This window comes from Mycobacterium sp. DL (genome assembly GCF_039729195.1).
GTDB lineage: Bacteria > Actinomycetota > Actinomycetes > Mycobacteriales > Mycobacteriaceae > Mycobacterium > Mycobacterium hippocampi_A.
The window spans coordinates 1-461,373 of the sequence record NZ_CP155796.1 but is presented as its reverse complement, the minus strand read 5'-3'; the positions used below and the strand labels follow the sequence as shown (position 1 = coordinate 461,373).

432 protein-coding genes, 3 tRNA genes and 7 pseudogenes are annotated in these 461,373 nt (G+C 66.7%); 210 read left to right on the top strand and 232 right to left on the bottom strand.

Annotated features, from left to right (window positions below; translation table 11 throughout):
• Positions 1–76 precede the first annotated feature (76 nt).
• Both cobM and bluB read left to right on the top strand, forming a co-directional pair.
• Positions 77–865, top strand: coding sequence for a precorrin-4 C(11)-methyltransferase (gene cobM / locus ABDC78_RS02210; RefSeq protein ID WP_178359504.1), 789 nt, complete (start codon positions 77–79; stop codon positions 863–865).
• Positions 862–1,494: a 5,6-dimethylbenzimidazole synthase gene (bluB, locus tag ABDC78_RS02205; protein WP_178359503.1), complete on the top strand. Its 633-nt coding sequence runs from the start codon at positions 862–864 to the stop codon at positions 1,492–1,494. The genes cobM and bluB overlap by 4 nt, the downstream gene beginning before the upstream one ends.
• 3 nt (positions 1,495–1,497) lie before the next feature.
• Here the strand turns inward: bluB and ABDC78_RS02200 are convergent, their stop codons facing one another.
• The 8 genes from ABDC78_RS02200 to ABDC78_RS02165 form a co-directional block, all read right to left on the bottom strand.
• Positions 1,498–2,022: a bifunctional adenosylcobinamide kinase/adenosylcobinamide-phosphate guanylyltransferase gene (locus tag ABDC78_RS02200; RefSeq protein ID WP_178359502.1), complete on the bottom strand. Its 525-nt coding sequence runs from the start codon at positions 2,020–2,022 to the stop codon at positions 1,498–1,500.
• Positions 2,019–2,771 (bottom strand): cobalt-precorrin-6A reductase, encoded by a 753-nt coding sequence (locus tag ABDC78_RS02195; RefSeq protein WP_178359501.1) that lies wholly within the window; start codon positions 2,769–2,771, stop codon positions 2,019–2,021. Before ABDC78_RS02195 ends, ABDC78_RS02200 begins: the two co-directional genes overlap by 4 nt.
• A complete protein-coding gene (locus ABDC78_RS02190; protein ID WP_178359500.1) occupies positions 2,768–4,243 on the bottom strand; it encodes a cobyric acid synthase in 1,476 nt (491 codons plus the stop codon). The genes ABDC78_RS02195 and ABDC78_RS02190 overlap by 4 nt, the downstream gene beginning before the upstream one ends.
• Complete coding sequence (cobF, locus tag ABDC78_RS02185; protein ID WP_178359499.1) at positions 4,243–5,019, bottom strand: precorrin-6A synthase (deacetylating); 777 nt, start codon at positions 5,017–5,019, stop codon at positions 4,243–4,245. The genes ABDC78_RS02190 and cobF overlap by 1 nt, the downstream gene beginning before the upstream one ends.
• Positions 5,020–5,032: 13 nt before the next feature.
• The gene (locus ABDC78_RS02180; protein ID WP_178359498.1) at positions 5,033–5,914 is read right to left on the bottom strand and encodes a LysR family transcriptional regulator ArgP; all 882 of its coding nucleotides are present in this window, start codon (positions 5,912–5,914) and stop codon (positions 5,033–5,035) included.
• Positions 5,915–5,980: 66 nt separating this feature from the next.
• Positions 5,981–7,489 carry an NAD(P)-binding domain-containing protein gene (locus ABDC78_RS02175; protein WP_178359497.1) on the bottom strand — a complete coding sequence of 503 codons (1,509 nt, stop codon included), beginning with the start codon at positions 7,487–7,489 and terminating at the stop codon, positions 5,981–5,983.
• A gap of 55 nt (positions 7,490–7,544) precedes the next feature.
• Positions 7,545–8,258 carry a cutinase family protein gene (locus ABDC78_RS02170; protein ID WP_178359496.1) on the bottom strand — a complete coding sequence of 238 codons (714 nt, stop codon included), beginning with the start codon at positions 8,256–8,258 and terminating at the stop codon, positions 7,545–7,547.
• 34 nt (positions 8,259–8,292) lie between these two features.
• A complete protein-coding gene (locus ABDC78_RS02165) occupies positions 8,293–8,910 on the bottom strand; it encodes a TetR family transcriptional regulator (RefSeq protein ID WP_178359495.1) in 618 nt (205 codons plus the stop codon).
• Between the two features lie 92 nt (positions 8,911–9,002).
• Between ABDC78_RS02165 and ABDC78_RS02160 the strand changes: the two genes are divergently transcribed.
• The 4 genes from ABDC78_RS02160 to ABDC78_RS02145 are packed head-to-tail and all read left to right on the top strand — an operon-like array spanning position 9,003 to position 12,920.
• A complete protein-coding gene (locus tag ABDC78_RS02160; RefSeq protein WP_178359494.1) occupies positions 9,003–9,833 on the top strand; it encodes a mycofactocin-coupled SDR family oxidoreductase in 831 nt (276 codons plus the stop codon).
• Positions 9,830–10,633 (top strand): mycofactocin-coupled SDR family oxidoreductase, encoded by an 804-nt coding sequence (locus ABDC78_RS02155; protein WP_178359493.1) that lies wholly within the window; start codon positions 9,830–9,832, stop codon positions 10,631–10,633. Before ABDC78_RS02160 ends, ABDC78_RS02155 begins: the two co-directional genes overlap by 4 nt.
• 23 nt (positions 10,634–10,656) lie before the next feature.
• Entirely contained in the window at positions 10,657–11,469 is an 813-nt protein-coding gene (locus tag ABDC78_RS02150; protein WP_178359492.1) for a carboxymuconolactone decarboxylase family protein, read from the top strand.
• Positions 11,466–12,920 (top strand): aldehyde dehydrogenase family protein, encoded by a 1,455-nt coding sequence (locus tag ABDC78_RS02145; protein WP_178359491.1) that lies wholly within the window; start codon positions 11,466–11,468, stop codon positions 12,918–12,920. Before ABDC78_RS02150 ends, ABDC78_RS02145 begins: the two co-directional genes overlap by 4 nt.
• Positions 12,921–12,925: 5 nt before the next feature.
• Here the strand turns inward: ABDC78_RS02145 and ABDC78_RS02140 are convergent, their stop codons facing one another.
• A complete protein-coding gene (locus ABDC78_RS02140) occupies positions 12,926–13,945 on the bottom strand; it encodes an NAD-dependent epimerase/dehydratase family protein (RefSeq protein ID WP_178359490.1) in 1,020 nt (339 codons plus the stop codon).
• A 62-nt stretch (positions 13,946–14,007) separates the two neighbouring features.
• Positions 14,008–15,291, bottom strand: a complete 1,284-nt coding sequence (locus ABDC78_RS02135) for a cytochrome P450 (RefSeq protein WP_178359489.1) — start codon at positions 15,289–15,291, stop codon at positions 14,008–14,010.
• Between the two features lie 116 nt (positions 15,292–15,407).
• On the opposite strand from ABDC78_RS02135, the gene ABDC78_RS02130 reads away from it, so the two are divergent.
• Together ABDC78_RS02130 and ABDC78_RS02125 are read left to right on the top strand one after the other, a co-directional pair.
• The gene (locus tag ABDC78_RS02130) at positions 15,408–16,022 is read left to right on the top strand and encodes a TetR/AcrR family transcriptional regulator (RefSeq protein WP_178359488.1); all 615 of its coding nucleotides are present in this window, start codon (positions 15,408–15,410) and stop codon (positions 16,020–16,022) included.
• Positions 16,023–16,104: 82 nt separating this feature from the next.
• Positions 16,105–16,944, top strand: coding sequence for a mycofactocin-coupled SDR family oxidoreductase (locus ABDC78_RS02125; protein WP_178359487.1), 840 nt, complete (start codon positions 16,105–16,107; stop codon positions 16,942–16,944).
• Positions 16,945–16,953: 9 nt separating this feature from the next.
• Here ABDC78_RS02125 and ABDC78_RS02120 read toward each other — a convergent pair whose 3' ends face one another.
• On the bottom strand, positions 16,954–17,874 hold the full coding sequence (locus ABDC78_RS02120) for an AEC family transporter (protein ID WP_178359486.1): 921 nt from the start codon (positions 17,872–17,874) through the stop codon (positions 16,954–16,956).
• Between the two features lie 232 nt (positions 17,875–18,106).
• On the opposite strand from ABDC78_RS02120, the gene ABDC78_RS02115 reads away from it, so the two are divergent.
• Genes ABDC78_RS02115 through ABDC78_RS02105 form a run of 3 tightly spaced genes read left to right on the top strand, consistent with a single transcriptional unit; the run spans position 18,107 to position 21,253 of the window.
• The gene (locus ABDC78_RS02115; RefSeq protein WP_178359485.1) at positions 18,107–19,135 is read left to right on the top strand and encodes a tripartite tricarboxylate transporter substrate binding protein; all 1,029 of its coding nucleotides are present in this window, start codon (positions 18,107–18,109) and stop codon (positions 19,133–19,135) included.
• A 3-nt stretch (positions 19,136–19,138) separates the two neighbouring features.
• Positions 19,139–19,711, top strand: coding sequence for a tripartite tricarboxylate transporter TctB family protein (locus ABDC78_RS02110; RefSeq protein WP_347133302.1), 573 nt, complete (start codon positions 19,139–19,141; stop codon positions 19,709–19,711).
• Between the two features lie 15 nt (positions 19,712–19,726).
• Positions 19,727–21,253 (top strand): tripartite tricarboxylate transporter permease, encoded by a 1,527-nt coding sequence (locus ABDC78_RS02105; RefSeq protein ID WP_178359484.1) that lies wholly within the window; start codon positions 19,727–19,729, stop codon positions 21,251–21,253.
• A gap of 3 nt (positions 21,254–21,256) precedes the next feature.
• Here the strand turns inward: ABDC78_RS02105 and ABDC78_RS02100 are convergent, their stop codons facing one another.
• The 3 genes from ABDC78_RS02100 to ABDC78_RS02090 form a co-directional block, all read right to left on the bottom strand.
• The gene (locus ABDC78_RS02100; protein ID WP_178359483.1) at positions 21,257–21,940 is read right to left on the bottom strand and encodes a FadR/GntR family transcriptional regulator; all 684 of its coding nucleotides are present in this window, start codon (positions 21,938–21,940) and stop codon (positions 21,257–21,259) included.
• A 39-nt stretch (positions 21,941–21,979) separates the two neighbouring features.
• A complete protein-coding gene (locus ABDC78_RS02095) occupies positions 21,980–23,101 on the bottom strand; it encodes a mandelate racemase/muconate lactonizing enzyme family protein (RefSeq protein WP_178359482.1) in 1,122 nt (373 codons plus the stop codon).
• A gap of 77 nt (positions 23,102–23,178) precedes the next feature.
• On the bottom strand, positions 23,179–23,970 hold the full coding sequence (locus ABDC78_RS02090) for a TetR/AcrR family transcriptional regulator C-terminal domain-containing protein (RefSeq protein ID WP_178359481.1): 792 nt from the start codon (positions 23,968–23,970) through the stop codon (positions 23,179–23,181).
• Between the two features lie 121 nt (positions 23,971–24,091).
• Here ABDC78_RS02090 and ABDC78_RS02085 point away from each other — a divergent pair, with 121 nt between their 5' ends.
• The 4 genes from ABDC78_RS02085 to ABDC78_RS02070 all read left to right on the top strand — a co-directional run bounded on the left by ABDC78_RS02085 (position 24,092) and on the right by ABDC78_RS02070 (position 26,038).
• A complete protein-coding gene (locus tag ABDC78_RS02085; protein ID WP_306172925.1) occupies positions 24,092–24,541 on the top strand; it encodes a nuclear transport factor 2 family protein in 450 nt (149 codons plus the stop codon).
• Positions 24,542–24,614: 73 nt separating this feature from the next.
• Positions 24,615–25,196 (top strand): TetR family transcriptional regulator, encoded by a 582-nt coding sequence (locus ABDC78_RS02080; protein ID WP_178359480.1) that lies wholly within the window; start codon positions 24,615–24,617, stop codon positions 25,194–25,196.
• Between the two features lie 180 nt (positions 25,197–25,376).
• On the top strand, positions 25,377–25,787 hold the full coding sequence (locus tag ABDC78_RS02075) for a CsbD family protein (protein ID WP_347133301.1): 411 nt from the start codon (positions 25,377–25,379) through the stop codon (positions 25,785–25,787).
• 77 nt (positions 25,788–25,864) lie between these two features.
• The gene (locus ABDC78_RS02070; RefSeq protein WP_178359479.1) at positions 25,865–26,038 is read left to right on the top strand and encodes a CsbD family protein; all 174 of its coding nucleotides are present in this window, start codon (positions 25,865–25,867) and stop codon (positions 26,036–26,038) included.
• Positions 26,039–26,079: 41 nt separating this feature from the next.
• Here ABDC78_RS02070 and ABDC78_RS02065 read toward each other — a convergent pair whose 3' ends face one another.
• The 5 genes from ABDC78_RS02065 to ABDC78_RS02045 form a co-directional block, all read right to left on the bottom strand.
• Complete coding sequence (locus ABDC78_RS02065; RefSeq protein ID WP_178359478.1) at positions 26,080–26,940, bottom strand: alpha/beta fold hydrolase; 861 nt, start codon at positions 26,938–26,940, stop codon at positions 26,080–26,082.
• Between the two features lie 74 nt (positions 26,941–27,014).
• On the bottom strand, positions 27,015–29,177 hold the full coding sequence (locus ABDC78_RS02060; RefSeq protein WP_178359477.1) for a xanthine dehydrogenase family protein molybdopterin-binding subunit: 2,163 nt from the start codon (positions 29,175–29,177) through the stop codon (positions 27,015–27,017).
• Positions 29,174–30,151, bottom strand: a complete 978-nt coding sequence (locus tag ABDC78_RS02055) for a xanthine dehydrogenase family protein subunit M (RefSeq protein WP_178359570.1) — start codon at positions 30,149–30,151, stop codon at positions 29,174–29,176. The genes ABDC78_RS02060 and ABDC78_RS02055 overlap by 4 nt, the downstream gene beginning before the upstream one ends.
• Before the next feature lie 2 nt (positions 30,152–30,153).
• Complete coding sequence (locus tag ABDC78_RS02050; RefSeq protein ID WP_178359569.1) at positions 30,154–30,726, bottom strand: (2Fe-2S)-binding protein; 573 nt, start codon at positions 30,724–30,726, stop codon at positions 30,154–30,156.
• Between the two features lie 240 nt (positions 30,727–30,966).
• A complete protein-coding gene (locus ABDC78_RS02045; protein WP_178359476.1) occupies positions 30,967–32,514 on the bottom strand; it encodes an alpha/beta hydrolase in 1,548 nt (515 codons plus the stop codon).
• Between the two features lie 236 nt (positions 32,515–32,750).
• Between ABDC78_RS02045 and ABDC78_RS02040 the strand changes: the two genes are divergently transcribed.
• Both ABDC78_RS02040 and ABDC78_RS02035 read left to right on the top strand, forming a co-directional pair.
• Positions 32,751–33,302 carry a YaeQ family protein gene (locus ABDC78_RS02040; RefSeq protein WP_178359475.1) on the top strand — a complete coding sequence of 184 codons (552 nt, stop codon included), beginning with the start codon at positions 32,751–32,753 and terminating at the stop codon, positions 33,300–33,302.
• A gap of 162 nt (positions 33,303–33,464) precedes the next feature.
• Complete coding sequence (locus tag ABDC78_RS02035) at positions 33,465–35,069, top strand: alkaline phosphatase D family protein (protein WP_256736132.1); 1,605 nt, start codon at positions 33,465–33,467, stop codon at positions 35,067–35,069.
• Between the two features lie 6 nt (positions 35,070–35,075).
• On the opposite strand, the gene ABDC78_RS02030 is transcribed toward ABDC78_RS02035, so the two are convergent.
• Positions 35,076–35,501 carry an Rrf2 family transcriptional regulator gene (locus tag ABDC78_RS02030; RefSeq protein ID WP_178359474.1) on the bottom strand — a complete coding sequence of 142 codons (426 nt, stop codon included), beginning with the start codon at positions 35,499–35,501 and terminating at the stop codon, positions 35,076–35,078.
• 79 nt (positions 35,502–35,580) lie between these two features.
• Between ABDC78_RS02030 and ABDC78_RS02025 the strand changes: the two genes are divergently transcribed.
• Complete coding sequence (locus ABDC78_RS02025) at positions 35,581–36,426, top strand: SDR family oxidoreductase (RefSeq protein ID WP_178359473.1); 846 nt, start codon at positions 35,581–35,583, stop codon at positions 36,424–36,426.
• 5 nt (positions 36,427–36,431) lie between these two features.
• Positions 36,432–37,226, top strand: a complete 795-nt coding sequence (locus tag ABDC78_RS02020; RefSeq protein WP_178359472.1) for an MBL fold metallo-hydrolase — start codon at positions 36,432–36,434, stop codon at positions 37,224–37,226.
• A gap of 27 nt (positions 37,227–37,253) precedes the next feature.
• On the opposite strand, the gene ABDC78_RS02015 is transcribed toward ABDC78_RS02020, so the two are convergent.
• Positions 37,254–38,234, bottom strand: a complete 981-nt coding sequence (locus ABDC78_RS02015) for an NmrA family NAD(P)-binding protein (protein ID WP_178359471.1) — start codon at positions 38,232–38,234, stop codon at positions 37,254–37,256.
• Between the two features lie 98 nt (positions 38,235–38,332).
• Positions 38,333–39,121, bottom strand: coding sequence for an SDR family oxidoreductase (locus tag ABDC78_RS02010; RefSeq protein ID WP_178359470.1), 789 nt, complete (start codon positions 39,119–39,121; stop codon positions 38,333–38,335).
• Positions 39,122–39,201: 80 nt separating this feature from the next.
• On the opposite strand from ABDC78_RS02010, the gene ABDC78_RS02005 reads away from it, so the two are divergent.
• On the top strand, positions 39,202–39,963 hold the full coding sequence (locus tag ABDC78_RS02005; protein WP_178359469.1) for a TetR family transcriptional regulator: 762 nt from the start codon (positions 39,202–39,204) through the stop codon (positions 39,961–39,963).
• Positions 39,964–40,323: 360 nt separating this feature from the next.
• Here ABDC78_RS02005 and ABDC78_RS02000 read toward each other — a convergent pair whose 3' ends face one another.
• Positions 40,324–41,217: a helix-turn-helix transcriptional regulator gene (locus ABDC78_RS02000; protein WP_178359468.1), complete on the bottom strand. Its 894-nt coding sequence runs from the start codon at positions 41,215–41,217 to the stop codon at positions 40,324–40,326.
• A gap of 101 nt (positions 41,218–41,318) precedes the next feature.
• Between ABDC78_RS02000 and ABDC78_RS01995 the strand changes: the two genes are divergently transcribed.
• Positions 41,319–42,203, top strand: a complete 885-nt coding sequence (locus ABDC78_RS01995) for an aldo/keto reductase (RefSeq protein WP_178359467.1) — start codon at positions 41,319–41,321, stop codon at positions 42,201–42,203.
• A gap of 2 nt (positions 42,204–42,205) precedes the next feature.
• Positions 42,206–43,195 (top strand): aldo/keto reductase, encoded by a 990-nt coding sequence (locus tag ABDC78_RS01990; protein WP_178359567.1) that lies wholly within the window; start codon positions 42,206–42,208, stop codon positions 43,193–43,195.
• Positions 43,196–43,267: 72 nt separating this feature from the next.
• Here the strand turns inward: ABDC78_RS01990 and ABDC78_RS01985 are convergent, their stop codons facing one another.
• Positions 43,268–44,410 (bottom strand): alpha/beta hydrolase, encoded by a 1,143-nt coding sequence (locus tag ABDC78_RS01985; RefSeq protein ID WP_256736131.1) that lies wholly within the window; start codon positions 44,408–44,410, stop codon positions 43,268–43,270.
• Between the two features lie 157 nt (positions 44,411–44,567).
• Here ABDC78_RS01985 and ABDC78_RS01980 point away from each other — a divergent pair, with 157 nt between their 5' ends.
• The 17 genes and pseudogenes from ABDC78_RS01980 (at position 44,568) to ABDC78_RS01900 (ending at position 58,592) form a co-directional block, all read left to right on the top strand.
• Positions 44,568–45,464, top strand: coding sequence for a helix-turn-helix transcriptional regulator (locus tag ABDC78_RS01980; protein WP_178359466.1), 897 nt, complete (start codon positions 44,568–44,570; stop codon positions 45,462–45,464).
• Complete coding sequence (locus ABDC78_RS01975) at positions 45,404–46,015, top strand: cyclophilin-like fold protein (protein WP_306172924.1); 612 nt, start codon at positions 45,404–45,406, stop codon at positions 46,013–46,015. The genes ABDC78_RS01980 and ABDC78_RS01975 overlap by 61 nt, the downstream gene beginning before the upstream one ends.
• Before the next feature lie 45 nt (positions 46,016–46,060).
• Positions 46,061–46,549, top strand: a complete 489-nt coding sequence (locus ABDC78_RS01970; RefSeq protein WP_218620872.1) for a cupin domain-containing protein — start codon at positions 46,061–46,063, stop codon at positions 46,547–46,549.
• Positions 46,550–46,683: 134 nt separating this feature from the next.
• Positions 46,684–46,872, top strand: coding sequence for a carboxymuconolactone decarboxylase family protein (locus ABDC78_RS01965; RefSeq protein ID WP_218620871.1), 189 nt, complete (start codon positions 46,684–46,686; stop codon positions 46,870–46,872).
• 35 nt (positions 46,873–46,907) lie between these two features.
• Positions 46,908–47,943 (top strand): annotated as a pseudogene (locus ABDC78_RS01960) (alcohol dehydrogenase catalytic domain-containing protein).
• A gap of 173 nt (positions 47,944–48,116) precedes the next feature.
• Positions 48,117–49,355 (top strand): MFS transporter, encoded by a 1,239-nt coding sequence (locus ABDC78_RS01955; RefSeq protein WP_178359465.1) that lies wholly within the window; start codon positions 48,117–48,119, stop codon positions 49,353–49,355.
• Between the two features lie 262 nt (positions 49,356–49,617).
• Positions 49,618–49,833: pseudogene (locus ABDC78_RS01950) on the top strand (hypothetical protein); the annotation flags it as partial.
• Positions 49,834–50,264: 431 nt separating this feature from the next.
• Entirely contained in the window at positions 50,265–50,909 is a 645-nt protein-coding gene (locus ABDC78_RS01945) for a CYTH domain-containing protein (protein ID WP_178359464.1), read from the top strand.
• Positions 50,910–51,410: 501 nt separating this feature from the next.
• Positions 51,411–52,019, top strand: a complete 609-nt coding sequence (gene lysE, locus ABDC78_RS01940) for an L-lysine exporter (RefSeq protein ID WP_347133300.1) — start codon at positions 51,411–51,413, stop codon at positions 52,017–52,019.
• 46 nt (positions 52,020–52,065) lie between these two features.
• Positions 52,066–52,623 carry a hypothetical protein gene (locus ABDC78_RS01935; RefSeq protein WP_347133299.1) on the top strand — a complete coding sequence of 186 codons (558 nt, stop codon included), beginning with the start codon at positions 52,066–52,068 and terminating at the stop codon, positions 52,621–52,623.
• A 54-nt stretch (positions 52,624–52,677) separates the two neighbouring features.
• Complete coding sequence (locus tag ABDC78_RS01930; RefSeq protein ID WP_178356750.1) at positions 52,678–53,637, top strand: ABC transporter substrate-binding protein; 960 nt, start codon at positions 52,678–52,680, stop codon at positions 53,635–53,637.
• A gap of 12 nt (positions 53,638–53,649) precedes the next feature.
• The gene (locus tag ABDC78_RS01925) at positions 53,650–54,339 is read left to right on the top strand and encodes a queuosine precursor transporter (RefSeq protein ID WP_178356751.1); all 690 of its coding nucleotides are present in this window, start codon (positions 53,650–53,652) and stop codon (positions 54,337–54,339) included.
• Positions 54,340–54,425: 86 nt separating this feature from the next.
• Positions 54,426–55,103: an allophanate hydrolase subunit 1 gene (locus tag ABDC78_RS01920; protein ID WP_178356752.1), complete on the top strand. Its 678-nt coding sequence runs from the start codon at positions 54,426–54,428 to the stop codon at positions 55,101–55,103.
• The gene (locus ABDC78_RS01915) at positions 55,103–55,999 is read left to right on the top strand and encodes a 5-oxoprolinase/urea amidolyase family protein (RefSeq protein WP_178356753.1); all 897 of its coding nucleotides are present in this window, start codon (positions 55,103–55,105) and stop codon (positions 55,997–55,999) included. The genes ABDC78_RS01920 and ABDC78_RS01915 overlap by 1 nt, the downstream gene beginning before the upstream one ends.
• Before the next feature lie 43 nt (positions 56,000–56,042).
• A complete protein-coding gene (locus ABDC78_RS01910; protein WP_347133298.1) occupies positions 56,043–56,585 on the top strand; it encodes a GNAT family N-acetyltransferase in 543 nt (180 codons plus the stop codon).
• Positions 56,586–56,700: 115 nt separating this feature from the next.
• Entirely contained in the window at positions 56,701–57,843 is a 1,143-nt protein-coding gene (locus tag ABDC78_RS01905) for a uroporphyrinogen-III synthase (RefSeq protein ID WP_178356754.1), read from the top strand.
• A complete protein-coding gene (locus tag ABDC78_RS01900; RefSeq protein WP_178356755.1) occupies positions 57,840–58,592 on the top strand; it encodes a sirohydrochlorin chelatase in 753 nt (250 codons plus the stop codon). Before ABDC78_RS01905 ends, ABDC78_RS01900 begins: the two co-directional genes overlap by 4 nt.
• On the opposite strand, the gene fdxA is transcribed toward ABDC78_RS01900, so the two are convergent.
• From fdxA to ABDC78_RS01850, 10 genes are all read right to left on the bottom strand, one after another.
• Entirely contained in the window at positions 58,589–58,942 is a 354-nt protein-coding gene (gene fdxA, locus ABDC78_RS01895) for a ferredoxin (protein WP_178356756.1), read from the bottom strand. The genes ABDC78_RS01900 and fdxA overlap by 4 nt on opposite strands.
• 131 nt (positions 58,943–59,073) lie before the next feature.
• Positions 59,074–59,421, bottom strand: a complete 348-nt coding sequence (nirD, locus tag ABDC78_RS01890) for a nitrite reductase small subunit NirD (RefSeq protein ID WP_178356757.1) — start codon at positions 59,419–59,421, stop codon at positions 59,074–59,076.
• A gap of 6 nt (positions 59,422–59,427) precedes the next feature.
• Positions 59,428–61,974 carry a nitrite reductase large subunit NirB gene (gene nirB / locus ABDC78_RS01885; RefSeq protein ID WP_178356758.1) on the bottom strand — a complete coding sequence of 849 codons (2,547 nt, stop codon included), beginning with the start codon at positions 61,972–61,974 and terminating at the stop codon, positions 59,428–59,430.
• 106 nt (positions 61,975–62,080) lie between these two features.
• Positions 62,081–62,644, bottom strand: a complete 564-nt coding sequence (locus ABDC78_RS01880; RefSeq protein WP_178356759.1) for a hypothetical protein — start codon at positions 62,642–62,644, stop codon at positions 62,081–62,083.
• On the bottom strand, positions 62,641–63,225 hold the full coding sequence (locus ABDC78_RS01875; RefSeq protein WP_178356760.1) for a DUF6286 domain-containing protein: 585 nt from the start codon (positions 63,223–63,225) through the stop codon (positions 62,641–62,643). The genes ABDC78_RS01880 and ABDC78_RS01875 overlap by 4 nt, the downstream gene beginning before the upstream one ends.
• Positions 63,222–63,638, bottom strand: coding sequence for an Asp23/Gls24 family envelope stress response protein (locus ABDC78_RS01870; protein WP_178356761.1), 417 nt, complete (start codon positions 63,636–63,638; stop codon positions 63,222–63,224). The genes ABDC78_RS01875 and ABDC78_RS01870 overlap by 4 nt, the downstream gene beginning before the upstream one ends.
• A complete protein-coding gene (locus ABDC78_RS01865) occupies positions 63,601–63,780 on the bottom strand; it encodes a hypothetical protein (RefSeq protein ID WP_178356762.1) in 180 nt (59 codons plus the stop codon). Before ABDC78_RS01865 ends, ABDC78_RS01870 begins: the two co-directional genes overlap by 38 nt.
• A 2-nt stretch (positions 63,781–63,782) precedes the next feature.
• On the bottom strand, positions 63,783–64,055 hold the full coding sequence (locus ABDC78_RS01860; RefSeq protein ID WP_178356763.1) for a hypothetical protein: 273 nt from the start codon (positions 64,053–64,055) through the stop codon (positions 63,783–63,785).
• A gap of 11 nt (positions 64,056–64,066) precedes the next feature.
• On the bottom strand, positions 64,067–64,357 hold the full coding sequence (locus tag ABDC78_RS01855) for a hypothetical protein (RefSeq protein ID WP_178356764.1): 291 nt from the start codon (positions 64,355–64,357) through the stop codon (positions 64,067–64,069).
• Positions 64,357–64,827, bottom strand: coding sequence for an Asp23/Gls24 family envelope stress response protein (locus ABDC78_RS01850; RefSeq protein WP_178356765.1), 471 nt, complete (start codon positions 64,825–64,827; stop codon positions 64,357–64,359). The genes ABDC78_RS01855 and ABDC78_RS01850 overlap by 1 nt, the downstream gene beginning before the upstream one ends.
• Positions 64,828–64,995: 168 nt before the next feature.
• Between ABDC78_RS01850 and ABDC78_RS01845 the strand changes: the two genes are divergently transcribed.
• Positions 64,996–65,568 carry a sigma-70 family RNA polymerase sigma factor gene (locus tag ABDC78_RS01845; protein ID WP_178356766.1) on the top strand — a complete coding sequence of 191 codons (573 nt, stop codon included), beginning with the start codon at positions 64,996–64,998 and terminating at the stop codon, positions 65,566–65,568.
• Positions 65,559–66,002 carry a hypothetical protein gene (locus ABDC78_RS01840; protein ID WP_178356767.1) on the top strand — a complete coding sequence of 148 codons (444 nt, stop codon included), beginning with the start codon at positions 65,559–65,561 and terminating at the stop codon, positions 66,000–66,002. The genes ABDC78_RS01845 and ABDC78_RS01840 overlap by 10 nt, the downstream gene beginning before the upstream one ends.
• A 7-nt stretch (positions 66,003–66,009) precedes the next feature.
• On the opposite strand, the gene ABDC78_RS01835 is transcribed toward ABDC78_RS01840, so the two are convergent.
• Positions 66,010–66,768 carry an isocitrate lyase/phosphoenolpyruvate mutase family protein gene (locus ABDC78_RS01835; RefSeq protein WP_178356768.1) on the bottom strand — a complete coding sequence of 253 codons (759 nt, stop codon included), beginning with the start codon at positions 66,766–66,768 and terminating at the stop codon, positions 66,010–66,012.
• Between the two features lie 108 nt (positions 66,769–66,876).
• On the opposite strand from ABDC78_RS01835, the gene ABDC78_RS01830 reads away from it, so the two are divergent.
• The 7 genes from ABDC78_RS01830 to ABDC78_RS01800 all read left to right on the top strand — a co-directional run bounded on the left by ABDC78_RS01830 (position 66,877) and on the right by ABDC78_RS01800 (position 73,377).
• The gene (locus tag ABDC78_RS01830; protein ID WP_178356769.1) at positions 66,877–67,173 is read left to right on the top strand and encodes a hypothetical protein; all 297 of its coding nucleotides are present in this window, start codon (positions 66,877–66,879) and stop codon (positions 67,171–67,173) included.
• 60 nt (positions 67,174–67,233) lie between these two features.
• On the top strand, positions 67,234–68,073 hold the full coding sequence (locus ABDC78_RS01825) for a hypothetical protein (protein ID WP_178356770.1): 840 nt from the start codon (positions 67,234–67,236) through the stop codon (positions 68,071–68,073).
• Positions 68,074–68,117: 44 nt separating this feature from the next.
• On the top strand, positions 68,118–70,049 hold the full coding sequence (locus ABDC78_RS01820; protein ID WP_178356771.1) for a fumarate reductase/succinate dehydrogenase flavoprotein subunit: 1,932 nt from the start codon (positions 68,118–68,120) through the stop codon (positions 70,047–70,049).
• A 2-nt stretch (positions 70,050–70,051) separates the two neighbouring features.
• Positions 70,052–70,807 carry a succinate dehydrogenase/fumarate reductase iron-sulfur subunit gene (locus tag ABDC78_RS01815; protein WP_178356772.1) on the top strand — a complete coding sequence of 252 codons (756 nt, stop codon included), beginning with the start codon at positions 70,052–70,054 and terminating at the stop codon, positions 70,805–70,807.
• A 102-nt stretch (positions 70,808–70,909) separates the two neighbouring features.
• The gene (locus ABDC78_RS01810) at positions 70,910–71,284 is read left to right on the top strand and encodes a hypothetical protein (protein WP_347133556.1); all 375 of its coding nucleotides are present in this window, start codon (positions 70,910–70,912) and stop codon (positions 71,282–71,284) included.
• 83 nt (positions 71,285–71,367) lie between these two features.
• Positions 71,368–73,110, top strand: coding sequence for an acyl-CoA dehydrogenase family protein (locus ABDC78_RS01805; protein ID WP_178356774.1), 1,743 nt, complete (start codon positions 71,368–71,370; stop codon positions 73,108–73,110).
• A 108-nt stretch (positions 73,111–73,218) separates the two neighbouring features.
• On the top strand, positions 73,219–73,377 hold the full coding sequence (locus ABDC78_RS01800; protein ID WP_178356775.1) for a hypothetical protein: 159 nt from the start codon (positions 73,219–73,221) through the stop codon (positions 73,375–73,377).
• Here ABDC78_RS01800 and ABDC78_RS01795 read toward each other — a convergent pair.
• A complete protein-coding gene (locus ABDC78_RS01795; RefSeq protein WP_178356776.1) occupies positions 73,374–73,865 on the bottom strand; it encodes a flavin reductase family protein in 492 nt (163 codons plus the stop codon). The genes ABDC78_RS01800 and ABDC78_RS01795 overlap by 4 nt on opposite strands.
• A gap of 90 nt (positions 73,866–73,955) precedes the next feature.
• Between ABDC78_RS01795 and ABDC78_RS01790 the strand changes: the two genes are divergently transcribed.
• On the top strand, positions 73,956–74,630 hold the full coding sequence (locus ABDC78_RS01790) for a GAP family protein (protein WP_178356777.1): 675 nt from the start codon (positions 73,956–73,958) through the stop codon (positions 74,628–74,630).
• A gap of 6 nt (positions 74,631–74,636) precedes the next feature.
• On the opposite strand, the gene pe is transcribed toward ABDC78_RS01790, so the two are convergent.
• The 4 genes from pe to ABDC78_RS01770 all read right to left on the bottom strand — a co-directional run bounded on the left by pe (position 74,637) and on the right by ABDC78_RS01770 (position 82,183).
• A complete protein-coding gene (gene pe, locus ABDC78_RS01785; protein WP_178356778.1) occupies positions 74,637–75,773 on the bottom strand; it encodes an acyltransferase PE in 1,137 nt (378 codons plus the stop codon).
• A 100-nt stretch (positions 75,774–75,873) separates the two neighbouring features.
• Entirely contained in the window at positions 75,874–77,643 is a 1,770-nt protein-coding gene (locus tag ABDC78_RS01780) for an AMP-binding protein (protein WP_178356779.1), read from the bottom strand.
• 100 nt (positions 77,644–77,743) lie between these two features.
• Complete coding sequence (locus ABDC78_RS01775) at positions 77,744–80,737, bottom strand: RND family transporter (RefSeq protein ID WP_218620189.1); 2,994 nt, start codon at positions 80,735–80,737, stop codon at positions 77,744–77,746.
• A gap of 24 nt (positions 80,738–80,761) precedes the next feature.
• Complete coding sequence (locus ABDC78_RS01770; RefSeq protein ID WP_178356780.1) at positions 80,762–82,183, bottom strand: condensation domain-containing protein; 1,422 nt, start codon at positions 82,181–82,183, stop codon at positions 80,762–80,764.
• A gap of 186 nt (positions 82,184–82,369) precedes the next feature.
• Between ABDC78_RS01770 and ABDC78_RS01765 the strand changes: the two genes are divergently transcribed.
• Genes ABDC78_RS01765 through ABDC78_RS01755 form a run of 3 tightly spaced genes read left to right on the top strand, consistent with a single transcriptional unit; the run spans position 82,370 to position 94,789 of the window.
• Positions 82,370–93,454 (top strand): type I polyketide synthase, encoded by an 11,085-nt coding sequence (locus tag ABDC78_RS01765; protein ID WP_178356781.1) that lies wholly within the window; start codon positions 82,370–82,372, stop codon positions 93,452–93,454.
• Positions 93,455–93,494: 40 nt separating this feature from the next.
• Positions 93,495–93,989, top strand: a complete 495-nt coding sequence (locus ABDC78_RS01760; protein ID WP_178356782.1) for a TspO/MBR family protein — start codon at positions 93,495–93,497, stop codon at positions 93,987–93,989.
• Between the two features lie 8 nt (positions 93,990–93,997).
• Positions 93,998–94,789: an SDR family oxidoreductase gene (locus tag ABDC78_RS01755; protein ID WP_178356783.1), complete on the top strand. Its 792-nt coding sequence runs from the start codon at positions 93,998–94,000 to the stop codon at positions 94,787–94,789.
• Here the strand turns inward: ABDC78_RS01755 and ABDC78_RS01750 are convergent, their stop codons facing one another.
• A complete protein-coding gene (locus ABDC78_RS01750) occupies positions 94,790–95,842 on the bottom strand; it encodes a dihydrodipicolinate reductase (protein WP_218620191.1) in 1,053 nt (350 codons plus the stop codon).
• 278 nt (positions 95,843–96,120) lie between these two features.
• Here ABDC78_RS01750 and ABDC78_RS01745 point away from each other — a divergent pair, with 278 nt between their 5' ends.
• Complete coding sequence (locus tag ABDC78_RS01745; protein ID WP_178356785.1) at positions 96,121–97,956, top strand: acyl-CoA dehydrogenase; 1,836 nt, start codon at positions 96,121–96,123, stop codon at positions 97,954–97,956.
• Positions 97,957–98,319: 363 nt separating this feature from the next.
• On the opposite strand, the gene ABDC78_RS01740 is transcribed toward ABDC78_RS01745, so the two are convergent.
• Entirely contained in the window at positions 98,320–99,246 is a 927-nt protein-coding gene (locus ABDC78_RS01740) for a TIGR03564 family F420-dependent LLM class oxidoreductase (RefSeq protein WP_178356786.1), read from the bottom strand.
• 132 nt (positions 99,247–99,378) lie between these two features.
• A complete protein-coding gene (locus ABDC78_RS01735) occupies positions 99,379–100,680 on the bottom strand; it encodes an acetyl-CoA C-acetyltransferase (protein ID WP_178356787.1) in 1,302 nt (433 codons plus the stop codon).
• Between the two features lie 161 nt (positions 100,681–100,841).
• On the opposite strand from ABDC78_RS01735, the gene ABDC78_RS01730 reads away from it, so the two are divergent.
• Together ABDC78_RS01730 and ABDC78_RS01725 are read left to right on the top strand one after the other, a co-directional pair.
• Complete coding sequence (locus tag ABDC78_RS01730; protein WP_178356793.1) at positions 100,842–102,194, top strand: 3-oxoacyl-ACP reductase; 1,353 nt, start codon at positions 100,842–100,844, stop codon at positions 102,192–102,194.
• Between the two features lie 61 nt (positions 102,195–102,255).
• Positions 102,256–103,107: a MaoC/PaaZ C-terminal domain-containing protein gene (locus tag ABDC78_RS01725; protein WP_178356788.1), complete on the top strand. Its 852-nt coding sequence runs from the start codon at positions 102,256–102,258 to the stop codon at positions 103,105–103,107.
• Positions 103,108–103,125: 18 nt separating this feature from the next.
• Here ABDC78_RS01725 and ABDC78_RS01720 read toward each other — a convergent pair whose 3' ends face one another.
• Positions 103,126–103,836 carry a TetR/AcrR family transcriptional regulator gene (locus ABDC78_RS01720; RefSeq protein WP_178356789.1) on the bottom strand — a complete coding sequence of 237 codons (711 nt, stop codon included), beginning with the start codon at positions 103,834–103,836 and terminating at the stop codon, positions 103,126–103,128.
• A 64-nt stretch (positions 103,837–103,900) separates the two neighbouring features.
• Positions 103,901–105,106: a glycoside hydrolase family 3 N-terminal domain-containing protein gene (locus tag ABDC78_RS01715; RefSeq protein WP_347133297.1), complete on the bottom strand. Its 1,206-nt coding sequence runs from the start codon at positions 105,104–105,106 to the stop codon at positions 103,901–103,903.
• Positions 105,107–105,234: 128 nt separating this feature from the next.
• Between ABDC78_RS01715 and ABDC78_RS01710 the strand changes: the two genes are divergently transcribed.
• From ABDC78_RS01710 to ABDC78_RS01690, 5 genes are all read left to right on the top strand, one after another.
• Positions 105,235–105,729, top strand: a complete 495-nt coding sequence (locus ABDC78_RS01710; RefSeq protein WP_178359408.1) for a universal stress protein — start codon at positions 105,235–105,237, stop codon at positions 105,727–105,729.
• A gap of 25 nt (positions 105,730–105,754) precedes the next feature.
• Positions 105,755–105,928 (top strand): DUF2613 domain-containing protein, encoded by a 174-nt coding sequence (locus ABDC78_RS01705; protein WP_070356595.1) that lies wholly within the window; start codon positions 105,755–105,757, stop codon positions 105,926–105,928.
• Between the two features lie 28 nt (positions 105,929–105,956).
• Positions 105,957–110,219 (top strand): alpha-(1->3)-arabinofuranosyltransferase, encoded by a 4,263-nt coding sequence (locus tag ABDC78_RS01700; RefSeq protein WP_347133296.1) that lies wholly within the window; start codon positions 105,957–105,959, stop codon positions 110,217–110,219.
• Positions 110,216–111,694 (top strand): AMP-binding protein, encoded by a 1,479-nt coding sequence (locus tag ABDC78_RS01695; RefSeq protein ID WP_178359401.1) that lies wholly within the window; start codon positions 110,216–110,218, stop codon positions 111,692–111,694. The genes ABDC78_RS01700 and ABDC78_RS01695 overlap by 4 nt, the downstream gene beginning before the upstream one ends.
• 108 nt (positions 111,695–111,802) lie before the next feature.
• Positions 111,803–112,792, top strand: a complete 990-nt coding sequence (locus ABDC78_RS01690; protein WP_178359400.1) for an IS481 family transposase — start codon at positions 111,803–111,805, stop codon at positions 112,790–112,792.
• Here the strand turns inward: ABDC78_RS01690 and ABDC78_RS01685 are convergent.
• Positions 112,789–113,925: an acyltransferase gene (locus ABDC78_RS01685; RefSeq protein ID WP_178359406.1), complete on the bottom strand. Its 1,137-nt coding sequence runs from the start codon at positions 113,923–113,925 to the stop codon at positions 112,789–112,791. The genes ABDC78_RS01690 and ABDC78_RS01685 overlap by 4 nt on opposite strands.
• Positions 113,926–114,207: 282 nt before the next feature.
• On the opposite strand from ABDC78_RS01685, the gene ABDC78_RS01680 reads away from it, so the two are divergent.
• The gene (locus ABDC78_RS01680) at positions 114,208–115,413 is read left to right on the top strand and encodes a DUF3068 domain-containing protein (protein WP_178359399.1); all 1,206 of its coding nucleotides are present in this window, start codon (positions 114,208–114,210) and stop codon (positions 115,411–115,413) included.
• A gap of 35 nt (positions 115,414–115,448) precedes the next feature.
• A complete protein-coding gene (locus ABDC78_RS01675) occupies positions 115,449–117,179 on the top strand; it encodes a hypothetical protein (RefSeq protein ID WP_178359398.1) in 1,731 nt (576 codons plus the stop codon).
• On the opposite strand, the gene ABDC78_RS01670 is transcribed toward ABDC78_RS01675, so the two are convergent.
• Genes ABDC78_RS01670 through ABDC78_RS01660 form a run of 3 tightly spaced genes read right to left on the bottom strand, consistent with a single transcriptional unit; the run spans position 117,146 to position 118,495 of the window.
• Positions 117,146–117,406: a hypothetical protein gene (locus ABDC78_RS01670; RefSeq protein ID WP_347133295.1), complete on the bottom strand. Its 261-nt coding sequence runs from the start codon at positions 117,404–117,406 to the stop codon at positions 117,146–117,148. The two genes, ABDC78_RS01675 and ABDC78_RS01670, sit on opposite strands and share 34 nt — an antisense overlap.
• Positions 117,407–117,416: 10 nt before the next feature.
• Complete coding sequence (locus ABDC78_RS01665; RefSeq protein WP_347133294.1) at positions 117,417–118,274, bottom strand: oxygenase MpaB family protein; 858 nt, start codon at positions 118,272–118,274, stop codon at positions 117,417–117,419.
• On the bottom strand, positions 118,271–118,495 hold the full coding sequence (locus ABDC78_RS01660) for a hypothetical protein (protein ID WP_178359396.1): 225 nt from the start codon (positions 118,493–118,495) through the stop codon (positions 118,271–118,273). The genes ABDC78_RS01665 and ABDC78_RS01660 overlap by 4 nt, the downstream gene beginning before the upstream one ends.
• A gap of 264 nt (positions 118,496–118,759) precedes the next feature.
• On the opposite strand from ABDC78_RS01660, the gene ABDC78_RS01655 reads away from it, so the two are divergent.
• Both ABDC78_RS01655 and ABDC78_RS01650 read left to right on the top strand, forming a co-directional pair.
• Positions 118,760–119,152, top strand: a complete 393-nt coding sequence (locus ABDC78_RS01655) for a VOC family protein (protein ID WP_178359395.1) — start codon at positions 118,760–118,762, stop codon at positions 119,150–119,152.
• A 49-nt stretch (positions 119,153–119,201) separates the two neighbouring features.
• A complete protein-coding gene (locus ABDC78_RS01650; RefSeq protein ID WP_178359394.1) occupies positions 119,202–120,395 on the top strand; it encodes an MFS transporter in 1,194 nt (397 codons plus the stop codon).
• A gap of 7 nt (positions 120,396–120,402) precedes the next feature.
• On the opposite strand, the gene ABDC78_RS01645 is transcribed toward ABDC78_RS01650, so the two are convergent.
• A complete protein-coding gene (locus ABDC78_RS01645) occupies positions 120,403–121,194 on the bottom strand; it encodes an IclR family transcriptional regulator (RefSeq protein WP_178359393.1) in 792 nt (263 codons plus the stop codon).
• A gap of 234 nt (positions 121,195–121,428) precedes the next feature.
• Between ABDC78_RS01645 and ABDC78_RS01640 the strand changes: the two genes are divergently transcribed.
• The 6 genes from ABDC78_RS01640 to ABDC78_RS01615 are packed head-to-tail and all read left to right on the top strand — an operon-like array spanning position 121,429 to position 128,076.
• Entirely contained in the window at positions 121,429–121,986 is a 558-nt protein-coding gene (locus tag ABDC78_RS01640; RefSeq protein WP_178359392.1) for a tripartite tricarboxylate transporter TctB family protein, read from the top strand.
• A gap of 52 nt (positions 121,987–122,038) precedes the next feature.
• Positions 122,039–123,553: a tripartite tricarboxylate transporter permease gene (locus ABDC78_RS01635; RefSeq protein WP_178359391.1), complete on the top strand. Its 1,515-nt coding sequence runs from the start codon at positions 122,039–122,041 to the stop codon at positions 123,551–123,553.
• 46 nt (positions 123,554–123,599) lie between these two features.
• Positions 123,600–124,610, top strand: a complete 1,011-nt coding sequence (locus ABDC78_RS01630) for a tripartite tricarboxylate transporter substrate-binding protein (protein ID WP_178359390.1) — start codon at positions 123,600–123,602, stop codon at positions 124,608–124,610.
• Positions 124,607–125,968 (top strand): MmgE/PrpD family protein, encoded by a 1,362-nt coding sequence (locus ABDC78_RS01625; RefSeq protein WP_178359389.1) that lies wholly within the window; start codon positions 124,607–124,609, stop codon positions 125,966–125,968. Before ABDC78_RS01630 ends, ABDC78_RS01625 begins: the two co-directional genes overlap by 4 nt.
• Positions 125,961–126,662: an SDR family NAD(P)-dependent oxidoreductase gene (locus ABDC78_RS01620; protein ID WP_178359388.1), complete on the top strand. Its 702-nt coding sequence runs from the start codon at positions 125,961–125,963 to the stop codon at positions 126,660–126,662. Before ABDC78_RS01625 ends, ABDC78_RS01620 begins: the two co-directional genes overlap by 8 nt.
• 49 nt (positions 126,663–126,711) lie before the next feature.
• Entirely contained in the window at positions 126,712–128,076 is a 1,365-nt protein-coding gene (locus ABDC78_RS01615) for an MmgE/PrpD family protein (protein ID WP_178359387.1), read from the top strand.
• A 4-nt stretch (positions 128,077–128,080) separates the two neighbouring features.
• Here the strand turns inward: ABDC78_RS01615 and ABDC78_RS01610 are convergent, their stop codons facing one another.
• Positions 128,081–129,277, bottom strand: coding sequence for a glycosyltransferase family 4 protein (locus ABDC78_RS01610; protein WP_178359386.1), 1,197 nt, complete (start codon positions 129,275–129,277; stop codon positions 128,081–128,083).
• Between the two features lie 37 nt (positions 129,278–129,314).
• Between ABDC78_RS01610 and ABDC78_RS01605 the strand changes: the two genes are divergently transcribed.
• The 4 genes from ABDC78_RS01605 (at position 129,315) to ABDC78_RS01590 (ending at position 133,312) form a co-directional block, all read left to right on the top strand.
• Complete coding sequence (locus ABDC78_RS01605) at positions 129,315–130,082, top strand: class I SAM-dependent methyltransferase (protein WP_178359385.1); 768 nt, start codon at positions 129,315–129,317, stop codon at positions 130,080–130,082.
• An 81-nt stretch (positions 130,083–130,163) separates the two neighbouring features.
• Entirely contained in the window at positions 130,164–131,639 is a 1,476-nt protein-coding gene (locus tag ABDC78_RS01600; protein ID WP_178359384.1) for an aldehyde dehydrogenase, read from the top strand.
• A gap of 145 nt (positions 131,640–131,784) precedes the next feature.
• Entirely contained in the window at positions 131,785–132,957 is a 1,173-nt protein-coding gene (locus tag ABDC78_RS01595) for a phosphotransferase (RefSeq protein ID WP_178359383.1), read from the top strand.
• Between the two features lie 106 nt (positions 132,958–133,063).
• Positions 133,064–133,312 carry a hypothetical protein gene (locus ABDC78_RS01590; RefSeq protein WP_178359382.1) on the top strand — a complete coding sequence of 83 codons (249 nt, stop codon included), beginning with the start codon at positions 133,064–133,066 and terminating at the stop codon, positions 133,310–133,312.
• Positions 133,313–133,375: 63 nt separating this feature from the next.
• Here the strand turns inward: ABDC78_RS01590 and ABDC78_RS01585 are convergent, their stop codons facing one another.
• The 3 genes from ABDC78_RS01585 to ABDC78_RS01575 all read right to left on the bottom strand — a co-directional run bounded on the left by ABDC78_RS01585 (position 133,376) and on the right by ABDC78_RS01575 (position 136,739).
• Entirely contained in the window at positions 133,376–135,211 is a 1,836-nt protein-coding gene (locus tag ABDC78_RS01585) for an acyl-CoA dehydrogenase (RefSeq protein ID WP_178359381.1), read from the bottom strand.
• Positions 135,212–135,286: 75 nt separating this feature from the next.
• A complete protein-coding gene (locus ABDC78_RS01580; RefSeq protein ID WP_178359380.1) occupies positions 135,287–135,808 on the bottom strand; it encodes a dihydrofolate reductase family protein in 522 nt (173 codons plus the stop codon).
• Position 135,809: 1 nt separating this feature from the next.
• Positions 135,810–136,739 (bottom strand): helix-turn-helix domain-containing protein, encoded by a 930-nt coding sequence (locus ABDC78_RS01575; protein ID WP_178359379.1) that lies wholly within the window; start codon positions 136,737–136,739, stop codon positions 135,810–135,812.
• Between the two features lie 214 nt (positions 136,740–136,953).
• Here ABDC78_RS01575 and ABDC78_RS01570 point away from each other — a divergent pair, with 214 nt between their 5' ends.
• Positions 136,954–138,474, top strand: a complete 1,521-nt coding sequence (locus ABDC78_RS01570; protein WP_178359378.1) for a hypothetical protein — start codon at positions 136,954–136,956, stop codon at positions 138,472–138,474.
• Between the two features lie 18 nt (positions 138,475–138,492).
• On the opposite strand, the gene ABDC78_RS01565 is transcribed toward ABDC78_RS01570, so the two are convergent.
• A complete protein-coding gene (locus ABDC78_RS01565; protein ID WP_178359377.1) occupies positions 138,493–139,320 on the bottom strand; it encodes an arylamine N-acetyltransferase in 828 nt (275 codons plus the stop codon).
• A gap of 147 nt (positions 139,321–139,467) precedes the next feature.
• Here ABDC78_RS01565 and ABDC78_RS01560 point away from each other — a divergent pair, with 147 nt between their 5' ends.
• The 3 genes from ABDC78_RS01560 to ABDC78_RS01550 are packed head-to-tail and all read left to right on the top strand — an operon-like array spanning position 139,468 to position 143,180.
• Entirely contained in the window at positions 139,468–140,277 is an 810-nt protein-coding gene (locus ABDC78_RS01560) for a 1-acyl-sn-glycerol-3-phosphate acyltransferase (RefSeq protein WP_178359376.1), read from the top strand.
• A gap of 4 nt (positions 140,278–140,281) precedes the next feature.
• On the top strand, positions 140,282–141,916 hold the full coding sequence (gene fadD12 / locus ABDC78_RS01555) for an acyl-CoA ligase FadD12 (RefSeq protein WP_178359375.1): 1,635 nt from the start codon (positions 140,282–140,284) through the stop codon (positions 141,914–141,916).
• Between the two features lie 7 nt (positions 141,917–141,923).
• Complete coding sequence (locus ABDC78_RS01550; RefSeq protein WP_178359374.1) at positions 141,924–143,180, top strand: alpha/beta hydrolase; 1,257 nt, start codon at positions 141,924–141,926, stop codon at positions 143,178–143,180.
• Between the two features lie 7 nt (positions 143,181–143,187).
• On the opposite strand, the gene ABDC78_RS01545 is transcribed toward ABDC78_RS01550, so the two are convergent.
• Entirely contained in the window at positions 143,188–143,910 is a 723-nt protein-coding gene (locus ABDC78_RS01545; RefSeq protein WP_178359373.1) for a flavodoxin family protein, read from the bottom strand.
• A 27-nt stretch (positions 143,911–143,937) separates the two neighbouring features.
• Entirely contained in the window at positions 143,938–144,060 is a 123-nt protein-coding gene (locus ABDC78_RS01540) for a hypothetical protein (RefSeq protein ID WP_256736120.1), read from the bottom strand.
• A gap of 48 nt (positions 144,061–144,108) precedes the next feature.
• Here ABDC78_RS01540 and ABDC78_RS01535 point away from each other — a divergent pair, with 48 nt between their 5' ends.
• Entirely contained in the window at positions 144,109–144,348 is a 240-nt protein-coding gene (locus ABDC78_RS01535; RefSeq protein WP_178359372.1) for a type II toxin-antitoxin system Phd/YefM family antitoxin, read from the top strand.
• A complete protein-coding gene (locus ABDC78_RS01530) occupies positions 144,345–144,734 on the top strand; it encodes a type II toxin-antitoxin system VapC family toxin (protein WP_178359371.1) in 390 nt (129 codons plus the stop codon). Before ABDC78_RS01535 ends, ABDC78_RS01530 begins: the two co-directional genes overlap by 4 nt.
• A 13-nt stretch (positions 144,735–144,747) precedes the next feature.
• On the opposite strand, the gene ABDC78_RS01525 is transcribed toward ABDC78_RS01530, so the two are convergent.
• Together ABDC78_RS01525 and ABDC78_RS01520 are read right to left on the bottom strand one after the other, a co-directional pair.
• The gene (locus tag ABDC78_RS01525) at positions 144,748–146,166 is read right to left on the bottom strand and encodes a wax ester/triacylglycerol synthase family O-acyltransferase (RefSeq protein ID WP_178359370.1); all 1,419 of its coding nucleotides are present in this window, start codon (positions 146,164–146,166) and stop codon (positions 144,748–144,750) included.
• Between the two features lie 25 nt (positions 146,167–146,191).
• Positions 146,192–147,415, bottom strand: a complete 1,224-nt coding sequence (locus tag ABDC78_RS01520; RefSeq protein WP_178359369.1) for an alpha/beta hydrolase — start codon at positions 147,413–147,415, stop codon at positions 146,192–146,194.
• 169 nt (positions 147,416–147,584) lie between these two features.
• Between ABDC78_RS01520 and ABDC78_RS01515 the strand changes: the two genes are divergently transcribed.
• Together ABDC78_RS01515 and ABDC78_RS01510 are read left to right on the top strand one after the other, a co-directional pair.
• Complete coding sequence (locus ABDC78_RS01515) at positions 147,585–149,756, top strand: acyl-CoA dehydrogenase (RefSeq protein WP_178359368.1); 2,172 nt, start codon at positions 147,585–147,587, stop codon at positions 149,754–149,756.
• Positions 149,757–149,772: 16 nt separating this feature from the next.
• On the top strand, positions 149,773–150,684 hold the full coding sequence (locus ABDC78_RS01510) for an alpha/beta hydrolase (protein ID WP_178359367.1): 912 nt from the start codon (positions 149,773–149,775) through the stop codon (positions 150,682–150,684).
• 1 nt (position 150,685) lies between these two features.
• Here ABDC78_RS01510 and ABDC78_RS01505 read toward each other — a convergent pair whose 3' ends face one another.
• Positions 150,686–151,771 (bottom strand): PE-PPE domain-containing protein, encoded by a 1,086-nt coding sequence (locus ABDC78_RS01505; RefSeq protein WP_178359366.1) that lies wholly within the window; start codon positions 151,769–151,771, stop codon positions 150,686–150,688.
• Here ABDC78_RS01505 and ABDC78_RS01500 point away from each other — a divergent pair.
• The gene (locus ABDC78_RS01500; RefSeq protein WP_178359365.1) at positions 151,770–151,961 is read left to right on the top strand and encodes a hypothetical protein; all 192 of its coding nucleotides are present in this window, start codon (positions 151,770–151,772) and stop codon (positions 151,959–151,961) included. The genes ABDC78_RS01505 and ABDC78_RS01500 overlap by 2 nt on opposite strands.
• A 586-nt stretch (positions 151,962–152,547) precedes the next feature.
• Here ABDC78_RS01500 and ABDC78_RS01495 read toward each other — a convergent pair.
• The 3 genes from ABDC78_RS01495 to ABDC78_RS01485 are packed head-to-tail and all read right to left on the bottom strand — an operon-like array spanning position 152,548 to position 155,826.
• Positions 152,548–153,852: an amidohydrolase family protein gene (locus ABDC78_RS01495; RefSeq protein ID WP_178359364.1), complete on the bottom strand. Its 1,305-nt coding sequence runs from the start codon at positions 153,850–153,852 to the stop codon at positions 152,548–152,550.
• Positions 153,846–154,961: a CoA transferase gene (locus tag ABDC78_RS01490; RefSeq protein ID WP_178359363.1), complete on the bottom strand. Its 1,116-nt coding sequence runs from the start codon at positions 154,959–154,961 to the stop codon at positions 153,846–153,848. Before ABDC78_RS01490 ends, ABDC78_RS01495 begins: the two co-directional genes overlap by 7 nt.
• A gap of 28 nt (positions 154,962–154,989) precedes the next feature.
• Positions 154,990–155,826: a helix-turn-helix domain-containing protein gene (locus tag ABDC78_RS01485; protein ID WP_178359362.1), complete on the bottom strand. Its 837-nt coding sequence runs from the start codon at positions 155,824–155,826 to the stop codon at positions 154,990–154,992.
• An 86-nt stretch (positions 155,827–155,912) separates the two neighbouring features.
• Between ABDC78_RS01485 and ABDC78_RS01480 the strand changes: the two genes are divergently transcribed.
• Entirely contained in the window at positions 155,913–156,647 is a 735-nt protein-coding gene (locus ABDC78_RS01480; protein WP_178359361.1) for an SDR family oxidoreductase, read from the top strand.
• Here ABDC78_RS01480 and ABDC78_RS01475 read toward each other — a convergent pair.
• Entirely contained in the window at positions 156,619–157,533 is a 915-nt protein-coding gene (locus ABDC78_RS01475; RefSeq protein WP_347133293.1) for an enoyl-CoA hydratase/isomerase family protein, read from the bottom strand. The two genes, ABDC78_RS01480 and ABDC78_RS01475, sit on opposite strands and share 29 nt — an antisense overlap.
• Positions 157,530–159,050, bottom strand: a complete 1,521-nt coding sequence (fadD4, locus tag ABDC78_RS01470; protein ID WP_178359359.1) for a fatty-acid--CoA ligase FadD4 — start codon at positions 159,048–159,050, stop codon at positions 157,530–157,532. Before fadD4 ends, ABDC78_RS01475 begins: the two co-directional genes overlap by 4 nt.
• Positions 159,051–159,247: 197 nt before the next feature.
• On the opposite strand from fadD4, the gene ABDC78_RS01465 reads away from it, so the two are divergent.
• From ABDC78_RS01465 to ABDC78_RS01455, 3 genes are all read left to right on the top strand, one after another.
• Positions 159,248–159,790 carry a TetR-like C-terminal domain-containing protein gene (locus ABDC78_RS01465; RefSeq protein ID WP_178359358.1) on the top strand — a complete coding sequence of 181 codons (543 nt, stop codon included), beginning with the start codon at positions 159,248–159,250 and terminating at the stop codon, positions 159,788–159,790.
• Between the two features lie 88 nt (positions 159,791–159,878).
• Entirely contained in the window at positions 159,879–161,441 is a 1,563-nt protein-coding gene (locus ABDC78_RS01460) for an MFS transporter (RefSeq protein WP_178359357.1), read from the top strand.
• Positions 161,438–162,232, top strand: a complete 795-nt coding sequence (locus tag ABDC78_RS01455) for an SDR family NAD(P)-dependent oxidoreductase (RefSeq protein ID WP_178359356.1) — start codon at positions 161,438–161,440, stop codon at positions 162,230–162,232. The genes ABDC78_RS01460 and ABDC78_RS01455 overlap by 4 nt, the downstream gene beginning before the upstream one ends.
• A 54-nt stretch (positions 162,233–162,286) precedes the next feature.
• On the opposite strand, the gene ABDC78_RS01450 is transcribed toward ABDC78_RS01455, so the two are convergent.
• The 3 genes from ABDC78_RS01450 to ABDC78_RS01440 all read right to left on the bottom strand — a co-directional run bounded on the left by ABDC78_RS01450 (position 162,287) and on the right by ABDC78_RS01440 (position 166,642).
• Positions 162,287–164,116 carry a phosphoenolpyruvate carboxykinase (GTP) gene (locus ABDC78_RS01450; protein WP_178359355.1) on the bottom strand — a complete coding sequence of 610 codons (1,830 nt, stop codon included), beginning with the start codon at positions 164,114–164,116 and terminating at the stop codon, positions 162,287–162,289.
• 196 nt (positions 164,117–164,312) lie between these two features.
• Positions 164,313–165,674, bottom strand: coding sequence for a hypothetical protein (locus ABDC78_RS01445; protein WP_178359354.1), 1,362 nt, complete (start codon positions 165,672–165,674; stop codon positions 164,313–164,315).
• A 14-nt stretch (positions 165,675–165,688) separates the two neighbouring features.
• Complete coding sequence (locus ABDC78_RS01440; protein WP_347133292.1) at positions 165,689–166,642, bottom strand: hypothetical protein; 954 nt, start codon at positions 166,640–166,642, stop codon at positions 165,689–165,691.
• A 189-nt stretch (positions 166,643–166,831) separates the two neighbouring features.
• On the opposite strand from ABDC78_RS01440, the gene trmB reads away from it, so the two are divergent.
• The 3 genes from trmB to ABDC78_RS01425 all read left to right on the top strand — a co-directional run bounded on the left by trmB (position 166,832) and on the right by ABDC78_RS01425 (position 171,397).
• Positions 166,832–167,599: a tRNA (guanosine(46)-N7)-methyltransferase TrmB gene (trmB, locus tag ABDC78_RS01435; protein WP_178359353.1), complete on the top strand. Its 768-nt coding sequence runs from the start codon at positions 166,832–166,834 to the stop codon at positions 167,597–167,599.
• 14 nt (positions 167,600–167,613) lie between these two features.
• Positions 167,614–168,312, top strand: coding sequence for an NYN domain-containing protein (locus ABDC78_RS01430; RefSeq protein ID WP_178359403.1), 699 nt, complete (start codon positions 167,614–167,616; stop codon positions 168,310–168,312).
• Between the two features lie 73 nt (positions 168,313–168,385).
• A complete protein-coding gene (locus tag ABDC78_RS01425) occupies positions 168,386–171,397 on the top strand; it encodes an MMPL family transporter (RefSeq protein WP_178359352.1) in 3,012 nt (1,003 codons plus the stop codon).
• 71 nt (positions 171,398–171,468) lie between these two features.
• Here the strand turns inward: ABDC78_RS01425 and ABDC78_RS01420 are convergent, their stop codons facing one another.
• On the bottom strand, positions 171,469–172,623 hold the full coding sequence (locus ABDC78_RS01420) for an AI-2E family transporter (protein WP_178359351.1): 1,155 nt from the start codon (positions 172,621–172,623) through the stop codon (positions 171,469–171,471).
• Positions 172,624–172,781: 158 nt separating this feature from the next.
• Here ABDC78_RS01420 and ABDC78_RS01415 point away from each other — a divergent pair, with 158 nt between their 5' ends.
• From ABDC78_RS01415 to ABDC78_RS01400, 4 genes are all read left to right on the top strand, one after another.
• Entirely contained in the window at positions 172,782–173,885 is a 1,104-nt protein-coding gene (locus ABDC78_RS01415) for a YbhN family protein (RefSeq protein WP_256736122.1), read from the top strand.
• Positions 173,886–173,903: 18 nt separating this feature from the next.
• Complete coding sequence (locus ABDC78_RS01410) at positions 173,904–175,169, top strand: peptidoglycan DD-metalloendopeptidase family protein (protein WP_178359349.1); 1,266 nt, start codon at positions 173,904–173,906, stop codon at positions 175,167–175,169.
• Positions 175,156–175,539 (top strand): DUF3054 domain-containing protein, encoded by a 384-nt coding sequence (locus ABDC78_RS01405; protein ID WP_178359348.1) that lies wholly within the window; start codon positions 175,156–175,158, stop codon positions 175,537–175,539. The genes ABDC78_RS01410 and ABDC78_RS01405 overlap by 14 nt, the downstream gene beginning before the upstream one ends.
• 114 nt (positions 175,540–175,653) lie before the next feature.
• A complete protein-coding gene (locus ABDC78_RS01400) occupies positions 175,654–177,117 on the top strand; it encodes an APC family permease (RefSeq protein WP_178359347.1) in 1,464 nt (487 codons plus the stop codon).
• 1 nt (position 177,118) lies between these two features.
• Here ABDC78_RS01400 and ABDC78_RS01395 read toward each other — a convergent pair whose 3' ends face one another.
• From ABDC78_RS01395 to ABDC78_RS01380, 4 genes are all read right to left on the bottom strand, one after another.
• Entirely contained in the window at positions 177,119–178,462 is a 1,344-nt protein-coding gene (locus ABDC78_RS01395) for a HAMP domain-containing sensor histidine kinase (RefSeq protein WP_178359346.1), read from the bottom strand.
• A gap of 5 nt (positions 178,463–178,467) precedes the next feature.
• Positions 178,468–179,214, bottom strand: coding sequence for a response regulator transcription factor (locus ABDC78_RS01390; protein WP_347133291.1), 747 nt, complete (start codon positions 179,212–179,214; stop codon positions 178,468–178,470).
• Between the two features lie 5 nt (positions 179,215–179,219).
• Positions 179,220–179,603, bottom strand: a complete 384-nt coding sequence (locus ABDC78_RS01385; protein ID WP_178359345.1) for a heme-binding protein — start codon at positions 179,601–179,603, stop codon at positions 179,220–179,222.
• A 134-nt stretch (positions 179,604–179,737) separates the two neighbouring features.
• Entirely contained in the window at positions 179,738–180,241 is a 504-nt protein-coding gene (locus ABDC78_RS01380) for a hemophore (protein ID WP_178359344.1), read from the bottom strand.
• A 267-nt stretch (positions 180,242–180,508) separates the two neighbouring features.
• On the opposite strand from ABDC78_RS01380, the gene ABDC78_RS01375 reads away from it, so the two are divergent.
• Positions 180,509–183,421 carry an MMPL family transporter gene (locus ABDC78_RS01375; protein WP_347133290.1) on the top strand — a complete coding sequence of 971 codons (2,913 nt, stop codon included), beginning with the start codon at positions 180,509–180,511 and terminating at the stop codon, positions 183,419–183,421.
• Positions 183,418–183,912, top strand: coding sequence for an XRE family transcriptional regulator (locus ABDC78_RS01370; protein WP_178357252.1), 495 nt, complete (start codon positions 183,418–183,420; stop codon positions 183,910–183,912). The genes ABDC78_RS01375 and ABDC78_RS01370 overlap by 4 nt, the downstream gene beginning before the upstream one ends.
• Positions 183,913–184,001: 89 nt before the next feature.
• Here the strand turns inward: ABDC78_RS01370 and ABDC78_RS01365 are convergent, their stop codons facing one another.
• A complete protein-coding gene (locus ABDC78_RS01365; protein WP_178357251.1) occupies positions 184,002–184,691 on the bottom strand; it encodes a hypothetical protein in 690 nt (229 codons plus the stop codon).
• On the bottom strand, positions 184,688–185,266 hold the full coding sequence (locus ABDC78_RS01360; RefSeq protein WP_178357250.1) for a hypothetical protein: 579 nt from the start codon (positions 185,264–185,266) through the stop codon (positions 184,688–184,690). Before ABDC78_RS01360 ends, ABDC78_RS01365 begins: the two co-directional genes overlap by 4 nt.
• A gap of 40 nt (positions 185,267–185,306) precedes the next feature.
• Between ABDC78_RS01360 and ABDC78_RS01355 the strand changes: the two genes are divergently transcribed.
• Positions 185,307–187,331, top strand: coding sequence for a M13 family metallopeptidase (locus tag ABDC78_RS01355; protein WP_347133289.1), 2,025 nt, complete (start codon positions 185,307–185,309; stop codon positions 187,329–187,331).
• Positions 187,332–187,852: 521 nt separating this feature from the next.
• Here ABDC78_RS01355 and ABDC78_RS01350 read toward each other — a convergent pair.
• Together ABDC78_RS01350 and ABDC78_RS01345 are read right to left on the bottom strand one after the other, a co-directional pair.
• Complete coding sequence (locus tag ABDC78_RS01350) at positions 187,853–189,058, bottom strand: alpha/beta hydrolase (RefSeq protein ID WP_178357255.1); 1,206 nt, start codon at positions 189,056–189,058, stop codon at positions 187,853–187,855.
• 41 nt (positions 189,059–189,099) lie between these two features.
• A complete protein-coding gene (locus tag ABDC78_RS01345) occupies positions 189,100–190,383 on the bottom strand; it encodes a lipase family protein (protein WP_178357248.1) in 1,284 nt (427 codons plus the stop codon).
• A 181-nt stretch (positions 190,384–190,564) separates the two neighbouring features.
• Between ABDC78_RS01345 and ABDC78_RS01340 the strand changes: the two genes are divergently transcribed.
• Positions 190,565–191,140 carry a TetR family transcriptional regulator gene (locus ABDC78_RS01340; protein WP_178357254.1) on the top strand — a complete coding sequence of 192 codons (576 nt, stop codon included), beginning with the start codon at positions 190,565–190,567 and terminating at the stop codon, positions 191,138–191,140.
• Positions 191,141–191,147: 7 nt separating this feature from the next.
• Here the strand turns inward: ABDC78_RS01340 and ABDC78_RS01335 are convergent, their stop codons facing one another.
• Positions 191,148–193,025: an alpha/beta hydrolase gene (locus ABDC78_RS01335; RefSeq protein WP_178357247.1), complete on the bottom strand. Its 1,878-nt coding sequence runs from the start codon at positions 193,023–193,025 to the stop codon at positions 191,148–191,150.
• A 186-nt stretch (positions 193,026–193,211) separates the two neighbouring features.
• Here ABDC78_RS01335 and ABDC78_RS01330 point away from each other — a divergent pair, with 186 nt between their 5' ends.
• On the top strand, positions 193,212–194,510 hold the full coding sequence (locus tag ABDC78_RS01330) for an HNH endonuclease signature motif containing protein (RefSeq protein WP_347133288.1): 1,299 nt from the start codon (positions 193,212–193,214) through the stop codon (positions 194,508–194,510).
• Here the strand turns inward: ABDC78_RS01330 and ABDC78_RS01325 are convergent, their stop codons facing one another.
• The 7 genes from ABDC78_RS01325 to ABDC78_RS01295 all read right to left on the bottom strand — a co-directional run bounded on the left by ABDC78_RS01325 (position 194,511) and on the right by ABDC78_RS01295 (position 200,353).
• Positions 194,511–194,939 (bottom strand): hypothetical protein, encoded by a 429-nt coding sequence (locus ABDC78_RS01325; RefSeq protein ID WP_178359746.1) that lies wholly within the window; start codon positions 194,937–194,939, stop codon positions 194,511–194,513.
• Positions 194,936–196,129, bottom strand: coding sequence for a DUF58 domain-containing protein (locus ABDC78_RS01320; protein WP_218620942.1), 1,194 nt, complete (start codon positions 196,127–196,129; stop codon positions 194,936–194,938). Before ABDC78_RS01320 ends, ABDC78_RS01325 begins: the two co-directional genes overlap by 4 nt.
• A gap of 47 nt (positions 196,130–196,176) precedes the next feature.
• Complete coding sequence (locus tag ABDC78_RS01315; protein WP_178359748.1) at positions 196,177–197,148, bottom strand: MoxR family ATPase; 972 nt, start codon at positions 197,146–197,148, stop codon at positions 196,177–196,179.
• Positions 197,145–197,630: a hypothetical protein gene (locus ABDC78_RS01310; RefSeq protein ID WP_178359749.1), complete on the bottom strand. Its 486-nt coding sequence runs from the start codon at positions 197,628–197,630 to the stop codon at positions 197,145–197,147. Before ABDC78_RS01310 ends, ABDC78_RS01315 begins: the two co-directional genes overlap by 4 nt.
• Positions 197,627–198,565: a DUF4129 domain-containing protein gene (locus ABDC78_RS01305; RefSeq protein ID WP_178359750.1), complete on the bottom strand. Its 939-nt coding sequence runs from the start codon at positions 198,563–198,565 to the stop codon at positions 197,627–197,629. The genes ABDC78_RS01310 and ABDC78_RS01305 overlap by 4 nt, the downstream gene beginning before the upstream one ends.
• 105 nt (positions 198,566–198,670) lie before the next feature.
• The gene (locus ABDC78_RS01300; protein ID WP_178359751.1) at positions 198,671–199,654 is read right to left on the bottom strand and encodes a L,D-transpeptidase; all 984 of its coding nucleotides are present in this window, start codon (positions 199,652–199,654) and stop codon (positions 198,671–198,673) included.
• 168 nt (positions 199,655–199,822) lie between these two features.
• Complete coding sequence (locus ABDC78_RS01295; protein ID WP_178359752.1) at positions 199,823–200,353, bottom strand: hypothetical protein; 531 nt, start codon at positions 200,351–200,353, stop codon at positions 199,823–199,825.
• Positions 200,354–200,418: 65 nt separating this feature from the next.
• Here ABDC78_RS01295 and ABDC78_RS01290 point away from each other — a divergent pair, with 65 nt between their 5' ends.
• The gene (locus ABDC78_RS01290; protein WP_178359753.1) at positions 200,419–200,718 is read left to right on the top strand and encodes a thiamine-binding protein; all 300 of its coding nucleotides are present in this window, start codon (positions 200,419–200,421) and stop codon (positions 200,716–200,718) included.
• On the opposite strand, the gene ABDC78_RS01285 is transcribed toward ABDC78_RS01290, so the two are convergent.
• Together ABDC78_RS01285 and ABDC78_RS01280 are read right to left on the bottom strand one after the other, a co-directional pair.
• On the bottom strand, positions 200,715–200,996 hold the full coding sequence (locus ABDC78_RS01285; protein ID WP_347133555.1) for a metal-sensitive transcriptional regulator: 282 nt from the start codon (positions 200,994–200,996) through the stop codon (positions 200,715–200,717). The genes ABDC78_RS01290 and ABDC78_RS01285 overlap by 4 nt on opposite strands.
• Positions 200,997–201,027: 31 nt before the next feature.
• Positions 201,028–201,663 carry a DUF305 domain-containing protein gene (locus tag ABDC78_RS01280; protein WP_178359754.1) on the bottom strand — a complete coding sequence of 212 codons (636 nt, stop codon included), beginning with the start codon at positions 201,661–201,663 and terminating at the stop codon, positions 201,028–201,030.
• A 79-nt stretch (positions 201,664–201,742) separates the two neighbouring features.
• Here ABDC78_RS01280 and ilvD point away from each other — a divergent pair, with 79 nt between their 5' ends.
• The 4 genes from ilvD to ABDC78_RS01260 all read left to right on the top strand — a co-directional run bounded on the left by ilvD (position 201,743) and on the right by ABDC78_RS01260 (position 205,727).
• A complete protein-coding gene (gene ilvD / locus ABDC78_RS01275; protein ID WP_178359755.1) occupies positions 201,743–203,440 on the top strand; it encodes a dihydroxy-acid dehydratase in 1,698 nt (565 codons plus the stop codon).
• Positions 203,441–203,546: 106 nt separating this feature from the next.
• On the top strand, positions 203,547–203,981 hold the full coding sequence (locus ABDC78_RS01270) for a hypothetical protein (protein WP_178359756.1): 435 nt from the start codon (positions 203,547–203,549) through the stop codon (positions 203,979–203,981).
• 82 nt (positions 203,982–204,063) lie between these two features.
• Positions 204,064–204,756 carry a S1 family peptidase gene (locus ABDC78_RS01265; RefSeq protein WP_178359757.1) on the top strand — a complete coding sequence of 231 codons (693 nt, stop codon included), beginning with the start codon at positions 204,064–204,066 and terminating at the stop codon, positions 204,754–204,756.
• A gap of 242 nt (positions 204,757–204,998) precedes the next feature.
• A complete protein-coding gene (locus ABDC78_RS01260; RefSeq protein ID WP_178359758.1) occupies positions 204,999–205,727 on the top strand; it encodes a hypothetical protein in 729 nt (242 codons plus the stop codon).
• A gap of 38 nt (positions 205,728–205,765) precedes the next feature.
• On the opposite strand, the gene ABDC78_RS01255 is transcribed toward ABDC78_RS01260, so the two are convergent.
• From ABDC78_RS01255 to ABDC78_RS01230, 6 genes are all read right to left on the bottom strand, one after another.
• Positions 205,766–207,832, bottom strand: coding sequence for a heavy metal translocating P-type ATPase (locus tag ABDC78_RS01255; protein ID WP_178359759.1), 2,067 nt, complete (start codon positions 207,830–207,832; stop codon positions 205,766–205,768).
• Positions 207,833–207,915: 83 nt separating this feature from the next.
• Positions 207,916–208,245 (bottom strand): metal-sensitive transcriptional regulator, encoded by a 330-nt coding sequence (locus ABDC78_RS01250; RefSeq protein WP_178359760.1) that lies wholly within the window; start codon positions 208,243–208,245, stop codon positions 207,916–207,918.
• Between the two features lie 50 nt (positions 208,246–208,295).
• On the bottom strand, positions 208,296–208,571 hold the full coding sequence (locus ABDC78_RS01245) for a YHS domain-containing protein (protein WP_178359761.1): 276 nt from the start codon (positions 208,569–208,571) through the stop codon (positions 208,296–208,298).
• 41 nt (positions 208,572–208,612) lie between these two features.
• Complete coding sequence (locus ABDC78_RS01240; RefSeq protein ID WP_178359762.1) at positions 208,613–210,880, bottom strand: heavy metal translocating P-type ATPase; 2,268 nt, start codon at positions 210,878–210,880, stop codon at positions 208,613–208,615.
• Positions 210,881–210,924: 44 nt separating this feature from the next.
• Complete coding sequence (locus ABDC78_RS01235) at positions 210,925–211,896, bottom strand: heavy-metal-associated domain-containing protein (protein ID WP_178359763.1); 972 nt, start codon at positions 211,894–211,896, stop codon at positions 210,925–210,927.
• Positions 211,893–212,105: a heavy metal-associated domain-containing protein gene (locus tag ABDC78_RS01230; protein WP_178359764.1), complete on the bottom strand. Its 213-nt coding sequence runs from the start codon at positions 212,103–212,105 to the stop codon at positions 211,893–211,895. The genes ABDC78_RS01235 and ABDC78_RS01230 overlap by 4 nt, the downstream gene beginning before the upstream one ends.
• 489 nt (positions 212,106–212,594) lie before the next feature.
• Here ABDC78_RS01230 and ABDC78_RS01225 point away from each other — a divergent pair, with 489 nt between their 5' ends.
• Together ABDC78_RS01225 and ripB are read left to right on the top strand one after the other, a co-directional pair.
• Complete coding sequence (locus tag ABDC78_RS01225) at positions 212,595–213,818, top strand: Ig-like domain-containing protein (RefSeq protein ID WP_178359765.1); 1,224 nt, start codon at positions 212,595–212,597, stop codon at positions 213,816–213,818.
• Between the two features lie 508 nt (positions 213,819–214,326).
• On the top strand, positions 214,327–215,097 hold the full coding sequence (gene ripB, locus ABDC78_RS01220; protein WP_178359766.1) for an NlpC/P60 family peptidoglycan endopeptidase RipB: 771 nt from the start codon (positions 214,327–214,329) through the stop codon (positions 215,095–215,097).
• Between the two features lie 55 nt (positions 215,098–215,152).
• Here the strand turns inward: ripB and ABDC78_RS01215 are convergent, their stop codons facing one another.
• Both ABDC78_RS01215 and ABDC78_RS01210 read right to left on the bottom strand, forming a co-directional pair.
• Entirely contained in the window at positions 215,153–216,073 is a 921-nt protein-coding gene (locus ABDC78_RS01215; protein WP_178359767.1) for a M56 family metallopeptidase, read from the bottom strand.
• Positions 216,070–216,435, bottom strand: a complete 366-nt coding sequence (locus ABDC78_RS01210; protein WP_178359768.1) for a BlaI/MecI/CopY family transcriptional regulator — start codon at positions 216,433–216,435, stop codon at positions 216,070–216,072. The genes ABDC78_RS01215 and ABDC78_RS01210 overlap by 4 nt, the downstream gene beginning before the upstream one ends.
• A 654-nt stretch (positions 216,436–217,089) precedes the next feature.
• Between ABDC78_RS01210 and ABDC78_RS01205 the strand changes: the two genes are divergently transcribed.
• Both ABDC78_RS01205 and ABDC78_RS01200 read left to right on the top strand, forming a co-directional pair.
• Complete coding sequence (locus ABDC78_RS01205) at positions 217,090–217,836, top strand: response regulator transcription factor (protein ID WP_178359769.1); 747 nt, start codon at positions 217,090–217,092, stop codon at positions 217,834–217,836.
• On the top strand, positions 217,833–219,020 hold the full coding sequence (locus ABDC78_RS01200; RefSeq protein ID WP_178359770.1) for an ATP-binding protein: 1,188 nt from the start codon (positions 217,833–217,835) through the stop codon (positions 219,018–219,020). Before ABDC78_RS01205 ends, ABDC78_RS01200 begins: the two co-directional genes overlap by 4 nt.
• A gap of 4 nt (positions 219,021–219,024) precedes the next feature.
• Here the strand turns inward: ABDC78_RS01200 and ABDC78_RS01195 are convergent, their stop codons facing one another.
• The 5 genes from ABDC78_RS01195 to speB all read right to left on the bottom strand — a co-directional run bounded on the left by ABDC78_RS01195 (position 219,025) and on the right by speB (position 225,136).
• The gene (locus ABDC78_RS01195) at positions 219,025–219,714 is read right to left on the bottom strand and encodes a DUF305 domain-containing protein (RefSeq protein ID WP_178359771.1); all 690 of its coding nucleotides are present in this window, start codon (positions 219,712–219,714) and stop codon (positions 219,025–219,027) included.
• A 201-nt stretch (positions 219,715–219,915) separates the two neighbouring features.
• A complete protein-coding gene (gene ripC / locus ABDC78_RS01190; protein WP_178359772.1) occupies positions 219,916–221,001 on the bottom strand; it encodes a peptidoglycan hydrolase RipC in 1,086 nt (361 codons plus the stop codon).
• A gap of 100 nt (positions 221,002–221,101) precedes the next feature.
• Positions 221,102–222,568, bottom strand: a complete 1,467-nt coding sequence (locus ABDC78_RS01185) for a sodium:solute symporter (RefSeq protein ID WP_178359773.1) — start codon at positions 222,566–222,568, stop codon at positions 221,102–221,104.
• Between the two features lie 10 nt (positions 222,569–222,578).
• Complete coding sequence (locus ABDC78_RS01180; protein WP_178359774.1) at positions 222,579–224,186, bottom strand: thiamine pyrophosphate-binding protein; 1,608 nt, start codon at positions 224,184–224,186, stop codon at positions 222,579–222,581.
• A complete protein-coding gene (gene speB / locus ABDC78_RS01175) occupies positions 224,183–225,136 on the bottom strand; it encodes an agmatinase (RefSeq protein ID WP_178359775.1) in 954 nt (317 codons plus the stop codon). Before speB ends, ABDC78_RS01180 begins: the two co-directional genes overlap by 4 nt.
• Positions 225,137–225,354: 218 nt before the next feature.
• Here speB and ABDC78_RS01170 point away from each other — a divergent pair, with 218 nt between their 5' ends.
• Positions 225,355–226,290: an Lrp/AsnC family transcriptional regulator gene (locus tag ABDC78_RS01170; protein WP_178359776.1), complete on the top strand. Its 936-nt coding sequence runs from the start codon at positions 225,355–225,357 to the stop codon at positions 226,288–226,290.
• Here ABDC78_RS01170 and ABDC78_RS01165 read toward each other — a convergent pair.
• The 3 genes from ABDC78_RS01165 to ABDC78_RS01155 are packed head-to-tail and all read right to left on the bottom strand — an operon-like array spanning position 226,277 to position 228,129.
• A complete protein-coding gene (locus tag ABDC78_RS01165) occupies positions 226,277–226,651 on the bottom strand; it encodes an SRPBCC family protein (protein ID WP_178359811.1) in 375 nt (124 codons plus the stop codon). The two genes, ABDC78_RS01170 and ABDC78_RS01165, sit on opposite strands and share 14 nt — an antisense overlap.
• A gap of 23 nt (positions 226,652–226,674) precedes the next feature.
• Positions 226,675–227,439: a hypothetical protein gene (locus ABDC78_RS01160; RefSeq protein WP_178359777.1), complete on the bottom strand. Its 765-nt coding sequence runs from the start codon at positions 227,437–227,439 to the stop codon at positions 226,675–226,677.
• A gap of 27 nt (positions 227,440–227,466) precedes the next feature.
• A complete protein-coding gene (locus tag ABDC78_RS01155; RefSeq protein WP_178359778.1) occupies positions 227,467–228,129 on the bottom strand; it encodes an O-methyltransferase in 663 nt (220 codons plus the stop codon).
• Between the two features lie 186 nt (positions 228,130–228,315).
• On the opposite strand from ABDC78_RS01155, the gene ABDC78_RS01150 reads away from it, so the two are divergent.
• The gene (locus tag ABDC78_RS01150; protein ID WP_178359779.1) at positions 228,316–228,546 is read left to right on the top strand and encodes a hypothetical protein; all 231 of its coding nucleotides are present in this window, start codon (positions 228,316–228,318) and stop codon (positions 228,544–228,546) included.
• Positions 228,547–228,577: 31 nt separating this feature from the next.
• Here ABDC78_RS01150 and ABDC78_RS01145 read toward each other — a convergent pair whose 3' ends face one another.
• Genes ABDC78_RS01145 through ABDC78_RS01125 form a run of 5 tightly spaced genes read right to left on the bottom strand, consistent with a single transcriptional unit; the run spans position 228,578 to position 232,615 of the window.
• The gene (locus ABDC78_RS01145; RefSeq protein WP_178359780.1) at positions 228,578–229,066 is read right to left on the bottom strand and encodes a TIGR04338 family metallohydrolase; all 489 of its coding nucleotides are present in this window, start codon (positions 229,064–229,066) and stop codon (positions 228,578–228,580) included.
• The gene (locus tag ABDC78_RS01140; RefSeq protein ID WP_178359781.1) at positions 229,063–229,815 is read right to left on the bottom strand and encodes a DUF2786 domain-containing protein; all 753 of its coding nucleotides are present in this window, start codon (positions 229,813–229,815) and stop codon (positions 229,063–229,065) included. Before ABDC78_RS01140 ends, ABDC78_RS01145 begins: the two co-directional genes overlap by 4 nt.
• 10 nt (positions 229,816–229,825) lie before the next feature.
• Positions 229,826–230,758 (bottom strand): NADP-dependent oxidoreductase, encoded by a 933-nt coding sequence (locus ABDC78_RS01135; protein WP_178359782.1) that lies wholly within the window; start codon positions 230,756–230,758, stop codon positions 229,826–229,828.
• Positions 230,759–230,786: 28 nt separating this feature from the next.
• Entirely contained in the window at positions 230,787–231,779 is a 993-nt protein-coding gene (locus ABDC78_RS01130) for a hypothetical protein (RefSeq protein ID WP_178359783.1), read from the bottom strand.
• Entirely contained in the window at positions 231,776–232,615 is an 840-nt protein-coding gene (locus ABDC78_RS01125; protein WP_178359784.1) for an alpha/beta hydrolase, read from the bottom strand. The genes ABDC78_RS01130 and ABDC78_RS01125 overlap by 4 nt, the downstream gene beginning before the upstream one ends.
• 52 nt (positions 232,616–232,667) lie before the next feature.
• On the opposite strand from ABDC78_RS01125, the gene ABDC78_RS01120 reads away from it, so the two are divergent.
• A complete protein-coding gene (locus ABDC78_RS01120; protein ID WP_178359812.1) occupies positions 232,668–233,690 on the top strand; it encodes a sigma-70 family RNA polymerase sigma factor in 1,023 nt (340 codons plus the stop codon).
• 7 nt (positions 233,691–233,697) lie between these two features.
• Here the strand turns inward: ABDC78_RS01120 and ABDC78_RS01115 are convergent, their stop codons facing one another.
• A complete protein-coding gene (locus ABDC78_RS01115; RefSeq protein WP_178359785.1) occupies positions 233,698–234,168 on the bottom strand; it encodes a MarR family winged helix-turn-helix transcriptional regulator in 471 nt (156 codons plus the stop codon).
• Positions 234,169–234,263: 95 nt separating this feature from the next.
• On the opposite strand from ABDC78_RS01115, the gene ABDC78_RS01110 reads away from it, so the two are divergent.
• Both ABDC78_RS01110 and ABDC78_RS01105 read left to right on the top strand, forming a co-directional pair.
• Positions 234,264–235,031, top strand: a complete 768-nt coding sequence (locus ABDC78_RS01110; protein ID WP_178359786.1) for a pirin-like bicupin family protein — start codon at positions 234,264–234,266, stop codon at positions 235,029–235,031.
• Positions 235,009–236,337 carry a PQQ-dependent sugar dehydrogenase gene (locus ABDC78_RS01105; protein ID WP_178359787.1) on the top strand — a complete coding sequence of 443 codons (1,329 nt, stop codon included), beginning with the start codon at positions 235,009–235,011 and terminating at the stop codon, positions 236,335–236,337. Before ABDC78_RS01110 ends, ABDC78_RS01105 begins: the two co-directional genes overlap by 23 nt.
• Here ABDC78_RS01105 and ABDC78_RS01100 read toward each other — a convergent pair.
• Positions 236,334–236,777, bottom strand: a complete 444-nt coding sequence (locus ABDC78_RS01100) for an SRPBCC family protein (protein WP_178359788.1) — start codon at positions 236,775–236,777, stop codon at positions 236,334–236,336. The genes ABDC78_RS01105 and ABDC78_RS01100 overlap by 4 nt on opposite strands.
• Positions 236,778–237,046: 269 nt before the next feature.
• Here ABDC78_RS01100 and ABDC78_RS01095 point away from each other — a divergent pair, with 269 nt between their 5' ends.
• Entirely contained in the window at positions 237,047–238,075 is a 1,029-nt protein-coding gene (locus tag ABDC78_RS01095) for a phosphodiester glycosidase family protein (RefSeq protein WP_178359813.1), read from the top strand.
• Here ABDC78_RS01095 and ABDC78_RS01090 read toward each other — a convergent pair.
• Entirely contained in the window at positions 238,068–238,841 is a 774-nt protein-coding gene (locus ABDC78_RS01090) for a fructosamine kinase family protein (protein WP_178359814.1), read from the bottom strand. The genes ABDC78_RS01095 and ABDC78_RS01090 overlap by 8 nt on opposite strands.
• A 221-nt stretch (positions 238,842–239,062) precedes the next feature.
• Here ABDC78_RS01090 and ABDC78_RS01085 point away from each other — a divergent pair, with 221 nt between their 5' ends.
• Together ABDC78_RS01085 and ABDC78_RS01080 are read left to right on the top strand one after the other, a co-directional pair.
• Positions 239,063–240,250, top strand: coding sequence for a cytochrome P450 (locus tag ABDC78_RS01085; RefSeq protein ID WP_178359789.1), 1,188 nt, complete (start codon positions 239,063–239,065; stop codon positions 240,248–240,250).
• 13 nt (positions 240,251–240,263) lie between these two features.
• The gene (locus ABDC78_RS01080; protein ID WP_178359790.1) at positions 240,264–240,467 is read left to right on the top strand and encodes a ferredoxin; all 204 of its coding nucleotides are present in this window, start codon (positions 240,264–240,266) and stop codon (positions 240,465–240,467) included.
• Between the two features lie 19 nt (positions 240,468–240,486).
• On the opposite strand, the gene ABDC78_RS01075 is transcribed toward ABDC78_RS01080, so the two are convergent.
• A complete protein-coding gene (locus tag ABDC78_RS01075; protein WP_178359791.1) occupies positions 240,487–241,149 on the bottom strand; it encodes a TetR/AcrR family transcriptional regulator in 663 nt (220 codons plus the stop codon).
• A 136-nt stretch (positions 241,150–241,285) separates the two neighbouring features.
• Here ABDC78_RS01075 and ABDC78_RS01070 point away from each other — a divergent pair, with 136 nt between their 5' ends.
• The 3 genes from ABDC78_RS01070 to ABDC78_RS01060 are packed head-to-tail and all read left to right on the top strand — an operon-like array spanning position 241,286 to position 244,997.
• A complete protein-coding gene (locus ABDC78_RS01070; RefSeq protein ID WP_178359792.1) occupies positions 241,286–242,407 on the top strand; it encodes a VOC family protein in 1,122 nt (373 codons plus the stop codon).
• Entirely contained in the window at positions 242,404–243,342 is a 939-nt protein-coding gene (locus tag ABDC78_RS01065; protein ID WP_178359793.1) for a fumarylacetoacetate hydrolase family protein, read from the top strand. The genes ABDC78_RS01070 and ABDC78_RS01065 overlap by 4 nt, the downstream gene beginning before the upstream one ends.
• Positions 243,343–243,380: 38 nt before the next feature.
• Positions 243,381–244,997 (top strand): bifunctional 3-(3-hydroxy-phenyl)propionate/3-hydroxycinnamic acid hydroxylase, encoded by a 1,617-nt coding sequence (locus ABDC78_RS01060; RefSeq protein ID WP_178359794.1) that lies wholly within the window; start codon positions 243,381–243,383, stop codon positions 244,995–244,997.
• Here ABDC78_RS01060 and ABDC78_RS01055 read toward each other — a convergent pair.
• The 13 genes from ABDC78_RS01055 to fadD5 form a co-directional block, all read right to left on the bottom strand.
• The gene (locus tag ABDC78_RS01055; protein WP_178359795.1) at positions 244,966–245,886 is read right to left on the bottom strand and encodes a mammalian cell entry protein; all 921 of its coding nucleotides are present in this window, start codon (positions 245,884–245,886) and stop codon (positions 244,966–244,968) included. The two genes, ABDC78_RS01060 and ABDC78_RS01055, sit on opposite strands and share 32 nt — an antisense overlap.
• Positions 245,853–246,413 (bottom strand): mammalian cell entry protein, encoded by a 561-nt coding sequence (locus ABDC78_RS01050; RefSeq protein WP_178359796.1) that lies wholly within the window; start codon positions 246,411–246,413, stop codon positions 245,853–245,855. Before ABDC78_RS01050 ends, ABDC78_RS01055 begins: the two co-directional genes overlap by 34 nt.
• On the bottom strand, positions 246,410–247,381 hold the full coding sequence (locus tag ABDC78_RS01045; RefSeq protein WP_178359797.1) for an RDD family protein: 972 nt from the start codon (positions 247,379–247,381) through the stop codon (positions 246,410–246,412). Before ABDC78_RS01045 ends, ABDC78_RS01050 begins: the two co-directional genes overlap by 4 nt.
• The gene (locus tag ABDC78_RS01040; RefSeq protein ID WP_178359798.1) at positions 247,378–248,025 is read right to left on the bottom strand and encodes a hypothetical protein; all 648 of its coding nucleotides are present in this window, start codon (positions 248,023–248,025) and stop codon (positions 247,378–247,380) included. The genes ABDC78_RS01045 and ABDC78_RS01040 overlap by 4 nt, the downstream gene beginning before the upstream one ends.
• Complete coding sequence (locus ABDC78_RS01035) at positions 247,995–249,560, bottom strand: MCE family protein (RefSeq protein ID WP_178359799.1); 1,566 nt, start codon at positions 249,558–249,560, stop codon at positions 247,995–247,997. Before ABDC78_RS01035 ends, ABDC78_RS01040 begins: the two co-directional genes overlap by 31 nt.
• Positions 249,561–249,563: 3 nt before the next feature.
• Positions 249,564–250,697: a virulence factor Mce family protein gene (locus ABDC78_RS01030; RefSeq protein ID WP_178359815.1), complete on the bottom strand. Its 1,134-nt coding sequence runs from the start codon at positions 250,695–250,697 to the stop codon at positions 249,564–249,566.
• Between the two features lie 14 nt (positions 250,698–250,711).
• Positions 250,712–252,349, bottom strand: coding sequence for a virulence factor Mce family protein (locus ABDC78_RS01025; protein ID WP_178359800.1), 1,638 nt, complete (start codon positions 252,347–252,349; stop codon positions 250,712–250,714).
• 14 nt (positions 252,350–252,363) lie between these two features.
• Positions 252,364–253,947 (bottom strand): virulence factor Mce family protein, encoded by a 1,584-nt coding sequence (locus ABDC78_RS01020; RefSeq protein ID WP_178359801.1) that lies wholly within the window; start codon positions 253,945–253,947, stop codon positions 252,364–252,366.
• The gene (locus ABDC78_RS01015) at positions 253,944–254,975 is read right to left on the bottom strand and encodes a virulence factor Mce family protein (protein ID WP_178359802.1); all 1,032 of its coding nucleotides are present in this window, start codon (positions 254,973–254,975) and stop codon (positions 253,944–253,946) included. Before ABDC78_RS01015 ends, ABDC78_RS01020 begins: the two co-directional genes overlap by 4 nt.
• Positions 254,972–256,189: an MCE family protein gene (locus ABDC78_RS01010; RefSeq protein ID WP_178359803.1), complete on the bottom strand. Its 1,218-nt coding sequence runs from the start codon at positions 256,187–256,189 to the stop codon at positions 254,972–254,974. Before ABDC78_RS01010 ends, ABDC78_RS01015 begins: the two co-directional genes overlap by 4 nt.
• A 4-nt stretch (positions 256,190–256,193) precedes the next feature.
• Positions 256,194–257,063: an ABC transporter permease gene (locus ABDC78_RS01005; protein WP_178359804.1), complete on the bottom strand. Its 870-nt coding sequence runs from the start codon at positions 257,061–257,063 to the stop codon at positions 256,194–256,196.
• 1 nt (position 257,064) lies between these two features.
• Positions 257,065–257,856 carry an ABC transporter permease gene (locus ABDC78_RS01000; RefSeq protein ID WP_178359816.1) on the bottom strand — a complete coding sequence of 264 codons (792 nt, stop codon included), beginning with the start codon at positions 257,854–257,856 and terminating at the stop codon, positions 257,065–257,067.
• A gap of 207 nt (positions 257,857–258,063) precedes the next feature.
• Positions 258,064–259,746: a fatty-acid--CoA ligase FadD5 gene (gene fadD5 / locus ABDC78_RS00995; protein WP_178359805.1), complete on the bottom strand. Its 1,683-nt coding sequence runs from the start codon at positions 259,744–259,746 to the stop codon at positions 258,064–258,066.
• 140 nt (positions 259,747–259,886) lie between these two features.
• Between fadD5 and ABDC78_RS00990 the strand changes: the two genes are divergently transcribed.
• The gene (locus ABDC78_RS00990) at positions 259,887–260,588 is read left to right on the top strand and encodes a GntR family transcriptional regulator (RefSeq protein ID WP_178359806.1); all 702 of its coding nucleotides are present in this window, start codon (positions 259,887–259,889) and stop codon (positions 260,586–260,588) included.
• Here the strand turns inward: ABDC78_RS00990 and ABDC78_RS00985 are convergent.
• Together ABDC78_RS00985 and ABDC78_RS00980 are read right to left on the bottom strand one after the other, a co-directional pair.
• Positions 260,585–261,025, bottom strand: coding sequence for an SRPBCC family protein (locus ABDC78_RS00985; protein WP_178359807.1), 441 nt, complete (start codon positions 261,023–261,025; stop codon positions 260,585–260,587). The genes ABDC78_RS00990 and ABDC78_RS00985 overlap by 4 nt on opposite strands.
• Positions 261,026–261,080: 55 nt before the next feature.
• Positions 261,081–261,728 (bottom strand): TetR/AcrR family transcriptional regulator, encoded by a 648-nt coding sequence (locus tag ABDC78_RS00980; RefSeq protein ID WP_178359808.1) that lies wholly within the window; start codon positions 261,726–261,728, stop codon positions 261,081–261,083.
• 145 nt (positions 261,729–261,873) lie between these two features.
• On the opposite strand from ABDC78_RS00980, the pseudogene ABDC78_RS00975 reads away from it, so the two are divergent.
• Positions 261,874–261,990 (top strand): annotated as a pseudogene (locus ABDC78_RS00975) (CAP domain-containing protein); the annotation flags it as partial.
• On the opposite strand, the gene ABDC78_RS00970 reads toward ABDC78_RS00975, so the two are convergent.
• The gene (locus tag ABDC78_RS00970) at positions 261,975–262,373 is read right to left on the bottom strand and encodes a hypothetical protein (RefSeq protein WP_178359809.1); all 399 of its coding nucleotides are present in this window, start codon (positions 262,371–262,373) and stop codon (positions 261,975–261,977) included. The pseudogene ABDC78_RS00975 and the gene ABDC78_RS00970 sit on opposite strands and share 16 nt — an antisense overlap.
• Positions 262,374–262,469: 96 nt before the next feature.
• On the opposite strand from ABDC78_RS00970, the gene ABDC78_RS00965 reads away from it, so the two are divergent.
• Positions 262,470–263,432, top strand: a complete 963-nt coding sequence (locus ABDC78_RS00965) for a hypothetical protein (protein ID WP_306172928.1) — start codon at positions 262,470–262,472, stop codon at positions 263,430–263,432.
• 845 nt (positions 263,433–264,277) lie between these two features.
• Here ABDC78_RS00965 and ABDC78_RS00960 read toward each other — a convergent pair.
• From ABDC78_RS00960 to ABDC78_RS00935, 6 genes and pseudogenes are all read right to left on the bottom strand, one after another.
• Positions 264,278–264,553 (bottom strand): annotated as a pseudogene (locus tag ABDC78_RS00960) (ABC transporter ATP-binding protein); the annotation flags it as partial.
• Positions 264,550–265,539 (bottom strand): IS481 family transposase, encoded by a 990-nt coding sequence (locus tag ABDC78_RS00955; RefSeq protein WP_347133287.1) that lies wholly within the window; start codon positions 265,537–265,539, stop codon positions 264,550–264,552. The gene ABDC78_RS00955 and the pseudogene ABDC78_RS00960, both read right to left, overlap by 4 nt.
• Before the next feature lie 105 nt (positions 265,540–265,644).
• A pseudogene (locus ABDC78_RS00950) lies at positions 265,645–266,211 on the bottom strand (ATP-binding cassette domain-containing protein); the annotation flags it as partial.
• Positions 266,168–267,196, bottom strand: a complete 1,029-nt coding sequence (locus ABDC78_RS00945; protein ID WP_178359046.1) for a glycine betaine ABC transporter substrate-binding protein — start codon at positions 267,194–267,196, stop codon at positions 266,168–266,170. The pseudogene ABDC78_RS00950 and the gene ABDC78_RS00945, both read right to left, overlap by 44 nt.
• Positions 267,193–268,062: an ABC transporter permease gene (locus tag ABDC78_RS00940; RefSeq protein ID WP_178359045.1), complete on the bottom strand. Its 870-nt coding sequence runs from the start codon at positions 268,060–268,062 to the stop codon at positions 267,193–267,195. Before ABDC78_RS00940 ends, ABDC78_RS00945 begins: the two co-directional genes overlap by 4 nt.
• Positions 268,063–268,152: 90 nt before the next feature.
• Positions 268,153–269,241 carry an NAD(P)-dependent alcohol dehydrogenase gene (locus tag ABDC78_RS00935; RefSeq protein ID WP_178359044.1) on the bottom strand — a complete coding sequence of 363 codons (1,089 nt, stop codon included), beginning with the start codon at positions 269,239–269,241 and terminating at the stop codon, positions 268,153–268,155.
• A 236-nt stretch (positions 269,242–269,477) separates the two neighbouring features.
• Between ABDC78_RS00935 and ABDC78_RS00930 the strand changes: the two genes are divergently transcribed.
• From ABDC78_RS00930 to ABDC78_RS00915, 4 genes are all read left to right on the top strand, one after another.
• Positions 269,478–271,010 (top strand): Re/Si-specific NAD(P)(+) transhydrogenase subunit alpha, encoded by a 1,533-nt coding sequence (locus tag ABDC78_RS00930; protein WP_178359043.1) that lies wholly within the window; start codon positions 269,478–269,480, stop codon positions 271,008–271,010.
• 3 nt (positions 271,011–271,013) lie between these two features.
• A complete protein-coding gene (gene pntB, locus ABDC78_RS00925) occupies positions 271,014–272,453 on the top strand; it encodes a Re/Si-specific NAD(P)(+) transhydrogenase subunit beta (protein WP_178359042.1) in 1,440 nt (479 codons plus the stop codon).
• A gap of 64 nt (positions 272,454–272,517) precedes the next feature.
• Positions 272,518–273,738 carry an acyl-CoA dehydrogenase family protein gene (locus ABDC78_RS00920; protein WP_347133554.1) on the top strand — a complete coding sequence of 407 codons (1,221 nt, stop codon included), beginning with the start codon at positions 272,518–272,520 and terminating at the stop codon, positions 273,736–273,738.
• Positions 273,738–274,538, top strand: a complete 801-nt coding sequence (locus tag ABDC78_RS00915) for a tyrosine-protein phosphatase (RefSeq protein WP_178359040.1) — start codon at positions 273,738–273,740, stop codon at positions 274,536–274,538. Before ABDC78_RS00920 ends, ABDC78_RS00915 begins: the two co-directional genes overlap by 1 nt.
• 123 nt (positions 274,539–274,661) lie before the next feature.
• On the opposite strand, the gene ABDC78_RS00910 is transcribed toward ABDC78_RS00915, so the two are convergent.
• The 6 genes from ABDC78_RS00910 to ABDC78_RS00885 all read right to left on the bottom strand — a co-directional run bounded on the left by ABDC78_RS00910 (position 274,662) and on the right by ABDC78_RS00885 (position 280,293).
• Positions 274,662–275,150, bottom strand: a complete 489-nt coding sequence (locus ABDC78_RS00910; protein WP_178359039.1) for a DUF456 domain-containing protein — start codon at positions 275,148–275,150, stop codon at positions 274,662–274,664.
• A gap of 57 nt (positions 275,151–275,207) precedes the next feature.
• The gene (locus ABDC78_RS00905; RefSeq protein WP_178359038.1) at positions 275,208–276,173 is read right to left on the bottom strand and encodes an NADPH:quinone oxidoreductase family protein; all 966 of its coding nucleotides are present in this window, start codon (positions 276,171–276,173) and stop codon (positions 275,208–275,210) included.
• A gap of 7 nt (positions 276,174–276,180) precedes the next feature.
• Positions 276,181–277,044: an SDR family oxidoreductase gene (locus ABDC78_RS00900; protein ID WP_178359037.1), complete on the bottom strand. Its 864-nt coding sequence runs from the start codon at positions 277,042–277,044 to the stop codon at positions 276,181–276,183.
• Between the two features lie 39 nt (positions 277,045–277,083).
• Entirely contained in the window at positions 277,084–278,499 is a 1,416-nt protein-coding gene (locus ABDC78_RS00895) for an aldehyde dehydrogenase family protein (RefSeq protein WP_178359036.1), read from the bottom strand.
• A 97-nt stretch (positions 278,500–278,596) separates the two neighbouring features.
• Positions 278,597–279,526, bottom strand: coding sequence for a class I SAM-dependent methyltransferase (locus ABDC78_RS00890; RefSeq protein WP_178359035.1), 930 nt, complete (start codon positions 279,524–279,526; stop codon positions 278,597–278,599).
• A 131-nt stretch (positions 279,527–279,657) separates the two neighbouring features.
• On the bottom strand, positions 279,658–280,293 hold the full coding sequence (locus ABDC78_RS00885; protein ID WP_178359034.1) for a TetR/AcrR family transcriptional regulator: 636 nt from the start codon (positions 280,291–280,293) through the stop codon (positions 279,658–279,660).
• A 343-nt stretch (positions 280,294–280,636) separates the two neighbouring features.
• On the opposite strand from ABDC78_RS00885, the gene ABDC78_RS00880 reads away from it, so the two are divergent.
• Both ABDC78_RS00880 and ABDC78_RS00875 read left to right on the top strand, forming a co-directional pair.
• Positions 280,637–281,101: a hypothetical protein gene (locus tag ABDC78_RS00880; RefSeq protein WP_178359052.1), complete on the top strand. Its 465-nt coding sequence runs from the start codon at positions 280,637–280,639 to the stop codon at positions 281,099–281,101.
• On the top strand, positions 281,101–283,248 hold the full coding sequence (locus tag ABDC78_RS00875; protein WP_178359033.1) for an FUSC family protein: 2,148 nt from the start codon (positions 281,101–281,103) through the stop codon (positions 283,246–283,248). The genes ABDC78_RS00880 and ABDC78_RS00875 overlap by 1 nt, the downstream gene beginning before the upstream one ends.
• Positions 283,249–283,313: 65 nt before the next feature.
• Here the strand turns inward: ABDC78_RS00875 and ABDC78_RS00870 are convergent, their stop codons facing one another.
• From ABDC78_RS00870 to ABDC78_RS00850, 5 genes are all read right to left on the bottom strand, one after another.
• Entirely contained in the window at positions 283,314–284,288 is a 975-nt protein-coding gene (locus ABDC78_RS00870) for a pirin family protein (protein WP_178359032.1), read from the bottom strand.
• 16 nt (positions 284,289–284,304) lie between these two features.
• Positions 284,305–285,330: an ArsA family ATPase gene (locus ABDC78_RS00865; RefSeq protein WP_178359031.1), complete on the bottom strand. Its 1,026-nt coding sequence runs from the start codon at positions 285,328–285,330 to the stop codon at positions 284,305–284,307.
• Positions 285,321–285,596: a cory-CC-star protein gene (locus tag ABDC78_RS00860; RefSeq protein WP_178359030.1), complete on the bottom strand. Its 276-nt coding sequence runs from the start codon at positions 285,594–285,596 to the stop codon at positions 285,321–285,323. The genes ABDC78_RS00865 and ABDC78_RS00860 overlap by 10 nt, the downstream gene beginning before the upstream one ends.
• Positions 285,597–285,603: 7 nt before the next feature.
• On the bottom strand, positions 285,604–287,310 hold the full coding sequence (locus ABDC78_RS00855; RefSeq protein WP_178359051.1) for a carbon starvation protein A: 1,707 nt from the start codon (positions 287,308–287,310) through the stop codon (positions 285,604–285,606).
• Between the two features lie 187 nt (positions 287,311–287,497).
• Entirely contained in the window at positions 287,498–288,112 is a 615-nt protein-coding gene (locus tag ABDC78_RS00850; protein ID WP_347133286.1) for a class I SAM-dependent methyltransferase, read from the bottom strand.
• 114 nt (positions 288,113–288,226) lie between these two features.
• Here ABDC78_RS00850 and ABDC78_RS00845 point away from each other — a divergent pair, with 114 nt between their 5' ends.
• Positions 288,227–288,697, top strand: a complete 471-nt coding sequence (locus ABDC78_RS00845; RefSeq protein WP_178359028.1) for a hypothetical protein — start codon at positions 288,227–288,229, stop codon at positions 288,695–288,697.
• An 18-nt stretch (positions 288,698–288,715) separates the two neighbouring features.
• Here ABDC78_RS00845 and ABDC78_RS00840 read toward each other — a convergent pair whose 3' ends face one another.
• The 5 genes from ABDC78_RS00840 to ABDC78_RS00820 are packed head-to-tail and all read right to left on the bottom strand — an operon-like array spanning position 288,716 to position 293,273.
• Positions 288,716–290,089, bottom strand: coding sequence for a TRAP transporter large permease (locus tag ABDC78_RS00840; protein ID WP_178359027.1), 1,374 nt, complete (start codon positions 290,087–290,089; stop codon positions 288,716–288,718).
• Positions 290,086–290,604 carry a TRAP transporter small permease gene (locus tag ABDC78_RS00835; protein ID WP_178359026.1) on the bottom strand — a complete coding sequence of 173 codons (519 nt, stop codon included), beginning with the start codon at positions 290,602–290,604 and terminating at the stop codon, positions 290,086–290,088. Before ABDC78_RS00835 ends, ABDC78_RS00840 begins: the two co-directional genes overlap by 4 nt.
• Positions 290,601–291,692: a C4-dicarboxylate TRAP transporter substrate-binding protein gene (locus ABDC78_RS00830; protein ID WP_178359025.1), complete on the bottom strand. Its 1,092-nt coding sequence runs from the start codon at positions 291,690–291,692 to the stop codon at positions 290,601–290,603. Before ABDC78_RS00830 ends, ABDC78_RS00835 begins: the two co-directional genes overlap by 4 nt.
• Position 291,693: 1 nt before the next feature.
• Positions 291,694–292,494, bottom strand: a complete 801-nt coding sequence (locus ABDC78_RS00825) for a carbon-nitrogen hydrolase family protein (RefSeq protein ID WP_178359024.1) — start codon at positions 292,492–292,494, stop codon at positions 291,694–291,696.
• The gene (locus ABDC78_RS00820; protein ID WP_178359023.1) at positions 292,491–293,273 is read right to left on the bottom strand and encodes an aldolase/citrate lyase family protein; all 783 of its coding nucleotides are present in this window, start codon (positions 293,271–293,273) and stop codon (positions 292,491–292,493) included. The genes ABDC78_RS00825 and ABDC78_RS00820 overlap by 4 nt, the downstream gene beginning before the upstream one ends.
• 119 nt (positions 293,274–293,392) lie before the next feature.
• On the opposite strand from ABDC78_RS00820, the gene ABDC78_RS00815 reads away from it, so the two are divergent.
• Positions 293,393–294,085 carry a GntR family transcriptional regulator gene (locus ABDC78_RS00815; protein WP_178359022.1) on the top strand — a complete coding sequence of 231 codons (693 nt, stop codon included), beginning with the start codon at positions 293,393–293,395 and terminating at the stop codon, positions 294,083–294,085.
• A 29-nt stretch (positions 294,086–294,114) separates the two neighbouring features.
• On the opposite strand, the gene ABDC78_RS00810 is transcribed toward ABDC78_RS00815, so the two are convergent.
• From ABDC78_RS00810 to ABDC78_RS00790, 5 genes are all read right to left on the bottom strand, one after another.
• Positions 294,115–294,483: a nuclear transport factor 2 family protein gene (locus tag ABDC78_RS00810; protein WP_178359021.1), complete on the bottom strand. Its 369-nt coding sequence runs from the start codon at positions 294,481–294,483 to the stop codon at positions 294,115–294,117.
• Positions 294,484–294,615: 132 nt separating this feature from the next.
• Positions 294,616–296,382: an MOSC and FAD-binding oxidoreductase domain-containing protein gene (locus tag ABDC78_RS00805; protein ID WP_178359020.1), complete on the bottom strand. Its 1,767-nt coding sequence runs from the start codon at positions 296,380–296,382 to the stop codon at positions 294,616–294,618.
• Positions 296,383–296,404: 22 nt separating this feature from the next.
• On the bottom strand, positions 296,405–297,040 hold the full coding sequence (locus tag ABDC78_RS00800) for a pyridoxamine 5'-phosphate oxidase family protein (protein ID WP_178359019.1): 636 nt from the start codon (positions 297,038–297,040) through the stop codon (positions 296,405–296,407).
• The gene (locus tag ABDC78_RS00795; protein WP_178359018.1) at positions 297,037–297,924 is read right to left on the bottom strand and encodes an alpha/beta hydrolase; all 888 of its coding nucleotides are present in this window, start codon (positions 297,922–297,924) and stop codon (positions 297,037–297,039) included. Before ABDC78_RS00795 ends, ABDC78_RS00800 begins: the two co-directional genes overlap by 4 nt.
• 118 nt (positions 297,925–298,042) lie before the next feature.
• Positions 298,043–300,835 carry a LuxR family transcriptional regulator gene (locus tag ABDC78_RS00790; protein WP_178359017.1) on the bottom strand — a complete coding sequence of 931 codons (2,793 nt, stop codon included), beginning with the start codon at positions 300,833–300,835 and terminating at the stop codon, positions 298,043–298,045.
• Positions 300,836–301,132: 297 nt separating this feature from the next.
• On the opposite strand from ABDC78_RS00790, the gene ABDC78_RS00785 reads away from it, so the two are divergent.
• From ABDC78_RS00785 to ABDC78_RS00705, 17 genes are all read left to right on the top strand, one after another.
• Positions 301,133–302,020 carry an alpha/beta hydrolase gene (locus tag ABDC78_RS00785; protein ID WP_178359016.1) on the top strand — a complete coding sequence of 296 codons (888 nt, stop codon included), beginning with the start codon at positions 301,133–301,135 and terminating at the stop codon, positions 302,018–302,020.
• 61 nt (positions 302,021–302,081) lie between these two features.
• Positions 302,082–302,828 (top strand): SDR family oxidoreductase, encoded by a 747-nt coding sequence (locus tag ABDC78_RS00780; protein WP_178359015.1) that lies wholly within the window; start codon positions 302,082–302,084, stop codon positions 302,826–302,828.
• 136 nt (positions 302,829–302,964) lie between these two features.
• Positions 302,965–303,441 carry a nuclear transport factor 2 family protein gene (locus tag ABDC78_RS00775; RefSeq protein ID WP_178359014.1) on the top strand — a complete coding sequence of 159 codons (477 nt, stop codon included), beginning with the start codon at positions 302,965–302,967 and terminating at the stop codon, positions 303,439–303,441.
• 72 nt (positions 303,442–303,513) lie between these two features.
• Entirely contained in the window at positions 303,514–304,449 is a 936-nt protein-coding gene (locus ABDC78_RS00770; RefSeq protein ID WP_178359013.1) for an SDR family NAD(P)-dependent oxidoreductase, read from the top strand.
• 163 nt (positions 304,450–304,612) lie between these two features.
• Positions 304,613–305,320: a GntR family transcriptional regulator gene (locus ABDC78_RS00765; protein WP_178359012.1), complete on the top strand. Its 708-nt coding sequence runs from the start codon at positions 304,613–304,615 to the stop codon at positions 305,318–305,320.
• Positions 305,317–306,360 (top strand): ADP-ribosylglycohydrolase family protein, encoded by a 1,044-nt coding sequence (locus ABDC78_RS00760; RefSeq protein ID WP_218620754.1) that lies wholly within the window; start codon positions 305,317–305,319, stop codon positions 306,358–306,360. The genes ABDC78_RS00765 and ABDC78_RS00760 overlap by 4 nt, the downstream gene beginning before the upstream one ends.
• Entirely contained in the window at positions 306,357–307,871 is a 1,515-nt protein-coding gene (locus ABDC78_RS00755) for a cytosine permease (protein ID WP_218620753.1), read from the top strand. The genes ABDC78_RS00760 and ABDC78_RS00755 overlap by 4 nt, the downstream gene beginning before the upstream one ends.
• Positions 307,864–308,826, top strand: a complete 963-nt coding sequence (locus ABDC78_RS00750; RefSeq protein WP_218620752.1) for a PfkB family carbohydrate kinase — start codon at positions 307,864–307,866, stop codon at positions 308,824–308,826. The genes ABDC78_RS00755 and ABDC78_RS00750 overlap by 8 nt, the downstream gene beginning before the upstream one ends.
• Positions 308,823–309,773 carry an AraC family transcriptional regulator gene (locus ABDC78_RS00745; RefSeq protein ID WP_178359011.1) on the top strand — a complete coding sequence of 317 codons (951 nt, stop codon included), beginning with the start codon at positions 308,823–308,825 and terminating at the stop codon, positions 309,771–309,773. Before ABDC78_RS00750 ends, ABDC78_RS00745 begins: the two co-directional genes overlap by 4 nt.
• Before the next feature lie 210 nt (positions 309,774–309,983).
• The gene (locus tag ABDC78_RS00740; protein ID WP_178359010.1) at positions 309,984–310,844 is read left to right on the top strand and encodes an alpha/beta hydrolase; all 861 of its coding nucleotides are present in this window, start codon (positions 309,984–309,986) and stop codon (positions 310,842–310,844) included.
• A gap of 32 nt (positions 310,845–310,876) precedes the next feature.
• Entirely contained in the window at positions 310,877–311,752 is an 876-nt protein-coding gene (locus ABDC78_RS00735; protein WP_178359009.1) for an alpha/beta hydrolase, read from the top strand.
• A gap of 32 nt (positions 311,753–311,784) precedes the next feature.
• Positions 311,785–312,609 carry an enoyl-CoA hydratase/isomerase family protein gene (locus ABDC78_RS00730; protein WP_178359008.1) on the top strand — a complete coding sequence of 275 codons (825 nt, stop codon included), beginning with the start codon at positions 311,785–311,787 and terminating at the stop codon, positions 312,607–312,609.
• 48 nt (positions 312,610–312,657) lie between these two features.
• A complete protein-coding gene (locus ABDC78_RS00725; protein ID WP_178359007.1) occupies positions 312,658–313,059 on the top strand; it encodes a PPOX class F420-dependent oxidoreductase in 402 nt (133 codons plus the stop codon).
• A 68-nt stretch (positions 313,060–313,127) separates the two neighbouring features.
• Positions 313,128–313,559 carry a nuclear transport factor 2 family protein gene (locus ABDC78_RS00720; protein ID WP_178359006.1) on the top strand — a complete coding sequence of 144 codons (432 nt, stop codon included), beginning with the start codon at positions 313,128–313,130 and terminating at the stop codon, positions 313,557–313,559.
• Between the two features lie 596 nt (positions 313,560–314,155).
• Positions 314,156–315,268 (top strand): DNA methyltransferase, encoded by a 1,113-nt coding sequence (locus ABDC78_RS00715; protein WP_178359005.1) that lies wholly within the window; start codon positions 314,156–314,158, stop codon positions 315,266–315,268.
• Between the two features lie 12 nt (positions 315,269–315,280).
• Positions 315,281–316,330: an AAA family ATPase gene (locus ABDC78_RS00710; protein ID WP_178359004.1), complete on the top strand. Its 1,050-nt coding sequence runs from the start codon at positions 315,281–315,283 to the stop codon at positions 316,328–316,330.
• Positions 316,327–317,202 (top strand): SIR2 family protein, encoded by an 876-nt coding sequence (locus ABDC78_RS00705; protein WP_178359003.1) that lies wholly within the window; start codon positions 316,327–316,329, stop codon positions 317,200–317,202. Before ABDC78_RS00710 ends, ABDC78_RS00705 begins: the two co-directional genes overlap by 4 nt.
• A gap of 370 nt (positions 317,203–317,572) precedes the next feature.
• On the opposite strand, the gene ABDC78_RS00700 is transcribed toward ABDC78_RS00705, so the two are convergent.
• Entirely contained in the window at positions 317,573–317,866 is a 294-nt protein-coding gene (locus tag ABDC78_RS00700) for a hypothetical protein (protein ID WP_178359002.1), read from the bottom strand.
• Between the two features lie 277 nt (positions 317,867–318,143).
• Here ABDC78_RS00700 and ABDC78_RS00695 point away from each other — a divergent pair, with 277 nt between their 5' ends.
• Both ABDC78_RS00695 and ABDC78_RS00690 read left to right on the top strand, forming a co-directional pair.
• Positions 318,144–318,551: a hypothetical protein gene (locus ABDC78_RS00695; RefSeq protein ID WP_256736081.1), complete on the top strand. Its 408-nt coding sequence runs from the start codon at positions 318,144–318,146 to the stop codon at positions 318,549–318,551.
• 9 nt (positions 318,552–318,560) lie between these two features.
• The gene (locus tag ABDC78_RS00690; protein WP_178359001.1) at positions 318,561–319,481 is read left to right on the top strand and encodes a hypothetical protein; all 921 of its coding nucleotides are present in this window, start codon (positions 318,561–318,563) and stop codon (positions 319,479–319,481) included.
• Between the two features lie 471 nt (positions 319,482–319,952).
• On the opposite strand, the pseudogene ABDC78_RS00685 reads toward ABDC78_RS00690, so the two are convergent.
• A pseudogene (locus tag ABDC78_RS00685) lies at positions 319,953–321,127 on the bottom strand (IS256 family transposase); the annotation flags it as partial.
• A 711-nt stretch (positions 321,128–321,838) separates the two neighbouring features.
• Positions 321,839–323,026 (bottom strand): hypothetical protein, encoded by a 1,188-nt coding sequence (locus ABDC78_RS00680; RefSeq protein ID WP_178359000.1) that lies wholly within the window; start codon positions 323,024–323,026, stop codon positions 321,839–321,841.
• A gap of 316 nt (positions 323,027–323,342) precedes the next feature.
• Between ABDC78_RS00680 and ABDC78_RS00675 the strand changes: the two genes are divergently transcribed.
• Positions 323,343–323,654, top strand: coding sequence for a hypothetical protein (locus ABDC78_RS00675; RefSeq protein WP_178358999.1), 312 nt, complete (start codon positions 323,343–323,345; stop codon positions 323,652–323,654).
• Positions 323,655–323,781: 127 nt separating this feature from the next.
• On the opposite strand, the gene ABDC78_RS00670 is transcribed toward ABDC78_RS00675, so the two are convergent.
• A complete protein-coding gene (locus ABDC78_RS00670; protein ID WP_347133285.1) occupies positions 323,782–324,144 on the bottom strand; it encodes a hypothetical protein in 363 nt (120 codons plus the stop codon).
• Between the two features lie 75 nt (positions 324,145–324,219).
• Positions 324,220–326,391 carry a DUF87 domain-containing protein gene (locus ABDC78_RS00665; protein ID WP_178360336.1) on the bottom strand — a complete coding sequence of 724 codons (2,172 nt, stop codon included), beginning with the start codon at positions 326,389–326,391 and terminating at the stop codon, positions 324,220–324,222.
• 98 nt (positions 326,392–326,489) lie between these two features.
• Between ABDC78_RS00665 and ABDC78_RS00660 the strand changes: the two genes are divergently transcribed.
• Positions 326,490–327,470 (top strand): hypothetical protein, encoded by a 981-nt coding sequence (locus tag ABDC78_RS00660; RefSeq protein ID WP_256736237.1) that lies wholly within the window; start codon positions 326,490–326,492, stop codon positions 327,468–327,470.
• Positions 327,424–328,479, top strand: a complete 1,056-nt coding sequence (locus tag ABDC78_RS00655) for a UDP-N-acetylmuramate dehydrogenase (RefSeq protein WP_347133284.1) — start codon at positions 327,424–327,426, stop codon at positions 328,477–328,479. The genes ABDC78_RS00660 and ABDC78_RS00655 overlap by 47 nt, the downstream gene beginning before the upstream one ends.
• Here the strand turns inward: ABDC78_RS00655 and ABDC78_RS00650 are convergent.
• Positions 328,468–328,746, bottom strand: coding sequence for a hypothetical protein (locus ABDC78_RS00650; RefSeq protein WP_178360333.1), 279 nt, complete (start codon positions 328,744–328,746; stop codon positions 328,468–328,470). The two genes, ABDC78_RS00655 and ABDC78_RS00650, sit on opposite strands and share 12 nt — an antisense overlap.
• 85 nt (positions 328,747–328,831) lie before the next feature.
• Between ABDC78_RS00650 and ABDC78_RS00645 the strand changes: the two genes are divergently transcribed.
• From ABDC78_RS00645 to ABDC78_RS00635, 3 genes are read left to right on the top strand one after another with little or no spacing between them, the layout of a single operon-like run.
• Positions 328,832–330,223 carry a hypothetical protein gene (locus ABDC78_RS00645; RefSeq protein ID WP_178360332.1) on the top strand — a complete coding sequence of 464 codons (1,392 nt, stop codon included), beginning with the start codon at positions 328,832–328,834 and terminating at the stop codon, positions 330,221–330,223.
• Complete coding sequence (locus ABDC78_RS00640; RefSeq protein WP_178360331.1) at positions 330,210–331,844, top strand: hypothetical protein; 1,635 nt, start codon at positions 330,210–330,212, stop codon at positions 331,842–331,844. The genes ABDC78_RS00645 and ABDC78_RS00640 overlap by 14 nt, the downstream gene beginning before the upstream one ends.
• A 31-nt stretch (positions 331,845–331,875) precedes the next feature.
• On the top strand, positions 331,876–333,438 hold the full coding sequence (locus ABDC78_RS00635) for an MBL fold metallo-hydrolase (protein WP_178360330.1): 1,563 nt from the start codon (positions 331,876–331,878) through the stop codon (positions 333,436–333,438).
• Positions 333,439–333,486: 48 nt separating this feature from the next.
• Here ABDC78_RS00635 and ABDC78_RS00630 read toward each other — a convergent pair whose 3' ends face one another.
• The 12 genes from ABDC78_RS00630 to ABDC78_RS00575 form a co-directional block, all read right to left on the bottom strand.
• Complete coding sequence (locus tag ABDC78_RS00630; RefSeq protein WP_347133283.1) at positions 333,487–333,828, bottom strand: hypothetical protein; 342 nt, start codon at positions 333,826–333,828, stop codon at positions 333,487–333,489.
• Positions 333,829–333,921: 93 nt separating this feature from the next.
• A complete protein-coding gene (locus ABDC78_RS00625) occupies positions 333,922–334,920 on the bottom strand; it encodes a hypothetical protein (protein WP_178357548.1) in 999 nt (332 codons plus the stop codon).
• Between the two features lie 3 nt (positions 334,921–334,923).
• Positions 334,924–336,264: a CHAT domain-containing protein gene (locus tag ABDC78_RS00620; protein WP_178357549.1), complete on the bottom strand. Its 1,341-nt coding sequence runs from the start codon at positions 336,262–336,264 to the stop codon at positions 334,924–334,926.
• A complete protein-coding gene (locus ABDC78_RS00615) occupies positions 336,261–337,640 on the bottom strand; it encodes a hypothetical protein (RefSeq protein WP_178357550.1) in 1,380 nt (459 codons plus the stop codon). The genes ABDC78_RS00620 and ABDC78_RS00615 overlap by 4 nt, the downstream gene beginning before the upstream one ends.
• The gene (locus ABDC78_RS00610) at positions 337,637–339,100 is read right to left on the bottom strand and encodes a hypothetical protein (RefSeq protein ID WP_178357551.1); all 1,464 of its coding nucleotides are present in this window, start codon (positions 339,098–339,100) and stop codon (positions 337,637–337,639) included. The genes ABDC78_RS00615 and ABDC78_RS00610 overlap by 4 nt, the downstream gene beginning before the upstream one ends.
• Before the next feature lie 42 nt (positions 339,101–339,142).
• Positions 339,143–339,943, bottom strand: coding sequence for an NYN domain-containing protein (locus ABDC78_RS00605; RefSeq protein WP_178357552.1), 801 nt, complete (start codon positions 339,941–339,943; stop codon positions 339,143–339,145).
• A complete protein-coding gene (locus ABDC78_RS00600) occupies positions 339,940–341,055 on the bottom strand; it encodes an NYN domain-containing protein (protein ID WP_178357553.1) in 1,116 nt (371 codons plus the stop codon). Before ABDC78_RS00600 ends, ABDC78_RS00605 begins: the two co-directional genes overlap by 4 nt.
• A gap of 71 nt (positions 341,056–341,126) precedes the next feature.
• Entirely contained in the window at positions 341,127–342,572 is a 1,446-nt protein-coding gene (locus ABDC78_RS00595) for a hypothetical protein (RefSeq protein ID WP_178357554.1), read from the bottom strand.
• A 152-nt stretch (positions 342,573–342,724) separates the two neighbouring features.
• A complete protein-coding gene (locus tag ABDC78_RS00590) occupies positions 342,725–343,876 on the bottom strand; it encodes an OmpA family protein (protein WP_178357555.1) in 1,152 nt (383 codons plus the stop codon).
• Between the two features lie 77 nt (positions 343,877–343,953).
• The gene (locus ABDC78_RS00585) at positions 343,954–344,793 is read right to left on the bottom strand and encodes a DUF5663 domain-containing protein (RefSeq protein WP_178357556.1); all 840 of its coding nucleotides are present in this window, start codon (positions 344,791–344,793) and stop codon (positions 343,954–343,956) included.
• A gap of 68 nt (positions 344,794–344,861) precedes the next feature.
• Complete coding sequence (locus ABDC78_RS00580) at positions 344,862–345,116, bottom strand: LuxR family transcriptional regulator (RefSeq protein WP_178357557.1); 255 nt, start codon at positions 345,114–345,116, stop codon at positions 344,862–344,864.
• A 1,130-nt stretch (positions 345,117–346,246) separates the two neighbouring features.
• The gene (locus tag ABDC78_RS00575; RefSeq protein WP_178357558.1) at positions 346,247–346,786 is read right to left on the bottom strand and encodes an HAD-IIIA family hydrolase; all 540 of its coding nucleotides are present in this window, start codon (positions 346,784–346,786) and stop codon (positions 346,247–346,249) included.
• A gap of 896 nt (positions 346,787–347,682) precedes the next feature.
• Between ABDC78_RS00575 and ABDC78_RS00570 the strand changes: the two genes are divergently transcribed.
• Positions 347,683–348,615, top strand: coding sequence for a glycosyltransferase family 9 protein (locus tag ABDC78_RS00570; RefSeq protein WP_178357559.1), 933 nt, complete (start codon positions 347,683–347,685; stop codon positions 348,613–348,615).
• A 934-nt stretch (positions 348,616–349,549) separates the two neighbouring features.
• On the opposite strand, the gene ABDC78_RS00565 is transcribed toward ABDC78_RS00570, so the two are convergent.
• From ABDC78_RS00565 to ABDC78_RS00545, 5 genes are read right to left on the bottom strand one after another with little or no spacing between them, the layout of a single operon-like run.
• Entirely contained in the window at positions 349,550–350,599 is a 1,050-nt protein-coding gene (locus ABDC78_RS00565; protein ID WP_178357560.1) for a Gfo/Idh/MocA family oxidoreductase, read from the bottom strand.
• Positions 350,596–351,567 (bottom strand): NAD-dependent epimerase/dehydratase family protein, encoded by a 972-nt coding sequence (locus ABDC78_RS00560; protein WP_178357561.1) that lies wholly within the window; start codon positions 351,565–351,567, stop codon positions 350,596–350,598. The genes ABDC78_RS00565 and ABDC78_RS00560 overlap by 4 nt, the downstream gene beginning before the upstream one ends.
• A complete protein-coding gene (locus ABDC78_RS00555) occupies positions 351,564–352,895 on the bottom strand; it encodes a PfkB family carbohydrate kinase (RefSeq protein WP_178357562.1) in 1,332 nt (443 codons plus the stop codon). Before ABDC78_RS00555 ends, ABDC78_RS00560 begins: the two co-directional genes overlap by 4 nt.
• A gap of 35 nt (positions 352,896–352,930) precedes the next feature.
• Positions 352,931–353,494 carry an SIS domain-containing protein gene (locus ABDC78_RS00550; protein WP_178357563.1) on the bottom strand — a complete coding sequence of 188 codons (564 nt, stop codon included), beginning with the start codon at positions 353,492–353,494 and terminating at the stop codon, positions 352,931–352,933.
• The gene (locus tag ABDC78_RS00545; RefSeq protein WP_178357564.1) at positions 353,494–354,327 is read right to left on the bottom strand and encodes an aldo/keto reductase; all 834 of its coding nucleotides are present in this window, start codon (positions 354,325–354,327) and stop codon (positions 353,494–353,496) included. The genes ABDC78_RS00550 and ABDC78_RS00545 overlap by 1 nt, the downstream gene beginning before the upstream one ends.
• 1,299 nt (positions 354,328–355,626) lie before the next feature.
• Between ABDC78_RS00545 and ABDC78_RS00540 the strand changes: the two genes are divergently transcribed.
• From ABDC78_RS00540 to ABDC78_RS00520, 5 genes are all read left to right on the top strand, one after another.
• The gene (locus ABDC78_RS00540; protein ID WP_178357565.1) at positions 355,627–357,297 is read left to right on the top strand and encodes a serine/threonine-protein kinase; all 1,671 of its coding nucleotides are present in this window, start codon (positions 355,627–355,629) and stop codon (positions 357,295–357,297) included.
• 95 nt (positions 357,298–357,392) lie between these two features.
• Positions 357,393–357,920 carry a hypothetical protein gene (locus tag ABDC78_RS00535; protein WP_347133282.1) on the top strand — a complete coding sequence of 176 codons (528 nt, stop codon included), beginning with the start codon at positions 357,393–357,395 and terminating at the stop codon, positions 357,918–357,920.
• Positions 357,886–358,299 (top strand): helix-turn-helix transcriptional regulator, encoded by a 414-nt coding sequence (locus ABDC78_RS00530; protein ID WP_178357567.1) that lies wholly within the window; start codon positions 357,886–357,888, stop codon positions 358,297–358,299. The genes ABDC78_RS00535 and ABDC78_RS00530 overlap by 35 nt, the downstream gene beginning before the upstream one ends.
• On the top strand, positions 358,292–359,287 hold the full coding sequence (locus tag ABDC78_RS00525) for a hypothetical protein (RefSeq protein WP_256735898.1): 996 nt from the start codon (positions 358,292–358,294) through the stop codon (positions 359,285–359,287). Before ABDC78_RS00530 ends, ABDC78_RS00525 begins: the two co-directional genes overlap by 8 nt.
• A gap of 575 nt (positions 359,288–359,862) precedes the next feature.
• Positions 359,863–360,609, top strand: coding sequence for an endonuclease/exonuclease/phosphatase family protein (locus ABDC78_RS00520; protein ID WP_347133553.1), 747 nt, complete (start codon positions 359,863–359,865; stop codon positions 360,607–360,609).
• Positions 360,610–360,848: 239 nt separating this feature from the next.
• On the opposite strand, the gene ABDC78_RS00515 is transcribed toward ABDC78_RS00520, so the two are convergent.
• On the bottom strand, positions 360,849–362,549 hold the full coding sequence (locus ABDC78_RS00515; RefSeq protein ID WP_178357568.1) for a putative PEP-binding protein: 1,701 nt from the start codon (positions 362,547–362,549) through the stop codon (positions 360,849–360,851).
• A 102-nt stretch (positions 362,550–362,651) separates the two neighbouring features.
• Here ABDC78_RS00515 and ABDC78_RS00510 point away from each other — a divergent pair, with 102 nt between their 5' ends.
• The 13 genes from ABDC78_RS00510 (at position 362,652) to ABDC78_RS00450 (ending at position 375,949) form a co-directional block, all read left to right on the top strand.
• The gene (locus ABDC78_RS00510) at positions 362,652–363,431 is read left to right on the top strand and encodes a DeoR/GlpR family DNA-binding transcription regulator (protein ID WP_178357569.1); all 780 of its coding nucleotides are present in this window, start codon (positions 362,652–362,654) and stop codon (positions 363,429–363,431) included.
• Positions 363,428–364,405: a 1-phosphofructokinase family hexose kinase gene (locus tag ABDC78_RS00505; RefSeq protein WP_178357570.1), complete on the top strand. Its 978-nt coding sequence runs from the start codon at positions 363,428–363,430 to the stop codon at positions 364,403–364,405. The genes ABDC78_RS00510 and ABDC78_RS00505 overlap by 4 nt, the downstream gene beginning before the upstream one ends.
• 23 nt (positions 364,406–364,428) lie before the next feature.
• Positions 364,429–366,426 carry a fructose-specific PTS transporter subunit EIIC gene (locus ABDC78_RS00500; protein WP_178357571.1) on the top strand — a complete coding sequence of 666 codons (1,998 nt, stop codon included), beginning with the start codon at positions 364,429–364,431 and terminating at the stop codon, positions 366,424–366,426.
• Positions 366,427–366,460: 34 nt separating this feature from the next.
• Positions 366,461–366,718, top strand: a complete 258-nt coding sequence (locus ABDC78_RS00495) for an HPr family phosphocarrier protein (RefSeq protein ID WP_178357572.1) — start codon at positions 366,461–366,463, stop codon at positions 366,716–366,718.
• A 146-nt stretch (positions 366,719–366,864) separates the two neighbouring features.
• Positions 366,865–367,659, top strand: coding sequence for a hypothetical protein (locus ABDC78_RS00490; RefSeq protein WP_178357573.1), 795 nt, complete (start codon positions 366,865–366,867; stop codon positions 367,657–367,659).
• 275 nt (positions 367,660–367,934) lie between these two features.
• On the top strand, positions 367,935–369,281 hold the full coding sequence (mycP, locus tag ABDC78_RS00485; protein WP_178357574.1) for a type VII secretion-associated serine protease mycosin: 1,347 nt from the start codon (positions 367,935–367,937) through the stop codon (positions 369,279–369,281).
• A complete protein-coding gene (gene eccE, locus ABDC78_RS00480) occupies positions 369,278–370,675 on the top strand; it encodes a type VII secretion protein EccE (protein WP_218620407.1) in 1,398 nt (465 codons plus the stop codon). Before mycP ends, eccE begins: the two co-directional genes overlap by 4 nt.
• Before the next feature lie 22 nt (positions 370,676–370,697).
• Positions 370,698–372,308 carry an ESX-1 secretion-associated protein gene (locus ABDC78_RS00475; RefSeq protein ID WP_178357575.1) on the top strand — a complete coding sequence of 537 codons (1,611 nt, stop codon included), beginning with the start codon at positions 370,698–370,700 and terminating at the stop codon, positions 372,306–372,308.
• Entirely contained in the window at positions 372,305–372,649 is a 345-nt protein-coding gene (locus tag ABDC78_RS00470; protein WP_178357576.1) for a YbaB/EbfC family nucleoid-associated protein, read from the top strand. Before ABDC78_RS00475 ends, ABDC78_RS00470 begins: the two co-directional genes overlap by 4 nt.
• A 4-nt stretch (positions 372,650–372,653) precedes the next feature.
• Complete coding sequence (locus tag ABDC78_RS00465; protein WP_178357577.1) at positions 372,654–374,054, top strand: WXG100 family type VII secretion target; 1,401 nt, start codon at positions 372,654–372,656, stop codon at positions 374,052–374,054.
• Positions 374,055–374,064: 10 nt separating this feature from the next.
• Positions 374,065–374,382, top strand: a complete 318-nt coding sequence (locus ABDC78_RS00460; RefSeq protein WP_178357578.1) for a hypothetical protein — start codon at positions 374,065–374,067, stop codon at positions 374,380–374,382.
• Positions 374,379–374,651, top strand: coding sequence for a hypothetical protein (locus ABDC78_RS00455; protein WP_178357579.1), 273 nt, complete (start codon positions 374,379–374,381; stop codon positions 374,649–374,651). The genes ABDC78_RS00460 and ABDC78_RS00455 overlap by 4 nt, the downstream gene beginning before the upstream one ends.
• Before the next feature lie 335 nt (positions 374,652–374,986).
• On the top strand, positions 374,987–375,949 hold the full coding sequence (locus tag ABDC78_RS00450; protein WP_178357580.1) for a hypothetical protein: 963 nt from the start codon (positions 374,987–374,989) through the stop codon (positions 375,947–375,949).
• A 742-nt stretch (positions 375,950–376,691) separates the two neighbouring features.
• Here ABDC78_RS00450 and ABDC78_RS00445 read toward each other — a convergent pair.
• Positions 376,692–377,273, bottom strand: coding sequence for a hypothetical protein (locus tag ABDC78_RS00445; protein ID WP_256735899.1), 582 nt, complete (start codon positions 377,271–377,273; stop codon positions 376,692–376,694).
• Here ABDC78_RS00445 and ABDC78_RS00440 point away from each other — a divergent pair.
• The 3 genes from ABDC78_RS00440 to ABDC78_RS00430 all read left to right on the top strand — a co-directional run bounded on the left by ABDC78_RS00440 (position 377,272) and on the right by ABDC78_RS00430 (position 381,791).
• On the top strand, positions 377,272–378,129 hold the full coding sequence (locus ABDC78_RS00440) for a secretion protein EccK (protein ID WP_256735900.1): 858 nt from the start codon (positions 377,272–377,274) through the stop codon (positions 378,127–378,129). The genes ABDC78_RS00445 and ABDC78_RS00440 overlap by 2 nt on opposite strands.
• 66 nt (positions 378,130–378,195) lie before the next feature.
• Positions 378,196–380,382 (top strand): adenylate/guanylate cyclase domain-containing protein, encoded by a 2,187-nt coding sequence (locus ABDC78_RS00435; protein WP_306172897.1) that lies wholly within the window; start codon positions 378,196–378,198, stop codon positions 380,380–380,382.
• Between the two features lie 2 nt (positions 380,383–380,384).
• A complete protein-coding gene (locus tag ABDC78_RS00430) occupies positions 380,385–381,791 on the top strand; it encodes a mechanosensitive ion channel family protein (RefSeq protein WP_178357582.1) in 1,407 nt (468 codons plus the stop codon).
• A gap of 22 nt (positions 381,792–381,813) precedes the next feature.
• On the opposite strand, the gene ABDC78_RS00425 is transcribed toward ABDC78_RS00430, so the two are convergent.
• The 18 genes from ABDC78_RS00425 to ABDC78_RS00340 all read right to left on the bottom strand — a co-directional run bounded on the left by ABDC78_RS00425 (position 381,814) and on the right by ABDC78_RS00340 (position 399,275).
• Positions 381,814–382,200 (bottom strand): PIN domain-containing protein, encoded by a 387-nt coding sequence (locus ABDC78_RS00425; protein WP_178357583.1) that lies wholly within the window; start codon positions 382,198–382,200, stop codon positions 381,814–381,816.
• Entirely contained in the window at positions 382,197–382,466 is a 270-nt protein-coding gene (locus tag ABDC78_RS00420) for a hypothetical protein (protein WP_178357584.1), read from the bottom strand. Before ABDC78_RS00420 ends, ABDC78_RS00425 begins: the two co-directional genes overlap by 4 nt.
• A gap of 55 nt (positions 382,467–382,521) precedes the next feature.
• A complete protein-coding gene (locus ABDC78_RS00415; protein WP_178357585.1) occupies positions 382,522–382,833 on the bottom strand; it encodes a type VII secretion target in 312 nt (103 codons plus the stop codon).
• Positions 382,830–383,603: a hypothetical protein gene (locus ABDC78_RS00410; RefSeq protein WP_178357586.1), complete on the bottom strand. Its 774-nt coding sequence runs from the start codon at positions 383,601–383,603 to the stop codon at positions 382,830–382,832. Before ABDC78_RS00410 ends, ABDC78_RS00415 begins: the two co-directional genes overlap by 4 nt.
• 10 nt (positions 383,604–383,613) lie before the next feature.
• Positions 383,614–385,140, bottom strand: a complete 1,527-nt coding sequence (gene eccD / locus ABDC78_RS00405; RefSeq protein ID WP_178357587.1) for a type VII secretion integral membrane protein EccD — start codon at positions 385,138–385,140, stop codon at positions 383,614–383,616.
• Positions 385,137–386,513 (bottom strand): MinD/ParA family protein, encoded by a 1,377-nt coding sequence (locus tag ABDC78_RS00400; RefSeq protein ID WP_178357588.1) that lies wholly within the window; start codon positions 386,511–386,513, stop codon positions 385,137–385,139. Before ABDC78_RS00400 ends, eccD begins: the two co-directional genes overlap by 4 nt.
• 95 nt (positions 386,514–386,608) lie before the next feature.
• The gene (locus ABDC78_RS00395; RefSeq protein WP_178357589.1) at positions 386,609–386,896 is read right to left on the bottom strand and encodes a WXG100 family type VII secretion target; all 288 of its coding nucleotides are present in this window, start codon (positions 386,894–386,896) and stop codon (positions 386,609–386,611) included.
• Positions 386,897–386,926: 30 nt separating this feature from the next.
• Complete coding sequence (locus tag ABDC78_RS00390; RefSeq protein ID WP_178357590.1) at positions 386,927–387,232, bottom strand: WXG100 family type VII secretion target; 306 nt, start codon at positions 387,230–387,232, stop codon at positions 386,927–386,929.
• Between the two features lie 85 nt (positions 387,233–387,317).
• Positions 387,318–388,631, bottom strand: a complete 1,314-nt coding sequence (locus tag ABDC78_RS00385) for a PPE family protein (RefSeq protein ID WP_178357591.1) — start codon at positions 388,629–388,631, stop codon at positions 387,318–387,320.
• A gap of 30 nt (positions 388,632–388,661) precedes the next feature.
• Complete coding sequence (locus ABDC78_RS00380) at positions 388,662–388,958, bottom strand: PE domain-containing protein (protein ID WP_178357592.1); 297 nt, start codon at positions 388,956–388,958, stop codon at positions 388,662–388,664.
• A 146-nt stretch (positions 388,959–389,104) separates the two neighbouring features.
• Positions 389,105–390,886: a type VII secretion protein EccCb gene (gene eccCb / locus ABDC78_RS00375; protein WP_178357593.1), complete on the bottom strand. Its 1,782-nt coding sequence runs from the start codon at positions 390,884–390,886 to the stop codon at positions 389,105–389,107.
• Positions 390,883–393,111, bottom strand: coding sequence for a type VII secretion protein EccCa (gene eccCa, locus ABDC78_RS00370; RefSeq protein WP_178357594.1), 2,229 nt, complete (start codon positions 393,109–393,111; stop codon positions 390,883–390,885). Before eccCa ends, eccCb begins: the two co-directional genes overlap by 4 nt.
• Complete coding sequence (gene eccB, locus ABDC78_RS00365) at positions 393,108–394,583, bottom strand: type VII secretion protein EccB (RefSeq protein WP_178357595.1); 1,476 nt, start codon at positions 394,581–394,583, stop codon at positions 393,108–393,110. Before eccB ends, eccCa begins: the two co-directional genes overlap by 4 nt.
• A 3-nt stretch (positions 394,584–394,586) precedes the next feature.
• A complete protein-coding gene (gene eccA, locus ABDC78_RS00360; RefSeq protein WP_178357596.1) occupies positions 394,587–396,308 on the bottom strand; it encodes a type VII secretion AAA-ATPase EccA in 1,722 nt (573 codons plus the stop codon).
• Complete coding sequence (locus ABDC78_RS00355) at positions 396,305–396,835, bottom strand: hypothetical protein (protein WP_178357597.1); 531 nt, start codon at positions 396,833–396,835, stop codon at positions 396,305–396,307. The genes eccA and ABDC78_RS00355 overlap by 4 nt, the downstream gene beginning before the upstream one ends.
• A gap of 15 nt (positions 396,836–396,850) precedes the next feature.
• A complete protein-coding gene (locus ABDC78_RS00350) occupies positions 396,851–397,720 on the bottom strand; it encodes an ESX secretion-associated protein EspG (protein ID WP_178357598.1) in 870 nt (289 codons plus the stop codon).
• Positions 397,717–398,058, bottom strand: coding sequence for an ESX-1 secretion-associated protein (locus tag ABDC78_RS00345; protein WP_178357599.1), 342 nt, complete (start codon positions 398,056–398,058; stop codon positions 397,717–397,719). The genes ABDC78_RS00350 and ABDC78_RS00345 overlap by 4 nt, the downstream gene beginning before the upstream one ends.
• 20 nt (positions 398,059–398,078) lie before the next feature.
• Positions 398,079–399,275 (bottom strand): EspA/EspE family type VII secretion system effector, encoded by a 1,197-nt coding sequence (locus tag ABDC78_RS00340; protein WP_178357600.1) that lies wholly within the window; start codon positions 399,273–399,275, stop codon positions 398,079–398,081.
• A 383-nt stretch (positions 399,276–399,658) separates the two neighbouring features.
• Here ABDC78_RS00340 and ABDC78_RS00335 point away from each other — a divergent pair, with 383 nt between their 5' ends.
• Complete coding sequence (locus ABDC78_RS00335; RefSeq protein WP_178357601.1) at positions 399,659–400,924, top strand: MinD/ParA family protein; 1,266 nt, start codon at positions 399,659–399,661, stop codon at positions 400,922–400,924.
• A gap of 3 nt (positions 400,925–400,927) precedes the next feature.
• Here ABDC78_RS00335 and ABDC78_RS00330 read toward each other — a convergent pair whose 3' ends face one another.
• The gene (locus ABDC78_RS00330) at positions 400,928–401,665 is read right to left on the bottom strand and encodes a transcriptional regulator (protein WP_178357602.1); all 738 of its coding nucleotides are present in this window, start codon (positions 401,663–401,665) and stop codon (positions 400,928–400,930) included.
• 369 nt (positions 401,666–402,034) lie between these two features.
• Between ABDC78_RS00330 and ABDC78_RS00325 the strand changes: the two genes are divergently transcribed.
• On the top strand, positions 402,035–402,328 hold the full coding sequence (locus ABDC78_RS00325; RefSeq protein WP_178357603.1) for a WhiB family transcriptional regulator: 294 nt from the start codon (positions 402,035–402,037) through the stop codon (positions 402,326–402,328).
• A gap of 243 nt (positions 402,329–402,571) precedes the next feature.
• Positions 402,572–402,817, top strand: coding sequence for a hypothetical protein (locus tag ABDC78_RS00320; protein ID WP_178357604.1), 246 nt, complete (start codon positions 402,572–402,574; stop codon positions 402,815–402,817).
• Between the two features lie 69 nt (positions 402,818–402,886).
• Here the strand turns inward: ABDC78_RS00320 and ABDC78_RS00315 are convergent, their stop codons facing one another.
• A complete protein-coding gene (locus ABDC78_RS00315; RefSeq protein ID WP_178357605.1) occupies positions 402,887–403,609 on the bottom strand; it encodes a TetR/AcrR family transcriptional regulator in 723 nt (240 codons plus the stop codon).
• Between the two features lie 93 nt (positions 403,610–403,702).
• Between ABDC78_RS00315 and ABDC78_RS00310 the strand changes: the two genes are divergently transcribed.
• The 7 genes from ABDC78_RS00310 (at position 403,703) to ABDC78_RS00280 (ending at position 408,911) form a co-directional block, all read left to right on the top strand.
• Complete coding sequence (locus ABDC78_RS00310; RefSeq protein ID WP_178357606.1) at positions 403,703–404,011, top strand: hypothetical protein; 309 nt, start codon at positions 403,703–403,705, stop codon at positions 404,009–404,011.
• Positions 404,012–404,084: 73 nt separating this feature from the next.
• A complete protein-coding gene (locus ABDC78_RS00305) occupies positions 404,085–405,263 on the top strand; it encodes an acyl-CoA dehydrogenase family protein (protein WP_178357607.1) in 1,179 nt (392 codons plus the stop codon).
• A gap of 14 nt (positions 405,264–405,277) precedes the next feature.
• The gene (locus tag ABDC78_RS00300; protein WP_178357608.1) at positions 405,278–406,351 is read left to right on the top strand and encodes an acyl-CoA dehydrogenase family protein; all 1,074 of its coding nucleotides are present in this window, start codon (positions 405,278–405,280) and stop codon (positions 406,349–406,351) included.
• Entirely contained in the window at positions 406,348–406,848 is a 501-nt protein-coding gene (locus tag ABDC78_RS00295) for a MaoC family dehydratase N-terminal domain-containing protein (RefSeq protein WP_178357609.1), read from the top strand. Before ABDC78_RS00300 ends, ABDC78_RS00295 begins: the two co-directional genes overlap by 4 nt.
• Positions 406,849–406,858: 10 nt before the next feature.
• Positions 406,859–407,299, top strand: a complete 441-nt coding sequence (locus ABDC78_RS00290; RefSeq protein WP_178357610.1) for a MaoC/PaaZ C-terminal domain-containing protein — start codon at positions 406,859–406,861, stop codon at positions 407,297–407,299.
• Positions 407,299–408,501 (top strand): thiolase family protein, encoded by a 1,203-nt coding sequence (locus ABDC78_RS00285; RefSeq protein WP_178357611.1) that lies wholly within the window; start codon positions 407,299–407,301, stop codon positions 408,499–408,501. Before ABDC78_RS00290 ends, ABDC78_RS00285 begins: the two co-directional genes overlap by 1 nt.
• A 2-nt stretch (positions 408,502–408,503) precedes the next feature.
• Entirely contained in the window at positions 408,504–408,911 is a 408-nt protein-coding gene (locus ABDC78_RS00280; protein ID WP_178357612.1) for an OB-fold domain-containing protein, read from the top strand.
• Between the two features lie 3 nt (positions 408,912–408,914).
• Here the strand turns inward: ABDC78_RS00280 and ABDC78_RS00275 are convergent, their stop codons facing one another.
• Positions 408,915–409,535: a PadR family transcriptional regulator gene (locus tag ABDC78_RS00275; RefSeq protein ID WP_178357613.1), complete on the bottom strand. Its 621-nt coding sequence runs from the start codon at positions 409,533–409,535 to the stop codon at positions 408,915–408,917.
• Positions 409,536–409,634: 99 nt separating this feature from the next.
• Between ABDC78_RS00275 and ABDC78_RS00270 the strand changes: the two genes are divergently transcribed.
• From ABDC78_RS00270 to fadD1, 3 genes are read left to right on the top strand one after another with little or no spacing between them, the layout of a single operon-like run.
• The gene (locus ABDC78_RS00270; protein ID WP_178357614.1) at positions 409,635–410,582 is read left to right on the top strand and encodes an alpha/beta hydrolase; all 948 of its coding nucleotides are present in this window, start codon (positions 409,635–409,637) and stop codon (positions 410,580–410,582) included.
• Positions 410,579–412,183, top strand: a complete 1,605-nt coding sequence (locus ABDC78_RS00265) for an NAD(P)/FAD-dependent oxidoreductase (protein ID WP_178357615.1) — start codon at positions 410,579–410,581, stop codon at positions 412,181–412,183. Before ABDC78_RS00270 ends, ABDC78_RS00265 begins: the two co-directional genes overlap by 4 nt.
• Before the next feature lie 18 nt (positions 412,184–412,201).
• A complete protein-coding gene (gene fadD1 / locus ABDC78_RS00260; RefSeq protein WP_178357616.1) occupies positions 412,202–413,806 on the top strand; it encodes a fatty-acid--CoA ligase FadD1 in 1,605 nt (534 codons plus the stop codon).
• Here the strand turns inward: fadD1 and ABDC78_RS00255 are convergent.
• The 6 genes from ABDC78_RS00255 to ABDC78_RS00230 all read right to left on the bottom strand — a co-directional run bounded on the left by ABDC78_RS00255 (position 413,788) and on the right by ABDC78_RS00230 (position 418,157).
• Positions 413,788–415,023 (bottom strand): cytochrome P450, encoded by a 1,236-nt coding sequence (locus ABDC78_RS00255; RefSeq protein ID WP_178357617.1) that lies wholly within the window; start codon positions 415,021–415,023, stop codon positions 413,788–413,790. The genes fadD1 and ABDC78_RS00255 overlap by 19 nt on opposite strands.
• Positions 415,024–415,105: 82 nt before the next feature.
• Positions 415,106–415,516 carry a type II toxin-antitoxin system VapC family toxin gene (locus ABDC78_RS00250; protein WP_178357618.1) on the bottom strand — a complete coding sequence of 137 codons (411 nt, stop codon included), beginning with the start codon at positions 415,514–415,516 and terminating at the stop codon, positions 415,106–415,108.
• Complete coding sequence (locus ABDC78_RS00245; protein WP_178357619.1) at positions 415,513–415,791, bottom strand: type II toxin-antitoxin system Phd/YefM family antitoxin; 279 nt, start codon at positions 415,789–415,791, stop codon at positions 415,513–415,515. The genes ABDC78_RS00250 and ABDC78_RS00245 overlap by 4 nt, the downstream gene beginning before the upstream one ends.
• 36 nt (positions 415,792–415,827) lie before the next feature.
• The gene (locus tag ABDC78_RS00240; RefSeq protein WP_178357620.1) at positions 415,828–417,315 is read right to left on the bottom strand and encodes an MFS transporter; all 1,488 of its coding nucleotides are present in this window, start codon (positions 417,313–417,315) and stop codon (positions 415,828–415,830) included.
• A gap of 31 nt (positions 417,316–417,346) precedes the next feature.
• A complete protein-coding gene (locus ABDC78_RS00235) occupies positions 417,347–417,805 on the bottom strand; it encodes a DCC1-like thiol-disulfide oxidoreductase family protein (protein ID WP_178357621.1) in 459 nt (152 codons plus the stop codon).
• 82 nt (positions 417,806–417,887) lie between these two features.
• Positions 417,888–418,157 carry a DivIVA domain-containing protein gene (locus ABDC78_RS00230; protein ID WP_178357622.1) on the bottom strand — a complete coding sequence of 90 codons (270 nt, stop codon included), beginning with the start codon at positions 418,155–418,157 and terminating at the stop codon, positions 417,888–417,890.
• 72 nt (positions 418,158–418,229) lie between these two features.
• On the opposite strand from ABDC78_RS00230, the gene ABDC78_RS00225 reads away from it, so the two are divergent.
• The 4 genes from ABDC78_RS00225 to ABDC78_RS00210 are packed head-to-tail and all read left to right on the top strand — an operon-like array spanning position 418,230 to position 420,819.
• Positions 418,230–418,673, top strand: coding sequence for an EVE domain-containing protein (locus ABDC78_RS00225; RefSeq protein WP_178357623.1), 444 nt, complete (start codon positions 418,230–418,232; stop codon positions 418,671–418,673).
• Positions 418,670–419,635 carry a pirin family protein gene (locus ABDC78_RS00220; RefSeq protein ID WP_178357624.1) on the top strand — a complete coding sequence of 322 codons (966 nt, stop codon included), beginning with the start codon at positions 418,670–418,672 and terminating at the stop codon, positions 419,633–419,635. Before ABDC78_RS00225 ends, ABDC78_RS00220 begins: the two co-directional genes overlap by 4 nt.
• Before the next feature lie 19 nt (positions 419,636–419,654).
• Positions 419,655–419,999 (top strand): GNAT family N-acetyltransferase, encoded by a 345-nt coding sequence (locus ABDC78_RS00215; protein WP_178357625.1) that lies wholly within the window; start codon positions 419,655–419,657, stop codon positions 419,997–419,999.
• A gap of 10 nt (positions 420,000–420,009) precedes the next feature.
• On the top strand, positions 420,010–420,819 hold the full coding sequence (locus ABDC78_RS00210) for an acyl-CoA thioesterase domain-containing protein (protein ID WP_178357626.1): 810 nt from the start codon (positions 420,010–420,012) through the stop codon (positions 420,817–420,819).
• A gap of 39 nt (positions 420,820–420,858) precedes the next feature.
• Here the strand turns inward: ABDC78_RS00210 and ABDC78_RS00205 are convergent, their stop codons facing one another.
• Positions 420,859–421,359: a PPOX class F420-dependent oxidoreductase gene (locus ABDC78_RS00205; RefSeq protein ID WP_178357627.1), complete on the bottom strand. Its 501-nt coding sequence runs from the start codon at positions 421,357–421,359 to the stop codon at positions 420,859–420,861.
• A gap of 118 nt (positions 421,360–421,477) precedes the next feature.
• Between ABDC78_RS00205 and ABDC78_RS00200 the strand changes: the two genes are divergently transcribed.
• On the top strand, positions 421,478–421,690 hold the full coding sequence (locus tag ABDC78_RS00200) for a DUF3072 domain-containing protein (RefSeq protein ID WP_178357628.1): 213 nt from the start codon (positions 421,478–421,480) through the stop codon (positions 421,688–421,690).
• A 41-nt stretch (positions 421,691–421,731) separates the two neighbouring features.
• Positions 421,732–421,923 carry a hypothetical protein gene (locus ABDC78_RS00195; protein ID WP_178357629.1) on the top strand — a complete coding sequence of 64 codons (192 nt, stop codon included), beginning with the start codon at positions 421,732–421,734 and terminating at the stop codon, positions 421,921–421,923.
• Here ABDC78_RS00195 and ABDC78_RS00190 read toward each other — a convergent pair whose 3' ends face one another.
• A complete protein-coding gene (locus tag ABDC78_RS00190; RefSeq protein ID WP_178357630.1) occupies positions 421,924–422,535 on the bottom strand; it encodes a hypothetical protein in 612 nt (203 codons plus the stop codon).
• Between the two features lie 190 nt (positions 422,536–422,725).
• Here ABDC78_RS00190 and ABDC78_RS00185 point away from each other — a divergent pair, with 190 nt between their 5' ends.
• A complete protein-coding gene (locus ABDC78_RS00185) occupies positions 422,726–423,835 on the top strand; it encodes a GGDEF domain-containing protein (protein WP_178357631.1) in 1,110 nt (369 codons plus the stop codon).
• Positions 423,836–423,900: 65 nt separating this feature from the next.
• Here ABDC78_RS00185 and ABDC78_RS00180 read toward each other — a convergent pair whose 3' ends face one another.
• Positions 423,901–424,971, bottom strand: coding sequence for a hypothetical protein (locus ABDC78_RS00180; protein WP_178357632.1), 1,071 nt, complete (start codon positions 424,969–424,971; stop codon positions 423,901–423,903).
• A gap of 116 nt (positions 424,972–425,087) precedes the next feature.
• Entirely contained in the window at positions 425,088–425,357 is a 270-nt protein-coding gene (locus tag ABDC78_RS00175; protein WP_178357633.1) for a YdeI/OmpD-associated family protein, read from the bottom strand.
• A 59-nt stretch (positions 425,358–425,416) separates the two neighbouring features.
• On the opposite strand from ABDC78_RS00175, the gene ABDC78_RS00170 reads away from it, so the two are divergent.
• Positions 425,417–426,094, top strand: coding sequence for a DUF998 domain-containing protein (locus ABDC78_RS00170; protein WP_178357634.1), 678 nt, complete (start codon positions 425,417–425,419; stop codon positions 426,092–426,094).
• Here the strand turns inward: ABDC78_RS00170 and ABDC78_RS00165 are convergent.
• Complete coding sequence (locus ABDC78_RS00165; protein ID WP_178357635.1) at positions 426,039–426,740, bottom strand: SDR family oxidoreductase; 702 nt, start codon at positions 426,738–426,740, stop codon at positions 426,039–426,041. The two genes, ABDC78_RS00170 and ABDC78_RS00165, sit on opposite strands and share 56 nt — an antisense overlap.
• 84 nt (positions 426,741–426,824) lie before the next feature.
• Here ABDC78_RS00165 and ABDC78_RS00160 point away from each other — a divergent pair, with 84 nt between their 5' ends.
• Positions 426,825–427,412, top strand: coding sequence for a CGNR zinc finger domain-containing protein (locus ABDC78_RS00160; RefSeq protein WP_178357636.1), 588 nt, complete (start codon positions 426,825–426,827; stop codon positions 427,410–427,412).
• On the opposite strand, the gene ABDC78_RS00155 is transcribed toward ABDC78_RS00160, so the two are convergent.
• The 6 genes and pseudogenes from ABDC78_RS00155 to ABDC78_RS00130 all read right to left on the bottom strand — a co-directional run bounded on the left by ABDC78_RS00155 (position 427,409) and on the right by ABDC78_RS00130 (position 431,590).
• Entirely contained in the window at positions 427,409–428,158 is a 750-nt protein-coding gene (locus ABDC78_RS00155) for an SDR family NAD(P)-dependent oxidoreductase (RefSeq protein WP_178357637.1), read from the bottom strand. The two genes, ABDC78_RS00160 and ABDC78_RS00155, sit on opposite strands and share 4 nt — an antisense overlap.
• A 131-nt stretch (positions 428,159–428,289) precedes the next feature.
• On the bottom strand, positions 428,290–428,979 hold the full coding sequence (locus ABDC78_RS00150) for a lysophospholipid acyltransferase family protein (RefSeq protein ID WP_178357638.1): 690 nt from the start codon (positions 428,977–428,979) through the stop codon (positions 428,290–428,292).
• Positions 428,979–430,373, bottom strand: coding sequence for an ATP-binding protein (locus ABDC78_RS00145; RefSeq protein ID WP_178357639.1), 1,395 nt, complete (start codon positions 430,371–430,373; stop codon positions 428,979–428,981). The genes ABDC78_RS00150 and ABDC78_RS00145 overlap by 1 nt, the downstream gene beginning before the upstream one ends.
• Positions 430,374–430,555: 182 nt before the next feature.
• Positions 430,556–431,062: a GNAT family N-acetyltransferase gene (locus ABDC78_RS00140; protein ID WP_178357640.1), complete on the bottom strand. Its 507-nt coding sequence runs from the start codon at positions 431,060–431,062 to the stop codon at positions 430,556–430,558.
• Positions 431,059–431,364 (bottom strand): annotated as a pseudogene (locus ABDC78_RS00135) (DUF1778 domain-containing protein); the annotation flags it as partial. The gene ABDC78_RS00140 and the pseudogene ABDC78_RS00135, both read right to left, overlap by 4 nt.
• Before the next feature lie 143 nt (positions 431,365–431,507).
• Positions 431,508–431,590 (bottom strand) — tRNA-Leu (locus ABDC78_RS00130).
• Positions 431,591–431,838: 248 nt separating this feature from the next.
• Here ABDC78_RS00130 and ABDC78_RS00125 point away from each other — a divergent pair.
• From ABDC78_RS00125 to pknB, 7 genes are all read left to right on the top strand, one after another.
• Entirely contained in the window at positions 431,839–433,257 is a 1,419-nt protein-coding gene (locus ABDC78_RS00125; RefSeq protein WP_178357642.1) for an FhaA domain-containing protein, read from the top strand.
• A 130-nt stretch (positions 433,258–433,387) separates the two neighbouring features.
• The gene (locus ABDC78_RS00120; protein ID WP_178357643.1) at positions 433,388–433,855 is read left to right on the top strand and encodes an FHA domain-containing protein; all 468 of its coding nucleotides are present in this window, start codon (positions 433,388–433,390) and stop codon (positions 433,853–433,855) included.
• Entirely contained in the window at positions 433,852–435,375 is a 1,524-nt protein-coding gene (locus tag ABDC78_RS00115; protein ID WP_347133281.1) for a PP2C family serine/threonine-protein phosphatase, read from the top strand. Before ABDC78_RS00120 ends, ABDC78_RS00115 begins: the two co-directional genes overlap by 4 nt.
• On the top strand, positions 435,372–436,784 hold the full coding sequence (locus ABDC78_RS00110) for an FtsW/RodA/SpoVE family cell cycle protein (protein ID WP_178357796.1): 1,413 nt from the start codon (positions 435,372–435,374) through the stop codon (positions 436,782–436,784). Before ABDC78_RS00115 ends, ABDC78_RS00110 begins: the two co-directional genes overlap by 4 nt.
• Positions 436,781–438,256, top strand: coding sequence for a D,D-transpeptidase PbpA (gene pbpA, locus ABDC78_RS00105; protein ID WP_178357795.1), 1,476 nt, complete (start codon positions 436,781–436,783; stop codon positions 438,254–438,256). Before ABDC78_RS00110 ends, pbpA begins: the two co-directional genes overlap by 4 nt.
• Positions 438,253–439,566: a protein kinase gene (locus tag ABDC78_RS00100; protein ID WP_178357794.1), complete on the top strand. Its 1,314-nt coding sequence runs from the start codon at positions 438,253–438,255 to the stop codon at positions 439,564–439,566. The genes pbpA and ABDC78_RS00100 overlap by 4 nt, the downstream gene beginning before the upstream one ends.
• On the top strand, positions 439,563–441,440 hold the full coding sequence (pknB, locus tag ABDC78_RS00095; protein WP_178357793.1) for a Stk1 family PASTA domain-containing Ser/Thr kinase: 1,878 nt from the start codon (positions 439,563–439,565) through the stop codon (positions 441,438–441,440). Before ABDC78_RS00100 ends, pknB begins: the two co-directional genes overlap by 4 nt.
• Here the strand turns inward: pknB and ABDC78_RS00090 are convergent.
• From ABDC78_RS00090 to ABDC78_RS00080, 3 genes are all read right to left on the bottom strand, one after another.
• On the bottom strand, positions 441,418–442,083 hold the full coding sequence (locus tag ABDC78_RS00090) for an aminodeoxychorismate/anthranilate synthase component II (RefSeq protein ID WP_178357792.1): 666 nt from the start codon (positions 442,081–442,083) through the stop codon (positions 441,418–441,420). The genes pknB and ABDC78_RS00090 overlap by 23 nt on opposite strands.
• Before the next feature lie 39 nt (positions 442,084–442,122).
• The gene (locus ABDC78_RS00085) at positions 442,123–443,310 is read right to left on the bottom strand and encodes a PE-PPE domain-containing protein (protein WP_178357791.1); all 1,188 of its coding nucleotides are present in this window, start codon (positions 443,308–443,310) and stop codon (positions 442,123–442,125) included.
• Positions 443,311–443,766: 456 nt separating this feature from the next.
• The gene (locus tag ABDC78_RS00080; RefSeq protein ID WP_178357790.1) at positions 443,767–444,522 is read right to left on the bottom strand and encodes a DUF881 domain-containing protein; all 756 of its coding nucleotides are present in this window, start codon (positions 444,520–444,522) and stop codon (positions 443,767–443,769) included.
• Between the two features lie 93 nt (positions 444,523–444,615).
• On the opposite strand from ABDC78_RS00080, the gene crgA reads away from it, so the two are divergent.
• Together crgA and ABDC78_RS00070 are read left to right on the top strand one after the other, a co-directional pair.
• Positions 444,616–444,897 carry a cell division protein CrgA gene (crgA, locus tag ABDC78_RS00075; protein WP_178357789.1) on the top strand — a complete coding sequence of 94 codons (282 nt, stop codon included), beginning with the start codon at positions 444,616–444,618 and terminating at the stop codon, positions 444,895–444,897.
• A 149-nt stretch (positions 444,898–445,046) separates the two neighbouring features.
• Positions 445,047–445,472: a PH domain-containing protein gene (locus tag ABDC78_RS00070; RefSeq protein WP_178357788.1), complete on the top strand. Its 426-nt coding sequence runs from the start codon at positions 445,047–445,049 to the stop codon at positions 445,470–445,472.
• Positions 445,473–445,538: 66 nt separating this feature from the next.
• Here the strand turns inward: ABDC78_RS00070 and ABDC78_RS00065 are convergent, their stop codons facing one another.
• Positions 445,539–446,084, bottom strand: a complete 546-nt coding sequence (locus ABDC78_RS00065) for a peptidylprolyl isomerase (protein WP_178357809.1) — start codon at positions 446,082–446,084, stop codon at positions 445,539–445,541.
• An 89-nt stretch (positions 446,085–446,173) separates the two neighbouring features.
• Here ABDC78_RS00065 and cwsA point away from each other — a divergent pair, with 89 nt between their 5' ends.
• Both cwsA and ABDC78_RS00055 read left to right on the top strand, forming a co-directional pair.
• Entirely contained in the window at positions 446,174–446,608 is a 435-nt protein-coding gene (gene cwsA, locus ABDC78_RS00060) for a cell wall synthesis protein CwsA (RefSeq protein ID WP_178357787.1), read from the top strand.
• A gap of 17 nt (positions 446,609–446,625) precedes the next feature.
• Complete coding sequence (locus ABDC78_RS00055) at positions 446,626–447,984, top strand: L-serine ammonia-lyase (protein WP_178357786.1); 1,359 nt, start codon at positions 446,626–446,628, stop codon at positions 447,982–447,984.
• 3 nt (positions 447,985–447,987) lie between these two features.
• On the opposite strand, the gene ABDC78_RS00050 is transcribed toward ABDC78_RS00055, so the two are convergent.
• From ABDC78_RS00050 to dnaA, 10 genes are all read right to left on the bottom strand, one after another.
• Positions 447,988–448,060, bottom strand: a tRNA-Ala gene (locus tag ABDC78_RS00050).
• Positions 448,061–448,199: 139 nt separating this feature from the next.
• Positions 448,200–448,273, bottom strand: a tRNA-Ile gene (locus ABDC78_RS00045).
• Positions 448,274–448,364: 91 nt separating this feature from the next.
• Positions 448,365–449,315: a DUF3566 domain-containing protein gene (locus ABDC78_RS00040; protein ID WP_178357785.1), complete on the bottom strand. Its 951-nt coding sequence runs from the start codon at positions 449,313–449,315 to the stop codon at positions 448,365–448,367.
• Between the two features lie 49 nt (positions 449,316–449,364).
• Positions 449,365–453,168 carry an intein-containing DNA gyrase subunit A gene (gyrA, locus tag ABDC78_RS00035; protein WP_178357784.1) on the bottom strand — a complete coding sequence of 1,268 codons (3,804 nt, stop codon included), beginning with the start codon at positions 453,166–453,168 and terminating at the stop codon, positions 449,365–449,367.
• 48 nt (positions 453,169–453,216) lie between these two features.
• A complete protein-coding gene (gyrB, locus tag ABDC78_RS00030; RefSeq protein WP_178357783.1) occupies positions 453,217–455,250 on the bottom strand; it encodes a DNA topoisomerase (ATP-hydrolyzing) subunit B in 2,034 nt (677 codons plus the stop codon).
• A gap of 221 nt (positions 455,251–455,471) precedes the next feature.
• Positions 455,472–456,032, bottom strand: coding sequence for a DUF721 family protein (locus tag ABDC78_RS00025; protein WP_178357782.1), 561 nt, complete (start codon positions 456,030–456,032; stop codon positions 455,472–455,474).
• Positions 456,029–457,189 (bottom strand): DNA replication/repair protein RecF, encoded by a 1,161-nt coding sequence (recF, locus tag ABDC78_RS00020; protein WP_178357781.1) that lies wholly within the window; start codon positions 457,187–457,189, stop codon positions 456,029–456,031. Before recF ends, ABDC78_RS00025 begins: the two co-directional genes overlap by 4 nt.
• Positions 457,190–457,202: 13 nt before the next feature.
• Positions 457,203–458,096 (bottom strand): phosphogluconate dehydrogenase (NAD(+)-dependent, decarboxylating), encoded by an 894-nt coding sequence (gene gnd / locus ABDC78_RS00015; protein WP_178357780.1) that lies wholly within the window; start codon positions 458,094–458,096, stop codon positions 457,203–457,205.
• A gap of 32 nt (positions 458,097–458,128) precedes the next feature.
• The gene (gene dnaN / locus ABDC78_RS00010; RefSeq protein ID WP_178357779.1) at positions 458,129–459,322 is read right to left on the bottom strand and encodes a DNA polymerase III subunit beta; all 1,194 of its coding nucleotides are present in this window, start codon (positions 459,320–459,322) and stop codon (positions 458,129–458,131) included.
• 554 nt (positions 459,323–459,876) lie between these two features.
• Positions 459,877–461,340, bottom strand: coding sequence for a chromosomal replication initiator protein DnaA (gene dnaA, locus ABDC78_RS00005; protein WP_347133552.1), 1,464 nt, complete (start codon positions 461,338–461,340; stop codon positions 459,877–459,879).
• Between the last annotated feature and the right edge of the window lie 33 nt (positions 461,341–461,373).

Genomic DNA, 461,373 nt, shown 5'->3' with positions numbered 1-461,373 from the left:
ACGCTGTCGGGCGGTTTTTCATCAGAAACCGCACGCTCGGCGGCGATCCGGGGGCACTCCCCTAGACTGCTGATCGATGGACGACGACCGTGCGGTGCAGTTCGTCGGGGCCGGCCCCGGCGCTGCGGACCTGCTGACCGTCCGTGCCACCCGACTGCTGGCCCGGGCTGACACCGTCCTCTACCCCGGCAGTTACCTCGACGCCGACGTCCTCGCGAACTGCTCACCGGACGCCACCCTGGTCGATACCGAGCATCTCGACCTCGACACCATCGTCGGTCACCTGATCGACGGCTACCGGGCCGACCGCAGCGTGGTGCGCTTGGTGTCGGGTGATCCATCGGTGTATTCGGCGGTCTCCGAGCAGACCCGCCGGCTCGACGCGGCCGGGGTGCCGTGGTCGGTGACGCCCGGTGTGCCCGCCTACGCCGCCGCCGCGGCGCGGGTCGGTCGCGAACTGACCGTTCCGCTGGTCGCCCAGTCGGTGGTGCTGACCCGCACGCAGCAGCGCTCCACCGCGATGCCGCAGACCGAGTCGCTGGCCGCATTCGCCGCGACCCGTTCCACGTTGGTGTTGCATCTGGCGATCACCCGGACCCGCGAACTGATGGCGGAGCTTGCTGCGGACTACGGCCCCGACTGCCCCGTCGTCGTGGTGTACCGCGCGTCCCAGCCAGAGGAACAGGTGCTGCGGGGCACGGTCGCCACGATCGCCGACGCGGTCGAGGCGGCCGGATTACGCCAGGCCGCAGTGATTCTTGTCGGCCGGGCACTGGCCGGGAAACCCGATCCCGACGCCGGGGAGAGCTATCTCTACGACCCGGCGCGCGATCGTTCGCTGAAGCGCCAAGAGGGCCTGCGATGACCGCGAGCGCGCTGTACGACGTGATCAACCGGCGTCGCGACACACGCGCTGAATTCACCGGTGAGCAGATCGCCGCTGACGTCATGGAGCGGGTGCTGCTGGCCGCCCACGCCGCACCGTCGGTCGGCATGTCACAGCCGTGGGACTTCGTCCTGGTCCGATCACCGGACACCCTGCGGGCGTTCCGCGACCACGTGGCGCTCGAGCGCGAGGCGTTCGCCGACGTACTGACCGGGGAGCGCGCCGACACGTTCTCGCGAATCAAGATCGAGGGCATCTGCGAATCCGGTCTCGGCATCGTGGTCGGCTACGACCCGACGCGGGGCGGACCGCAGGTCCTCGGCCGGCACGCGATTCCCGACGCAGGGCTGTACTCGGTCGTCTGCGCCATCCAGAACCTTTGGCTCGCAGCAACTGTCGAGGGACTCGGCGTCGGCTGGGTGTCGTTCTACCGCGAGGATTTCCTGCGCTCGCTGGTGGACATGCCCGTGCATGTGCGCCCCGTTGCGTGGCTCTGCGTCGGCCATGTCGCCGACCTCCCTGAGGTTCCCGACCTCGAGCGCCACGGCTGGCGCCGGCGTTCCTCGCTGGCGACCGTGCTGCACGAGGAGCGCTACCGGCCGCGCTGATCGTCAGATCTTCAGTACCCGGCCTGCGATCACCAGGTGCACTTCGTCGCAGACCGCGGCGACGCGCTGATTGAGGATGCCCAGCAGGTCACGAAAGAGCATGCCGGACCGGTGCGACGGCACCACACCGAGACCGACCTCGTTGGTCACCACGACCGCCTCGGGTGACGCGGCCAGCGCGTCGCACAGCTGGTCGATCCGCGCGGTGACCGCGTCGTGCATCTCCTCGTAGGGCGCGTCCCACAGCTGTGCGGCGTCCATCAGGGCGACCAGCCAGGTACCGAGGCAGTCGACGAGCACGGCGTCACGCGCGTCTGCCACCGCTGCGGCGACGTTCGCGGTCTCCACCGTCGTCCAGTGCGCCGGACGGGCGGCGCGGTGACGGGCCACCCGCGCGTCCCAATCCGGATCGTTTCCGTCCGCCGGCCGGCCGGGCGCGACATAGGTCACCGCGCCCGCGCCGCTGAGCAACCCTTCGGCGTGCCGGGACTTGCCGGAGCGAACGCCGCCGGTGACCAGGATCCTCACCGGGACATCGTATTCAGCGTTCGCACCCAGTCCAGCGCGTCGGCCACATCGTGGACCGTCGGCACCCCGGATACTCGTGCCGGACGCCGCACGATCACCACCGGGATGCGCAGTTCTTCGGCGGCCGCCATCTTCGACCAGGTGTACTCGCCGCCCGAATCCTTGGTGATCAGCACGTCGGCGCGGTGTTCGCGCATCAGCGCCAACTCGCCCGGCAGCGCGTACGGCCCGCGGCTGGTCACCAACCGCCACCAGGGTGGAAGCGTCAACTCCGGGGCCTCCACCACCCGGGCCAGGACCGCGTGCTCCTGGAGTTCGGGAAGAAAGCGCGCAAGCTCCTGGCGCCCGACGGTGAGGAAGGGCCGTCCACCCAGCCCCGCCGCCGCGGCGGCGGCCTCCTCGTGGGAGTCCACCCAGAGCCAGGAGTCCCGCGACCGGTCGGCCCAGCCGGGTCGTTCCAGCCGCAGCAGTGGCCGACGGGTGTCGCCGGTGGTGCACGCCGCGACCGCGTTGGCCGAGATGTTCTTGGCGAAGGGGTGGGTGGCATCAACGACGGCATCAAAATCGCCGAGGGCCGAACGTAATCCGTCCACGCCCCCGAAGCCGCCGATCCGGACCCCTCCCACGGGTAGCCGTGGATCGGCAACCCGCCCTGCCAGTGATGTGGTCACCTCGACGCCGTCGGCGACCAGCAGCGCCGCGAGCGCCCGGGCCTCCGAGGTGCCGCCGAGGAGCAGGATCGTCGTCACGGCGCTCCCGGCGGCAGGAAGGGCAGACCCGCAGGGGAACCGCCACGGATCAACTCGATCAGGGCGTCGACGTCGAGATGTTCTTCGACGAGATCGCCCAGCAGATCGAGACGTTCCTCGCGGGCACTCGGGAACGAGACACCCGAGAAGGCCAGGCCGAGAGCTTCGCTGAGGAACCGTGCACGCAGGGCGTCGCCCTCGAGCGCGCCGTGCCACATTGTGCCGAACACCTGTCCGGCCCGTGCCCCACCGAGGAAATCGTCGACGCCGGGACCGCGGGTAATCCGCCCGTGGTGGATCTCATAGCCGCCGGCCGGCGCGCCGAGCCAATCTCCCTCGGGCAGCCGAAGTGCTTTGGCAGCAACAAAATTCGTCTCGACGTCGAGGAGCCCGAGCCCCTCCGCCTCGGCGGTGGCACCTTCGATGCCGTCGGGATCACGGACGACGCGACCCAGCATCTGGAACCCGCCGCAGATGCCGAGCACCGGACGACCCGCCGCAGCATGCGCCAGCACGGCGCGGTCCAGTCCTCGGGACCGCAGCCACGCCAGGTCGGCGATCGTGGAGCGGGTGCCGGGCAGCACCACCAGATCGGCGTCCGCGAGAGCGCTTGGGTAAGAGGCGAATACGACGTCGAGATCGGGTTCCAGCCCGAGGGCGTCGACGTCGGTGAAGTTACTGATCCGCGGCAGTCGCACCACCGCGACGCGGCGCGCGCCCGGTCGTGGTGAGCGTCGCCCCTGCAGTTCGAGGGCGTCTTCGGAGTCCAGCCAGATGTCCGGTCGCCAGGGCAGCGTGCCGTAGACCCGCCTGCCGGTCACCCGTTCCAGATCGCGCAGACCCGGCGTCAGCAGGTCCAGGTCGCCGCGGAACTTGTTCACGACGAACCCCGCGATCAGCGCCTGGTCCTCGGGCGAGAGCAGGGCAACGGTGCCGAGGAACGCCGCGAAGACCCCGCCCCGGTCGATGTCGCCGACCACCACCGTGGGCAGGCCGGCATGCCGGGCAAGCCCGAGGTTGACGTAATCGCCTGCACGCAGGTTGATCTCGGTAGGACTACCGGCGCCCTCGGCGATGACGACGTCATAGCGCGAGGCCAGATCGTCGAAGGCGGCGTGTGCGGCCACACCCAGCGCACGCCGGCCCTCCAGCCAGTCCGACGAGGACACCTCGCCCCACGGCTGTCCCATCAACACCACATGGCTGCGGCGGTCGCTGCCCGGCTTGAGCAGCACCGGGTTCATCGCGGCCTCAGCCGTCGCGCGTGCCGCCTGGGCCTGCACCCACTGCGCCCGCCCGATCTCCACACCCGCGCCATCGGGACCGACACACACCATGGAGTTGTTGGACATGTTCTGCGCCTTGTACGGCGCCACCTTCAGCCCCCGGCGGACCAGTGCGCGGCACAGGCCGGTGGTGACCACGCTCTTGCCGGCGTCACTCGTGGTGCCGGCGACCAGCAGGCCGGCCATCAGGTCTTGCGCACCAGGAACAGATCCATCACCCAGCCGTCCTGCACCTCCGCGGCGGCCCTGGCCTCGCCGATGGCGGCGACCACGTCACCGAGACGTCCGGTGACCAGGCGCTCACCCGCGGCCCCGAGGTTGGCGCCCCACCAGATCGTCCAGTCCGCCAGCCCGGTGAAGTCGAGACGCTCGGGGGGCGGATTGAGCATCGCGACGATGTTGTCGAGGCCGGCGGCGACCGCCTCCTGTAGCCGGCGGCCGGTCGTGACGTGGACGGGGCGACCGACCTCGTGCAGGACGATGCGGTGCCGGGCCGCGAGCAGTTGTGGCGCGCTGATGCCGGGGAGTACGTCGTAGTCCAGGCCCACCGAGCTGAGCGTCAAATGGTCTCGCACCTTCTCGACGATCCGGATCGTCGAGTCGTAGAGCGACGGATCACCCCACACCAGGAACGCGGCCGTGCCACCACGCTCGGTCAGGTGCGCGGCGTACTCCGCCGCGCGGGCGGCGTGCCAGTCGGTGACAGCGGCCTCGTAGCCACTCGAGGTCAGTCCCGGGGAGCGGTCGCGCTCAGGGTCACGGACGGCGACTACTTCGATCGGCCCGTCCGGACCCGGGTGCGCACGCACGATCTCGCGTCGCAGGGCGAGCAGCGGGTCGTCGTCGGTTTTCTCGGCGGCCAGCACGTAGTCCGCGGCCCGCAGCGCTTCGGCGACCTCAGGGGTGACGTGTTGCGGACCCATGCCGACGCCGAGGATGCGGACCTTCACCTGCGCGGGCATGTCAGCGATTCTGTCACCGACTGCGCAGCAGGCCCGTCGCGGCCGCTCGAACCGCCCCGGTGACCTGTGTGACCGTCGAGCTGTCCAGCTTCCAGCACTGCCAGTACAGCGGGACGTCGAGATGCTGGCCGGTGATCGGGACGAATGTCCCGTCGATGAGCTGCTCCGGGTACATGCCCCAACCCAGACCGGCGCGCACCGCCGCGCCGAAGCCCTCCGCGGTGGGGATGTAGTGGACCGGCCGCCGGACGCTCCTGCGGAGCACTTTGTGTACCAGTTGATCCTGCAGGGCATCGTCGCGGTTCCAGGCCAGCGACGGCGCCGTCGCGGCGGCATCGGCGGTCAGTCCGTCAGGCAGGAAACGCGTCACGAACTCCGGGGTCGCGACCGGCAGATAGCGCATCACCCCGAGCGCCTCAACCCGGCACCCGCTGACCGGGCTGCGTTCGGTGGTCACCGCACCCATCACCACGCCCTCACGGAGTAGCCGGGTGGAGTGGTCCTGATCCTCGATGCGGATGTCGAACAACACCTCGGGCAGCTTCGAGAGGACCCCGGTGAACCACGTGGCCATCGAATCGGCGTTGATGGCCAGCGCAATTCGGGTCCGGTCGGTGGAGCCGCCGCTCATCTCGGCGAGCGCCTCGGCCTGCAGCAGCGCCGTCTGAGCGGCCAGCCTGAGCAGCGGTGTTCCTGCAGCTGTTGCCGCACAGGGCTTTTCCCTCAGGACTAGAACCTGGCCGACCCGTTGCTCGAGCGCCTTGATGCGCTGGCTGATCGCCGAGGGGGTGACATGGAGATGCTCGGCGGCGGACTCGAAACTGCCGAACTCGACCGCCGCCGACAACGCCGCCAGTTGACCGGCGTCGAGGCCGGTGGGCTGCCGATCGGTCATGGGTGTTCACGCCCTTTGGAAGGTGTCTTGTCAGGTCACGTTATCGCCCCGACGGGTCGCACGTCGTCACGAAGCCGACGACGGCTGATCCCGTATCAGATCCCAGTACCTCTGTTCACGCTCGGTGAGCTCGTTGGAGCGGATCGCCCCGAAGGCAGCGGCTTCGCGGGCAAACTCCTTCGCGGCATCGGGCAGCGCGTCGGGCCCCTCGAGCCGAAAGCAGCTGGGCGCCAACGGACCGAACATCAACGCACGACTGAGCTCGGGCCAGTTGCTCACCTGCGGCTCACATCCTGCAGCGCGGGCAAAGGTGATGGCGGCGAGATTCATCCGGGTTTTCTGCGGCAGGCCGCGGCGCGCTCGATACGCCGCCACCGCGCAGTGTTGCCGGGCTGGATCCGGGGGTGCGATGACGCCGCCCCACGTGTAGGCGATCCATCGTGCCTGCAGTTCCAGCGGCACGAAGTAGCCGCCCGACTGGTCCCACATTCCGACGAACGCCAGCCCGGGAAGATCAGGATGGAAGGTGTAGCGGTCGGCGTCCAGATGAACCGCGTCGAGGTCGACGGTTCGTGTGAGCGCCTCACTCAGGTACGGAAGGTCGAGTTGGAAGCCGGTGCCGAAGAGAATGCCGTCGAAGGTCTCGCGTCCAGCGTCACCAAAAAACACGTCCCGGCCCGACACCGCGGTCAACCACGGACGGATGGTGATCCGCCCCTCGGCGACCAGCGGTAGGTACTGCTGGCTCAACGTCACGCCGGCTGCAGACAGTGACGGGTTCGGCTGCGGTGCTCCGTACTGCTCCGGGCTGCCACCGGCCTCCACGACTATCTCCCGCAGCTGCCGGTCGACTTCGGCAGCGGGCAGACTCTCGTTGGAAAGGGCGCCGTACCTGGTGAAGATCCGATGGTCCGACGGCACTCCGGCCGCGAACTTGGGCAACACGTAGCGCTGTCGCCGCTGTGTCACCACGACGCGAGAAGCACCCCCCTGAGCCAGTTCCGCGGCTATCTCCAACGAACTCACAGCGCAACCCGCCACGAGGACCCGCTTGCCGCGGTAGGGCTCCGCCCCGCGGTAGTCATACGTCGAGATCGCCGCCTCAGAGCCGGAGAAGCTGTCCAGGCCGGTCACCGCAGGGATGGTCGGTCTCTGGAATCGACCGCTGGCGATGACAACCCGGTCGAAGTTCTCGGCGATCGCGCCACACTCGACGACCCAGCGCGCCGACGGGCTGTCCGACTCTCGTCGCACGCGGGTGACTCTGGTAGACAACCGAATCCGTTGGTCGAGATCAAAGACCCCGGCATAGCGGCGGAGGTAGTCGAGGATATCGGCGCCGGCGAGAAACGACTGCTCACCCTCGTGGGTGAGATCGCTGAACGCGGTGAGGATCCTGCTGGTGTTGGTATGCATGGTCGGCCAGACACCACTGGAACCGAGCAGGCCTGTCCACTGCCCGCCGAGAGTCGCCGCCTGCTCGAAGATCGTCGGTTCGAATCCCTGAGCGATGAGCCAGCGCGCGGTGACCAGACCGCCCGGTCCGGCACCGATCACCGCCACGCTGTGCCTCACCTCGGCACTGTCGCACGTTGGCGTCCTACATCGTGGAGGAACCGCGCACGTACGGTCAGTTCACCGTGCCCGAGGCGTTCGTCATCACCTCGGAGGTGCCGGCAGCTGCGAGCTTCCCGGACACAAAATCTGCTGCCTGCCTTGTCAATCCGGATTCTGCGTACAGGCTGTGCGACGGTCGGTCGTCTCCGTCCGAGCACACCGGATCGGCACCGTTGCAGAGGTCGACGGTCTTCGCGCCGTACAGCGGGCTGATCGCTGTCAGAGGTCGGCCGATCTTTCCGGACGGATTTCCGAAGACCGCCACCGCGTCGACATGGCCGGCGACAGTCGCCGGCATCGGACGACCGAACCCGAAGGTCGCGTTGGGATCTGCGGCGATGAGGTCGATGACCGCGGCGCCCTGCGAATAGCCGCCGAGCACGATGCTCGTATCGGGGCAGGAGGCGACGGTGGCTTGGACGTGCGCGCTTGCGTCGTCGGCGCCTTGGGGCGCGGACTGCAGGAAGTCGTAGGACGCCGGGTAGTTGACCGCGTACACGCCGAGATCGCGACCGCCGAGGTCATTGCGCAGTTCGTCGACGAATGCCTGGCCGACGCGGCCCAAACCTGCAGGTTCTGCTGTACCGCGGGCGAACACCACTTCCACGTCGGGACAGGATTCGGCTGCGTAGGCTTCTGCCGCGCCCGGGCCTATGAGGCCGGCAGCAGCAACGCCGCCCGCCCCCGCCAGGACCAGTGCTCGTCGAACAGAGTGGCGATCGGACATCGTGGGTCTCCCTTGGTCATCTCTGCCGGCGGCATCAATGCTCAGGAACCCCGGAACCACCCGAAGAAATTCCTTGGCTACCCACGCGGGCGGCTTCGTATCCGGTGGTGAGCCAGTACACGGTGCGGTCGAGCGTCGGCAGGATCTCGGTGATGTCGATCTCCCCGGCCGCGAATCTGCCGAGCAGGCCGTACACCAGGCTGGCGATGATCCTGTCGAGGTCGGCGACGAAGTCGTCGTCCACTCCGACAAGAAGTTCCAGCACTGTCGGGACGACCACGTCCAGGCCGCGCCGCAGAAGCCGCTGACCACCGGGTGCGGACCTGGCGCGGAAGAACGCGGCGAGCATCGCCGGGTGCTGCTCCCACGGTTCGAACAGTGCACGTAACACCCGCATGTGGGCGGTGTAGAGCGACTCCCCCACCTCGCGGGGGTGCGGGGTGATCCCGGCGTAGCGGTTCTCCTCCATCCACGCTTCCAACGCGGCCAGGATCAGTTCGTCACGAGTGGGATACCGCTTGTAGATCGTGGTCAGCGACGTGCGGGCGCGCCGCGCCACCTCGCGGAGCTGCACGGCGTCATAGCCGTCGGTCTCCAGGATCTCCACGACGATCCCGAGGATCCTGGCGTCCCCACCGGAGACCTGCTGCATCGGACCGACCACCTCGTCTCACTCTTGCCACCACTGGATAACCCGGTTACTGTACCCGCAGTAACACGGTTATCCGAGGCGAGGAAGAAACAGTGAAATCGTTGGACGGCAGAGTCGCCTTCATCACCGGAGTCGCGCGCGGCCAGGGACGCAGCCACGCGATCAGGTTGGCCGCCGAAGGCGCCGACATCATCGGCATCGACATCTGTGCCGACATCGCATCCAACGGCTACCCGATGGCCTCCACCGACGAACTCGACGAGACCGTCGCGCTGGTCGAGGCCCAGGGCGCCAAGATGCTGGCCTCGGTCGCCGACGTTCGAGACTTCCACGCGCTGGACGCAGCCCTGACCGCCGGAGTCGAGCACTTCGGGCGTCTCGACATCGTGTGCGCCAACGCGGGCATCGCGTCGATGGCTTTCCGTGAGTTGACAATCGATGAAGAGCTCGCCATGTGGACCGACGTGATCGATGTCAACCTGGTCGGCTCCTTTCACACCGCCAGGGCAGCCGTCCCGCACCTGATCGCCGGGGAACGTGGGGGGTCGATCGTGTTCACGAGTTCCACCGCCGGACTGAGGGGTTTCGGCGGCATGCAAGGTGGCGGACTCGGCTACGCCGCCTCGAAACACGGCATCGTCGGGCTGATGCGCACCCTTTCCAATGCCCTTGCGCCCTACAGCATCCGGGTCAACACCGTGCATCCGACCGCGGTGAACACCATGATGGCCAACAACCCGGCGATGGCCGCCTTCCTCGAGAACTATCCCGACGGTGGGCCACACCTGCAGAACCCGATGCCGGTCGGGATGCTCGAACCCGAGGACATCAGCGCGGCGATCGCCTACCTCGTCTCCGACGCCGCCAAGTACGTCACCGGGGTCACCTTCCCGGTCGACGCCGGCTTCTGCAACAAACTATGAGCGGCCGCGTCGCGGGCAAGCGGGTGCTGGTCACCGGAGCCGCGCGCGGTATGGGGCGCAGCCATGCAGTGCGGCTGGCCGAGGAAGGTGCCGACCTGATCCTGGTCGACATCTGCGAGTCGCTGCCGGAGATCGAGTACCCCCTGGCCACGTCCGAGGATCTGGACGAGACGGCACGCCTGGTCCAAGCGCATGGCCGGCGGGCGGTCGTCCACATCGTGGACGTGCGCGACGGCGCAGCGCTGTCGGCTGCGGTCGACGACGGGGTGGCGAAGTTGGGCGGCCTCGACGCCTCGGTCGCCAACGCCGGCGTGCTCACCGCGGGCACCTGGGACACCACGACCTCTGAGCAGTGGCGCACCGTCGTCGACGTCAACCTGATCGGCACGTGGAACACCTGCGCCGCAGCGCTTCCCCACATGCAGGAGCGCGGCGGCAGCCTGATCAACATCAGCTCGGCCGCCGGGCTGAAGGGCACCCCGTTGCACCTGCCCTACACCGCGTCCAAACACGGCGTCGTCGGACTGAGCCGATCGTTGGCCAACGAGCTTGCCGCCGTGAACATCCGGGTCAACACGGTGCATCCCACCGGTGTCGAGACAGGCATGCGTCCCGACTCTCTGCACAGCCTGCTGGCAGAGGGCAGACCCGACCTGGCCCCGCTCTTCATGAACGCGCTGCCGATCGTGATGGCCGAGGCGATCGACATCAGCAATGCCGTGCTCTTCCTGGCCTCCGACGAGTCCCGGTATGTCACCGGGCTGGAATTCAAAGTGGATGCCGGCGTCACCCTGCGGTGAGCCCCATGCCCCGAAGGAATGATATGACCACCAACCACAACGACCGTCTCGAACGGGGCGAGAACGTCTTCGCCGACGTGATGACCTTTCCCGCTCCTGACGATCACACACCCGCCACGGCCGGCCTCCTCGAGTTCGTCTTCGCCGAGGTGTGGCCACGGCCGGGCCTGACCCGCCGGGAGCGTCGCTTCGTCACGCTGGCATGCGTCGCCGACGCCGACGCCGAGACACCGCTGCGTGACCATGTCTACGGGGCACTCAACAGTGGCGACCTGTCGATCGTCGAAATGCGGGAGACCGTACTGCATTTTGCGGTGTACGCCGGATGGCCGAAGGCGTCCCGGTTCAACATGGTCGTCGACGAGCAATGGGAGCGCATCCAGCGAGAGCGGGGACTGCAGGTGCCGCCCCCGGAATCGCTGCTGCCGCTGGGAACTCCGAGTGATCCGGAGGAACGACTTGCCGTCGGCGAGCAGGCCTTCAAGGACGTCAACTGCCTGCCCTATGCGCCGCTGCGGGACAACCCGTACCAGGGAGCGGGCATCCTCAACTTCGTCTTCGGCGAGATGTGGCTGCGGCCGGGCCTCGGAATGAAGGAGCGGCGCCTGGTCACTGTGGCGTGCGTGGCCTTCCAGGACGCGCCGTATCCGATCCTGAGCCATGTCTACGCCGCGCTGAAGAGCCGGGACATCTCCTTCGATGAAATGGACGAGTTGGCATTACATTTCGCGGCGTACTACGGGTGGCCCAAAGCGTCGCACCTCAACCAGGTGATCGGTGAGCAGAAGCAGCGCGTCACCGAGGAATGGGCCGCTGACGCCCAGGCCGCCTCGTGACGGCCACACTCGGCGACACCGTCGGACTGCTCGTCGGCGACGAGCGGATCACCACGACGTCGGGCCGGACCCACGAGCACATCTACCCGGCGACGGGCCGGCCCAACGCCACGGTTGCCCTGGCAGGCGCCGACGAGATCGACCGTGCGGTCAAGGCGGCGCAGGACGCGCAGCGCGAATGGGTGGCGCTGACCGTCGACCGTCGTCGCGACATGCTGATCGACCTCGCCGACGTGATCGGCGAGAACCTCGCCGAACTCGCCACTCTCAACGTGCACGACTATGCGGTGCCGGTGTCGTACGCCGGTACCGCTCTGCTGCTGGAACGGTTCCTGCGCCATTTCGCCGGCTACGTCGACAAGCCACTCGGCTCGAGTACACCGACGAACGGGTCGTTCGACATCAACCTCGTCGAACGGGAGCCCTTCGGCGTGGTGGGGATCATCGCGCCGTGGAACGGCGCGTTGGCGGTCGCCGGGTCCTGTGTGGCACCGGCGCTGGCGGCGGGCAACGCCGTGGTGTTCAAACCCTCTGAGTTGGCTCCCCTGGCGGCACTGCGATTCGGTGAGCTGTGCCTGCAGGCGGGGCTGCCGCCCGGTCTGGTCAACGTCGTGCCGGCGGCCGCCGAGGGCGGCGACGCACTGGTCCGGCACCCGGGGATCCGCAAGATCCACTTCACCGGCGGCGGCGGCACCGCGCGCAAGGTGCTTGCAGCGGCAGCCGCCAACCTCACCCCGGTGGTCGCCGAACTCGGTGGCAAGTCAGCCAACATCGTGTTCGCCGATGCCGATCTCGACACCGCGGCGGTGCTCGGCGCACACCAGGGTCCACTCATGCAGTCCGGTCAGAGTTGTGCCTGCGCGAGCCGGATCCTGGTGCACGAGTCGGTGTACGACGACTTCGTCGGCAGGTTCCTCGCCGTCGTCGGCGCCGCCTCGGTCGGCGACCCACTCGATCCCGCGGTGACGTTCGGTCCGGTCATCAGCGAGGCGGCCGTGGACCGGATCCTCGGTGTCGTCGGCACCGCGGTCGCCGATCGCTCGGGGGAACTGCTCACCGGCGGCCGGCGCATCGGCGGCGACCTTGCGCACGGTTACTACCTCGAGCCGACGGTTTTCGGCGACGTCGACAGTCAATCGGAGTTGGCGCAGACCGAGACCTTCGCACCCGTCGTCTCGGTCATCAGGTTCAGTGATGACGACGAGGCGGTGCGTATCGCCAACAACACGGCCTACGGGTTGAACGCGTTCGTCCACACCCGCGATCTCAATCGGGCCCATCTTGTCGCGCGCAGGCTCGAATCCGGATCGGTGTGGGTGAACACGTTCAGCGACATCTCCCCCCAGGGCCCGTACGGCGGCTACAAGCAGAGTGGCTTCGGCCGCACCGGCGGTATCGACGGACTGCACGAATTCCTGCAGATCAAGAACATCCGCATCGGCTTGAGCTGAGGGCGTTATCCGGCTCTGCTGACGTAGTTCTCGGCAGCGCGCCGGATGAAGCGCTGGGTCGGTTCGGGGTGCCAGCCGAGTTCGCGGGTCGCCTTGGCGTGGCTGGCCGGTGACGTCAGCGCCAGCAACCGGGCACTCTGCCTGCTGATCGGGATATCCCGTCGTGTCAGGGCCGCGAGACCATCTGCCACATAACCGAACCCGTGGACCACACCCATCGGGATGCCGAAGCGTGGCGGTCGCGCTCCGACGGCGTCTGCAGCGACGGTCACCAACTCACGGTGGGTCATGTACCGCTCGGAGACGATGTAACGCTGTCCGACCCGACCGCGCTCGGCCGCACGGAGCATCGCGTCGGCGGCGTCGTCGATCCCCACGACCTCAGAGGCGACCCCGCGGACGTAGAACGGCAGCTTCCCCTGCGCGGCGAGTTGGACGAACATCCCCTGCCGCGGTTGCCAATCGGGAGGGCCGTAGGGGTTCGACACATTGGCCACGACAGCGGGCAGCCCCCGTTCGGCCACATAGGACAACACCAGTTCCTCTGCCGCACGCCTGGATTCGATGTAGCTGCCGGCACGATCAGCCCAGTTGAACGGGGTTTCCTCGTCCACGGACTCACCGTTCATGCCGACCGCGATGGTGCCGATCGTGCTCAGGAAGACGAACTTGCGCAGATTCGCGTTCACCGCCACATCGAGAACCTTGCGAAGGCTGTTGACGTTGGTCTCGAACAGCGGCGCCGGGTCCCGCAGTTCGGCTCGGGTGTCGACGACGCAGTAGTAGACGACATCGCGGTCCGACATGGCCGCAGCGACCTGCGCGGCGTCGGAGAGGTCCCCGTAGCACTTCTCGACGTCTGTTCCGTCGATCCCCAACATGGAACTGGTCTTTCGCAGAAGGACGCGCACATCGGCACCGCCGGCTGCGAGGTGCCGGGTCACGCACGCCCCCACATTGCCGCTGGCACCCATCACGAGGGCTCGCTGGCCGGTCACGTCCACGTGGTCGCTGTCAGTGTCCATATCGAGCCAATGCTAGCCGAAGTGGATACGGTAACACCGACAGTTCGACGAGCGCCCTGACCTCACTGATCGGCCGCGGTGAACTCCATCCGGAGTTCGCTCAGACCGCGCAGCAGGAACGTCGGGTCGTAGGTGTATCGCCGGGCGCCTAGGGGTCCGTGAACCGCTTCGTCGACCGTGATGTCGCGCATGCGGTCGAGTAGCCGGCGCACGGTGATCTGTCCTTCCACACGGGCCAGCGGTGCGCCGGCGCAGGTGTGGATGCCGCGGCCGAAGGCGATGTGTTCGCGGACGTTCTTCCGGTCCGGTCGGAAGTCATGAGGATCGTCGAACTTTCGCGGATCGCGGTTGGCGGCGCCGAGGCAGAGCATCACGATGGTGCCCGCCTTCAAGTGGGCACCACCAAGCGTTGTGGACTTGCGGACCAGCCGGAAGTCCACCTTCGTCGGAGAGTGCATCCGCAGTGCCTCCTCGATGAACACCGGAATGCCGTCCGGGTTCTGACGCAGCGTCTCCTGGTACTCGGGACGGTCGGCAAGCACCTGGACCGCTGCGCTGAGCAGCTTCGTGACGGTCTCCTGACCGGCGGCGAACAGGAACGTGGCCGGCTTGACCACCTCGAGCAGCTCGGGCGTGGAACCGTCGGGGTACGTCGCGGTCGCCATCCCCGACAGCACGTCGTCGCGCGGGTCCCGTCGTCGCTCGGCGAGATAACCGGCGAACTTTTCGTCCAAGTACCGCAACGGGTCGCGCCCCACCGGCGCGCCGTCGAGCGCGCCGACGACGTTGCCCGACGGACGTTCGGCCCCGAGGGCGGCGAGGAACTCGGGGCGGTCCGCCTCGGGGACCCCCAGCAGGTCGATGATGGCGGTGGTGGCAAAGGGTTTCGCGTACTCGGACAGGAACTCGCATCTGCCGTTGTGGATGAACTGATCGATCTGGCTGTCGACCAGTTGCCACATGAAGTCCTCGTTCTCCTTGAGGCGACGTGGCGTCAGCAGCCTGCTCAGGAGTGACCGCGCCCGTTCGTGGGCGGGTGGATCCATGACGACCATGTGTTCGTGGATCGGGAACTCATGGCGGTGGGCTTCGATCTGCTCGGCGATGTCGTCGCCCTCCGGTGTGAAGGGCAATGGCGGGAAAGGCCCACCGATGGCGTTGACGGCCGAGAAATGGTCGTGGTCCTTGAAGGCCGCCATCACTTCCTGGTAGCCCGTGACGGCGACGACGCCGAAGTGTGGCTCCCGAGTCACCGGGCCCTGCTCCCGCAGGTAGTCCCAGTATTCGTAGGGGTCCTGACTCACGCCTTCATCGGCGAAGAAGTTCACCGCCGCGAGATCGGTCATTGCAGCCTCCATGAGTACGATCCCCAAAAACTGATCGATCGATCAAACTGATACACTGCGCCATGCCTATCACAGGGCGCGAACTGCGGTCAAGCATTCATCAGGGACTCGGCTGAATGGCGACTGCCGGCAAGCCCAGATCCGCCGAACCCGGTGCGCGACAACGCCTGATCGAGGCCACCGCCAAGGTCATGCGCGACGAGGGTTACGCCGCAGCGACTTCACGGCGCATCGCCACTGAGGCCGGCGTCAAGCAGGCGCTTGTCTACTACTACTTCCCCACCATGGACGACCTGTTCGTCGAGGTGCTGCGCTCGGGCGCGGAGATCGCGCTCGAACGCATGCGTACCGCACTCACCGAGGACGACCCATTGGATGCGTTGTGGTCGATGAACAGCGATCTGCGATGGACAGGGCTGAACACCGAGTTCATGGCGCTGGCCAATCATCGCAAGGTGATTCGGGCCGAACTCAAGTCCTATGCCGAGCGGGTGCGCGACATCGAGACCGCGGCGGTGACGGTGGCGCTGCGCGCCAAGGGCGTCGATCTCGACGAGTGTCCGCCGATGGCCCTGTCCATGCTCATCGCGCAGACGGCGCGAAGCCTCTGCAACGAAAGCGCGGTCGGTGTCACCCTCGGACATGACGAGCTACGTGCATACATGAAGCACCAACTCGGCCGACTCACCGATCGCCAGGACTCCACGAGGGTTGACAGTAGCGCCGACTAGTGCCAACGTTCCTGATCGATCGATAAAATCATCAGGTGCCGCCGGCTGACTCCCGCCGGGGGCTCGACAATCGAGGTGGAACATGGCCGGTCGGGTCGCAGGAAAAGTCGCTTTCATCACCGGTGCGGCCCGAGGCCAGGGACGCAGCCACGCGGTGCGACTGGCCGAAGAAGGTGCCGACATCATCGCCGTCGACGTGTGCGGGCCGGTCAGCCGCGACACCCAGATCGCGCCGTCGACTCCCGACGACCTGGCACATACCGCCGACCTGGTCAAGGGATTGAACCGGCGCATCGTCACCGCCGAGGTCGACGTCCGCGACTACGCGGCCCTCAAGTCGGCCGTGGACAGCGGTGTCGAGCAACTCGGCCGGTTGGACATCGTGGTCGCGAACGCAGGCATCGGCAATGGTGGTCAAACCCTCGACAAGACCAGCGAGGAGAACTGGGATGACATGATCGACGTCAACCTCAGCGGTGTGTGGAAATCAGTCAAAGCCGCCATCCCGCACATTCTTTCGGGTGAGCGTGGCGGATCGATCATCCTCACCAGCTCGGTGGGCGGGTTGAAGCCCTACCCGCACACCGGTCACTACATCGCGGCCAAGCACGGCGTCATCGGTTTGATGCGCACCTTCGCAGTCGAACTGGGTCAGCACTCCATTCGGGTCAACGCCGTCTGCCCCACCAATGTGAACACGCCGATGTTCATGAACGACGGCACGATGCGCCTGTTCCGTCCGGATCTGGAGAATCCTGGGCCGGACGATCTCGCCGTGGCCGCGCAGTTCATGCACGTGCTGCCGGTCGGGTGGGTGGAACCCGTCGACATCAGCAACGCCGTGCTGTTCCTGGCGTCGGACGAATCCCGCTACGTCACAGGCCTTCCCGTCACCGTCGACGCAGGCAGCATGCTGAAATAGCCGAAGGCTCTACCTGAGGACGCCGACGATCGCGACGATGATCGGAACCGACAACGCTGTCGAGATCAGCGTGGCGTCGCGGGCCAGGCTTTCATTGCGCCGGTACACCGCCGCGTAGGCGTTGATGTTCTGCGCCGAGGGCAGTGCGGCGAGCACCGTGACCAGCAACTGCTGTTCCGGGCTAGCTCCGAAGCCCCACCGCGCGAGTGCGAACGCCGTGGCCGGCATCAACACCGTCTTGACGAGCACGGCGATGGTGAGGTCGAGACGATTGGTCGGTGGCGCGTCGCCGATGCCGGCGGTCAACGAGATGCCGAAGGCCAGCAGCACGGTGGGGATGGCGAGGTCGGCAAGCAGTTCCAGTGGATCCGCGATCGGGCCTTCGATGTTCAGTCCGGCGGCGGCGAGGGCCAGGCCGAGCACGCTCGCGGCGATGATCGGGTTCTTGACCAGCGCGAGGACCTGCCGCGCCGGGGAGGGCCGCGGCGTGTTCGCCGAGTTCAGAATGGCGATGCCGATCGGTGCCATCACCGCGGACTGGAACAGGATGAGCGCCGAGATCTCGGTGGTGCTGCCGAAGACGTATGCGCTCAGCGGGATGCCCAGGTTTCCGGCGTTCACATAGGAGGCGGTCCACGCCGCGATGACGGCTTCGCCGCGTTCCCGACGCCGAACCGCGGTGAAGACGAGAAGGCCCAGACCCATGGCGAGCGTCGCGGCCAGGGCCGACACCAACAGCGACAACGAGAAGATCTGCGGCAGCGTGGCCTGCGACAGATTGAGGAGCAGCAACGCCGGTACCCCGATGTGGAAGGCGACACGGTTGAGCACCGTCCGGGCGTTGTCGCCGAGCATGCCGGTGCGCCCGACGATCGCACCCACGCCGACGACCACGGAGATGACGGCGAACGCCTCGAGGACTTCCAGCACGGGAGCAATCCTTCACCGTCGGAGCACCCCTGATGCCCACCAGGTCCGCTGTTCAGGCGCGGTCCTCGACTGCTTTCGGCAGATATTGGCGCTCTAAGTCGCGGGATTCAATAAGGGTATTAGTCGATGTTAAATCGGGGTTGGACAGGTATCGCTGGGGGTTTCTAACGTATGAGTGATGTCGACCACACCGCTCGGTCGTCAGCTTCCAGATCACAGAGGAGTGACTCCCATGGCCCTCATATCCACCTCCGTTCTACACCGAACCGGGCTTCGCGCCGGTATCGCGGCGACGGCGGCCGCCGGGTTGGTTCTGACCGGCTGCGGCGGCGTCCAGAATTCGACCGGCGGCAGCTCCGATGGCGGCGAGTACCCGTCGGGCACGGTCGAGATGTACGTCGGCGCCTCCGCCGGCGGGTCCAGCGACCTGATCAGCCGCGCGGTCTCGAAAGGTTTGTCCGACAGCCTCGGCGCATCCTTCCCGGTGATCAACCGGGAGGGCGCCAACGGTGCACTTGCGGCAGCGGAAGTCGCCGGGGCCGAACCCGACGGATCCACGATCGCGATTCAGAACGCCTCGCTGTTCACCATCACCCCCATGGCGGTCGCCCCTGACGAGGTCACCACCATCGACGACTTCGAGGTCGTCAAGGGGGTTTCTCGCGACGACTACGTCCTGGTCACCAACCCGGCGAGCGGCTACCGCACCCTCGACGACATCAAGAACGCCACTCAGGTCGTCCGGTACGGGACCACAGGCGTCGGCACCGGCGCGCAACTCTCGGCCGCGTTGTTGTTCAAGACCAGCAACGTCAACGCCCAGGACGTGCCCTTCGACGGTGGCGCCCCCGCTCTGGCGGCGGTGCTCGGCAACCAGGTCGACGTCGCCAGCATCCAGGTCGGCGAGGCGATCGAGAACATCCAGTCCGGCAAGCTGACGCCGCTGGCGGTGTTCGGCCCGGACCGTATCGAGTACCTGCCCGATGTGCCGACCGCCAAGGAGCAGGGTCTGGACGTCGAGGTGACCCAGTACCGGTTCATGACGGTTCCCAAGGGCACCCCGCAGGAGGTGAAGGACCGCCTCATCGAGGGCATGGAGACCACCTTCGCCACCGACGGGTACAAGGAATTCAACAAGCAGAACAGCTTGACCCCCATGGAACTGTCCGGCGACGAGGTGGTCGCCCAGCTCCAGGAGGATCAGCAACGCTACGCGGACCTGGTCGAGCAGTACGGGATCAACCTGCGCAACGAAGCCTGACCCGTGAACGAGGTCGAGAAGTCCGACAAGCAGGGTGCGGTCGACGATCCCGGCTCACACCTGCACACCCGCGACATCCTCGCCGAACTCGAGGCCGAGGTCGCCCACGAGATGGAGGAGGACCGCCCGCCGTCGGGTGGTCCCCTCTATCAGATCGTGGGCGCCTTGGTCGGCATCACGATCGGGGTGACCGGAGCAGCGCTCGCCTGGGGCTACGGCATCGGGTCGCTGCGGGAGCCGGGCCCGGGTATGTGGCCGTTCATTGTCGGCGTCGTCGTCGCCTCGCTGTCGGCGGTGCTGCTGGTGGCGGGACGCGGCCTCGACGACAGCGAAGCGTTCACCCGCAGCAGCGTGCTGCCGGTGGTCGGCATCATCACCTTCGTCGCGTTCGGGCTGTTGATGCCGGTGACCGGTTTCGAGATTCCCGCGCTGGCGCTGAGCGTCATCTGGCTGCGATTCCTCGGGGGCGAAACCTGGCGCAGCACCGCCATCGTCAGCGTGCTGACCGTGACGGCGTTCTACCTTCTGTTCCTCTATGGGCTTCGAATCCCCGTGCCCCACTTGATCTCCTTCTGAGAACGGCTCGAAAACATGGACCTGAACGCGTTTCTCGACGGGTTTGCGCTCGTCATCGAGCCGCACAACCTGCTGTACTGCCTCGTCGGCGTGCTCGTCGGCATGGTCATCGGTGTCCTGCCAGGCCTCGGCCCCGCGGCCACCATCGCGATCCTGTTGCCGATCACCTACACCATCGACCCGGTCTCGGCGATCATCATGCTCGCCGGGATCTACTACGGCGCCCAGTACGGCGGCACCATCACCTCGGTGCTGCTCCGCCTGCCGGGTGAAGCGTCGTCGGTGGTCACCGTGTTCGACGGGTTCGCGCTGGCCAAACAGGGGAAGGCAGGGACGGCGCTCGGTATCGCTGCCATCGGATCCTTTGTCGGAGCGACGATCTCGATCATCGGACTGACGCTGTTGGCGCCGGTGGTGGCCAGTGTCGCGCTCGAGTTCGGGCCACCGGAGTACGCCGCGCTCGCGCTGCTCGGCGTGTTGCTCGTCGCCACCATCGGCAGCGGCAACAAGCTCAAGGCGCTGATTGCCGGCACCGTCGGCCTGCTGCTCGCCACCGTGGGCCGGGACAGTTTCAGTGGCGCATCACGTTTCACGTTCGACAGTCTGCAACTCGCCGACGGCATCGACTTCGTCGTCGTGGCGATGGGCCTCTTCGGTGTCGGCGAGATCCTCTACAACCTCGAGCAGCGGCACCGCAAAGTCCAGGCACCGGCGAAGGTGGGCAATGTCTGGCCGTCCCGCAAGGAACTCAAACAGTCCTCGGGTGCCATCGGTCGCGGTTCGGTGATCGGCTTCGTGCTGGGCGTGCTGCCCGGCGGCGGCGCGGTGCTGTCGTCGATCGTCGCCTACGCCACCGAGAAGCGCCGGTCGAAGACCCCGGAGCGGTTCGGCCGCGGCGCCATCGAGGGTGTCGCCGCACCCGAAACCGCGAACAACGCGGCGGCCACGTCATCGTTCATCCCGCTGCTCACCATCGGGTTGCCGGCCAACGCCTCGATGGCGATGTTGTTCGGGGCGTTGCTGATCCTCGGTGTGTCACCGGGTCCGCAACTGGTCGACGAACGTCCCGACGTGTTCTGGGGCGTCATCAACTCGATGTACATCGGCAACATCATGCTGTTGATCCTGTCCATTCCGCTGGTCGGATTGTTCGTCCGCATCCTGCGGGTCCGCCCGGCGATCCTGGCGCCGATCACCGCGCTCATCACGATCCTCGGCGTCTACACGATCAACAACTCGACGTTCGACATCTTCCTGATGGTGGTGTTCGGGGTCATCGGCTACCTGATGAAGAAGGCGGGATTCGACCCCGGCCCGATGGTGTTGGCGTTCGTCCTGGGATCGATCATCGAGTCGAGTACCCGTCGTTCGATGTTGATCTTCGGCGGCGACCCGAGTGGCTTTGTGACCCGGCCGATTTCGGGCACCATCCTGGCGATCTTCGTGCTGTTGGTGGCCATACCCGCGATCCGGCACATCGTGAAGTCCGGTCGCGCGAAGCGCAGCCAGAACACCGACGCCACCGACAGCGTGGGTGTCTGACCCTCACCGTCCGGCGTCGAGGCGCCTGCGGGTGTTGCCCAGGTGCACACGCATCGCGGCCCTGGCGGTGTCCGGGTCGCCGGCCAGGACGGCGGCCGCGATGTCGTCGTGCTCGCGCTGGACCCGGGCCACGTGGCCGGCGTCGGTCATCGAGTACTCGTCGCTCAACCGGGTGCGCGGCAGCATGATCATCATCGGGCCCAGCGAGTCGAGAAGCTCCAGACAGAACCGGTTACCGCTGACCGCCGCGACGGCGCGGTGGAAGAGGTAGTCGGCCTCGACCGCGTCCGCCGGTGCGGCAGCGACGAACGCATCGAGGGCCGCCGTGATCGTCTTCTGTCCCGCCGGGTTGATGCGGGCCGCTGCCAACGCGGCCGTCTCGCTCTCCACGCCCAGCCGGAAGTCGATCATGTCGAGCACGTCGCGGTGGGTCCGCAATGCCGACGACTCGACGGTGAACGACGACGGTGCCGGGACGGCCAGCACGAACGATCCTCGGCCCTGGAATGTTTCCAGCAGGCCCTCGGCGCGCAACCGGGTGACTGCCTCGCGCACCACGGTGCGGGACACCCCGAACTCGTCGATGAGCTCCGCCTCCGACGGCAACTTGTGCCCCGGCGGAAGGTCGCCCGAGAAGATCTTGTCCTTGAGTCCCGCGACCACCCGCTGCGCCAGTGACGTCTCCACAGTCACATCATCGTCTTCTATTCTTCGCGCGAGCGCTCATCACCCTGCACCGAACTCAGCGCTGGCCACCGTGAGTTCCCGCATCCGGTCGCTCAGTGTGAAGCCGAGCCCGGGCCGATCGGACAGCCAGATCCGTCCGTCGCGAATCTCGATGCGTTCGTTGAACAACGGATTCAGCCACTCGAAGTGCTCTACCCACGGTTCGGTCGGGTACACCGCCGCGAGGTGAAGATGGATCTCCATCGCGTAGTGCGGCGCCAGCGCCAGGCCGGCGTGCGCGGCCAGGGTGGCGAAGCGCAGGAACGGCGTGATGCCTCCGATGCGCGGTGCGTCGGGTTGCACGATGCCCCGGTAGCCCGCATCGATGAGCGCCATGTGCTCGGCGACCGACGTGAGCATCTCCCCCGTCGCGATCGGGGTGTCGAATGTGTGGCTGAGATCGGCGTGGCCGACTGCATCCCACGCGTCGAGGGGCTCCTCGATCCAGATCAGATCGTACTGTTCGAGCTCGCGGCACATCCGTCGAGCACGCGCGCGACCCCACTGCTGGTTGGCATCAACCATGAGCGGGGTGTCGCCGAGATGCTCCCTCAGCGCGGCCACCCGCTCCAGATCGGTCCGCCAATCTGGTTGACCCACCTTGATTTTGATGCCGCCGATGCCCGACTCGACGGACGCTGTGGCTTTCTCTTTGATCTCCTCGACCGAGGCCTGTAGGAAACCCCCCGAGGTGTTGTACACCCTGCACGAATCACGATGAGAGCCCAGGAGTTTCGCCAGAGGCAGCCCCGCGCGTCGGGCCTTGAGATCCCACAGCGCCACGTCGAGTGCCGCGATCGCCTGGGTGGCCGTCCCGGAGCGGCCGACGGAAGCGCCGGCCCACAGAAGGGACTGGTAGATCTTGTCGATGTCGGACGGGTCCTGGCCGAGCACCGTTTCGGCGACCTCACACAGGTGTGTGTACTGGGCTCGCCCGCCGGCACGTTTGGAGTAGCTGAAACCTGTTCCCTGGAAACCGTCTTCGGTGAGCACCTCGACGAACAGCATCACCGTTTCGGTCAGTGGCTTCTGGCGGCCGGTGAGCACCTTGGCGTCGCTCACCGGATGGTCCAGCGGCAACACCACGTGCGACAGCCTCAGGTGCCGGATTCGGTCGGACATAGCTCTACCTCGCAACTTGTATGATGTGTGTTGCAACTCATCATACAAGTTGTCGGGCCTCGCGGGAAGACCTGTTGTCAGCGCCCGTCGATGAGCGCAGCGAGTCCGTCCAATACCCGCGCCAGACCGAACTCGTAGGCGTGGGCGGCGCTGTAGGCACTGCCGTGCCTCTCGCCTGCCGCCGCCCCCACCCGCGTGGCCAGAGGGAACCGTTCAGCGTCCAGGACGTCGGCCAACAGTGGCGCCGCGCGCTCCCACCAGTCGCGGTCGCTCACGCCACTGTCCGCAGACGCGCGATCGGTGTCGATGGCGATTCGGGCTACAGAGGTGACAAAGCCCAGGACATAGGTCAGGGCGGCGTCCATCTCGACATCGGAGAGGCCGACACCGTCGAAGGCGAGCAGTTCGTGCTCGTACTTGGCCATCATGCCCGGACCCAGCGGTGGCCGGGTGGTGGCCACCGACGCTACCCAGGGATGGCGTTCGAACATCCCTCGGTTCTCCTCGGCGATCACCGAAACCTTTTCCCTCCAGGCCATTCCGGACAGAGTTGCCCGCGGCATCTGCTGATACACGGTGTCGAGCATCAGATCGAGCAGTTCGGCCTTGCCTGCGACGTAGGTGTAGGTGGCCATCGGGGTGATACCCAGCCCGGCGGCGACCGACCGAATGGTCAGCGCACTCAGGCCCTCACTGTCGGCGACCTCTATGGCGGCGGTGACCACTGCGTCCACGGTGGTGCGCTGCCTGGGCCCTCGGGAAGCCCGGCCGTCGCCGGGTTGACGCCACAACAGTGAGAGCGTGCGCGCCGGGTCGCCCGCGCTGCTTTGCGCGCCGCCGGCGCCCCGCTTGGGGGTGCGTTCGCCCATAGCCTGCGCGCTGCCTCTCTGTCGTCGACGCTCCTCACATCCAGCCCACCATGTCACATCCCCTGATCTCTGTACTATGTACAGTGTACTGAGTACAGCAAGAGCGACAGGAGAGATGATCATGGTTGTGATGCCAGAGCAGGGTGGATTCACCCCCACGGCAGCAGACGTCGAAGGGGTGCTCGCCTGGTTCGAGCGGTATGACGCGATGGCGGTCGCCAAGGACGTCGAGGGAATGGCGGATCAAGCGATGTTCCCGCTCAACGAGGTCACCGACGGCCGGGCCGACCCATGCGACCGCGACCACTTCGTCGCGCAGATGACCGAACAGCTCAGTGGCAGCGGCGATTTCACGATGGAGTCCATCCGCACACCGCACTTCCTCAACCAGAACCTGGTGTTCGTGATCACCGACGCCACGATCGCGGGCGCGGACTTCGCGCAGCATGTGCGCTACGGCGATCTGCTGGTGAAGTCAGAAGGCGGATGGAAGTTCCAGACGATGGTGCAGGGCGGCTGGGGTGACTACGGATCGGCTGGGTCGGCCGACGATCCGCATTCGGTTGCTTGAGGAAGGAAACGACGCCGTGACGCCACATCGGTAACCTGCGTGGAGCGACCCCCGATGCGGGACAATGCCCGGTATGACGGCCGCCGACGACGACCTGGGCCTCCGGGAACGCAAGAAGCGTCGGACCCGTGAAGCGGTGCGTCTCGCGGCTTTCGAACTCTTCCAGAAGCAGGGCTACCCGAACACCACCATCGAACAGATCGCCGAGCTCGCCGACGTCTCCCCGCGGACGTTCTTCCGGTACTTCCCCAACAAAGCGGCACTGCTGATCCCTGATCACCTGATGGATCCGATCATCGAGTTCTTCCTGGCCGCACCGTCGGAACTGCGGCCGATCCCGGCCTACCGCCACGCCCTCGAGCAGGTCTTCAGCGGGATGGCCGGCGCCGAGTGGGGTGAAGAGATGGCGCGCCAGCAGCTGCTTTACACGCTGCCGGAGGCGGCTGCGGCCCTGTACAACGAGTACATCCACACCATCGAGTTGATCACCGGCGCCTTGGCCGAGCGGCTGAACCGATCCGCCGAGGACCCTCAGTTGCGCATCGCCGCCGGTGCGATGACGGGCGTCATGATGGCTGCCCTTCACGGCACGCCGATGGCCCCGGAGACCCTGTACGAGGGTCTGAATTTTCTGGACGCCGGCCTGCCGCTGTAGCTGCGCACCGGACTTCCCCGGCCCAGGGGGGGGACGCGCCGCACCGTGAACACCGTGGCGCACATCACTGTTCGTCGGCATTCGGTTCCGGCGATCGCCACCGACTACATGAACAGCAACCGAATGAACCGATGCCGCCCCTCCGCTCGGGGCGGGGACAATTCAAGGAGGACTGTCACTGTGTCCGATTTCTCGAACAAGGTCGACGAACTGGCCGGTCAGGCCAAGCAGGCCGCCGGCGATCTCACCGACAACAGCGACCTGCGCGCCGAGGGTGCCGTCGATGAAGCCAAGGCCCAGGTGAAGCAAACGGCTGAGGCCGTCAAGGACAAGGCCGGCGAGGTCGCCGAGTCTGCCGAACAAAAGGTCGATGAGGTCAAGCAGGCCGCCGACGACAAGGTCCACGAGGTCAAGCAGGCCGCACAGGACATGCACCTCGACGACAACCGGGTGCTGATCGGTGTGGCTGCCGCGGTGGTGGCCGTCGGGGTCGTGCTGGTGGCCCGGCGCAGCACCAAGCGGCGCGGTAAGCGTCGTCGTGTCGTGGCGCACGCCGCCACCGCCGGACTGCGCCAGGCGCTCAAGTCCTGATTCGTCGGGAGGTCACCTCCCGTGCTCACTACCGGAACCCGCTCGGGTCACCGGTCCACACAAGAAAGGGAATCACAATGGGAATCGTCGACAAGGCCAAGAACGCTGCTGAGGACGCGATCGGCCAGGTCAAGCAGGTCGTCGGTGATGTGACCGGCAACGACGACCTCAAGGCCGAAGGCAAGAAGGACGAAGGCACCGCCGGCGTCAAGAAGGTCGGCGAGAACATCAAGGACAAGTTCTCCAGCTGATCGTGACCGTGGGCCGCGCTACCCGGGTAGCGCGGCCCGCTTCATGCCCGGGTGTCCGACGGCACGGTGGTGGAGATGAAGTCGTCGATGATGTCGATCACCTCTGTCGGCGCCTCGACCTGGGCGAAATGGCCGACGTCGGGCAGCACCTCGAGTCGGCAATCCGGTCGGGCCTCGAGCGCCGAGTAGGCGTGGGCGACCGGGATGATGGCATCCTGCTCGCCCCAGATCGCCAGCGTGGGCAGGTCCTCGCGCAGCTTCAACCGGTTCAGCGCGCTGACCGACTGGCCGCGGTAGTCGACCACCGACCGCAGGGTGCGCAGGAATGCGTCCCGGGTTCCGCGGTCGGAGAACGACGAATAGGCACTCCAGATCTCCGCGCCGCGCGGCGAGCGCAGACCAGCTGAGCTCAACCAGGAGCGCACCGCGTTGCCCGCGCGGATCACCGGGGGCGGCGCGATCACCGGCATCACCAACTCCGCACCCGGAGCCGCGAGAAGTCGCAGGATCAACCCGACGTCGGGACCGAGTCCGCCACTGCTGATCAACACGAGCCGGCGACAGTAGTCCGGATGCTGGTAGAGGAACTGCATGGCCACCCCGCCACCGAGTGAGTGGCCGACAACGGTCGCCGACTCGACACCGAGTTCGTCGAGCAGGTCGCGCAGACCAACGGCAAAAGCACCCAGTGAATAGTCCGTCCGAGGCTTCTCCGACTGCCCGTGACCCGTGAGGTCGGGAGCCACCACGCGGTACTTCTTGGCGAGCTGCGCGATCACCGCCCGCCACGTGTCCGCACTACCTGCCATGCCGTGGATCAGCAGCAGGACCTCGTCGCCCTCGCCCTCGTCCACCACAGCTTGCTTGACCCCATGGATGTCGACGAACTTCGTTTCGCTCATCACGCCTCCTGTCGACTCGAGGCTCGATCTTACTGATCGGTAAGTTCACCTGGCAACATCGGGCACCGAAGCGCTCACAGCAGGCGTTCGGGGGTGATGGGTAGCGAGGTGATGCGCCGGCCGGTGGCGTTGAACACGGCATTGGCGATGGCGGGCGCGACACCGATCATCATCAGTTCGCCCAGGCCCTTCACTCCGATCGGGCTGGCGATGGTGTCCTCTGCGGGTAGGAAGGTGGCGTCCAGCGCGGGTACATCCGCGTTGACGGGAACCAGGTAGTCGGCGATGTTGGCGTTGACGATCCGCCCGTCGCGGTGGTCGATGTGCGAATCCTCGAGCAACGCCATGCCGATCCCCCACACCATTCCGCCGAGTGCCTGGCTGTTCGCGAGTTTCGGGTTGATGATCCGCCCGGCGTCGTAGTAGGCGCCCATCCGCCGGATCCGCACGGTGCCGAGCAGTTCGTCGACGGCCACCTCGGCGAACACCGCGCCGTAGGACCAGATCGAGTAGTCGTCGATCCGGTCGTCCGGAGTCCAGGTGTGTTCGGACTCGAGGTGAGTCCAGCCGCGGCGGTTCAACAACTGCTGGTAGGTCTCGCTGCGGTTCGGTTCGTCGGTGAGCGACATCCGGCCGTTCACCACATTGATGTTCTCGGCGCCGGCACCATATAGCGGTGAGGCAGGGTCGACCACGGCAGTGCGCACAAACCTGTCCCGCAGCAGCGTTGCGGCATGCGCCACCCCGGAACCCACGCTGGCCATCGTCTGCTGCGCACCGTGCATGGGCGCCTCGGGAAAGTTGCTGTCCCCCAGATCAAATCGAACACGATGTGTCGGCAGGCCCAGCGCATCGGCGGCGACCTGCGTCATGGACGTGTACGTTCCCACCCCCATATCGCTGCTGGCCGTGACGACGTCGGCGGTGCCGTCGGCGTTGATCCTGGCCGACACACTGCAGGGGCTGCTGATCGAGTGGTAGACGGCGCTGGCCACGCCGAGGCCGATCAGCTGATCGCCGTCGCGGGTGGCACGCGGCACCGGGTTGCGCCGCGACCACCCGAAGGCCTCGGCGCCCCTGCGTAGACACTCGGTGTGCCGTCGTGTCGAGAAAGGCTGGTCGGTCGACGGGTCCCGGTCCGGTTCGTTACGATCGCGTAGTTCGATCGGGTCCATTCCCAATTGCTGTGCAAGGTCGTCGATTCCGCACTCGAGGGCGAACCCTGCGGTCACCTTGCCGACGCCCCGCACCCACGTCGGCGGGCTGAGATCCAGCGGAACGACGCGGTAGGTCGAGCGCATGTTGGGGCTGCGGTACATGAACCGCGGCGGCGGGGTGATGTCGTCCTCGTAGGAGATGTCCCGGCTGGTCTCCACCCTGCTGTCGTGGACGATCGTGGTGATCCGGCCGTCGGTGCCGGCGCCGAGGGCCAGTCGTTGCCGGCTCACCGGCCGGTAACCGAGTTGCTCTGCCATCTGCCGACGAGTCATCACGAGTTTGACCGGCCGTCGCAACCGCCGTGCCGCCAACGCCGTCAGCAGCTGGTTCGGCCAGACCAGACCTCCCTGGCCGAACGCCCCGCCCACAAAGGGTGAGATGACGCGCACGTTCTCCTGCGGTATGCCGAACGCCTCGGCGTACGCCTGGACTGCTGCAGTGATCCCCTGCGTCTTGTCCCACACCGTCAGGCGATCCCCGTCCCACCGGGCGACGGTGGCGGCCAGTTCCATCGGGTGATGAAGGTGCCGCGCAATCGAATAGTCGAGGTCGGACGTCGCCGGCGCGGCCGCCAACGCCCCGTCTGCGTCACCACGCGAGTAGTCACTCACCGTGGTGCCCGGTCTGGAAACCGCTTGCGGTGCATCAACATCGGTCAGCGGAGCGGACTGCCCACTGTAGCTGACGTCGACCAACGTGGCGGCGTGCGCGGCGGACTCGGCGCTGGTCGCCACCACCACAGCCACTGGCTGTTTGAAATAGGAGATCCGCGGCGGCGAGTGCGGAAGCGTGACGCCCGCGAAGTCGGTGATCACGTCGACGACACCGGGATGGTCGCGAGCGGCCGAGACGTCGATGTCCTGTACCGAGCCGAGCGCCACGGTGCTGCCGACAAGCGTCGCGTACAGCAGGTCGGGGAGCGTGTTGTCGGCGGTGTAGGTGGCAGCGCCGGTGACCTTCAGGCGTGCGTCGACCCGCGACAGCGGTTGCCCTGACGCGGACCCCGACGGCGCCGTCACGGCAGCCCCGCAACGGTGTTCAGCTGTCGTTGCACGGTGCGCTTGACCAACTCCACCTTGAACCCGTTCTGCGACAGCGGTTGTGCGCCTTCGGCCGCCAAGGCAGCGGCGTCGGCGAACAGCTGCGGACTGGGTGGCCGGCCCGTCAATGCCCGTTCGACCGCAGGCATCCGCCACGGAACGGTGCCGACCCCGCCGGCCGCGATCCGGGCGGTGCGGATCCGGCCACCGGAGATGTCCAGCGCCACCGCCGCTGAGGTCAGCGCGAATTCGTACGATTCACGGTCGCGCACCTTCAGATAACCTGATCGCCGCGCCGCGGCAGTGACCGGCACCTCGACGGCGGTGATCAGCGCCCCGGGAGGCAACTGGTGTTCACGATCCGGGGTGTCGCCGGGTTGCCGGAAGAACTCCGCGATGGGAATCTGGCGTGCCCCATCGGCATCGAGCGTGTGAACCACGGCGTCCAGCGCGACCAGCGCCACCGCCAGATCCGACGGATGGGTGGCGACACACGAGGTACTGGTCCCCAGAATGGCGTGGTTGCGGTTGTGGCCGTCGACCGCCGCGCACCCGGATCCAGGCGTTCGGCGGTTGCACGCCGCCGTGACATCACGAAAGTAGAGGCAGCGCGGTCGTTGCAGCAGGTTGCCGCCGATGGAGGCCATGTTGCGCAGCTGCGCTGACGCCGACTTCTCCAACGCTTCGGTGATCACCGGAAACTGCTGGCGTACCGCGGGATCCGCCGCCAGTTGCGACATACGTACCAGCGCCCCGATCCGCAGTCGGCTCGGCTGCAGGTCGATGTCGCGGTAGGGCAGCGCATTGATGTCGACGACGGCTCGTGGTTGCTCGACGTTCTCCCGCATCAGGTCGACCAGCGTGGTGCCGCCGGCGATGTACCGACCGCCGTCTGCTGCGGCTTGCAGAGCCGTGGCCTCGTCGGACGCGGTGGAGAACTCGAACGGCACCATCGTCACGCCTGCCTGGCTGCCGCGGCGACGGCGGTGACGATGTTGGAATAGGCCCCGCAGCGACAGATGTTGCCGCTCATCCACTCTTGGATCTCGGCGTCTGAACCGGTGTGTCCTTCGGCGATGCATCCCAGACCCGACATGATCTGGCCCGGCGTGCAGTAGCCGCACTGCAGTCCGTCGTGGTCGATGAATGCCTGTTGCAGTGGATGCAGCCGATCACCGTCGGCGACGCCTTCGATCGTGGTGATCTCGGCGCCGTCGTGCATGACCGCCAGCGTCAGGCAGGAGACGATCCGTTGGTTGTCGACAAGGATCGTGCATGCGCCACAGGCGCCTTGGTCGCAGCCCTTCTTCGTACCGGTCAGTCCGATCCGGTCACGCAGCATGTCCAGCAGCGATGTCCTGGTGTCAACGGAGACGTCGTGTTCCTCGCCGTTGACGGTCAAACGCACTGTCGCAGAGGCCGTGTCGGTCTCATCAACGGAGTCCGATGCGCATCCGGCGAACAGCGGGAGGCTGGCGACGGCGCCGCCGACAACAACCGTCGTTCCGACGAAGGCGCGCCGGTTCATTCGAAACGGACACGCGTGCGGCGGTTCGGTCTGGGCGTCATCGATGTCGGTCACAGCGACGTTCCTTCTGCAGAGTGCTTTGGTGGGTTGTGATGACAAGCACGCCGCGGGAGCGAACTATTCCGATGTCATCCGAACCCATGGCCCAGGGTAGGTACGTAGCCGCCGCCCAGGGTGGCCCTGATACTCCCCCTCTCCGAATCGGTCTCTGTTCAGCCATGTTTGGCTCAGCGGCGCCAACTACAGGGTGCAGCGAGCGTTGTCGGGCGGGATCTGCAGGTCGATCAGGTAGTCGGAGACGGCTTCGTCGACGCACTCGCTCTGCCCGAACAGTGCGACGCCGTGCTGACTGCCCTCCACGGTCAACAGACTCCCGCCCAGCAGCCGGGCCATGTTGATCCCGCCCTGGTGCGGGGTCCCCGGGTCACCGGTGACCGAGACCGTCAACGTGGGCGGCAGGTCGACGCCGCCGGTCAGCCAGGGCAGTGATCGGCTCACCGGTTCCGGCCAGGCCTCGCATTCGTAGTGCGCCTGCTCCACCGGCCCACCGGGGTCGAGGAACGGGGCGGCCTGCCGCGCCTGCCGGGACAGCTCGGTGTTCTCCTCTGCGGTGCGCCGCGGGTTGTCCATGCACCGGATCGCGAGGTTCGCGTCCACATGCAGCCCGCCGCCGTATCTCCCGTCGGGACCTCGCCCGAGCGCGGCGTCCCGCAGGTCCAGCAGTACCTCGCCGCGGCCGGCAGCGAGCTCGGCGAGTCCCTGGGTGATGATCGGCCACTGGGCCTCGGCGAACAGCGCGGTCGATACGCCCTGGACGGCGTCGTCGTAGGTCAGCTCGCGGCCGTCGGCCGTGGGCACCGGGCGGTCCTGCAGGGGTCGCACGAGTCCTTGGAACGTGTCGGTAGCTCGAGCAGGGTCGGTGCCCAGCGGGCAGTTCGGCGACGCGGCACACTGCTCGGCTAGCTCGTCGAACGCCGTCTGCCACGCCGCGAACTGCGACAGTCGGAACTCGGCCTCGGTCTTCTCCGGGTCGACGGCGCCGTCGATCACCATCGCCCGCAGGTTCTGCGGGAACGCCTCGGCGTACATCGCCCCCAGCTCACTGCCGTAGCTGTAGCCGAGGTAGGACAGCTTCTCGTCGCCCAGCACCGCGCGCATCACATCCATGTCTCGCACGACGTTGTGGCTGCCGACGCTGGTCAGGGCGTCGGCGCCGCCGGTGCCCTCGGTGCAGCGCTGCGCGACATCGCGCGCCTCCTCGGCGTCGCCGACGTCGAAGAGATAGGGCTCGGGGATCTCACCCCGATCTGTCTCCGCGTCGGTGTAGCACTGCACCTGCGGCGTGGACGCGCCCACACCCCGCGGGTCGAAACCGATCACGTCGAACCGTTCACCGACCGGGCCGTGCTCCCACACCGGACCCAGCAGAGCGACGATGTTCATCCCCGACCCACCGGGACCGCCGGGGTTGACCAAGAGCGATCCGATCTTCTCCCCGCGGGCCTTTGCCCGCAGTAGCGCGACCTCCCCGCGCGGCCCCTCGGGATCGGCGTAGTCCAGCGGGACCTGCACCCGCGCGCAGTCGAACCGTTCGTCGGCGAAAGTCTGCTCGTCGGCCGCTGAGGTCGCATACAGGGCGCACGGCTCGAACACCAGCTCCTGGCCGTAGAACTCTGCCAGCTCGTCGGTTTCGGGCGCGGACTCCGACTGCGGCGCCGGCGAGCCACAGGCACCGACGAGTACCAGCGACGCTGCGCACAGGGCCAGCGCCGAGCGGCGACGGAACATGGGTCTCCTCGAATCGATCGGGTCGGTGGTATCGCCGAGAGCTGATTCAACTCTCGGCCGACAACCAGCAGCCCACACCATGCCGCGACGGCAGGGTCAAACGACGTGGATCACCCCGGCGGGTTCACACTGTTCCGGAAGAAGGTGGCAAGCCTGTCGAACGGGATGAGGTCTACGCGGTCGTAGAGGTCGACGTGTCCCGCGCCCGGGAACGTCACCAGGGTGGACACTATGACGTGGCCCTTTCTGCAACAGTGTTCAAAGTCGAACTCAGCGTCTCCGATGTCGATCACGGTTACTACGCCGATCACACGCTGACCGTGGCCCGTCATCCCAGTGAGACCGATGAGCGGATGGTGGTGCGGTTGTTGGCGTTTGGTCTGCGCGCACACCGGCTCAGCGACGTCGACGGTGAGTTGGCGTTCGGGGCGGGCCTGTCCACCCCGGGGGTGCCCGACCTACGGCTCGCCGACTATACGGGCCGGATCCTGGAGTGGATCAACGTCGGCCAGCCTGATGAACGCGCCTTGGGCAAGGCGGCCAGCCAGGCCGACCAGGTGTGGCTGTTCCCGTTCGCCGCCGGCGTGGCCACCTGGTGGCGCACCGTCGGCCCCAAAGTGGTGGGGCTGCCGAACCTGTCTGTGGTGCAGATACCGCACACACCGGTGCAGCAACTGGCCCAGACCGTTGACCGACGGTTTTCGGCGCAGGTGATGGTGATGGAAGGTCAGGTGACGATGACCGTAGGCGGTGTCGACGTCACCTTCACCCCCGAGCCGATGGAGTGAACGTCTGAGCCAGAGGCGGTTGGCCTCATCACCGCCGCCGGCATTGCGAGCTGGGGCAACCGACACGTCGATGCAGTCCGTTGGAGTGCGTGATACCCGTCGTTTGCCCTCTAGCTACCGGTGTTAACCGTCGCGTCGCCGGCTTCCCGCATGCTGGCCAGCATGGCACCCGCCGATCACCGACCGATGATTCCCCGACGTACCGTCCTACGTGCGTCGTTGGCCAGCGCATTGCTCGTCCCCGCGGCGGCAGCGCTGCAGGCCTGCGGCACGCCGGGCAACGGCGGGCCACCGACGAGCACCGGGCTGGTGGCCAACCGTCCCCGCCTGACCCACGGTGTCGCCAGCGGTGACCCGCGGACCGATGGTGCGCTAGTGTGGGCCCGCTCCGATTCCCCGGCCCGCATGATCGTCGAAACCTCTGCCACCGAGTCGTTCTCGAACCCGGTCCGCATCAATGGACCGCAGCTGACCCCGGCGTCCGACGGCACCGGGCAGGTGCGAGTCACCGGCCTCGAGCCGGGGCAGACGGTGCATTACCGCGTGACCCTGGAGGGCGAGGACGGTGCCACTTCGGAGCCCGCAGTCGGGGTATTCAACTCCGTCCCCGCACAACCCAAGGACATCAAGTTCGTCTGGTCCGGCGATGTCGTAGGCCAGGGATGGGGCATCAACCGGCAAGACGGAATGGCGATCTTCGGCGCGATGGCTGACCGCCGACCGGACTTCTTCGTGCACTCCGGCGACGCCATCTACGCCGACGGCCCGGTACCCGAGACGCAGAGGCAAAACGACGGCGGCATGTACGCCAACGTCACGGCTCCGGCCAAGGACCACGTGGCCCAGACGCTGGACGACTTCCGCGGCAACTATGCCTACAACCTCACTGACGAGCACTACCGGCGGTTCAATGCCACAGTCCCGCAGCTCATTCAGTGGGACGACCACGAAGTGGTGAACAACTGGTTCCCCGGGGAGTCACTGGCCGGTCAGAACCGCAAGGGCTACACCGAAACCGGCGCCGACAAACTCGCCGGCTACGCGTATCAGGCCTGGCGCGAGTGGCAGCCCATCGAGCCGTCGGAGGCCGTCGACGGACGGCTGCATCGCAAGATCGCCTACGGCCCGCTACTCGACGTCTTCGTTCTCGACATGCGGTCGTACAAGAACCCGAACCCGCAGGCGTGGTCACAATCCGACGACGCCGGCGTACTGGGGCGTGAACAGACGCAATGGCTGATCGACGGGTTGAAGAACTCGACAGCGGTATGGAAGGTGGTCGCCAACGACCTACCGATCAGCATCGTCGTCCCAGACGCGGCCACCGACCCCGTCGGCGGGCCCAAGTCGATGGAGGCTGTCGCCCAGGGTGAGAACGGGCGCCCACTGGGCCGCGAAATCGCTTTCTCCCGCATCTTTTCCGAGGCCAAGGAGGTGCGGAACATCGTGTACCTCACAGCCGACGTGCACTACACCGCGGCGATCTCCTACCACCCGGAACAAGCTGGCTTCACCGACTTCACACCGTTCTGGGAGTTCGTGTCCGGGCCGCTGAACGCGGGAGCGTTCCCACAGAGCCCCCTCGACGGCACCTTCGGTGCACGCTACGAGTTCGTCCACGCGCCCGAGGACAAGGACACCTCCCCGGCCCAGGGCTTCCAACATTTCGGCGAAGTCACCATCGACTCGGACTCTCAGGCGATGACGGTCAACCTGTGCGATGCGTCCGGAAAGTCCTTGTACTCCAAGGAGTTATCACCGGTCTAGCGCGGCTCATTTCCGGGCCGCGTCACCGACGAGCTGGTCGATCGTCGTGGCGCTCAGCCGCTCGTCGATCGCGTGCGCGATGTCATGCTCGATGTCGACGAGCGACTGCGCGATCGCGCGCCCCACTGAACACGAGGGGTTGGGGGCGTGGATCCCCAGTGCGGGCTCATCTGGCTGCACCAAACGCCGGACTTCGGCCAGCGTGAGCGTTGCGGGGTCGCGTTGCAGCGTCCACCCACCGTTCTTGCCTGCAGTCGAGTCGACGATTCCGGCCGCCCGCAGAGGAACCATCACGCGACGGATGTACTCGGGGCTGGTGTTCACGCTGCCCGAGAGTTCCGGAGACCCGACGGGGGCCCCGTCGGGAATCCCCGCGAGATAGGTGAGCACGTGGACGGCCACGGCGAAGTGAGTGGTGATCGGCGCGGGCATGTATCGAGTTTGACATACCGCGATCAGTCTCATTACGTTATTACCGTAACCAGACTGATTGCATTAAGGAGCGGCACGCATGATTGTGGGAGTCACCGGCGCATCAGGCACCCTCGGACGTCTCGTCGCCGACGGTCTGCTGGACGTCGTCGATCCCGCCGACGTCGTCCTGACGACACGCAATCCGAGTGCGTTGGCCGGATACGCGGCCCTTGGCGTGGACGTCCGCTACGCAGACTTCAACGAACGCGCCACACTGGACGGCGCCTTCGGCGGCATCGACCGACTGCTCCTGATATCGGCCGACAACATCGGGAGCAGAGTTTCCGGTCAGCTCGCAGCAATCGACACCGCCACGCGCGTGGGCGTATCGCACATCGCGTACACCTCCATTCCCCGCCCGGAATCGGACAATCCCGCGATCGTCGCACCCGACCACCGCGCCACCGAGCAAGCCCTCCGGTCGTCCGGCATGCAATGGACGGCGTTGCGCAACAACCTGTATGCGGACCTGCAACTGGGGGTGATCGAGCGAGCACGGGCCACCGGCACGTTGATCACCAACGCAGGCGACGGGGGCGCTGCCTACGTCACGCGCCGCGACTGCGCGGCAGCAGCCGTCGGCGTGTTGACCGGAGACGTCGATGCCAATGTCGCGTTCGACGTCACCGGCCCCCGTCCCGTCACCGCGCAGGACATCGCCGCGCTGGCAGGGAGCCACGTCGAGGTCGTAGGTGTCGACGACGACGCCTACGCCGCAGAACTGCGCGGATCCGGACTCCCCGCCGACGTGGTGCAGTTACTGACGTCGATGGGCGCTGCCACCCGCAGAGGCTTCCTGGCAGACGTGAGCGACGCCGTGGCCCGGCTCAGTGGTCGGCCGGCAACGCCGCTGGAAGCCTTGCTAGCGCACGAAAGGGATTGATCGGTATGCGAATTCGACATCTCGCCTGGGCAGGAATCGAGATCCACGCCGACGGCCACGCGCTGGTCGTGGACTACGTCCGCGACTTCCCACTGCTCACCCAGACCGCGGGGACCGAAGCCTACGCCGCTCACTCGATACCCGCACTGGCCGCGCTGGTGACGCACTTGCACGAGGACCACACGGACGTCGGGGCGATCGAGTCGGCGGTGGGTCCACGAGGAATCCTGTTGCGGCCAGCGCCCTTTGCGGGGACTGGCGACGAGGCCCCGTTCACCGAACCGAATGAGGACCGCCTGGCCGCAAGCACTCTCGACGTCCGCGTCGTCGAGGAATGGCAGCGCGTCGAATTCGGTCCCTTCAACGTGACCGCCGTCCCGGCCGTCGATGGGCTGGGTGATCCCCAGCTGAACTGGGTGATCGAAGCCGACGGTCGGCGGATACTGCACGGCGGCGACACCCTCTTCCACGGGCTGTGGTGGCTCATCGCGCGGCGACTCGGCCCGATCGACGTTGCCGTGCTGCCGATCAACGGGGCCATCGTGCAGGCACCGCACTTGACCCCGCCAAGCCGAGTTGCAGCCGTACTCACCCCGGATCAAGCAGTCCGGGCGGCCGCCATACTCGGTGCCCACACGGTGATGCCGATTCACTTCGGGGTGCATCAGCCGCCCGAGTACGTCGAAGTGCCGGACGCACGGGCTCGACTCGCCGAAGCCGCCGCACGCGACTCCCTGGCCGTAACCAATCTCGAACCGGGTGAATCCTACGAAGTCCGCGGGCCTGTCACGCATGATTAGCCCGACGCGTCGCCGGATGCGGCCCCCTTACCGCGTGGCCATCCCTTGCTGTGCTGCGATACGGCGCGCGAACTGCTCGTAACCGGTTGCGGGCCTGGGCGACACCTTCGGAAGGTCATCGAAGTCGCCGGCGGGGAGTCCGTGCACGTCGTAGTACGCCATCATCTTGACGTAGGTGTCCTGGGCATCGGCCGGCCAGCTGCGGAACCCTCGAGCGTTCGGCGCAGCGCGGAGTCCTCGAACGATGTTCGGGAAGGAACGCAGCTTGCTCGACAACAGCGACCGGGCGATCGGAGCACTGAAGGGTCCGACGGCCGCGAGTGGTTGCGTCAACGTCTGCGGTGGTAGTCGGATGGCGGTCATCGGGTGGCCGAGCACTCGACTCCAGATGCGCGCCATGTCATGGCGGGTGAGTTCTACGGTGGACAGGTCGTAGGTGTTGCCGATGTGGCCGTCGGGGTTGGTCAACACGTTGGCCGCCGCTGCAGCGACGTCGTCGGCGTCGACCACCCCCATGACGCTTTCCGGCGAGGTGGGATACGGAAGCAGTCCAGCACCGAAGAAGTCCCAGAATTCCAGCACATTCTGCATGTAGTGCGAGGGCCGAAGAATCGTCACGTTTAGGCCTGACTCCTCCAGCAGCCCCTCGACGAGCAATTTCTGCCGATGATGGGGCAGTTCGGCGATGGTTGGGTGGATGACGGAGTGGAAGACAATGTGATCCAGTTGTTCGGCTCGGGCCGCCTCGATCAGCCGTTCCGCAACCGGCAGTTCGTCGACGAGCTGAGTCGGCGCAGCGTGATAGATCTGCACCACTCCTCGCAGCGCCTTTTCGAGATCGCCAGGCTGGCGTAGGTCTCCGATCACGACCTCGGCGGCACCGTCAGATCGTGCTCGCTGCGCTTGGTCGTCGTTCTTGACGAAGGCCCGTACACCTTTTCCATTGGCGACGAGCCCGCGGACCAGTGGACGTCCGACACCGCCTGCTGCGCTGGTGACAAGAATCATGATCTGCTCCTAGAAGTAAGCCGTGGTTGATGAGATGCGACGAAGGTTGGCCGTTCGGCTGCGCTTCGACGGCTGCCGGGTGAGCGGCGGGGTCATGCTCATCTGTTGAGAGGGCGTAGTGAGCGCGCCAAGGCGGGCAGCAGAACACGTCGAGGAGCTACCGTCGCCAGTGCCGCCCCTATCGAGTTGCCGACACCTGACACCACCGACGGTGGAGTCCGGCGTCGGTCAAGCGCCTTCAAGCCAGCGGCGACAACCTCGTCTGCGGTTTGAAGTCTGCCCACCACCGTCGCGGTTTCTCCGACCACGTCGAAAAACTCCGTCTGAGTGGGACCGGGCGCGAGAGAAAATACCTTGACACCATGTTGTTTTGCTTCGTACCAGAGGGATTGGGTGAAGTTGAGGACAAAGGCCTTTGACGCCGCGTACACGGCCAGCGTGGGCACAGGCTGGAACGCGGTGGTGCTGGAGATGTTGATGACGGCGCCGTGACGGCGTTGAACCATTGCCGGAAGGAATGTGTGGCAGAGGTCGACTACCGCCCCGACGTCTACTGCCAATACCCGCGCGAAATCACCTGCATCCCCGTCGAGGAACGGCCCTTGAGTGGCGAAGCCGGCGTTGTTGATCAGCAGGTCGATGTCACCGTCGACAAGTTCACGCAATCTATGACCTGGCCGCTCGACTGATAAGTCGAACGAGACACGGGTACAGGTGACTCGATGTTCGGCCTCGAGACGGTCGCCAAGAGTGTCGAGGCGGTCCTGTCGACGTGCCACCAGTACGAGGTCGCAGCCACGCACCGCAAGCGCATTGGCGAAGGCCTCGCCGATTCCTGAACTGGCGCCCGTGATGAGCGCCCGGGAAGCACGGTGTTGGTTGCTCATTGATGTGTCTCCGTCGGACGTCGTTGGCAACTGCTGGATCCGAGCGTCTGCAAAACCCTAATGCGACTATTGCATAGTAGATGCAATCGACGCAATATGCGGCCGCCTCGTACGATCGGCCCATGGGCAACAGGACGCGCCGCAGCGACTCCGAGCGGCAGCAAGCCGTGGCGCGTGTGCTCGCCGGCCAGCGTGCATCGACCGTCGCGCGCGAACTCGGGATCCACCCGGCCACCTTGTACCGGTGGGTAAGTGACGCATCCGGCGTCAGCACCGAGATGATCTCGACGAATCTTCGCCTGCTGCACGCCACCCAGGTGCTCCTGCGGGATCACGACTACGGCCAGATCACCGTGGAGCAAGTTGCCCGACATTGCGGTGTCGCCCTGCGTACGGCGTTTCATCACTTTGCCAACAAGCGTGATCTATTTCGTGCGGCGATCGACGACGCGGCAACCGTTCTGACCGATGCCATGCGACTCCGGTATGAGAGCGTCCTCTGGCCAGACGACCCGCTGCAGCAGCTGAGCTTGTTCCTCCGACTTGCTGCCGAAGCCATCTACGCCACGCCGCCCGCGCACGTGCTGTTCCGTGACCTCGGGGTTCCTCGGTCCGACAGCTTCGCTCTGCGTTGGCACGACACATTTGCGCAGGCCGTGGCACAGCTGCTGAACGCGTCAGCACGCGCCAAGGCGATCAACCCCGACACGGACATCCCTGCAGCGGCCCAGGCCATCACCGGGGCGATGCGCGGGATACACGCCGCAGTATTCGAAGGCTGCGACCCAGCGCAGGCTCTGCGGATCATCGAGCGACTCCACCTCACGGTATCGCCGGGATAATCGGGTTCGCGTTGCCGTAAGGGAATACTCCTGGTGCCGGCGGGAAAGCCGTTGAGCATCAACCGGATTGAACTGGTCAGAGCTTCCCTCGTCTGGATGCCACGCGACCGTGGCGCATACCGCTCCAGAGCCATGCCTCGGTCGCATCTGCAGGTTCTCACCGGGCAAGGCGGACAGCACCAGCTCGGCCTGTGGTGATGTGAAATTCTCACTGCATTGGCGGACAAGCCTTCTCATCTAGATGCCGGATCCTAGAACCTCCGGTTCGTCGCCTTGGAGGACTCGAGCTTTGTCAGGGGCATGGAGTTAGTGGTCGACGGCAGCACCTCAGCGGCTTGGTGAGAGACAACTGAAGAGCATCTAGCCTTTGGTCGCGGCCCGTTCGGTGGCAAGGCCATCCTGGCTGGCTGCCCACGAGGCCAGCAGCTTGAGCCCGTCGGCAGTGGGCGTGTTCGCCGGCGCGGTATAGATATTGAGCTGAAGTCCGGGGTCGCCGGGCAGCGGCATCGCCTCGAAGTCCAGATCGAGCTGGCCGACGGCGGGGTGCCGTAGGCGCTTCTGCCCGGACCGGTGGAAGCGCACATCCTGAGATGCCCACTGCTTGCGGAACAGCTCACTGCGCGTGGAGAGTTCACCGACCAGAGCGATCAGGTCCTCGTCGTGTGGATTCTGACCGGCCTCCATCCGCAGCATCGCGGCGGCGTCGCGGGCGATCTTGTCGTAGTCGACGAAGAAGTTCTCGGCAGCTTCGGGATTCAAGTAGACGAACCGCGCGGTGTTCGCGGGCCGACGCGGGTCGGCGAGCACCGGGGCGTAGAGGGCGCGAGCCAGCTGGTTCATCGCGAGCACGTCATGGCGGCCGTTGCGGATCCACGCCGGCGCATCGCTGATGGCATCGAGGACTTGTTGCAGGGCGGGACGGACCGTCCCCAGAGTCTTGCGCCTACGGCGGCCGCCTCCCGCGCCCGACGCCCTGGCGAGCGCATAGAGGTGCTCGCGCTCCGCCTCGTCGAGTTGCAGCGCAGAGGCGAGCGCATCCAGGACGCTGTCCGAGGCACCGGCCAGATTGCCGCGCTCCATGCGGACGTAGTAGTCCACGGACACCCCGGCCAACATCGCGACTTCTTCACGCCGCAGCCCCTTGACGCGACGGTTCCCGCCGTACGCGGGGAGTCCGGCCTGTTCAGGGCTGATCCGGGCGCGCCGCGAACCCAGGAACTCGCGCACCTCGCTGTGGGGGTCCATCGCGGTCATACCTCCACCGTAGGCACGCCGGCTCGCCACTGGGAGGTACTCCCAATACCCCGCTGATCAGGCACTCCCACGCTCCGCCGGTGAGGCCTACCGTCGAGAGCATGAGCATTCCCACCTTCACCCTCAACAACGGCGTCGAGATACCCGTCCTCGGGTTCGGCGTCTTCCAGACCGCACCGGAGGAGACCATCGCCGCCGTCGAGACGGCACTGGAGACCGGTTACCGCCACATCGACACCGCAGCGGCCTACGGCAACGAGCGCGAAGTCGGCGAGGCCATCCGCCGGTCCGGGCTGGCCCGCGAGGATCTCTTCATCGAGACCAAGGTCTGGATCACCGACTTCGGCTACGACCCGACGCTGCATGCGTTCGACAAGGCCGTCGGCAAGCTGGGCGTCGAACAGCTCGACCTGCTGATCCTGCACCAGGCGTTGCCCGGCGAGTTCCAGCTCACCGTCGGCGCATACAAGGCGCTGGAGAAGCTGTACGCCGACGGCAAGGTCCGCGCCATCGGCGTCTCCAACTTCATGCCTCCCCACCTCGACACGCTGCTGACCGAGACCGAGATTGTGCCCGCGATCAACCAGATCGAGGTGCACCCGTACTTCCGCCAGTCCGAACTTCTGGCGTATGACGATCAGCACGGCATCCTCAATCAGGCCTGGGCACCGATCGGTGGCATCACGTTCTACCGCGAGGGTCCGCACACCTCAACACTGGAGAATCCGGTGATCGGTGAGATCGCCGCGGCGCACGGGAAGACGCCGGCGCAAGTGATGTTGCGGTGGCACCTGCAGCAAGGCCGTCAGGTGATCCCGAAGTCCGTGACGCCGTCCCGGATCGTCGAGAATTTCGACGTCTTCGACTTCGACCTGAGCACCGAGCAACTGGCCGCGATCGATGCGCTGGACACCGGCATCCGCGGCGGCCCGGAACCCGAGGACATCACCCGCAAGAACTACGGCATCACGATCCCGGAGGCATGAGCATGCATACCCGCACACTGGGCCAGGGACTGGAGGTCTCGGCCATCGGACTCGGCGCCATGGGGATGTCGCAGAGCTACGGCCCCAACCCCGGCGACCGCGACGACATGATCGGCGTGCTGCGTTACGCGGTCGACGAGGCCGGCGTCACGTTCTTCGACACCGCGGAGGTCTATGGGCCTTACGTCAACGAGGAACTCGTCGGTGAGGCATTGGCGCCGCTGCGCGACCGGGTGGTGATCGCCACCAAGTTCGGCTGGAACATCGCCGACGGCAAGATGGTGGGTACCGACTCGCGCCCCGAGCAGATCAGGCGGGTGGCCGATGCATCGTTGAAGCGGCTGCGGACCGACGTGATCGACCTGTTCTACCAGCACCGGGTCGACCCGAACGTACCGATCGAAGACGTCGCCGGCACGGTCGCCGAACTCGTGCAGGCGGGGAAAGTCCGGCATTTCGGGCTCTCTGAAGCCGGGGCCGCGACCATCCGCCGCGCACACGCCGTGCACCCCGTCAGTGCGGTGCAGAGCGAGTACTCGTTGTGGACCCGCGATCCCGAGCCTGAGGTGTTACCCACGTGCGCGCAGCTCGGAATCGGATTCGTGCCGTTCAGTCCGCTCGGCAAGGGATTCCTCACCGGAACAGTCTCGAACGCAACCGAATTCGCCGCGGGTGACGTTCGGACGACCATTCCGCGCTTCGCCGCCGACAACATCGGCGCCAACGAAACGCTGGTCAACCACGTGCGCACCCTCGCCGAGGCCAAGGGCACCAGCCCGGGCCAGATCGCGCTCGCGTGGCTGCTGGCCCAGCAGCCATGGATCGTACCCATCCCCGGCACCCGCCGACGTGGGCGTATCGACGAGAACGCGGGTGCCACACAGGTCGCGCTCTCGGCTGACGACGTCGCCGATCTCGACGCTCTGGCCGCACGGGTCGGAGTGCAGGGTGACCGGTACAACCCCACCGGCATGGCAATGGTGGGCCTCTGATGACCGCAGTGTGGCCTGCGGCGGGATGACACTCCTTGCGTTCTGCTCAGCCGGTCGGTTCCGACACGGCGGTCACCCCTGCGGGTTCAAGCTGTTCTGGAAGAAGGTGGCAAGCGTGTCGAACGGGATGAGGTCGACCCTGTCGTAGAGGTCGACGTGGCCCGCGCCGGGGATCGTCACCAGTTGCTTGGGTTCGGCGGCGAGTTGGTAGGCCTGGTCGCTGAACTCGCGGGAGTGGGCCTGATCGCCGGTGATGAACAGCATCGGCCGCGGGGAGATCGTCTCGATGTCTTCGAACGGGTAGAAGTTCATGAATCGCACGTTGCTGCTCAGAGTCGGCTGAGTGCTGGTGCCAAGGCTGTTGCCGCGGGCGGTGCGGTAGAAATCGTAGAATTCGCGGTCGATCGGCGTCGACTGTTCGGTGAGCTCAAACGGTGTGCCGCCGATGTATTCGATTTCACCGCCGGCGAATTCGACATCGCGCTGCTCAGCTGCCTGAGCGAGGGCGTGCTGTCGCTGTTCGGGGGTCATCGAGCCGCGTAGGCCATTGCGGTTGACGCCGCCCATGTCGTACATGCTCACGGTGGCCACGGCCTTGATCCGCGGGTCGATCTTGGCGGCACTGATGACAAAACTTCCGCTGCCGCAGACGCCGAGCGCACCGATACGTTCAGGATCGACGAAAGACTGGGTGCGCAGGTAATCGACGGCGGCACTGAAGTCCTCGGTGTAGACGTCGGGGGCCACCAGGTTGCGGGGCTCACCTTCACTCTCACCCCAGTACGACAGATCCAGGGACAGCGTGACGAAGCCCCGCTCGGCGAGCTTGGTGGCGTAGAGGTTCGCGCTCTGCTCCTTGACCGCTCCCATCGGGTGTCCGACGACCATCGCCGGATTCGTCGTGTTGCGGTCCATGTCGTTGGGCACGAACAGATTTCCGGTCACGTTCATTCGGTACTGGTTTTTGAACGTCACCTTCTCCACGGTGACCTGATCACTGGTGTAGAAGTTGTCGGCACCGTTGGACGTGTCCCCGGCGGGGAGGCTGGTCGCTGGTTGAGTCGGCGACGGCGACGACGTTGCGGTGTTGCGTTCCGCAGGCGCACACGCCGCGGTGGCCAGTACACCCAGCGCGACCGCGCTGCCGGCCACTTTCATCAGTGCGCGACGGCGGTTGCCTGCCGGTCGATTGCTGGTCTCCAGTGCCATGTTCATTCAAGTTCTCCTGAGTGGTTCGTACGGAAGGACCGGCTGCCATAGCCGTCGCCATGAAATTCAGGAAACACGGTCGCTCGATGGACTGGGAGTGCCTGAGGAAGGGTGTACCGACAGTGCATCCCATACCGGCGAATGCCCTCGTACCGTGGTCGATATGAACAACCGAGCCGAGGTCCGCGAGTTCCTGATGTCGCGGCGGGCGAAGATCACGCCGCAGCAGGCGGGCTTACCCGAGTTCGGCAATCGCCGAGTCCCGGGACTGCGCCGCGGGGAGGTCGCCTCACTTGCCGGCGTCAGCATCGAGTACTACAGCAAGCTCGAACGCGGCAGCCTCGCCGGTGTTTCGGCGTCCATCCTCGATGCCATCGCCCGCGCGCTACAACTCGACGACGCCGAACGGGCCCATCTGTTTCACCTGGCGCACGCCGCCGACGGCACCAGCGCGGGCATGCGCCCACGACGGCGCCCGGCCAAGCGATGGACCCCGCGTCCGAGTTTGCAGTGGGCTCTGGACAAGTTCACAGCTCCAGCCATCGTCCGCAACGGACGGATGGACCTGCTGGCGGTCAATCATCTCGGCCGCGGTATGCACTCGTCGTTGTACGACAGCGATCCCGCCAGTCCCCCGAACTTCGCGCGTTTCACCTTCCTGCACGAGGATTCGCGTCGCTTCTACCCGCACTGGGACGAGGCCGCCGACATCTGCGTGGCCATCCTGCGCACCGAGGCGGGCCGTGATCCGCACGACGGCCAGCTTCAGGATCTGGTGGGCGAATTGTCGACCCGCAGCGAGGATTTCCGGCGCCGTTGGGGCGCACACGACGTCCGCACTCACGGCGCGGGAGCCAAGTCGTTCCACCACGACGTCGTCGGCGACCTGGAGTTGTTCTACGAAAGCGTCGACATGATCTCCGATCCGGGGCTGACGCTGACACTTTATGTCGCCGAACCCGCCTCGCCGACTGCGCACGCGCTTGATCTGCTTGCGTCATGGACCACCGAGAAGTTGCCCGGCGCTACCGACGTCGAAGAAATCCGGAGGTTGACATGAGACTGCCGGCTCGGCATCAAGGCCGATGGCCGACCGTCCTGCGCACCGCCGCGATCGTTCACGTCGCATGTAGCGCAATGGTGTTGACATCGTGCGGTGGTCAAGCGGAACGCGACGAGACCCCCTCTGCCACAGCGGCTGATACCGGCACAGCAGAAAGATCGGCGGCGCCGATAAGTGCCGCACCCGACACTGCACCGCAATTTCGGGTCGCCATCGGTGACACCGAGCTGAGGGGACGCCTCTTCGACAACGCCACCGCCCGAGATTTCGCGTCGCAGCTGCCGATGACACTGAGTTTCAGTGATCTGCACGGTCTGGAGAAGGGTGCGCCGCTGCCCCGCAAACTGTCGGCGGACGGCATGCCGTCGGGCGATGACCCACAGATCGGCGATCTGGGCTATTGGGCACCCAGCGGCAACCTGGTGCTGTACTACGGCGATGTCGGCTACTGGAACGGCATCATGCGCATCGGCCACTTCGACGGGGACATGCAGGCCGTCGCCGATCAGTCCGCCGATTTCGACGCGAGAATCGAGCTCATTCAGTAGAGCTGCAGGCTCCACGACGATGACCCACGACGAAGGAGAAAGATGATGAGGCAATCATTGACGACAGCCGCGCTCGTTGCAGCGGCGCTGCCGCTGAGCGTGTTCGGCGCGGGCTCTGCTGGAGCCGACGGGGAGCGCATGGACATCTCACGCGAGGAGACCCGCCCAGCGACGCCCGGGCCTGTCGAGACGTTCACCGGGCAGGTCAGCGTCAAGCCCCTCTTCGGCACCGTCGACGGACGCAACAGCAGTGCGGCGGAGGTGACGTTCAGCCCGAGCGCGCGCAGTGCGTGGCACACCCATCCCGCCGGCCAGACCTTGATCGTCACGGCCGGCACCGGCTTGGTTCAGGAGTGGGGACAGCCCAAGCAGCAGCTCCGTCCGGGCGACGTGGTGTGGACGCCGGCGGGTGTGAAGCACTGGCACGGCGCCACGGAATCCTCAGTATTGACCCACATTGCCGTCCAGGAACAGGTCGACGGAAGTGCCGTCGATTGGCTTGAGCATGTCTCCGACGAGCAGTACCAGAATTAGAACAGGATCTCGACCGATGAAAATGCCCAAGTGGATTCTCGTGGCTGCGGCGATGACGTCGGCCTCGGTGTGGGCCACCGGGCGAACTGTGCCAGCAGCCCGGCCTCTCGGTCGGTGACCGCAGGGTCGTCGCCGTGGCCGCACTGATCGCCCGCAACCAATCTATCGACATGGCAGCACAATTCGCGTGCGCCTTGGACAACGGCGTCACTGCGGCCGAACTGTCGGAGATCATCACCCACTTGGCTTTCTACGCGGGATGGCCGACCGTGTTCTCCGCGCTACCTGTCTTCAAGGACGTCTTCGCGACCCAACCACGCTGAAACAAGCGCGGTCGGCCATCTGAAAGGAAATGATCATGCGCGCGACCCTCATGTACGGCGCCGGCGACGTCCGGATCGAGAATGTCACCGATTCGGCGCTGAAGCAGCCCACCGATGCACTGGTGCGTATCACCGCGTCCTGCATCTGCGGCAGCGACCTGCACCCCTACTCGTCAATGGACCCCGGCAACGGTCCCGCTCGGATGGGCCATGAATTCATCGGCGTGGTCGAGGACACCGGCGCTGAGGTGAGTACTGTCAAGAAGGGCGACCTCGTCGTCTCGCCGTTCTCGGTGTCGGACAATACCTGTCAGTTCTGCCGCGAGGGCCTGCAGACGGCCTGCAGCGATCCGGCCGCTACCTTCTGGGACAACATCTCCGACGAAGGCGCACAGGCCGAGGCGATCCGCGTTCCCCTGGCTGACGGCACGCTGGTCAAGTTGCCGGTCGCGGCGGACTCGGCGCTCATGCCGTCGCTCCTCGCTTTGTCCGGGCACCGGCTACCACGCCGCTGCCATGGGTGGCGTCAACGAACGCACCCGCGTCGCAGTGATCGGCGACGGCGCGGTGGGCCTGAAGGCAGTGCTTTCGGCCAAACGCCTCGGGGCCGAGCAGATAATCCTCATGGGCCGCCACAAGCAGCGCACAGATCTCGGAGGCGAGTACGGCGCCACCGACATTGTTTCCGCTCGGGGCGACGAAGGCATCGCTGAGGTCCGCGAACTGACCGGGGGTGACGGTGTCCACGTCGTCCTCGAGGCCGTCGGGCACATGCCCGCCTACGAACAGGCCGTCGGGATCGTCCGAGCCGGCGGGGTGATCAGCCGCGTCGGAGTCCCCCAATACGAGGACGCGCCAGTGGGATTCGCCAGTCTCTTCGGACGCAACATCCGACTGGCCGGAGGGCCCGCACCGGCCCGCGCCTACATCGAAGAGCTGCTACCCGACATCCTCGATGGCACCATCGACCCGGGCAAGGTCTTCGACACCACCATCGGAATAGATGGCGTCCCTGCCGGATACCGGGACATGGCTGATCGTAAGAGCCTGAAGGTTCTCATCAAACCCTGATAGGCCATCCGGCCAGGGCGCGCTCGTGTCGTCCCGTTCGCCAAAAGGGTTCCCTGTCAGTACATGTAAAACCCAGCACTCCCATCCGACATCGGCCACGGCTTGAATAAGACCGACAGCCATCGCCGTGCCGAACTAACAAGACGGCACCGCGCGACCCGACCCGGAGTCTGATGATCAACTCAACTGCCACCGATACGATTGCGCCCGAACAGGACAACGCCCGCCTACCGTCGGGCGCTCTGCTGATCCTGGCGCTGATGGGGTTCGTCCTCATCGCGTCGGAAACCATGCCGGCCGGGCTTCTTCCGCAGATCGCCGCGGGCATGAACATCGCTGAAGCCACCGCGGGGCAGCTGGTCAGCGCGTACGCATTGGGCACCGTGATAGCAGCGATTCCGACCACCGCCGCGACTCGCGGACTGAGGCGCAAACCCCTTGCTGTTTTCGGCATGCTCGGAATCTTTGCCGCCAATGTCGTGACCGCGATATCCCCGGACATCCTGCTGTCGCTCGGGGTGAGATTGTTCGCCGGCGCATGCTCGGGTCTGCTGTGGGGCATCCTTGCGGGTTACGCCCGGCGAATCAGCCCGCCCGAGCACGCCGGACGCGCGTTGGCGATCGCATCGATTGGAGTCCCGGCAGGCCTGGCTTTCGGTACGCCGCTGGGGTCGTGGATCGGATCGACATGGGGTTGGCGATACTCGTTCGTGGTGCTCGCGGCCATCGCGCTCGCCGCGGTCATCCTCACCGTGGTGTGGGTGCCAGACGCTGCTGGTCAGCGCGCCACGTCGCAGATGCCCGTGATGAAGGTTTTCACCCTGCCCGGCGTGGCGCTGATCCTGGTGGTGATCTTCGCGTGGATGTTGGCGCACAACACCTTCTACACCTACATCGCTTCCTATCTGAGGTTCGCCGATGTCGGACTCACAACTCAGATGGCTCTGGTCACCTTCGGTGTCGCCGCCATCGCCGGCGTGTGGGCCACGGGTCTGCTGATCGACCGCGCACTCCGGATGTTGGTTCTGACCAGCATCGCTTCGTTCGTCGTCGCCGGTGTCATCTTCGCGGTCGCGCACCAATCGTTGGTGGCCGTGTTGACCGCCATCGTGCTCTGGGGCGTGGCATTCGGAGGCGCGGCCACACAGCTACAGACAGCGATGGCCGAGTCGAGCGGCGAGAACGCCGACGTCGCCAATTCACTTGTCGGAGTGGCATTCAACACCGCCATCTTCGCCGGTGGTGTCGCCGGGGCGGTGTTGATCACTGTCGACGACGGACTCGGATTGCCCACCGTCATGATCGCGCTCGCTCTCGTCGCCTTTTTCGTGGCACTGGTTGGCCGCAGGTCGGCCTTCCCAGCCCGACGGAACTCGGACCAGGCGGTTACCACGAGCGACAAAGCTAACTGATCATAGTTGGCCGTACCGCTACACACCCGCGGCAGGACCGCATGTCCCACAGCCGCCGCTAGCTGCAAATACCGTCGTCTTGTTCGCGAACGATGCGGGCGTGACCTTGGATCATCACTCCACGGATGTCTGCCATGCTCGAGCCGTCTTCGAGCATGACACTCGGCTTGGGTTGCGCTCGACGTTGGCGACTTTGCGCGTCGCGTCCCGCACGCCCATGACGAGTCGCGGCCGAAGCGGAGTACGACCGGGGCACCGCGTCGGACCCAAGGTGGCTGTGCCGCCGAACCTCTCTGTGCTGCAGTTACCGCACGAGCCGGTGCAGCAGCTGGCTCAGCGCGTCGATCGGCGGGTCTCGGCGCAGGTGATGGTGATAGAAGGTCAGGTGATGAGCAGTGTCATTGCAGTCAGGATCACCGCGGCCCAGCCGTTGACCACCGCGCCATCGTTCCCGACGGCGAGACCTGCTGCACCGTAAATGTTTTCATCACCAACGGCACCCTGATCGATTCACCTGAGAACTACTACCGATGACTTCCTCGTAGTCGTCGCGAGCACGAACCGGACGCCGCGATTGACCTTCGCTGTGAGCCCATGGTGACCTTCCTTGATTCCGCCGGCAGCTGATCGTCCGTGGCCTGACAATTCCATGGAGAGCTCCGATGACCGGTGTGCGGCGGCCATGCCGGGGGCGCCCATCCGCGGAGCAGGACGGCGCGGTCGAGGCGCGAATCCTCGGTGCCGCCGCCGACCTGTCCTCGGACACATCATCTTCCGCTGCGACGTGCTCACGATGACCACTCAGACCTACGTGTGCCAGGGCTGGGTTGGGCGTCGCAGCCTGCGCCACCACGGCGGATACCGCCCGGCCTGCGGACCAATGATGCACCCGGGGGCTAACGTCGGAATGTGTCTGAGTCCAACTCCGGTGATTTCGAGTTCGAGCGAAAGTTCTACGTCCGCGACGTACCCGCCGTCACCGCGTTCGATCCGCGGCCCGCGCTGATCGTGCAGGCCTACCTGTTCGCCGCAGACGGCTATGCGGTTCGCGTCCGCCTGCAGGGCCCTGCTCCCATCGAACTGGACGCTTCACTCCCAGATCTCGTCAGCGCACTCGGCGGAGTGGACGCCGACGCGATTGGAACCATGACGGCCAAAGGGCCGGCCGTCGGCGGGACGCGCTACGAAGCCGAACGCGAACTCGACCCGACGGTCGCCGGTCAGATCGTCTCCCGCTCCGAGCATGTCGTCACCAAGGTGCGGTACTCCGTTTGGCTGGGCGAGGACGGCTGGATCGTCGATCGGTTCCTGGGCCGCAACGCGCCCCTGCTGTTAGCCGAGGTCGAGCGCAACGCCCCGGTGGTCGATCTCACGATCCCCGACTTTTGTGCCACTGAGGTATCTGAGGACGACCGATTCCGCAACGAGTATCTCGCTCACAGGCCGTTCGGCGACTGGGCCGATGGGTACTGCGATGAGCTGCAAAAGGTGGGGCCTCGGTTCGTGGAGACCCTCGGCCATAACGAAGTGGAAGGCTCCGAGAGGCAACCGTGATGCTCACCGAAATGTAATTCCCCTCGAACAGTTCGGGTCTGCCGACCGCGGCGAGGACAATATCGGGCTCAGCGACGATCTGACCGCCCTCGACAGTGCGACAAGTTGCGCCAGGCAACAAAACAGATTGACCCCAGCTCTGCACCGCCACCGACCGATCGACTGTACCGACGAACGGTCATGTCTCCGTCCTGTACCTCGCTGCAAGCCTGCACCTTTGCCGAGTCGGTAACCGACCGCCAGCAACGAAATCGTCGCTGATCGTAAAAGCCCAAACCTCCTATCTTCGCCGCGGTACAGCACTCAACCGTCCGAGTCGTCCGCCTTCTACCAATGGACTGCACGCAGAAGCTGAGACGATGAACTGAGCAGCCAATTGAGTTCAGCGCGGTGGCCACGCAAGGCAGCCCTGAGCGGTAGTGACGACTGCATTAAATTTTCTTAACCACAGCAAGAATAATTAGCTGTACTGTTCCGTCGGCCATCCTTAGCGTTGCTGACGTGAACACCGCCTACCTCGTCGTGCTGACCGGCTTCGCCACCACGATGGCACTCATCGCGGCCATCGGCGCGCAGAACGCCTTCGTGCTGCGCCAAGGCATCCGCGGCGAACACGTCATGCCCGTTGTCGCCCTGTGCACGGTGTCCGACCTGGTGTTGATCTTCGTCGGGATCGCCGGCTTCGGCGCACTCATCGCGGCGCACCCCGATGTCGTCACCGTGGCGAAGGTCGGTGGCGTCATCTTCCTGGTCGGCTACGGCCTGCTCGCCGCCCGGCGCGCGATGAAGCCCGGGACCCTGACACCATCCGACGCAGCGCCCGCCCGACTGGGCGGCGTCCTGGCCACCTGCCTGGCTCTGACTTTCCTCAACCCGCACGTCTACCTCGACACCGTCATCCTGCTGGGCGCGCTGGCCAACGAGCACCAGGACGGCCGCTGGCTCTTCGGCGTCGGCGCGGTCGCCGCGAGTGCGATGTGGTTCACCGGGTTGGGGTTCGGCGCCAAGAAGCTCAGCCGGTTCTTCGCAACCCCCAGGACGTGGCGCATTCTCGACGGGCTGATCGCGGCGATGATGATCGCGCTGGGCATCGGCCTGGCGCTGAGCTGAGCCCGAAAAGTAACGCCTGTGCGCTCAACCCGATAGCCTTCGTACTATGGCCGCCACGTCCCGTATCAAGACCATCGTCATCGGCGCGTTTGTGGCCGGAGGCGCTCTGGCCCTCGCCGGCCAGGCCGGTGCGCAACCCGCACCCGTCGATCCCGCGCTGCCGCCCGCCCCGGGTGTCGCCGCACCGGTGCCCGGCGCACCCGGTCCCGCGCCCGCGCCCAACCAGGTCTTCACCTACACCCCCGTCGCAGAGGGTGGCGCAATCCCAGGCCCGGCGCCGGCACCTCCGCCCCCGCCCGGAACCGCGCCCTACATTGCTCCCGTCCCGAACGGCGACTTCAACAACACCGGCCAGATGAGCTTCCTGCGGGAACTGTGGAACATGCGCGGTACCCAAGAGCTCTACGACACGCTCTACCCGTCGCAGATGGACCCAGCGATGGCCGAGGCGATGGGCGTGCGGCAGATGCCGATGCTGCCACCGGGAGAGCTCCCGCCCGGTGTCGTCTCCCCCGCACCGCCCCCCGGTGCACCCGCAGCCCCGGCACCCGCGCCCCCGCCGGTGTGGCCGCCGGCAGGCATGGTTCCGATCCCCGTTCCGTAAGGAGCGAAGACCGCCGACGCGGCGGCAGCGCTTTCCGATAACTAAGCTCGCGACATGCCCTTGATGGCGTCGTGGCGCCAACTTCTGACGATGACTGCCGCGGTAGCACTGCTGGTGGCCGGCTGCGGATCCGACGAGCCCGGCACCGTCGCAGACGACGGGTCGGTGACCGTCACCCACGTATTCGGCGAGACTCGGGTCCCCGCCCCGCCGACACGGGTCGTCAGTGCCGGCTTGACCGATGCCGACGACCTGCTGGCCCTCGGCGTCGTCCCGATCGCGGTGACCGACTGGTTCGGCGCCGAACCGTTCGGCGTCTGGCCGTGGGCGTTCCCCCGCCTGGGCGACGCCCAACCAGTGGTGCTCTACCTGACCGACGGGGTGCCGATCGACCAGATCGCCGGGTTGCGGCCCGACCTGATCGTGGCCACCGATGCCGGCCTCGACCAGGACACCTACACGCGACTGTCGGCCGTCGCACCCACGATCGCGCAGTCCGGGCGTAACGCGTTCTTCGAACCGTGGCGAGACCAGGCCACGGCCATCGGCCAGGCGGTGTTCCGCCACGACGACATGCAGACGCTCATCGCCGACGTCGACGCGCAGTTCGCCGCGGTCAAGGAGGCCAACCCGCAGTTCGCCGACAAGACGGTGCTGCTGCTCGAGGGCACCCTGTTCCGGGACAGCGTGCAGGTTCAGGGCCCTGACTGGCGGCATGAGTTCCTCACCCAGATGGGACTGACCGTCATGGCACCCGACCAGGAGTTGATCCCGCGCGACGACATGGCCGCGGTCCTCGACTCCGCCGACGTCATCATCTGGACCACCGAGAGCGACGAGGAACAGGCCGCTCTGCTGGCCGACCCCACGATCGCCGGTCTGTCCGCGACCGCCGAGCAGCGCCACGTCTTCACCGGCAAGGAACTCGCCGGGGCGATCGCCTACGCCTCGACGCTGTCCTACCCGGTGGTTGCCGAGAGGTTGCCGCAGATGATCGCTGCGGCGCTGGGCTGATCTAATGTCCCGGTGACAAGCGAGACCACCGACCCCGACACCCACGCCGCTTTCGCCCGCGTCGGGTCGGCCTACTATCCGGTGCTCGTCGCCGTCTTCACTGCGCTGGTGATCGTCTCCAACCTGACCGCGACCAAAGGCGTCGAATTCGGGCCGATCATCACCGACGGCGGCTTCATCGTCTTCCCGCTGACCTACGTGATCGGCGACGTGCTCTCCGAGGTGTACGGATTCAAGGCCGCCCGCCGGGCCATCTTCACCGGCTTCGCGATGAACATCCTTGCCGCCCTTGCGCTCTGGGTGACGATCTATCTTCCAGCCGCGGACTTCTACGAAAACCAGGAGCATTTCGAGAACATCGCGCACTCCTACACCGGTCTGATCATCGCCGGGCTTGCCGGCTTCATCGTCGGGCAGACCCTCAATGCGTGGTCGCTGGTGCTGATCAAGGAACGCACCAAGGAGAAGCACCTGTGGGCGCGCCTGGTCGGGTCGACCTTCATCGGGCAACTCGGCGACACCATCGTGTTCTGCGCGATCGCTGCCAGCGTCATCGGCATCACCAGTTTCGGCGACTTCGTCACCTACACCGCCCAGGGCTGGCTGTACAAAACCGTCATCGAGGTCGCGCTGCTGCCGATCACCTACCGCGTGATCGCCTACATCAAGCGCCGGGAACCGACCTATCAGCCCGCAGTGTGAGCAGGCATTAAGGCTGCTCTGGCAAGGATCGAAGAGGTTCCGGCGATCGATGGCCGGTAAAGCTACTCAGCGGTAGCTTTGGTTCCATGAGCCTGACATCGAATGTGACGGCGACGATGCGCACCGACGGCGCGAGCAGCATCCTGGACTACGGTGACCGCGCCCTGCTTCTGGAGTTCGACAGCACCGCTGAGGTTCTGGCGTGGACCGATGCCCTGCGGGCGGCGGAATTGCCCGGCGTGGTGGACATCGTCCCCGCCGCGCGCACGGTCCTGGTGAAGCTGGCGGAGTCCCGGTATCTGGCACCGACACGGCAGCGGATCGCCCAGGTCAGGCCCAGCCGCGACGCGATCGCCGAATCAGCCGCACCTGCCGACGGTCAGGCCGACGTGGTCATCGACGTCGTCTATGACGGTGAGGATCTCGACGAGGTGGCCCGGCTGACCGGACTGAGCGCCGACGAGGTCGTCGCGGGGCACACCGGACGTCCCTGGCGCGTCGGATTCAGTGGCTTTGCACCGGGATTCGGCTACCTGGTGGGCGGTGACGAGCGTCTCGTCGTCCCCCGGAGGTCGGACCCGCGCACCAAGGTGCCCGTCGGAGCGGTCGGGCTCGCCGGCGAGTTCAGCGGCGTCTACCCCCGAGAATCGCCCGGCGGCTGGCAGCTGATCGGGCGCACCTCGGCGGTGCTGTGGGACGTCGACCGGGACAACCCCGCGCTGCTGACCCCCGGTATGTGGGTGCAGTTCCAGGCGGTGCGCTGATGAGCGCCGTGACGCTGGAGATCCTGCAGACCGGCCCGTTGGCCCTGCTCGAGGATCTCGGTCGACCGGGGCTGTCACACATGGGTGTCACGCGCTCCGGGGCGGCCGACCGACGCGCACACACGCTGGCGAACCGGCTTGTCGCCAATCCGGGTGACGTGGCGACGGTGGAGGTGACGCTCGGCGGGTTCACCGCACGGGTGCACGGCGGCGGCAAGGACGGCGTGGCGATCGCGGTCACCGGTGCCGACACCGACCCCGCCGTCGACGGGGTTCCGTTCGGCACCAACAGCATTCACCACGCACAGGACGGCGAGGTGATCTCCCTCGGGGCACCGCATTCCGGGCTGCGCTCGTATCTGGCGGTACGCGGCGGCTTCGACGTGGCACCGGTGCTGGGGTCGCGCAGCTACGACGTGATGTCCGCGATCGGTCCACTGCCGCTGCGGGTAGGTGATGTGCTGCCGGTCGGCGAGCACACCGACGACTTCCCCGAACTCGACCAGGCGCCGGTGGCCGCCATCGCCGACGACGTGCTCGAGCTCATGGTGGTGCCCGGACCGCGGGACGACTGGTTCGTCGACCCGGACATCCTGGTGCGCACCAACTGGCAGGTCACCAACCGCAGCGACCGGGTCGGCATCCGACTCGTGGGCATGCCGCTGGAGTACCGCCAGCCGGACCGGCAACTGCCCAGCGAGGGCGCGACCCGCGGCGCCATCCAGGTTCCACCGAACGGTTTCCCGGTCATCCTGGGCCCCGACCACCCGGTGACCGGGGGCTATCCGGTGATCGGCGTGGTGGTCGACGACGACATCGACGAGCTCGCCCAGGCCCGCCCCGGCCAGACGGTGCGGTTGCACTGGTCGCGGCCCCGACGGCCGTTCGAGGACTGACCCGGAGGTACCGCGGCGCGGCCCGCGCTGGTAGACCGGAAGGGTGCGTGCCCGCCTCGTCCACACCTCCGATCTCGACGACGAAACTCGCGAACATGCCCGATTGATGGTCATCGACGCGTTCGACGGCACGTTCACCGACGCCGACTGGGAGCACACGCTCGGCGGAATGCACGCGGTGATCTGCCAGCGTGGCGCCCTGATCGGGCACGCGGCGGTCGTGCAGCGTCGGCTTCTGTACGGCGACACCGCGCTGCGGTGCGGTTACGTCGAGGGCGTCGCGGTGCGCGAAGACCACCGCGGTCAGGGTCTCGGGGCGGCGCTGATGGATGCCGCCGAGCAGGTCATTCGCGGCGGCTACCACCTCGGTGCGCTCAGCGCGAGCGACCTGGGTAGGCCGCTGTACGCGGCCAGGGGATGGCTGCCCTGGGAGGGGCCGACGTCGGTGCTGGCACCGGATGGCCGCACCCGCACACCCGACGACGACGGGTCGCTGCTGGTGCTGCCCGCCGAACTGCCGGCAGCCGTGACGCTCGACCCGGGCGCCCCGATCGCATGCGACTGGCGCGACGGCGACGTCTGGTGAGCTCACAGCGAGAACACAGATGCGGTGAGCGGAAGTTCATCGTCTGAGCGGGGGTGACATGCCGTTGCAACAGCTGCTTAATCGCGCCGAAACACGACCTGAATAGACAGAGCTCATGAGTGAGCCGGACTGGTCGCCGCTCACCGGATTCAGGGTCGCGGTGACATCAGCGCGGCGCGCCGAGGAACTGGGCGCGCTGCTGAAGCGTCGTGGCGCGACCGTCACCGCCGCGGCGGCGATCGAGATGGTGCCCCTGCCCGATGACAACGAGCTGCGCCAGCGCACCCAGGCGCTGATCGACTCTCCACCGGACATCGTCGTCGCCACCACCGGCATCGGCTTCCGCGGCTGGATCGCGGCCGCCGACGGATGGGGCCTGGCCACCGAGCTCACCGCGGCGCTGAGCAAAGCCCGCATCGTGTCCCGCGGCCCGAAAGCCACCGGCGCGCTGCGTGCCGGAGGCCTACCCGAGGAGTGGTCCCCGGAGTCGGAGTCCTCCCGCGAGGTGCTGCACTACCTGCGCGAGGGCGGCATCGCCGGAGCGCGAATCGCCGTGCAACTGCACGGAGCCACCGCGGATTGGGACCCGTTCCCCGAGTTCCTCGACGAATTGCGGGCTGCCGGAGCAGAAGTGGTGCCGATCCGGGTGTACCGCTGGCATTCGGCGCCACGCAACGGCGAGTTCGACCAACTGGTGGCCGGGATCGCCGAGCAGAAGTTCGACGCGGTCAGTTTCACCTCGGCACCCGCGGTGGCCTCGGTGCTGATGAGGGCCACGGAGATGGGCATCGAGGCAGAGGTGCTCGCGGCGCTTCGCACCACTGTGCACGCGATGTGTGTGGGTCCGGTGACCGCGCGCCCGCTGGTGCGGGTCGGGGTGCCGACCTCCGCACCGGAGCGCATGCGACTGGGCGCGCTGGCCCGTCACATCACCGACGAACTGCCACTGCTCCAGGCGCGCACGATCCGGGTTGCCGGTCACCTGCTGGAGATCCGCGGCACGTGTGTCCTGGTCGACGGCGCGGTGAGGACACTGTCGCCGGCGGCGATGGCGACGATCCGGGCGCTGGCACAGCACCCCGGGGCGGTGGTGTCGCGTACCGACCTGTTGCGGGCGCTGCCGGGCAGCGGCACCGACACACACGCGGTCGAGACTGCGGTGCTGCGGCTGCGAACCGCGTTGGGCGACAAGAAGATGGTGGCGACAGTGGTCAAACGCGGCTACCGGCTCCCCGTTGACGAGGCCCAGGCGTCATGAGCCTGCTGCTGGTGGCGCACGGCACCCGCAAGCAGAGCGGGGTGTCCCTGATCGGCGACCTCGCCGCGACGGTCTCCGACGCGGTGGACCAACCGGTGCACGTCGCGTTCGTCGACGTCCTGGGTCCGACGCCCGGCGAGCTGCTCGCCGCGACCCTGGACCGGCCGACCGTGCTGGTGCCGGCCTTTCTGGCCCACGGCTACCACGTCACCAGCGACATCCCGGCTCACGTGCAGGCCAGTGGCCATCGCGACGTCACCGTCACCCGGGCTCTGGGTCCCGATCCTGAGCTGATCCGGGTGCTCGTCGATCGATTGATCGAATGTGGCTGGCGCCCCGGCGATTCGGTGATCCTCGCGGCCGCCGGGACATCGGATCCGGCGGCGATGCGCGATCTGCACACGACGGCGACCTGGCTGTCGGCGATGGTCGGGTCGCGGGTCGAGCTGGCGTTCGCCGCCACCGGTGAGCCGCGGGTGGCCGACGCGGTCGCGGCGGCACGCGCGCGGGGCGGCCGAGTTGTGGTGGCGTCATACCTGTTGTCCGAGGGGCTGTTCCAGGATCGATTGCGCGACAGCGGCGCCGATCTGGTCACGGACCCGTTGGGCACCCATCCCCGGGTCGCGCGATTGATCACCAACCGATTCGTCCGCGCCGGGGTGCCCGGCGCCATCACCCGCCGAAACGGTATTCCACGCGGGCTTCAGGCGACATTTCGCGCATGGAATACAGTTTCGGCGAAGGGTTAGGGGTGTTGGGTCGTCGACGGCGGTAGTGCCGCGACCAGCGGGGTGTCGGCGCCGACGCGTCCCACCTTCAGCGCGCCGCCCGGGTCTCCCAATGGCGCATCACGACCCGGAAGCGTCAGCGTGAAGAAGGCGGCGTTGTCCTCGAGGAACTGCGCCTCCTCATCGGGCAGGTCGGCGTCGTAGTAGATGGCGTCCACCCGGCACGCGATGCGGCAGGCACCGCAGTCCACGCACTCGTTGGGGTTGATGTACATCGCCCGATCGCCCTCGTAGATGCAGTCGGCCGGGCATTCCTGCATGCAGGACTTGTCGACGATGTCCACGCACGCACTACCGATCACGTAGGTCATGGCCACGACGGTATTCGGCACACCCGGCTGCCGTCAGGGGCCAAAAGTCCCTAATTCTCGACCGCGGAATAGCATTCCGGGTCGTGGTTGAGGCTGGCAGCGCAGCCAGGAATGCTATTCCGCGGCGGCAGTCAGGAGCCGATTTGCACGTCGCCGTCGGGGGTGATCCGCGTCGCGTAGACGGGCAGCGAGACCTCGGGGTTGTCGAGACAGGTGCCGTCGTCGAGGGCGAAAGCCTGCTTCTTCAGCGGCGACTGCACCGTGGCCCGACCGCCGCGGTCGCCGACGATGCCCCGCGACATCACCGCGGCCCCGGAGAACGGGTCGATGTTGCCGATCGCGTGCAGGGTTCCGTCGTCGAGTCGGAACAGCGCGGCCTGTACGCCCCCGGGCAGCAGCACCCCCACTCCGCGGCACGGCTGCAGGAAGTCGAGGGTGCACGCAGTGGTCCACACCTGGATGTCGTCGAGCAGCGTCATCGCGGGCTACCCTCCGACCTTCGGCATGCCGATCGGCACCTTGCGGCCCGACCGCTCCGTGAACTCGACTGTGGGATCGGGGATGTCCGGCGCGTTGACGAACGACACGAACCTCGACAGCTTGTCCGGATCCTCGAGCACGCCCTTCCACTCGCAGGCGTAGTTCTCGACATGCCGGGCGATCGCCGCCTCGAACTCGTCGGCCAGACCCAGGGAGTCGTCGCACACCACCTCGCGCAGGTGCTCGAGTCCCCGTTCTTCCACCCAGGGCGCGGTGCGCTGCAGGCGATCTGCGGTGCGGACGTAGAACATCAGGAACCGGTCGATGTAGCGCACCAGGGTGTCGTCGTCGAGATCGCCGGCCAGCAGTTCCGCGTGCCGCGGCGTCGCTCCGCCGTTGCCGCCGACATACAGGTTCCAGCCGGTTTCGGTCGCGATGACCCCGACATCCTTACCGCGGGCCTCGGCGCATTCGCGGGCGCATCCGGAGACCCCCATCTTGATCTTGTGCGGTGCCCGCAGCCCGCGGTAACGCAGCTCGAGGTTGATGGCCATCTGCACCGAATCCTGTTGCCCGTAGCGGCACCAGTCGCTGCCGACACAACTCTTCACGGTGCGCAGCGCCTTGCCGTAGGCGTGCCCGGATTCCATCCCGCCGTCGACCAGCCGACGCCAGATGTCGGGCAATTGGTCGACCCTGGCGCCGAACATGTCGATGCGCTGACCGCCGGTGATCTTCGTGTACAGGTCGAAATCGCGGGCGATCTCACCGATCAGGATGAGGTGTTCGGGCGTGATGTCACCGCCAGGAACCCGCGGCACGATGGAGTAGCTGCCGTTCTTCTGGATGTTGGCCAGGAAGTGGTCGTTGGAGTCCTGCAGGGAGGCCTGCTCGCCGTCGAGGATGTGCTCCGAACTGGTCGACGCCAGGATCGACGCCACCACCGGCTTGCAGATGTCGCAGCCCCTGCCGGTGCCGAACCGCTCGATCAGCGCCGAGAACGTCCGGATGTCGGTCGCGCTGACGATCTCGAACAGCTCGGCCCGGGACTGGCCGAAGTGTTCACACAGCGCCTTGGACTGTTCCACTCCTTCGGCCTCGAGCAGTTGCTTGAGCAGGGGCACACATGAGCCACACGACGTGCCGGCCAGCGTGCACTTCTTCAGTTCGGCGACGTCGCAGCAGCCCGAGCCGATGGCCTCGGTCAGGTCGCCCTTCGTGACGTTGTTGCAGGAGCAGATCTGCGCGCCCGCAGGCAACGCGCCGACGCCGAGCCCGGAGCCGCCACCCTCGGACCCCGCCGGGGCGATCAGTGCCAGCGGATCGCCGGGCAACAACTCTCCGACCATCGGCCGCAACACCCCGTACGACGTGGCGTCGCCGACCAGGATGCCGCCGAGCAGCGTCTTGGCGTCGTCGGAGAGCACCAGCTTGGCGTAGGTCTGGTTGACGGCGTCGTTGACGACGACCTCGAGGCACTCCGCCGTGGCACCCATCGCGTCGCCGAAGCTGGCGACGTCGACACCGAGCAACTTGAGCTTGGTGGACATGTCGGCCTCACCGAACTCGGCCTGCCCGCCCAGTAGGCGGTCCGCGACGACCTCGGCGCTGGTGTATCCGGGGCCCACCAGGCCGTAGCACCGACCGTCGATCGCAGCGACCTCCCCGATCGCGTAGACGCTGGAATCGCTTGTGGTGCAGGATCGGTCGGTCAGTACGCCGCCGCGGTCAGCGAGCTCGAGGCCGGCCTCACGGGCCAGCTCGTCGCGTGGGCGCACGCCTGCAGCGAAGACCACGAGTCCGGCGTCGATGAACGAGCCGTCACTCAACGTCACCCGCATCGAGTCGTCGTCGGCCGACCGTCGCAGCGGCCGATTGCGCTGGGCCGGCTGAATCGACTCGGTGCCGACTCCGGCGTGAACGGTGATGCCCAATTCGGTGACCATTCTGCCCAGCAGAGCGCCGCCCGCTTCGTCGAGTTGCTGCGCCATCAGCCGGGGCGCCATCTCGACGACGTGCGGTTGCAGGCCGAAGGCGCGCAGCGCGTTGGCGGCCTCCAAGCCGAGCAGGCCGCCGCCGATCACGACGCCGACCGGCGTCGCACTGGACCGGCACACCCGCGCGGCGTCGGCGCGGATCGCGTCGAGGTCATCGAGAGTGCGGTACACATGGCAGGACGGCAGGTCGCGCCCGGGCACGGGCGGCACGAACGCGTACGAACCCGTCGCGAGCACCAGTGCGTCGTAGTCGATCCGCGTGCCGTCGGACGTGGTGACCGCTTTGGCCGCCGGGTCGAGCTCCGCGACACGGCCGCCGAGCCGGACGTCGACCAGGGAGTCACCGGAATAGTCGTTGCCCGGCAGGGCCAGCCGGGTCCGGTCCCAGTGTTCGGTGTAGCCGGTCAGGCCGACGCGGTCGTACGCCGCGTCGGCCTCCTCTGCGAGCACGGTCACCCGCCAGGTCCCCTCGGTGTCGCGTGAGCGCAGCGCCTCGACGAACCGGTGACCGACCATGCCGTGGCCGACGACCACGACGTGCGATGTCAACGCCATGCCCGAAGGCTAGGGAGTCCGTATTGCCTCCATGTCGCCTCGTGTGAAGCGCCCATCACGGTGTGCTCACCGCGCTCGACTTCCGGCTGTGAGCTCCGCGCCCGTGCTACACCACAGCGGTGGATCGGCCGCGACCGTCCACCCGGATCCTGGTCCGGATGGCCACCGCGTCACCCAGCATCGCCGCCGCGGTCGTGGCCACCTCGTCGGCGGCGTCACCGACCGCACGCAATGCGCGCCTCGGCGGGATGTGTGCGGTGAGAGTGATCGTCGGTTCGCCCTTTTCGACACTCGACCGCGCACTTGCCTTGTGCACCAGAGCATTCTGGGCGAGTGCGGAGGCGGCGGCCGAGGCCACCGATGCGGCGTCGGCGCTCAGCGCGCCCTCGTCCGGCCCGTCATCGGCGAGGGTGATGGTGCGCACCCGCGGTGTCCGCCGGTGGGCCGAAAGCCACCACAACCCCATGAGCACCAGCACCAGGCCGATGCCGCCGACCGACCAGGGCCACCATGACGACTCCACGTCGCCCACCGGTGCCACCACCTGCAGCGGTTGTGCGGCGGCGAGGTCGCCACGGGACCACATGAAGGCGGCCACCCCCGCCGCGATCAAGGCCAGACCTGCCAGGAAGACCAGGATTCGGTCCACCGCAACGGTTCCCCGTGTCATGACCGTCCTCCTTTCGCCAACCGCACCTTGAGGCGCGGCGTGTTACGCAGTCCCGCCAGCTCCGCGCTGACGGCGTTGTCGACTTTCTCGGCGAGCGTCGAGTCGCTGAACCCGGTCACGCTGCACCGGACGGTGACCTTCTTCCGCGTCGCGGTGCTGCGGGCGGAGGTGACACCGGCCACCGATTCGGCTGCGGCGGTGGCGATCCTGGCGACGTCGCTCAGGTCGATGTAGATCGCGGTCTGCGATTCGACCGCAACCGCTCGACGACGACGGGGCTTGACCGCAAGCAGCACCAGGACCGCACCCAGCACAGCGACGGCCACACCTGCAGTGGTCATCCACGAGGCGGGCGCAGCACCGTCGACCGCGCCGACGGCGTCGGCAACCCAACGCTGTCCGCCGATCCAGCCTGCGGCGACCAATGCCTCCCGGATTCCCAGGCCGCCCAGCGCGATCACGATGACAGCCAGCGCAGCGCCCGCGTAGCTGGCTCCGGCGGGAGCCAACGGCTGAGCGCCGGGGCGCACCGAAGGCGCATCGGTCGTCTCCATGGCTGTCACGTCCATTGCTGTGCTCATAACAAAGTCCTCTGTGAAATGCCCTGTGCCCGGCCCTCATTGGGCGGAACCACGCTGTGGACGTGTACATCGACGCCGTCGACGGTCAGGCCGCTGAGTTCAGACAGACCATGGGTCACCCGGCGGCGCACCTCGGCGGCGGTGCCGGACAGCGGCTTGCCCCACTCGACGGCGACATCAACGCTGGCTCGGACATGGTCGCCCGAGACGACGACGTCGGCGCGGGGTAGCTCGCGGCCCGTGAGTTTCCCGATCCCGTGGCTGTAGCGCACCACGCCGTCGGCCTCCAGAGCCGAGGCGAAGGCCACCCGCTCCACCGCTTTGTCCCGGATCGTCAGGCTTCCGCGGGAGCCCGCGTCATCGGCGATCTCCTCGTCAGCCACGGCCCCGGCCTCGCAGGATGCTCGTGGCATCGAACTCACCGTCGCGGTGGCCGCCGATGATGTAGCCGATGGCGCCGAGCACGAGTGCCAGCAGGAATCCGGTGAACCCGCCGGCGGCCGCGGCAACGCCCAGCAGCAGTCCGGCCAACAGGCCGGCGGTTGCAGTGGTCATGTCTATCCTCCATTAGTTGTGGTGCTGTCGTGAATTGTGTTGTCGTGCAATGTCACAAAACGTCGGCGACGAATCCGCCGACCCAACCTGAGCCTGATCCGGCGCAGGTGTGAGCGCCGGGTCCGCACCACCTCGATCGATCCAGTGGTGGCGCGTTCGGCGGCGGCGAGCGCAGCGATCAAGTCCTCGGCGGATCCGCCGGCATCGGGGTGATGCCGGCGGATCGCCGTGCGCCGGGCGCTGCGCCGGAGCGGGTCGTCGCGTTCGCCTGCCACCGTCTGACCGCTCACTGCCCGTCGGGCTGCGGTGTGACGTCCTCGACGGTGACGTTGACCGGGACCCCGGGACGGCTCGCCGCGACCGCCGCTCGCACCGCGGCCGCGGTGTCGCGCACGGCCACGCCCTGCCACACGGTGATGTGGACGTCGACGCCCTGGTCACCGATACGGATGCCGGGGACCCTGCGTCCCGGTAGATAGGTACCCACCTCACCGAACATCCCGGAGTGCAGTTCGGCCACACCGGGCACCGCGCGGACGATGGCCGCGACGGTGTCGGCGGGTTCTGCGTCGGTCACTACTCGACCCTGGCGGGCCGGCTGTCGGTGTCGTCGTCGGACTCCTCGTCGGCGACGTAGACGTCATGGACGGTGATGTCCACCTCGACCACCTCGAGACCGGTCATCCGCTCGATGGACGCGATCACGTTGCGGCGGATGCCGGACGCCAGGTCCGCGATGGACACCCCGTACTCGGCGACGATGTCGATGTCGATGGCGGCCTGCTTCTCGCCCACCTCGACCGACACGCCCTGGGCGTGGTTGACCGTCGCACCCGGAATGCGCTCCCGCAGCGCTCCCACTGCCCGGCTGGCGCTGCCACCGAGAGCGTGCACCCCGTTGACCTCGCGCGCGGACAGCCCGGCGATCTTCGAGACCACGGTGTCGGCGATCGTCGTCTTGCCGTGGCTGGTGGCCAGCGGGCCTTCATGGGTCGCCACCGCCGACGTCGACGGTGTCTGCGGTGCCGTTGCTTGCGTGTTGCTCATTTCTGCTCCTTTTTGGCTTGTCACACCAGTTGGTCGGTGGAGTCCCCCGAAACCGAACGCGGCAAGCAGTGTGTTGCTGCCCACACCCGGTACCGGCGGTCCGGGTGGCGCTAGGCTCGCGGTGGCGGGCGCCGCTGCCCGGCGCAGGTCCGAGAGGAACGATCGGGAATGCTGGCCCACGACGAGCACAGCGAGCCTGCCGATGTGGACGATCGAGCGCTCGCCGCCGCGGCCGCCGCCGGTGACCGGGTGGCCTTCGAAACCCTCATCCGACGCCACGGTCCTGCTCTTCACCGCTACGCGCGACGGATGACCCGCGACGACGCGGCAGTTCAGGACATCGTGCAGGAGACCTTCGTGGCCGCGTGGCGGCAGATCGACCGTTTCCGCGGCGACAGCAGTCCGCGAACCTGGCTGTTCGCGATCTGCGCGCGCAAGGTCGTCGACTCGCACCGCATCAAACGCGCCGTGCCGCTCGACGACCGCCTGCTCGACCCGGCCGACCCGTCGAAGATGTCCGATCCTTTCGCCGCGGCGTCCAACACCGAGTTCCTCGGCGCATTGGAGAACGCGCTGACCGAACTGCCACCTCGACAGCGCGCTGTGTGGACCCTGCGGGAGGTGGAGGAATTGACCTTCCCGCAGATCGCGACGATCCTGAGCCTGAGCCCCGACGGCGCGCGCGGACACCACCACCGAGCCCGCGCAACACTGCAACAAAGGCTGCAACGATGGCGATAGGCGACTACGACGTGGTCAACCGCGCGTCCCGAGTGCTGCGCGCGGCACCCGAACCCGGCTGGTCAGCCGTCCAGGACCGGGTGATCGCGGCCGTGCGGGCCACCCCTCGCGGCGGCTGGCCGATCACGGTCGTCGATCCGGACCCCGGATCCGCACCGGGCCGGCTGCAGGTCAGCGATCTGGCCCTGCGCGCGGCGATCGCCAGGGCACTCGGTGAGGACACCGACCTCGCCCTGTCCGGCATCGACGTCACCCTCGACGAGGATGTCCTCCGCATCGTGAGCATCGAGGTGAGCGGCCGCTTCGGCGCCGACCTCGGCGAGGTCGCGGCGCGGGTACGCGCCCTCGCAGCGGCGATCGTCGAGGACGTCGTCGGCCGCTTCGACGATCACGACGTCGCGATCGACGTGACCGTCGGCGACGTTCACCGCTGACGCGCGGTCACGCCCAGCGCGCCAGAATCTCCTTGCCCCGCGCCGCCAACGCCGCCTGGAAGAACGGGCCGAAGCTGATCCGGCCGACACCGAGCGGGCCGAACGACGCGGGGTCGTCCTGATCCGGGAGCGCGATGGCGTTGATCGGCAGCGGCAGTTCGTCGGACAGGCGTTTCAGGGTGCCCGCATCGTGGCGGCCGACCGGGTACAGCACGTCGGCACCGGCATCGGCGGCCTCGATGAGCCGGGCGATCGCCCGATCGACGCGGTCCGCTTCGTCCCCGTCCTGGCGCAGGAACAGATCGGTGCGGGCGTTGACCACGACGTGCACGCCGGCGCTGTCGGCCGCCGACCGCAACCCGCCGACGAGTTCGGCATGCTCGGCGGACGAGCGGAGCCGCCCGCCGTCGCTGTGCACGGTGTCCTCGATGTTGAGGCCGACCGCGCCCACGGACAGCAGTCCTTCGATCAGCCGCCCCGGCGTCTCGGCGTACCCGGACTCGATGTCCACCGAGATCGGCACGTCCACCGCCGCGGTGATCTGTGCGACCCGGGTGATCAGATCGTCGAACGTCATACCCTCGTTGTCCGGCTTGCCGACCGAGTCGGCCACCGGATGGCTGCCCACGGTGAGTGCGGCGAAGCCGGCCGCAACCGCCATCCGCGCGGACCACGCGTCCCACACCGTCGGCAGGATCACCGGATCGCCGGGCCGGTGCAGCGCCAGCAGCGCGTCGGCACGGCCCTTCAAGTCGTCGTCAGACATTCGTTTCCTCCACTCGTGAACGTGACCTGTCTCACCCTCTCATTGGTGTTGTGACTAGCATCGATTGCGTAATGTGATCCATGACACCCTTCAGCCCAAGGAGGTCACTTGTCCAGTACCACCGAACTCGCCGAACTTCACGATCTCATCGGAAACCTTCGGCGGTGCGTGACGTCGCTTGCGTCGCGATACGGGGATAGCCCAGCTACCCGTCGCATCGTGAACGACGCCGAACGCATCCTCAACGACATCGACAGACTCGACATCGACGCAGAAGAGCTCGAACTCGCCCGTGGCGTCAGCGGACACCACCACGTCGGCGAGCGTATTGCGATCCCTGATACTCAGTACGACACGGACTTCTGGCGCGGCGTCGACGACGAAGGTCTCGGCGGGACGCGATGAGCGCCGCGTGCCCAGAACAGCGGCACGCGTCCGGGGGTACAACAGCATAGAAAGGCAACCGTGAGCGCACCTACCGCCGACCGCAAAGCGACCGGCGTTTTTTCGCCTCGCCGTGCGCAGATCGCGCAACGCACTCTGCGTACCGACAATTGGCTGAAGTCGCCGATCGTCACCGACCTGGGGTTCGCCGCGTTCATCATCTACGCGACGGTGCGGGCGTTCATGCAGAACAACTACTACGTCGCCGATTACCACTACCTGACGCCGTTCTACTCACCGTGCGTGGTCAAGTGGAACGAGGCCACCCAATCCGGGTGCATCCCCGAGGCCAGCCACTTCGGCCAGTTCCTCCCGGACGTGTGGTGGCTGCCGTATGCGGCACTGTCGCTGCCGTTCCTGCTGCTGTTCCGGTTGACCTGCTACTACTACCGCGGTGCCTACTACCGGACGGTGTGGCAGGCCCCGACAGCGTGCGCAGTCGCCGAGCCACACGCGAAATACACTGGAGAGACCCGCTTTCCGCTGGTCATTCAGAACACCCACCGGTACTTCTTCTACATCGCCGCGATCATCTCGGTGATCAACACCTACGACGCGATCAAGGCCTTCCACTCGCCGACCGGCTTCGGCTTCGGTCTGGGCAATGTCATCCTGGTCACCAACGTCGTGATGCTGTGGGTCTACACCATCTCCTGCCACTCGTGCCGGCACGTCGCCGGCGGCAGACTCAAGCACTTCTCCAAGCACCCTGTCCGCTACTGGATGTGGACGCAGATCAGCAAGCTCAACGTTCGGCACAAGCTCTACGCATGGGTCACGCTGGGCACCCTGATGTTCACCGACTTCTACATCATGCTGGTGGCCAGCGGGACCATCTCCGACCTGAGATTCATTGGCTGACAACTTTGTTCACAACCGTATTTTCGAAAGATGAGTGAGATTTGATGGCTTCGGACGAAGCGCAGTTGGAACGGCACGAATACGACGTCGTCGTGATCGGTGCCGGCGGTGCAGGTCTTCGCGCGGTGATCGAGGCACGCGAACGTGGCCTGCGCGTCGCGGTGGTGACCAAGTCGTTGTTCGGCAAGGCCCACACCGTGATGGCCGAGGGCGGCTGCGCGGCGGCGATGCGCAACGTCAACACCAAGGACTCCTGGCAGGTGCACTTCGGTGACACCATGCGTGGCGGCAAGTTCCTGAACAACTGGCGGATGGCGGAACTGCACGCCCAGGAAGCCCCCGACCGGGTCTGGGAGCTCGAGACCTACGGTGCGCTGTTCGACCGCACCAAGGACGGCAAGATCAGCCAGCGCAACTTCGGCGGGCACACCTACCCGCGGCTGGCGCACGTCGGCGACCGCACCGGGCTGGAGATCATCCGCACCCTGCAGCAGAAGATCGTGTCGCTGCAGCAGGAGGACAAGAGGGAACTGGGCGACTACGACGCCCGCATCCGGGTCTTCCACGAATGCTCGATCACGGATCTGATCAAGGACGGCGGCAAGATCGCGGGGGCGTTCGGCTACTACCGCGAGACCGGCAAGTTCGTGCTGTTCGAGGCGCCGGCCATCGTGCTGGCCACCGGCGGCATCGGCAAGTCCTTCAAGGTGTCGTCGAACTCGTGGGAGTACACCGGCGACGGTCATGCACTCGCGCTGCGCGCCGGCTCGGGCCTGATCAACATGGAGTTCATCCAGTTCCACCCGACCGGCATGGTCTGGCCGCTGTCGGTGAAGGGAATCCTCGTCACCGAGGGCGTGCGCGGTGACGGTGGAGTTCTGAAGAACTCCGAGGGCAAGCGGTTCATGTTCAACTACATCCCCGACGTCTTCAAAGGGCAGTACGCCGAGACGGAGGAGGAGGCCGACCAGTGGCTCAAGGACAACGACTCGGCACGCCGCACCCCTGACCTGCTCCCCCGCGACGAGGTGGCCCGCGCCATCAACGAAGAGGTCAAAGCGGGCCGTGGCACTCCGCACGGCGGCGTGTACCTCGACATCGCGTCCCGGATGCCGGCCGAGGAGATCAAGCGCCGGCTGCCGTCGATGTACCACCAGTTCATCGAGCTGGCCGAGGTCGACATCACCAAGGACGAGATGGAAGTCGGCCCCACGTGTCACTACGTGATGGGCGGCATCGAGGTCGATCCCGACAGTGGCGGCGCGGCGACCCCCGGCCTGTTCGCCGCGGGCGAGTGCTCCGGCGGCATGCACGGCTCCAACCGACTCGGCGGCAACTCGCTGTCAGACCTGCTGGTGTTCGGCCGTCGCGCCGGGCTCGGTGCGTCGGACTACGTGCGGTCGCTGACGGACCGGCCGAAGGTGACCGACGACCACATTCAGGCGGCGACGGCGCTGGCGCTGGATCCGTTCGAGCCCAAGGACAACCCCGAGAATCCCTACACCCTGCACGCCGAGCTCCAGCAGTCGATGAACGACCTGGCCGGCATCATCCGCAAGGAGGAGGAACTCGAGGAGGCACTCGCCAAGATCGACGAGCTCAAGAAGCGCTACGCCAACGTCGTCGTCGAGGGTGGCCGAATCTTCAATCCCGGCTGGCATCTGGCCATCGACATGCGGAACATGCTTCTGGTCAGCGAATGTGTGGCCAAGGCCGCGCTGCAGCGGACCGAGAGCCGTGGTGGCCACACCCGCGACGACCATCCGAAGCTGGACGCGCACTGGCGCAACAAGCTGCTGGTGTGCCGGACCGTCACCGACGGCGCCGGCACCGAGGCCGTGGTCCCCGAGGTGACCGTCACCCCCGAGGAGCAGCCGGTGATGCGGCCGGATCTGCTGGCCACGTTCGAACTGTCCGAGCTCGAGAAGTACTACACCGACGATCAAATCGCCGAGCATCCCGACCGGAAGGGCTGAAAATGGCTGCCTACGACGCGAAACTACGAGTCTGGCGCGGCGACCCCGCCGGCGGCGATCTGCAGGACTACACCGTCGAGGTCAACGACGGCGAGGTGGTGCTCGACATCATCCACCGCCTGCAGGCCACCCAGGCGGGTGATCTCGCCGTGCGCTGGAACTGCAAGGCGGGCAAGTGCGGGTCCTGCTCGGCCGAGATCAACGGCCGGCCCCGGCTGCTGTGCATGACGCGGATGTCGACGTTCGGCGAGGACGAGACCGTCACGGTGACACCGCTGCGGACCTTCCCCGTGATGCGCGACCTGGTCACCGACGTCTCCTTCAACTACGAGAAGGCCAGGGAGATCCCGTCGTTCACGCCGCCGAAGGACCTTCAGCCCGGCGAGTACCGCATGCAGCAGGAGGACGTGAACCGCAGCCAGGAGTTCCGCAAGTGCATCGAGTGCTTCCTGTGCCAGAACGTCTGCCACGTGGTGCGTGACCACGAGGAGAACAAAGAGGCGTTCTCCGGCCCGCGTTACCTGATGCGGCAGGCCGAGCTGGACATGCACCCACTGGACACTCTGGAGCGTCGGCCCGAGCAGGCGCAGGAAGAGAACGGCTTGGGCTACTGCAACATCACCAAGTGCTGCACCGAGGTGTGCCCCGAACACATCAAGATCACCGACAATGCGCTGATCCCGATGAAGGAGCGCGCCGCGGACCGTAAGTACGACCCCGTGGTGTGGCTGGGCAACAAGCTCTTTCGCCGGAAGTAACCGGTGTCCGACGAGCCGGCGGCCTCGGACGTCGTCATCCGCTCCACCGCGACTCAGAACAGCCGGGTCGTCGCGGGGTCGATCGCGACGACCGACAGTGCCGTGGTCGCCGGTTCGGTAGTCACTCAGAGCAGCGCCGTCGTCGCGGGATCGATCGCCACCGCGGGTAGCGCAGGCGTGGCGGGGTCGATCGCCACCGCGGGCAGCGCGGCTGTCGTACGGTCGATCGCGACGTCGGGCAGCGCCGCCGTCGCCGGGTCGATCGCCACCGCGGGCTGCGCCGCCATCGCCGGCTGCATCCTCACGGTGTTCTGCATCGTCTGCCGGGGCTGCCTGGCATGTCTGGGCTGCATGGACTGCACCAGGTGCCGGGCCTGCGTCGGCTGCATCAGCTGCGAGGACTGCATCGGCTGCGTGGGCTGCGTGAACTGCTCAGGCGTTCGTAGTGCCGTCGGCCTGCGCGACGTGCACGCCTGATCAGAGGCGAATCGGGCACGCGCACGGACGCCGACGGTGCAGAACCGCGCCGGATCCGCCGGGTGACCGCGTAGGTTCGGCGCATGGCGAACTCCCGCGGACTGTTGCTCAACCCGAACGACTTCGACCCCCAGCACCTCGACGCGCAGTCGCGGCGCCAACTGCGTGCCCTGATCGAGTGGTTCGAGGAGCGCGGAAAGGTGCGGCTGCTCCGCGACGACCTGGAGGCGACGTGGGTCGGCGACTTCCTGGACTTCGTCAAGCGCGAGCGGCTGTTCGCCACGTTCCTGACCCCGTCGGAGTTCGCCGACGGGGATGCCGACAAGCGTTGGGACACCTCGCGCAATGCCGTGCTCAGTGAGATCCTCGGTTTCTACGGGCTGGCCTACTGGTACGCCGAACAGGTCACGATCCTCGGTCTCGGACCGATCTGGCAGAGCGACAACGTCAAGGCCAAGGAGAAGGCGGCCGCGCAACTCGAGGCCGGCGGCGTGATGGCGTTCGGGCTGTCCGAACGCGAACACGGCGCCGACATCTACAACACCGACCTGCTACTCACGCCCGCGACCGATGCTGACAGCGAAGGTGTGGTCTTCCGGGCGTCGGGCGAGAAGTACTACATCGGCAACGGCAACGTGGCGGGCATGGTGTCGGTCTTCTCTCGCCGCACCGACATCGAAGGGGCGGACGGTTACGTATGGTTCGTCGCCGACAGCGGGCACGAGAACTATGAGCTCATCGACAACGTGGTGCACGGCCAGATGTTCGTGAGCAACTTCCGGCTCAACGACTACCCGGTCTACGAGGAGGACATCCTGTGCACCGGACCCGACGCCTTCTCCGCGGCGCTGAACACCGTCAACGTCGGAAAGTTCAATCTGTGCAGTGGCTCGATCGGGATGTGTGAGCACGCCTTCTACGAGGCGATCACCCATGCCAACAACCGCATCCTGTACGGCAACCCCGTCACCGACTTCCCGCACGTGCGCGCCAGCTTCGTCGACGCCTACGCCCGGGTGGTCGCGATGAAGTCGTTCAGCAACCGCGCCATCGACTACTTCCGCAGCGCCGGCCTCGAGGACCGGCGCTACCTGCTGTTCAACCCGGTCACGAAGTCCAAGGTCACCTCCGAGGGCGAGAAGGTCGTCACGCTGCTGTGGGATGTGCTGGCCGCCAAGGGTTTCGAGAAGAACACCTACTTCTGCGAGGTCGCCCGCCTGATCGGGGCGCTACCTCGGCTCGAAGGCACGGTGCATGTCAACGTGGCGCAGATCCTGAAGTTCATGCCGAACTACATGTTCAATCCGACGGACTACCCGCAGATCGGCACCCGCGACGATCCGGCCGACGACGTGTTCTTCTGGTCGCAGGGTCCGGCCCGCGGCGCGTCGAAGGTCCAGTTCGCGGATTGGGCTCCGGTCTACGAGAGGCACTCGGAGATCCCCAACGTCGCGCGCTTCTACGAGCAGGCGCTGGCGCTGAAGCAGTTACTGACGACGGCGGCGCCGGACACTGGTCAACAGGCCGACCTCGACTTCGTCCTCGTCGTGGGCCATTTGTTCACGCTGGTCGTCTACGGCCAGCTGATCCTCGAGCAGGCCGAGTTGACCGGTCTCGATCGTGATGTCGTGGACCAGATCTTCGACATCCAGGTGCGCGACTTCTCCGGGTACGCGGTCGCGCTGCACGGAAAGCCCAGCTCGACGCCCGCCCAACAGGAATGGGCGCTGGCTGCGGTGCGTAAGCCGGTTGCCGACGGCGCTCGCTTCGACCGGGTCTGGGAGCAGGTGCGATCCTACGACGGGGCCTACGAGATGCGCCCCTGAGCGGCGACGGTGGACGCACACCAAATCCGAAGGTCGGACACGGGTGTAGACGCGCCGGGCGGGGGTACGCTTCGGGAAGCAGCCAATCACCGAAGAAGGGCAGCACGCATGCTTCGAGAAACCAGAAGCGTCAACGACATTCGCACCGCGATCCGTGAGCTCAGCACTCGCGCCGACCTGGCCCGCAGCGAAGGCCGCAGCGCGGACGCCGCCGAACTCGATCAGCGGGTCAGGAACTACCGAGACGAGCTGGGCACCCGACCCTAGGCGTCGAGCCTGCGGAACGTGCTGCGGTGGAAAACGATCGGTGGCACGTCCGGATGCACGGTGATGTCACTGACCCGCAGAACCACGATGGTGTGATCTCCGGCCGGGATCGTCTGCTCGATCGCGCTCTCCAACCACACGCTGGTGCCGTGGATGAACACTGCACCGCGCTCGCTGGACGCCGTCTCCAGACCCGCGAACCGGTCACCTGTTTTGGCGGCCAGGGTGCGCGCGGCCGCGTCGTGTGACTCCCCGAGCACACTGATCCCCAGGTAAGGGACGTCTTTGAGGCGGGGCCACGTCGTCGACGTGTTCTGCACACAGAACGACACCAGCGGCGGGTCGAGTGACACCGGGACGAAAGTGCTGGCCGCCAGGCCGACGCGGACGCCGTCGATCTCCGCGGCGATCGCGATGACTCCGGCGGGGAAATGTCCGAACGCCTCCCGCAGGGACGACGGGCTGAGGTGGGTCGGGGAGCCGCTCATCACCATCCATCATCACACGCGGCCGTCGACGGCGGCCACGCCCCGGATGCGCCGATCAACCGGGTCGCGAGCGGTAACGTGTCGCCCATCATGTGGATCCCGCTCCTGGTGATGGCCGTTGCGGTCAGCCTGGAACCCTTCCGCATCGGTATGACGGTCCTGATGATCAACCGTCCTCGGCCGGCGCTTCAACTCCTCGCCTTCCTCGCGGGCGGCTTCGTCATGGGGACCACCGTCGGCGTGATCGTCCTGTTCATCCTTCGGCCGGCGCTGGGGTCCGCGCATTTCACGCTGCCCAGAGTTCAGATCGTGGTCGGCGCGGTGGTGCTGGTCAACGCAGCGCTGGTGGCCACGGGTCTGATGGGGCGGTTGCGTGGCACGCGTGCCGACGGGGCGCCGGACCGGTTCTCGGGACCGCTCACAACCCGCGCCAAGCAGCTTCTCGGCGGCCGGTCGCTGTGGACGGCGGGCGTCGCCGGCCTCGGCATCGCGCTGCCGTCGATCGACTACGTCGCGGCGCTGGCACTCATCGTCGCCTCCGGCGCCGCGGCCGCCACCCAGTTCGGCGCCCTGGTGCTGTTCAACGTGGTGGCGTTCGCGCTGGTGGAGATTCCGCTGCTGTGTTACCTGATGGCCCCCGAGCGCACCCGCGCGACGGTCATGGCGCTGCACGACTGGCTACGGTCGAACGGCCGACTGGGAGTGTCCGCGCTGTTGGCGGTGGTCGGCTGCGTGCTGCTCGGGGTGGGGTTCGCCGGTCTGTAGCAGCTGTCAGGGCTGCGGCTGATTGTTCAATACGTACTGAATCCCGGACAGCAGCTGCGACAGCGGATCGGCGTCGCCGCCGAACGCGGCCTGGGTGGCCGGTGCGGTGACCTCCGCGGGGTCGTAACCGTTGACCGGATCGACCGTGATCGGCGCGGTCAGCGGGTTGTCGTGCCGTGAGTAACCGGCGTCCACGTACGGCTTGAGCACCGCGTCGAGCTCGATCAGAGTTTCCTGCGGCACCCCGAGGTACTTGAACGGCAGCACCAGGGGAAGGTGCTCCTCGGGAATCATGAACGTCGTCGTCTTCGCGCCCCTGGAGTTGACGGTCGTCCGGATGTTCTGCGGCGGAACGTTGCTCGGTTCGGTGAACGCGACGGCGGTGTGACCGGTGGCCAGGCCCACGATCGCGTTGGCGACCGACATCCAGTTGTCCGGCCGGTCCGGCCAGTCGGCGATGCTGTCATAGGCCGAGATGAACTGGTAGGTGTCGTACTGGCTCTCCACCGGTGGCGGGATGCGGTAATCCAGTGACGGAACGACGCTGCCGACCGGGAACATCTGCGTCAGGAAGCTCTCACCGAAGGCGTGCCGCGCCACCGGGTCGCCGAACATCGCGAAGCTCAGCTGATCCGGCGGCGGGGCGGCCGGGTCGTAGGCGAGCCGTGCCTGCACGTCGTTGAGCACCATCGCGCCCTCGGACAACCCGATCGCGGTGCCCTGGCCACCCTCGCGGATCGCCGCGATGGTGTCCGGCGATCCGACGTCCACCGACTCGCCGACGCTCGGCCCGTCGATGCCGAGGCCGGGGAAGGAGTCGTCCAGCCGACCGATCCCGGGGAACAGCCGTTCCAGGGTGTGGCCCTGGACCTGGCCGGCGGGGTAGTCGACGATCTGCCGGTCCAGCCCCGGGAACCACTCCGCGCCGGTGCGCATGATGTATTCGTCGTACGGAATGCCCAGCACATGGGCACCGCCGAGCGCGTACGCCCTACCCGGGGTTCCCAGCGGCGGCGGGCCGTCGGTCGGGGCGCCGGGAGCCGGCGGGACCGCGGGTTCGTCGGCGGCGGCGATCCCGAGCCCGAAAACGCCTGCGGCGCCGAGGGTTGTCAGCACCGTCCCGAATGCGAGTAGTCGCCCCATCACCGCTCCCCGCCTGCTCGACTGCGCGCTCGTGTTGAGCCCGACCTTACTCCGTCGACCCTGCGGACACCGGTGGTCACCGACGCGCGGCGGCGCACTCTCAGGCGTCCAGTCGGGTGAACTGGTCCCGCCTGTACTGCTCTGCGCAGGCGGCGCGGCGGATCTTGCCGCTCGTGGTGGTGGGAATCGACCCGGGGGACACCAGAACGAGGTCCTCGACGTTGAGGCCGTGCGCATTGGATATCGCCGACGTGACGTCACTCTTGACGGCGCTGAGCCGGCGCATCGCCTCCTCGTCGAGCGCGGTCGGCTTCTTGAACTCGATGACGGTGACCAGCGTCTCGGTGCTCTTCACCGGAACCGATATCGCCGCGACCCGGCCTCCGGTGATTCCCTGAACCGTCGCCTCGATGTCCTCGGGGAGATGATTTCGGCCGCGGATGATGAGCAGGTCCTTGATACGGCCGACGATGAACAGCTCACCGTCGGAGATGAAACCCAGATCGCCGGTCCGCAGCCACGGCCCCTCAGGGGTGCCCGGTGCCGGATCGACGAGCGTGGCGCCGAAACACCGCTGCTCGTGCGGCGGTCTGTTCCAGTAACCGGAGGCGATGTTGTCACCGTGCACCCAGATCTCACCGACCAGGTCCGGCGCGCACAACCGGTGGGTGTCGGCATCGACGATCCGCACCATCGGCGACTGCGGCACGTCGTACCGCACGAGCGCCGTGGACTTGCCTGCCGCCGCGCCCCGCGCTGCTTCGCTCGGCCGGACCCGGCCGGCGCCCAGTTCTTCGACGTCGAAGCGCGCCGCCGGCGACGACTCGCTCCAGGTGCCGTCGGTGACGAAGACCGTCGCTTCGGCGAGCCCGTACGACGGGCGCAGCATGCGGTCACGAAAATTGAAGTGCGCAAACCGATCTGCGAAGCGCTCCAACGTGGCGGGCTCGACGCGCTCGGCGCCGTTGATGATGCCGTGCACCCCGCCGAGGTCGAGTCCGGCGAGGTCGCTGTCGGCGGTCTTGCGGGCGGCCAGGTCGAAGGCGAAGTTGGGCGCCGCTGAGAACGCGCGAGGATTCTCCGCAAGCGCCCGCATCCAGCGGGCCGGCTTCTCCAGGAACGCGACCGGGCTCATCAACGCCCCCGGATGGCCGCTGAGGATCGGGGCGCAGACACCCAGCACCAGACCCATGTCGTGGTAGAACGGCAGCCACGACACGAACGTGGCCTCGGCCGAGGGTCCGGCCTGCTCACCGGCGAAGAAGGTGCGCATCAGCTGCTCGAAATTCGCCTGGAGATTGTGGTGGGAGATCATCACCCCGGTCGGCATCCGGGTCGAGCCCGAGCTGTACTGCAGATACGCAGTGCCGGGGAAGTCGGCAGTCGCGAGGGGCGGTCCGTCGTCGGTGGGCACGGGGCCGTCCAGGTTCATCGAGTCGATCTCGACGATCTTCGGCGCGGTGTCCATCCGTGACTGATCGACGTAGTCGCCGACATCTTCGGCGACCGCGGAGGTGGTGAGCACCACCGAGGGCTTCGTGTCGGCGAAAACCGCACTCACCCGGTCGTGACTCGAGCCGCGATGCGGCAGCGGGAGCGGCACCGCGACGAACCCGGCCTGCATGGATCCCAGGAAGGCCAGGATGTACTCCATGCCCTGCGGGGCCAGGATCACCGCCCGGTCACCGACCGACCCGCGAAGACGGATCTCGCGCGCCACGTTCAGCGTTCGTCGTGACAGCTGCGACCACGTCACGCTCTCGGCGACACCGGCCGGGTCGCGGTCGTAGTCGGTGAACGTGAAGGCCACGTCGTCGGGTCGCAGGCTGGCACGCCCGTGCAGCATCGACAGAATCGATGACTGGGACATAGGCGTCACCTTGCGTCCATACTGACTCGCCGAATCCCCACTGCCGACCGCCCCGCTCCGTTTCGTAGTTTCACACAATCCCGTGTCACGCGCTGGCCACCTACTGGGTGCTTTCCGCCGGGGACACTCGCTGCTGCTCACCCATCCGTGACGGCCACCAGTTCGCCCGTCCGACCAGGGTCGCGATCGCGGGCACCGTGATGGTGCGGACCACGAAGGTGTCCAGCAGGATCCCCACACCGATCACAAAACCGCCCTGGACGACGGTGGTGATGCTGGAGAACAGCAGACCGCTCATGGAGGCGGCGAAGATCAGGCCCGCCGCGGTGATGACGCCCCCGGTCGACGTCAGCGTGCGGATGATGCCGTAACGCATGCCGTGCGGGGACTCGTCGCGCATTCGCGACACGAAGAGCATGTTGTAGTCGGCGCCCACTGCGACCAGGACCACGAACGCCAGCGGCGGCACACTCCAGTGCAGTTGTTGACCGAGGCCGTACTGGAACACCAGGACGGACAGACCGATCGCGGCGAAGTACGAAATCACCACGGAGGCAACCAGATAGAGCGGCGCGACGAGTGAACGTAGCAGCACCATCAGCGTCAACAGCACGACCGCGAGGGTGACGGCGATGATGAACCGGATGTCGCGTTCGTAGTAGTCGCGGGTGTCCCGCAGTGCCGCCGGGAACCCGCCCATCAGAATGGTCGCATCCGACAGGGCGGTGTTCGGTTGGGCGTCGCGGGCGGTGTTGCCGATGACATTGACCTGATCCATCGCCTCGGTGCTGAACGGATTGAGCTCGGTCTGAACCAGGTAGCGCACCGAGCGGCCATCCGGCGACATGAACGCCGCGGCCGCCAGCTTGAACTCCTCGAGTTCGAAGGCCTGGGCGGGAACGTTGAAGCCTGCCATCGACGGTCCCGACGCGTCGTTGCGCATCGTCATCAGGAACGACGAGGCCTCCCGGAGGCCGTCGCTCATCAGCTCGATCTGTTCGACGAGCAGATCCACTCCCCCGGCGACCTGCTCACTTCCGCTGGCGAGCTGGTCGGCGCCCTGCCGGAGATCGGTCAGGCCTGATTCGAGGCCGCCCGGCCTGTCCAGGCCCATGTCGGACACCGCAGCCGAGAACTGGGCGAGCGCACTGTTGAGTTGATTGACCGTTGCGGTGAGGGTCTGCCGGTCCTCGACTCCCTGCAACTCTCCGGCCAACTTGTTGATCTCGTCGACGCTCCCGTCCGCGCGTGCGGTCATCAACCGTTCGAACTGCAGCCGGGTGTCCCGGCACGACGGATTGGCGTCGCAGATCGCATTTCCCTGCAGCGCGGTCAGCACCGGGCCGATCCAGGCGAACATGTCCCTGACCGCCCCGAAGTTCAGGCCCATCGAGTTGCCGAGCCTGTTGACGCTGTCGACCAGCTTCGCGGCGGTCTCGACATCCCTGACGAGCCGGTCGCCGCCGTATTCGGTTCTCACCGAGGACAACGAGTTGATCAGACTCTGGATGGTGGGGGCGACCTCGTTGATCTGGGCGCGGACGTCGCCGAGGCTGTCGGCCAGGGTGTTGGCACCGGTGGCGAGCCGATCGAGGTCACTGCTGTTGTCGTCGATCTGGGCGGAGCCGGCCGCCAACCGGTCCCCGACGATGCCCGCCTGATAGGTCGCCCGGAACTCGGGCGGAACCTCCCCCAGGGGCCGGGTGACGCCGTTGACCATGGCGATGTTCGGCAGTTGGGTGATGCGTTGCGCCATCTGCTCCAGATCCGCGAGCCCGCGCGGGGTCCGCAGGTCGTGCGGTGACTGGACGAGGACGTAGACGGGGATCGCCTGGCTGACGTCGAAGTGTTTCTCCAGCGCGGCGTACCCGACCGAGCTCGGCGCCGACGGTCCCAGAGCTTTGCGATCGTCGTAGTTGAAGTTCGCCAAGCCTGCGCAGCCGGCGAGGATGACCAGCACGAGCAGGCTGGCCACCAGGTTGGTCTTCGGTCGCCGCACGATGCGGATCCCGGAGCGCCGCCAGAATCGGGCGGTGAGTTCCCGCCGCGGCTTGACCCAACCGCGTGGCCCGGCGATGACCAGGATCGCCGGCAGCAGCGTCATCGCGGCGAGGAATGCGACGGCGATGCCGATGCCGCACGACACCCCGATGGTGGAGAACACCCCCATCTCGGCGAAGCTGATCGCCAGGAAGGTCAGCCCCACCATCGCGGCGGACGCGGTGATCACCTTGCCGATGGAGACGAGGGCCCGCTTGACGGCCTCGTCGGAATCCGCACCGAGCCGCAGATAGTCGTGATAGCGGCTGATCAGGAACACCGCGTAGTCCGTCCCCGCGCCCGCGATCATCGCGCTCAGGAAGATGACGGACTGATTGGACACTCCCGCTCCGGTGAGCAGGGAGAATCCGGCCACCAGTGCCTGGGCGGTCACCAGTGAGATGCCGATCGCGGTCAACGGCAGCAGCATGGTGATCGGGTTGCGGTACACCACCAGCAGGACCAGGAGCACCATGATGGCGATCGCGAGTTCGATCGGCAGGCGGTCCTGTTCGCCCGCGACGGTGAGGTCGGCGACGGTGGCAGCGGGGCCGGTGAGATGCACCCTCAGACCGGATCCCGCGGTGTTGCGTTCGACGATGTCGACGACCCGGTTGTACGCATCGTGGGCCTGGGGGGTGCCGAGTTCGCCCGCGAGGCCGACCGGCAGCACCCACGTCGTCTTGTCCTCACTGGTCAGGAACGGCCGCAGCTGAGGCGTGCTGACGAAGTCCTGCACCATCACGACATCGGTGACGTCGTCGCGCAGTCGATCCACGAGCTTCCGATAGGCGACTTCGTCGGCCGGCCGCAGTCCGTTCTCGTTGATCAACGCCACCAGCAGCAGGTTCTCGGCGCCGGACTCGTCGAACGCCTCGGTCATCTGGCGGGCCGCGACACTCGACGGGGCGTCGCTGGGCAGGATCGCCAGCGGTTGCTTCAGCGCCATCTCGCCCAGGCTGGGCACCGACAGCGGCAGCGCGATCGCCACGGCGATCCAGACCCCGATCACCGCCCAGGGCCAGCGCACCACCCAATCGGCTAGCCGTTGCATACCGCTCCCACCCTCTGCTCCCCGCTACGCCACACGTCCCCAGTGCCCGCTGTCAGCAACCCGGACGGACACCGACTTCATCGCCTGCATGTACCGGGTGGCTGATTTCTTGGCGACCGGGTTGTCGGGATGCATGATCGCCATCACGGTGCCCTCCCCGTAACGGAAAATGTAAATCGTCAATTGATAGGAGAACCGGCCGTCAGGGTAGATCCCGATATTGTTCGCAAGGCCCATATCGGCCGCGGCGAGGACGGCGTTGAGCGGCGCGGCGCCACCGTGGAGGAAATTCGACACCGGGAAGTTCGGCCGCGGCCAGTTCAACCACGGCGCCAACTCGAGAACCCGGTAATACGGCACTTTGGCCATGTCCAGGCTCGAATCGAACGAAGCCTGCGCCGCCCATGCCGCATCACTGAAAGAGGTCGCCGCTATCGGCACGGTGATCGGGATCAAACCGGTGAACCAACCCTGCGTCATGAAATTGTCGCCGGCTTTGCGGGAATCCCGCGGAGTGAGACCGTAATACGTCAGAGCACCGGTGAATTCGTGCTCCACCAGACCGAGACAGGCGAACAGACCGCCGACGAACCGCGCCCCGGCAGCGGCGCACGCCGATTCGAAGCGCTCCGTCTGGGCCGTGTCCATCAGGACCTCGGAGGTCATGTCGCTGGCCGTCGACCCGTCCGGGTCACCGAGCGGAAGCGGGAACTCGGGAAAACCGTCACTGTTGTTCTCCGCGAGTTCGATCCACGCCCGGACCCCGGGCGAATCCAGGGTCAGCTCGGAGGTGTGCGCGCGCTCGCGGACACAGAAGTCGTCGAAGCTGCCGGCGTCGGGCAACGTGAGGGCCTGACCGGTCCCACTCAGCGCCGCATACATTCCGTTGGCTTCCAGCATCGTCGTGCCGATCAATGTCGCGTCCCCGTGGACGTGATCCATGGCCGCGAAGAATGTGAAGTCGTTCTCGTTCTGAACTATCCCGAATGTGAAGCAACCCCACTCCAGTGGATTCGGTATCGCCACGGCGTGCGCGCGTATTTCATCGACCGTCATCGTGCCCTGATCGACCGGAACGAATTCGATGTCGGCCGAATCGTCGAGGGCATGGCGGACGAACTCTCCGTCGCCGGTCTGCTCGAACCAACTGCGGAACGTGTCGTGCCGACGGAGATATGCATTGACGGCGTGATCCATGGCAGCGATATCGCATTGGCCGGGCACTTCACAGCTGGCGATGATCTGCCGGGAGAAATTCAGTCCCGCGGCGGTGCGCTGACAATAGTTGCGCAGATGCTGGTTCTGCATGTAGCTGACCGGCACCGAACTGACCGGCGCCCGCCGCGCCATTTCCCGAGCCTCGGGCGTCGGATGCCATGAGGTGACCGACCCCGGTTTCAGCGTCCATTCAGCAAGTGCGCCAACCGTGATCTTCCCGATTCGCAAGGCTTGGCCCTCCCCAGTCCTGCCCGATCTACCGGCTCCGATCCGGCGTCCCTCCTGGCGGGATCAACATACCCCCGGCGGGACCGCCGTTGCCCCGGCCATGGACAGCAACGCCGCGCATGAGCCGTCACAAACATGTCATAGTGACCGTCGACGCGTGATCCTGGCACGGGGGAGGACAGCCGCATGGTTTCCGTTGGTCCGGTCGAGCCGACACCTCGCTTTGCGGTCGTCGGCTACTCGGCGCGCTTCCCCGGCGCCCCGGATACCGACGAGTTCTGGAACCTGCTGCGCGACGGCCGCGACGCGATCTCGGAGGTCCCGCGGGACCGCTGGGACGCCGACGACTTCTTCGACTCCGAACCCGGTGTTCCCGGCAAGATCGTCACCCGCTGCGCGGGGTTCGTCGACGACGTGACCGGGTTCGACGCGCCGTTCTTCGGGATGTCGACGCGCGAGGTCAGGATGATGGACCCGCAGCATCGGCTTCTGCTGGAGACGGCCTGGCGCGCTGTCGAGCACTCGGGTACCGCACCGTCGGCACTGGCCGGCACCAACACCGGAGTGTTCGTCGGGTTGGCCACCCACGACTACCTGGGAATGGCATCGGACGAACTGGACTACCCCGAGATCGAGGCCTACACGGCGATCGGGACGTCCAACGCCGCAGCGGCGGGACGGATCAGCTTCCGGCTGGGGCTGCAGGGCCCCGCGGTCGCCGTCGACACGGCCTGCAGTTCATCGCTGGTGGCCATCCATCAGGCGTGCCAGGCGCTGCACCTCGGCGAATGTGACCTCGCGCTGGCCGGCGGTGTCAACGTCCTGCTCACGCCGGCGACGATGATCGCGTTCTCCAGCGCCCACATGCTCGCGGCGGACGGTCGGTGCAAGACGTTCGACGCGGCCGCGGACGGCTATGTGCGCGGCGAGGGGTGCGGTGTCATCGTCGTCAAACGCCTCGAGGACGCCGTCCGTGACGGTGACCGGATCCGCGCCGTGCTCCGCGGCAGCGCGATCAACCAGGATGGCGCCTCGGGTGGGTTGACGGTGCCCAACGGCGTTGCCCAGCAACGGGTCATCGCCGACGCGCTGCATCGATCCGGACTGCAACCCAGCGACATCGGCTATCTGGAGGCACACGGCACCGGAACGTCGCTGGGTGATCCGATCGAGGCCCAGGCCGCGGGCGCGGTGTACGGCGCGGGCCGCGAACCCGGCGATCCGCTGTTGATCGGCTCGGTCAAGACCAACATCGGACACCTGGAGGCAGCCGCGGGCATTGCGGGGATCATCAAGGTCATCCTGTCGCTGGAGAACGAACTGCTGCCGCAGCATCTCCACTTCCAGAACCCCTCGCCCCACATCCCCTGGGACCGACTTGCGGTGCAGGTCGTCAAGACCGCCACCGCGTGGGAGCGCAACGGTCGGCCGCGCATCGCGGGTGTCAGTTCGTTCGGATTCGCGGGGACGAACGCCCACGTCATCGTCGAAGAAGCGCCGGCAGCGCCCGCGTCCACCACTTCGGGCGAACAGCCGTCGGAGACGCGGTTCGACGTTCTGCCCCTCTCGGCGCGCACCCCCGCCGCCCTGGTCCGGGTCGCCGACCAGTACCGCACCTGGTTGAGTGCGCACCCGGAGGCCGACGTCACGGATGTGTGCTTCACCGCAGGCGTGGGTCGAGCACACCTGGAGCACCGGGCCGCGTTGGTCGTCGATTCGACGGAATCCGCGATCGAGTTGCTCGGCGCGCTCGCCGAGGACCGGCCGGTGCCGGGCCTGGTGCGCGGCGAGTCCCACGACACCCCGAAGACGGCGTGGCTGTTCACCGGTCAGGGCAGCCAGTACCCCGGTATGGCCCGCGAATTGTTCGACACCGAGCCGGTTTTCGCCGAGACCCTGACTCGCTGCGCGGCTGTGGTCGCCGACGTTCTCGGCAAGCCTCTGCTGGACGTGATCTTCGATGCGGACAGCCCCGACACCCTGCAGCAGACCTCGTATGCCCAGCCCGCCCTGTTCGCGGTGGAGATGGGCCTGGCGCGCCTCTGGCAGTCCTGGGGCCTCGAACCCGATGTGGTGCTGGGTCACAGCGTCGGCCAGTACTCAGCGGCCTGCGTGGCCGGTGTGTTCGGTCTCGAGGACGGCGCGCTGCTGATGGCCGAACGCGGGCGCCTCTTCGGCAGCCTGCCCGCCGGCGGCCGGATGGTTGCGGTGTTCACCGCCGCCGAGCGGGTCGAGAGCCTCATCGACGAGTACCCGAGCCTGTCGGTGGCCGCCTACAACGGCGCCAGCACCGTGTTGTCCGGACCCGCCGAGCAGCTGGAGAAGGCGGTGGCCACGCTGGCGGCCGACGGCACCCGGTGTGACTGGCTGGACACCAGCCACGCATTCCATTCGTCGCTGCTCGACCCGATTCTCGACGAATTCGAATCGTACACAGAGCGTTTCACGTTCAACACGCCGCAGCGCATCCTGGTCGACAACCGCACCGGCGCCGCGCTGGGCAGGAGCGTGAAGCTCGATGGCGCCTACTGGCGCCGCCACGCACGCCAACCGGTGGAGTTCGCCAAGAGCGTGCGCACCCTCGCCGATCTGAACTGCAGACTGCTGCTCGAGATCGGCCCGCGACCGGTGCTCACCGCCGCCGCCCTCGCGGCATGGCCCGACCCCGCCACCGCACCGCGGGTGATCACGTCGCTCCGCCGAAATGCCGGCGACCACCGCCAGATCACCGAAGCCGTCGCCGACGCCTACGTTCTGGGCCACGTCCCCGACTTCGCCGCTTTCCGGCACGGGCACGCGCGGAAACTCGACCTGCCCACCTACCCGTTCGAGCACCGCGAGTACTGGTTCCGCGACAATCGTGATCCCGATGGGCATGACGCACAACAACTTCCGACGGCCCGCACCCAGGCTGTCCGCCTCCTCGAGGACGGCCGGATCGAGGAACTCGCGGCCCTGCTCGGCGGTGGCGCCGAACATCAGACCATCGACGTGCTGACCAAGCTTGCGGCACAACACAACCGACAGCGGTCACATCAGTCCATCGCCGATGACCGCTACGAGATCCGCTGGGAGAAGTCCACTGCGCCGATCTCCATACCGGCGAGCGGCGAGGTGTCCGACTGGATCCTCATCGGCGATGCCACCGAAGCAGTCCAGCCACTGGTGGACACGCTGACCGCACGCGGCCATCGCCACCGGGTCCTGGGCCTGCCCGCATCCGACGCCGAGGAGGAGCAACTCACCGAGACGTTGCGGGCGGCGGCAGCCGACGATCCGATGCTGCGCATCGTGCACGTCGCGGCGCTCGGCACCGCCCCCGGCTCGACAGCCTCGATGCGGTCGCTGCTGCGGATGCAACATGAGATCCTCGGCGGAACGCGCCGACTGTTCCGGGCTGCGGTCACCGCCGAGTTGCGCAGGCCCATCTGGCTGGTGACCCGCGCCGCGCAGCGGGTCGTCGGCGCCGACTCCGTGGCCCCGGATCAGAGCTGCCTGTGGGGATTCGGACGTGCGGCGGCACTGGAATGCCCGCAGGTGTGGGGCGGACTGGTCGATCTGGAGCCCGGGGCGAGCGAAGCGACGGGAGATGTCACCGGGGCGGACGACTGGTCTCTGCTCGTCAACCGGATCACGACGGCGCACGAGTCGGCCCTCCGGGAAGACCAGATCGCACTGCGCGAGCACGGTGTTTTTGTGCCGAGGCTGGTACGTCACGCCACCCAGCCGAGCGGTGACAACTTGGCATTGCGTTCTGATGCAAGCTATCTGGTCACCGGTGGACTCGGTTCGCTGGGGCTGGAGATCGCCGGACACCTGGCGGCGCACGGCGCCGGGCATCTGGTGCTGACCGGCCGCCGCGGACCCAGCGATGCCGCGCAACAACAGATCGATGAGCTGAGCGAGCGCCACGGCTGCGAGATCCGCGTCGTCGCCGCCGATGTCGCCGATGCGCACGACGTCGCACGCCTGCTGAGCACCCTGCGGGCCGAGTCCCCGCCGTTGGCCGGCATCGTGCACGCCGCGGGCGAGATCGGAACCACCCCGCTGAGCACCCTGGACGACGCCGAAGTGGACCGCGTGTTCGCCGGGAAGGTCTGGGGTGCCTGGCATTTGAGCGAGGCCGCAGCCGACCTCGACCTCGACTTCTTCCTCAGCACCTCCTCGATCGCCTCGGTGTGGGGCGGATTCGGCCAGACCGCGTACGGCGCAGCGAACGCCTTCCTCGACGGGCTGGCCTGGCGTCTACGCGACCAGGGCATCCCCGGGACCAGCGTCAACTTCGGCCCCTGGTCGGCGGGCATGGCGGATGCGGAATCGCGCGCGCGGCTGGAACAACGCGGCGTCCGGACCTTGTCGCCCGCCGATGCGCTCGCAGGTCTGTCCGAGGTCCTGTCGGGTTCGTCGCCACAGGGTGTGGTCGCGCGGATCGACTGGACCCGCTTCCTGCCGCTCTATCAGCAGGCGGGCAGACGCGCGTTCCTGGCGGAGCTGGAACGCGAGGTGCCCTCCCAGGTGGCGGTGGCGACGCCGTCCGGCAGGACCCCGCTGGTCGAGCGGCTCACAGGCGCCCCGGTGCAGCAGCGCAGGAAGCTGCTGACCGACTACCTGCGCGACGCGGTCGCACAGGTGACGCGTGTCGACGCCGCGGAGATCCGTGAGGACGCGGGGTTCTTCGACCTCGGCATGGATTCCCTGATGGCAGTCGAACTGCGCCAACACATCCAACAGAGCGTGGGCAAGGAGATTCCGGCCACGCTGGCGATGGATCACCCCCGCCTGTCCGATGTCGCCGACTACCTGCTCGACGAGGTGCTCGGCCTCAGCGAGCAGGCATCCGTCGGGGCGCGGCCCACGGTGACCTCCACGGTGACCACACCCTCCGACGAGCCCATAGCGATCGTCGCGGTGTCGTGCCGTTTCCCCGGCGCTCCCGATCCGGAAGCGTTCTGGGAGGTGCTCTCCGGTGGTGTCGACGCGATCCGCGAGATCCCGGAAGACCGGTTCGACATCGACGAGTTCTACGACCCGGACCCCGACGCCCCGGGCAAGATCTACAGCCGCTTCGGCGGCTTCCTCGAGGGAATCGACGGATTCGACCCGGAGTTCTTCGGCATCTCACCGCGGGAGGCGGTGTGGATCGAGCCGCAGCAGCGGCTGATGCTCGAAACCGTCTGGGAGGGCCTCGAGAGGGCCGGCCTGTCCCCCGCGGCACTGCGCGGCAGCCGAACCGGCGTCTTCGTCGGCGTGGCCGCCAACGAGTACGCGCACCTGCTGTCCGCTGAGTCGGTCGACAAGATCCAGCCCCATTTCATCACCGGCAATGCGCTCAACGCCATCTCCGGTCGGGTGGCGTTCGCGCTCGGCCTCGAAGGACCGGCGGTGGCGGTCGACACCGCGTGCAGTTCCTCGCTGGTGGCAGTCCATCAGGCCGTTCAGGCCCTGCATTCCGGCGACTGCGATCTGGCGGTGGCCGGCGGTGTGAACGTCCTGCTGAGCCCGATCACCGTCATCGCGGCCTCACGCGCCCGGATGCTCTCGCCGGTGGGCCGATGCAAGACCTTCGACGCGTCGGCCGACGGCTACGTGCGCAGTGAAGGCTGCGGGATTCTTGTGCTCAAGAGGCTGAGCGACGCGCAGCGTGACGGCGACCGGATCTGCGCCGTCGTCCGCAGCAGCGCGGTGAACCAGGACGGTGCCTCCAGTGGATTGACGGTCCCCAATGGCGGCGCACAGCAACGCCTCATCGCCACCGCTCTGACCCGCGCCGGGTTGACCGGCGGCGACGTCGACTACCTCGAGGCGCACGGGACCGGCACCCCGCTGGGTGATCCGATCGAGGTCCAGGCGGCCGGGGCCGTTTACGGTGCCGGGCGCGACGCGGACCGGCCGTTGCTGATGGGGTCGGCGAAAACGAACATCGGCCATCTCGAATCCGCTTCCGGCGCAGCAGGTCTGATCAAGGTGGTGCTGTCTCTGCAGCACGAGATGCTGCCGCAGAGTCTGCACTTCGACACACCGTCGCCCCACATCCCGTGGGACTCGTTGCCGGTGCAGGTCGTCGACAAGCCCAGAGCGTGGCAGACGAACGGCCGACCGCGGCGCGCCGGGGTGAGTTCCTTCGGGTTCACCGGCACGAATGCGCACGTGCTGATCGAGGAGGCGCCACCGCAACCTGTGGTGAACGGCGAAGAACCGGTGGAGGCCACCACGCCCGGGTCGGACATCGGCGAAGGCCCGGTGAATGTCCTTCCGCTGTCCGCACGGTCACCGGAAGCACTGGTGGCGCTGGCGAAACGTTATGACGCCTGGTTGGGCTCGCACCCGGACATCGACCTCGCCGAGGTGTGCCTGACGGCCGGGACGGGGCGTTCGCACTTCGAGCATCGGGCTGCGCTGGTCGTGGATTCGGTGCGGGGCGCCCGCGAGGGCCTGGCCGAGCTGGCCGAGAACCGGTTGCGCCCCGGGGTGGTCCGTGGCGAGCACCTCAACCGGCCGACGACTGCGTGGCTGTTCACCGGTCAGGGCAGCCAGTATCCAGGGATGGCGCGCGAGTTGTTCGACGCCGAGCCGGTTTTCGCCGACACGGTGACGCGCTGCGCGGACGCCGTCAGCCACATCGTGGCGCGGCCGTTGCTGGAGGTCCTGTTCGCCGACCATCGTCAGAGCGCGGGCGCAGCGGGAGAAACCCTGCGCCACACCTCGTTTGCGCAGCCGGCGCTCTTTGCCGTAGAGATGGGCCTGGCCCGACTGTGGCAGTCCTGGGGCATCGAACCCGACGTGGTACTCGGCCACAGTGTGGGCCAGTACGCCGCGGCCTGTGTGGCGGGGGTCTTCAGCCTCGAGGACGGCGCCCGACTGATAGCCGAACGCGGCCGGATGTTCGGGAGCCTGCCCGGCGGCGGGCGGATGACAGCGGTGTTCGCCGACGCCAAACACGTCGAGGAGATCGCCGGCGAGTTCCCGCGGGTGTCGGTGGCCGCCTACAACGGACCCAACACCGTGCTCTCGGGTCCGGGCGAGGATCTCGAGCAGATCAGCGCCCGGTTCGCCGACGAGGGGGTCCGCTGCACCTGGCTGCAGACCAGCCACGCGTTCCACTCGGAGCTGCTGGATCCGGTGCTCGGCGAATTCGAGTCGTACGCAGCACAATTGCCGTTCTCCGCCCCGACACTGCCGTTGGTCTGCAATCGCACCGGCACGGTGCTGACCGCCCAAACCCCGCTCGACGCTGCCTACTGGCGGCGTCATTCCCGCCAACCGGTGCAGTTCGCCGAAAGCGTGCGCACCGTCGCGGCCCTGGGATGCTCGGTGTTGATGGAGATCGGTCCGCAACCGGTGCTCACCGGGGCCGCGGTACAGGTCTGGCCCGAACACCTGGCGGCACCACGGGCGGTCGTCTCGCTGCGCAAGGGTGTCGGCGACCGGCGCCAGATCGCCGACGCGCTGGCAGCGGCCTACGTCAGCGGCCTGCGGCCCGATTTTGCTGCGCTGCAGCACCAACCGCGCCGCGCCCTCGAACTGCCCACCTATCCGTTCCAGCGCCGCCGGTTCTGGCCGAAGGCGTCGAGCATCGCCGTCGACGGTCCTGCCGTCTCCGGAATTCTCGGCAACGCGAAGGACCTCGCCTCGGGCGACTCCGTGTACACCAGCAGGTTGTCCGTCAAATCCCAGCCGTGGCTCTGCGACCACGTCATCTACGGCACCGTCGTGGTGCCCGGTGCGACGTACGCGGCGATGGCATTGGCTGCGGTCGGACCTCCGGCGCGGGTGAAGGATGTCTTCTTCTACGAGCCGATCATCCTGCCCGAGAAGAGCTCTCGGGAGGTGCAGCTGACGCTGCATCCGCTGGAAGCCAGCGGCGAGTGGAAGTTCACGGTGCACAGTCGCCCGTACGGGGTGCGCGACGCCGACTGGTCGTTGAACGCCGACGGCACCGTCATCGCCGGCGCGGCTGACGACACCGGTGCCACCGACGGCACCCAGGGATCGGCATCCGAACCCGTCGAAGCTGTCGACGAGACCATCGAGCGGCTGAACCGCATGCGGCCGCAGGAGCTGTTCGAGACCTTCGCCGACATGGAGCTGGCGTGGGGGCCGACCTGGTCGGGTTCCCTGAAATCCCTGTGGCTCGGTGAGGGTGAGGCGATCGGCGACATCCTCGTCGGCGAAGAACTCGCCGAGCAGCTCGGAACCGAGCCCATGCACCCGGTGCTCATGGACCTGTGCACCGGTGTCGCATTCCCGGCGTTCCCGGCGCTTCTCGCGGCCGAGCAGGGCGTGGAGGATCTGTTCCTACCCCTGCGCTACGGGCAGGTGATGCTGCGCGAGAAGATGCCGCGAAGGTTCTACTGCCGCGCGAAGTGGCACCCCAGCGACCTCGACAGCGAAACCCAGGTCTTCGATCTCGATTTTGTCGATCGGGACGGTCGCCACCTGGGCGGGATCAGCGAGTTCACAGTCAAGCGCGCGCCTCGCGAGGCACTGCTGCGGGGACTCGGCGGCGATGCCACCCGATTGCTCTACACCCTCGGCTGGCACGAGGTGGCGCCGCCCGCCCCCGCGGAGAGCGGGGCCGGCGCCTCTCCGGGCGGCACCTGGCTGATTGCCGGGTTCGACGAACTGGCCGCCGTTGTGCCGGGCTGCATCCCGCTGGACCGGGCGATGAATCCCGAAACCCTGGGACAGCTGCTGGTACAGGCCCACGAGCGCGGGATGCCGTTCTCCGGCGTCGTGTGGCGCAGTGCCGCAGCGGCCCCGGACGAGTCCGGCACAGCTGCGGCCGAGCGCCTCGAGACCGAGATCGCCCACCTGCTCAGCGCGGTCCACACCGTGCAACGTGGCTCCCCGGGCGGCAGCGTCACACTTCCGCACGGCCTCTGGATCGTCACCGACGGGGCCGTGGCCACCGAGTCCGGCGAACCGGTCGATCCGGTGCAGGCAGCGCTGTGGGGGTTCGGGCGGACCACGATCAACGAGGAACCCGCGCTTCGCTGCAGACTGGTCGACAGCGACAACTCGGCGGAGGCGGTGCGCGCACTGACCAGCCTGTTGGCCGCGCCGATCGACGAACCGGAACTCGCTCTGCGACAGGGCAAGCTGCTCGCCTCGCGGTTACTGCCGTGGGCGCGCAGTGGTCACCTCACGGTGCCGCGTTCCACCGACTACGTACTGGCGCCCACCGAGCGCGGCGCCATCGACAACCTGCGTTTGACCGAGGCCGACGTGCCGGCTCCCGCCGAGGGGTACGTGCAGGTCCGGGTCGAGGCCGCAGGCCTCAACTTCCGGGATGTGCTCAACGTCCTCGGTCTCTACCCGGGCGACCCCGGACCGATCGGCGGAGACTTCGCAGGGGTCGTCACCCAGTTGGGTGGCGACGTCAGCGGATTCGAGGTCGGCCAGCGCGTGTACGGCTTCATGCAGGGGGCCTTCTCCAGCCGATTCAATGTGCCTGCCCAGTTGGTCGCGCCGGTGCCTGACGGGCTGAGCCCCGTCTCGGCGGCCACCATTCCCGCCGCCGCGCTGACCGCCAGACTGGCGTTCGACTGGGCGCAGTTGCAGCCCGGCGACCGTGTCCTCATCCATGCCGCCAGCGGCGGCGTGGGACTGGCCGCGATCCAGATGGCTCAGCAGCACGGGGCCACCGTCTTCGCGACCGCCAGCACCTACAAGCGCGCAACGCTACGCAGAATGGGCGTGAAGTACGTTTACGACTCTCGCACTACGGATTTCGCCGACGAGATCCTCAACGACACCGACGGTGAGGGCGTCGATGTGGTGCTCAACAGCCTCACCAACGAGGGGTTCCTCGAGGCAACCGTGCGAGCCACCGCCCGCAATGGTCGCTTCGCCGAGATCGCCAAGCGCGACATCTGGACACCCGAGCAGATGGCAGCCGCGCGCCCGGACATCCAGTACGAGATCGTCGCCCTGGACGTCACCACCCTGCAGCACCCCGAGCACATCAAACGGCTGCTGACCGAGGTGTCGGACGGCATGGCGCGCGGCGAGTGGGAGGCGCTGCCGGCGGAGATCTACCCCCTGACGGAGGCCAGGGCCGCGTTCCGCCGCATGCAGCAGGCGCGCCACATCGGGAAAATCGTTCTGCAGATTCCGAATCCGCTCACTCCCCGCGGCGATCGGAGCTATCTGATCACCGGAGGACTCGGTGCCATCGGCCTGCACACGGCGGCACATCTGGCCCAACTCGGTGCCGGCGACATCGTGCTGGCCGGCCGGCGCGCGCCCGACGCGCACGCACAACAGGTGATCGACGACCTAACCGAGCGCTACCGGTGCCGAATCCATGTCTTCGCCGCCGATGTCGGCAACGAATCCGAGGTCGCGTCTCTGCTGGGGCAGATCCGCGCGGAACGTCCGCCGCTTGCCGGGGTGGTGCACCTGGCGGGCGTGCTCGACGACGGGTTGCTGTCTCAGCTGACCCCTGAGCGCTTCCGAACGACATTGGCGCCCAAGGCATTCGGTGCAAGTCACTTGGACCGGTTGACCAGGGACGACGATCTGGACTTCTTCATCGTGTCCTCATCGGTGGCCAGCATGTTCGGGTCACCCGGTCAGGCCAACTACGCGACCGCCAATGCGCTGCTCGACGGGCTGGTCGCACAGAGGAGAGCCCACGGCCTGCCGGCCACCGGGGTCAACTTCGGCCCGTGGGCCCAGGGTGGCATGGCCTCCTCGGAAGCCGCGAGCGCGAACATCGGTGCCCAGGGCCTGATTCCGCTAGAACCGTCGGCAGCGCTGGGCGCTCTGGCCGAGGTCGTGGCCAATGGCACCGGCCAGGCAACCGTCATCAAGGCCAACTGGCAGCGCGCCGCCAAGGTGCTGGGCAGTTCGCGTCCACCGATTCTCGACCTCGTGTTGCCGAGCGCCGTCGGCGAGGTCACCGGTGACAGTGAGTTGCTCAAGCAACTGCAGGAGATTCCAGTGCCCCAGCGCGCTGGTTTTGTCACCGAGTTCCTGCAGCGCGAGGTGCAGAACTTCCTGCGACTGGCCCAACCGCCCGCCGCATCCAGTCGGTTCCTCGATCTGGGGACCGACTCGTTGATGGCGATCGAACTCCGCAACCGCTTGCACACCCAGTTCGGTGGCGCGTTCACGATCAATGCCACCGCCGTGTTCGACTATCCGACCATCGGCGGGCTCGCCGATTACCTCGTCGGACAGCTACCAGAATCCGAACCGCAGGCGCAGGCGGCGCCCACGGGCGAGCCAGTCACGCCCGAGACGGTGGTCGGGGCCGTCACCGAATAGCCAGATTCGGCGACCGCGTGCTGCGGTAGCCTGCCGAACCATGGTGGCCGAAACCTCACGCGCGCGTCCTAGGTCCCTGGTGGCCCTGGCAGTGTCGGTGCTCGCAGTGGTCGCCGCCTCGGCGCTGGGCGGATTGGCGACCACCAGCGCCGCCGAGGACTACGGCCGCCTCGAACAGCCCGGCTTCGCGCCCCCGTCCTGGGTTTTCGGGCCGACCTGGACACTTCTCTATCTCCTGATGGCCGTCGCGGCCTGGCTCGTCTGGCGTACCGGGCCGTCACCCGATACCCGGCGCGCGTTGACGCTGTACGCCGTTCAGTTGGTCCTCAACGCTGCGTGGACGCCGCTGTTCTTCGGCCTCGGGTGGCGCGGCATCGCGTTCTTCGAACTCGGCGCACTGTTGCTCGTACTCATCGCCACGATCGTGCTGTTCTGGCGGCGTAGCGCGGTCGCCGGGGCCATGCTCCTGCCCTATCTGGCATGGTCGGTGTTCGCCTGGTGCCTGAACTTCGCGGTGTGGCAGCTGAACAACTGAGGAGACCAATGACGAAGACGGTGTTCATCACCGGAGCGGCGACGGGTATCGGCCGCGCGACGGCCCTGCTGTTCGCGCGGAACGGCTACTTCGTGGGCGGCTACGACATCGACGAGTCGGGACTGCAGCTACTGGCCGCGGACATCACCGCGGTCGGCGGCGCCGGGGTCTTCGGGCACCTCGACGTCACCGACGCCGACGAGGTGTCCCTGCGGTTGTCCGAGTTCGTCACGGCCGGCGGCGGCCAACTCGACGTGCTGATCAACAACGCCGGACTGCTCAACGCCGGGCACTTCGAGGAGATCCCGATCGCGGTGCACCACCGGGAGATCGAGGTCAACATCAAGGGCGTGGTCAACGGACTGCACGGGGCGTTTCCGTTCCTCAAGACCACTCCGGGCGCTGTGGTCGTCAACCTCGCGTCGGCCTCGGCGATCTACGGGCAGGCCGAGCTCGCGAACTACAGCGCGACCAAGTTCTACGTCAGGGCGATCACCGAGGCGCTCAATCTCGAGTGGGGCGATCACGACATCCGCGTCATCGACATGTGGCCGCTCTACGTTCAGACGGCGATGACCCGCGACGTGAAGACCGGCACCACAACGTCATTGGGAATCCGCCTCAGCGCGCAGGACATCGCGGACGACATCCTCGCGGCGGTGCAGCCCACATGGCCGCGCCGAGCCATCTCGCAGGTGCATTTTGCGGTGGGCACTCAGGCGAAGGTCCTGGCTCTGGGGGCCCGCTTCTCACCGGCGTGGATCACCCGGCTGGTCAACAAGCGGCTCGCCGGGCGCTGATCAGTCGTCCGACCAGCGCGTCGCCTCGACCTCCGCAGGCAGTGGCGGATGCAGGGGCACATCGAGTCCGTCGTAGATTCCGGGCTTCTGGGCGGCCAGCCAGCTGATGGCGCCGAGCAGACGGTTGGCCGCGGTGGTGTTGCCGCCGTCGGCCCGGGTGCCCCCCGGCACGTCGGCCCGGCTGACGAGGGTCAGCTGCGGGTCGCCGTCGATGATCACCCGGTGGTCGCCGACACCCTCGTCGGGGTAGGGCCAATCGGGCGCGCAGGACTCGTGGATCCGGGTGATGTGGTCGATGACGATGCGTTCCCGGCCACCGGACCACCCGATGACCTTGAGCCAGAAGGCACCCTGGGTGCCCTTCTCGAAGCGACCCATCACGGTGTCGACGGACTCCTCGAGCGGGCGGCGCTGGACGTCCTCGGTGATGTCGTCGATCTCGAGCCCGAGACCGCGGCCGATGAGGCGCAGGTTGCCGCCCCAGACCATCGTCGGGATGGACGGCAGCAGCATCATCGGGATCTCATCCATCGAACCTCCGAATCCACACGAGACCTTCACCGCGTAGGGCTGGTCATAGGTCGAGTAGTCGAAGATCTCCTGGCAGTGGATCGATTTGATCCTGGTGCACAGTCCCGCGGCGGTCACCGCCAGCGCATCGTTGCCCCAGCCCGGGTCGACGCCGCTGACGAGCAGCGTCACCCCGCCCTCTTCGGCGGCCGCGGTGAGGCGTTGCACCCATTCCGGCGGCGCGGAGCGCGGGTCGTAGAGCGAGTACAGCGACGGGGTGACGACGTGCGAACCGGCCCGCAGGCATCGTTCGATGTCGGCGACGGCCTCGTCCGGGCGGATGTCGCCGGATGCCATGTAGGCGACGGCGTCGCAGCCCGCCAGAACCGCGTCGATATCGGTGGATGCGGCGATCCCGGTGTCGGAGTCGAGTCCGGCGAACGTCGCCGCGTCCTTACCGACCTTCTCCTGAGACGACGTGATGACGCCCGTCAACCGCAGCCCGGGAAACGCAGTCACCGACCTGATCGAGGTCGCTCCCATGTTGCCGGTTCCCCACACTGCGACCCCGATATCCGTCTGCACCCGACCACCCTAACCGCCCTGACGTGACCATCATCACAGCCCGCGGAAATGCCTGATCAACGGCAGAAGAGCGACACTTTCCGGGCCTCACCCAACCGCTGGGTTGGTCGGTGCCCGGAAATTGCTCACACTTGCTTTGCGTTGAAGTTACTCAGCGGTATAGTCGGTCGCAGTTACTGGTGGGTAACTTGTCCCGAGTACCCAACCGCATGTGGCGTTCTCATTGAGGAGGAACCGTGGGCCACTACAAGAGCAATGTCCGTGACCAGGTATTCAACCTGTTCGAGGTTCTCGAAGTCGACAAGGCGATGGGTCAGGGCGAGTTCACCGACCTGGACGTCGACACCGCCGTCGAGATGCTGAGCGAGATGGCGCGCCTGGCCGAGGGCCCGGTGGCCGAATCGTTCGCCGAGGGCGACCGCAACCCCCCGGTATTCGACCCGAAGACCCACAGCGTCACGCTGCCGGAGGCTTTCAAGAAGTCGGTGCGCGTTGTCATCGACGGCGGCTGGGACAAGCTCGGCATCGCCGAGGAACTCGGTGGCATGCCGATGCCCCGCGCGCTGTCCTGGGCGTTGCAGGAACACATCCTGGGCGCCAACCCGGCGGTCTACATGTACGCGATGGGCGCCGGCTTCGCCGACATCTTCTACCACCTCGGAACCGAAGAGCAGAAGAAGTGGGCCCTGCTGGCCGCCGAGCGTGGCTGGGGCTCGACCATGGTGCTGACCGAGCCGGACGCCGGTTCCGATGTCGGCGCCGGACGCACCAAGGCCGTGCAGCAGTCCGACGGCTCGTGGCACATCGACGGCGTGAAGCGCTTCATCACCTCGGCCGATTCCGATGACCTGTTCGAGAACATCATGCATCTGGTGCTGGCCCGCCCCGAGGGCGCCGGCCCCGGCACCAAGGGTCTGTCGCTGTTCTTCGTGCCGAAGTTCCTCTTCGACCCCGAGACCGGCGCACCCGGCGAGCGCAACGGTGTGTACGTCACCAACGTCGAGCACAAGATGGGCCTGAAGATCTCCACGACGTGCGAGCTCTCCCTCGGCCAGCACGACGTCCCCGCGAAGGGCTGGCTGGTCGGCGAGGTGCACGAAGGCATCGCGCAGATGTTCGATGTCATCGAGCAGGCTCGAATGATGGTGGGCACCAAGGCGATCGCCACACTGTCCACCGGCTACCTCAACGCACTGGAGTACGCCAAGACCCGCGTTCAGGGTGCCGACCTGACCCAGATGACCGACAAGACCGCGCCGCGCGTGTCGATCACGCACCACCCCGATGTGCGCCGCTCGCTGATGACCCAGAAGGCGTATGCCGAGGGCCTGCGCGCGCTGTACCTGTTCACCGCGACCCACCAGGACGCGGCCGTGGCCCAGGCGGTGCACGGAATCGACGCCGACCTGGCGGTCAAGGTCAACGATCTGCTGCTGCCGATCGTCAAGGGAGTGGGCTCCGAGCAGGCCTACGCCAAGCTCACCGAGAGCCTGCAGACCTTCGGCGGCTCGGGCTTCCTGCAGGACTACCCCATCGAGCAGTACATCCGCGACGCGAAGATCGACTCGCTCTATGAGGGCACCACGGCCATCCAGGCGCAGGACTTCTTCTTCCGCAAGATCGTCCGTGACAAGGGCGTCGCGCTGGCGCACGTCGCCGGGCAGATCGAGCAGTTCGTCAAGAACGAAGCCGGAAACGGGCGCCTCAAGGCCGAACGTGCCCTGCTGGCGACCGCACTGGAAGACGTCCAGGGCATGGCCGCGTCGCTGACCGGCTACCTGATGGCCTCCCAGGAAGACCCGCAGAGCATCTACAAGGTGGGTCTGGGTTCGGTGCGCTTCCTGATGAGCGTCGGCGACCTGGTCATCGGCTGGCTGCTGCAGCAGCAGGCGGCCGTGGCGATCGAGAAGCTCGACGCCGGCGCCACCGGTGACGACCGGGCGTTCTACGAGGGCAAGGTCGCGGTGGCGTCCTTCTTCGCGAAGAACTTCCTGCCGCTGCTCACCAGCACACGCTCGATCGTCGAAAACCTCGACAACGACGTCATGGAACTGGACGAGGCGGCCTTCTAAAGCCGCTCCGCCCACCAGACGCCCCCGGACTCTTCCCGGGGGCGTCTTGTGTTGGCGGGCAAGGTGACCGGGCGGGGAGGACGCACGCCGACGTATCCACCTTGTGCAGGAGAAGTGCGAGTAACCGTCTGCAGAACGTGGATGTCTCGGTCGAGTTCGTGGCCGCGGGCTGACCGCGGAGGCTTACGGGAAGCGCCCCGGACATAAGGGCGGGTTCGGGAGGACTAGTGGGCGCGTCTCATTGGTTCTCGCGCGTCCGGCTTTCATCCCTTGCCGGCTCTTTGGAACAGTCACTCCCGAACCCGTCGTGAGATCGATCGTACGCTTGTGATCGATGTCACACCAGCCCGATTTCGAACCCGATCAGCTCTCCTTCGAGCGGATCAGCGCCCGGGTCCGCGCACGTCCCTCGACCGACGCATCAAAGGGCGCTCCGACGAACTCGTCGACCCCGGAGGCAGCCAGCTCGTCGAGCCGCTGAGCCACCGTCTGCTCGTCTCCGATGATCGCGGCGTCCTCCGGCCCCGCGTAACCCTCGCGGTCGAGCATCGCGCGATAGGACGGCAACGACCCGTACATCGCGAACTGTTCGGCCGCCTGCTTGCGGGCCCCGTCGACGTCGTCGGTGACGGCCACCGGAAGCGCCGCCACCACGCGCACCGAGCCTTCGGCCCGGCCCGCATCGGCCGCCGCCTGCCGCAGCGTCGGGCTGACGTGACCGCCGAGGGTGGCCGGCCCCGTCATCCACGTGCAGGTGCCCGCGGTACGGCGACCGGCCAGGCGCAGCAGCTGTGGACCCAGCGCCGCGATGTACACGTCCGGCCGCGGCGCGCCGGCGATCATCAGGGCGCCGCGGGTGGTGACCGTCTCCCCCGCCGCGTCGGCGGGTTCGCCCGCCAGCAACGGGAGCAGGCCGTCGAGATACTCGTTGAGCCGCCGCACTGGTTTGTCCCAGGGGATGCCCCACATTCCCTCGGTGACCGCGGCATGGGTCATGCCGAGGCCGAGGGTGAACCGGCCCCCCGAGGCCAGACTGACGGTCAGCGCGCGTTGCGCCATCTGCATGGGGTGCTGGTTCTGGATCGGGACGACGCCGCTGGCCGCCTCGATGGTGTCGACCTCACGCAGCGCCACCGCCAACACTGTGAGAAGGTCGGGCTCGTAGGGCAGTTGGCTCATCCACACCCTGCGGAAGCCCTCGTCGCGCAATTGCGCCAGGTTGGTGATGGTCGCCTCGATCGGCGACTCGCTGCCGGCTCCGCTGAGCTGTCCGAACATGCTGATCTGCATGGGCTGAACAGTAGCCCCGACATGAAAATGCCCCGTGTTGCCGTCGGGTCGGGGGGTCAGACGGCAACACGGAGCTATCCCATGTATCGATCGCTCACCGGCGGGCGTTACAGCTGCCGGCAATCTTTTTTCTCAGGCCTCGAGGATGGCGGTCACACCCTGTCCACCTGCGGCGCAGACCGAGATGAGACCGCGCGCAGGTTGCCCGGTGGCGGCCTTCTTCTCGGCCAGTTGCTTGGCCAACTGCGCGACGATCCGCCCGCCGGTCGCGGCGAACGGGTGCCCCGCTGCCAGCGACGAACCGTTGACGTTGAGCTTGGACCTGTCGATGGAGCCGAGCGCCCCGTCCAGGCCCAGGCGCTCCTTGCAGTACTCCTCGGACTCCCAGGCCGCCAACGTGGCCAGCACCACCGAGGCGAAGGCCTCGTGGATCTCGTAGAAGTCGAAATCCTGCAGTGTCAGCCCGTTGCGGGACAGCAGCCGCGGCACCGCGTAGGTGGGGGCCATCAGCAACCCGTCGCGGCCGTTCACGTAGTCCACCGCCGCGGTCTCACCGTCGACGAAGTACGCCAGCACCGGGATCGAGCGTTCGGCGGCCCACTCCTCGCTGGACAGCAGTGCCACCGACGCACCGTCGGTCAGTGGCGTCGAGTTGCCTGCTGTCATCGTTGCGTCGCCGTTGCGCACCCCGAACACGGGCTTGAGCTTGGCCAATTTCTCGGTCGAGGAGTCGGCGCGCAGGTTGTTGTCCCGGTAGAGACCGAGGAATGGCGAGACCAGGTCGTCGAAGAAGCCGCGGTCGTAGGCCGCAGCCATGTTCTTGTGGCTGGCGGCGGCCAGTGCGTCCTGGTCGACGCGTTTGACGCCCATCTCCTTGGCGGTGACGGCGGCGTGCTCGCCCATCGACATCCCGGTGCGCGGCTCGCTGTTGACCGGGATCTCGACGCCCAGGGCGGCGGGCAGCTTGCCGACCAGCTTCAGGCGATCGACGTTCGACTTGGCCCGCCGGAGTCCCAGCAGCACCCGGCGGAAGTCGTCGCCGAACGCGATCGGGGCGTCCGAAGCGGTGTCCACACCGCCCGCGGCGGCCACCTCGTAGCGGCCCAGCGCGATGCCGTCAGCAGCGGCGATGGCCGACTGCAGGCCGGTGCCGCACGCCTGCTGCAGGTCGAATGCCGGGGTGTAGGACGAGAGCCCGCTGCCCAGCACGCATTCGCGCATCAGGTTGAAGTCCCGGCTGTGCTTGAGCACCGCGCCGCCGATCACCGCGTCGAGCTTTTCGCCCTTCAGGTTGAAGCGGTCAGCCAGGCCGTCGAGCACGGCGGTGAACATGTCCTGGTTGGAGGCGTTCGCATACGCGCCGTCGGAGCGCGCGAAGGGAATCCGATTGCCGCCGAGAATCGCTACTCGGCGGGGTGTGTTGTTGTCTGCCACGTCTGCCTCCCGGCGTCGCGAGGATCATTGGGTGTCGAGAGTCATACTACCCACGGTTCTTACTCTGGAGTAAGTTCGTGATCGATACGACAGTGCGGCGATGGGGTACCCCGTCCCTCGACCGCTTCCACATCACCGATTTCTTCGCGAAAGGCAGCGCTGTGGCTTCCGATCTCCTCTCACAAGTCGTCAACTCCGGTCCCGGTGGGTTCCTGGCCAAACAGCTCGGTGTTCCGCAGCCTGAAACCCTGCGGCGCTATGAGCAGGGCAAGCCGCCCCTGGCCGGTTCGCTGCTGATCGGCGGCGATGGTCGAGTGGTGGAGCCACTGCGGGCAGCCCTGGCCGAGGACTACGACGTGGTCGCCAACAACCTCGGCGGACGCTGGGCCGATTCATTCGGCGGCCTGGTCTTCGACGCCACCGGCATCACCGAACCCGAGGGCCTCAAGGGTCTCTACGAGTTCTTCACCCCACTGCTGCGCAACCTCGGCCACTCGGGGCGCGTCGTTGTCATCGGAACCACGCCGGAGGAGACCGGCAGCGTTCACGAGCGCACGGCGCAGCGCGCGCTGGAGGGGTTCACCCGCTCGCTGGGCAAGGAGTTGCGCAACGGCGCCACCGCCGCGCTGGTCTACCTCTCCCCCGACGCCAAGCCCGCGGCGACCGGGCTGGAGTCCACGTTGCGGTTCCTGCTGTCGGCAAAGTCGGCCTACGTCGACGGTCAGGTCTTCCGGGTCGGCGCGGCCGACTCCACCCCGCCGGCGGACTGGGACAAGCCGCTCGACGGCAAGGTCGCCGTGGTGACGGGAGCCGCACGCGGAATCGGCGCGACGATCGCGCAGGTGTTCGCGCGCGACGGCGCAAAGGTCATCGCGATCGACATGGAAGGAGCGGCCGAGGAGCTCGCCGAGGTCGCCACCAAGATCGGGGGCACCGCACTGACCCTCGACGTCACCGCCGCCGACGCGGTGGACCGCATCACCGACCATGTGAAGCAGCACTACGACGGCCGGCTCGACATCCTGGTCAACAACGCGGGCATCACCCGCGACAAGCTGCTCGCCAACATGGACGAAGGCCGGTGGGACTCCGTGGTCGCGGTGAATCTCCTTGCGCCGCTGCGGCTTGCCGAGGAGTTGGTGGCCAACGGGACCATCGGAGACGGCGGTCGGATCGTCGGGTTGTCGTCGATGGCCGGCATCGCGGGCAATCGGGGACAGACGAACTACGCCGCGACCAAGGCGGGCATGATCGGACTCACCGATGCGCTGGCACCGCAGTTCGCGGAGAAGAACATCACCATCAACGCGATCGCGCCGGGGTTCATCGAGACCAAGATGACCGACGCGATCCCGCTGGCCACCCGGGAGGTCGGCAGGCGACTGAACTCGCTGTTCCAGGGTGGCCAACCGGTGGATGTGGCCGAGGCGATCGCCTACTTCGCGAGCCCGGCGTCCAACGCGGTCACCGGAAACACCATTCGGGTGTGCGGCCAGGCCATGCTGGGCGCATGAGCGAAGCTTGCGGAGCGAATCGACCGATGTTGAGCGAAGCTTGCGGAGCGAATCGAGGATCATGAGCGGGAACCAACAGCCCTCGGGCTTGAAGAACATGCTGTGGGCGGCCGCGGGCGCGTTGCCCTTCGTGCCGCGCGACGACACGCTGCCGGCCCGCACGCTGACGGTGGACGAGTTGCTGATCGACCCCGCCAACGTCGCCGCATACGCCAATGTCACCGGGCTGCGATTCGGCGACACCGTGCCGCTGACCTACCCGTTCGCGCTCACGTTCCCGACGGTGATGTCGCTGGTGTCGGCGTTCGACTTCCCTTTCGCCGCAATGGGTTCGGTGCACATCGAGAACCACATCACCCAGTACCGGCCGATCTCGGTGACCGATACCGTTTCGGTGGCAGTGCATGCCGAGAACCTGCGGGAGCACCGCAAGGGCCTGCTGGTCGACATCGTGACCGACGTCAATGTCGGCAACGACACCGCCTGGCATCAGGTCACCACGTTCCTGCACCAGCAGCGGACCAGCCTGTCCGACGAACCCAAGTCGCCACCGCAGAAGCAGCCCAAACTGCCCCCGCCCAATGCCGTTTTGAACATCACGGCCGGGCAGATCCGTCACTACGCGTCGGTCGGCGGTGACCACAACCCGATTCACACCAACGGGATCGCTGCCAAGCTCTTCGGCTTCCCCACTGTGATCGCACACGGGATGTTCAGTGCTGCTGCGGTTCTGGCGAACATCGAGGGCCAGCTGCCCGATGCGGTCAGGTACTCGGTGCGGTTCGCCAAACCCGTTGTGCTGCCGGCTCGCGCAGGCCTCTACGTCGATCGCACCGCCGACGGCTGGGATCTGACGCTGCGGCACCTCACCAAGGGCCACCCGCACCTGTCGGGATCGGTGACACCGGCCTGACGACGGCTGCTCGCGCGCTCAGTGCGACGCGACGGCGTCCTTGTCAGGTGCAGCGGTGTCCTTGGACGACACAGTGTCCTTGGACGACACAGTGTCCTTGGACGACACAGTGTCCTTGGACGGCACGGTGTCCTTGTCGGACGGCGCACCCTTGAGGCCCAGCCAGAACAGGTCGATCAGCAGTTGCGCGGCCTCGCCGGCATCGGCGTCGCCGGTGCTGACCCGTGATGCCACCGCCTCCCCGGCACCCACCAGCGCAACGGCCATCAGGTCGAAGTCGGTGTCCGGCCCGGGAGCTCGAGTGCCCGAACGCAGCAGGCGGCCGACGAGCTCGATGATGCGTTCGCGACCCTCGCGAACGGTGTGGGCGAACCGCTGCGAGCTGGTCGCCTGGGTGTAGAGCACCATCCAGGACGCCCGGTTCGCGTCGATGTACTTCAGGAATGACAGAACGGCGCTGCGCAACAACTCTTTTGGCGGGTCGTCGAAATCGACGTTGCCACGCAGCTCGTCGACGAACCGGGTCAGCTCCCTGTCCAGGCAGGCGCCGAACAGTTCCTCTTTCGAGCCGTAGTACAGGTACAGCATCGGCTTGCTGATCTGCGCCGCGGCCGCGATCGCGTCCATCGACGTCTCGTGATAGCCGTTCACCGAGAACATCTGCACCGCGGCATCGAGCATCTGCTGCTCACGCACGGCACGCGGTAACCGCTTGGTACCACCTGCCATCCGCTGAGCCTTCCTGACCTGAATGCGACGTGTTCTCACCACAGGGTAAGCAATGACAGGCCGATCAGCCCCCGCAGCGAGGAGATGGACCCTTTGCTGCCGAGATCCGCGACACCGCGGCGTCGACGCCGGACATGGTCAGTTCGCCGGCCGCCACCGCCTTCTCCAGGCGGTCGAGCACCGCCGGCACCTCGGCGGTGGTGACCCACAACGCCACGTCGGCGCCGGCCTGCAGGGAGCGCAGTACCGCGTCGGCGACGCCGAACCTGTCGGTGATGGCCCGCATGCTGGACAGGTCGTCGGTGAACACCAGTCCGTTGAACGGCGGGCCGCCGTAGTCGCCGGAACGCAGCAGCGCGTACGCCGCGGGACTCAGGCTGGCGGGTTCGCTGCCGGTCAGGCCGGGGATCTCCATGTGCCCGACCATGACGGCGACGGGTGCCTCCGCCGTCAATGTCCGATAGGGCAGCAGGTCGTTGGCCTGCAGAACGTCCAGCGGCGGAGTGACGACGCTGCCTTCGTGTGAGTCACCCGATCCCTGGCCGTGCCCGGGGAAGTGCTTGAGCACCGGCATCAGCCCGGCGTCCCGCAGGCCGCGCGCGTAGGCGCCTGCGTAGTCGGTGACCGTGGTGGGGTCGGCACCGAACGACCGGTCGCCGATGACGGTGTTGTCCGGGTCGTCGGTGATGTCGACGACGGGGGCGAAGTCGACGGTGATCCCCAGGTTCCGCATCTGGGTGCCGCGGTCCCGCGCGATGGCGTAGACCTCTTCGGGGGTGCTGGTCTGGGCCAGCACCCGGGGTGCGGGCTGGGAGCCGATCACGCTCGAGAGCCGCGAGACTCGGCCGCCCTCCTCGTCGACGCTCACCGCCAGGGGCAGCGGGCCTGCCGTCGCGGCGATGTCGGACAGGGAGCCGTCGGTCAGCATGGACAGGTCGGTCCAGCTGCCGATCATGATGCCGCCCACATGGTGGCTGTCGACGACGGCGCGGGCGTCCGCGGCTCCGGTCACCCCGACCATGAGGAGCTGGGCCAGCTTGTCCCGTGTCGACATCGCGGCGGGATCACCGCAGGCGGGGGCCGCCGGGACAGGGGCCGCGGGCGGGGGTGCCATGTTGGGGACGGGACCTGCGGCCATCGCCAGTGGTGCGCTGGATGGCGACGGTTCGGGGGACTCGGCGGTCGACGTGCATCCCACGGTGAGTGCCCCCACCGTCAGCGTCGCGAGCAGGGCGCGGGGGGCTGTCCATCGAATTCGGGGCATGACCATACGTCCCGACAGTAATGGCAGCAGCTGTCCCGTTCGACGCCCCGGTGGCCCGCGCGACGGTGTTTGCCCCGCCCGACGAGGCCAATAGGGTGGTCAGAACACCGGTGAAGGCGAAGAGGAGCACGGCGATGACGACTGCGGGACCCGGCCGGACGGCCGGGGAGAAGAAGACCGTGATCGTCATCGCCTTCGACGGTTCGCCCACCGCTCGGCGCGCCGTGCACTACGCCGGTCGATTCCTCACCGCGGACCGTGCGGTCGTGCTGACCGTGTGGTCCCCGATGGACCGCGGGCCCGACCCGTTGTCCTACGACCTCGACGGACCGCCCGATCCGACCGATACCGACGAGGTCGACATCGCACTGGCCGAGGCGCGCCGCATCAGCGACGAGGGGCTGGAGATCGCGCTGGCCAGCGGGCTGCCCGCCGAGGCGTTGTGCGTCGCGCAGACCTACACGGTGTGGGGCGCGATCATCGACGTCGCCGACGAACTCGACGCCGATCTGATCGTCACCGGCACCCGCGCCACCACCGGGTTGCGGTCGCTGATCCAGTCCAGCGTGGCCGATCACGTGATGCGGCGGGGGCAACGCCCGGTGCTGATCGTGCCGCCGGGCCCGTGATGCGTCGCATGCTAGCTTTGGCCCCATGGATCGGTTCCTCGTGCCTGCTGCCGCCAGCATCGTCGTCGGCCTGCTGCTGGGCGCGGCCGCCGTGTTCGGGGTGACGTTGATGGTGCAGCAGGACACCAGGCCGCCATTGCAGGCGGGCGATCCGGCGTCGTCGGTGCTCAACAGGGTCGAGTACGGCGACAGAAGCTAAATCCCGGGTCGGTACGCTCCTGACCTCCGTGGTTGATCTGTCCCGCCCGGAAAGGGTCGATCCACTTTCCCGGCGCTGGCTCTGGGTGGTTGCCGCGGCGGCGCTGGTTCTGACGTTCGCCCAGTCACCGGGCCAGATCTCGCCCGACACCAAACTCGACCTCACCGCGAACCCGCTGCGGTTCCTGACCCGTGCGTTCAGCCTGTGGAACAGCGACCTGCCCTTCGGCCAGGCGCAGAACCAGGCCTACGGCTACCTGTTCCCTCACGGCACCTTCTTCCTGGCCGGTGACGTGCTCGGCGTGCCCGACTGGGTGACCCAGCGGTTGTGGTGGGCGTTGCTGCTGACAGTCGGCTTCTGGGGCGTGCTGCGACTGGCCGAAGCGCTCGGCATCGGCAGCCCCACGTCCCGGGTAGTCGGCGCGGTCGTTTACGTGCTCTCGCCGCGGGTGCTCACCACGATCGGCGCGATCTCGTCGGAGACGTTGCCGATGATGCTCGCGCCGTGGGTGCTGCTTCCGGTGGTCATGGCCCTCCAGGGCGACCCGCGACTGCGGATGCTGGCCGCCAGGTCAGGGCTGGCCATCGCGTTGATGGGCGCGGTCAACGCCGTCGCGACGCTCACGGCCTGCCTGTGTGCGGCGGTGTGGTTGGCCTGCCATCGTCCGAACGCCCTGTGGCGTCGCTTCACCGCGTGGTGGCTGCTGTGTGTGGTGTTGGCGGTGACGTGGTGGGTGATCGCGCTGCTGCATCTCGGCCGGATCAGTCCGCCGTTCCTGGACTTCATCGAATCCTCCGGCGTCACCACCCGCTGGATGTCGCTGACCGAGATGCTCCGCGGCACCGGCGCGTGGACGCCGTACGTCGCACCGACGGCCACCGCGGGCGCGCCACTGGTGACCGGGTCGGTGGCGGTGCTGGCGACGACGCTGGTCGCAGCAGGCGGACTCGCCGGCCTTGCGCTGCGGTCGATGCCGGCGAAGGGCCGGTTGATCACGATCCTGATGCTGGGCGTCGTGCTGCTGGCCGTCGGCTACAGCGGCGGGCTGGGTTCACCGATCGCCCAGCACGTCCAGATGTTCCTCGATGCGGACGGCACGCCGCTGCGCAACCTGCACAAACTGGACCCGCTGCTGCGACTGCCGCTGGCGTTGGGCGTGGCCCATCTACTGGGCCGCATCCCGCTTCCGGGCAGCGCGCCCCGACCTGTGTGGCGCAACGCGTTGGCACACCCGGAGAAGGACAGACGGATCGCCGTGGGCATCGTGCTGCTCACCGCCCTGACCGCCGCCACCTCACTGGCCTGGACCGGTCGCCTGACCGCCCCGGGAGCGTTCGACGCGATCCCGCAGTACTGGCAGGACACCGCGGACTGGCTGGATGCCAACAACTCCGGATCCGCAACGCCCGGAAGGGTTCTGGTGGCGCCGGGAGCGCCGTTCGCCACCCAGGTGTGGGGCAACAGCCACGACGAGCCGCTGCAGGTACTGGGTGACAGTCCCTGGGGTGTGCGCGACTCGATCCCGTTGACCCCGCCGGAGACGATCCGCGCCCTGGACTCGGTGCAACGGCTCTTCGCCGCCGGCAGGCCCTCCGTAGGCCTCGCAGATACTCTTGCCCAACAAGGCATTTCGTATGTCGTGGTGAGAAACGACCTGGACCCGGAGACCTCGCGATCGGCACGCCCCATCCTGGTGCACCGCGCGATCGACGGCTCGCCGGGCCTGACCAGGGTGGCCCAGTTCGGCGAACCCGTCGGACCGGGAACTCTGGAGGGCTTCATCACCGACAGCGGTCTGCGCCCGCGCTACCCGGCGGTGGAGATCTACCGGGTCGATGGCACAACGCCGGGGCAATCCGCAGCCGCGGCGCCCTATCTGGTTGATGCCGACACGATGGCCCGGGTGGACGGCGGACCCGAATCGTTGCTGCGCCTCAACGAGCGCAGGCGGTTGTCGGGGGAGCAGCCGCTGGGACCGATGCTGCTGACACCGGATGCGCTCGACGCCGGACTGCCTGCACCGGTCGTCACCGTGACCGACACCCCGCTGGCGCGTGAAACCGACTACGGCCGCGTCGACGACCACTCGTCGGCCATCCGCAGTGCCGAAGACCCCCGCAACACCTTCAACAGGGTGCCCGACTACCCCGTGGGCGGCACCGAGCCTGTCTACGGGCAGTGGGACGGCGGCCGTATCTCGGTGTCGAGTTCGGCTTCCGATTCCACCGCCTTGCCCAACGTCTCCCCGGCCTCGGCGCCACCCGCGGCGATCGACGGCGACGCGTCGACCAGTTGGGTGTCCAACGCGTTGCAGAGCGCCGTCGGACAGTGGCTCCAGGTCGATTTCGACCGGCCCGTCACCAACGCCACCCTCACGATCACCCCCAGCGCCACCGCCGTCGGGGCACAGGTGCGCCGTCTCGAGGTCGCCACCGTCGTCGGCACCACCACGGTGCGCTTCGACCAGGCGGGCGAGCCGCTGACCGTCGCGCTGCCCTACGGCGAAACCCCCTGGGTGCGCATCACCGCTGTAGCCACCGACGACGGATCCCCCGGAGTGCAGTTCGGCATCACCGATTTCAGCATCACCCAGTACGACGCCAACGGGTTCGCGACTCCTGTCACTCTCCGACACACCGTGGCGGTGCCGGGGCCACCACCGGGTTCGACTGTCGCACAATGGGATCTGGGTTCCGAGCTACTGGGGCGCTCCGGCTGCGCCGAGAGCCCGACCGGCATCCGGTGTGCGGCGGCGATGGCGCTGGCCTCCGAGGAACCCGTCAATCTGAGTCGCACGTTGACTGTGCCCGAGCAGATGCAGGTGACGCCGACCGTGTGGGTGCGCGCCCGACAGGGCCCGAACCTCGCCGATCTCATCGCCCAACCCGACACGGTACGGGCCGAGGGCGATTCGGACCCCATCGACGTGCTGGGCTCCGCATACGCCGCCACCGACGGTGACCCCGCAACGGCCTGGACCGCGCCGCAGCGCGTCGTGCAACCGCGCACTCCCCCGACGCTCGTGCTGAAGCTGCCGACCCCACAGAACGTTGCGGCATTGCGGGTGACCCCGAGTTCGTCTGCGCTGCCGGCTCATCCGACGATGATCGCCGTCGACCTCGGGGACGGACCGGAGGTGCGTCGACTCACCGAGGGCACTGAGACGCTGGACCTCGAACCCCGCGTCACCGACACCATCACCGTGTCGCTGCTGGACTGGGATGACGTGATCGACCGCACCGCACTCGGTTTCGACCAACTCAAGCCGCCGGGTCTGGCGGAGGTCGTCGCTCTCGACGAGCGCAGGGCCCCGATCGCGGCCGCCGACGCGGCCACCAACCGAGCGCGGACCATCACCATGCCGTGCGGCCGCGGCCCGATCATCGGTGTCGCCGGGCTCTTCGTGCAGACCTCGGTGTCCACCACCGTCGGCGCTCTGCTCGACAACCAACCGATTCCGGCCCGCCCCTGCCGCGCCGAGCCGATCACGCTGCCCACCGGCCAGCAGGAGTTGCTGATCAGCCCCGGTCCGGCGTTCATCGTCGACGGTGTCCAGATCGCCGCGCCACCGGCAGGCCAACTCGGTTCGGCCACATCAGATTCCGTGGCCACCCGCCGCTGGACCAACGACCACCGCGACGTCGACGTGGACTCCTCTGACGCCGTGCGAGTTCTGGTGGTGCCCGAGAGCGTCAACCCGGGCTGGGTCGCCCGCGGCAGCGACGGGGCGCCCCTGACGGCGGTCACCGTCAACGGTTGGCAGCAGGGTTGGGTGGTTCCCGCCGGGACCGAGGGCACCGTCACGCTGAACTTCGCCTCCAACACCAGCTATCGCGCCGGCCTCATCAGCGGCCTCGCACTGCTGCCGCTGCTGCTCGTGCTGGCATTCCTGCCGTCCAGGCGCCCCGCGGTGTCCGGTGAACCCGCTCGGCCGTGGCAGCCGCCGACAGCCGTGTGCGGCGCCATTGTGGTGGTCGCGGCTTCTTTGATCGCCGGGCTGGTCGGGGCGGTGATGGCCGGCGCCGCGCTCGGGCTGCGGTACCTGCTGCGTAACCGCGAAAGACTCTGGAACGCCGCGACTGTCGGCGGTGCGGCGGCCGGCCTGATCCTGGCCGGGGCGGTGCTCAGCCAGAACCCGTGGCGTTCGGTCGACGGATACGTGGGGCACTCGGCCGGTGTGCAGTTCCTGGCGCTGGTGTCCGTCATCGCCGTCGTGATATCGACGTTGGGCTCGGCGACGCCTCCCGCCGAGCATGCGGAGGCGATCGACGACGAGGATGGAGCGACATGACGAGTCCTGTTCCCCCGATCGGCACCCAGGTCTCGGCACTGGCCGCCCGGAACCCCGAAGCTGCGGCCGTCACCTGCTCGGGCGTCACGGTGACACGAGCGGAGATGGACGCGGCGACCAATCGTGTTGCGCGCGGGTTCGCCTCGCTCGGTGTGGGTGTCGGCGACTACGTGACGATCGTGCTGCCGAACTCACTGGACTGGGTGTATTCGGTGCTGGCCTGCTGGAAGCTGGGCGCGGTGCCGCAGCCGCTGTCCGCACGCCTGCCCGACGTCGAGCTCGCCGCGCTGCTCGAACTGCGGCGTCCCAGGCTGCTGGTCGGCCGACCCGACCCGACCGGTGTGACCGCCAGTGCGCCAGCGGATCTCGCCGCCGAATACTCGGGGTTCTCGTCCGCACCGTTGCCCGAAGCGGTGTCGCCGGTGTGGAAGTCGATGGCCTCCGGCGGCAGCACAGGTCGGCCCAAGCTGATCGAATCGGGCGGCGACAGCAGGGTGCCCGCCGCGATCGGCCAGCCGTTGGGAGCGCAGGAGGGCGACGTCACCCTGATCTCGGTGCCGCTGAGCCACAACACCGGTTTCACGACCTTCGCCATCGGTCTGCTGCAGGGACACCATCTGGTGGTGATGCCCCGGTTCGAACCGACCGAGTTCCTCAACCTGGTCACCGAACACCGGGTGACGTTCCTGACCACGGTCCCCACGATCATGCAGCGCCTACTGCCCGCCTACCGCGCCGACCCCGACGCCTACGATCTGTCGTCGATCCGCAGGCTCTGGCATCTGGCTGCGCCGTGCCCACCGGCGGTCAAACTCGCGTGGATCGAGATTCTGGGTCCGGGTGCGGTCTGGGAACTCTACGGCGGCACCGAGTTGCAGGCGCTGACGTTCATCTCAGGTGACCAGTGGCTGGCCCATCCGGGATCGGTGGGAACCGTCGTCGCCGGTGAGATGAAGGTGCTAGACGACGACGGCAACGAATGTCCGCCCGGGGAGGTCGGCGAGATCTACATGCGTCCGGCGCCGGGGGGACGACCCACCTATCGCTACATCGGTAGCACCGCGAAGTCCCGCGACGGTTGGGACTCGCTGGGAGATCTGGGCTACTACCGGGATTTCGGAGCCGAACGCTATTTCTACCTCAACGACCGCAGGGTCGACATGTTCACTGTGGGCGGTCGCAACGTGTACCCGGCCGAGATCGAATCAGCGCTTTCTGAGCATCCGGAAGTGTTGTCCTGCTTGGCAGTTGGAATTCCCGATGCCGATCTGGGCCAGGTGCCGCATGTGCTGGTGCAGGCTGCGGGCCTGGATGAGGCGGCGGTCGTGGGGTTTCTCGCCGAGCGGATCGCGTCCTACAAGCTGCCGCGGTCGGTGGAGTTCACCGACCGGCCGCTGCGCGACGACGCCGGGAAGGCGCGTCGGTCGGCGGTGCGCGACGAGGTCATCGCGCGGCGGGCCGCGCAATCGGACTAGCTGTACTGACCACGGACGTTGGTGACGGCGTGGTGAGGTGACAAGACGAAGACCTCCGAGTGAAGTGCGAACTGCCTAGGAACGCACCAACTCACCTCGGAGGTCTTCGTGTCTCACCGTAATGCCCCTTTGTCCGAAACCGGTCGCCTGCGGCTGGCTCGTTGCGTCGTCGATGATGGCTGGTCTTTGCGACGGGCTGCCGAACGTTTCCAGGTGTCGGTATCCACGGCCTCGCGGTGGGCGGGCCGCTATCGCGAGCAGGGTCAGTCGGGGATGGCCGACCGCAGCTCACGACCACACCACAGCCCCAATCGCACACCTACACGCACTGAGCGGCGCATCATTGGCGTGCGCGTCACCCGGCGGTGGGGGCCTGCCCGTATCGGCTACCTGCTCGGGATTCATCCCTCGACGGTGCATCGGGTGTTGAGCCGCTACCGGATCGCCAAGCTGCGCTGGCTCGACCGCGCGACCGGACGCGTCGTTCGCCGAATGGAGTCCGCAGGCTGCGGCGACCTGGTGCACGTCGATGTCAAGAAACTCGGCAAGATCCCCGCCGGCGGCGGCTGGCGCATGGTGGGCCGTACGAAGGGCAACCGCAACGCCAGGGCCGACAAGAGCAGCGGGGTGACCAACAAGTACGGCAACCCGGTCCGCGGCTACCACTTCATCCACACCGCCATCGACGCGCATTCGCGGCTGGCCTACTCCGAATTACTCGCCGACGAGGGCAAGGACACCGCCGCCGACTTCTGGCGGCGTGCCAACGCGTGGTTCACCGACTGCGGCATCACCGTTCGAAAGGTGTTGACCGACAACGGGAACTGTTATCGATCACACGTCTTCCGCGATGCCCTCGGCGATATCGGCCATCGTCGCACTCGGCCCTACCGGCCGCAGACCAACGGCAAGGTGGAGCGCTTCCATCGCACACTGGCCGACGAGTGGGCCTATGCGCGGCTCTACACCAGCGACGCGCAACGCTGCGACGAATACCCGCGCTGGTTGCACACCTACAATCACCACCGCGGCCACACAGCACTCGGCGGTCAAGCACCAGCCAGCCGTGTACCTAACCTCTCAGGTCAGTACAACTAGCGCGCTGTGGCGGGCTCGATCTCAGCGTCGACGGAATCCCCCGCAAGCGGGAGGTGCCCCCAGTCCAGCGGTGTCGGGTCGACGCGTCTCTCCCAACGGCGCAGCGCGTTCCGGCACGGCGACTCCACCAGCGCGTAACTGACCGCTGCGATCGCGAAACCGAACACCACCGTCAGCACCAACACGACCGGCATGTGACCGCTGAACGCGAATTGGCCGATCACCGGGAACACCATTGCCAGTGCAGCCAGGTGCCACACGAACAAGCCGTAGGACCAGCGCCCCAACGTCACCATCGTGGTGCTGCCGAGGAACCGGTGCGACGTGTCGGGCCGGTCCAGCACCAGCGGCGCGAGCAGCGCCCCGGCGACGATCGCGCCCATCGCCGTCTTGACGATGAACTGGTCGACACTGCCCGGCGTGAGCCCTTCCGGACCGGCCAGCGGCGAGGCCGCCACCAGGAAGGCGGCGATCGCGATGGCTGCCATCAGCACGCGACGGCGCGCGAGTCGATGCACCCACCCGGTCGGACTGACCGTCAGCTCGGCGAGCAGCATCCCGGCCGCGAACCACGACAGGAATGCGGGCGGCCAGTTCAGCGGGTTGACCCCGAGTGGCGTTTCGACGGGGAGCAGCTGCGCCCAGCCGAGGCTCAGCACCGCGGCGGCGGTGATGACCCCGATACGCGCCCGCACCGGCACCCACCGCACCAGCAGCGCCAGGAACGGCAGCACGATGTAGAAGGTCATCTCGACCGAGAGGCTCCACATCTGGGTCAGTCCTGCGGTCAGCGTCAGCGGGACGTAGATCTGCGTGAGGGTCAGGTTCGCCAGCCACACCGTGAGGTCCGGCCGGGCATCCGGCAGCAGGGTCAGGATCACCACGACGGCCACCAGGTAGCCGGGCATGATGCGCACGATGCGTGAGCGCAGGTAGTGCCCGGTCGGCGGCCGGGACCTCAGCCCCCGGGCCGCGGCGGCGTGCCCGCGCCACAGCAGAAAACCGGACAGCGCGAAGAATACGGCGACCGCGAGATCGAAACGGCCGAGCAACCGCCCGGAGAACCCGCCGGTGTGCCCGGTCTGAAAGGCGACGTGGGTGACGACGACCCCGATGGCCGCGCAGGCGCGCATGCCCTCGACGGCCGGCAGGAACGCGCGCGTCCCGCCGACGGGCGCGGCGTCCCGCCGACCGACGTGGGCCGTTGCGGTTCCGGTCACGTCGAACAGTCTGCCCGTCCGGTCGGACGACGGGAAAACGGGTAGTACTGCCCTCGCGGACCCATCCGATGCGGGCGGTGTCGCGAACGAGTTGCAGTAAGCGACGGCCTTAGCTTGTGCTGTTAGGGTCGAACAGGTTTTTGCCCCACCGGGCCAGGTAGGGGCTGGTGGCGGTGCGCGAAGGGAGAAACGGTATTGAACCGCGCAGTTGCGCTGCGGATCGCCGCATGCGGAATCATGGGCCTCGGTGCCGCCCTGTTGATAGCCGCGCTGCTGCTGTCCACCTACACCACGAGCAAGATCTCCAAGATCCCGCTGGACATCGACGCCACGCTGATCAGTGACGGCACCGGCGATGCATTTGATCCGGCGTCGCTGCTCGGCGAGCGGTTCATCGTCAACGAGGACGTGCCGTTGGTGATGCAGCAGCAGATCAGCGTGGAGTCACCGGCCAACGCCGACGTGGTGACGCTGCAGGTCGGTAACACGGTGCGGCGCAGCGATCAGCAGCAGGACAACGGTCTGCTGCTGGCGATGGTGGACACCGTCACGCTCGACCGCACGACCGCGCTCGCGGTGTCGAGCGAGAGCAACCCCGGCGGCGCGGTGCAGAGGCCACGCGCGATCGAGGACGAGAACCCGCCGACCAACATCGCGCTGCCGCACGAGGGGCTGACCTACCGCTTCCCGTTCGACACCGAGAAGAAGACCTACCCGTTCTTCGACCCGATCGCCCAGCAGCCGTACGACGCGAACTACTCCGGCGAAGAGGACGTCAACGGGCTGACGACCTTCAAGTTCACCCAGAACGTCGGTTACGACGCCGACGGCGAACTCGTGGAGCCGGTGCGTTACGCGTCGCTGTACGACGACGACGCCGACAGCCAGGCGACGGCTCCGGCCCGTCTGTGGGGCATCGAGGGTGACCCCGAGGAAATGATCACGATGTCGCGCTACTACGCCGCGCAGCGCACGTTCTGGGTCGACCCGGTGTCGGGCACCATCGTCAAGCAGACAGACCGCGCGTACCACTACTACGCACGCGACGCGCTTCGACCCGAGGTCACGTTCGCCGACTACAGCCTGACCACCAACGAGGAGTCGGTCGAATCCCAAGTGGCCGCCGCGCAGGACGAGCGCGACACGGTGGCACTGTGGGGCCGCATCCTGCCCATCACCTTCACCGCACTGGGGCTGATCGCCCTGGTCGGCGGCGCTCTGCTGGGCTCGTTCAGCCTGCGTGCTGAGTCGATGCTGATCGACCCGGGCCTCGACGACACCGGCCAGCGGTTCTTCGGCGGCCGGGGAGACGAAGGCGAACCGGTGCCGGGCGCGGAAGCCAAGACCGAGAAGCTTCCCGCGCAGCGGCCCACCGACCTGCCGCCGGACAAACCGGTCTGATCGTCGGGTCCCCCCCGCCCCTGAGGGCGCGTTTTGTGGCGGCGCCGGCGTACGCGCTGGCGCTGACGCTGGCGGTGACCGCACCGCTGTTCGCACCCGGGTACCTGCTCCTGCGCGACGCGGTGTCCACGCCGCGGTCGTATCTGTCCGACGCCGCACTCGGGCTCTCCCAGGCCGCCCCGAGGGCGCTGCCGCAGGACTACGCCGTGGCGTTGGCGTCCGGTGTGCTCGACGGCGGGGTGGTCGTGAAGGCGTTGCTGATCCTCGGCCTGTGGGCGGCCGGTTGGGGTGCGGCACGATTGGCGGCCACCGTGCTGCCCGACGCCGGTGTCGCCGGCCAGTTCGTCGCCGTCACTGTCGCGATCTGGAATCCCTATGTCGCAGAACGGCTTCTGCAGGGTCACTGGAGCCTGCTGGTGGGCTACGGCTGTCTGCCCTGGGTTGCCGCGACGGTGCTGTCGTTGCGCGCCGGACCTTCGCCGAAACTGTATTCCACGCGGCAGAATGCAGGCGAACCCCGCGCGGAATACCGTTTCGGCGGAATCTGGGCGCTGGTGTTCTGGATCGCGGTCGCCGGGCTGACCCCGACCGGGCTGATGCTCGCCGCCGCGGTCGCGTTGACCTCTGCGCTGGCACCCGGCACCGGTCGCTCCCGACTGTTCTGCGCCGGGTTGGGTCTGGCCGCTGCGACGGCCGCGGCCCTGCCCTGGCTGGTCGCCTCCGCGGTCGCGAGCGGGTGGGCCGACACCGCCGCCGAACCGGGGGTGACGGCGTTCGCGGCGCGGGCCGAACCGGGGCTCGGCACACTCGGCAGCCTGGCAAGCCTCGGCGGGATCTGGAATGCCGACGCGGTACCCGCCTCGCGGACAACACTTTTTGCGCTGGCGTCAGCGGTGGTACTGCTGACCGTCGTCGCTGTGGGGACGGTGGTGCTGGCGCGACGACGCGCGGCCGTCCCGCTGCTCGTCCTGGCGGCGGTCGCGGTGGTGGGCCCCGCACTGATGGCAACCGGTCCGGGGCTGGCCGCGGTCGAGGCGACGATCGAGGCGGTGCCGGGTCTGGGCGTGCTCCGGGACGGCCAGAAGTGGGTGGCGCTGGCCATGCCCGCCTACGCTCTTGCCGGCGCCGCTGCCGTTGTCGCGCTGAAACCGCGCGTGCCCGCGGCGGCCACCGCGGCGGTGTGTTGCGCGGCTCTGTTCGCGACACTGCCCGATCTGGCGTGGGGTGTGGGCGGCCGGGTGACACCGGTGCAGTACCCGCCGGGGTGGCAGGCCGCCGCCGCGGTCATCAATGCCGATCCCCGCCCGGTCGCGGTGTTGCCCGTCGACAGCATGCGTAGCTTTCCCTGGGCCGGCGATGCCCCTGTCCTGGATCCGTTGCCGCGCTGGGTGCGTGCCGATGTGCTCAGCACCGGGGATCTGACGATCGCCGGGCGCACCGTTCCCGGCGAAGGCGACCGGGCCCGCGAGGTCCAACGGCTGTTGCTTTCCGGCGCCGACCGCGAACAGCTCGCCGCAGCGGGGGTGGGCTGGGTGGTGATCGAAGGACGTGGGCCCGAACTGAGGTTGCCGGTGGCCTACCGAGACGCCGACCTGACCGTCTACGACGTGGGTGGGGACAGGGCGGCATCACCGCATCGGGGCCTGCTGCTTGCCGCGCACGCGGTGTGGCTAGGCATGCTTGGGATCGGCCTCGTGGGAATGATGCTGTCCTGGATGCGACGGCGGCCGCGTCAGGACATGCACACAGCCGGCACGACCAGGTAGGCGGGCCACAGGCCGGCGACGATCACGATCGCTGCGATCGCCGCGCCGGCCGGTAGCCGGGTCTGCAGCAATGCTTCGAGCTGCCGAACCTCCTCGAAGTGGAAGAACGCCCACGCCAAGCCGATCGTCACGTACGGAATGGCAAGCCACATCGCGGTTTCGATGACCGCGGCGACGCTGACGCGGGTGCTCAACATGCGACGGGTGGCGACTCGGACGCCGGACACGGCCACCTCCTCAGACCAGTCGCCGTTGCCGACGGGAACGCCTGCGGACGTCGGCCAGCAGCACATGGCTTCCGCCCTGACGGATGAATCCCGGCAGGAACCGGTTGACGAAGGCCACGAACAGGAACAGCCGCTCGAACGAGCGTTGCCGGGCCGGCCCCCACGTCACGCCGAGCGCCTCTCGGAACACCGGCGCCAGGAAGCCGACGGTGAGGAACTTCAGCAACGGCCGAAAAGGCAGCGCCAGAACCGGATTGATCATCCGTAAGTCGATCAGGTCGAGCAGGTAGGTGCGCACGACGTCGTCCAATGCGATGTCTTGGCACGCGATGTCCCAGTAGCGGTCGAACTCCGCACGCGTCGCGGGCCACTGGTCCTCGCGTACCTGCAGAGTGGTGCCCAGCGGCCACGCCGATGTGTAGAACTGTTCGGACTGCTCGGGAGTCATCTCGCCGCGCAGCAGTTGGTAGGTGTCCTCGAGGCCCACGAACAGGCACGCCGCCACCCACATCTGGAGGTCGAGATCGAATGCGTTGTACCGCACCGGACTCTGCGGTCCCGATTTCACCTGACGGTGCACCTCGTCGACCGCGTCGCGGAACGCGGCCCGATCCTCGTCGGATCCGATCACCGCGACGGCGAGGTACTGGAACGTCGTCCGTGCCCGCTTCCACGGGTGCTTCATCAGCGCACCCGAATCGACCTTGCTCTCGACGACGCCGTGACCCACGCCAGGGTTCGACAGTTGCATGACCACGTTGGCTGCACCTGCGGCGAACGACCAGAAATCCATGGCGTCGGCTGCGGTCACCGGTTCGTCGCTCCAGCGCGCGGTGCGCTTGGCGATTCGGATGCGGGTGGCGGTCACGTCGAACAGACGTCGGCGAACAGAAGGGCCGGCCATGCGACGACGGCCGCGAGGAACGACACCACCTTCGCCGGCCCGTCGAGTTGGGAGAGGTGGCCGGTGTGGGTCAGCGACCAGACGACCCCGATCCCGAGATGGGGGACGCTGAGCAACAGTGCAGTGCCCATCCATTCGGCGATGGTCATCTGGTGATCCAGTACCCGCCGCACGGCGCTCAACATGGCCGATATGTTAATCGCCGTACAGCTCTCCCGTAGCGGTTCTCACGGATTCTGCCATTGATGACACCCATGTCCGTGCTCTGTTGTGAACGGTGAATCGCGTGGCCGGAGCAGACACGGCGCTACGGCACCGCACTACTCCCCTCTGCTCCCCCCCTCGAATCATTGACGCTGCGGACCGGACGTCCTACAGTCTGATTTGCAGAAACCTTTTCTCCACAACGGAACATTGAAACATCGACAATCAGAAAGAGGGGATGTCAGGTGCGCATCCGACACCTTGGAATCGTCGTCCAGGATCTCGAGAGGACCGCCGAGTTCTACGAGAACGTGCTCGGCTTCAAACGACTGGGCGATATCCGTACTCCCGGCCACTACCCGGGCAAGGCCATCGACCTGAGCGACGGCGAGGTCAACTACTCACTCCTGCAGCCCAATCCAGAGATCCAGAGGTCCGAATGGACGTATGGAGCCATGGGCCCCAACCACATCGGCGTGACGATCGAGGACACCGCCTCCGTGGTCACCGCGCTGAAGGAACGCGGGATCGAGGTGTACGGCGCAGAGAAGGCCGACCCGCCCCGATTCTTCAAGTTCCGCGATCCAGACGGTGTCGAGGTCGACGTCGCCACGCCGGAGCGTGGCTGGAAGTTCTGATCGACGCGTACCCCCGCCCCCTCGGTACGGGCGGGGGTACGACTGAGCCGTGAAGGTGTTCTCGGGTCGTACGATGCCGCCGTGGTGGCTCCTCGGAACCGTCGCCAGCATCTTCCTGCTCCAGACCGCGGTCACACTGGCCCGCCCGGTGTCGACCTACCGCCTGTTGGCGCTCGACGCCGACGGCACCGCTCTCGGCCTGGCCGCGGCGTGCTTCGCCGTTCCCCCGATGCTGCTCGCGGTCGGGTTCGGCCGGTGGGCCGAGAAGCACCATCCCGCTGTCCTTCTGGGACTGGGACTGGCCGTCGCCGCGGCGGCGGCGTTCGCGCTCGTGGTCGCCGACACCGTTCCCGCCATCGGACTGGCCACCACCGCGCTGGGCGTCGGCCACATGTCGGGCACCATCGGCGCGCAGAGCATCATGGCTCAGGCGCAGAGTTCCCTGACCCGCATCAATCGTTTCGGCATGTTGACCACCATCTCTGCGCTCGGTCAGATCGCCGGCCCCATCGCCGGTGGCGTGATCATCGGACACTCCGAACAACCCGGTCTCGAGGCCACCTCATCGGCCCTGCTCGTCGCCGCATGGGTGTTCGTCGCAGGTGTACCTCCGGCAATTCTGGCCTGGCGCACCAACATCCAGAAGTCCACGATCCGCACCGGGCGTGCCCAGCGGGTGTGGCACCTGCTTCGGCGGCGAGGGATGCCCGCCGCGCTGATGACGAGCTTCTCCGCCAAGAGCGGCATGGACCTGCTGCTGGTGTACGTCCCGTTGCTCGGAGCAGCCGTCGGCCTCAAACCGTCCCAGGTCGGACTGCTGCTGGGCATCAGTTCGACCGGCGCGTTACTCGCGCGTGCCGCCACACCGATGTTCGTCCGGCGGATCTCCACGCTGCGATTGACCGTCAGCGCCACCGCAGTCGCGTCGGCATGCCTGGTGCTCATCGCGGTCAGCGACGATCTGGTGCCGATGATCCCCGCGATGGCAGTGCTCGGCTTCGCGCTCGGTTTGTCCCAGACCACCACGATGGACTGGGTCGTCAATCTCGTCGACGAAACCAGCCGCGGGTCCGCGTTGGGCCTCCGGATGGCGACCAACCGCCTCGGCCAGACCCTGATCCTGGTGGCAGCGGGCGCGATGTCAGGCTGGCTCGGCGTGCAGATGGCCTTCATCATGTTGGCGGTGGTCATGCTCGGCACCGCCGGCTCGGGCCTGATCAGCGCGAGGAAGGACCCCGGCTGACCGCCGGTCAGCCCCGGCGGGGGCCGTCCGGGCTCTTTGCCAAAGTCTCGATCATCAGCTCTCCGATGTGCGAGATGCGTTGGGAATTCAAGCGACTCGAGGGAGCCGCCACGGCGATCGCAGCCGGCCGACCCGCAAAGTCACGGAAGGCCACCGCGACCGATCCGACGTCGTCCTCGGTCTCGCCCGAATTGACCGCGTAGCCGCGTTCCCGCGTCTTGGCCACTTCCTCGAGGAGTTCGGCCTGGGTGGTGATGGACTGATCGGTTCTTGCGGTGAACGGTTCGTCGGACGTCGGATAGACCTCTGCGACCTGCTGGTCGGTCATCAGCGACAGCAGCGCCTTGCCCAGCGACGTGCAGTGCGCGGGCACCAACGTGCCGGTGCGGGCCACCACGCGCAGGGCCCGCTCGGATTCCACCGCGTCGGCATAGCGGACCTGGTTGCCCTCGAGCACACCCAGGTGGACGGTCTCACCGAGTTCGGTGTTCAACTCCTCCATCGCCGGACGGGCCTGCTCGCGGACGTTGAGCGAACCCACCACCGCCAGACCGACTTCAACGAGCGCGGGACCCGCCACATAGGCCCGAGTCACCGGCTCCTGCTGGACAAAACCGTGATGGGCCAGCATCGCGAGCAGTCGGTGCGCGGTGGAGTGCGCGACGCCGAGGTACTTGCACGCGTCGGTGAGTCGCACCCGGGGTTGCTCGCGGAACAGCAGCAGCAACAACAAGGCGTTGTTCACCGACGCGATCGGATACGCCGGACCCGTTTCGCTCTCCGGCCTCACCTTCTGCATAGAAGAAGAGTACCGGCGATTCGACGGGGTACGCGGATGTTCAGGCGCAGCAAGTGATGCTTGACACATCTACCGGCTGAACCTAGATTTCTCACATACAGAAATTCTTTCCCTCCTGAAGACATCAACCAAGAGGTCTGAATGGCTCGAGATACCGAACAACCCACCGGTGCAGCCCCCGCGGGAACGGGTCATCTCCCCGATCCGGAGGGCGATAACCCGACCGATCGAGCGGTGGGTGACACCCCCCTGACCGCCGACCCCGACGACCAGCCCGTGGACAGCGACGACGCGCCGCCCAGCGAGCAGGACCGCCGACTGACCCAGCGGGTCCACATCGGGCTCGGCCTCGTGGTGGCCGCGGCGGCAGCGTGGATGCTCTACCGGAGTTCGACGGAACTTCCGTTCTACGGAGGGAACAACGAGCCGGGTCCCGGCTACCTCCCGGTGCTGCTGACGATCTGCCTCATCGGACTGGGCCTGTTGCTGTCGGCCGTCTGGGCGTTCGGTCCCCGAGCACGTAACGGTGAAGCCCCGACGCTGTCTCTCGGGCGCAACCAGATCGCCCGCGCGCTGCTGGTCTGGCTCGCGCTGGTCATCTGCACCGCGCTGTTGGATCCGTTCGGATTCCTCATCGCCGGAGAGGTGCTCGTGCTGTTCGTGATCGTGGTGGTGGAACGGATGCGCTCCATCCCCTCGATCGTCACGTTGCTCCTCCTGCCCCCGGCGATGTACTTCGTCTTCGAGATCCTGCTCGAAGTCCGACTCCCCGTAGGAACCCTGTGGCAGTGAACGGATCTCAGCACCGGACCGATGGCCTGACGGGCAAGAGAGGACACGACGAGTGGATGCGGTAAACGGTCTGCTGTCCGGATTCCAGACAGCCATCACACCGACCAACCTGTTCTGGTTGCTGGTCGGTTGCCTGCTCGGCACACTGGTCGGCATCCTGCCAGGGCTCGGCCCACCTGCGACGATCTCGATCCTGCTGCCCTTGGCCACCGGTTTCGACCCGGCGACCGGCCTGATCATGATGGCGGGTATCTACTACGGCGCCAAGTACGGCGGCTCGACGACATCGATCCTGATGAACATCCCGGGCGAATCCGCCTCTGTCGTCACGTGTCTCGACGGCTATCAGATGGCCAAGAAGGGGCGGGCCGGGCAGGCGCTGGGCATCGCGGCGATCGCCTCGTTCGTGGCCGGCACCATCGGTGTCATCGGGCTCACCTTCCTCGCGCCGCTCGCCGCCAAGGTGGCGGTCAACTTCGGCCCACCCGAGTACTCGGCGCTGATGCTCTTCGCACTCCTGCTGGTGATCATGCTCGCGGGCGATTCCCTGCTCAAGGGCTTCATCTCGATGTTCATCGGGTTGTTCCTCGCCACCATCGGAACCGACCTCTTCTCCGGCGAGCAGCGGTTCACCGGAGGCGAGATCGAACTGGCAGGCGGCATCGAGTTCATCGCCCTGTCCGTCGGGATCTTCGCCATCGGTGAGGTACTGGTGAACCTCGAGGAGAAGACCCAGAAGCCGCTTTTTGCGGTGCCCAAGAAGTTCCGCGAACTGCTGCCGTCCGGGGCGGACATCAAGCGGTCGACCCCGGCGATGCTGCAGGGCGGCGTCCTCGGCTTCCTCATCGGGGTCCTGCCCGGCGCCGGTTCCACGGTCGCCTCCTTCGTGTCCTACATCGTCGCCAAGCGCACCTCGAAGCATCCCGAGGAGTTCGGCAAGGGCGCCATCGAGGGCGTGGCCGCCCCGGAGGCTGCCAACAACTCCGAGACCGGTGGGGCGATGGTCCCGCTGCTGACGATGGGCATCCCGGGTTCGGGAACCGGCGCGATCCTGCTGGGCGCGTTGGTGCTCTACGGGCTCAACCCGGGACCGCTGCTGTTCTCCGAGCATTCCGACGTGGTCTGGCCGATCATCGCCAGCATGTACCTGGGCAACCTCGCCCTGCTGGTGATGAACCTGCCGATGGTGCCGTTCTTCGCGAAGCTGCTGAACACCCCCTACAAGGTTCTCTACCCGGGGATCCTGCTGATCTCGGTGGTAGGTGTGTTCAGCGTCAACTTCTCGATCTTCGACGTCTGGCTGCTGGTGATCTTCGGACTCCTGGGCTACGTCATGCGCAAGCTCGACATCCCGCCCGCGCCACTGGTTCTCGCGTTCGTTCTCGGACCCATCGCCGAGAACTCGATCCGCCAGTCGCTGCTCCTGTCGGACAACAGTCCGATGATCTACCTGCAGCGGCCCATCTCAGCGGCACTCATCGGACTTGCGGTTGTGCTGCTGCTCCTTCTCACATTCGGCCGCAAGTCCCGCAAGGTGCGCGAACAGATGCTCGAGTCCGAGGTGTGACCACATCCTCTGTCTCCCAGAAGCTCCCGACTCTCAAGGAAGAGAAATGAACCGTACAAAGAAATCCCTCACCGTCCTGATCGCGATCCTCGCCCTACTCGGCGTGTCCGCATGCGGCGGTTCCGGATCCGACTCCGGCTCCGGCTCGGGTGGCGGCGCACCCGGCAACGTGGAGGTGGTGACCCACAACGCCGTCGGCGGCGGCTCCGACGTGTTCACCCGCCAGATCATCAAGGTGATGTACGAGAACGACATCATCGACAGTCAGTGGCCGGTGCGTAACGTCCCCGCCGGCGACGGCATCGGCGCCATGTCCTACCTGATCGAGCGAGCGGGCAACGCGGGCCTGCTCGCTCAGGTCACCCCGACCTGGGTCGCCACCCCGATGACGGTCGCCGACTCCAACGTCAACCTCGACATGCTGACCCCGATCTCCCTGGTGGCCACCGAGCCGCAGGTGATCGTGACGAAAGCCGGCAGCGAATTCACGTCCTTCACCCAGTTCGTCGACGCCGCCAAGGCCGCACCCGACACGTTGGTCCAGACAGGCGGCTCCAGCACCGCCAACGACGCCCTCACCCGGCTGGTGCTGCAGGACTCGCTGGGCGCCACCTGGAAGTTCCTGTCGTTCGAGGACACCGGTTCACGGATCACCGCGTTGCTGCGAGGTGATGCCGACATCATGCTCGGCAGCGCCTCCGACGTCGCCGAACAGGTTCGCGCGAACGAACTCGCAGTGATCGCCGTGGTCGGCAACGAGCGCCTGGAAGCGTTCCCGGAGGTGTCGACCACCGAGGAGCAAGGTATCGACTCGTCACAGGTGCCCGTGCAGTTCCGCGCCATCATGGGCGCCCCCGACATGCCCGAAGACGCCATCCAGGCGTACCAGGAAGACATCTCGGCGATGGTCGAGACCGAAGGCTGGAAGACCCTGGCCAGCAGCGACGGTCTGGTGACCCAGAACCTGCAGGGTCAGGAGCTCACCGACTACCTCAACAACCAGACCGAGATCGTCGGCACCCTGCTCGGCGACCTGGGCCTGAGGAAGGATCAGTGACAGAAGACGGTCCGTCCGCGCTACTGGCCAAGTTCGTCGCGGAACACGATGGCGACGAGATCCCCGAATCGGTACTGCACGCGTCGCGACGCGCCCTCGTGGACCACATCGGGGTGGCCGTCGCCGGATCCACCGACGACGCCGCCCGCCGGTCCCGTAGCGCGCTGGCGGTGAGTGAGAACCACGGCAGTGCAACGGTTGTCGGGACGGGCGTGCGGGCCGCTGCTCCGTACGCCGCGTTCCTGAACGCTTTCGCCTCGCACGTGCTCGACCTCGACGACGTCTACAACCCACCGGGCACCACCGTGCACGGCAGCTGCTCGGTGTGGCCGGCGATCTTCGCCGTGGCCGGCACCCAGCCGACGACGGGTAAGGATGCGCTCGCCACCTTTGCCCTGGGGTTCGAGGTCGAGACCCGGGTCGCCCACGCCGCGGGCCAGACGCACTACGACGCGGGCTGGCACGTCACCGGTACGTCGGGACACGTCGGTGCTGCGGCAGCCGCTGCCCGCACGATGGGCCTCGGCGCTGAGCAGGTCGAGCATGCGATCGCGGCGGGCGCGACGCAGGCGGCCGGTCTTCGGGTGATGGCGGGGAGCGACTTGAAGAGCATGCATCCCGGCAAGGCCGCGATGGACGGTGTTCTGGCAGCCTGCCTCGTCGCGCAGCGGTTGACGGCCAGTGCGAAGGCTCTGGAGGGTGACTTCGGCTACCTCGCGGTGATGAGCTCCGACCCTGCGCCCGAGAAGATCGCCACGGGACTCGGCGAGACGTGGAACATCACGTCGAACGGATACAAGCTCTACCCGAGCGGATCGCTGACCCACCCGATGATCGACGGCGTGATCGCCCTGACGACCGGCGAGGGCATCGCCGCCGCCGACGTCACCGCCATCGAGGTCCGTGTCTCACCGCCCGCCGCTCGGTTCGCGGACCTACCCCGGCCCACGACGCGCATGCAGGCCAAGTTCAGCCTGCGGCACTGTGCGGCGGCGGCCGTAGCGTTCCACCGCGTCGGCACCGAGGAACTCGACGAAGCGGTGTTGACGCGGCCCGACATCGTCGAACTGCGCGACCGTGTGAAGGTCGTCGCCGACCCGGGTCTGGGCAAGCAGGATGCCGATGTCGAGCTTGTGCTCGCGTCCGGGCAGACCCTGACCACCGAGGTGCGGGGAAACCGCGGCACCCCTGCCGCGCCGTTGGCCGACGACGAGCTCAGCGCCAAGTTCCGCGCTCTTGTCGTCCCGGTGCTCGGCGTCGCGCGGTCGGAGGCGCTCCTCGACTGCTGTTGGCGGGTCGATGAATTGCAGGACGTGACAGCACTTCTTGCGTATACGGTGCCGCTCGACGATGCCTGAGAGTGGCGTGGCACTCGTCACCGGCGCAGGCAGTGGCCTCGGTGCCGTCATCGCCGACCGGCTGGCCCGTGCCGGCTGGACCGTCGCGGTGAACACCCGGTCACGCGCGGGTGATGCGGACGAGGTGGTCGACGCCATCCGCGCCACCGGGGGTGCCGCCTTCACGGTGGCAGCGGATATCACCGATCCCGTTGCAGTGCAACAGATGTTCGCCACGATCGCCGAGCACGGCAACGTCCGGGTTCTGGTGAACAACGCGTCGTACCGGCCTCGCGCGGCATTCGCCGACATCACCGAAGAGGACTGGCGCAGGGTCCACGCCGTCACCCTGGACGGAGCGTTCACCTGCATCAGGCATGCCCTGCCGACCCTCGTCCCGGGTGGACACGTCGTCAACATCCTCGGCCGCAACGCACTCGACGGCGACCCTGCGCGGGTGCACGTGTCGGCGGCGAAGTACGGACTGCTCGGGCTCACCCGGGCGCTGGCCGCGTCGCTGCGCAGCGAGGGCGTGACGGTCAATGCGCTCTCCCCGGGGATCGTCTGCGAGGGAGACGATCTGACGCGCTGCCGCGACGAGATCGCCGAACAGATCGTGCGGTTGACCACGGATTCCGGCGAGATCACCGGCGCCCTGGTGCGGGTGGACTGCGACGGTTCCGAGATGTCGACCACGGTCTCGCAGTCCTACTGATCGGGCAGGATCAGATCTGTCAGAACCAACACAGACGGGGTGATCGCAGGTGGACGACGGGCACGGGATCAGCGCGGAATTGGCCACGTTCGCAGCGGAACTGCGCGTCGAGGACCTGCCGCCCGAGGTCGTCCATCAGGCGACCCGCTGCCTGATCGACTGGCTCGGATGCACTCTCGCAGGATCGGCCACCGATGAGGCCGCCCGGGTACGCGCGGGGATCGCCGCACTCGATCCCGGCGACGGGTCACGGACCGCAGCCATCATCGGCACCCGGCAGCGCGCCGGCGCCGGATATGCCGCTCTCGCCAACGGGATCGCCGCACACCTGCTCGACTTCGACGACACCTTCAACCCCGATCGCACGACCATCCACGGCAGCGCCCCGCTGTGGCCGGCGATCGCTGCTGCCACAGAGGTGGTTCCGGTCACCGGCACTGCGGCCATCGCCGCGTTTGTTGCCGGCTTCGAGGTGCAGACGCGGGTTGCGGTCGCGGCCGGGCCCGGTCACTACGATGTCGGCTGGCATGTGACCGGCACCGTGGGCCACATCGGCGCCGCCGTCGCGACGTCGCGCCTGCTGAGCCTGTCTGCCGCTGAGACGCTCGCTGCTCTGGGCACCGGCGCGACCCAGAGCGCAGGCATGAAGGTCGTCTACGGGTCGACCGGCAAGTCCATCCACGCGGGCAAGGCCGCGATGGACGGCCTGCTGTCGGGCTTCCTCGCACGCGACGGCATCACGTCGAGTCCCGAATCCATCGAGGGGCACCGCGGATTCCTGCATCTGTTCTCTCCCGATCCCGCGCCGGGGCGCGCGCTGGAAGGCCTCGGCGAGACGTGGTACCTGCCACGCGACGGCTTCAAGCCCTACGCCTGTGGGTCACTGACGCACCCGCCGGCCCAGGCACTGCTCGAACTGCGCGCCGAGCACGGGTTCACCGCCGACGATGTCGTCTCGGTGGACGCCCACGTGCACGATTACGTGAAGACGACGACGGGGGCGACCGAACCGCGCACCGGACTGCAGGGCAAGTTCAGCATCTATCACGTGCTCGCCGCCGCCCTGGCCGACGGCGCCGCGTCGACTGCCCAGTTCACCGACGAACGGGTCAACGCACCCGAGGTGGTCCGCCTCCGCGGAATCGTCGCCGTCCACGTCGACGAGGAACAGTCCAAGGACTCCGCACGCGTGGTGGTCGCACTGCGCGACGGGCGCTCGCTGGAGCGTCATGTCGCCCACAACCTGGGCACACCGGACAACCCGATGACGGACGGTCAACTCGAGGAGAAGTACCACGGCCTCGCCGCCCCGGTGTTGGGCGAGGCCCGTGCACGTCAGCTGGCCCAAACAGCCTGGCAACTGGGCGAACTCGCCGACATCGTCGATGTCGTGGCCCTGGCGGTCCCCGAGTAGGCCCTCAGATGAGGCCGCTGGTGTGACCGCCGGCGTGCACGGTGTCCAGCACCGACCGCATCGCGTCGGCACTCTGCGTCCACGAGAATTCGCCGCTGCGCACCTGGGCCTTGGCACCCAGCTGCTCCCGCAGCACCGCGTCGCTCAGCACCCGATCGAGACCGTCGACCAGACCCTGGCAGTCGTCGACCAGCAGCCCGGTCACGCCGTCCACGATGGAGTCCGACAGCCCTCCGGAGGACCGATACCCGATGGTGGGCACCCCGTGTTGGGCGGCCTCCACCACGGCGAGTCCCCAGCCTTCCTTGCGGGACGGCAGTACGTGCACCCAACTACGCTGCAGGACAGCGTGTTTGATGTCATCGTCGACGTGACCGTGAAACGTCACCATGTCAGCGATGCCGAGCAGGCGGGCGTGGTCGACGAGTCGTTCCGCCCACCAACCGTCGCCGAGGACGTCGAGGTGCAGGCCCGGGATCCGGGACCGCAGCCGGGCGATCGCGTCGAGCGCGTCCTCGATCTGCTTGTGCGGCACCAACCGGGACAGCACGACGACCCGCGGAGTGGTCGACCTCGCCTCCGACAACGTGGCCTCGGGTGCGGCGTCGACACCGTTGCGGACGATCGCGACACGCTCGGAAGTCACCCCGAGCAGCGCCAGATCCCGTGCCGAGGGCAGCGACACCGTGACGTACTGGTTGTGTCGGTGCAGCCGCGGTGACAGCCGGGACTCGACGAACCATCCGATGCGGCTCATGACGGGACCGGCCACCGGCCACTGCTCGCGGTGGCAGTGGTGCACCAGCACCACCACCCGCCTGCCGAACACCAGCCGGGCCAGGAACGGCAGGCCGTTCTGGGTGTCGACGACCACGTCGGGACGCACATGCCGCAGCGGGCCCAGGCCGATCATCGCGGCCGCCATCGCCAGCCCGGCCCACACGTACACCGAGTAGCTTCCGCCGACCCGCTGAATCTGGACCCCGTCGACGGTCTCGCGCCGCGCGGCGCCGGGGTAATGCGCGGTGCGCAGAGTGACCTGGACGCCCGACTCGGCCAACTGCGCGCCGATGCGCTGCAGGTAGGTCTCGCTGCCGCCGCCCTGGGGGTGGCCGGTGTCGCGCCAGCACAGCAGCAGCACGGAGCGGACCGGCAGGCTGGAGCGAAGCGACCCGGGGGGATGGACAGAGCGGTCAGACATCGGGTGCCAGCCTAACCGCCCTGCGTAGGGTGTCCGCGTGGTCGCTACCGATCTGTTCACCCGGCGCGCGACGCTGTCGCGGTCGCTGCGGCTGCTCGCGGCCTTCCGCTTCGAACAGAGCGACCCCGACCGGTTCTACGGCGCCCTGGCCGCCGACACCGTGACGATGGTGACCGATCTGTGGACATCGCTGCACGGTTCCGCGCCGACCGGCCGGACTCTGCTGGACGTCGGCGGCGGTCCCGGCTATTTTGCGTCCGCGTTCACCGGCAACGCCATCCACTACATCGGCGTCGAACCCGATCCGCGCGAGATGCACGCCGCCGCGCCCCGGTCGCACCGCCGCGACGGGATGTTCGTCAGGGCCTCGGGCACCGCACTGCCGTTCGCCGACGCCAGCGTGGACATCTGCCTGTCGTCCAACGTCGCCGAACACGTCGCCGAACCCTGGCGACTGGGCGAGGAGATGCTGCGGGTGACCCGCCCCGGCGGCCTCGCAGTGCTGTCCTACACGGTGTGGCTCGGCCCCTTCGGCGGGCACGAGATGGGGTTGACGCACTACCTCGGCGGCCGGCGCGCGGCCGACCGATACGCCCGCAAGTACGGCCACCGACCGAAGAACGACTACGGCTCGTCGTTGTTCGCGGTGTCGGCGGCCGACGGTCTGCGGTGGGCCGCGGGCACCGGCGCGCTGGTCGCCGCATTTCCCCGCTACCACCCGCGATGGGCGTGGGGACTGACCACGGTGCCGCTCGTGAGGGAGTTCTTGGTGAGCAATCTGGTGCTCGTGTTGCAGCCGTCCTGAGACCCGGAACTGCAACAGGTTCTCGTTCTGCGTCGCGGTCGGTAATGTGACGGGCATGACACCGCGCACGCAAGGAGCGAAATGACCCAGAGCACCGCGTTCAAAACCGAATGGGACAAGCTGTTCATCGGCGGCAAGTGGGTCGAGCCGGCCTCCTCGGATGTGATCGAGGTGCACTCCCCCGCCACCGGCGAGCTGGTCGGCAAGGTGCCGTTGGCGACGGCCGCGGACGTCGACGCGGCGTGCGCAGCGGCCCGCAAGGCCTTCGACGAGGGGCCGTGGCCCCAGATGTCGCCCCACGAGCGCGCCGAGGTCCTGGGCCGCGCCGTCAAGATCATGGAAGAGCGCGCCGAGGAGCTGAAGTTCCTGCTGGCCGCCGAAACCGGTCAGCCGCCGACGATCGTCGACATGATGCAGTACGGCGCGGCGATGTCGTCGTTCAACTACTACGTGGGTGCGGCGGACAAGTTCACCTGGCAGGACATCCGCGACGGCGTCTACGGCCAGACCCTGGTCGTCAAGGAGCCGATCGGTGTCGTCGGGGCCGTCACGGCGTGGAACGTGCCGTTCTTCCTGGCCGCCAACAAACTCGGGCCCGCACTGCTGGCCGGCTGCACCGTGGTTCTCAAGCCGGCCGCGGAGACCCCGCTGTCGGTGTTCGCGACGGCCGAGATGTTCGCCGAGGCGGGGCTGCCCGAAGGCGTGCTCTCGATCGTGCCCGGTGGCGCCGAGACCGGACGCGCCCTGACCGCCAACCCCGAACTGGACAAGTTCACCTTCACCGGCAGCTCGGGCGTCGGCAAGGAGGTCGCCAAGATCGCGGCCGAGAAGCTGAAGGCCTGCACGCTGGAACTGGGCGGCAAGTCCGCGGCCATCATCCTCGAGGACGCCGACCTGGACTCGACGTTGCCGATGCTGGTGTTCTCCGGCCTGATGAACTGCGGCCAGGCGTGTGTCGGACAGACCCGGATCCTGGCGCCGCGGTCGCGGTACGACGAGGTCGTCGAAAAGCTGTCCGCCGCGGTCGCCGCGATGCCGGTCGGACTGCCCGATGACGCCGCCGCCATGATCGGGCCGCTGATCTCGGAGAAGCAGCGCGAGCGCGTCGAGGGCTACATCCAGAAGGGCATCGACGAGGGTGCGCGCGTCGTCACCGGCGGTGGCCGCCCCGACGGACTCGACAGCGGCTGGTTCGTCCAGCCGACGGTGTTCGCCGACGTCGACAATTCGATGACCATCGCGCAGGAGGAGATCTTCGGACCCGTGCTGGCGGTCATCGCCTACGAGGACGAGGACGACGCGGTGCGCATCGCCAACGACTCGGTCTACGGCCTGGCGGGCAGCGTCTACACCACCGACAACGACAAGGCGCTGCAGATCGCCCGCAAGATCCGCACCGGCACCTATGCGGTCAACATGTACGCCTTCGACCCGGGCGCCCCGTTCGGCGGCTTCAAGAACTCCGGCATCGGCCGCGAGAACGGACCCGAAGGCGTCGAGGCCTACACCGAAGCCAAGAGCATCCTGCTCCCGTTCGGTTACACACCGGCCACCTGACAAGGGCTCATCGAGAGTACGGATTCTGACGGATTTCACCCGATTTCCGTCAGAACCCGTGCACTCGGCGTGCACAGCCGACTTGATGAGAGTCTTCTCACCCACGTCTCATCGCTAGCACCCCTGCCGCCCGCACGCTGGACGGATGGCGATCGATGCGCTGTCCGTCCTGCTCGGACCGCAGGCCGGTGCGATCCTGTCGGCGGCGGTCGCTGAGCACGGTTCCGCACTGCGTGCGGTGCGGGCCCGCGGCGTGCACGTCCGGCCGAACGGCGCAGCGGTGGTGCGCTACACCGCGGCGCTCACCCACAGCGACGGACGGTGCGGCACCGACACGCTGGTGGCAGCCACCGGCGACCGCATCCCCCATGGCGCGACGGTGGTGGCCGGCGAGCATGGCGGCGAGCCGGTGCAGATCGGCATCTGGCGGTTCCCGCACGACCCGGCGCTGCCGGCGCTGGCGATGGCCGCCGATCCCGCGCGGGTCTGCGCGCAACTGCGTCGACACGGCCTGACGACGGCGACATCGGTGACCGTTGCGCTCCGCGCCTACCGGCCCGGACGGCGAGCGGTGGTCGAGGTGTCGGCCCCGGATGGGCAGCGCTGGTTCGTCAAGGTGGTGCGACCCGCAGCGCTGGACGGTCTGCTCGAGCGCCACCGTCTGATGAGTCCGCAGACACCCGTGATGCCGGTGCTCGGCCACACCTCGACCGGTGCGGTGATCTTGCCGGTGGCTCCGGGCAGCCCGGTCCGCGCGCTGATCGCCGCGGGTGCGGAACCACCTTCGACGGAGGCGCTGGAGCACCTGCTCGACGACCTGCCCCCCGCGGTTGCCGCTCTACCCCACAGTGTTTCACCGCTGGCGCAGGTCTCCGACTTCGCGGCCGTGATCGCCCACACCGGAAGTTACGAATTGCGCTGCGCCGCATACTCTCTGGCGCAGGACCTGCAGGATGTGGACGTCGGGGAGAGCGCCCCGGTCGCGGTCCACGGCGACTTCCACGGGGGACAACTGCTCGCCGCCGGCGGCACCATCACCGGCCTGCTCGATGTCGATACGGCAGGCGCAGGTCAGCGCGACGACGAGTGGGCCACCCTGATCGGCCACCTGGCTACCTCGAGAAGTGTTTCGGCACAACAGTATTGCGCCGCTATTCAGCAGCACGCGGAGCGCCGCACCGATGCCTCCCGGCTACGCGCGCGGGTCTCGGCCGTGTTGCTCGGCCTGGCGACCGGACCGTTCCGCGTCCAGCATCCCCACTGGCCAACGCAGACCGCCGCCCGCCTGACGCTGGCCCGTCGATGGCTGACCGGATGAGAGATCACTCATTCGCCACTCCCGGTGGACTCATCTGGGGTCGCGATGCTGAACGTGGGTCACCGAAGACCCTTCGCCACGCACATCAATCAAGGAAGGAATCATCATGACCCGTCCACCCGTTTGGAAAGTCGTCACCGTCGGAGCCGCGATGACCGGGCTCGGCCTGGTCGGTGCCGGCGCCGCCGGCGCCGCGACGCCGGCCGCACCCCCCGCGGTGCACAGCGGCGTCGCAGCACCGACGTTCGATTGGGTCCTCGACAGTCCCGACGAGTTCGTCACCGCAATGGACGACTCGTGGGACGACACCTGGGACAACTCGTGGGATGACAGCTGGGACGACACCTGGGACTAGCCTGCCCCGACCCGACGCCCACACTGTCCCCCCGGTGTGGGCGTCGGCCTGTGCAGGGGCCGGTCAGAATGCGTCTTCGGACATCTCCATGGCAGCGAGGTCGACCGCCTGCAGGATCGCGCTCTGCGCGGTCAGCCTGGGCAGGACGTTCTTGGCGAAGAACGTCGCCGTCGCCACCTTCCCGCGGTAGAAATGGGCGTCGCGGTCGCTGATGTCGCCGTCCAGGGCCGCCAGCGCCACCTCGGCCTGCTGCAGAAGCAGCCAGCCGAGGATCAGGTCACCGACCGCGAGCAGGAACGGGACGGATTCCAGGCCGAGCCGGTACAGCTCGCGGGGGTTGGACTGCGAGTCGACCAGGAACTTGGTCATCGCTGCGACCATCTGCTGCACATCGGCGACGGCTGTCGCCAACAGAGTGCGCGCTTCGGCCAATTCCGAACGGGCCGCGCCGTTGTCGAGGAACTGACGTATCTGGGTCACGACGTGCATCAGCGCACCGCCCTGGTCCCTGGCGATCTTGCGGAAGAAGAAATCCTGGGCCTGGATTGCCGTGGTGCCTTCGTAGAGCGAGTCGATCTTGGCGTCGCGGATGTACTGCTCGATCGGGTAGTCCTGCAGGAACCCCGAGCCGCCGAGGGTCTGCAGCGACTCGGTCAGGCACTGGTAGGCGCGCTCCGAGCCGACACCCTTGACGATCGGCAGCAGCAGGTCGTTGATCCGGCCGGCCATCGCGGCGTCCGCACCGGAGACGATGTCGGCGGCCACCGGGTCCTGGTGCGCTGCGGTGTAGAGATACAGCGCGCGCAGCCCCTCGGCGTAGGCCTTCTGGGTGAGCAGTGCCCGGCGCACGTCCGGGTGGTGGATGATCGAGACCCGCGGCGCGGCCTTGTCGGTCATCTGGGTCATGTCCGCACCCTGGACCCGGGTCTTCGCATAGTCCAGCGCGTTGAGGTACCCGGTCGAGAGTGTGGCGATCGCTTTGGTCCCCACCATCATTCGCGCGTACTCGATGACCTTGAACATCTGGGCGATGCCGTTGTGGGTGTCGTCGACGAGCCACCCGACCGCCGGGGTGCCGTGCTGGCCGAACGTGAGTTCGCACGTGGCGGAGGCCTTCAGCCCCATCTTGTGCTCGAGGCCGGTGACGAAGACACCGTTGCGCTCGCCGGGTGCGCCGGTCTCCGGATCGAAGTGGTACTTCGGTACCAGGAACAGGCTGAGGCCCTTGGTTCCCGGGCCCGCACCCTCCGGCCGTGCCAGCACCACGTGCACGATGTTCTCGAACATGTCGTCGGTGTCACCGTTGGTGATGAACCGCTTGACCCCGTCGAGGTGCCAGGTGCCGTCAGGCTGCGGGATCGCCTTGGTACGGCCCGCGCCCACATCGGATCCGGCATCGGGTTCGGTGAGCACCATCGTCGCGCCCCAGGCGCGCTCGATCATCAACGACGCCCAGTGGCGCTGCCGCTCGTTGCCGATGGCGTTGATGATGTCGGCCATCTTCGGACCGGCCGAATACAGGAACACCGCAGGCTGAGCACCGAGGACGAACTCGTTGATCGCCCACTCCACCATCGACGGCGCGGGCACCCCGCCGATGTCCTCGGCCATCCCGACGCGGAACCAGTCCCCGTCATGCCAGGCCCGGTACACCTTCTTGAACGGCTCGGGGATGCTGACGACGTGAGTGGCCGGATCGAACGTCGGCGGCTTGCGGTCGGTCTCGGCGAAGGCCTCCGCCAGAGGTCCCTCGGCCAGCTTCGAGGCCTCGGCGAGCATCTGGCGCACCGAATCGCTGTCGAGATCACCGAACGTGCCCGCCGCCAGCACTTTCTCCAGGGCGAGCATCTCGAACAGGTTGAACTCGAGGTCGCGGACATTGCTCTTGTAGTGGCCCATGCTGCGCCTTCCGTCCCACTCGAGGTGTCACCGCTGTGGAGAGTTTGCTGACAGCCTACGACAGGACGGCGCCCGTCAGGCCCGATGCCAGCGGGCACAGACGAAGTCGGCGTTGCGCGCGGACTCGACCAGCGTCCACTCCGACCGAATCGGCAACACGGGCGATCCGGCACCCAGCGTGCACGGAGCGAAGGACACGATCATGTCGTCGATCAGTCCGGCCGCGGCGTACTGCCCGGCGAGGTTCCCGCCCCCGACCACCCATATGTCCTTGCCGTCCGCGGCGGAGACGAGCGCCGGGTGGAGGTCGGTGACATCACCGTCGAACGTGCGCACCGGGTGCCCGTCGGCGACGATCCCGGCCCGGTGCGTCACCACCCAGGACGGCTGCGGATACATCCACTCGCCCGGATGGTTGGCCACGATCCACTCGTAGGTGTCGGCCCCCATCACCAGTGCGCCAATGGTTTCCAGGAACGGCTCGATGGCGAACGGCCCGTCGGAATCGATGTCACGGGAGGTCAGCCAGTCCAGGCTGGCATTCTCGTCGACGATGTAGCCGTCCAGGCTGGACGCGGTGTAGTAGACGCATGCCATGTCAGTTTCCTCTCATCCAGTCCAGCGGGTCGCCGCGGCGGGTGGGCACGCCGTGGCCGGCGAGCATGACGCGCGCCAGTTCGCGGCGATGTGCCGCATAGGTGAGTACGTGCGCGACGATCCCGTACAGCTGGAAGGACTCCGGCGGGTCGCACAGCGCATCGATCACGGTGTCGCCGAGCCGGCCGGCCGCTGTGTACTCGGAAACCATTGCCCGCCAACGCTTCGCGATCTCGTCGTGGTGACCGGCGAGCTCGTCGGCGTCGACGAGGTCGGGCTGGGTCGCAGTGCGTGCCGGGAAGTCGTCACCCGCGATCGTCGCCAGCCAGACCTCCTTGGTCCACACCAGGGCGCCCAGCACCGCCCCGACACTGGGTTCGGGCCCATCCCATTCCAGGACCGACTGCCCGGGTGCGACTTCGGCAACCCACTGCTGGGGGGTCAGCTGCGCCGCCTGCATGAGCAGATGGGCGGTGTCGTCGAGATCGTGAGCCACCATCAGCAGCGAGACATCCAGCGCACCAGCTGCGACCGCCTCATCCGGTGTGCTGTCCAGCCACAACGACTGCGGCGGGTGGAAGTGCAGGCCGTTGGGCGCGGGTAACCGGAAGTGCACGTCGCCGGCTTGTGAGGGCGGCAGCCCGTACGTGCGGCGGAACGCCCGGGAGAACACCTCCGCCGACGACCAGCCCTCCTCGGCCGCCACCGCGGACACCGGCTCGCCTCGCTGCAGGCGCCAGGCCGCCCGCTCCAGCATGACGCGGCGGCGCAGCGCCGCCGGGGACTCCCCGGTCAGCCTGCGGACCTCACGCGAGAAGTGGAACTCGGAGGCATAGCTGCTGCGTGCCATGTCGCCCACATCGCTGTTGGCGGCGTCGGTGACCGCGTCGAGCAACTCACGGAGCCGGTCGCGGCGGGGTGGATCGGTCACGGTGTCCGAGTATCGTCTGCCGTTCCCGCGAGGGACATGACTTTTCCTGCTGTGCTGCCGATGCCGCGTGGCACCCCGGGATTCGAGGCCGAAACCGGGGTCAACGTTGGGGGTTTCCCCGATTCCTCACGCGGCTACGGCTCCTAGCCTCAGATCCGATTGCTACGCCTGGCTTCCGCCTCGCGGGCCCTCAGGTCATATCAAGGGGGATCTCATGGGAAGTCATTGCTCGACCGTCACGGACGGCCGCTACTCCGGACGCCGGCGCGGAACCGGACGCCACCGCCGGCGGATCGCACCCTATGCGTGGCTGGGTGCGGGCGCGTTCACGTTGGGGGTCGGCGCCGCGGTCCTGACCGGAGGCGGCGTCGCGTCCGCAGACACCGGTTCGGCCGGCTCCGACACGTCGTCCTCGAGCACAGCGTCGAGCACGTCTGGCTCTGAGGCGAGCAGCGACGCCGACGACAGTCGTAAGGCACATAAGGCGGACGAGACAAGCCCCAGCGACACGATCGACGACGAAACTCACGCCGATGACGATCAGTCCGAACACGATCGGGCACAAGACGATGGGGACGAAGAAGCCACCGACGAGGACACCGTCGTCGACGATCAGGCCGAGGACGACGCAGCCGACGAACAGACCGGCGAGGACGACGCCATGAGCGTCCGAGCCACTGGCGCACCAGCACCCGAGGCCGACCCGGCCGACATCACCGGCGATGGTTCCGCCGGAACACCGCCCCTGGAGGTCCAGGCGGTGAACGCGGTCGTCTCCGGACCGGAACCGGATCCCGCGGCGATGCCCGCGATCGCGCAGGACCCGCCCGCTTCGGCCGACGCCGCAGCGCTCGACGCCGCGCCGTCGATGGCACCCATGGCTCTTGGAGCCGCTGAACCCGGCCTCACCTATCTTGATGTGTTGTTACTTGGAGGACTCGATCTTTTCCAGCCAGCTTTGGGCGACACCCCGAACCACGGCGTCTGGACACCGGTCGTCTTCGACCCGAACACCGAACAACCGGTCGGCATTCGCCTCACAACCCTGCCCTCACCCCCTTATCCCGGGTTCGGCGATCCGGTCGAGGCGGCGAAGTACCGGTACTACCTCGTCGCATTCGCGGCTGACGCGAGCATCGAGGCGCCGCAAACAGATGATTTCCTTGCAGTTGCCGCCAAGCCGCTGACGGTTGGCGACATGAGTTATCTGGTGCGGGACGGGATCACCGGGATCTCCTACATGAATATCGTGTACGTTTTCGCCAAAGATGCTGTTCCGCAGGCTATCTCAGCTCTTCCGCAGACAATGCCCGCGCCCAGTCCCGCGCCGAAGGTCGAACCCGAGCCCGAACCCGGCCCGGGCACCGGCCCCGGTACCGGCCCGGGAACAGGTCCTGGCACCGGCCCCGGCACGGGCCCCGGAAGCGGCGGAGGGCCGGGCACCGATCCGGAGATCGATCCGACGCCGTGGGATTCCGACAACGAGGATCGCTGGGAGGCCTTCACCACCATCGTCGGCGGCGTGCCGTTCATCGGCAACGCGATGAGCCTGGTGAGCGTCGCCGTCGACGGGGCACGACTGGGCGCCGCGATCTGGCGGGGCGACTGGGCCGACGTAGGCGACGAGTGCAAAGACCTCGCCTGGAGTTTCCTCGGCACCATCGACGCCGGTCTGACCAACGCGGTCCTCAGCGGCATCGAGGACGCCACCGACAACGACTGGTGGTGGCTCTGAACGGCGACTCCTGCCCGCTCAGGTGTCGAGGACCTCGCCCACCCGGGCCTCGACATCGGCGGGATCACCGAGATCCGACAGGTCGATGCCGAACCGCCCGGCAAGAACGTCGAGCACCTCCGCGGCGGTGTCCAACCGCGTCTTCTCCGTCCCGGCGGCACGGTGTACGGCGAGGTGGCGGCCCCGCAGGTTCCACCGCGCGTCGTCGGTCACCAGGGCAGCCGACAAGCCGACGACGAAGCCCGACGCGGGATGGGTGGACACGTACCAACTGCCCACCTCGAGATCGATGCGCGGCCGGGGGTGCGGGCTGAGCAGGTAGAGCGGCTGCCATGCGTCGCGGACCTCGGCCTGCAGTTCGAAGCCCTCGGCGTGCTCGAGCAACCGGTACGGCTCGTGGCGGGTCTGCTGTACCGGGCCGGCGACGAGCCGGATCGGCGATGTCATCGTCTGGCCGCCGAAGCCGACGTCGACCAGGTAGGGGACGTCCCCGTCGGGCAGTCGGACCGACAGCACCTGGTGGGTCTGCGCGGGGAGCGTGTCGTCGGCGTGCATCCAGACCACGCGCCCCGCCAGGCGGGCCACGTCGTAGCCCAACTCCTCCAGGACGTAGCCCAGCAGCCCGTTGTGCTCGTAGCAGTAGCCGCCGCGTCGCCGGTGCACCAACTTGTCGGTGAGGGCGTCTGGGGACAGATCGGCAACCGGTACGCCCATCAGCGGGTCGAGATTCTCGAATGGGATGGACCTGTTGTGCGCGGCCATCACCTCACGCAGGGTCTCGAGGGTGGGCTCAGCTCCGCCGGCGTGGCCGATGCGGGCGAAGTAGGCGGTCAGGTCAATGGCCATGCAGACATCGTCTGACCTCAACCTCGCTTCAGGTCAAGCTTGACGGAGTCGCCGACAGTGCTGGATCGTTCGGTCCCAGAGCACTGGGTACACTCGAAAAACTAGAACACGTTCCAATCCGCTACGTCAGTTGTGCAGGGGGCCGTCGTGAGCTCGACCGATATCGACCCGTCCGAGATCACGAAGTGGGATCCGGTGCTCACCGAGCGGGTGATGGGCCTGCTCAAACCGTTCCTCAAAGGCTGGCACCGCGCGGAGGTGCGTGGCCTGGACACGTTCCCGGCAGGCGGGGCCCTGGTGGTGGCCAACCACTCCGGCGGCCTGTTCCCGATGGACGTCCCGGTGTTCGCGAGCGGCTTCTACGAGGAGTTCGGCTTCGACCGGCCGGTGTACACGCTCAGCCACGACATGCTGATGGTCGGACCCACCGGGGCGTTCTTCAAGAAGGCCGGCTTCATCCCCGCGAACCACAAGAACGCCGACGAGGCGTTGCGGTCCGGCGGCGTCGTCGTCGTGTTTCCCGGCGGGGACTACGACGTCTACCGGCCGTCGTTGAGCGCCAACAAGATCGACTTCGACGGGCGCACCGGTTACGTCAAGGCCGCGCTCAACGCTGGAGTTCCGATCGTGCCGACGGTCGGGATCGGCGGTCAGGAAAGCCAGCTGTTCCTGACCCGGGGCACCGACGTGGCCAAGGCACTGGGCCCCATCGCCCGACTGTTCCGCGCCAAGATCGTGCCGGTCTCGTTCGGGTTCCCGTTCGGCCTGTCCGTGGTCCTGCCGGTCAACGTGCCGCTGCCGGCCAAGATCACCATGAAGGCACTGCCGCCGATCCACATCACCGAGGAGTTCGGCGAGGACCCCGACATCGACGAGGTCGATGCCCATGTCCGGCGGGTGATGCAGCGCGCGCTCGACGAGTTGGCCAAGGAGCGCCGCATCCCGGTGCTGGGCTGAGCACATGGCACTCACCGATCCGCTGACCAAACCGCTGGGTCTGCTGTCGACGATGGTGCGCGCCGGCATCATCGCGCCGATGCGGCCCGACAAGTACCTGCGTATCGGCGCGGCGATGCAGCGCGAGAACATGGCCATCACCTCGGGATTCGCCGGCGCCTCCCAACGCTGCGGTGACCGGGCCGGCCTGGTCGACGAACTCGGCACCCTGACCTGGCGGCAGATCGACACCCGCGCCGACGCGCTGGCCGCTGCGCTGCAGTCACTGCCCGGCGGTCAACCCGAGGTCCTCGGGCTGATGGCCCGCAACCACCGTGGATTCGTCGACGCGCTGATCGCCGCCAACCGGATCGGCGCCGACGTGCTGCTGCTGAACACCTCCTTCGCCGGACCCGCCCTGGCCGAGGTACTGCAGCGCGAGGGCGACGGCAAGGCGGTGGCCGTCGTCTACGACGAGGAGTTCACCGAGACGGTGGACCGGGCGCTGGCCGAGCGCCCCGACACCACCCGCATCGTCGCGTGGACGGACAGCCCGGAGCATCCGTTGACCGTCGAGCAGATGATCACCGCCCACGACGGCGAGACGCCGAAACGCGCCGCCCAGAAGAGCCGGACGATCCTGCTGACCTCGGGGACCACCGGAACGCCGAAGGGCGCAAGCCACTCCGGCGGCGACCCCAGCGTGCTCAAGGCCATCCTGGACCGAACCCCTTGGCGCGCTGAGCAACCCGTCGTCATCGTCGCGCCGATGTTCCACGCCTGGGGTTTCTCGCAGCTCGCGTTCGCGGCGTCGATGGCGTGCACGATCATCACCCGCCGCAAGTTCGACCCGGAGGCCACCCTGGACCTCGTCGACCGGCACCGAGCCACCGGCCTGTGTGTCGTACCGGTGATGTTCGACCGCATCATGGACCTGCCCGACGACGTTCTCGACAAGTACAGCGGCCGCTCGTTGCGCTTCGCGTCCGCGTCGGGTTCGCGGATGCGCCCCGATGTGGTGATCTCGTTCATGGACCGCTTCGGCGATGTCATCTACAACAACTACAACGCCACCGAAGCCGGCATGATCGCCACCGCCACCCCTGGAGATCTGCGGGCCGCCCCCGACACCGCTGGGAAACCTGCGGAGGGCACCGAGATCCGAATCCTCGACGGCGACCTGAACGAGGTGCCCGCCGGTGAGGTGGGCGGGATCTATGTCCGCAACTCCACTCAGTTCGACGGCTACACCTCCGGCACCACCAAAGACTTCCACGAGGGCTTCATGTCCTCGGGTGATGTCGGCTATGTCGACGGTGCCGGCCGGTTGTTCGTGGTCGGCCGTGATGACGAGATGATCGTCTCCGGCGGCGAGAACGTCTATCCGATCGAGGTGGAGAAGACGTTGGCCGCCCACCCGGACGTGGCCGAAGCCACCGTGCTGGGCGTCGACGACAAGAAGTTCGGGCAGCGTCTGGAGGCGTTCGTCGTGCTCACTGCCGACGCGTCGGCGACGCCGGATGCGCTCAAAGAACACGTCCGCGAGAACCTGGCGGGCTACAAGGTGCCGCGTGCCATCACGGTCCTCGACGAACTCCCCCGCAGCATCACCGGCAAGATCTCCCGTAGGGAGTTACAGGACCGGGCCGGAAGGGCATAGAGACGTAATGGCTAAACGACGACCACTGCTGCGCGCCCTCGTCGAGTTGGCGAACGCCGCCAACGGCGTGCAACCGCTGGCCCGCGAGGGTTATCCGACGATCCCGGTGTTCGCGTTCGGGTGGCCGACGTCGGAGATGTCGCCGCTGTACATGGCGGGTTCGATGCTCGACGCGATACGCCGCGGCATCCGCGGTGATTTCCGCGGACGGCGCGGACGTGTTGCGCTGCTGCTGACCGGCGTCACATGGGGTCTGCTGTACCTGATCCACCGCCGCAACGTGGCCGCACAACCGCATTTCGAGAACCCGCTGCGGGATGCGCTCGGCGAGGATTACCAGGCCATCGCCGAAAAGGCGAGGCCCGCGCGGCGCCGCGTCGTCGGGGTGTGGCCCAACGAACTGGTCAGGCGCCGCTACGTCGAGAAGGCCGGCACCATTCAGTACGGGCCGCACCGAGCCACCAACCAGGCCGACATCTGGCGTCGGTCCGACCTGCCCCGTGACGGCAAAGCACCTGTGCTGCTGCAGGTTCCGGGCGGCGCGTGGTCGATCGGCATGCGCAAACCGCAGGCCTACCCGCTGCTCAGCCATCTCGCCGAGCACGGGTGGATCTGTGTGTCCATCGACTACCGGGTCAGCCCCCGCAACACCTGGCCCGATCACATCGTGGACGTCAAGCGCGCGCTGGCCTGGATCAAGGAGCACATCGCCGAGTACGGCGGGGACCCCGACTTCGTGGCGATCACCGGGGGTTCCGCGGGCGGGCACCTGTCGGCGCTGGCTGCGCTCACCGCCGACGACCCCCAGTACCAGCCGGGCTTCGAAGACGCCGACACCTCCGTGGTGGCGGCCGTCCCCATCTACGGACGCTACGACTGGGTGTCCGGGAAGGGCAGCGGCCGCAAGGAATTCATCGGCTTCCTGCAGAAGTTCGTGGTCAAGAAGCCGTTCGCCGCCAACCGGCAGGTCTACGTCGACGCCTCACCCAGCCACCGACTGCGAGCCGACGCCCCACCGTTTTTCATTCTGCACGGCCAGGACGATTCGATCATCCCGGTGCCCGAGGGCCGCGAGTTCGCCGAAGCGCTGCGTGAGGTGTCGACGTCGCCGGTGGTGTACGCCGAGATCCCGCACGCACAGCACGCTTTCGACTTCTACTACGGGTCGCCGCGGGCGCACTACACCGCCCAGGCCGTCGAGGAGTTCCTGTACTGGGTGCAGACCGAGCGCAAGGTCGCCCCGGTCGAAGCGGCGGCCGGCTGATTGGTCGTCAGCGATACTCGGGGTTGTCGTATCCGAAGTCGCAGCCGGCTTCCCATTCTGAGCGCTGATTTCCGTACGCGGGGAACCCGCCCGCACCCTTGAGAATCTTGGCCATGTGCATCACGTTGTACGTCAAGAACGTGGTATTTCGATTGACGAAGTCGTTCTCCGGCCCGCCTGATCCTTCGTCCAGATACGACGGACCCGGACCCGCCTCGCCCATCCAACCCGCATCCGCCTGTGGCGGCACCGTGTACCCGAGGTGCTGGAGGCTGTAGAGGATGCTCATCGCGCAGTGCTTCACACCGTCTTCGTTTCCGGTGAGCAGACACCCGCCGACTCGGCCGTAGTACGCGTACTGACCCTTGTCGTTGAGGACACCGGAGTAGCCGTACAGTCGCTCGATCACATGACGCATCACCGAGCTGTTGTCGCCGAGCCACACCGGCCCGGCCAGAACAAGAATGTCCGCCGCCAGCACCCGCTGCAGCAGGGCGGGCCACTCGTCGGTGGCCCAGCCGTACTCCGTCATATCCGGCCGGACACCCACGGCGATGTCGTGATCGACCGCACGGATCTGGTCGACCTCGACTCCGTTCTTGCGCATCAGCGCCACACTGCGGTCCACCAGTCCCTGTGTGTTGCTCAACTCCGGCGATCGTTTCAACGTGCAGTTGATGTACATGGCCTTGAGCCCTGTGAAATCGGGAGCGGTGGGCGGTGTGGTCATGGCGACTCCTTGTCCGGCGGCAGTTGTTCACTTGTGCGGCATCAACGGTAGCGAAGCCAACGGTTTCCCCAGGTAGGGCAGCGTCGCGGTGCGGACTGCCACCCTGGGCCGTCGGACCGGCGTGCTGCGGTACCCGACCGAAGTCCTCACGCTAATCACGCTAGCTCGACTAGCGTGAATGGGAGTAACCTCGATTGCGTGGAATCGATCGTGACAAGCACCGAGGCCAAGAACCACCTCAACGCGCTACTTGCCGAAGTCGAACGCACGGGGCAAGCGGTGACAATCACGAATCATGGCCGCCCGGTCGCCAAGTTGGTGCCAGTCCAGCCTGTGCCGCGCACATTCGGCCAGTTGCCACATCTGGTCGTTCCCCGAGATTTCGACGCTCCCCTACCGGCATCGGAGCTCGCGCGTTGGGAGGGTGCCGACTCGTGAACGTCCTCTTGGACACGCACACGCTGCTGTGGCTGGTGAGCACACCGTCCGAAGTGGACACGGCGGCCTTGGCGGTACTCGCCGACCCGAACACAAGCCTGTGGGTCACGGCGGCGTCGGCCTGGGAAATCGCTATCAAGTCACGGCTCGGCCGCCTCGACGGCGAAGCACTCTTGTCGGCGTGGACCGACGTCCTCTCCGACATGAACACCACCGAGCTGCCCATCGAGTCCGCGGATGCCATCCTCGCGGGCCGGCTCCGCTGGGAGCACAAGGACCCGTTCGACCGGGTGATCGTCGCGCAGGCGGTGCGGCGCAGTCTCACCCTCGCGACCCGCGACGAGAAGATCCTCGAGGCCGCCATGACCCCGACCCTGCAGACCTGACCCGAGCGAGCCCCTACGGCGCCATGGCGGTCTCGACGATCGTCAACTCCTCGGGAAGCCCTGCGGCAGCACGGATCTCGATGAAGGCATCGACCATCGCGTCGGTCAGCTCGTGCGGATCCTCGAGCGTCCTGCCGTCGGAGAGCACCGAGATGTTCAACTGGTCGACATAGCTCCACACCGTGATGTTGAGTCCGCTGCCCGCCGTCAACGGTCCGACCGAGTAGATCTCGGTGACCAGCGCGCCACCGACACGGGCGCGTTCCCTGGGTCCCGGCACGTTGGAGATCGGCAGGTTCATCACCTTGTTCTGGCCGTCCTTGTTCGACAACCAGCGGAACATCGCCTCGGCCGGTGCGGGCGGGAAGTACGCCGACCACCGGCTGACCAGTTCCGGCCCGAGCAGGTTGTTGCTCTCCTTGCCGGCCGCGGCGGCGTCGTGGGCGGCGCGCACCCGCTCCAAGGGATCCTCGACGTCGACGGGAAGGCTGACCAGCACCCCGGTGAAGTAATTGCCGAAGATGCGGTCCGCCGAGAAGTCGAAGCTCACCGGAACCGAGGCCAGCAACGGATGGTCTGCACGATTGTCGTACCGCAGCAACAGTTTTCGTAAAGCGCCGGCCGACAGCGACAGCACCATGTCGTTGATGGTGACGCCCAGGTGTTTGCCGGTCTTCTTGACGTCGTCCAGCGACAGGGTGGCAGTGGCGTACCGCCGCGTGGAGTCGACCATGTGGTTCATGAACGACGGTGGCGGCGTGAACGGTCTCGTCAGCTCGGGCGACAGTTTGTGCGGGCTCTTCCGCACCCGGCTCACCCCCTGGGCGGTGTAGCGCACGACCGAGGGGAATTTGCCGATCTGGCGTAGGTGATCGGTGAACGCGGTACGCACCAGTTCGCCTTTGGACGGAGCCGGATCGGTGGCGTAGGAATCACGATCCGCCGCGGGACCGTCCTGCAGATCCATACCGCGAGCGAGCAGGTTCGCCGAGGCGACACCGTCGGCCAGGGCGTGGTGGATCTTGCCGAGCACCGCGATCCGTCCGTCGGCCAGGCCCTCGATCAGATACATCTCCCACAGCGGACGGCTCCGATCCAGCGGGGTGCTGGCGATCCGGCCCACCGCTTCATCGAGTTGCCGGCGACCGCCGGGCGCGTCGACCCGGTAGGGCCGAACGTGGTACTCGAGGTCGACCTCGGCGTTCTCCCGCCACATGGGGTGGTGGAACTTGAACGGGATGTCGATCAGCTCGAAACGGAACGGTTCGAGCTTGTGCAGCCGACTGTGGATGACCTTGCGCAGTTCCTCGACGCCGAACTTCGCGCCACCGAGATCGTCGAGTTGGATCACCGCCAACTTCAACGTGTGCATGTGAACATTGGGGGTTTCGCTGTACAACAGCACAGCGTCCCACCCACGAAGCCTCTTCACGCCAACCCCTCCTGCCCGGAGGCGTCTATATAACCTCTTTGGCCCCGATGAGACTTCTGTTTCGGTGAATATGGTTGAGGAACAAGCCGATTGCCGTCGCGGCAGATCCTGTTCGAGCCCCGTCGATCATGTCGAAACCGTGCCCTGCTCCGGGCAGTTCGACGTAGCCCACCACCGACCGCGAGACCTCTTTGAGACGGTCGACGAAACTGCGCGCCTGCGCCACCGGGATGACACTGTCACCGGTACCGTGCATGACCAGGAACGGCGGCGCCTCGGGATGCACCCGCGCGATCGGCGAGGCATTGCGGAACACATCGGGATGCTTGGCGATCTTGCGGCCGACGACGACCCGCTCGAGGAAGTCGACGAACCGGACCCGCTCGACGGTGGACTTGTCTTCCCAGTCGTAGCGCCCGTAGATACCGACCACGGCGTCGACCGACGTGTCCGACCCTTCGGGCAGTTCACCCTGGAGTTCGGGATCGTTGGCCGTCAGCCCTGCCAGCGCTGCGAGATGCCCGCCGGCCGAGGTGCCCGCCACGGTCACGAAGTTGCGGTCACCGCCGAACTTGTCGACGTTGGCCCGTGCCCAGGCGATCGCGGCCTTGACGTCCATGATGTGGGCCGGCCAGGGGTTGTGCGGCGCGACGCGGTAGTCGATGGACAGACACACCCAGCCCTGCTCGGCCAGATGCGACATCAGCGCGTAGCCCTGCAGGAAGCGGCTGCCGTGCACCCAGGCGCCCCCCGGCAGGAAGATCATCACCGGCGCGGGCTCGGCGGGCAGGTCGTCGCGGCGCCAGACGTCGAGCAACTGCGTCGGACGAGGTCCGTACCGCACCGAGGTCCGGTGCACGTTGCGGCGATGTTCGCGCATCTTCCACACCGGCGGGGTGCTCTCGGGCTCCGGCCATTCGATCTCGAGATCCTTGGCGGAGACGACCCCGCGCAGGGCAGCCTCGGAGACCGCATTGGTGCTTTCGCGTTCCTGGCGCTTGAGTTCGGCGTCGCTGGGAGTGAACAGCGATCTGGCGGTGGCACCGAGGAAATCGGGCGCATGCCGAGCCCCCCAGATGAGCCCCGCAGTCAGCGCGCCCAGTGGTTCGAGGTGCTTTCCGATCACCGGGAGCGACGCGGAAGCGACGCTCATGGCCAGCAGGTGGTCGGAAGGACCGGCTTTCAGCAACCATTGCAGGCGGGTGGTGAGGGTCGGGCCGGGATACCGGATATCCGGTCGTTCCGTCATTGCGCGAGCGTACCCCGCTGACCGGAAACGAAACGACAATCTGAGCGAAGTTGTCTACTCAGCCCGAAAGCGTCATACATCTGTGATGTGGCTCACATTTGACCTGCGGAGGTGGACGCGCGATAGCTTGATTTGACGACCGTCAAAACCCGAGGACAGAGGCTCACCCATGGGCACCACCGCGTCAGCGCTTGCCATCTCCGACGACCACCAGGATCTCGCCGAGGCGGTGTCCGGCCAGCTCACCCGGTTGCGAACCCTGGCCACGGCTCGAGCATCGCTCGAGGGCGGGTCGTCACATCCATCCGAGATCTGGTCGGCGGCAACAGAACTCGGATGGATCGGGCTGGCCATCGGCGAGGACTTCGGCGGCTCGGGATTCGGGCTGGCCGAGCTGGCGGTGGTGCTCGAGTGCCAGGGCCGCCAACTGTGCCCGGGCCCGTTCCTGCCCAGCGTGTCCGCAGCGGTGGTCATCGACCGCTGCGCTCCGGAATCCGTTCGCACCCAACTACTTCCCGCCCTCGCCACAGGTGAGACCGTGGGGGCGCTGGGTGTCTCGGGATCGCTGTCGGTGAGTTCTGACCTGGTCGTCACCGGGGAGAGTTCCGCGGTGCTGGGCGCACCCGATGCCGACGTCCTGGTCCTGGCAGCGGGCGATGACGTGGTGGTCGTCGACGTCGGCGCCGAGGGGGTCACCGTCACCGCGCTCGAGCCGCTGGACACCACACGCAGCACCGGGTCGGTGGCATTGCGCGAGGTCACCGTGCCCGCCGACCGCGTGCTGCGCGGCGCGGCCCGCAACGCCAGGACGGTATTTCGCATCCTGGCTTCGGCCGAGGCGGTCGGGGTCAGCTGGGCGGCACTCGAGATGGCCGTCGAGTACGCCAAGGTGCGAGAACAGTTCGGCCGCACCATCGGCACCTTCCAGGCGGTCAAGCACCACGCGGCCAACATGCTCGTCGACGCCGAGGTCGCCACTGCGGCCACCTGGGACGCGGCCCGCGCCGACGATCTCGACAGCGCCTGGTTCCCCGCCGCGGTGGCTGCCTCACATGCGATCAGGGCCCAGGTGTTCAACGCGCAGAACAACATTCAGCTACACGGGGGCATCGGCTACACCTGGGAGCACGACGCCCATCTGTATCTGCGCCGAGCCCGCATGCTCGCGGCGCTGATGGCCGACGGTGCCGACCCGCTGCTCGACGTCGTCGAGGGACAGCGCAGCGGACGAGCACTGGGTGCGTCGTTCACGCTGCCCCCGGAGTCCGGGGAGTACCGCACCCAGGCTGGTGCGGCGGCCGCCGAGGTCCGGGCGCTGCCCGCCGACCAGCAGCGGGACTTCCTCGTCGAGTCCGGTTACCTGGTCCCGCACTGGCCCAAGCCGTGGGGACGGGGCGCCGACGTCCTCGAACAACTCGCGATCGAGGAGGAGTTCGCCGACATCCGTCGTCCCGACATGGGGATCACCGGCTGGGTGGCGCTGACCATCGCCCAGGCGGGCACGGCCGATCAGCGCGAGCGCTGGGTGGAGCCGGTGCTGCGGGGCCAGGTGATGTGGTGCCAGCTGTTCTCCGAGCCCGGGGCCGGATCTGACGCCGCGGCGGTGCGCACGTCGGCGAAGAAGGTCGACGGCGGCTGGCGGGTCACCGGTCAGAAAGTCTGGACGAGCCTGGCCCACATGTGCCAGTGGGGGCTGGCCACCGTGCGCACCGACTTCGACGCCCAGAAGCACGCCGGCGTGACGATGATGGCGATCGACATGAAATCCGAAGGGGTGAAAGTCAATCCGCTGCGCGGGATCACCGGCGACGCCCACTTCAACGAAGTGTTCTTCGACGACGTGTTCGTGCCGGACTCCGATGTCGTCGGCGACGTGAACAAGGGCTGGCTGGTGGCCCGCGCGACGTTGGGCAACGAACGCATCTCCATCGGCGGCGGATCGGGCGCCATCGGTGGTACCACCCCTGACCAGCTGGTCGAGCTGCTGGACAGCTCGCCCGCAACCTCCGACAGGTATGTCCGACGCGCCGGTGAGGTGATCGCCGAGATCCATTCGTTGCGACTGCTCAACCTGCGGCGCGCCACCCGGGCGATCGCGGGTGCCGAGCCGGGGCCCGAGGGCAACGTGACCAAGCTGCTGGTCGCCGAATCCGGGCAGCACCTCACTGAGCTGGCCTTCGAGCTCGCCGGCACCGCCGCGGTCGTCGGGCAGACCCCGCAGCTGACGCTCAGCTATCTCGGCAACCGCGCGATGACGATCGCCGGCGGAACCTCCGAGATCACCCGCAACACGATCGCCGAGAGAATTCTGGGGCTACCGCGCGATCCGCTGCTGAAGTGATGCGCATACTGGTCGGGTGCACAGCATCGAGTTCCATCCCGAGCTGAAACGCAGCGCCCGACTGCTGCCGAAGCAGATCATCACGCCCCTGACGTTGCCGTTGATGCGTGCCGCCGGCCGGCTCATGTGGGGGCGTGATCCCGAGGGCCCCGATGCGCCAGAGGTTCTGACGCTGCCATCAGGCGTCGGGGTCCGGCTGTACCGTCCCGTGGGCGCGGCCACTCCGGGTCCGGCGCTGCTGTGGATCCACGGCGGCGGCTACGTGATCGGCGACGCCGCCCAGGACGACGTGCTGTGCGGCAGGTTCGCCCGGGAACTCGGCGCCACCGTGGTCTCGGTCGACTACCGACTGGCTCCCGAACATCCGTATCCGGCGCCCGTCGAGGACTGCTATTCGGCGCTGAACTGGCTGCGCGCGCTCCCGTCTGTGGACCCGGACCGGGTGGCGATCGGCGGGGCCAGCGCGGGCGGCGGGTTGGCGGCCACGCTCGCGCTGCTCACCCGCGACCGCGGCGAGATCGACGTTGCCGCACAGATTCTCGTCTATCCGATGATCGACGACCGTACCGTGCAGCGCGCCGGTCTGGACAATCCCGGCCACCGGCTGTGGAACCAGTCGAGCAACCGGTTCGGTTGGCGGGCCTATCTGGGCGATGCCGATCCCAACGTCGCCGTCCCCGCCCGCCGCCAGGATCTGGCCGGACTGCCGCCGGCGTGGATCGGTGTCGGGACACTGGACCTGTTCCACGACGAGGATCTGGCCTACGCCGAGCGACTGCGTGCCGCGGGCGTGCCGTGCGAGGTCATGGTGGTCGACGGCGCATTCCACGGGTTCGACGGGATCGCACCGAAAGCCAGTGTCTCACAATCGTTTTTTGCCAGTCAGTGTGCTCTGCTGCGAACGGCTTACGCGCCGCCGGCGGCGTAGTTCAGTCGCTGTCACTGTCGGCGGCTTTATCGCTATCGGCGGCTCCGTCGCTGTCGGCGCCGGACGACGACCCATCCCGGTCTTCACCCTTTGCCGTCGCGTCGTCCGTGTCCGCACCGACACGCACCCTCTTGCGACTGCTGGCCGCTTCCGATTCCTGCTCGGTGTCGGACGCGGCAGTCGCCTCAGCCGTCTCGTCCGCATCGTCACGGTTCTCGTCGCTTTCGCGAGACCCGGAGGTGGGCGGCGCTTCAACATCCGCGTCGTCGGTCGCATCCGATGGTGACGTCGCGGCGACCGTATCGGTTGCGCCCGTGTTGTTGCGGTCAACATCCTGCTGTCCGGACTTCGGTTCGGCCGAAGATGAAGCAGGGTCAGCTGTCTCCGGCGTCCGGCTTGCGCGCACGGCATCAGGCTCCGCCTGGTCGGAACCCAGCGGGGCAGACAGCACGGCGACGCTCGGCGGTTCGTCCTCGTCCGTCGGCAGATACGACCGGTCGTAGCCTCGTTCCACGATTTCTTTCAGCGGTCCGTTGAGGGCGTCGGCCAAGTCCGTGAGCCCCAGTCGACGCAGCGGCTCGAGCAGCGGCAGGTTCTCGGTCGGCACGAAGACGTAGGTCGTGTTCCCCTCCTTCCACACGATGTTGGCCGGATCGTGCATGTCCACGTCCTCGTAATCGGTGTGGATGACCGTGAACGCGGCCAAAGAGTTGAGCAGGGCCAGCAAGTTGAACGGATTGTCGGGGAAGTCGGAGGCGGTGTCGTACTGGCGCGATATGTCGATCACCTGGTATTGGGTTTCCGGCATCACCTGACGGTCGGAGCCACCATAGGCTCGAGTGGGATTGCCGATCACGACGAACGACAACTCATCCGGCGAGGGGGCATCGGGGTCGTCGGCATGCTCCTGCATCCAGTCCGCCACCGACCGAGCCCCCTCGCTGTAGGAGAACACGACCTTGGTGCCGGGCGTGGTGTCGATGGTTGTCTCGATGGTCGCGATGCCATTCGGGTCCCAGAGGAACTGATCGATCGGGACGCAGTTGTTGGGCGATTGGCACAGCGACCCTTGAAGCTCATCTTCCATGGACCCTTCCCAGGGAAAGATGGTCAACACGGTGGCAGGACTCGGCACCGGGGGCACCGCAGCAGCACCTGCGGTCGGCACGGCGACGAGCGGCAGCAGAGCCCCGCACACGGCCAGCTCGATCGCTCCCCGCTTGAATCTGCGCGACTGGTTGGCGGACCGGGACAGATCCCGGTCCGAGAAGTCCTGAGACAACTGTGACGAGCTACCCATTGTTGATTCCCCTAACGAAGTCTTCCCCCGACGCTCCGACGGACGACAAACTGGGAGCGCAGTTTGCTGGTTGTCGACCGGTCACCCCTCATTGTGACTCACATCTCACGATACTGAAAGCCCCATCGCGTGTTGCTGACTACTGAGTCGTGTCGAGCTGACGAACTGCCGCATTCCCCGGCGACGCGGCACCCGCATTCACACCACAGCCGGTCGTCGCTCGCCCGCGACCATGGGCCGCACCGGGGTGCCGGGAGGACGGGGAGGTGCCGATCCTGAACAGATAGCCAAGAAAATGCCCATATCAACTGGATGATCACCGCCACACCGGCCGGAGTTTTTCATCCTCTGGTATCCGCCATGGCGAAGACATCCAGCGTCCGGCGCTCCCGAACGGCCAGGTCTCAGAACTCATCCACCGGGACGAGCCCGGACGGTTGCCGTGGTTTGCCATACCGATAGACGCCCCCGGGTGGTGCCGTCGTGGCGGGCATGGCTCGCGGCTACAGACAGTTTTGCCGATGCGTCCGTCGCGGGTGTCCAAGGCCAGCACGTGAACGGGCTCAGGGCCTCTCGAAGACCAACTCACCGGCAATGATGGTGGCCGCCACCATGGCCGCGTCCAGTTCACCCAGCGTCTCGGTCGGTGCGGCCGACAGGACACAGAGGTCACCGGGTGCACCGGCTTCCACACCGCGGGGCACTGCGGGGCGGTCCGCCTCGCCGAGGAACATCGTCAATGCCTCACGCGCGGAGACACATTCGGCCTCACCGAGTATCGCGCCCGACGCGCTGCGGCGGTGCACAGCGGCCCGCATCGCGGCCCAGGGGTCGGCCTCACCGAAGGGTGCATCCGTCGACAGGGCGACGGGCACGCCCGCCCGCCGCAGTGACGCCACCCGCCACAGCTCGTGGTGTTCGCCCGCGGGGACGTCGACCCGGTACTGGTCGCCGCGCTCGGCGACGAAGTTCGGCTGGGTGACCACCGTCGCTCCGCTGGCCGCGAGGTCGGACAGGTTGGCGTCGGGCACCACGGCCGCGTGCTCGATGCGGTCGAGGGGGTGGCGGCCGGCGCAGCGCAGCGCCTCCAACGTCACCACCAGTTGCGCGGCCGTCACACAGTGCAGCGCGACCGGCCCGCCCGCGGCATGCCTGTCACTGATCCATCGGATCAGACCCTCGAGGTCGAGGTCGTCGTCGTGCAGGATCCGCTTCCCGGGCGCCAGGAAGTGCACCCTCTGTCGCAGCTCGCCCCGCCGGTGCGCATCCTGCAGACCTTCGACGTCGCGGCCCTCTAGATCGGGGGTGGCGTCGGTGACGCCGGTGACCCCGTGCCGACTCAACCGCGCGCCGATCTCCGCCAGGCTCGGTTCGCCGCGCAGCAGCGTCGACGACCAGCTGCCGTCGGCGCTGCGCAGCCGACCGTCGGGATGGTCGCCCAGACCGAGGCGCGTCAGCCCGGCCGAGTTCAGCGTCCACTGCACTCCGCTGCGGTGCTGCACCCGCAGCGGAACGGTGGGGCACACCTCGTCGAGCACGCCACGGTCCAGCAGTCCGGCCGCCGACTCGTGATACCCGACGGCGCGGATCCAGCCGTCCTCTCCGACGCCGGCGCCGGCGAGTACCCGGGCGAGGTCCTGTCTGCCGCGGACTTCGTCAGGGCCCACCCGGACCGAGTGCAGAGCTGCGGCGGCCGCCCGCAGGTGCACGTGGTGATCGTGCAGTCCGGGAATCACGGTGCCACCGGCGGCGTCGTAGACGGCCTCACCGCGCTTCGGAGTCAGACCGTCGGCCACCTCGGCGACCCGGTCGCCGACACGGATGTCGGTCGCCGTCCCGTCGAGCAGCCTCGCCCGCCGGATCAACATGAGGCGACGTTCCGTTGCGCCACCAGGCGGTCCACCAGGACGTTGTCCGATCCGAGTGGCGAAGCCCGATAGTTCGTCAACGGCGCTGTGGTGCAGGCCTTTTGGTCTCCGCGGTCCAGCTGGGCGTACGCTGCGGCCACGGCCGACATCGCGATCTCGACGATCTCGCCTCCACCTCGGGCCCGCGACTCCATCAGGGCGTGTGCCGCATGAATGCCCGTCAGCGGGTCGGCGATCGCGTCCCCGCAGAACACCGGTGCGTTCGACGCGCCGGCGACGAGTCCCCCCGACACCGCCGCGTCGTCGCCGAACGCCACCCAGTCGGCGCGCTGTCCCTCGGCGCCGTGTCCGGTGATGCGCAGCCAGATCCGGCCGTCCCGGGCGGGGACGTCGGTAGGGCCGAGACCGCGCCGTGCCAGCGCTGCGGGACGCGAGGACTCGATCACCACGTCGGCTGCGGCCAGCAGTCGTATCAGACCGTCGAGAGCAGCAAAATCGGCTCTGTAGGAGAGCTTTCCGCCGTTGATCCAGTCGAAGAACGTCGCCGGACCGGTTCGGGTTCCGTCGGGGCGGGCGGCACTTTCGACTTTGACGACCGTCGCCCCGGCACGGGCCAGCAACTGCGCGCACAGCGGGCCTGCCCACATCGACGACAGGTCGGCGACCAGCAGATCAGACAGGGGTGCCGGGACGGCCCGACCACCCAGGTGTCGCATAACCGTTGCGGCAGTGACGGTTTCGCCGAGCACACCGGCGGGCAGTCCGAGCAGTCGGGCCCGTTCGGCAAAGGCCGACGCCCCGACGGTGCGCACCCGCCGCTCGATCATCGGCCACGGATCATCGGCGATCTCGTCGGATTCGATCAGGGCGGGCACGGCGCCGATGTCGTCGGGCCGGGACAGGGTCAGCGCACACCAGTCGCCGCCTCCGGCCATCAGTCGGGACGCCCCGCCCGCCGACACCCGGCCGTGGCTCTCGAGGCCGAGCAGGACCGCGCGGCCGCCGAGCAACTCCTCGGCGTCGACGTCGATCCCCGCCAGTGACCCCAGGGCCCGGGCAGATTCACATGCCTGCGCGAGCACTGCGGTGGGAACGGCCACGGGCGTCACCACACCATTGTCGGTGACGACGACCCGCTCAGATGTTGCGGCCCTGAGCGTGACGTGTGGTCGCGGCGATGCTGCCGAGCATCTTCAGCGCATCACCGCTGGGGCTGCCCGGCGGCGCGTCGTAGACCACAAGTTCCTGCCCCGGCGCGGAACGCACGTCGAACGTCTGCATGCTCAGTGTGATACGCCCGACCTCAGGATGACAGAACGTCTTCTCCGCCAGCGACTTCCGGCGTGCGTCGCGGCGCTCCCAGAGGGCCGTGAATTCCCCGCTCGTGTTCAGCAGTTCAGCGAGCACGGCCCGGGTGCGGGGATCTTCGGGGGCAGCGCCGTAGGCCATCCGGAATCCGGCGACCGAGTTCTCCGCGATCCCGGGCCAGTCGGCGTAGAAGTCGCGTGCGCGCGGGTCGGTGAACACCAGCAGCATCAGGTTGCCCACCGCGCCCAGTTCCCCGAACAGGGCCGATGCCAGCGGGTTGGCGGCCAGGATGTCGTACGCGCGGTTGTAGACCAGCGCCGGATTGTCCGGCCACGCCTCCATCAACCGCAGCAGCGCCGGATCCACCCGGTCGGACACGTGGCTGTGCTGGGACCGTGGCGCCAGTCCGGCCAGCCGGAACAGGTGGCTGCGGCCGTCGTCGTCGAGGCGGAGTGCGGCCGCGAGCGACTCGAGCACCTGGACCGACGGCGACCGCTCGCGGCCCTGCTCCAGGCGGCCGTAGTAGTCGACGCTGACCCCGGCCAGCAGCGCCACCTCCTCGCGGCGCAGTCCCTGCACCCGGCGGACACCCGTGCTGATCAGACCCACATCGCCAGGGCCGACCGCGGCCCGTCGACTCTTCAGGTACTCACCCAGTTCGGCCACGATTCCAGCCTAAACACCGACACGAGCCCCTGACAGGGGTGCGATCCACCCTGGTTGTACGGGCCGCGGCAGCAGACGCTGGCCTCATGACCGAACCGAAGATCGTTCTCATCACCGGTGCCAGCAGCGGTATCGGCGCCGCCGTCGCCGTCCACCTGGTGCGCGCGGGCCACCACGTTGTCGCCGGCGCCCGTCGGGAGGACAAACTGGCGGCTCTCGCCGATGCCGTCGACGGCGAACAGCCCGGTGGCAGCCTGTCGGTGCGCCGACTCGACGTCACCGACCGGGCAGACACGGCCGCGTTCGTCGACGACGCCGTGGCGACCCACGGCCGCGTGGATGTCCTCGTCAACAACGCCGGGGTGATGCCGCTGTCCCGGCTGGACGCACTGCTGGTCGATCAGTGGGACGCCATGATCGACGTCAACGTCCGCGGATTGCTGCACGGCATCGCCGCCGCGCTGCCGCACTTCCGACGCGGGGGTGGCGGACACTTCGTCACCGTGGCCTCGGTCGGGGCGCACGAGGTGGTGCCGACGGGTGCGGTGTACTGCGCCACCAAGCACGCCGCATGGGCGATCACCGAGGGGTTGCGTCAGGAGGTGGACCCGTCGATCCGGGTCACGACCATCTCCCCGGGAGTGGTCGAGTCCGAACTCGCCGGAACCATCACCGATCCCATCGCCGCGGAGGCCATGCGCGACTACCGCGCCGACGCGATCCCGCCCGAAGCGATCGCGCGCGCCATCGCCTATGCGATCGGCGAACCGGCCGAGGTCGACGTCAACGAGGTCATCGTCCGACCGGCACGTCAGCGCTGACCTCGTCGACCAGACCCCACCTCAACGCGGTCTGCGGATCGATCGAGCGACCGGACAGCACCAGATAGGCGGTGCGCCAACGGCCGATGCGCCGGGTGATGCTCACGGTGCCGCCGGCTCCGGGGATCAGACCCAGGCGGAGTTCCGGCAGCCCGAGCACCGCATCCGGATGACACCGCACCCAGCCGCAGAACGCGGCCATCTCCAGCCCGCTGCCCTGCACCTGCCCGTGAACGTCAGCACAGCAGGTACGGCTGAGTCGCGCGGTGATCTCGTCGAGTGCCAGAGCGGGGCTGTGCCGGGTGCGGGCCAGGTGCGCGGCCGCGGGGTCGGCGAAGGTCCCGAACTCGGCGAGATCTCCCCCGCTGCAGAATGACGGACCGTTGCCCGACAGCACCACCTCGCTGATCGACGGGTCCAGCCGGGCGACCTCCAACGCCTCCAGCAGCGCCGCCCGCGCATCGGTGGAGAATGCGTTGTGACGCTGCGGCCGGTTGAACCTGATCAGCAGACAGTCGCCGACGCGTTGCACCTCAACGGGATTCGGAATCTCTGGGACGTGTGCCGGCCCGCGTTCGGCGAGCCAGCGCCCGAACTCCGCGCCGGACTGCAGCGTCGAGTACCCCAACGATTCGGTGACGATCCCGGCGAAGGTCGGCCCTTTCGGGTCAAGGGCGCGCAACACGTCGTCACACACGGCCGCGGCCTGCGGCCATCGTCGGCAGCGTTCGGTTAGCTCGGCAACCGCGTCGGGCACCGATTCGACGGTCACCACCCGACGGTCGGCCGAGGGCGCCTCGGTGAGGGTGAGAGTCGCTTCATCGGAGGGAGATCCGATCGCGACGATCACCCCTCCGGCGAGTTCGACTTCATTCTGGTTGGTCACGAGTACTTCTTGATCAGCTCCTGCTTGTACAGCTTGCCGGTGTCGGTGCGCGGGAGCTGCGCCTCGAACGAGATCGAGCGCGGACATTTGTAGTGCGCCAACCGGTCTCGCAGCCACGTGATCAGCTCATCGGCAAAGCTGTCGGTGGCGTCGGCGGGATCGACGGTCTGCACCGCAGCTTTGACGCTCTGGCCCATCTCGTCGTCGGGGATGCCGAAGACCGCGGCGTCCATCACCTTCGGGTGGGTGACGAGCAGGTTCTCGGCCTCCTGCGGATAGATGTTCACCCCGCCGGAAATGATCATGTGATGCCTGCGGTCGGTGAGGTAGAGATATCCCTCCTCGTCGACATAACCGATGTCGCCCACCGTCTTCCAGCCACGCGCATCGCGGGACGAGGCGGTCTTGCCCGGATCGTTGAGGTACTCGAAGTCGAAGCCGCCCTCGAAGTAGATCTCGCCGGCCTGGCCGGGGGGCAGTTCGTTTCCCGCCTCGTCGAGGATGTGCAGTGCGCCGGCCAGCGGTCTGCCGACCGACCCGGGGTGTGCCAGCCACTCGTCGGCGGTGATCAGCGTGGACCCGTGCGCCTCCGAGGAGGCGTAGTACTCGTCGACGATCGGGCCCCACCAGTCGATCATCTGCTTCTTGATGTCCACCGGGCACGGGGCGGCCGCGTGCATCACCCTCTCCAGGCTCGACACGTCGTAGGACAACCGCTTGTCGGCAGGCAGTTTCAACATCCGCGTGAACATCACCGGGACGAACTGACCATGCGTGACGCGGTGCTTGGCGATCGCGTCCAGCGCCCCCTCGGCGTCGAACTTCTCCATCACCACGGTCGTGATGCCACCGGCCTGCGTCTGCATGGACCACACCGACGGGGCGGTGTGATAGAGCGGCGCGGGGCTGAGGTAGACGGCGTCGGGATGCATCCAGAACGACACCAGCGCGGCCATCAGGCCGGACACTTCGGCCGGAGGCAGGTGCGGCAGTTCGCGTTTGATGCCCTTCGGCCGGCCCGTGGTACCCGATGAGTACTGCAGCAGGTCGCCTTCGATCTCGTCGGCGATCGGTGTATCGGGTTGATCGGCAACACATTCGGGGTAGGTCTGCCACCCGTCGAGTTGGCCGTCGGCGATGACCAGGACCGCGGGCAAGCCCTTGGGCAGTTCTGCGGCGAGACCGGCGAGGGTGTCCTTGAGTGTGCCCGAGCCGACGATCGCCTTGGCCGCGCTGTTGTCGACGATGTAGGCCGCCTCGGCGGCGGTCAGGTGCGTGTTGATGGGCACGTAGTAGAGGCCGGCCCGACGCGCCGCCCACATCACCGTGTGCATGTGCTCGCTGTTCTCCATCAGGATCGCAACGGCATCCCCCTCGACCAGACCCGCGGCCCGGAAGAAGTGCGCCAGCCTGTTGGCCCGGGCCTCGAGTTCGCCGAACGTCACCACCGTCCCGGACGGGTACATGACGATCGCAGGCTTGTCGGGCGTGGCAACGGCGGTGTCGCGGATCTGCATGATCAGACTCTACTTCGCCCAAGTTGACGGGTGTCAACTTGGGCGATGTTACGATCGTCAACATCGGCAACGGACACGGGTGACATCTGACAACTCGACGCTCTCGGACAGCTTCCGACAACTACCACCACGGCAATCTTCGCCAGACACTGCTCGAGCACGCCGTCGATCTGGCCAGGGCAGGTGGGCCCGATGCGGTGGTGTTACGCGACGTCCAGCGGATGGCCGGCGTCAGCAATTCTGCGGCATATCGCCACTACTCCGATCGGGACGCCCTTCTCGACGCGGTGACCGATTACGCGATCGCCCGGATGACGGACGCGATGGCCGCACGCCTGAACGCGGTGCCGGCGCGCGGCCCCAGGACCAAACGCGCCCTCGGCAGACTCCGCGCCACCGGACAGGGCTACGTCGACTTCGCTCTTGCCGAACCCGGCTTGTTCCGAACAGCTTTCGCCCACAAGGAACCCGACAGGCACTCCCGTCTCACCTCCGGCGACGGCGCCGATGATGCGGAAGCCCATCACCCGTTCCAGATTCTGATCCGGTGCTTGGACGACCTCGTCGCCGTGGGTGTGCTGTCCCCGGATCGGCGCGACGGCCTCGACGAAGCGGCGTGGGCGGCGGTGCACGGGCTTTCCACGCTGTTCATCGACGGACCCTTGAGCGCGGCGGACCCGGTGCGAAAACAGTTGATCACCGACCGTCTGCTCGACGGGATATCCGGCAGCTTGCGCTAAGGCGAAACTGTTCAATGTTGACAGGACTAACATCCTCTGCGATGGTCAGGATGTTAGCGATGTAAACATCTACAGGCGGAGCCCACTCATGGTCACCCAGTCCGATAGCCATCCGGCAGGCACGCATTCGGCTCCGCCGAGGCACCGGCCCGCCCTCATCCTCACCGTTGTCCTGGTAGCCGCCCTGGCCATCAACGTGGAAACCACCATCGTCAATGTGGCTCTGCCAACCCTGAACTCGGAGCTCGGTGCTTCCACGCGCGGACTTCAGTGGATCGTCGACGCCTACAATCTGACGTTCGCCGCACTGGTACTTGCCGGCGGTACCGTCGGCGACAAGTTCGGCCGCCGTGGCACGCTGATCGCGGGGCTGGCACTGTTCGCGGCCAGCAGCGTGGGGGCGGCGCTGTGCACGTCGACCGAATCGCTCATCGGGATGCGGCTGGTGATGGGTATCTCGGCGGCGCTGATCTACCCGACCACGCTGGCCATCATCACCGACACCTTCCGTGATCCGAAGCAACGGGCTGCGGCGATCGGCGTGTGGGGCGCGGTGACGGGACTCGGAGTGGCCATCGGCCCGATCCTCGGTGGCGCATTGTTGGAGGCATTCTGGTGGGGCAGTTTGTTCTTGGCCTTGGCGCCGATCGCCGTCGTCGCCATCGTCGGTGCCGCGGCGTTCATCCCGGCCTCGACCGCAGAAGCCGGCGCCCGACTCGACCGCGGCGGCCTTGTGTTGTCGGTCGTGATGCTGGGCGCCCTGGTGTACACGATCATCGAGGCACCCGAACACGGATGGACCTCGGCGCCCACGGTGCTCGGCTTCGGCGTGGCGGTGACGGCGGCGGTCTGCTTCGTCTGGTGGGAACGACGCCACCACGATCCGCTGCTCGACGTCAGCCTGTTCGCCAACCTGAGGTTCAGTGCGGCCAGTGGCGCGGTCACCGTGGCGTTCTTCGCTCTGTTCGGCTTCATCTTTCTGATCACCCAGTTCTTCCAGTTGCTGCAGGGCTTCGGCCCGCTCGAGACCGGGGTGCGGATACTGCCGGTGGCCTTGTCGATCGCGGTCGGGTCCGTGCTGGGGACCCGGCTTGCGGTGTCCCGCATCGGTGCCAAGGTGGTGGTGTTCGCCGGTCTGCTGATGCTCACCGCCGCGTTCGCCTGGGTGGCCACCGTCGACGTCGACGTCGCATACATCGAGGTCGCGATGCAGATGGTGCTGCTCGGCGGCGGTCTCGGTCTGACGACGGCACCGGCCACGGACTCGATCATGGGCGTGGTCCGGCCCGACCAGGCAGGTGCCGGTTCGGCGGTCAACGACGCGACCCGTCAGATCGGCGGCACGCTCGGGGTGGCCGTCGTGGGCAGCATCTTCTCCACGCTGTACATCCGCTCGCTCGATGACAGCGAGATCCTGCAGGCTGCCCCGAGCGCCGCTCTTCAGACAGCACGCGAAGGCCTGGCACAGGGTCTGCAGGTCGCCGCCCAGTCACCGACCCCCGTCGCGGGGACGTTGCGTGACACCGTCAGCGACGCGTTCATGTCCGGTCTTCACGCCGGTTGTCTGACCGCCGCCGCGGTCTGCCTGGTGGGCGCTTTCTTCGTGCTCGCGTATCTGCCCGCACACCCGACGAAGGAGATCCCCGCATGAGACACGCCGACCGATACGGCCCGTGGGCGCTGATCACCGGCGCCAGTGACGGAATAGGCAAGGCACTGGCAGGCCAGATCGCCGCCGGCGGAATCAACGTCGTCCTCTGCGCCCGCAGTCAGGACAAGCTGGAAGCGCTGGCGGCCGAACTGGCCGCCGACCACGGCATCGAGACGCTGGTGCTGCCGGCAGATCTGGCCGACCCCAGCGGCGTCGACACCGTGGCAGACCTGACAGACCGGATCGATATCGGTTTGGTGGTACTCGCTGCCGGATTCGGCACAACGGGATCTGTCCTGGAGACATCTCTGACAGACGAAGTCCAGTTGATCGCTGTCAACGTCACCGCGGTCATGCGGCTTTCGCACATCTTGGCCCGCCGTCTCGCGGCGCGGGGCAGCGGTGGTCTGGTGCTGTTCGGGTCAATCGTCGGCTGGCAAGGCGTCCCGGGACAAGCCAACTACGCGGCGTCCAAGGCATATGTGCAGAGCTTGGCCGAGGGGCTTCACGACGAGTTGGCCCTGTCCGGTGTCGATGTCCTTGCCGTGGCGCCCGGTCCCGTCGATTCCGGGTTCGGCGCCAGGGCGGGCCTCACGATGACCTCGGCCACCAAGCCGGACGTCGTCGCCGCCGCCACCCTGACCGCACTGGGCCGCCGCACCGTGATTCCCGGGGCACGGAGCAAGTTCCTCACCGCCGCGTTGACGCCACTGCCCCGCCGGGTACGCAGCCTCATCCTCGGCAGGGTGATCGCCGGAATGCGCACTGCATCGTCACGAGCGCGCGCGTAAGGCACGCTGTTAACGGCGCGCCAGCGTGCAAACACGCTCGCTCGCGACGAGAAGTCAGCCTTGTTCGGCGAGACGCTGCTTCAGCGCGTCGAACTCGTCCTTGATGCCGGTGGGCAGCTTCTCGCCGACGAACTCGAACCACTCTTCGATCAGCGGCAGCTCAGCACGCCACTCGTCGACGTTGACCTTCAACGCCGCATCGACATCGGCAGCGTCGACGTCCAGGCCGGACAGGTCGAGATCCTCGGCAGTCGGCACGATGCCGATCGGGGTGGTCTTGCCGCCCGCCTTCTGCTCCACCCGCTCGATGATCCACTTCATCACCCGGCTGTTCTCGCCGAATCCGGGCCACAGGAACTGGCCGCCCTCACCGCGACGGAACCAGTTCACGAAGAACACCTTCGGCAGCTTCGACTCGTCGGAGTTCTTGCCGATGTCGATCCAGTGCTGCATGTAGTCGCCCACGTTGTAGCCCATGAACGGCAGCATCGCCATCGGGTCGCGGCGCACGGTGCCGACCTTGCCCTCGGCGGCCGCGGTGGTCTCGGAGCCGAGCGTTGCGCCGATGAACACCCCGTGCTGCCAGTCGTTGGCCTGAGTGACCAGCGGAACCGTCGTCTTGCGCCGGCCGCCGAACAGAATGGCCGAGATGGGCACACCCTGCGGGTCGTCCCACTCGGGAGCCAGTGTCGGGCACTGCGACATCGGGGTGCAGTAGCGCGAGTTCGGATGTGCTGCCTTGGATTCCGTCTCCCGGAGGTTCCAGTCGTTGCCCTTCCAGTCGATCAGGTGGTCGGGTTCGCCTTCCAGACCCTCCCACCACACGCCACCGTCGTCGGTCTTGGCCACGTTGGTGAAGACGGTGTTGCCTGCGGCGATGGTCTTCATGGCGTTGGGGTTCGACGACCAGTTGGTGCCGGGAGCAACACCGAAGAAGCCGAACTCGGGGTTGGTGGCGTAGAGCCTGCCGTCCTTGCCGAACCGCATCCAGGCGATGTCGTCGCCGACGGTCTCGGCACGCCAGCCCGGGATGGTGGGCTGGAGCATCGCGAGGTTGGTCTTACCGCAGGCCGACGGGAAGGCCGCCGCCACGAAGTAGGCCTTGTTCTCCGGCGAGATCAGCTTGAGGATCAGCATGTGCTCGGCGAGCCAGCCCTCGTCGTGGGCCATGGCCGAGGCGATGCGCAGCGAGTAGCACTTCTTGCCCAGCAGGGCGTTGCCGCCGTAACCCGATCCGTAGCTCCAGATCTCGCGGGTCTCGGGGAAGTGGGTGATGTATTTCGTATCGTTGCACGGCCACGGCACGTCGGCCTGGCCGTCTTCCAGCGGCGCGCCCAGCGAGTGCAGCGCCTTGACGAAGAAGCCGTCGTCGCCGATCTTGTCGAGGGCCGCCTGGCCCATCCGGGTCATGGTGCGCATCGAGACCACGACGTACGCCGAGTCGGTCAGCTCCACGCCCAGCTTCGGATCCTCGGAATCCAGCGGACCCATACAGAACGGCACGACGTACAGGGTGCGGCCGCGCATGGAGCCGCGGTACAGGTCCTTCATGAGGGACCGCATCTCTGCGGGGTCCATCCAGTTGTTGGTCGGGCCCGCATCGATCTCCTTCTCGGAGCAGATGTAGGTCCGTGACTCCACACGTGCCACGTCGGAAGGATCGGAGAGCGCGAGGTAGGAGTTCGGCTGTTTCTCTTCGTTGAGCTTCTCGAAGGTGCCGGCCTCGACGAGCAGAGCAGCAAGTCGCTCGAACTCCTCCTCGGAACCGTCGGCGAACACCACGCGGTCCGGTTGGGTGAGTTCGGCGACCTCGCGAATCCACGCGAGCAACCCCTCGTGCGTCGTCGGTGCGGAATCGAGTCCCGGAATGGTCGCTGCGGTCATGCTGTGAGTCTCCTGCATCTTCTGCGCGAGGTATCTGCCAGGACGCAGGCTCCCCGAAATCCGACCGAAGGCTCGAACTGAAAGCAGCCGCGCCCGTCCCTGTCCACTGAGGTTAACGTGGGGAACATACCCGCGGAAATGCAGGAGTATGTCCGATCACTCACAGGAACGATTCAGATGGGCGTCACCGTAGGGTCTACCGACCGGTAACAACCGATTCCGTCGAATTCACCGCCGCAAGTGCGACGCGGCAGGCATCCAGCGCCCGTTCCAAGCCGGGTCGGCTCCGCTCCCGGGCGGCTTCCGCGCGAGCCACGGTGCGCGCATGTTCGCCCAATTCGGCATCGATCTCGGCCAGGCGCCGGCCGGCCTCCGCCCGCTGGTCTTCGCTTCGGGCCAGCAACGCCGACGCCAGCGACGCCTCGGCAGCGAGCAGCCCGGCCGCCACCTTCTCCTCGACCGCAGATCGGACGCCGGCGCTCACCTCGTGGACCCAACGGTCCAGCACCGCACGGTCGTGGAGCAGACCGCGCACTCTGACCACCCACACCGTGAGCGCGACACCGACGAGTCCTCCGGCGACCGACCCTGCGACGGTCAGCTCCGGTGCGACGCCGACAAAGAGTCGGGAGATCACCAGCGCGACCCCCAGACCGAAACCGGCGCCGAGCACCGTCATCAACTGCGTTTCCAGTTGCCGCGACTTCAGGGGCGGGGTGGCGACCGTCGCTGCGGGCGTCGCAGCCGGCCGCGGCGGCACCGCCAGGCCGAGTTCGGCGGCCACCTCCCGGGTGCGCGTGACGATCTCGTCGTCGGTCTCCTGTTCGACAGCCTGACACTGCCGCCTCACCCGCTGCTCGACATCGCCGTAGTCCCGCCTGGTCGTCACGGCTACGCGCTCCAGCAGTTCAATTCGGGTGCCCGCGCAGCGGTTTCGCGCGGAGTACATCAGCGCCACCCGGGCCTGCTGCATCAGGCTGCGCAGCGCGATCGACCCATCCGAGCGTGACCGCTCCCGGTGGCGCAGCAGCGCCGCGCGGCGGCCACGGAGCGTGTCGACCCGCACCCGCAGGTCGGCGCCCGCCGCGTCGGCGTCCAGACGGGCGATCTTCGCACAGAGTTCAGACTCCCAGGCACGCAATCTGTTTCGCCGCGGCAATCGCGGATCGGCCAGCTCGCGCTGGATCAGTTCGACGAGCTCGTCGAGATGCGGCTCCCCCAACCGCGGCGCGGCGGCAGCACCCACCCACGGCACACGACGGAAACGCTGCGAGTGCTCGGCGAGTCGCTCACGGTCGGCCGCTAGCACGCCTCGCCAGTCACGGTGATCGTCGATCTTGGCCACCACAGCGACCACCGCGTCGGTCCGCGCCGCGGCGAGAACAGCGACCGCACAGTCTGATTCGGTCACAGGCGCGATCGCCGACACCACAAAAACCACAGCCGTCGGCACCTCGGCTGCCCCGATCTCACCGGCCTCGAGGAACGTGTGCCCGGAAATCCTCTCCCGTAGTTGCCGGACCATGCTGGTGACCCCCGCGCCCGTCGGCCCGGTCACCAGCACAACGTCCCTCACCGCGCACGTCCGAGCAGTCGCAGCGAACCGCGTGTGATGTCCGCCGCGCACCGCTGATGCAGGCGGTCGACCGGTCCGGTCGTGTAGCGGCGCCAGTGCACCGCCCGGCGGACGTGCGCATCCGCCTCGTCGCCCCGGTCGACGACGAAGCCCGACGCCTGCACCACCTCGACCGCCGCCGCCATCACCGCGACGACGACCTCGTCGGAGCTCAGGAACGCGTAAATACCCTCATCGCCGGATTGTGCTGCAAGCGTTCGCAATTCACGGACCGCCGAGCACACCCGCCGGTAGCGGGCAGGCGCACCGACCGCCGCCAGCTGTTCGACCACCCGGTCGACCCCGCTCAGAGCACGCAGTTGCCGCACGACCTCCGGCCCCGTCGCCCCATCGGCGACCGCCAGTACCGCGTGGGCCAGGCCGAACCGGTCCAACCGCGCCAGCAGGCGGTGACGAAGCGCTGCGGGCAGTGGATGCACCGAACCGCAGAACGCGTCGGTTGACGTCATGTCGGCGGGGGTCACGACCAGCGCACGCAACGCCGCGACGTCGTCTGCGTCGAGTTCGACGGTGGCGAGGTGGGCGATCATCGGCACGACCGGCAGATCCAGCGTCGTGGCGAACCGTGCCGCCCGCCGATCGGCGGAGACCATCGGTCCGCCCGGATCCGCGCCCGTCAGGTCCGCCTTGTTGAGCACCACCATCGACGCCGCCGGCGCATCGGCGATCTGGGTGCGCTCCTCGGGCTTGAGAGACTCGGCGATCACCACCACATGCGCGTCGGCGCCGTCATCGACCAGCGGCACACCCGAAGCGGCGAGCGCCGCGGCAACCGCATTCCGCCCCACCCCGGGCCGCCCCAGCACCGCCACCCGCGGCGGCGTCCGGATACGTTCCGCGACGGCCGCCACACCCGGATGGTGCGCATGGGCGGCGAAGTCGGCCAGCACGTCGACGAAGATGTCGGACCCCCGGTCCCCGGGCCGGGTTCGGCACCGGCCTCCTCACAGAATCGTGACATCCGCCGGACGACCCGCTGTACACATTTTTGGCGGTGGACGACGCGGGTATCCGGCTGTACCAGTGGAAGGCAACTGTTGGGTATCAATCTGTAACACGATGCGGGGAGTACAGCCTTGATGAGCGACCATGGACGGATGCATGCGTCGGGCCCTGATGTCGCCAGTCCGCTGGCCGAGGGCCCCGAGGTCACCCCTCATTTCCTTCCTCGGGTCACCAGCTTCCGGGCGCGACGCTCCTCGATCTCGGACAGGCAGCAGGCCACCTGGGACCGCCTGTGGCCTGAGCTGGGCAGGCAGGCGCGCGACGGCGAAGCGCCGGCCGGGCTGCTCGACACCGAGGCGTGGTTCGGCAGGCGCGCCCCGGTGGTGCTGGAGATCGGCTGCGGCACCGGCACCTCGACCCTGGCTATGGCGCAGGCCGAACCCGATCTCGACGTCGTCGCCGTCGAGGTCTACCGACGTGGCCTGGCCCAGCTCCTGAGCGCGATCGACCGGGCCTCGGTGCGCAATGTGCGCCTGATCCGCGGCGATGGCGTCGACGTGCTCACCCACATGTTCGGCCCGGACTCGCTGACAGGCGTTCGGGTGTTCTTCCCCGACCCGTGGCCGAAGGCCCGCCACCACAAGCGGCGGCTCCTGCAACCCGACACCGTGGCCCTGATCGCCGACCGGCTCCGACCGGGCGGAGTGCTGCACGCGGCCACCGACCACTCGGACTACGCCGCCCAGATCGCCGAGGTCGGCGACGGGGAGCCCCGGCTGCGCCGGATCAGTGCCGACACCGCGCAACTGCCCATATCGGCGGCCCGTCCCGCGACCAAGTACGAGATGAAGGCGCTCGCAGGTACGGATGTGGCGGAACTGCTCTGGGAGAAGATGCCGTGAGCCTGACCGAGAACATGCCGGACGTCGCCGAGGTCACCACCACCGACACCACGGGCTCCACGGCCTCCGACGTCCCGGCGATCGCGCGGGTCCTCCTCGTCTGGGACGCGCCGAACCTCGACATGGGGCTCGGGTCGATCCTCGGTGGCCGTCCCACCGCAGCGCACCGACCCCGTTTCGACGCGCTGGGGCGATGGCTGCTGGCCCGCACCGCAGACCTGTCGGCACAACTCGACCGGGCCGATCGGGACGTCACGCTCGAACCCGAGGCCACGGTCTTCACCAACATCGCCCCTGGCAGCGCCGACGTCGTCCGGCCGTGGGTGGAAGCGTTGCGTAACGTGGGCTTCGCGGTGTTCGCGAAGCCGAAGATCGATGACGACTCCGATGTCGACAGCGACATGCTCGCCCACATCGCGCTTCGTCGCAGCGAGGGTCTGGCCGGTGTGATCGTCGCCTCAGCGGACGGTCAGGCGTTCAAACTCCCGCTCGAGGACATCGCGCGGGACGGCATTGATGTCCAGGTGCTCGGATTTCGCGAACATGCCAGTTGGGCGTTAGCGTCGGATACCTTGGAGTTTGTCGACCTGGAGGACATCGACGGTGTCTTCCGGGAACCGCTACCGCGAATCGGCCTTGATTCGCTACCAGAGCAGGGCGCTTGGCTGCAGCCATTCCGGCCGCTGTCCTCGCTACTGGCCTCGCGCGTATAAAAATTGAAGCCGAGGTACAGATGTGCGCAGGGCGAGATTGTCAGAGTTTTGCAGTGACCGATAGGAGCTGAACGTGTTCGCCTGGTGGGGTCGAACGGTGTACCAGTACCGATACATAGTGATCGGTGTAATGGTCGCACTGTGCCTGGGCGGCGGCGTCTTCGGCATCAGCCTGGGACAGCACGTCACACAGAGTGGGTTCTACGACGAGGGCAGCGAATCGGTCCACGCCTCGCTGGTCTCCGACGAGGCATACGGCCGTGACACGTCCGGCCACATCGTCGCGATCTACACCGCGCCCGAGGGTAGGACCGTCGACGACCCGGAATTCCAGCGCAAGATCCTGGAGAACCTCGACGAGGTGGAGCGAACCCACCCCGACCAGGTGCTGCGGGCCATCGGCTACTTCAAGAGCCCCGAGGTGCTCTCGAACATGGCCGACGCGGACAAACAGCACGCGTTCATGTCGGTCCAGCTCAAGGGCGACAACGACGACGCGATCCTGAACAACTACAACAAGAACGTCGGCTCCGACGGCACCACCGTCAAGGAAGCCCTCAACATCGACGGCATCGAGGTCCAGCAGGCCGGTCTGCAGCCGCTGGCCAGCGAGCTGACCGGCACCATCGGTGAGGACCAGAAGCGCGCCGAGGTCGCCGCGATCCCGCTGGTCGCGGTGGTGCTGTTCTTCGTGTTCGGCGGCGTCATCGCCGCATCGCTGCCCGCGATCATCGGCGGCCTGACCATCGCCGGCGCACTGGGCATCATGCGGCTGATCGCCGAGGTCATCCCCGTGCACTTCTTCGCCCAGCCGGTGGTGACGCTCATGGGGCTGGGCATCGCCGTCGACTACGGCCTGTTCATGGTGAGCCGGTTCCGTGAGGAGATCGCCGAGGGCTACGACACCGAGACCGCGGTCCGGCGCACGGTCATGACCTCCGGGCGCACCGTGATGTTCTCCGCGGTCATCCTGGTGGCGTCGTCGGTTCCGCTTCTGCTGTTCCCGCAGGGGTTCCTGAAGTCGATCACCTACGCGATCATCGCCTCGGTGATGCTGGCGGCGATCCTGTCGGTCACGGTTCTGGCGGCCGCTCTCGCCATCCTCGGCCCCAACGTCGACGCGCTCGGTGTGCGCACGCTGCTGCGGGTGCCGTTCTTCCGCAACTGGAAGCCGACGAACTGGTGGCTGAACTGGCTCGCCGACCGCACGCAGAAGACCAAGACCCGCGCCGAAGTCGAGCAGGGTTTCTGGGGCAAGCTCGTCAACATCGTCGTCAAGCGACCCATCGGTTTCGCCGCGCCGATTCTGATCGGCATGATTCTGCTGATCATCCCGCTGGGTCAGCTGTCCCTCGGCGGCATCAGCGAGAAGTACCTCCCCCCGGACAACTCCGTGCGCGTGGCGCAGGAGGAGTTCGACCGGACGTTCCCCGGCTTCCGCACCGAACCGTTGACGCTGGTCATCGAGAACGACAACGGCGACCCGGTCTCCGATCAGCAGATCGCCGAGATCCGCAACGAGGCGATGGCGATCCCCGGGTTCATCGAGCCCGACGGTGACCCGGACAAGATGTGGCAGGAACGCTCGTACCTCGACGGCGCGTCGCGAGACCCGTCGGTGCGGGTGATCCAGAACGGCCTGGAGAACCGCAACGACGCATCCCAGAAGATCGACGAACTGCGGGAGCTGTCACCGCCTCGAGGCCTCACGGTGTCGGTCGGCGGAACCCCGGCGCTCGAGCAGGACAGCATCCACAGCCTGTTCGACAAGCTGCCGCTGATGGTGCTGCTGCTCATCACGACGACGACGATCCTGATGTTCCTGGCGTTCGGCTCGGTGGTGCTGCCGATCAAGGCGGCGTTGATGAGCGCGCTGACACTCGGCTCGACGATGGGCATCCTCACGTGGATGTTCGTCGAAGGCCACGGGTCGGGTCTGATGAACTACACCCCTCAGCCGCTGATGGCACCGATGATCGGTCTGATCATCGCGGTGATCTGGGGCCTGTCCACCGACTACGAGGTGTTCCTGGTCTCCCGGATGGTGGAAGCTCGAGCACGGGGCATGTCGACCACCGAGGCGATCCGGATCGGTACGGCCACCACCGGGCGTCTGATCACCGGCGCAGCGCTGGTGTTGGCCGTGGTCGCGGGAGCGTTCGTGTTCTCCGACCTGGTGATGATGAAGTACCTGGCGTTCGGCCTGCTCATCGCGCTGCTGTTGGACGCGACGATCGTCCGGATGTTCCTGGTGCCCGCGATCATGAAGCTGCTCGGTGACGACTGCTGGTGGGCGCCGCGCTGGATGAAGCGACTTCAGGAACGGCTGGGCCTCGGCGAGACCGAACTGCCCGACGAGCGCAAACGGCCCGCGGTGCGGGAGTCCAGGGAAGAGGCGCCCCATCCCGAAGCGCTGGTCGGTGCCGGCGGCCCGCCGGTGGCGGTCCCCGCGCGGGCGCTGCCGCCGCACGACCCCAGCCATCCCGCTCCGGGCGGTGCCCCGCGCCCCGGTCTGCCGCCGCGGCCCAGCGGACCGTCGGCTGCGGGCACCACACGACTGCCGAACGCACCGGCGCGCCAGTCGGCGCCGGCGGCCCCGATCGTCGAGGAAGAACCTCAGACCACGCGTCTGTCGGTCGCCAAGAACGCGGTGCGCAACGCGGTCAGCAACGCTGCCGCCGCGACACAGCGCACGCCGCGCGCCTCGGCGCCGACAGCACCTCCGGCCCCGCCGCGCGAAGAACGCGAGATCGAGTCGTGGCTCGGCGACCTGCGTGGCACCGGCGGTTCGTCCGGCGCCGGCCCCGCCGCTCCCGCACCTCGGCCGTCCGCTGAGCCGACCCGGGCGATGCGCGATCAGGCCCCGGGCGCAAGCGAACCGACGACGGCGATCCCGTCGCAGCCCGACGCCGGGACAGCCGACGATGATTCCGCCGAAGCCACCCGAGCGATCCCGACGCCGCGGAAGTCCGACGCCGACGCGGCGACCGAGAAGCTCAACACGCGCGCTGACGACGAACCCCAGCGTCGCGGCGGCAGCGGTGTCAGCGCACAGGACCTGCTGCGCCGCGAGGGCCGCCTGTAGGTCCCACGCACCCAACGTGCGCGGAATAGCGTTCCGGGTTGTGAATTGAACGGTATTCACAGCCCGGAACGCTATTCCGCGGGTGCCTCCACGTCGTCCGCGTCGGCCTCGACCAAGGGCCCGTCGTCGGCCTCCTGCAACGCCTCCTCCTCTGCCGGGTCGTCGGCGATCAGCACTCGGATGGCGCTGTTGAGGAAGGCCAGCACCGGCACGGCGAGCAGTGCGCCGATGATGCCGGCGAGCACCGCGCCGCCCGCGATCGCCAGCACGATCGCCAGCGGGTGGATCGACACCGCGCGTCCCATCACCAGTGGCTGCAGGACGTGGCCCTCGAGTTGCTGCACGGCGATGATCAACCCGAGGGTGATCAGCGCGTAGATCCAGCCCTTGGCGATGAGCGCGACGATGACCGCCAGGAAACCGGTGACCACCGCACCGACCAGGGGGACGAAGGCACCCAGGAACACCAGCGACGCGAGCGGAAGCGCAAGCGGCACACTCATGATCGCCAGGCCCACCCCGATGCCGAGCGCGTCGACCAGTGCGACCAGGAACGTCGCACGCACGTAGCCGATCAGTGACCGGAAACCGGCGCGACCAGCGTCGCGCACCCGGGTCCGCACAGCCATCGGAAACACCTGGGTGACGAACCCGAAGATGTTGCGGCCGCCGTGCAGCAGGAAGATCAGGGTGAACAACACCAGCAGCGCCCCGGTCACGATCTCGGTCAGCGTGCCCGCAGTCGAGAGTGCCCCGCTGGTCAGCTTCTCCTGATTGCTCCCCAGGGCTTCGATCGCTGTGTCGCGGGCCTGATTGATCTGCTGATCGCTGACCTTGAGCGGCCCGTCGGTGAGCCACGTGCCGAGACCCTCGATGCTGGTCGTCACCTGCGCGACCAGCGCCGGCGCACCGTCGACGAACTGCGTGATGACAAACGACAGCAACCCGCCGAACAGCGCGATACCGCTCAGCAGCACCAACGCCACCGCGCCGCCGCGAGGCGCACCCCGGCGATCGAGGAAGTCGACCACCGGCATCAGCAGGGCGGCCACGATCGTGGCCAGCATGACCGGTACAAAAATGATCTCCAACTGGAAGAAGACCCACAGCAGCGCGACGACGGCGCCGAAGATCACCAACAGCCGCCACGACCAGGCTGCGGTCTTGCGAACAAGCGGGCTGACCGACTCATCGGCAAGGGAGTCCAGCGAGGGACGGGCTGACATTCCGGTAGCGTAACGGCCCCGGGAGTCCGGTCCCGGGATCTGCGGAATCGGCCGGAGCACGGCTTACCCTGTACTGCGTGTCTCACGACGCTCCCGCGAGCGATACCGGGGCGGGACCCGCCGGCCGGGACCCCAAAGCCCGCGGCAAGTACTGGTGGCTGCGGTGGGCGCTGCTCGCCCTCGCGGTCATCGTGCTGACCGTCCAGTTCGCCCTGGTCCACGACCAACTCGCCAAAGCATGGAAGAGCCTGTACTCGGCGAACTGGCTGTGGGTGCTGGCCGCGGTGGTCGCCGCCATGGCCTCGATGCACAGTTTCGCGCAGATCCAGCGCACCCTGCTGCGCTCCGCCGGCGTCCACGTGCGGCAGTGGCGCTCCGAAGCCGCGTTCTACGCCGGCAACGCACTGTCCACCACGATGCCGGGCGGCCCGGTGCTGTCGGCGACGTTCATCTACCGCCAGCAGCGGATGTGGGGCGCCTCGCCCGTCGTGGCCTCCTGGCAACTGGTGATGTCCGGCGCACTTCAGGTCATCGGCCTGGCACTGCTCGGACTGGGCGGCGCTTTCCTACTGGGTGCGACGAAGAACCCGATGTCGCTGATCTTCTCGCTCGGGGGCTTCATCGCCCTGATCCTGCTGGCGCAGGCGGTGGCCACCCGGCCCGAACTCATCGACGGAATCGGCGCGCGGGTGCTGTCGTGGGTCAACGCGATCCGGGGTAAGCCGACCGGCACCGGGCTGACGAAGTGGCGGGAGATCCTCACTCAACTCGAGTCGGTGCAGTTGGGCCGCGGCGTTCTCGGGAAGGCGTTCGGCTGGTCGCTGTTCAACTGGATCGCCGACGTCGCGTGCCTGCTCTTTGCCTGCTACGCGACGGGCGGTCACCCGTCGATCGCGGGGGTGATCGTGGCCTACGCCGCGGCCCGCGCCGTCGGCTCGATCCCATTGATGCCCGGCGGACTACTGGTCGTCGAGGCCGTCCTGGTTCCGGGCTTGGTCTCCAGCGGGATGCCACTGGCCGCGGCGATCTCGGCCATGCTGGTCTACCGACTGATCAGCTGGATCTTCATCGCCGCGATCGGCTGGGTGATCTTTTTCTTCATGTTCCGCACCGAGAAGGACATCGACCCCGACACCACAGAGACCGTCGCCCCGATCCGTGCCGCCGAGGACATCGCCACGCCGCAGTTCAGCCCCGACCCCGACGCGCCGCATCCGCCGGACGACGTCCCCGCAACGTCGCCGGAACGCTTCGGGACATAACGAAAGAGTGCCAGCCACATGATGTTTCGACCACTCACCGCCACTGCGTCGTTCGCGGCTCTGATGCTCCTCGCCGCCTGCTCGGCCGCCCCGGAGACCACCCCGGAGACCACCCCGGTGGGAACCACGGCCACTCCGCCGGTCGCCTCGGAGTCACCGGCGACCACCCCCGCTCCGGCCGGGCCGTCAGTGGCCACGCCGCTGGTGGCGCGCGTCCTGAGCGCACCGATCCCGGTGCCCAGTACCGATGAGAAGGTGCACCTGGCCTACGAGTTGCAGCTGACCAACACGCTGGCCCAGGACGTCACGCTGACCTCTGTGGATGTCCGCGCCGGCGACCGGACGCTGCTGAGCCTGCCCGGCGACCGGCTCGCCTACTGGACTCGGGTCATCGGAAACCCCACGCCGACAACAACAATCGGACCGGCTCAGACAGCCTTCGTGTGGCTTGACGTCGCGTTGGCCCCGAACGAGACGATCCCGGACCAGCTCACCCACGCGGTGGGCATCTCGGTGCCAGAACCGATGCCGCCGCTGTTTCCCGCCACCATGACCGAGAATGTCGCACCGGTCACGGTGCAGACGCGTGAGCCGATCGTCGTCGCTCCGCCGCTGGCCGGACCGAACTGGCTCAACGGCGACGGTTGCTGCGGCATGACCGCGCACCGGATGGCTCTCAACCCGATCAACGGCGAGATCTGGGCCGCCGAACGATTCGCGATCGACTACGTCCAGCTCGGACCCGACGGGCGGCTGTTCACCGGCGACAAGACCGACGTGAACAGTTATCCGTACTTCGGCGCCGACATCCTCGCCGTGGCCGACGGTCCGGTGGTGGCGACGCTGGACGGGCTGCCCGAACAAGTTCCCGGCACCGCGCCCACCGGACTTGCGCTCGAGCAGTACGGCGGCAATCACATCGTGCAGGATCTCGGCAACGGGTTCTACGCGCTGTACGCCCACATCAAGACCGGCACAGTCCAGGTCGGTCCCGGTGATCAACTGACCGCCGGGCAGGTGATCGGGTCGCTGGGCAACAGCGGGAACTCCGATGCGCCGCACCTGCATTTCCACATCATGAGCAGTCCCGATCCGCTGCGCTCGGACGGGCTGCCGTTCGTGTTCTCGGACTTCGAGCTGGATTCGCGTCTCGTCGAGTCACCGGAGTCACTCGACGGTCTGCTCGACGGCGCACCCGCCCAGCTGCAGCCCGGGTTCGCCCCTCGCAACGAAACCGGCACCAGCCCAATTGTTTACGATGTGATGACCTATGAAGACCGGTGACCGCCCGCCCGCCGGGGTCACACTGACAGCACTCGCCGTGGATGTCGTGTGTGTGGTGGTGTTCTGCACGATCGGACGTCGCAGTCACGCCGAGGGGCTCAGCGTCAGCGGCATCGCCGAGACGGCGTGGCCGTTTCTGACCGGAACCGGAGTGGGCTGGTTGCTCTCCCGCGGCTGGCAGCGTCCGACCTCGCTCGCCCCCACCGGGATCGTGGTGTGGGTGAGCACAGTGGTGGTCGGGATGTTGTTGCGTAAGGCCACATCTCAGGGCACCGCGGTCAGTTTCATCGTCGTCGCCTCGTTGACCACCGCGGTGCTGCTGCTCGGGTGGCGCGCCCTCGCCCTGCGGAGAGCCAAGACGGCAGGTTGATCACGTCGTCGCCGCCATCAGGCGAGTCCGCACGCAGAGCACCGACAATCGGTTAGCCTGCGTTCAACCCTGAGGCCGCATGTGAATGCCGGCACCGGAAAGGCGGTTTGGCGAATGACGAAAGCAGTCGGGACGCCCGAGGAGACCTCTCTGCTGAAAGTCCTCGGCAACTGGGACGTATTGGCTCTCGGCTTCGGCGCCATGATCGGCTTCGGCTGGGTGGTTCTCACCGGGGACTGGATCGGCTCGGCCGGCACGCTCGGAGCGGTTCTGGCGATGACCGCTGGCGGAGCGATCATGGCCGTGGTCGGCCTGACGTACGCCGAGCTCACGGCGGCCATGCCCAAGGCCGGCGGCGAGCACAACTTTCTGCTTCGCGGCATGGGACCGCGGTGGTCGTTCATCGGCTCGTGGGGCATCGTCGGCGGCTACGTGACCATCGTGGCGTTCGAGGCCGTGGCGCTTCCCCGGACCGCCCTGTACCTCTTCCCCGACCTCAACCAGATCCGGCTGTGGGAGATCGCGGGCAGCGAGGTCTACCTCACCTGGGCGCTGGTCGGCGCGATCGCCGCGGTCGTCATCACCACCGTCAACATCCTCGGCGTCAAGTTCGCCGGCGTCGCGCAGACGTTTGTCGTGGTGCTGCTGCTGGTCATCGGCCTGATGCTGGTCTTCGGTTCCTTCACCGGCGGATCGGTGGACAACATGCAACCGCTGTTCACCGGCGGCACGGCAGGGTTTTTCGCCGTGCTCGTCGTGGTGCCGTTCCTGTTCGTCGGCTTCGACGTCATCCCGCAGTCCGCGGAGGAGGTGGACATCCCCGCGCGCCAGATCGGACGTCTGGTCGTCATCGCCGTCGGCCTCGCCACCATCTGGTACCTGATGACCATCGTGACCACCTCGTCGGCGATGTCGGCGGGCGAACTCGCAGACGCCGACATCGCCACCGCGGATGCGTTCGGCGCCCTGTTCGGCAGCGACGTCATGGCGAAGCTCCTGATCGCGGGAGGCATCGCCGGAATCCTCACCTCGTGGAACTCGCTGCTGCTCGGCGCGTCGCGACTGATGTACTCGATGGCGCGCTCGGGCATGCTGCCCGCCTGGTTCGGCAAGCTGCACCCGAAGTTCCGCACCCCGGTCAACGCCCTGCTCTTCATCGGTGCCCTGTCGTTCATCGCCCCCTTCCTGGGCGAGGCGATGCTCGTGTGGCTCGTGGACTCCGGCTCACCCAGCATCGTGATCGCGTATCTGCTGGTCTCCGTCGTGTTCCTGGTGCTGCGCCGGCGCGAGCCGCAGATGGAGCGGCCGCTACGGGTCGGCGGGACGGGCAAGACCGGCCTGGTGGTCGGCGGCGCCGCCGTGGTGCTGTGCGGTGGGTTGCTGAGCCTCTATCTGCCGGGGATGCCCGCGTTCCTCGACGTGCCACCGTGGATTCTGTTCGGGGCCTGGTGGGCACTCGGCGCGTTCTTCCTGCTCCGCATCCCCAGTGGCATCGCGCCCGGCGAAGACGCCGAACATCGGTTACTGGAGGCGCTGAAGCAGCGTCGGGCAACGCCTCGCGACGGCGGACGCAACTAGGCTACAGTTCTGAAACCTCTTGCAGTTCAGGCGATATCGTGATGGTGAATGTCGCCCTCAGCCCGCCGAGCGGCCCGTCCGACAGCTCGATCCGGCCACGGTGCAGCGCTGCCTGCTGAGCCACCAGCGCCAGGCCGAGGCCCGAACCGCCGGGTGCCGCGTTGCTTCCGCGGGCGAACCGGCCCAGCACGCTCTCGTGCTCGTCTGCGGGCATGCCGACGCCGTTGTCGTCGACGACGAACGTCATCGTCTCGTTCTGCCGGCGGGCGGTGAGCAGTATCCGTGACGCCTCGCCGTGGGTGATGGCGTTGCGCACCAGGTTGTCGATGGCCAGCCGGAGTCCGCCCGGCCAACCCCACACAGTGCCGAGGTCGTCGGCCACCTCCACGTCGATCTGAACCTCCCGGCTCACCCGCATGTTCTCCCGTGCCACCCGATCCAGCATGTCGGTCACGTCGATCACCTCGCGGTCCTCGACCTGCGCCAGCTGACCGGAGGCGAGTTGGCCCAGCGCGGTGATGATGCCCTCGACCCGGCGTTGCGCGCGGGCCAGGTCGGCGACGACCTCCTCACGTTCCTCACCGGGCAGATCGTGGATACGCAGGGTGTCCAGGTCGGCGCGCATCGCGGTCAGTGGCGTGCGCAGTTCGTGTGCGGCGTTGGCCGCAAAATCCTGGGCGGCCTGCAGGGAGTTCGTGGTGGCGCGCTGCGCCGCTGCGAGGCGGCTCAGCATCGCGCGCATCGCCTCCGACAGATCCTCGGCCTCTCGGACCCCGTGGACCGCCGGCATCTCGTCGGCGCCCTCACCCAACTGTTTGGTGTGTTCGGTCAGCTTGCGCAGCGGCCGGATCGCCGGCCCGGCGAGCAACCACCCCAGCCCGGCGGCGATCAGGACCGTCACCACACCCACCGCGATGTAGGCGGGCACCCTCGCGGAGTTCAACAGGATGCTGTCGGCACGGATGCCGATGGACATCAGCACCCCGCCCTCCTGGTCGACCGGGATCGTCCGGACGCGGTACTCGACGTTGTTGACGATCACCGTCTCGGTGCCGGGGGCCAGCGCCGGAAGCTGGAATCCCCGCTGGTACACAACCTGACCCGATGACCGCGACCGTCCGGTCTGCAAGACGCCTCGCCGCTGGTCGGTGAGCTGCTCGGGGAACATGCTCGCGTCGACGATCGCATCCAGGCGCCGATCCACCTGTGCGGCATCGTTGTTCGCCAACACCACCGATGTCAGGATGGTGAACACCGCGACGACCGCCGCCGCAGCAGCAGCGGCCGCGATGGCGACCCTGGTCCGCAGCGACGCCGATCGCAGAAACCTCGGAAGTCTCGGCAAGACCCCTACTGCTCTTCCCGCAGCACGTAGCCGATCCCCCGCACCGTGTGGATCACCCGGTGCAGCCCGTCACGCTCGAGCTTGCGCCTCAGGTAGGAGACGAACACATCGGCGACGTTGGTGTCGACGTCGAAGTCGTAGCCCCACACCAACTCCAGCAGCCGCTGCCGACTCAGCACCACGCCGGCGTTCTCGGCGAGCACCGCCAGCAGATCGAACTCCCGCTTGGTCAGCTCGACGCGCTCGCCGGCCACGAACACCAGGCGGCGCGCGGTGTCGATGGTGAGCGACCCGACCGTCATCGTGTCCGACGTCGGGTCGGAGTGATGCGCCCGGCGCAGCAGAGCGTGCAGCCGTGCGACCAACTCGCCCAGGTCGAACGGCTTGGTCAGGTAGTCGTCGGCCCCGGCCTCGAGCCCCGCGATCCGGTCGTTGACGGTGTCGCGCGCAGACAGCACACAGATCGGGATGTCGTTGCCCAGCGCGCGCAGCGCGGTGACGACCGCGACCCCGTCGAGTTCCGGCATCTGCACGTCGAGCACCAGCGCGTCGTGCGATTCGCTCGACAACAACCGGAGCGCCTCTTTACCGTTGGCCGCCACCCGGACATCGAATCCGGAGTGGCGCAGCCCCCTGGCCACCGACGTCCGGACATCGGGGTCGTCATCGACCATCAACACCGTCCGACCGGCCCCGTCCTGGATGGACGGCTCATCCCCGCGAGCGGGCGTCGCCACCACCCTGTCGCGCACCAGCCTCAGTAAGCGTCAGGCGAAGTGATGACGCCGCAGCGATCCTTCAACTCCACCAACGGCCGGCGGATCTCGGTCAGCTCCGCCTTCACCACCGGATTGGCATTGAGGTACGCCTCGACATCCGCATGGATCTGGTCCCGCGGATCCCCGTGCAGGTCGGTGAAGAACGCGTTCACCTCGGGATGGGTGAACAGGTAGGCCGACGACGCCGCCGAGACACCGGCAGCCGTACCGGAGAAGTCGGCAGCGGTGCAGTTGGGCGGCATGGGCTGTGCCGATGCCATGGGCGCAGCGCCGAGCACGCCGAACGCAACAGCGCCGGCGACCGCGCCGCCGCCCAGCGCGCCAGCAACCGCACGACGGACGGTGGGTGCCGAGAACAACATTAAGTCTCCTTATTCAGAGTGAACCGGCACCAGTGTCGATCGCCGGTCAGGACCATCCTAAGGAAGCTAAGCAGAATGGCCGCCTGGTTTCTTGCCTAGCCGTTAATCAATCCTGAGAATGTCGCCGAACCTGCTCACCGCGACGACGTGACTTCCGCGCTCGGAGATGCCTCGGGACCCTCACCGGTTGCGGGCAGTGCGGGGCTCTGTTGGGCCGCCTGCATCAGACCCAGCAGTTGAGGGACGCTCACCGGCAATTTGCACCGCGCCGACAGGTTCGCCAGGGGCTGCTGCAGTCGCTGCATGTCCCCGGCGACGTCGGGGTTGGCGTCGAAGTAGGTCTTCAGCGCGATGACCGACTGCGGTCCGCCCTGCTGCTGGGCGATCGTCGTCAGCGCCTGATTGGTCTCGGGTTTGGCTTCCAGGTAGTTGCCGGTGTTGGTGGCGACGGCAGCCACCGTCCTGGCGACCGAACTGGCCGCGCACGGGTCGGGCGCGGCCGTCACCGACGGGGTCGCCGGCCCGGTCAGCGCAACCACCCCGATACCGGCAGCTGCAGCCGCAGCAAAAGCCGCGGGCAGCCGATACCGAACGACACGACCCGTCCGGCGCGCGTTGATTCTCGAGTGCGAATCCATGACGTACTCCTCACAGTTGCGAACGCCCCACCTCCGCGCACGCTCACCGCGGCCGGTAGCAAAGATCCCCGACGCCGAAACTTCTTCCCGACATACTGCCATCGCCTCCGCGGGAGTGGCCAATCGAGACCGCGATGGGGCGGGCGTTAGAGCCGCATTAAGCAACGCTGGCAGCCCTTCACGAGGGCGGTCACCCTACAGCTCGCTGCTGTACGCTCTCGCTACGAAACGCCGGGGAGAAAGTGGGGAGTTCCGATCCAGCAGTTCATGATGCGGATCAGCAGCAATCTGCGCAGATTCCGCTGGGCGGTGTTCGCGGCGTGGGTGCTGCTGTTGGTCCCATCGCTGTATCTCGCCATGAACCAGTCGGGCAATCTGACCGGTGGCGGTTTCGAGGTCGAGGGCTCCCAGTCGCTGTACGTCCAGCACCAACTCGAAGCGCAGTTCCCCGATCAGGGCGCCTCCCCACTGGCTCTGGTCGCCGCGCCGCGCGCGGACGCATCCTTCGAGGACATGAACGACGCGGTCGCCCAATTGGAGCGGATGGCCTCGGAGGTTCCCAGCGTCACGCTGCTGCCCAATCCCCAACAACCCCCGCCCCAGCCGGACCGCCCCTACGTCGTCACGCTGCAACTGGACTTCGACAACACCGGCGCCGTCGACATCGCTCACCAGCTGCGGGAGAAGATCGGGGTCGAGGGCGACGAGGCCGGCGAGACCGAGAACGGCAAGGTCCGGCTCTACGTCATCGGGCAGGGCGCGCTCGGCGCAGCCGCCTCGGAAGCGACCAAGCACGACATCGCGCAGGCCGAGAAGTGGAACTTCCCGATCGTCCTGCTCATCCTGCTCGCGGTGTTCGGCTCGCTGGCCGCCGCGGCGATGCCACTGCTGCTGGGAGTCTGCACCGTCGTCGTGACCATGGGCCTGGTGTTCCTGCTGTCGATGTACACGACGATGTCGGTGTTCGTGACATCGACGGTCTCGATGTTCGGCATCGCGGTGGCCATCGACTACTCACTGTTCATCCTGATGCGGTTCCGCGAGGAATTGCGCGCCGGACGAGAGCCCCAGGACGCCGCCGACGCCGCGATGGCGACCTCCGGCCTGGCGGTGGTGCTGTCGGGCATGACCGTGATCGCTTCGGTCACCGGCCTCTACCTGATCAACACCCCGGTGCTGCAGTCCATGGCGACCGGCGCGATCCTGGCCGTCGCGATCGCGGTACTGACCTCGACGACGCTGACGCCGGCGGTGCTGGCGTCGTTCGGCCGGGCCGCGGCGAAACGCTCGTCGTACCTGCACTGGTCGCGGCGGCCCGAGGCGACCCAGTCCCGATTCTGGTCCCGCTGGACCGGCCGGGTGATGCGCAGGCCGTGGGTGTCGGCGCTGGCCGCCTCCGCCCTGCTGCTGACCCTGGCGATTCCGGCGTTCTCGATGGTGCTGGGCAACAGCATGCTGCGGCAGTTCGATCCGACACACGAGATCCGCGGCGGGGTCAACGCCGCGGCCGAGGCCCTGGGCCCGGGCGCGCTCGGCCCGGTGCGGGTGCTGGTGAGCTTTCCCGACGGCAACGCCGCCTCCGCGCCGGCCAAGGAGCCGCTGCTCGACACGATCCGGCAGAAGATGGCGCAGGCGCCCAACACCGTGTCGGTGTCGCCGCCGGTGTTCGGCAACGATTACCGCAGCGCGCTGCTGTCGGCGGTGCTGTCGGTGGACCCGGAGGATCCGGGGGCGCGCGAGACGGTCGACTGGATGCGCGAGCAGCTACCGCCGGTCGCCGAGGGCAGCGCCCGGATCGACGTCGGGGGGCCGACTGCGCTGATCAACGACTTCGACGACAAGGTCTCCGAGACCCAACCCTGGGTGTTCCTGTTCGTCGCGCTGATCGCGTTCGTCATGCTGCTGATCTCGATCCGCTCGGTCTTCCTGGCGTTCAAGGGCGTGCTGATGACCGTGCTGTCGGTGGGAGCCGCGTACGGCAGCCTGGTGGTCGTCTTCCAGTGGGGCTGGTTCTCGGCGTTGGGCTTCAAACAGCTCGAGTCGTTGGACAGCACGATCCCGCCGCTGGTGCTGGCGCTGACCTTCGGGCTGTCGATGGACTACGAGATCTTTCTGCTCACCCGGATCCGGGAGCGGTTCCTCCAGACCGGCAACACCCGCGACGCCGTGGCCTACGGCGTCAGCACCAGCGCCCGGACCATCACCAGCGCGGCGCTGATCATGATCGCCGTGTTCATCGGGTTCGCTTTCGCCGGTATGCCGCTGGTCGCCCAGCTCGGTGTCGCGAGCGCGGTCGCGATCGCGGTGGATGCGACCGTGGTGCGGCTGGTACTCGTTCCGGCGCTGATGGCCATGTTCGACGAATGGAACTGGTGGCTGCCGCGCTGGCTGGACCGCATCCTGCCGTCGGTCGACTTCGAGAAGCCACTGCCCAAGGCCGACATCGGCGATCTTGTCATCATCCCCGACGACATCTCGGCCCTCGCCCCTTCCGGGGCGGACCTGCGCACCGTCGTCAAGTCGGCCGCGAAGCTCAAAAGCCTTGCCCCTCAAGCAATCACAGTCGCCGATCCGCTCGCGTTCAGCGGATGCCAGCCGCGCAAGGTGATGGGCAGCAGCCGCCTCAAGGACAACGACGGGCAGCTCACCGTCGCGGTCAGCAACCGTGCGCACGGCAAGACCGTGGCGGTCAAACTGCCCAAGCATCCGGTGACGATGTGGCGGGGCCGGCTTGATGTCGCGCTCGATGCGCTGTCGGTCGAGTCCGCAGGCGCCGAAGGCACTCCGCTGCAGCGCAGCAGCCCGATGGAGACCACCACTGTGCTGCTCCCCACCGGCGATCGACTGCAGATCCCGACCGGCGCCGAGACCCTCCGTCTCAAGAGTTTTCTGATCATGCAGCGCAACAGCACCCGCGATTTCACCGAGTTCGCCGAACTGGTCGATTCGATGGACACTCAGACCGCGGCAGAAGTGCTCTCGGGCATGGACCGGTACTACGCTTGTCAACCGGAGCGCACACACTGGGTGGCCACCCAGCTGGTGCGCCGCCTGGCAGAGCCGCGGCCCTCCGACGGGTCCGAGGTCGCCGTGTCCGGGCCCGGCGCGGAGACCGAGTGGGCGCGAGTCAGGCAGCACTGTCTGTCGGTGGCGGTAGCGATGCTCGAGGAGGCGAGGTGACTGTGACCTCTGATGTACGGGGCACGGACCGCGACGAGTCTTCCGCGCGACGAGCCCCGGTTTCAGCGCCGCCCGCCGACCGGCCGGTGGAGTTCTGGCCCACGGCGGCGATCCGCGCCGCGCTGGAGAACGACGACCTCAGCGTCTGGCAGCGCATCGTCGTGGCGATCAAACGCGACCCCTACGGCCGAACGGCACGCCAGGTCGAGGAGGTGCTCGACACGGCGAAACCGTACGGGGTGTCCCGGGCCATGTCGGAGGTGCTGCTGCGGACCCGAGAACACCTCGAGGCCAACGAGTGCGCCGAGGTGGCCCGGCACGTGCACCTGCTCCTGGACCGCTCAGGGCTCGGCGAGCAGGAGTTCGCGTCGCGCATCGGTGTACCCCCCGACGATTTTGCGGCCTACATGCGGGGCAGCGTCAGCCCACCGGCATCGCTGATGATCCGGATGGGCCGACTCTCCGAGCGATTCGCCAGGATGCGCACCTGAGGCTCGGGGTTCGGGTCGCCGCGGAATAGCACTCCGGGTCGCGGTCGACCCCTCGATCACCACCCTGGCTTCACTTTCGCGAGCGATCCCTAGCGCGAGTGGATCGGTGCCACGTCCTCGACCAGCCACCGTCCGTCGCTCTTCGACAGCGCGACCCGCAGCGCCAGCACCGCGGTGTCGGTCGGCTGCCCCGGCGAGGACTGCGTCCCGCGCAGGATCACCGCCACGCTCGCCGCGTCGGGGCCGATGGCCTCCACCCCCGCGGACACCGTAGCGGCCTGCGCCGAGACGTTTCTGCTCGCCAAATCCTTTGCCACCGCGGCGAACTCGCTCTCGAACCGCTCGGCGCTGGCCTGCGACATCATGGCCGTCGCACGGTCGATCGACGAGGTCGGATTCTGCGGCGTGAACGTCGCCGACGCCTCGGCGACGCTGCTGGCGATCCCGGTCACCTCGGCGCTCTCCTCGCGCAACTCGCGGTCGGGCCGCGTCCACTGGGTGTAACCGACCGCGACCGCGGCCACCAGCGCGACAGTGGCCATCGCGACGATCCCCAGCCGCAGTCCCGGGCCGTCGTCGTCGGTGCCGACGGTCACCCTGTCGCGACGTGCCACCACGAAGTCGACGATCACCCCTTGGAGCACCAGCAGGCACAGCACCGAGCACACCGACACCCACCACAACGGCCATGCCAGCGCGACCCCGATGTAGATCAGTGCGACGACCACCGCGGCCGGTGCAAGCAGGTCGAACGCGGCTACCCGCAGCCGGTTCCTCATCGGATCGGCTCCAGCCGGGAGATCAGCAGCTGTCCGTCGACGTCGGAGACGCCCAGACGCAGCGTCCAGCGCACGGTCTGCGGCTCCTCCGTGCCGGCGTTCTCGCTGATCGACGTGGCCACCACCATGACGGTGTCGGTCCGCGCCGCCGACGCCGACAGTTCCGGCTGCGGCGGAGCGGTCGGTGCGCCGGGCTGATCGTGGTGGATCGTCTCGAGCGCCACCGAGTCGATCTGGCCGGTGGTGCGCGCCTGCAGCGTCTGAACCAGCCTGCGGTACGGCTCTACGGTGGCCTCGAAGTCCGAGTTGAGCTGCCCGACGGTGCCCTCGCGCAAGGTGTTCAGATCGGCCTCGACGGTGTCGTTGTTCATGTTGATCAGCACCCCGGTCCACTCGGCGGCGGCCTGCAGAACCTGGGTGCGGTACCTCAACTCGTCGGTGTCGGCGCGGTGCTGGCTCCAGATCAGGCCGGCCAGCACGACCGCGGCGATCGCGACAGCTCCGAGCACCGCCGACGCGACTCCGAAACTGCTGAAAATGCCGTCACGCTGCGGCTCCTGCTCATCGTCGGGCATGCGCGTGAGGGTACCCGGGCGTTTCTGGAAGGATGTCGGGGTGACGGTAGAAGCGAATCGCGAGACCAAATCCGGCATCGACCTCAGCCACCTCGACCCGACGGCCCGACCGCAGGACGATCTGTTCGGTCACGTCAACGGCCGGTGGCTCACCGACTATCAGATCCCGGCGGACCGGGCGACCGACGGCGCCTTCCGCACGCTGTACGACCGCGCCGAGGAACAGATCCGCGACCTGATCACCGAGGCGAGCGAGTCCGTGGCCCCGGAGGGCACCGGAGCCGCCCCGGCGGCGACATCAGGCACCGACCAACAGCGCATCGGTGACCTCTTCGCCAGCTTCATGGATGAGGAGGCGATCCGGCGGCGGGGTCTCGACCCCCTGCACACCGAACTCGCCGGGCTCGAGGCCGCCGACAGCCCGGACGCGCTCGCGCGGGTGCTGGGCGCTCTGCAGCGCACCGGTATCGGCGGAGGCGCCGGACTCTACGTCGACACCGACTCGAAGAACTCGTCGCGCTACCTGCTGCACCTGACCCAGTCGGGTATCGGGCTGCCCGACGAGTCGTACTTCCGCGACGAGCAGCACGCCGAGATCCTGGCGGCCTACCCACGCCACATCGCCGCGATGTTCGCACTCGTCTACGGCGGCGACGCCGACGACCACGCCGCGACCGCCGACACGATCGTTGCGCTGGAGACCAAGATCGCCGCCGCGCACTGGGATGTGGTGAAGCGCCGCGACGCCGATCTGACCTACAACCTGCGGACCTTCGCCGAGGTGGCGGCCGAGTCCCCCGGCTTCGACTGGGCCGGTTGGCTGCAGAGCCTGGGCGCGACGGGTGAGCAGACCGCCGAGATCGTGGTGCGACAGCCCGATTACCTGACCGCGTTCGCAGCGCTGTGGTCGGGCGAGAGCCTCGAGGACTGGCGGAACTGGCTGCGGTGGCGGGTCATTCATGGTCGGTCGTCGCTGCTGACCGACGAGCTCATCGCCGAGGACTTCGGGTTCTACGGCCGCAGGCTGTCGGGCACCGAGGAGATCCGCGACCGCTGGAAGCGTGGCGTCTCGGTGGTGGAGGGCCTGATGGGTGACGCGCTGGGCCGGTTGTATGTCGAGCGGTACTTCCCCCCGCAGGCCAAGGCGCGGATGGACGAGTTGGTCGCCAACCTGCGCGAGGCCTACCGGGTGAGCATCAACCAGCTCGAGTGGATGACGCCGCAGACCCGGGAGAAGGCGCTGGTCAAGCTCGACAAGTTCACCCCCAAGATCGGCTACCCGAACACGTGGCGCGACTACTCGGAGTTGGTGATCGACCGCGCCGACCTGTACGGCAACTACCGTCGCGGCTACGAGCTCGAATACGACCGCGATCTGGCCAAACTCGGCGGCCCGGTGGACCGCGACGAATGGTTCATGACGCCGCAGACCGTCAACGCCTACTACAACCCGGGGATGAACGAGATCGTGTTCCCGGCGGCCATTCTGCAGCCTCCGTTCTTCGACGCCGAGGCCGACGACGCCGCGAACTACGGGGGCATCGGGGCGGTCATCGGGCACGAGATCGGTCACGGTTTCGACGACCAGGGCGCCAAGTACGACGGCGACGGCAATCTGGTCGACTGGTGGACCGACGAGGACCGTGCCGAATTCAGCACCCGCACAACGGCGTTGATCGAGCAGTACGAGGAATTCGTTCCCCGCGGGCTGGGCAACGGTCACCACGTGAACGGCGCGTTCACCGTCGGGGAGAACATCGGCGACCTCGGCGGCCTGTCGATCGCGCTGCTGGCCTATCAGTTGTCGCTCAACGGCGAGCCCGCACCGGTGATCGACGGACTCACCGGCGAGCAGCGGGTGTTCTTCGGCTGGGCGCAGGTGTGGCGGACAAAATCCCGTGAGGCCGAAGCGATCCGGCGTCTCGCGGTGGACCCGCACTCACCGCCGGAGTTCCGCTGCAACGGAGTGATCCGCAACATGGACGCGTTCTACGAGGCGTTCGAGGTCAGCGAGTCCGACTCGCTCTACCTGGAACCGCAGCGACGGGTGCGCATCTGGAACTGAAGCCAGCGGCGTCGTGCGCGTCCGAACCTGCTCGAAGGCTGTTGATGTGCTGCCGATGAGCTTGGGCGCCAGGACCAGTGCCGTATCTGCTTCTACTGTTGGTGCACCAGCACGGTCCGACAGAGATCAGGGGCGAACGCATGCCGAGTTTCCAGACGATCACCCGCACGACACGGCTCATCGCGGGGGCCGGTGCCCTTGCCTCGGCTGCGCTTACCCTCACCGCAGCACTGGCCCACGCCGACCCGAATGATCCGGCGATGAGCCAGCTTTCGCCAGACGGTCACGTCAGGTCGGAGCAGTCGGCAAAGGTGTCGAGTGACGATCTCTGCGTGGCGAACGAAGGCACGCTGGGAACCGCGAGCATTCGCAGCCCAGAGATCGGGGTCCCCCAGCAATCGGCGGAGGAAGCGGGGCCCGAGTGGGTCGGGTCACGTGGGTGGCAGGCGGTGGGCATCGATCCCGCGGACCCGTGGGGTGGGAACTTCGATCCCCAGAACACGCACACAGGTCCGGCCTGCTCACCCGTCGCACCGAATGGCTTCTCGTAGGACCGGCCGATCTGCACGGGTGCGGTAACCGTGGTCGAGGAACCGCCCGACGGCGTTCACCGTGGCCGATGTCCGTGCGGCGTCGGTCAGATCGAATCCGTGGCCGGCGCCTGGAAGCTCCACATAACCAACGGGTTTCGTGGAGATCCGCCGCAGGCGATCGACGAAGCTACGTGCCTCGCCCACGGGGATGACCGCGTCGCTGGCTCCGTGGATGACGAGAAAGGGCGGCGCAGACGCATGCAGTCGTGCCATCGGTGACGCGTCGTGGAACACCGCGGGATGGCGAGATTGACGGCGTCGCACGACGACGCGTTCCAAGAAGTCCATGAAGCGGGCACGGGCCGGTGTCGACCGGTCCTCCCAGTCGTAGCAGCCGTAGATGCTGACCACCGCATCCACCGAGGTGTCGCAGGCGGTGTCCACCGTTGTCTCCCATTGCTTTTCGCCGGCTGTCAATCCCGCCAGCGCCGCCATGTGTCCGCCCGCCGAACACCCCGCGACCGCCACAAAACTCGTGTCACCGCCGAATGAGCCGGCATGGACGCGGGCCCACGCGATCGCCGACTTCACGTCGATGATCTGCCGCGGCCAGCGGTGGCGCGGACTCGTCCGGTACTGCACCGACAGACACACCCACCCTCGTTCGGCCAGGTGCGCCATCAGCGCATGCCCCTGCAGCACCCTGCTTCCAATCACCCAGGCGCCGCCGGGCAGGAACACCAGCACGGGCGCCGGTCCGGTGAGGTCGGGTCGACGCCAGACGTCGAGCACCTGACCGGGTGCGTCACCGTAGGGCACCGAGGCTCGATGGACCAGGCTTCGGTGCCTCCCGGCATGACGCCACGGCGCGCCGGGTTCGCCCACGGGCCAGGGTTCCTGCAGTTCGTCGGCGGGGAGGATGTCGCGGAGACCGTCGGCCATCAGACTGTCGGCCAGCAGTCTCTCGCGTCGACGGCTCGGCGAATTGCCCGGCGCCAGGCGAACTCTCGCTGATTCCATGAAGTCCGGCAGGTAGCGGGCACCGAAAACGCCCAGTGCCGCGATTCCACCGACCGGCTCCAGGTAGGCGCCGATGAAGGGCAGCCGGCCGGGTGCCGCGGCCGCTGCGATGAGGTAGTCGTCCAGGCCCGCACGAAGGAACCATGCCGCGTTCGACCGCACCCTCCCTGCCACCGATGCGGAGCGCTGCGGGAGTTCGCCGCCGGATTCGGACGTCACGGGTTCTGCCCGCAGTTCGGCGTGGTGGGCAGGCCGTCGAAGCGGTCGGTGATCCACTGCAGAGCCCTGGGTGCGTCGACGAGGAGCGGGAACGCGTGGTTGACGATCAGCTTGTTGAAGAGCGGGGGTTGTTCGTTGGTGAAGAATTCGACGTCGGCCCCCAGCGCACACCAGTCGCGGGCAAGCTGTACGGCGGGTCCATAGGGCACCAACGGGTCGTAGCGGTTGCTGACGATCAGTGCAGGCGCATCGGGCTCGAGGCGACCGATGCGCTGCTCGTGGAACAGACTCCGGAACGGCTCCTGTCGGGCCGCGGTCGTGATGTCGATCGCGAAGTAGCGCTGCACATGGCGGAAGCCGAAGTTAGCCATCGTTTCGGCCAGACATTGGTTCTGGGTTTTGGCGATCAGATCCTCACCGTCCGGGGTGAGCGCGTGGTGGATGTTGTCGCTGAACTCGGGATAGGCCGCCATCGCCGAGTTGATGACGTAACCCAGAATTCCGGCGGTGACGCTGCCGTCCAGGAAGGGCAGTAGCTGCGACAGGTCGGCCGGTGGGGCGCCGGCGTAGGCGCCGACGATGTGCAGTTCAGGGGCATAGGTGGGCGCGAGCTCGAGGGCTGCGGCGGTCGCCGCGCCGCCCTGGGAGTAGCCGTAGAAGGCGACGGGGCCCGCCGGGTCCAGTCCCGAGTCGGGAAGCCGTTGTGCGGCTCGCGCGGCGTCCAGGACGGCATGGGCGGAGGCAGGTCGATTGACGTAGGTGTGGACGCCCGGTGTTCCGAAGCCCTCGTAGTCGGTGACCACGACCGCCCAACCACGCTTGATCATTCGTTGGATGATGACCAGCTCGTACTCGAGGAACACGTCGAGCACACGGTTCCAGTAGAGGTACTCGTTCAGCAGTCGCGAGGGCGCGCATTGATCGCCCTGGCCGTGCGTGCCCACGGCGTAGGAGATCAGCGGTCGCGGGCCCTGCCCGGTCCACGGATCGGTGGGCTGGATGAACGTGCCGGTCACCGCGATCGGATTCCCTCGCGCATCGGCGCTGCGGTACATGACGCGTGCCGCTGTTGCCGGCAGTGTGCCGGGAAAGTGGACCGTCGCCGGTATCACCGACGGTTCGGTCCGCACCAGATCACCGGGCTGGCCAGGGGGAAGCGGGGCGGGAGGCAGGTAGAAGTCGCCGACGTACCCATCGGCGTGCGCCTCCGAAACGACCGTGCCGACAACACATGTCAGCGTGATGCACACAGCGACGAACAAGCCCCCGAGCCGAAACATTACTGGACGGTAACAAGCACGAGGTCGTAGCGGAAGACTTTTCTCTAATCTTTTAGAGAATTTGTGTGACGCTGCCGCGCCACCCGGCGCGAGGCGACAGGTAACATCACCGCGCGTAAGTTCACGTCGTAAGTACAACGCCCCCGAGCGTCGGCGATCACTCGCGGACGCCGCGATAGAGCTGCTCGGATCCAAGGGCACTCACGGGCTGAGCCATCCGCGGGTCGACGAACATGCCGGTGTGCCTGCGGGCACCACCTCGTTCTACTTCCGCACCCGTAAAGCCCTGATGCACGCCATCGCCGAGCGCATGGCCGAGCTCGACGCCGCCGACCTGTCAGTGCTCTCCGAGCTCGCCAAGGACACCACCACCGGATACGCAGGCACCGCAGGCTTGGCGAGACTGGTGATGATGTCGAGCAGCGAGCCGTACCTCACGCGCAGCCGGGCCCGCTACGAGCTCGTCCTCCAGTTGAGCCGCGAGCCCGAGCTCGCCGAGGCATTCGTCCAGTTCGCGGCCGGGTTCTACTCGCTGGCCCGCGAGGTGATCACTCAGTGGTACGGCGAGGACACCGAGCCCGACCCAGGCGTCGTCGAAGAACAGGCGGTCGTGCTGCTGACATTCATCAACGGCGTCATGATGAGCTTCGTCATCGGCGCACCTGTGGTCAGCGACGCAGAGCAACTGGATCGGTGGATTCAGGCGATCCTCGGGGGCACACCCCAGCCCGACCGCGACTCGCCGGATAGCCGGTGAGCGCGGGTCAGACCGCGACCCGCAGCGGGACCGTTCGCGGGAGACGCTGTGGCAGCACCACCGAATCCGCGGTGCGTGGCCGGAAACGGTACGCGCGCAGCGCTTCTGACGCGGGCACCGAGTCCGAGTCGATCACGACTGCGGATGCGTCACCGTCGTCGGTGGGGATGACGATGGTGTCCCCCGGGTCGCCGTAGATGCCGTGGCAGTCATCACCGACGCAACGACCGAGGGTGAGATCGATGTCGCCTTCGAACAAGTCGTTGATCCACCCCGCCATCAACAGTTGCACCGCAGGAGGATTCTGCGTTCGCGGGAAACCTGCCACGAGGTAGGCCGCGAACTGGATCACGGGGCTGCCGCCGAGCATGCCGTCCATGTGAACACCGTTGTTGATGACGACCCCGTTGAACTTCCCGGGGCGCGCATCTGAGAGTTCCTCGTTGATCCTGCTGTTCGCGTTCAGGAAGTTCAGCGGGGCGCCGATCTCGTACACGGGGATGTAGTCGCCCGGGTCGTTGTTGTTGCTCTGCTCGAGCTTCTTCATACGGTCCAGCGCATTCGGCATGATCGGGGAGAAGGGGACTCCGTCGAGCAGCACCACACCGGCGGCATCGTTGGCCGCATCCTGCCCGGTGGCTCGGCGGGCCACCAGACCCTCGGCGTAGTGACCTGCGACCCCGGGAGCGAATCCGCCCCCCAGCGAATGCCCGACCAACACGAACTTGGTTGGCACAGTGAGACTCTGCCGGCCATCGTCGAGTGTGGCCGTGGTCAGGCTCGCGGTCAGTGCGGCGCGGTTCTCGTCGAGGAACAGTTGCGCGACGGCCTTGTGGATGCCGTCACCGCCCAACCACAGGTTGCCCTCCGCGAAGGGATTCGAGGTCAGGGTGGTCGCGATGACCACGCTGTTGGTGCGCTCCGCGAGGTAGGCAGCCGTGTGGCTGTACATCGGGCCGCTCGCGAGGATGCCGTGCTGTAGGTAGATCAGGCGTTCCGGTTGGCCGTGAGTGGGGTAGTACCAGTCGGCCGGCACTTCGTTTCCGGGCGAGATGACCAACGTCGAGCTGCTGACGCGGATCGAGTCCCGTAGGGCGTGCGGGACCACGGGCGGGCCGTCGAAGGCCTGCACCAGGGCGCCGATGAAGTTGAACACCGCCGAACCGAGCGCCCTGACCAGTGGTGGGTAGTCCGGCTGGAAGGGCCCGAGGAAATGTTGTGCGGCCGGGACCGGATCCTCGGCCGCCAACGGCACCGAGACCCCCTGTGGAGCGCTCGGCGTCGGCGCTTCCACGGCGATGGGTTCCTGATCCGGCGCGGCCGTTGGTTCAGTTTCCGCTGCTGACGGCGTCACGCCGCGTTTGGGCTCCGATTTTTCGGGTGCCTCGACGTCAGCTTCGGGCAGAGTCTCTGATTCGGTCTCGATCTCCGATTCGGTCTCGATCTCCGATGCAGCCTCGGTCTTGGTCTCCGATTCGGTCGCGTTCTCGGTCTCGGTCTCTGTGTCCGTCTCGGTCTCGGTCTCTGTGTCCGTCTCTACGGCAGTCTCGGTATCTGTCTCGGTCTCGGTCTTCGACGCTGCCGCTGATGACGGATCGGCAACACGCGATCCGCGCTTCGAATCCGAGCCTGTGGAGTCACCATCCTGCGAGGCGCCACGTTGTCGTTGTGGCGCCGACCTATCCGAGTCCGCGCTCCCAGAACCCGCGGAGCGGCGGTCGCGTGTGGCCGAAGGGCCCGGATCCCTGTCCGCGGACGCGCTCGGCGTGCCGCCGTCCGAACCCGCATCGGTGTCCGCCTGCGCCGCCCCGGCACCGGCCAACAACGCCGAAGACACACCCGCGGTCAGCACACCGGCCCCAAGCCATCCCGCCACCCGCGCCATGAGCTCCTCCAGATTCGTTTGGTGAGTGGACGTTATCCCGCCAACAGACATGGGGGTGTGCATTCGCCTTACTCGACGCGGCGGGAACGACGCGCGGGCGGGACTTCGGCGGTCGGATCCGATCGCACGCTGAGCCACGGCTCGTGGGCTGGATGTGTTGTCGGACCCTTCTGCCACGATGGTGTCATGTCCTCGGCTGCACCGTGTTTCATCCCCAGCCCGCCGCGGGGTGCGCGGCTGGAGGTGCTGTTCGACGAGTTGTCTGAGTTGGCGGGTCAGCGTAATGCGATCGACGGGCGGATTGTCGATATCGTCGCCGAGATCGACCGCGACGGGCTGTGGTCGACGACCGGCGCGAAAACGGTCTCTGCGCTGGTGGCCTGGAAACTGGGCACCTCCCCGCACAACGCCGAGATCCTGGTCACCGTCGCCGAACGTGTCGAGACCTTTCCGCGCTGCCTCGACGCTTTGCGTGAGGGCCGGTTCTCCCTGGATCAGGTCGGTGTCATCGCTGAGCGCGCCGCTGACGGCTCCGACGATCACTACGCGGTGCTGACTGAATCCGCGACGGTCTCCCAGTTGCGGATCGCGACGACGGCCGGACCACGCCCCAAGCCCGACCCCACACCCGAACCCGATCCCGATGGTGAGTCCGAACCGCAGCCCCCGGCCGAACCCGAACGCACGATCGCCAAAACCAGCGACCACACCCACACCACCTACCGGATCCGGCTCCCCCACGCCGAAGCCGCCACGGTCGACGCCGCCCTGGCCTCGCACCTCGACGGATTGGTCGCCGACTGGAAACACCACCATGACACCGGCGAACCCGTCTCCGATCAGGCGCCGCCGTTCCCGAGCACCATCGATGCGTTCATGAGCCTGGTCCACGCCGGCTGGGACACCGAGGTCGCCCGGCGCCCACACGGCCAGCGCACCACCGCGGTGATCCACGTCGACGCCGACTCCCACGTCGCCTCGCTGCACCTGGGACCGCTGCTGTCTGACGCCGACCGCCGATTCCTGCTCTGTGATGCCACCTGCGAAGTGTGGTTCGAGCGCCACGGACAGGTCATCGGCGCCGGACGGGCCACCCGCACGGTCAACCGGCGGCTACGCCGGGCGCTGGAGCACCGCGACCGCTGCTGTGTGGTCCCCGGGTGCGGGGCGACCCGAGGACTGCACGCCCACCATCTGCGGCACTGGGAGGACGGCGGCCTCACCGAACTGTGCAACCTGGCTCTGGTCTGCCCGTACCACCACCGCGCCCATCACCGCGGCCTGATCACCATCACCGGCCCCGCCGACCGCCTCGTCGTCACCGACCACACCGGCCAACCACTGACCAACCGCTCGTTGGCCCGACCACCCACCCAACCCCCACCAGCAGTGAACCCCTACCCCGGACCCACCGGCGAACGCGCCCAATGGAAGTGGTACCACCCCTACCAACCCAAACCACCACCCCCGCACGAGGTGAACTAGCTAAACCCGGTTCGCCATGCCGTTGCGAATCAGATAGGGCCGCAACGCCAACAGGTATCCGGCCAGCAACACCAGCGGCGCCGCCAACGGCAGCCACGCGACATTCACCGGCGCCACGACGGCGATCGCCGCCGCGGCCGCAAACACCACCGCGAACAGCATCGTCGGCCGCGTCGGATCCTCATGCCGCAGAACCAGATACGCGGTCGCCGCCAGACCGGCGAGCGCGGTGTACAGCGGCGCCGGATCGGCGAGCACAATGGTGATCACCGTCAGCAGCACCGCCGCGATCGCGCACGGCCGCCACCACCCGGCGATCAGCACCGCGATCAACGCCGCCACGGCCGCGATCAACGCCGCGCCGTCGGCGTGGTAGGCGCCCGCACCGACCATCAGGGCACCGAAAGCACTGGGCAGCAACAACTTCATCGGCGCGATGCCGTTCGATGATCGGGCACCAGGGCCATCGCCTGATCGAGCGTGGCGCTTCCGGGCCAACCGACGATGTCCACACCGACGGTAGCCATGTCGCGATACATGAACGAGCGCTGCAGCGTCCACATGCGGTTGACCAGTGGATCGTGCTCGCCTTCGACCGGGTTGCCTTCGAGGACATCGACAGCGACCACTGCATGGCCGCGCTTGCGCAGATCGATGAGCGCCAACGCGAACTCGGTGTCCAGCATGGTGGAGAACGCGACGACGATCGCGCCCGGAGGCACGGCGGGACGCGGCGCCAGAGTGCCGGTCGCGGTCTCGTAGGTGTCGGCCGCACCGAGCATCGTGTCGAGAATGCGGTAGAACTGCCGTTGCCCGATGTCGGCGCCGAGCCAACGGGTTCCGCGGTTGCCCAGCGCCACCAGGCCGGCGCGGTCGCCGTATCGCAGCGCGCTCTGCACCACCTGCGCTGCGCCGCGCGCCGTCCGCTCGGTGGCGGCGGTCGCCGGGCCCGGTGGCTGCGGATAGGTGTCGAACAGCACGACCACATCGGCGGCCCGGTCCGTCAGCCGCTCGGTGACGTGCAGCCTGCTCCGGCGCGCACTGACAGGCCAGTTCACGATCCGCAGCTGGTCACCGGGGACATAGGGCCGGATGTCCGCGTACTCCACCCCGGGTCCGAGGTGGCGGGTCAGATGGGTGCCCAGCCGGTCGAGCAGATCGGTGCGCGGGATCGCGGTGGACTGCGGCGGAGCCACGGGGAACACACACACCTGCGCGGCGTCGACCGTTCCGGTGCCCTCGAGCAGACCACCGCGACCGAGCACCCGCACCGTGGCCCGGAGCGGATAACGGCCCCAGCGCGGCGCCTGCACGGCCACCGTCGTCACCGGTGTGCGGTCGACGACCTCGAGTTCCATCCCCGGCGGCGCCGAACACACCAGCCTGACTGGTCCGCCGTCGTCGGCGCTCGCCGACACCTCGACCCGCAGCTGTTCGGATTCGAAGCACCGCTGCAACCCCGGCCGCCCCTGCACTTCCACCGACGGCGCCGGTCGCTGCCAGCCGAGGGAGCACAGCACACCGAGCAGCGGTGCGGCGAAAGCGATCAGCTCCCACCTGCCGGCCAGCACCGCACACGCGATCGCAACCCCCGCACAGGTGGCGATCGACCTGGTCAATGGTGAAGCCCGCCAATGTAACTCAGCGACCGTCCGGGAAACGTCACTCACTGCGCTTCCCGCGCCCGCGGCACCGGCAGGCGGCGCAGCAGTTCGTCGACGACGTCGGCGCCCTGCACCCGCCGAACCCACATCTCGGGCCGGAGACTGATCCGGTGCGCCATCGTCGGCACTGCCAGCGCCTTGACGTCCTCGGGGATGACGTAGTCCCGGCCGAGCAGCAGCGCGCGGGCCCGCGCCAGTTGCACGAGGTCGAGTTCGGCGCGCGGACTGGCGCCGACGGCGACCTGCGGATGCTGCCTGCTCGCGGTCGCCAGCGACACCACGTACTGCAGCACGTCGTCGTGGACGGTCACCTGCTCCACCGACTCCTGCATGGCCAGCAGGTCGCGGGCGTCGACCACCTGCTGCACCGTCGGGGGCGCCGATCCGCGGTCGAGTCGACGGCGCAGCATCGTCGCCTCGTCCTGCTCGGACAGATACTTCAGTTCCAGCCGGATCGCGAACCGGTCCAGTTGGGCCTCCGGCAGCGGATAGGTGCCCTCGTACTCGATCGGGTTGTCGGTGGCGAGAACCAGGAACGGTTCGGGCAACCGGTGGGTCACCCCGTCGATGCTGACCTGTTGTTCTGCCATCGCCTCCAGCAGGGCGGCCTGCGTCTTGGGCGGAGTCCGGTTGATCTCGTCGCCGAGCAGCAGGTTGGTGAAGATCGGGCCGCGGCGGAACTCGAAGCGTCCCGATTGCATGTCGTAGATCGTGGAACCGAGCAGATCGGCGGGCAGCAGGTCCGGGGTGAACTGCACGCGGGTGAACTCGAGGCCCAGTGCCGCTGCGAATGACTTGGCGATGAGGGTCTTTCCGAGCCCGGGCAGATCCTCGACGAGGACGTGCCCGCGGGCGAGCACCGTGATCAGGATCAGGTTCAGCGCGGATCGCTTGCCCACCACCACCCGGCCGATCTCGTCGAGCACCGATCCACACAGTGCGCCCGTGGTGGCCGGTTCGAGGTCGGATGTCATAACCGCTCCAGACGTTGCAGGATGTCGTTGAGCGCCTCACGGCCGGGGCCGGGTTCCTGGCCCCCGGTTCGCGAGATGTTCTCCGGATCCACCCACTGCCAGAGCTCTTCGCCGAACAGCATCCGCCCGGTGGCGTCAAACGCTCTCGGGTCCTTCGCTTTTCGGTGACCGGCGGCGAGCTCGAACTGCCGTGCCAACATCGGCCGCAGCCGGCGGTCCCAGTCGGCGCGTGTCGACTCCGACCAGGAGATCAGGGTCTCGGTGCGGGCCAGCCAGCGGCGCAGTGCCGCCCCCACGTCGTCGCCGGCCGCGTCGGTGAGGGTGTCGGCCGCGTCGTGCGTCAGGCGCCACCGCACGGCGAACAGCACGCCCGCCAGAACGACGCCCGTCACCGCGATCACCAGGTGACGCTCCAGTTGACTCACGGCGAGCAACTGCACCACGGCCACCAGGAAGAACCCGGCGACAACAAGTTTCGTCATATCGCACCCTGCAGTTCGTCCTGGACCATCCGCAACGCCCGCACGGCGGCCTCGCGGTGGTCCTCGTTCATCACGTGCGGGCTGAACCGCGCTTCTTCGAACAGGTCGACCAGTTCGGCCGCGCTGTCAGCGCGCAGGGCGTGCCGCTGCACGGCGCGGGCCAGCACCTCGGAGGGGGTGTCGGAATCCTGCGGAGTGGTGCCGGGCGACTTCGCCAGTTCCCGTTCCATCGCCGCATAACAGGCGATGATCGCCTCGCGGGGGTCGCGGCTGCGATCCCCGATCTCGGCCAGGCCGAGTTCGGTCGCCCTCGCGAGATCCGGGCCGGCCGAACGGGTTTGGGGTAATGGAGCCGGATCGTCGGGGGTCTGCAGCGTGGGCGTGCGGCGTCTGCGGCCGATGATCGTCGCGAGAATCGAGAGCACGAGCAGCACGATCGTGGCCGCGGCGAGGTAGCCGAAGACGTCGCCGCCATCGGCCGGCGGGGTCGGTGGCTCGACGTCGGTGCCGCCCACGTCCTGTATCTCACCGGATTCGGGGTCCGCCGCCGGCACCTCGTCGACGGCGAAGCCGGATCCCCACCGCATCAGCAGCAGGACCACCAGCAGCCATGCCAGCAGGCCACCGGCCGCGATCAGCAGCAGCCGCCACGGCACGCCGACCCACTCACCGCGGTATTCGCGGGGCAGTTCGCCTGCGCTCTGGGCTGCTGTCCGGCGCCGCGACTGGGTGAGCACCGAGATCGTGATGACGGTGATCGACACAGCCAGCATGGCGGCGACGGCGATGAGGCTTCCCGGCCCGCTGGTCGCGGGTTCGCCGGGATCGGAAGCCGGTTCGGCGCCGGGCAGGTAACCGCGCAGCGCGACGATGGCGAGCACCAGCAGCGCGACCACGGCGACTGTGCGTGTTACCGCCCTGTCGTCACCGGGCATCGGCCCATCCTCGGCTGCATGCCGACGACCGGGGCGGCCGTCGGCCTGCCCTCATCGTGGCACGGGCCCGGTGTCGCCCGCCGGGAAAGCGCGGGGGCTATCCGGTCAGAACATCTGCCAGTCGGACGCGCCATCGGGCTGGGTGTACATTCCGCCGTCGGTGTTCTTGATGACCACTGCGTCACCGCTGCCGAAGTTCTGCTTGAACCACGCCGCATCCTCTGCGCTGAGGTTGATGCAGCCGTGGCTGACGTTGCTGTACCCCTGCGAGCCCTCCGACCACGGCGCGCCGTGGACGAAGATGCCGCTGTTGTCGATCCGGACCGCGTCCTTGACCTTGAGCTTGTAGCCCTCACCGGACGGGTCGTCGACCGGCACGCCGTACGTCGAGGAGTCCATGACGATGTCGTCGAACTTCTCCAGCACGTAGTAGGTGCCGTTCTTGGTCTCGTACCCGGACTTGCCCAGCGACACCGGGAAGGTCTTCTCGACCTCGCCGTTGCGCACGACCTCCATCTGCTTGGTCGTGTCGTCGATGGTGGCCACCAGCTGCTCGGGCACGGTGAAACTGGACTTGGTGCCCGCGGCATCGATGTTGACGACCGTGCCTGCCGGCCAGAAATCCTGGGGCCGCCAGCGCACCTGGGTGTCGCTGGTCCAGTAGAACCGGCCCGGCACCGCCGGGGTGGACGAGATGTGGATCGCGTCCTCGGCCATCTGCCGGTTGGCGATGGGCCGCTGGAAGTTGATGTAGATCGGCTTGGCGGCGCCCGCGATGGACCCGTTGACCGGGTTGAACGACGGCGGCACGAACGGCGGTTCACCGACGAACGGCGTCGGGTTCTGTCCGGCGGGGGTGCCCTCGGGGATGGCCATCGGTTGCGCCTGCGGCGGCGCCAACGGATTGCCCAGGCCCGGGAAGACGAAGGGGTTGGCCGGCGGAGGCGGCGCGATCGGGTTCGGCGCCGGGGGCGGCGGTGGTGGCACCCCGGGTTGCGCAAGCGCCGAGGGCGCGCTCAGCGACAGCCCGGCGACGACGGTGGCCGCCATGATCGTGACGATCAATCGACGTCTGTTTCCCTGTCGCATGCAAGTACCTCCAGTTCAGCGACTCAACCCAGTGTGGCACAGCACGACGCTCGGCCACACTCGTGAGAGCTTCGGTCCCGCCCCGGTCAGGGCGCTGAGCTGCACTGATATCGGCGGCGGGGGCCCAGACGTTACAAGCTGGAAGATCGCTGCATCCCGATTTTCCGGCTAGCCGCGGGACCGGCCGTCGCGCTTGGCCTGGCGGCGCGCCCCGGTCGCCTTCGTGCTCGCTTCGCGCTTCTTGCGGCCGGGAGAGTTCCGCGTCGTATCGGTTCGCGCCGGTCGCTTCGCAGTGCTCGCGCCTTTTCGGGCCGAGGCCCTGCGGGCCGGAGCCGCCGGTGGGGCCGCATTCTCGGCGCGCACCAACGCAAGCCGCTCTTCCTTGAGCGACCGGGCACTATCGCGGGCTGCCGCACTCACCTGGCGGCTCACCCGGGCGAGGGCCTCCTCGAAGACCTCGGCGCGGGCGGCATTGCGCAGATTGGCGCCGCGCGCGGCTCCGCGGGCCCCCTTTTGTGAGACCCGGGCCGCACCACCACGCCGATAGATCCCCACATGCTTGTTGCGGGCTCGACGGACGCGGGAGTGCAGTTCGAGCAGCTCGTCCTCGTCGAGACCGGTGAGTTCAGCCGGTTCGGTCGAACGGACGAGGAGAAGATCGGATTCGCTCAACGATTCCAGAAGCTTGCTCGAGGCCATCGCCAGATCCTATGCACGCTGACCGCGGAAAATAGGCGATATCGATCCTCGGGCATGCTGAGTTGATGATCGTGGCCTTCAGCATCAGTCCCTCCGGCGGCGACGAGACCGGGGGTGTCAGTCTCGCGGTCGCCGAAGCGGTCCGGATCGTGCGCGCCTCCGGGCTGCCCAACGAGACCAACGCGATGTTCACCAACATCGAGGGCGAGTGGGACGAGGTGATGGCCGTCGTGAAGCAGGCGGTGGACGCCGTCGCCGCCGTCGCCCCACGGGTCAGCCTGGTGATCAAGGCCGATATCCGGCCCGGCTACACCGGCCAGCTCACCGCGAAGGTGCAGCGCATCGACGACGCACTGGGCAGCTAGGACCGCACCAGCCGGGCGATCGCCGCCGATGCCTCCGCGAGCTTGGCGTCCGCGTCCGAGCCACCCGCAGCGACCGCGTGGGTCACGCAGTGGCCGAGGTGCTCGTCGAGCAACCCGAGGGCGACAGACTGCAGCGCGCTGTTGACCGCGCTGATCTGCGTGAGGATGTCGATGCAGTACTTGTCCTCGTCGATCATCTTCGCGATGCCGCGGACCTGACCTTCGATGCGGCGCAACCGCTTGGCGTAGTTCTCCTTCTGCGCCGAGTAGCCGTGCACGTTCGCATCCCCCGCCTCCACCGATGGGTTCTCACTCACGGCTGCCCTCCAGCATCTGCTTCATCTGTCCGATCTCGGCTTCCTGCATCCGCACCATCGTCTCGGCCATCGCGATCGCGTCGATGTTCTCTCCGTTGGCGATCTCGGCCTTCGCCATCTCGATCGCCCCCTGGTGGTGGCTGATCATCGACTCCAGCCACAGTGTGTCGAACTCTGTGCCGCGCAGCGACTCCAACCGCGTCATCGTCGCGTCGTCGACCATCCCCTGCATGGCCTGCCCGTGTCCGGCGTGGCCCTCGCCGTCGGAGTCGACGCCCGCCTCCGGGTTCTCGTTCCACTGCACCAGGAACACGTTCATGATGTTGATCTCGGGCTGCTGCGTCGCGGCGATCTGGCCTGCCAGCGCGGCCAATTCCGGGTTGGTGGAGCGGTCGGGCACCAGGTTCGACAGCTCGATGGCCTGTTTGTGATGCGGAATCATGTTGGTGGCGAACGCGACATCGTCGGCGTTGTAACCCGCGGGCTCCCCGGTGATCACCGCCGTCTCGGGAATCCCGGAGCCGCCGCCGTCGTCTGCGGAATCCTCCGGGGCGCTGCAGCCGGCAAGCAGGACGGCAGTGGCCACAGCGGCGAAGGCGGCGGCAAGACGTGCGGGGACAGAACGCATGCGACCAGGGTACTAGTACCCCACGGGGGTATTAATAACGGTTTGTCCGGTGCAAACACCCGGGGGCATACTTGGCCGCATGCCTTCAGGTCCCGACACCAAGCCAAGAAGCCGCGACGTCACCGACGGCCTCGAGAAGACCGCCGCCCGCGGGATGCTCCGGGCCGTGGGTATGGGCGACGACGACTGGGTGAAGTCGCAGATCGGCGTCGCGTCGTCGTGGAACGAGATCACCCCGTGCAACCTGTCGCTGGACCGGTTGGCGAAGTCCGTGAAGGACGGCGTGCACGCCGCCGGCGGCTTCCCGATGGAGTTCGGCACGATCTCGGTGTCCGACGGCATCTCGATGGGCCACGAGGGCATGCACTTCTCGCTGGTCAGCCGCGAGGTGATCGCCGACAGCGTCGAGACCGTGATGATGGCCGAGCGCCTCGACGGTTCGGTGCTGCTGGCGGGCTGCGACAAGTCGCTGCCCGGCATGCTGATGGCCGCCGCCCGTCTCGACCTGGCCAGCGTGTTCCTCTACGCCGGTTCGATCATGCCCGGCAAGGCGACACTGACCGACGGCACCGAGCGGGACGTGACGATCATCGACGCGTTCGAGGCCGTCGGCGCCTGCGCGCGCGGGCTGATGTCGCGCGAGGACGTCGACATCATCGAACGCGCCATCTGTCCCGGCGAGGGCGCCTGCGGCGGCATGTACACCGCCAACACCATGGCCTCGGCCGCCGAAGCACTGGGCATGTCCCTGCCAGGATCCGCCGCGCCGCCCGCCAGCGACCGTCGCCGCGACGGATACGCCCGCGCCAGCGGCGAGGCCGTCGTCGACATGCTCAAGCGCGGCATCACCGCTCGCGACATCATGACCAAGGAAGCGTTCGAGAACGCGATCGCCGTGGTGATGGCATTCGGCGGTTCCACCAACGCGGTGCTGCACCTGCTCGCGATCGCCTGGGAGGCGGGCGTCCAACTCACCCTCGACGACTTCACCCGCGTCGGCGCGAAGGTGCCGCACCTGGCCGACGTCAAGCCGTTCGGCAAGCACGTGATGTTCGACGTCGATCGCATCGGCGGCGTGCCGGTCGTGATGAAGGCGCTGCTGGATGCCGGCCTGCTGCACGGGGATTGCCTGACGGTGACCGGCCAGACCATGGCGGAGAACCTCGCACACATCGCCCCGCCCGATCCCGACGGCAAGGTGCTGAGGGCGCTGGCCAACCCGATCCACCCGACCGGCGGCATCACGATCCTGCACGGATCGCTGGCGCCCGAGGGGGCGGTGGTCAAGTCGGCAGGCTTCGACTCGGACGTGTTCGAAGGCACCGCAAGGGTTTTCGAACGCGAGCGGGCAGCGCTCGACGCACTCGAGGACGGCACGATCACCCACGGCGACGTCGTCGTCATCCGCTACGAAGGCCCCAAGGGTGGGCCGGGGATGCGCGAGATGCTGGCCATCACCGGCGCGATCAAGGGCGCCGGCCTGGGCAAGGATGTACTGCTGATGACCGACGGCCGGTTCTCCGGCGGCACGACGGGCCTGTGCGTCGGGCACGTCGCCCCCGAGGCCGTCGACGGCGGGCCGATCGCATTCCTGCGTGATGGCGACCGGATCCGCCTCGACGTCGGCAAGGGCACCCTGGACGTGCTGGTCGACGCCGACGAGTTCGAGTCGCGCAAGGTGGGGTTCGAGCCGTTGCCGCCCGTGTACACGACCGGCGTCCTGGCCAAGTACACCAAGCTGGTTCACTCCGCGGCGACCGGCGCCGTCTGCAGCTAGCAGCAAGTAACCGAGCAGGGACCAAGCCAGCCGATTCGACACTGTGCGGACCCGAGTCGTGAGAACATCACGTTCTGCAGATGCCCGCACCCCCGGTGGAGATTGCATGATTCGCACGGTTGCCGCGACCTCGGCAGCGCTGTCCGTCCTCGGCGCCTGTCTGTCGGCGCCCTCGGCGGCCGCCGCCGAGGGGGATCAGACCATCAGTGTCCAGAACGGGCAGATTCGTTGCCTGCTCAGTAGCAACTACCAGGATCTCGGCCGCCCGATGGCGATCTGCGGCAGATCCGACGGCGGAACCTTCGCGGTATCGCGGCCGCCGCTCAATCTCGCGGCGGTGCGGGCGACCGGGGAAATGTTTTTCGCAGCGGGAACGATTCCCGGTCCCGAATCGGCCGATGTGGTGTTGGGCACCGGCCAGACGTACGGCGCAAACGGTTGGACCGTCACCACACAGGACCTACGGACCTTGATCACCTACGACGACGGCGGCCACGGAATGCGGGTCAACCCGGTGGAGGCCGGCGCCGTCTGGGTGTGACGCCCGACCAGAAGCGTTTCCGAACACCGGTTCCTGGCGACCCGACACCGACCGTCACACATCGCCGCTACAAAGGACGTTGATGCAGAACCGACTCAGGATCGCCGGCAGCACAGCAGCTGTGCTCGCAGCTCTCACGTTCGCCCAGGTGCCGGTCTCCCACGCCTGGGGCGAATATCCGGTGGCCAGCCCCGGGGCCTATCTGGTGAGCACGAGCCTCGCCGGCAACGGACAGCCCTTCCAGTGCACGGCAGGGTTCACCGTCCGTACGCCCAGCGGAGCACCGGGAATGCTCACGGCGGGGCACTGCGACCGCGACCCGGTCAACGACACCGTGCTGCAGCGGACACCGACGGGCGACCGGATGATCGGGCACTACGTGCGGTGGGAGGTGACACCCGGCGGGCGTGACATCGGTCTGGTGGATCTCGCCGGCAGCTCGGTTCCGCTGGTGAGCCAGGTGGATGCGATGAACGTGTCCCGCGTGATGAGCGCCGACGACGTTCGACGCGAGCAGCCGCAGCTGTGCAAGTCCGGTGCGCGCACCGGGGTGTCCTGCGGCCCGGTCACCGCGGTCACCGAGACGCAGGTGTCTTTCCGTGCCTGGGACGACCTCGGTGACTCCGGCGCTCCGGTATACGCGCGCCAGGCCGACGGAACCGTCGCAGCCGTGGGAATCCTGTTCGCGCACAGCGACGACGTGTTCGGGCGCATCGTGCACGCCACCCTGGTTGCGCCGGTCATGGCCGAATGGGGACTTGCGAACTGGGCTTGAACAATTCCGAGGCCGCTAACCGCTCGGAACTGATTGTCGGTCAACGTCTCTCGTAATTCGATCGTGGCGATACACCGGTAACCACTGGTGCCGTCCGTTCGGGAACGGCCTCGAAACGGTCGTTGATGTCGGCGTTCAAGAAGTGATGACGGTCGAGCAGGCGATGACGAAAGCATCTCGTTCAGGTTGAGGTGTGATGTCGCGTAGTTCCCGATCGAATGTCTACTGTCATCATCGGACGAATGGCCCCCACGACAGCTGTGAAGACCGACAGCCGGCTTGCGGCTCGGCTTGCCGCATTGGCTTCTTTGGGTGCCTCGATTATCCACTTCGCCGTTGTGCCCAATCACTGGCAGGAGTGGATGCCGGCTGGGGTGTTTTTCGTAGCGCTCGCGCTCGTCCAATTGATCTGGGCGTGGGTTGTGCTGGCCCGAACCACACCCCCCGTGCTCGCCGTCGGCATCATGCTCAACGTCGGAGCAATCGCCCTTTGGGCACTCTCCAGAACCGCAGGAGCCCCGTTCGGGCCGCACGCCGGACAAGCCGAAGTGGTTCAAGCCGCGGACCTTTGCGCGCTGCTGCTCCAGATCTATGTCGTGATGGGCGCCGGTTGGGTGTGGTACCGCGGTCTCCAAGGAGAGCCGGTTCCAGTCTTCGCCAGTGCAGTGGTCCTCTTGGGCGCGGTCGGTGTCGTATCGTTGGCGTCCACAGTGGGCGTCGCGTCCGGGCTTCAGCACGGGCATCACGCGCCGGCAGGCGCAGCGGACAGTCACCATGGGACGTCCGCCGACGAGGCAGATGCCGATCATCACGGTACGAGAGGCGCTCCCGCGGAGGGCGACCCCCATGGGACGAACGTCGAGCATGCGGACGGCCACGGCGATGGTCATGCGGAGCCGGTAACCCCGCCGCCGGCACCGTCCGCGACGCCTCTCGATGACGGCCACGCCGACCACGATCACGGCGAGTGACAACTGGATAGGCGCCGTTTTCCAAGCGTCACGCAGTCCTAGCGATTCAGAACGGCGCGGGTGCTGGCCTCCGGACTCAGGTCGAGGCGGCGCAACAGTTGTGCGTTCAGCGCCACGACGATCGTCGACAGAGACATCAAGATCGCTCCGACTGACATCGGCAGCACAAACCCGATCGGTGCGAGCACACCGGCAGCCAGAGGCACTGCGATGAGGTTGTAACCGGCGCCCCACCAGAGGTTTTGCTGCATCTTTCGGTAGCTGGCACGGGACAGCTCGATCACCGACAGCACAGAGCGCGGGTCGGAACTGGCCAGGATGACACCGGCAGAGGCGATGGCGACGTCGGTGCCGGCGCCGATCGCGATGCCAACGTCGGCCTGTGCCAACGCGGGGGCATCGTTGACACCATCCCCGACCATGGCGACCTTCTTGCCCTCGCGCTGCAGGGCAGAGACCTTCGACGCCTTGTCCTCCGGTCGCACGCCGGCGAAAATCCGGTCGATGCCGAGTTTGCTGCCCACCGCCTGGGCGACCGCCTCGGCGTCACCGGTGATCATGACCACTTCGACTCCGAGCTTGTGCAACGCATCAATCGCTTCGTGCGATTCAGGGCGGATCTCGTCGGCCAATCGCAGACCGCCGAGCACAGCTCCGTCGCGTACGACGTGCAGGATGATCGCACCCTCCTCGCGCCACACGGTGGCGGCGTTGACTTCCTGTCCGCCGATCTCGTCGAGCAGGCGAGGGCCACCCACCCGGATCTCGTGCCCCTCGACCGTGGCGGTGACACCTACCGCCGGAGACGACGAGAAGCCGCTGCCGCGCGGCACGCTGAGCCCGCGCTCGTCGGCGGCTTTCACGATGGCTCGTGCCAGGGGGTGTTCGCTGTCGGCCTCGGCGGCGGCCGCAAGCGCGAGCACGGTGTCGTCGTCCAGGTTGTCGCGGGACTCGATCGCGGTCACGGTCGGTTCGCCCTTGGTCAGGGTGCCGGTTTTGTCGAAGAGCACCGCATCGACGGTGCGCATTCCTTCCAGGGCGAGGCGGTCCTTGATCAGCACGCCGCCCCGCGCGGCGCGTTCGGTGGCGATCGACACGACCAGTGGAATCGCCAATCCCAACGCATGGGGGCACGCGATGACGAGCACGGTGATGGCCCGGATGACGGAGGCGTCGGGGTCTCCGACGATCGACCACGCCACGGCGGTGATGGCGGCGGTGACCAAGGCGAACCAGAACAACCAGCCGGCTGCTCTATCGGCGAGGCGCTGGGCTCGCGAGGACGAGTTCTGCGCTTCGGTGACCAGGCGCTGGATTCCCGCCAAGGCGGTGTCATCACCGGTGGCGGTGATTTCGACCCGCAACCCGGAATCGGTGGCGACCGTTCCGGCTGTCACCGCTTCTCCGATGCTGCGGGCCACCGGCCGCGATTCACCGGTCACCATCGACTCGTCCATGTCCGCTCGTCCGTCGACGATCCTGCCGTCGGCGGGGACACTGCCGCCGGGTCGCACGACCACCAGATCTCCGACCTGCAGGTCGGTAGGTGAGACGGTGATGGTGCGCTCACCGTCGACCTTCTCGGCCTCGTCGGGAAGCAGGGCGGCCAGGGAGTCGAGTGCGGAGGTGGTCTGAGCCAGGGAGCGCATCTCGACCCAGTGGCCGAGCAACATGATGACGATCAGCAGCGCCAGTTCCCACCAGAACTCAAGTTCGTGGTGGAGGACACCCAGGCTCGCGCCCCAGGAGGCGAAGAAGGCGACGGTGATCGCCAGCCCGATGAGCAGCATCATTCCCGGTTTGCGGGAACGGATCTCGCTGACGGCGCCGGTGAGGAAGGGTCGACCACCCACGACATACATGACCGTGCCCAGCAGGGGCGCGATCCATCGGACGCCGGGGACGTCGGGTACTTCGTAGCCGAGCAGCATTGCGAACATGGCCGAGAATGCGATGACCGGGATGGCGAGGATCAGGTTGATCCAGAACAACTTCCGGAACTGAGCCACATGATCGGCGCCGTGGCCGGCATGACCCCCGTGGTCAGAATGATTGTCGTGGCGGACCTTGGTTTCGTTGACGACGTGCTCGTCGTGGTCAGTCATGTCGGGCTCTCCTTGGGGAGTCTCGCGTATCGGTTTCGCGCGGGTGTGCTGGCGAGGATCCGACGCGGCCGCGCCGGTGCGGGTCATGACCGCACGAGTCGGGCGATGGCTTCGGATGCTTCGGTGAGTTTGGCGTCGGCGGTCGGCCCCCCGGCGGCAGCAGCGTCCCGAACGCAGTGTCGGAGATGGTCGTCGAGCAGCGCCAGCGAGACGCTCTGCAGAGCTTTGGTCAGTGCGTCGGCTTGGGTGAGGATGTCGATGCAGTAGCGGTCCTGCTCGATCATCCGGCTGATGCCGCGGGCTTGGCCCTCGATACGTTTCAAGCGTTTGAGGTATTTGTCCTTATCGGTGATGTAGCCGTGGTTAACCGAACCGGGTGCCGGGTAGTGGTCACCGTTGTCCACGTGAGTCATCGCAACTCCTTCGGTCTGTGGGTCGAGGGCGCCGGGGTCCGACGGGTCAGTCACGCCGCGCTGGCGAACTTGTCGGGGTCACGGTCGAACCGTGGTCCACATCCTTTGCAGCAGAACCAGTACCGTCGACCGCGGTAGTCTCGGAACAGGCCCGCGGCTTCAGCGGCTGTCCTGTTCACCGGCGTTCCGGGCATTACCGGGCAGGTCGTCTCGTCCGTTACGGGGTCGAGGAGGTTCGTGATCCCCGGCTTGATGACCGTCGTGTCGAGGTCTTCTGTTGAGCCGCTGCAGCAGCAGCTCGACGTCGGGTTCTTGTTGTCGGACATGGGTTCTCCTTGGTGCAGTAGAGATTGGATGCGGCAGGGGTTTAGTGCGCAGGGGCAGAAGATGTGGATGTGAAGCCACGCAATCGGAGGCTGTTGCCCACGACGAAGACACTGGAGAACGCCATGGCCGCCCCGGCGAGCATCGGGTTGAGCAGGCCTAGTGCCGCGACCGGTATCGCTGCGACGTTGTAGGCGAACGCCCAGAACAGGTTCGTCTTGATCGTCGACAGTGTTCTGCGGGACAACCGGATCGCATCGACGGCGCTACGCAGGTCACCGCGCACCAGGGTGATGTCGGAGGCCTCGATAGCGACGTCGGTGCCGGTGCCCATGGCCAGACCGAGGTCTGCTTGGGCGAGGGCAGGCGCGTCGTTGACTCCGTCGCCGATCATGGCGACCGTTCTGCCCTCCGATTGCAGCCGGGCGATGACGTCGACTTTGTCCTTGGGCATGACCTCGGCGATCACCGTGTCGATGCCCACTTCGGCGGCGATCTGTCGGGCCACGACTTCGTTGTCTCCGGTGAGCAGCACGGGCGTGAGGCCGAGGTCGCGCATCTGCGAAATTGCCTGCGCACTGGTCGGTTTCACGGTATCAGCGACGACGAGTACGCCGCGAGCCTGGCCGTCCCACCCGACCGCGACCACCGTCTTGCCCTGCGCTTCGGCTGCTTCTTTCGCCTGCACCAATTCTGGGCTCAGGTGTTGGGCCCAGTCGGCGAGAAGTGATTCGCGTCCCACGACGACGGCGTGGCCGTCGACGACGCCCTGGACGCCTTTACCTTCGACATTCGCGAAGTCCTCAGGGGTGGGAAGGGTTTGGACTTCCTCGGTGGCCGCGGTGGCGATGGCTTGGGCGATGGGGTGCTCGGAAGCGTTCTCCAGGGCGCCGGCCAGACGAAGCAGCTCAGCACGTTCAGTTCCCGGCGCCGCGATGACGTCGATCAGGGCCATCTTGCCGGTGGTGACAGTGCCGGTCTTGTCCAGCACCACGGTGTCGACCTTGCGGGTCGATTCCAGCACCTCGGGGCCCTTGATCAACACGCCCATCTGTGCGCCGCGACCGGTGCCCACCAGAAGTGCCGTGGGCGTGGCCAACCCGAGGGCGCAGGGGCAGGCGATGACGAGGACCGCGACCGCTGCGGTGAACGCGGCGGTGACTGAGAACCCCGCGCCCAACCAGGCACCGAGGGTGATCACCGCGATCGCGATGACGACCGGCACGAAGACACCGGAGACCCGATCGGCCAGTCGCTGGACCTGCGCCTTGCCCGTTTGAGCGTTCTCCACCAGCTGCGCCATCTGCGCCAACTGGGTGTCGGAACCGACGCGGGTGGCGCGCACCACCAGCCGCCCGCCGGCGTTGACGGTTGCACCGACCACGGTGCCACCTGGACGGACCTCCACGGGGACCGATTCGCCGGTCAGCATCGAGGCATCGACCGCCGATGTCCCCGTCACCACCATCCCGTCGGTGGCGATCTTCTCCCCTGGGCGCACGACGAACTCGTCGCCCACCACCAGCTCCTCGATCGCGATCTTCGATTCCACCCCGTCGCGCAGCAGGGACACCTCCTTGGCGCCCATCTCCAGTAGGGCGCGCAGCGCCGCACCGACCTGCCGTTTTGACCGTTTCTCGAAGTAGCGGCCCGCAAGGATGAATGTTGTTACACCCGCGGCGACTTCGAGGTAGATGTTGGCGGCGCCGTGAGACGGTGCGAGCGTCAGTTCGAACGGATGCTTCATTCCTGGGGTGCCGGCGGTCCCGAAGAACAGCGCATACAGCGACCACAGGAAGGCCGACAAGGTCCCCAGGGAGATGAGCGTGTCCATCGTCGCCGTGGCGTGGCGCAGGTTGGCCCAGGCGGCGCGGTGAAACGGCCACGCCGCCCAGACGATCACCGGCGCAGCCAGCACCAGCGACGCCCACTGCCAGTAGGTGAACTGCAGCGTGGGGATCATCGCCATCGCGATGACCGGCACCGACAACAGCACCGAACCGGTCAGCCGGTGGCGCAGCGACACCATGTCGGGGTCGTCGGTTTCGCCTGTCTCCCCAGGCGGGGCAGGCCTTTCCGGTGTGGGTAGCGCGGCGCTGTATCCGGCGTTTTCCACCTCGGCGAGCAGTTGCGCGGGATCGTATCCGTCAGGCACCGTGACCGTGGCCTTCTCGGTCGCGTAATTGACCGTCGCGGCCACGCCGTCGAGCTTGTTGAGTTTGCGCTCGATGCGGTTGGCACAGGAGGCGCAGGTCATTCCCCCGATGCGTAGCTCGATGCTCGGGCCGGACACGGGTGTCGTTATCGTCATGTGTGCCAGTGCCTTTCAGTTTCTCTGAGGCGGAGGGAGGGTCGTCAGTGCCCGCCGGCATGGCCGGCGCCGCGCGATGGTTCTGGCGCCGGTCGATTGGTCTCGCCGCGTGCGGAGTCGACGACGAAGGTGGCGGTGTGCACGGTGTCGTCGACTCTGAAGTCGAGGTAGAGGAGGTAGCGACCGGCGGTGGGTGCGGTCGCCGCGAATGACACCGCAGGCCCACCGGTGCGGTCCCCCACCGGCTCAGCGCCCTCGGGGTGCACATGCAGATACGCCAGGTCACCTTCGCGCAGGGCGACGAGGTGTCCGTATGCCCCCAGGTAGGGCTGCAGTGTCGTCACCGGCTCGCCGCTACGGGTGATCGTCACTGTGACCGGCTTCGAGACGCCCGAGGTGAGCGGACCGTCGAGTTCAACGGTGTACCCGGCAATCTCGTCCGAGCTGCGCGTGATCAGTGGGGGCGACGGGGCCAACTCGCCGGCCACGTCGACCGTGCGGGTGAGTGTGAGTTTGGTGCTGCCGGCCTGGGCGGGCTGGAAATCCGCGAACACCCGGTAGGTGCCGGCGGCCTTCCACATCCAGGGCATCGACCATATGCCGGTTGTTTCATCCAGGACCGGGTGTACGTGCGCGAAGTGCTGACCATCGGAGCGGACGATGATGAGATGCAGCTGCTTGTCGTGCACCGTTGCGTAGTCCAGCAGAGGCGTGCCGCTGGGACCAGCAATGGTGAAGCTCAACGAGGCTCGATCGTTGGGGGTACCGGGTGCCCGTACCGCGCTGAGCGCGTATCCGTCTTGGGCGAGCGACAACCCCGGCGGATCAGCGGACAGCGGTGATACCGGCAACGCCTGCTCGGTCGGCATGCTCTGGCCAGCGGCGGGCTCAGCGCCGACCTGCCGAGTAGCCGTCACCGCGGCGTCGGGGACGACCGCCGCGGCAGTCGCGTACGCAGCCGTGAACGCCACTGCCAGTCCCGCACCGAAAGCGGCCAACCGTCCCGCGGCGTTCATGCGACCCGCACCGCGGAATAGCCGGCCTCGTCGACCGCATGCAGGATCTGGGCGTCATCGACGGGACCGTTGGGGGTCACGATCAGAGTGCCCGTTGTGGCGCTGACCTCGACGTCTTGAACCCCGGCGACCTCGCTGACTTCTTCGCGCACCGACAGCTCGCAGTGCCCGCAGGTCATTCCTGTGACGGCGTACGTGATCGTGCTCATGACCGATCTCCCATTCGAATCGGGTATATACCCCTACTGGGTATACCTATGTGAATGTATACCCCTGGGGGGTATCATGCAAGGGCACGTTCTCCAGGCTCCGTGCTGATGCCGCGTCGACGCTGGTCGCACTTACTGCGACGACTCGATTCGAGTCCACCCGGCTCGGCAGTGCAGCGTCGCTCGACCCGGCGGCCCCCGTCCTCGCCGCGGTCCACGGCACCGTCAGCCGGCTCAACCACTTTCAGCTGGGGCGAAGAGACGGACGCGCCCCGGAATTTCGCGGTTGCGCTAACCCGAGGAGCCAGCTCGTAGAGCCAGCTTTATCGAATCTTCATCGAAGGACTAAGAAAGCCAAAGCACGCATGGGCAAACTCGAAGGCATACCCGTGAACGGTGCACCGTCGCCCGCGACCGGCCCTCGCGACGCACCAGGCGGTGCCCAGCCCGCTAGCCGATGACGACAACCCGATACGGAGAGCCCCACTCATGCCGCAGACCAGCCGCCCACCGCTGATTCGAGCGACGACGCACTGGCTGCGGACCGCCGTCCTCGCGGTGGCGGTGCTGCTGATCGCGGCCGCCTGCACCTCGTCGCCGGGAGCGACGCCCACGCCCGACGTCATCACCGACAAGGGCACCCCGTTCGCCGACCTACTGGTGCCCAAACTGCAGGCGTCGGTCACCGACGGCGCGATCGGTGTCGCCGTGGACTCCCCCGTCACCGTGTCCGCGAGCGACGGCGTTCTAGGCCAAGTGTCGCTGACCAACGAGGCGGGCAAACTCGTCGACGGACAACTCAGCCCCGACGGCGTGTCCTGGTCCTCCGCGGAGCCGCTGGGCTACAACAAGCAATACACCCTGCAAGCCGAGGCACTTGGACTCGGCGGCGCGACCAACACGACAGCCACCTTCGAAACCCATTCCCCCGACAGCCTGACGATGCCCTACGTCCTGCCCAACGACGGCGAAACGGTGGGCGTGGGTCAACCCATTGCGATTCGCTTTGACGAGAACATCACGAACCGGGTCGCAGCGCAGCAGGCGATCACGGTGACCACTAACCCCCGGGCCGAGGGCGCCTTCTACTGGCTCAGCAATCGTGAAGTCCGCTGGCGCCCAGCCGAATATTGGGAGCCCGGCACGAACGTTGAGGTGTCGGTGAAGGCCTACGGTGTCGACTTCGGCGACGGGCTCTTCGGCCAGGATGACGTCACCACGCGCTTCACAATCGGCGACCAGATCATCGCCACCGCCGATGACGCCACCAAAACGATGACCGTGCGGCGCAACGGAGAAGTCGTCAAGACCATGCCCATCTCCATGGGCAAAGCCAAAACGCCCACCGACAACGGCACCTACCTCATCGGCGACCGCTACTCATTCCTGGTGATGGATTCGTCGACCTACGGGGTGCCCGTCAACTCTCCCGACGGGTACCGCACCGAAGTCGAGTGGGCCACGCAAATGTCCTACAGCGGCATCTATGTGCACTCTGCCCCATGGTCGGTGGGCAGCCAAGGCATCGCCAACGTCAGCCACGGATGCCTCAACGTCAATCCAGCCAATGCACGCTGGTTCTACGACAACACCAGACGCGGCGACATAGTGGAAGTCATCAACACCACCGGCGCCACCCTGTCAGGAACCGACGGCCTCGGCGACTGGAACATCCCCTGGGAGCAATGGAAGGCTGGAAACGCCAACCTCTAAGCAGCACAAGTGCTCGACACCTGAGCCGACATGCCATCGGTGCCCGGCATCAGTGAATCCCCGTTCTCTGAAGCGCAATAGGTCAGCGGTTGACGCCGCCGCGGCACGGGCAGCTGGCATCGCTGGAGCCCATAGACTCCCCGATCAACCGTCGCGGCGCTACGCCGACGAGGCGTAATGTGACCGCCCCTCGGCAGACTTGTTGCCGCTTAACGACGGCCCACAGAACTCTTCTCCGACATACGCGCGTGCGCACCAATCCGCGCACCATTTACGCGCGTGTTCCATGCCGCAGAACGGTCCTGTCCAGCGCCTTCCCGTATTCAATGTGAATGGGCGCAGCGAATTTCACCGTTGTAATTATGTGGCTACTGTTACTGATGGGGCTTTTGTGAGTTAGGCTTTTCTACGTAGGAGCTACGTATTTGATTGCTGCGCCGTACGTATGCGTTCAGCCCCGCTATCGGTGCACGAAGTAGGACACCGCGCGGCGCACCGAGGAGAAGACATGGAATCAGACGTCCGGAGCAGGAGTGCGGCAATTGCCGGCGCTGACCGGTCTGATCCGGCGATGCGCGTTGCGAGACGCGTTCGGCGGCTCCCCGGTGTCGTCAGCATCGTCGTGCTGCTCTTCGTCGCGTGTGCACCGGTCGCGTCGGCCCAACCTGCCGCCGGTCCGTGGGACCCACTGCTTCCCAAGGTGGCGAGCGCAGGCGCTCCCGGTGATCCGGTTGCCATCGCGAACGCCTCTCTTCAGGCCACGGCCGTGGCGACGCAGACGGCCATGAGTATGGGTCGCAACTTTCTCAGCAGCCTGGGAATTGTCAGTCCGGCCGCGAATCCGTCGACCAGTGTGCGCGGAAACCGGGTCAATGGCGCCCAAGCAATCGAGTACGTGATCCGCAGGGCGGGAACACAAATCGGTGTTCCCTACTCCTGGGGTGGCGGAAGCCTCACCGGTCCCAGCCGCGGCGTCGACCAAGGAGCAGGCACCGTGGGCTTTGACTGTTCAGGCCTGACACGATTCGCGTTCGCCGGCGTCGGCGTTCTGCTCCCGCGATGGTCCGGTGACCAGTACAACGCCGGCCGAAAGGTGCCGCCCTCCCAAGCGAAGCGAGGCGATTTGCTTTTCTGGGGGCCGGGCGGGAGTCAGCACGAAGCTATCTATCTGGGCGGCGGACAGATGCTGGAGGCACAGCGGACCGGCGTTCCGATCAAAATCTCCCCGGTGCGGCAGTCAGGGATGACGCCTTACGTCGTTCGCATCATCGAAAGCTGACTGCTCGCTGAGAGAACAAGCGCGCGCCCACGTTCACCTCAGTGCTAGATGGCACCTAGTGGTGGCAGAGCATCTGTATGAACGCCGGAGTGGTGATCATGGCGGCGATGGCGGTAACCAGGAGAGCGCGGTGACGCCACCGCACGTGCCGACGCGTCGGAGTGACCAGTCGCTCGGCGCGGATAAGGACCGCCGTTGCCGCCGCGGCCAGACCTTCGGCCACGGGAGGTCGGTGACCGGCCAGCGCAAGCAACCCCGAGAGTAAAGGACGAGTGCCGACGCGACGAGCGGCGGTGTCGTCGGCGCACATCTCCAGCAGTTCCGCCACAGCCTGGTGAGCGGAGGCGAACAAGGGTAGATGGGGAAGGGTGGCGGCGAGGGCACGCAGCACCATGAGAATGTGATGATGATGCCCTGAAAGGTGCGCATCCTCGTGCGCGAGAACCGCTTTCAGTTCCGATCGGTTCAACGATTTCACTGCCGCCGAGGTCACGACGATCGCATGGGGACGCCCGATGACACAGTACGCGGCGGGAAGGTCGGCCTCGACGACGACGACGCGGGGATGGTCGGTAGGCCGACCGACGATGCGCGCCGCATGAGCGTGCTCGTGACTTCGAGTACGCAGTCTGGCCAGGCAGCGTCCGAGTCGCAGCGCTACGACCGCCGAAGTCAGTAGCCCCCCACCGATGAGTGCAATAGACCCGAGGCGTCCAGCCAGCGGCGTGTGATCGGAGAACCCGAACAGTTCCAGACAGAGGGTCACCACCGAGCCGTCGAGGATGCTGTCCGACGTCGCGTTAACCGCCAGCAGAACTGCCGCCAGCCACGACGCAAGCACTGCGGCCACCGTGGCCAGCCAGGCGGCCACACCCATGGTCGGGCTCACTCCGCCACCAGTAAGGCGCCGCAGTACCGGTGGAGCTAGCCACGCCAACACCACGCCGTAGAGCACCAGCCACAGAGCCGACGTCATGGTCGCCGCCCCTTACGCAGCGCCGCCTTGAGTTGCGCCGACTGCTCAGTACTCATCTGCTCGACAAAAAATGCCAGCACGGTGTTGGTGTCGCCGCCGGCGTCGAATGCAGCTTTCATCAGCCGCGCTGACCGCTCCTCACGACTCATCGCCGCCCGGTACACATATGCCTTGCCGTTTCGCTGCCGTTTGAGCCACCGCTTGCGATACAGGTTGTCCATGGTCGACATCACCGTGGTGTACGCGATAGGTCGCTGTTGTGACAGGTCCTCGAACACGTCACGCACTGTGACAGGCTCCTGGTGATCCCACACCCAGTCCATGACCACCGCTTCGAGATCGCCGAATCCTCGCTGTTCCATCCGCCGCAACTCCTGCCCGCTCTGACGAGGTAGCCGATTCGCACAGCGCGGCACCCTGCAGCCTCCCAATGTAGCGGCCAACAGCCCAGACGCCGGGGACCTGACCAGGTGTTGCCGAGTTCAGACTGGGACAGGCGTTTCTCCTTATTTCGCAGAGATGTACGTTCCAACGCAGTACTAACTAAGTACGTACTTACCGCGGTGTAGGCCTCTGGACATGCCACGTCGGCACACCGCCCTGCCCGACTCGCGGCCACCGGCAGCCACCCCCACTCCTGCTACCGGCCGCGCAGCAGTACCGGTTGCACCGCTGATGAGTCAGTCCGCTTCAGCGTGGCCGTGCGTAGGCTCCTCGAGTGCATCACGGCGGTCGGAACGCCGCGGCCGTGCAGATGCATCGAATACGGCCGCCGCCCCAGCGATGGCGACCACCCACAACACGACGACAGCAACACAAAGGATCAACCAGGCTTCCCAACCAAGACGGCTCAGGCAAACGTCCATCAGCCAGCCCATATCTCGCCCTCCTACGCAGACAGTGTCGACCAACCGAAGGACGCTATCGGTATGCGTCCTGTAAAGATCTCCTGAAGATCAAGCCGGGCTCCGGCTGATTGGGCCACCGCGGCCTCATCAGCGGGCACCATATTGGACATGACGCACCACCCGTTCACATCGTCTGAGCAGACGAAGGGATACCGTGCGCTGGTCGTCGACGATGAACTTCCCCTGGCCGAAGTGGTTGCCAGCTATCTGGAACGCGAGCAGTTCGAGGCCGTCGTGGCCGGCGACGGCGCCGACGCGATCGCCATCGCGCGCGACTTCGACCCTGATGTCGTCGTCCTCGACATCGGTCTGCCCGGCATCGATGGACTTGAAGTCTGCAGGCAGTTGCGCACGTTCTCCGACGCCTACGTCGTGATGCTCACCGCTCGCGACACCGAAATCGACACCGTCGTCGGCCTCACCGTCGGCGCCGATGACTACATCACCAAACCCTTCAGCCCGCGTGAGCTGGTAGCGCGCATTCGCGCCATGCTGCGTCGGCCCCGCGTACTGCAATCGGCCGTCGCAGGTGCCGAACTCGAGATCACACCACCGCGGCGATTCGGGGCGCTCAGCATCGATGTCGCCGCCCGTGAGGTACGCATCGACGACGAGCAGATCTTGTTGACCCGCACAGAGTTCGACATCCTCGAGGCCCTTTCAGGCCGTCCAGGCACTGTACTGAGCCGGCGTCAGCTTCTCGAGATCGTCCGCGACGGCCCCTGGGTCGGCAACGAACACCTCGTCGACGTGCACATCGGTCATCTGAGGCGCAAACTTCGCGACGATGCAACGCGCCCGCGCTACATCGCCACGGTGCGAGGTGTGGGATACCGGATGGGGACGGGACAGTGACCCCGCCTGCGTCAACACCCCGGCGGCGCCGACGGCCTGGCATCGGGCTGCGACTGCTGGCGGCCCAAGCCATTGTCCTGGTGGCCGGGGCCGCGACGACCGCGGTGGTGGCCGCTGTCGTCGGGCCTCCGCTGTTTCGCGAACATCTGCACCGTGCCGGGGTGCCGGTGGACTCCCCGGAGGAGGTGCACGCCGAGGAGGCCTACGGCTATGCAACGGTGATGTCGATCGGGGGCGCCCTCGCAGTATCGGCGCTGGCCGCGCTGGCAGTCAGCTTTTATGTCAGTCGACGACTCCAGCGGTCCATCACCGAAGTTGCCTCCGCAGCGACGGACGTGTCCAAAGGGAACTACGACATCCGTGTGTCGCCGCCGCGACTGGGCGACGACTTTGACGCGCTCTCCACCGCCTTCAATCAGATGGCCTCCCAGCTTCAATCGGTTGATTCGACGAGGCAGCGGCTATTCGGAGACCTGGCGCACGAGATCCGCACACCAGTCGCGGTGCTAGAGGCCTACATCGAGGCCCTCGAGGACGGAGTGCGGACCCTGACACCGCAGACAGCAGCCATGCTGCGCGACCAGACTCGCCGGCTGGTGCGATTCTCCAATGACCTCGCCGCGCTGGCCAAGGCCGAGGAAAGCGCAGTCTCCATGTCGTACGACACCATCGATATTGGCCGCTTGACGCGTCAATGTGTCGCCGCGGCGCAGGAACGCTACGACACCAGAGGAGTTGCACTCCGCGTACGCCTCCAGCAGGCACTACCGTCGTTGTGGGCCGACGAGCAACGGCTCTCCCAAGTCTTGGGCAATCTGCTGGAAAACGCGCTGCGGCACACGCCTTCCGGCGGCTTGGTCGAAATCAGCTGTGTCCGCGACGGGGACCGGTTGAGCATCGCCGTCGCCGACACCGGTGAAGGGATTGCCGCCGAGCACGTCACCCGGGTGTTCGAACGGTTCTACCGCGTAGACGCGGCCCGTGACCGCCAGCACGGCGGCGCCGGGCTAGGACTCGCCATCGCCAAGGCACTTGTTGAGGCTCACGGCGGATCAATTGCCGTAGCGAGCGCCGGACCCGGCACCGGTGCAACCTTCACCGTCGATCTGCCTGTCGCCCAACCGCGGGACGAGGCGCCGTCCATCCAGGCCGAGCCAGTGCAAACCCGACGGGTCCAACTCTGAACTGTTATTTGTCCAGCATGTCCTGCATCGTGTCGATCTCTGCTTGCTGCGAGGACACGATGTTTCCTGCCATCTCGACCGCTGCCGGGAACTGACCGTTGTCAATTTCCTGCTGGGCCATCATGATCGCGCCCTGGTGATGCTCGATCATCTGTGTCAGGAAGAGCCGGGCGGCCTCCTCGCCCTGCGCATTCTGAAGCGCAGCCATGTCGGCTTCCGACATCATGCCGTGGCCGCCGCCACTCATACCAGGCATGTCGCCCATATCGCCCATGTCGCCGCCGCCTGGCATTTGATGGCCAGGCATGTCGTGCCCAGGCATTCCGCTGCCGCCCGGCGCGGACGACATTCCCCACTCCCGGAGCCAGCCCTGCATCTGTTCGATCTCAGGCCCCTGAGCGTTCTTGATTTCCTCGGCGAGCGAGCTGACCTCGGGATCGATACCCTGCTTGCCGAGAAGCATATTGCTCATCTCGATCGCCTGCTGGTGATGAGGGATCATGCCGCGGGTGAACATCACGTCAGCGTCGTTGTGGGCAGCGTCGCCGCTGGCATCGCTGGGCGAGGCCGACGCTGCTGCCGATGTGGTGTTGGTCGATGGCGGAGAGTCCGTTGCTGTATCCGAACAGGCCCCGACAAACAGGACCGACGACGCTAGCGCCGCGAGTCCAAATCCATATCGCTTGTGCTGCATTGCACTTCCTTCCTCACGCACCTATGGGACCTCATGCGTCCACGCAGCAGCACACTCGCCGCCTCCTCAAGCCTGGCGACTCGGAGTATGGGACGGTTCGTGTTCCGGTGAAGATTTGATGAAGACACCTCGCCGATCAGACCAGTCTCATCGCAGGCCGTCCCATTGGGTCACGGGCAAGGACGCCCATCTGGAGGCGGCCTAGTACCGCCGGACGTTATGGATCGGTGCCGAGGAAATCGGCGCGACCTTCACCGGCGTCCCGTATGTCGACGCATGGACCATCATCCCGTCACCGATGTAGATTCCCGCATGAGAGACATCGGCATAGAACGTCACGATGTCACCGGGTTGGACATCTGCAACGGCCACTGGCTGCCCGCCTTGAGCAAGCGCCTGACTGGATCGCGGCAACGACTTCCCGTTCTGCAAGAACGCCCACTTGATCAATCCTGAGCAATCGAACGCATCCGGACCTGTGGCGCCCCACGAATACGGTGACCCCACCCGCGTCAGCGCGGCTTGGACAATCGCAGTCGTGCCTCCCAACGATCCGTCGGCGGCTGGGCCCGGCATGGCGACAATGCTTGGATCACTCGTCGGCGAGGGAATGCGCGGGGGCGACGGACCCGGATCGGCCAAGATCGCCTGCTGGTCTGGCGTCAAAGCCTCATAGCGGGCCTGCACGGCAGCAATCTGCTCCTCCACACGACGCTGTTTGGCCTCGAGGTCAGTTCGCACGGCCGCGGCCTCGTCAGCCGCGGCCCGCGCTTGCGCCGCCGACTTCGCGGACCGCTCCACGGCCTCGGCGGCTCGCGCACCGGCCGATCGGAAAGCGACCATCTGCGCGGTCAGCTCCGAAGCAAGCGTCTTCTGGACCGCTAACTCATCAATGAGCTCCTGTGGAGAGGTCGCCGTCAATGCGGCCTCCAACGTTCCGGAGCCCCCACCCATATAAGCGGCGGCCGCGAACGTATCGACTGCGCCCTGATACTTCGTCAAGTCGGCCGACGCTGCGTCAGCGGTGGCGCGATCAGAGGCCGCCACTTCCTCCGCAATCTGTTGCGCGGCAAGCTTCTCATCAAGGTCGATTTGTGCGGTATGAATCTGCTCCGTGGTCTGCTCAGCCAGTCGCGACAGCTCGGTCAATTCCGCGAGCGCGTCGGCCGCTGGATCAGCGCTGACGTTGGAGGCCAGAAGCGCCGCAAGAACACCGATAACCGCGATGATGGAGACAACACGCGCACCCGCAGCGCGCGATCGGGCTTCAAGCGCAAGCAAAGTCACAACAGCGGGAACCTTCGGTAGCGTGATAGTACGTAGTAGTTACGTAGGTCACGGTTAGGTTACGAGGTTGGGTGGCCACTGTCCACCCGGCTCGTGTCGACTACGGCGCCTTCACGACTACCTCGTCCTTGCCGGCCAGCCGGTCGTCCCACACCTGCAGTACCTCCGGTGAGGTGCGCGGGGTGAGCAGGCTGGCCACCACATAGGCGATCAGGCTGGCACCGAGGCCGTAGTAGATCGGCTCGTTGGCGAGCACGTCGCCGACGACGAACATCGTGCCGAGGGTGACCACGGTCCCCACCCCCATCGACCACAGTGCGCCGGCACCGGTCGCGCGCTTCCAGACGAACCCGCCGAGGATGGCCACCAACAGACCGCCGACCAGGATGTCGTAGGCGATCGTCAACGCGGCCACCACGTCGTTGAGCAGTGCCGCGATCACGATGACGACGATGCCGAGCACCACCACGTAGAGACGGTCGGAGTGCAGGTCGCGCTGCCCGTCGGCTTCCGTCTTCTCCGAACGGCCGATCATCCGCAGCAGCAACGGTTTCACGTCGGTGCGCGCCACGGTCGCCGTGGCGATCAGTGCACCCGACGCGGTGGACATCATCGCCGCGACCGCGGCCGCGAGCGCCAGACCACTGATACCGACCGGCAGGATCGTCTCGGCGATCTGGGCGTACACGTCGTCGCTGGCCTCGATGTCGGGCAGCAGTGTTGACGCCGCCATGCCGATCACCGCGCCGGCGACGCCGTACAGCGCACAGTAGACGGCGGCGGTGGTGCCGCCCCACTTGGCGACCGCGGGCGATCGAGAGGTGAACACCCGCTGCCAGATGTCCTGCCCGATCAGCATTCCGAAGCTGTAGACCACAAAGAACGTGATGATCGTGGGGAGGCCGATGGCGCCCAGGTCGAACACCGCGTCGCCGGCCCGCTCGCGGATGCCGTCGAAGCCGCCCGCCTTGGTCAGCGTGAACGGCAGCAGCAGGACGAAGATCCCGATGGTCTTGAGGACGAACTGCACCATGTCGGTGAGCGTGATCGACCACATCCCGCCGATCGACGAGTACAGCATGACTGTCGCACCGCCGATGATCACCGACACCGTGCGGTTGGTGCCCAACAGGACGTTGAACACGGTCGCGTACGCGATCGTCGACGTGACCGACAGCATCAATGTGTAAGCGGCCATGACGATTCCGGAGGACGACGTGGCGTCCACGCCGTACCGCAGCCGCAGCATCTGCGCGACGGTGTACACCTTGAGCCGTTGGATCCGCCCGGCGAAGAGCAGGCTGAGCGCCAGCAGTCCGACGGCGATGGCCACCACCAGCCACATGCCCGAGATGCCGTACTGGTAGCCGAGACCCACGCCGCCGACGGTGGACGCACCGCCGAGCACGACGGCCGCGATGGTTCCCGTGTACAGCGCCGGACCGAGCCGCCGGCCGGCGACGAGGAAGTCGTCGGAGTCTTTGGTCCGGGACTTGCCCCAGAACCCGAACGCGAGCATGGCGGCGAGATAGACGACGATGATCGCGATGTCGATCGGGTGGCCCATGATGTGCTCCTCAAATGTGGGTGGGGGCGAACATCCGCAGCAGTGCGGGTAGAACAACAACCGCGGGACCGCGGGTGGTGAATGTCTCGGCGATGATCCGGCCGACGGTGTCGAGGGTTGCCAGATGCGCGGGAACACCGAAACTTGCTGCCAGCGAGACGAAGTCGGGGCGGGCGAGTTCTGTTGCGGTGGCGGTGCCGAACGCGTCGGTCATGTACTCCCGCAGGATTCCGTAACCGCCGTCGTCGACGATCAGCCACGTGACATCCGCGTCGTGCTGACGGGCGGTGGCGAGTTCGGCGATCGAGTACATCGCGCCGCCGTCACCGGAGACCGCCAGGGTGCGGGCACCGGTGCCGATCGCAGCGGCCACCGCCGCCGGGAATCCGAACCCGAGCCCGCCGGCACCCTGGGCGGAATAGAACTCGCCGTCCTGGGGATCCCACGCCGACCAGGCCCAGTATGCGGCGATCGTCATGTCCCAGAACGTCTGTGCCGCAGCAGGTACGGCGGCCCGCAGATCGTCCATCAGTCGGAGTTCAGCGGCGACGTCCTGACCGGCGAGCCTGTCCTGCACCGACCGTCGGAGATCTGCGGCAATCCGAGCGCCGTCGGCCGAGTTGCGCTGTGCCACCTTCCCGGTGATCGCCGCCAGCGCGAGGGCAGCGTCGGCGTGGATGGCCAGCGCGGGGTGGTTGGCCTGCAGCACTCGCGATTCGGCGTCGATGTGGATCAGCCGACCCTTGGGCGCAAACGTGAAGTAGTTGCTCGTGACCTCACCCATCGCGGTGCCAACAGCCAGCAGGACGTCGGCGCCCTCCAGTAGGGCGGTGGTGTGCCGGTCCTCGATCCACGACGCCGCCGACAGCGGATGGTCGAATCGGATCGCGCCCTTGCCGCCGACTGTCGAAACCACGGGCGCATCGATCTTCTCGGCGAGAGCGACCAGCGCCTCAGGACCGCCACTGGACCGGCGCACGCCACCGCCGGCCAGGATGACCGGGCGCTGAGCGGAACTCAGGAGCGCGGCGGCCCCATCGACGAGTTCGGCTCGCGGGGGCCGTTGCGCAACCGCGGTGACCACTGAGGACACCGGCGGCAGGTCGGCAGGTTCGAGCAGCACGTCCTGCGGAATCTCGACCCACGTCGGGCCGGCGGGCGCCGATTGAGCCAGCGACCACGCGTCGGCGACCAGGGTCGGAACCTCGGCGGCATGTCGGACAACCGCGGTGCTCTTGGTGACGTTGATCGCGCTGCGCTGCTGATCGTCGAGTTGATGCAGCATTCCGCGCCGCAGCCCCAGACCGGCACGGGGCACCTGGCTGACGATCACCAGCAGCGGCACGCCGGTCGCGTACGCCTCCTGCAACGCACCCAGTGCGGTGAGCGCCCCCGGCCCGGTGGACAGGAACAGCACCGCGACTTCACCTGTGGCCCTGGCATATCCGTCGGCGCCGAAGGCCGAGTTGTTCTCCACGCGCGAGCTGACAAACGTCAGGTCGCTGCGCCGGATCGCGTCGAACAGGCCCAGCGCATGCTGGCCCGGGATGCCGAAGACGTGCGAAACCCCCAACGCTGTCAGGGTTTCGACGACGACGTCGCCTCCGTTTCGAGTCACGAAGACTCCTCGTGCCGCATCGCCAACAGCGACACCAGGTCGTAGGCGACGTGGGAGGCCGCGACGCCGGTGATCTCGGCGTGGTCGTAGGCCGGCGACACCTCGACGACATCGGCGCCGATCAGGTTCAGCCCGCGGAAGCCGCGCAGGATCTCGAGCAGCTCGCGGCTGGTCATGCCACCCGCTTCGGGCGTGCCGGTGCCCGGCGCGTGTGCGGGGTCGAGCACGTCGATGTCGATCGAGACGTACACCGGCCGATTGCCGAGTCGTTGGCGCAGCTTGTCGACGACCTCGCGCACGCCTTGGTAGTACACGTCGGAGGACGTGACGATGCCGAACCCGAATCGGCGGTCGTCCTCGAGATCCTTCTTGCCATACAGCGGTCCACGGGTGCCGACGTGCGACAGCGCCTCGGTGTCGAGCAGGCCCTCTTCGACGGCCCGCCTGAACGGGGTGCCGTGGGTGTACTCGGCGCCGAAGTAGGTGTCCCAGGTGTCCAGGTGAGCGTCGAAGTGCACCAGCGCCACCGGGCCGTGCTTCTGGGAGGCGGCGCGCAGCAACGGCAGGGCGATGGTGTGGTCACCGCCGATGGTGACCAAGCTGGTGCCGTCGCGGGTGAGGTCCACGGCGGCCGCCTCGATGGTCTCGATGGCCTCGTGGATGTTGAACGGGTTGACCGCGATGTCACCGGCGTCGGCGACCTGCGCGATCTCGAACGGGGACACGTCCAGAGCCGGGTTGTAGGGCCTCAACAGCCGTGAGGCCTCCCGCACATGGGTCGGGCCGAAGCGGGCGCCTGGGCGGTAGGACACCCCGGAGTCGAACGGCACGCCGACGACGGCGACGTCGGCGCGGGGCACCTGGTCCAGGCGTGGCAGCCGGGCGAAGGAGGCCGGGCCTGCAAAACGGGGCGTCTTCGACGCGTCGACCGGGCCGACAGGAGCTGTCATCGATGGTGCCTCTGACTCTCGGGGATGTGGTGCGGGTCACGTTAAGTCCATGTCAGCGGCACCGCAAGCAGTTCCATCGTTACAGCGACGTTTCGGATATCGATGTGTCGGGTTATCCTGTTCATTCCAGGAGTTCATGATCTGTGGGGCGCCCTATCCGACTGATATGTCAGCTCGGTCCGGTCCAAAATTCGTGGCGGCAATTTCGGAGGTGTGTGGTGGATGAGGTCGATGAGGCCATCGTGGAACTGCTCGAGGTCGACGGACGCCTCACCCATCGGGAGATCGCACGTACGGTCGGGCTGTCCCGATCCGCCGCAGCAGCCCGAATCCAACGGCTCATCTCGAGCGAACAGGTGGTCATCCGCGGAGCGGTCCATCCCGCTGTCCTCGGCAGGGGCGCCCTGGCCCACGTCAGCGTTGTCGTCCACGGCCCCGCAGCGCCGGTAGCCGAGCAGCTCGCGCGCCGCGACGACATCCCGTTCCTGTCGCTGACCGGCGGCCCGCACGCACTGGTCGCCGAGATCCGGTCGGCGTCCGCGCACGACATCGACAGAGCCGTGGCCGAACTCCGCACGCTCCCCGGCGTCTGGGGAGTCGACACCCTGATGTACGTCGAGGTGGTGCGCGATGTGATCGGGCCCGTCGGCGATGTCCGCACCGAGGTGGACGGCACCGACCTCAAACTGCTGGCCGCACTGCAACAGGACGGCCGAAGTTCCTATGTCGATCTGGCGGCGACGGTCGGACTGTCCGCGGCCGGCGCTCGCCGGCGCGTTGTGCGACTGATCGCGGAGAAGGTCGTCCGTGTGGGTGCCGTGGTGCGGCATTCGGGTCAGGACCGGCAGAGCGCACTGGGATTCGGTATCCGACTCGGCGGCGATCACCACGAGGTGGTCGCGACGCTGGCCGCCATGCCGTCGGTCATCTTCGTCGCGCGCACACTCGGACGCTTCGACGTGCTGGTCACGGTGCGTGCCTTCTCGGCCGCACAACTGGTCGAGGTGCTGGACACGGTGCGCGCACTGCCGGGGGTGCGGACCCTGGAGAGCTGGACGCACCTCGACGTGGTCAAGGAGAGCTACGCCTCCGGGATCGAGCCGACGGCAGGATGGGGTGAGCGAAGCGACGGAGGATCGACTACGTCGCGCTGACGGCGATGCGCTCGATCCGTCGCAGCGCGAGCTCGAGAACCGGCAGGTACGCGGGTGCCCACACCGGCGCGCCCATCCACAGCCGGCAGCCCGAGTCGGCGGGTTCGACGCCGTGATTCGTGGCGGGCACCCCGGCGACGCGCCATGCCCAGGATCTGCCGGGGTCGAGTTCGGTGATGACAAACGGCAGCGGAACACCGACCGGGGTCCAGACCCGCCCGGTCGCGCCCAGTTCGAATGCCGCGCCGTCGAGTTCGGCCCGGGCGACCGTGAGGCCCCATCGGGGCCACATCTCGAGGTCGATCAGGATGCGCCACACCGAATCCGCCGACGCCTGGATCTGTCTGTCCACTGTCCACACCACGGGCGGATACCCCAAGCGCGCTATCCGAACCGCGCATGCAGTTCGGGCAGAAATCCGGCCAGATGGTTCATCTCCTGTGCGCAGTGCACCAGCAGGTCCCGCGGGTCAGGCAGCAGACGGACCGCAACGGGACGAACGACACTGTTGGCCAACAGGTTTCCATGGCGGACCGCGATGAGCGAACCACCCATCCAGAACCGCGATCGCATCTCGGCCCCCTCCGGCGTCGGCCGCACGTGATGGATCAGCCAGCCCACATCGACCGGCAGATCACCCGATCCCAACCGCGCACACACCGCCACCTCACCCGCCGGCACCCTGAGACCGAGGGCGGCGGGGTCGACGAACTGGATCGCAGCCTTGGTGAATGATGATCCGAGGTACTCCCGGACCACCGAGGTCCGGCCTATGTAGGGCCCGTCGCCGAGTTTGTCGCGCCACTGTGCCGACACGTGCGCGCGCGGATGCCACAGCTTGTAGCGACGACTGTCGCTGCCGTGCCAGCCGAACCACCAGGCCCACATCTGCGGCGTCACCCCGGGCATGTCGGTGCGTACCGACACCTGGATGCCGCCGAGAGCCAGCGTGCCGTAACCGTTCTCGGTCTGCTGATACCCGGGGTCCAGAAGTGTTGTGCGATCCTCGAATCCGAGGAGGACCGGGGCGGCCTGCGAACCGTGCTCGAGCGCTTCGACGACGCGTCGGGGCAGTGGCGCCATCTCCGGGTGGAAGAACCGGCCGTACGGCGTGTCAGCGTCGCCGTCGCGATACCCGAGGTAACCCATCACACCCGTCCCATCCAGCTGTGGCCACTACTTGACCACGGCCACCGCGAAGCCGTCCCACCCCTTGGTGCCGACCGTCTGGATGGCAGCGGTGTCCAGTCGCGGATGCGCGCCCATCATGTCGAACATGGCGCGCACCGCCTGCGCCTGCTCATCACCGGGGTCCGGATCGAGCACCCGGCCGTTGCGGGCGATGTTGTCGACGACGATGACCGTGCCCGGCGACCCCAGGGTGATCGCCCACTGGACGTAGGCGACGTTGTTCTCCTTGTCGGCGTCGATGAAGACCAGGTCGAAGGCCTCGCCGCGCTGCTGCAGCTGCGGCAGCGTGTCCAGCGCGGCACCGACGATGATCTCCACCCGGTCGGCAACGTCGGCACGCTCGAGGTTGCGCCGCGCCACCTCGGCGTGCGCGGATTCGAATTCCAGCGAGACGACGGCGCCCTCAGGCCCGACCGCACGCGCCAGCGCAATGGTGCTGTACCCGGCGAGGGTGCCGATCTCGAGCACTCTGCGGGCGCCCGCGATCGTCACCAGCAGCGACAGCAGCTTGGCGTGCTGCGCGGACACCTCGATGGCGGGCATCCCGGCGGCGTCACCAGCCTCGCGGGCCTGCCGCAGCGCATCGTCCTCGGTGTGCAGGACACGGGTGAACAGGTCGTCGAGCGATACCCAGTCGGGCGTAGTCACAGGTGCGACGTTACCGCGGTCCCCGGCGAGCAGCGGTGGTCGGTCGGTCGGACTGTCACAATGCCAGTCCCCCAATGTTTTTCGAGGTTGTGACCGGTCGCCCCCGAAGGTCCGGGGTTTACCGAGCCATGGACCTGGGTATCAGTGCCCGGCAGTCGGGGGAAGGTAACCGGAAAGGTCCAGTAGATGAGCGTGACCAGTAAAGGACGTGCCGCCGCGCGGCAGACGATCCGCGTGCAACGCCGGATCGCGCTGGTTCAGGCTCTGTTCTGGCCCACCGCGATCACCACCGCGCTCGTCGTGGGAGTCACGGTCGCGCTGAGAATTCGCCTCTTGCGCGCTCCCGCGCCTGCACCGGCCGTCGCACCCACCCCGGCCGCGGCGGAACCCGACGTACCGGTGGCCCCGCGACCCTGAACACGCGCCCTCGCCGGGTGGTGCGGCAGCTCTACCGCACGCCCTCCTTCGCATAGACAACACGCAGCACATAGGCGAGTTCGGGTCCCATCACCGTGGCCGCGAGCTCGCAGAACGTGGCGACGAACTCCGGTCCGTGCGGCGGATCGGCATCCGTCAGGTGGTGCGCGAGTTCGTGCAGCACCACCAATTCCCGCAATGCCCAAGCCGAGCGCCCCTCGGGTACCGCGATCGTCGCGTCGTCTCCGGTTCGCTCGTAGTGGGCCGCTGTCGCGCCCCTGCGGGACCGCACCCGCAGTGGCGCCGGGTCCCACCGCCCGCGTACCACGGGCTGGGCCAGCACCTCGTCGACATATCGCTGCACGGACTCCGTGGACGCGAACCGCGCCTCGGGCGGCAGCGTGAGCCGGGTGCCGAAGAACTCCACCACCGGATCACCGTGCTCGGCAGCCCGGTCGAACAGGGTGCGGACGAATTCCTCTGCGGCGTAGACCTTTGCGCGCTGGGCGTCGCGGCTCACTTCTCCAGCGCCGAGCGCGCACCCGCGAACTCGGAGGTTCCGCCCAGCCGGGCCCGGCGGCCGGCCCGGTCACCGGCCCGCCGTGCCGCCGACGAGTAGCCCGCCGTTGCGCTCGTCGCCCGCCACGTGCCCCGCGCCCGGGATGCCTGGCGGTAGTAGTCCTTGAGCTCGAGGTCCTTGTTGCGCAACGCGATCGCGGTGCCCGGCACGCTGGTGGGGCCCTGAGTGGCCTCCTGCTGCGCCTGCTGACGCGCCTCGGACAACCGCTGCCCGACCCTGGCCCCGAACGCGAGCTGGAAGTTGATCCGCGCCGTGATCGTCGGGGTCGGCCGGTGCGCGCCCGAGCCGATGTAGTCCTTCGACGCGCGGACCATCTGCATGACGAGGCTGGTGTACAGCGCGTGGCTGGCGTCGATGTCCTCGGCGAACCCGTAGGCATACACGAACGTCGAGTTCGACGCGATGTCACATTTGACGTCGTTGGCCGCGGCGATCACCACAAAGAGCTGCACGTAGGTGCGCAGGCCCTTGGCCCCGGGATCACCGATGGTGATGGTGCGCTGCAGCGGGGTCTGCGCCTGGGTGCGGGTTCCGGCATGACTGCGCGCCACGGCGAGGTCGATCGATGCCGCGGTGGCCAGCCGCTGCGCAGCGGCCATGAACGCGTCGGCCTCGTGTTGGTTGTCGGTGCCTTCGGCCTGGCGCAGCAGCGCGGCGATCCGGGCCAGCATCTTGTCGTCGGTACTCATGTTCGCGAGGTTAGGGGACCAGTACGACTTTTCCGCGGGTGTGGCCGGCCTGCAGATACCGATGCGCCGCTGCCGCCTCCCCGAGCGAAAACACCTTGTCCACGGTCACTTCCAGCTTCCCCTCGGCGGCCAGCTCGAGCAGCTTCGGCCGGGCGGCGTCACGGATCTGCTGGCCCCCGTCCGCGCCGGTCAGCGCAGCGATCCCCAGTTCAGCGGCCCTGCCGAAGCCGACGATCGTGGCGATCCGGCCGCGGTCGGCCACCAACTCGACCGAGGTGTCGAGGGCCTCATCGGTCCCCGCCAGGTCCAGTGCCGCGTCCACGGGTCCGATGGCCCGTACCCGGTCGAGCAGTCCGGGCCCGTAGGCGACCGGGTGTGCACCGTATCCGCGCAGCTGATCGTGGCGGGAAGGACTCGCGGTGGCGATCACAACGGCGCCGCGCGCCACGGCGAGTTGCACCGCCATCAGCCCCACACCGCCACTCGCGCCGTGGATCAGCACGGTATCGCCTGTCCCCACATCCGTTTTCATCAACAGGTGCCAGGCCGTGCCGCCGACCAGGATCAGCCCGGCGGCCTGCTCGAAGCTCAGTGCGGCCGGCTTGTGCCCGACGTTTTCACCGTCGACGAGGACCTGCTCGGCGTAACCACCGCGGACATCGGTGGCGATCACCTCGTCGCCGACGGCGAGCGCACCGGTGTAGCCCTGCGCACCGGAGCCGGTCGCCACGACCACCCCGGAAACCTCCATGCCCACCGGCATGGGCAGTGCGCCCGGGTCGCTGCCCATCGCGCCGCTGTACAGCTTGTAGTCGACCGGGTTGGCACCCGAGGCGCGCACGTCGAGCAGCACCTGGCCTGCACCCGGCGCGGGGAGGACGATGTCCTGTATCGCAAGGACTTCGGGCCCGCCGTAGCTCTGCGCCACCACCGCTCTGGTCATCTCGGCGAGTCTAGCCCGCAGCCGCCGGCTACTTCTCGACGAAGGCGTCCAGCGCGGCGACCACCTGCGGCGACAGCGGATCCTGCTTGGCGTAGTTGGCGATGCTGTCGGTGGGGTCGTCACGCAGCACGTGGCTGACACCGGTGAGTTCGACGACCGTCAGGGCGGTGTGCGCCAACGCGTCGGCCAGCGGTCGGACGGCGTCACAGCGGGCTTGGTTGTCGGAATCCGAGCAGGTGAGCAGCACGGGAGTGCCGGCAGGCACCGCCGCCGCCAGCGCCAGCGGGTCGATCCTGTCGGCTTCGACGACGGCCTTGACGTTGCCCGGGTTCACGATCGACACCAGGCCGTCGGGCAGCGTGGTCGGGACCGTCCCCTCGCTCCGGATCTGGTCGACCGCGGCCCGCCACGCCGCAATCGTCTCCGGAGACCCGTCAGCGGTCACCCGGTTGGTGATGATGTCGAGGTAACGGCCCGGAAGTGGCTGAAACAGGGCCAGCGAGTGCACCTTCGGCGCACCGGGGTCAGTGTCGCCGGCCAGTGCCATGGCGTGGATGGCGCCCTCGCCCAGCGCGTAGACCGAGAGCCGCTCCGGATCACTGGCCGGACGTTCGGCGAGGAAACGCAGAGCGGACGCGGCGCCGGCGGTGTAGACAGCGCTTCCGACGTCCTGCGGATTCTGCGCGAACGGACCCAACCCGGTCCTGCCGGTGCCGACCTTGTCGTAGCGCAGGCTGGCCACGTCGCGCTCGGACAGCAGTTCCGCGAGTTGACGCATGTTGCCGATCGGTCCGGCGACCTGGTTGTCGCCGTTGCGGTCGGTGTTCCCGCTCTCGGAGATCAGCAGCGCCGCGGGGTCGGGCTCGCCCTCGGAGCGGTGCCGGTAGGTGCCGTGCAGGGTCAGCCCGTCAGCCTCGAACGTCACCTCCTCGTCCACCCAGGTGGGCTGCTCCGGGGTGTCCGAAGAACAGCCCCCGATCAACACCGCGAGCGAAAGCAGCAGCGCAGAAATGACTTTCACAGCTTCGCCTCGATCCAGGAAGTGACGTCGTCGAGCACCAGCGCCTTCTCGGGCTCGTTGAACACCTCGTGATACAGCCCCGGGTACACCTTGAGGTGCACGTCAGAGCTTGCGACACAGTCGACCAGTTTCCTGCTCCCCTCGACCGGGATCAGCCGGTCCTGCTCGCCGTGCACCACCAGAAGCGGTGCGGTGATGATGCCCGCGCACTGCGGCATCGTCTCACCGACCCCGATCAGCGCCCGCGCGATTCCGGCAGGCAACTTGCCGTGGTAGACCAGCGGATCGGACTCGTAGGCCGCGACCACGGCCGGATCCCGCGAGACCGCGTCAGCGGGAAGGTCCTCCACCGGGGTTCCCGGCGCCAGCCTGCCCACCAGCTTGGCGACCCGCACCATCACCGGCGACACCGAGGCCTCGGCGTCGACGGCGGGGCCGGACAGCACCATCGCGGTGTAGTCACCCGGGTGCTCGACACCGTAGGCGAACACGATTCCGCCGCCCATGCTGTGCCCCACCACGACGCGGGCGAGGTCGGGGTGCTCGGCGGCGGCGATGCCGACGAGCGTGTGGAAGTCGCCGGTGTACTCGGACATGTCGCGCAGATACACCCGCTTGCCGCCGGACCGGCCGTGGCCGCGGTGATCGAGCGCGTACGTGATCAGCCCCGCATCTGCGAACCGGGTGGCGACGTGGTCGTAGCGACGGGCGTGTTCGGCGTACCCGTGGGCCAGGATCACGACCCCGCGGGGTGGCACGTCCGGCGTCCACACGTCGTAGACGATCCGGACACCACCGGTGCCGTCGAAACTGTGTTCGCTGTGGGTCGCGGGCATCCACGGAGACTATCGGGCGGCGTGGCACACCTCGGCTGCGACGACTCTGTTGTTGTCAGGGCCACTGCGTAAACTTCCGGACGTGACTGTGTTGGCCCTCGACGGCAGCAGTGCCGAAGACGCGTTCCTCGCCGACGCGCAGCGGTACCGGCGGGAGTTGCTCGCGCACTGCTACCGGATGACCGGTTCCCTGCACGACGCCGAGGACCTGGTTCAGGAAACCTATCTCCGCGCCTGGAAGTCGTACCAGGGGTTCCAGGGCAAATCGTCGGTACGGACGTGGCTGTACCGAATCGCCACGAATACCTGCCTGACGGCGCTGGACGGGCGCAAGCGGCGTCCGCTGCCGACCGGCCTGGGCGCGCCGGCCTCCGATCCGACCGCCGACATCGCCGCGCACGATGAGATCCCCTGGTTGGAGCCCCTGCCCGACACCCCGCGGGAGGACCCGTCGGATCCCTCGGTGATCGCCGAGTCCCGCGAGTCGGTCCGGCTGGCGTTCGTCGCGGCACTCCAGCACCTGCCCCCGCGCCAGCGCGCCGTGCTCGTCCTGCGCGAGGTGTTGCAGTGGAAGGCCGCCGAGGTGGGCGAGGCCGTGGGCGTCTCGACCGCAGCGGTCAACAGCCTGTTGCAGCGGGCCCGCGCGCAACTCGACGAGGTGCAGCCCCATCTCGACGATCGGCCCGCACCGCCGGATTCCGCGGAGGCCGCGGACCTGCTGGGCAAGTACATCTCGGCGTTCGAGAACTACAACATGGACGAGCTGGTGGAGCTGTTCACCGCCGACGCCGTATGGGAGATGCCGCCGTTCGACGGCTGGTACCAGGGCCCCCGCAACATCGTCACGCTGTCGCAGACCCACTGCCCCGCCGAGAAGGCCGGCGACATGCGCTTCCTGGTCACCACCGCCAACGGTCAGCCGGCTGCCGCGCTCTACTTGCTGAACCCGCAGACCGGCGTGCACGAGGCGTTCCAGCTGCACGTGCTCGATGTGCGTGCCGCCGGTATCGCCCATGTGGTGGCGTTCAAGGAGACGGGGTTCTTCGCGAAGTTCGGGCTACCCGCGACGCTGTGAGGGCCGCTCAGTCGGTCTGCGGTCGAGACGCCGGTTTCCCGGTCTTGATCCTGGCCAGCACCGTGTCGATCGCGGAGCCGAAAGCCCGCAGCTGCGCGTCGGACAGGCCGTCGAAGACCGCGGTCCGCACCAGTTCCACGTGCCCGGGCGCGGCCGTCTCGAGTGCGGATCGACCGGCGTCGGTGATGGTCACGGTCGCGCCCCGGCGGTCGTCGTCGTGTCCTTCGCGGTTCAGCAGACCACGTCCGCGCATCCGGCGCAGCTGGTGCGACACCCGGCTCTGCTCCCACCCGATCAGATCACCGAGCTCGTTGACCCGCATCGGGCCCCGCTCCGACAACGCGACCAGGACGTCGTAGTCGGACAGCGAGAGCTCACAGTCCTGTTGCAGCTGACGGTGCATCGCGGTCTGCAGCCTGCCGGTCATCGCCAGGTAGTTGCGCCAGATCCGCTGCTGCTCGTCGCTGAGCCATTCCATGGCAATCACCCTACCGGAATACATGACGTGTCATACATGTTGTCGGGTGCAGGACGGCCACCTAGGCTGACACAGACTCCCGAGGAGTGAACGTGATGACCAGTGCTCAGTCCATCGTCGACATCCGGCGCGCCGACGACCGCGCAAAGACCGAGATCGCCTGGCTGGACTCCAAGCATTCGTTCTCGTTCGGCAGCCATTATGAGCCCGAGAACACCCACCACGGACTGCTTTTGGTCAACAACGACGACCGCGTTGAGCCGGGCACGGGTTTCGACACCCATCCGCACCGGGACATGGAGATCGTGACCTGGGTGATGCAGGGCTCGCTGGTACATCAGGACTCCACCGGCCACTCCGGCGTCATCTACCCGGGTTTGGCGCAACGCATGTCCGCTGGCAAAGGCATCCTGCACTCCGAGAAGAACGACTCCTGGACCCTGACCGGGCAGCAATCCCACAGCGAGCCGGTGCATTTTGTCCAGATGTGGGTGGTGCCCGACGAATCGGGCATCACACCCGGCTACCAGCAGCTCGAGATCGACGACGCACTGCTGCAAGGCGGTCTGGTGCCGATCGCCTCGGGCATGCCCGAGCACAGTGACGCTGCCGCCATCACGATCAGCAATCGCTACGCGGCGCTGCACGGCGCGCGCCTGCAGCCGGGCCAGAGCATCGAACTACCCGAAGCTCCGTATCTGCACCTGTTCGTGCCGCGGGGCGAGGTCGTCCTCGAGGGCGCCGGCCCGCTGCACGAGGGAGACGCGGTGCGGTTCACCGCAACCGGCGGCCAGCGCGTCACCGCAACCCAACCCTCCGAAGTCCTCGTCTGGGAGATGCATGCGACACTCGCTGCGGCATAAGCGAACCGGAGCAGTCCTGCTGGGAATGGCGCTGCTCGCGGGCTGCACCACCACCACGGAAGCACCCACGACGACACCGGCACCGACCACGACGCCGTCGGCCGCGCCGCCGGCAGTAACTCCGGCGACCGGGACCTCGACGGTGACGGTCGGGGTCGAACCCGACCTCGCCGACGCGCCGTTCGACGAGGCGCGCCAGGCCGAGGTTCCCCAGGGGTGGACGCTGTCGGTATGGGCACGGACCTCCAAACCGCGACTGGCGGTCTGGACACCCGACGGCGATCTGCTGGTGTCGATCCCGAGCGCGGGCCGAGTGCTCCGCTTCGCACCTGCGGAAGACGGGGCGCCCGAGGAATCGGTGCTCCTCGACAACCTCGACCAACCGCATGGCCTGGCCTTCGCGGGCTCGACTCTCTATGTGGCACAGAGTGATCAGATCGACGCCTACGACTACGCCGACGGCGCGGCGACCAACCCGAGGATCGTCGCGGGCGACCTCCCGGACGGACGCAGCCCCGAATTGCGCGGTGCCTACTCGCACGCCCTGAAGAGTGTGACGGTCGGTCCGGACGGCGCGGTGTACTTCTCCATCGGGTCGACGGGAAACATCTCGGCCGAAGACCGCACCGCCGATCCGCCGCGAGCGACGATCATGCGGGTACCGCCGGGCGGCGGACCGGCCACACCATTCGCGACCGGTGTACGCAACGGCACCGGACTCGCCGTGGCCCCCGACGGCGCGGTCTGGACGGCGAACAACGGGCGCGACAACGTCGCGTTTCCCGAACCCGGCCCTGACTACGGCGCGGTCATCCCCGATTACGTCGACGACCATCCGCCCGAACAACTGGCGAAGTTGACTCCCGGTCGCGAATTAGGTTGGCCCTACTGCAATTCCGACGGCGGTCCGGCCGACATGCCGTTCATCCGGGACGTGCAGACCAACCCCGACGGTGACCTGATGGACTGCGCGTCGTTGCCGCCGGTGGAGCAGAGTTTCGGGGCGCACTCGGCGCCACTCGGCCTGAGCTTCGTCGACGGCAACCTGCCCGAGCCGTACTCGACCGGGGCACTGGTCGGGATCCACGGATCCTGGAACAGGCAGCCTCCGCGGGCGCCGGAGGTGTCGTTCTACCCGTGGCGCGACGGCGGACTGGGCGATCAGCAGACACTCGTCGGCGGCTTCCAGGCCGACGACGGGTCACGGTGGGGGCGGCCCGTCGACGCGGTCGCCGGACCCGACGGCGCGGTCTACATCACCGACGACGACGCCGACGCCATCTACCGGCTCGCTCCGCCCGGCTAAGCGGATTCCGCCAGCCGGTTCAGCACGGTGGTCATCTGCTTCTCGGTGTCCCCGGCCCGCTTCTCGAACGCCCGCTTCATCACGGGGTTGAGCAATTTGGCCGCGCCGTACATCTCCAGCTCGGCTTCGTAGGTGATCACCGATCCGGCGCCGTCGGCTTCGACGGTGATGGTGTCGACCGCCGTCGACGACTTGTTCTCGCCGATGAAGACCACTTTGTGGTCCGAGAGCTCCTCGAGCTTGAAGGTGTGCTCTGCGGTCACCCCGAAGAGCTTCGACACGTTGTGCCAATAGGAGCCCTCAGCGACCGGGCCGGTACCGACCCGCTCACAACTGCGGGTTCCGGGGTCCCACTTCTCGGCGTTTGCGAAGTCCTTCAGGTAGTCGACCACGACGCGTGGCGGCGGGCTGACGTTGAACTTGCGTGAAACGGTTGCCATCGTCACGGGATACCCATCTCGCAACATCCTCACTCTCGACGGTACTGACGTCATCAGCTTTTCACCCGCTCGTCAGCAAACGTCGCAGCGACCCGCCCGAAATCAGAACGTGATACCACTGTGACGAAAGTTGACAGTGGTTCTACTGGGCTTATTGTTAACTAGCCGATCTCCGTCGGCCGCCCATCGTCCGTGAGGAGCCGCCGGTGCCGACTCCCGTCGCAAACCTCCGACGCGTCACCCCACGCGCCCGCGCGGTTTCCGCGGTCATGGCCTGCGCCGTGCTCGCGACCTCCGTGAGCGCTCCCGTCGCGTCGGCGGACGGAGCGCGCGAACTCCTGGCGTCCGCGATCGCGAACACCCGCGGCTCCTACCTCGTCTACAACTTCGGCAGCGGATTCCCCGCCCCGATGCTCAATGCCGGGGGTTCCTGGTACGAGATGAACAACGGCGGCCGGCTGATGATCATCAAGGCGGCCTCCGAACGATTGGCCCCGCGACTGCTCGCCGACTCGCACACCGGCTATCAGGCCCGCTGCGAGCGTGATCCGCGCGCACGAACCGGCGAGGGGCTGTGGCAGGCCTCGGAGATCTACCCCCCGCTGCAGGCATGGCAGGCGCTGGGCCAACCCACGATCGCGATCAACGCCAACTTCTTCGACGTCCGCGGCCAGCAGGGCGGGTCGTGGAAGTCGACGGGCTGCAGTTCACCGCTGGGCGCCTACGTCGACAACACCCGAGGACTGGGACGCACCAACACCGCCGTGACCGGCACACTCGCCTACGCGGGCAAGCAGGGGCTGTCGGGTGGGAACGAGACCTGGACCGCGCTCACGACGATGATCATGCCGGTGGCCGGGGCGCCGTATGTCGTATCGCCGAAGAGCACCGACGACTTCGACGCCGCGTCCCCGGTCATCCAGGATCTGATCGACAAGGGCACCAGGTTCGTCGCGGTCGCCGGTCTCGGCCTGCTGGCGCCGGGTGACACCGGCCAGCTCAACGACCCGGGGCCGAGCGCGGCACGCACCGCGATCGCCTACGCCAGGGACCGCGACGAGATGTTCGTCTTCCAGGGCGGCAACTACACACCCGACCAGATCCAGGACCTGTTCCGCGGCTTGGGCAGTGACACCGCCGTGCTTCTGGACGGCGGCGGATCGTCGGCGATCGTGCTGCGCCGCGACACCGGCGGCATGTGGGCCGGAGCGGGGGCGCCGCGCGGTTCGTGCGACACGATGGCCGTGCTGTGCGACTCCCGCGAACGCGCCCAGCCGGCCTGGCTCGGCTTCAACTGAGCCCGGCAAGCGCTCCCACGGCGGCCGCCCGCGTCTGCCCCACATAGCCCGCACCGAAGAGCACCACGTGGGCAAGTAACGGAAACAACTGGTGCAGCCCGACCCGCGCATGCCAGCCGGCGCGCAACGGGTGCTGCGCCTGATACCCGTCGATCACCGCGTCCAGATGCGGGCAGCCGAACAGCGCGAGCATCGCGAGGTCGGTCTCGCGGTGTCCGCCGTGGGCGGCGGGGTCGACCAGGACGACGCCCCTCGGGGTCCACATGACATTGCCGCTCCACAAGTCCCCGTGAAGTCGACACGGGACATCGGCATCGTCGAATTCTCCTGCATCACAACGATTGATCACGGCATCGACAGCACTGCGAGTGTCGCCGTCGAGGAGCGGCGCTGCGGCGGTGACCATCGGGGCCAGCCGGTGCGCGGCGTAGTACGCACCCCAGGAGTCACCGCGGCTGTAGGACATCGGCAGCGGCCGGTGCAGCGGCCCGAAGAAGCCCGGCCCTCCCCAACCCGAGGGCGCCGAGCCGAAACCGTCGGCACCGGCGGCGTGGGTGCGCGCCAGTCGAGCGCCGAACTCGTGGGCCGCCGCGGCGCTCGGGGGGCTCGTGGTCAGCCGCTCGAGGGTCAGCGACTGATCGTCGACGGCGATCACGCGCGCGCACGGCACGCCGTCGCGAGCCTCGGAAAGCCATTGCAGTCCCGCGGCTTCCGCGGCGAAGAACCCCTCCGGTGCTGACCGGTTGCGCTTGACGAAGTTCATCACACCCAGCCTACGGAGCAACACCAGACGCGCCGCAGGTTGTCTCCGCGGCACCTCGTACACGAATCATGCCAGAAAGTGTCATGGTTGACGATTTCATCATTTGCGTGCTTCACTAGCCGTCAGCAGGCCGGATGGAACCGCCCCGTCCGGGAAGGGATGCCGTGATCTCGCCACGGTAGGCGCCGCCGACCCACACTTCGCCGTTCGAAAGGGTGACCGTTATGCGAAACGCCGCGCACGCGCCCGTATACCGACGGGACATTTACTCGCACAGCGCAATCCGGGATCCGTACCCGCACTACACCCGTCTGCGCCAACTCGGCCCAGTGGTATGGCTGCCTCGGCACCGGGCCTATGCACTGCCGCGCTATGCGGAGTGCAAAGCGGTACTCCGGGACCATGCACGGTTCATCTCCGGTGATGGCGTCGCCCTCAACCCGCTGGCCAATAGACTCTCGCGGGGCACCACACTCAACAGCGACGGTGAGGACCATGATCGGCGCCGCAAGCTGCTCGCTCACCGCCTCACTCCGAAAGCGTTGCGCAGCATGTCCGACGCGGTCGAGCGCCAGGCCGCCGCGGTCGTCGACGCTGCGCTGAAACGGCCCGACGTCGATGGCGTGCGCGATCTCGCGACCGCGCTGCCCCTACGCGTGGTACCCGACCTGGTCGGCTGGCCTGAAGCGGGGCGCGAGAACCTCATCCCATGGGCGGGAGCCACATTCGATGCGCTGGGACCACTGAATCGGCAAGCACTGCGCACGATGCCGGCGACCCTGGCCATGCTGCGGTTCTCGCGACGAGTCGTCCGCGACCGCAGCGTGTCGCCGGGCAGCATGGGCGACGACGTGCTTCGCGCCGCAGACGAGGGAAAGGTTGCGCTGTCAGAGTGTCCGGCCCTGATGATCGACTACTTGGCTCCGTCGCTGGACACCACGATCAGCGCCATCAGCTCGGCGCTGCACCTGTTTGCCACCCATCCCGCGCAGTGGCGCGCCCTCAGGGACAATCCTGAGCTGATCCCCAATGCGGTCAACGAAGTGGTTCGTCTGGAGTCCCCTCTGCGTGCCTTCAGTCGGAAGGTCCTCTCCGACAGCGAGATCGCCGGATTCTCCATTCCGTCAAGGTCGCGGGTACTGGTCATCTACGCCTCCGCCAACCGCGACGAACGTGAGTGGGACGAACCCGACGTCTTCGACATCACCCGCGATGTCAACCGCCATCTGGGCTTCGGATACGGCACCCACGGGTGTGCGGGTCAGGGTCTGGCGCGACTGGAAACCCAGGCGATCCTGCGCGAAATGGTTGCCCGCGTCGGGACCATCGCTCTCGCGGGAGAACCAACCTGGGCCGTCAACAACATCATTCACCGCTACGAGCGGCTCCCCCTCGAGCTCACACCCGCCTAGAAAGGGCCCCCGGATGCGTGTCACCGTCGATCAGGACCGATGCGAAGGGCACGGCCTGTGCACCCAGTCGGCACCGGCCGTATTCTCCTTCGACGACGACGGCGACCTGGTCAACGAGTTTGCCGGCACCGATGTGCCCGAGACGTTGATCGGCCCGGCCCGGGAAGCTGTGGACGTCTGTCCCGTTGCAGCGCTTCGTATAACCGGTAGCCCATGATCCGAGGGGCCGCCTTGAGTCACGCCAAGGGGTCGGGAGGGGCGATCGTCTCGAGGTCGGGCAGTGGCCGCGTGCAGACCTCGGCGGCATCCGCGGCGCTCATCCCGAACAGCCGAAGCACACTCGCGGTCACCGAGTCCGATGCCTCGGCGTCGTCGCGCTCGGGTTCCTGACGCAGCAGCGCCCCCAGACCCATGATGGCTCCACCGGCGATGGCCAGCGCCAAGTGCGAATCCTCGACGGTGAACCGGCCCGCCCTGGCTGCCGCTTCGATGTCGCGCAACGCGCGCGGCGCCAACCCGCGGTCGGACGCCAGCAGTTGGACTCCGTTGGCCAGCAGGATCTGGCTTTCCTGCGGTCGTCGGCGGAAGAGTCGACCGGTGAGACGGAACCGGCAGGCGAACGTCTCGGCAGGGTCCTCGATGTCGGCGGTCAGGACGTCGAGCAGAGCGCCGTGCGCATCAAGCGCGTCGGCGACGGCCGCGCTGAACAGTTCTTCCTTGCTGTCGAAGTAGTTGTAGAACGACCCCATCCCGACGTCGGCGGCCTGGGTGATGTCGAGGACCGCGACGTTGAGCCGGCCTTCGGCGATGAACGCCTGCGCCGCCCCGATCAGCGCGGCGCGAGTGCGTTGTTTCCGTCGTTGCACCCGGTTGACGCTTGTCTGGGCCTGCTCGCTCATGGGTCCCTCACCGGTGTCGAAGCACGCTGAAGTCAGCAGCGTAGTCAAGTTTGAGGATATCGTCATTCACTCTTGACTGAGACTAACGTCGTATGTGACGATTTCATCAGTCTTATCCAGGAGGTGAAGTCCCAGCGTGATCGGCAGCCACAACGAACTCCACAGCGAGCAGGGAGCGCTGCGCGGTGAACACCCGGGACGCTCCCGGAATCCGACCATCAAGGTGCGCGACATCGCCTGGCTCGAGTTCGACAAACCCGATCTGGTGCGCGCCGAGGCGTTCGCCCGGGCCTTCGGCTTCCACGTGCTGTTACGCCACCCCGACGAACTGCATCTCGGCGGCACGGATTCGGGGTCCGCCGCCGTCATCCTGCGTCGCGGCGAGAAGTCCCGCTTCACCGGGATCGCGTTCCGCGCCGCCGACGATGCAGATCTTCGACGGCTCGCCGACAAGACCGGTGCATCAGTGCACCCGCTGCCTGAGTCGATCGGCGGATCGGCGGTCCGCCTCGTCGACCCCAGCGGCTTCCCGGTCCAGGTCGTGGCCGACATCCACCGCCATCCGGCGCTCCCCACACAGACACCCCTGATCTACAACGCCGGCCACGAGCTGCGGCGCGTCAACACCACCCAGCGGCCGCGCCGGGTCCCGGCCCGGGTGCAACGCCTCGGCCACGTGGTGCTGCAGTCCACTCGGTACCTCAGCGCGCTGAACTGGTACCTGGACACCCTCGGCATGATCGTCAGCGACTTCCTGTTCTTCCCCGGCCAACGCGAGCGTGGCCCCACGATGAGCTTCATCCGCTGCGATCGGGGTGCTGAGCCCGCCGATCACCACACGCTGGCCATGGCGCTCGGCCCGGCCAACCGGTACGTGCACTCGGCGTACCAGGTCAGCGACCTCGATGCGCTCGCCGCCGGCGGCGAATACCTCCGTGAGCGCGGATACTTCCGGTCCTGGGGAATCGGCCGCCACATCCAGGGCAGCCAACTGTTCGACTACTGGCGCGACCCCGATGGTTTCCTCGTCGAGCACTTCGCCGACGGCGACATGTTCGACAACACCCTCGAGCCCGGTTGGGCCCCCTTCACCGCCAGCGGTCTGTCGCAGTGGGGACCACCGGTCACCGGCGACTTCCTCGGGACCAGCCCGCGTGCGGCACGACATGAGGCCCTGTCCATGTTGACCGCGCTGCCACGCCGCAACGAATTCGACGTCCACCGCCTCATCGGCCTACTGAAAGTTGCCCGCTCATGAGCATTTCCATACTCCGCACCACTGACGCCTGGTGGGTCAAGACCGCCGACCGGGCGGCCAGGATCGCCACCTCGGCCACCGCCACCGCGGAACTCCTCGCCGACCGCGCCGCGATCACCGCCGCCGGCGGCAGCGCCGACACCGTGGCCGTCGACGGGCTGGAGCTCGTCTCGCCGGTCACCCGGCCGTGCCGGGTGGTGGCGCAGATGACCAACTTCGAATCGCACGTCAAGGATTCCGGTATGGATCCGAAGACCGTGCCGCTGACATTCTTCCGGAAATCGTCGGCGTCGATCAGTGGTCCGTTCGATCAGATCGTCAAACCCGGCCACGTCCGATTCCTCGACTACGAGGTCGAGATCGGGCTCGTCATCGGGCGCGATATCCCGGTCGGCACCAGCATTTCGGACTCCCAGCTCACCGACTACATCGCAGGGCTGGTCATCACCAACGACATCTCGGCCCGCGACATCCAACTCCCGCAGACGCAGTTCTACGAAGCGAAGTCCTACCCCACCTTCACCCCGGTCGGTCCCGAACTCGTGCTGCTCGGTGCCGATGAGCTTGCCCGCTTCGGCGATCTGCGACTGCGGTTGAGTGTCAGTGGTGAGGAACGCCAGAACGCACTGGTCGAGGGCGACATGCTGTACCGGCCGCTGCAGGCGCTCCAGTCGCTGGCCCGTTTCCAGGATCTTGCCGCCGGAGATCTGGTGCTCACCGGGACCCCGGCCGGTACGGCGCTGAGCGCTCCGCCCAAGCCGATCGAGATGATCGGCGCGCTGCTTCCGCCTGCGGTGAAGTGGAAGGCGTTCTTCAAACGTCAGGCCGGCAACACCAAATACCTTCAGCACGGCGACGTCATCGAGGCGTCGGTGGCCACCGACGACGGCGCGATCGATCTCGGCACGCAGCGTATGAAGGTCACCTACGCCTGACCACAGATCCGTGGTGATCCAACGACCCCTGGAAGAAGATGAAGCGGCCCAACGCTGTTCGTCACACACCGGTGCTCATCGTCGGCGCCGGCCCGACCGGTGCCACCGCGGCCACACTGCTGGCCCAGTACGGCATCAACAGCCTCGTCCTCGACCGCTGGCAGGGCGTCTACCCGCAGCCCCGCGCCGTGCACCTGGATGACGAGATCTACCGCCTCATCGCCCGGCTGGGCCTCGCCGACCAGTTCGCCGCGATCTCGCGCCCCGCCTGCGGGCTCCAACTGCGCGACCGCGACCACCACGTGCTGGCCGAGTTCCGCCGCGACCCGGCGCCCGGTGTGCACGGCTTTCCCCGTGCCAACATGTTCGATCAACCCGAGCTCGAACAACTTCTGCGAGACAACCTCGCGCGGTACCCGGGCATCGAACTCCGCGGCAACACCGAGGTCACCGACATCACGCCGGTCGACGGCGGCGGGATCCGGGTCAGCTACCGCAACCGGAGCGACGGCACCACGATGGTGGTCGACGCCGACTATGTGCTGGGATGCGACGGCGCCAACAGTCTGATCCGCTCGCGGATCGGCACCTCGATGCGCGACATGCACTTCCAGCAGCGCTGGCTTGTCGTTGATGTCGCCACCGAGGCCGATCTCCACCAATGGGAGGGTGTGCACCAGGTCTGCGATCCGCACCGTGCGGGCACCTACATGCGTATCGGAAAGACCCGCTACCGCTGGGAGTTTCAACTCCTCGACGGCGAGAGTGCCGACCAGTTCTCCGACCTGGCCGCTCTGATACCGCTGATCGCTCCCTGGATCGGGAACGTCCACGAGGCCGAACTCGAGTTGATCCGGGTCACCGAGTACACGTTCCGTGCTCAGCTCGCCGACCGGTGGCGGCGGGGAAACGTATTCCTGCTCGGTGACGCCGCGCATCTGACACCGCCGTTCATCGGCCAGGGCATGGGTGCCGGGCTCCGCGATGCGATGAACCTCGCCTGGAAGCTTGCCGGCGTCCTGGGCGGCGACCTGCCGCCGACTGCGCTCGACAGCTACGAGCAGGAGCGAAAGCCCCACGCCCGGTCGATGATCCGGTTCGCCCTCGCGGTCGGGCGATTCATGACCGCGGGCGGTGACGTGGGAAATCTGTTGCGACGCATCGTCGTGCCGCGCCTCGGCCTGCTCCCGGGGGTGCGCCACCGGGTGGTGGATTCGACCACGCCCGCACTGCGCCGGTCAGCTCTTGTGCACCGCCGACGCGGCCCACGATCGCTGACCGGCAGTCTGTGCCCCAACCCCGTACTGGCCGACGGGCGCCGACTCGACGATGCGCTGGGTCTGGGTTTCGCCGTCATCACGACGGTGCCGCTCAAATCCACACAGCACGCCCTGATCAAGGACCGTGGGGCGACGGCACTTTGTGCCGCACCTGGATCCGAGCTGGCGCGGTGGCTGCGAGGTGGCCACACCACCGCGGTGATCGTCAGACCCGACCGAACGGTCATGCGATCGTCGCGACGGGTTGACGACCTGCTCGCGGTGCTGCCGGAATTGCATTCCGGCAGCAAAAGTTCGAGAAGTTCTCTGCTGGAATGCAATTCCGGCGAAGAGGAGCGGGCGGCTACAACTGAGGAGTCAGGTCGAACGACGTGACCGTCGACATCCGGGTGATGAGCCAGTCCGACCCGTCGCGTTGCATCGTCAGCCGGTAGGACAGGTACCGCAACGACGGGATGTTCTTCGTCACCGGACTGGTGGCCACCGAGTTGGTGTAGACGATCGCGGTCGCCTCGTCCGGAGTCCCCGGCGGCGAGACCGATTCCACCGCGGCGCCCATCACGTCGGTGGTGTTGGTGACCTGGGCCTGCTTGTTGGGCTCGACGATCGCATCGATGTACTGCCGGTACTCCTCGGCGAACTCGCCACCGAGGTAGCGCGATGCGCGGTCGGCGAGGGTGTTCATGTCGTCGGGGGTGTAGGTCCACAGCGTGGTGATCGCATCCGCGGCGGTCTGGGCGATGTTGAGTTTCGTCTCGACGAGCGCACTCTCGGCGAGGTATGGCTGCACCATCGCGCCGGCGAACGCGCCCGCTCCGACGAACAGCACCGAGGCGGCCACCGCCGCCACCTTCAGCCGCTTGCCTGCAGGACGATGCGGGACCAGCGTGACCTCTTCGGCGGGCTCTGCGTCTTCGAGATCGGCGTCTTCGAGATCGGCGTCCTCGGCCGTGTCGACGTCAGTCCCGGTTTCCAACGCAGGCTCAGCGGTCTCCTGCGAAACAGGCTGGACTGCGTCGTCTTTGGGAGTTCTGGCGGCTTTGCCGACGGGCGTCTTCGGCACCTCGGGTTGCTTCTCGGCTTCCTCGACGGGTGCCGCGGCTACCGGTGTCTCCGGGTCGACCGGGGGCTTCGCGTCGACGTTGGTCCGCCGACGGAACAGACCCCGGCGAGGCTTCGATCCCGAATCCTCGGTGGTGCCGTCGGTGGCCACAGTGGCGTTGTCGGTGTTCAGATCACCTGAATCAGGTTGCTGATCTTCCACTGCTGTCCTTCCTTGATAGTCGTTGCGACCCAGCGGCTTCCGCTCTCGATCGTCGACTTTCCGTCCGGTGTCGTCGTGGTCACCTTGGTCGCGAGGAGGACGTCGGCACTGCCGTCCGAGTTCCATCGCTGCACGCCGGCTTCCAGAACCGTGCCGGTGGAGGGTTCGGAGCGGGCCACCTGGATCAGGATCTCGTTCTGCCGCTCCTTGAACATCGTCTCGAACTCGCCGGTGCCCTGCGCGAGGATGCGGTCGGCGTAATCGTTGGCGTTGAACGGATCCAAGCTCATGTACATGGTCATGAACTCGCGCGCGTAACCCAGCGCCGCCGCATCCCGGAGTTCGGCGCGGCGGTCGGACTCGTGTCGGATCAGCATCAGCGTGCTGGCCGTGATCGCGGCGATCACCACGAGGGCGGCCAGTGCGGACACCAGCGTGAGACCCCACCGCCGAGGCGGTTTCGGAGTGACGTCGAAGTAGTCCGGGGTCAGGGAGTCGGCGCCCTCGACCCTGCGCCGCGGGCTCACTGGCCCGCCATCTGAGGCTTCTTCAGCACGGTCAGATTGGCAACGCGCCACTGTCCGTCCGGGGACTTGGCGAAGTCGGCCCGAACCGTCGCGGTGATGAACTTGAGGTCCTCGGGGTTGATACCGCGCTGTCCCTGCATCGCGAGCAGCATCGACGCCTGATCCGGCGTCACCGGCGGGTTCGTCAGGACCGTGCTGCTGACCGCCCAGTACTCGTTGGTGGTCGCCCCGGCGCCCTGGACAGCTTCCTGCTGGGCGATCAACTGCGGACGGTAGCCGTCGGTGGTCAGTGTCTGCGCGCGGGCGAAGTCCTCGGGCAGGGTGTCCACGCCGTAGCTCAACATCTGCTCGACGATCCGAGGTCCCTGTTCGGCGATCTGCGCCTCGGCCTCATCGACTGCCCGCTCCTGCCGGTAGACCACCAGGTAGCCCAGGCCCACCCCCGCTGCGCACAGCACTGCCGCCGCGATCAGGACCAACGCCACCAGGCGGCGCATGTCGCGTGCGGGCCGTTCGACCCGATGCACCTCGGTCTTGGCCAGCAGGTCGGCGAACGTCCGGCGGCGACGGTCCCACAGCGGCCACAACCAGCCGACGAACAGAGACAGGGTGTCCAGCAGGTGTGCCAGTTCCCGCGCCGTCAACCGCAGTGTTCCCACACGCTCGTCGGGGCGGTGGACGACGGCGATCCCGAACAGCGCCCGTCCCAGCGTCCAGCCGACGGCGTTGGGCAGCACCAGTCGGTTGGCGGCCATCGCGAACAACGTCGCTGCCGCGACGAAGGTGAACACCCAGCGCAGCCAACCGTCGCTCGGTGCGGCGAGCGCCAACAGCGCCATCGTGACGATGACCCCCAGACCCGGCAGGATGTCCACCGCGAGGGCCCCTGCGCGGGCGGTCCACGGTGCCAGCGGCACATCTTGGGTGGGGGCCGTGACGTCCGCGGAGATGTCGAGAACGGCTGTCACGACGTGACCTGATCCAGCTTGGCGATCCGGTACTGCCCTTCGTCGTAGGCCATCGTCGCGCGCAGTCGATAGCCGACCTGCTGGTCGGCGGCCTCGGCGTTGGAGATTCTCACGCGGACCGCCACCAGGACGTTGATGGACCCGTCGTCGTTGTGGCGCTCGACGGCGGCCCGCAGTTCGTCGACCGCCACACTCGCGTTCGCCGCCTGGTAGGCCTCGGCGATCACACTGCTGAACAGACCTGCCTGGACACCGAAGTCGCCGGTCGAGCACTCGAGGATCTTCGACTGGGCGGCGGTCATCGCGGCGGTGTCGGGGGCCTGGGTGGCCGTCACACAGTCCTTGGCGGCGAGCAGCGCGGCCTCATCGGACCGCGAGATCGCCTCGGCGCGCTCGTTGGCGCGCAGCGCGAAGTACCCGCCGACTATCGCTGCCGAAGCGAACAACACGAGCGCCGCACAGATCCCGACAGCCCAGCCGGTGCCCAGCCTCGATGGCCGCCGAAGATCGGCCGGGTTCTCGAGACTCTCACCGACGTCTTCCGTCGGTTCTTGTGGGGATGCCGCGTCCGGCTGATCCTCTGGAGTTGCCGCTGACGACTCGTCCGTGGGGTTCAGCCGGCTGGTGCCAGCATCTCCTTCCATCCGTCGTCTCCTGGGTTGCTCGAACTGCCGACGTTGTACCTGACCCCGTCAGGGCCGATCACCTCGCCGCTACTGGGGCTGTACGCCGCTGTGCTGCCGGGTGGTCCCTGTGCCGGAGTGTAGATGCACGGGTTGGGTTGTTGTCCACTGCAGCTGACGGTACCTGAGCCGGGAGGGCTCAGCGGATCGCTGACCGGTGCCAGCGTCTCTCGCGGCGGAAGCTGATCGGCGGGCAATGGATTCATTCCGTTGTTCACCGACGGCGCGGGGATGACCCGGCCCGGCTCGACGGCCTGATCGCACCGGGCGCCGGGCGCCGGGCAGGACACGATCTGATTCGGGTCGCCGTACCAGGGGTTGGTCCCCATCGGCACGTACGGCTCGTCGCTGAGGCACTCCCGGGGGCTGGCTGCGCGCTTACCCGGCACATCCGCACACGGATAGTTACGGGCGCCGCGGACGGCATTGCCCTGGAAGTCCTTCGGGATCTTGCAGTACGTGCCCGACGGCAGCGGCGCCATGCTGGTGTCCGCCGGCGACCGCCATTCGGACGCGGGCACGAAGCCCGTCAGACACGGCGGCGGCTGGTTGATGGACAGACCGAAGTGCAGCAGCCCCTCGTTCTCGAAGATGGTGCCCGCCTGGGCGATCGCCGCTCCCTGGGGAAGCACCACCAGAGCCTGCTCGAGCCCCTTGTTGTAGCGCTTGAGCATGTCGATGACCACCGACAGGTTCGCCAGGGTCTGCGGCAGTGAATCCTGCACGTCACTGAACACCGTGTTCACCTGGTCCAGCGTGGGCGCCGCCTGCTGCAGACCGCTGCGCAGCGCAGCGTCCTGCTCAGCCGCTTGCGACGCAATGACATTCAGGTTGCGCGACCACTGCTCGATCGCCTGACCCGAGTCGACCTGGCTCTGCAGGATCGGTGCCGAGTTGGTGATGATGTCATTGACCGCGGGCAGGTTCTCCTCGAAACCCTCGGCGATGTTCGTCGTGGACTCGACAAGCCGTTGCAGCGCCGGGCCCAGGCCGCCGACCGCCAGGGACGTCTCGGTCAGCAACGAGTCGATCTTCTCCTTCGGCAGCACCGCGAGACCCTCGTTCGCCGCGTCGAGCGCCGGGCCGACCTCGGCGGGCACGGTGCTCTTGGTGATCGTCTGCCCCGGGCTGAAGAACTCCGTCGGGTTCTCGCCCGCCGGCACGAGGTCGAGGTACTGCTCACCGATGGCCGACACCGAGTGCACGTTCGCCGACGCGTCGATCGGGATCTTGTACTCGCTGTCGATGCTCATGGTGGCCCTGGCACCGTTCTCGGTCGGTTCGACCGCCGTCACCTTGCCGATCTGCGTTCCGCGGTAGGTGACGTTGCCGGTCTCGTAGAGGCCTCCCGAGCGCGGCAGTTCGGCGTACAGCGTGTACTGACCGACACCCGCCAGGCTCGGAAGTCGCAGGTAGTACAGCCCGAGCACGGACAGCGCGATCACCGTCAGAATCGTGAACAGCACGAGTTGGATCTTGATGAACCGTGTCAGCACTGCTCACTCACCCCTTTCGACAAGCGGACCACCCGGCACCGAGTGGGCGTTCGGCACATACCGGACATCGGGGATCATCGTGTTCGGGTCGCGGCCCCACGCCTGTTCCAGCGCACGGAGCATGCCCGAGACGCCGGTACCGGAGAGGAACCCGTTGTCGATCGCCGACAGCGTGAGGTCGACCAGGATCGACACGTTGATGTAGTCACCACGGACGACCTTCGGCACGTTCTCGATGCTGAACGGCGCGGTGAGCAACAGCTTGAGCGCCTGGACGGTGTACGGCCCGGCCTTGCCCAGCTCTCGCAGCGGGCGCTGCAGGTTGGCCAGGTTGGTGTTCAGGTTGTCACTCGACGGGGCGAGCGCATCCTCGGCGGCCCCGCTGATCCGGCCCAGGGCCACGACGGCATCGGCGAACAGTTCCCGGGTCTCCGCGAAATGCTCGATCAGCGGCGGGAACTCGGTGAGTACCGCGTCGAGGGTGTCGTTGCGCTGGGCGACCACCGACAACAACCGATCCGTCGAATCGATGGCGCGCGTGAGGTCGTCACGCTGCTGGTTCAGTTCGTCGGTGAACGTGTCCAGCCGTCCCAGGAACTCCCTGATCTCATCCCCGCGCCCGGTGAGCACATTGCTGATCTCGGTCTGGATCACCTCGAGATTCGCCACGCCGCCGCCGGTCAGGATGGAGGCGATGCTGGCCAGCACCCGCTCGGTGGTCGGGAACGCCGACGAATTCTGCAGCGGGATCGTGTCACCGGTTTCCAGCATCTCCGGCGACGGATCCGGCGGCGCGTCGAGCTGGACGTGCTGGGAGCCCAACAGGCTCGTCTGCCCGATCATCGCCAGGGTGTTCACCGGCAACTTCACCGACGGCTCGAGATCGACGGTCATCGTGGCCACCCAGTTCTTCAACTCGATGGCGCGCACCCGACCGACGTAGACGTCGGCGACCCGGACCCGGCTGTTGACGTTGAGCGCCAACGTGTCCGGCATCTGGACGTAGATCGTGGTGCGCTCGGCGCCCGTGCCGGGACCGCCGGGCAGCGGCACGTTCGAGATGCCCTTCCACGACCCGCAGGAGGTGAGTACCAGTGCCGCCGCCCCGAGGGCGACCGCCCGCTGCGCGATCTGCATCTTCTTGGCCACGATCAGCCTCCCATCTCGGCCGGCAGCGGCGGACCGGCCGGCGCTGCAGGAGCGGGTCCTGCAGGCGGCGGCGCCGCTGGTGTGATCGCGCCGAGCGGATCACCCGCGAGGACGCCCGGTGCCGGACCGGGTGGTGGCGGCGGCTGCGGGTACCACGGCGGGGGCAGCGGGTTGTTCTGGTCGAACGCGTTCGGCGGACCGGGAAGGTTGCCGTTGCGGGTGGTGCCGAAGGCCGGGGGTGCCGGCGGCGGGACGATGTCGGGCCCGCCCATCAGCTCGGCCAGCGATTCCGGCGTCAACATGTTGGCGGTCAACGGCTGCACGTCGACCCCCTGCATGCCCGGAGCGACGATCCAGCCCGGCTCGTGATTGCCGTGCGACCACAGGGTGTCCCGCGACCAGATGCCGGGCACGGTGGTGTCCTTGTAGCCGGGCGGCGGCTGCAGCCGCGGCTCGGAGTAGGCGATCTGCTTGGGCAGCGTCATCGCCGTCCTGAGCTGGTTGGCGCCGAACGGCAGATAGTTGAACTTGATCGCGTCCAGGATCGGGCCCAGATACTGCGCGCACAGCTCCGCTGACTCCTGGTAGCCCAACCGGCTGCCCGCCTGAATGGAGCTGCAGATGAACTCCATCGGGTTGGCGAAGTTGGAGATCACGGGCATAGAGACGATGCCGCCCGCATTCGGCGAGGAGATGTTCACGATGTTCGCGCCGAGGTTGGGGAACACGTGCAGACCGGTCTCGAGGCCGTCACGCGGCTCGGGCTGCAGGATCGCGTTGGTGACATCGGCGAGCTGGTTGACATCCTCGGAGAGGACGCCGCCGTTCTCCTCGATGAAACCCCTTGTCGTGCTCAGCAACTCGTTGAGGTCCTGCAGTGCGGTGGCGACCTCGCGGTCGGTGTCGGTGAACGCGTTGGTGAACTGCGCCAGGTCATTGTTCAGCGCGACGAACTGCTGGTCGCTGGTGTGCAGCGCGTTGACGAACATCGCGAGGCTCTTGACCACGCTGAAGAAGTCCCCGCGGCCCTCGTTGAGCGCAAACAGCGCCTCCGACAGGCTGTTCAACGTGGTGTTGAGCTGTTCGCCCTTGCCCGCGAAACCGTCGGCGGCCGACTCGATGATGTCGCCGAACGGACCCTTCGGCTGCTCGGGTGTCGGCCCCAGATCGGTGAGCAGTCGGCTCAGCGAGTCCCGCAGATCGTCGTACTCGACGGGGATCTGGGTGCGGTCCATGTCGATGACGGCGTTGTTCTCCATCACCGGGCCGCCGGTGTAGGGCGGCGCCAACTGGATCGTGCGCGACGCCACCAGGCTCGGGTTCAGGATGGACGCGGTCGCATCCGCCGGGACCTTGTACTTGTTCTGGTAGTTGAAGGTCACCTTCATCCGGTCACCGGCGGGCTCGATCGACTCGATCGTGCCGACCCGCACACCCATGATCTGGACCTTGTCGCCCGGGTACAGCGCCAGCGTCTGGCTGAAGTACGCCACCACGGTGTTGTTGGTGAGCCTCTTGTACATGTTGTAGCCGAAGAACGCGGCGATGATCGCCAAGATCAAGACCACGGTCCCGATGATCAAGGCCGTCCGCGAAATGCCGGGAACCTTGAGGTTTCGGACATTGAAGATCGTCGACATCTACTCAGACCCCCTTAGCCCTGTGATCCCGGTGGGAGGAACGGTGGATTGCCCGGCAGCAACGGTTGACCTGCCGGCGCCGGGACGGGACCGGGTCCCGGTGGCGGCGTCGGTCCGACGAGAGCGGGCGGCAACGGTGCGATACCGGGCGTGAAGTCCGGCGCCGATGGCTGCGGCGACAGCGGCACGGTGCGTGCGCCGGGCGGGGCCGGCGGCAACGGAACGGTCGCCCCGGGCACGTTCGGTGACAGCTGTCCCGGGATCGCCGCGGCGGGCACACCCGGAGAGGGCTGTGGGCCATGGACATTCGGTGCCGACGTGGCCACGTTCGGAGGGTCCGCCGCGTAGTTCGGTCCGTACGGATTGTCACCGTAGGGCCCCACCGACAGATCCGCGCACGGCAGCGGGTCTCCGGGCCGGGGGAGGCCGTCGGCGGGCGGGGTGTAGGAGCACGGCTCGCCGGGGGCGACCGCGGGGCCGGGATTCTCCGGAGTGCCCTCCAGCGCAGTCGGCGCCGGCGGCGGAGCCCCGTTGGGGAATCCTTCGCCGTTGGGATCCGGGAACTGGAATGCGGGCAGACCGGCGTTGCGCCAGAACTCCTCGGGATTGATGCCGCGCTTCTTGAACGCGGCGTCGACGAACGGCTGCAGGATCCAGTACGGCGCGAGGTTGACCAGCATCACCTTGAAGTACGGACCCGAGGCGATCGCTTCACCGAGCGAGGCGGTGAACTTCGACAGCGTGGAGAGCACGTCGACGAGATCGAACTTGCGCTCGACGAGGACGTCGCTGATCTCGTTGAGCTGGTTGAGAACCCGGTTCAGGTTGGGGTTGTCGTCGATGAAGCCCTTGACCTGTTCGGAGAACGAGCCCACCCGCTCGAGCAGTTGGCTCACCGCGTAGTTACGCTCGTTGACCGCGGCCAGCAGGGTCTGCGCGTTGACGAGCAACTGGTTGATCTGCTCGCTGCGGTTGCCCAGGACGCCGGCGACCTTGTTCGCGTTGGCCAGCAGCGTGGTGATCTGGTCGTCGCGCTTGCCGATGGTGTCGGAGAACCGGGCGACCCCGTCGAGGGCCGCGCTCAGACTCGGATAGGTCTGGTCGATGGTCTCGGAGAGGACGTTGAGTGACTCCTTGACCGTCTGGGTGTCCCAGCCGGCCGCGGAATTGCTGACGTCGAAGAACGCGTCGTAGATCTGGTACGGCGTGGTCGTCTGACCGAGGGGCAGTACTCCGTTGGCGCGCAACGGTTCCGAACCGCGGGGCTCGATCTCGATGTTGCGTCGGCCGAGGATGGTGTCGGTGCGCACGGCCGCCCGGCTGGCCGTTCCGATCTGGGTGCCGTCCAGCGAGTAGCCGATGAGCACCTTGTCCCCGTCGATGTCCAGGGATCGCACCTTGCCGACGTCGACACCGGCGATGCGGACGTTGTCGCCGCCGTTGATGCCGCCGGTGTCGGCGAACTCGGCGTAGTACGTCGGGGTGGCGAACAGCATCGGCACGCTGGCGAAGCTCTGTCCCACGCCGATGACGACGACCAGGATGATGATGCCCATCAACCCGCCGCGAACCCGGTTCGATCCTTCGAGGACTCTCATTGAGGTGTGCACCTACCCGAGGGCTGGCTCCACACTTTGACCTCGCGCACCGGTCCTCCAGGCTGCAATCCGTTGAGCTTCAAAGACACGTCGCAGGCGTAGAAGTTGAAGAAGTCACCGTAGACACCACCGGCGCGGCCGATGGTCTTGAGCGCCGTCGGCAGTTTGACCAGCAGATCGTTGAGCTCCATCTTCTGGTCGACCAGCGGCTGCTGGACCACCTCGAGCTTGCTGACCGTCTGCTGCAGCAGCGGGCGGTTGTCGGCGAGCAGGTCGGCGATGGTGCCCGCGGCGTCGCTGATGTCGGCGACCGACGTGGCGATGGGTTCGGATCGATCCTTGAGCCCGGTGATGAGCACCTCGAAGTTCTGGATCGTCTCGTCGAACTGCTGCTGGTTCCTGACCGTGGTGTCGAGCACGGTGTTCAGGTTCCTGACCACCTCGCCGATCGCCTGGTCACGGTCGGCGAGTGCCGATGTGAGCGAGGCGGTCTGGTCGAGGATGTCGCTGATCGTGCCGCCCTGGCCCTGGAACACCGTGACGATCGACTGCGCGATGCCGTTGACCTTGTCCGGATCGAGCGCCTGGAAGACCGGCCGGAAGCCGCCGATGAGCGCGTCGAGGTCGAGCGCGGGTTCGGTGCGCTCGAGCGGGATCGTGCCGCCCGATGCGAGTCTGGTGTTGCTCTCGCCTCGCTTGAGCTCCATGTACCGGTCGCCGATGAGGTTCAGGTACCGGACCGACGCGGTGGTCTCCTCGAACAGTTCCAGCGACCGGTCGACCTCGAAGTCGACCTTCACCTTGGAGCCGTTCTCGATCAGAGAGACGTTCGAGACCTTGCCGACCTCCACGCCGGAGGCGCGGACGAACTGTCCGGCGCGCAGCCCGCTGGCATTGGAGAAGATCGCCGTGTAGCCGTTGGTGCGGTCGAAGCGGATCTGGCCGAACACCACGATGATGATGCCCGTGAACAACAGCAGCACCAGCGAGAAGGCGCCGAGTTTGATGGCGGTTCCGGTGATTCTCATGGGTTGATCGTGTGCTCCCCGACTTGGCGGCCCCAGACGTATTCGGTGAACAGCGGCGAGCCGAGTCCGATGTGGTTGTACGGGGCGATCGATGCGCCGGTGTCCATCACCAGATATGGCGCCGGCCACAGGTCACGCGTGACGGGTTGCCAGCAGCCCGGGCGGCCTTCCGGTCCGCCAGTCGCGTTGGTCCGCGGCAGGTTGTCCGGGTAGACGTAGGCGTTGGCGGTGCCCAGCCCCAGGAGCTCCGAGTGGGTCTGCAGCGAGTAACCGTTTCCGCCCAGCGACGCGGCGATCTTGGGCTCGACGTCGTGGTAGTTGCGGATCGTGCAGAACAGCGCGGGGCTGTACTCGTCGAGCAGCGCCGAGGTCGGCAGCAGATCCTCGGCGCCACGCACCAGGTACGGGCCGCTGCGCTCGAAGATGTCGCCGCCGGTGTTGCCGAACCCGACGGCCGCCATCAGCGCCTGGTCGACGTCGCCGCGCTGTTCGTTGAGGGTGCGGGCGGTGGTGACCGCGTTCTGCAGGCCGTCGAAGAGGTCCGGAGAGGCGTCGGCGTACACCTCGGTGAGGTCGGCGAGCAGTTCGGTGTCCCGGCGGATCTGCGGCATCTGCGGGTTGATCTCGGAGAGGATCCGGTTGCCGTCGACGATCGACTCACCGAACCTGTCGCCCAGCCCGTCGAGTGCCTGAGCGGTGGCCGTCAGCGTCTGGTTCAGCTTGATCGGGTCGACCTGGCTGGACAGCTCGACGACCGTCTCGAAGAACGTGTTGAACTCGGTGGTCACCGAGGTGACGTCGATGACGTCGGACGTGGTGATCCGTTGTGGCGCAGGATCTTCGGGCGACGAGAACGACACGTACTTGTTGCCGAACACCGTCGTCGCGCTGATGTCGGCGATCACGTTCTGCGGGATCAGATCCAAGTATTTCGGATCCACCTCGAGAATGATCTTGGCTCTGGGCTCCTCGCCGACGGTGACCTGTTCGACCTGGCCCACCCGGCCGATCTCGACGCCGTTGTAGGTCACCTTGGAACCGGGGTCCATCGACAGACCCGAACGCGCGGAGATCATGGTGAGCTGAGTTCGCGGCAGGAAGTCACCGCGGAACTGGAAGTACACCAGCGTCACCACGACAAGGACCACCAGCGTGAGCACCAGACCGGCGATCTTGTAGGGCGGTTCACGCTTCGTGTTCACGGGAGCAGTCATCGCGCTACACCGTCAGGTTGAAGTTCGCGTCGACGCCGTAGAGCGCCAACGAGGCCAACAGGACCACACACACGATCGCGACCAGCGAGGCCCGCATCGACCGGCCGACGGCCTCCCCGACGCCGACCGGGCCGCCGCTGGCGAAGAAGCCGTAGTAGCAGTGGTTGAGCATCACGATCACCGAGATGACGATCGCCTGCACAAACGACCACGCCACGTCGTCGGCTCGCAGGAACGTCCGGAAGTAGTGCTCGTAGGTGCCGATCGACTGGCCGTAGAACAGCGTCGTGGTCACCTGCGCCGACAGGAAGGACATGATGATCGCCATCGCGTACAGCGGGATGATGACGACGAAGCCGGCCATGATGCGCGTGGACACCAGGTAGGAGATGGATTTGATGCCCATCACCTCGAGGGCGTCGATCTCCTCGCTGATCCGCATGGCGCCCAGTTCAGCGGTCGCGCCGGCGCCGACGGTGGCCGCCAGCGCCTGGCCCGCGACGACGGGTGCGGCGATGCGCACGTTGATCAACGCCGCGAAGAAACCGGTGAAGGCCTCGACGCCGATGTTGCCCAACGACGCGAAACCCTGGATGGCGACCAGCGACGAACCGGAGAGGGTGACGAAGCCGACGATCGCGACGGTGCCGCCGATGACGGCCATGGCTCCGGTGCCCATGCCGATCTCGGCGATCAGCCGCAGTGTCTCCTTGCGGTAGTAGCGCAGCGCGTGGCCGATCGATCCGACCGCGGTGACGACGAACCAGGCGACGTGCCCGACCGAGTCCAGACCGCGGCCCGGCGCACCGACCAGTCGCTCGGCGCGCGCGACCCCACGGGGGAACCGCGAACGCAATACCGCTGTATTCGCCACGTCAGCTCCCCGTTCCGAATCGGACACCGATGGTGGTCAGAACGACGTTGACCGCGAAGAGTGCGATGACGCAGAGCACCAGCGTCTCGTTGACCGCCGTGCCCACGCCTTTGGCGCCGCCGGCGACGGTCAGTCCGCGGTAGCAGCCGACGAGGCCGGCGATCAGACCGAACGTCAGGGATTTGACGACGGAGATCAGCACTTCGGGCAGGCCGGTGACGAGGGTGAGGGTCGAGACGTACGCACCCGCGGAGACGTTCTGCAGATAGACGCCGAAGATGAAGCCCCCGACCAGGCCGATGGTGATCACCGCGCCGTTGAGCAGCAGAGCGACGAAGGTCGAGGCGAGCACCCGGGGGACCACGAGGCGCTGGATGGGGTCGATGCCGAGCACCTCGAGGGCGTCGATCTCCTCGCGGATGGTGCGCGCCCCCAGGTCGGCGCAGATCGCCGTCGAGCCTGCACCGGCCACCACCAGCACGGTCACCAGCGGACCGAGCTGGGTGACCGCGGCCAGCGCCGCGCCGGCACCGGAGATGTCGGCCGCGCCGAACTCGGTCAGCAGGATGTTCAGCGTGAAGATCAGCAGGACGGTCAGGGGAATGGACACCGCCACCGTCGGCAGGAACGCCACCCGCATCAGGAACCAGCCCTGGAGGATGAACTCGCGCCACTGGAACGGCGGCTTGAACAACGCCTTGGCCGTCAGCACACACATCTTGACGAAGCCGCCGACCGCCTCGAGTCCCGGCCTGACTTGATCGCGGACGTACTGGGTCGCCGTCACAGCGATGTCCCCGCGACGTCTCCGCGGCTGTCGTAGCGCACCGGCAGCACCTGTCGCACGCCCCCTTCCAGCCTGGGTCTCGTCACTGTGAGAACCGTCTCCCTACCGGTTGGTAGTAAGACAGACCACAGGACTGTACCCGATGGGGTCGCCGCCGCGTACGGCATCGGCGTGATTGAACATGCAACCGTTAGCAAACAAACCCCCCCGACCCTAATTTTGTTGTGCCCCAGCAGAAACCGTTGGCAGAGTGGAACTTTCGCGAGCGTCAATGGAATCCCGGTCGCCGAATCGTTCCCTCAGTTCCGTCTTGAGAACCTTGCCGGCAGGGTTGCGTGGGAGCGCCTCGACGACTTCGACCGCCTTCGGGTGCTTGTAGCGCGCGAGCCTGTCCGCGAGAAATTCAGCCAGTTCCGGCGGCTCCGGCGCGGCTCCGGCCGAGGTCTCCAGCGAACTACGAAGGACGACGACAGCAACGGGAACCTCACCCCACTTGGGGTGTGCGCGTCCGATCACGGCGACCTCGACGATGTCGGGGTGAGCGGCCAGGGCGTTCTCGACCTCGGCGCAGTAGATGTTCTCGCCGCCGGAGATGATCATGTCCTTCTTGCGGTCGACGACCCAGATGTATCCCTCGTCGTCCTGACGCACCAGGTCGCCGGAGTGGAACCAGCCGCCGGCGAACGCGTCGGCGGTGGCCTTCGGGTTGTTCCAGTAGCCCGCCATCAGCGTGGGTGCGCGATAGACGATCTCGCCGACCTGCCCCACGGGGACGTCGTTCATGTCTTCGTCGACGATGCGCGCCGACACCGTGGGGATCACCTTTCCCACCGAGCCGAGCTTTCGCAGCGCGTCCTCGCCCAGGAGCATGCACGTGACCGGCGACATCTCGGTCTGACCGAAGGCGGCCAGGATCTTCGCCCCCGGAAAGGTATGCGACATCTCTTTCAGCAGGGTGTCCGACGCCGGCGCGGCGCCCCACGAAAGGGTCCGCAGCTTGAGGGTGCGCGGATTCGCACGCTGGGCGGCACAGACGGCCTGCCACTGGGCCGGCACCAGGAAGATGCCGGTGACCTGCTCGGCCTCGAGAACGTCGAGCACTTCCCCGGGTTCGAACGCGCCCAGCGGGTAGATCACGGTCGGCCGCCCGAGCAGCAGTCCGAAGATGATGTTGCCGATGCCGGCGATGTGGAACAGCGGCACCCCGATGAACCCGATGTCGTTGTTGATGTCGGCACCGTTGGTGAACAGGTGCGTCATCGCCTGCCCGGCGAGGTTGTTGTGGGTCAGCACCGCGCCCTTGGGCCTGCCCGTGGTGCCCGAGGTGTACATGATCAGCGCCGGTGAATCATCGGGGATGTCCACCGGCGCCGCTGTCTCACCGCCTTCGGCCAGCAGCCCGTCGTAGTCCAGGGCCGCATCGTCGTCGACACCGCCGGCGACGATCACCGTGCCGAGGGTCTCGTCGAGGTCGCGCACTCCCACCGCCACCTTCGCGAGCACCGACTCGGTGATGATGACGCGGGCGGCACAGTCGGACACCAGGTAGGCGATCTCCGACGGCGTCATCCGGAAGTTGACCGGCACGGCGATCCCGCCGAGCTTGTTGACCGCCAGAAAAGACTCGATGAACTCGGTGCGGTTCAACATCAGGATGAGAACCCGGTCGCCGAACCCGACACCTCTGCGGTGCAGCGCCCCCGCGAGCGCCGTCACCCGGTGGTCGAGTTCTCGCCAGGTCGTGGTCCGGCCGAGAAATCTCAACGCGGTGCTGTCGGGCTGCATCAGCGCGTGCCTCGCGAGCTGATTGGTCCAATTCTGGCGGCGCGCCAGATACGGCTGTTCGGTCACCGGGCCCGACGGGCCAGATGGATCGGTCAACGTGTCGTACTCCATCTGCTGCGCGCGTGAGGGTTGCGGGAGGCTGATATTTGATCAAACATGGTGTTGCCTCGGTCACACTATGGCCCCGGCGGCGTCGAGACAACCTCTATGGCAGCCTCGTCACATCCAGCCGGAAGGACCGTGTACACCCGATGAATGCGCTCGCCAGTACCCGACCGTCGGGCGCGGTTCGGCGTGAGCAACTCTCTGACGAAGTGGCCTCCCGGTTGCGGACGGAGATCATGACCGGCGCGCTGCGGCCGGACACGTTCATCCGTCTCGACGAGACCGCCGCCCGCCTGGGCGTCAGCATCACCCCGGTGCGTGAGGCGCTGCGCACGCTGCGCGGCGAGGGCATGGTCGAACTCGAGCCGCACCGCGGCCACCGGGTGGTTCTGCTGACCCGCACCGACATCGAAGACATCTTCTGGCTGCAGTCGACCATCGCCCAGGAGCTGGCCGCGACGGCCACCCACCGCATCGCCGACGGGGACATCGACGAGCTCGTCCGCTTCAACGACCGACTCGCGGACGCGGTGGACCGTCAGAATCACGAGGAGATCGCCCGCGCCGAGCTCGGCTTCCACTGGACGTTCAACCAGGCCAGCGGCCGGGTCAAGCTGGCGTGGTTTCTCCTGCACACCGCGCGCTATCTGCCCTCGCAAGTTTTTGCCACCGACCCGACATGGGGTAACGCGGCGGTGGCCAGCCACGTGGAGTTGATCGACGCCCTCCGCCGACGGGATGTCGACACCGTCGTCGCGCTGGTCAGGGGCCAGTTCACCGACGCCGCCACTCGACTGATCGCGTGGCTGGATCAGGCCGGTCTGTGGGGCTCGGCCTCTGAGCGCTAGTTCGCGTCGAGCTGCTCTGCGCGGGTCTTCAGGTTGACGGCCAAGTAGTCCAGCGTGTCGCCGATGGCCTTCTTGACCATGGGCTGCGGGATCGGCAACTTCGTCTCCACGTCGAGGTCCACGGTCAGCAGCGACGTGGGACCCATCGGGACCACGGCGAACTTCTGCTCTTGTTTGTCGAAGTGGTCGCCCTGCTGCAGGACCGTGAAGATCTGGTTCTCGCCGGGGTAGTAGACCGCGGTGATGAAGGTGCCCGCCTGCCCCTGCACGACCACGTCGAGGCGGAGTTGGCTGGGCCGCCCGTCGTCGTAGCGGGCCAGAATCCAGCAGCCCTTGATCTCCTCGTTCCACTGCGGATAGCTCTCGAAGTCGGCGACGATCGCCATGATCGATTCGGCGGGGGCTGACACCTCGACCGTCTTACTCACCAGCGGCATTGGCTGAGCATATCGACTGAGAATCAGGTGCCGGTCCGCGCCGACGAGGAGACCGTCAGGTGGCGGCGATGTCGACGCCCAGCGGTGAAGCGTCGCGCACGGATTCGTCGCGGATCAGGCCGCGCAACAGTGCCGTGCTGAACTCCACGGCGATCTCCTGCGCGGTCCGCCTGCCGTGCGGCCGCAGCCACCGGTAGGAACCGAGCGTCATACCTATATATCCGAGAGCCAGGACGTGGGAATCGCAGTCGTAGAACTCGCCGCTGGCGATACCGCGGTCGATCACGTCGCGGACGTGTTCGTAGACCTGGGTTTCCTTCTCCCGGATGTAGGCCACCTGCTCGTCGGTGAACCACTCCGTGATGTACGGACCCTCCTGGAAGTACACGGCGGCGCGTTCGATGTTGCTCGCGATGCCGACGAGCAGCCGTCGGGTGAAGTGGTAGATCATCTCCCGCGCCGAGGCCGACGGATCGTCGTGCACTGCGTCGACGGTGAAGTCGGCGGCGCCCTTGTAGATGTCGTAGAGGATCAGCGACTTGCTGGCGTAGTAGTGATACACCGTCGCCTTGTTCAGGCCGACCGCGTCTGCGACGTCGTCCATCCGGGTGCCGTGGTAGCCGCGAGCGGCGAACAGCTTGGTGGCGACGGCCAGCAGCTCTTCGCGGCGGGACATCCCATTGGTGGCGGCGGGTTCAGACATGGCGACTCACTATAAGCAGGGCCCGCACCACTTCGAGGGCCGACTAACTGGTTGGTGCAGTGTAGGCCGTTGTCCTGTTCCCGCGGACGCGACCGGTCTAGACTCCTGCCAAAGCCGGCATACCGGTTGACGGTGACTGGGAGGTATTGCGGTGGACCCGAATCCCGATTACGACGCAAGCGACGAGTTGGAGTACGGCATCAACTGGTTCGCCTGGATTCTGCGCGGGGTGTATCCGCCACCCGCCTATCCCCCGGTGTGATCCACCCTCTGCGCTGACCGGCGCTCCAGCACCCACGTCCGGGTGAGTTCGACGATGCTCTGCGCTTGCTTGCCCAGGACGTCGATCTCCGCCTTACCGCGCTCGGCCGCCACTGCCAACTTCTCCCGCGCTTCGTTGCGCCAGTCCCGCGGCGGAACCGGTTCGACGTCCGGCGGCCACTGAATCAGCGACTCCTCCAACGCGACTGGCATCACCGCGTCCGGGCCGCTGTCCTCGCTATAACATTCACCGCATTTGCGGCACCGCACCTCGTAGCGCAGCCCTCGGTCCGCCGGGTCAGGCGAGGTCTCGATGAAGACGTAGTCCGCGACCGATACGCATCGCGGGCATCTCGCGAGCCCACGTTCCACCACCATGCTCATACCGACATCGTGCGGCTATCAGGACACGTGGCGTACCCGCCGGGGAATGTCGATGCCGGATCGGTGCCGTTTCGAGATCAGGATCTTCGGTCAGTCTTGTGGGTTGTTGGTGCCGTTGCTGCCGTCGCCGTCGGATCCGTCGCCGCCGTCACCGGGAGAACCGGTGGAGTCGGTGTCGCCACCATCACCGCCGTCGCCGTCCTCGGCGTCGCCACCGTCACCGCCCTCGGTGTTGCCGAACCCGCCGTCACCACCATCACCGTCGCGGGCGCCACCATCACCGCCCTCACCACCGCGACCGACGATGCCGGCCTCACCGGTACCGCCCTCACCGCCGTCACCGTCACCGAACACCTCACCGGCATCCCCACCGTCGCCACCCTCGGCGACGCCGATCACCTCATCAGCGTCGGCGTCCCCGCCTTCACCGCCATCGCCGGCCAGATCGCCGCCGTCACCGCCATCACCACCCACACCGGCATACGGTCCCGACCCGGAACCGCCGTCACCACCGTCACCGACCGCCCCGGCATCACCACCGAAACCGCCCACACCCACACCCTCGGTCGCATCCGTACCGACACCGGCGCCACCATGACCGCCGTGACCGACACCGCGAGCATCACCACCGTCACCGCCGATGCCGGTGAAAACCCCTGTGCCCGTGCCGCCGTCACCACCGTGACCAGATATCAACCCGCCCGCGCCGCCGTCCCCGCCGAAGCCGGTATCGACGGTAAGCGAACCACCGTCGCCGCCGCGACCACCACGCCCGACCAGCACCGCATCTCCGCCCTCACCGCCGCGGCCGTTGTCCCCGGACGCTGCACCGCCGCGCCCACCGTTACCCAGGAGCAGACCACCACGGCCCCCGGCACCGCCGACGCCGTTGTCGACGGTCGATCCGCCGCCGGCACCGCCGTTACCGAACAACCCCGCCGCACCACCGACCCCACCATTGGCGCCATCACCACCATTGCCGAAGATCAACCCGCCTCGGCCACCATCGCACGCCGCACCCACACAATCCGCCGCAGCATCCACCCCATCACCGAATAACCCGAACAACGGCCCCCCGGACCAACCACCAACCCCCACAGCGGAATCCGAACCAACTAGCCACGCCGCGACCCGCAGCGACGGCGGACAACCTGTCCCGATACAGATCCGCGCGCCATCCCGGGCGGATACCGTTTGTGAATCTGCCCTGATGATGACCGAACTGGCCTCACCAGATAGTCGGACCTCGTTCCCAGAGCCGACAATCAGCACTCTGTTGCCGTCACCCATCATCCGCACGAAGTTGTCGTCACCCTCAATTCTGACCTCCCCGTACACACCCACAGCGGTGATCATTGCGCGATCACCGGTGATGTCGGCCCTGCTGTCATATGCCGAAACCTTTGTGGCTGACCCGTTGATGTCGACAGAGGCGTACTTGCCTGACGCGACACCATTGCTGTCGTCGCCGTTCACAGAGGCATGGGGATTCTCATTCCGCCCGGCCGCTGTCGCGGACGCGTTCAATCCCCTCGCAATGGCTTCGGCGCCCGGGTATGCGGCCGTTGCCCGTGCCGTCCCGATCTGCGTCACGACCTTGCCGTCTCTGGCGTACGCCATGTGGCCCGGCGTTGTCACGGCGCCGGCAGGGGTGAGGCTGAACGCGGCGGAGCAACCCAACGCCAGCGCGAGCGTTCCCACTCGACCGACAGCATTGAATGTCCGCACGGTCGTTCCCTTTGATCGGTTGGCTGCGCGTCGCAGTCGACGCCCACCCGGGGACCGCCGTGAACAATTACTATCAGAACCCGTCAAATTTGCTAGGGAAAGCGCAGACTTCCTCGCGCCGCAATTCTTACGGCACTATCCAGATAGCGAAATAGGTCGCATCACTATGCCGATCTTTACGCGGCGGCCGCCTTCACCGCCCGGCCGACCTCGGCCCGCAGCTCGCCGTACTCGGGTGATCGCCGAAGCTCGTCGGGATCCACCCCGGTGCGGGGCAGATCGACAGGAAGATCCAGCGCGACCTGGCCAGGACGACGCGTCAGGACCACGATCCGCGATCCGAGGAACGCCGCCTCGTCGGCGCTGTGGGTGACGAAGACGGTCGTCCGGCCGGACTCCGCGCTGACCTGCCGGACGTCCTCCTGCAGCCGCTCACGGGTCAGCGCGTCTAGCTGTACTGACCTGAGAGGTTAGGTAAGCGGCTGGCGGGTGCTTGACCCTTGAGTGAGGTGTGGCCGCGGTGGTGATTGTAGTGATGCACCCAGAGCGGGAACTCGGCGCAACGTTCGGCGTCGCTGGTGTAGAGCCGCACGTAGGCCCATTCATCGGCAAGGGTGCGGTGAAATCGCTCCACCTTGCCGTTGGTCTGCGGTCGATAGGGTCGGGTCCTGCGATGCTTGATGTCGCCGAGCGCATCACGGAACGCGTGCGATCTGTAGCAGGAGCCATTGTCGGTCAACACATTTCGCACAGCGATGCCGTTCTCTAGGAACCAGGCGTTGGCCCGGGTCCAGAACTCTGCGGCGGTTTCTTTGCGTTCATCTGTCAGCATTTCCGAGTAGGCCAGCCGGGAGTGGGCATCAAGGGCGGTGTGCAGAAAGTGATAGCCGCGCACCGGGTTGCGGTACTTGCTGAAGACCCCGCTGCTCTTGTCGGCGTTGGAGTTGCGGTTGCCCGCCGTGCGGCCCAGTTTGCGCCAGCCGCCGCCGGCGGGGATCTTGCCGAGTTTCTTGACATCGACATGCACCAGATCGCCGGGAGCAGCGGACTCCATTCGGCGGATGACACGCCCCGTCGGGCGGTCCAGCCATCGCAATCGCGCGACTCGGTAGCGGCGTAAGACCCGATGCACCGTGGACACGTTGAGGCCCAGCAGATAGGCGATTCGGGCCGGGCCCCACCGGCGCAGCACCCGGACTTTGATGATGCGGCGTTCGGTGCGCGTCGGGGTCTGATTGGGGCTGCGATGGGGCCGTGAGCTGCGGTCAGCCATCCCAGCCGGCCCCTCCTGGCGGTAGCGCTGCGCCCACCGCTGGGCGGTGGTGACCGCGACCTGGAACCGTTCGGCGGCTCGGCGCAGCGACCAGCCGTCCTCAACAATGCAACGAGCCAGGCGCAGGCGACCGGTTTCTGACAGCGGGGCGTTACGGTGGACCACGAAGACCTCCAGAGTGAGTGGTGTGTTCCTAGACAGCTCGCACTTCACTCGGAGGTCTTCTTCATGTCACCACGCCACGCCGTCCCTAACGTCCGTGGTCGGTACATCTAGCGCAGCGAACGGCTCGTCGAGCAAGAACAGCGGGGTCTCGGCGGCCAGCGCCCGGGCGATCGCGACCCGTTGCTGTTGTCCGCCGCTGATCTCCCAGATGCGACGGTCCGCGGTTCCCGAGAGGCCTACCCGATCGAGTAGCTGATCGCGACGCTCGGCCCGCTTCTCCCTGGGAACGTCGGCGTACTTCAGCGCGAGGTCGACATTGCCTCCCACAGTGCGCCACGGAAACAGCCTCGGCTGCTGGAACACCACCCCGGCGGTGACGCCCGGGGTGGGCGGGCCGCCGGCGATCTGAACCGAGCCCTCGCTCGGCTCTTCGAACCCTGCGAGCAGTCGGAGCAGCGTGCTCTTGCCGCAACCCGACGCACCGACGAGCACCAGGAACGAGCCCGGCTCGACGGTCAGGTCCACCGGTCCGAGTGCGGTGACCTCGTCGCGTCCCCTCCCGTAACTGTGCGACACCGACTCGATGCGGATGCCTCCGTTATTACGCTGTGACACAGCGTCTTTGACGTCACTGGTCGAGGACACCGGGAAGGCCCTTCGTAAAGATCGCATCCTGGAAGGTCTGCAGCGGCGCCGCCTGCGGAATCTGCTGCTGGTCGGCCAGGAACTGCGAGGCGCTCTGCAGGTTCACCGCGATGTTGCCCGGGTTTCCGTCGCTGCCCAGCCATTCCGGTGACGCCACCTCCTCGGGAGTCAGGTAGACGCCCTGCTTCAGCTGTCCGGCGACCTGCTCAGGCGTCAGGCCGATCTCGGCGGAGATCGCCGTGGCCGCAGTCTCCGGGTCATCGTTGATGAGCCGCAACGCGCGGGCTTCCTGCTGGCGCCAGATGTCCACGACCTCCGGGTTCGCCGCGGCGAACTCGCTGGACACCACACCCAGATCGAGAGTGGGCTTACCGTCCTGGGCCAGCTGACGGCTGGTGATCAGATCCGTACCCGACTCCCGCAACTGATCCAGCGTAGGCAACCAGGTGTAGGCCGCGTCGATGTCGCCGCGCTCCCATGCGGCGAGAATCGCTTGCGGCTGCAGATCGACGAGCTGAACGTCGTTGGCGGACAGACCGTTCTGGCTCAGCGCAGCAAGCACGCTGTAGTGCGCGGTAGACGCGAACGGCGTGCCGATGCGCTTGCCCCTCAGCTGGTCGACCGTGTCCAAGCCGGAACCGTCCCGCGCCACGAGCGCCTCGTTGTCGCCGGCCACGTCCAGGACGAACGCCACCTGGTACGGAATGTTCAGCGGGGCAGACAGACCGCGGGCCACCGGGCTGGATCCGAGAGCCCCGAAGTCGAGCTCCCCGGCGATGAACGCGGTGTTGACATCGGCGCCCGAATCGAACTTCGTCCACTTGATGTTGTAGTCGGGCAGGGCATCTTCGAGCCACCGGTTGTGCTTGACGATCAGGTCGCCACTCGGGAAGGTCTGGTAGGCCAGCCGGATCGTCGGCTTGTCCGCCTGCTGTCCCGAGTTGTCGACGGCGCAACCGGCCAGAGACAACGTGGCCACGGCAAACGCGGCAAGAAGAGCTTTCAGCTTCATATCTTTCCTCTCCAGGGGGCTGCGCGCCGCTCGATGGCGCGAAGTACTGCGTCGATGACCAGCCCGGAGAACCCGATGGCGAAGATGCCGACCAGGACGACGGGGGTGTTGTTGTAGTTGCTTGCGTCCTTCACCAGGCCGCCGATTCCGGGGATGCCGTTGAACAGTTCGGCTGCCACCACCGACGAATAGGCCATACCCACCGCGAGGCGGATACCGGTGAACGTCTCCGGTAGTGCCGACGGGATCACGACGTCGCGGATGACCTCCCTGCGTGACGCGCCGAGAGCCCTTGCCGCTTCCTGCAATCCGACCGGCGCAGCCACCACCGCAGCCGTGGTCGCCACCGCCGCCGGGGGTAGTGCGGCCAGCGCGAGCAGCGTGATCTTCGGTGCCTCGTCGATGCCCAGCCAGATGACCAGCAGGAAGAAGTACGCCAGAGGTGGCAGCGCGCGCAGGAACGTCAACCACGGTTCGAGCACGCTGCGAACCCAGCTGACGGACCCCATGACCAGCCCGAGCAGCACTCCGAGCGCCACGCCGATGACCACACCGACGAACACCCGGCGCAAGGTCATGTAGAGGTGCTCCCACAACAGATAGCCCGCGTAGCCGCGCACCCCGTCGTGAGTGGTTGAGACGTCGACGAAGGCGTTCCACACCGTCGCCGGGTAAGGCACGAAAGTCTGATTCCAGACCCCGCTGGCTGCCGCGAGTTGCCACAGTCCGCCGAACACGACGACGGAGAGCAGCGGCAGCACAGCACGCGTCAGACGGCCACGCCAGGGACTCTGGGTGACGCGTGGGATACCGGTCGGAGCCGACGAGACGGCGTCGTCGGGTGCGATATCGACAAAGACGGACACCCGGAAGACATTGACGGAGACGTCACGATGCCGGAAGGCCTTGGATCAGCCCGAGTTAAAGTCGCGCCACCACGTCACCAGGTCACCACGTCACCACGTCAGCACCGGTTTGATCACCTCACCGGAGTGTTGTTGTTGGAGGGTGGCATTGACGTCGCGGTACGGGAACGCCGTGACGAGCCGCTCGATCGGGAAGCGGCCGCCGGCGTGCAACTCCAGCAGGTACGGAATGAAAGTGGCTGGGATCGAGTCACCTTCGAGGCATCCGTGCACACTCTTGCCTCGCATGACGAGGTCGCGGATGTCGATGTCGGGCACGCCGGTGCCGAGCCCCACGGCCACCGCGGCTCCACCGACCGCCAGCGCGGCGACGGCGTCGGCGAGCACCGACGGACGTCCGGTGGTGTCCAATGCGCAATCCGCTCCCCCGCCGGTGAGTGTGCGGATGGCGCCGACGGGATCGTCGGCGGGGTCGAGCGCGGCACTCACACCAAGGCTTTCGGCCAATGCCCGACGCACAGCTGACGGCTCGACCACGATCACCGTCGCGACATCGACGGCACGTGCAGCCAACACTCCCGCCAAACCGACTGCACCCGCGCCGAAGACCACGAGCGCGCTGTCAGGCCGGGGGCGAAGAACATTGAGCACCGCACCGGCGCCGGTCTGGAAACCACATCCCAGCGGCGCGGCGATCACCGGGTCGGTGTCGGGGTCCACGACAACGGTGTTGTCGGCGTGGGTCAGCGCATAGCCCGCCAGGCTGGACTGTCCGAAGAATCCGTCGAGCACCACCCGCCCGGCCACAGTCACTCGGGCGGAACCGTCAGCGCGGGCACCGAAGTTGTTCAGCCGGGCGGCTTTCCGGCAGTATGCGGGCCGCCCTGCCTCGCAGTTCGGACAGGCGCCGCAGTGCCGGAACGTGAGCACCACGCGATCGCCGGGTCGAACCGAGGTGACCTCGGGACCGACCGTTTCGACGACACCCGCACCCTCGTGTCCCAGCAGCACCGGCCGATCCGATTTTCCCGCAACACGATTCACCAGATCGGTATGGCAGATGCCGGATGCCTCGATCCGCACGAGAATCTCGCCCGGCGCCGGGTCGTCCACCTCGACGTCGGCGAGGACAAACGGACCCTGGTGCGCATAGGACAGCGCGGCGGTGGTGACGGGCATGCGCGTTACCGTAGCCTTCGCTTGACGCCCGTCAACTGGCATTTCCAAGCGGGCCCGACGGTTTACACGTCAGCGTCCATCCGTCACGTCCAGTGGGGCTTGCGCCCTCCAGGCGTTACCGCGAGTCCGGCGAACTCTTACACTGACGTATTCCACCCGTCCAATGACGAGCTGTGTCGGAGCGCCTCCGCGCGTCCGACTGCACCGTGAGCGAAGCCTAGATCGGATCGACATCGATGATCATCGGGATACCGAAAGAGTCCCTGCCTGGTGAAACGCGCGTTGCCGCCACCCCACAGACGGTGGGGCAACTCATCAAGCTCGGCTACGACGTGGTGGTGGAGTCCGGCGCGGGAGCCGCATCGACGTTCACCGACGACGCGTTCACCGAGGCCGGCGCGGGCATCGGAGCAGCTGAGCAGGTCTGGTCTGCGGACGTGGTGTTCAAGGTCAACGCTCCGAACAGCTCGGAGATCCTCGCTCTGCGTGACGGCGCGACCGTGATCGGCCTGATCTCGCCGGCGTTGAAGCCCGAACTCGTCGAGGAGCTGTCCTCGCGGCCGATCACCGTGTTGGCGATGGATGCGGTTCCGCGTATCTCGCGGGCGCAGTCGATGGACGTGCTGTCGTCGATGGCCAACATCGCCGGTTACCGCGCGGTGGTCGAGGCGGCCCACCGGTTCGGCAGGTTCTTCACCGGACAGGTCACCGCGGCCGGCAAGGTACCGCCGGCCAAGGTGCTCGTCGTCGGCGCGGGTGTCGCCGGACTCGCCGCGATCGGCGCGGCCGGCAGCATGGGCGCCATCGTGCGTGCCACCGACCCCCGGCCCGAGGTCGCCGATCAGGTCAAATCGCTCGGCGGGGAGTACCTCTACGTCGATCCGGAAGCGGCCGAGGTGTCGGCGACCGGCTACGCCAAGGAGATGGGCGACGACTACAAGGTCCGCGAAGCGGCGCTGTACGCCGAGCAGGCCAAGGACGTCGACATCATCGTCACGACTGCGCTGATCCCCGGAAGGCCAGCGCCGCGGATCATCACCGCCGACATGGTGGCCTCGATGAAGTCCGGCAGCGTCATCGTCGACATGGCGGCGGCCAACGGCGGCAACGTCGAGGGCACCGTCAAGGACCAGGCCGTCGTCACCGACAACGGAGTGACGATCATCGGCTACACCGACCTGGCCGGCCGACTGCCCGCCACGGCATCGCAGCTCTACGGCACCAACCTGGTCAACCTGCTGAAGCTGCTGACTCCGGAGAAAGACGGGCAGCTCACCCTCGATTTCGACGACGTGGTGCAGCGCTCGGTGACCGTGGTGCGCGACGGTGCGCTCACCTGGCCGCCGCCCCCGGTGCAGGTGTCAGCCGCGCCCGCTGCGAAGGCCGCTGAGCCCGTTGAGGCGAAACCGGCCAAGAAGCCGATGTCGACCGGGCGCCGCCTGGGAGTGACCTTCGCCGTCGCGGCGGCACTGTTCGCCCTGATCGCGCTCTCACCGGCGGCACTGCAGTTCCACCTGATGGTCTTCGCGCTGGCGATCGTCATCGGCTACTACGTGATCGGCAACGTCCATCACGCGCTGCACACTCCGCTGATGTCGGTGACCAACGCGATCTCCGGGATCATCGTCGTCGGCGCCCTGCTGCAGATCGGGCACGGCAACAACATCATCACCGGGATCGCCTTCGTGGCGATCCTGCTCGCCAGCATCAACGTCTTCGGCGGCTTCGCGGTGACGCGCCGCATGTTGTCCATGTTCTCGAGGAGCTGACCCATGCTTACGCTGGAAAACACCGCCACCGCGGCCTACGTCGTCGCGGCCCTGCTGTTCATCCTGGCGCTTGCCGGGCTGTCCAAGCACGAAACATCCAAGGCCGGTAGTAGTTTCGGTATCGCCGGGATGGCCGTCGCGCTGATCGCGACCATTGCGCTGGCGCTGGCCCGCGACATCGAACCCCTCGGTCTGGCGCTGCTGATCGTCGCCATGGTCATCGGAGCGGTGATCGGGCTGTGGCGGGCGAAGATCGTCGAGATGACGGGCATGCCCGAGTTGATCGCGCTGCTGCACTCGTTCGTGGGACTGGCCGCCGTGCTGGTCGGCTGGAACGGCTACCTGCACGTCGAGGCCGATCCCGCCGGCGCCGAGGCCCTACAACTCGCCCGGGAGGGCATGCTCGGCATCCACTCGGCCGAGGTCTTCATCGGCGTCTTCATCGGTGCGGTGACCTTCACCGGATCCATCGTCGCCAACCTCAAGCTCTCCGCCCGGATCAACTCGGCGCCGATGATGCTGCCCGGCAAGAACATGCTCAACGTCGGCGCGCTGGTGGTCTTCTTCGCGCTCACGGTCTGGTTCGTCATCAACCCGACGCTGTGGCTGCTCATCGTGGTCACCGTGCTGGCGCTGCTGCTCGGCTGGCATCTGGTGGCCTCGATCGGCGGCGGCGACATGCCGGTCGTGGTGTCGATGCTCAACAGCTATTCCGGCTGGGCCGCAGCGGCTTCGGGCTTCCTGCTGGGCAACGACCTGCTGATCATCACCGGCGCGCTGGTCGGCTCCTCCGGTGCCTACCTGTCCTACATCATGTGCAAGGCGATGAACCGATCCTTCATCTCGGTCATCGCCGGCGGCTTCGGAATCGAAGCGGGCCCGGCCGAGGACAAGGATTACGGCGAGCACCGCGAGATCAACGCCGACGGTGTCGCTGAGCTGCTCAGCTCGGCCAGTTCGGTGATCATCACCCCGGGCTACGGGATGGCCGTCGCCCAAGCTCAGTACGGCGTGGCCGACCTGACCCGCAAACTGCGTGAACGCGGCGTCGACGTCCGATTCGGAATCCATCCCGTCGCCGGACGCCTGCCCGGCCACATGAACGTGCTGCTCGCCGAGGCCAAGGTGCCCTACGACATCGTCCTCGAGATGGACGAGATCAACGACGACTTCGACGGCACGTCCGTCGTGCTGGTGATCGGCGCCAACGACACCGTCAACCCGGCGGCCTCCGAAGACCCGTCGAGCCCGATCGCCGGCATGCCGGTGCTGACGGTGTGGAACGCCGAGAACGTCATCGTGTTCAAACGGTCCATGGCCTCGGGCTACGCCGGCGTGCAGAACCCGCTGTTCTTCCGGGAGAACACCCAGATGCTGTTCGGCGACGCCAAGGACCGCGTCGACGCGATCAACGCGGCGCTCTCGGTCGGCGAGCACGTATAGCCGACTGTGCCCGGAGAGGGCAGTTTTTTACGCGTGTCATATCGTGACGGGCATGGACTTCGCGATGTCGGCCAAAGGGCAGGACTACTACGACCGGCTGAGCGCCTTCATGACCGAGCACGTGTTTCCCGCCGAAGCGTCTTACGAGGCCTACCGGCATGAGAAGGGGCAGAACGACCACACGGTGCCGCCGGTGGTCGAGGACCTCAAGAAACTGGCCAGGGAACAGGGTCTGTGGAACCTGTTCCTGCCGTCGGAGTCAGGGCTGAGCAACCTGGAGTACGCGCCACTGGCGGAGCTGAGCGGCTGGAGCATGGAGATCGCTCCCGAGGCACTCAACTGCGCGGCGCCCGACACCGGGAACATGGAGACACTGCATCTGTTCGCCACCGAGGAGCAGTCCAAGCAGTGGCTCGAACCTTTGCTCAACGGAGAGATCCGCAGTGCATTCGCGATGACCGAACCCGCGGTGGCGTCGTCGGATGCCCGCAACATCGAGACGACGATGCTGCGCGACGGCGACGACTATGTCATCAACGGCCGCAAGTGGTGGATCTCGGGGGCGGCGGACCCGCGCTGCAAGATCCTGATCGTGATGGGCCGGACCAATCCCGACGCTGCCAGCCACCAGCAGCAGTCGATGATCCTGGTTCCCGTTGATACACCCGGGGTGTCGATCGAGCGGTCGCTGCCGGTGTTCGGCTGGCAGGACCAGCACGGGCACTGCGAGGTCAGCTTCGACAACGTGCGGGTGCCGGTGTCGAACCTGCTGCACGAAGAAGGCAGCGGGTTCGCGATCGCCCAGGCCCGCCTGGGTCCGGGCCGCATTCACCACTGCATGCGTGCGATAGGGGTGGCCGAGCGGGCGATGGCACTGATGATCGACCGGGTGCAGACGCGCATCGCGTTCGGCAAGCCGTTGGCCGAGCAGGGCGTGGTGCAGCAGCAGATCGCTTTGTCGCGCAACGAGATCGATCAGACCCGGCTGCTGTGTCACAAGGCGGCGTGGACCATCGACCAGCACGGCAACAAGAGTCCCGAGGCGAGGCTGCAGGTGGCCCAGATCAAGGCGGTCGCACCGCAGATGGCGTGCGACGTGCTGGACCGGGCTATCCAGGTGCACGGCGGGGCGGGGATCTGCGACGACGTGCCGCTGGCCCGGTTGTACGGGTGGCACCGGGCGATGCGGCTGTTCGACGGGCCCGACGAGGTGCACATGCGCACGATCGCCCGCGCCGAACTCGGCAGGGAGAAGTCCGCTTTCGCCACGGCGGTGACGAAGTAGTGGTCTCCGTCGGCGACGAACTGTCGGGTGCGTGGAACTTCCGCGACGTCTCCGAGCAGACGGGCATCGCGCCCGGTCGGTTCTTCCGGGCCAGCGAGTTGTCCAAGCTCGACGACGACGGGCGCAGTGCGCTGGCCGGTTACGGCGTCACCGATGTCGCCGACCTGCGGACGCTGCGCGAACTCGAGAAGCACGGCGCCGGATTGGTGCCTGCCGGGGTGGACATCCACCATCTGCCGTTCGTCGAGACCTCGGTCTCCGACGGCGAGGCCCCGCACGAGTACGCCTTCCAGCGGATGATGACCGAGAAGCCGTCCGACGAGTCGGTCGGTGACGCAGCGGCGCGGTACATGACCGAGGAGTACGGGCGCATCGCAGCCGCACCGCTGGCGCGCCAGGCCGTGCACCGGGTGGTCACGCTGCTGGGCTCGGAGCGAAAAGTCTTGGCGCACTGCTTCGCCGGGAAGGACCGGACCGGTTTCACCATCGCCGTCGTGCTGGAGGCGGCCGGGGTCGGACGGGACGCGATCATGGCCGACTACCTGCGCAGCAACGTCGCCGTTCCGCAGTTGCGGGAGAGCATCCTGGCCAATGTGCGCGCCCGGGCGGCGGAGATGCCCGAGGTGCTCGAGCTCGCCGAAGCCCGGCTGACCGAGTCGGTGCTGGGCGTACGCGAGGAATACCTGGAGACGGCGCGGCGCACACTCGACGACGAATACGGCTCGCTGCGTGGCTATCTCGAGGCATCCGGGGTGACGGACGCGGACGTCGGCCGGTTGCGCGCGGCTCTCAACGGGTGACTTCGGCGTCGGGGGTAGCGTGCCGCCACGGGCCCTCGCGTCCACATCGACACCAGGGCTGTTCATGAGGAGCTTCTGGGGCTACTCGCAGCCCTGACGTCGATCTCGCGTGGAGCAGGCCAATCAGCCGACGGTCACCCACACGCCAATCGCCCAGGTGATCGTCGCCAGCAGCGCACCCGTCAACTCCACGCCGATCGACAGCGCGACACCTTTGAGGGCGTGCACCGTCGACGCCCACGCTCGGGTGGCGTCGCGGCGAATCGCGAGTTCGGCGGCGAACACGCCCGCGATGAAGCCGATGAGCAGACCGATCACCGGAATGACGAAGAAGCCGACGAATCCGGCCACCGCCCCGATGACCAGCACGGAAGTCCGCACCTCGGCGCGGCGCATGCGTTTGACCGGCCAGACGTATTTGATGACCTCGGCGGCGCCGAAGAACACTGCCGCGACGCCGAACGTCACCCACGACACCGTCGTGCTCTCGACGAACGCCCACACCCCGATGGCCGCGATCACCAAAAGCGCGCCGGGCAGGATCGGCACGATGATGCCCACCAGGCCGACAGCGATCGCCAACGCGACGAGGATGATTCCCGCGGTGCTCATTCCAGCGAGACTACGGTGTCCCGGGCCGCCCGATCAGCCGGGAACGGGCGCACGGGGTCAGGGTTCGAGGACGAGCTTGCCGTGCACCGCGCCGTCGGCGAGCGCCTCGAGGGCCGCGCGGCCCTGCGACAGCGGGTACCGCACCGGCGGGGGTGGTCGCAACCCTGCGTCGACGAGCGCGCCCAACCCGGCCCCGACCTCGGCCTGCGCACCCGGGTTGCGGTTGACGAACTCACCCCACCCGACGCCGACGATGCTGACGTTGCGCAGCAGCAACCGGTTCACCTTCACCGTCGGGATGCCGCCCGCGGCGAAGCCGATGACCAACAGCCGACCCTCGGTTGTCATAGCGCGGACGGCAACGTCGAAAGCCTGCCCGCCGACAGGGTCGACCACCAGATCGACACCTCGGCCTCCGGTGTGCTCTTTGACCGTGTCGAGCCAGCCGTCGGTCAACGGCAGCACCACATCGGCACCCAGGGCCTCGACGAACTCGATAGCCGAAGGCCGGTGCACCATCGCGATGACCTTGGCGCCCAATGCCTTCGCGATCTGAATCGCGGCAGTCCCCACACCGCCTGCAGAGCCGAGGACCAGCACTGTCTCACCGGCACGGAGCGCGCCACGGCGCTGCAGCGCGAAGTACATCGTGTAGTAGTTGCCGAGCAGGGACGCCGCCTCGCCGTCGTCGAGGTCCGCCGGAGTGGGGATCACCGAGTCGGCGGCGACGGCCACCTGTTCGGCGTATCCGCCCAGCATCGCGAACGCCGAAACCCGTTGACCGACAGCGAATCCCGACCCTTCCGGGGCCGAGTTCACCACGCCGGCCACCTCCATACCGGGGGTGAACGGCGGGTCGAGCCGCATCTGGTACTCACCGCGCAGGAGCAGCAGGTCCGGGAAGCAGACACCCGCGGCGCCGACGTCGACGACAAGCTGACCCGGTCCGGCGACCGGGCCGTCCACATCGGTGTACGTGAGTCCCGCTGGACCCGACAGCTCCTGCGCGACAAGCGCTTTCATCGATGGATCAGCCGAGGCTGAACGCGGCGCGCTCGGCCGCCGACAGATCGGAGATCTCGCCCCACCTGCCCGCGACGTCGTCGACCGACGGCACGTCGGTGAACGTCACACCGGAGTTCTGGAACAGCGCGACCCGCTGCACCTTGCCGCCGCCGACGATGAACACCGATGCGGTCTCAGGCATCTCCTCGGTGCACATGTAGGCCACCACGGGTGCCACATACTCCGGCGTCAGCTTCTCGAACACCTCGGGCGGCAGGATGTCCTGGGTCATCCGGGTGGCCGCGATCGGGGCAACGGCATTGGCCTTGATGTTGTACTTGGCGCCCTCCTGGGCCAGCGTGTTGATCATCCCGACGAGGCCCAGCTTCGCGGCGCCGTAGTTGGCCTGACCGAAGTTGCCGAACAGCCCGCTGGTCGACGTCGCGACGACGACCCGGCCGAAGCCGTTCTCCCGGAAGTGCGGCCATGCGGCACGGATGACGTTGTAGCCGCCGTACAGGTGCACCTTGATGACGGAGTCCCAGCTGCCGAACTCCATCTTGTGGAAGGTGCCGTCCCGCAGGATGCCCGCGTTGCTGACCACGCCGTCGACCTTGCCGAACTCGTCGATGGCGGTCTTGATGATGTTGGCCGCACCGTCGGACTCGGCGACGGAGTCGTAGTTGGCGACCGCCCGACCGCCGGCGTCCTTGATCTCCTTGACGACCTCGTCGGCCATCGCCGAACCGGAACCGGTGCCGTCGCGCGCGCCACCGAGGTCGTTGACGACGACGCTGGCGCCTTCACGCGCGAGCGTCAGCGCGTATTCACGCCCGAGTCCGCCTCCCGCGCCGGTGACGACGATGACACGATCCTGCACTCCTGGCACTGGTGTTCCTCTCTTGAAGGGTCCGAGCCGACGTCAGCCTCAGAAGAGCTTGCGCGCCAGCTTCCATGCCTTCTCTGTATACGGCGGGTAGATCATCGCCGTGACATCGGGTCGGGTCGGCTTCGTCATGACCGACTTACGGTGGCTGAACTCCTCGAAGCCGAACTTGCCGTGATAGGCGCCCATCCCGGAGGGACCGACACCGCCGAAGGGCAGCTTGTGGGTGGCGAAGTGGAAGACCAGATGGTTGACCAGCATGCCGCCCGCCGGGACCTCCTTGATCACGCGTTCGCGCACCGCCTTGGCCTTGGTGAACAGATAGGCGGCCAGTGGCTTGGGCCGCGAGTTGACGAAAGTGATTGCCTCGTCCATGGATTGGACGGTCACGATCGGTAGGATCGGGCCGAAGATCTCGTCGGTCATCAACGGCTCGCCCGGGTCGGGGTCCACCACAACGGTCGGCTGGATCTTGAGCGTGGCCGCGTCCGAGCCGCCGCCGATCGCGACAGTTCCCTTGGTGGCGGCCAGCGCCGTGGTGAGCCGGTCGAAGTGGCGTTCGTTGACGATGCGCTTACCGCCGGTGTTGCCGGCCTCGAAGGTTTCAACAGCCCGCTGGATCTTCTCGACCAGCTTGTCGCGGATCGGAGCCTCGGCCAGCACGTAGTCCGGCGCGATGCAGATCTGACCGGAGTTCAGCAGCTTGGTCCACGCGATCCGCTTGGCGGCGACATCGATGTCGGCGTCGGCCGACACGATCACAGGGCTCTTGCCACCGAGTTCGAGGGTGACTGGCGTCAGATGCGACGCCGCGCCTTCGTAGACCCGGCGGCCGATCTCGGTGCCGCCGGTGAACAGCAGATGGTCGAAGCCCTGAGCGATGAGCTCCTGGCTGACCGCGCCGTCACCTTCGACGACCGCGATGGCATCGTTGTCCAGATAGCGGGCCACCAGGTCGGCCATCAGGGCTGAGGATGCCGGCGCCACCTCGGAGGGTTTGAGCACGACGGTGTTGCCTGCGGCGATGGCGCCGACTGCGGGACCGAGGGTCAGGGCGAACGGGAAGTTCCACGCGCCGATGACCAGCACCGTGCCGTACGGCTCGTACTCCACCCATCCGCGGCCCGGCAGCTGGGAGAGCTCCAACAGTCGGTAGCGGCGCTTCATCCACTTGCCGACGCTCTTCGCCGCAGTCTGGGCCTCGCCGGTGGTGCTGGCGATGTCGGCCAACCAGGCTTCGAAGGGCGAGCGGCCCAGGTCCTGTTCCAGCGCGTCGGCGATCGCGGGCTCGTTGTCCGACATCAGCCGCGCCAGGGCGTTGAGCTGGTCCTTACGCCACTCGACGCTGCGGGTACGGCCGGACGCGAAGGTCTGGCGGAGACGACGGACGGTCGCCGGAATGTCCTGGGCGGCGGGTGTTCCACCTGCCTGAACAGGGGCGACGGATTCGGTGGTCATGATGGGGTCCTTCCTGACCTGCGGAGTACCCGAATCCTAACCAACCACCTGGTTGGTGAACAGCGCCGTTGGGAGCCAATGAGTCTCCCGAAAGAGGTCAGGCCTTCTCGGCGGTCACAAACGTCGAGAACGATTCCCCGTCGTTGTCGGCGATCTCGATGTGGCGGCCGAGGCGCTTCATTTCGTCGGTCGAGTCGACGGCATCGGATCGCCAACCGTGCGCGGCGAGCCACACGGCGACGTCGGCCCGGTCAGGATCCTCGTAGGTGAGCTCGGTGATGTCGATGGGGTCGATGTCGAGTTGCGCGGTGAGCGCGCTGAACCGCTGGCGCATCTGCTCGCGGCGGTCCTTGGCGTGAAATCCCATGGTCTCGGCGGCCACCCTGCTGCCGGCCGCGGAGAGTTCGGTGATCTGGGTGAACAGCCGATCCTGCGCGTCGGCGGGCAGGTACATCAGCAGGCCCTCGGCCAGCCAGGCCGTCGGCTGCGTGGTGTCGAATCCGGCATCCACCAGCGCGGCCGGCCAGTCCTGGCGAAGATCGACGGCCACCTCGCGGCGGTCCGCCGTCGGGTCCACGCCGTGACGGGCCAGCGTCGCGCTCTTGTAGTCGAGAACCTTCGGCTGGTCGATCTCGAACACCGTGGTGCCGGCGGGCCACGTCAGCCGGAACGCCCGCGAATCGAGCCCGGCCGCGAGGATGACGACCTGCCGGATGCCGGCCTGCGCCGCCTGGGCGAAGAAGTCGTCGAAGAAGTGGGTGCGCACGGCCTGGTAGCTGCCCATGTGCTCGAACATCGCGGCGACCTCGGCGTCGGCCTCGGAGACCTTGGCGACGAAGGTGTCGTCGAGCATGAACTCCCAGGCTCCGGTGCCGGCGTCGGCAACCAGGATCTTGGCGTAGGGGTCACGGATGAGCGGGTCGGGCCGGTCGGTCTCGGCGGCACGGGCGGCGGCCACCATGACAGCGGTTGCTCCGACGCTGGACGCGATGTCCCACGTGTCGTTGTCGGTGCGCAGTGAACTCATGGCGGGCTCCATCGATGGAAGAAGAAATTTACTTCGCAAGGCTATCTAACAATGGCGGCACCGCGGCTGAGCTGTGGCTCAGAACACATCCCCGCAGCTGGATCCACAGGAAACAGACAGCCGTCGGGTGGTTACCCGCCGAGCGTCCAGAGCTTGTTCGCGAGGAGAAGTTCGAGCTTGTGTACGACTGCGCCCAGCTCGGTCCGGTCGCCGACGAAGCCGGCGTAGAAGCCCATGCCCCACACCACGGCGACCAACATCTCCACCAGGTGACCGACGTCGGTGTCCGTGCTCAGTTCGCCGCGGGTGATGGCGTCGTTGACCGCCCAGCCCACGAATTCACGCGAGTTCTTCAGCGAGTCGTGTTCGTCGTTGCTGAGTTCGGGATGGCGTTGCGATTCCAGCACCGAGGTCACGAGAAACGCCGCAGCGGAGCGATCTTCGACATCGGCCTGGGTCGCGACCGACAGGAACGCCGAGAGTCTCTCGATCAGCGTCGTCTGTTCTTGCGCTCTGGCGATGCCAGCGCTAACAATCGACGCGTTCGTCTGCTCCACCACCTCACTCCACAGCACGCGTTTGCTGGCGAAGTAGTGATTGATCGCTGGACGCGTCAGATCGGCACGGACGGCAATCGCCTGAAACGTCGCTGCGTCATATCCGAGTTCGCTGAACACCTCCCGAGCAGCACGCACGATGCGCTCCCGCGTTTCAGCGGCCTTGGCTGCGGGAGGTCGCCCGGGACCTCGACTCGCCGTATACGGCATAGTCAAATTGTGCCACACGTCACCTGGCAGTTGACCGCACGTTGGCTCGGAGCCCGTCACCCCCGATATCCAGCAAACTCGCCGGGGATAGCGGGCCGCGGCTGCTACCGACTCGCTCGGCAGTGACGCCGCAGCACCGACCACAGTCGAACTAGGGTTCCAGGCATGGGGTCGGTGGCGTCGCAAGGCTGGTGTCCGCGACGTCACCGATGCACGTGCCGATTCTCCGCGGTGCCCACCGATGGCTGACCCCGACGAGGCCGGCGGAGGGCGGGTCCGCGCAGGCGCCGTGGACCGCGCGGACGGCGCAGAGTCCGGCGTCCCGGTCGAACACGTCGTCGCCATGCTGCGGGAGCGTCTCTACGGCGCGATCTCCTGCCTGGCCACGCTCGCGGTCCTGACCCGGTACACCGAAGAGGACACCAGCGCCTGGGCGCGCATGCTCGATGTCGCGGTCACGATGGGTGGCTTGTGGGCGGCCAGCCTGCTCGCCGACTGGGTGGCCCATCTGTCGGTGCACGAACGCGCGCCGGGTCGCGTCGAGGTCTGGCGGATGCTGCAGGCCTCGGGTCAGATCCTGCAGGCCAGCCTGCTTCCGCTGGGGGCGCTGGCCGCGGCGGGGCTCGACCTGCTCGACACCGACACCGCGATGTGGATCGCCAAATGGATCCTGGTCGTCGAGCTGGGGCTGATCGCGTTACTCGCCGTCCGCAGGACGCGGCTTCCCCTGTGGCAGCAAATAATGACAGTTCTATTACTCACGGGCGTCGGGGTGCTGGTCATCGGCATCAAGATCCTTGCGCACTGATGGCTACCAGCACGAACACCCTGCGAGACCGGGTCACGCGACGCGTACAACAACGCGACCCCGAAAACGACGCGCTGCGCCGCGCCCTGCGGGCCGCACTGATCGTGCCGGTCGCAGCGGCGATGAGCTTCGCCGTCGGGGACAACGCCCAGACGACGCTGTTCACCGTCTTCGGGTCGGTCGCGCTGCTGGTGTTCACCGACTTCCCCGGCAATCGGCAGAACCGCGCGGTGGCCTATGCCGGGTTGGCGCTCAACGGGTTCGTGCTGATCACGCTCGGCACGCTCGTCGCCCCGCTCCCGGTGCCCGCCGTGCTGATGATGTTCGTCCTGGGAGTCGCGGTGACGTTCTCGGGGGTGCTGAGCGAGACCGTCGCCGCCGGCCAGCGCGCGACACTGCTGACGTTCGTGTTGCCGGCCTGCACGCCCCCCGGGCCGATAGGGGACCGCCTGCTGGGGTGGACGATCGCGCTGGCGGTGTGCGTACCCGCAGCGCTATTTGTTCTCCCGCCGCGCCATCACGGTGAACTGCGGCGTCACGCTGCCCGGGCCTGCCGACTGCTGGCCGACAGATTGGACGGCCGCGCGTCGGCCGACGACGTGACCGCCGCGATGGACGCATTGCGCGCCAACTTCCTCGGCGCCGACTTCCGGCCCGTCGGGCTGACCGCGGGCAGTCGCGCGCTGGTGCGGGTGGTCGACGACCTCGAGTGGGTCGCCGATCGCACCGGCGAGAAGGCGGGTGCGGCGCTGGCCGACATGAAGGACCCCGCCGTGCGCGTGCTGCGGGACTCGGCCGCGGTGCTGCGCATCACGCGGGTGGCCCGACGCGACGCGGCCCGTGCGGATCTCGAGCTGGCGCTGGTCGATCTGCGGACCGTCGCGCGCGGCAGGTACCGCGAGGACCTGGCCGCCATCCTCGGTGCCGCCGACGACGCACAAGCCGTCGAGATGGGGCGCGAACTGCTGCGCCGGCGCACCATCGCCGCGACCATCGGGGCCACCGGTCGCATCATCGCCGCCGCCGCCGCGGCCGACGCACGTCCGGTCTGGGCCCGCGCGATCGGGCTGCGGCTGCCCGAGACGGGCGCCTCGGATAGGCTGCTCCCGGAAACCGTTGCCGCCGCCCAGATCACGTCCGGCTTCCTGGCCAACCGCTCGGTGGCTTTCCGGAACAGCCTGCGCACCGGGTTGGGACTGAGCCTCGCCGTGGCGGTCACCCACCTGTTTCCTGTCGAACACGGCTTCTGGGTGGTCCTCGGCGCGCTGTCGGTGTTGCGCAGCAGCGCGTTGACCACAGGCACCCGGGTGTGGCGTGCGGTGATCGGCACCGGCATCGGCTTTCTCCTCGGCGCCGCGCTCATCTGGCTGGTCGGGGTCGATCCGGTGGTGCTGTGGCTGCTACTGCCGCCGGTCGTCTTCGGTTCGGCCTATGTTCCCGAGATCGCGTCGTTCACCGCGGCGCAGGCCGCGTTCACGATGATGGTGCTGATCATCTTCAACCTCGTCGTCCCGACCGGCTGGGAGGTGGGCCTGATCCGGGTGGAGGACGTCGTCGTCGGCGCCCTGGTGGGGGTGTTGGTGTCGGTGCTGATGTGGCCACGCGGGGCCACCGCATCGGTGACGCGGGCGATCGACTCCGCCCGCTCGATCTTCGTGCGGTACCTGCACGTGGCGGTGCTACGGATCACCCGCGGCGCGTTCGAGGAGCGCAGGGACGAGGTGGCGACGCTGAGCCACAACGCCCTGGACGCCTCGCGGGTGATCGATGACGCTGTGCGCCAATATCTTTCGGAAAGCAGCGGCGAGACTGACTTCCGCGCTCCTGTGGTGCGTTCGTTTCACCGGGCGATCCGACTGCGCGCGGCCGCCGACTTGATCGCCGATATCCCCACGCCGCCACCGCTGTCGGCCTACCCGAAGGTGCGCGCGGTGCTCGAGTTCCACGTCGACGCGATCTGTGAGCGGTTGGCGGGCCGGTTCGACCCGGCGCGTGAGTGGGTGCCGATCGCCGACGATTTTGTGCTCGCGCTGCGTTCCGAGGCCCGCGACGACGATCTCGGCGTGTCCGCGGCACTGCCGCTGTTGACCGTCGCCGCGTTGCTCGGTGAACTCGAGTGGATCTGGCCGCTGCAGGAACAGGAGTAGCCGGAATTGCATTCCAGCAGGAAAAACCGGCGAAAAGCCCTGCTGGAATGCAATTCCGGCGGGGGTCAGCGCAGCGGGCGGTGCGGCATCAACGCATTCGGCGGGATCGTCCCGAACTTGCCTGCGTTGAAGTCTTCCAGCGCTTGGATCACCTCGGACTTGGAGTTCATCACGAACGGTCCGTACTGGAACACCGGCTCGCGAATCGGCTTGCCGCCCAGCAGAAGAACCTCGAGCGCCGGCCGATTGGCATCCTGCGAGTCTTCCGCGGACACGGTGATCCGGTCGCCGGGGCCGAGCACCGTGAGCTGGCCCTGCTGGACGGGGTGTCCGACTGGGCCGACGGTGCCGCGGCCCGACAGTACATAAACCAGCGCGTTGAAGTCACGGTTCCACGGCAGATTCAGCCGGGCTCCCGGTTGAATAGTGGCATGCGCCAACGTGATCGGGGTGTATGTGGCGCTGGGTCCACCATGGCCGTCGACCTCACCGGCGATCACCCGCACCAGCGCACCGCCGTCGTCGGAGGACAGCAACCTGACCTGGTCACCTTCAATGGCCTGGTACCGGGGTGCGGCGAACTTGTCCTTCTTGGGCAGGTTCACCCAGAGCTGGATACCGTGGAACACTCCACCGCTCTCAACCAATTCGGAGGGCGGGGTCTCGATGTGCAGGACGCCTGCACCCGCGGTCATCCACTGGGTGGCGCCGTCGGTGATCAGACCACCGCCGCCGTGGGAATCCTGGTGGGCCATGCGGCCGTCGATGATGTAGGTGACGGTCTCGAACCCGCGATGCGGGTGCCAGTCGGTGCCCTTCGGCTCGCCGGGCTCATACTCGACCTCGCCCATCTGGTCCATGTGGACAAAGGGGTCGAGGTCGCGGGCGTCGACTCCGGCGAAGGCGCGGACGACCGGGAACCCTTCACCTTCGTAGCCGCGGGGTCCGGTCGTGACGGACCGCACGGCGCGTTCGGTGTCGGAGGTGGCGGGACCCGCGATACGGGGCAGGGTGAACGTATCAGCTGTGATTGCAGGCATACTCGCCTCAACCGGACTAGGGTCCGATTAATTCCCCGGTCCTGGGATCCGCCTGGGCGAGCGCGTCCCCGAACCGTTCGAGCGCCTCCCGGCCGACGACGTCCCCCGGCAGCAGGGGGACCTGCTGCAGCGGGACGTCCGGGAGGGCGCGGCGCAGCGCGACGACGTGCACCTCCTCCAGGGCGCGGCGCTCGGCGAGGAAGTTTCCGGCGTCGGCCGGCGAGCGCTTGTTGACCACGAGCGCCCCCACGTGCACGCCGGCCCGGACCAGCTGCTCGTGCAGCTCGACGGTCTCGAGGACGGGCAGCCGCTCGGCCGCGAGGACGATGACGAAGCTGCAGCGCTCGGCGTCCACCAGGATCTCCCGCAGGACCTCGAACCGCTCGCGGCGGCGCAGCAGGATGCGCCGGATCTCGAGATCGCGCTCCTCGCGGCGGTCCCGGGGCCTTTCGGTGCCCACGATGCTCTCGCCCGCGGCATCCCGGTCCTCGAGGCCCCGCAGGGCGGCCCCGAACTTCTCCGCCCTGCCGCGACGGCGCAGCAGCCCCTCCGTCCAGGCGGACATGATCTCGGGCAGGGCCATGAGCCGGGCGGTGTGCCCGGACGGGGCGGTGTCGAAGACGATCAGGTCGTAGTCGGCGGGGCCCGCGTCAACGAGCTCGGCGATCCGCTCCAGCACCGCCGACTCGTGCGTGCCCGGCGAGTCGCGGGCAAGTTCCATGTGCTTGTCGACCTCGGCCGCGAGGTGCTCGGGCATGAGCCGTCGAATCGTGGCGCCCACGGCGGCGAGGTGCGCGTCGGCCGTGGCGGCCGGGTCCACCTCGAGGCCGTCGAGGTTCCGGGCGAGGGGGGTGATCCGGTCCCCGATGGGGCGCTCCCACAGGTGCCCGAGGTTGTGGGCCGGGTCGGTCGAGACGACGAGCACCCGCCGGCCGGCGCGGGCCTGGGCGAGGGCGGTGGCGGAGGCGACCGCGGTCTTGCCGACACCGCCCTTGCCGCCGACGAACAGGACCCGGCGGGCGGCGGCGAGCTCTAGCAGCACGAGACGTGCTCCAGCGGAGAGCGTTCCATGCCCATCCGCCGGTGCCAGTCATGGAACCGGTCGTAGACCACAGGCAGCAGTTCCACGGTGTAGTAGCTGGCGGGGTTGGGCACGCCCAGCGCCTCAGAGAGGACGAGCATCATGAACAGGTCCTCCTCGTCGCGCTGGGCACGGGCGAAGGTGCGCCGGTAGGGCGCTACGTAGAACTCGTGCAGGCCCGCACCGAGTCGGGCCTGCACGCAGCGCAGCCGGTGTAGGACCGTCACCGGCTCATCAGGAGGACCGCTTCCCCGGTGCCGCGCCCTCCATCACGTCCTCGTCGAGCTCGGTCGGGCTCTTCTTCGCGCGGGACATCGCGATCACGGACTCGAAGATGACCCACACCGCGGCGATGAGGATGATGACGTCGAGCACGAGCAGGAACCAGTTCTCGGTTGCCCAGAACTCACCCATCTGGACGATCAGGGCGTAGACCGACATCACGAGTAGGAACACGAGCGGGACCAGCACCGGGAGCACCGGGCGACCCTTGCGCAGCAGGATCACGGCGATGATCGACAGGGTGAGGCCGGCCAGCAGCTGGTTGGTGGTGCCGAAAAGCGGCCAGATGAGCATTCCGCCCGAACCGTCCCCGCCGGCGCCGAAGGTGAGGCCCATGGCGACAACGAGAACGATCACAGTGGCCAGGGCCTTGTCGAGGGAGAAACCGATGATGTGGGCCGCCTCCTGCACCACGAACCGCTGCAGGCGGATGCCGGTGTCCATGGTGGTCGCTGCGAAGAGGATGGCCATGGTCGCCAGGATGGTGGCGCTGAGCCCGTCGGGGATGCCCAGGCCCTGGTTGACGATGGCGGCGCCGCCCTCGATGAATGCGGACACCCCACCCTGGCCGAACGCGGAGTAGACGGCCTCCCAGTCGGCGATGGTCCGGAACCCGGCGGTGGTCGCGATGATCGCGCCCAGCGCCAGGAGCCCCTCGCCGACCGCACCGAAGTAGCCGACGAAGCGGGCGTCCGGCTCCTTGTCCAGCTGCTTGGAGGACGTGCCCGAGGCAACGATCCCGTGGAACCCAGAGATCGCACCGCACGCGATGGTCACGAACAGCAGCGGCACGATGCTCGGCGTGCCCTCGGGCACGGAGTCGTTGAACGCGGGCGCCACCACGGTCGGAGCCGAGATCAGCACCGCCCCGTAAAGGATGCCCAGGGCGATGAACAGCTGGAGACCGTTGATGTAGTCGCGCGGCTGCAGCAGCATCCAGACGGGAAGCACCGAGGCCACGCCGGCGTAGAGGAAGAGCACCACGATCCAGAACGCGTTCGCCGACAGTCCGAGGACCGTCTCCGGCAGCACCACCGGGAAACGGTCGCCGACCAGGATCAGGGCGTAGAGGGCCGCGACGCCGATGACGGATACGAGGGGCAGGCTCCACTTGAGCCGGTAGATGGCCTGGCCGATGAGCAGGGCGACGACGATGGCACCCCAGGTGGGAATCACCGCGGTGGGCGTGTTGACGAGGAGGCCGGATATGACCACGGCGAACGCGGCGTTGACCATGAGCAGGACCAGGAAGATCACGACCAGGAACAGGTTGCGCCCGCGGTGGCCGATGTACTGCCCGGACAGGGACCCGATGGACTTGCCCTTGTGCCTGCTGGAGGCCCACAGGGCGCCGAGGTCGTGGATGCCGGCGAAGAAGACGGTGCCGATTGTCACCCAGAGGAAGGCCGGCACCCACCCCCAGATGACGGCGATCGCGGGCCCCACGATGGGTGCCGCCCCCGCCACGGAGGTGAAGTGATGGCCCCACAGCACGTACTTGTTGGTGGGTACGTAGTCCACGCCGTCATTGAGCTCGTGGGCGGGGGTGACGAAGGAGTCCTGGAGGTTGTAGACCCGGCGGGCCAGGAACCTCGAGTACAGCACGTACCCGAGGATCATCATGGCCACACCGACCACGGCGAGGACGACGGAGTTCATGTCGCTCCCATCTCGGTGCAGGTTTGCGGTGAGTGTCAGCTGGATCACCCGACTACCGTCGCGTGATCTGGATCATATTGAGGTGCCCCGGCGCCGATCGGGCTAAACAACCGCACTCGAGTGCGCTCGGGAGGTTAGCCCTTACCTCACCTGGACGATGGTCCGGGTCAATTTCCGTCCCGGCTCGTCACGGCTTGAGCCACCGCCACTGCGCTGTCAACCAGCCGTGCGCATCGGGCAGCCGGTCGCGAACCGCGCCGACGACCCCGGGCCACAACCGGTCGTCGTAGTCGTCCCCCGAAAGCCACCCGCCCGGCTTCACCTTGGGCGCCCACGCGTCGATGTCGGCGACGACGCTGTCGTAGTCGTGGCGGGCGTCGAGATGCACCCACGCCAGCGAACCATCGGTGAAGAAGTCGGCCGCCTTCGGCGACGAGCTGATGAAGACGTGCACCGTGTCGGCGAATCCGCAGGCGATGACGTTGCGGTGCAGCAGGCCTGCGAAGGTCCCGCCGCCGTGCTCGACAGCAGGTCCGTGCGCGTTCTTGTTGGCCGGCCCCTCCTGGCCACTGCCGCGGCAGGTGTCGACGCCGATCACCGTGTAGTCGCGGCCCGAGTCGCGCACGACGTCGGCCAGTGAGCACAGGCTGCGTCCCAGGTAGGACCCGACTTCGACGAATGTGCTCCCCTCGGGGAACACCGAGACCGCCTCCTCCTGGCCCTCCCGCCAGTGGAACCAGCCGGGAATGTCGTACCAGTGTTCGACCTCGTCGGCGAATGCGTCCTGTGCCGGATAACGCACGACCATGCGACTCCTTTCGTCCCGGCGATCATCTCACCGGGGCGGCAGCTACTGAGCGGCCGCGGCTCGGGGTGTGTCCGGCCAGGTGTGCCGTTGTGGCGTTAGCGTGTATCGGTGGCTCCATCTCTTGACATTTACGTCTGGGTCAGCAGTGACGATCGAGCCTCGGTACTGAAGCTATTCATCGATCGATACGTCGATACGACGGATCCCGGCGAGCCACGTTTTGATGCCCTCACGCGTGTGTTCGTGACGGGAGCACCGGCTGTGGGTGACCGGGAAGAGTTGGCAGAGCTTCGACTCCATCCCGATGACGGAGAAACGTTCGCCATATACCTCCACGGGAAGATCCACGACCGCGCGATCATCACGATCACCGAAGAGGGCGACCTGGTCCTCGGCCTGGATATCGACTACACGGAAAACGATCCTGGCGACCTATACCGCGCGAGCGACCTGATGGTCACTCTTGTGAAGGAATTCGGCGCTGCCGGCGGCTTGACAGGTGTCGAACTTGCGCCCCCTCGATCGCGTGCCCAATGGCGCGAGGATGCACATGTGCTGCTCCGGACCGGAAGCGTCTGAAGTGCTTCGGGACCGCACCTATTGAGCAGCCGACAGGGACGGCAGGAACGTGACGATGGCGGGGAAGGCGATGAGCATCGCCACCACCACCAGGTCGGCCACGATGAACGGGACGACGCCGCGAAAGACCCGGCCCAGTCCCGCCTCACGCACGGCACCCGAGTACACGAACGCATTCATGCCGACGGGCGGTGTGATCAGCGCCATCTCGGCCACCTTGACGATCAGTACGCCGATCCAGATTCCGTCGAATCCGTAACCGACCAGGATCGGGTGCAGCAGCGGTGCGGCGATCAGGATCATCGAGATGCCGTCGAGGAACATGCCCAGCGGCAGCAGGATGATCAGACACAGCACCAGCACCAGATACGGCGGCAGGTTCGCGTCGGTCACTGCGCCGACCAGGGAGCTGCTCGCCCCACTCAGCGCCAGCACATAGGTGAACACTCCGGCACCGACCATCAGCAGGAAGGTCATCGCAGTGAGGCCGATCGCTTCGGTCAGCGCTTCCTTGATCTCGTGCAGCCAGGCCGGCGGCCGGGTCCGCAGCAGCAGGATGATCAGCGCTGCGAACGCACCGAAGGACGCCGCCTCGGTCGGCGTCGCGAGACCCAGATAGATGGTGCCGATGGACACGATGAAGATGACCGCGAGATAGAGGAACCCCGAGATGTCGAGGCGGCCCGGTCCTTCGGGTGCGTCGACATCAGCGATGTCCGCGGAACCGGCGGTGCCGTCGTCGTCACCGGTCCGGGCGCCGACGCGGCCGGCACGCCGCCGCTGCCAGGTGACCAGCGCAACGATGGCGACCGCGTAGGCGGCGATGGTGACCAGTCCCGGTCCGATCCCGGCGATCAGGAGCTGACCGATGCTCTCCTCGGTGACCACGCCGTAGAGGACGAGAACGATCGACGGCGGGATCAGCACTCCCAGCGTCCCGCCGGCGCAGACGACGCCGGCGGCGAGGCGGATGCTGTACCCGGCGCGCACGATCGCGTCGGTGGAGACCCGCGCCATCGTGGCCACTGTGGCCACGCTCGATCCGGTGACCGCGGCGAACATGCCGGACCCGGCCAGCGAGGCGAGCGCAGGCCCGCCGGGAAGCCGTCGCAGCGCCACCGAGGCCAGATCGAAACCGGCCTGGGCGAGGCCCGCCCGGACCGCGAAGATGCCCATCACGATGAACAGCGGGATGATCGTCAGCGAGTAGGACGCTGCTGTCGAGAACGGTTGGTTGGCCACGGTGCTGACCCCGGCGCCGGTGCTGCGCAGTAAGAGCACACCGACAAACGCCGAAGCCATCAGCGACAGGCCGACGTGAAGTCGAATCGCCAAGAGCCCGAAGAACAACAGGATGACGACCGCCAGGACGACGCCGGTGGTGGCGGTCATCGCTGTCCTCCGCTGAGTTCGGAACGGATCGCCGCGGCGGTGAGCAGTTCCTTCCAGATGGCGACGACGAAGAACACGACGAACGATGCGAGCAGCACCACCTTCGCCGGCCAGGTGGGCAGTCGGAGGATGTCGTTTGTCGTCTCACCGCGGTCGACGGCGCTGAGCAGGACCTCGCTCAGCCCCCATGCGAGGAGAAGTCCGAGGCCGATCAACAGCAGTGTCCGCAGCGCCGAGAACACCAGTCGGGTGCGCACACCCACTCGGCTCTCGAACAACTCGACGGCAACGTGCCGACCGTCCGCCTCGGCCGATGCGAGACCTAGGAAGGCGATCGCCACCAGCAGCATCGTGGCGATGTCGACGGTTCCGATGATCGAGCGGTCCCGGGCGTTGCGACTGATCACGTCGGCGATGGTCAACAGGATCAGCCCGAGCAGCAGGATCCCGGCTACGACGCTCAGGGTGCGCGCGACCATCAGCACCGGCCGCGGGAGAGTGACGTCCTCGGTCATCGGTTCTCTCCTTCGAGGCACGCGTAGAACGGATCGGCATACGTTGAGCGCGCAGACTCCTCGCCGATGATCCGGCGGTAGTCGGCGAGCACCCTTTCGGCGTCGTAACCACGCTCGGCGTAGCGGTCGACCCATCCCTGCGCGATTCCGGCGCGGTCCTTCCACGCCTCGACATCGGCGGGCGGCATCGTCGCCAGTTGCGCTCCGCTGTCACGCAATTCGGTGCAGGCCTGGATGCCGAGCGTGTCCATCTCCTCCAACCCGTTGCCGACGGCGTTGGCCGACGCCTCGGCGATCGCGTCCCGATACTCCGACGGCATCGACTCCAGCAGTTCGGAATTGATCACCACGATCGAGGAGGCGTAGGCGCCGATCCCGGGGTCGACCAGATACGGCGTGGTCGACGCCAACCCGAACGTGGGCAGATTGGCGATCGCCAGCGAGGTGTAGCCGCCGATGACGCCGCGTTCCATGGACTCGTACACGTCGGTCGCGGTCATCGCGACGGGGTTCGCGCCGACCGCGAGCAGCGCCTCGGAGGTGAGGCCTCCGGATCGAATGCTGCGCCCCGCCAGGTCCGTTGGCGTCGGGGCCGGCTCCTGCAGCCCGATCAAATTGATCCCGAGCGGAAGCGGAAACAGCAGTTGCACGCCCTGTCGGTCGAAGTCGTCGCGGTAGGTGTCGTTCTCCTCGTACAGGCGCTCGATGGCGGTCATCTGGACTTGCGGGTTGTTGGTCTCGAACGGCAACTCGATGACGGTGAACATGGACAGGTCCGACGCGGAGTACAGCGACCCGACCTGAGCCAGGTCGGCCCGGCCATCCAGCGTCGCCTGCAGCGACTCGTCCGCACCGACGAGGCTCTCCGAGTAGTGGAAGTTGACCTGCACGCCGCCGTCGGTGAGCTCCTCGACTTCCTCGGCCCACCGCTGCATCGTCAGGGACTGATCGGACGTCTGCGACGAGTACGTCGTGTAGTGCAGGACGTACGTTCCGTCGTCGGCGGCGCAGGACGAGAGCGCGGCAGCACACACGGCTGCGGCGACGACCGCGACGGCGCCACGCAGGCGCTGGGTGGCTCTGGTCATGTCACCTCACCTCCGGCTGGACGCGGTAGCGCCGGAGCGTGAGCGCCGGGTTGACGGTGCGCACGCTGTCGAGTCGGCTGCGTTCGAGGCGGGCCACGCCGATGCCGGCGGCCTCACCGAGTGCGGCCAGCGGAATGCCCATCGGATCGAGGATGGCGCTGTTGCCGGAACCGGCGGGGGCGATCTGGTCGGCGGCCAGGACGTAGACGGTGTTCTCGATCGCCCGCGCCCTCAGCAGGGTGTTCCAGTGGTACTCCTTGAGCGGTCCGGGGACCCATTCGGCGGGCAGGGCGATCACGTCGGCGCCCGCATCGACCAGCGCCCGCGACGTCTCCGGGAAGCGGAGGTCGTAGCAGGTCTGCATCCCGACGGTGAATCCGTTGATCTGCAACAGCTCTGGGGTCGTCGGATCGGCCGCGAGTACCCGGTCGGACTCCGTGTACCCGAAGGCGTCGTAGAGATGGACCTTGCGGTAGACGGCGGCGATCGCACCGTCCTGGATTCCGACGAGGGTGTTGTGGATCTTGCCCTCCTCGGCCGTTTCGTTGACCCCGACGATGACGGTCACGCCGAATTCGGCGGTGGCCTGCGCCAACCGGGTGACCGACGGACCGTCCAGTGCCTCGGCGGAGTGCACGAACCGGTCGTCCATCGCGGGGACGGTGAAGACGGCGTACTCGGGGAAGACGACGAGTTCGGCGTCGAGATCGGCGGCCTGGCCGAGCATGTTGATCATCGTGTCGACGTTGGCCGACTTGTCCTCGGTCGGGGCGAATTGTGCAACTGCGGCAGTCAGATTCACCTGGTTGTCCTCACATCGGCGTTGATCTTCTGAAGGTTCTGCATGGTTGTGGTGAAACCCGCCAGCATGGCGCCGTACTGCATGGTGGCGACGATGGTGTGAGCGCCCTCCTCCACGGCCAGGCGCTGCTCGGCTTCGCTCCACGCCGGGAGCAGCCACGGTTTCCCGGCGGCGTTCGCGGCGCGAGCCAGGTGGCGGATGTCCGCGAGGTCTGCCTCGGTCACGCTGTAGGCACCGCGCTCCCGGCGCAGAGACAGGTCCGAGGGTCCGATGAAGATCCCGTCGACGACGGGCAGGTCCAGGATCTTGTGGATGTCGTCGAACGCCGAGGCGTCCTCGATCATCGGGTAGCACTGGGTCCGGCGGTCCTGGGCGCTCACCCAGTCGTCGGTGAAGCCCCGGTATTCGGAGGTGCGACCGCCGGCGAAGGAGCGATCACCCAATGGCGGGAACTTCGCGAAACCGCAGATCTGCGCCGCGTGCTCCGCGGAGGTGATGTGGGGAATCGCAACGGCGTCGGCGCCGAAGTCGAGTGCCTGCTGAATCGGGCCGCGCTCCGGGCCGAGCACCTTGGCGATCACCCGCATGCCCTTGGCCCGGATCAACGGAATGATCCAGTCCAGCGCGCGCAGGTCGAACAGGCCGTGCTCGATGTCGAGCACCACGGTGTCGTAGCCGGCCAGGCTGCCCATCTCGACGGCGGCCGCTGAGGGTTCGGTGAGCCAGATCGAGACCGACGGCCGGTCCGGTCGGGAGCTGTGGTGGGGTGGGGAGGTCAACGTTTCGCCTCTTCTCGGTGACTCGAATCTCACTGAACGCGCCGGCAAGGCGCCACTCACTCTGTAGACATGTTGTATACACGATGAATGCACGTCGTGTAAATGGTTGAATGAGGGTTATGTCCACCATCGGAGCCCGCACCGGAGCGGAAGCGGTCAAGACGTCCGCCAGCCAGCGTGCGTACGGGTGGATCCGCGACGCGATCCTCAGCGGCGAGTTCGCCGAGGGTGAGTTCATCGACGAAGTGGCCCTCGCCGCCCGGGTGAACACGTCCCGCACGCCGGTCCGCGAGGCCCTGCAGCGGCTGCAGGTGGAGAGATACGTCGATCTGCTTCCGCGCCGCGGTGCACAGGTGCGGGTGGTCACCGCGTTGGAGATGCGGGAGATCTACCAGGCGCGCTTTGTCCTCGAGTCCGACGCACTGCGGACGATCTGCCAGCGTCAGGCCGGCGTGCCGGACAGCGCCCGCGCGCTCATCGAGAAAATGGAACAGGCTGGCCAGTCATACGATTGGAACGGCTTCGCCCAACTGGATCAGATGTTCCACGCCGAGATCGTCCGCCACCGACGCAACGCGGTGATCGCCGAGCTCTACGACTCGCTGCAGCCGCGGCAGGTCCGGCTCGGAACGCGGACGCTCGTCGAGGCTCCTGCCCGCTTGACCACTATCGAGCATGAGCATCGTGAGCTCATCGCCGCCCTCGATCGCCACGACGCCGACGCCAGCGTCGAGGTGCTCCGCAGACACCTGCGCGAGATTCCCGAGTTGGTAGATGCGTTCTCTGCGGCTCGCGGAACGGCCCCGGCGTAGCGCTCAGCGCGCAGGTGGGTAGCTCCGGCCTACTGCTGAGGCGGGATCAGAACGGTCCACAGGTCGGTCACCAGGTTGTCCTGGATCAGCGCGGTGTCAAAACCGGTCATCTGTACCTGCCCGTCGGCGGGATCGACCAGTCGCCACGCAAGGTAAGCGAAGCCGGGCAGTTCGTGAACGGGACCTACAGCCTCGAATTGAAGCTCACCGATTCCTGCCTGCAGGCCAACGCATTTGGCTTCAAGTGCAGCATGGCCGGTAATGACGCCCTCAGCGTCGGTCCAGCGTACATTCGCGGCATAGGTGCCGTGGATGGCCGCTTTGCGCTTGGTCTCGTCGCGTTCGTTGAACACCGCGAGCAGGTTGTCGCGCATCAACTTCTCGATGGCAGCGGACATGTGGGTTCTCCTTCGTCAGTTTGAGCGCGACGCTTACAGACCTGAGATTACTTATGGGAAACAGCATGCCGCAGTGTTGATCGCCGTCACCACGGTCGGCATCCAATCGATCGGGGTGCGAGCGCGGGTCTTTCACAGGTCGAGCACGACTGTTTCGCAGGGTTGCGCACAGCAGATCAGGATGTTCCCTTCGGCGGGCAATTCCAAGGGCTCCGGGTCGTAGCGGACGGTGCCCGACAACAGTGCGGTCTCGCAGTTGTGGCAGACCCCGGTTCGGCAGGACCAGCGGGTCGGGACGTCACACGTTTCGGCGAACTCGAGCAGGCTGGTATTGGGCGGGCCCCAGGGTGCTGAGAGGCCGCTGCGCGCGAACTGAACTTCGGGTCCGGTTCCGGGCGGCCCCGCAGGCGGGTGCGGCGCGATCGACGTCGCAGCGATCCCGGGCGTGAGAGCTGCTGCGGCGCCGAAGAGTTCGGAGTGCACGCGGGCTGGATCGAGTCCGTAGGTCGCAAGGCCGGAGCTGAGCTCGTTCATGAACGCCGATGGTCCGCACAGATAAGCGTCTGCTTCGCGTGGCAGACCGAGTCCGCCGATCGCTTCGCGGGACAGCCGGCCCTGCGCGGTGAAGTCGACTCCGAGTCGGTCGGCCGCTGTCGGCTGACTGTAGAAGATGTGGGAATGACTTCCGGGCAACCGTTTCAGAAGATCGCGGCTTTCCTCTGCGAACGGGTGTTCGTCACCGTTGCGGGCACCGTGCAGCCACCAGAGCGGTCGGTCCGAGTGAGTTGCCGCGAGCCAGTGCAGCATCGAGAGCACCGGGGTGGTACCCACCCCGGCGGAGAGCAGGATCACCGGAGATGCCGCGTCGGTGGTGAGGAAGAAGGTGCCGCGTGGTGCGGCGACGTCGACGAGGTCACCGGGGTGGACGTGACCGTGCAGGTATCCGCTGGCCAATCCGTGGGGTTCACGTTTGACGCTGATCCGGTAATCCACGGACCCCGGCTGATTGGACAACGAATAATTGCGGATCAGCGGCGCGCCGTTCGGGTCGGGATAGAGACGCAGCGTGATCGACTGTCCCGGAAACCATTCCGGCAGGGATGCACCGTCGGGTTCGGTCAGCGAGACTGAGCGGACCTGGCGGCTCTCATCGTGAACAGCGCTGACCTTCAGTGCGCGAAATCCAGTCCATGCCGGCGGTGGGCTACCCGCCGCGGCGGTCAGACCGACGTTGCCTGCGGATCCCGCCGGATGCTCGGCCTGCTCGGCCAGGCTCCGTAGCGACGTTTGCCAGCCGGGGCTCAGTGCCGGGATACGCAGTGCGCGGTGCAGAGCGTCGCGGGGGTGCCCAGGCAGGTAGAGCAGCGCGTCGATCTCGGCGACCGACACGCTCTCAGGACCGGAGCTGATCTTGACGATCTCCTGGCCGGCTTCGACCTCACCTTCGGTGATCACCCGGCAGTAGAACCCCGGCCGCCCGTGCGAGACGAGCAGTGCGGCCATCCGGGGTTCGCCGATGCGCATACCGGCGCGGTAGCAGGTGACCCGAGGTTGGGTGACCTCCAAGACCGCCTGCCCGATCCGGTAGCGGTCGCCGATGCACACCTCGTCGTCGGGCAGCCCGTCGACGGTGAGGTTCTCCCCCAACAGTCCTGGCGCCAGGTCGTCACGGTCGAACACCAGGGCCCAGTGCCGGTAGGAGTCGAGTTGGTAGACCAGGACGGCGCGGTTCTCTCCTCCGTGGCCGCCGAGGTCACCTTGGCCGTCTCCGTCGACGTTGAGCCGACGCACCATCCGCGGCCCGGTCACCGGTTGTTTCCACGCACCCGTGTACACGGTGCGCTGGTTCCATTCGACATCTCTGGGCATGCCGACGTTCACCGACCTCAGTGTCGCCATCACGGTCTCCTCTCCTGCCGAACTACTCACCGCGGTCGAGCTTCTCGCGTAGCTGAGCGTTCTCGGCGCGCAGCGCGGCGAGTTGACCGCGCAGCGGAGCGAGGTATGTGTCGAGTTCTTCTACGGTGAACCGCTCGGTGATGTGTTGGGGACAGTTCCAGTCGAAGGCCTCAACGGTGACCAGAACGACGCGCTCGACGACGGCGTCGTAAGCGGGATCGGCGAAGCTCCCGACCAGGGTGGGATCCTGTTCGGCGGCGACGACGCGGGCGTGGCCGTAGATCTTCAGTCGGCGCCGGTGGAGGTAGTCCGTGGCGATCAGGGCGACCCGGTTGTCGCCGGCGACATTGCCGGTGCTGATGTACTGCAGGTTGCCGCGGAAGTCGGCCCAGCCGATGGTGTGGTCGTCGACGACGCGCAGGAAACCGATTGGACTGCCACGGAATTGGACGTAGGGCCAGCCGGTTTCGCTGACGGTCGCCAGGTAGAAGCTGTCCCGCTCGGCGAGGTAGTCCTTCTCGTCCTCGGTGAGCGCGTCACTGCCTGGCACTGCCGTGCCTTGAACGCGTTTGCGGTCGTAGAAGGCGTGGCTGCCGTGGTCTCGCTGGACGTCGCGGACCGCTTCGGTGAACGCGATGGCGCCGTAATGCTTGCTCACCAGGATGCTCCTTCAGTGTGCGAGGGTCTCTGCCGACCGGGTTCAGGGGCGAGGAACGCCAGTAGCTCGCGGTTGACGTCCTCGGCGTAGGTCCAGAGCAAACCGTGGGGCGCACCGGGGATCTCGACGTATTCGGCATGGGGAAGCAGTGCGTGCAACGGGCGCGCTGTGGCGTCGATCGGCAGGATCCGGTCGTGGGTGCCGTGGACGATCAAGATGTCGATGTCGTACCCGGCGATCTTGGCGACATCGGTCCGAAAGTCGGTGGTCCACGTGATCATCGCGGCGACCGACGCGTACGCCGACCCCGAACACGCCACCTGCCAGGAGCTTTCGACGACATCGAAGCTGATGCGGGTGCCCAGTGTTTGGTCGGTGTTGTAGACGTCGGCATAGAACCGATGAAGGAAGTCATAGCGGTCTTTGACCGCGGCTGCCAGCGCCGAGGCGAAGACCGCGCCGTCCAGGCCATCCGGGTTGGAGTCGGTTCGCAGCAGGTAAGGCTGCACGGCAGCGATGAAAACCGCCTTGTCGACCCTGGCCGGCCCATAGGTAGCCAGGTAGCGGCCAACTTCCCCGGTGCCCATCGAGAATCCAGCCAGGACCACGTCGGTCACGTCGAGGACCTCGATCAAGGTGTTGAGGTCCGCGGCGAACGTGTCGTAGTCATAGCCGAAGGTTGCGTCGCCGGAGCGGCCGAACCCGCGGCGGTCGTAGGTGATCACGCGATATCCGGCGGCCAGCAATACGGAAACCTGCTTCTCCCAGGCATGTCCGTCGAGGGGAAAGCCATCGACCAGGACGACGGCCTGTCCGTCGCCGTGGTCCTCGTAGTAGAGATCGATGTCTCCTGTGTTCTCGACGTCGACGGAGATGAAGGGCATGGCGATCGCCTTTCAACACGATGGGGGTTGCCGGGGCGCCGGCCGCCGCGCAGAGCGCGGGGTTCCGCCAGCACAGCACAGCGCCGTCGCCGGCGAATCCTGGGAAGACCCCAGTCAGTCACTCGGGTGACGCTGACGTGATGCCGCCGGCATGCCCCACCAGGCCCCCGGCGAGGGCGGACGCGAGTTGGCGTCGCGACGTCACGCCCAGTTTTCGGAAGACCTTGCTGAGGTGGTACTCCACGGTGGATGTCGTGATGAACAGTCGACTGGCGATCTCGGCGTTGGTCGCGCCCGCGCCGGCCTGGCGTGCCACTTGAGCCTCCTGTGGTGTCAGGCCGAACGGGTTGTCTGCTCGCAGTGCATCAGCGGTCGTCTCGCCGGCGGCGCGCCGCTCGGCACCCGTGCGGCCGGCGAACGCGGCGGCTCCCATCGCGGTGAACATGTCATAGGCCGTGCGCAGTTGCACCTGCGCGTCGCGCCGACGCTTCCTACGGCGTAGCCACTCGCCGTAGAGCAGATGCGCACGCGCGAGTTCGGTGCGCACCGCGGTGCCGGCCAGCTGCCTGATGGCCTCCAGGTAGTACAGCTCTGCGTCAGAGTCGGCCGCCATCAACGCCCGCGACCTCGCCAACAGACCCAGAGCCCACGGGGTGGCGGCGATGGTGGCGCGTTCGGTCAGCCGCGCCAGCGCCACCTCGGCGGCACCTCGGTCTCCGCTACGCAGCCCGGCCTCGACGACCTCGGGCAGCACCCGATTCCCGAAGCCCGGCGGGTCATCGTGAAGAATCTGCAATCCGCGTCCGAGCGCCTCGGGGTACCGGCCCAGCCCGAGTTCCAGGACGGTCAGACCCATCAGCGCGAAGATCTCCAGAATCGAGGCGCCCTTCTGACGACCCCAATCCGCGGTCGACGCTGCCACCGCGCGGCTCTCGGTTTCGCGGCCCTGCCAGGCGCGCACCTCCAGCAGCACCCCGGTCGTCGCCGCCGGCGGCACCCCGATCAGCGCCGAGAGCTCGGCGGCCTCGCCGTAGCTGTTCTCGGCATCGTTCATCTGTCCTGCCCAGGCCTGGCTCGTCGAGAGCCCGGCCAGGGTGATCCGCATCGCGGCCAGGGCTCCCTGACGGCGCTCGATGGCTTGGGCCCGTTCGAACATCGCCCGACGACCTGCGTCGTCCCATACGTCGTCGGCGGCGAACCATCCCAGAATGGTCGACGGGATGTCGACGTGAGCGGCGGTCTCATCGGTGAACATCATCGCCACCGCCGAACGCAGCAGCGGGACCGCATCGGCGTAACCCCGGGCGATTCGAATGGCGAAACCATCCAGAAGCAGGTCGTTGCCACTGGGCGGCCGCCGCGGGTCCTGCTCCGCACGCAGCACCGCGTGCGCCACCTCGTCGAGGGTCGTACCGGCGGTGTATTGGCGGGCGACGATCGCGGCCTGCATGGCATCGAACAGAATTCGTCGGACCAGGGACACGTCGGTCGGCTCGACCTTCGTCGCCGCATCCAACAGGATGGCCGGCGCATCCTTGTGCCGGGAGAAGAACACCGCGATCGCTGCGCGCAGGCGTTGTACCGCGACGTGCATGCCGGCAACGTCGAGTACCGGAGTCGCCAAGTCCAGCAAGGCCTCGGCCAGTGGGCCGTCACCGGCCGCCAGGTGGGCCTGCGCGGCAGCCAGATAGCGCAGCGCACGGTCTCGGGTGTCGGGCGACAGCTCAGCGGCGCGGGTCAGGAACGCGGCCTGCATGGTGTAGCCACCCCGGCGGTGGGCGCGCTCCGCCGAGGTCTGCAGGTCGGCGGCGATCGTCTCTTCGGGAGTCGTCACAGCGGCCGCCCGGTGCCAGGCAGCCTGGTCGTCCTCACCGTCACGATGGGCCACCGTCGCGAGCGCATCATGCACCCGCTGGCGTTCCTCGGGGGTCGCACCGTCGTACACCGCCGAGCGGATGAGGGGATGGCGGAACGCGATGCGCGGCTCCAGGGTCACGATCCCCTGTTGCACAGCGTGATTGGCCGCCGCCGCGGCCACGCCCAGCAGTGCCCCGGCGCGCCACACCGTCGATGACTTCTCGTCGACGCAGGCCGCGGCGATGAGCAGAACGGTGCGCGCCTCCGGTGGCAGTGTGGCGACCTGCGCCAGGAAGTGGACGTCGACCCGATGCCCGACCGGAAGGTGGCGCGGCAAGGGGAACCGTCCGGCCAACTGTTCGGTGCTGAGTTCGCCCAGTAATTCCAGCATCGCCAGTGGGTTGCCGCCGGTCTCGTCGATCACGCGCGCTGCCACTCGCGGATCCAGTGGTCCGGACACGGCCTCGTCGAGGATCCCGCGGGCCGATGCCGGATCCAGTGCAGCGATCCGTCGGGTCGTCAAGCCCTCCAGCGCCGTCAGATCCCCGGCGTGTTCTCGGGCGCTGAACGCCATGCCGATGGGGTCGGCGTACAGGCGCCGCCCGATGAATCCCAGCACAGCCAGCGATTCCTGGTCCAACCATTGGGCATCGTCGATCAGGCAGACCACCGGACGTTCCGCGGCGACGTCGGACAACAGCGCCAGGGCAGCCAAGCTCACCACGAAGCGGTCCGGTGTCGGCCCCTCGGTCAGGCCGAACGTCACCTCCAGCGCGGTGCGGTGCGGGCCCGACAGCCTGTCCAGACGATCGAGATAGGGCAGAAGCAGCCGGTGCAGTGCCGCGAAGCCCAACCGCAATTCCGATTGCGCGCCGACAATCCACAGGATCGTGACTTCGGTGGCCGATTCCGCCATGTACTGCAAGAGCCGGGTCTTGCCGACGCCGGGTTCACCGATCAACACCAACGCGCCGCTGAAGCCGTCCCGGACGTCGGTGGCGAGCTTGTCGAGCATCGCGCACTCCGCGGCCCGGCCGACAAGGGCACAGGTCACGCCAGGAGGGCCCGTCCGAATTTCGGTCAACGCGTTTCCCTACGCCCATCACTGGTGCAGACCATCAAGCAGCCACTTCGACGGTGCTGCCCGCTGAGTGACGACACTAGATCCGACCAGCGCATCGCAACAGCGATACACCGGACTCTCCCCTCTCAACAACTGGGGTTCATCCCGGATTCGCGCCAGCACGGATACGTGGTCAGCTCCTGTGAGTCGGCAACGCCGACACGCACACCACGCCCACTGTCTTGCCGCCCGAGCACGTGACGGCAGCTTCCGAATAGGTGACCCCCCATGAGTCCATTTGCCACCCGGTACGGCACGGCCAAGATCGACGGACTCGAGGTGTTCTACCGAGAGGCCGGCGATCCGAGCAACCCGACGTTGCTGTTGTTGCACGGCTTTCCGTCCAGCTCCCACATGTTCCGCAACCTGATCAACTCCCTGGCAGACGAGTACCACCTGGTGGCGCCCGATCACATCGGTTTCGGCCGCTCGGCGATGCCTACGACGACCCAGTTCACCTACAGCTTCGACCGTCTCACCGAGATCACCGAGGGCCTGATCGATCACCTCGGCCTCGACCGGTTCGCCCTGTACATCCACGACTACGGCGCCCCCATCGGTCTACGGATCGCCAGTCGTCGGCCCGAGCGGATCACCGCGCTGATCACCCAGAGCGGCAACGCCTACATGGAGGGCTTCACGCCGTTCTGGGACATCCTGTTCGCCCACGCCAAGGACCGCGCCGCCAACGAAGAAGAGGTTCGCGAGAAGTTCACCCCGGAAACCACGTACTGGCAGTACACACACGGCGTGCCGCGCGATCGGCTCGACCGGATCGCACCCGAGACCTGGCAGCTCGACCAACTAGGCCTGGACCGCAAGGACAACGACGCCATCCAGCTACAGCTGTTCTGGGATTACCAGTTCAACCTCGACGGCTATCCCGCGTTCCAGGAGTACTTCCGCACCCACCAGCCTCCGCTGTTGGTCACCTGGGGCAAGAACGACGAGATCTTCGGCGCCCCCGGCGCGGAAGCATTCCGTCGCGACTTCCCCAACGGTGAATTCCACCTCCTCGACGCCGGCCACTTCGCGCTGGAGACCCACGGCGAGGAGATCAGCGGGTACATCCGCGATTTCATGCCGCGGGCATTGGCCACGACGAAGTCGAACTAACCGGCACGGCAGGCCCACGGAGCCACCACGCAGGGCAGACAACAGAGATGAGCTCGATGTCATGACATTGCTGCACGGCAAGACCGCACTGGTGACCGGCGGGACAACGGGTATCGGCTTGGCCGCCGCGCAACGCATCGCTGCAGAGGGCGCCCACGTCTTCATCACCGGCCGCAACCAATCCAGCATCGATGCCGCGGTGGCCTCTTTCGGAGCCAGCGGCACCGGAATTCGAAGTGACATCACCGATTCGGGCGATCTGGACGCACTCGTCGCGGCCATCACCGAGCACGGGCACGGTCTGGACGTCCTCTTCGCCAACGCGGGCGGCGGTGAGTTCGCGGCACTGGCGGACATCACACCAAAGCACTTCCTCGACACCTTCAACCGCAACGTGGGCGGAACACTGTTCACCGTCCAGAAGATGCTGCCCATTCTCAACCCCGGTGCCTCGATCATCCTGTCCGGCTCTACGTCCGCCTACAACGGCACACCCACTTTCAGCGTCTACGCCGCATCCAAGGCCGCCATCCGATCCTTCGGCCGAACCTGGGCAGCCGAACTCGTCGGCCTCGACATCCGAGTCAACACGATCATCCCCGGGCCGGTGAAAACACCCGGGCTGGCCGGTCTCGCACCCCCCGGCAAAGAACAGGAACTGTTGGACGGCATAGCGTCAAGCGTCCCGATGGGCCGCCTCGGCCGACCCGAGGAAATCGCCTCCGCCGTAGTATTTCTTGCCTCCGACCAAAGCAGCTTCATGACCGGCGCCGAACTGTTCGTCGACGGTGGCGAAGAGCAAATCTAGATTCATCCGCCACTCCGCGTCGCCCTTGACCGGAAACCTCGTCCATCAATGTCAGTTCAGAAATAGCGTAAATGGTGGTCACGCTTGGCCAGAGGTTGTCGCCGTCCACCGTAAGCAAGCCCCGAGGAGAACTTTGATGCCCACGAACGTTCGACCGCCGTTGCCTCCCTTCACCATGGACACTGCCGTAGAGAAAGTGCGCATGGCTGAGGACAGTTGGAACTCGCGCAACCCAGCAGCGGTTGCACAGGCGTACACCGAGGACAGTTGGTGGCGCAACAGGTCGACCTTCATCCAGGGTCGTGCGGGCATCATCGAGTTCCTCACCGCCAAGTGGGAGCGTGAACTGGATTACCGACTGATCAAGGAATTGTGGGCACACGACGGGAACCGGATCGCCGTGCGGTTCTGCTACGAGTACCACGACGCAGACCATCGATGGTTCCGTGCCTACGGCAATGAGAACTGGCACTTCGACGACAGCGGTCTGATGAGATGGCGACACGCCAGCATCAACGACCTGCCGATCGAAGAGTCCGACCGGAAGTTCCGCTGGGACATCAGCGGCGTTCGGCCGGCGAATCATCCAGGACTGAGTGAGCTCGGCCTCTGATCTCCCGAACTTGCTGTCACCGTCCACTCGGCGGGAGCCAGCTGCTGCACATCTACGACAGGACCGAGCGCGATGCAGAAGATAACGACGCCATTCGGGTTCGAGTCGACGGCCGACGAAGTGATCCGCGGTGTCGACCTCACCGGGAAGCGGGCGGTGGTCACAGGCGCAACCAGCGGACTGGGTGTGGAGACCGCCCGCGCACTGGCAGCGGCCGGTGCCGAGGTCGTGCTGGGGGTCCGTCGACTCGATGCCGGCAAGAAGGTCGCCGAAGAGCTACGGCAAACCACAGGAAGCAACGCCATCCAGGCTGCGCCAATGGATCTTTCAGATCTGGAGTCCGTCTCGGCCTTCGCGCGGGCGTGGGACGGGCCGCTTCACATCCTGATCAACAATGCCGGAGTCATGGCCCTGCCCGAGCTGCAGCGCAATGCGCTGGGATGCGAGATGCAGTTCGCAAGCAACTTCCTCGGTCACTTTGCGCTCGTCGTGTACTTGCGCAAAGCACTCGCCTCCGCAGGCGGGGCGCGCGTGGTGTCGGTCAGTTCCACGGGACACCTGTTCTCGCCGGTGGTGTTCGACGACCTCCATTACCGGTTTCGACCCTACGATCCGATGACCGCATACGGTCAGTCGAAGACGTCGACCGTATTACTGGCCGTCGAGGTGACTGCACGGTGGGCAGGTGACGGAATCGTCTCCAACGCACTGAATCCGGGTGCGATCGCCACCGGCCTCCAAAAGCACACCGGCGGATTGCGTACCCCTGAAGAGTTTCAGAAATCTGTGGGACAGGGCGCGGCAACGTCCGTGTTGCTGGCAGCGTCACCGCTGGCCGAGGGCATCGGCGGCAGGTACTTCGAGAACAACAACGAAGCCGACGTGGTGACCGAACGCTCCGAGAAGCTCGGTCGTGCCAGTGGAGTCGCACCGTACGCACTTGACGATGACAACGCGAGCCGACTATGGCGCGAGGCAACCTCCCTGATATCGACCGAAAGGTCATGACGCGCAGGGCGGTCGGCGGGTAACGATGTCGGCCCGGGAATTCAAAGTCCCCCGGGAGCCCTGTGCAGAGTATTCAGCCCTCCTCTGATCTTGCGGTTTGTGAGCCGCGCGCCTAATCTGTCCAGACAACGTGCGATCTGTCTATACAGATATGGGGAGCTGGATGGCTGCCGCGAAGTACCGCCAGATCGCGAGTGCGCTCGCCGAGCGGATCCGCCTCGGTGAGATACCGCCGAGTGGCCGGCTGCCGGGCGAGATGGAGCTTGCGCAGGAATTCGAGGTGAGCCGCGGAACGATCCGGCAGGCGTTGTCGAGGTTGCAGCAGGACGGTCTGATCGAGACGCTGACTGGTTCGGGTTCGTTCGTGAACTTCGACGGGGACCCGCTCAGTGACGCGTCGAGCTGGTCGCGGGCCTTCGCCACGAAGGGTGTCTCGACGTCGGCCCGGTTGTTGGCGCTGGGCAAAGTGGAGATGCCTACGTTGGCCGCGCGGCTGTCGTTGCCGAGTGCTGAATTCCTCGTCGTCGATCGGGTTCGCATGACAGCTGCGGGTGAGTCCATCTCCCTGGAGCGCAGTCGGGTGCCGTGGCGCTCGTCGCTGGAAACCGTGGTGGCCACCGGGCTCGTCGACGAATCCCTCGCTGCCACAATGGAAGCGCATGGCTTGGTAGCGGCAGGTGGCCGGGAGTCGATAGGTGTCGCGGTACTGGGGACCGAGGACGCCGAACTGCTCGGCCGTTCCGCCGGCGAGGCCTTCCTTAAGACCGAGCACACTATTTACGACGTCTCAGGTGCCGTGATCGAGTTCGTGACCAGTTTGCTGCAGCCCACCCACTTCCGAATCGAGCACAGCTACGGAACGGCGCCGTGAGCGCGTCGGCGTCACCAGCCGCAGCGTGTGATCGCGCGCACGGGGCCCTCGTCGGCCTCGCGGTGGGTGATGCGATGGGGATGCCGACTCAATATCTTCCGCGGGAGGTGGTGCGGGCGCGCTACGGGGTGCTGACGGGTTTCGAGCCGGGTCCGCCGGACAACGAGATCAGCGCCGGGCTGCCGGCCGGCCGGGTTACCGACGACACCGATCAGGCGGTCATCGTCGGGCGCCTGCTGGTCGAAGGTGGCGGGCGGGTCGATCCGCAGCTGCTGGCCGAGCGACTCCTGGCATGGCAGGAGCGCATGGCGGCCAGCGGTTCGCTCGACCTCCTCGGGCCGTCGACGCTGAAAGCCCTCGAGCGGTTTGAAACGGGTTCGGCGACGAATCGATCAGGTCGGTGGGGTGACACCAACGGGGCTGCCATGCGGATTGCTCCTGTCGGGATCGCCACTCCCGCTGCCGATCTGGGCCGCCTGGTCGACGCTGTGGAGGCGGTCAGCTTCGTAACTCACAACACCGGGATCGCGATTGCCGGGGCCGCTGCAATTGCGGCCGCGGTGAGTTCGGGTATCGACGGCAACACGCTGGCGGCGTCGCTGGATCGTGCGGTCGACGCCGCCGAGATGGGTGCGCATCGCGGGTACTACGTGGCCGGCGCGGACGTGGCAGCCCGCATCCGATGGGCGCTGAATCTGGTTGCCGGTACCGCACCCGAGGACGCCGCCGACTCCGTCAGCACGCTCATCGGCACCGGTGTGGCCACCCAGGAAGCCATACCCGCGGCGCTGGCGATGGCTTCGATGTTCCCCGGCGACCCATGGGAGGCCTGCCGGCGCGCCGCCAGTCTCGGCGGGGACTGCGACACGATCGCCGCGATGGCCGGCGCGGTCGTCGCAGCACACGTCGGCGCCAGCGCCTTCCCCGCCGAGGTCATCGCCGAACTCATGGCGGCCAACCCGAACCTGGATCTGGATTCGCTCACCAAAGACCTTGTCCGCCTGCGACTGACGGCCATCGGCGATGAGGTGCCTAGGTGAGCGAGCACATGGGTGACACGGTGGGCGTCATCGAATCACGCGGTATCGAGCCTGTCCCAGACGAGGAGCGCCACGGCGAACCACTCGGGTTGTTCTGGATGTGGTTCGGCGCCAACATGGGCGTACTGGGAATCACGTTGGGCGCCGCGCTGGTGACGTTCACCGGATTGAACGTGGTACAGGCGGCGATGGTCGCCGCGCTGGGGGCAGCCGGATCGTTTCTCCTGGTCGGCCTGCTCAGCACGGCCGGCAAGCGAGGTGGTGCGCCGGCGTTGACGCTTTCGCGTGCGGTGTTCGGCATACGGGGCAACTGGGCGCCGACCCTGGTGTCGTGGCTGGGCTTCGTTGGCTGGGAAACCGTCATGTGCACCACAGCGGCGTTCGCGTTGGTCCGCGTCCTGAGCCTCATCGGCGTTCCCACCGGCACTGTCACCACCGCCGCCTGCGTCCTCGTAGTGGTGATGATCGCCGCCTTTGTCGGACTCTTCGGCCACGCCACCGTCATGTGGGTGCAGAAATGGCTGACCTGGGTGTTCGGCGCGTTGAGCATCGTCGTCGTGGGGCTGTTGCTGCTGACCGTCGACTGGGCCGAAGTGCTCGACATGCCCGCCGGATCGTGGACCGCGGTCATCAGCGGGGTGGGGTTCATCGCCGCGGGAACGGGATTGGGCTGGCTGACGGCGGGTGCCGACTACACCCGCTATCTGCCGCGAGCCACCCGGTCAGCGCGGATCGTGGCGGTCACCGTCGCTGGTGCGGCCCTCCCGCTGGTGGTGCTGATCTCCACTGGTGCGCTGATGGCCTCGGGGGACGCAGAGTTGGCAGCAGCCAACGATCCCGTCGCCGCAATCGGCACGGTCTTGCCGAACTGGATGATCATCCCGTATCTCATGACCGCGGTGTTCGGGTTGATCGCCGGCGCGGATCTGTCGATGTACTCCTCGGGACTGAACCTGCTCACCGGTGGGATACGTATCCGGCGCACCACCGCGGTCGCCGTCGACGCCGTGCTCATCACCGCGGGTGGTATCTACATCACGATCGTGGCGCAGGACTTCTTCGGTCCCTTCACCGCCTTCCTCACCCTGCTGGCGGTGCCGTTGACCGCCTGGGCGGCGGTGTTCCTGGTCGACATGAGCACCCGCCGTTCCTACGACGCGGCGGCCCTGGTGGATACCACCTCGGGCAGCGTGTACTGGTACCGCCTGGGCGTGAACTGGCCCGCGCTGCTGGCCTGGCTGGCGGGAATCACGTTGGGCGTGTTGTTCACTCGCGCCGGCGTCGGCGACACCGTGTGGTTTGCCGGTCCGTGGGCGTCGACCTGGGTCGGGCAGAACTCGCTGGGCTGGCTGGTGGCCGGCATCAGCGCCGCGGTGCTCTTCTCCGCACTGAGCCAGCTCAGCTCTCATCACTCGTCGAATGCACTGTCCGACAGCGTGATTCGACCGGAGTCAACCCCGTCCACTGCCGGCATCGTGGGCGTCGATCCACCGAGGCGTTCTCGTGGGTGACCGCGGACGGGTGATCTCGCTGGCCAGCATCCTGGTCGACCTCGCGGTCGAGGTTCCGCGCCTGCCGGACAGGGGCGGCGACGTACTGGCCGCGGGGACCCATACCGACGCAGCCGCCGGATTCAACGTCGTCGCCGCCGCCGCACGTCACGGCGCCTCGTGCATCTATGCCGGGCCGCACGGCACCGGGCCCCACGGAGACCGCGTCCGAGCCGCACTGCGCGCCGAAGGCATCCCCGCAGCGTTCCCCACCCGACGCGACGGCGATACCGGATTCTGCATCGTGCTGGTCGAACCGGACGGAGAGCGGACGTTCATCACCACTCCTGGCGCCGAATCCATCGTGCACATAGCAGATCTCGACGACCTCGACGTGCGAACCGAGGACCTGATCGCCCTCTCGGGCTACGACTTGGTCTACGCCGGCAGCGGACCGGTGATCGCCGAGTGGCTGACACACCTCGAACGGGGCACCGTCGGTCCGCGAGTCCTGCTCGACCCCGGACCACTGATCGCCGACATCCCCGCAGAGGTGTGGTCGCGCGTCCTTCCCCGTCTCGACGTCCTGACGTTGAACCAACGCGAGGCGCGCATCCTCGCCGACGCCGATGACGCCCACCACACCGATCTGCTGGCGGCGGTGCTGAGTCAGCCGGGCATGTCCGGCGACCTCGCGGTGGTACTGCGGGAAGGTCCGCACGGATGCCTGGCCACGGGCGGACCACTCGCCGACTCCGTCGTGCACATCCCCGCACCGCAGGTCGGCACGGTCGTCGATACCACCGGAGCCGGGGACACCCACACCGGCGTGCTCCTCGCCTGTCTCGCACGCGCTGAAACCCTCACCGCTGCCCTCACCGCGGCCACCGAGGCGGCCAGTAGCTCGGTGACCACCTCGGGGCCGGCGACCGCACCCACCAGCGATACGACAAGGGAATCAAGCCCATGCCCATGAGCTTCGACCTGGATGAAATCGAGCCCGACGAGCGTGAGCCTGCGCTACGGGAACTGCTGCAGCAGAACCCGGTGCCGATCGACGTGTCCACCATCCCCGTCGACGAACTGCACGTGTCCACGACAGCGGACTATTTCGGCCGGCTGTTCATGGTGTCGTGCCACGGCCGCGGCGCAATGGTGCACCGCGGCGCGCAGCGCGTAGACGAGGACCACGAACGCACCATGATGTTGTCGGTCGTCACCTCCGGCACTTCGGTGTTCCAACACAACGACACCATCACCGACGCCAGCCGCGGCGACGTCGTTCCGTACAGCTCAACACAGCCCTACAGCGCCACTTTCGACAACGTGGCCAAGCACACCTTCATGGTCGACTACGACGCGCTAGAACTACCGGAAGGCGTGCTGGATTACCAACTGGGACAATTGATCAACCGCGGTCACACACTGGGGTCGATCGTGGCCCGCTATCTGGTGGACCTCGGCTCGCACGCAGTGTATCTGCCCGATGCCGAACGCCAGGCTTTGGAGCGCCCCACCCTGGAGATGCTGCGCGCACTGTTCGCCGTCACGGCCGGCGACGACTACCGCGCCCGTGAGCCACTGCACGAAAGCCTCGGCGTGCGGATGATCGAGTATCTGAAGATGCACCTGCGCGACCCGGATCTGAACATGGCGCGACTGGCCAAAGAGCACGGTATTTCCGAACGGTATGCCTATCTGATCCTGTCCAAGCACGGCATCACCCTCGGCGACTGGGTGCGCAGCCAGCGCCTCGAAGGCGCTGCGCGCGAACTGATCCGCGACGACGGCGCCACACGGACGATCGCCGAGATCGCCCACAGCTGGGGCTTTCCGGACCAGGCCAACTTCACCCGCGCGTTCCGCCGACTCTTCAGTGAGAGCCCGCGCGAGTATCGCAAGAACCATCTCGGTTCTGTCTGACCGTCCGTCCTGACAGGCAACGACCGCCGGCCAAGACCTGACGCGGGTGCCTTCTACGACGCACGGTTCATGCCGTCGTCACATCCGAATGAGCACCACGGTGTGCACGAAATGCACGGTTTCAGTGCACATTTGATCAATACAGACTGACCGCCCGTCCAATAGCGTTTTCACCAACGCCCACCACGCCAACCCGAGGGAGCACACCCGATGTCCGGAAAGCACGAAAACCAGAACGTCACGCAATGGGAACTCGCCGAAGTCGAACGCGCCAACGCGTCGGGCCTGCGACCCGTGGTCTTCGTGCACGGCCTGTGGCTGTTACCGAGTAGTTGGGACGGCTGGCGCAACCTGTTCGAGGAGAACGGCTACACCACGCTCGCGCCGGGATGGCCCGACGATCCCCGTACCCGGCAAGAGGCCTACGCCAACCCCTCGGTGTTCGCGGGAAAAGACGTCCAGACCGTCACCGATCACTACCTGGCCGTCATGTCCGGGCTGCGGCAGAAGCCCGTCGTCATCGGGCACTCCTTCGGCGGCTTGATCGTCCAGAAGATCGCCGATGACGGCGCAGCCGCCGCGACCATCGCTATCGACAACGCGCCCATCAAAGGCGTTCTTCCGCTACCGTTCTCGGCGCTCAAGTCCGGCTTCCCGGTGCTCAAGAACCCCGCCAACCGCAAGAAGGCGATCACGTTGACCTTCGAACAGTTCAAGTACGGATGGGGCAACAACCTCTCCGAGGCCGAAACCCGCAAGCTGTACGACACCTACCACGTGCCGGCCTCCGGCATGCCACTGTTCCAAGCGGGTTTGGCCAACTTCAGCTTCAGCAAGGCGTGCAAGGTCGACGTCAAGAACCCCAACCGCGGTCCGCTGCTGATCATCTCCGGAACCAAGGACACCACCGCACCCAAGGCGTTCACCTACGGCAGCTACAAGAAGCAACTCAAGAACCCCGAGACGACCGAGTACGTCGAGGTCGAAGACCGCGGACATTCGCTGGTCATCGACCACGGCTGGCCCGGCGTCGCGGACGAAGCACTCCAGTTCGCCAAGCGCTTCGCCTGAATCCGCCGAGCCGAAGCCAGGAAAGGAGCGAGATGACCACTGCCACAGACAAGACCACCGCACTCACCGCACCGAATCAGACCGTCGACGTCGACGGCCGCACATTGGCGTACCGCACGTTCGGCACCGGCCCGAACCTGGTGCTCTGTATTCGACTGCGCGGCACCATGGACAGCTGGGACCCCCTGTTCCTCGATCAACTCGCGGAGCGTTTCACAGTCACTGTGTTCGACTACTCGGGACTGGGCTACTCCACCGGCGACCCAAGCTATGGCAAGACCGAGATGGCCAAGGACGTCAACGATCTCGTCGACGCCCTCGACCTGGGCCGAGTCATCATTGGCGGATGGTCACTGGGCGGATTCGCCGCAATGGTTTTCACCGCTCTGCATCCCGAGAAGGTCAGCCACGTGCTGGCCATCGGCACCATGCCGCCGGGACTGATGGTCAAGCCATCAGAGGACCTGTTCTTCCCCACAGCCATGAAACCGGTGTACGACGCCGAAGACGAGTACATCCTGTTCTTCGAACCCAACTCGACGCGCAGTCGGGCCCTCGCCGACGCTTACCTGGCGCGGATCGCCGAACGCGGTGAGATCACCGACTTCGCCACCCCTGCCGAAGTTTTCAACACTTCCCTGATCGCCTCCGCCGACCCGACCACACCGTTCCCTGACCCCGATGGCGCCTACGCGCAGTTCTTCGCCACCACGGACATCCCGGTGTTGGCACTGTCGGGTGACCACGACCTGGTGTTCCCGGTGGAGAACTGGTACGCCGTCAACGACACCTGGCCGACCCTGTTCGTGGCCACCTGGCCCGACAGCGGGCACGGACCCCAGCACCAGTACCCCGAGATGAGCGCCGACGTCATCGCCAGCTTCGTCACCCACACTCCAGCCCCCTGAGATCCGATCAGTGTCGCGAAAGAAGCCGCACCATGCCCCTTTTGACCATCACCGAGCCTGTGCCCGGATACCAGCACGTCGTCATCGACAACCCGCCGCTGAACCTGTTCGACCCCGACCTCGTCGGTGAGCTGAGTGCAGCGCTCAGCGCTTGGGAGGGTGGGGGCTCGGTGAAGGTCGTGGTCTTCGAGTCCGCCAATCCCGACTTCTTCATGGCCCACGTCGACCTGCTCCGCGCCGACCAGTTCGACCGCAACCCACAACCGACCACCGGGCTGGCGCTATGGCCCGACATTGCCGTGCGGCTCGAGGTAGCGCCGTTTCTCACGGTCTGCTCGATTCGCGGGCGCGCCCGCGGGGTCGGCAGTGAGTTCGCCCTGGCCTGCGATCTGCGGTTCGCCAGCCGGGAGGAGGCGATCCTGTGTCACCCGGAAGTCGGCTTCGGTTTCATCCCCGGCGGTGGCGGAAGCGAGCGCCTCGCCCTCAGCACCGGACGCGCTCGCGCACTGGAGATCATCATCGGCGCACAAGATTTCGACGCCGATACTGCCGCCGCCTACGGGTGGATCAACCGTGCCCTGCCCGACGCCGAACTCGACCAGTTCGTCGACGCCCTCGCCCGACGTGTGGCCGGCTTCGACCGGGCCGCCATCGCCGCCGCCAAAGAGACGCTCAACTCCCACAGCGGCTTACCCGACATCGCGTGGTTCACCGCCACCGAGGACCGCTTCTACCAGTTGCTCGCCGACCCTGCCGTACAGCAGCGGATCGCCGGGTTCCTCGGCGCGGGAATGCAGCAACCCGGTGATTTCGAGCTGTATCTGGCCGACAGGATCACGGCGTCAGACCAAACCTGACACCAATCCATCTGACGACTCACTACGCCAACAGGGACCACCAAAGCCATGGCCGCCTTCACTGATATCGCACGATCCCGGAATATCCTGCTGACCACGTTCACCAAGGACGGCCGACCCAAGCCGACCATCATCTGGGCCGCCCCCGACCGGGACCGACTTCTGGTGATCACCGAAGCAGACTCCTGGAAAGTCAAGCGGATCCGCAACAACCCACACGTCACCGTCGCCGCCAGCGACCGCCGCGGCCGCCCAAAAGGTCCACCCGTCGACGCGACGGCAACAATTCTTGATCCTGCAGAGACAGCACAGGTCTACGCCGCCGTCGCCCGCCAGTACGGCCCGCTCGGCGCACTGTTCCAGTTCTTCAGCAAGCTGCGCGGCGGGATGCGGCGCAACGTCGGTATCGCCCTCGTGCCGACCGACCGGCCAGCCGGCACGAACTACTGAACGAGCACACGCCCGCCCATGCGGTCGCCGAATCCCTACCCAACAGTCGATTGAAGGAGAGAACCGCCATGGAAACAAACACATTGGCGCATCTGCTGTCCCGCTACTACGAGGTGCTGAACAGTCACGATCTCGACGGCATCACCGAGGTGCTCACCGAGAATGCCGTGTTCGACGATGACTTCGTCCCCGGTGCTGTGTTCCACAGCGCTCGCGAGGTGCGTGAGGTGTTCAGCGCGATGTGGCATGCGTTCCCCGACCTGACATTCACCATCCTCAACGGCCCGCTCTTCGGTGATGCCGCTGGCCAATCGATGGTGCACGGCCGAATCACCGGAACCCTCACACAGGCACTCCCGGACTTCGGACTGATCAACGTCGGCGGCGGGATCGACCAGGAGTACATGGCTCTGTACTCAGCATCCGGCACCCAACTGTCCTACGTCCGCGTGTGCCTCGACCGCTCGGTGACCGCCGGCCAGCTGGGCTCGCACGGATAGACGTTCGGCATCCGCGCGGAGAGCGCCGGCTCACCAACCTTCCCCATCGAGTCGCCGCCGCCGCCGAACGATTCAACAGCCGTCAAGCGGATCTCATCGGGATCAACACGTCGGAGACCGGCCAGACACATCCTCGCTGTTGCATTGCACAGCACGTCACGGTTGGTGACCGCACCCTGCGGAGGTATCTCGTCTTCGCCGATGTCGGGACGCATGGTTGGACGGTTGGTTTGCAGTTCGCGTGCAAGTCGCCGCCGCGGACGTCGTTCGTCAAACCAGCACGGCTAGCTTCTACCTGCGCGTATCGAATCACTCGCGACGGCTTGCTGTCGCCATAGCAACACCACTGTCGAGATGCAGCGAAGATGACAAGGCACGCCTGGATACTTTGACAAGACTGGAGAGTGTCGCGAGAGCTTGTCAATCTTCGCTGCAAAGCGGCAGGTCAGAGCATTCTGCATAGATCGCTGCGCGAGAGCGGGTGCGCCAAGCTGCGCCCTCCTGCGCACTGTGCAGAAGCACCGCAAAAGAGTTTGACGTCGGCGTGTCGGCAGCAGTTGGCTGCCGCTGATATCGCGTATGAGTAGGGTTGGAATGTGAACCTGCAGGGGGTAGACCACGCGGTCATCGACGAGCAGTACAGACCCTCATCGCTTCACGAACTTTCCCCATACCTCGGGAAGATGAGACCCGAGCTCGCGGCATGGGCCGTCGATGCATCCACAGACGTAGGTAGCCGCATCTACGATCCCTTTTGCGGTTCAGGTACCGTCCTCGTGGAGGCGCAGTCGCGTGGACGGGTTGCGGTCGGTAGCGATCTGAATCCCTACGCGGTTCTTCTTTCAAGGGCCAAAATGAGCGCTTTCGAAAAGTCGCTGCCGTCGAGCGGCCACGAGTTCGTCGAAAAGTACCTCCCGCGTGTTAAAAACCTCAGGCCAGAGGTGTCGCCGGCCGGTCTGAGTCAAGAGCTGCGAAACATGTATCACCCCGAAACCTTGATTAGTTTGCTGACTTGGGTCCGAATCTTGCGGGACGAAGGCGACGACTTTGGTCTCGCCTGCTTGCTCGGAATAGCTCACCATCAACGTCCTGGGTTTCTTTCCTATCCGGCGAGCCATACTGTGCCCTACTTAAGGGACAAATCGTTCCCAAGGACGCTATTCCCAGAGCTGTACGAGTATCGTGACGTCGAAACGCGTTTGGCGCGGAAAATTGACCGCGCGCTCAGGCGCTTACCTAATCTCACGGCCGCTCCGCAGTCAGGAGCGGTGTTGCACGGGCATTCTGGAGAGCTTGACGAAGACTCCACGTTCGATGCCATCATCACTAGCCCTCCCTACATGGGTCAGCTGCACTACGCACGGGATAACCGCATTCGACTCGAACTGCTTGGATATGCAGACTGGCAAAGTCTAGACAGCGCGGTGTCTCCGCGCTTAAACGTGTTCCTTGAACGATCTGTAGCGTGGCTCGCCGACTGGTCTCGGCTGTTGAAGGCGGGCGGGACGCTAAGCATCCTTGTAGGCGACAAGACGAACACAACTAAGCGCCCGTTCGCGGAGTTGGTTGCAAGCCTAGTATTGGATAGCGGCTCGTTCTTCCAGGAAATAGGAAGCCGCGTAAGCCCAATCCCCAGTCGAAGACGAGTCCGCAAAGGATGCGAGGGCAGTAGTTCTGAGCTCCTCCTGCAATATCGTATGGTCAAATAGTCTGGAGACAAAGTGCAGAGCATTGCCATGTTCAATAACAAGGGTGGCGTGGGGAAAACGACTCTAACCTGCAACTTGGCGTCTTTCTTAGCAACAGAAAGAGGCAAGAAGGTAATCGTCGTAGACTGCGACCCTCAGTGCAATAGCACCCAGCTAGTATTGGGTGTAGAGCCTGCGGCAAAATTGTATATGAATGCGCGCGAGAGTACCTCGACCATATCCGATATTCTTGCTCCCATTGATACTGGCGAGTCGGACATAAACGATGATATAAATGTTCTGCGGGCAGTCGATAATCGCTTCGGCGTCGATTTAATTGCGGGCGATCCGCAATTTGCAATCACCGAGGACCGACTTGCCGACGCGTGGAAATCACTAACCGCAATGGACATCGAGGGATTTCGTCGAACCTCATGGAATTCGGCCCTGCGAGCAGTACTGAATGAGCGCGGTTACGATTACGCCTTCTATGACATTGGTCCAAGTCTGGGGTCAATCAACAGATCAGTACTTGCTGGCTGCGACAATTTTCTCACACCCCTGAGCTCGGACATTTTTAGCATCATTGGCATCCGAAACATTTCAAACTGGCTTAGCAAATGGATAAATGGTTATACCCATTCTTGGCAATCTATCGAGCCGGGACTGAGGAGTCAGTGGCTCACCCAATTCCCCCACATAGAGCCACCCAGAATTGGTAGCGGATATGTTGGCTACATCGTTCAGCAATACATTACAAAGTCATACGGAGGCAACCGCCGAGCGACGACGGCGTACGAGAATATTAGGACGCTGGTTCCAAAGCAGGTCGAGGAATCTTTGACGCCTTTCCTTCCGAGCGCCCTGCAAGCCGATCAGGAGCAACTCAACCTTGGCGACATACCGCATCTGTATAGCCTCGTCCCGCTAGCGCAGAGTAACGCCGTGCCGATTTCGGGACTTACCTCTAAAGATGGCCTCGTAGGTTCTCAGTACCGTCAGCAGGAGTCCTACAGGGCAATGATCAGCAAGGTCGCAGACGCCTTCCTGGAGAACATGGAATTGGCGAGTGCGGAATCATGACCATCGCATGGGACCAAGCGCTGGTCAACGAACTCAGTGGACGACGGGTAATCCCGTTCCTAGGTGCCGGTGCCACCATGGCCTGCGCTCGACGACGGGCTGCAGGCATGCTTGATTCGACTCCGTCCTGGCCGCTCTTGCTGCAATTGCTGGCCGAAGCAGCGAGCTGCTCGCCCGACGATCATCGGTACGTAGAGGAACTTTCGGAAAAGGAACGGTATCTTGATGCGGCGCAGGTAATTCGGGCCAATCTGAGAACGCAAGAGTACGGACGCGTACTGGCGGACGAGTTCAAGAATCTCGAGACCGGCGCGCTCCACGAGGCAGTCCTCCGGTTGGATCAACGTGTAGTCATGACGACAAATTACGACTCAGCGTACGAGGACCTTTGCGTGCAAGGACAGGCCCGCGATGGGTACTCCGTGCTGAACTACTACGATCCTGGACTGGTCAATCGACTCCGCTCGCCCACGCGCCTCATTCTCAAATTGCATGGGTCCGCCAAGCATCCTGAGCGGACGGTGCTAACCAGGTCGGAGTACTTTAAGGCAAGAGCTGAGAATCCTAGGTTCTTCTCACTGGTCCAAAGCCTATTTGCGACACACACTCTGTTTTTTATCGGCTACAGTTTGTCGGACCCTGACATTCAACTGCTTCTAGAGAATACAAATGTTGGGGGCGACGAGTTATATCGCCACTACGCTGTGGTCCCGGCAGGCACACACCAGGCGGTCGGAAGGGCCATGTCCGATGCCTACGGCATCAACCTGATTGAGTACGATTCGTCCTCCGGGCATCAAGTCGTCGCAGACAGCTTGACCGAGCTCGCCGATCTGGTCGAGACCGAGCGCGGACGACTGGCAATCCCTTGACGTCCAACCCGACGTCGCTGACATACAGGCAGTGGCGCTCGACACCGGTCATAGTCAACACCGGCGTGCCCGTGCACTCGCCCTAGGCAGCACGGCGGTGCGCACCTTAAAGTGCCGCCGTCGTCGACGTAAACTGTGACTTCTCACGCTTGATGACCAATCGCGGATCGGTGAACTGCAGCGCTCCAAGCTATCTCACGACTTGACCATGGGAGTTTGTCCCACGATCGTGACCAATGTTCGCCACAAGCATTCAATGACTTACCGGAGCATGATGCAGGAGGCTTCGATGTCCCGTGACGGTCCACTCGGAAGCCCCACCACTTGCCAGGTGCGCGATCGTGAGGTTTCGGAGACTCAATGCATTAACTCAGCCATCGCGCCACTTGTTCTTCTCGGCAGGTGTCAACGGCCATAAATGCTCGCTGTTGAGGGGGCCACTCAGGTCGCGAGGCGCTTGGCGCGCGGCAATTGCAACCTGAGTCGCTTGCTCACGCGTGTAAAAGGTTCCGGTCTTGCCAACGAATCCCTCATCGCATCCATCGCGACTAATGAGACCCTTCAGCGCCATTGCCTCATAGACATTGCGGTGCCGACGACCGGTCACGACTTCACCCCACGGGTACCGCACTCCAGCAACCAGAATCACATCCGGATCTTCCACCGCTCACCTTCTCCGCTCGGTCGGGGCCGGCCATAGCGCCGCTACCGCAGGACCATCGGATATTAACTCGCCAGTGCACCTGCTGTATCAACCCCACGGGCCAAGCGCGCAGAGTTGCCTGCACGGATCCCCCACGCTTGGCCCTGTCGTCCAATCAGCCTATACCGCCGATACTCGAACACACGTACGATGGGCGAGTGCGCCGCTTCAATCGCACACTGGACAAAGGCCAGCGCGTATGTTGGCCGAATCATCCTGGCCTGGAGGAGAATTGACTATGCGCACTCCGATTCGACACGGCGAGATACTCTTGCTTCCTGTTGCTGCAGCGCCCGACGGTCCGCGAGTGATGGCGGCAGAGTGCATCGTCGGTCACAGCGAATCCGGCCACCATCACGTCCTTGAAGGCGACGTTGAGTTTGCACAGGTGGCCGGGGCGAACGGCGAGCTCTACGTTGCACTCGACACTCCTACCCCTCTTCGCCACCGGAAGTCCTACCAGCAACATCGGGAGCTTTTGGTTCCGGCCGGCGTGTGGCGGATCATCCGCAAGACGGAATTCGATGTTCGGAGTATGCCTCCGATCCCCGATGAAGCGCCGGTGCGCGATACGAAGCCTGCGGTCACCCCCCCCAAACCCGCGATACCACAGAAAAGGTCGGCGGTACGCCTCGTCCGCGATTAGGCCGAGCGGGTGGAATTCGACGTCGATGCGCTCACTGAACTGGTCGCTGACTTCTGTCGATCGCGTGACGTTTACACGCGATCGCGCTGCCGGGTCGTTTACAAGCTCGAGAAGGCCTTCGAAATAATCGACCGCATCGGTCCTGACCGGCGTTGGAAGACAATCGCCAGTCGCCGCAGCGGTAGTGACTTCCCGAGCTCGAACAACGGGATGCGCGGGACAACAGTTGAACGTATCGTCTACGACCTATCGCTTATCGAATGGGCGAACGACAACTCAAGAAGAGCAGCGAGTCCGTGGTACCTCAGCCATACCGTCGTCTCCGCGGCACATTGGGCGCGCTTCTCTCACGCCATTCGCGTCGCCCGCAAACATGGCCTCGGCTGGATGATCCCTGCGAATAAGGATGTACTCATCGTTCCCAGGCCGTCACTGCGGCGACTGGAGGACCGGCCAGATGTGCTCCACAATGACAACGGACAAATGGCCGTTGAGTGGTCGGACGGCAGCGGTTACTACTTCCTGCGCGGTACGCGATTCAGCGAAAACTTGTATACCAGAATCATTAAAGGCGAGCTCTCTCTCAACCAAGCTTCCCTACTCGAAAACGCCGACCAGAGATCAATCGCACTCAGCTACATGACCTTCGACCAGCTTGTTCACCGCTCTGCTGCGGAACTGCTGGACGTCGGAGTGAAGGGCACCGCACTTTACCGTCTCCCGCTGCCAGGTCGCATACGGCGCGATCGAGTGGATGGTTACGGCGGATACGACTACTTCATCCACATGCGCGACGCCAGCCACCCTGAGCGTGAATTCATCGAATGGGTCGACCCGCGTGTCGCGGTGCGCCGGGACGCAGAACTTTGCCAAGCGCAGGCATTTGGGATCACTCTCGACGAATGGCTGTCCATCGCGCAGGAGGGTTGATCTATCAGAGAACAGCGGGTGACGGGGGAGCTCTCGGCCGACGTAGCGATCGCGAGCCCTAACGTCGCGCGCGTGGGCCGCAACGTGAAAGTGCCAGTGTCGGAACATCTCCACAAAGTCGGTCATGTAGCCCGATCTCCTCTTCAACGTAAGCACCTGGCGGGGCGGTTAAACGGAGCCAACCTGAACAGCGCCGACCTCGACCGGACACGCCGCCACCTCGAACGGTTCCTGGCCGGTGCCTGGGAGCTTGCTGCCCTCGGACGTACGGCAACCTGGAGATAGCGGAGTCGACGTGGCATCGCTGGGTAGCCCTTGTACCCCGCCGGCATCAGGGCCGCCGTGGGTGCGATGTCGGTCAAGTCCAGGGACGTAGTGTACGGCGTCGTCGTGTGATTCTTCGTGGTGATGGTTCAGGCGGTGGAGTGCCGCGGGGGTGGCCTCCTGTTCGGTCGGGGTGTCGTTGACGGTGCGTGATTTGCTCAGGACGTCGAGGCCGAGGTAGCGCCGGGACTCGGCCCATTCGTCGTGTTGCTCGGCCAGGACGGCGCCGACGAGACGGATCAGGGCGTCGCGGTCGGGAAAGATGCCGACGACGTCGGTGCGCCGCCGTATCTCCTTGTTGAGCCGTTCCTGGGGATTGTTCGACCAAATCTGGGACCAGATCTGCTTGGGGAACCCGGTGAACGCCAGCAGGTCCGGCCGGGCTGCCTCCAAGTGGTCGGCCACCTTGGGTAGCTGGTCGGACAGCGCGTCGATGATCCGGTCATACTGGGCTGCAACGGATTCGGTGTCCGGTTGGTCGAACACCGAATGCAAAAGGGTGCACACCCACGGCCACGACGCCTTCGGGGTTATGGCCATCAGATTGGTCGTGTAATGCGTTCTGCACCGCTGCCACGTTGCGCCGGGCAGTGTGGCCCCGATGGCGGCCACCAACCCTGCGTGGGCGTCGCTGGTGACGAGCTTGACCCCGGACAGGCCGCGGGCGGTCAGCGATCGCCAGAACGTCAGCCAGCCGGCCCCGTCTTCGGCGGTGGTGACGTCGATGCCGAGGATCTCGCGGTAGCCCTCGGCGTTGACTCCGACGGCGATCAGGGCGTGCACGTTGACCACCCGGCCGCCTTCGCGGACCTTGAGTACCAGGGCGTCGGCGGCGACGAACGTGTAGGGGGCGGCGTCCAAGGGGTGCGGAACGCCTCGACGGCGGTGTCGAGTTCCTTGGCCATCACCGACACCTGCGATTTCGACAGCGGCGTGATGCCGAAAGTTTCGACGAGCTTGTCCATCCGCCGGGTGGAGACGCCGAGCAGGTAGCAGGTCGCGACCACAGTCGTCAGGGCCCGCTCCGCGCGTTTGCGACGTTCCAGCAGCCAGTCCGGGAAGTACGATCCGTGCCGCAGCTTGGGGATCGCCAGATCCAGACTGCCTGCGCGGGTGTCGAATTCGCGGTGCCGGTAACCGTTACGGGAGTTGGTCCGCTGCGCCGAACGCTCACCGTATCCGGCGCCGCACAGGGCGTCGGCCTCGGCGCCCATCAGGGTGTGGATGAACGTGGCGAGCAGCTCGCGCAGCACGTCGGGGTGGGTGGTGGTGAGTCGTTCGGCCAGCACGGTGGGCAGGTCGATATTGTGGGCAGCGGTCATCGCGTGGTTCCTTTGCTCGAGTGACTTTGACGGGTCCCTCGAAGAATCACGCGATGACCTTCAATGACTCGGCTACGACACGCCGGTACCGCTGATCAGGTCCGACTCGTACACCACTCTGCTGGACGCAACCGCGATGTCTCCGAGATTCGTCCGATGCGCTCTGGGCGAGGGACTTTCAGTTCGACACGACCGCCGGTGGCCGCACGTCGGAAGTGTTGAACGTGATAAAGAAGTTCACCCTTGAAGCGCTAGCGATTGAGATGGGTCGCGGCGTCGACGCCGATGGCATGGTCGATGCGTTGGATCGCGGCTGACGCTTGTGCTTGGGGACGCCGCACTTTGTGCGTGTCGATAACGTGCGTGAGTTCGTGGTCCACGATGCGGCCGATCGGGGTCGATTCAACAGTACCGATTCACTTTTCATCGATCCTGGCTCGGCATGGCAGAGCGCCTGGATCACGTCGTTCGACGGTCGCCTGGGCGACGAACTTCTCAATGTATGGCGCTTCGACTCGCTGCTGGGAGCCTGCGCGATATCGAAGACTGGCGGACCAACGTTCTCGTCGACGCTTCCCCGTGAAGAAGCTCCAACCTCACACCGACGCCACTTCTGCGAAGGCTGCAGCGTATAAGCGCCGCGAGACGAAGCGGGGCTGCAAGCTCGTGGGCATCCACGCAACTCGACCGTGGCCGAGGGCGTCACATTCCCTAGCCCGCGCGAAGTATGTCGCAAGCATAGACAAGCATTCTTCTCGCGGACCGGATCGCTGAAAGTGTCTCCTGGAGCACGTATTCAGCCGTAAGGGGCCTGTCCCCCCAGTCCGCACCAAAGCCGACCGCGTCGACCTCGACTCCGTGGTCTAGGTAGAGCCGCTTGATCCCGTCAAAGGTCTGGAACGGGACGAACACCTGAGTGGTGACAACAAGCGCGCGTTGTCCAATGCGTGGATTTGCTACCCGCGTCCAGAGTGCGAACGTATCAGTGGTGTCAGGACGATACGGTGGCCGGTGAGTACTCGCGGACAGCACCGCACCTTGATTAATCCGTCGGGAATCAGTCAAATCCGCCTTGCGCTCATGGGTGTATTCCGGTGGCGTGTCGATCGAATCGCCCGAATGTGAATCCAGCCACGTCGGACAGAGGTCGTCTGCTGATCTGCAGCCGCAAAGGTACATCGGCGTACTCACTGTCAATCCGAATGCCCGGTGCGCTCCCGCGGCCATAAGGTCGAATTCGTCTCGTGCCTGCTCGGCGTAGTATGCGACCTCTGCTGCCTCGGGAGGCTCGTCTATCAGAAACCTGGGACTGCCGAGAAAGTACAACCGCCCGAGTCCCGTTCCACTGGCCGCCAGGTCCGCGGCAAGCTGAGAACGGAGCTGGGGTGACTTGTAGCCGCCGCCCAGCACCAGAGTCATGTCATAACTGCTGTGTCGTGGTGCTTCTGGATCAACCAGCCCTAGTCGACGTGAGCAGTCGATTATGTCGCCACGCAGGGCGTTATCAAAGGTGGCCGCAGACGCTTGTGCTCTCTCTCGGTACTGGCCGCCTTGGCCGCCGCGGAAGTTGAAGTGCTCAGCGACCTGCCGCTCAAGCGACAATGTCCTTCGGAGGATGCCTACGTATTCACGTGTAAGGCCCACACTGACCGGCTGTGTGTTGTCGACAATCTGCTCGAGCCAGCGTGGCAACTCCTCGTTGAGATGAAGCCAGCCGCCGGACGTAATGGGATCGTCGGGCTGGGTCGAGCTCGGTGGCATCTCCTCGTCAAAAAGGGCGAGAAGGTCCGCCATCGCTGGGCTGAAGAGCCACGCAGCGGCGAAGTCGAAAACGTGGTCTGCCCTCGCCGCCGGGGTTGACCCCTCCGCGGCAGTCAGCTGCTGGGTTTCCTTCAGCACGCTTGCCGCCAATCCTTCGCGGCAACTTTCGCTATGCACTCGAGACCAACGATCGTCATGGCCCACAATGTACGGGCACGTCCCCGGTGATTGCCCCACCGCTGCGGCAACTGCCCAACTCCCTGACAGGACATCGCGACGTCACCCTCGAGTCGTTGCTTTGAGCCGTGGTCGCCGCTTCTATCGGGACGTTCAGCGTCCAACACAGATACGCTGAGCAGCCGAACGGTCAGTCACATCGCCGGACCCACTTGACCATGGCGGCCGTAGAACGCAACGATCGTGCGATTCGATCGCATTCGCAAGGGAGACCTTTTTGAACGAGGCGGAGGCTGTTCGCCGGGCCGCTGGGTTGCCAGACGATCAAGTCTCGCTGAACCGTGCTGACGGCGCGCTCGGTGAAGTGCTGGTCATCGCAGTTCAGCGATATCTGACTCAGGTATCCAACGAGTGGGACGTCGAACTGTTCTTTGAGACGTACGGCAGACCACCACGCGACGGTAGTAGTTGGTCGACGGCGATCATCGACGGGCTGAACTCTCGAATGGACTTTCCCGACAGCGGCAAGCAGGAACTCATCCAGGAGTCGATCGACGGCGCGGTCAGACTCCTCAACCGCTCCCAGTAGCGAATGTCAAAGCGGCCAGCCTCCGACCGTTCGGGCGAAATGCGGGTCTACAAGACAAGGCACGGGCTGTTCCAAATGCGGTGGACGGGTTCGGTGGGCGCCGTAGCACCCACCGAACCCCGCCACCTCAGCAGCGATACCCGTCGTACCCCTGCCCCTCCCACGGATAGATCGACAACCGGAACGCCGAACACCACCCCCGATTCGCATACTGCCCCGCAATCCACCGATGCCCCTGCACCAACGCGAAGTACAACGCCCTGATCTGCCACGGAACCCCCGCAGGCAACCCCGGCGCCCGCCCCTCCGACAACGCCCGCGTCTCCGCCTTCGACAAGTACACCGTGCACCTCCCATCCCGGCAGCCACCCGTCGTCGCCGCCGACAACCACGCCGCACCCAACCCCACACCGGCCAACACCGCCACCGCAACCACCGCCGCCGACAACCACGCCACCAACCGCCCCACACCCTGCCGAACACCAACCATTTTCCACTCCTTCACACCACAACGACAGCGCCGGAAGCCCGCAGGCCACCCACCACAGCGATCCCCCACCGGCCCTTACGAGGCGTCGGCGCTCTCCCGATCGCGGTTGGCGAGCCACTCGTCGAGGAATCCCGGTGCCTTCGCCGACGGACGCGGTGCAGGCGGTGGAGGAACGGGGGACGTCACAGCCGAATGGCCGGCGGCGGCAGCGGATGTGCGCTCCCGAAACGCGTCGACCAACTCGCGGTTGCGCTGCTCCTCCAGTACGCCGACGAAACGATCGAGTTCGGCACCCACGCGCCCGGCAACACGGTCGTTGTGATCGACGACGAGCGTGTGCGGTTCGGTCGGGAACTCGGCGGCCGTCCGCTGTACGACGGCCGATAGATCGGGCAGCGTCGTCAAAGTCGGCACACCCACCTTGGCCCCGAACCGCTGGTGCATCTCGGCGCTGTCGGCGACGGCCCCGCGAAACGACACCGTCGTCGCGACGTTGCCATCGACGGCGGGCCGGACCTCATCGTCGAGCTGGCCGAGGTATTGGTGGGCGAGCACCACGGACAGCCCGAACTTGCGTCCCTCCGACAGCATCGACGACAGCGCTCCCGCTGCCAGCGCCTGCGCCTCATCGACGACGACGGTGAACGGTCGCGCGGTATCCGTGCGCCGCAGTGCCGATATCCACACCCGATTGAGGTACAGGTAGCCCAGCAGTCGGGTGGCGGACTCGCCGAGCGCGCTCTTCGAGAGGTCGACCAGGATGATGCGGCCGCTGTCCATGGCGTCGGCCATGTCGATCGCGTCCTCACCGCTGCCCAACACGGCCCGCATCGCACTCGTCGACGTGAACGGCTCGAACTTGCTGTTCACCCAGGCCACGACCTCGCCGTACTCGTTGGATCGTTGGCTCGCAACGTCGTTGGCGAGCCACGCCTTGAGCCGGTCATCGTCGGCAGCGGCGACGGCCTTCCGCATGAACGCCTCGTCGGCCAGTGCGGCCGGAACATCCAGGAGCGTCGCCCTCGGTCCGTGTACCGCGGCAAGTGCGCGCAGCCCCATCGAGACACGCTCGCGGAAACGCGGACCCACGATCCCGGTGTGCTTCCTGTCGAACAGATGCTGGAACATCTCGCACACGTCGTCGATCGCGATCTCGCGGCGCAGGACATCGTCCTCGGCGAGCGGGTTCAACGGCACCGGATTGGCGACGTCGCCGCAGCGCACCAGCCACGTCCTCGCCATCGCGCTGGCGGGCAGTTCCGCGACGATCCGGTCAACCAGTTGTCCGTGCGGGTCGAGCACCAGCATGCCGTCGTCTCCCGCTGCGACGCCGTGCGTGAATCCAGCCAGGAACGACGACTTCCCCGTCCCGGTCCGTCCGATGACGTGCACATGTCGCAGCCGCTCGTTCGCTCCGAGCCGAACATCGACGAGGTGCCCGGCCGTGCTCATCGCGGACCCCAGTCGGACGACGTGGTCGTCCGCGCCGTCGCTCTCACGGTTGGGCTGCATCGGCAGGGTCGCAGCCCCACCGGGGGGAACGCCGGGTAGCGACGCCTCGCCCGCCACGGGAACCGCGAAGATCGAGGGCAGCTGTGCCGCATCGAGTCTGACCACGGTCGCCGCCGCCCCTCGGTCGGCCGAGATCGCGAGACCTCGGAGCCGATCGCGAAGCTCCGCGCGAAGGCGGAGCGGCGGCGGCGCTCCGTCGGTGAGTACCGCAAGTTCCGCCTCCCAGGCCGGATCCGCCGCCGCGGGGCGGTCGGCGTTGCGAAGTCGCACCGACACACCGACCCCGGCATGAGGGGCCACCAGACGGACGATGTCGACCGCCGAACCGTCGATCAGGTCGTACACCGCGGCCGGTCGCGTGTCGTCGATCGGGGACACGAAACCGAGCTGGCCGGACGAACCACGGCAGACGACGGGCCACACACTGGCACGTCCGTACTCGGCGTGCTCCCGAACCTCCGCCACCTGATCGAGCACCGAGCCCGCCTCGGCGAGCAGTTGCCACGTCATGGCGCCGGCTTCCGCCGCCAGTGCGATTCCGACGACACCGTCGACCCCCGTGCGCACCGTCAGCTCGAAGAGCGCCCCTGGCACTTCCGCGAGAAGCCCTCCGAGCACCGTCGGAATCTCGCGACGCAGCCGTATCGCCTGCTCCTCGTCGTACTGGCGCAGTGCGCCGAGCGTGACATGCTCACGAATTACAGGCTCGAACTCGTTGGCGGGAATCTCCTTCATGGGACCTCCTCAGGTCGTCGTGTTCTGACGAAGGGAGCAGCGATCCCCCACGGGCAGTTGGGCATACTGGGGCGGTGACGCAGTTGAGCAGGCGGCGCGTGGATTCCACCGAGGCTGTGCAGTTCTCGGTCATCGATTTCGCGGACGGCACGGACGGGCCGGAATCGCTCTTGCAGGCGATCGCCGACTGGCTCGAATCAGACGAGATGGCGGTCCTGCTCGCGACCTTCGGTGAGCGGCTCAGCGCCGGCGGGATCGGTGCCCGTCTCGAAGGGGCTGACCGGATCTCGCAGTCCATTTTCGACTTTCGTCAGGGCGGGGAACGATGGGAGGCCGAAGAGGTCGAGTTCGCCACCGGTGCGACATCGGCCGCGGGTGCGTTGATCGCGCGGATCTACCGAGAACCGACGCCGAACGTCGCCGCGGAGTTGGGTGAAAACCGACACGCGCTTGTGATGGGTGCCCGCCTCGACAGCTGTCTGCTACGCGCGGAACTCATGGTCGAGCTGCTGAACCGCGGCCTAGGCGTCGGCGACGGGCTGGACGCGATGACCGCGGCCCCTCGAGCTCATGCTCGGGGTGTCGTGCGGTACGCGCAGCGCCGCACATCCCGAGCCGAGCGAGGTGCGGTTGGTGACCGCGGGACCGCCGCGCGTGACGGCGCTGGCAGCGGCGCCCGGCGAGCCCGGCAAGTCCAGAGCCACGACGACGGACACCTACCGCTTCTTCCTCCAGACCGCCACCGATGTCGGCGCGACCACCCGCGTTCTCGTCGTGACCTCGGCGATTCACGGCCCGTTCCAGCACGCGCAGGCACTCGCCGCGCTGAACGTCGGTCGTGGCACGCCGATCACAACAGTGGGGGCCCTTATCGGCACGAGTGCGCACTCGGCCGTGCGCGGGAATGGACGACAGCCCAGTGGCTGCAGGAGATCCGGTCCGCCATCTGGTCGATGCGCCTGCTGTGCGAGCGGTCAGCCGCGAACACCCCCGCCTCGTCGGCTAAGCCGGGGACGCCGGTACCGTTGGCGTGTGCGGAAGAGCTTCGCCGAGTTGACGACGATGCGGTTGGGCGGTGACGCGGCCGAGTACGCCGCGGTGCACACGACCGCTGACCTGGTCGAGGCCGTGTCGGCGGCCGACGTCGCAGGCACACCGGTGGTGGTGCTCGGCGAGGGCTCCAATCTCGTTGTCGGCGACGGTGGCTTCGACGGGATCGCCGTGCACGTCCGGACCGGCGGGTTCGACATCGACGGCGCGACGGTCACCGTGGACGCCGGAGTGCACTGGGACGACGTGGTCACGCGGACGCTCGACGCGGGACTCGGTGGGCTGGAGCCGTTGTCGGGTGTGCCGGGGTCGACGGGCGGCACACCGGTGCAGAACGTCGGCGCCTACGGTGCGCTGGTGTCGCAGTTCCTGCACGACGTCCAGGCCTTCGACCGACGCACTCGCGAAATCGTCACAATCCCCGGCGGAGCGTGCGGCTTCGGGAGCCATCGGCAGTCGATCTTCAAGCACTCCGACCGGTGGGTCATTTTGTCCGTTCGGTTCGCACTCGACCAGACGGGGACGTCACGCCCTATCGTTTACGCAGGACTTGCGCAGCGACTCGCCCTCAACGTGGGAGACGTGGCGGCCACGGACGACGTCCGCGCGGCCGTGCTCGAGTTACGCCGCGAACGCGCGATGCTCCTCGACGCGGACGATCACGACACGTGGAGTGTTGGCTCGTTCTTCATCAACCCCGTCCTACCGTCGATTCCCGTGAAAGCGCGCGACTGCCCGACATACCCCGACGTCGCGGGTGTGAAGCTTCCCGCGGGTTGGCTCATCGACCACGCCGGGTTCGCTCCCGGTTACGGCGCCCAGTGGGGTCGGGGACGCGTGCGGCTGTCGACGAAACACGCGCTGGCGGTGACCAATCGGGGCGGCGCTACCACCGGCGAGGTTATGGCGTTCGCCGCGCACATCAGAGAGGGCGTCGAGCGGGCCTTCGACGTGCGACTCGGACCGGAGTGCGATCTGGTGAATTGCTCGTTCGACGACCCGGCCCCCGAGTGGTTGGCGGCCGCGTCAGCGAATTAAGCAGGCGATCACGTCGCCTTCGCGAATTAGCAGGTAGTGCTTCGACTCGACGTACACCTCGACCGCGGCTTTCTCCTTGAAGACCACGGTGACGTCCTTGACGAGCTTCTCGGACTGCACTTTGGGACCGATCGCCAGAACCCGTGCCAAATACGGATGCTTAAACTCGTCGGGGAGCACGAGGCTCGTCGGGCAGTTGTCATTGCCCCGGTCCTCACCGAGCAGGTAATCCCCCATGGGTTCAAGCGGCAGCATTTGTTCGGTCACGTGTCGGCCTTCCTCCCCACCCCGGCCCGGCGCCGCGGTAACCTGGTGACTCTCGGTCAGCACTCTAACCGGACGAGGACGCTCATTGCCCGCTGAATCCTTCGGCCCGCTGTATCGCCAGTCGGCGTACATGAACCAGTACCCGCCGATGGCGTTGGGCGACTATCAGGACCTCCCGGCCAGGGCCTACCAGGCTCGGCAGCAGACCAGGGAGCGCCGGGAGCAGTTCGCGAGACGCCTCGCGAACACGATCGTGATCAAGGAGGGAGTGTCCTCTCAGGCAACGGTTTTCGAGGCCGAGGCGCTCCACATCGTGTCCACGACGCTGGCAGGGGAACTGCCGCCGCGCGATCTGATCGAGTTGTTGCGCGTGCCTGTCGTGCAGTTGCGGGATCGCCGTCGTGATGCTCCGGAACTCGGCTACTACTGCGGACTGCTGGTCAGGACGCTCTCGATGGCGGCCAGCAAGCTGGACAACTACACCGGCGCCTTCCATCAGACGAACCGCGCGCATCGTGCCTACGAGTACACCGACGGCGCCGCAGCGTCGGCGGGCGTGCGCAGCGAGGCCATGCAGCAGGTGTACTTACAGGAGTGCGGCCAACTGATCAGGAACGTCGAGGCCGGACTCGTCGAATCGGATCCCGATGCACGGGCGCGTCAGCTCACGGGCGAACCACCGGAGACGGCGCTGGACCCCGATCTGGAGCTGACGCCCATGCGGATCATCGCGCGAGCCGGCGCGGAAGCTGGGCGACGAGCGTGCATGATCCTCGACGACATTCGGCTCGCGCGGGCACTGGACCCCACGCCCGACCCCGAGCAACGGACGCTTGCGGTGACGTCATGGGTGCTCACCGCGGACATCATGTACATGCGCGCGCTCCTGCTCGCATCGCTGCTCGAAATGTGTGTGCCGCAGGGTAATCGGGACGCCCACCCGCCTTACCTAGACGAGGTAGGGCGGATGTACCGGCGGATCACCGAGGTTTCGCTCGCAGACCTCAGGCACCCGAAGCTGACCGTGCCACATCGGATGGATCTGACCCGCAACGTGCTGCTGTGGTCTTTCATGACCCATTCCCGCCACCCCTACGTCAAGAGCCGCGACCAGCTGACCAAAGTGCGTGACGGCCTGCCCCGCTACTTCGTCGAGGCCGTCGGCGGGCGATTGGACACCGTCGCGTGCTCCCACGCACTCGCCGAGAACAACCACAACGCGGGCATTCTTGACAATCTCGGCCGCAGCGATCCCTACCGTTGCCTGATTGACTTGAGTGGACCTCAGGCCGCGAGCTACGGCTCGTGGCTCGCCGGGCGACACGCGTACCGCCGCTCGCGCATCGACACCGACCCCGACCTCGAACTGCTTGACGTACGGGCGGCGAACGCCAGCATCCGCAGGCGCCTGAGGCATGCGGCGCACATGGTTAGGCGCTCCGGCCGCTATCCGAATGTGTTCCGTGGCCTCGCCTGACCTGTGGGAGACGTGCGAAGCCGCTCTGGAACGCGGCAAGCGCAAGCTGGAATCAGGCGACTTCCACGGTGCAGCATCTGAATTCGTCGAGGCGCGGCGGTGTTTCCTGGAAGACGACATGGATCTTGTTCTCGCGGCGCGCGCCGGCCTATACCTGAGCCAGTCGCTCATCGAGGGGGGTGCACTCGACGACGCAGAGTCCTTGCTGACCGAACTGGAACCCGAGATACCGAAGGAGCGCCGCAATCACGTCGCGCCACTGCATCAGGCACGTGGCAGGATCGCTTACCTGCGCGGCGACATCACGACCGCCGTGTCGCTACTCGGCAGCGCCTTCGCCTACTACGAGACGCGTAAAATCATTGATCGCCAGCAGGTTTCGTGTGCTCAAGCCCTTGCTGCAGTGCATCTTTCGATGGGCTCCTACGATGCCGCCGAGGACGCGCTGTGCCGGGCCCTGGAGATCTCCGACAAGATGCAGGACGACGCTGCGACACTGCGACCCGCGATCGAGGCCGAGCGTGCACTGGTCGCGGCGGCGACCGGTCGCTACCAGGTCGCAATCGAGGATCTGACCCGTATCCGCGTCCACGCGTCGGCAATGGGGGCCGACACCATGGTCAACACCTGCACCGCCAACCTGGGTTTCACCTACATGCAGTGTGGTGACGCCGACGCCGCAATCAGGGAGTACGCAGAGGCGCGCCGCGCCTACGACGCTGCAGGTGACGCCGTCGCCGCCGCGATCTGCCGACTGAACATCGCCGTCGCAGGCCGGGTCGGCGGCACCTCGACATCGGAGTCGGCGATCGCCGAGTACCAAGCGGCGCAACCCGTCCTCGCCGCGGCGGGACGTTTCGAATTGGCTGCGACGTGCCTCCTCAACGTCGGCGTGGAGCGTCACGACGCGGGTGACCTGCCCGCGGCCGAGCGCGACTACCGGGCCGCCAGCAGCGAGTTCACTCGACTGCCGGGCCAGGAGCGGTCTGTCGCGATGTGCGAACTCGGCCTCGGTCGGTTGCACGCCGAGCGCGGCGCGTTCGACGAGGCGCAGGAAGCACTCGCGTCGGCGAGCCGCCGCTTCCGACATCTCGGCCTCGACGAGTGGGCGGCACGGTGCGCGGTGGAGACGGCGTCGGTGTTATCCGACGACGACGCGCCTTACGTCCTGGTGCCCGCCCTGCTGGCGCTGGACTCGCTTCGATTCCAGTTTCCGACGGCGGCATCGCGCTTCGCCTGGCGGGCGAGTACTGAGTACGCGGCGCGGCGGGCGTTCGAACTCGCGCACCGACTCGGGCGCGAGCGACTGCTGGCGGAACTCGTCGAGACCGCGATCAACAGCGGCGTGCACACCGCCGAAGGGCGACGTGACACTCATGCCGGTTTCAAGACGACCCCCCACACCCGGCCGTCCGGTCCGGCCGTCGTGGCCACGACGACGTCGGGTTCGGGTCGTCTGCTGGCCGGCGCGGAGTTGCCCCTGCACCCTCCGCCGGGGTTGCTCGTGGCCGATGGTCGGGTGGCGCTCATCACCTATCGCGACGAAGCCAGAAGGGCGTACCCGGCGTTGTCTGCGCAGACCTCCTATCGGACCGATGACGTGACCGTCAGCACGTGGTGACCTGCGCAAGCGCTGCGCTACCGTGGATCAGATGAAGGTGACAAGTGTGGGTCACGCGGGGTTCCACATCGCGGCCAACGGTGCGACGATCCTGTGTGACCCCTGGGTGAATCCGGCGTACTACGCATCATGGTTCCCGTTCCCCGACAACTCGCAGTTGGACTGGAAGCACCTCGGAGCATGCGACTACCTGTACGTCTCGCACCTCCACAAGGACCACTTCGATCCCCGCAATCTGGCCGAGAATGTCAGCAAGGACACCACGGTCCTGCTCCCCGACTATCCGGTGCCCGACCTCAAGCACGAACTCGAGCGGCTCGGGTTCACGAAGTTCCTCGAGACCGACAACTCGACGAAGTACCGGATCCCCGCTCCCGACGGCGACCTCGAGATCATGATCATCGCGTTGCGTGCACCAGCGGACGGTCCGATCGGCGATTCGGGTCTGGTGGTGTCCGACGGACGGACCGTGGCGTTCAACATGAACGATTCGCGGCCCGTCGACCTCGACGTGCTGGATGAGCAGTTCGGCCCCGTCGACGTGTTCATGGTGCAGTACTCGGGCGCCATCTGGTACCCGATGGTCTACGACATGCCGCAGCGGGCCAAGGATGCGTTCGCGATTCAGAAGCGGCAGCGCCAGATGGACCGCTGCCGTCAGTACATCAACCAGATCGAACCGGCGTGGGTGGTGCCGAGCGCCGGACCCCCGTGCTTCCTCGACGACTCGCTGCGACGACTCAACGACGTGTACGACGATCCGGCCAACATCTTCCCCGACCAGGTGGTCTTCATCGACCAGATGCGGCAGCACGGTCTCGACAACGGACTGCTGATGATTCCGGGCACCGAGGCCACACTCTCAGGGTCCTCCCTGATGTCACTGGAACATCCGATTCCCACGGCCGAGGCAGAGGCGATCTTCACCACGGGGAAGGCCGCCTACATCGAGGCCTACGCCGAGCGGCAGGCCCCCGTGATCGCCGCCGAGAAGGCCGCCTGGGCGCCGACGGAGGGACCGTCACTCCTCGCGCCGCTGCGCTCGAAATTCGAGCCGCTGATGGAGTTGTCACCACTCGTCTGCGACGGTATCGGGTATCCGGTCGTGCTCAGACTAAGCACCGAGGATATAGTCCTAGACTTTCCCAAACGCATTGTGCGCGAACCGATCGGCAACGAGAAGTTCCGTTACGAACTCGATATCGACGCGTCCCTCGTCCGGACCGCGGTACGTGACGACGAACCGGACTGGGTCAACAGCATCTTCCTGTCCACGCGCTTCAAGGCGCGCCGCGTCGGCGGATACAACGAGTTCCTCTACACGTTCTTCAAATGCCTCACAGCCGAGCGAATCGCGTACGCCGAGGGCTACTACGCCGAGGCGCACGACGACAGCGCCAGCATCGTCATCGACGGCTGGGAGGTGCAGCGCCGATGCCCGCACCTCAAGGCCGATCTATCGAAATTCGGTGTCGTGGAAGGCAATAAGCTGACGTGCAACCTGCACGGCTGGGATTGGAATCTGGACACCGGTCGCTGCCTCACCTCACGTGGTCACGAACTCCGAGCACGCAGGCTCGACGAAACCTCCTGACCGAACCGGGTTCGGTGGGCGCCGTAGCACCCACCGAACCCCGCCACCTCAGCAGCGATACCCGTTGTACCCCTGCCCCTCCCACGGATAGATCGACAACCGGAACGCCGAACACCACCCCCGATTCGCATACTGCCCCGCAATCCACCGATGCCCCTGCACCAACGCGAAGTACGACGCCCTGATCTGCCACGGAACCCCCGCAGGCAACCCCGGCGCCCGCCCCTCCGACAACGCCCGCGTCTCCGCCTTCGACAAGTACACCGTGCACCTCCCATCCCGGCAGCCACCCGTCGTCGCCTCCGACACCCCCGCCGCACCCAACCCCACACCGGCCAACACCGCCACCGCAACCACCACAGCAGCCACAAACCGCATCACACCAAACATTTCCCACTCCCTCACTTCATCTCGACAGCGCCGGAAGCCCCGCACGCCACAGAGAACAGCGATCCCCCATGCGAGGCACGAAGGGGTGGTGGGTCAGCGTCCCGGCACCCGGTCACTCAGCGCTGCTACGCCGTAGAGGACGAGCCCCGATACAGCCGCAAGGGAGAAGGGGATGAGGCTCACGCCGACGTCCTCGACACCCGCATCGTTGATAGTCAGGTAGATCGCCAGCGCGAGTCCCACTGCCGCACCGAACACGAAGGCCGTGTCCTTACCGCGGCCGATCACGAAGTCAACCGCGGTGACACCGGCGACCGATGCGACGATGATCGCCGCCGCCACCCAGTAGCTGCCGTCCACGAAACCCGGCCCGCGCGAGACCAGGTAGTTCGCGAGGACGATCACGCCCGCGATGAAGAGCCACGCCAGAGCGGCGAACTTCACGCGCTCATTCACCGTCTCGAGCAGCGACTTGCGGTTTCGCCGCCGAGTCGCGCTCGCAGCGGCCGACTTCTCGGCCCGATGCAGGCTTTCAAGCGCCGGATCCTGCAGTCCGCCAAGGGGTCCCGGAAGATTCTTCGTGCGCCCTCGGAGTAGATCCTCGAGCAGGCCCGTCACACCCTGCCCCTTAGTGGAGCACTGAGGTGAGCCGACACCATTTCGGTTTCTCACCAGATCGCCCCAGACACGACTCGAGTCGTACCTCACCTTTGCGAAGTCGAATGCCTGGATGTCGGCGTCCGTCATCGGTCGGAGGGTGTGCGAGTCGTGGTACGCCGTGATGTTTCGCGACGGCGCGATCACGATCTCCTCGGTGATACTCGCAACCACGAGCGATCCGTCCTGCAGGACGGCGTACACCTCGTCGACGTGAGTCTCCTCCTTGTATCCGTTGGGAGCCTTGAGTTCGGAGTTCTCCATCCGGCGGTCGAGCACCCAGTGGGGACCGAGCACCCGGACGTACCGCTTCTCGCCGCGGTTCACGTAGTTCAGCACGGGTGCTGGTGTCACCGACGTCGCCCTGGCGGCCAGTTGAGCGAGGTGCTCCACCGCGGGCTGATCGAGTCGGCTGCGTTCGTACGAGCTACCCACTTTTCAGCCCGACGGCTGCTCTATCACTGTGGCATCCGGGCCCCAGGTATTGGTCAACGACGCCCAGACCAGCGGTGAGAAGTCGATGGCACCACCGCTATCTCGCCACGAATTCAATTGTCCCCGTTGCCATGTGAGCAGTTCACCGACGGGGTCGTCGAGGGTTTGCGCCCGGTCGACGGTCAACGCGAGGTCGGTGGTCGGGTGCACACCACGGCGCGCCACATCGTCGTGGAAGTGCCAGAACGCGAGGTCGGTGGGCAACGTCCAGCGCGTCGTCGTCACCAGTTCCGCGCCGGCGTTCAGCATGGCGATCACCAGGCCGAACGTCTCGCGCGAGCGGTAATCCGCGCCACCCTCGCACGCGATGACCGCAACTCGGGATGGCATCGGCCAGATATCGTGGCCGGCAGGCGATTTCGCGTGCGGATAGCGAGCGTACTCGTCAGCCCCCGCGGTCGTCGTGCCGAGCAGGAGGTCCAGTGCGCTCAGCGGCAGGTGGGCACCGATGGGGCGAGCCATTCCCCAGCTCTCGGTGGTCTCGTCACTCAGATGCAGCGCGGCCGAACCGGGTTCATCGGGCTCAGCGGACACGTGACCGTAGTAGAACAGTCGTGATCGGGGAGTCTCGTTGAGCGCCTTCGACAGCCACGATCGAGTGAAGGTCTGCCCGCCCTGCCAACGCCTCGATTCAGCGGCGAGTGCACCGCCGGTCTCGACGTAGTCGGCGATCTGTTTCCGAATGGCATCCGAAGCGTTGGTGGTCGGCGACACCACAGGCAGCGAGTCAGGATCTCCCGGCGTCCTCGGGTCGATGACGAACACACCCGGAAGTCCGCGATGGTCGGACCATTGCCGTGCGGGCGTGCTCCGCTCCGCACGCACCGTCGCGGGCGGGTCGTACACGATGTCGACGATGTCCAGCAGCCGTTGGTCGCCGTCGCCTACTCGCAACACCTCCCATGGGACACGGGCGAGACGGGGGCTTGGGGTGAGCCGCAACCGCGGTCGTACACCGTCTTCGATCTTGGCCAGGATATCGTCGACCAAGCGAGGCGGAATGACCGCATCAGCGAGGGTTTTCGCCAATTGCTGTTCACGGTCCAGGGAAGTGAACGCACCATCCCCCATCGCCCTCGACGCGGCCTGCAGTGCCGACTCGTCATCCGACAGCGACGCGATGAGCGCCGAGTCCAGTTCAGCGATCGCGGCATCGACTGTCGCCGCGTCCAAGCGCGTGGCCCTCGGATCGTCCAGTGCGTCGAGCCAGCGCCACGCAATGTAGGTATCTCCCGCGTCTGCGGCGCGGACGAGCACATCGAGACGCATGTCGACAGTGGTCATTCGGCACCCGAACGGGACACGAGTTCGGCTAGCAGCGGCTCGGTTCCCGCTGATACAGCACGTCGTTCGACCCTGATCTCGAACGCCTCGACCGCGGCCACCCGCGCCTCGATCAACTCGCGTACGTCGACGTCGTCGATGGAAGCGTCGAGTCGCTCCTCAAGGCGCGTCAGGGCGTCACCTGCAGCTGCCTTGGCAGCTCGGATGTACCGCGTACTCGCGTCCAGGGCCTCCGTCTGATCGTCGAGCAGGGACGTTCGATGCAGCTCGGCAACTGCGGCACGCTGATCACCGAAGGCGTCCACCATCTGCCGGTCGACCCGGAGTAGGTCGCGACCAACGGCATCGACGCGAACATCGTCGAAGTCGCCGTCAGCGTGGATGATTCCGAAGGACACCGCTTGATCACCACCGACGATGGGCAACGCCGCGCTGACGGTGTGATCGTGGACCGTCATCGGAGATGAGGCGATCAAGCCGCCGTCCTCGAGACGAGCGGCATATGCCAATAACTGATTCGCCTCGAGCGTGCGGTCATCGATGCCGTCGGCGAGCGACGCGCTAACGACGACATGATCGTCATGGACCTCGATGATGAGTTCGCGTTCGGCTGCCCCGCGCCACGCCAGGATGCGAGCAGGCACCAGGGTCGGGTCGACGAACTCCAGCGTTTTGACCGCGACCGGCATCAACACACTTGGACCGTCTATGTCCGCACGCACGGCACCCGCGAAATCGAAGGCGAAGACATCAGGAATCTCCGACACCTCCTCCCGGAGGCGTGCGGCCAGCGCGTGCACATCGTCGGCCCATGCCGTACCGGCGAGCGCAGCATCAGCCACCTGTGCGATCTCGACGAGTTCGGTTGCCGCGCCGCCGCGTATCTCCCTGGCCAGACACTGTTCACCGAGGGCCAGTAGCACCGGTGCCGCGAGACCGAACACGTGTGCCGCCGCCTCCGCGTGCCCGACGCCGCTCGTGGCCGACGCGAGGTCGAGCAGCAACGCGCCTTCGTGCAGTGGGAGCACCGCGCACTGCCGCACCGCTGCAACCGTCGCCATCCGCACCCACGGGCGCGTCAGTGTGGGCGCGTTCTCGACGACGACCTGTTCGCCTCCACCGCGCAGTGCCCGTACTCGGTCGACAAGGCCTGCGTCGGCAAAAACACCTGCTAGCGACTCGATTTCGGCACCGGGCGCCGCCGCCCACGCCAACACCAGCGTCGGATCGGCGGCGTCGACGGCGAGCTCTACGCCGTCAGCGACGGGCAAGCGCACCTCTGCCACGGCGGCTACGCGCGGAAGCCACCAGCTGGTCGTACCGTCGGAATCGACGACCAGGGCGCCTTCGGCGGCCGTTTGGGTCTCCTTGCTCATCGTTCATCCTCTTCGTTCTTGGGTGCAGCGCTCAGCGCGCTGCGTTTGGCCTTCTGCAGCAATTGTTTGCGCGCGGCGAGCCTGCGAGCCTTCCGCTTGGTGCCGTCGGGGTGCTGCGTGACGAACACTCTCGGTACGTCTTCGATGACCGCTACCCGCGTATAGGCGGACCGGATCATCGATTCCACATAGGCGGCCGACGTCCTCGCGTCGAAACACACCGCGTGTTGTGGTGAGCGACCCTGCGCCCAGTCGTCGCCGAAAAGATCGATCAGACGTGCAGCGCCCTCGTCGAACGACAACGTCGTCCGACCGTCCAGGATCGCCAGTGCGAGATCTTTCTCCCAGAAGTCCGTAACCGGCGTGACCGTGCCATCGAGGTTCAGTCTCGAATAACTCTGCCTCGCCACGTCCTCGCGGAGCTTTTCGACGATGATCCGGACTTCCACCTCGTGTTCGGAGTGCGCGGCCTGTCCTCGCTTCACCACGTCGACGGGCTCGGGGCGTTCTTCATGTTCGGTGATCTGCTCAAGCGAGGCCAGTCTCCGGCGTTCCCTCGCGAGGCGCCTGTTCTCGTCGGCGACAACCTGCCGGATGGTGAGGTGGATGATTCCGGCGTGCTCCACCTTTTCCTTGCCCGCGTCGATCTTCCTCGCGAGGAACTCGATTGCCTTGGCGGAAGCGAGGCCGATGACGCCGTCGTCTCGATGTTTGAGGTAGAGCGTGGGCTTCTTGTCCAGCTCCTCCTTGAGAAGGGACCCCGCCTTCCGCCGAGCCTCTTCGGAGAGATCGCGACCGGCTTCGGGGTCCGGCTCACCGAACTCTTCGATCAGATCGTCGATGGCGGTGCTCACCGCATGAGCGATCTCGTCGTCGCGTCGTTCCTGTGCGAAGTCGAACAGACGGTGCACGTAGACGTGCATCACAGCCGTCACGTCTCCAGGGAGATGTGCACTGGGGTCTTGGAGAAAGGCCCGTGCCGACTCAGCGGATTCAATGCGCGACTGCGCCACGATCCGCGCGCGAACAGCCTTGTCGCGTATCGCCTTACGACCGGGTTCGCGAATCACGTCCACCTTCAGTCCGGATACGACGGGGCGACGCGCGTGTGCCATAGCGACCAGGCCGAGCGTGTAGCGCGCGAGCCCGTCCCCGTAGTCGTTCCAGATCTCGCTGACGGCCGTCCAGATATCGTCGCCCGCCCGTGCCGAGTTGACGCCCGCCGATGCATACTCCGCCGCCGCCGGACCGTAGTCGTCCTTCACCCAGTTGCACTTGCCGAGCAAGCTCGACCACACCGCCAGTTCCTCTTCGAACTGCTTCTTGTCGAGGTCACCGAGGTCGATGTTGGCGCGCCACCGGCCGATGAGCTGATTGCGCGAAATCAAGCCGTCATCGCCGGTTTTCGCCCACCAACGCTCCTGACGCCAAAACGGCTCAGGCGGGTTCAACTCAGCCACTCGACCCCCTCACTGTTCGGAACAACCCACTTCGCACGCCTGTCACGCCGGTACATCGACGACCGTCCTGTTCAGTCGCACGGTGCTCTTGTCCTGGTTCGTACCCGTGACTTCAAGAAGCCCCTCCAGCGCGGCGGCCCGCAGCAGACCCCAGAAGCTGGGGTATCCAAGCGCCTTCGGATCCACCCCGGTCACCGCGGACCGCAGTGCCTTGCAACCCAGAGTCCTGCTGTAGTCGCCCGAGAACGGCGCCACCAGCGCGCGAGCGGTGGCTGCGGGCAGCGGCGGCATCTGAGCTGTCGCCGCGATGTCGGCGTACTCCGTAAACTGTGTTGCCGCACACCATGACGCGTTGTTGCCGGTGGCGAAGCCGATCGCGTGGGCCCGCCGCCCCCGCGCCTCCGCGTGCGTCGCGACGGTCTCGAAACCCACTGTCCCGCTGCACACCAGGACGTCCGTGATGCCGGAGTACCGGTCCAGATCGGCGACGACGTCGATCGGAAGTTGGATATCGGTTCGCACCGGCACGCTGCGGTACACCTGAACGAAGTCGACGGGTCGGACGGCCGACAGTCCGAGCCGGTACTCCTTGAACATCCCCACAGACCAGTCCGCGTAGACCCGGTTGATCACCAGACCGCCGAGCGACTGCGCGTGCCCAACCAGACCCTTGACATCGACGCGCGCGCGTCCGAGCGCCATGGAGAGATCCTCGGGTGTTTTGCGGGCCATGTTCAGCTTGTCCCGCGTCCATTGGCCGGAACCGAACATCTTGTTGTATTGACTGGACACCAAGTTCTCGAGATGCCAATAGACGGCCACCTGCCGGGGTGCTTCGTTCACACCCGTGTTCGATACCACCATGTCTCCCATCGTTTTCGGGCGTGAACCGCGGCACTGACCGCGAGCGGGTGCACTCGCCGCGCGGCGCGTTCGACCTTCGGCCATCGGCCGACGCGAACCGTGACCGGCACGTCGGGTACCGCCTCGACCTCGTCGGGTAGCTCGATCTCGTCCGGTAGCTCCTCGACCACCTCGGCAGCCGCAGCCATCCGGATTCGAGCGGAATGCGCCGAGCCCGCCGACTCGATGAGCCCATCCGCGAGGGCGGCGGCGATCACCCCGTCGATGTCCGGTGTCGTCGGATCCGCAGCCCAGTTCCCTCGCTGCAGGAGGCACGCCACCGCATCCGTCGGCAACCACTGCCCGTCGGGCAGTCTGCGCAGAACCGCGAGCAACTCGTCGGCGGCGACGGGCGACGGAGACCGCGCGACAACGGAACCGAGGTTGACCAGCTCGTTGTACTCGCGGAAATCGCACGCCTTCGCCCACACCCCGTTGGTGGACCCCTCCACTCCGATGGCATGGATTCGCCTGCCGCCGCGGTGCACGTGTTCGACGAGGGCGAGGAAGTCGGAATCCCCCGAACAGATCAGCACGTCGGTGACGTCGGCATCGAAAGTGAGATCCTCGGCGATGTCGAGCGCCATCCGGATGTCGGCACCGTTCTTCGCCGCCGTCGCCGCGAACTGCTGGACGGGCTCGCCACCGACTTTGGCCAGCTCCGCTCCGTAGCTGCGGAACAGGGGCCGAGTCCAGTCGCAGTACGCCCGGTTCACGGCCACCGTCCCGAGTGTGGCCGCGTATCGCAGCACGACGCTCGTATCGATCGGCGACTCCCTGGCCTTGCGCAGTTGCGCCGAGAAGTCATCGACATCCCAGGCCTGCTTGCCGTGGACGTACTTGTACTGAGAGATCAGCAAATTCTCGAAGTCCCAATAGACAGCCACCTTCGCACCGCGGGGCACCCCCTCGAAGACCAAGCTGATGTCCCCCTTCTCGGACCGCGACGGGTCCGCACCCGCGCAAGCATCGTCTGAGTGCTCGACGATATCGCCAATGCCCACGATCGGCGTGCGCTTCCGGGTCGGCAGATACACGATGCCGGCAGTCATGTCGGGTCCTTTCCCCGTGACGGATTGCCCGCCGGGTCCCGTGACCCGGCGAGCAACCTCGTTGATGATGGTCAGGCGGCTGGAGACTCATCACCTCCCTCGTCATCCGCCCAGTTCGGCGTCGTCGGCAGCGGCGCGACGGGAGTGGGCACCCGCTCGCCGGCGTCGTCCTGCCCGTCGTCGGCGTCCGGCACGACCGCCGCCCGCATCCGCGCGAGCCCGTCGTGCAGCGGCTTCATCTGCACGGCGTGGTCGTAGTCCGCAAGGAAGCCTCCGTCGCGTTCCGGATACGCGATCGCCGCGACGTACTCGCCGGTGTGTCCGTACTCGGTGCGCAACGTAAGGATCGCCTGGTGTGCGGCGAGCCGCTCGTGGTCGACCGCGCACGTCGTCTCCTCGATTAGCAGCTCGGCCTCCGTGACGATCGCGGAGAGCGCACGGTGGTGCCCGTCGATCGACCGGCTCAGCATCTGCTCGTCGTGATTCGCTCCGTGCACGATTCGCGCGAGCGCCGACCTCCGCTGCACCTCCGGCGAGCTGTCCATGGCTTCGACGAGCGCCACTGCGGGCGGTGCGAGGACGCCACAGATGCCGATCAACAGCGCAACGCAGGTTCCCACGGAGCCGCCGGAGTTCGTCACGCTGGCCTCGTGGTGCAGCCTGACGAAGATCGTCACGCCCATGAGGATCGACAGCCCCCCGAGCAGCGACCAGCCGCCGAGCAGGTAGCGCCACGACGTCGGCCGACCCTCGATGTCCGTCGCTCGATGGATGTGCCGGTAGGTGTGGCCGCCGACCAGATGCGCGAAGACGCCGACGGTGAGCGCGGCGAACAGCGCGAACGCGATCGCCGTGGCGAGCCGCTGCACCTGGTCGAACGTCTGCTCCTGCCAGGCCGCGAGATCCGTCGACACGTTCTCGAGCTTCAGGGTCAGCGTCATCAGCGCCAGCACGTCGAAGAACAGCAGCGCGCGGACCGCCCAGTGCCAGCCCGTGGCGACGTGATGGCGGTGCCGCGTGATGCCCTGTGCCGCATCGTCGTTGATGCGCTCTCCGATCTCGTCGTGCTCGACCTTGGCCGCCGACGTCGTGATCGCGTCACCGAAGATGTCCACCCCGTGCCGCTTTCGGACCTTGATCCGCCGCAGCAGCCCGCCGCCACCCCGCGGCGACTTGCCGCCGGGCGCCTCGACGGAGTCGATCTCAACCGGCTTGCCCGGACCGGCGGGCAACACGATGTGCAGGCGTTCGGGCAACTGCGTCAACTGCAGCCGCAACGACGTGATCGCGTTGATCCCGCGGTCGTGATCGCGCACCAACTGGGCCATCGTGCGGCGGGCCGCCGACACCACGAGGGCGATGGCCGCGAGCACCCCGGTGATCAGCAGACCGTCGCCGCTGAGCAGCCGATTCGCCTCCACCGAGCCGGGCCGCAGCCGCTCGTACTGACCGCGCGCCGTCGCGACAAGGGTCGATTCCCGTCGCTTGGCGCGCCACCGGGTCCAGAACTTCTTCATGTCGATTCCTCTCCTTAATTTCTTGGTTGTTGTCGACGTCGCCGATGGCGACGGGCGGACCGTCCGCCGAAATGAACAGCGAGTCCCCATGAGCGGGGAACGCGGTGGGGCCGGCGCGAGGCGTGCTCGCACCGGGCCCACCCGCGACCGCGTCAGCGCGTCGTACGGACGTCGATGATCACCACCCGATTGGCTGCTGCGGTCTGCGCGGCGTCCCCGCCAGGGACGGCGATGGGTTCGTCGTAGCCGACGCCTCGCACCTCACCAATCGACGGACGCGGATACCCGTTGCGCACCAGTGCGTCCGCCACCGCCGATGCGCGTTGCTGGGACAGTGCCCGCGCACCCTCGGGCGGCCCCACGCGCCAGGTGTGACCGACGAGATCGATCGACGCCCCGCGAGCGACGAGCCTTTCGGCGAGCGCCGCCAGCTGGCTCTCCGCAGTCGGCAGCAGTTCGGCGCTATCGGGGGCGAACAGTGCCTGGGTGGGCACCGACACCGTGGCCTCACCGCCGGACGGCAACTCGGGCAGGTCGAACGTCGGCACGTCGACCGTCTTGGCGGGGCTCGTCGACACCGGCGGATCGAGCTGCATCATCGCCGATTTCGCGCACTCCTGTGCGCCACCCGCGTGGCACACGTCCATCCACAGCGTCTCGATCTTCCCGCGCATCGGCTGTGGCAGGGCCTGCTGAGGTTCGGCGGTCTCACCCAACCCGACGAACAAGACCTTCTTCCCCCTCAGGTCGGGCACGAAGCCGTCTGCGCGCAACTCGTCGATGACCGCGCTGCTATCGAAATCCCAACCGCGACCATTGAAATCGAGCAATCCACTCGTCTGCAGGCCACTGCTGATCAGCACGATCGTCGACTGGTTCGCCCGACGGCTCGCCTCGGTGAGCCCCGTGAGCAGATCCAGGTCGGACGCGTTGCTCCCTATGCTGCTGGTGCGCTGCCGAATCTCGTCACTGATCTTCGCGATGCCCTCGTCGATCAGGCCCTCGTTGTTCTCCATAGTTGAACCGTCGCGGGTTACCTTCACGTCGATCGGATCCCCGACTTGTTCGACGCGCCCATCTCTCGGCACCAACAGCGTCAACGTCCCCTGCCGCGATTTGTTCGCCGCCCGCAGCAACGTGTCGAAGTCGGCAGGTAAAATCGCCGCCGGTTCGTTCGCGGTGGCGGTCGCCACGACGATCACATTGGCGGCCTGCGTGCGATCCTCGACGGACGCGCACCCGACGACCGCCGGGCTCAGCGCCGCGAGTAACGCGATCACCATCATCTTCACTGCGTTGGTCATTGCTCTTCCCTTCTCATTGATGCACAACGGGCCGCCGGTCGGGGGCCCGTGACGGGTGAAGCGATTCCCCAGCGCGGCTAGAACAGCTCAGGCTGGGCATCCGGGTCGACGTCGTCGATCGCCTTGACCAGCTCGTCGAACATCCGCCTGATGTATGCCAGGGCGGTACCCAGCAGGTGGCCGAGCAGGCGCCGGTGGATGCCGGGTGCCAGCGGGTAGGCGATCTCGGCCACCACACGGCAGGTGTCGCCGTCGGAACTGTCGATAACGTAGGCCTTCGGCCAGTAGCGTTCGTGATTCCAGTTCTGCGCGAACGACACCAGCTGCGCCTTCCGCGCTTGCGAGTAGGACGCGACACCGTCCGAGTGCAGGCACATCAATCCCTTGTCGGAGACCCGCACCACCACGGTGTGCTTCTGACCGTCGGGGCACTGTTGGGCAACCCACGCCCGCGGGCCGTCGACGCGAATCACGTTGGCGTGCATCCCTCGTAGCAACTGCACGGCAACGGCGAGGCTGGCCTCGACAATCGCGTCGGGTCGGCCCGGTGCCGCCTCAGGCGGTGCGGCCGGTTCTCCCCCGAGTGCCGCCACGGTCTCGGCGACAATGGCGTCGCGTTCGGCGGCCACGACGTCGCGGTAGTCGGGGCGGTGTTCCGCCAGCCACGCGCTGCTGGCCGCCTCGTCTGCTGCGTTCATCAACTCACTGAACTCGTCGAGTTCGGCGTCGCTTAGGCCATCCGAGAGGCACCGGCCGACGCGCAGTTCCAGTTCGGAGTACACGGTCCGGCCGAGGCTCTGAAGCTCGTCGGCGCCGAGATCCGGGAGCGCCTCCCGGAGTACCTCGACGAGCTCCCATGGCGCGTTGTCTTCGGCGGCGTTCGCATCGGCGGACGCCGAGTCGGTTGCGTGAGTCATGCTTTCCTCCACGTTCGGTGCGACGTTGACGTGTTGGGACAGCGATTCCCCACGAGCGACAGCGGGGGTCAGAGCTCGTCGAGATCGAGGAGGTCGTCCTGCACAGCCCGCGCGAAGAGCGCCGCCTTCGTATGGGCGGGTCGGCCGACGGCCTGGTACTTGCGCCGAATCCGTTCGACGGTGGTGGCGACGGTGCTCGTTGTCACGTACAGCCGCTCGCCCGCCTTACCCTTGCTGTCCTCGACCAGCCAGACGCAGAGCACCTCGGCCTCCCGCTCGGTCAGACCCGGATCCGGGCGCGGAAACTTGGGGTCACAGCACATGATCTCTCCCAGCTCGTGGAGGCCCTGATTGGGCCCGCTGGGTGAGGAAGCGACTCCCCACCAAACGCGTCGGAGTGACGACTCAGTTGGCCGAGTCCGTCTCTTCCGTCGGCGGTGCTTTCCGGTAGCGGTCTATCGCCAACCGCGCATCCGCGCTCAGTTCACCGGCGTTTGGGAATGACCACGCGAGACGGCGGCCTTATCGGCAGGCGCGCTCCCGCCAGCAGTCGGATTGCCGCGACCCTGGGGCCGGCATCAACCTGCGTATCGGTCAGCGCACTCGATTCCGACCCCCGCGAGCGGCGCGCCACGCGGTCGCGGACGATGTCATCCGCTCTGCGTTCGCATCGTCGCGGCATCCGTGGCCATGGCGGCAGCCGGTTGCCCCGTCAACGCCGATTCGTGGCCGGAGCCGGGATGGCAAGCGCTGTATACTCCGGAGCTGATCGCATTCTCGATCAACTGCGCCATCAACTCGACGTTGTCGCTGGCGTGCACCCACGCGAATACGTCCGCCCGCGGTGTCCCGCCATTTCCGCATAGGCCAGCACATTGATGATTCCACCCGAAACGAGCCGGCCAAACGACCGCTATCGGGCGACGCCGCGGAGGTGCCACCATAGTTCTCCGACCGAGAAAGGACGAGGAAATGGCGCGACTGAAGGCAATGCTGCGGGCAACGTGTCCACGGTGCAACGGCACCGGCGGACACAGCGACTTCGGCAACTGGGTGAACTGCTCGGCATGCAGGGGTACGGGGCAAAAGTAAGCCGCAATAGCGCGAACCGGGGCACTCGGGAGGTTGTCCCGGTTGGCGTGCGGGACAACCGGCTGGACCTAGTCTAAGTCAGTTAAAGTGGCCTTCATTTGGGTCTGCTGCACGATCAGGTCAAGATGTCACCTATTCGTGCAGCAGACCCAGCGTAGAAATGTCTTTGACGCAGGTGTTATTCGCAGCGGGTGCCAGGACTATGAAGTCACCTGCATCGTTGCGCGACAGGCGCCACGTGTGACGTCAACTACGGCAGTGGGTGACCCTGCCGATAAAGTGCTCGAATGGTCTCCGGCCGACATATATTTCGCCGCGCACGATCTCAAAATTCTCGTTTGCGTCTGCCCGCGCGGCGGCGTCAGACGGCCTTTGTGATCTCAACACTTAGCTCGTCTAGGTTTTTCCCTATCGTGACTTGGAGTCCCTCGTATTCGCTGACTTTCTCAGCAGCTTTTCGTCCGTGGCCTGTGAGGACAAGACCGAGCCTCATACCAAGTTCACTGCCACACAATAGATCTGACATCTGATCACCGACAAACCATCCGTTCGTTAGGGGGCCAAGTCGATGTTCCGCCGCGCGGATACCACCAGTGAGGGGCTTACGGCAGGAGCATCTTTCCTCCGGACTGTGCGGGCACACGATGTAGTGGTCGATGATGCGCCGCTCTGGGTCAACCGATCGCAGTACGTGCTCGTTGACGGCTAACATTTTGGGCAGCGTGACCAATCCCCGACCAACACCGCTTTGATTGGTTACGACTATAAGTCGAAAGCCGTGTCTCTTCAGTCTTAGGAGTGCATTGCCTACGCCGGCAATCGGCCGGATGGAGTCCTCGGAGACGGCGTATCTGTCCGGCAGATCGACCAATACTCCATCGCGGTCGATAAGCACAGTCATCGGCTTCGCGCTCGTACTAACGGCGCCCTCTTCTGATGCCCAGCTGGCGCATATCGCGCTCACCTTTCTACCTGTGCAAGCAGGCTCATGACCAATTCGCGCCAGAAGTTCGATCGCATAGGGTCCCTTCCTTCAGACCTGAGCCTCCGGGCGGCATCTATCAGCAGCGCTAGATCGTCGCCGAGCGCCTCGGAACACCAGTGGCATTCGGGGTAAACAACTTTGAGCTCCGATCTGCTTTGATGCACGGCGTTCACCCATCTCGCACGGTGCACACGCTTGACAACGAGGCCGCCGCTCGCGAAATCGACTGCTGTGCAGTCTGACTCGCTTGACTTCACAACATTCGTCAAATGGGGGTCCCCGTGCCCTAGCCCCACTCGCCAGCTTTGAACTGTTGCTAAGCGCAACGCGGATCGCACCCGACTGTGGTACTCGCACGGGAGCTCGTCGAATAACCCGAGTAGCGGTCGCAAGATGTTTTGAGGAGGCTTATCGACAACGCGGTCCAGACTCGATGCAAACAGCCGGTCGAACTGGGGGCAGATGTCCGTGGAAAGCAAGCTGCCGCAATTCTCGAGAAGCGGGACGATCGTCATCGAGACTGGGAAGTGGCGACGGATCCACGGTAGGTCGCAGCCGCGAGCACGACCTCGTATTCGTAGGTGTGATGCGGAATCGAGATTGTCGATCACATAGAGTTCGCGCATAGATCGCCTTCGGCTGGTCACTCGCGCAAAGTATTGATCCGAATACGACGGTCCTGCCTGGAGGATGAGGAGCGCGGCTCCCGATCTTCCTTCAGGAGCCGCCATGCCACACTCGAGATGGCGACCGACAACAGCTGAGGCTGCGCGCTCAACCTGCTCGACCTCAACCTCATCTAAATAAAGCGGGTGATCCCACCAATGGTCCACCACGTCGTGCTGCTCGGCCACCTCGGTGACGTGTGCCTGCTTTGCAGGCTTTCGCTCGCCAACCCTGGTGACATCGCGCTCTTTACGATTGAGCAGTTTGTGCCCCTTGCTCGTCGATACGGCGCCTTCCACTCAGTCCATTCATTTGCCGAGTTGGCCGGTCTCCCAGAGGACACCGCGGTCACTGACCTTCACGGTCAATCTTGTCAGATCCCCGCCTATCGCGACGCAGTGTCGCAGGTACCGTCGCTCCGTTTTGCCGCGACTGCTCGAAGGCTCAAGTGGTTAGCGGTATCGGGTAATCCGATGCGTGCTCGCGCCTACTCGGTCGAACCGATTGTCGAGTACTGGACGGAGGTTCTAGGCCTAGCGAGAGCCATCATCCCCTTGACCAGCGGTACCCGCGAGATGTTGCATCTGACCCAAACCAGGCCTTGTCGACCCGTGCTATCCCTACAGTCCAGCACACGCCACAAAGCGCTGGGCGCCAACGCGGTTAAACGTCTAGTGAGCCAAGTCAGTATTCTCGCAAGCATCAAGCCGCTCATTGTGGAGGGACCGGGGCGACCGACCGATGGAGTTCGTGATCTGGGGGTTCCGATTATAGAGATCGCATCGCCTGAGGAGTTCATTGCCATCGCCGAGCGTCGATGCTGCCTGGTCGCTGTAGACAACGGTCTCCGTCATCTCGCATCGCTAATCGGTATTCCACGAATCGTTCTCTATGGCCCAACAAGCCCGGGAATCTGTGGTTCGGGGGTAGGCGAAGTCGCGGTTATGTCGCGTGCGGCGTGCGCACCGTGCGGCGATCCGCATGAATGTCAATCTGATGTCCGCTATTGCTGTCTGGAGGACGAAGTGGATTACAACGAACTGGAGAGTGCGTGGGCGCAACTGCACGGTGGCCGTTAGCGATTGTCCTGGCCGATGGCCTTACTAACACGGTGGGCGTAAACGGTCGCGACCTCTTGGATCGCCACATGGGCTCACAACTTTCGCGAATCTGGGTTGATTACGAACCTTTCTCCCGCTCTGGAACTGTGGAAACAACGGACGTATATCCGTATTTCTTCGGACTCGACCCGTCGCACAACCCCGGTCGCGCCGGTCTTGAGTTGATCCTCAACGGAGACCTCCATATGTATTGCGATCACTTTATGGCTGTCCGTACCTCGGCCGACGGTTATGAAGTTCGAAAGCTCGCCGAGGCCTCTAGGGTGCACGTTAGTCCCAGCAAATTCTCTGCAGACGGACGTTCGTGGTTGGTATGTGCAGAAGCCAGAGGTCAACGAGACCGCTTCAGCGTGAGTGCCGCATCGACGCTACCGGACTACCGCGCTTCCCACGCCGTCTCTCCTGTTCAAGGGTGGCGACTCTCGGCCGCCTCCCAAAACTCCAATAGATACTTCCTCCTCGGCTGGTGCCACGGGGCACTGCTGTCAGCGTTTGCGATGTGCGACATCAGTCAACGGCCGGGAGCGAGCTCTGGTAGGCGCCTCGATGCGCCGTCGGCAACCAGAACGGATCGCGAGAAGGAACTGGGTGATTACCTCCACCGCCGTGGCTTCGGCTCTCGAACACTCCTGCTCTACCTGAAGGATTCGGCATGGGCGGCTAGGAGGGGCGAAGACAAAATCGAGTCGACTCGCTTCACCTCACAAGTGCTAAAACTCATCCTCCGGCACGCCGAGGGGGGGCCGGTCGTCGTGATCAGTGACCACAACTCGGAGATTGGCAGAGATGAAACTCTCGCTGGGGCGACGTCTTGCGGCGTTTACGCAGAGGATCCGCGGGCACTGCTCGAAGTCGGATGTGCAATTGATCGATTCGGCAGCAGGCCGCTCCTTCAGTCAGACCTCGTCGCAATCTTGGCAACCGCATGGGCGTAGGCCGAATCGGCAATGCGCATAGCCTCAACCCCCAGGTAAGGATCGTAGACGCCGTTAGTGCTGGGCCTAGCATTTGCGAACCCAATGAAACCCGCCAGACCACGTATGAATAACTCTTTGGGATACCTTCGAGAGGCAAGTTGTCGCGGCGAACCAAGAGGGTCGTCGTAACACACCCAATCACTAGAACCGTCCGTCTTGCGCACATGGAGGCCAATCGAACCTCCGTCGCATTCAAGTAGGACGTCAGGGTTCGATGGTGAGGTAGCCGGGCCAACCCATGACGCTTGTATAGACACTTCGATCGGGGCACCTTTTATCTGCAGTTCGCAGTGCGTGAGGATCTGGCGTGATCCGTGACGTTCCCAGCAGCTCTCGCCGACTACTGGTTCGAGCCCTGGATTTCCCTTAAGAAGTCCGATCGTGCGGAGCGCGTGCAGTGCAAGCCCGATGGCGTGAATACCCCAGTCGTGGAGCACCCCGCCGCCTTGCTTCCGGTCCCCCCGCCAACTTGACTCTAAATTTGCCGGCAGCGATCCCTTCACCGCAACCACTAAGCGACGGGGGGTGCCGTACCGACCAGAGAGCGCTTCCTCGAGCATCGCCACGTATGCCGTCGAGTGAAGAAACGTCTCCATGTAGTGCAGGTCTACATCGCCATCATGCTCAATGATCAATCGTGCGTCTTCCGCCGAAGTGCCGAGCGGCTTTTCCAAGAGAAGCGGCATTGGCGTCTTGCTCGTCGGAACCTTTGCAACAGCCGTAACCACTGACCGCACTTCGGCAGGCGGGACCGCAATGACCACGCGATCGACTTTCTGCACCAGCTCTGCAAGCGCTGAGCTTTGCGAAGCCCTGACAGAACGTTCGATCAGCACTCTTGCCGCTCGACTCGCCGCCGGGGCATCCACGTCCCAGACGCAAACCAACTCGGGCTGCAGGTAGGCCAGGGCAGGCAGGTAGCCATCGTGAGCAATCCCCCCGCAACCGATTAGTCCTACGATCATTCGGCAGTCCTTTCAAGGTCTACGAAGCGTTCGTTTTGTGTCGAGACGTAGTGCCTGTGAAGTGCTTCGATAGCGCACCGGACGTCGTGGCGAGATAGCGAAGGCGGATTTGTGCCGAACTTACGATCGGTTCGTGCTTGTTCGACGCGTGTCACGTACTGGTAGCGATCTTTGTACGGATTCGGACAGAGAGTGAGTGTATGGCTGCTCTCAATATCGAGCGCGCAGATCCAGTCCAACACTTCATAGAAGGGTACCGAGTGACCGGAACCGAGATTGAAGACGCCGCGAACATCCGCCCGTTCGCCGAGTGCTTGTGCTACCAGGTCGGTGACGCGATGCACGGGGACATAATCACGAGAGGCGCTGAGCGTGTCGTTGAACAAGTTCAAGGGCTGTCCCGCAACTGCTTTCCTGAGCAACTGCGACACGATTGACGACATAGCGCCCTTCGCGACTTCTCCTGGTCCAAACACGTTGGTGTAGCGAAACGCAACGAAGTGGAGGCCATCTATGCCGCTCAAGGAAATCTCAGCGGCGAGCTTGCTCTCGGCGTAGGAGTTCAAGGGACCCGAGCATCGGCGCGAATTTAGTTCGTCGCCCACGTCAACGATCGCCTTCGTATCACTCAGCCGTCCGTACACGCTGCCGGAGGAAGCGTGTACGAGTCGGGTGCCACTAGCGGCGCATGCCACGGCGAGCTTCTTGACATCGCTGGAGTTGACCCGCGTGAGCTCGACACTCGATTCGACTGTGGTGTCAGTGATAGCGGCCTGGTGGACTACAGCGTCGAAGTCGCCGCGCGCTACGTGAGCAATGAACTCTGAATAGTCGGTGGTGTGCTCCCATGACGAAGCCGTGTCAGGCCTTCGGCAATCGACACCCAGTACCTCATGCCCCAAGCCTCGGAGCACCCGGGCAATATGTCGACCGATGAACCCTTGAGAACCGGTGACGAGAACCCTCATCTACTGATGCCGTCGATTATGGCTGTTGTCGAAGTATTGCGGATGCGCGGCACGGACACCATTCTTGTCCCCATCCTCAAAAGTGCGGTCCGCTCAGGTAACCGATCTAGTTCGTAGTCGCTGCCCTTCACGTACACGTCGGGCCGCAGAACCTCGAGCGCCTTACACGGGGTGTCCTCGTCGAACGATACGACGGCGTCAACGCATCGGAGTGCTCTCAGAACTCGAGAGCGTTCCTCGAGTGGTATTGCTGGCCTTCCTGACCCCTTCAACCGGTTGATACTCGCATCCGAGTTAATAAGCACAACAAGAACATCGCCCAAGTCCCTTGCTGCTTGTAATAAGTCGAGATGGCCGGCGTGTAACAGGTCAAAGCACCCTGACGCGACGACCATGGTCTTACGCGCGTACCGTGTCGCTTTGATCAGCTGCGACGCGTTGATCCCCACAGGCACGGCGCAGCGTCCGTCACGCAGTGCGAGGTAACCCGTAGTCGTCGCTGCGGCTTCACGTGCGGCGTCTACGCCGCGCGCAGAAGTCAGCTCCTGTGCGAAGCAAGCAGCGAAGCAATCGCCCGCGCCGATCGCAACGTCAATAGCAATCGGATCGACAGGTACGACTTCGGTCGACTCATGCGTCCAGACCACGACACCGTCAGCACCGCGCGTAACAACGATGCCGCACCAACCATGCTTACGGCCAACACTGCCTACGACGGCTTCCAACTTGGCGGCTGCCGAGGAGGTCGCTTCAACACGGGTCGCGAACGTCTGAAAATCCGCCAGATTGAACTTGACCCATACACCTTGTGGCGGGAGATAGGAGGCACGGGGGTGGAAGTCCCACACAACTGGCACATCTGCGGAAGCGCTAGAAACCAAGCTCTGGACTGCTGGGCTTGCTAGCGTGCAGTTCAGTCCGTAGTCCGACACCGTCACCGTTGTCGCCTGTTGAATCGCCATAGTAAGCCATGCAAACCCATCGTGTCGCCATGCGATTTCGGCCACCTTGGGTGTCGTGTCCACTCGAGCCGTCACGCGCCCGTCGACCACGTATCGCGTCTTGGAGGGCACGTCGATATTGTTCGCAAGCGGAACTACGCGGACACCAAATCGAGCAAGCTCGCTAGTAATGTCTGCATCCGTCGGACCGCAGGCTGTTGCAAAGCTTATATGCAACCGCTGGCTTGCGAAGTATTGAGCGCAATTGCCGGCGCCGCCGGGTGTGACTGTGCTCTCAAGCGCGTCCATCAAGACGGATGGAGCCTCCGGGTTGAGTCGAACAACATGCGAGCGCACCATGACGTCACGCAGGAGGTCGCCGATCACTACTGCACCGGGCAGATGTTCTCCCGAGTAAACAGTCACACTGCGTGGTCGATCACTCGACAGATCATATGGATCATGGTCAAGTGCGCTTCCTGAATTGCAGCTGTGCTGGGCGAGCGGACTATCAGACAGCGTTGTGAAAGGGCTTGCAGCGGATTGGGTTCCGGACCTGACATCGACATGACACGGATGCCAATCGTTTGAGCTGCACGGCACGCTTCGAGGAGGTTCTCGCTCAAACCCGATGTGCTTATCGGCACGAACACGTCAGCGTGTCTGCCCTGTGCTAAAAGCTGGCGGGCAAAAACCCGCTCATATCCGAAATCATTGGCTATCGCCGACATGACGGTGGAGTCAGCGTTGAGAGCGAGTGCAGACAGCCCCTGTCTCGCCCGCTGGAAACGGCCCACCAGTTCGCTCGCGAAGTGTTGCGCCTGCGTGGCTGATCCTCCATTTCCCGCGGCGAATATCGTTCCGCCCTCACGCAGTACGGCTGCGAGGTCGCTTGCGAAGCCGTGCACCTCGCTGGGGTCAATCGCGCTAATCGCCGCCAGCGAGGCTGCCCGTAACTGCGCGAGGTCTTCGATGAGATCCAGCATCAGAATTCCTCATGGGTGTCGGGGTCGCCACCGCGGGGCTCCCGGTGCTTGATCGACTCGAACAGGGAGGTCAGCATCGCGGTTGTCGGCCGGCAAGCAACCTCAAGATTTGTTCGAAGGTGCTCGCGATCACGCGACTTTACGACCGGAACAATGCCTCTCGCAATGTGCCACGCCAGAACTGCCTCGGCAGGCCGCATATCGGCCAGTTCTGCGATTATTGCGAGGTCGCGAGCCTGCAACATCCCGCCTTGGCACTTGCGAAGCGGGCTCCAGGCCATAGGGAGCGCCGATAGGCCTCTGACCTCATCGACAAGTGCTTCTTGTGGCCACCATGGGTGACACTCGAACTGCACCACGGAAGGTGTGACCCCAGTCTTGTCACGAAGTTCGCGGATCATTGTTGTGGTGAAGTTCGATACGCCGATGGAACGGACGAGCCCCTCCTGCACGGCATCGATCAGTGCCTGCCATGTCTCTACATACAGCCCGACTCGAGGCAGCGGCCAGTGAATTAGATATGTGTCGATGTAGTCAGTCTTCAGAGAGTCCAGTTGCTGGTGCAGACAGGCTCGCGCCTTCGCGTAGCCATGTGCGCGGCCCGGAAGCTTAGTCAGAATCTGAATTTCGCTGCGCGCAATCGGGTGTCGTCGGACTGCTTCCCCCACATCCGTTTCGTTCCCGTAGCTGAACGCTGTATCGATCGTTCGGTATCCCAGGTCGATGCCGTGCGTTATCACGCTCAGCGCTTCCTCGCCTCGAAGTCCACCGGTACCAAGTACGATCGGCGGCCACGGGCGAAGATCCGATTCGAGGCGCCGCGTTTTCCCCAAATCTCCCCCCTCGTGCCAGCTCGTTGGTTTGAGAGCATAGTGGGGGCGGTATCGGTATTGCCGGGTACCGTACGGTGCTAGTTCGGCAACGACTTCGGATCGACCCGAGGACGGGCGGTCCCATCGGCATAGCGTGGCGGCTTTCTGCGACTTTCGTTACGGCGTACGGTACTGGAAATGGATGCCGCGAACGGAGGCGATTCACCTCAAGTGCCGCCTCAACCAGCACCTCTACGCGTGATGACGTGGAACGTCCCCCGACTCGATAGCAACTAGCCCGCGGCCGAACAGGTCCGTCGAAGGCATGACTAGTATCATTCGTTCACAGCGCTGGGATGTCCTGGCACTAAAAGAGATAACGGCGCCTCAACGGGATCAACTCGATCGTCGACTAGGCGATTGTTGGCGTGTGAACTTCGAGCGAGACTTTGGGTCGACTCCGTTTCAGCGCCAGCCACACCTGCGCCACCTTTCTCTCCCCTACACAGCCGCCGAGGTCGGTCCAGTTGAAAGACGCGAGCTCCCGCACGTCACGCCACTGCCGGAAACTGCCTGCTGCAGGTTGCATCTCCTAGCGGTAGTGGAACGGATAGTCGATCCTGTCTCCGGCCAGCGGCACGACGGCGCCAGCTTCATAGCGAATCCCGTTGCGGCCGGCCCGAGGGCAGCCAACTGCGGCGCGCACACCTTGATGTAGGCCCTGGTCACCGACTTCCCGTCCTGCGGTCGAATGCTTGAGCAGCGGGTTTTGTGCACTTCCGCATCTGCGGGGTTTAGATTGGCCGCGATGTTGAGGACGTAGCCGCATGGCCACAGGGTGAGCCAGCGCGCGTAACCACGATCGTCATTGCGGTACTCATCCGTGCTCACCGCTTCATTGTCGAGCTTGGCGCCATCAGTAGCCGGGTCGGGTGCGTGGACGACCCGTAGGTCGCCTTCTGTTTGCCACGCGTCGAACTCGACGACCTCGGCGGTATCAACCCGAACTACGTAGGTGTGCCGGAGATCGAAGACGAGCGCCTAAAGACCCAAACGGATAGGGGTGGCCACCACCGAACGCGTCCCCAAGATCGGGCCGCGGTGGTGGGCGCCCGCATTGACCGGTATCCAGACCATCGCCTGTTGGCGTACAGCGAGGGTGCCGACCGGTTCTGTGCGTCGCAAAGGAGCAGTTCACCGACTCGCGGCCGCGGCCGGGCCGAACACTGTCCATCCAGCCGGTCCGGGACAGCGATACCGGACCGGCAATGCCAGTTTCCTTCGGCCCCGTCGCCCGTAGTCGGCTGCCACACTCACCACGTGGACATCACCGACATCGCTGACTACCAGGTGATCCGGCAGCTAGGCGCTGGCGGTATGGGCCAGGTGTTCCTGGTCCAGCATCCTCGCCTGCCTCGCCAGGATGCACTGAAGCTGCTCGACGCCGGGGTTTCGAGGAATGACGATTTCAAGGCGCGGTTCCAGCGCGAAGCCGACCTACTCGCACAGCTCTCGCATCCCAACATCGTCACGCTGCACGATCGCGGCGAGTTCGAAGGCCGGCTGTGGATCACGATGGAGTTCATCGACGGCACTGATGCCGCCGCGTTGCTCAGGACTGACGGTCCGCTCGACCCGGACCTCGCCATTTATCTCATCGCCGGAGCAGGCGCAGCACTCGACCATGCGTGGCGCAAGCAGCGCATCACCCACCGCGACGTAAAGCCCGCCAACATACTCGTCGGCATCGAACGTGCCGCGGAGGGTCCCGTGATCGAGTCGGTAAAGCTCGCAGACTTCGGCATCGCCAAGGCTGCTGGCGAGTCAACCTCTCTTACCTCCACCGGGATGACCGTCGGAACGATGCAGTACATCAGCCCGGAGGCCATCGAAGGCGAGGCGGTCGACAACCGCTCGGACATCTACTCCTTGGGTTGCACCGCGTTCCACCTGCTCACTGGCCAACCGCCCTTCGCGGCAACCTCAATCGCCTCGGCCATGTCGGCGCACCTGACCAGACCAGTGCCACTAATCAGCAAGCTTGTGCCACATCTGACCCCAGCGATGGACGCAACCTTCCAGCGAGCGCTGGCGAAGGACCCGACTCACCGGTACCAGTCCTGCGCCGAGTTCGTCGCCGCATTGCAGAAGGCGGCAGGCCCTGACCTACACCATCCAGCAGGCGCCCAGACAATGGCGGCCGCAGCATGGCCCATCCGCGATGCGGTGGATCCTGACGCGCCGACAATGCTGAAAACCGACGAAAGCAGGACCGCGTCGGCCCCCAGGGCGCGTTCCCGAACCGCCGTAGGCCTAGCGGCCGGCGTCGCATTTCTCGCAATCGCGGCGGGTTCGCTGGCCACCTACCTGCTGATGGGCGACTCCGACACGTCCACAGCTCCGCCGGAAAGCTCCACTGCGGTGATGACACCGCCAGCCCCGGCCCCGACTCCGGCACCAACAACACCGCCCACGACTGTCACGACAACGACGACCACGGCTACAGCGGCTCTTCCGGCGTACCCGCCACCAAACACGGGCTGCACTGGCACCGTCACCGCGCACTACGACTACGAGCACCCCCAACTTGGGCCAATGCGCCTCTTTCTGTTTATTGGCGAGAACAGAGTCAGGATGGACTCGGGGTGCGTTTCGGCGGTTATGCCGTCAGGGAGTTCGCTCCCTCCGACGCCTCTCGATGCTGGCCTTGGGCTCGGATTCGCTGATCCAGCCATCGACGCCACCGGCAATCTGTTCATCGAATTCCGCTCAATGTCAGCACATGCACCGCCGCAGGTTCTGGTGTTGGTTCCCAACGCCTATGGGTTCCGCGAGATAGGTCAGGATCTAATCAACATCGAACTTGTCGGCCCCGGCGCAGACGGCAGGTATGCGCTCCTGCACTCGATGAACGACTGCACACCGTCCTGCGCCGAAGGAACCTGGACGGAAGAAACTCTGACGTGGGACGGGAGCAGCTACGTCGCGTGAGACGTCTCTCGCGGAGCGCTGGGACTGGGTGACTTGGTCGGCTGGGCCAACCTGATGCTTGCGTTCTACTTTAGTATTTACTAAAGTGATAACTGATGATGCCGAGGCGGATGATCGTGAGAGGACAGTTCCATGAAATCGGCTGCGCAGTCCGCGAGGATGCGTCCACGCCGGCTGGTGCGTTCTTGGACGCGCTAAGGACGGGGGCGTGGGATGCACCCGACGCGGCCGCGCCGTCGGACGAGCAGATCAGCGATTACCACTGGTTTCTCAATGCGATCCGTTACTGGGCGAACACGGGTGAGCCGGTCTACCGAGGTGCGGTCAATGCGCTTGAGGACGGTGTGTGGGAGTTTCGTCACGGCGATAAGCGTCTGACGTTTTACGACACAGACGGCAAGGGTGGATACACCCCGAAGCTTCCGATCCGTTCTCATGCAGCCAGTGAGGCGCCCAAGAGCCAGTACTGGCATATCCCCTATTTCGACCAACTGATCCGGCTCGGACACGCCTTCACCAAAGTCAGCCAGAAGACGCTCGCGCGGGATCTTCTCGAGTCCCGTGACATAAGGAAGGAGGATCTCGCGCATGACCAACCGATCCGACCAGACCTTGATCGATGAGGAACACGCCACAGACGATGGCGCCCAAGGGCTCGCCGCGGCCGACCTGGCCGGTCAAGTGATGCGTCTATTGCAACAAGCGCTCGACGCTTCCGAGATAGACCAGAAGGGCCTCGCCGACAAGCTCGGCGTCACCCAAGGGCGGGTCTCGCAGGTCATCAACGGCGACGGCAACATGAAGATCGCGGCAGTCGCTCGCTATTTGCGCGCACTCGGCTACGAAACGCATCTCGCCGCCTCACCCCTCATCTCAGGCCTTCCGGCACTCCCCCTTGAGTCACGTCGCCCGCCTGCCGCTGCCTCGCAGTCAGCAGTGACCGAGCAGCGCTATGTTGCACGTCTGCCGAAGCGCCGTCGAGTAAAGGCCAAGAATGCCTGACGAAATCGAAACGGCAGAACAGCTCATCACTCTTGCGGACCTCAGCGACATCGTGATTCACGAACTGTCCGCCATCCGGGCTGCGACATCGGACCGATATGAGATCGACCTGCCACCGGACGAGCTCCACGCGCCAGACTCAGCCGACGACGACGCGGCGCTGAGCTTCTCTATTCGCATGGACGACAACCAACTCGGGGTGCGATCCCGAGTGGAAACCAGCAACGCATACGGAACGTTCGTCGTCGACGGAGAGGCCCTCTTCGACCTGCCAGTACCCGTGTCGTCACGGCACCCGGACATCGTGCACCAGTTCGTTGAACAGGTGGGCGCCCGAGTCGTATTCCCATACATCAGGGCGGCAGTGGCAGCACTCGCCGCTCAGCTCTCGGTGCCCGCGTCGCCGCTTCCCATACTTCGCGCTGGGGACGTAACACTCACACACGACGACGAACCCGTCAACGAGGAAGTCCCCTCGGAGTTCTTCATGCATGGCACCGTGGCGAGGGCCACTGAGGACGGTGGCCAGGAACAGGTTGCCGAGTTCTTCGTCGACGAGGAGACGGGGAGTCTAACCCGGATTGGCGGCGAAGGAGAGGTACCCGAAGCCGACGAATTCCTCGACTTCATGGCCGAGCTTCCGCCCCCTGAGGAAATATCGGCGGAGTGGATCGTGCGCAACCACGGCGATGCGGGGATCCGCCAATCCTTGGAGTCTCTACGCGAGGCCAACGGAGACGCCGCCACGGACCAAATGCTTGCAGAGGTGGACGAGGCCGTCGCCCACATTGAAGCAGAAGAAGCCTTCGATGCACTGCACATCGCAATCAAGAAGCTCGACGACGTTGTTGCTTCGGTTCGAAGCACTGACACTGATGCCGAGAGTGTCAACGACGATGCAGAAGCGCACGTTTCGACCTCGTTGCTCGACGCTGCCACACATGTATGCGAGGGCTGGCTCCGCGTCCACAATGCGTTGCCGGACTAGCTCGTGGCTCCGGTCGTGGCCAACGTTCAACCCACGTATGGAGACCACCGTTTATCACTGAGCCGCCGTCGCCACCGAATCAAAAAATCAGAAAGGATTGCCTTGAACAACTCCGACTCGCTGTCCACCTCGCTCGCCGCCGCCTTGTCTGCCGCCGGTGTTCCCGCCGCCAATCATGACTTCATTCGCGCGTTCACCACTGCCATCGGCATCGACGGCTACCGCTTTGTCGATCAGACGAGCAGGCCGCATGTCGTCGCAACAAGACGGGATGGAGGGCTCCCGCTCCACATCTACTACGGGGCAACAAACGGCTTCTACTCAGAAGAAGAAGTAATCCGCATCGCCGGGTCCGCCGCTGACCGCCGAGAAAGCGGCTCCCGCAGAGGAACTTGGTGCGTCGAACACCCGGTGAATCAAAGCCGCCCCCCGGGCCCGCGTTCCAAAGACATACGACGCGAAGGAGCCATCTGCGCATGCGGCATGCAGCGATCAGTGACCGGAGTATGCCCAAGCTGCGACTAACCCCTGGGCATCAGGCTAACCACCGGCTCGCTGGAGAACTAGGCCAAACGATAGGACAAACCGTAATCACCACCCGGATAGCGACTCTCAACATTCGCCATGGCGGAACCCGATCCGCTGAGGCCCTCTCGACCCGACTCCTCGGGTACGACGCCGACCTCCTTGTGATCACCGAGTTCCGCACCAACGACGCCGGCACACGGCTTATAAGCCGTCTAGAGGTCGCGGGCTATTCCATCGCCCACCCGAACACCGAACCCCGTCAGAACACCGTCCTCATCGCATCCCGAGATGCGATCACCCAAAGGCGGCCCCTTCTCAGCGAGGGGCTCGACACGCGGCATCTGTGGTGCGCAGACGTCAATGGGCTTCTGGTGTGCGGTGTCTACATGCCTCAGAACACTGTCAAGCTTCCCTACTGGGAAACGCTGATCGCGCAGGCTCGCCTCAGCGGGATCGACCTGCTGATTGGTGATTTCAACACTGGCAACAACGATCTCGACAAGGACCTGAAGGGATCCAAGTTCATCGGTCCGGAAATGCCTGGGCGACTTATAGACTCGGGATACACCGACCTGTGGAGATCGCTACATCCCAGGCAGCGTGAGTACTCTTGGTACAGCTGCCCAGGCAACAATGGCTTCCGTCTCGACTACATCTTCGCCGCCCCCGAGCTCACGCGGCAGGCGTTCACATGCGAGTTCGACCACGCTCCAAGGCTCGCTGGAGAAACCGATCACTCCGCGCTAGTGGCGTCACTGGGTTGGCCCCGAACCGAGACGGACCAAGAATACTGACATGCTCGTTCGACATCCCGAATCTGTCTCACGCTTGGTGACCAATTGGTCATTCGGTGGTCATCTCAGATGGGATTTGGTCATGAAGTATGAGAAGTCACAACGTGCGATAACACCCGATTACGTCGTGAACCAGGTCAGGTGCAGTTGGTGCGCAACGGTGATCGTCTTCGTTTGAAAGCTGCGTTCCTTCGAAAGCAAGGGCAAGCGGCAGTCTCAGCTACGACGGCCACCGACCCTCAGCCCAGCACAGCCCGAGCGGCCGCGCGTGCGTCCGCGGCGCTCGCCGTCGTCAGCACCGCTTCGGCCGCTTCCTTGCACTGCGCCAAGGTGACCTGCGCCAGCTTCGCCCCGACACCCTGCACAGCGGCAGCCGCCGCCGACAGCGACGTCACGCCCAGGCCGGTGAGCACACACGCCAGCAGCGGATCGGCCGCGGCCTCGCCGCAGACGCCCACGGGCTTGCCCGCCGCGGCGCCGGCGCGGGCAGTGATCGCAACAAGCTGCACCACCGCGGGCTGCCAGGGGTCGGTCAGCGTCGCGAGCTCGGCCGACATCCGGTCGGCGGCCATCGTGTACTGGGCCAGGTCGTTGGTGCCGATCGACAGGAAGTCGACGTGCTCGAGGATCCGCTCGGCCAGCAGCGCGGCCGCCGGCACCTCGATCATCACCCCGGGTGTCAGGCCGTACGAACGTGCCTGCGTGGCAAAGCGTTCCGCCTCCTGCGGGGTGGCGATCATCGGCGCCATCACCCAGGGCTGGTTGCCGGTGCGCTCCGCCGCGGCGGCGATGCCCTCGAGTTGATGGGTCAGCAGCCCCGGGTTGCCCTCGGCGATGCGGATGCCCCGAACACCCAGCGCGGGGTTGGCCTCGTCGGGATGTCCGGCGAACTTGAGCGGCTTGTCCGAGCCGGCGTCGAGCGTGCGGATGACGACCTTGAGGCCGGCGAACGCGTCGAGCACCTCGGCGTAGATCGCGGCCTGCTCGTCGACCGTCGGTTCGGCATCGGTGTTGAGGAAGCACAGTTCGGTGCGGAACAGGCCGACGCCCTCGGCCGGGGTTTCCCGGGCTGAGCGCGCCGCCGCACCATCTTGCACATTGGCAAGCACGGCGACGGCGTGACCGTCCGCGGTCGCGCCCGGGCCGGCCCACCCCGCGGCTTCCGCTGCGGCGCGCTCGGCGTCGGCGACGGCTTCGCGGGCCGCTGTTTCGTCCGGGCCGACGGTGACGGTGCCCACGGTGCCGTCAACGAGCACCATCGCCCCAGCGGGAACGTCGTCGAGTCCGGAGACGGCGACCACGCACGGGATCCCCAACTGGCGCGCGATGATCGCGGTGTGGCTGGTCGGGCCGCCGAGTGTGGTGGCCAACGCGATGACCAGCGTGGGATCGAGGCCGGCGGTGTCGGCCGGTGCCAGATCCTCGGCGCACAGGATCGACGGCACGTCGGGCACCGGGACGCCGGGTTCGGGAAGTCCGTTGAGTTCGGCGATGACGCGGTCGCGGATGTCGCGCAGGTCGGTGACCCGCTCGGCCATCAGCCCACCCATCTTGGTGAACATGTCGACGAACTGGTCGACCGCCCCGACCACGGCACGAACCGCGGGAGCACCTTCTTTGATGCGCTTCTCCGCGGCGCCGAGCCAGGCGCGGTCTTGCGCCAGGGTGGCCGTCGCGGCGAGCACCTCGGACGCGACACCACTGGAGTGCGCAGCGCGGTCCCGCAGGCGGGTGGCGACGGCCGCCGCCGCCGCGGTGAAGCGCTCGCCTTCGGCGGGACGTTCGGATTCGGCGACGTCAGCGGTCGCCTCGCGGTCGACGTCGGGCAGCTTGCCGGGACGGATCACCGGTCCGTACTGAACCCCGGTGACCACCGGCACACCCTGCAGTACGGTGCCCAGATCTGCGGCCGGTGATGTGAGCGAAGAAGACGCGGTCATGTGAAGTAGATTACAAGATTTCGTTGACAAGTCAACACGTTCAGGAGTAAAACCAAACGTATCAACATTGAACAGGGTCAATACCCACATAAACGGAGCCATATGTACCCCGAAGAGCGGCAGCAAGCCATCGCCTCGCTGGTGATGGAGCGGGGCCGGGCATCGGTGACCGAGCTGGCTCAGGCGTACGACGTCACCACCGAGACGGTGCGACGTGACCTCGCCGTCCTGGACAAGGCGGGGATCGTGCGCCGGGTCCACGGCGGCGCCGTCCCGGTCCGGGCGCTGCACCTCGTCGAACCCGGGGTTGGCGAACGCGACATCACCCGCCCCGAACACAAGGACCTGATCGCAGCGGCCGCGGCGGAGTTCTTCCCGCTCAGTGGAGCGACCGTGCTTCTCGACGCCGGCACCACCACCATGCGGGTCGCCGCGCACCTGCCGACGGATCGCCCGCTCGTCGTCGTCACCAACTCCGTGCCGATCGCGGCCAGGCTCGCCACCGTCCCGTCGGTGTCGCTGCAACTTCTCGGCGGCCGGGTGCGCGGACTCACCCAGGCCGCGGTCGGGGAGCAGACGCTGCGGGTGCTGGACACCTTGCGGGTGGACATCGCCTTCATCGGGACCAACGCCATCAGCGTGCGCCACGGCCTGTCCACCCCCGACAGCGAGGAGGCTGCGGTCAAGCGCGCGATGGTGGCAGCAGCCAACTACGTCGTCGTCGCGGCGGACTCCTCCAAGGTCGGCCGCGAGGATTTTGTCAGCTTCGCACCCATCACCAGTGTCGACACCCTCATCACCGACCCCGAGATCAGCGCGGCCGACAGCGCCGAACTGAGCGACCAGGGAGTCGAAGTCATCTGCGCAGGAGGCCAATCGTGATCGTCACCGTCACCCCCAACCCGAGCATCGACCGGACCGTCGCACTGCCGACGCCGCTGACCCGCGGCGCCGTGCACCGGGTCACGTCGGTCACGAGCCAGGCCGGCGGCAAGGGCGTCAACGTGGCCCGCGTGCTGACGCTCGCCGGTATCGAGGCCGTCGCGGTGCTGCCTGCCGCCGCCAATGATCCGCTGCTCAGCGCGCTGCAGGTGGCCGGAGTGTCCTACCAGGTGGTGCCGACCACCGAACCCGCACGCACCAACCTGACCATCACCGAACCCGACGGCACCACGACCAAGGTCAACGAGCCGGGTGGGGCCCTGGACGCCGCAGGGGTGCAGGCGCTGACCGACGCCGTGCTCGCCGCCGCCGACGGCGCGGACTGGGTGGTGATGTCGGGTTCACTGCCGCCCGGGGTACCGACCAGCTGGTACGGCGACGTGGTCGCGCTGCTCGCCGCGAAGCCATGCAAGGTCGCCGTCGACACCTCGGATGCGCCGCTGGAAGCGTTGGTCGCATCGCTGGACCGTGGCGCCCCCGACCTGATCAAGCCGAACGCCGAGGAGCTGGCCGGGGTGCTGGGCTACTCGCCGCAGGCGCTGGAAGCCGCTGTGGCACAGGGCGATCCGGAACCCGTTGTGGCCGCGGCCCGACAGCTGATCGACAAGGGTGTCGGCGCGGTGCTCGCCACCCTCGGCGCCGCCGGCGCGGTGCTCGTCGATGCAAACGGCGCCTGGATGGCCACGCCGCCACCGATCGTCCCACGCAGCACCGTGGGCGCCGGCGACTCGTCGCTGGCCGGATACATCCGCGCCGAAGTGGGGGGCGCCGTCCCGCCGCAGCGGCTACAGATGGCCGTCGCCTACGGCAGCGGCGCGGCCGCCCTACCGGGTACCACGCTGCCGAGTCCCGCCGAGATCGACCTCAATGCAGTTCAGGTTTCCCCGATCTCATCGATTCCCGCCAACCAGTGACAACGAAAGACGAGAGTAGTGCCATGACAAGCTCCACTTCCTCACCACCGATCATCACGACCGATCTGGTGCTGCTCGACACCGACGTCGAGGGTGACAAACAGGCCGTGATCACCCGGATGGCCAACAGCTTCGCCGCCGCGGGCCGCACCAACGACGCCGACGGGCTGATCGGCGCCGCGATGGCGCGCGAGGCACAGTCCGCGACCGGCCTTCCCGGCGGGATCGCGATTCCGCACTGCCGCTCGCCGTATGTCGACACCCCGACCATCGGGTTCGCGCGGTTGCGTCCGCCGGTGGACTTCGGCGCCCCCGACGGCCCGGCCGACCTGGCGTTCCTGATCGCCGCACCGGACTCCGGCGGCCAGGAGCACATGAAGCTGCTGTCCAGTCTGGCAAGAGCATTGGTACGCAAGGACTTCGTCGCATCGCTGCGCGCCGCCTCCAGCGACGCCGAGGTGGTCGAACTCGTCGAAGGGGTGGTCAACCCCGCCCCGGCCGCCGCACCCGCCGCGGCAGCACCCGCGGCCGCGCCCGTCGCGGAGAAGCGCGCCAAGTCGATCGTGGCGATCACCGCCTGCCCGACCGGCATCGCCCACACCTACATGGCCGCCGACGCGCTGGCCGCCGCGGCCAAGGAGGCAGGCGTCACCTTCGTCGTCGAGACGCAAGGATCCTCGGGCAGCACTCCGCTGCCGGTCGAGACTATCGCCAACGCCGACGCCGTCATCTTCGCCACCGACGTCGGGGTCAAGGACAAGGGCCGGTTCGCCGGTAAGCCCGTCGTCGCCTCCGGCGTCAAGCGCGCCATCAACGAGCCGGCCAAGATGATCGCCGAAGCCGTTGCAGCGTCGGACAATCCGAACGCGGCCAGGGTCGAGGGCTCGGGTGCGGCTGCCTCGGACGCGCCGTCGGGCAACGTCGGCTGGGGCACCCGGACGCGGCAGATCCTGCTGACCGGCGTGAGCTACATGATCCCGTTCGTCGCGGCGGGCGGTCTGCTGATCGCGCTGGGCTTCCTGTTCGGCGGCTACGAGATCACCGAGACCGGCAATGACATCGCGCTGAACAACTCGCTGACCAACCTGCCCGAGGGCGGTCTGACCCAGTACCTGGGCGCCATCCTGTTCACCCTGGGAGGGTTGGCCTTCGGCTTCCTGGTGCCCGCGCTGGCCGGCTACATCTCGTTCGCGATCGCCGACCGTCCCGGTATCGCACCGGGCTTCACCGCGGGTGCACTCGCGGTCTTCGTCGGCGGCGGCTTCATCGGCGGCATCGCCGGCGGTGTGATCGCCGGTTTCACCGCCTTGTGGATCAGCAATATCAAAGTCCCGCAATGGCTCCGCGGCCTGATGCCGGTGGTCATCATCCCGTTGGGCGCGTCCCTGGTCGTCGGCCTCATCATGTTCTTCCTGATCGGCCGTCCGCTGGCGTTGATCAACACCGGCCTGACCAACTGGCTCAACGGGATGACGGGCACCTCCGCGATCCTGCTCGGCGTCATCCTCGGCCTGATGATGTGCTTCGATCTGGGCGGCCCGGTCAACAAGGCGGCCTACGCCTTCGCCACCGCCGGCTTGGCGGCAGCCACCACCGCGTCCTTCGAGATCATGGCGACCGTGATGGCCGCAGGCATGGTTCCGCCGCTGGCGATGGCACTGGCCACCACCATCCGCCCGGGACTGTTCAGCGAGCCCGAGAGAGAGAACGGCCGCGCGGCGTGGCTGCTGGGCGCGTCGTTCATCTCCGAAGGCGCGATCCCGTTCGCGGCAGCCGACCCGCTGCGGGTCATCCCGTCGATGATGTTGGGCGGGGCGGTCACCGGCGCGCTGTGCCAGGGATTCGGCGTGACGCTGCGGGCCCCCCACGGCGGCATCTTCGTGTTCTTCGCAATCGGCAACCTGCTGTGGTTCATGATCGCTCTCGTGGCGGGCACCGTCGTCGCTGCGTTCGCGGTCGTCGCCGCCAAGCAGTTCATCAAGCCCGGCGCCAAGTCCGAATCCGAACTCGTCGCCGCCTGATCTCTTCACCTCACCCACAAAATAAGGAGAATCCATGCCCAGCAAGACCGTCACCGTCGGCTCGTCCATCGGACTGCACGCCCGACCCGCGGCCATCATCGCCGAGGCCGCCGTCAACGCCGGTGTACCTGTCACGCTCTCGGTCGACGGCGGTGAGCCCGTGGACGCCGGCTCAGCGCTGATGATCATGACCCTCGGAGCCGGGAACGGCGCGCAGGTCACCGTCGAATCCGAAGACGAGGGCGCGCTCAACACCATCGCCGGCCTGGTCGAGCAGGACCTCGACGCCTAAGTCCCTTTTCGCCGAAACTGTATTCCGCGCGCAAGAAATCGACTCCGGACCGCGCGGGATGCAGTTTCGGCGTTGTGAGACCCCGTAAAGCGGGACACTGAGGACGCTGCACAAAAGCGCGGCTTCTACGCATCACCGGAGCTCGGATGGACGCTCAGCCAGCCCTCCCGGTACCGCCGCCGCAGCGCGTTCACTCGCCGACCGGCGTGGCCTGGGCGACCATCTGCGGCACACCGATCGCCGGCGGCATCGTGCTTGCGCTCAACTACTGGAAGTGGAGCCAGAAGGGCCTCGCTGCGGCGGCCGTGGCCGGAGGATTGCTCACAACGGCGCTGCTCGGCGGGCTGAGTTGGATCGTCCCGATCGGTGTTCCCGCCCTTGTTTTCCTCGTGCCGCTGATTGTTTTGGGGTACTTCGCCGCACGGTGGCTGCAAGGCCGCCGCCTTGATGCGCACCGCGCCGCGGGCGGCACCCGGGTCTCCCCCGGGATCGACGCCCTCATCGGCCTAGGTGTCACGACAGTGCTCGTCGGCGCCTTGACCCTCGGGTTCCTCAGCACGGCCCTCAACCCCAGATCGGTTCTCGAATACCAGGAATCGGTCGACTTCGGCCACGGTCAGCTGGTCTTCTACTCGGACGGCGCAACCCGCGATGACGCCCAGAACCTCGGCGAGGCGCTGTTCAACGCCCGGTACTTCGACGACTTGGCACCTGCGGAAGTGTCGATCGCGGGGCAAGGGAGTGGTCGCGTGCTGTCGTTCGTCGGCGCCGACGGTGTGTGGGATGACAGCGCGAGCCTGGAGTACATGCGGCAGCTGGCCGAGTACATCGCCCCGCACATCGGCGGGGAGCCGTTCACGGTGGTCCTTCTGGATCCGAATCTGTACGAGAAGAAGCGCTGCAGATTGGACGACGATTGGCACTGCTCACCGGTCCCCTAGTTGTCACTCTTCGACACCTCGCCCGCCCCGCCTCTCCGCCGAAACTGCATTCCGCGCGCAACAAATCGCCTGAGGGCAGCGCTGGATGCAGTTTCGGCGTGTGGGGGGCTGAAAATAGCGGAACGACCCCACTTCGAGCCCCCTTAGGATTGCGGAGTGCAATCGGTGAGTACGCTCGGCGTGACTTTTTGTGCCACCCGCAGGGTGGCGCCGAGTTTGCTGTGGGCGTACCGGCACACTGAGCGCCGGTCGGGGCTATCGGGGGGTGACGACGCGTGCGCCGTCTTGGTGCGCTGATCTCAGCGCTGATCCTGGTGCTCCTGACTGCTCCACCGGTTGCGGCGATCGAACCCCCGGTCATCGATCCTGCCGCCGTCCCGCCGGATGAAACCGGGCCGGACCAGCCCATGGAGCAGCGCCGCATTTGCGCTGCGCCGACGGTGTTCCCGAACTCGAACTTCGCCGACCGGCCGTGGGCCAACGACTACCTCCGGCTGGCCGACGCGCAGAAGTTTGCCACCGGTGCCGGGGTCACGGTCGCCGTCATCGACACAGGGGTGAACGGGTCCCCGCGGGTCCCCGCCGAACCCGGCGGTGACTTCGTCGACCAGGCCGGTAACGGGATGTCGGACTGCGACGCGCACGGCACCCTGACCGCGGCCGTCATCGCAGGCCGACCTGCCCCGACCGACGCCTTCATCGGGGTCGCCCCGGATGCCCGGATCCTGTCGCTGCGCCAGACGTCCGACAGCTTCCAACCGGTGGGTGCGCGCAACGATCCGAATGATCCCAACGCCACCCAGACCGCGGGCTCACTGCGCAGCCTGGCCCGCGCGATCGTGCACGCGGCCAACATCGGCGCCCAGGTCATCAACATCAGCGAGGCCGCCTGCTACAAGGTCACCCGACCGATCAATGAGAACGTTGTCGGGGCCGCGATCAACTACGCCGTCAACGTCAAAGGCGCGGTCATCGTCGTCGCCGCCGGCAACTCCGGCGGCGACTGCACCCAGAATCCGCCGCCGGACGCCGCGATACCCGCCGATCCGCGCGGCTGGCAGCAGGTGCAGAACATCGTCTCGCCGGCCTGGTACTCGCCGCTGGTGCTCACCGTCGGCAGCATCGCGCCCAACGGCCAGCCCAGCGGGTTCTCCCTGCAGGGCCCCTGGGTCGGGGCGGCCGCTCCAGGCGAGAACCTGGTGGCGCTCGGCTACGACGGCAACCCGGTCAACGCGCTGCAGGGCGAGGACGGCCCGATCCCGATCAGCGGCACCTCGTTTTCCGCGGCCTACGTGTCGGGTCTCGCCGCGCTGCTCAAACAGCGTTTCCCGGAGCTGACACCAGCGCAGTTGATGAACCGGATCACCGCCACCGCGCGGCATCCGGGCGGCGGCGTGGACAACGTCGTCGGCGCCGGCGTCATCGATCCGGTCGCTGCGCTGACATGGGATGTTCCGCCTGGGCCTGAGAACATCCCGTACGAGGTGAAGGAGATCTCCGCGCCGGTGTACATCCCGCCGCCGGACCGCACCCCGATCACCGCGGTCGTCGTCGTCGGTGTCAGCGTCGCAGCCCTGCTGGGCATCGGTGCGCTGGCCAGACGGGCTCTGAGACGGCGATGAACAAGATCCTCTCCGTGTTCGGGCTGCGTTTCACCACGGGCCACGCTCTGTGGGCCGCGGTGCTGATCCCGGCCTGCGTGCTCGTGTTCGATCAACTCGACCTGCTGTGGCTGGGAATCACACTGGGCGTGCTGATCGGGCTGGCCGCGGTGCTGACGTTCCGGGGTCGACGGCTCACAGGCTGGGTGGCCGCGCTGTTCGCGTGGCGGCGCCGGCATCGTCAGCCACCTCCGGCGCCGTCCGAGCCAGCGGTCGGCGCGACGGTGATGCCCGGTGACCACGTGGCGCTGCGCTGGCAGGGCGAGCACGTGGTGACGGCAATCGAACTGGTCCCGCGACCGTTCACCCCGACCGTCATCGTCAACGGCGAAGCCTTCACCGACGACGTCGTCGACAGCCGCCTGGTCGAGGACCTGCTGTCTGCCTATTGTCCCGATCTGGAGGCCGACGTGGTGTCGGCGGGCTACCGCGTCGGCAAGACCGCACCCGCGGCGCTCGTCGCACTCTACGAGCAGGTGGTCGGCCCCTACCCGGCTCCGGCGAATCGGCGGACGTGGATCCTGCTGCGGGCCGATCCGGAACGGACACGCAAGTCGGCGTTGCGCCGCAACGCAGGGGTTTCGGGGCTGGCGCAGTACCTGGTCGCATCTACGACGCGGATCGCAGACCGCCTGTCCAGCAGCGGCATCGACGCACGGCCCGCCCGCAGCTTCGACGACTACGACCGTGCCACCGAGATCAGCTTCGAGCGTGAGACCTGGTCGATGATCAAGGGACGCAGCACATTCACCACCGCGTACCACGCGCCGGGTGGACCCGACGTGTGGTGGTCGGCACGTGCAGATCACACCCTAACGCGGATCCGAATCGTTCCCGGGTCGGCGCCCACGACGACGGTTCTGCTCACCACACTGGCCAATCCCACAACACCGCGTGGCTTTTCGTGCCTCTACGGCGGGCAACGTGCGGCGCTGCTAGGTGAGAGCCCGGTGACCGACCGCCACTACGAACTCCCGATCGGCTCGGCCGGGGTTCTCGTGGGGGAGACGGCCGACCGGTACCCGGTGTACATGCCGTTCGACGACGTCGATGTCAGCATCAACCTGGGTGATGCCCGGTTGTTCACGCAGTTCGTGGTGCGCTCGGCGGCGGCGGGTGCGGCCGTCACCCTGGGGCCACAGTTTCGCGAGTTCGCCGGCTACATCAACGCCCGGATCGGGCAGGACGCGAAGGTCGCGTGGCCGAACTCGACGACCTATCTCGGCCCACATCCCGGAGTCGGTCGAGTGATGTTGCGCGACAACTACATCGCGACTCCGCGCCACAAGCAGCTACCCATTCGGCTGATCAACCCACGCGAGGAAAGCCGCTACCAGATGGCTCTGGAGAGCTAGCTCAGCGTCTGAAGGAGACAACATGTCGGGGGACGAGGTTCGGGTCGAACCAGAGGATCTGCGCGCCAAAGCCGCTCAGATCGAAGCGATCTCGTGGGGCACCAACCCGGTACAGGTGCCCGCCGTTCCCGCAGACGCACTGACCACCGCACAGACGGCGGTCGACAATCTCAACGCCAACGCCAAAACGCTTGCAGAACATCAGGAGTACGGCAAGAAGCAAGGGCAACGCCTGGCAGAGACGCTGCGTTTGGTCGCTTCCGCCTACGAAACCGTCGATCACAACGCCATGGAGAACATCAACAACACCATTCCGGGCGCTGCTCCGGCGCCGCCGGCCCCGGTGACACCGGGTGCGAATACGGTGCCGGCCCCAACTGCGCCGCAGCCGCTGCCCATCCAGCGCGGCATGGCATCCGGGGACTACATGGAGGTCATGGCCGCGCAGGGCGCGCTGCTCAACGGTGACCAGGCCGCGTCCCTTCAAGCCGCATCGACGACGTGGGCCCAGAACGGCGCAACGCTCGCGACGGCAGCCGAGGGTTTCGAGCTCTCGAGCGTCAACTGGGAGGGCGAAGCCGCCGACGCGGCCTACCGCAGTTTCAATGACTACCAAGCGTTCCTGGTGGAACTGTCAGGCGCGTGGACCCGGTTGGCCAGCGAGGCGCAGCGGGTGGCAGCGGCGCACATCAACGCGGTGGGCAACCACACCCCAGTGGCTCAGCAGTACGCCCAGCTCGAAGCGCAACTGCCAGCCGCGATCGCCAACGGTGGCAGCGCCGCGCGAGTGATCCAACTGAAAATGGAAGAGCTGCAGAAGGAATCCGAGGAGCTTCGCCACCAGTACGCTCGCGAGGCCCAGCCCGACGAGGTCAATCCCCCGGAGCCGCCGAAGAACACCGGCACCCCGCCGATCCCGGTGCGCAGCAACGGTGATCCGCGCAGGGCCGCGGGAACACCGGAGCAGCAAGGTGGCGGGTCAGGTGGCCAGCAGGCCTCCAACGGTGCCACCGGCGGCGCGGGTGGGGCGCCCCAGTCGATGCCGCAGGACGCACCCCTGTCACCGATGTCCGCGGCGGAGCAGGCGTCCCAGGCGGGCCAGCAGGCCGCCCAGCAGGGCGGGCAGCAGGGTGGCGGATCGCCGGGAGGCGGCCAGCCGGGCGGGTCACCGGGCGGCGGTTCCCCGGGTGGTAGCCCGCCTGGCGGCGGCATCCCGGGCGGCCCCAAGAGCGATCCGAAGCTTCCCACCGACCCAAGCCTGAGACCGGCCGCTGCGGGTGGCGGCGGTGCGTCCGGCGGTGGCGCGGGAGGGGGCGGCGGAATACCCGGAGCAGCAATGCAACCCGCGGTCGGTGCAGAGACGGTCGCGCCGACGCCGGTGGTCGCCCCTGTTGTGCCGGCGGCTGCCGCGGGTGGGGTGGCCGGAGGTGGCATGGCCGGCGGCGGGATGGGCGGCATGGCGCCGATGATGGGCGCCGGCCAAGGCGGCGGAACCGGCGAGAAGAAGCGCAACCCGCAGCTGTCGCAGGACGAGGAGCTCTACACCGAGGAGCGGCCGTGGACTGAGGCCGTCATCGGCAATCGGGTCCGGCGCAGAGGCGGCCCCGACGATTCGAAGAAGGAGTCGCAATGACCGACGATATGCACCCGGAAGTCGCTGCCGTGCTCAGGCAGGCACGGCGACTGCAGTCGTTGATGGACGAGCAACTGGACAAGATGGCCAGCGACTCCTTCACCGCGGCCGACGAGAGCGAGACGGTCGAGGTGACGCTCAACGGCCACCATTGGCTGAAGGACGTCTACATCGAGGACGGCTTGTTGCGGCTGGGCTCCGAGACCGTCGAACAGCGGGTGAATGAGGCGCTGCAGAAGGCGAACGCGGTCGCCAGCGAGTCGATCGATGCCGATCGTCAGCGCATTGACGCGGTGGTCGCCGAGATCACGGCGGAGATGTCGGACAAGCAGCCTGAGTAGCGCAATGGCAGCGACGATTTCGGTGGTCCGGGGGTCGAATCCCGACGGTGTCACGGCGGCGGCCGGGGCGTTGCAGAAGTCCGTTGCCGAAGTGCAGACGCAGATCCACAGTCAGCAAGGACTTCTGAGCGGTGTTCGTCAGAGTTGGGCAGGCCGTGCCAGTACCGCAGCGATTGGCCGCGGCTCTCGGCTGGTGCAGTCGCAGATCGATTTTCGTAATCGCTTGGACGCCGCGCGCCGAGCGTTGTCGGCGGGCGGCCGGCAACTGTCGGCGTTGCGCGCACAGATCTTGTCGTTGTCCTCTCAAGCGTCGGTGTTGGGCGGCATCGTCGGTGATGACGGGACGGTCCGCCCGTCTGGCAATGGTCAGATGATGACACCGACTCTCGCGAAGGCCTACACGGTTGTGCTGCAACGACTGCTCCAGAGCTTCGATTCCGTGGACTCTGCCACCGCCTCTGCCGTGCGCGGTGCAGGATCTAGCGCCACCGTGCAGGCAGTGGGCTTCGGCGTGGGCGGCGATGCGCCGCAGAGTCCCCCGGGATTGGATCCTGCAGTCGGTGAGAAGCGTCAGAACGAAATCGATGCGTTCAAGAAGGTGTTCGGCCGTGAGCCGACATCCGAAACCGACTGGCAGACAGCGGCCGCACTCGACCCGCACAGCTACGGCGAGAAGTACCAGGGAGTGCCCCCGAACATCGTGGTCGGGAAGATCGAACCTGTACCTGGACAGGGGGTTGTGAAATCTGGACTGTTCATTCCGCGAGACGAGGTGTTCAACGTTCCGCGAAACGATCTGGGAGACAACCGCGGATTCGATCCCAACTTCGGCCCCGAAGACACCCGGGTGGGCCTCTATGTCGACTACGAGAACGGTGTGGTGATCGCCCGACAGAACCCCTCGGTCGACGACGCCGGCAATGTCAAGGTCGCAACACCGGAGGTGAAGGTCCAGCAGGCCCCCGACGGGGCGGTCCGGATTCAGTACGACGCCAAGAACGCCTTTGCGCCGCCAGGGTCGGACCTCTCCGGCCATGTGGTTCGGGGCGACGTCGTCGTCACGCCGGGAAGCGGTGGACAGCCTGCGACCGTGGACGGCCTCATCGGCGACTATCCGTCGTTGGAGGTCTACCAGAACATGCCGGACGGGACGACTCACACGGTCGTCCAGGATGCCGCCGACAGCGGCAACTCACTCGGCCCGCTCACCGAGCTACCGTTCTCCCACGAGATCGGCGACGGAGCAGCAGCTTTCGAGCCATTCGAGTCGTACGCACCCCAACTTCCGGGAGGCCCGCGCTTCCCCGGCGACACCGTTCCATACGTTCCAGGCCAGGTGGATGTCAACACCCCGACCAATCTCGGACCGACCAATGACATTCCCCGAGTTGTCGTCGTCCGATAGGAGCATGTAGATGATTTCTCAACCCCAGCATCTGCCGTGGTGGCAGCGACAGAGCACCTCGTTTTGGGCCGCAGCGACCGTGGGCGTTCCGGTACTGCTCTCTGCGGGGTTGTTGCTTGCGGTGCCGGTGAAGTTACTTTTCGACGCCAGCGGCGTATCCCTGCTGGGTTCAGGGTTCGCGGTCGTCGCGGCGGTCGAACTGATACTCGTCCTCGTGTCCGTATTGCTGTTTCGGCGACGGTCTGCGTGGACTACCGGAGCGGCTCTGGCCGGCGGCATCGCCGGAGTGTTCCTACTCGCTGCGGCGTCGTTAAGGCTGGTGCTATGAAAAGCGGCATCAAGTTCGACCAGTTCTTCGGGCCGGCAAGCCTATTCGGTGTTGTTCTCGGGACCGCCTATCTGCTGCTCGTCGTGATGCGGATCATCGATATCGGTGTGGGCTACGGTGCCGTGGTCATCGTCGGGTTGCCGCTGATGCTGACGACGGGCGCATTCAGAAGGTTCGGCACTGGACTTGTTGTGTCGTTGGCGGTGATACCGCTGACGATCGTGACGTTCCTGGTCGGTGCCGGCCTCGGCGCGAGTGTGGGTGGTTAGCGATTAAATGCGATCACCATCGAGGTGGCCGCCGGACGTGGCGGCCAGAATCAGCGACATGGAGCCCTCCGGACCTCTCGTAAGCTGGTTGAGTCGGAATCGCGGTCAACCCGAACAGCGGGTTGTGGTGCTCTGGGAGGAACGGGGATGAAGACGCACAGGCGGAGGTGGGGCGCGTGACCACGCCACCTCCTGGCCAGTGGCCTCCTCAGCAGCCCCCGGGGGTTCCACCAGGCCCGCCTCAGTGGGGTCCGCCCCCGCAATGGGGGCAGCAACTACCGCCTCAGATCGGCGGCAATCGATCCAAGTGGATTCTCGGCGGGCTTGTACTGCTCGTGGTTGTAGTCGTCACCGTCGTCACGACGTTGCTGTTCACGCGCGATGGTTCAAGCACAGATCCGCCCACGGCTTCGCCCTCAGCGCCTAGTACGTCATCAGATGCCAGCGAGATCGCCAGCGCCGATGACGACAAGGGCGTCGGGATTATCGTCGATGAACCTACCTGCGCCGCATGGACTCCCATCGGGGACACGTTCGCCGAACAAGCAGCGAAAGGCTGGAACGACAGAGACCCGTCAATTCCCGCCTCGGACTGGACGGAAGCTCAGCGTGTTCAGCATCTGGCCATAGCGGATGCGATGCGTTCCGCTGCTGACCAAACGGCGGCTTTAGTCAAGCTGACACCACATCGCGTCGTTCGAGAGCTTTACGAACAGTCGATCGCCTACTGGCGCGATTACGCAAACAAAGTGCCTACCTACACGCCGGCCGATGATCACCTCGCACGAGTCGCTACTGGAACATCGAACGCATTGGTATGGATTTGCTCAGCGATAACTTACGGCTCAGCTTCCGCACGAGCTCCCCTAGTTGTGGAATCGCCAGCGCCACTCGATTTTGCACCACTCGGTGACCCCTCCGATCCTGAACGCTTTGTCACCGAGCCATTGTCCGTCTGCAGTCAGTGGAGCCAGGCCGTTGAGGAATTTGACCGTGACACCTCTGAATGGCTCGCAACCGATCCGAACCTATCGGTTTCTCAGTGGCCGCCCGAACAGCAGGCCATATACGTAGAGATGACGACTGTGATGCAGACTAACGCGGGGAAGATGCAGGACCTAGGACTGCGTAGTGGGAACGCCATTTTTTACGACTTCGCAACGCTAGCTGCTCAATACCGCAGAGGTTTCGTCCAGTCCTTTCCCAGTTATGTACCGTCTGATGCTTATCTTGCCAATGCCGCTGCAGAGCTAATTGCCGCTAATGACCAAGCGTGCAAAGCGGCGGGATCTCAATAGTGGGTATCGGAAAGTTCGCTGGAGAATACGTCGAAGAGATGACCGAGCCTGCTGGTTGGCCGGACATCGACGAGACGGAGCTCCAAGAACGTGCCGCGGAGTTCCTCAACATGCGGAACCAAATTGAAGCTGTCGTGACTAATTGGCGCCAGCAGCAGGGCCAAGTTTTCGAAGGGGGGATATGGGTAGGGCAGGGGGCCGATGCTGGTAGATCGTCAATTCAACAACGGGTTGGCGATATGACTTCTCTTCAGGAGCACCTTGGAAAGGCGTTCGCTTTTTACACCTTGGCCACTGGTGTCGTCGAGCAGACAAAGATGGCAGTAAATGCAAATTTGCAGAATGCCCAACAGATCATTCAGGATATCCGCCAGATCCCCAACATCGACGACGCGACGAAGAACGGCCTCATTCAGTTATACGTCGCTTGGCAGAATATTGTGAACAGTAGCGAAGTCTCAGCGATGTCCGGGCAAGTTCCGACATTTGTTCAATGGACACCTCAATCCGCATCGATTCCCGCACCAGTCCCGACACCGCTTGAACAACGACAAGGAACCGGGCCGCCCCAATCAAGATTTGTACGTCAAGGTGCACTCACTCGTCCGGTGATCAGCCCAGTATCCAGTTCTAGACCGACCCCACCGGTCGATGTCGTTGGCGCTAAAGGGGGGCCGCCTGAAGCATCACCTTTCGACGCTGTCGGCGGGGCACCGCAATCTCAAGCTCCCCCGATCTCAAATCAACCAGCAAGCCCCGGCGCCCTCGCCCCATCCAACCCATCGGGCGGATCGTCCGCACCGACCAGCTCCATGGGCACATCCGGAGCGTCGTCCGGAGGAGCAGCTTCACCAACATCGTCCTCGCCATCGGGGTCCGGTTCGTCGAGCCCCAACGCGTCCGGCTCACCCGCCGCGACCCCGACGGGCGCCGCAGGCGGCGCTCCCAATGCCGCAACCCCGGCAGACGCGGCCAAGTCAGCCAGGACCACTTCGCCGCTGCAGCCGCTGACCAGCCAGCCACCGTTGGCGTCGTCCGCTCCGGCCACGTCGCCCGCTCCTGCCCCGGCGCCTACCAGCCAAGCGGCTGCGGCGGTCCCGCCAGCGGGCGGCGCATCCGGCGGAGCGACCGGCGGCACTGGGATCTCCGGGGGTGGCGCAGGCGGAGCAGCACCGGTCAGTGCCGCGCCGACAGGCGGTGCCAGCCCGGCACCGCCGATGCCGCTCGGACCACCGACCACCCCTGCACCGCCCGGTCCCCCCGCCCCCGGCGCCCCGGGCAGCATTGCGCCCACGGCGGCTACCGGACCCGGCGTTTCCGCCATGTCGGCGGCCGGCAGCGGCGCCGCGCCCGCACCTGTACCGGTCTCCACCGCGCGCGCTGAGCGGGATGCGATCCAGTCAGCCGCGGTCGCCGGTGCGCTTCGCCGCAAGACCAACGGCAGCGACCCGCTTCAACGGGCTCGCCACATCGGTGCCGCCCTCAACGCAGGGGTGATGGACTTCGGATTCTTCTGGGTCACCGCGTTGACAACCGACGACACCATCGTCGTCGCCAACAGCTACGGGATGGCCTACATCCCCGACGGCGCGCACCTCCCCGAACAGGTGCGGATGGCCACCGCCGACGAAGCCATCCCGTCGACCGAACGCGCTACGTGGGCGACCTACCCCATTCTTGCGGTGCAGGGCTGGGCTCAACATCACGACCTGAGGCTGCGCGCAGTTGTCGCCACCGAGGAGCAGTTCGCCAGCTTCGACCCCGGCGCCGCCAAGATCATCCTCACCCCGGACGACATTCCCGACGATGGAAAGATGCAGGGCCGCAGTCGTTTAGAGGTCATCGCCCCCTCGGCAGCCCAAACCCTCTCCGCCGTCAGCGACTTCGGCCTCAACGAGCTACTGCCTCCGGCTCCGGCGGACATCACCCCACCCGCCGACGAAACCGCGAAGCTGTGGTTCGACGTCGCCAAGCCTCTGATGAGCACCAGCCCGCAACGCGGCGGTGCCCACCTGTCGGCATTCATCATCTACGCGAATCACGCCCAGGAGCTCGCGCTCTACCAGGCTCACACCGCGACCGATCCGCAGACACAACGGCAGGCCATCGCCGACTGGGTGTACTGGCAGCATCTGGCGGTGCTCATCGGCGACGCGGTCAGCGTCGACGCATCGGTCTGATCCGTCGAGCCGCCCTCCTCTCAACTCCCACGAGACCCACCCGCCGCACGCTAATGTCATTTGCCGATGACAAACCGGACAGACAAGACCCACAATGCGGGCCAGGAGCCTGCCTATCCGGTGGAGCTGCCCCGCCACCTCGGCAAAATGCTGTCGAAAATCAGTATCCAGTCCAAGTTCCTGCTCATGCTGCTCGTCACCAGCATCCTGTCCGCGGCGGTGGTGGGCTACATCGGCTTCGAATCGGGCCGCATCTCGCTGCGCAACGCCGCCTTCGACCGACTCACCGAGGTTCGTGAATCCCAGAGCCGACAGCTCGTCGCCGAGATATCCGACCTGACGAACTCGATCATCCTGTTCGCGAGAACCAGCAACGCCGGGACCGCGATGACGGCCTATACCGCCGGCTTCAACCAGCTCAACGGTCCCGACGCACCACCGATCGAACCCGCCCAGGAACAGGCCCTCGCCAACTACTACACCACCGTCTACGCCCCGGAAGAGGAAGCCAGAACGGGCGTCGAACTCGATGTCGCAGCACTTCTGCCGACCTCATACGCACAGCGGTACCTGCAGATCCACTACACGATCCCCTTCACCGATGCCTCGGAGCGGATCGCGGTCGACGACGCCGGGGACAGCAGCGAGTGGTCAGCGGCCAACGCTCGCTTCAACAACTTCTTCCGCACCGTCACGAGTCGTTTCGAGTTCGAGGACGCGCTCCTCATCGACACCCAGGGCGATGTGGTGTACTCGGCCAACAAGGGCATCGATCTGGGCACCAATGTCCTTCGCGGCCCGTTCCGCGGCGGGGATCTCACCGACGCGTTCAACCGGGCGATGCGCAGCAACGCACTCGATCACGTCGAAGTCACCGACTTCAGTGCCTACCAGCCTGCGCTGGAGCCGACGGCCTGGATGGTCAGCCCGGTCGGCCCGGTCGACCAGGTGACCGGCGTTCTCGCCCTTCAACTTCCGATGTCGAAGATCAACCGTCTGATGACGGTCGACAAGCAGTGGGAGCAGGCCGGCATGGGAACCACCGGGGAGACGTTCCTGGTGGGAGACGACGACTTGATGCGGTCGGACTCCCGACTGTTCCTTGAGGACCCGGACCGGTACCGCTCCGAGGTCGTCGCCGCCGGCACCCCGCCCGATGTCGCCGATCAGGCGATCCGTCAGGGAACCACCGTGCTCATCCAGCCGGCGGGCACCGAAGCGACCCGCCTGGCAGCCCAGGGGCAAACCGGCACGTTGATCTCCGACAACTACCTCGGGCGCCGCGCACTGCAGGCCTACGCGCCGATTGCCGACGATGAACTGCAGTGGAACATCGTCGCCAACATCGACGCCGCGGAGGCGTTCGCTCCGGTCAACCGCTTCACGCGCACCCTGATCCTGTCGACCACCGCGATCATCTTCATCGTGTGTGTGATCGCGATGCTGCTGTCGCGCCGGTTCGTGCGCCCGATCAAACGCCTGGAGGCCGGCTCACGCCAGATTGCGGCCGGCAATTACGGCGTCGTATTGCCTCTCCGCTCGCTCGACGAGTTCGGCGATCTCACAAAGGCTTTCAACGAGATGAGCAGCAACCTGTCGCGCCACGAACAGCTGCTGGTCGAGCAACGCGAGGAGAACCACAAGCTGCTGTTGTCACTGATGCCCGAGTCGGTGGTCGAGCGGTACCGGGAGGGCGAGGAGAACATCTCGCTGCACCACCAGGACGTCAGCGTGATCTTCGCCGAAGTCGTCGGCCTCGACGAACTGGCCGTACATCTGTCCTCGGAGGAATCGCTGGCCATCACCAACAAGCTGGTGCACCAATTCGACCTGGCTGCCGAAGATCTCGGCGTCGAACAGGTACGCACGCTGCACAACGGCTACCTCGCCAGCTGCGGGCTCAACCAGCCCCGTCTGGACAACGCCCGCCGCACCGTGGACTTCGCGATCGAAATGCACCACATCATCACGAGATTCAACGCCGAGTCGGGCTATGACCTGCGCCTGCGTGCCGGCATCGACACCGGCACCGTCGGTAGCGGTCTGATCGGCCGGACCAGCATCGCGTACGACATGTGGGGTGCAGCGGTCAATCTCGCCTATCAGGTGCGCAATGGATCGTCCCAGCCCGGCGTGTACGTCACCTCGCGGGTCTACGACGTCGTCAGGGACCTGCACGACTTCACTGCGGCCGGCGTGATCAGCCACGACGGGAACGACGAACAGACCTATCGCCTCGCGGAGAGCCGCTAGCGATGGAATCCCTCGACCAGCCGTGGTTCTACTGGGCACTATCGGTAGCAATCGGGTTGCCGATCGGGCTCATCGCGCTCACGGAGCTTCGCACCGCGCTGGAGCGCCGGGGCAGTGCGCTGGCCAGACCGGTGGAACTGCTGCGCAACTACGTCCTCCCGTTGGGGGCGCTCCTGGCACTGCTGACGGGCGCCAATCAGGTGTCGGTCCACGCGACCCCGGTGCGACTGGTCGCCACGACGCTGGGCTTCGTGGTGCTGGTGCTGCTGCTGTCCGGCCTCAATGCCACAGTGTTCGACAGCGCTCCGGAATCCAGTTGGCGCAAGCGGTTACCGACGATCTTCCTCGACGTTGCCCGCTTCGCGTTGATCGCGGTGGGTCTGGCGCTGATCCTGTCAGTGGTCTGGGGCGCCAATGTCGGCGGGCTGTTCACCGCGTTGGGTGTCAGCTCGATCGTGCTGGGTTTGGCGCTGCAGAACTCGGTCGGGCAGATCGTGTCCGGCCTGCTGTTGCTGTTCGAGCAGCCGTTCCAGATCGGCGACTGGCTCGACACCCCCTCCGCGCGCGGCCGGGTCATCGAAGTCAACTGGCGTGCAACCCATATCGAGACTGCCAGCGGCTTGCAGGTGATGCCTAACTCCGTGCTGGCCGGGGCATCGTTCACGAATCTGAGCCGGCCGGCGGGAGCTCACACGATCTCGGTGTCGACGGTGTTCGCCGCCACCGATCCGCCGGACGCCGTGTGCGAGGTGCTGGGCCAGGTGGCCGCCGGGTTGCCTCAGCTGCGTGTGGGCGATCGCATTGCAACGGTGCCGATGGGTGCGACCCAGTACTGCACCACCATTCCGCTGCGGTCCCCCGCCGACGACGCTGCCGCCCGTGCCACGTTCCTTCGATGGACCTGGTACGCCGCCCGGCGCGCCGGACTGCATCTGGACCAGGTGGACGACGACTTCTCCAGCGAGGATCGGACCCGGTCCGAGTTGCAGGCGATCGCGACCACACTGCGTCTCACCGGCATCGACCAGCAGCTGCTGCTCCCGAGGGTGCACCTGACCCGCTACGGCGCCGGCGAAACTCTTCAGGTGCCGGGGGAACTTCCCACCAAGATGACGTTCGTGATGTCCGGGCGGGTTCAACTCACCGTCTCCGATGACGACGACGTGCTCCCGGTTCGGATCCTGCAGCGGGGCGACTTCCTCGGCCAGAGCGCACTGACCCGCGAGGCGGTGACCGCGGGCGCGGTGGCGCTCGAGGAGGTCACGGTGCTCCAGATCGGACGTGACGACATTCAAGAGCTGGTGCGGCACAAACCCCTGCTACTCAAGGACATCGGCAAGGCCATCGAAGAGCGTCGCAAGAAAGTCCAGGCCGTGCTCGAGACGGCACGGGGGGCTCAAAGCGGCTAGGACTGGGTTCGGAGCGCGCGCACTAGCCTCGCGCCAGTGGTAGTCCGAGATCAACGGCACGGGCGGTCAGTGCTTCGTCGAAAGTGGCGACCGCCGCCGCGTGCATTTCGGCGTTGTAGAGCACGCAGCAGTCCGGCATTTTGAGCCGGGTCGAAGCCCGCAGCTCCCCGAGCCGACGAGCACCCTCGGCCGGCAGCGCGAGAGGTTCGACCTCGAGGCCCGCCAGAAGGTGCTCGAGTCGGTCGGCCTGACCCGAGCGGGCGGCGCCGACATAGACCTCCGCGAGCGTGACAACGCTCGACGCGAACTGCTCTGAGGCATGCCGCAGCAGGAGATCGGTTGCGGCGTCATGGTGGGTGTCGGCCGAGTCGAAGTGTGCAATCAACACGCTCGCGTCGAGCACGATCATTCGGGCCAGTCCCCGCGCAACTCCGTCAGGTACTGGGGACCGAACACGCCAGTCAGCGCGCCGCCGGTGTCGGCGATTGCCTGTCGACGTTCGCGATCTTGCTCAATGCCGTTGTGCGCAAGCGTCTTTTGCCCGGCCAGGATGAGTTGGCGCAGCAGCGCGCCTGGTTTGTCGGCAAGGTCGGGCCATGCGCGACGGGCGACAGCAAGGGCGTCGCTGATGTCGTCGGTCTCGGTGATCGCGTGGCGCCGGCGGTCGGTCGGCATGACCGAAGTGTAACACTGCCCTACGTAGTGTTGCACCTGGTCGTTACACCCCCGCCTACGACGCCGGCGGAACATCCACCTGACGTATTGCCTCGCCCGACGCCCTATCCGTCGACTCGTACTTCCCGGCGGCTGCACCCAGATTCGAGCCGTAGGTGTGCACTGCGTCCACCAGGGTGGACATCTCGGTTGCCACGAAGGCCTTCGCAGCTGTGCACGCCTCCGCGGTTTGCAGTTGCGTCACGGCGGCCGCAGCATCACCCAGCGGGGCGTCGACCTGCACGGCGGCCAGTTTGTCCGCAGCCGCAACGAACGCCGCGCCGGCGCTGCGCAGTTGGTCGGTGTTGACCTCCAGGCTGCCGCTCACAGGTTGATGCTGTCGTCGGTGGCTACGGGCGGTTCGGCAAGCCGGTGTCGGCCGGAAGGTGTTCCTGGCGAACCGCTTTCACTGCTGTCGGGCGCGCGCTCGCTTCCCTGCCGACCCGCGGCGGCGCCGTCCTGCTCGTCGCGCTCCTCTTCCATGGGCGCCTCGGGCGGTTGTTCGTCCGCCTGTTCCGCCTCGGGCAACTCACCACCTGGGAGATCGATCCCGCCGGCGGCATCACCCTGCCCGCCCTGCCCGAACTGGCCCGCCATCTGACTGACCTGTTGGCCGACCTGCTGGGCACCCTGCATCACGCCCTGCGGCACCGCGGCTACCGCTCCCATCACCTGCATCGGCATCTGCGCCATCTGCCCGGCCATCTGCATCGGCATGCTCATCATCTGGCCCATCGAGTCGGCACCGGACGAACCTGCGGCCGGGCTGCCCGATCCGGTACCGGGCAGTCCTGACGTGTTCTGCATCTCCTGGCTGATCTGGCCGCCCAGTTGCTGGTCGGTCGACGAATACGCCTGGGCCGCATCCACCACGCTGTTCGCAGTCTTCGTCGACTGCGCCTGCACCGCGGGCAGCTGCGCGATCACCGGGTCGTCGATCGCCGGGATCTGGCCGATGATCGCCAGCGACAGGGGGTCGTTTCCCATCGGCTTGAAAGGCGCGGGCGCAGCCGGTAATTGAGCCGCTGAACTCAGCAGTTGACCACCGGCCATTCCCAGCTGTTCGGGATCGACTGACAGTGGAGGTGGATTGCCCATCGCTGTTCTCCTAGAACCGAAGGTTCCGCAGTAGGTCGTACACCCCGGCGATCCACAGCAGCATCGGGATCACCGCGGCGATCGCGGCGCCGTCCAGTAATTCCAGAATTCGTTTCGTGACCGGTGACAACCGTCGGACGCCGTCGGTGGCACCGACCAGGATCACCGCGACCAACGCCAACACGGTGTAGACCGCGAGCACCAACCAGGCCCGCTCCGGATACCAGAGGCACATCCGGACCATCACGCCGGTCGGTATCGCGACCGCGGCAGCCATCAACGCCCAGGCGCACCACCGCTCCGCATAGAGCCGGGAGCGGAATCCGCACATGACCATCACCAAGCCGGCGACGATCAGGCTGTGTTTGAAGAAGTGCCCTTGAACGACAACGGCTATCGACCCGGCGGACAGGATCAGCGCACCGGCGGTGAGGAAGCCGATCAGCAACCGCTTGGCCAATCGGCTCCGCTCGGTGAGGCGCGCCGCAGAGTCTGGGACGGAAGCGATGATCGCCTGCCAGGTCTCGGATTCCTCGGACGTGTCGGTCGTCGTGACGGGATCCAACAGTTCGTCGTTGGACACCGTCTCCCCCGGTGCCGGGATCGGTGGCAGCGCGATCCGGGCGACGGCGACCGTGAGCTTCGCCGCGTTGGTCACGATGATCAGCCCGAACGCGATGGCGCCAGCAGGCACCCAGTTGTTCCACCCGTATCCGTACGCAACCGCGGCGATGGTCACCGCCGTCGCGATCACCGCGAGGAAGGCCGCGACCTCCGCCCGGCCCTTCGGCCCGCCGCGGGTCGCCAACACCATCAGCAGCAGCAGCGACCCGGCGCCCGCGATCTGCGGCGCCCCAAGCGTTTCCACGCCGCGCGGTAACGGAACGGCCAGCGCGACCCCGGTCCCGAGTGTCACCAGCGACGACACCAGCAGGCTCTCGGCCATGTCGAGGTTGTCGTAGCGGGTCTGCGCCAACGTGCTGGCGCCCATCAGACCCACGCCCAGCACGCCGAGTGCCACAGCCCACCACCAGTCGCGGCCGGTTGACGCCCACGACAGGATGGCGACCGTGCTGATGACCACCGCCGCGGCGGGCAGGACCATCCCGACGAAGCGGTACAGCGCGCTGCGGTCGAACTCCGGTGTTTCGTCGAGCACCGCGATCGCGTCGATGACGTCCTCGACCAACGGTCGGTAACGCTCGGTGCGACTCACCGGCACCACTGTCAGCAGTGAGCCGTCTACCACGCCCGCGGCGTCCAGCGAGTCGGTGAGCTTGATCGGCGGCGCTCCCGGACGGGCGAACGACCACACGCCCTGCGCATTGAAGTCGAAGCCCGCCAACACCTCCGGCGGGGTGTCCTCGAGGATGCCGGCCAGCACTGACACCGTTTCGTCCGCGTAGGTCTCGATCGGCGCCGCCGACGGCAACACCAGGTCGGTCATGCGCCGACCTGTCAGGATCGTGACCCGCGTGGTCGACGGCTTGCCGGGCGAAACGCTCGACGACGACGGGGGCGCGGCCGTCGCGGTCAACGGCGTTCGAGCCTGTCGAAGTCGTCGGAGAGCGCCGCGGCGAGTTCGACGACCTTACGCTCGAACTCCTTGCCCAGCAGATCCAACTGGATCTCGGTGCCCGACGCGATGTGCTTGTCCCACGGGAGCACGATCACTCGACCCTGTGGCACATGCCTCTCGAACTGCTGCACCAGATCCTCGACGTCGATGTTGGGCTTGCCCGGCACGACATGGTTGATCACCACACAGGAACGGCCCAGCAGATCCTGATACCCGTTCTGCCGCAACCAGTCCATCGTGATCGCAGCCTGCCGGGCCCCGTCGATCGAGGCGCTGGCCACGATGACCAGCCCGGACACCGTCGACAGGACCCCTCGGGCAGCGGGCTGGAAGAGCCCGGCCCCGCAGTCTGCGAGCACCAGGTTGTAGTAGCGCGAGACGATATCCGTCGCGCCCTTCCAGTCGTCGTCGTTGAATTCGCGCCGCGCGGCGCTGTACTCCTCGGACGACAGCACCTCGAGGTTGGCGCCGTTCATGCTCGTGTAGGCGCGAATGTCGTTATAGCGGTGCAATTCCTTGTCGGTCAACAGATCGGCGACGGTCGCAGCCGACTGCCTTCCGGCACGATCGGCGAGGTTGCCACCGTCAGGATCGGCGTCGATGGCGAGGATCCGGTCACCGCGGATTCTGCTCAACGCCGAACCCAGTGCCACCGTCACCGCGGTCTTGCCCACTCCGCCCTTCAGACCGAACACGCCGATCTGGTAGGAGTCTCGGGCGTTGCGCCGGATGCGCGCGTGCAGATCCATCTCGTACATCTCATCAGGTGAGAGCCCGAGGTTGATCCGGGTCAGCATGTAGATCCAGTGCCGCCAGCCTCGCTGGGACGGCATCTTCACCGCGCTACGAACGCCGACGTGCGACAACGCGTCGATGGCGCGGTGGTTGCCCATCGATGCCGCCGACGTCGGCGCGGGCTGAGCCGCCGCCCGCCGACCACCGTCGCTGTCGGCGAAGTGGTGCGACGGCGCAGGGGCCGACGCGGGGCGGGGAAGTGGGGCGGGCGCCGTCTGCTGCTGCTCGTGACGCGCCCCCGAGTGAGCGGTGTTCTGGGGTGTCCGCATCATCCCGTTGTTCGGAAGATGTTGGGGTGCTGCGTGAGTCGCCGGGATCTGACTGGTGACCTCGGTCTGCCGAGGCGGCGGCGCAGCGGCAGTCTGGGTGCGCGGCGCCGCGGTTGGCATCGCGGGTGGCGTCACGTCGTTGCGGGACGCGCCGCCGTGAGTTGTTGCGCTGTCCCGGACGGCAGGCGGGGTGTCGCGGTCGGAGTCCTCGTCGACCGTCCGCACGGCATCCGGCGAGTGGAAGAGCCGGTCATAGTCGGCCGACATGTGTACCTCTCAAGGGTTTGCAGGGAGTGCGCGCGGCGCACGCGGTGGACGATCCTTCGTTCATGCCGGTCGTCCACCGACGTGCACCACCGCGCTTATGTAAAGGTTCCGATGACTGCGTTCTCGGTGCCACCCATCGTGGTACCCGCGTTGCTGACTGCCTGCGCGAGCTGCGTCAGCGCAAGGTTGAGCTCCGTCGAGTTGGCGTCCCAGCGCTGCTGCACCGCCTGGTACGACATCGAACCGTCGCCGACCCACGCACCCTGCAGCCGCGCGAGCGAGCCTTGGCCTTCGTCGAGAAGCCCGTTGGTACGGCCCACCGCGGCGTGGATTTCGCCCGCGCCGGCCTCGATGGCCCCGAACTCGTAGTTGATCTGTCCCACGTCTGTTCTCCGTTTCCTTGTGAGTTCGAGCTAGATGTTCATCTGCGACGCGAGGTCGTCTGCGTTGTTCGCGTCGGTGTTGAGGTATGAGGTACCGCTGGTGTGGATGTTCTGCGAAATGTCGGTGAGCAGCCGGATCTGCTGGCTGGACGCCTCGTGGAATCGGAGCAGCGCCGCCTGCGCCGCCTGTCCCGCACCTTCGCTGTGCAGGCTCACCTGGAGAGCCGAGGCAGTCGACTCGACCTGGGCGAGGACGGACTGAAGTTCGCCGGAGATCCGGTCGAAGTTCGCCGCCTCCGCCATTAACTGCGGAGTATCCGCATTCACCAATGTCATTGCTGACCTTCTCTCTCGTTACCTGTGTTCCCGCCGAATTGGCGGACCCTCCCGACCCAGGCGGTCGGCAAGTCTTTCGGGACGATCACCAGTCGTCCTCTTCGTCCTCGTTGAGGTCGTGTTCCAGTGGTGCCGGGGCGTTGAGTCCGTTCTTGTTCCCGCCGCTCCTTCCCCGCTGACCGAGCATCCCCATCGGGCCGCCCATCCCGCCCCCGCCGGCACCGACAGGTGCCAGCCCGCCCGCGGCGACACCCGGCCCGGCGCCGGCGCCGACTGCCACCGGGCTCATCGCGAGCTCTTTGCCCACGAGGTTGGACATCAACGGTGTGCGTGCGGCAGTGCCGCCTGCCCCCGGCAGCGAAGCCGCTCGGACCAGGCCCGATCCGGCCGCGGCTCCGGTGCCCCCGATCGCGGGGTGGTTGGAGAACGGGGTCGCGCCCAACATCCCGACCTGCGCACCGTTGTTGCCGCCCAGGCCACCCATCTGGCCGAACATCGACGAGACCTGCTGCAGCGGTTGGGAGAGCGCCTGGAACGGCTGCGTCACTCCCTGCATCATCTGCTGCGGTGCCTGGGCGAGCGTGGAGCCCAGCTGGGACGCCATCTGCATGCCCATCTGCATGCCCTGCTGAGGGGCCTGCTGCATCATCTGGCCCGGGTCCGTCTGAGACCGTCCCTGGTTGGCGGCCTGCTGTGCCATCTGTTCGGCCCGGCCCGCCTTCTGGTTGACCTCCTCGAACTTGCCCTGGCCGCTGACCTTGAGGAAGGTCGCGTTTCGCACCGCGGCCCCGGCCATCATCGGTGCCGCGCCCGCCATCCCCACGGCCATCGCACTCTCCGCGGCGCCGGGTATGACTATCGGCTTGGGCGGGGTGATCGGCTCGAACGTCGCGTTCAACGAGGTCTCGGCCTGATAGGCGCTCATCACCGCCGCCGCCTGGTCCCACATGCGTACGTAATCGGCCTCGTTCACCGCAATCGGGACGGTGTTCACACCGAGGAAGTTGGTCGCGTTGAGCGTCGCGTTGGTGACATGGTTCAGCTCGATCTCCGGCAGCGGCGGGGTGGTCGTCAGCGCGGCCGAATAAGCGGTCGCCTGTGCGGATGCCTGCAGCGCCCGCTTCTGCGCCTGCAACGCCAGCATCCGCAGCCAGAGCACCATCGGCATCGATGCGGTGATGGCACGCTCGCTGCCCTGGCCCTGCCACATCTGAGCCAGCGACGACAGGCTGGCGGCCAACTCGTCGGCCTGCGTCTCCAGCGAGATGGCGAAGGCCTCCCAGCCCGCAGCCGCCTGCATCATCGGCGCGGGACCGGCGCCGGCCATCAGGCGCGACGTGTTGATCTCAGGGGGGAACGCCCCCCAGATCGGTGGAAGGGGAATCGAGATGCCAGCCATGACTCAAGCGACTCGTTTCAGCTGCCCGGTTCAGGCCAGCGTCGCGCCGTTTTCGCCGTCAACAGCTTGGTAGACACCGGCGATCTCGATGACGGTGGCGCCGGCGCGGGCCAGCTCCTCCTGCGCCATCGCGTTGATCCCCATGGTCTGCACACCCTCCGAGGCAAACATGATGGCCGCCGTGGCCGACACTTCGTCCGCGCCCGCCGGAGCAAGCGCGGAGACCGCCGTTGTAGCCGCGGTACCGGTGGCGAGACCCCGCGCACCATTGGCGACGACCTGACCTCCGACGCCGGCGGCGCCCGCGTTGTGGCTCAGTGGTTGCATTTGCTGACTCCTCACTCGTCCTCAACACATTTGTGCGTTGAGCCCTGGTCAAACGGCAGCAATTCCCTGTGAGAGAGCTAGAAGATCCCCCGACCCGATTGCTTTCACAGTCCGTCCGCATTTGCTGGACGTTCTGAAAACCAATACTAACCGCCGTTGGAGGGTGCTTCGAACACTAATTCTTCCGGCGGATCCACATAGGCCGCTTGAATCACTTCTTTCCCATCCGGGGTCACAAAGAATGCCTGCCCAGGCGGCCTTTTCTTGACAAGAATCTCCCTCGATGGGAAATCTTGTTTCTCGCCGGAGAGGAACATCGTGGGCGTCCCCGCGCCGTAGGCGGCACCGACGAACTTGTCCATGGTGGCGCGATGCGCCTGGCTCATCTGACACGTGACGACGATGTGTAGACCGATGTCGGCAGCGGCGGGCAGCAGCGGCGACAGAGGCGCCATGGGCGACATCATTCCTCCGGCCGCCACGATCATGTGCCAGTCATCGACCAGCAGTACGATGTCGGGTCCGGTCCACCAGGAACGTGACCGAAGCTGCGACGGTGTCAGGTCTGCCGGCGGTAGCCGTTTGGTCAGGTTCGTGGCCAGCGCCTTGATCGCCGCCTCCAGCGCCGTGTGGTTGCGGTTGATCGCTCCGGCGGCCAGCAGGTGCGTCTCCGGCACCGCCTCCAACAGCCCAGACCGATAGTCGGCGACCATGAACCGCACCTGTTCCGGGCTGTTGCGCGCACAGATCGCGCGCGCCACCGCGTGCGCGATGGTGGTCTTGCCGGACTTGGGCGCACCAAAGATCAGGTGATGCGGACTGGTGTACATGTGACTGTGCGCCACGGTGAGATCCGCCTCGCGCACGCCGACCGGGATGGTCCAACGGGTGCGGTAGTCGGCCTCCGGACCCGGAGGGTCCTGATCGAGTTGGTGCAGATGGATCCGTTCTGGCAGGACCCGCACCCGTGGAGCCTCATCGGTGTGGCGTGCCGCGATCTCCTGAACCGCGGCCGACATCGCGGGCACCAGACCCTCGACGCTGTGGACGCCGTCGAGTCGGGGCACCCCGATCATCAAGTGATGCTTCTCGGTCGACACGGCGCGTCCAGGCCGGTTCATCGGAATCTCGCGGGTGATCCGGTCCACCTGGGTCTCGTTCACGTCGCCGAGGCGGAACTCCACCTTGGTGCCCAAGTAATCGCGCACTCGCGCTTTGAGTTCCGTCCAGCGCGGGGTGGAGATCACCACGTGCACGCCGTAGGCCAGTCCCTGTCCGGCGAGATCCTGGACCACGGCCTCGAGATCGGGGAACTCCGCGGCGAAGGCCGGCCAGCCGTCGATGACCAGGAACACGTCACCGAACGGGTCCGCCGAGGCCGGCTTGCCTGGATCCTCGCGCATCTGCCGGTAGTCGGCCATCGAGCCGACCCGATACTGCTTGAACGTCTGCTCCCGCTGCCGCAGAACGGCTTTGACCTCAGCGACCACCCGGTTGACGCGGTCGGGTTCGGCTCGTGTGGCGACACCACCGACGTGCGGCAGATCCTCGATGTACATCAGACCGCCGCCACCCATGTCGACGCAGTAGAACTGCAACTGCCGCGGGGTGTGCGACGCCGCAGCAGACAGGATCAGCGTCTGCAGGAACGTCGACTTGCCCGTCTGCGGGGCGCCACCGACGGCGATGTTGCCGGCCGCTGTTGCGACGTCGATGCCCCACACCTCCTGCCGGTGACGCCGCGGTTCGTCCATGACGCCCAACCCGATCCGCAGCGGGCGACGGTCGTAGTCGCGGGCGACCAGTTCGTTGACCGGCGTGGGGTCGGCCAACGGCGGCAGCCACATTCGGTAGGCATGGTTCTCGCCGGTGGTGAGCTGATTGAGCACCACTTCGCGCAGCACTTTCTGTTCCGGCTCGATCGTCACTGTGCCACCGTCGCGTCGAGGATCGGGGCCGCGGTGAAACGGTGGATGCGGATCCCGCTGTCGGTGGCGCGCGGTGCGACGTCGGCGTCGCCTGCGGCCACCACCGCCGGTTGGTACGGATTCCCGGTGTAGACACTCTGGAACTTCACCGGGTCCTCCATCCCGACGCGCAGGAAGCCGACGCCACTTTCCTTGTTGGTGATGTACTGCGCCTCGGGCGTGCCGATGACGGCTTTGGATTCCGCGGAACTGGTGGTGCGTAACGCGATCCGATAGGTCAGGTTGGGTTCCAGCTTGTCGATGCGGGTGCCGCCGGTGTTGAGGGATTGCGTGGCGAGCAGCAGGTGCACCCGCAGCGACCGGCCCACCCGGCAGATGCGGTCGAACAACTGGATGAAGTCGGGATGGTTCTGCAGCAACTCGGCGAACTCGTCGACGACCACGAACAGTGTGGGCAGGGGCGGAAGATCGGCGCCGCGTTCGCGGTGCTTCTCGTACTCGGCGACTCCCGACAGTGCGCCGGCCGCGCCGACCTGCAGACCGGCCTGTCGCAGGATCGACTGGCGACGGTCGAGCTCACCGGTGAGCACCTCGCCCATGCGGCTGACCAACTCGGCCTCCTCCTCCATGTTGGTCACCACGGCCGCGGTATGTGGCAGCTTCTCCATCCCGAGGAACGTCGAGCCACCCTTGAAGTCGGTGAGCAGCAGATTGATCTGGTCGGGGTGGTGGGTGGCGGCGAGCGAAAGTATCAGCGTGCGAAGGAACTCCGACTTCCCCGACCCGGTGGTGCCGATCAGCATGCCGTGCGGCCCGGCGCCGAACTCAGCTCCCTCCTTGATGTCGAGATGCATGACGTCGCCGGTCTTGAGCTCATGGCCGAACGGAATCCTCAGCCGATCGTGATCGGTGTCGGTGAACATCCGCCAGCGTGCCGGTGTCACCTCCTCGACGGTCTGCGCTCCGACGATCTCGTGCCACTCGGTGGCCACCTTCTTCTGCACCCGGGTGCTCTTGTCGATGATCGTCCCGGTGATCGACCAGCCCGCCAGCTTGCGGGCCAGCCGACCCGCCTGCCCCGGTGTCATGCTGTCCACCTGACTGGCCACCAGTCGGAACGTCTGATTCGGCAACCGGTCGTCGGCTGTGCCGTCCGCGTCCACCCGGATCCGGTACGCCGAGCCGCGGTGGTTACCCAACGTGATGACGGTGACGCCGGATCGGCCGTCCATCGGGAATCCCGCTCTGCCGCCGGTCAAGTCGATGACCACCACATAGGGACCGCTGGGTGCCGCGTCCGCGGTGTGCGGGCCGCGCGCGGTGAGGTCGCTCAGCCCGTCGGGGCGGGTGAAGACCATCCGCGTGGTGCCTGCCGCGTCGGTGTCCGACTGGTGCTGCAGGTGCGGCAGCCATTTCAGCCACGACCAGTCCGCGTCCTCGGGGTCGTCGGTCAGCACCCGGATCTGCAGCAGGTCAGGCGGATGGAACACCGCGAGGTGGCAGATCATCGAGGTCAGTAGCCCCGCCGCGCCATCGGGATCACCCCCGACGGCGATGGTGGGAAATGTCCTCAGTTGCACCAACTTCGGACAGTCGTGAATCAGTCCGTGGGTGCGCAGGAACTTCGTCACCCACATGTGACTGACCGGTTCCAGGTGCGCTTGCGGGGCGCCGGCGGGCCCCGCGAGTTCACCACCGACGGCAGGTTTCAACAGCCTGTCGACCGCAGGTTCAGACCCGATGCCGATTCGCGTCGCCGCATAGAAGTCGGCGTTGCTCGCACGCGACCATTGCCGGTGGGTGCCGACGATGGACGACAGATCATCCGGGTGCGGTGCGTGGTAGTTGAAGAACGTCACCTGCGCGGCAGCCGAGGAGGTCACCCGGGTACGCAGACCGGCGAGGTAGCGCAGGTACTCCTTGCGGTCGGCATTGATCTCGGGCACCTTCTTGCCGCCGCTGCCGCCGCTGGCCACCAGGCCGACGGCGGCCATCACCATCATCAGCGGCATCATCAGCATGTACGGCGAAAGCTGGCGCACACCACTGAAGATCATGATCGCGATCATGCCGAGCATGCATCCGCCCAGAACCCACGGCAGTGCCTTCTGCATGCCAGACGGCGGGATGTCGACACCGAGATCGTCGGGCGGAGTCACGTTGATCTCACCGGGGGTCAGGCGAGGTCCCCGCTTGATGATCGGGGTGAACTTGCGGGTCGTCATCCGCCACCTCCGTTGTCGACTCCCGCGGGGAGCGCCTCGTCGGCGTTGACCCGGCGGGGGTTGGGGTTCGCGGGCAGGGTGTCGTGCTCTATCAACGCCGCCTCTTTCGACAGCACCGGACCGTCGATGAGCAGACTGACCACCTGCCACGGCGCTGTTCTCGGCGCCGTCAACCCCAGCTTCGAGGCGGTGTCGGCATCGGGCAGTCCGTACCGCACGCCCTGCGGATCGACGTAGTACAGGCTCTCACCGTAACGCGGGTCCGGTGACTGCAGTTGGATGAACTGGCCGCCGCTGATGTGGACGGTCGCGTCACCGCCGATCTGGCGGATGCCGGTGTTCAGTGCCGACGGTGGGAGCGGCAGACGGCGTCCGGCGATGACGGTGGTTTTCGGGCTCTGGTCGCCGGGTTCGCGCTGCCACGCCCAGCACAGTGTCGGAACATCCTGACGCATCAGAACATCCATCGGACTGTCGGGCAGCGGCGAGTTGTACACCTGCTCGACGATCCGTGCCACCGCGCTCGGCTCCATCGACGGCGGCGAGATCAAGCCGTAGGAGTTCGTGGCACGCAGCGCCGCGGCGGTGGTGCCGTTGACCTTCGCGACACCGCCGGGCAGCACCAGATAGTGCTGCTCGTCGGACTCGGTCATCGTCTTGAACACCGAACCGATCACCAGTTCCGGCGGCAGGCCGACTGAGTTCGGCGCCCCGGTGGCGGGGATGTCGGGCAGTCGCCACGGACCCGCATCGGGCAGCGCGTTGAACAGTCCCTCCGAGATCGGCGTGGCCCGCGCGGTGACGGGGATGCCGACGGCGGAGGTCACGGCACGGTCCGAGAGGTCGATGGCGTGCCGCCCGGCGTCGGTGACCAGCCAGTCCTGGCCGTCGTAGTTGATCAGCATTCCCTGCTCGGGGCGCATCTCCCCGACCGACGAGTCCAGCGCCAACGGCATCACCAGCACCGCCGTATCAACCGTCGGGGCAACACTTTCCGGCTTGACAACCGTGTCACAGAGCGACCACTGCGACTCAGGCGCCGACGACACCGGGGTCGCGTACGGTGCGCCCGGGATCCCCAGCGGTTGTCCCTTCGGCATGCTGTCGAGTTCCTCGGACTTCACCTCCACCGGGGTGTTGTTGGTGCCGAGGATCAACCGTGCCGACGTCAGGTTGTACACGGGCCGCAGCTGACCGCTGTCCGGGAGCACCACGAACAGCTGATTGGTGTTGCGGTCCACCAGAAGGCTGTCGCCGCCGCGCTTGCCGAGAGGCTTGAAGTACGCGAGCAATGCCGCGCCGAGGCATATCAGCACCGCGATGACGATGCCTGCCGTCACTGCGCGGCTGTAGAACTGCAATGGATCGTCGAACATCCGGGTATCACGTCGCACGATCGCATGCTCGACCCGGCGCAGCAGGAAGCGCCAGCCGCTGACCTGCACCTTGGTGGTGAGCCGGAATCCCGCCATCGTCTATCCGCTCAGATTCAGTCGGCCGTGCACCGACACGATCGCTGCTGCCATGTCCTCACCGTTGATCTCGCTGAGTTGTTCTACGGCAAGGGATTCGATATCCAGCGACCGCGCCAGACGCATATCCCGCGTCTGCTCTCCAGCCTCGACGAGCTGGCGGGCGTAGCGGCCGTTGCCCGCGACATCGAGGGCGGGCTTGCCGCTTGTGGTGCTCTGAACCAGCAGCGTCGCCGCTTCCAGCACCTGCTTGGCTGCCTCGTCGGAGAGGCTCGAGTCGTTGGCCGCTGCGATCACCCGGCCGATCTCGACGATCTCCTCCGGAGAGTACGAGTCGAACTCGATCCGGGTGGAGAACCGCGAGCGCAGACCGTCATTGGTTTCCAGCAGCCGGTCGATGTCGTTGCCGTAGCCCGCGATGATCACCACCAACCGGTCACGGTCGTTCTCCATCCGGGCGAGCAGGGTGTCGAGAGCCTCGCTGCCGAACGGATCGGCGCGGCCGTCACGCTCCTGCACCAGTGTGTAAGCCTCGTCGATGAACAGCACTCCGCCCATCGCCCGGTCGATCGTCCGTGCCGTCTTGACTGCGGACTGGCCCTCGTACTCGGCGACGAAGTCCTTGCGGGATGTCTCGACGAGTTTGGGCTCGTCGATCACGCCCAGGCCGGCCAGGATGTTGGCGACGACCCGGGCGATCGTCGTCTTGCCCGTCCCGGGCGGGCCGGTGAAGATCATGTGTTTGGAGGCCTGCGCCACCTTCATGCCGCGGGCAGCCCGCACCTTCGCCATCTGCGTGGCCGCGCGGTAACGCTCGATCTGTTCCTTGACCCGAGTCAGGCCGATCTGACGGTCCAGTTCCGATTGCGCCTCGGCCAGAAGCGCTTCGCGACCGGAGTTGTCCGCCACGACGCTGGACGGGTCCCATGGGTCGCGCCGGGCGGCGATCTTCTCCGCAGTGGTGGTCTCCAGTCGACACGCCGGATCCTTCAGCGCGGCAGTCACTTTCGGCGAGGGATGGGTGGCCTGCAGCCACTCCAGCAGCGCGATAGCAGCATCCTCGTTGCCTTGTCCCCGCCGGGTCATCGCCAGGAACCAGGCGATCGAGGGGGCACACGCTTCGCCGGCTGGCGACGAATTCGACTCTGTCAGGCGGCGTTCCGCCTCGGTGAACAACCCGAGGTTGGCTGCCGCCACCCCGTGTGCCACCCCTGCCGCGGCGGCGAGGAACTTGTCGGGCCAGGCACCGGCGCCGCGGACTTCGTCGATCACATCGGTCCACCGTTGTGCCGCGCCGTAGATGACGGCCCTGACCCAGGACACCAGGTGTTCCGCACCCGCCGCGGGTGCGTCGTCGAGCGCCTCCATCGCGTCGGCATAGTTGCCTTCGGCGGCCTCGGTCACCGCGAACCCCATGGTGATGGCCAGCGGGGAGATCACGGGATAGGTGATGTCGCCGTACTGGCCGCCGATCGGCACCCGCGCTGCCAGGCTGTTCATCGAGATCTCGGCGGCACCGGCGAGTTGGCCGAAGTTGTTCCGCGAGTACCACGCCCGGAACATGGTCACCCGGTCCATGTCACCACAGCGGATGCGTCCCACCCAGGCGTCACAGGCGGTTTCGTCGACCTCGGTGATCTCGGTGAACATCTCCAACGACCGCGCCGGTGAGGTGGGCAGCATGCCGACCGCGGTGCCGAAGACGCTTGCCAGATGTTCAGTCATTCCTCACCTGCGTAGCGGGTTGCGAACAGCTCGTCACGCGCCGCGCGAGCCTGTTCGGGGGTGGGCAGATCCAGATCACGGCTGAGAAAGTCGCGGGTGGCCGCGTTGTCGTGGCCGTGACCCCCCATGCCGTCGAGCATGAAGGTGTATTGCGCCGACCTGGCGTCCTGCGTCGCCAGATCGGCGATGACCACGATCTCCTCGGCGAGGACCGTCTCGGCCAGCGTCGTGGCCTTGGTGGACAGGTCGATCTGGTGCACTCGGCCGTCCATGTACGTCGTCACCGTCACCGTCCCGGGCGGATTGGTGACGGTGAACATCGGCATGACACCGTCGGCCGTGTCTCCAGAGTGCTTGTCTGCGAATGCTTCCAGCGGCTCCGATTCGTCGGCGGCGGCCTCGGCTGTGTAGTCGCCCAGGATCTCCCCCAGGTCGGTTTCGTCTGCCGCCTCGTCGGCCACGCTGAAGTCCAGCGCCGCCAGATCGTCGCGGTCCCCCTCATCGGGGGTACCGGGTGGGTAGTCCACCGTGTATCGCCTTTCTCAGTCCGGGGCCGCAGCGTCGGCCTCGACACGGTCGCTCACGTCTTCGTGGTCGGACCAGGCACCGGACGGGAGGAACTCCATCAGACCGTTCAATGCCCGTTGCAGGTTCTCCTGAGTGCCCGGCAGGAAGCTGCCGTACAGCTCACCGTTGACCCGCCGCGGGACCGACACGATTCTGCCGTGCGCCGAATCGAGGACACCGGCCCCCACCCCTGCTTGGGAGTAGGTCCCTCCGGAATGTCGCTCGTTGGCGGTGATCTCCACCCAGCTGTCCGGTTTGCCCGTTGCGTCCGCGTAGATCCGGGCCGAGGAGGGCGGCAGGCCGTATCGCGCGAGTTGGTCCGCCGAGCGTGCCTCGGCCAATCTGGCGGCGATACCGGTCAGCGGCTCGACGTCCGCCGGTGTGGCATCGCCGACGACCACGTTCACCATGCCCGCCAGACCGATCTGCGGAGCAACCCGTTGCAGCACCAGCATGTCTTCATCGCGTGCGGCGACGACATGACGTTCCCCCTTGCGACACACCACAAAGCGCACCATTTTGCCACCGGCCTCGCGGCGCCACCAGCGGCAGTCGAGAGTTCGGTCGGGCCGGCTCAGCGCGTCGACCATCGCGGCTACCTCGGGGTGGGGGTCACCGAATGCGGTGAGGATTCCCTGAGCAGTGAGGTCGCGGGTGACCTGATCCCACACGAGCTTGCGCTGGTCCTCGTAGGGGATGTTGGGCCGGATCCCCAGGGACAGCGGAAAGTCCACGAGGTGGAGAAGATCGGCGATGACCAGCATCCCGTCGATGGTGACCTCGGCGCCCACCACGTCGTCGTAGTGGGTGGGCTCGCTGTCCCCGAAGTACGCGCCGGCCGTCATCGCGGGTCCAGGGAGGTCGGAGCGTCCTCGACCTGCCGGTCGAGGCGCACACCCGAGTGGTGATCGGCCGCCTCGTAGCGGTCGGCGGCGCCGGTGAGGTTGTCACTCAGCGCGCTGGACTCGGCCACCATGCCCGCTCCGGCGGCGCGGCGCGCCTGCTCGACCGCGGCGACGGCGCCCGCTGTGGCCGATGCGATCACCCCGTGGGAGGTGCGGATTCCGCTGTCGGTTCCGGACACCGCAGCAACCGCAGCGATGATCTGGCCGGCTGCCTGGCAGTGTCTGTCGGCCAGCGCCCGCAGATGAGCGGTGCTGACCTGCAATGCTTCCCGTGACATGGGGCGTCTCTCCTGTTCCGCTACCGCGGTGGTCTCGTCGCGGCAGGCGGTGCGGCCGGTGGGGGCGGTTCCGAACCAGCCGACAGCGATCCGCGGGGCTCCTCGACGATCTCGGGCGGAACCGCATCCCCGCCGGCGTCAGCATCGGCCACAGCCGGTTCGTCGGTTTCCTCGTCGTCGTCCTCGGTGCCACCGCGCTCGAGATCCGGGTCTATGCCTCCGGGCATTTCTGTCTCCGCTGCGTCGGCGGGGGCCGAGGCCAGGCCGGACAGCCCTTGGGCCGCCGCGCCTGCTGCCCCGGTCAGCGCGGCAGCCAGCGGCGCGACAATCGAGCCGATCACCCCACCGACAGCACCGAACGCCGAGGTCATCCCCGCCATCACCTCGCCTGGATCGACGGGTGGTGCGTCCGTCTCCGAGAACGCCTCGGTGGTCGGTGCGCCAACTGCGCCCACCGACGTCGGCATCGGCGACCCGCCGACCGCAGGCGGGGCCGATGAGCTCTGATCGTTCGAGTCGGACCCCGACCCCTCGCCCGGCGGGGGCGCGGACGCCTCGCCGTCGCCATCGGGTGCGGGAGCCTCCTCCGCGCTCAGCCGTGAGTACTCGCCGACCAGCTCATGCAATTGGGCGGCGTTCTCGCCGACCTCGTTCGACAGTTGATACAACTCCCCGCTGCAGTTGCCCAGAGCGGTCTTCACCGCGGCCAGTTCCGTTGCGGCCCTCATCGCCCCTCCGACGCCCGGAACGTGGCCGATAGACGAGGTCGTGTGCCCGAGGTCGGCCAGGTAGTCGGACTGCTCTTGCAGCTTGTCGCGGTGGTGGCGGATCTGATCCGCCTCCCGGGCGATCACGGTCTGCACTCTGTGGTCCAGCACCGCCATCAGCGCGGTGTGTTCGGACTGGCGACGGTTGGCACCTGCATACGCCTGGGCGCCCACGCCCTGCCAGTCATCACCGGGATAAGCCGAACCCACGGTGTCGCCGACAGCGACGAAGCGGGCCGCTCCATGCCCGAAGGGCTCGCCCCGTTCCGGCTCGCCCCGGCCGGTGGTGCCCACCATCCCGGCGATCAGCAGTCGTCCCGAGTCGAGGATGGGGGAACCGGCGGACGCCGCGCCAGACGACCGCTGCAGAGCCGACCGGGGTTCCTCGGGACCACCCGGCTGCTCGGCCGAAACTTTGCCGAGCACTTCAAATCTGTCGAATGCAGCCATGCCAGTCCACCCCTTCCCTGAGGGAGAGTACCAGCGGTCGCACCCCCCTCGGTGCACAAATTCTGCCACCGTCCAAGCAGCCGCCCCCGCCGCTCACACAACTCTCAGCAACTCGATCAACCGTCTCTAGGTGTGCCTCCTCGAGTCCGGCTAATCCATGTGCGCTCGGAAGGGCGTCGACTCACCGGCCGCCGGCACCCTCGGGTCGCCTGACGCCAGAAGTCCCGGGATGGCTCGAACACCCTGTTATCTGACTGCCGCGAACCCTTCGCAGCACCTCGCAGGTAGTTTGCTGGGGTTCTCGAACCGTTAGCCTGGCAGATGCTCGGCCACCAGCGCCGGGCGCGAGTATGGCGACAGATCGCCTCCGGAGGAGACATCACGTGACCGACCGCGATGACGCGTTGCGGAAAGATCCGGGCTGGACAGGCCCCGAGGAACCCCACTTCGAGCCGTCACCCGAACAGGGTCAGCCCGCCGCTCCGCCGACGCCTCCCGACCCCGAACGCGCCGGCGGGATGTTCCGTCCGCCGCCGAACCGACCCGCGCCTGCCCGTCCCGACAGCTGGGGCCAGGCGCCACCCCCGGGGTGGCCCCAGCGCACGCGCCCGGCCGGACCCCCCACCGCACCCCAGCACCACGGCGGCGGCGCACCGTGGCACGGCCAGCAGCCCCGGGGGCCCGAGGCACCCGCGCACCCCGGCTCCTACGCCGACCGGATCCGGGCCGACGAACTCGTTCCCACCCGCAAGGCCGTGCCCGGCCGCGGTTGGCGATCAGCGCTCTACAAGGCCACCTTCGGGCTGATCAATCTCGGACCCTCACCCGAGGAGCGTCGCCTCGCCGAACTCGAGGCCAGGATTCGCGGTCCGCTGCGCGGTCACTTCAAGATCGGCGTGATGGGCAAGGGCGGTGCCGGTAAGACGACGGTGTCGGCCTGCATCGGATCTGTCCTGGCCGAGCTCCGGCAGGACGATCGGGTGGTGGCCGTCGACGCCGACACCGCGTTCGGCAAGCTCGGGAGTCGGGTGGACCCGAAAGCGCAGGGTTCCTTCTGGGAGCTGGCCGGGGACAAGCACCTCGAGACCTTCGCCGACGTTCGCAACCGGGTCGGCAACAACGCCGCCGGACTGTTCGTGTTGGCCGGTGAAGCGACGCCGGCCCGCCGCCGGGTCCTCGATGCGGCGATCTATCGCGAGGCCACCGCGCGCCTCGATCGCCATTTCACCATCTCGATCATCGACTGCAGCTCGACGATGGACACCCCCGTCACCCAGGAGGTGCTGCGCGACCTCGATGCGCTGGTTGTGGTGTCCACGCCGTGGGTGGATGGCGCGGCCGCGGCGGGACAGACCTTGGACTGGCTCGCCAATCGCGGTTTGACGGGCCTGTTGCAGCGCACCATCGTGGTACTCAACGACTCCGACGGACACGCCGACAAACGTACGAGGGCGATTCTCGCCCAACAGTTCTCGGGCCAGGGCCAGCTCGTCGTCGAGGTGCCCTTCGACGGGCACCTGCGCCCCGGCGGCGTCATCGACGGAACACGCGAGATGTCCCCACCCGCTCGTCGGAAATTCCTCGAGATCTGCGCTGCCCTGGCCTCGCACTTCCCCAACCGCGACGACCGCTCACGCGAACGGCGCTGACCGCTAGGCGATCTGCGCGACCAGCTCCTCGATGGCCGCGGCCTCCGCTCCGGTGACCTGCTCCTCGGCTTCGGCCTGTTGGATCGCACTCTCGGAAACCCCGGCGGCCTGCGCGGTTTCGAGCACGGTCAGGTTGGCACCACGGCGCGCGGCGTACAGGCGTTGTCCGAGCGTGGCCTGTGGCGCCGAGGCGGCGCGCACCATCAGTTCGTCGTAGAGGCTGCGGACCGTGCTCAACGCCTTGATCAGCGGCGGCGTGACCCGGCCCATCCGCGCAGCCCCCGCCGCGACGGCTTCGAGCTGACGCAGATTCGACAGGATCCCCGTCACCCGAGGGATGAAAGCGGGGTCGTCCACGGGCGGCAGCGACCCGACCGTCGTGCTGAGCGTATTGACCGCGGTGACCACTGCCTGCACGATCAGTGACACCTCGTCGGCTCCGGTCGTGGCGCGTGCGGCGGCCGGTTCGACGGGCCTCAGCGGCTCGCCCCTGCGCAGCCTCGTGATGGCGCCCGGCGGCCACTGCAGGACCTCTTCGAGCTTTGCTCTGGTGCGCTCCCTCGGCCAACTCCGGCCCTTCTCGAAGGAGATCAGCGCGCCGGCGTTGATGATTCCGTCGGCGGCCAGGCGACGCTGGCTGATGTCGAGTTCCCGCCGCCGTGCCGCGGCGGCAGCCCCCGCCCTGGCCATCCCGGGGTCCACGACGTCGGTCGATTCGTCGATCGACTCCGCGTTGGTCATCTACCGGGAATTCCTCGTGCTGTGTGGGCGGATCGACGCGAACATCGTATCCAGTCACCGCGCTACTGCTACGACTTGGTTCGGCGAACCGCAATGGTTCCGTGTCAAAGCTACACCTTCGAGGTGGTTCGGGCGGCAGCAACGCTCCGGAATTTTCAGCCATTCTCACCGCTGCTTCCATCCGAACGGGGATCACAGAAATACCTGTTCAAGCGCAATTCATCGGAACTACCCGTGGACCGCGGCCGCAGATTCCCAGGGTCGCCGACTACGGTTCCGTTGCACAAACTGTTGCATCGCTACGGTTTGTTCGATACGTTTCCGAACATCGCGGCGACCAGGCCGCCGGCGCACAGAGGAGCGATACCGATGAACGCAGACCCGAGAGACGAGATGCCGGTGGGCGCGTGCACCAGGGATCCGGAGCGGTGGACCACCACGGCCGATCAGGAGGCCAAGGCGATCTGCCGCGCCTGCCCCCGGCGCTGGCTGTGTGCGCGCGAGGCCTGCGAGTTGCCGCGTGCGGAAGGTTTGTGGGCGGGCATCTACGTTCCCGAGGCCGGCCGCGGTCGGACGTTTGCTCTACGCCAACTCAAGTCGCTGGCCGAGCGCAACGGCCAGACGGTCGGCGAACGCCGCGTCTACTACGCGGAGATCGCCTGATGCTCCGGACGTCCGCCGCCGCGACGAGGGGTCGGCGGCGGACCCGGAATAGTCCGGGGCGGCACGCAGTTCTATGTCTCGACGGTGCCGGACATGCCCCGGGCCCCAATCACATCAGTCGCTTCGAGCGACCACTCGCCGAGAGGCGCCATGACGGCACCGTCCCCCAAATTTCCTAGAGGTTGGCATCCGCTTACGCGGCTGACCAGCGACGATACGTTTACGCACGGCTAGGGTGCATGTATGGCCAGGACGATCCGCATTCCCGACGTTGGCGACGACGTCTACGCGGGGCTCCAGCGGCGCGCTGCCGAGCAAGGGGTCACGGTTCCCGAGCTGCTCCGTGAGGCGGCTGTTCGCCTGGCCGCCCGCCCGCCGATGAAGCAGTGGCTCGCGCGTACCGGCCGGCGGCCGTCTGACGTTTCCACGCCCGAGGTGTTTGCCACCTTGGACGAATGGCGCGGAGAGTGGCCGAACGCCCGACGTTGATGCTCGTGTAAGTACGCTCCGGATCACCTGTCGCATCGAGGTCGTCGGCGCCGCGGACTGACCGAGCGCTCACCCTCCCTGAGTCGACGAAGCGCTGCGCGGGGAGGCCGCCAGGCCGCGCAGGATCAGTTGCATCGTGTCCTCGAACGACGAGCCCAGCATCCGCGAACGCAGGTGCGGGGCCGCCGCGTCGGCGTGCGGCGCATCGATGTCGGGCAGCCGCTTTTCGAACGTGCGCCAGGCGGTGTCGTCGCTGCTCTGCACGTCCTGCGGCAGCGAGACGAATGCACTTTCGAGCATCGCCTGCCCCAGCAGGAAATCGGACAGCGACCGGAACCAGTGTGCGGCGGTCTCCGTGTCGAAGCCGCCTTCGCAGATCAGGCCGACGGTGAGGTCGACCGCTCGAACCTCGTTGGGCAGACCGGTGGTGCGGGTCGCCACCGCGAACCCCGTCTGCGGGAACTCGTGGACGTACACCCGGTACAGCGCCCTGGCCAGATTCGCCAACGAATCGATCCAGTCGTCACCGCGCGACCAACTGTCCAGCGCGATCCCGATCATCCGATCGCCGACAGCACGCAGCACATCGTCGACGCCGGCGAAGTACCGGTAGAGCGCCGACGGGTCGGCGCCGACGGCGGCGGCCAGCGTGCGGGCACTCAGGACTGCCGCACCCCGGTTCTCGATCAGGTTGACCGCCGCGTCGATGTACACCTCTCGCGACAGTTCGGTTCCCGCTCGCGTCCGCCGCCGCCGACGACCTGACGCCGGCTGCCTGTTGGGCTCCGTCACACGCGTTACTCCTTATGTCAACACTGTTGACCCTAACGCTGTTGTGCTCAAGGGTGGAGTGCTGCAGTGACGAGGACCAGAAAGAGGGCTTGCATGGAGGAGGGCGCGGCCACCGTCCGCCACATCCGACGCACCGCAGGTGAGGCCGGGCACGTCAGCTATGAGGTGGACATCCGCACCGCTGACGGCGAGACACGGCACTACGCCTTCAACGGCAACCTGTTCGTCGGACCGGTTCTCATGTTCATGAAGGACGACCACGGCCAGAGCGACACCGCCGTGATCGATCACCCGCGTCAGTTCGGCGAGTTCGCGACGGAGGACTGGGTTCATCGATTCTTCGCCGAATGGCAGGACCGCGACGAGGACACCGAGCACGTCGCGGACTCCTCGGCCGACTGACCCACCACCTCGTCGAACTCTTTCTTTTCGAAACAGTCCAATCGCCTCGCCTCGACGGCTAGGCTCACCGCTCGTGGACGTCGGCCTTGATGCGGCCCAACGGGCTTGGGTCGACGAAGTGCGAGCCTTCCTGCGCGACAACGTCACACCGGCGCTGGAGGCCGAGCTCGCCGAGCACGGTCTGGAGCGCATCGGCGGGGAAGTGACCGCGTTTCGGCGCGCGGTCGGCGACAAGGGCTGGTTCGGCGTCAGCTGGCCCACCGAATTCGGCGGGCTCGGCCTGGATGCCATGCATCAGCATCTGTTGATGCGGGAGTTCGAGTACCGCGGCGTGCCCGGGCCGGACCTGACGGTCACCTCGGTGGCGCCGATGATCATGCGGCACGGCACCGACCAGAACAGGCGCGAGTTCCTGCCACCGATCGCCCGGGGCGAGTTGACCTGTGCGGTCGGCTATTCGGAGCCGGATGCCGGTACCGACCTCGCAAGCCTGCGCACCCGCGCGGTGCGTGACGGCGACGACTGGGTGATCAACGGATCCAAGATCTGGAACAGCGGCGCCCAACGCAGCACCCACGAGTGGCTCTGCGTGCGCACCGACCCCGAGGCCCGGCGCCACCGCGGCATCTCGGTGATCATCGTGCCGCTCGACCAACCGGGTATCGACATCCGTCCGCTGACCGCGTGGTCGGGCTACCGCACCAATGAGGTCTTCTTCCGCGACGTCCGGGTCCCCGTCGGGAACCTCATCGGCGAGGAGAACCGCGGGTGGACCTACATCACCGGCGCGCTCGACCTGGAACGCGGTGCCCTGACCAACGCCGGAGATCTGCGCAGGGCGCTCGACGAGATGCAACGACTGGTTCACCGTCCGCGCCGCGACGGATCGGTCCCGGCGGACAACCCGGCCTTCGTTCGGCGAATCGCCCAGGCCGAAGCGGACGTGGATGTCGCGACGCTCATGGGCCTGGAAGCGGCGTCGCTGCTCGACACCGGCGTCATCCCCACGGTGGAGGTGAGCGTCGAGAAGGTCTTCACCAGCGAACTGCGGCAACGGATCGCCGACCTCGCCATCGATCTGCTCGGACCCGACGGCCTGCTGGCACATCGCACTCCGGGCGCTCCCGCCGACGGGGTCTTCGAGCGCCTGTACCGCGCGGCGCCCCTGATGCGGTTCGGCGGCGGCACCAACGAGGTGCTGCGCGACGTCATCGCGCAGCGGGGCCACGGCATGCCGTCCTACGGGCGCTGATCGAGGAGCTGACCGTGCGACTGCTACCCGACGACGACGAACGCGAGTTCACATCGATGCTGCGGCGGCTGCTGTCGGCCGGAACCGGGCCGCCCGCACTGTGGACGTCGTTGGCCGACGCGGGGGTTCTCGGGCTGACGCTGCCCGAGAAGTACGGCGGCTCCGGCGCCGACCTCACCGCCCTCGGTGCGTTCTGCGTCGAGGCCGGCCGCGCGCTGTGCCCGACGATCGTCCACGGCACCCTGCACGCGGGCCTGGCGGTACACACGTTCGGGACCGCCGAGCAGCACGCCGCGCTGCTGCCCCCGCTGGCCGGCGGAAGATGCCGCGCCACAACGGCTTTGTGGTCACCGGTTGATGCCGGTGATGTCGCGCCCGTACTGCAGGCGGCCCACGAAGGCGACGTCTGGGTGCTGAACGGCCTCGTCGACTTCGTGCTCGACGCCCCGACCGCCGACGTGGTGGTCGTCTCGGCGAAGGACGTCGGCACAGGCCGGACCCTGGCATTTGTGGTGCCCACAGATGCCTCGGGGGTGCACACCGAACCGCTGACTCTGATGGGCGGACAGGGCGCGGCCGCGTTGCGTTTCGACGACGTCACCGTCGGAGACAGCCTGGTGCTCGGCGGCGACGACGGAATCCCCGACGACCGGTTGCGCCGACTCGCGAACACCGCGTCGGCGCTGCTGTCCCTCGATCTGGTCGGAGTGGGTGAGGCCGCCCTGCAGCGCACTGTCGACCACACGGCGATGCGCGAACAGTTCGGCCGGCCCATCGCGTCGTTCCAGGCGGCACAGCATCTGGTCGCCAACATGCACATCGCGCTGTCCGCCACCCGACTGGCGGCGTGGGCGGCGGTGTCCCTGCTCGGTGACGGCCACACCGCCACCCGCCAGACCGCGGTCGCCCGGATGCACGCCGCCGCAGCCGCGAAGCTGGCCACCCTCGATGCGCACCAATTGCACGGTGGCATGGGGTATGTCGTCGACACCGACCTGCACCGGTACTCCGAGCGGGCGCGGGTGCTCTCGACTCTCGGCGGCGGCGCGGACGTCGCCGCCACCTGGCTGCAGGGAGCGGACGCGTGACCGATGACAGCCTGATCGACGCCGAGTCCGCAGCACAGGTGGGCAGCGTCGCGGCGCGCGCCACCGGCGAGGTGGACCGGGTGCAATGGCAGCGCTGGGCCGCGGCGGTCGGCGATCACAATCCGCTCTGGTTCGATGCCGACCATGCGCGCGCCCACGGCTACGACGACGTGGTGTGCCCGCCGCTCTACCTGCAGTACGCGGTGCTCGGCGTGGCGGCGCTCGACGGCCTGCGCCCCGACGGTTCGTCGGGAGCGGTCTCCGGCGGTCTGGCCTTCCCCCGGGCACCACGCCGAATGGCCGGCGGCGAGACCACCACCTTCCGCCTTCCCGCCTATCACCGCGACGAGGTGGAAATGGTCCGCACCATCGAGTCCATCGTCGAAAAGGAAGGCAGGTCAGGTCGATTCGTGTTGGTGACATGGCACACCGAATACCGCAATCAGCACGACGCCCTTCTCGCCGAGGCCACCACGTCGATGATCGCCCGGCCGTGAGGAGGCCCCGGTGACCGACCAGGTGTGCTACGAGGACGTCGCGCCCGGCGACGAGATCCCGTCGCTGGTCGTCACCGTCGACCGGACCCAGATGTTCTTCTTCAGCGCCGCCACCTACAACGGGCACCGCATCCACTACGACCGGGACTGGGCCACCACCGTCGAGGGTTACGACGACGTCCTGGTTCAGGGTCCGCTGCAGTCGGCGCTGCTGTCCCGCGCCCTCACCGACTGGATCGGCGGTCACGGCCGGTTGGTCCGGTTCTCGGTGCAGAACCGCGCGGTGGCCTACCCCGGTGAGGAACTCACCTTCGGCGGGGTGGTGACCGGCACGCGGATCGACCACGGGGTCGGCCTGGTCGACCTCGACATCGCCGGGCGCCGCGGTGACACCGTGCTGATGCCGGGCACCGCGACCGTCGCGCTGCCGTCACGATCGGCGACGGTGTGATGGCCGGGCTTCGCGGCGAGGCGGCCATCGTCGGTATCGCGGAACTTCCCGCGCAGCGCAAGCAGACCCGACCCGAGCAGTTCACCATCGACCAGTACGCGGCGCTGGCCGCGATGGTGATCGCGGACTCCGGTCTGGACGCCGCGGCGATCAACGGCCTCGTCTGCCACGGCATCGCGGAGTCGGCGATGTTCGCTCCCGCCACGCTGAGCGAATACCTGGGCATGCCCATCGATTTCGGTGAGCGCGTCGACCTGGGCGGTGCGACGTCGGCGGGCATGGTGTGGCGTGCGGCCGTGGCAGTCGAACTGGGACTGTGTGATGCCGTGCTGGCGGTCGTGCCGGGGTCGACGATGCTGCCCCGATCGCAGCGCCATCCCGCAGCACCGCCCGCCTGGTACGGGGCGTCGAGCAACATCTTCGGGTCACCGCAGGCGGAGTTCGAGATCCCCTACGGAAACGTCGGCCAGAACGCGCCTTACGCCCAGATCGCGCAGCGTTATGCCGCGCTGTACGGCTACGACGCGCGTGCACTCGCGAAGATCGCGGTCGACCAACGCACCAACGCCTGCGCCCATCCCGACGCGGTGTTCCACGGCAAGCCGCTCACCATCGACGACGTGCTCGACAGCCCGATGATCGCCGACCCGATCCACATGCTGGAGACCGTGATGCGGGTCCAGGGTGGCGCAGGCGTGTTGATCGCCAACGCCGACCTCGCCGCACGATCACGCCACCGCCCGGTGTGGGTGAAGGGTTTCGGTGAGCACATCGCGTTCAAGACGGCCACCTACGCCGAGGACCTGATGACCACTCCGGTCGCACGGTCCTCCGCCAAGGCATTCACGATGGCGGGTCTGACCCAGGCGGACGTAGATGTCGCCTCCCTCTACGACTGCTACACGATCACCGTGCTGATGACCCTCGAGGACGCGGGCTTCTGCGCCAAAGGCCGAGGCGCGTCATGGATCAACGACCGCGACCTGACCTACCGCGGGGACTTCCCGCTCAACACCGCGGGCGGGCAGTTGTCGTTCGGGCAGGCCGGGATGGCGGGCGGCATGCACCACGTGGTCGACGCCGCCCGCCAGGTGATGGGCCGCGGTGCCGCCGCCCAGGTCTCCGACTGCGACGTCGCGTTCGTCACCGGTACTGGCGGCATCATGAGTGAGCAGGTGGCTCTGGTGCTGGGAGGCGATTGAGCATGCCCGAGACCCCGCCCCTGCCGGAGCCCACCCCGGTGTCCGCGCCGTACTGGCACGCCTTGACCGAGCACCGGATCCTGATCCAGTACTCCCCCTCGCTGAGCCGCTACGTGTTCTACCCGCGCACGCTGGCGCCGGGCACGCTGGCCGACGATCTGGAGTGGCGCGAAATCGACGGTGCCGGAACGCTGTTCACCTACACGGTGGCTCAGCGACCCACCGGCCCGCCGTGGGCGGATGCCCTGCCCCAGCTGCTCGCGGTCGTCGAGTGGGACGCCGGGCCGAAGGTGAGCACCGAACTCGTCGACGTCGAACCCGAGCAGATCCAGATCGGCATGCGCGTGGCCCCGGTGTTCCATGACGTGCCCGGGACAGGGGTCACGCTGTTGCGCTACCGGCCGGCGTGATCGTCACCCCTTGCGTCTGGCCTCGCGTTTGCGTTGGGCGGCGAGGCGGTCCAGCTCGGCGAGCAGCGTATCGGCGCGGGCGACCTCGTCGGCGTAGTACTGGGCCGACCAGTTGAGCACCGCGACGGGATAGGCCCACTCCGGAACGGGGGCGGCGCCCTGCGCGTGATCTTCGGCGAGCACCCTCATGCGTTCGGACTGCGCGCGGTGTGCCAGCACCATCTCCCGCAGTTTGGCCGGTTCGGCGGTGTGGCCCAGCCACGCTCGCAGCATGATGCCGTGCTTGAGCACCGCCGGCTCGGGTGCGGCCTCGGCGGTCCAAGCGGACACGGCCCTCTCCCCCGCGGCGGTGATGCGGTAGACCCGCTTCTCGCGTTCCCCACGCTTGCGCTGCACGTTCTTGTTGTCGTCCAACCGCGACACCACCAGCCCGAGTTCCTCGAGGCGGTGCAGCTCGCCGTAGATCTGGCTGTAGGACGGTGCCCAGTAGAAGAACTTCAGACTCCAGTCCGCCCAGCGCTTCATGTCGAAGCCGGACAGTTCCTGGCCGAACGACAGCAGACCCAGCACCGCGTAGCTCGTCGACCGCAGACGCGGCTGCGGATCGGTGTCGTCGTCGGCCATGGCGACACCCTAGAGGAGCAGGCACTAGACGATGCCGACAATTCAGCCCGGCCGAGTCTCTATTTCTGATAGAAACAGATCACCACCTACGAGGAGCCCATGGACGACGGTGTAGCCGCGATGCTGCGCACGCTCAACGACGCCTTCCCCGCGGTCGAGCGGATGTCGGCGACCGATGCGCGCGCCGCGGTTGCGGCGCGGCGCCAACCGGTCACCAACGTCGACGATGTCGCTGGCGCCGAGGACCGGACGATCGCCACGGCGGCCGGACCCGTCGCCGTCAGGATCTACCAACCGCACGGCGGCGGCGCTGCACCCCGGCCCGCCGTGGTCTTCTCCCACGGCGGTGGTTTCGTGTTGTGCGACATCGAGAGTCACGACGGGTTCTGCCGGGCGATGTCGCGCCACACCGACTCCGTGGTCGTCTCCGTCGACTACCGGCGCGCCCCCGAGCATCCGTCACCTGCCGCAGCGGAAGACGCCTACGGGGCGTTCGACTGGGTTGTCCGTCACGCCGCCGAACTCGGTGTCGATCCGCGTCGGATCGCGGTCGCCGGTGACAGCGCCGGGGGCAACCTCGCCGCGGTGACGCCCCTGCTGTGTCGCGACCGAGGCTCGACCCTGCCCGTCGCGCAGGTGCTGCTCTACCCGATGATCGATCCGTCGTGTGACACCTCCAGCCACCGACTGAGAGCCACCGGTTACTTCACCACCCATGCGGCGCTGCAATGGTATTGGCAGCAGTACCTCGGCGGGGCGCTGCCCGACCCCGCCTACCTGGTCGCCCCGGGACGCGCGGAGTCGCTGGCGGGTCTGCCGCCCGCGGTCGTCGTCACCGCCACCCTCGACCCGCTGCACAGCGAAGGTGTGGCCTACGCCCAACGGCTACGCTCGGCTGGAGTCCCAGTGCTGCACCGCGACTTTCACGGTCTGTTCCACGGCTTCCTCACGATGCTGACTTTCCCGCCCGCCATCGCAGCCCGCGATCTGCTGTGGACGGACATGCGCGAGCTGCTGGCGAACCGCGTCACCGAGGCGGTGTCATGACCGCCGAAGGCTACGACGTGATCGTTATCGGCGCAGGCTTCGCCGGGCTGTACGCGGTGCACCGTGCGACTGCTGCCGGCCTGACGGTCCTGGGCATCGATGCCGCGGACGGAGTCGGCGGCACCTGGTACTGGAACCGCTACCCGGGCGCCCGCTGTGACGTCGAAAGCGTCGACTACTCCTACTCTTTCGACGAGGATCTGCAGCAGACGTGGACGTGGACCGAGCGGTACGCGGCGCAACCCGAGATCCTCGCCTACCTCGAACACGTGGCCAGTCACTTCGATCTGAGCCGCCACTACCGCTTCGGCACCACGGTGACCGGGGCAGCCTTCGACGCCCGGTCCGGGACGTGGGAGGTGCAGATGTCGACCGGCACGTCCGAGCGGGCCAACTACCTGTTGTGCGCCACCGGGTGCCTGTCCGAGGTCAACCGACCCGACATCCCAGGCATCGACGACTTCGGCGGTGAGATCTACTACACGGCAGCCTGGCCCGACAACGAACCGGACTTCGGTGGCAAGAGAGTCGGGCTGATCGGCACCGGGTCGTCGGGCATCCAGGCGGTGCCTCATCTTGCGGATTCGGCGGCGTCGCTGACGGTGTTCCAGCGGTCACCGAACTACAGCGTGCCGATGCCGAACCGACCCTGGACCGACGACGATCTGCAGCGCATCAGGGCCGAGTATCCCGACCGGCGCCGGCGGTCCTCGTACGCTCCGGCGGGCACCCCGCACACCAGCCCCGCGAAGCCCGCCGCCGAGACCAGCCCCGAGGAGCGCGAAGCCGCGCTGCGCCAGCGATGGGCCGAGGGCGGGGTGCTGTTCAGCAAGACGTTCCCCGATCAGCTCACCGACCTCGCCGCCAACACCATCGCCCGGGAGTTCGCCGAAGCGCGGATCCGGGAGATCGTCGCCGACCCCGCCGTCGCCGAGGATCTCATTCCGGTGGACCACCCCATCGGCACCAAACGCATCTGCACCGACACCGGCTACTACGCGACGTTCAACCGGGAACACGTCACGCTCGTCAACCTGCGTCGGGAACCCATCACCGCCGTCACCGTCGACGCCGTGCAGACCAGCACCGCGAGCTACCCCTGCGACGCAATGGTCTTCGCCACCGGGTTCGACGCGATGACGGGCGCGCTGACCCGCATCAACCCGGTCGGCCCCGGCGGTGTCCGGCTCAGCGATGTCTGGGCAGAGGGTCCGATCACGTTCCTCGGCTTGATGATTCCTGGTCTGCCGAACCTGTTCAGCTTCAGTGGGCCGGGCAGCCCGTCGGTGCTGGCGAACATGGTGCTGCACGCCGAGGTCCAGGTCGACTGGGCGATCGGGTTGATCACCGCCGCGCGTGCCCAGAACGCCGACCACGTCGAGGTGCGCCGTGATGCCGCCGACGCCTGGACCCGACACGTCACCCAGGTCGCGGAGGGCACACTGTTCGTCCAGGCCGCGTCCTCGTGGTACCTCGGCGCCAACATCGAGGGCAAGAAGCGGGTGTTCATGCCCTACATCGGCGGGTTCGGCACCTACCGCCGTCACTGTGACGACGTCGCCGAGAACGACTACCCCGGAATGGTGTTCACATCCCGATGACCCCTGAGGAGGCGCCCCGTGCATGAAACCGTTCAGCAGATCCTGCGCGACCGCCTGCACGACGACTCCCCCGCCGTCGTGTGCGAGGACCGGACCTGGACGTGGCGCGAACACCTCGCGGAAGCGTCAGCCGAGGCGGCGGCGCTGATCGGGATGGCCGACCCCGCCCGTCCGCTTCATGTCGGGGTGCTGCTCGGCAACACTCCTGAGATGCTGCGCTCGATGGCCGCGGCCGCCCTCGGCGGATATGTGCTGTGCGGCATCAACACCACCCGCCGCGGCGAGGGGCTGCTCGCCGACATCCGGCGCGCGGATTGCCAACTGCTGCTGATCGATTCGGAACATGCGGGACTGCTGGCGGAGCTGGATCTGTCGGGCATCACGGTCCTCGACGTGACCTCGGCGACCTACGTCGATGCGGTCCGGTCTGCCGGGCCTCTGGTGCCGCACCGCGAGGTCGCCGCCACCGACCCGCTGATGCTGATCTTCACCTCAGGCACCAGCGGCAACCCCAAGGCTGTCCCGTTCGCCCACGTGATGGCGGTGCTCAGCGGCAGCAGTCTGGTCCTGCAACTCGAGGTGACCCCCGCCGACGTCTGCTATCTGTCGATGCCGCTGTTCCATTCGAACGGTGTCGCGGCCGGTTGGTCGGTGGCCGTCTGCAGTGGCGCGGCGATGGTGCCGGCCAGGTTCTCGGCATCACGGTTCCTCACTGACATCCGCCGCTACGGCGTCACCTACGTCAACTACGTCGGCAAGCCGTTGGCGCTGGTACTGGGTACTCATGAGCAACCCGACGACGCCGACAACACACTGCGTGTCGCGTTCGGGAACGAGGCCGCCGACCGTGACATCGACGACTTCGCCCGGCGGTTCGGCTGCCGGGTGATGGACGGCTTCGGCTCCAGCGAGTTCGCGGTCATCGTGGTGCGCGAGGACGGCACCCCACCAGGGTCCATCGGTAAGGGCTGGGACGGCGTGGCGGTCTACCGCGCCGACACCGTGACCGAATGCGCCACAGCTGAATTCGATGACACCGGTGCCCTGGCCAACTTCGACGACGCCGTCGGCGAACTGGTCAACACCACCGGTGGCGGCGCGTTCGGCGGCTACTACAACGACCCCGACGCCACCAACGAGCGAATGCGCCACGGCATGTACTGGTCCGGGGACCTCGCCTACCGGGACGCCGAGGGCTGGATCTACCTTGCGGGACGCACCACCGACTGGATGCGTGTCGACGGCGAGAACCTCGCCGCCGCACCGATCGAACGCATCCTGCTCAGGCTGCCGCAGATCAACCAGGTGGCCGTCTACGCGGTGCCCGACCCTCACGTCGGCGACCAGATCATGGCGGCAGTGGTGCTCAATGACGGCGCCGACCTCAGCCCGGCGGAGTTCGAGGGCTTCCTCGGCGCCCAGGAAGATCTGTCCCCCAAGGGTTGGCCACGGTTCGTCCGTCTCAACACGACGCTGCCGCAGACTGCCACCAACAAGATCCTCAAGCGCGAACTGATCAGAGCAGGCGTCACGGGCGACGGCGGAGTGCTGTGGGAACGCCCCGAGCGCACCCGGTCCTACACCGTCGTCTCTGGTGCGCGCGGTCAACAACTCCCGGTGTAGTCGACCTGCCAGTGTTTGATGCCGTTGATCATGCTCGATCGCAGACGTTCGGGTTCGCCGATCGGCCGCAGATCGGGAAGGTGATCGGCGATCGCGTTGAACATCAGGTCGATCGTCATCCGCGCCAGGCTGGCGCCGACGCAGTAGTGCGCGCCGGTGCCGCCGAACCCGAGGTGCGGGTTGGGATCTCGGAGGATGTCGAAGCTGCACGGGTCGTCGAAGATCTCTTCGTCGAAGTTCGCCGACCGGTAGAACAACACCAGCCGCTGCCCCTTCTTGATCCGCACTCCCCCGAGTTCGGTGTCCGCCAGGGCGGTGCGCTGGAACGCATTGATCGGTGACGCCCAGCGGATGATCTCGTCAGCGGCGGTCTTCGGCCGCCGCTCCTTGAACAGCTCCCACTGCTCCGGGAAGTCGGCGAACGCCATCATGCCCTGCGTGATGGACTGCCGCGTCGTCTCGTTGCCCGCGATCGTCAGCGTGACGACGAACATCCCGAATTCGGCGTCGGTGAGTTGGCCGTCGGCGTCGGCGTCGACCAACGCGCTGACGATGTCGTCTCCCGGATCTTCGGCCTTGCGTGCCGCCAACTGCATTGCGTACCACATCAACTCGGCAGCCGATCCGAGCGAGTCGTACTCGGCGAACTCGGGATCCTCGTTGCCGATCATCTGGTTGCTCCAGTCGAACAGCTTGCCGCGGTCCTCCAGCGGCACCCCCAGCAGACCGGCGATCGCCTGCAGCGGCAGCTCGCACGCCACCTGCCGAACGAAGTCGCCCGACGACAGCCCGGCCGCGTCTGCGGCAATGCGCTGTGCGCGCTCACTCAGTTCGGCACGCAACCGCTCGACGGCCCGCGGGGTGAATCCTCGCGAGATGATGCGGCGCAGTCGGGTGTGCTCCGGTTCGTCCATCATGATCATCGACGCCCGGCCGGCCTCGATCTGGCCACCGCCTCCGGTCTCCTTGTAGCGCGGCACCACCGACTTCTCGGCCGAGGAGAACACGTCACTGCGCAGGGACACCTCACGCACGTCACGGTGCTTGGTGACCACCCAATAGCCGCCGTCGGCGAAACCGCCGACGTCGAGGGGCTGAGCGTTCCACCAAATAGGTTCGGTGCGGCGCAGTTCAGCCAGTTCCTGCACCGGCAACCGTTGGGCATAGATGTCGGGATCGGTGAAGTCGAAGCCCGGCGGCAACAGTGGAGTAGGCATGAACGCACCCTCTCTAACTCTTCCTCTCAGGAATACCTCACGAGGAATCGCAGCGGAGCAATACGACCAAGCGCGAGTCAGATCACCCGGTGCGACCGGGTGATGCCGTGGCGAGACCGACGTCACGGCAGCCGGCCAGCAGGCGGTGGTCGTACGTGACAAACGCTGTCAGCCCGGCCTCGATGTGCGCGGCGGCCGCAAGGTGGATGGCGTCGAGAGAACGCAGGGTGGGTGGGCCGATCGTTTCCGCGAGCGCGATCACCCGTTCGGTGAGCGGCAGGATGTCTAGGCCGTCGAGTAGGTAGCGGGCCCGCTCGACTTGCCCCGGGTCTCCATAGCGGGCAACCACTCTCATCAGTTCGACCCGGCCGAGCGCACTGGTGGCGGCGTATTCGCCCTGGCCGATCTGCCCGGCGAGCCATGCCTGCAGGTCGGACGTCTCGTTCTCGACGACGAGCAACTTGGTCAGAGCAGAGGTGTCCAGGTAGATCACTGCTCGTCGCGCATCTCGCCGAGCACATCGGACAATGTGCGTTCCTGGTCTGGTGCTGGTTCTGCGGCGACTTCGAGAAGGTTCAGCGGGCGAGTCGCTGGGATGAGTGCACCTGCTTCGATCAGGGCTTCGCGGGAACGCGCGGCGGCATGCACGGGGATCAGTCGAGCGACGAGTCGTCCGTTGTTGGTCACTCCGAGTTCCTCGCCGGCTTCGACACGGGCGAGGTATCGCGACGCGTGCTGTCGCAATTCGCGGACGCCGATCTCTTCCATACGAACCAATGTAGCACCTGGTGTGCTACATGAAGATCAGCCTACGGCGTCCGGCCTCGGGTGCAGCGAGGGGCCGACAGTCGGGCAGTGGACGTTCTCTTCGACGCGCATCCGGCCTCGCTCAGGCTCTGCTTCGGGACGGGATCTCAGGCCGACGACTGCCATGGCGGACGCGACGACAAGCAGCCCGGCTGAGATCGACATCGCCACGCGAAACCCGGAATCGAAGGTGGATGGATCGGAGTAGTCGGCACCGCTGATGCCCGAGAGACCTGGGATCAGGGCGACCGCGATCAGTCCTCCGCTGCGAGCGACAGCGTTGTTCACTCCGGAGGCCGAACCCGCCAGATGGTCTGGGGCGGCATCGAGTACCGACGCGGTCAGTGGCGCGACGACGAGGGCGAGGCCGGCACCGAACAGCAGCGCCGCAGGCAGGACATCCACGAGCCACGACGCGGTCGGGCCGATGCGGAGCATCATCAGCACCCCCGCGGCGGCGAGCAACGGACCGAGGGTCATCGGCAGTCGCGGCCCGATCCGTCCGGCAAGAGCGCCGGCCCGCGACGAGAACACCAGCATGACGGCCGTCACGGGGAGCAGTGCCGTCCCGGCGGCGATAGGACTGAAACCGGCGACCGTCTGCAGTTGCAGTACCAGGAGCAGGAACACCACCCCGAGAGCGCCGTAGATCAACAGGGTGATGGAGTTGGCGACCCGGAAGGTCGCGTTGGCGAACAGGGACGGCGGGACCAGGGGATGAGGGGACCGGCGCTCGACCACGACAAAAACCACCAACGCCAGTACGCCCACGCCGACCGCGACGAGAGCATCCACCGCGGCTCCCCGATTCGCGAGTTCGGTGAACCCGTAGGTCAATCCGACCAGCCCCAGCACCGCCAGGATCGTTCCGCTGACGTCGAGGCCCGGTGCGGATTCAGTGTCCCGGCTCTCCGGCACCCGCAGCACGGTCACGGCGACGACGATGGCAGCAAGCGGCAGATTGATGAGAAAGATCGCCCGCCAACTGATGTCCACCAGATAGCCGCCGACAAACGGACCCACGGCCCCGGCCAGCCCACCCATACCCGACCATGCGCCGATCGCGGCAGCACGGTCTGCCTTGCAGAACGACGCCGAGATCAGCGCCAGGCTGCCCGGGGTGAGTAGCGCGCCACCGACGCCCTGCAAGGCCCGCGCCGCGATCAGCATCTCGATGTTCTGCGCCAACCCGCAGGCGGCGGAGGCCACCGCGAACCAGATGACCCCGATCAGGAAGATCCGCCGTCTCCCGAACGTGTCACCGAGAGATCCGCCGAGCAGGATCAGTGCCGCCAACGTGAGCGTGTAGGCGTTGATGGTCCACTGCAGACCACTGAAGCCGGCGCCGAGATCTTCACCGATGTGCGGCAGTGCCACGTTCACCACGGTGCTGTCGATCATCACTATTCCCGAACCGAGGACCGTGGCCAGCAAGACCCATCGACCTGATGCGGTCCCCATCCTCAGATCAGCCGGTTGCGCCATGCCCCTAACGTACGTTTCGACTACAGAACGCTCAGCCCAGGAAACGCGCGCGTACCTCAGGCGCCGGGATGGGGCAAGTGTCGTGGGTTCCGAAGACGCGGTAACGGATCCGGGCGAAGCCGTCGTAGAGCCGGTCGCGCGCCGTCTGCGGGATGAGTCCGGCCGCCCGGAACGCGCGCCACGGTCCGCCGAGGTAGTCGGCCACCCGCAGTGCTGCGGCCGACTTGATGGCGATCCGCTCAGCGGGCTCGCCGAGGTATTCGACGAACACCACCGAGTCCACGTCGGCCAGCTGGGGATGGCGAGCGATGACGCCCCTGGCGACATCGCTGTCGAGCGCCGCGAATTGCATGGTGCCGTCACGGTCGAATCGCAAGATCGTCTGTACCGCGCTGTTGCAGACGCCGCACACTCCGTCGTACAGCAGCACCGGCGCGCTGGTGACGTTCTCGGTCCGGCGTACCGGCGCTTCGTTCTGTCCGTCGCTCATCAGGCATCCTCCTGTTGGTTGCCGGGTTCCCCTTCCGGCGCGGACCATGTGCGTTGTGAGCGACCAGACAATGCCGCCCCGGTCAGGTATCGAGAAGCTCGATGGCGGCGGCGATCTCGGCGAGCACGGCATCCACCTGGTGTTCGTCGTAACCACGCTTGCCGAACGGCGGCTTGTTGAAGCGCACGGCACGGACGTCGGCCGCGGAGAGGTGCCCCTTGCCGTCGAGCCGGCGTGACGCCAGTGCGAGGAAATCGTTGACCGACTTCTCGTGGTATCCGCGCTTGGGCCAGGCCGGCTTCTCGAAGGTGATGCCGCGCAGTTCCTCCGCCGTCAACCCGCCGTCGCCCATGCGCTCAGACTCTATCCACAGGCTGCGTCGCGGGGGTGTCGGACTGTCGGTACACCGGCATAACGTCGAACCATGACGAACTGGATCAACACCGTCAGCCGCGACCACGTCGCGCGAGGGGTGCAGGGTCGATTCACACAGGCCAATCACGGCAAGCCGCACATGTTGCGCAGGATGGAACGCGGCGACTGGATCATCTTCTATTCGCCCAAGACCGCGCACCCCGACGGTGCTGCACTGCAGGCGTTCACCGCGATCGGCCAGGTCGTCGACGACGAGCCGTATCAAGTGGACATATCTGCCGATTTCCAACCGTGGCGGCGCAACGTCGATTTCCTGGCCTGCACCGAGACGCCGATCCGGCCGCTGATCGAGCAGCTGGACTTCATCGAGGACAAGGCGCGTTGGGGTTACAAGTTCCGCTTCGGGGTGTTCCGTATCGACGACCACGACCTCGAGGTCATCCGGTCTGCGATGGTCCTGTCGACAGCAGAGGAGACTACTGTGGTCACATGAGCAACACCGACGCTGCACCCGCTGAAGTCGACTGTGTCGCTTCGTCATTCGATGGTGTTCTGCACCCGCGTGACGTGCCACTGGGAGGCCCCCGGGCGATCCGGGTCCGTCGCACCCTGCCTCAGCGGGAACGCTCGCTGATCGGCGCCTGGTGTTTCGCCGACCATTACGGCCCGCACGACGTCAGTGCAGGCCCCGGGATGGATGTGCCCCCGCATCCGCACACCGGTCTGCAGACGGTGAGTTGGTTGTTCAGCGGCGAGGTCGAGCACCGGGACAGCGCAGGCGTTCACGCCATGGTGCGGCCAGGCGAGCTGAACCTGATGACCGCGGGTGCGGGGATCTGCCATTCAGAGGTGTCGACCGCGAATACCACCGTGCTGCACGGGGTCCAGCTCTGGGTGGCGCTGCCCGACGCCGCCCGCCAGAGTGACCGCGACTTTGCGCACTACGCTCCGCGGCCCCATTCTGCGGGCGGTGTGACCGTGCGGGTGTTTCTCGGCGAACTCGAAGGTGACCGCTCACCGGTCCACACCTTCACACCGTTGCTCGGCGCGCAGCTCGACCTCGAACCCGGCGCGGAGGTGACGCTCGACATCGACGAGACCTTCGAGCACGGCGTGCTGCTCGACCAGGGCACGGTGGAAGCGTGCGGCTCCACACTTAGGGTGGCCGACCTGGCCTACCAGGGCCCCGGTCACGGCGGGCTGCATCTGGCCAATCGCGGCGACGGACCCGCGCGGGCAGTGCTGCTCGGCGGGACGCCGTTCGACGAGCAGCTCGTGATGTGGTGGAACTTCGTCGGCCGCAGCCATGACGACATCGCGGCCTACCGGGAGCAGTGGCAGAACCACGACACCCGGTTCGGCGCCGTCGACGGCTACGAAGGCAAGGTGACAAGGCTGCCTGCGCCCCCTCTGCCCAACGGCAGATTGCGACCGCGGAGCAACCCCGCGCGCTGAACTGGGTATAACTCGGAACATGACCACAGACAAGACCGGCGCCCCCACCGAGGTGACCGCCGAGTCGGACCGATTCAGCATCTCCGTCGACGGGCAGAAGGTCGGCTTCACCGAGTTCCTCGACCACTCGACAGACCAGGGAAACCAGCGGATCTTTCCGCACACCGAGGTCGACGAGGAGTTCGGTGGGCGTGGCCTGGCGACGATCCTGATCGCGGAGGCGCTGAACGCCACGAAGGCAGCCGGGCTGCGGATCGTCCCGGTCTGTCCTATGGTCGCGGCCTACGTCGAGAAGCACCTCGAGTACTCCGACGTCGTGGACCCGATCACCACCGACGTCAAACGGTTGCTGTCGAAGCGCTAACGTCTGCCCGGTGACAACTCGGGCATTCTTCGTCCCTGACGGTGACCGGTTCGCACCCACCGAGCTGGCGCAGGGTCCGTGGGGACAGACCATCAGCGGCAACTACGTCGGTGGCCTCCTCGGGTGCGTCGTCGAACGCGACGCCGGCGACCCCGAGATGCAACCGGCCCGCCTCACCGTCGACCTGTTTCGGCCTGCCGCTCTGGCGCCGGTGCGAGTTCACACCCAGATCAGTCGGGAGGGCCGGCGGCTCAAGTTGGTGGAAGCGACCATGTCGCAGGCGGACACCGTCGTCGCCCGCGCCTCCGCGCTGTTCCTGCGGCGCGGCGAGCAACCATCCGGCCGACGATGGTCGACGACGGTGCCCATGCCGTCGCCACCGGCGGTACCGAACCCGATCCCCGACGGCGCGGTGACCCTGATCTGGACCTACGGCAACAACGGAGACACCCCCAGCCTCGGGCTGGCGGGGTGGGCGCACGACGGCCCGAAATACGTGTGGACCCGTGACCTGATCCCGTTGGTCGACGGTGAGCCGTTGAGCCCCTTCACCCGCGCCGCCATGGCCGGGGACATCGCAAGCTCGCTGACCCACTTCGACGCGGACGGACTGCAGTTCATCAACGCCGACTACACCTTGACGCTGAGCCGCCTGCCCGAAGGTCCGTACCTCGGCCTCGCCGCCCTCACCCACTCCAGCCATGCCGGCGTCGCCACCGGCACCGCGGTTTTGGTCGACGAGAACGGCCCGATCGGCAGCGCCACCGCAACCGCGCTGGCAAACCCCGGATTCGCGCCGCCCCACCAGTCGTTCCGCTGAACCGCGCAACTCACCTGCGCCACAGCACCTTTGGTGCCGTCAGCTGAGGTACTGGGCGGTGCTTCCCGACAGCGGCATGCCCGGCATGCCCAGCTTGCGGTGGTCCCAACTACGCAACCTCGACGGCACCACCCGCACGCAGATGCGGTTGTTCATCATCTGGTCGACGTACGGGCGCATCTCCTCGGAGTAGGGCCCGGTGTAGCGCTCCCACACGCTGATGCCGACGCGCAGGTTGGTCTCGGGGTCGTCGATGACTTCGGCTCGACCGTCGATCGACACCCCGCGCAGCGTGTCATAGGTCTGGCCGTCCTCGATCATCACGGTGATCGTCGGGTCGCGACGCAGGTTGACTGCCTTCTGCGACTTCGCCTTCGTCTCGAACCAGATCTCGCCGTCGAGCACGGCGTACCACATCGCGACCAGATGAGGCCGACCGCTGGGAAGCACCGTGGCCATCGTGGCGGTCCGGCTGTGGTCGATGAATTCGGCGATCTCGTCGTCGGTCATGACGATCTTCGAGCGTTCGTTGTTGCCCACGTCTCGATACTTGCAGGTCGCTGCCCGAGCGGTGACACGGGTTGTCATGTTTTGCCGGCGGTCATCGTGTTTCGAACATAGTTGCGACGGGCACCCGGGCTGCGGAGGTGACCACAACATGACTGAGAACAACAACCAAGCACCCCGGGAGACCCCGGAAAAAGATACGTCGGAATGGGTGACAGGTGACGAACCAATGACGGGTGCCCAGCGCAGCTACCTGCACACGCTGGCCCGCGAAGCCGGTCGGGAGGTCCCCGACGATGCGACGAAGGCCCAGGCCTCCGACCTCATCGACGAGTTGCAGCAGACGACCGGGCGCGGCGACTGACTCGTCAGTTTCGACTGCGGCACAACGGGAACCCGCGCCTCATGGCTACTTACCGCGTTATGAATCCCATGGGAGACGTCGTCGACACGAAGGACATCGAGAGCGCCGAGGACGCCCACGCCTGGTTCGTCGACCAGAAGGCCGACAATTCAGAACTGGGGTGGCGGATGGAGGTCGACTCCGGCGACGGCGAGTGGGCGTTCTTCGACGACACCGAGGGCTCGTCGAGCTGATCAGTAGAAGGCGACCGGCGGCAGGGGCCAGATGTTGCCTCCGCAGTTGCGGCCGACGAACCGGACCGCGCCGTCGTGCGGTCCGGTCAGCGTCAACGCCCCGATCCTGCGGAACTGGCCGACCGGTGGGCTGATCGCGAAGCTGAGTTCGTCGCCGAGACCGAAGCGCAGATCACGGCCCGTGGTTGATGCCAGGGCGCCGAACAGAACCGGCTGAAGTCCCGCAAGGTAGAGCCAGAGCGACGAATACAGGGCAGCCACTGAGTCGGTCGGCAGCGCAGCGTGATGCAACGGTGCGCCGTCGCCAGACGATGCCATCAGGAAATCCTGGTCCCGGCCGGCGCCGTGGGCGTCGGGAATCTTCAGGCACAGTTTCCGCACGGCACTGTCCCGCCGTTCGGGGCCGCACTGGACGATCGCCCGGTGCACGGTGCCCGGACGCAGCAGGTCGACCGAACCCGGGACCCGAGCGTCGTCGTCGATGGTCAGTGTGGCGCTGAAGGTTTCGCCGTCGGCGCCGAACAGGTCGCCCGGCCAGCCGAGCAACGCTCCTGCGGTCGCGCGGATCGACTCCGCCCCGGCGGAAAGCGCCCCAAGATCTACAAGTCGCATTCAGCCTTCATACCTGACACCCGGGAATCGACACCACCGGTGGTCACCCATCGGTGAGGCTGGCTTCGAAGGCCGTCTCGATGAGCTCGCACTCCGCCCGCTGACGGGCGTATCCGTGGTGCAATTTCGTTTTTCACCGGTCGCCCTGATCAAGAGGGCGATCGGCGATTGCTGACCGGGGGCAAGACGAATGGCCACACCACCGAGCGCGTGGCGGCTGCGACCCAGCCACTACGACTGGCTCAGTGGGTATCTGCGTGCCCGCAAGATGACCGGCCCGGTGCGGCTGGCGATGGCCCTGATCACCGGATCGCTCGTGCTGTGTCTGCTGGTGCTGCTCTTCAGTTCCGATGGACCGCGGGGCACCGTGCCGGTCGCGATGACGTGGTTCGCGGTGGGATGCGGCATCGCCGGCGTGCTGTTGTTCACGTGGCGCTGGCCGACGCAGCGGCAGTCCGCCCTGTTCGCGTTGGTGTCCAATGCCGCAGTCGCATTGTCCTGTCTCGCACATGGGGACCCGTTGGCGTCGTTGGTCGGCTGCATCTCGTTCGCGATCATCGGCGCCTACATCGCGTTCTTCCATTCCACTGCGCTGGTCCTGTACAACTTCGCCATCGCGGCGGCGGTCGGTATCACCGCGGCGATCAGGCTGGCTGTCTCCGGCCACCCGGCCCTTGCCTTGGTGGACCTGTTCCTGGTCCTGGCGATCAACATCACGATGCCGCTGGCGATCCAACTGCTCGTCCGATCTCTGGGAGCGGATCTACTGCATGCCGCACGTGATCCGCTGACCAACCTGTTCAACCGTCGCGCCTTCTTCCAGGCGACGTCGGAGCTTCTCAACGAGAACGCCTCCGGCTACCTGGTGGTGGCGCTGATCGACCTCGACAACTTCAAGGCCGTCAACGACATGCACGGCCACCACGCCGGTGATGCGGCGCTGGTCACCGTCGCTCGTGCGCTGCCCGAGGCCACCGGTGAGACCGCAGTGATCGGTCGTAGCGGAGGCGAGGAGTTCCTCGTCGCGAGCCTGTCGGAGACCGACGACATCACTCCGCTCGCCAGGCGCATCTGCCAGACCATCGCCGAACTGCCGGTCCCCGTCACCGCCAGCGTCGGCACCGTCTGCACACCTCTCACGACACCGCCACCCGATGATGTGAACGCCTACCACCTGCTCAGCCATCTCGTGGTGATGGCCGATCACGCGATGTACCGCGCAAAACGGGCGGGTGGCAATCGCTTCCATCACCACGTCCCCGTCCACACCCCGCCGACCGTCGGTGGACCACTCTCCTGAGGACGGCCGACTGTTCCCTATGGTCGCCGAAAACCTCTCCGCAGGAACATCACTCGGCGGTAGGGCTAGTCTGCGCCGTCGGTCCCGTCGGTGTCGGCCGCGCCGTCGGTGTCAGCGTCGACGGAGCCGGTTCCGGCGTCACTGTCATCGTCATCGGCATCGTCATCGGCATCGTCATCGGCGGCCGGCTCGTCCTGATCCGCTGTCTGGGCGACGTCGACGGGATCTTCGTCGCCCGGCACATGATCGTCGGTCGCCTCGTCACCAGGTGCTGCGCGTTTCTCGTTCACGCGATCGGGTTCGGGAGGCGCCTCATCCTCCATGGTGCCGTCGGCGCCGTCGACGATCTCCGTCGAATCAGACAGCGTCGCAACGGTGTCGGCTTCAACTGCGGCGGTCGGGGTAGCAGTATCCGCGTCGGCTTGCTCGTCGATGTAGTCAGCGGCGTCCTGGTCGATGTTGATCACCAACGCGATGGGCCCCGGGAAGAGGTAGCCCTCCACGGTGAGCGGCGTCAGGAGTCCGGGCAGGTTGTCGAAGTTGCCGAACGGGGAACCGTAGCCTCCGTTGAGCGCCCCGTCGATGATCCTGGCCGGAATGTTGATCACGGCGTTGACGAGACCGACCAGATCCAGCGCCACAGCGGCGTCGATGATGTCACCGATCGCCACGCCGGCGGCCGCGATGCCGCCCAGCAGCGGACTGAACACGATCTGGAACAGGGCCTCCGCTGCGCCGGGCTGATCGAGCAGCGTGCCCACGTACTCGACCGCACCGGCCACGGTCCTGAACGGTTGCGCGATCACCTCACCGACAGCGGCCAACGCCGCACCGACGTCACCCGCCGCGAGCGCCTCGGCGGCGTCCGCCAATGCCCCGATCTGATTGCGGGCGGTCAGCCGGGTCAGCGGAAACGGGTCGGCGAAGTACGCCTCCGCCAGCGCTGCGGTGTTCTCCCACGCCGTCGCGAACACCTGCGGGTACAGCACCAACGGGCTGGGGATCGCCGCAAGTTGCACAGCCGCATCAACGGCCGGCACCGCGATCGGAGGCGGCTCGACCGGAGCGACCGCGATGATGCCGGCGCTGACCAGCGCGATACCCGCGGTGAGACAAGGGCCTGCAGCGGCAAACATGAATCCCCTTCGCACCGTCCGGTTCCACACCCGATGGCCGGGCCAGTTTAGCGATTCGCGCGCACATCCGGTCGGATACGGCAACGAACGCGGAAACGTCGCCGGCGGTCCTCTGCTCAGGCCTTACCGGTGCGCTCGCGGTGCTTGCACCCCGGCCAGCAGCAGGGCCGACGCTGCCCTTCCTCGAGTTCCTCCTGGGTCCGCCGGATCCGCCGCTCGCGGGTCTTCTGCTGCTTGGCGTCTTCCACCCAGCAGATGAACTCGTTGCGGGCCAACGGCGTGATGTCCATCCACGCGGCGAGTGCCGGGTCATTGGCGCTCAGCGCCTCACGCAGATCGACCGGCAGTTCGTGCACCACCCCGCCGGGCACTTTCGGACTACTCACGCGGATCAGAATAAGCCCCGACAGCCGCGAAGGTCACGAGCGCGTGACACGCTGTCATCGTGCGCACCGCGACATCGGCAACGGGTCTGCGGGTCGCCGCCAGCCTGTGGGTCGTTGCGGGGGTGTTCTACCTGACGACGGAAGCTGTTGTCGCAGCACACCTGTCGGGCTACAGCTATTCCAGCGACTACATCAGCGACCTGGGCCAGCCGCTGCGGTCCCCGATGGCCGCCTGGATGAACGGCGCGTTCATCGCGCAGGGGGTGGCCTTCGCAGTTGCGGCTGCGGTATTGGTCGCGGCGATGCCACGCGGCCGCGGCTCGGCGGCATTCCTCGGTGGCGCCCTGATCTACGGCGTCGGCTCGGTGGTGGTCGGCGTCTTCCCCAGTGGCAGCACCGGCACCGTTGCGCTGATGCACGTCGGCGGCGCCACCGCGGCAATTCTCGGCGGCAACCTGGCGATCCTGACCGCAGGCGCAGTCCTATTGCATCGCAGGCAGTTCCGCGCGGTCGGCATTGCCGGCGCTGCCCTCGGACTCATCGGGTTGATCTCCGCCGCCATGCTCGTCGCCGGCAGTGCGCTGGGCGCCGACACACTCCTCGGCGACGGCGCCTGGGAGCGGGCAGCGATCTACACGATCATCGGGTGGCAACTGGGCGCAGGTCTTGCCGCCCTTGCGTTCAGACCGACGTTGCGCGCAACGGATTCGGGATCGGATCCGACAACCCAGCCCTGACGGCCCGCGTCAGGTCGTCGGCGAGGACCTCGACCTCGTCGCGCTCGACACCGTCGAGAATCGCGGCGGCGACGTCGCGTGGGTCGTTCTTGGGGGCATCGACGTCGGCCACCATGTCGGTGTCGGTATAGCCCAGGTGGGCGCCGACAACCAGCGTGTTCTGTGGCGCGAGCTCGGCGCGCAGCGAGTTGGTCGCCGACCACAGCGCTGCCTTGCTGTCTCCGTAGGCGCCGGACCCGCTGAACCACGACAGCACTGAGGCGATGTCGACCAGCGCGCCGCCGCCGTTGGCAGCGAGGATCGGCGCAAATGCCCGGGCGACGTGCAACGCGCCGAAGTAGTTGGTTTCGAAAACCGACCGGATCTGGGCGAAGTCATCCTTCAGGAGTGACGGTCCCGCGATGGCCCCTGCGTTGTTGACGACGATCTGGGCGTCGGTAGCAGCGTCCGCGAGTGCGCGCACCGAATCCGGATCGGTGACGTCCAGAGCGACGCTGACCACCCGTGGATCCTCGCTCGGCTTGGGTGCCCGCGCGGTGGCGTAGACCTTGGCTGCGCCGCGGCTGAGAAGTTCGTCGACGATGGCCTTGCCCAGGCCGCGCTGACCCCCGGTGACCACCGCGACCGCGCCGTGAACATTGACCATCTCGAACTCCTTGACATAGGTGAAATTTGTTTGTCTATGTCAGAGACTAGCCCTCGCGGTGACATAGTCAAGTAGTGTTGACCTATGTCACCATCGTGGCCGGCCACCACCCGCTACCGACTCCGGCTAGCGCCGTCGGGGTTGGCGCTCGTCCAGGACTTGATGAACACCCGGGCCATCGCGCCCTACGGCGCCGATCTGCTCGGCGACGGCGCCACCGCGTCGGCCTGGGCAGTCGACGCACTGGCAGCGTGGTCGGAGGTCTCGGGCCTGCCTGCGCCGGCAATGGTGCTGACCGACCGGGACGCGGGACGCCTGCGCATCTTGCGTTCCACGCTGCGCGATCTGATCAACAGTGACACACCACCGGAGACCCCGGTTCAGCCCGACGGGACAGTCGGTTTTTCACTGGCCGGTTCGGGTGAGGTTCAGCTGGTGCCGCGAGGCAGCGGGACGCAGTGGATCGCGGCGGCGTGCTGGACCGAAGTTGTTCTCGGCCAAAGGTCTTCGACCTGGGAGCGGCTCAAGCGCTGCCGCGAACCCGCGTGCGACTCGGTGTTCTACGACCGCTCAAGGAACAACAGCGGCGTCTGGCACGACGCGAAGACGTGCGGCAACCGCACCAACCTGCGCACATCACGCGCGCGACGCAGGACCGTGGCGACTGCCTAATCCGCCTTCTGGTTTACCACCGTCAACCCGAGCCCGGGCGCCGCCCGACTGAAGAACTGCAGGACCTTGGCCAAGCCGACCACGATCTCGTCTTGGCCCTTGTCCAACCCGGCCATCGTTTTGGCGACGAAGACGTCGAGTTCCATTGCGCGCGGCGGTATCTGGTCCAGATTTCGATGCAGATCGGTCACGACGACGGGTGGTATCAACTCGACGACCTGGACAGTGGACCCCTTGAGTTGGCGCCGGAGGGCGATCGTGAAGCTGTGCACCGCGGACTTGGTCGATGAGTAGATCGGCGCGGCAGCGAGCGGGACGTACCCCAGTCCGGAGCCGACGTTGACCAACCGCGCGCTCGGCTGCGCTTTCAGTAGCGGCAGAAATGCGTTGGCGATGTAGATCACGCCCTTGAGGTTCACGTCCACCTCGCGCCCCAACTCGGCTGCATCGTGCGGACCCTGTCCGGCGAAGTCGCACAGGTTTTGGATGCCTGCGTTGTTGATCACGGTGGCCAGCTGGGGCCAACGCCGGCCCACCCGCTCGGCAAGTGCCATCACCTGTTGGGGATCGGCCACATCGACGACCTCGGCCTCCATTCCGGGGTGACGCGCCGCGACCGCTTCGATGCGCTCGCGCCCATGCCCGGCGACGATGACCTGGTGTCCCCGCGCATGAAAGGCGGCCGCGAGACCGGCACCGATGCCGGAGCCGCCGCCGGTGATCAGCACCACCTCGGGCCGGCTCACGGCGTACCTCCCCGGACACCATTCACCTGCATGCGTGGCCTCGCGACATGCCCGCCTCCACCGCTAGTTTCTGCCGTGCTCAGGTTCCACTATGCCCGCGGTTTTCAGCGACGCCACAGCCATCACCAACATCACCGGTGAGGGGCTCGAGTCAATGTCGTGATTCGCAGTTGCGTCTCCGTGAGCAGGTCGGAGACGGACGCGAATTCTTCGGGATCGATCGGTTGACCGAAGACGACGAACACGGTGTGCCTCAATGAAGGGATCTTCCTGTCCAGCGGCAGGACCTTGTTCGCGTTGATGATGCCCACCGGAATGATCGGTGTATTGGTCCGCTTGGAGAGGACGGCAACGCCCGGCCTGTACGGGGCCACCTCTCCTGGCTTGACGCACTTCTGTTCCGGGAAGATGCCGACGAGCGCACCGTTGCGGAGTGCTTCGACAGCGCTCTCCATCGCCTGCCTGCCCGACTCGGGATCCCCACGTACGACTGGTATTTGACCGAGCACCTCGACGAGCCAGCGTGTGAACGGAGATTTCCACAGCTCGGCCATGGCCATGGCGATCGCTTGGCGCCGCAGCGCCGCCAAGAGGAACAGCACGTCGATCATGGATGTGTGGTTTGCGGCCAGGAGCACCGCGCCCCGTTTGGGCACCACATCCTCGTTCACGAGCGTCGTCCGGACCAGTCGCGTGAAGCCCAGAACCCAGAGGACCAGGCGAATCGACCAGGTGACCAACCACGCCCGTCTGCCGAGCCCCCGAATACGGATTCTCTCTGTCGCGGCGTGCTCGGGAATGGCGCCGTCGCTCTCTCCCATCACAGGTACATCCCGTCCGGAATGGTTGCGCGGTAGCGGCCGCTTCCCACCTCGGTGAGCAGCGCAGCGGTGCCGAGCTGCCCGGTGTCATCGGCGGAAAGGACCGCCCGACGGACGATTTCGCGCAGGTCGCTGCCGCTGGTTTGTTCCGGCAGCGTGGTGACGACGGCGTGAGTGTCCACACTGTCGGCGCCGGGGAGGCCGGCGAGGAGGGCGGTCAGGATGCGGGCCGCATCTGCGCGGGTGGGGTACCCGACGTCGAGGATGGCATCGAAGCGGCCGGTGCGGATCGCGGCCTTGTCCAGAGTGGCGGCATCGTTGGTGGAGGCCAGGGTCAGGATGCGGGCGGCGGCGGCGATGTCCATGGCCTGCAGTAACTCCGAGAGCCCTCCACCGCCGCTGAGGCGGTCGCGGCACCACAGGTCAACATCTTCCAGAATGAGGAGTACCGGTCCGCCGAGGCGTTGGGCTTCCTGGACGACCGCGGTCAAGAGCTCCTCGCCGGCTTTGGCTTCGACGTAGATGACGGTGAACGCGCCCACGACTTCGGCGGCGATGACCGCGGAGACCGCCGACTTCCCGGTGCCGGGTGGCCCGCACAGCAGTATTCCCCGACGGGTGCCGAGACCGTGGGCGTTGAGCACCTCGTGGCGGTCACGCACTGCGGTCACGCCGAGGTCGATCTCCCGCCAGACCTGCTCGTCGACGATCACCGTGTCACGGGTCAGCCCGGTGGGCAGGTCGATCACCGTCAGCTCCAGGCCGCTGGTGTAGGTGGCGCGTAGGGCCCGCCCGCGGTACGGGTTCAGATCGTTGGCTCGTGCGGCCAGTCGGTTCATGACCAGCCGGGCGCCGCCCTGATGACCGGGGGCAACAATGGCGTTTACCTCCGGGCAACGGATCACTCCTTGGCGGGCTTCGATCCGGATAACGCACCCGGCATCCTCGAGCAACGTGCCCGCCGGAAAGTGCACACGAAGGCACTGCGGGTGGACATAGCTCTGTGCGCCAACCTCGGTTTGGGTCCACTTCGGTGGCAGCGAGTACTCACCCGGCCCCACCTCGATCACGGTGGCGTGGGTGGTCATCCACTCGGCGAGTGCGACCGCAGTAGTCAGCCCCGACACCGGATCCAGCTCGCGATCCTCATCGATCAGCTGCGCGACATCAGACACGCCGAGGCAGCGGGCGGTGAACCGGTCGGCGTCCTCCGACCGCGACGGCCGTTGCGTCACACCCACCAGCAGTTCCCCAAGAGCACGCAGCCCCACGCGGGCGTCCTCGGGCAGGGTGTCGAGGTAAGCCTCCACGTCGTTGATCGGGCGGCCGCGCAGGCCGGTACCGCTGGCGTCGTCAGCGGAAGGGGTGATCTGTTTGTCGTCGGTGAGAGTCATCGCTTCTATGGAGGTCGGTGGTTTAGAGCAAAGCCGTACAGAATGGCACCCCACCATCGAATCCGCAACCCCTAAAAGCACGTCCTACGGCTTTCGCGGACAGGTCGACCTCGAGGCGGGACGAAAGGCGGGCTGCGAGCGTTGCGCCCGTGCTTGTCACCCCGGCTGCCCGCGCATCTCGATCACCTCTGCGGGTCGAGCAGGGCTCGGGCGTCCTTGATCAACAGCAGCAGGTGCAGCGGGTCCGTTGGTGACGGCTCGAAGTCGAAGTTTGCGTAGAAATCTCGGGCTTGTCCATGCAGAGCGTGCACCAATAGCGCTCGTACACCGATGATTTCAGCGGCAGCCACGGCCCGGGTGATGGCGTCCCTCAGAAGCGCAGCGCCCAACCCCTTTCCCTGTTCATTGCGGTCGATCGCCAGCCTGGACAGCAGGATCACCGGCACCGGGTCAGGCATGTTGCGCCGAACCCGCCCTGGTGTGCCGGCGCGGTCCACCGATGCCGAGGCCAACGAGTAGAACCCGACGACGCGGCCGTCGCGACACGTCACGAAGCACCGGGAGGCCCCCTCGACATGGTTGGCCAACGCCCTGCCCCGCAGATACCCATCCAGAGTGGGCTCGCCGCTGTCGAAGTCGGCGACCACATCGTGCTCGCTGATCGGACGTGGCGCGCTGTATCCGCTCACTCGTCGAAGATCGACGGCTCCGCGAACAACCTCTCCAGCCGCGGCTTATGCGACACCGGCCGGTCCAGGACCGCCACGAACTCCGCCCAGGCGAGCTCATCGAGCATGAACAGTCGGCGATCGGCGAGCACGTCGCGGGCATGAGCCAGCGTCGCGGTCACTGTGAAGTTGGTCAGGTCGGTCCCCTCCACTTCTGCGGCACGACGAATCAGCGCGTCCTGCTCAGCAGTCAGGCGCACCGCGAACCGCTCCGACTTCGTAGCCATGCAGACCATTGTGTGCCTGATAGGCACACAATGCAACGGCTATCTCTTCGGCCTGTGAGCTTCGGCGCTCTGCCTCGGTGAAAACGCCGCCCCTCGGGGGAAGGCCCACCCAAAGGCAAAGGTCACGAACCAAATTGGTTCGTGACCTTTGTGCTGCGATTACGTCGAACCGCTCGCTGTGGGCGAAGGGGGACTTGAACCCCCACGTCCCGAAGGACACTGGCACCTGAAGCCAGCGCGTCTGCCATTCCGCCACTCGCCCGAATGACCGAGGGAGCCTATCACGCAGCCAACCCCTCGTTCCAAACGTACTGGCAGAGCTTCTTCCACCGACAAACGCCGTGAGTGCACCGCCTTGACCAGCGTCGATGCGATTCTCAGAGTTCTGTTGGTCCCGTAGTGGCGGACATGGCCGATACCATGCATGCAAGCATGACGGCCAGCCGACACGCTGGCGGTGTAACCGCGCAGGCAGGATTACCGACTACACAGAGGAAGGCGGTCGAGGACATGGGTTTGGTCGACCGCTTCGAACGCAAACTCGAGGACACCGTCGGCGACGCCTTCGCCAGGGTTTTCGGCGGATCCATCGTCCCGCAGGAGGTAGAGGCGCTGCTCCGCCGCGAGGCGGACACCGGTGCACACGAACTGCACGGCGGCCGAATTTTGGCCCCGAACGACTACGTCATTACCCTCAGTGTGCCCGACTACCACAAGGTGAGTGCCGACCCGGACATCACCTCAACCACGTTTGCCAAGCACTTGGAGGGATACATCCATGAGCAGGGGTGGCAAACGTATGGTGATGTGGTTGTCAGATTCGAGCAGTCGTCCAACCTGCACACCGGACAGTTTCGCGCGCGTGGTGCGGTCAACCCTGACTCGACCAAGGGCGATCCCGCCCCACCTCGAGAACTTTCGTCCAACGCAGAACCAGGAGTTCCACCGATGACCGACAATCCGAGTTACCGCGGCCAGGGACAGGGTCGGCCCTCAGACGAGTACTACGACGAGCGCTACCCCCGCCCCGATGACCAGCGTCCGTATCCGCCGCCGACCGACCAGGGTGGATATCCCCCGCAGGGTGATCCGAACTACCCGCCCCGCGGTGGCTACCCGGACCAGGGCGGCTACCCCGACCAAGGCGGCTACCCGGATCAGGGCGGCTACCCGCCGCAGTCCTACGAGCAGCGCCCCCCGGCCGGATACGGCCCTCCGCAGGGCGGCTACCCCGATCAGGGTTATCGCCAGGCCCCCGCAGGCTACGGCCCGCCTCCGGGCGGGCAGCCCGGCTACGGCGCCCCTTCCAACGATTACGACTACGGTCGCCCCCCGGGCCGGCCCGAGGACGGCGGCTACCCGCCCCAGGGTCGCCCGTCCTACCCGGACCAGGGCGGTTACCCCGAGCAGGGCGGCTACCCCGACCAGGGCGGTGGCTACGGTTCGCAGGGCGGCCAGGCCTACGGCCGGCAGGACTACGCCCAGCCCGACTACGGCCGCTACGGCGAGGCCCCAGCCGGTGCCGGATATGCCGACCAGGGTTACGGCGAGCCTGCGGGCTACGGAGACCAGGGCTACGGCGCCCCGGCAGGCTACGGAGGCCAGGGTTACGGTCCCGGTCAGGGCGACTACCCATCGGCCGGCACCGCCGTCACTCTGCAGCTCGACGACGGCAGTGGCCGCACCTACCAACTGCGCGAAGGCGCCAACGTGATCGGCCGCGGTCAGGACGCCCAGTTCCGGCTGCCCGACACGGGTGTGTCCCGCAGGCATCTGGAGGTCCGCTGGGACGGCCAGGTCGCGCTATTGTCGGACCTCAACTCCACCAATGGCACGACGGTGAACAATGCGCCGGTGCAGGAGTGGCAGCTGGCCGATGGCGATGTCATCCGGCTGGGCCACTCCGAGATCATCGTCCGCGTTCACTGAGGGTCGACCGCCCGGGTAAACCGGTCTGCTTGATCCTCACGTCGATCGTCACGCACGTATGGTGGCGGTGCCGAAAGGACGCCTACGAGCTCTTGCGCGAGGCGTATCACGGGGACGGAGAGGACGTCAGATGCAGGGGCTAGTACTGCAGCTGACCCGTGTCGGCTTCCTGCTGCTGCTGTGGCTGTTCATCTGGTCGGTGCTTCGCATCCTGCGTACCGATATCTACGCGCCCACCGGCGCGGTGATGGTGCGCCGCGGCTTGGCGCTGCGGGGTTCGCTGCTGCCCAACCGGGGCCGTCGCCACATCCCCCGCCAACTGGTGGTCACCGACGGTGCGCTGAAGGGAACGCGCATCCCGCTGGGCACTCAGCCGATATTGATCGGTCGCGCCGACGACTCCACGCTGGTGCTGACCGACGACTACGCCTCGACCCGCCACGCCCGGCTCTCCCCGAGGGGTCAGGAGTGGTACGTAGAGGACCTAGGATCGACCAACGGTACATACCTTGACAGGGCGAAGGTGACGACGGCAGTACGAGTTCCGATGGGCACACCGGTGCGGGTCGGCAAGACGGTTATCGAGCTACGCCCATGACCCTCGTCCTTCGATACGCCGCGCGCAGCGACCGCGGCCTGGTGCGCGCCAACAACGAAGATTCGGTCTACGCCGGCGCGCGCCTGCTCGCGCTGGCCGACGGCATGGGCGGGCATGCGGCCGGGGAGGTCGCCTCCCAGTTGGTGATCGCCGCCCTCGCCCACCTCGACGACGACGAGCCCGGCGGTGACCTGCTCAGCAAGCTCGACGCGGCGGTACGTGAAGGCAACTCGGCGATCGCCGAGCACGTCGAGGCCGACCCCGAACTCGACGGCATGGGCACCACGCTGACGGCAATCCTGTTCGCGGGCAATCGGCTTGGCCTCGTGCACATCGGTGACTCCCGCGGCTATCTGCTGCGCGACGGCGAGCTCAACCAGATCACCAAGGACGACACGTTCGTCCAGACCCTGGTCGACGAGGGGCGCATCACCGCAGAGGAAGCGCACAGCCATCCACAGCGCTCGCTGATCATGAAGGCGCTCACCGGACACGAGGTGGAACCGGCGCTCATCATGCGGGAGGCCCGCGCCGGCGACCGGTACCTGCTGTGCTCGGACGGCCTGACCGACCCGGTCAGTCACGACACCATCCTCGAAGCGCTGCAGATCGACGATGTCGCCGAAAGTGCCGACCGGCTGATCGAACTGGCGCTGCGCGGCGGCGGACCCGACAACGTCACCCTCGTGGTGGCCGACGTCGTCGACTACGACTACGGCCAGACCCAGCCGATCCTGGCGGGGGCGGTCTCCGGCCAGGCCGACGACGCAGCCCCACCGAACACCGCCGCCGGTCGGGCATCGGCGTTCAACCCGAAACGAAACGTCGCCAAACGTGTTGTCCCGCAACCTGAAGAACCCCCGCCGCGACCACGTTCGCGGCGGCGCATTTTCATCGCCGCGGCAGTCACGGTCCTTGTGCTGCTCGCAGGTCTGGCCGTCGGCCGCGAAATCGTCCGCAACAACTACTACGTCAGCGACCACGACGGCACGGTCTCGATCATGCGGGGCGTCCAGGGCTCCTTCCTCGGGGTCTCGCTGCAAGAGCCCTACCTTCTGGGTTGTTTGAACGCCCGCAACGAACTCTCCCTCATCAGCGCAGGCCAGACGCAGGACAACCTGGACTGCCGGCTTCTCGGCGTCGACGACATGCGCCCCTCCGAACGCGCTCAGGTCATAGCCGGTCTGCCGTCGGGCTCTCTCGACGATGCGATCAGTCAGATCGAGCAACTCCGCGGGTCGGTGCTGCCCGTCTGCGCCCCCCGGACCACGACGACGACGCGCCCCACGACCCCGCCCCCGTCACCCCGTCCCACCACTCCGACGACGTCCGCGGCCGCACCGGGAACCACTGCGCCGAGCGGTGATCCACGTGCCACCCCCGCGCCTGAGACTCCGCGCACTGTCACCGACTCCCCCGCGCCTACGACCCCACGACCGTCCCAGACGCCGTCACCGACTGTGACCGCGCTGCCGCCGCCACCACCTGAACCGGGAACGAACTGCCGGGAAGTGTCGTGACGACACAGCCGCAAGCCCCCGTCGCAGTGACGCCCGACCTGCCGAACCGCCGCAACGCCGAGCTGTTCCTGCTGGGCTTCGCGGCGTTGATCACCACGGTGGCGCTGCTGCTCGTCGAAGCCAATCAAGAACAGGGCCTGCGCTGGGATCTGGCTCAGTACACCGTCGCCTACCTTGCGTTGTTCGCCGGCGCGCACCTCGCCGTCCGACGGTTCGCCCCGTACGCCGATCCGCTCCTACTCCCTGTGGTTGCACTGCTGAACGGCTTGGGGCTGGTGATGATTCACCGTCTCGACATCGCCGAGGGCGAGACCACCTCGCAGGGTCTCGGGGGTACCGCGAACCAGCAGATGCTGTGGACCCTGGTCGGAGTCCTCGGATTCTCCGCGGTGGTGATCTTCCTGCGCGACCATCGCATGCTCTCCCGGTACGGGTACGTGTGCGGCCTGACCGGGCTGGTTCTGCTGGTGATCCCCGCAATCCTGCCGCGCTCGATGTCCGAGCAGAACGGTGCAAAGATCTGGATCCGGTTGCCGGGCTTCTCGATTCAGCCCGCGGAGTTCTCGAAGATCCTGCTGCTGATCTTCTTCGCCGCCGTGCTGGTGTCCAAGCGCAACCTGTTCACCAGCGCAGGCAAACACGTGCTGGGCATGGATCTGCCTCGGCCCCGCGACCTCGCGCCACTGCTTGCGGCATGGATCGCCTCGATCGGCGTGATGATCTTCGAGAAGGACCTCGGCACCTCGTTGCTGTTGTACGCGTCGTTCCTGGTGATGGTCTACATCGCCACCGAACGGTTCAGCTGGGTGGTCATCGGGCTGGCACTGTTCGCCGCGGGAAGCATTGCGGCGTATTACCTTTTCGACCACGTCAGGGTCCGGGTGCAGACCTGGCGGGACCCGTTCGCCGACCCCGACGGCGCCGGGTACCAGATGGTGCAGTCGCTGTTCAGCTTCGCCACCGGCGGCATCTTCGGCACCGGGTTGGGCAACGGGCAACCCGGCACCGTGCCCGCCGCGTCCACCGATTTCATCATCGCCGCGGTCGGCGAGGAACTCGGGCTCGTCGGTCTGGCCGCCGTGCTGATGCTCTACACCATCGTCATCATCCGCGGGCTGCGGACCGCCATCGCAGTGCGTGACAGCTTCGGCAAGCTGCTTGCCGCGGGCTTGGCCACCACGCTGGCGATCCAACTGTTCATCGTGGTGGGCGGAGTCACCAAGCTGATCCCGCTGACCGGCCTCACCACGCCGTGGATGTCCTACGGCGGCTCCTCGCTGGTGGCCAACTACCTGCTGTTGGCGCTCCTGGTCCGTATCTCGCACGCCGCACGGCGGCCGATCGGCACCGGGCCCCTGCCGGCCGCACCGATCGCTGCGGCGAGCACCGAGGTGATCGGGAAGGTATGAACACCTCACTGCGCCGCATCTCCGTCATGATCATGGCCCTGATCGTGGTGTTACTTGCCAACGCCACCCTGACCCAGGTGTTCACCGCCGACGGCCTGCGCTCGGATCCGCGAAACCAGCGGGTCCTGCTCGACGAGTACTCCCGCCAGCGCGGCCAGATCTCCGCGGGCGGCGAACTGCTGGCCTACTCCGTGTCGACCGAGGGGCGCTTCCGCTTCCTCCGCGTGTACCCCAACCCGATGACCTATGCGCCCGTCACCGGGTTCTACTCGCTGAGTTACTCGAGCAGCGGGCTGGAACGCGCCGAGGACACCATCCTCAACGGATCCGACCAGCGGCTGTTCGGGCGCCGCCTGGCCGACTTCTTCACCGGCCGGGACCCCCGCGGCGGCACCGTCGCCACCACGATCAACCCGCAGGTGCAGCAGGCCGCCTGGGATGCGATGCAGGAGGGCTGCGACGGCCCGTGCAAGGGTTCCGTCGTCGCGCTGGAACCGTCGACCGGCAAGATCCTGGCGATGGTCTCGGCGCCGTCCTACGATCCGAACCTGTTGGCCACCCACGATCTCGACCAGCAGACCGCGGCCTGGCAACAGCTTCGGGACGACCCGGACTCCCCTCTGTTGAACCGTGCGATCTCCGAGACGTACCCACCCGGGTCGACGTTCAAGGTGCTGACCACTGCGGCAGCGCTTCAGGCCGGAGCCACCCCCGACACCGAACTCACTGCGGCAGCAGACATTCCGTTGCCCAACAGCACCGCGACGTTGGAGAATTTCGGCGGTACGCCCTGCGGAGGCGGTCCGACCGCCACGCTGCGTTACGCGTTCGCGAACTCCTGCAACACCGCGTTCGTCGAACTGGGTATCGACACCGGGGCCGACGCGCTGCGTTCGACGGCAAGCTCATTCGGGGTCAACGTGGCGCCCCCGCCCATTCCGCTGCAGGTCGTCGAGTCGACCGTCGGCCCGATCGCCGACGCCGCAGCATTGGGGATGTCGAGCATCGGGCAGAAGGACGTCGCGTTGACGCCGCTGCAGAACGCGATGATCGCCGCGACCGTAGCGAACAAGGGGATCACGATGCAGCCCTATCTGGTCGACAGTCTCAAGGGACCCGACCTGGCCAACATCGACACAACGGTGCCCACCCAGGAGCGCCGGGCGGTCCCGGAGCAGGTCGCAGATACACTTACGGACTTGATGGTCGCCGCCGAGCAGGTGACTCAGCAGAAGGGAGCCATCGCCGGCGTGCAGATCGCATCCAAGACCGGCACTGCGGAGCACGGTACGGATCCCCGCAACACGCCGCCGCATGCCTGGTACATCGCTTTTGCGCCCGCACAGGATCCCAAGGTCGCAGTGGCGGTTCTGGTCGAGAACGGTGGCGAGCGCCTGTCGGCGACCGGCGGTGCGGTGGCCGCGCCCATCGGGCGAGCGACCATCGCCGCAGCGCTGCGGGGGGCCTCATGAGTCCGCGCGTTGGTGTCACCCTGTCCGCTCGTTACCGGCTGCAACGGCTGATCGCCACCGGCGGCATGGGCCAGGTCTGGGAGGGCGTCGATTCCCGACTGGGCCGTCGTGTCGCGATCAAGGTGCTCAAGGCCGAATACTCGACCGACGCGGAGTTCGTCGAGCGGTTCCGGGCCGAGGCGCGCACCGTCGCGATGCTCAACCATCCAGGCATCGCCGGCGTGTACGACTACGGCGAGACCGACATCGACGGTGAAGGCCGCACCGCCTACCTGGTGATGGAACTGGTCAACGGTGAGCCGTTGAACTCGGTGATCAAGCGGACCGGAAGACTGTCGTTGCGGCATGCGCTGGACATGCTCGAGCAGACCGGCCGTGCGCTGCAGGTCGCCCACACCGCGGGGCTGGTGCACCGCGACGTGAAACCGGGAAACATCCTGATCACCCCCACCGGTCAGGTGAAGCTCACCGACTTCGGCATCGCCAAGGCCGTCGACGCCGCGCCCGTCACCCAGACCGGCATGGTGATGGGCACCGCCCAGTACATCGCGCCCGAACAGGCTCTCGGGCACGACGCGACCGCGGCCAGCGATGTGTACGCGCTGGGTGTTGTCGGCTACGAATCCGTCTCGGGCAAGCGGCCGTTCACCGGAGACGGCGCGCTGACCGTCGCGATGAAGCACATCAAGGAGAACCCTCCCCCGCTGCCCGCCGACCTGCCGCCGAACGTCCGCGAGCTGATCGAGATCACGCTCGTCAAGAACCCCGGGATGCGCTACAAGTCCGGTGGGCCGTTCGCTGACGCCGTCGCCGCCGTCCGCTCCGGCCGGCGCCCCCCCAGACCCAACGCCGCTCCGTCGCTGGGACGCGCCGCCCCCACCGCGGTGCCGCCGGCGATCCAGCAGCGCTCCGCCGACGTCACAGGCCGCGCCCCCGCCACCGCAGCGCGCCCCCGTAACGCAGGAAGCCAACACCGCTCGGCACCGCCGGCGAGACGCACGTTCTCCTCCGGCCAGCGTGCGCTGCTGTGGGCCGCGGGCGTGCTCGGGGCGTTGGCCATCGTGATCGCGATCCTGATCGTGCTCAACGCGCAGGACCGCAGGGACAGCACCCCGCCGCCCACCGTCACCGAAACCCCGACATCCGAGGTCGCGCCGCCGGAGACACCCGCTGCAGCCCCGATCGGAACGGGCGGCGATGGCGCGCCCGGATACTGGGTATCACGACACCTCGACAGCGCCGCTCCCGCGGTGCCGCGGCACCTCACGGCCTCAGAACAGATACGGCCCTCAGAACAGATACGGCGATGACAACCCCACAGCACCTTTCCGACCGCTACGAAGTCGGCGAGATCCTGGGTTTCGGCGGAATGTCCGAAGTCCACATGGCACGCGACCTGCGGCTACACCGCGACGTCGCGATCAAGGTGCTGCGCGCCGACCTGGCCCGCGACCCGAGTTTCTATCTCCGGTTCCGCCGGGAAGCGCAGAACGCGGCGGCGCTGAACCACCCCGCGATCGTCGCGGTGTACGACACGGGCGAGGCGGAGACGTCGACGGGGCCGCTGCCCTACATCGTGATGGAGTACGTCGACGGCGTGACCCTGCGCGACATCGTGCACGGCGAGGGCCCGATGCCGACACAACGCGCCATCGAGGTGATCGCCGACGCCTGCCAGGCACTGAACTTCAGCCACCAGCACGGCATCATCCACCGTGACGTCAAACCCGCCAACATCATGATCAGCAAGACCGGCGCGGTGAAGGTGATGGACTTCGGCATCGCCCGCGCGCTGGCCGATGCCGCCAACCCCGTCACGCAGACCGCGGCCGTGATCGGCACCGCGCAGTACCTGTCGCCCGAACAGGCCCGCGGCGTGAAGGTCGACGCCCGTTCCGACGTGTACTCGCTGGGCTGTGTGCTCTACGAAATGCTCACCGGCGAGCCCCCTTTTGTTGGTGACTCCCCCGTCGCCGTGGCCTACCAGCATGTCCGGGAGGACCCGGTCCCGCCGTCGGAGCGCTACAGCGGCATCTCCCCCGAACTCGACGCCGTCGTGCTCAAGGCGTTGGCCAAGAACCCCGACAACCGCTACCAGACCGCCGCCGAGATGCGCGCCGATCTGGTCAAGGTGCACAGCGGCGAGACACCGGATGCGCCGAAGATCTTCACCGATGCCGAACGGACGTCGCTGCTGTCCGCGGGAACGTCCGACGGTCGCACCGAACAACTCGACCAGGTGGGGCGCCACCAACCACGCTACGAAGAACGCGCGCGGCGCGGTTCGGTCGGACGCTGGCTGGCGGCGGTGGCGATTCTGGCCGTGCTCACCGTCGTGGTCACCATCGCGATCAACTCATTCGGCGGAGAGACCCGCGACGTGCAGGTTCCCGATGTCAGCGGTCAGGTGTCCGACGACGCGATCGCCGCACTGCAGAACCTCGGGTTCACGACCACGCTGCAGCGCAACCCGGACTCCGAGGTGCCACCCGATCACGTGATCAGCACTGATCCCGCGGCCAACGCGTCCGTCGCGGCGGGCGACGAGATCACTCTCAACGTCTCGACCGGACCCGAGCAGCGTGAGGTGCCCGACGTCTCCGGTCTGAGTTACGCCGACGCGGTCCAGGAACTCACCGACGCCGGCTTCGAGCGGTTCCGGCGCACCGCGTCCGCCTCGCTCCCCGAGCAGCGCGACCGGGTGCTGTCGACGGTGCCGCCGGCCAACCAGACCTCGGCGATCACCAACGAGATCACCGTCGTCGTCGGAACCGGGCCGGCGACGGCGGCGGTGCCCGACTGTGTCGGCCAGACCGTGGCGGTCTGTCAGCAGATCCTCTCGGCATCCGGATTCGCGAACTCGGTACCGGTCGAGGTGGACAGCACCACCACCGCAGGCCAGGTACTGGGCACCGATCCCGCTGTCGCCCAGACTGTTCCGGAGGACACCCTCATCCAGATCCAGGTGTCGCGGGGCAACCAGTTCGTGATGCCCGACCTGTCCGGGATGTTCTGGACCGACGCCGAGCCTCGGCTGCGTGCGCTGGGCTGGACCGGCGTCCTCGACAAGGGCGGCGACGTGCAGAACAGCGGTCAACGCACCAACGCCGTGGTGAATCAGAGCCCGGCGGCCGGCTCCGATGTGACCTTCGGCGCCAGGATCACGCTGAACTTCGCGTCGTAGCGGCCTGCACCGCGCCGGCCACCTCATCCTCGAGGCGACGGACGAGTTCCTCGGCGGGCGCTGCACCGCAGTAGGCAAGCCAGTTGGCGAGCATTCGATGCCCGCCTTCGGTGAGGATCGATTCGGGGTGGAACTGCACACCGTGGATCGGTAGGTCGACGTGGCGTACACCCATGATGACGCCGCCTTCGGTCCGCGCGGTCACCTCGAGTTCGGCAGGCACCGTATCGGGCAATATCGTCAACGAGTGGTACCGCGTCGCGGTGAACGGATCCGGGAGGCCTTTCAGCACACCGGCATTCGAGTGGTGGACGGTGCTGGTCTTGCCGTGCAGCAGTTCGGGCGCGCGATCGACGGTGCCGCCGAATGCCACCCCGATGGCCTGGTGCCCCAGGCACACACCGAGTAGGGGAGTGCCTGCGGTGGCACACGCGTGGACCAGCGGGATGGAGGCACCGGCCCGCTCGGGCGTGCCCGGTCCGGGGCTGAGCAGCACACCGTCGAACTCTTCGGCGACGCTGACCTCGTCGGACAACCGGTCGTCGTCGTTGCGCCAGACCTTCGCGTCCACGCCGAGCTGGCCCAGGTACTGGACCAGGTTGAACACGAAGCTGTCGTAGTTGTCGACGACCAACACCTGCATGCCAGACAGGCTACCGCCAGGGGTTTCCCTTCTCAGATGTCAGGCTGCTTCTGAGGAGGCTCCGCTGTCGCTCGCGTCGCTCTTGTCGCTCGCGTCGCTCTTGTCATCGTCACGCTTGGTGCTCTTGTCGCTCTTGTCGTCGTCACCGCGGTCGTTCTTGTCGTCGTCACCGCGGTCGTTCTTGTCGTCGTCACCGTCGGTCGACGTCAGCGACTCGGACCCGGAGTCGCTCTCAACGTCCTCGTCGCCGGTCGCGCTCTCGTCGGCGGAGGCATCGCCGTCCTCGTCGGAATCGACCGTGGCCTCCTCCGGTTGCGTGTCGTCGATTATCTCGTCAGTCTCCTCGACGGTGCGCACCGAACTCGTGGTGCGCGCGTTCGCCTCATTCTCGACTACCGTTGTGTCGGTGAGGCTTTCGGCATCGTCGGACAGCCGGGCTTCTTGCTGGCCGGCGCCCGACACGCTCGGTGGCGGGTTGCCGTTGCCCCAGTCGGCGCCTTCACCCTGCGCGATGTAATCGGGCCGGTCGTAATCGCGCTCGACCAGCGGCCGGTACCGCGCGTCGAGTTCAGCCAGGCGCTCTTCGGAGACGAATGGTCGTACCCAGTTCAGCATGGGCAGCGTCTCCGCCGGAATCAGCATGTAGGTTGTGTTTCCCTCTTGGAAAACCAGGTTGTTCGGATCGTTGATGTCGACGACCTCGTCGAAGTAGGCGAAATGCCGCGAGGCGGCGACGTTCACTAACGAGTAGAAGCCGAAGCGAGTAGGGCGGTCTGCCACAGCATCGTACTGCGCCACAATGTCCAGATGCCGGTACGGCTGCCCGTCAGGAATGCCCGCGCCCAATCTCATGCGTTGGTTGCCGCCGAATTTATTCTCGGGGTTTCCGTACGTGACGACGAGCACCACCCGCTCTGGATTGGGTGCCAGTTCCGGCCGGTTCCCCCAGACCCGGAGACGGTCGTATACGCCCATTGCACCTAGCGAGTAACCGAGCAGGATGATATCGCCTGGGGTGTTGTCGACTCCCGACTGAATCTGCTGACCGCTCACAGTCGCGGTGCCAGGTCCAGTGCCGAGGGAGGAGCAAGTGTTCAGCTCGCAGAATGCGCCTTGAAATGCCGTCTGCGCTTCGCCGCTTTGCCGCGTTGTGCCCTCGGCGGCCAATACAGTCGCGGCGATGGCCAGCGGTGCGGACGACAGCGCAAACACGACCGGCACGGACATCGCGACGAGGCTCGCTATGAGATCTCGCTGTCGCTGACAAATCATTCGGGTCCTTAGGTTATGTCTCGATCGCGCAGGCCTAAATGCCTTCCGGTTGCCACTAGAGGTCAGCAGTCACTGCAGAATCCGTGACTACGCCGCGTCCGCGGTGTAGGTACCGGGCCTCGTGTCTGACTTGACCGCTGCCGTCGCTCTCATTGCTTATCTGGCGGCTGGTGTTTAGGTCGACTCGTCTCTCTGTGACATCGGCATGTTCAATCCTCAGCTTGACGTTTGCTGACCACAAGTACGAGCTAACGCGAATCTCATCTATCCACCACGACACACCCTGCATAAACTGTCCGCCTCTCGGACCGATATCGGCACTGCCGGGGAGTTTTGTTGCCCAGCTACGCTATGTATAGCAGCACCAGGCGGTTCCGTGCAGTGCTCAGCTACTTTTGCTGCACCGTCAATTTAGTAGCCGAGTGGGCCGATCGGGCTGGCGAAGCTCATCCGGACAGGCTGCTGGTAGCCCACCAGTTCGACGTCGCGCACCTCTTCGGTGTAGCCCAGACCAAACCGGGCCGCGTACCGCTTGTAGAGCGTCACCAGAGGCGCCGCAGCCAACGCCTCCTCCATGGCTGCGGCATCACCGACCGCGGAGATGACGTACGGCGGACTGTAGGTTCGGCCGTTGAGCAACAACGTGTTTCCCACGCACCGTGGTGCCGACGTCGCAATGATTCGCTGGTCCTGCATCTGGATGCCCTCGGCGCCCGCGCTCCACAGCGCGGTGAGGACAGCCTGGATGTCCTGTTGGTGCACGACCAGGTCGTCGGGGGAGGCGTCGCGCGGGAACCGGCCCTCGGCGTCGCGCTGGGCGTCGGTGAGGGTGACCACCAGACCGGGACCCCGCATCGGCACCAGGCCGGCCTGCCCGGCCAATGCGTCGGCCCGCTCGGTGATCGCGGTCAGCGCCAGGTCAGTGCCCGACGAACCGCCGTGGTGATTGTCGACCCGGCTGTCCAGGGCATCGCGGTCCGAGGTCAGCCGGTCGACGGACTGCTGGGCCTCGCGAACGAGATCGACCAGGCGGGGCGCGTCGCTGCGGCGGATCTCGTCGCCCCCCGAGACACTGTGAGTCGCTCCCAACAGCAGTCCCGCGGCCACGCACACGACAGGGACACCAAATCGCCACGCCGATCTGGGTCGACCCTTGTGGTCGTCCATCCTGTCGTCTCCTGGTGAGATGGCCAAGGGGGCTGAGTTAGGCTTTCCCGTACACATCGTCGCACTGGCGACGCCGATCGTCCGAAGGTACGCATGCCCAAGTCCAAGGTCCGCAAGAAGAACGACTTCACCATCAACCCGGTGAGCCGGACTCCGGTGAAGGTCAAAGCCGGCCAGTCGGGCACCTGGTTCGTGGTTCTCTTCTGCGGGCTGATGCTGATCGGGCTGGCGTGGTTGATCGTCTTCCAGTTGGCCGGCAGCGGACCCGACGTGCCGAACTTCCTGCAGTGGATGTCCGACCTCAACGTGTGGAACTACGCCATCGCGTTTGCTTTCATGATCACCGGGCTGCTGCTCACGATGCGCTGGCGTTGACCCCGAACTGCCGCGGAATGAATTCATTCTCGCTGCCTGGCGTTCGCCTGTCCGCAACCGGGTGGTCACCAGATCACATGGATGTGATTCATCCCCATTGGGGATAGCACCTGTGGATAACCCCATCAGCCACGGTAGGAGGGTGTGAATTGTCCGTTCAGCAAACTGAGTGGAGTCCGCCGACGCCGGGCATCGTCGGTGCCGGCTTTCTCGGGGTCGTCCTCGCTTTCGGGGCTGTGACGCTGGTCACAGACCCGCCGGGACGCGCTCTGGTCGGCATTGCCGCGGTGGGTTTGCTGATGTTCGCGCTCATGTCGTGGCGCTCACGGCCGAAACTGGCAATCTCCGGTGAGACCCTCGTGGTCCGCGGTTTCTGGCGCACACGAGAACTCGGACACGCCGACATCAAGCTGATCCGGATCACCGAGTTCCGTCGCATCGGGCGCAAAGTGCGTCTGCTGGAAATCGACACCACCGATGACCGGCTGCTGGTGCTCAGTCGCTGGGACCTCGGCACCGACCCGCTTCAGGTGCTCGACGCGCTCAGCGACGCCGGGTTCGCCCCCGGTAACTAGCCGCGGAATTGCATTCCAGCAGGGCGTTTCTCGAACTCCTGCTGCTGGAATGCAATTCCGGCGGGATCAAGCGATGGTGATCGACTCGATCACGACGGCCTCGGTGGGCCGGTCACTACGGTCTGTTGCCGTGGTGGCGATGGCGTCGACGACCTTCTGCGATTCGGCGTCGACGACCTCACCGAAGATCGTGTGCTTGCGGTTCAGGTGCGGCGTCTTGCCCACCGTGATGAAGAACTGCGAGCCGTTGGTACCTGGGCCGGCGTTGGCCATCGCCAACAGGTACGGCTTGTCGAACTGCAGCTCCGGGTGGAACTCGTCGGCGAACTGGTAGCCCGGTCCGCCGCGGCCGGTGCCGGTCGGGTCACCGCCCTGAAGCATGAAACCTTCGATCACCCGGTGGAACACCGTGCCGTCATAAAAGGGTCCGGACGAGCCGCCGCTGGCGTTCTCGGTGCTGTAGTCCTTGGTGCCCTGGGCCAGCCCGACGAAGTTCGACACCGTCTTGGGGGCGTGGTTTCCGAACAGGGCGATCTTGATGTCGCCGCGGTTGGTGTGCAGGGTCGCGGTCGCTGTCTGAATGGAACTCGTCACGGGAAGCCAGTCTGCCACGCCGCGTCTGCCCGCCAACCGGGGCACCTTGCGGGCGCGTAGATGGCAGGCTGGAGGCGCGACGTCCGTCCGTCCGAAAGAGGTGGCATATGAGCTCCAAGACCATCGACCGATTGACGCCGGGCCAACGGCTCGGTCGGGGCCTGAAGTACTCGGCCGTCGGACCTGTCGACGTCACCAGGGGAGCGCTGGGGGTCGGGTTCGACTCGGTGCGCTCCTCGGCGGCATGGGTCGGAAACCGCTACCGCCGAGACCGGCTCGCCCGACAGCTGAAGGCCGACTTGGCGTCGGCGCAGGACGCGATCGCCGCCGAGTTGTCGGCCGCGCAGGAGGTGGTGGCCAACCTTCCCGAGGCATTCGGCAAGGCCCGCCGGAGCCGCGGCCGCCGTCGGCCCCTGCTGCTGGCCGGTATCGGGGTGGCGGCGCTGGCCGGGGGAGCCGCGGCGTTCACGATCATCCGCCGCTCGTCGCAACCGGAGCCGTCACCGCTGCCGCCCAGCGTCGACGTCACTCCCAAGCCCTAGCGCCGCGGGGTCCGGTCGTGGCCGTCTCGGTGTTCGATCTGTTCTCGATCGGCATCGGGCCGTCGAGTTCACACACCGTCGGTCCGATGCGGGCTGCCGGGCGCTTCGTCGCCGCGTTGGCCGCCGACGGGAATCTGGCCGCGGTCTCGCGGCTGCGGGTCGAGCTTTTCGGTTCGCTGGGAGCGACCGGCGCCGGCCACGGCACCCCCGGTGCTGTCGTGCTCGGCCTCGAGGGATGTGACCCGGAGACGGTGGATCCCACAGCAGCCCACGCGCGCGTCGAGGCGGTCGCGGCGGGCGACCGGCTGCACCTGGCCGGTGACCGGGACATCGAGTTCGTGATGGCGACCGATATCGTTCTCTCGTTGCATGCCATGGACTTTCATAGCAACGGAATGGTCTTCCAGGCGTTCGACGGCGAGGGCTCGTTGCTCGAGCGCCGGGTGTACTACTCGGTCGGCGGCGGTTTCGTGGTCGACGAGGAGGAAGCGGCGGCAGGTCCCCGCGACGACACCGTACTGCCCTTTCCGTTCCACACGGGCGCCGACCTGGTTTCGTTGGCGGAGCAAAACGGTTGCAGCATCTCACATCTGGTGTCTCGCAACGAGGCGGCGCTCGGCCACGAGGCGGTCCTGCGGGACCGTCTGCTGAAGATCTGGTCGGCCATGCGCGAGTGTGTGGACCGCGGGTTGGAAACGGGCGGAACGCTTCCCGGCGCTCTACACGTACGCCGCCGCGCCCACGCACTGTCGAAGGCAGTCGAATCCGATCCCACCGATCCGCTGTACGCGATGGACTGGGTCACGGTCTGGGCACTGGCCGTCAACGAGGAGAACGCGGCCGGTGGCCGGGTGGTGACCGCACCCACCAACGGCGCTGCCGGCATCATCCCAGCCGTTCTGCACTTCTACTGGCGGTTCGTGCCCGGCGCGACGGAGGACGGGGTCGTCGAGTTCCTGCTGACCGCCGCGGCGGTCGGGCAGTTGTTCAAGGCGAACGCATCGATCTCCGGGGCGGAGGTCGGCTGCCAGGGGGAGGTGGGCTCAGCGTGCTCGATGGCCGCCGCCGGCCTGGCCGCGGTACTGGGCGGCTCGCCCGCGCAGGTGGAGAACGCCGCCGAGATCGGCATCGAACACAATCTCGGCCTCACCTGCGACCCCGTCGGCGGCCTGGTGCAGATCCCGTGCATCGAACGCAACGCCGTCGCATCGGTGAAGGCGATCACCGCCGCACGGATGGCGCTGCGCGGCGACGGCACCCATCACGTCAGCCTCGACACCGCCATCAAGACCATGCGCGACACCGGTGCCGACATGGCGGTCAAGTACAAGGAGACGTCGTTGGGCGGCCTCGCGCTGAACGTCGTCGAGTGTTGATTGTGGAGCCTAGGAGATTCGAACTCCTGACATCTGCCTTGCAAAGGCAGCGCTCTACCAACTGAGCTAAGGCCCCTGGTGGATCAGGAAGGGACGTCGGCGACGGTGTGCCACACCTCGGCACCGTGCTGGGTCCGCCACACGACCAACGCGGCGACCGCACCAGCTGCGGCGGCGAACAGAAGCACCCTCTTCATCGATCGTGAACCCTTCCGTGGGGCTAGGAGGACTCGAACCTCCGACCTCTTCGTTATCAGCGAAGCGCTCTAACCGCCTGAGCTATAGCCCCGTCAACTGCACTGGGGGACCTCCGCTAGCGGGGGCCGAGCGACGAGATTACCGCACGGGTGAGCCGTGGCCCAAACCCAGAGCCTGCGACGTCAGTCGCGGTCTGCCAGGGTGACCTCGACGCCGCCCACCAGGTCCGTCGTCAGGTTGTAGATGAACGTGCCGATGGTCGCCGCGGCGGTCAGCAGAACGATGTTCACCAGGCCGATCAACGCGGCCCCACCGAAGATGGTGCCACTGGAGACGAGCTCACCACCGGCGGTTCCGCTGGCGCTGGTCAACAGGTCGCCGACGTTGCTGTTGAGCTTGCTCCACACACCCATGCCGCCGAGCACCAGGTACAGGAACGCCACCGCGATCATCCACACGAAGAACATCGCGACCGACAGCACCAGCGAGACCTTCAGCGCGCTCCACGGATCGATCCGGCGGATCTGCATGCTGGCCCGCACCGGGCCCTTGTGATGCTGCTGGCGGGTCGCGACCTGGACCGCTCTGCCCGCCCCCGACGTCTGCCCGGGGGTTTTGGCGGGCTGCTCGGTCACCGGACGCTCGACCGGCTTGCGCTGCTGCTGCGGCCTGGGCGGGGGACCCGACAGATCCGGCAGCTCGCTGGCGTACGCGCCGGAACCGCCGTCGGGACGGGGGCTCTGGTCGGGGCGGGCGCTCTGATCCGGGCGAAGGCCTTCCGGACGGACCACGTCGGTGCGCTCACCACGCGAGGGCGCCTCTGCCTCGGGCGCCGCCGACGGTGCGGGTGCGCCGGCGATGAACCTGTTGAGCCGCGCGTCGAGGCCCGGCGGGTTGGCGCGGGGACTGTCGGAGGGCGGCTGTCCCTCAGCGGACTGCTGTGGTTGCCGGCGCGACGCCGGGCCGCGCTGCCACGGCGGCACATCTCCGTGCTCGGCGCTGTGCGCCGGTGCCGGGCCGCTGCGTGTCACCGAGTTGCCCAGCGAGCCGCCGTCGTGGCCGGAGCCCGACGAGCCGTTGCCCCCGCCGGACTCACCCACACGCGGGCGTCCCGGTTCGTTCGGTGAACTCACCTGGGGCTCCTTAGCTCAGTGCCTACCGCTGGAGGCAGTCGATGCAGCATCACGACTCGTCCGACTCGTCCGACTCGACTGGCTCAACCGACTCGTCCGCCGCGTCATCGTCCGCATCCTCTTCAGCGTTGCGCGCCACGGCAATCAGTGTGTCGCCCTCACCGAGGTTCATCAAGCGAACCCCCTTGGTCTGCCGTCCGGCCTTACGCACCTGCCGTGCCGCGGTCCGGATGACACCTCCTCCGGAGGTGATGGCATACAACTCGGTCTCGTCGTCGACGATCAACGCTCCGACCAGAGTGCCACGTTTGCGGTCGTACTGGATGGTGAGGATGCCTTTGCCGCCGCGGCCCTGTGCCGAGTACTCCTCGATCGCCGTCCGCTTGGCGTAGCCGCCCGACGTCGCCACCAGCAGGTACGTGCCCTCACGCACGACGTTCAGCGACAGCAGTTGGTCCTCTTCGTTGAACCGCATGCCCTGGACACCCGAGGTGGCCCGGCCCATCGGACGCAGCGCCTCGTCTGTCGCCGAGAACCGGATCGACTGGCCCTTCGCCGAGACCAGCAGCAGGTCCTCATCGGCCGAGCACAGCACCGCGCCCACCAACTCGTCGCCGTCACGCAGGTTGACCGCGACGATGCCGCCGGAGCGGTTGGAGTCGAAGTCGGTCAGCTTGGATTTCTTGACCAGGCCCTTGCGGGTTGCGAGCACCAGGTAGGGCGCATCCTCGTAGCTCTTGATCTGGATGACCTGAGCGATGCGCTCCTCCGGCTGGAATGCCAGCAGGTTCGCGACGTGTTGACCACGCGCCGTGCGCGACGCCTCCGGCAGGTCGTACGCCTTGGCGCGATACACCCGGCCCTGCGTGGTGAAGAACAGGATCCAGTCGTGGGTCGAGCAGACGAAGAAGTGGTTGACGATGTCGTCCTGCTTGAGCCCCGCGCCCTGGACGCCCTTGCCGCCACGCTTCTGGCTGCGGTACAGATCCGACTTGGTCCGCTTCGCGTAGCCCGTCTCCGTGATCGTGACGACGACCTCTTCGCGCGCGATGAGGTCCTCGTCGGCGACGTCGCCGTCGGCCGGGATGATCCGGGTGCGGCGGTCGTCGCCGTACTTGTCGGTGAGCTCCTTGAGCTCATCGTGGACGATGGCCCGTTGCCGCTCCGGCTTGGCGAGGATGTCCTCGAGGTCGGCGATCTCGGCTTCGATCTTGGCCAGGTCGTCGACGATGCGCTGACGTTCCAGAGCAGCCAGCCGCCGCAACTGCATGTCGAGGATCGCCTGGGCCTGGATCTCGTCGACGTCGAGGAGTTCGATCAGGCCGGCCCGCGCGACGTCGACGTTCGCCGACGCCCGGATGAGGGCGATGACCTCGTCGAGCGCGTCGAGCGCCTTGACCAGACCTCGCAGGATGTGGGCCCGCTCGTTGGCCTTGCGCAGCCGGTACGTGGTCCGCCGGACGATGACGTCCAACTGGTGAACGACGTAGAGCCGGATCAGCTGATCGATACGCAGCGTGCGGGGGACACCGTCGACGATCGACAGCATGTTCGCGCCGAAGCTGGTCTGCAGCTGGGTGTGCTTGTAGAGGTTGTTGAGCACGACCTTGGCCACGGCGTCGCGCTTGACCTCGACGACGATCCGCAACCCGACGCGGTCGCTGCTCTGGTCCTCGATGTTGGAGATGCCGCCGAGCTTGCCGTCGCGCACCTGGTCGGCGATCGAGGTGATGAAGTTGTCGTGGTTCACCTGGTAGGGCAGCTCGGTGATGACCAGCAGCGTGCGGCCCCTCTGGTCCTCTTCGACCTCGACCACGCCGCGCATCCGGATGGACCCGCGGCCGGTCGTATAGGCGTCATGGATGCCCTGCGAGCCGACGATCAGACCGTACGTCGGGAAGTCGGGTCCCTTGACCCGCTCGGTAACCGCAGCCAGCGTCGTCTCTTCGTCGGCCTCGTAGTTGTCCAGGCACCAGAAGACGGCCTCGGCGAGCTCGCGGAGATTGTGGGGCGGCATGTTGGTGGCCATGCCGACCGCGATGCCACCGGAGCCGTTGGCCAGCAGGTTCGGGAACCGGCTGGGCAGAACCGTCGGCTCCTGCACCCGGCCGTCGTAGTTCGGGATGAAATCGACTGTCTCCTCGTCGATTTCACGCAGCATCTCCATCGCCAGGGGAGTGAGGCGTGCTTCGGTGTTGTGGCTGACGAATCCATTCGTGATGAACGAGTGGTCGTCACTGTCGACGCGCAAGCTGTAGACCGGCTGAACACCCGCGTCTACGACGCTCGTGACTCGGGCGTAGTAGAAGCGGCCGTCGGTGAGGTCCTGCGCAATCGACCTGACCTCAGCGTCTGCGATGTGGGACAAGATCTCATCGCGGTCACGTACCCAGCGACTGAGTCGGTCGATGTTGTGCTTATGCAACCACTCCTTGTCCACCCAACGCCCACCGCTTTGTGCCCTCACGAACTTCGCCAAACCAGGCACGTGGTCGCCGTCAAGTCCTGCTGCACGTTCGGGCAATGCCGCGAGAATCTGCTGGAGCTTCTGCTGTTTGGCTCCACCGAATCCGATCTGGCTTGCGAACAACGCCGCGTGGGCGCGGTTGGTGATGACCACCTTGTGCTCACCGGTCGCGTGCAGATAGCGGCGGGACACCACCCCGAATTCCAGCAGCAGCTGGTGCACGTCCTCAGCCAGTTGGCTGCTCCGGGTTGAATATGAGACCTGAACAGTGCTGCGTGGTAGCGCTGAGCAGGAACCGTCACCTTCAAAGAGCGCTTGGAGGAACGCCCGCTTCACGACCGCTGCTGACTGCCATAGCCACTCGGGCACAGCCTTGGCTGCGGAACGTTGTTCCACCAGGCACGCAAGCCGACTCCTGCACAGCGCGTCCAGATTCTGAATGTCGAGTTCGAGCAGCCGCGAGCCCGATGCAATGGTGCGCTCGGAAACGTAACGTGTACCGCCTACGACAGCGTCGTAGGCGGCGACCACCATGTTGAAGTAGTCGCGGTCCAAGTTGTTGAACCCCGCTCGCGACCGCGAGACAAAACCCTCGCTGACGAACGCGCCGAGTAGGAGCGCCTCTAGCGTTTCGAACCACTCCGCTGAGCCGAATTCCGCAGGTTGCGTCCGCTGAATGGCGACACGATCATTCGGTCGCACCTCTTCGATCAACTTCCACAGCAGCGTAGGGACTCCGGCCACATCCACCAGGCACAGCACAGGGTGGTTTGCGGTACCCGTCACCGAGTACCCCTCGGCAGTGGTCACAGTGAACGTCTCGTGATCACCCGAGTGGAACAACCGGTCGGCGACCACAGGATTGCCGTTGCGATCGAGCACCTTCAGGTGCACGACATTGTCCGAATTCGGCTTGGCGTTCGGAACGATGTCCGCGATACGCACGGAATGCCCGAAAGGCAAGCGCACCAGCGCGTCACCGCTGACGCAGTACCTCATCGCCGCCGGAGGATCGTTGCCCGGCGAGCCGAAGTTGCCCTGGCCGTCGACCAAGGGATAGCGCAACGACCACGGCTGGGCCATCCGGACCAGGGTGTCGTAGATCGACGAGTCACCGTGGGGGTGGTAGTTGCCCATCGTCTCGGCAACCGAGCGTGCGGATTTGGCGTGTCCGCGGTCCGGGCGGAATCCCGAGTCGTACATCGCGTACAGCACCCGGCGGTGCACCGGTTTGAGGCCGTCGCGGACCTCGGGGAGGGCACGGCCGACGATCACGCTCATCGCGTAGTCGATGTAGCTGCGCTGCATCTCCTGCTGGATGTCGACCGGTTCGATGCGGTCGGTCGTGGCGTCGTCGTCGCCGGGGGGCAGGGTCGTGTCGGTCATACGCTCCTCGCTCGTCTATGAGCAGCTGGGGGAAAAGGTCAAACGGCTTCAGACATCCAAGAAACGAACGTCTCTCGCGTTTCGGGTGATGAAGCTGCGGCGCGCCTCGACGTCCTCGCCCATCAGGATGGAGAACAGTTCGTCGGCGGCCGCGGCGTCGTCGAGGGTGATCCGGCGGAGCACGCGGGCACTGGGATCCATTGTGGTCTCCCAGAGTTCCTTGGCGTCCATCTCGCCGAGACCCTTGTAGCGCTGGATCCCGTCTTCGGTGTTGATCCGTTTGCCGGCGGCGCGTCCTGCCTCGAGCAGTCCGTCGCGTTCGCGATCGGAGTAGGCGAACTCGGGCTCGCTGCGCTGCCACTTCAGTTTGTACAGCGGCGGCTGGGCCAGGAAGACGTGCCCATTCTCGATGAGCGGCTTCATGAATCGGAACAGCAGCGTGAGCAGCAGCGTGGAGATGTGCTGGCCGTCGACGTCGGCGTCCGCCATCAGCACGATCTTGTGATATCGCAGCTTGGCGATGTCGAACTCGTCGTGGATGCCGGTGCCCAGCGCAGTGATGATCGCCTGGACCTCGGTGTTCTTGAGCACCCGGTCGATGCGGGCCTTCTCGACATTGATGATCTTGCCGCGCAACGGCAGGATCGCCTGGTACATCGAGTCGCGGCCGCTCTTCGCCGAGCCACCGGCCGAATCACCCTCCACCACATACACTTCCGACAGCCGCGGATCGGTGGAACGGCAATCTGCGAGCTTGCCGGGAAGACCGCCGATGTCGGTAGCGCTCTTGCGGCGCACCAACTCCCGGGCCTTGCGGGCGGCCATACGCGCTTGTGCCGACGAAACCGCCTTGTTGACAACGGTCTTCGCTTCGGCCGGGTTCGCCTCGAACCAGTGCGACAACTGCTCGTTGCAGATCTTCTGCACGAAGGACTTGACCTCGGTGTTGCCGAGCTTCGTCTTGGTCTGGCCCTCGAACTGCGGATCGCTGACCTTCACCGAGATCACTGCCGCCAGACCTTCGCGGATGTCATCGCCGGTGAGGTTGGGATCTTTCTCCTTGAGGAGCTTCTTGTCCTTCGCGTACTTGTTCACCACCGTGGTGAGCGCACTACGGAAACCTTCTTCGTGGGTGCCGCCCTCGTGGGTGTTGATGGTGTTCGCGAAGGTGTGCACCGACTCCGAGTAGCCGGCGTTCCACTGCATCGCGATCTCGACCTCGTGGCCGGGTCCCTTGCCGTCGAAGTCGATGATGCTCTGCTGAATCGGGGTCTTGGTGCGGTTGATGTGCTTGACGTAGTCGACCAGACCGCCCGGGTAGTGGAAGGTGCGGTGTTTGACCTTGTGCGGGCCCTTGGCCTCGGCTTCCTTCTCGTCGGCGGACTTCGGCGCCTCGGCGGTGTCGCTGACGACCTCGTCGACCACTTCCTCGGCGGTGACGCGTTCGTCGGTGAGCTCGATCGTCAGGCCCTTGTTGAGGAACGCCATCTCCTGCAGGCGGCGGGCGACGGTCTCGAAGTCGTAGACAGTCGTCTCGAAGATGTCGGGGTCCGCCCAGAACCTGATGGTGGTGCCGGTCTTGTTCGACGGGCCGCCCTGCTTGAGCGTGCCGGGAACCGAGCGGTCGTAGTACTGGAACCACTCGCTGCCGTCGCGCAGGATCGTGGCCTCGAGCCGGGTCGACAGTGCGTTGACGACGGAGACGCCGACACCGTGAAGACCGCCACTGACGTTGTAACCGCTGTTCTCGCCGCCGAACTTGCCGCCGGCGTGCAGTTGGGTCATGACGACGTCGACCGTGGGAGCCCCGCTGGAGTGCATTTCGACGGGGATTCCGCGGCCGTCGTCGGTGACCTGAACGCTGCCGTCGCCGAGGATCTTGACATCGACCCTGCTGGCGTAGCCGGCCATGGCCTCGTCGATCGCGTTGTCGACGACCTCCCAGACCAGGTGATGCAGGCCGCGCTCACCGGTGGAACCGATGTACATGCCGGGACGTTTTCGGACGGCTTCCAGACCCTCCAGAATGGTGATGGCGGAAGCGCCATACTCTTTAGAAGCAGTCTTCTTCTGGGCAGCCACGTGGAACGCGTCTCCTTGGGGTTCGCAAGCGAGGAACGAAGGTCCCTCGCGGATCTCTCCCCGAGTCTACCGTCAGGCACTGCCTGCACTGACCCTGAGGCGGCGTTTCTGCACACCTATTTGCGCCGCCTACGGAATTTCTCGAATATCGACAAGTCTGGACGCTTGAGAGTTGTGGATAAAAGCCTGTCGGCGCTCTCAGACAGTGGTAGGGAGTCGACTCAGCCGTAGGTGTCCCGAGGCCCCCGTCCCGGCACCCGGTACGGCCCCTTCTTCCACGACGGACCCACGGGACCGACGATCTTCAGCGACGTCACCACGCCGTCTCCGACGGCGGCGGCGATCTTGGCCAGCAGCTGGGCCTGCACCATCCGTAGCTGGGTCGCCCAGGCGGTCGACTCGGCCGACACGGTCAACACACCTTCGTTCAGCGACGTCGGAGTGGCGTGTGCGGCGATCTGATCCCCGACCACCGACCGCCACCGGCCGAACACCGAGCCCTCGGCGACACGACCGTTCCAACCGCGGTTGCGCGCCAGATCGCTGGTGGCGGCACCGAGCAGTTGTGGATCACGCCCGTCGGGTCCCGGACCCGACCACCGTCGCCTGCTGTTGCCGGCCACCCGGCGCGGGGCGGCGGAGGTGCGGCCGCGACCGACGTTCTTGCCCTGGGTGCGCGCCGCACCACGTGCTTCTTCGAGGGTCCTTCGCACCAGATCCATGCCCTTCATGCGGGCCAGGTCCGGAGGGGGACCCACGGGATCGTCGTCCTCACCGGTCATGACTGAACCGCCGAGATTCGACCGGCGTCGCCGTCGCTCATGGTGATGCCGATCCGCCGGACATCCCAGTCCGAAGGGATGTCCTCGTCGACCGCAGCGGTCACCAGCACCTGCTCGGCGGCGGCCGCGACCTGGGCCAGTGCCGAGCGCCGAGCGCTGTCCAGTTCGGCGAAGACATCGTCGAGCAACAACACCGGATCACTTCCTTCCGCGCGCAGGAGTTCATAGGCGGCCAGCCGCAACGCCAAGGCCACCGACCATGACTCACCGTGGCTGGCAAACCCTTTCGCCACCTGGTCGCCGAGGCGCAGTTCCAGATCATCCCGGTGTGGACCGACAAGGCACACGCCGCGTTCCAACTCGGCGTCGCGGCGCCGGCTCATCGCCTCCAGCAGCGCGGCTTCGTACACGCCCGGGTCTGCGCTGCCCGCCGCCGCTTCGCTCTCCACCAGATCGACCCCGCTGCGATAGCGGACCGTCGCCGGACGCGAGTTCGGAGCCAGAAGCTGATATGCCTTCTCGACCTCTGGGTCCAGTTCCATCACCAATTGCACACGCGCGGTGATCAATTGGGCACCGTGAGCGGCCAGGTAACCGTCCCACACCTCGAGGGAGTCCAACGCGCCCCGGTCACCACGGTAGCGAGCACCGGCCGCGGTCTTGAGAAGGGCGGTGCGTTGCCTGACCACTTTGTCGTAGTCTGCACGCACCCCGGCGATCCTAGGGCGCCGCGTCGTCGCCAGTTCGTCGAGATAACGCCGGCGTTCGCTCGGGTCGCCGCGCACCAGGGACAGATCCTCCGGTGCGAAAAGGACCGCCCGCAGCGCGCCGAGTATTTCGCGCGCCGACCGCACCGGTGACCGATTCAGCCGGGCCTTGTTCGCCCGCCCGGACGTGATGTCCAGATCGACTGCGAGTTCGCGACCGTCGTTCACCACGATGGTGGACACGACGGCACGATCAGCACCGGAACGGATCAAAGGCGCGTCGGAGGCCACCCGATGCGAGCTCAGCGTCGATGAATACCACAGAGCTTCAATGAGATTCGTCTTGCCGAACCCGTTCGAGCCGACGAATACCGTCCGGCCCGGTTCGAGGTCGAGTTCGACGCGCTCCCAAGAACGGAAGTCGGTCAGGGCGAGGTGACGTACGTACACCGAAACACTCCGGTCACCCGGACTCGCTCACTCTCTTGACGGCGTGGCCACCAAACTGGTTGCGCAGTGCGGCAACTGCCTTCATCGTGGGCGAATCATCCTGGCGGGAGAGGAATCTCGCGAACAGTGCGGCCGCGATGCTGGGGACAGGGACCCGGAGCCGGATCGCTTCCTCCACTGTCCACCGGCCTTCACCGGAATCATCGGTGTAGCCGCTGATGTCGTTGAGTCCCGGATCTTCCTTGAGCGCCTTGGCCAGCAGTTGCTGCAGCCAGGAACGCACCACGGTGCCGTTCGTCCACGCTTGGTAGACGGCTTGCGGATCCTTGACGAGGTCCTCGGCGGCCAGCATCTCGTAGCCCTCGGCATACGCAGTCATCAACGCGTACTCGACCCCGTTGTGCACCATCTTGGCGAAGTGCCCCGCCCCTACCGGCCCCACATGGACGAATCCGTCCTCCTTGGGTCCCGGCGGCCGCAACGTCTCGAAGATCGGCATCGCTCTCTCGATATCGGCATCACTGCCTCCGACCATCAACCCGTAACCTTCGGCCAGACCCCAGACTCCGCCGGAAACTCCCGCGTCGATGAATCCGATTCCGTTGTCCGCCAACAACTTGGCGTGGGGAGCATCTTCGGTGTATCGCGAGTTGCCGCCGTCGATGACAAGATCTCCGTCGCTGAGAACCTTCGCCAGCTCCGAGATGGTCTGATCGGTCACGGTGCCGGAAGGCACCATGACCCACACCACTCGTGGCGACTCCAGAGCGGCGGCCAGAGCACTCAGGGATTCGACGTCGGATACCTCCGGCCGGGGGTCGTATCCGACCACCTCATGCCCACCGTCGCGGAGCCGGGCCCGCATGTTGAAACCCATCTTGCCAAGGCCGATGAGACCGAGTTGCATGTCAGGCGTCCCTTCTGCTGTCGGTGCGTGGGTCAGCCGGGGAGGCGTACCGGCATCAACAGATAGACATAGTCGGTGTGAGCCGCCGGAAAAGGTCCGGAACTTCCAGCGGTGGCATCATCGTCACCCGCGGGACGCAACACCGCCGGCCGACTGGGTGTGGTGAAACCGAACGTCACCCGCTCCGAGTGCAGCGAACCGAGGCCGTCGGTCAGATATGTCGGGTTGAAGGCGATCGTCAGTGGATCTCCGGAAAACTGCACGAGCAGATCTTCTTCGGCTTTTCCGACGTCGTCCGCACCGGCCGACAGTCGCAGGACGTCGTCGGAGAACTCCATCCGGACCTGCGCCCCGCGGTCGGCGACAAGCGCGACACGCTTGATCGCCTCGGTCAGCTCGGCGACGGCGATGGTGGCCATGGCCGTGTGTTCTCCGGGCAGCAGCTGGCGGAATTTCGGGAACTCAGCATCCAGCAGTCGGGTCGTGCTGCGCTTTCCCTTGCTCCGAATACCGAGCAGTCCCTCTTTGCCGACTGCCGAACCCGCCCCGAGCGCCAAGTGCACTTCCTCGCCGTCGGTGCCGGCCTTCGCAGCTTCTGCCAGTGTCTTCGCCGGCACCAGCACGGCTGCTTCGACACCTGCAGAGTCCGTGGACCAGGTCAGTTCCCGCACAGCGAGGCGGAAACGGTCGGTGGCAGCCAAAACCACCTTCTCGCCGGATATCTCGACGCGGATACCCGTCAACATGGGCAAGGTGTCGTCGCGGCCGGCCGCCACCGCCACCTGTCCGATCGCCTCGGCGAACAGGTTCGACGACACGACACCGGTCTCATCGGGCAGCGTGGGCAGCGTCGGATAGTCCTCGACCGCCATCGTCGGAAGCGAAAAGCGAGCGCTACCGCAGGTCAGCGCAACCCGGGTGCCTTCGACGCTGACGTCGACCGGTTTGGCCGGCAGGGACCTCACGATGTCGGACAGCAACCGTCCGGAGACCAAAACGCTTCCTGGAGAAGCGATCTCGGCCGGAATCTGTACTTCTGCGGAAACTTCGTAATCGAATCCGGAAACCGTCAGTCCCTCGTCGGATCCGGTGAGCAGCACACCTGCCAGCACGGGCACTGTCGGCCTGGAGGGAAGATTGCGGGCAACCCAGGCGACCGCGTCGGCAAAGTCTTCGCGGGTCAGCCGAAACTTCAAATCCGTGAGACCTGCCGTCGCCACGTCCATAACGTCCCTTCGATGCACACCCCGACAAAAGCGTCAATCAGCGGTTTCCCGGATCGCACACCGCGCCGCCCCGGCGCGCTACGACGACCGCAACGGCTGTCGATGAACCACCGTAGAGCTTTCGGGCTCAACTTGAAAGCTAATCCATCGGGCTGACATGCGGGCGACGAACGGCCATCGGTCCAGGGTGGACGTGTGTTTCCCCAGGGCGCTTCTTCTAAACGAAATCTATAGATATCTAAGAGCAACAGTAATAGGTCCTGTGGAAACTGTGCATAGAGGTGGTTCGTCGCTGGCAGGTGGGCACGGCAGGGTGTTGGCGGCTTGTGGATGGTGCGACGACAAGTTCGGGGTGTCTGGGGATGCATTCGTGGTTGGGGACCGAGCCGGCCGCGATTCGGCGGTTGACAGCTGTCTGTGCACAGGTCGCTGCACAGGCCGATGTTGTGACGGCTGGGAACACAGTGACGGAAGTTTTTTTGGAATTCAGTCGGCAGGTAGAGATGCGTGGAGGCATGGATGTGCCGCGGGACGCACGAATGACAGGCCGACGGTCAGCGCTTGGCGCGCTGCCGGATCCTGGTGGTGAGCTCTTTGACGTGATCGAAGATCTCGCGACGCTCCGCCATCTCAGCGCGAATCTTCTTCTCCGCGTACATGACCGTGGTGTGGTCTCGCCCGAACGCCTGGCCGATCTTGGGCAGTGACAGGTCGGTGAGCTCACGGCACAGGTACATCGCGATCTGACGTGACTGCGCCAGCGCACGGGTTTTTCCGGGCCCGCGGAGCTCTTCGATGCTGGTCTCGAAGTATTCAGCGGTGGCGGCCATGATGGCGGCGGTGCTGATCTGCATCGTGGAGGAGTCCGAGATCAGATCGCGCAGCACGATTTCGGCCAGCGACTTGTCGATCGGGGTCTTGTTCAGCGAGGCGAACGCGGTGACACGGATCAGGGCGCCCTCGAGTTCGCGGATGTTGCGTTCGATACGGCTGGCGATCAACTCGAGAACGTCATCAGGGACGTCGAGGCGATCCATCTGAGCTTTCTTGCGCAGGATCGCGATTCGAGTTTCCAGCTCCGGCGGTTGGACGTCGGTGATCAGGCCCCACTCGAACCTGGTGCGCAACCGGTCCTCGAGGGTGGCGAGCTGCTTGGGAGGTCGATCGGAGGAGATCACGATCTGTTTGTTCGCGTTGTGCAGGGTGTTGAAGGTGTGGAAGAACTCTTCCTGGATGCCGTCCTTGCCTTCGATGAACTGGATGTCATCCACCAGAAGCACGTCGATGTCGCGGTAGGTGCGTTTGAACGATGCCCTGCGGTCATCGCGCAGCGAGTTGATGAAGTCGTTGGTGAATTCCTCGGTGGAGACGTACTTGACCCGCATTCCGGGGAACAGTCGCTGGGCGTAGTTGCCGGCCGCGTGCAGCAGATGAGTCTTGCCCAGCCCCGATTCACCCCAGATGAAAAGAGGGTTGTAGGCGCGGGCCGGTGCTTCGGCGATTGCCAGCGATGCAGCGTGGGCGAATCTGTTCGAGGATCCGATGACAAACGTGTCGAACGTGTAGCGACGATTGAGGTTGATCGCGGTGTCGTCGTCGGTCGCGGAGTTGTTGGCCCGCCGGGAGAAGTACGTCGGCCAACTCTCCTCGGCACTGGCGCGTGCGGCCTGATCTTCGTCGACGTCGTCCTCGGCGTCCAGGTTGTCCTCGGGTTCCGGTGCGGGGGGTGGCTCCCGAAATCCGTTGTGGACGTCGTCGCCTTCAGCGGCGGGATCGGCGATGCGCACCCCGAGTTCGACGCGCTGGCCGAGCTGACGACTCAGGGCCGTGACGATGGGTTCGCGTAGATGGCGTTCGATCTCGTTCTGGACGAAGGGTGTGGGAACCGACAGCAGTGCGAATCCCTCGGTGATCACCAGGGGGCGGACCAGCTTGAGCCAGGCGCGCTGCTGTGGGGTCAGAGATCCGTTGGCGGTGCCACCGTCGCCGTTGAGCTCGGCGACGACAGTGTTCCAGATGGCGACGAACGGGGGATCGGGGTCAGCCGTCAA

Bases quoted from the DNA above. Each gene is read 5' to 3' on its own strand.
- cobM (WP_178359504.1), top strand. From the start codon at position 77: ATGGACGACGACCGTGCGGTGCAGTTCGTCGGGGCCGGCCCCGGCGCT.
- bluB (WP_178359503.1), top strand. From the start codon at position 862: ATGACCGCGAGCGCGCTGTACGACGTGATCAACCGGCGTCGCGACACA.
- ABDC78_RS02190 (WP_178359500.1), bottom strand. From the start codon at position 4,243: ATGGCCGGCCTGCTGGTCGCCGGCACCACGAGTGACGCCGGCAAGAGC.
- cobF (WP_178359499.1), bottom strand. From the start codon at position 5,019: ATGCCCGCGCAGGTGAAGGTCCGCATCCTCGGCGTCGGCATGGGTCCG.
- ABDC78_RS02180 (WP_178359498.1), bottom strand. From the start codon at position 5,914: ATGACCGATCGGCAGCCCACCGGCCTCGACGCCGGTCAACTGGCGGCG.
- ABDC78_RS02170 (WP_178359496.1), bottom strand. From the start codon at position 8,258: ATGTCCGATCGCCACTCTGTTCGACGAGCACTGGTCCTGGCGGGGGCG.
- ABDC78_RS02165 (WP_178359495.1), bottom strand. From the start codon at position 8,910: ATGCAGCAGGTCTCCGGTGGGGACGCCAGGATCCTCGGGATCGTCGTG.
- ABDC78_RS02155 (WP_178359493.1), top strand. From the start codon at position 9,830: ATGAGCGGCCGCGTCGCGGGCAAGCGGGTGCTGGTCACCGGAGCCGCG.
- ABDC78_RS02150 (WP_178359492.1), top strand. From the start codon at position 10,657: ATGACCACCAACCACAACGACCGTCTCGAACGGGGCGAGAACGTCTTC.
- ABDC78_RS02140 (WP_178359490.1), bottom strand. From the start codon at position 13,945: ATGGACACTGACAGCGACCACGTGGACGTGACCGGCCAGCGAGCCCTC.
- ABDC78_RS02135 (WP_178359489.1), bottom strand. From the start codon at position 15,291: ATGACCGATCTCGCGGCGGTGAACTTCTTCGCCGATGAAGGCGTGAGT.
- ABDC78_RS02130 (WP_178359488.1), top strand. From the start codon at position 15,408: ATGGCGACTGCCGGCAAGCCCAGATCCGCCGAACCCGGTGCGCGACAA.
- ABDC78_RS02125 (WP_178359487.1), top strand. From the start codon at position 16,105: ATGGCCGGTCGGGTCGCAGGAAAAGTCGCTTTCATCACCGGTGCGGCC.
- ABDC78_RS02115 (WP_178359485.1), top strand. From the start codon at position 18,107: ATGGCCCTCATATCCACCTCCGTTCTACACCGAACCGGGCTTCGCGCC.
- ABDC78_RS02105 (WP_178359484.1), top strand. From the start codon at position 19,727: ATGGACCTGAACGCGTTTCTCGACGGGTTTGCGCTCGTCATCGAGCCG.
- ABDC78_RS02095 (WP_178359482.1), bottom strand. From the start codon at position 23,101: ATGTCCGACCGAATCCGGCACCTGAGGCTGTCGCACGTGGTGTTGCCG.
- ABDC78_RS02090 (WP_178359481.1), bottom strand. From the start codon at position 23,970: ATGGGCGAACGCACCCCCAAGCGGGGCGCCGGCGGCGCGCAAAGCAGC.
- ABDC78_RS02085 (WP_306172925.1), top strand. From the start codon at position 24,092: ATGGTTGTGATGCCAGAGCAGGGTGGATTCACCCCCACGGCAGCAGAC.
- ABDC78_RS02080 (WP_178359480.1), top strand. From the start codon at position 24,615: ATGACGGCCGCCGACGACGACCTGGGCCTCCGGGAACGCAAGAAGCGT.
- ABDC78_RS02070 (WP_178359479.1), top strand. From the start codon at position 25,865: ATGGGAATCGTCGACAAGGCCAAGAACGCTGCTGAGGACGCGATCGGC.
- ABDC78_RS02065 (WP_178359478.1), bottom strand. From the start codon at position 26,940: ATGAGCGAAACGAAGTTCGTCGACATCCATGGGGTCAAGCAAGCTGTG.
- ABDC78_RS02055 (WP_178359570.1), bottom strand. From the start codon at position 30,151: ATGGTGCCGTTCGAGTTCTCCACCGCGTCCGACGAGGCCACGGCTCTG.
- ABDC78_RS02050 (WP_178359569.1), bottom strand. From the start codon at position 30,726: ATGAACCGGCGCGCCTTCGTCGGAACGACGGTTGTTGTCGGCGGCGCC.
- ABDC78_RS02045 (WP_178359476.1), bottom strand. From the start codon at position 32,514: ATGTTCCGTCGCCGCTCGGCGCTGGCCCTGTGCGCAGCGTCGCTGGTA.
- ABDC78_RS02035 (WP_256736132.1), top strand. From the start codon at position 33,465: ATGGCACCCGCCGATCACCGACCGATGATTCCCCGACGTACCGTCCTA.
- ABDC78_RS02030 (WP_178359474.1), bottom strand. From the start codon at position 35,501: ATGCCCGCGCCGATCACCACTCACTTCGCCGTGGCCGTCCACGTGCTC.
- ABDC78_RS02025 (WP_178359473.1), top strand. From the start codon at position 35,581: ATGATTGTGGGAGTCACCGGCGCATCAGGCACCCTCGGACGTCTCGTC.
- ABDC78_RS02020 (WP_178359472.1), top strand. From the start codon at position 36,432: ATGCGAATTCGACATCTCGCCTGGGCAGGAATCGAGATCCACGCCGAC.
- ABDC78_RS02015 (WP_178359471.1), bottom strand. From the start codon at position 38,234: ATGATTCTTGTCACCAGCGCAGCAGGCGGTGTCGGACGTCCACTGGTC.
- ABDC78_RS02010 (WP_178359470.1), bottom strand. From the start codon at position 39,121: ATGAGCAACCAACACCGTGCTTCCCGGGCGCTCATCACGGGCGCCAGT.
- ABDC78_RS02005 (WP_178359469.1), top strand. From the start codon at position 39,202: ATGCAATCGACGCAATATGCGGCCGCCTCGTACGATCGGCCCATGGGC.
- ABDC78_RS02000 (WP_178359468.1), bottom strand. From the start codon at position 41,217: ATGACCGCGATGGACCCCCACAGCGAGGTGCGCGAGTTCCTGGGTTCG.
- ABDC78_RS01995 (WP_178359467.1), top strand. From the start codon at position 41,319: ATGAGCATTCCCACCTTCACCCTCAACAACGGCGTCGAGATACCCGTC.
- ABDC78_RS01990 (WP_178359567.1), top strand. From the start codon at position 42,206: ATGCATACCCGCACACTGGGCCAGGGACTGGAGGTCTCGGCCATCGGA.
- ABDC78_RS01985 (WP_256736131.1), bottom strand. From the start codon at position 44,410: ATGAACATGGCACTGGAGACCAGCAATCGACCGGCAGGCAACCGCCGT.
- ABDC78_RS01980 (WP_178359466.1), top strand. From the start codon at position 44,568: ATGAACAACCGAGCCGAGGTCCGCGAGTTCCTGATGTCGCGGCGGGCG.
- ABDC78_RS01975 (WP_306172924.1), top strand. From the start codon at position 45,404: ATGGACCACCGAGAAGTTGCCCGGCGCTACCGACGTCGAAGAAATCCG.
- ABDC78_RS01970 (WP_218620872.1), top strand. From the start codon at position 46,061: ATGAGGCAATCATTGACGACAGCCGCGCTCGTTGCAGCGGCGCTGCCG.
- ABDC78_RS01955 (WP_178359465.1), top strand. From the start codon at position 48,117: ATGATCAACTCAACTGCCACCGATACGATTGCGCCCGAACAGGACAAC.
- ABDC78_RS01935 (WP_347133299.1), top strand. From the start codon at position 52,066: ATGGCCGCCACGTCCCGTATCAAGACCATCGTCATCGGCGCGTTTGTG.
- ABDC78_RS01930 (WP_178356750.1), top strand. From the start codon at position 52,678: ATGCCCTTGATGGCGTCGTGGCGCCAACTTCTGACGATGACTGCCGCG.
- ABDC78_RS01920 (WP_178356752.1), top strand. From the start codon at position 54,426: ATGAGCCTGACATCGAATGTGACGGCGACGATGCGCACCGACGGCGCG.
- ABDC78_RS01915 (WP_178356753.1), top strand. From the start codon at position 55,103: ATGAGCGCCGTGACGCTGGAGATCCTGCAGACCGGCCCGTTGGCCCTG.
- ABDC78_RS01905 (WP_178356754.1), top strand. From the start codon at position 56,701: ATGAGTGAGCCGGACTGGTCGCCGCTCACCGGATTCAGGGTCGCGGTG.
- ABDC78_RS01900 (WP_178356755.1), top strand. From the start codon at position 57,840: ATGAGCCTGCTGCTGGTGGCGCACGGCACCCGCAAGCAGAGCGGGGTG.
- fdxA (WP_178356756.1), bottom strand. From the start codon at position 58,942: ATGACCTACGTGATCGGTAGTGCGTGCGTGGACATCGTCGACAAGTCC.
- nirD (WP_178356757.1), bottom strand. From the start codon at position 59,421: ATGACGCTGCTCGACGACATCCAGGTGTGGACCACTGCGTGCACCCTC.
- nirB (WP_178356758.1), bottom strand. From the start codon at position 61,974: ATGGCGTTGACATCGCACGTCGTGGTCGTCGGCCACGGCATGGTCGGT.
- ABDC78_RS01880 (WP_178356759.1), bottom strand. From the start codon at position 62,644: ATGACACGGGGAACCGTTGCGGTGGACCGAATCCTGGTCTTCCTGGCA.
- ABDC78_RS01875 (WP_178356760.1), bottom strand. From the start codon at position 63,225: ATGAGCACAGCAATGGACGTGACAGCCATGGAGACGACCGATGCGCCT.
- ABDC78_RS01870 (WP_178356761.1), bottom strand. From the start codon at position 63,638: ATGCCACGAGCATCCTGCGAGGCCGGGGCCGTGGCTGACGAGGAGATC.
- ABDC78_RS01865 (WP_178356762.1), bottom strand. From the start codon at position 63,780: ATGACCACTGCAACCGCCGGCCTGTTGGCCGGACTGCTGCTGGGCGTT.
- ABDC78_RS01850 (WP_178356765.1), bottom strand. From the start codon at position 64,827: ATGAGCAACACGCAAGCAACGGCACCGCAGACACCGTCGACGTCGGCG.
- ABDC78_RS01845 (WP_178356766.1), top strand. From the start codon at position 64,996: ATGCTGGCCCACGACGAGCACAGCGAGCCTGCCGATGTGGACGATCGA.
- ABDC78_RS01840 (WP_178356767.1), top strand. From the start codon at position 65,559: ATGGCGATAGGCGACTACGACGTGGTCAACCGCGCGTCCCGAGTGCTG.
- ABDC78_RS01835 (WP_178356768.1), bottom strand. From the start codon at position 66,768: ATGTCTGACGACGACTTGAAGGGCCGTGCCGACGCGCTGCTGGCGCTG.
- ABDC78_RS01820 (WP_178356771.1), top strand. From the start codon at position 68,118: ATGGCTTCGGACGAAGCGCAGTTGGAACGGCACGAATACGACGTCGTC.
- ABDC78_RS01815 (WP_178356772.1), top strand. From the start codon at position 70,052: ATGGCTGCCTACGACGCGAAACTACGAGTCTGGCGCGGCGACCCCGCC.
- ABDC78_RS01805 (WP_178356774.1), top strand. From the start codon at position 71,368: ATGGCGAACTCCCGCGGACTGTTGCTCAACCCGAACGACTTCGACCCC.
- ABDC78_RS01800 (WP_178356775.1), top strand. From the start codon at position 73,219: ATGCTTCGAGAAACCAGAAGCGTCAACGACATTCGCACCGCGATCCGT.
- ABDC78_RS01795 (WP_178356776.1), bottom strand. From the start codon at position 73,865: ATGAGCGGCTCCCCGACCCACCTCAGCCCGTCGTCCCTGCGGGAGGCG.
- ABDC78_RS01790 (WP_178356777.1), top strand. From the start codon at position 73,956: ATGTGGATCCCGCTCCTGGTGATGGCCGTTGCGGTCAGCCTGGAACCC.
- pe (WP_178356778.1), bottom strand. From the start codon at position 75,773: ATGGGGCGACTACTCGCATTCGGGACGGTGCTGACAACCCTCGGCGCC.
- ABDC78_RS01780 (WP_178356779.1), bottom strand. From the start codon at position 77,643: ATGTCCCAGTCATCGATTCTGTCGATGCTGCACGGGCGTGCCAGCCTG.
- ABDC78_RS01775 (WP_218620189.1), bottom strand. From the start codon at position 80,737: ATGCAACGGCTAGCCGATTGGGTGGTGCGCTGGCCCTGGGCGGTGATC.
- ABDC78_RS01765 (WP_178356781.1), top strand. From the start codon at position 82,370: ATGGTTTCCGTTGGTCCGGTCGAGCCGACACCTCGCTTTGCGGTCGTC.
- ABDC78_RS01760 (WP_178356782.1), top strand. From the start codon at position 93,495: ATGGTGGCCGAAACCTCACGCGCGCGTCCTAGGTCCCTGGTGGCCCTG.
- ABDC78_RS01755 (WP_178356783.1), top strand. From the start codon at position 93,998: ATGACGAAGACGGTGTTCATCACCGGAGCGGCGACGGGTATCGGCCGC.
- ABDC78_RS01750 (WP_218620191.1), bottom strand. From the start codon at position 95,842: ATGGGAGCGACCTCGATCAGGTCGGTGACTGCGTTTCCCGGGCTGCGG.
- ABDC78_RS01740 (WP_178356786.1), bottom strand. From the start codon at position 99,246: ATGCAGATCAGCATGTTCGGACAGCTCAGCGGAGCCGGCAGCGAGTCG.
- ABDC78_RS01725 (WP_178356788.1), top strand. From the start codon at position 102,256: ATGAGCGGGAACCAACAGCCCTCGGGCTTGAAGAACATGCTGTGGGCG.
- ABDC78_RS01720 (WP_178356789.1), bottom strand. From the start codon at position 103,836: ATGGCAGGTGGTACCAAGCGGTTACCGCGTGCCGTGCGTGAGCAGCAG.
- ABDC78_RS01715 (WP_347133297.1), bottom strand. From the start codon at position 105,106: ATGGTCATGCCCCGAATTCGATGGACAGCCCCCCGCGCCCTGCTCGCG.
- ABDC78_RS01710 (WP_178359408.1), top strand. From the start codon at position 105,235: ATGACGACTGCGGGACCCGGCCGGACGGCCGGGGAGAAGAAGACCGTG.
- ABDC78_RS01705 (WP_070356595.1), top strand. From the start codon at position 105,755: ATGGATCGGTTCCTCGTGCCTGCTGCCGCCAGCATCGTCGTCGGCCTG.
- ABDC78_RS01695 (WP_178359401.1), top strand. From the start codon at position 110,216: ATGACGAGTCCTGTTCCCCCGATCGGCACCCAGGTCTCGGCACTGGCC.
- ABDC78_RS01685 (WP_178359406.1), bottom strand. From the start codon at position 113,925: ATGCGCGCCTGCGCGGCCATCGGGGTCGTCGTCACCCACGTCGCCTTT.
- ABDC78_RS01660 (WP_178359396.1), bottom strand. From the start codon at position 118,495: ATGTTGAGCGCCGTGCGGCGGGTACTGGATCACCAGATGACCATCGCC.
- ABDC78_RS01645 (WP_178359393.1), bottom strand. From the start codon at position 121,194: ATGCAGAAGGTGAGGCCGGAGAGCGAAACGGGTCCGGCGTATCCGATC.
- ABDC78_RS01630 (WP_178359390.1), top strand. From the start codon at position 123,600: ATGAACCGTACAAAGAAATCCCTCACCGTCCTGATCGCGATCCTCGCC.
- ABDC78_RS01620 (WP_178359388.1), top strand. From the start codon at position 125,961: ATGCCTGAGAGTGGCGTGGCACTCGTCACCGGCGCAGGCAGTGGCCTC.
- ABDC78_RS01610 (WP_178359386.1), bottom strand. From the start codon at position 129,277: ATGTCTGACCGCTCTGTCCATCCCCCCGGGTCGCTTCGCTCCAGCCTG.
- ABDC78_RS01600 (WP_178359384.1), top strand. From the start codon at position 130,164: ATGACCCAGAGCACCGCGTTCAAAACCGAATGGGACAAGCTGTTCATC.
- ABDC78_RS01595 (WP_178359383.1), top strand. From the start codon at position 131,785: ATGGCGATCGATGCGCTGTCCGTCCTGCTCGGACCGCAGGCCGGTGCG.
- ABDC78_RS01590 (WP_178359382.1), top strand. From the start codon at position 133,064: ATGACCCGTCCACCCGTTTGGAAAGTCGTCACCGTCGGAGCCGCGATG.
- ABDC78_RS01585 (WP_178359381.1), bottom strand. From the start codon at position 135,211: ATGGGCCACTACAAGAGCAATGTCCGCGACCTCGAGTTCAACCTGTTC.
- ABDC78_RS01580 (WP_178359380.1), bottom strand. From the start codon at position 135,808: ATGGCATGCGTCTACTACACCGCGTCCAGCCTGGACGGCTACATCGTC.
- ABDC78_RS01570 (WP_178359378.1), top strand. From the start codon at position 136,954: ATGGGAAGTCATTGCTCGACCGTCACGGACGGCCGCTACTCCGGACGC.
- ABDC78_RS01565 (WP_178359377.1), bottom strand. From the start codon at position 139,320: ATGGCCATTGACCTGACCGCCTACTTCGCCCGCATCGGCCACGCCGGC.
- fadD12 (WP_178359375.1), top strand. From the start codon at position 140,282: ATGGCACTCACCGATCCGCTGACCAAACCGCTGGGTCTGCTGTCGACG.
- ABDC78_RS01550 (WP_178359374.1), top strand. From the start codon at position 141,924: ATGGCTAAACGACGACCACTGCTGCGCGCCCTCGTCGAGTTGGCGAAC.
- ABDC78_RS01545 (WP_178359373.1), bottom strand. From the start codon at position 143,910: ATGACCACACCGCCCACCGCTCCCGATTTCACAGGGCTCAAGGCCATG.
- ABDC78_RS01520 (WP_178359369.1), bottom strand. From the start codon at position 147,415: ATGACGGAACGACCGGATATCCGGTATCCCGGCCCGACCCTCACCACC.
- ABDC78_RS01515 (WP_178359368.1), top strand. From the start codon at position 147,585: ATGGGCACCACCGCGTCAGCGCTTGCCATCTCCGACGACCACCAGGAT.
- ABDC78_RS01500 (WP_178359365.1), top strand. From the start codon at position 151,770: ATGGACCCTTCCCAGGGAAAGATGGTCAACACGGTGGCAGGACTCGGC.
- ABDC78_RS01505 (WP_178359366.1), bottom strand. From the start codon at position 151,771: ATGGAAGATGAGCTTCAAGGGTCGCTGTGCCAATCGCCCAACAACTGC.
- ABDC78_RS01495 (WP_178359364.1), bottom strand. From the start codon at position 153,852: ATGTTGATCCGGCGGGCGAGGCTGCTCGACGGGACGGCGACCGACATC.
- ABDC78_RS01480 (WP_178359361.1), top strand. From the start codon at position 155,913: ATGACCGAACCGAAGATCGTTCTCATCACCGGTGCCAGCAGCGGTATC.
- fadD4 (WP_178359359.1), bottom strand. From the start codon at position 159,050: ATGCAGATCCGCGACACCGCCGTTGCCACGCCCGACAAGCCTGCGATC.
- ABDC78_RS01460 (WP_178359357.1), top strand. From the start codon at position 159,879: ATGGTCACCCAGTCCGATAGCCATCCGGCAGGCACGCATTCGGCTCCG.
- ABDC78_RS01455 (WP_178359356.1), top strand. From the start codon at position 161,438: ATGAGACACGCCGACCGATACGGCCCGTGGGCGCTGATCACCGGCGCC.
- ABDC78_RS01450 (WP_178359355.1), bottom strand. From the start codon at position 164,116: ATGACCGCAGCGACCATTCCGGGACTCGATTCCGCACCGACGACGCAC.
- trmB (WP_178359353.1), top strand. From the start codon at position 166,832: ATGAGCGACCATGGACGGATGCATGCGTCGGGCCCTGATGTCGCCAGT.
- ABDC78_RS01430 (WP_178359403.1), top strand. From the start codon at position 167,614: ATGCCGGACGTCGCCGAGGTCACCACCACCGACACCACGGGCTCCACG.
- ABDC78_RS01420 (WP_178359351.1), bottom strand. From the start codon at position 172,623: ATGTCAGCCCGTCCCTCGCTGGACTCCCTTGCCGATGAGTCGGTCAGC.
- ABDC78_RS01410 (WP_178359349.1), top strand. From the start codon at position 173,904: ATGATGTTTCGACCACTCACCGCCACTGCGTCGTTCGCGGCTCTGATG.
- ABDC78_RS01405 (WP_178359348.1), top strand. From the start codon at position 175,156: ATGAAGACCGGTGACCGCCCGCCCGCCGGGGTCACACTGACAGCACTC.
- ABDC78_RS01400 (WP_178359347.1), top strand. From the start codon at position 175,654: ATGACGAAAGCAGTCGGGACGCCCGAGGAGACCTCTCTGCTGAAAGTC.
- ABDC78_RS01385 (WP_178359345.1), bottom strand. From the start codon at position 179,603: ATGTTGTTCTCGGCACCCACCGTCCGTCGTGCGGTTGCTGGCGCGCTG.
- ABDC78_RS01380 (WP_178359344.1), bottom strand. From the start codon at position 180,241: ATGGATTCGCACTCGAGAATCAACGCGCGCCGGACGGGTCGTGTCGTT.
- ABDC78_RS01375 (WP_347133290.1), top strand. From the start codon at position 180,509: ATGATGCGGATCAGCAGCAATCTGCGCAGATTCCGCTGGGCGGTGTTC.
- ABDC78_RS01365 (WP_178357251.1), bottom strand. From the start codon at position 184,691: ATGAGGAACCGGCTGCGGGTAGCCGCGTTCGACCTGCTTGCACCGGCC.
- ABDC78_RS01360 (WP_178357250.1), bottom strand. From the start codon at position 185,266: ATGCCCGACGATGAGCAGGAGCCGCAGCGTGACGGCATTTTCAGCAGT.
- ABDC78_RS01345 (WP_178357248.1), bottom strand. From the start codon at position 190,383: ATGTTTCGGCTCGGGGGCTTGTTCGTCGCTGTGTGCATCACGCTGACA.
- ABDC78_RS01335 (WP_178357247.1), bottom strand. From the start codon at position 193,025: ATGGCGCGGGTGGCGGGATGGCTTGGGGCCGGTGTGCTGACCGCGGGT.
- ABDC78_RS01330 (WP_347133288.1), top strand. From the start codon at position 193,212: ATGTCCTCGGCTGCACCGTGTTTCATCCCCAGCCCGCCGCGGGGTGCG.
- ABDC78_RS01325 (WP_178359746.1), bottom strand. From the start codon at position 194,939: ATGAAGTTGTTGCTGCCCAGTGCTTTCGGTGCCCTGATGGTCGGTGCG.
- ABDC78_RS01315 (WP_178359748.1), bottom strand. From the start codon at position 197,148: ATGACATCCGACCTCGAACCGGCCACCACGGGCGCACTGTGTGGATCG.
- ABDC78_RS01310 (WP_178359749.1), bottom strand. From the start codon at position 197,630: ATGACGAAACTTGTTGTCGCCGGGTTCTTCCTGGTGGCCGTGGTGCAG.
- ABDC78_RS01305 (WP_178359750.1), bottom strand. From the start codon at position 198,565: ATGCCCGGTGACGACAGGGCGGTAACACGCACAGTCGCCGTGGTCGCG.
- ABDC78_RS01300 (WP_178359751.1), bottom strand. From the start codon at position 199,654: ATGCGACAGGGAAACAGACGTCGATTGATCGTCACGATCATGGCGGCC.
- ABDC78_RS01295 (WP_178359752.1), bottom strand. From the start codon at position 200,353: ATGGCCTCGAGCAAGCTTCTGGAATCGTTGAGCGAATCCGATCTTCTC.
- ABDC78_RS01290 (WP_178359753.1), top strand. From the start codon at position 200,419: ATGATCGTGGCCTTCAGCATCAGTCCCTCCGGCGGCGACGAGACCGGG.
- ABDC78_RS01280 (WP_178359754.1), bottom strand. From the start codon at position 201,663: ATGCGTTCTGTCCCCGCACGTCTTGCCGCCGCCTTCGCCGCTGTGGCC.
- ilvD (WP_178359755.1), top strand. From the start codon at position 201,743: ATGCCTTCAGGTCCCGACACCAAGCCAAGAAGCCGCGACGTCACCGAC.
- ABDC78_RS01270 (WP_178359756.1), top strand. From the start codon at position 203,547: ATGATTCGCACGGTTGCCGCGACCTCGGCAGCGCTGTCCGTCCTCGGC.
- ABDC78_RS01265 (WP_178359757.1), top strand. From the start codon at position 204,064: ATGCAGAACCGACTCAGGATCGCCGGCAGCACAGCAGCTGTGCTCGCA.
- ABDC78_RS01260 (WP_178359758.1), top strand. From the start codon at position 204,999: ATGGCCCCCACGACAGCTGTGAAGACCGACAGCCGGCTTGCGGCTCGG.
- ABDC78_RS01255 (WP_178359759.1), bottom strand. From the start codon at position 207,832: ATGACTGACCACGACGAGCACGTCGTCAACGAAACCAAGGTCCGCCAC.
- ABDC78_RS01250 (WP_178359760.1), bottom strand. From the start codon at position 208,245: ATGACTCACGTGGACAACGGTGACCACTACCCGGCACCCGGTTCGGTT.
- ABDC78_RS01245 (WP_178359761.1), bottom strand. From the start codon at position 208,571: ATGTCCGACAACAAGAACCCGACGTCGAGCTGCTGCTGCAGCGGCTCA.
- ABDC78_RS01240 (WP_178359762.1), bottom strand. From the start codon at position 210,880: ATGACGATAACGACACCCGTGTCCGGCCCGAGCATCGAGCTACGCATC.
- ABDC78_RS01235 (WP_178359763.1), bottom strand. From the start codon at position 211,896: ATGAACGCCGCGGGACGGTTGGCCGCTTTCGGTGCGGGACTGGCAGTG.
- ABDC78_RS01230 (WP_178359764.1), bottom strand. From the start codon at position 212,105: ATGAGCACGATCACGTACGCCGTCACAGGAATGACCTGCGGGCACTGC.
- ABDC78_RS01225 (WP_178359765.1), top strand. From the start codon at position 212,595: ATGCCGCAGACCAGCCGCCCACCGCTGATTCGAGCGACGACGCACTGG.
- ripB (WP_178359766.1), top strand. From the start codon at position 214,327: ATGGAATCAGACGTCCGGAGCAGGAGTGCGGCAATTGCCGGCGCTGAC.
- ABDC78_RS01215 (WP_178359767.1), bottom strand. From the start codon at position 216,073: ATGACGTCGGCTCTGTGGCTGGTGCTCTACGGCGTGGTGTTGGCGTGG.
- ABDC78_RS01210 (WP_178359768.1), bottom strand. From the start codon at position 216,435: ATGGAACAGCGAGGATTCGGCGATCTCGAAGCGGTGGTCATGGACTGG.
- ABDC78_RS01205 (WP_178359769.1), top strand. From the start codon at position 217,090: ATGACGCACCACCCGTTCACATCGTCTGAGCAGACGAAGGGATACCGT.
- ABDC78_RS01195 (WP_178359771.1), bottom strand. From the start codon at position 219,714: ATGCAGCACAAGCGATATGGATTTGGACTCGCGGCGCTAGCGTCGTCG.
- ABDC78_RS01185 (WP_178359773.1), bottom strand. From the start codon at position 222,568: ATGGGCCACCCGATCGACATCGCGATCATCGTCGTCTATCTCGCCGCC.
- speB (WP_178359775.1), bottom strand. From the start codon at position 225,136: ATGACAGCTCCTGTCGGCCCGGTCGACGCGTCGAAGACGCCCCGTTTT.
- ABDC78_RS01160 (WP_178359777.1), bottom strand. From the start codon at position 227,439: ATGGGTTACCTCGGGTATCGCGACGGCGACGCTGACACGCCGTACGGC.
- ABDC78_RS01150 (WP_178359779.1), top strand. From the start codon at position 228,316: ATGAGCGTGACCAGTAAAGGACGTGCCGCCGCGCGGCAGACGATCCGC.
- ABDC78_RS01140 (WP_178359781.1), bottom strand. From the start codon at position 229,815: ATGAGTACCGACGACAAGATGCTGGCCCGGATCGCCGCGCTGCTGCGC.
- ABDC78_RS01135 (WP_178359782.1), bottom strand. From the start codon at position 230,758: ATGACCAGAGCGGTGGTGGCGCAGAGCTACGGCGGGCCCGAAGTCCTT.
- ABDC78_RS01125 (WP_178359784.1), bottom strand. From the start codon at position 232,615: ATGCCCGCGACCCACAGCGAACACAGTTTCGACGGCACCGGTGGTGTC.
- ABDC78_RS01115 (WP_178359785.1), bottom strand. From the start codon at position 234,168: ATGGAATGGCTCAGCGACGAGCAGCAGCGGATCTGGCGCAACTACCTG.
- ABDC78_RS01110 (WP_178359786.1), top strand. From the start codon at position 234,264: ATGACCAGTGCTCAGTCCATCGTCGACATCCGGCGCGCCGACGACCGC.
- ABDC78_RS01105 (WP_178359787.1), top strand. From the start codon at position 235,009: ATGCGACACTCGCTGCGGCATAAGCGAACCGGAGCAGTCCTGCTGGGA.
- ABDC78_RS01100 (WP_178359788.1), bottom strand. From the start codon at position 236,777: ATGGCAACCGTTTCACGCAAGTTCAACGTCAGCCCGCCGCCACGCGTC.
- ABDC78_RS01095 (WP_178359813.1), top strand. From the start codon at position 237,047: ATGGCCTGCGCCGTGCTCGCGACCTCCGTGAGCGCTCCCGTCGCGTCG.
- ABDC78_RS01085 (WP_178359789.1), top strand. From the start codon at position 239,063: ATGCGAAACGCCGCGCACGCGCCCGTATACCGACGGGACATTTACTCG.
- ABDC78_RS01080 (WP_178359790.1), top strand. From the start codon at position 240,264: ATGCGTGTCACCGTCGATCAGGACCGATGCGAAGGGCACGGCCTGTGC.
- ABDC78_RS01075 (WP_178359791.1), bottom strand. From the start codon at position 241,149: ATGAGCGAGCAGGCCCAGACAAGCGTCAACCGGGTGCAACGACGGAAA.
- ABDC78_RS01065 (WP_178359793.1), top strand. From the start codon at position 242,404: ATGAGCATTTCCATACTCCGCACCACTGACGCCTGGTGGGTCAAGACC.
- ABDC78_RS01060 (WP_178359794.1), top strand. From the start codon at position 243,381: ATGAAGCGGCCCAACGCTGTTCGTCACACACCGGTGCTCATCGTCGGC.
- ABDC78_RS01040 (WP_178359798.1), bottom strand. From the start codon at position 248,025: ATGGAAGGAGATGCTGGCACCAGCCGGCTGAACCCCACGGACGAGTCG.
- ABDC78_RS01030 (WP_178359815.1), bottom strand. From the start codon at position 250,697: ATGCAGATCGCGCAGCGGGCGGTCGCCCTCGGGGCGGCGGCACTGGTA.
- ABDC78_RS01025 (WP_178359800.1), bottom strand. From the start codon at position 252,349: ATGTCGACGATCTTCAATGTCCGAAACCTCAAGGTTCCCGGCATTTCG.
- ABDC78_RS01020 (WP_178359801.1), bottom strand. From the start codon at position 253,947: ATGAGAGTCCTCGAAGGATCGAACCGGGTTCGCGGCGGGTTGATGGGC.
- ABDC78_RS01015 (WP_178359802.1), bottom strand. From the start codon at position 254,975: ATGAGAATCACCGGAACCGCCATCAAACTCGGCGCCTTCTCGCTGGTG.
- ABDC78_RS01010 (WP_178359803.1), bottom strand. From the start codon at position 256,189: ATGACTGCTCCCGTGAACACGAAGCGTGAACCGCCCTACAAGATCGCC.
- fadD5 (WP_178359805.1), bottom strand. From the start codon at position 259,746: ATGGAGTACGACACGTTGACCGATCCATCTGGCCCGTCGGGCCCGGTG.
- ABDC78_RS00990 (WP_178359806.1), top strand. From the start codon at position 259,887: ATGAATGCGCTCGCCAGTACCCGACCGTCGGGCGCGGTTCGGCGTGAG.
- ABDC78_RS00985 (WP_178359807.1), bottom strand. From the start codon at position 261,025: ATGCCGCTGGTGAGTAAGACGGTCGAGGTGTCAGCCCCCGCCGAATCG.
- ABDC78_RS00980 (WP_178359808.1), bottom strand. From the start codon at position 261,728: ATGTCTGAACCCGCCGCCACCAATGGGATGTCCCGCCGCGAAGAGCTG.
- ABDC78_RS00970 (WP_178359809.1), bottom strand. From the start codon at position 262,373: ATGAGCATGGTGGTGGAACGTGGGCTCGCGAGATGCCCGCGATGCGTA.
- ABDC78_RS00945 (WP_178359046.1), bottom strand. From the start codon at position 267,196: ATGAAGCTGAAAGCTCTTCTTGCCGCGTTTGCCGTGGCCACGTTGTCT.
- ABDC78_RS00935 (WP_178359044.1), bottom strand. From the start codon at position 269,241: ATGCCCGTCACCACCGCCGCGCTGTCCTATGCGCACCAGGGTCCGTTT.
- ABDC78_RS00930 (WP_178359043.1), top strand. From the start codon at position 269,478: ATGATCATCGGGATACCGAAAGAGTCCCTGCCTGGTGAAACGCGCGTT.
- pntB (WP_178359042.1), top strand. From the start codon at position 271,014: ATGCTTACGCTGGAAAACACCGCCACCGCGGCCTACGTCGTCGCGGCC.
- ABDC78_RS00920 (WP_347133554.1), top strand. From the start codon at position 272,518: ATGTCGGCCAAAGGGCAGGACTACTACGACCGGCTGAGCGCCTTCATG.
- ABDC78_RS00910 (WP_178359039.1), bottom strand. From the start codon at position 275,150: ATGAGCACCGCGGGAATCATCCTCGTCGCGTTGGCGATCGCTGTCGGC.
- ABDC78_RS00905 (WP_178359038.1), bottom strand. From the start codon at position 276,173: ATGAAAGCGCTTGTCGCGCAGGAGCTGTCGGGTCCAGCGGGACTCACG.
- ABDC78_RS00895 (WP_178359036.1), bottom strand. From the start codon at position 278,499: ATGACCACCGAATCCGTCGCCCCTGTTCAGGCAGGTGGAACACCCGCC.
- ABDC78_RS00890 (WP_178359035.1), bottom strand. From the start codon at position 279,526: ATGAGTTCACTGCGCACCGACAACGACACGTGGGACATCGCGTCCAGC.
- ABDC78_RS00885 (WP_178359034.1), bottom strand. From the start codon at position 280,293: ATGCCGTATACGGCGAGTCGAGGTCCCGGGCGACCTCCCGCAGCCAAG.
- ABDC78_RS00880 (WP_178359052.1), top strand. From the start codon at position 280,637: ATGCTGCGGGAGCGTCTCTACGGCGCGATCTCCTGCCTGGCCACGCTC.
- ABDC78_RS00875 (WP_178359033.1), top strand. From the start codon at position 281,101: ATGGCTACCAGCACGAACACCCTGCGAGACCGGGTCACGCGACGCGTA.
- ABDC78_RS00870 (WP_178359032.1), bottom strand. From the start codon at position 284,288: ATGCCTGCAATCACAGCTGATACGTTCACCCTGCCCCGTATCGCGGGT.
- ABDC78_RS00855 (WP_178359051.1), bottom strand. From the start codon at position 287,310: ATGAACTCCGTCGTCCTCGCCGTGGTCGGTGTGGCCATGATGATCCTC.
- ABDC78_RS00840 (WP_178359027.1), bottom strand. From the start codon at position 290,089: ATGACCGCCACCACCGGCGTCGTCCTGGCGGTCGTCATCCTGTTGTTC.
- ABDC78_RS00835 (WP_178359026.1), bottom strand. From the start codon at position 290,604: ATGACCGAGGACGTCACTCTCCCGCGGCCGGTGCTGATGGTCGCGCGC.
- ABDC78_RS00830 (WP_178359025.1), bottom strand. From the start codon at position 291,692: ATGACCAGAGCCACCCAGCGCCTGCGTGGCGCCGTCGCGGTCGTCGCC.
- ABDC78_RS00815 (WP_178359022.1), top strand. From the start codon at position 293,393: ATGTCCACCATCGGAGCCCGCACCGGAGCGGAAGCGGTCAAGACGTCC.
- ABDC78_RS00810 (WP_178359021.1), bottom strand. From the start codon at position 294,483: ATGTCCGCTGCCATCGAGAAGTTGATGCGCGACAACCTGCTCGCGGTG.
- ABDC78_RS00805 (WP_178359020.1), bottom strand. From the start codon at position 296,382: ATGGCGACACTGAGGTCGGTGAACGTCGGCATGCCCAGAGATGTCGAA.
- ABDC78_RS00795 (WP_178359018.1), bottom strand. From the start codon at position 297,924: ATGCCCTTCATCTCCGTCGACGTCGAGAACACAGGAGACATCGATCTC.
- ABDC78_RS00785 (WP_178359016.1), top strand. From the start codon at position 301,133: ATGAGTCCATTTGCCACCCGGTACGGCACGGCCAAGATCGACGGACTC.
- ABDC78_RS00780 (WP_178359015.1), top strand. From the start codon at position 302,082: ATGACATTGCTGCACGGCAAGACCGCACTGGTGACCGGCGGGACAACG.
- ABDC78_RS00775 (WP_178359014.1), top strand. From the start codon at position 302,965: ATGCCCACGAACGTTCGACCGCCGTTGCCTCCCTTCACCATGGACACT.
- ABDC78_RS00770 (WP_178359013.1), top strand. From the start codon at position 303,514: ATGCAGAAGATAACGACGCCATTCGGGTTCGAGTCGACGGCCGACGAA.
- ABDC78_RS00765 (WP_178359012.1), top strand. From the start codon at position 304,613: ATGGCTGCCGCGAAGTACCGCCAGATCGCGAGTGCGCTCGCCGAGCGG.
- ABDC78_RS00745 (WP_178359011.1), top strand. From the start codon at position 308,823: ATGAGCTTCGACCTGGATGAAATCGAGCCCGACGAGCGTGAGCCTGCG.
- ABDC78_RS00740 (WP_178359010.1), top strand. From the start codon at position 309,984: ATGTCCGGAAAGCACGAAAACCAGAACGTCACGCAATGGGAACTCGCC.
- ABDC78_RS00735 (WP_178359009.1), top strand. From the start codon at position 310,877: ATGACCACTGCCACAGACAAGACCACCGCACTCACCGCACCGAATCAG.
- ABDC78_RS00730 (WP_178359008.1), top strand. From the start codon at position 311,785: ATGCCCCTTTTGACCATCACCGAGCCTGTGCCCGGATACCAGCACGTC.
- ABDC78_RS00725 (WP_178359007.1), top strand. From the start codon at position 312,658: ATGGCCGCCTTCACTGATATCGCACGATCCCGGAATATCCTGCTGACC.
- ABDC78_RS00720 (WP_178359006.1), top strand. From the start codon at position 313,128: ATGGAAACAAACACATTGGCGCATCTGCTGTCCCGCTACTACGAGGTG.
- ABDC78_RS00705 (WP_178359003.1), top strand. From the start codon at position 316,327: ATGACCATCGCATGGGACCAAGCGCTGGTCAACGAACTCAGTGGACGA.
- ABDC78_RS00695 (WP_256736081.1), top strand. From the start codon at position 318,144: ATGCGCACTCCGATTCGACACGGCGAGATACTCTTGCTTCCTGTTGCT.
- ABDC78_RS00670 (WP_347133285.1), bottom strand. From the start codon at position 324,144: ATGGTTGGTGTTCGGCAGGGTGTGGGGCGGTTGGTGGCGTGGTTGTCG.
- ABDC78_RS00665 (WP_178360336.1), bottom strand. From the start codon at position 326,391: ATGAAGGAGATTCCCGCCAACGAGTTCGAGCCTGTAATTCGTGAGCAT.
- ABDC78_RS00635 (WP_178360330.1), top strand. From the start codon at position 331,876: ATGAAGGTGACAAGTGTGGGTCACGCGGGGTTCCACATCGCGGCCAAC.
- ABDC78_RS00630 (WP_347133283.1), bottom strand. From the start codon at position 333,828: ATGTTTGGTGTGATGCGGTTTGTGGCTGCTGTGGTGGTTGCGGTGGCG.
- ABDC78_RS00620 (WP_178357549.1), bottom strand. From the start codon at position 336,264: ATGACCACTGTCGACATGCGTCTCGATGTGCTCGTCCGCGCCGCAGAC.
- ABDC78_RS00615 (WP_178357550.1), bottom strand. From the start codon at position 337,640: ATGAGCAAGGAGACCCAAACGGCCGCCGAAGGCGCCCTGGTCGTCGAT.
- ABDC78_RS00600 (WP_178357553.1), bottom strand. From the start codon at position 341,055: ATGACTGCCGGCATCGTGTATCTGCCGACCCGGAAGCGCACGCCGATC.
- ABDC78_RS00595 (WP_178357554.1), bottom strand. From the start codon at position 342,572: ATGAAGAAGTTCTGGACCCGGTGGCGCGCCAAGCGACGGGAATCGACC.
- ABDC78_RS00590 (WP_178357555.1), bottom strand. From the start codon at position 343,876: ATGACCAACGCAGTGAAGATGATGGTGATCGCGTTACTCGCGGCGCTG.
- ABDC78_RS00585 (WP_178357556.1), bottom strand. From the start codon at position 344,793: ATGACTCACGCAACCGACTCGGCGTCCGCCGATGCGAACGCCGCCGAA.
- ABDC78_RS00580 (WP_178357557.1), bottom strand. From the start codon at position 345,116: ATGTGCTGTGACCCCAAGTTTCCGCGCCCGGATCCGGGTCTGACCGAG.
- ABDC78_RS00575 (WP_178357558.1), bottom strand. From the start codon at position 346,786: ATGACTGTGCTTATCGACCGCGATGGAGTATTGGTCGATCTGCCGGAC.
- ABDC78_RS00565 (WP_178357560.1), bottom strand. From the start codon at position 350,599: ATGATCGTAGGACTAATCGGTTGCGGGGGGATTGCTCACGATGGCTAC.
- ABDC78_RS00560 (WP_178357561.1), bottom strand. From the start codon at position 351,567: ATGAGGGTTCTCGTCACCGGTTCTCAAGGGTTCATCGGTCGACATATT.
- ABDC78_RS00550 (WP_178357563.1), bottom strand. From the start codon at position 353,494: ATGCTGGATCTCATCGAAGACCTCGCGCAGTTACGGGCAGCCTCGCTG.
- ABDC78_RS00535 (WP_347133282.1), top strand. From the start codon at position 357,393: ATGATGCCGAGGCGGATGATCGTGAGAGGACAGTTCCATGAAATCGGC.
- ABDC78_RS00530 (WP_178357567.1), top strand. From the start codon at position 357,886: ATGACCAACCGATCCGACCAGACCTTGATCGATGAGGAACACGCCACA.
- ABDC78_RS00525 (WP_256735898.1), top strand. From the start codon at position 358,292: ATGCCTGACGAAATCGAAACGGCAGAACAGCTCATCACTCTTGCGGAC.
- ABDC78_RS00515 (WP_178357568.1), bottom strand. From the start codon at position 362,549: ATGACCGCGTCTTCTTCGCTCACATCACCGGCCGCAGATCTGGGCACC.
- ABDC78_RS00510 (WP_178357569.1), top strand. From the start codon at position 362,652: ATGTACCCCGAAGAGCGGCAGCAAGCCATCGCCTCGCTGGTGATGGAG.
- ABDC78_RS00500 (WP_178357571.1), top strand. From the start codon at position 364,429: ATGACAAGCTCCACTTCCTCACCACCGATCATCACGACCGATCTGGTG.
- ABDC78_RS00495 (WP_178357572.1), top strand. From the start codon at position 366,461: ATGCCCAGCAAGACCGTCACCGTCGGCTCGTCCATCGGACTGCACGCC.
- ABDC78_RS00490 (WP_178357573.1), top strand. From the start codon at position 366,865: ATGGACGCTCAGCCAGCCCTCCCGGTACCGCCGCCGCAGCGCGTTCAC.
- eccE (WP_218620407.1), top strand. From the start codon at position 369,278: ATGAACAAGATCCTCTCCGTGTTCGGGCTGCGTTTCACCACGGGCCAC.
- ABDC78_RS00475 (WP_178357575.1), top strand. From the start codon at position 370,698: ATGTCGGGGGACGAGGTTCGGGTCGAACCAGAGGATCTGCGCGCCAAA.
- ABDC78_RS00470 (WP_178357576.1), top strand. From the start codon at position 372,305: ATGACCGACGATATGCACCCGGAAGTCGCTGCCGTGCTCAGGCAGGCA.
- ABDC78_RS00465 (WP_178357577.1), top strand. From the start codon at position 372,654: ATGGCAGCGACGATTTCGGTGGTCCGGGGGTCGAATCCCGACGGTGTC.
- ABDC78_RS00460 (WP_178357578.1), top strand. From the start codon at position 374,065: ATGATTTCTCAACCCCAGCATCTGCCGTGGTGGCAGCGACAGAGCACC.
- ABDC78_RS00455 (WP_178357579.1), top strand. From the start codon at position 374,379: ATGAAAAGCGGCATCAAGTTCGACCAGTTCTTCGGGCCGGCAAGCCTA.
- ABDC78_RS00440 (WP_256735900.1), top strand. From the start codon at position 377,272: ATGTCGGCGGCCGGCAGCGGCGCCGCGCCCGCACCTGTACCGGTCTCC.
- ABDC78_RS00445 (WP_256735899.1), bottom strand. From the start codon at position 377,273: ATGGCGGAAACGCCGGGTCCGGTAGCCGCCGTGGGCGCAATGCTGCCC.
- ABDC78_RS00435 (WP_306172897.1), top strand. From the start codon at position 378,196: ATGACAAACCGGACAGACAAGACCCACAATGCGGGCCAGGAGCCTGCC.
- ABDC78_RS00430 (WP_178357582.1), top strand. From the start codon at position 380,385: ATGGAATCCCTCGACCAGCCGTGGTTCTACTGGGCACTATCGGTAGCA.
- ABDC78_RS00425 (WP_178357583.1), bottom strand. From the start codon at position 382,200: ATGATCGTGCTCGACGCGAGCGTGTTGATTGCACACTTCGACTCGGCC.
- ABDC78_RS00420 (WP_178357584.1), bottom strand. From the start codon at position 382,466: ATGCCGACCGACCGCCGGCGCCACGCGATCACCGAGACCGACGACATC.
- ABDC78_RS00410 (WP_178357586.1), bottom strand. From the start codon at position 383,603: ATGGGCAATCCACCTCCACTGTCAGTCGATCCCGAACAGCTGGGAATG.
- ABDC78_RS00400 (WP_178357588.1), bottom strand. From the start codon at position 386,513: ATGTCGGCCGACTATGACCGGCTCTTCCACTCGCCGGATGCCGTGCGG.
- ABDC78_RS00390 (WP_178357590.1), bottom strand. From the start codon at position 387,232: ATGACATTGGTGAATGCGGATACTCCGCAGTTAATGGCGGAGGCGGCG.
- ABDC78_RS00385 (WP_178357591.1), bottom strand. From the start codon at position 388,631: ATGGCTGGCATCTCGATTCCCCTTCCACCGATCTGGGGGGCGTTCCCC.
- ABDC78_RS00380 (WP_178357592.1), bottom strand. From the start codon at position 388,958: ATGCAACCACTGAGCCACAACGCGGGCGCCGCCGGCGTCGGAGGTCAG.
- eccCa (WP_178357594.1), bottom strand. From the start codon at position 393,111: ATGACGACCCGCAAGTTCACCCCGATCATCAAGCGGGGACCTCGCCTG.
- eccB (WP_178357595.1), bottom strand. From the start codon at position 394,583: ATGGCGGGATTCCGGCTCACCACCAAGGTGCAGGTCAGCGGCTGGCGC.
- eccA (WP_178357596.1), bottom strand. From the start codon at position 396,308: ATGACTGAACATCTGGCAAGCGTCTTCGGCACCGCGGTCGGCATGCTG.
- ABDC78_RS00350 (WP_178357598.1), bottom strand. From the start codon at position 397,720: ATGACGGCCGGCGCGTACTTCGGGGACAGCGAGCCCACCCACTACGAC.
- ABDC78_RS00345 (WP_178357599.1), bottom strand. From the start codon at position 398,058: ATGTCACGGGAAGCATTGCAGGTCAGCACCGCTCATCTGCGGGCGCTG.
- ABDC78_RS00340 (WP_178357600.1), bottom strand. From the start codon at position 399,275: ATGGCTGCATTCGACAGATTTGAAGTGCTCGGCAAAGTTTCGGCCGAG.
- ABDC78_RS00330 (WP_178357602.1), bottom strand. From the start codon at position 401,665: ATGACCAACGCGGAGTCGATCGACGAATCGACCGACGTCGTGGACCCC.
- ABDC78_RS00325 (WP_178357603.1), top strand. From the start codon at position 402,035: ATGAACGCAGACCCGAGAGACGAGATGCCGGTGGGCGCGTGCACCAGG.
- ABDC78_RS00320 (WP_178357604.1), top strand. From the start codon at position 402,572: ATGGCCAGGACGATCCGCATTCCCGACGTTGGCGACGACGTCTACGCG.
- ABDC78_RS00310 (WP_178357606.1), top strand. From the start codon at position 403,703: ATGGAGGAGGGCGCGGCCACCGTCCGCCACATCCGACGCACCGCAGGT.
- ABDC78_RS00285 (WP_178357611.1), top strand. From the start codon at position 407,299: ATGGCCGGGCTTCGCGGCGAGGCGGCCATCGTCGGTATCGCGGAACTT.
- ABDC78_RS00280 (WP_178357612.1), top strand. From the start codon at position 408,504: ATGCCCGAGACCCCGCCCCTGCCGGAGCCCACCCCGGTGTCCGCGCCG.
- ABDC78_RS00275 (WP_178357613.1), bottom strand. From the start codon at position 409,535: ATGGCCGACGACGACACCGATCCGCAGCCGCGTCTGCGGTCGACGAGC.
- ABDC78_RS00270 (WP_178357614.1), top strand. From the start codon at position 409,635: ATGGACGACGGTGTAGCCGCGATGCTGCGCACGCTCAACGACGCCTTC.
- ABDC78_RS00265 (WP_178357615.1), top strand. From the start codon at position 410,579: ATGACCGCCGAAGGCTACGACGTGATCGTTATCGGCGCAGGCTTCGCC.
- ABDC78_RS00255 (WP_178357617.1), bottom strand. From the start codon at position 415,023: ATGCCTACTCCACTGTTGCCGCCGGGCTTCGACTTCACCGATCCCGAC.
- ABDC78_RS00245 (WP_178357619.1), bottom strand. From the start codon at position 415,791: ATGGAAGAGATCGGCGTCCGCGAATTGCGACAGCACGCGTCGCGATAC.
- ABDC78_RS00240 (WP_178357620.1), bottom strand. From the start codon at position 417,315: ATGGCGCAACCGGCTGATCTGAGGATGGGGACCGCATCAGGTCGATGG.
- ABDC78_RS00235 (WP_178357621.1), bottom strand. From the start codon at position 417,805: ATGAGCGACGGACAGAACGAAGCGCCGGTACGCCGGACCGAGAACGTC.
- ABDC78_RS00230 (WP_178357622.1), bottom strand. From the start codon at position 418,157: ATGGGCGACGGCGGGTTGACGGCGGAGGAACTGCGCGGCATCACCTTC.
- ABDC78_RS00225 (WP_178357623.1), top strand. From the start codon at position 418,230: ATGACGAACTGGATCAACACCGTCAGCCGCGACCACGTCGCGCGAGGG.
- ABDC78_RS00220 (WP_178357624.1), top strand. From the start codon at position 418,670: ATGAGCAACACCGACGCTGCACCCGCTGAAGTCGACTGTGTCGCTTCG.
- ABDC78_RS00215 (WP_178357625.1), top strand. From the start codon at position 419,655: ATGACCACAGACAAGACCGGCGCCCCCACCGAGGTGACCGCCGAGTCG.
- ABDC78_RS00200 (WP_178357628.1), top strand. From the start codon at position 421,478: ATGACTGAGAACAACAACCAAGCACCCCGGGAGACCCCGGAAAAAGAT.
- ABDC78_RS00195 (WP_178357629.1), top strand. From the start codon at position 421,732: ATGGCTACTTACCGCGTTATGAATCCCATGGGAGACGTCGTCGACACG.
- ABDC78_RS00190 (WP_178357630.1), bottom strand. From the start codon at position 422,535: ATGCGACTTGTAGATCTTGGGGCGCTTTCCGCCGGGGCGGAGTCGATC.
- ABDC78_RS00185 (WP_178357631.1), top strand. From the start codon at position 422,726: ATGGCCACACCACCGAGCGCGTGGCGGCTGCGACCCAGCCACTACGAC.
- ABDC78_RS00180 (WP_178357632.1), bottom strand. From the start codon at position 424,971: ATGTTTGCCGCTGCAGGCCCTTGTCTCACCGCGGGTATCGCGCTGGTC.
- ABDC78_RS00165 (WP_178357635.1), bottom strand. From the start codon at position 426,740: ATGGTCAATGTTCACGGCGCGGTCGCGGTGGTCACCGGGGGTCAGCGC.
- ABDC78_RS00160 (WP_178357636.1), top strand. From the start codon at position 426,825: ATGTCACCATCGTGGCCGGCCACCACCCGCTACCGACTCCGGCTAGCG.
- ABDC78_RS00150 (WP_178357638.1), bottom strand. From the start codon at position 428,979: ATGGGAGAGAGCGACGGCGCCATTCCCGAGCACGCCGCGACAGAGAGA.
- ABDC78_RS00145 (WP_178357639.1), bottom strand. From the start codon at position 430,373: ATGACTCTCACCGACGACAAACAGATCACCCCTTCCGCTGACGACGCC.
- ABDC78_RS00125 (WP_178357642.1), top strand. From the start codon at position 431,839: ATGGGTTTGGTCGACCGCTTCGAACGCAAACTCGAGGACACCGTCGGC.
- ABDC78_RS00120 (WP_178357643.1), top strand. From the start codon at position 433,388: ATGCAGGGGCTAGTACTGCAGCTGACCCGTGTCGGCTTCCTGCTGCTG.
- ABDC78_RS00115 (WP_347133281.1), top strand. From the start codon at position 433,852: ATGACCCTCGTCCTTCGATACGCCGCGCGCAGCGACCGCGGCCTGGTG.
- pbpA (WP_178357795.1), top strand. From the start codon at position 436,781: ATGAACACCTCACTGCGCCGCATCTCCGTCATGATCATGGCCCTGATC.
- ABDC78_RS00100 (WP_178357794.1), top strand. From the start codon at position 438,253: ATGAGTCCGCGCGTTGGTGTCACCCTGTCCGCTCGTTACCGGCTGCAA.
- pknB (WP_178357793.1), top strand. From the start codon at position 439,563: ATGACAACCCCACAGCACCTTTCCGACCGCTACGAAGTCGGCGAGATC.
- ABDC78_RS00090 (WP_178357792.1), bottom strand. From the start codon at position 442,083: ATGCAGGTGTTGGTCGTCGACAACTACGACAGCTTCGTGTTCAACCTG.
- ABDC78_RS00085 (WP_178357791.1), bottom strand. From the start codon at position 443,310: ATGTCCGTGCCGGTCGTGTTTGCGCTGTCGTCCGCACCGCTGGCCATC.
- ABDC78_RS00080 (WP_178357790.1), bottom strand. From the start codon at position 444,522: ATGGACGACCACAAGGGTCGACCCAGATCGGCGTGGCGATTTGGTGTC.
- crgA (WP_178357789.1), top strand. From the start codon at position 444,616: ATGCCCAAGTCCAAGGTCCGCAAGAAGAACGACTTCACCATCAACCCG.
- cwsA (WP_178357787.1), top strand. From the start codon at position 446,174: ATGAGCTCCAAGACCATCGACCGATTGACGCCGGGCCAACGGCTCGGT.
- gyrA (WP_178357784.1), bottom strand. From the start codon at position 453,168: ATGACCGACACGACCCTGCCCCCCGGCGACGACGACGCCACGACCGAC.
- ABDC78_RS00025 (WP_178357782.1), bottom strand. From the start codon at position 456,032: ATGACCGGTGAGGACGACGATCCCGTGGGTCCCCCTCCGGACCTGGCC.
- gnd (WP_178357780.1), bottom strand. From the start codon at position 458,096: ATGCAACTCGGTCTCATCGGCCTTGGCAAGATGGGTTTCAACATGCGG.
- dnaN (WP_178357779.1), bottom strand. From the start codon at position 459,322: ATGGACGTGGCGACGGCAGGTCTCACGGATTTGAAGTTTCGGCTGACC.